Source organism: Rathayibacter sp. AC451 (genome assembly GCF_979253095.1).
This window is the reverse complement of the sequence record NZ_CEEDBD010000001.1, coordinates 3,462,090-3,911,120: the sequence shown is the minus strand read 5'-3', so window position 1 is coordinate 3,911,120 and position 449,031 is coordinate 3,462,090. Positions and strand designations below refer to the sequence as shown.

Here is a 449,031-nt window from a genome sequence, read left to right as displayed (position 1 = left end):
CCATCGCTCCCAGGAGCGAGGACTTCGTCGACTCCCAGACGTCGCCCGCGAGCTCGCGCACCCGAGGACTGTCGAAGGCCTGGTTCTTGATCTCCTCGACGCGGGCGACGAGGTCGGGATCGGTGCCGAGGTCGACGGCCAGCGTCTCGAGGTAGCCGTCGATCGCCCGGCGCAGCGGATGACCCTGCTCCTCCCGCACCGCGTGCACGAAGACGAGGGCCTCGTGGTAGAGGCGCTCGTCGATCGCCCGGCTGACCCCCGACGGCAGCCACGCGGGCAGCCTGCCGCTGACCATGCGGGTGAAGCTCTGCGGATTCGCGGCGAGCCACGCCTCCGCCTGCTCGACGAGCGTGTCGACGAGGCGCCGGTGGTGACCCGCCTCGACGATGCCGCCGACGAGCTTGCCCAGGGGCGGTCCCCATTGCGGGTCCAGGAGATGGCGGCGGGCGAGCGACTCGATGACGCCCTGCACGTGCGAGTCGTCGAGCAGCGCGATCGCCGCGCGGACGGCGGCGGCGCTCTCGTCGCCCACGCGGTGCGCGTTCACCGGCTCGGCGAGCCAGACCCCGGCGCGCCGGGCGATGCCGAACGAGTCGAGCTTCTCGCGCACGATCGCCCCGCGCAGGAAGTTCTCCTCCACGAACTGGGCGAGGCTCGTGCCGATCTCGTCCTTCTTGGTCGCGATGATGGCCGTGTGCGGGATGGGGAGCCCGAGCGGCCGGCGGAACAGGGCGGTCACCGCGAACCAGTCGGCCAGAGCGCCGACCATGCCGCCCTCGCTCGCCGCGCGGACCCACTGCAGCCACGGGTACCGGTCCTGCAGGGCGAACGAGATCGCGAAGACGACCGCCATCGCGATCAGGAGCCCGGTCGCGATCCGCTTCATCCGGACGAGCGCCGCGCGCTTGGCGGCGTTGTCGCGCCCCGTCGAGGTGCTCACCGTCATGAGGCGGTGGGGAACCCCTCGTGGCGGATGCCCCACGCGACGGTCCACTCCTCGCCCGGCTCGAGCCAGCGCAGGCCCTGCCCGGAGTTGAGGGCCTCGGCCGGCGCCGTCATCGGCTCGACGGCGATGGCGGTCTTCACGTCGTCGCCCTCGGGGAAGATCCGGGTGATGAACACCTGGATGTAGTTGTGCGAGGAGTCGGCCCAGAGCAGCACGCGGCGGCCGTCGGCCGCGCGGAGCCCGTGCACGCTCTCGCCGTCGACGACGCTGACGTCGGCCCACGCGTCGTCCAGCTCGAGATCGCCCACGCGGCGGCCGCGGCGGAGGTCCCACTCCGTGCCCTCGACGGGGCTCTGCCCGATGGGGTTCAGGCGCTCGTCGACCTCGATGTGCACGGCCGCGTCGACCGTGAGCTCGAGCTCGTCGGTCGGGACGTCGCCGATCGCCAGGAAGGGGTGCGTGCCGATCGCGACCGGCGCCTCGTCCGCTCCGACGTTGACCACGCGGTGCACGACCCTCAGACCGTCGGCCTGCAGCTCGTAGCGCACGCTCGTCTCGAGGTGGAAGGGCCAGCCGCGCTGCGGGACCACCGGGGCGGCCAGCTCGACGAACGAGGGACCCTGGTCGACGAGGCGGTAGGAGGTGGCGGTCAGGAGCCCGTGGAGGGCGTTGTGGTACTTCGGCTCGGTGATGTCGAGCTGGAGGGTCCGCCCGGCGTGGTGCCACTTCCCGTCCCTGACGCGGTTCGGCCACGGGACCAGCACGGTCCCCGACCCGAACGGCGGGACGATCGTCTCGGGGTATCCGGCGGTGATCTCGACGCCGTCGACGGAGAAGGTGGCGCAGCGCTGCGGCCACCTCCGTGACGACGGCGTGCAGGGTGCGGCCCTCGGCGGTGAGGTCGAGCGCGAACTGGCGCCCGGTCGCGGGGGCGGGAGTGAAGTCGGCCATGCCTGAATCCTACGGACTGACGTGAGGGAGGGAGCGCCCGGCGTCGCCACCGGCTCCGCCGCAGCGCGTCACGGCCAGCCCCGCCTCCTCGAGCTCGGCGACGACGCCCGCGGGGGCGCCCGCTCCGGTGAGCAGGAGGTCGAACTCGGCGGCGCCGCCGACGCGCCCGAGGTCGATCACGCCGAGCTTGCGCGAATCGGCCACGACGACGCGGCGGGCGGCGGCCCCCAGCATCCGGCGCTTGAGAGTCGCCTCGGGCAGGTTCACGTTCGTGACTCCGGCACCCGGATGCACGCCGGTGCAGCCCACGAAGGCCGTGTCCGCGCGGATCCGCTCGAGCATCTCGGAGGCGAGGGGCTCGACGAGCGAGTGCTGCAGGGGGCGCAGGGTGCCGCCGGTCACGACGACCGTGAACCGCGGGATCGCCGGCTCCAGCGCGAGGGCGGTGGAGAGCCCGTTGGTGATGATCGTGACGTCACGCAGGTCCTCCCGCGCCACCAGGGCGTGGGCGATGGCGAGCGGAGTCGTGCCGACGTCGAGGATCACGCTCTCGCCGGAGGAGACGGAGGCGGCGGCCTCGCGGCCGATCGCCGCCTTCTCCTCCGCCGCCGACGCGAGCCCCTCCTCGAGCGAGCGCTCGCCCGCTCGGTGAGCCGACGGGATCGCTCCGCCCCTGACCCGCTGCAGTGAGCCCTCCGCCGTCAGCAGATCGAGGTCGGAGCGCACGGTGACGACCGAGACGCCCAGGCGCTCGGCGAGGTCGGCGACCGAGACGAAGCCGGACGCCTCGGCCAGGAGCCGCATGCGGACGCGGCGCTCGAGGGCGCTCCGCCCGTCCTGCTCGCCGTCCGCTCTCATCCGGCCATGGTCGCCGCCCGCGCGCCGCTTGTCAAAGGGAAACCGTGCTTTCCTTTTCGAAGGAGCACCTCTAGTCTGGGTCCCGCCATGAACGAAGCGATCCCCCTCTCCGCCGGCGTCGTCAAGCGCCCGCACCTCCTCGCCGACGGGCGAGAGCTCCTCTACTTCGACGACGCCGACACGACGCTGCCGCCCGAGCGCGCCGCGGACGCCCGCGACCTCGATTCTCGCCCCGCGACCGCGCGCATGCGCCAAGACGTCCTCACCGGCGAGTGGGTGTCGATCGCCGCCTCCCGGCAGAACCGCGTGTTCCTGCCACCGGCCGAGCTCGACCCGCTCGCCCCGGCCTCGCCGACCAACCCCTCCGAGGTGCCCAGCCTCTACGACGTGGCGGTCTTCGAGAACCGCTCGCCGTCCTTCGGGCCGCTGCTCGAGGACGACGACGCCCCCGCCTCGCTCGAAGACCTCCGCACCCTCGGCCTCGGCCGCACCCTGACCAGCGTCGGCCGCTGCGAGGTCGTCTGCTTCAGCCCCGAGCACGAGGGGTCGTTCTCGACCCTCTCGGCCTCGCGCGCCCGCACCGTCGTCGAGGCGTGGGCCGACCGCGTCGCCGCCCTGTCCGCCTTGCCGGGCGTGCAGCAGGTCTTCCCGTTCGAGAACCGCGGCGAGGCGATCGGAGTGACGCTGCACCACCCGCACGGCCAGATCTACTCGTACCCCTACGTCACCCCGCGTACCACGCGACTGCTGGCGTCGCTCGACTCCTACGGCCCCACTCTCTTCGCCGACATCCTCGCCTTCGAGCAGGCCGGCGAGCGCGTGCTGATCCGCGGCGAGCACTTCACCGCGTTCGTGCCGTTCGCCGCGCGCTGGCCCGTCGAGGTGCACCTCCTGCCGCACCGTCACGTCGCCGACATCAGCGAGACGACGCCCGAGGAGCGGGACGAGCTCGCGGTCGTCTACCAGCGCCTGCTCCGCGGCATCGACGCCCTGTACGACACTCCGACGCCCTACATCGCCGCCTGGCACCAGGCACCGGTGCACGAGCGCCGCGACGAGGTGCGACTGATGCTGCAGATCACCTCCCCCCGCCGCGCCGAGACCAAGCTCAAGTACCTCGCCGGCAGCGAGGCCGCCATGGGCGCCTGGATCGGCGACATCCCGCCCGAGACGAGTGCCGCCGCCCTGCGCGCGGCCATCGAGCGCGCCGACGCCGCGACGCTGGCCGACGAGGTCTCCGCCCGGCCCGACGCCTCCCTCCCCCGACTCCCCCTCCGACTCCGAGGAGACCCGATGACCACCGCCTCCCCCTCGCTCGACGCCGTCGCCGAGCGCGCCGCCCGCGACTTCGAGCGCGAGTACGGCCGTCCGCCCGTCGGTGTCTGGGCCGGTCCCGGACGGGTGAACCTGATCGGCGAGCACACCGACTACAACGACGGCTTCGTGTTCCCGTTCGCCATCGACCGCGCGACCGCCATGGCCGTCGCGCCCCGCGAGGACCGCGTCATCCGCATCGCCAGCGCCTTCTCGCCCGAGCACGTCGAGATCTCGCTCGACGACCTCGCGCCCGGAGCGATCGCGGGCTGGTCGGCGTATCCGCTCGGCGTCGTCTGGGCGCTGACGGAGTACGGCGTCGACCTCGGCACCCGATCGGGCTTCGACGCCTTCGTCGACTCCGACGTACCCGTGGGGGCAGGGCTGTCGAGCTCGGCCGCGCTCATGTGCGCGATGGCCGTCGCGTTGAACGAGCTCTGGGAGCTCGACCTCGACAAGGCGACGCTCGCCCGCGTCGGACGCCGTGCCGAGAACGTCGCTGTCGGCGCCCCGACCGGGATCATGGACGAGTCCGCCTCCCTCTTCGGGCAGCGCGACGCGGCCGTGTTCCTGGACTGCCGGAGCCTGGACACCGAGGTGATCCCGCTCGGCTTCGAGGAGGCCGGACTCGTGCTGCTGGTCATCGACACGCGCGTCGAGCACGCGCACGCCACGGGCGGTTACGCCGAGCGGCGCGCCTCGTGCGAGCTCGGCGCCTCGACCCTCGGGGTGGAGTCGCTCCGCGAGCTCTCCGTCGACGACCTCCCCCGCGCCGAGGAGCTCCTCGACGACGTCACCTACCGCCGGGTGAAGCACGTCGTCACCGAGGACGCCCGCGTCCTCTCGACGGTGCGGACCCTCCGCGAGCAGGGCCCCCGGGCCATCGGCGAGCTGCTCGACGCCGGACACGTCTCGCTCCGCGACGACTTCGAGATCTCGGTGCCCGAGCTCGACACGGCGGTCGAGGCGTCCCGTGGCGCCGGCGCGATCGGCGCGCGCATGACCGGCGGCGGCTTCGGCGGCTCCGCGATCGCGCTGACGCCGGTCGAGAAGGAGGAGGAGGTCCGCGCCGCGGTCCTCGCCGCCTTCGCCGAGAAGGGCTTCCGCGAGCCCGAGCTCTTCCTGGTCACCGCCGCCGACGGCGCGGGCCGGGTGCGCTGAGCCGCCGCACGACCACGAGGAGCCGGCACCCCCCGGACCGCGCAAGCGGCCGGACGGGTGCCGGCTCCTTCTGCAGGACGGCGCCGGTCAGGCGGGCGGGACGACCGCGCGCAGCACTCCCCCGGTGACCCGCACGAGCTCCGAGGCGCTCGTGGGGTAGACCGTGTGCGCGTGCCCCGCCGCCGCCCACACCGTGTCGAAATCGGCGAGAGCCTCGTCGACCACGGTGCGCAGCCGGAGCGGATGACCGACCGGTGCGACGCCTCCGATGGTCTGGCCCGTGGCCTCCTTGACCACCGAGGCGCTCGCCCGACCGATCGTGCCGCCGAGCTCGCCGCCCAGCCAGCCCGTGTCGACGCGGTGGCCGCCGCTCGTGAGGACGAGCAGCGGCTCCCCGTCGAGCAGGAACACCAGCGAGTTCGCGATCTGGCCGGGCTCGATGCCGAGCGCCGCGGCCGCGAGGGCCGCCGTCGACGCGGCCTCGTCGAGCCAGCGCACGGGCGGATGCACTCCGTGCCCGGCGAGGTCGGCGAGGACGCGGTCGACTGCGGGATGACTCCGTTCGCTCATGCCGCGAGGCTAGCGCGGACTACTCCGCCATGGTCGCGACGTCGATGACGAAGCGGTAGCGCACGTCGGAGGAGAGCACGCGCTCGTACGCCGCGTTGATCTCGGAGGCCGGGATCACCTCGACCTCGCTGGCGATGCCCTTCTCGGCGCAGAAGTCGAGCATCTCCTGGGTCTCGCGGATGCCGCCGATGCCCGAGCCCGCGAAGGAGCGGCGGGCGCCGAACAGCGTGAAGACGTGCAGCGGCAGGGCCTCGGCCGGGGCGCCGACGTTGACCATGGTGCCGTTCAGACGCAGCATGCCGAGGTAGGCGTCGAGGTCGAGCGGCGCGCTCACGGTGTTCAGGATGATGTCGAAGGTGTTCGCGAGGGTCGAGAACGTCTCCTCGTCCTTCGTCGCGTAGTAGTGGTCGGCGCCCAGGCGCAGGCCGTCGTCCTTCTTGCCGAGGGTCTGCGAGAGCACGGTGACCTCGGCGCCCATCGCGTGCGCGAACTGCACAGCCATGTGGCCCAGGCCGCCGAGTCCGACGACGGCGACCTTCTTGCCGGGGCCGGCGTTCCAGTGCGACAGGGGCGAGTAGGTGGTGATGCCGGCGCACAGAAGCGGCGCGGCGGCCTCGTAGGGGATGGACTCCGGCACGCGGAGCACGAAGTCCTCGACGACCACGACGTGGGTGGAGTAGCCGCCCTGGGTGATCGTGCCGTCGCGGTCGACGGCGGCATAGGTGCCGACGTTCCCCTTCAGGCAGTACTGCTCCTCGCCCGCGAGGCAGTTCTCGCACTCGCGGCAGGAGTTCACCATGCAGCCGACGCCGACGCGGTCGCCGACGGAGTGCTTCGAGACCTCGGAGCCGACCTCGGCGACGACGCCGACGATCTCGTGGCCGACGGTCAGCGGGTAGGCGACCGGTCCCCACTCGCCGCGCACGGTGTGGATGTCGGAGTGGCAGATGCCGGAGTAGGCGATCTCGATGAGGACGTCGTGCGGGCCGACGTCGCGGCGCTCGACGGTGGTCGGGACGAGCGGCTCGGTGGCGGACGGGGCGGCGTAGGCGGATACGGTGCGCATGAGTTCTCCTCGTGGGGGGCGGGCGCACTCGAGTGTCTGTCCGACGGGGGTGAGGGACGCGAGTGCGCCCGACAACGCTACTCTCGCCGTCTGGACGGGAACCGTAGGCTCGAGGGCATGCGCAGCGCGATCGACCTCAACGCGGATCTCGGCGAGGGCTTCGGCGTCTGGCGGCTCGGCGACGACGACGGGATCCTGCAGGTCGTCTCGAGCGCCAGCATCGCCTGCGGCTTCCACGCGGGTGATCCGTCGATCATGCTCGCCCGTTGCAGGACCGCGGCCGAGCGGGGAGTCGCGGTCGGCGCTCACGTGTCGTACCGGGATCTCACGGGCTTCGGACGGCGCGAGATCCCGGTGAACCGCGACGAGCTCCACGCCGACGTCGTCTACCAGATCGGCGCGCTGGAGGCCGTGGCGCGGGCGGCCGGCACCCGGGTCCGCTACGTGAAGCCGCACGGGGCCCTGTACAACCGGATCGTGCACGACGAGGTCCAGGCCGAGGCCGTTGCCGCCGCCGTGCGCGACACCGCACCCGGCCTGCCGATCCTCGGGCTCGTCTCCTCCGCCATCGAGCGCGCGGCCGCGGCCGCCGGCTCGCCCTTCGTCCGCGAGGCGTTCGTCGACCGCGGCTACCGCCCCGACGGCACCCTCGTGCCGCGCGCCGAGGCGGGCGCCCTCCTGGAGGATCCGGAGCTCATCGCCGCGCGAGCCGTGCGGATGGCGGTGGACGGCACGGTGCTCGATCGCGACGGCGGTGTCCTCGCCGTGGAGGTCGACTCTCTCTGCGTGCACGGGGACTCCCCCGGCGCCCTCGCCACGGCCGTCGCGGTGCGTCGGGCCCTCGCGGAGGCGGGCGTCGCTCTGGCACCCGCGGTGCGGTGATCGAGGCGCGCCTGCTGCCCTCCGGCGACCGGGCCGTGCTCGTCGAGCTGGAGGGGCTCGACGGGGCGCTCGCGCTCGCGTCGGCCCTCGAGCGCTCGCGGCCGACCGGTGTCGTCGACCTGGTCCCCGCGGCGAGGACCGTGCTGGTGGTGCTCGACCCCGACGTCCTGACCCCCGCGGAGGCGTCCCGCTGGGTCCGCGCCACCGCCGCGGTCACGAGCACCTGCACGGCGGCCACCGCCGGTCGCGTGCACACCCTCGACGTCCGCTACGACGGAGCCGATCTCGGAAGCACCGCGGCGATCCTCGGGTGGAGTGCGGCCGAGCTGGTGGAGCGGCACACGACGACCGTGTGGCGTGCGGCGTTCGGAGGCTTCGCGCCCGGCTTCGCCTACCTGGTCCCGCTCGGCGAGTGGCCGGAGGTGCCGCGCCGAGCAGAGCCCCGGACCGAAGTGCCGACGGGGTCGGTCGCGGTGGCGGGCCGCTACTCCGGGATCTACCCCCGCTCCTCCCCCGGCGGCTGGCAGCTGCTCGGCTCCACCGCTTCCGCGCTCTGGGACGTCGAGCGGTCGCCGGCCGCGCTGCTCGCACCGGGCGACGAGATCCGGTTCCGGGAGGTGCCGTGAGCCTGCACGTCCTCGATCCGGGGCCCCTGGCGCTCGTGCAGGACCGCGGTCGGCCGGGGTCCGCGGGGATCGGAGTCGGCCGGTCGGGCGCGATGGACGCCGGCGCTCTGCGGCTCGGGAACCGGCTGCTGGGCAACCCCGTCGACGCCGCCGGGCTCGAGCTGCTCGGCTCGGGCTTCACGGCGAGCGCCGACCGTGACGTCTGGATCAGCCTGACCGGTGCGGACGGAGCCGCCTCGATCGAGGGACGGACCGTCGACAGGGTGCTGCCGGTGCTGCTCCCGGCCGGCGGAGTGCTGCGGCTGGGTCCCCTCCGGGCGGGGGTCCGCCGCACGCTGACGGTGCGGGGCGGGGTCGACGTGCCGCAGGTCCTCGGCTCCCGCTCGCGCGACACGCTCGCGGGGCTGGGTCCGGAGCCCGTCGGCGCGGGAGACGTGCTCGGGGTGGGACCCTCGGCGGGACCCGGCGCCCCGCTGGACTGGTGGCCGTTCGACGCGCCCGGCCGGGACGCGGTGCTGGACGTGCATCCGGGCCCGCGTCTGGATCGCGTCCCGCCGGGAACCTGGCGGGCCCTGCTCGAGACGTCCTGGCGGGTGGGCTCCGCCGCCGACCGCGTCGGGCTCCGGCTGACCGGGACGCCGCTCGCGACCGCCGGCGGCAGCGAGCTCCCGAGCGAGGGCATGCTGCACGGCTCGGTGCAGCTGCCGCCGTCCGGGCTGCCGGTCGTCTTCGGACCGGACCACCCGGTCACGGGCGGCTACCCCGTCGTCGCGGTCGTCGACTCCGGAGCACTCGACCTCCTGGCGCAGCTCGCGCCGGGGGCCGCGGTGCGGTTCCGGGCCGCCGCGCCGGTCAGCGGGCGGCGCGCTCCGCGGCCGTGACCACGTTGTGGATCAGCATGGCGCGCGTCATCGGCCCCACTCCTCCGGGGACCGGCGAGAGCCAGCCCGCGACCTCCGCGACGCCGGGGGCGACGTCGCCGGTGAGCTTCGCCTTGCCCGTCTCGGGGTTCTCGACGCGGGTGATGCCCACGTCGAGCACGGCTGCACCGGGCTTCACCCAGTCGGCGGCGATGAGACCGGGGACTCCCACCGCGGCGACCACGATGTCGGCGCGGCGCACCTCCTCGGCGAGGTCCGTCGTACGGGAGTGCGTGAGGGTGACCGTCGCGTCCAGGCCCTTGCGGGTGAGCAGGAGCCCCAGCGGACGGCCGACGGTGAGTCCGCGTCCCACGACGACGACGTGCTTGCCCGACAGCGGGATGTCGTGGCGCTGCAGCATCTCGACGACACCGGCGGGCGTGCAGGGCAGCGGGCTGTCGAGCTCGCCCTCGACGCCGAGGACCAGTCGGCCGAGGTTGGTCGGGTGCAGGCCGTCGGCGTCCTTGTCGGGGTCCATGAGCTCGAGCATCGCGTTCTCGTCGATGCCCTTCGGCAACGGCAGCTGGATGATGTAGCCGGTCACCGCGTCGGACTCGTTGAGCTGACGGATGGCGCTGCGGATGTCCGCGGCGGAGGCCGTCGCGGGCAGGTCGACGCGGATCGACTCGATCCCCACCTCGGCGCAGTCGCGGTGCTTGCCGGCGACGTAGGAGCGGGACGCGGGGTCGTCGCCGACCAGGAGCGTGCCGAGCCCGGGCACGACGCCCTTCTCGCGCAGTGCGGCCACGCGCACCGCGATCTCGGCCTTGACCGCCGCCGCCGTGGCGACTCCGTCGAGTACCTGTGCCGTCATCTCGTCACTCCTCGTGTTCGACCGGTGCGCCCGGGCACGGCGGAGGCGGGGGACGCCTCCGCCGACCGTGGCGCGGGATGAGCCCGACGGGCTCGATCGGGATCCGCGGAGCCCGGTGCCGGGACTCCGCGGATCACGGGCTCAGAGCCCGGGGTAGAGCGGGAAGTCGTCCGTGAGACGACCGACGCGCGCCCGCAGCGCCTGCAGGTCGGCGGCGGGCTTGAGCGCCTCGGCGATGACGTCGGCGACCTCGGCGAACTCGTTCTCGCCGAAGCCGCGTGTGGCGAGCGCGGGCGTGCCGATCCGGAGCCCCGAGGTGACCATGGGCGGACGCGGGTCGAACGGCACCGCGTTGCGGTTCACCGTGATGCCGACCTCGTGGAGGCGGTCCTCGGCCTGCTGGCCGTCGAGCGGCGAGTTGCGCAGGTCTGCGAGCACGAGGTGCACGTCGGTGCCGCCGGTGAGCACGTCGATGCCCTCGGCCTTCGTGTCGGGCGCGGTGAGGCGCTCGGCGAGGATCTGCGCGCCGCGGATCGTGCGGGCCTGGCGCTCGGCGAACTCCGCCTCGCCCGCGAGCTTGAAGGCCGTGGCCTTCGCCGCGATGACGTGCATGAGCGGACCGCCCTGCTGGCCGGGGAACACGGCCGAGTTGAGCTTCTTGGCGTACTCCTGCTTGGACAGGATGAGACCCGAGCGCGGACCGGCGAGCGTCTTGTGCACGGTGGTGGTGACGACGTCGGCGTGCGGGACGGGCGACGGGTGCAGCCCGGCCGCGACGAGGCCGGCGAAGTGCGCCATATCGACCCAGAGCTTCGCGCCGACCTCGTCGGCGATGGCGCGGAACGCCTCGAAGTCGAGGTGGCGGGGGTAGGCCGACCAGCCGGCGATGAGCACCTGCGGGCGGACCTCGAGCGCCTTCTCGCGGACGACGTCCATGTCGATGCGGAACGACTGCGGGTCGACGCCGTAGGCGGTCGCGTTGTAGAGCTTGCCCGAGAAGTTGAGCTTCATGCCGTGCGTCAGGTGGCCGCCGTGGGCGAGCTCGAGACCGAGGATCGTGTCGCCGGGCTGGATCAGCGCGGCGAGCGCGGCCGCGTTCGCGGTGGCTCCGGAGTGGGGCTGGACGTTCGCGAACTCGGCGCCGAACAGGGCCTTGGCGCGGTCGATCGCGAGCTGCTCGGCGACGTCGACGAACTCGCAGCCGCCGTAGTAGCGGCGGCCAGGGTAGCCCTCGGCGTACTTGTTGGTCAGGACCGAGCCCTGCGACTCGAGGATCGCGCGCGGCACGAAGTTCTCGCTCGCGATCATCTCGAGGTAGCCGCGCTGGCGGTCGAGCTCCTGCTGCAGGACGGCGGCGATCTCGGGATCGACGACCGAGACGGGCTGGTCGAACGACGCCGACGCTCCGGTGCTCGAGGTCTGGCTCTGGGCGGGGGAAGTGGACACGGACGCTCCTTGACTGGGAAACGGAGGGTGCCCGCGCCGGCGCATCGAGGCGACTCGGCGCGTACGGGCGACCCGGACTACGGTATCCGTTCCAGCCCAGGCGTGCGGCGGGAAAAGTGTCCGGGGGCGAGCCCGGAGGAGGTGCCGCTCCCTGATGGTCACCCATCCGAACGCCAGTCGCGACGCGGCCAGTGTAGCAACGCGAGCGCCGTCCGACAGGTCGCGCCCGAGCGCGAGCATCCCTCGACTCTGTGCCAGGATCGTGCGGTCGACGAGCGGAGGAGGGCGCTGTGGCGAGCACGCACCGGGCGCAGCCCTCTCCCCGCCGCAGGACCGCGCGAGCGTCGGCGGCTCCGGGCGATGCCGATCTGATCGCCCTCGTGCGCGAGGGAGATGCGGCCGCCTCGGCCGAGCTGTGGCGGCGCCACGCGTCGGCGGCGCGCTCCCTCGCCCGGGCCTGGTCCTCGCTCGACGCCGACGACCTCGTGTCGGAGGCGTTCCTGCGCACTCTCGACGCGATCGCGAAGGGCGGCGGTCCGGAGGGGGCGTTCCGCCCGTACCTGTTCACCGCCGTCCGCAACGCCGCCGCGACAGGGGGGCGGCGCAGCGGGCGCGAGCAGCCGCTGGACGCGATCGGCGAGGTCGCCGCCGATGACGACGGCCCGGAGGAGCTCGCACTCGCGGCGCTCGACCGCGACCTCGGCGTCCGGGCGTTCCGCGCCCTGCCGGCGCGCTGGCAGGAGGTGCTCTGGTACACCGCCGTCGAGGGGATGACGCCCGCCGAGGCCGCCCCGCTGCTCGGTCTGCGGCCCAACGGAGTCGCCGCACTCGGCCACCGCGCCCGGGAGGGGCTACGCGGGGCGTGGATCCAGCAGCACGTCAGCGTCACGGCGGCGGAGGGCGAGTGCCGCTGGGTGCTCCAGCAGGCCGGGGCCCACACCCGCGGGCGCCTGGCGCTCCGCGACCGTCGGCGCGCGGACGCCCACCTCGAGGAGTGCCCGTCGTGCCGGGGCGCCCTCGCCGAGGCGGCCGGGGCGAGCGCGCGTCTGGCGGTGGCGCTGCTGCCGCTCGTGGCCGGTGTCGGCGGCGCGACCGCCTACGCCGCGGCGGGCGGGGCCGGCGGCGCACCGGTCGCCGGCACGACGGGCGGAGCGACGGCGGGCGCGACGGGCGGAGCGGCGGCGGGCGCGGTGACGACCGGCAGCGCCTCCCTCGTCGCGGCGATCGCTGCGGCGGGAGTGCTGCTGGTCGCCGGGATCGCGATGGCGGCGCTGATCCCTCCCGGTCCGACCACGGGCGAGCAGGGCGTCGCCGCCCCCGCGAGCCCTGTGGCGCCGGTGGACTCCGGCGAGGACGCCGTGCCGCCGGCGCCCCCGACGGTCGCATCGCCGCCGACCGTCGTCTCGCCCCCGACCGTCGCGGTACCGCCGGCGCCCGCCTCGCCGGCGCCTGTCCCGACGTCCCCCGCCGTGCCGCCCCGTGCGGCGACGACTCCGACGCCGGTACGCGCGACGACTCCGACTCCCCCGCCGATCGGTGCTCCTCCTCCGTCCGGCACCCCGGTGCGGCCGCCGACGGCCACCTCGACGTCCGCGCTCCCACCGCCTCCGGCCCCGGCGCCGTCCTCCACTACTCCCCCGCTCGCTCCCGCAGCCGCCCCCACGCTGACGATCGACGAGGATCCGGCGAACCGCCTGTTCCCCGCCGCTCGCGGCCACGCGCCGCCCGGGTCACGGGTGAGCGTCGAGGACGCGACGACCGGCGCCGTCTACGCCGCGGTCCCGGCGTCGACGGACGGCTACTGGGGTGTCCCCGCACTCCCTCTCCCGGCGGGCGAGACCACGCTGGTCGCCGTCGGCGAGCGGCGGAGCGACCCGTGGACGGTGCGCCTCGAGTCGCCCACGCCGCTCGCCGCGCCGACGGCGGACGGGCCGGTCACCGTCGTGGTGCTGGCCGGGACAGGGCTCGTCGACGTGCTCGTGGACGGTGCCGTCGCGCAGAGGACGACCTCGGTCGCCCCGGGCTTCGTGCTCTCGCTCGACCTCGCGGCCGGCGAGCACGCGATCGCCGCCCGCTACGCCTCCGCGGAGGGGCGCTCCGGCCCCGAGACCGCGACCCGCGTCGTCGTGCGCTGAGCACGCAGCTCCGCACCCGCCAGCAGGGCGATCGCCAGCAGGAAGCACGCCGCATAGACGACGGCGGTGCTCTCGAGCCCGAACGCGCCGTAGACGACGGAGCCGACCAGGGCTCCTCCGCCGATGCCGGCGTTGAAGGACGCCGTGTAGACCGCGGTGGCGGTGTCGCGGATCAGCGGATCGGCCACCTGCAGGAGGCGCGTCTGGAGCAGCGAGGGCAGCACGCCGAACGCGACTCCCCAGACGACGAACGCCGGCAGAGCGACCAGGGGCCGAGCGGGAACCAGGTTCAGCACCACCGCCGAGACGAGGACGACCGTCAGCGCGACGAGGAGGGCGGCAACAGGCCGGCGGGTGACCACCCGGGATCCGGCGACGACGAGCCCGACGGCTCCGGCCGCTCCGTACACGAACAGCAGCGGCGACACCGCCCCGGTCGCCGCTCCCATCCGGTCGGTGGCGAAGGGGACGAGGTAGGTGGTGAAGGCGTAGTGGCCGGTCATGGCGACGGCCACCGCCACGCAGAGCACCGCCACGGATCCGACACCGCGGCCGGCGCGCAGGGTCGCGATCGAGCCGGTGGTCGTCTCGGGGACCGGGGTCTCGACGGACGGGAGCACCCGGAGGACCAGGAGCGTGCCGACCGCCATCAGCCCCGCCACGATCAGGAAGGAGACGCGCCAGCCGACGAGCTGGCCGAGCGCGGTGCCCAGCGGAACGCCGAGCACGAAGGCGAGCGTGCCGCCAGCGAAGGTGACCGCCACCGCGCGCCCGAGGTCGCGGGGCCGGACGAGCCGGGCGGAGTAGGCGCCGACGACCGCCCAGAAGAGGCCGTGGCCCGCGCCGCCGACGATGCGCGCGGCGACCATCAGGGGGTAGGAGGGAGCGAGCGCCGTCGCGACGGTGCCGAGAGTGAGCACGACGAGAACCGCGATCAGGAGGGTCCGCCGCGGGACCCGGCGGGTGACCAGCGCGAGCGGCGTGCTCGAGAGCACGACGGTGAACGCGAAGACCGAGACGAGGAGGCCGGCCTGCGCCGGCGAGACCCCGAACGAGCCGCCGAGCTCCGGCAGCAGGCCGGTCGGCATCATCTCGGCGGTGACCGAGAGGAAGATCACGCTCGAGAGGACGAGCAGCGGCGCCCAGGGGAAGCGGTCCGCGGGCGCGGAGGTGCGGACGGGAACAGTGGAGGAGGTCATCGGAGGGCTCCGAGAGGCGTGTCCCCCGGCACGGCGCGGCGGCCCCGCTCGAAGCGGTGGCGGCCCGCGTCCGGGGCGGAGGATCGGCTGCGCGCCGTCGTGCGCGCCCGGGGCCGCGGGGATGCCGACGACCGCTGCCAGCCTACGGGGGCCCTGCGCGTGGGTCCAGGGGCGGGCGGCCGATATCCTGAGCGGATGCAGTCCGACCCCGCAGCGCCCGCGTCCGCCCGGCCCGTGCCCACCGGCACCGAGTTCACCGGGACCGGCGATCGAGGTCCCGGCAACCACTGGACCCTGACCTTCGCGTGCCCGGATCTGCCCGGCATCGTCCACGCGGTCTCGGGCGCCGTGGTGCACGCCCGCGGCAACATCACCGAGAGCCAGCAGTTCTCCAGCGCCGACACCGGTCGCTTCTTCATGCGGCTCCAGGTGGAGTCGCCCGTCACCCGCCAGGAGTTCGAGCGGGCGCTCCAGCCGATCACCGAGCACTACGGGATGACCTGGCGCCTGGACGTCGTCGGCCGCCCCCTCCGCACGCTCGTGCTCGCCTCGACGGCGGCGCACTGTGTCAACGACCTGCTGTTCCGCCAGCGCGCGGGCCAGCTCGCGGTGGACGTGCCGCTGATCCTCTCCAACCACGGCAGCCTGCGCGATCTGGCCGAGTTCTACGGGGTGCCGTTCGAATCGCGCCCCGTGGTCTCCCCCGAGACGAAGCGGGAGTTCGAGGAGCGGGTGATCGAGGTCGTCGAGCAGCACGACATCGAGCTCGTCGTGCTCGCCCGCTACATGCAGATCCTCTCGCCCGAGCTCTGCGCACGTCTCGCCGGCCGCGCCATCAACATCCACCACTCGTTCCTGCCCGGCTTCAAGGGCGCGAACCCCTACAAGCAGGCGCACGCTCGCGGCGTGAAGCTGATCGGCGCGACGGCCCACTTCGTCACGAGCGACCTCGACGAGGGCCCGATCATCGAGCAGAACGTTGTCCGCGTCGACCACTCGCACTCCCCGGCCCAGCTGGTCGCGATCGGTCAGGACGAGGAGAGCCGCACCCTCACGCAGGCGGTCAAGTGGTTCGCGGAGGACCGCGTGCTGCTCGACGGGGCCCGCACGATCATCTTCAAGTAGCGGCTCCGCGGATCGCCGCCGGCTTCCTCCGTCCACGGATCGGCCGTCGTGCGGCGAGCGCCACGAGCGGCCCGGCGACGACGAGCACCGCGAGCTCGACGTCGGAGGGCGACGCTCCGAGCAGGAGCGCCCCGCCCGGAGCCAGGACGTCGATGAGGAGCTCGGACCAGCTCGCGACGATCCCTCCGCCGAGCACCACGGCGACGAGGACGACCGCAGCGATCGCATCGCGCGCAGCACCTCGGGCGCCCGTCGGCGGGATCGCCCCGGACAGGGCGGGCGGGGCGAGGATCGCCAGGACGAGCGCACCCGGGCCCATCCACCCGGAGCGCTCGGCGACGACGACGAGCAGAACGAGCCCCGCAACGGCGGCGAGCGCGAGCAGGCGGGCGGCGGCGGTGCGTCCGAGGAGGGCGAGACCGGCGGCGACCGCGAGCGCCACCGCGACCAGGACCGTGGGGTTCGAGAACGGACCGAGGAAGCCGACGGAGGCGGTGCCCGTGCTCCAGGTGCCGAGGACGACGTAGAGCAGCGCCAGCACGGCCGCGACGACGAACGCCGTCGCGGTGGTCCGACGTCGGTCGACCCTGCGCCACGCGCGGTGGGCGATCCCGTCGACCACGAGCCGGAGGGCTTCGCTCGCGTCCGGACCGTCGCGCCCCTCCGCGTCCGCGTCGTCGAGCAGCATCCCCAGGACCACTTCGCCGTGCTCGCGCCGCCAGTCCTCCGGGTACCAGCGGAGCAGTCGGCGGTACCGCCGCTCCGCCCTCACGCGACGACCCCCTCCGGGCGCTCGCGGAGCGCCGCCCGACCCTGCTCGACCATGACCTGCAGGCGGGAGAGCTCGGCGGCCAGCGCCGTCTCTCCGGCTCCGGTCACGCGGAAGAACCGGCGCAGGCGTCCGTCCGACACCTCCTCGCCGTCGGTCGCGACCAGGCCGTCGGCCGACAGCCGCTCGAGAGCGGAGTAGAGCGTCGGGACCTTGAGCACCGCCTCCCCCGCCGAGAGCTCGCGGGCCTCGGCGAGGATCGCGTAGCCGTGGCGCCTCCCCCGCGACAGCACGGTGAGGATCCAGAACGAGGTCGGCGGGAGCGCGTCGGTCATGGAGGCGAGAGTACTCTCACAGCGAGAGTATCGGAAGACCGGACCGAGCGATCACTCGCCCAGCGCGATGGCGCGCAGTGCCCGCACGTGGGAGTCGAACGCCTGGGCTCCGGCGCGGGTGAGCGAGACCCAGGTGATGCGGCGCGAGTCGCTGCGGGCGCTCGACGAGCTCTTGACCGTCGCCGTGAAGCCCGCATCGACGAGCACCTTCAGGTGCTTCGAGAGCGTCGCGTCGCTCACTCCGAGGGTGTCGCGCAGGACGCCGAAGTCGAGACCGTCGCCGGCACGCAGCAACCCGCAGATGCGCAGGCGCAGCGGCGCGTGGATGACCTCGTCGAACCGCGCCTCAGCGGACACGGCGCATCCGCTCCCGAGCGGCGGCGGTGAAGGCGCAGGTCGCGCCCACTCCGACCGCGAACGCCGCCGCGGTCGGCAGGGCCACCCAGCCGTGGAGGTCGAAGGAAGCGAGGCCGAGGGCCGTGCTGAAGAGCCCGAGCACCAGGACGAGCGCCACCGCCGACACGACCCACGGCATCGCCCCGAGGCGGCCGAGCTTCACGCCGGTCGCCCGGCGGTAGGCCCAGAGCAGCACCAGGCCGAGGGCCAGCGCGGGCAGGATCCCCCGGACCCGCTCTCCCCGGCGGCGGGACGCACCACGACGAGCGCGGCGACGAGGCCGAAGCCCGTGGAGAGCCACCACGGGGTGCGGACGCGCGCCGCGAGTGCTGCGCGATCGGAGTCGAGCTCGCGGAGGATGTCGTCGTTTTCCATAGTGGAAAGTCTTACAGAGACTTTCCCTCACGGCAAGTGATGCTCGGAGCGCGGTCGGAGAGGACGGTTAGCATGGTCGGCGTGAATCCAGCAGAGGCGACCACCGCGGACCGCGACCCCCGGATCGGCCCGAACGCCGTCGTCCGATTCCTCCTCGAGCTCGTCGCCCTGGTGACCTTCGGCATCTGGGGCTTCAGCAGCTTCGGGATGCCGTGGAGCATCGTCGTCGGCATCGGCGCTCCGGTCCTCGCCGCCCTCGTCTGGGCGCTCTTCCTCTCGCCCCGGGCCGTCCTGGCGATCGACGTCTACGGCCGCTCGCTCATCGAGCTGCTCGTCATGGGCGCCGCGGCGCTCGCATGGCTCGACCTCGGGCAGCCGATCGTCGCGATCGTGTTCGGCGTGATCGCCATCGTCTCGGGCGTCATCGCCGGACGCCGCTCGATCTCGTAGCACTCCTCGCCCACCCCGCGGGCTCGGACGGCGAACGGCCGCCCCGCCGCCCCGAGGGGGCGAGCAGGACGGCCGTCGCGTCGAGCGGTTCTACTCCGTTGCGGCGCCCTCACGCTGCGCGAGTGCGCGGCGTCGGACTCCGGTGATGACCGCTCCTGCGCCGATCAGGGCCAGCGCGGCGGCTCCGAGGAGACCGGCCTCGAAGCCCGTGTGGGGCAGGCTCCCGGGACCTCCGGTGCCGGGCAGACCCGGTCCGGCGGTCGGCGAGGAGGTGGGCGCGGGCCCGGCGGTCGGCCCAGCGGTCGGAGTCGCAGTCGGCTCAGGACTCACGGTCGGCTCAGGAGTCGCAGTCGGCTCAGGAGTCGCAGTGGGCTCCGGAGTCGCGGTCGGCTCCGGAGTCGCGGTCGGCTGCGGCCCGGGGGTGACGTCCTCGGTCACGCTGACGCTCACGAGCGTCGCGAGACCCGAGTCCGCGTAGGCGATGCGGCCGAGGTACTCGGCCGGCCCCGCGAGGTCGGACCACGAGATCGCGTAGTCGACGGGCTCTCCGAGCACGGCGTCCACCGTCTCCGGCTCGGTGGTCAGCGATCCCTCGCCGCCCTCCGCGGTGACGACGAAGCTGCGCAGATCGAAGGTGACGGTGTCGTCGCTTCCGACCGCGTAGATGTCCGCGGTCACCCGGTAGGTGCCGGCCTCCGGCGAGTCGAGGTCGACGCGCTCGTCCGCCGAGCCGGTGGCCGAGACCGCCTCCGAGACCGGCTCGCCCGCGGCGTCGAGGAGATCGACGTAGAGGTCGAGGTCGGCCGTCTCGTCGATCGAGTCGAGGTCGAAGCGGGCGAAGGTCGCCCCCTCGGGGACCTCCACGGTCGTCTCGAGGGTCGTGCCGGCGGGCAGCGTGCCCGAGTGGCCGTCCGCCGCCGTCGCGTCCTCGGCCAGCACGCCGCGCGCGAGACCGCTCGGCGAGAGCGGGAGCGCGCCGTCGATGCCGGGCGTGATCGTGGCGGTGGTCGAGCCGGTCGAGCCGGATCCCGACACCTCGTACGGGGCGTCGAGCAGCACCGGGCGCACCGCGACCGGGCTGCGCACCTCGTGCTCGGCGCTGGTCCAGGCCAGGTAGCCAGTCGCGAACTGCCCGAGCTCGGCGTCCTCGGTCGTGAAGCTCACGGTGTACTCCGCCGTCTCCCCCGCCGCCCCGAAGGACAGCGTCGAGGGCGAGACGACCGCGTCGATCTCGGGGACGTCGATCGAGGCGGTGTACTCACCCGGGCCGGTCGACGTGACCGTGCGGGTCACCGTCTGGGTCCCGGCGAGCGAGCCGATGGCGATCGAGGCCTGGTTCAGGTCGGACGGGTCGATGGCGTCGACCTCGAAGTCGGGGTCGAAGACGTAGCCCGCACCCTTGAGGAACGCGATCCAGTCGGTCGGTCCGCTCTCGTAGAGCAGACCGGGGTCGAGGAAGCGGGTGGGGTCGACGTGACCCGCGCCCTGGGCGAAGACGTCCTCGGAGGGGTCGCCCGCCTGGTCGACGCTGTCGTACGCGGTCGTCATCATGGCCGACTTGACGGCCGACGGCGAGGCGTTCGGCGAGACGCCGAGGATCAGCGCCGCGAGGCCCGCAACGTGCGGCGAGGACATCGAGGTGCCCGACTCGAACGCGAAGGCCGGGTCGTCGCCCTCGGCGTTGAAGGAGTCCGCGAGGATCGCGACTCCGGGCGCCGTCAGGTCCGGCTTGAGGACGTCGCTGCCGTCGGCCTCGGCCGGGCCGCGCGACGAGAAGCCGGCGACCTGCGGGACAGGGATCTCGGCACCCGTGAGGTTGCCCTCGCTGAGCACGACCGTCGCACCGTCGGTCGAGGCGTACTCGGTGATCGCGTCGTAGGCCTGCGAGTCGATCTGGATGCTCGGGACGGAGTGGTCGTCGACGTGCAGCGCGTTGGGGAACGGGTTGAGCAGCAGCATGCCGATGCCGCCGGCCCGCTCGACCTCGGCCGACTTCGACACGCGCGCGGTGGTGCCCGCGGTGCAGGCGACGACGGTGCCGGCGACCCTCGCGGGGTCGAGCGTGCCCGGGGCGCAGACGGTCGGCGTCTCGGAGCCGGGGAGGACGACGTCGGCGCTGTTCACCAGCGGTCCGGCGACGTCGTCGTGGACCGAGATCGATCCTCCGACGAACGCCTGCCCGTCGCCGAGCGTCGCGGTGGCGGTGTAGGTCGGGATGGAGGACGCCGCGACCGTCGTGTACCACGGCGACGCGTGGTCGAGGGTCGAGTCACCGGGGCCGGAGTTGCCCGCGGAGGCCGCCACGAAGACGCCCGCGGCGGCGGCGTTCAGGAACGCCTCGTCGTAGAGCGTCAGCGTGGAGGTCGCCGAGCCACCGCCGATCGAGAAGTTGATCACGTCGACGCCGTCCTTCACGGCCGCGTCGATGGCGCCGAGGATCCCGGTGCCGGAGCAGAAGTCGTCGTCGTCCGTGCCCTCGACGTCACCGTTCCAGCAGACCTTGTAGGCCGCGACCTTGGCCGCCGGGGCGACGCCCGAGATCGTGCCGTAGTCGTAGCCGTCGACGCTCGCCTCGACGTCGGCGTTGCCCGCGGCGGTGCTGGCGGTGTGCGAGCCGTGGCCGTCGGCGTCGCGCGGCGAGAGGAACTCGGGGTTGTCGGCCGAGCCGACGCTCTCGGACGCGCCGAGGAACCAGCGCGCGCCGATCAGCTTCTGGCTGCACTCGTCGCCGTTCCACTGCTGGGAGGCGTCGGCGCCGCTCTCGCAGGCGCCGACGAAGTCTCCGCCGTCGGACTTGCGGTAGGTGACGGCCTCCCCGTCGGTGTACGGGGCGGCTCCGGGGCTCGTCGCGAGCGGTGCGCCGGCGAACGAGGGGTTCTCGGGCGCGATGCCGGAGTCGATGACGCCGACGACGATGCCCTCGCCGGCCTCCTCGACGCCGCCGACGGCGTTCCAGACGCCGTCAGCGCCCTCGAGGCCGAGGAAGTCGGTGGAGCGCTGCTGGCCGGTGTCGGGAACGGGGATGCCGTCCGTCGGCGCCTGGGCGAGCGGCGCGGTCTGCGCGGCACCGGGAGCGCGGTCGAGCGTCAGGTCCTCGACCTCCCTGACCTGCGCGACGTCCTTGCGCTCGGCGAGCCGGCTCGCCTGAGCGCCGGTGAGAGTCGCGGAGAAGCCGTTGAGCGCGACCGTGTAGTGGTAGCCGATCTCGGCGTCGACAGCGGCCGCCACGTCGTCCTGGCGCTTCTCGAGGTGGTCGGCGTAGTCCTCGACCGGCGCGGAGCGCGCCTGCAGCTGCGCTCCTGCGTCGGGGGCGGTGCGAGCGAAGCGGGCGTCGGTGCCCTTGTACGTCGCGGCGGACGGCTCGACGAGGGTGACGACGTAGTCGCCGTCGTCGAAGCTCTGCAGCGACGAGAGGCCGCCGACGAGGGAGGCGCTCCCGATCGCGGGAGCGGCGCTCGCGCCCGTGGCGGCGAACGCGGCGGAGGCGGCGACGCCCAGAGCCGCGAGACCCGCGAGGATCCACCTCTCTGCGCGCCGGACAGGTGGACGGTGGGAGGGGTGGATCGGCAATCGATGTCCTTACTCACGTTCGCTGGGAACCGGATCGGTTCCCGCACTGGATCGACCCTACGAACTCGATTGCCCGGCTCTGTTACGAACACGTTACGAAGTCCCTGAAAGGGTGACTTCTGTTCTTGGCACTCTCCCTGCCCGAGTGCTAAATTCTTCTCAGTTGAGTCGAGTCGGCTCAACTCGAGATTCATCCGTTGCCAGACCGAATGGAGTGATTCCCATGGCCGTCACCTACGACCCCGTCCGCGAGCTCGACCGCTTCGCCTCCGCCCTCTTCGGCTCGGGCCAGGGCCCCCGCCGCATGCCGATCGACCTCTACCGGGACGGCGACCACTACGTCCTGACCGCCGACCTCCCGGGCATCGACCCCGGCTCGGTCGACGTCGACGTGGACGGTCAGCTGCTCACGATCCGCGCGCAGCGCACCGTCGCCGGCGGCGAGGGGGTCACCTGGATCACCCGTGAGCGCCAGTCGGCGACCTTCGTCCGCCAGCTGAGCCTGGGCCAGGGAGTCGACACCGAGCGCATCTCCGCGTCGTACGACAACGGAGTGCTCTCGGTCACGATCCCCGTCTCCGAGAAGGCGCGCTCCCGGAAGATCGAGGTCGTCTCGGCCTCGGGCCCCGAGCAGGTGCAGCTGAGCGAGGCGCACGCCGAGTAGACCGGCGTCTCCGGCGGGGCGGCTGCGCGAGCGGCCGCCCCGCCTTTCTGTGCGGCGGCGCAGCCCTACGCTGAGAGGATGCGCGCTTCATCGCCCGACGCCGCCGTCGGAATCCTGCTCCCCCGCGATCTCCCCGCCTCCGAGGTCCTCCCCTACGCCCGCCGCGCGGAGGCCGCGGGCTTCGACGAGCTCTGGGTCGTCGAGGACCTCGGCTTCCGGGGCGGCATCGCCCAGGCCGCGGCCGTCCTCGCCGCCACCGAGCGGATCGTCGTGGGCATCGGGATCCTGCCCGCCGCCGCCCGCACCGCCGCGTTCACCGCGATGGAGCTCGGCACGCTCGCCGAGCTGTTCCCCGGCCGCGTGCACGCCGGCATCGGGCACGGAATGCCGCACTGGATGCGCGGACTGCGCATCTGGCCGGCGAGCCCCCTGACCCTGTTGGAGGAGCACTTCGACGCCGTGCGCTCGCTGCTCTCGGGAGCCGAGACGGCGCGCGACGGACGCTACGTCGCCGTCGACTCGCTCCGCCTCGAGACGCCGCCCGCCGTCGTGCCGCCGCTGCTCGCCGGAGTCCGCGGTCCCCGCTCGCTCGAGCTGGCCGGCCGCATCGCCGACGGCGCCGTGCTGGCCGAGCCCGTCACTCCGGAGTACCTCGCCGCGGCCCGCGAGCACCTGGGCACGTCCGGCCGCGTCGTCGCGTACAACGTGGCGGCCGTCGACGACGACGCCTCGGCCGCTCGCGACCTCGTGCGCCCCGGACTCGAGTGGATCGGCGAGCCGGACTGGGCGCCGCACATCGACCCCCTGCCGTTCGCTCCGGAGTTCCGCGCGCTGCGGGAGCGGAGCGTCGATCGGGCGGCCTTCGTCCGCGATCTGCCGGACGAGTGGGTGGACCAGCTGGCGGTCGTGGGGACCGCGTCGTCGGCCCGCGCGCGGATCGCCGAGCTGCACTCGGCCGGCGCCGCGAGCGTCGTGCTCATGCCGTCGGGCCCGGACGCGTCGGCGGCGCTGGACCAGCTGGCTCGAGTCCTCTGAGCTCCGCGGACGCGCCGGTCGACGCGCGTCCGGCCCGCGGGAAAACGTCCGGCCCGCGCTAACACGTCCCAGCTCGCGGAAACACGTCCGGCCCGCAGGATCCGAGGATCCTGCGAGCCGGAGCGTGTTCTGCGAGCCGGAGGCCGGCTAGGCCGACATGCGCGCCTTGAGGTTCTCGTCGAGCGTCGCGAGGAACTCCTCGGTCGTCTGCCAGCCCTGGTCGGGGCCGACGAGCAGCGCGAGGTCCTTGGTCATCTTGCCGGACTCGACCGTCTTGATGACGACGTCCTCGAGCGCGAGCGAGAAGTCGATGAGCTCCTGGTTGCCGTCGAGCTTGCCGCGGTGCGCGAGGCCGCGCGTCCAGGCGTAGATCGAGGCGATCGGGTTCGTCGACGTGGGCTTGCCCGCCTGGTGCTGGCGGTAGTGCCGCGTGACCGTGCCGTGCGCCGCCTCGGCCTCGACGACGGAGCCGTCGGGCGTGGAGAGCACCGAGGTCAGTGAGGCCGAGCGAGCCGAAGCCCTGCGCCACGGTGTCGGACTGCACGTCGCCGTCGTAGTTCTTGCAGGCCCAGACGTAGCCGCCCTCCCACTTCATGGCCGAGGCGACCATGTCGTCGATGAGGCGGTGCTCGTAGGTGAGGCCCGCGGCGTCGAAGCGCTCCTTGAACTCGGTCTGGAAGATCTCCTCGAAGATGTCCTTGAACCGGCCGTCGTAGGCCTTCAGGATCGTGTTCTTCGTCGAGAGGTAGACCGGGTAGTTGCGGGTCAGCCCGTAGTTGAGCGACGAGCGCGCGAAGTCGCGGATCGAGGCGTCCTGGTTGTACTGGACCTGGGCGATGCCGTCGTCGGGGGCCTTGTAGACCTCGAACTTCATCGGCTCGGAGCCGTCCTCGGGGGTGAACTCGACGGTGAGCGTGCCCTTGCCCTTGAAGACGAAGTCGGTGGCGCGGTACTGGTCGCCGAACGCGTGGCGGCCGATGATGATCGGCTTGTTCCAGCCCGGCACCAGGCGCGGGATGTTCGAGATGATGATCGGCTCGCGGAAGATGACGCCGCCGAGGATGTTGCGGATGGTGCCGTTGGGCGACTTCCACATCTTCTTCAGGCCGAACTCCTCGACCCGCGCCTCGTCGGGCGTGATGGTCGCGCACTTGACGCCGACGCCGTGCTTCTGAATGGCGTGCGCCGCGTCGATCGTGACCTGGTCGTCGGTCGCGTCGCGGTGCTCCATGCCGAGGTCGTAGTACTCGAGGTTCACGTCGAGGTACGGGTGGATGAGGGTGTCCTTGATCTTCTGCCAGATGATCCGCGTCATCTCGTCGCCGTCGAGCTCGACGACGGTTCCCTCAACCTTGATCTTGGACATTGCTCTCCCATGGTCTCGTGAAGCGCCCCGCCTCTGCGCGGGACGGGCGGCTCTCGGCCGCGTCAGACGGCCTCCGCCAGCTTACCCGAGGGGCCAACTGTCTCGACGTCGAGAGAGTTGGCCGCGCGGTGCCGTGCGGCTGGCGCGTCTCGTCCGGTGGAGGGATGCCGCTCGACGACCGGCCCGCTAGATTGACCGCATGAGTGCACTGCGTCTGGAAGAGCTGTCGGCCGCGAACATCTCCGCCGTCAACGGACTGAGCCTCAAACCGGGGCAGGAGCAGTTCGTCGCGCCGGTCTCGTACTCGGCGGCCGCCGCGGTCATCGATCCGGGCGCCGCCTGGCAGCGGGCGATCCTCGACGGCGATGAGCTCGTGGGCTTCATCCACGCGCACTTCGACGAGAGCGCCGCCGAGGAGTTCCGCAGCTGCATCTGGCGCATCAACATCGACGCCGCCAAGCAGGGCCGCGGAGTCGGCACCTTCGCCGTCCGCGCCGCCGCCGACGAGGCGCGGAGCCGCGGCTTCGACACGCTCACCGTCATCTGGGAGTCCGGCGAGGACGGCCCCGACCAGTTCTTCCGCTGGGTCGGCTTCGAGGTCGTCGGCGAGACCCCGTACGGCGAGAACATCGGGGCTCTGAAGCTCTGACCGCTCGGCGTCCTCGCAACGGGTCGTCCGAGCAGGTCGACCCCGACGCCGGAGGCGCACCCGACTTCGTCACGGCCGTGCTGGCCGTCGTCGACGCGATCCCGCCCGGACGCGTGATGGCCTACGGAGACATCGCCGCGGTCCTCGGAACCCGTGCCGCCCGAGCGGTCGGCACCGTGATGGCCCGCTACGGCTCCGACACCGCGTGGTGGCGCGTGGTCCGCGTCGGCGGAGCCCCTCCGGTCGGCCACGAGGAGCGCGCCCGCGTCGAGTACGAGCGCGAGGGCACGCCGCTGGTCGAGACTCCGAGCGGCTACCGCGTCGACGTGCGGACCGCCCGCTGGCGGTGACGCGTCACTAGACCAGGGAGTCGCGCCAGGCCGCGTGCAGCACGGCGAACCGGCCCTCGCCCGCGATGAGCGCCTCCGGAGTCCCGTCCTCGACGATGCGGCCGTGCTCCATCACCAGCACCCGGTCGGCGATCGCGACCGTCGACAGCCGGTGCGCGATGATCACGGCCGTCCGGTCGGCGAGCAGGGTCTGCAGCCCCTGCTGCACGAGGCGCTCGCTCGGGATGTCGAGCGAGGAGGTCGCCTCGTCGAGGATGAGCACCGCCGGATCCGCGAGGAACGCCCGCGCGAACGAGATCAGCTGGCGCTGCCCCGCCGAGACGCGGCCGCCGCGCTTGTTCACGTCGGTGTCGTAGCCGTCGGGCAGCGACACGATGAACTCGTGCGCGCCGACCGCCTTCGCGGCGCCGACGATCTCGTCGTAGGTCGCCGAGGGCCGGCCGATCGCGATGTTGTCGGCGACGGACCCCGAGAAGAGGTACGCCTCCTGCGTCACCATGACGATCGCGCGGCGGAGGTCCTTCGGGTGCAGCGAGCGGAGATCGACACCGTCCAGGCTCACCACTCCGTCGGTCGGATCGTAGAAGCGCGAGAGGAGCTTCGCGAGCGTCGACTTGCCGGCGCCCGTGGATCCGACCAGGGCGATGGTCTGCCCGGCGGGGATGTCGAGGTCGAAGCGCGGCAGGATCTCGCGATCGGCCGTGTAGGCGAAGCGCACTCCCTCGAAGGCGATGCGTCCGCGGGCCTCGTAGAGATCGATCGGACGCGCGGGATCGGGCACGCCGGGCTCCTCCGCGAGCACGCCCGAGATCTTCTCGAGCGCCGCTGCGGCCGACTGGTAGGAGTTGTAGAACATCGCCATCTCCTCCATCGGATCGAAGAAGCGCCGCGTGTAGAGCAGGACAGCGAGCAGGGCACCGATCTCGAGCCCGCCGTCGAGCACCCGGATGCCGCCCAGCAGCAGCACGACGGCGACGGTCACGTTGCCGATCAGCACGAGCCCCGGGTCGAAGGTGCCGAACAGCGCGAAGACCCGCTTGTAGGTCACGCGGTAGCGCTCGACGAGCTCCCCGAACGCCGACTCGTTGCGCTTCTCGGTGCGGAACGCCTGCACCGCCCGGATGCCCGTCATCGTCTCGACGAACTGCACGATGAGGCGGGAGGACGCGACGCGGGTGCCGCGGAAGAGCGCCTGCGACCGCTTCTGGAACCAGCGGGTCAGGATCGCCAGCGGCACGAGGGCGCAGGCGAGCACGAGTCCGCTCGGCGGATCGAGCGAGACGAGGGCGATCGCCACGAAGCCCATGTACAGAGCACCCTGGACGAGCTGGTTGATCCCGGAGTCGAGCAGCTCGCGGATGGAGTCGAGGTCGCTCGTCTGGCGCGAGATGATGCGCCCCGAGGTGTAGTTCTCGTGGAACTCCAGGCTCAGCCTCTGCGTGTGCAGGAACACTCGCTTGCGCAGATCGATCAGGATCGCCTGGCTCACCCGGGCCGAGAGGACCGTGTACCAGGCGACCAGGAGCGCGCCGGTGAGCCCCGTGAGCCCGTACGCGCCGACGGTGAGCAGCAGCGGAGTCGCGTCGCCGGCCAGGACCGCCGGCAGACCGTTGTCGATGCCGACCGCGATCAGGGCCGGACCCGCCACCTGGGCGGCGGTCGAGACGACGACCACGACCGCGGTCAGGATCAGCCTCAGCCGCAGCGGCTTCAGCAGCGACCCCAGGAGTCGCAGCGAGCGGCGCCGCATCGCGGCGGACTCGGCGCGGGTCAGGTCGTCGCGCTCCTCGGTCGATCCGAGCGTGCTCATGAGGTCGCCTCCTGATCGGCGGTCGCGGTGCGGGGGCGGGACCCGGCGCGCTCGGCGCCCGGCGCGCGGGTCTGCTCGTCCTCCTCGAGACTCGAGACGACGAAGCGGTAGTGCGGGCTGCTCGCGAGCAGCTCGCTGTGAGTGCCCACGGCGGTGACGCGCCCGTCCTCGAGCAGGGCGACGCGGTCGGCGAGCGCGACCGTGGACGGCCGGTGGGCGACGATCAGCGCGGTCGTGTCGCCGAGGACGCGGCGCAGCCCCGCCTCGACGCGCGCCTCGGTGTCGACGTCGAGCGCCGACAGCGGGTCGTCCAGGACGAGTACCGAGGGCCGCGCGGCGATCGCGCGGGCGAGGGCCAGCCTCTGCCGCTGCCCGCCCGAGAGGCTCATCCCCTCCTCGCCGACCGTCGTGTCGAGGCCGTCGGGCAGCGCGTGCACGAAACCGGCCTGCGCGATCTCGAGGGCCTCGAGCAGCTCCTCCTCGCTCGCCTCCGGGCGCCCCAGCAGCACGTTCTCGCGGACGGACGTCGAGAAGAGGGTCGCGTCCTCGAACGCCATGCCGACGTGCGAGCGCAGCTCCTCGCGGCGCATCCGGCGGACGTCCACTCCGTCGATCTCGATCGCGCCGGCCGTCACGTCGTAGAGGCGGGGAAGGAGCGCGGTCAGCGTCGTCTTGCCCGACCCCGTCACTCCGACCAGCGCCATCGTCTCGCCCGGCTCGACCTCGAGGTCGACGCCGTCGAGGAGATCGACCGCGTCGGCCGGGGCGTCCTGGTAGCGGAAGTGGACGCCGCGGAAGGTCACCCGGCCCCGCGGGTCCGCGACCGAGACGGGCTCCGCCGGGTCGGTGATCGTGTTCTCGCTGTCCATGACCTCGAAGTAGCGGTCGACCGCGGTGCGCGTGTCGAAGGTCATCGAGAGGAGGAAGCCGATCGACTCGACCGGCCAGCGCAGCACGGTCGCGGTGGCGAAGAACGCGAACAGCTCGCCGACGCTCAGCTGGCCGTCGGCCGCGAGCCACACGCCGCCGAGCAGGCAGAGCGCGAAGGCGACGTCCGGGACCAGCAGGAGGATCAGCCAGATGCCGGCGATGGCCTTCGCCTTGGCGATCTCGGTGCCGCGCAGCAGCTCCGCCTGGTCGGCGAAGCCCTCGAGGGCGTGCTTGCCTCGGCCGAACGCCTTGAGCACGCGGATGCCGTGCACCGACTGCTCGACGGTCGTCGCGAGATCGCCGGCCTGGTCCTGGCTCCGGCGGGCGATGCTCGAGTAGCGCTTCTCGAACAGGAAGCCGTAGATCCAGACAGGGATCGAGCAGACGATGAAGAGGACGCCGAGGATCGGGTTCCAGTACACGAGCACGCCGAAGCCGACGAGGATCGTCAGCGCGTTGACGACCAGCAGCACGAAGCCGAAGGCGATCCAGCGGCGGATGAGGCTGAGGTCGCTGACCGCGCGGGACAGCAGCTGCCCGCTCTGCCACCGGTCGTGGAACGACACCGGGAGGTCCTGCAGCCGCTGGTAGAGCGCGGTGCGCATCCGGGCCTCGACCCGGGTGCTGGGCGTGAGCACCATCCGGCGGCGCAGTGCGATCGCCGCGGCCTCCAGCACGCCGAGTCCGAGCACGAGGAGCACCGGACCGAACAGGGGTCCGAGGTCTCCCCGACCCCGCCGACCCGGCGCCCTCGGCGAGCGGACCGTCGACGAGACGCTGCAGGACGATCGGGATCGCGAGCGAGACGAGGCTCGCGACGAGGGCGACAGCGATGCCGATGCCGAGCCGGGGCAGCGCGTCCCCGACGAACGGGAGCAGGCGCAGCAGGACCTTCAGCGTGCCGGGGCGCTGCTGCTCGGAGGAGACGGACGGGGAGGCGGGTGCGGACACAGGAGTGCTTTCGCGGCGAGGAGCGGAGGGCGCGGTCGGGCGCCGGAGAGGACGAGTGCCGCAGAGCGTCGCTCCGGGCAGCCTTGCAGGCTATACCCGGTCTCGCGGAGGTGTCCACCCGGCTCGGACAGGCGTCGCAGAACGCCCGTCCGACGCCCGGTTCAGCGGACGCGCACCGACAGGCAGGTGACGCAGCCCTCGAGCTTCTCGAACTCCGAGACGTCGACCGTGACGACGGTGTAGCCCAGGCCGCGCAGCAGCTCGGCGCTGCGGGGCGCGGACGCGGCCATCAGCAGGGTGTCGTCGTCGAGCACGACGACGTGCGCACCGGGCTCCTCGGGCATCGGCAGGAAGGAGGGGAAGATCCTCGGCTCGTCGACGACCGGCTCCCAGCCGATGACGGTGCCGTCCGGGAGGGCGGTGACGGCGCTCTTGAGGTGCAGCGCCTTCGTGAGCGGGACGGCCACGACGCTCCAGCCGAGGGGTCGGAGGATCGCGCGCAGCGCAGCGACCCCTTCCGCGTTGGTGCGGCCGCCCCGGCCCACGTACACGGTGCGCCCGATCTTCAGCACATCGCCGCCGTCGAGGGTGGCGGGCTCCTCGAGGCGGTGCACGGTCAGGTCGAGCGCGCGGACGGCCTCCTCCGCTCCGGCGCTCTCGCCCCGGCGCGACTCGGCACCCGAGCGCGCGAGGACGGCGTGGCCGCCGAAGACGACCACCGCGTCCTCCACGAAGACCGAGTCGGCGTGGTGCGCGGCCGTGGCGGCCTGGACCGTCTCCCAGCCGGCGGCCTCGAGCGCGTCGACGTACTCCTCCCACTGCGCTTCGGCCTTCGCCTGGTCCACGGGGACGCGCTCGAGGTGGGTGAGCTCGCCGTCGCCGAGGTTCGCAGCCGGCTGCCGGACGATCGCGATGCGGCGCTCGACCGGCTGCCGCTCGTCGCGGACGGGCTCGAAGGAGCGCAGGACGCGGCGGCCCAGCGTCGCCGCGGCCACGGTGAAGGCGACCAGGAGGATCAGGTTGAGCCCGCCGAGCGTGTCGAGGACCGAGATCCAGACCGTGCCGTCGAGAGCGGTGCCGCTGGCCGAGACCTGCACGAGGGTGCCGAACAGCGCGCCGACCACGCCCGCGACCAGACCCGCGAGCGCCGCGGTCCACCACCGCGCGAAGAGCCCCGCGAGCCCCAGGACCACGAGCACCACGAAGGCGAGCGCACTCGAGAGCAGGAAGTAGGCGTTGACCTGCGCCAGCGACGACGGCTGCAGCTGGTTGCCCACGAAGAACGCGAGCAGATTGGCGAGGTGGGCCGCGAGCGCCGTGGCGGCCGCGGCGGCGAGCGCCGGCAGCACGCGGCGACCGAGGGAGGGGGCGGGCGCGGAGGCGAGCGTCGAGTCAGAAGGCACTCGCCGACCCTACGCGGTCTCCTCCGCTCCTCCCCGAGCACCCCCTCGACGCCTCTCAGGCCCGCGCACCCCACCTCACGACTCGTCGCGGAACGGCCCTCACCACCCGACCGACCCCGACCCACGCCGCCTCGCGGCACCCGGGCTCTCGATCCCGCCGCCCGCGGGCGCCACCCCGACACCTACAGGGCGAGGAAACGAGAACCCGACGCCCACAGGTCGAGGCGCATGCTCACGCGATGCCCGCAGGGCGAGAACACGAGAACTCAATGCCCGCAGGGCGAGGTCACAAGAACTCGACGCCCGCAGGGCGAGGACACCACAACTCGACGCCCGCAGGGCGAGAACACCGGAACTCAATGCCCGCAGGGCGAGAACACCACAACTCGACGCCCGCAGGGCGAGAACACCACAACTCGACGCCCGCAGGGCGAGAACACCTCACGCCCCGGTAGGCCGCGAGTCCTCGTCAGAGCCGATGCCCGAAGGGCGAGCCCACTCAGCGGGAATCGCGTGCCAGCGATTCCCGCGGCGGGCGACGCACCCCGCTCCCTGGAACGCCCCACGTCGCGATCCCGACCGCGCCACGCCGCGCGAGGAGCGGCGTGGAAGAAAGCACCCACTGAGCGCTGCGCGCTCAGTGAAAGAAGTGCCGCTCCCCCGTCGTGTACATGGTGACGCCGGCGCGCTTGGCGGCTTCGATGACCTCGGCGTCGCGGACGGAGCCGCCGGGCTGGACGACGGCCTTCACTCCGGCGGCGAGGAGCACCTCGAGGCCGTCGGCGAAGGGGAAGAACGCGTCCGAGGCGGCGACGGAGCCGGGGGCGCGGTCGCCGGCGCGGGTGACGGCGAGGTGGCAGGAGTCGACGCGGTTGACCTGGCCCATGCCGACGCCGACGGAGGCGCCGCCCTTGGCGAGCAGGATCGCGTTCGATTTCACGGCGCGGCACGCCTTCCAGGCGAACTCGAGGTCGAGGAGGGTGTCGGCGTCGGCGGGTTCGCCGGCGACGAGCTCCCAGCCGGAGCTGACCTCGCCCGGGCCGCCCGTGAAGCGGTCCGGCTCCTGGATCAGGACGCCGCCCGAGATCTGCTTGAACTCGGTCTCGACGGGGGCGTAGAAGGAGGGCAGCTGCAGCAGGCGGAGGTTCTTCTTCGTCTTGAGCACTTCGAGCGCCTCGGGCTCGAAGGCGGGCGCGACGAGGACCTCGGTGAAGATCTCCTTGACGGTCTCGGCCATGGCGAGGGTGACGGGGCGGTTCGCCGCGATCACTCCTCCGAACGCCGACACCGGGTCGCACTCGTGCGCCCGCCGGTGCGCGGAGGCGATGGGGTCGATGGCCTTGGTGCTCGCGATGGCGATGCCGCAGGGGTTGGCGTGCTTGATGATCGCGACGGCGGGCAGCACGAAGTCGTACGCGGCGCGGACGGCCGCGTCGGCGTCGACGAAGTTGTTGTACGACATCTCCTTGCCGTGCAGCTGCTCGGCCTGGGCGATGCCGGTTCCGTCGGGCGAGACGTAGAGGGCGGCCTTCTGGTGCGAGTTCTCGCCGTAGCGCAGGACCTGCTTGAGGGTGCCGCGGATCTCGATCGCTCCGTCGACGGCGGAGTCGCCCGCCTCCTGCCCGGCGAACCAGGCGGCGACCGCGGAGTCGTACGAGGCGGTATGAGCGAAGGCGCGGGCGGCGAGGGTGCGACGGGCCGCGAGGGTCGTGCCTCCGTCGCCGAGTGCGGCGATGACGCCGGGGTAGTCGGCCGGATCGACGACGATCGCGACGTTCGCGTGGTTCTTGGCCGAGGCGCGCACGAGGGCGGGGCCGCCGATGTCGATGTTCTCGACCACGGTCTCCGCGTCGGCGCCGCCGGCGACGGTCTCGCGGAACGGGTAGAGGTTGACCACGACGAGCTCGAACGCGGCGATGTCAAGCTGCTCGAGCTGCTCGCGGTGCGAGGCGAGCCGCAGGTCGGCGAGGATCCCGGCGTGCACCGCGGGGTGGAGCGTCTTCACGCGGCCGTCGAGCGACTCAGGGAACCCGGTGACGGAGGAGACGTCGGTCACCTCGTGGCCCGCGTCGCGGATCGTGGCGGCCGTCGATCCGGTCGAGACCAGCTCGACGCCCGCGGTCGCGAGCGCCGCGGCGAGCCCGAGGAGCCCGGTCTTGTCGCTGACCGAGATCAGCGCGCGGCGGACGGGGACCACGTCGCGGTCGTCGTAGCTGCTGGGGTCGTGGGCGGTGATGCTCATGATCGGGCGAGCTCCTCGAGGTCGACGGTTCCGTGGGCGATGTCGAGCACGGTCTGCACCAGCAGACGGCGCTCGATGGTCTTGATGCGCTCGTGCAGCGCGGCCTCGCTCTCGCCCGGGAGCACGGCGAGGCTCTCCTGGGCGATGACGGGGCCCGTGTCGACTCCGGTGTCGATGACGTGCACGGTGACGCCCGTCTCGGCGGCCCCGGCCGCGAGCGCGTCGCGCACGGCGTGGGCACCGGGGAACAGCGGCAGCAGAGCGGGGTGGGTGTTGATCATCCGCGGGCTGAGGGCGTCGACGACGACGGGAGGGAGGATCCGCATGAAGCCCGCGCAGACGACCAGGTCGGGCTCCCACTCGCGGATGCTCGCGAGCAGCTCCTCGCCCCAGGCGTCCCGCGACGCGAACGCGTGCGGCGTGACCGTGAAGGAGGGGATGTCGAACGCCTCCGCGTGGCGCAGGCCCTCGGCATCGGTGTCGCTGCCGACGGCGACGACGCGCGCGGGGAACCGGTCGTCGCGGGTGGCCTCCAGGAGGGCGCGGAGGTTGGAACCGCCGCCGGAGATCAGTACGACGAGCTTCAGCACTGCGCAAGTCTAGGGGGAGGCCCTCGCCGGGGACCACCGCTGCTCAATCGCGCGACGTCCTGCCCGCGGCGAGGCCCAGGGCGGCGGCGAGCGCCAGCTCGAGCGCGGCGACCGCGCCGACGACGAGCGGATCGGGTCCGACGACCGCGAGCCTGCCCGGCCCGGCCGCACCCGCCGACGCCCAGGCGAGCAGCCCGAGCAGCACGCCCCCGACCACTCCGATGCCGGCGGCGGCGACCGCGCCCCAACGCAGGAACGGGCGCCCCTCGAGGGCCTCGAAGAGACTCCTGCGCACCCTCCAACCGGCGAGGAAGCCCGCGAGGACCGGGACCAGGATCCCGACGAAGCCGAACGGCAGGTCGCCCTGCGGCAGAGCGCCGAGGAACGGGATGGACGGCACCGGGCCGAGGAGGGTCCCGGCGGGGCCGACGGACGATCCGGCTCCGACGGCGAATCCCGGTCCGATCAGCCAGCTCGCCGCCCAGATCACGAGGTTGGGGACGAAGGCGAGCTGGCCGAGCGTCAACGCGAGTCCGCCGAGCGCCTCGGATCCGAGTCCCTCGTAGAGCGCGACGACGGAGGCGTAGCCGGTGACGAGCAGCACAGCGACGAGCACGGCGGCCGCGCCGACGACGCCCGCCGCGGCGAGCGCTCCGGCGCGCAGCGAGACGAGCACGAGGGGCAGCGCCGGGTCGGGCAGCCGGGCGGCCGCGTCCGAGACCAGCTCGCCGAGGCGGTCGGTCTCGCCGCTGCGGGCGGAGTGGGTCCCCGCTCCGATCGCGACGCCCAGGCCGAAGACGAGCGGCGGCAGCACCGCGCCCTGCACGGTGGCCACCGTCGCCGCCTCGGTCGCCGACCCGAGGGTGACCAGGAGGGCGATGACCAGGTAGGTCGCGATCGACACCGTGAAGCCGATGAACCGGAACGGCGACTCCTGCGCACGGCGGCCCGTGCGGGCGCCGAGGAGGATCGCGAGCACCGCGAACGCGAGGGGCGCGATCGTGACGGCGAACGCGTCCGCTCCCCCGGGCAGGCCGAGGGCGAGGGCGGAGTCGGGGGCGAGGCTCGCGCGCAGATCGGCCCCGTGGCCCATCAGCCAGGCGTCGGCCGAGACGCGCCAGAACACGGCCCAGTCGACGGCGGTGTCGTACTGCACCGCCCACAGGACGGTGAGCGGGACGAGGGGGATCGCGATGCCGATGAGGGCCGAGAGAGCGGCGTCGAAGGCGGCGAGGAGGGCGACGGTGATCCGGTTCATGGGCTCGACGAGCCTACCGGCGGGCCCGGCTCCGGCTGCTCAGCCGCACGCTCGGGCGCGTCCGCACGCCCTAGGGTCGAGCCGTGACCAGGACCCCAGCAGACCGGACCGAGCGGGGCCTGGACCGGCTCGTGAACTTCAGCGACGCCGTGACGGCGATCGCGATCACCTTCCTGGTGCTCCCGCTCGTCGACGCGGTCGAAGAGGGCGGGTCGGGCGGCCTCGGCCCGCTCCTCGCGGACCACGTCGGCACGCTCTCGGCCTTCGTCGTGACGTTCGCGGTGATCGGACGCCTGTGGCTGGTGCAGCACGCGGTCTTCGAGGAGGTGCGCCGCTACTCCCCCGCTCTCGTCGCGGTGGACTTCGTCTGGCTCGCCGCGATCGTGCTGCTGCCGTTCGCTGCGAACCTGCTCTCGAGCGCGTCCACCGACGACCCGTCCGTCGTCGCCCCCTACATCGGGGTGATCGCCGCGGCGAGCGCCGCCACCCTCGGGATGCGGCTGCTGCTGCGCCGCGATCCGGACCTCGCCGCCCGCGGGACCGGGCAGCCGCTGACGCGCTCGGTGATCGTCCTCGGACTGCTGCTGGCGGCGCTCCTCCTCGCGGTGATAGTGCCAGCGGTCGGCCTCTTCTGGCTGCTGCTGCTCCTGCTCGCCGGACCGCTCGAGCGCCTGCTGCACCGCGGTCGGCGCACCGCACCCGCTCGTCCCGTCCGCACCGCCCGCGGGCTGGACCGGCTCGTCGGCTTCTCGGACGCGACCGTCGCGATCGCGATCACCCTCCTGGTGCTGCCCCTGGTGGAGCTCGCGCCCCGGATCGCGGCCGACGGAGGAGGCGTGGCGGCACTTTTCAACGGCCACGTCGACCAGGTGCTCGCGTTCGCGCTCTCGTTCCTGCTGATCGCCGTGTTCTGGATCCCCCACCACCGCGTCTTCGAGCTCGTCGACGACTACGACGGCGGCCTGGCCCGGCTCGGTCTGCTCTGGCTCGCCGCCGTGGCGTTCTTCCCCTTCGCGACGAGCGTGATCGCGCTGCTCCCCGACACCCGCGGAGCGATCGGCCTGTACCTCGGGACGATGACGGTGATGAGCGGCGCACTGGTGCTGATCGAGCGGCACCTGGCCCGGCACCCGGCGCTGCTGCGGGAGGGGGTCGGCGGGGTGCCCCTGCGCGGGGCGCTGGTCCCGTTCGGGCTGCTGGTGCTCGCGCTGGTGCTCGCGATGGCCGCGCCCTCGCTCTGGTGGCTGCTGGTGCTGCTGCTGCAGACGCCGGTGCGGCGGCTGCTCGATCGGCGCCGCTAGCTAGCGCGAGGGCGCCCAGCCGAGCTGCGGAGCGATCCGCTCGGCGACCGTCCGCAGGATCCGCCGGTGCGACTCCACTCCGCCCACCGCGGGGAGCGTCAGGGTCAGCGAGTCCGCCTCGGCGAGGGCGGGATCGGCGGCGAGGGAGGCGACGATCTCCTCCGGCGACCCGACGTGCAGCGGGCTGAAGCGCATGGGAGCGGCGATGATCGAGCGGTCGGCGGTGCGCGGCGTGCCGTCGTCGTTCATCCGGGCGAGGTAGCCGTCGATGAAGGGGCGGTGGGCCCGCTCGTCGGCGTCGTCGACCAGCGGCAGCACGATGCGGCCCGCGGTGACGCGGGAGGTCCGCTCCGGATGCGCGGCGCGGAACGCCTCGCGGTAGGCGCGGATCTGGACGGCCTGCTGCTCGGCGAACGGCAGACCGGTCTCCTCGGTGTTGAGAGTCGAGACCTGCAGGTGCATGCCCTGCTCACCGGCGCGCACGGCGGAGGAGACGGAGCCGGCGCCGTACCAGATCCGGTCGGCCAGCCCCGGGGCGTGCGGGTGCTGCACGAGCGGGTCGCCGACGGGCACCGACATCAGCGCCGACTCGGCGATCCCGAGCACCTCTCCGGACAGAGCCTGCCGGAGTCGCTCGATCCGCTCCTGCGCCTGGGCGCGGAACTCGCCCTCGCCCTGACCGAAGACCCCGTCAAAGACCGACGCGAGGTGCGCGAATCCGCTGCTCACGCCCAGATCGAGACGGCCGCCCGAGAGCAGGTCGACGGTCGCCGCGTCCTCGGCGAGGCGGATGGGCGCCTCGTAGCGGGCGCCGATCACGGCGGTGCCCAGGCGCAGGCGCCGCGTGCGCTGCGAGGCGGCGGCGAAGAAGGTCATCGGCGACGCGAGGTAGCGCTCGAAGTGGCGCACGCGCACCCAGCCGGTGCCGTAGCCGAGCTCCTCGCCGAGCTCGAAGAGGGCCAGCCCGTCCTCGAGGCTGCGCGCGGCGTCGCCCGGCTTCTCGGGCCCCTCCGGGTACGGGACGAAGGTGAGGAAGTCGAGGCCGAGTCTGCGGGTCACCCCCCGACGGTACCCGGAATGCGCGAACGGGCGGGATCGCTGCCGGAGCAGTCGATCCCGCCCGTTTGGACGCGCCCGTGGGTACTACAGCGAGGCGAAGACCTCGCGCAGCAGCGCGGCGGTCTCGGACGGCGTCTTGCCGACCTTCACGCCCGCGGCCTCGAGGGCCTCCTTCTTGGCCTGCGCGGTGCCCGCGGAGCCCGAGACGATGGCACCGGCGTGGCCCATCGTCTTGCCCTCGGGAGCCGTGAAGCCCGCCACGTAGCCGACGACCGGCTTGGTGACGTTGGCCTTGATGAAGTCGGCCGCGCGCTCCTCGGCGTCGCCGCCGATCTCGCCGATCATGACGATCGCCTTGGTCTCGGGGTCGGCCTCGAACGCAGCGAGCGCATCGATGTGCGTCGTGCCGATGATCGGGTCGCCGCCGATGCCGATGGCGGTCGAGAAGCCGAGGTCGCGCAGCTCGTACATCATCTGGTAAGTCAGGGTGCCCGACTTCGAGACGAGGCCGATGGGGCCCTTGCCCGTGATCGTCGCGGGGGTGATGCCCACGAGCGACTCGCCCGGCGTGATGATGCCGGGGCAGTTCGGGCCGATGATGCGGGTCTTGTTGCCCTTCTCCTGCGCGTACGCCCAGAACTCGGCCGAGTCCTGCACCGGGATGCCCTCGGTGATGACGACGAGGAGGCCGATCTCGGCGTCGATCGCCTCGATGACGGCGTCCTTCGAGAAGGCGGGCGGGACGAAGGCGATGGAGACGTCTGCGCCGGTGGCCTCGATGGCCTCCTTGACGGTGCCGAAGACGGACAGCTCGACGTCGCCGTGGGTGACGGTCGTGCCGGCCTTGCGCGCGTTGACGCCGCCGACGATGTTGGTCCCGGCCTTCAGCATCAGCGCGGTGTGCTTGGTGCCCTCGCCGCCGGTGATGCCCTGGACGATGACCTTGGAGTCCTTGGTGAGGAAGATCGACATGCTTGTTCTCTGATTCCTTGAGTCGTCGGGTCCGTTACGCGGCGGCGAGTTCGGCGGCCTTGTCGGCGCCTTCGTCCATGGTCGCGGCGAGCGTGATGAGCGGGTTGGCGGCGGCCTGCAGGATCGCGCGGCCCTCCTCCACCTTGTTGCCGTCCAGGCGGACGACGAGCGGCTTGGTCGCGGTGTCGCCGAGGATCTCGAGCGCCTGCAGGATGCCGTTGGCGACGGCGTCGCACGCGGTGATGCCGCCGAAGACGTTGACGAAGACGCTCTTGACCTGCTCGTCGCCGAGGATCACGTCGAGGCCGTTCGCCATGACCTGGGCGGAGGCTCCGCCGCCGATGTCGAGGAAGTTGGCGGGCTTCACGCCGCCGTGGCGCTCGCCCGCGTAGGCGACCACGTCGAGGGTCGACATGACCAGGCCCGCGCCGTTGCCGATGATGCCCACCTCGCCGTCGAGCTTCACGTAGTTGAGGTCGTTCTCCTTGGCCTTCGCCTCGAGCGGGTCGGCGGCGTCCTTGTCCTCGAGCGCGGCGTGCTCGGGGTGGCGGAAGCCGGCGTTCTCGTCCAGCGAGACCTTGCCGTCGAGCGCGACGATGTCGCCCTCCTCGGTGAGGACGAGCGGGTTCACCTCGACGAGGGTCGCATCCTCGCCGGTGTAGACGTCGTAGAGCGTCACGAGGACCGGGGCGACCTTGCCGATCAGCTCCTCGGGGAACTTCGCCGCACGGGCGATCTCCTCCGCCTTGGCGAGGTCGATGCCCTGGCCGGCGACGACCTCGACGCGCGCGAGCGCCTCGGGGCGCTCGACGGCGAGCTGCTCGATCTCCATGCCGCCCTCGTAGGAGGTGAGCGAGAGGTAGGAGCGGTTCGCCCGGTCCAGCAGCACGGAGAAGTAGAACTCCTGCGCGATGCGGGCGCCGCCCGCGACCATGACGCGCTTGACGACGTGGCCCTTGATGTCGAGGCCGAGGATCGACTTCGCCGCCTCCTCCGCCTCGTCGGCGGTCTTCGCGACCTTGACCCCGCCGGCCTTGCCGCGGCCGCCGATCTTCACCTGCGCCTTGACGACGGTGACGCCGCCCAGCTTCTCGGCGGCGGCGCGCACCTCCTCGGGCGTGTCGGCGACGATGCCCGGGAGCACGGGGACGCCGTACTTCTCGAACAGATCACGGGCCTGGTATTCGAAGAGATCCACGCTGCATTCCCATTCCGCGCTGAGCGCGCTTGCGTTTCGAGTCCGATGCGGCCCGTCTGCGCCGGAGTCTCGGCACGGTCCTGGGCCGCGACAACTCTACTCCGCACGCGCTGCGCCCTTCCCGCGCCGCGTAGCGTGGACGCATGCCCCCGAGGACCCGCCCCCGCCCGGAGCGCGACGTGTTCCGCGAGGGCGTCTTCCTCGTCGCGGGCGCTCGGGCGATCCTGCTGCAGATCGCGCACCCCGCTGTCGGCGCCGGAGTGGCCGAGCACTCCGACTTCGTGCACCGCGCGCTCGGGCGCCTGCACGGCACCCTCTCCTACCTCTACGCGCTGCACTACGGCTCCCCGGAGGACGTCCACGCGGTGCGCCGCCGGGTGAACCGGGCGCACGGGCCCGTCCGCGGACCCGGCTACAGCGCCTTCGATCCGGAGCTGCAGCGCTGGGTCGCCGCGACCCTCACCCAGTCGATGCTCCAGCTCTACGAAGGCGCCTTCGGACCGATGACCCGGGAGCAGGCGGACGACCTGGTCGACCGCTCGCGCGTGGTCGGCACCTCACTGCAGATGGCGGACGCGTCGTGGCCCGCCGACCGTGCGGCGTTCGACGCCTACTGGGACGAGCAGGTGGGCCGCCTGCACGTCACTCCCGAGGCGCGCCGCGTCGCGCACGACCTCCTCGGCGGAGCGATCGCCGCGTGGTACCTCCGCCCGTTCGGACCGTACCTGCGGCTGATGACCGCCGGGCTGCTCCCTCCGTCGCTCCGCGAGCCCTTCGGCTTCCGCTGGAGCGAGCGGCAGCAGGCGCGCTTCGACCGCGCGCTCGCGCGCACCTTCGCGGTGTACCGGCTGCTGCCCGCCCGGGTGCGGACCTCGCCGAGCCGGTTCTACCTCGCGCAGGTGCGCCGGGCGACCCTCGCCGACGCCTAGGCCGTGCCGATCACGATCTCGCGTGCTCCGCTCGGCCTGGTCGACACGGCCTAGAAGCCGGCGGTGATGCTCCAGCCGGCGTAGGCCGCGAGCTCCAGGCCCAGCGCCTGCGCGGCGGCCCGCGCCTCCTCGACTCCGCGCTCGTCCCGGACGTCGACCGAGATCGGGACGCTGTCGCCGAAGCCCGACACCGAGACGCGGGCGCTCGTGGGTCCGCTGTAGAGCGGCACGTGCGCATCGGCGGTCCGGGCGCCGACCACGCGCGACCCGGTCGCCTCGGCGATCACCGCCAGGGCGAAGGGCGCCGTCGCGATCGCATCGGTGTACAGGGTCGCCTCGCCACGCATCCTGCGACTCTACGGCGGGCGCGGATCTCCGTCCGGCACTCCCGCGGGCGGGCCGGACGGAGGAGAATGCGGCCGAGAGCAGCACTCGATGAGGAGGCGCAGCATGGACGCGGTCGTGGTCGGAGTCAGCGGATCGGATCGGAGCACGGACGCCCTGCGCTGGGCGCTCGACTACGCCGAGGGGCATCGGCTGCCCGCCGAGCTCGTGAGCGTGGTCGAGCCGGCGCGAGGGCGCGTCCCGGATGCCGCGGTGGCGCAGCGCCGAGCCGCCGGAGCCGCGCTCGAGGAGGCGAGGGCTCTCGCCGAGCGCGAGTACGCCTCGGTGCCCGTGCGCGTGCGGCTCCTCGACGGCGATCCCGTGCACGTCCTGGCGGAGGCGGCGCCGGCGGGTGCGCTGCTGGTGCTGGGCGCGCATCCGCTCGCCCGCCGCGGTCTCGCCGTGGCCGCGCCCGTCGCCGTCCGGGTGGCCGCGGCCTCGCGCTCGGCGGTCGCGCTGATCCCGGGACCCGTCGAGCCGGGCCGCACCGGTGTCGCGGTCGGGGTCGACGGATCGGAGGTGTCGCTCGAGGCGATCCGGCTCGCGGCGCACGAGGCCGACCGGCTCGGCGAGCCCCTGCTCGCCCTGCACGCCTGGCAGCTCCCGGGCGCCTGGGCCGACGCCGTCCCCGTGGAGCGCCGGGTCATCGACGCGATCGAGGAGGACGAGGACCTCGTGCTCGCCGAATCGCTGGTGGGCCTCGGCGACAGCTGCCCCGACCTCGAGATCCGGCACCTCCTCGTGCGCGGCAACCCGGTCGAGAAGCTCAGCGAGGTCGCCTCCGGAGCCCGCCTGCTCGTCGTCGGCAGCCACGGTCGGGGCGCCTTCCTCCGGCTCCTGCTCGGCTCGGTGAGCCACAGCCTGGCGCTCACGGTGCCGGGGCCCCTCGTGATCCTCCGCCACCGCGCTCTCACGCGCTGAGGGCTGGGCATCCGGTGGGATCCCTCGATCGGGGCACGGGCCGGGACTACGGTGAACCACCCGGCCTCCGCCGCGGCTGTCGACGACGACGGGAGCATTCATGAGCAGCACGGAACCGCGATCGTCCGAGGCCCCCTCCGCCCCGCCCGGCTCCGGCACCCTCTCGGTCGCCGCGATCCTCGCCGAGGCCGCCCGGCGCACTCCGACCACGATCGCGATCCGGGTCGGTCCGCTCGCACTCGACTACGCCGCGCTCTGGGACCAGACGCGGGCCTACGCGGGAGCGCTGCGGACCCGCGGCATCGGGCCGGGCGACCGGGTGGCGCTGCTCGTGCCGAACGTGCCGGACTTCCCGCGCGGCTACTTCGCGGTCCTCGCGCTGGGAGCTGTGGTCGTCCCGGTGCACGCGCTGCTCAAGCACGACGAGATCGCCTACGTGCTCCGCGACTCCGGAGCGGCGGCGCTGATCTGCGCCGCGCCGCTGCTGGAGGAGGGAGCGGCCGGCGCCGAGCTCGCCGGCGTCCCCGTGCTGAGCGTGATGGTCCCCGACGGCACGGAGTCCCCGTTCGCCCGCCTCGAGGACCTCGCCGCCGAGGCCGAGCCGATCGACGGGTACGCCCCGCGCTCCCCCTCCGACACCGCGACGATCCTCTACACGAGCGGCACGACCGGCCGGCCCAAGGGAGCGGAGGGGACGCACTTCGCGATCGTGTCGCAGTCGGACGTGCTGCTGATGAACACCTTCGACCTGCACCGCGGCGACGTCGTGCTCGGGGCGCTCCCGCTCTTCCACACCTTCGGGCAGGTCTGCGCCATGAACACCGCGTTCCGCACCGCCGCGACGGTCGTGCTGGTGCCGAAGTTCGACGGCGACGCCGCGCTCGAGGCGATGATCGCGCACGACTGCACCGTGTTCGAGGGTGTGCCCACCATGTACGTGGCGCTGCTCGACGCGGCGACGAGGCGCCCGGACCGCCCGCCCCTGCGCTACGCCGTGTCCGGAGGTGCGGCGCTGCCCGTCGCGGTCATCGAGCGGTTCCGCGAGGTGTTCGGCGTCGAGATCTACGAGGGCTACGGGCTCACCGAGACCTCTCCCGTCGCGACCTTCAACCACGTCGGCGTTCCGCCGCGGGCGGGCACCGTCGGCACCCCGATCTGGGGAGTGGAGGTCGAGGTGGCACGGGCCCAGGTGCAGGACCGGGTGGAGCTGCTCCCGCGGGGCGAGCTCGGCGAGATCGTGATCCGCGGGCACAACCTCATGAAGGGCTACCTCGGGAACCCGCAGGCGACGGCGGAGGCCGTCGTCGACGGCTGGTTCCGCACGGGCGACCTCGGCACGAAGGACGACGAGGACTACGTGCGGATCCTGGACCGGACGAAGGACATGATCATCCGCAACGGCTACAACGTGTACCCGCGCGAGGTGGAGGAGGTGCTGATCGGGCACCCCTCCGTCGCCAACGCCGCGGTCTTCGGCGTGGCCGACGAGAAGCACGGGCAGGAGGTCGTCGCGGCCGTCGTGCTCGGACCGTCGGCGACGGCGGGCGCCGAGGAGCTGATCGCTTTCGCGAGCGAGCACCTCGCCGCCTTCAAGTTCCCGCGCCGCATCGAGTTCGTCGATGCTCTGCCGCTGGGCCCGAGCGGGAAGGTGCTCAAGCGCGAGCTGGTGGCCCGCTACTCCTGATCGGCCTCGCGAGGGGCCGCTCCGGTCCGCGCGGCGCGCCGTGTCGCGTACCGGAAGGGCATCCCGCGGCGACCGGTGCGAGCGTCGCCCGCGAACGGGGCACGGGAGTCGTACCCCGGACGGGTGATACTGGGGCGACCTCCCCCTCCCGTTCAGGAAGTACCCGACCGTGCCCAGCTCGTTCCCGCCCCCTCTCCCCCGCGATCGACGTCCGCAGGACGCGCCGCCCCGGCTCCGGAGCCCTCGGCGGCGCCGACCGCTGCGCCTGGGCTCCGTCCGGCTCACGCGGCTGCGCCTCACTCCGCTGCAGTGGATCGGCGGAGGAGCGACCGCGTTCCTCGCGCTGGTCGGCCTGCTCTCGGGCGGCCTCTGGTCGGCGGTCCTCCTGGTCGCGCTCGTCGTGCTGATCACCGGCGTCTACGGAGTCCTGCTGCGCCGACCGACCTGGCTGGGGCTCGCGCGCCGTCGCCGCACGTCGGGACTCGTCGCGGCCGGGGCCCTCGCCGCCCTGCTGGTCGGCTCGAGCGCGTACGGCGCCACCGCACCGGCGCCCGTCGCCCAGGAGCAGGTCGCCGCGAGCACCGCGACGCCGGCCCCCACGGCGGAGCCGACGCGGACGGCCTCACCGGCACCGACGCGCACGGCCGTCCCGACGCCGACGGTCGTCGTCACGACCGAGACCGTGACCGAGACCGCGCCGGTGCCCCGCGCCGCGCGGACGGAGGAGGACCCGACCGCCGACCAGGGCAGCAGCGTCGTGATCGCCGGCAGCGACGGGGTCCTCACCCGCACCGTCGAGATCGTGAAGCACGACGGCGTCGAGGTGTCGCGGACCCAGGTCTCCGAGGCGGTCACGACCGCTCCCGTGGACGATGTGACGCGCGTCGGAACCCGGGTGCCGCCGCCCGCTCCGGCGCCGGCTGCCGCTGCGGCGTCGGGCTGCGACTCCAACTACACCGGGGACTGCGTCCCCATCGACTCCGACGTCGACTGCGCCGCCGGATCCGGCAACGGCCCCTCCTACGTGCGCGGGCCGGTGACGGTCGTGGGCTCCGACATCTACGACCTCGACCGCGACGGGGACGGCATCGCCTGCGACTGACTCCGCGCGAGATGCCGGTCCCGTGCGCGGCCCGCGCCGCGCGTACCGGACCGGCATCTCGCGGCGCTTCCCCGGCGCGTCAGCCGAGCAGCGACCAGACGACGGAGGCGAGCACGGCGCCCGCGGCGGCCCCCGCCAGCACCTGCGCCGGCGTGTGCGCCGCGAGCCGGACGCGCGACCATCCGGTCCAGAGCACGACCGGCACCGAGAGCAGCAGCGACCAGGGCCCGTAGGCGATCAGCACCACGACCGCGCAGGTCGCCACGACCGCGGCGTGCCCGGAGAGCTTCCACATGAGGTTCACCAGGCCGACCGCCACGACGACCGCCACCGTCACGAGACCGAAGGTCGTCACGGCCGCCGGAGCGCCGAACGCGGCGAGCAGCACGAGGCCGACGACGATCGAGACCAGCGCGAGAGCGATCGGGAGCGCGCGCTCGCGCCGCTCCGGCACGTGGTGGTCGCCCCGGATCCGCCCCGAGCGCATCAGCAGCCGGATCGCGAGGTAGGGCAGCACCCCGACGAACAGCGCCGCGAGAGCACCCCAGGCGATCCCGAGCAGCGGCGGATCGGCGACCCGGGCTCCGACCACGATCGGCACCACCACGGCGAGGACCGCGGGCGAGAACGCCTCGGTCGCGAACCGCGCCGCCGTGACGCTCCGCGAGGCGCGCGGGACCGGGGCGGTCACGGCGCCGCGCGCCTCACAGCTTCTCGATCGGCGCGACCTTGATCAGCAGCTTCTTGGCGCCCACCGCGTCGAACAGCACGTGCGCGACGCGCTTGGTGCCCTCTCCGGTCACCGCGTTCACCCGGCCCTCGCCGAAATCGGTGTGCCGGATGCGGTCGCCCGCGATCAGCTCGAGGTCGCCGTTGTCGCGGACCATGCCGGTGATGCGGTTCGGGAACTCCGCCTTGGCCTTGGGAGCCGCCGCGAGCGCCTCGCGGAACTCGGTGTTCGAGCGCGAGCGGCCGAAGCCCGGGCGCTGGGCGTTCAGCGCGCGCGGCTGAGTGCCTCCGCGCGACGTCGCCGCCCCCGGCGACTGGCGCCACTCGATGAGCTCCCCGGGGATCTCCTGGAGGAAGCGGCTGGGCATCGCGACCGACGTCTCGCCGTACTGCGCACGCGTCATCGCGAGCGACAGGTAGAGCCGCTTGCGGGCGCGGGTGATGCCCACGTAGAAGAGCCGCCGCTCCTCGGCCGGACCGCCCGGCTCGTTCGCGGAGATGCGGTGCGGGAGGAGGTCCTCCTCGATGCCCGTGAGGAACACCGCGTCGTACTCGAGGCCCTTCGCGGTGTGGAGGGTCATCAGCGAGACCGTGCCGGAGTCGTCCTCGAGGTCGTCCGCCGCGGCGACGAGCGACACCTCGGTGAGGAAGTCCACCAGTCCGCCGTCGGGGTTGTTGCGCGCGAACTCCTTGGTCACGGCGATGAGCTCGTCGACGTTCTCGGCCCGCGCCTCGTCCTGGGGATCGCGGCTGGCGCGCAGCATGTCGAGGTAGCCGCTGCGGGTCAGCAGCGCTGTCAGCACCTCGTGCACCTTCGCCTCCCCCTCGGGACGGCCGGGGTCGAGCATCATCGCGCACTCGTCGAGCAGCGTCGCCAGGTCGACGATGGCCTTGGTGACCTTCGGCCCCATGCCCAGCGAGCCCGCGTTGCGCATCGACTCGCGGAGCGTGACGCCGTTGGTGTCGGCGAACGACTGCAGCTGCGCCTCCGTCGCCGGGCCGATGCCGCGCTTGGGGGTGTTCATGATCCGCCGCAGCGCGAGCACATCGGCGGGGTTCGCCACGGTGATGAGGTACGCGAGCGCGTCCTTGATCTCGGCCCGCTCGTAGAACTTCGTGCCGCCGAGGATCCGGTACGGCAGCGCCGAGCGGATGAAGATCTCCTCCAGCGCGCGGGTCTGCGCGTTCGTGCGGTAGAACACGGCGATCTCGTCGTAGCCCGTGCCCGCGGCGTGCAGCCGGGCGATCTCGTCGACCACGAACTGCGCCTCGTCGTGCCCGGAGTAGCCCGTGTAGCCGATGATCTTCTCGCCGTCGCCGCTGGAGGACCAGAGGTTCTTGGCACGGCGGTCGAAGTTGTTCGAGATGACCGCGTTGGCCGCCGAGAGGATGTTCTGGGTCGAGCGGTAGTTCTGCTCGAGCAGGATCACCCGGCAGCCCGGGAAGTCGCGCTCGAACTCGACGATGTTGCGGATGTCGGCGCCGCGGAACGCGTAGATCGACTGGTCGGAGTCGCCGACGACCGTCAGGGAGGCGCCGGGGATCGACCCGTCGGCCGTGACCGGGCCGCGGTACGGGCGGTCGAACTGCGCCGCGTCGATCGTCGCCCGCGGCACCGGCCGGGTCAGCTCGTGGATCAGCGAGTACTGCGCGTGGTTCGTGTCCTGGTACTCGTCGACCAGCACGTGGCGGAAGCGCCGCTGGTACTTGGCCGCCACGTGCGGGAAGGCGCGGAAGAGGTACACGGTCTGCGCGATGAGATCGTCGAAGTCGAAGGCGTTGGCGCTCTCGAGGGCCCGCGAGTACGCGCGGAACACCTGGAGGAACATCTCCTCGTTCGGGTCGCTCATGTTGGCGGTGCGGGCGTAGGAGTCGACGTCCGCGAGCTCGTTCTTGAGCTTCGAGATCTTCGACGACGCGCTCGCGACGGTGATGCCGAGGGAGTCGGCCTCGAGGTCCTTCACGATCCTCTTCAGCAGTGCGCGCTGATCGCCGGAGTCGTAGATGGTGAAGGAGGAGGTCATGCCGAAGTTCTCGGCCTCGCGGCGCAGGATCCGCACGCAGGCCGAGTGGAAGGTCGAGATCCACATCCCCTCGGCGCTCTGCCCGACGAGCTTCTCGACGCGCTCGCGCATCTCGGCCGCCGCCTTGTTGGTGAACGTGATGGCGAGGATCTGGCTCGGCCAGGCCTCGCCGTTGCCGAGGAGGCTCGCGATGCGGCGCGTGAGCACGCTGGTCTTGCCGGAGCCGGCGCCGGCGACGATGAGCAGCGCGTCGCCGCGGTACTCGACCGCCTCGCGCTGCTGCGGGTTCAGGCCGGCGACGAGCTTCTCGTGCGCCGGGTCGCTGAAGGAGGCGCCGTCGCCGGGGGCGCCGACGATGACCGGGGTGGCGCGGGAATCGCTCGGATCGAAGAGGAGGCTCATGTCCCTCCGAGTGTAGATCGACCCTCCGACACGGGGAGCCGGGTCAGGCCGCTCGGGGCCGAGCCGCGGACGCCGTCAGCGAACCGCCCACGTCGAGGCCGCGCCAGGCGAGCGCGAAGCCCACGAGCGCGATCGTCGAGGTCGACACCGCGAGCAGCTGCTGCAGCGCGAACGCGGTCAGATCCTTCGTGTCGTCCGGGTAGTACTGGATGCCCTGCACGGCGAGTCCGGCGAGCACGAGCACCACGACGACCGAGCAGACGACCAGCAGCCTGTTCACGTTCCTGCGCGGAGTGCGGCGCGGGGCCCGGCCCAGCTGGGCGCGGGTCGAGAGCCAGGCGCAGGCGAGGGAGGCGGAGGCCAGCGCGACGAGGTCGGCGCCGAGCACGTCGCTCGCCCGGTGCCACGACGCCGCCATGGTCAGGTTGCCGACCAGGACCACCACGGCGCCGCCGAGCAGGAGCACGACGGTGCGACCGCGGGCGGGCAGCACCATCGCCAGGGCGAAGACGACCGAGACCGCGGCCGCGGTGTGACCGCTCGGGAAGCTGCCGCCGGTGTACCAGGCGTCGGTCTCGACGAGCAGCGGGCGCTCGAGGACCACGTTCTTGAGCAGCTGCGTCAGTCCGGCGGTCAGCACGATCGACCCGACGGAGGCGAGCGCGAGGGCCGGTCGGCGCCGGATCAGCGCGATCGACGCCGCCAGCAGGGCCCCGCCGATCATCGAGACCGGAGTGATGTCGGCCAGAGTGCCCGCGGCCGTCCCCGTCGCCCGGCCGAAGACCAGGTCGGCTCCGCGCAGGCCGGAGTTCTCGGCGGCCTGGCCCTGCGGCGTGAGCACGGCGAGCCAGTAGACCAGAGCCACCCCGAGCGCGGCGAGCACCGCGGAGGTGATCCAGCGGCGGGTGATGCGGGCGCGGGTCGACACGGGGTTCCTCCTCCTCGAGGGGGCGGGGCGGGGCGCGGCGAGGGGGCCGCGCAGAGGGCTTCCGATGATGGCAGCGAACACTCCCGGTCGCCTCCATCCGCGCCGGGAGGTCGCTGATCCGGATCAGCGGGCGGCGACGACCTCGAGTGCGAGATCGGGGTGGTCCGCGAACACGCCGTCCAGACCGGTCGCGAGGATCATCCGGAACTCGTCCTGCCAGGCCCCGAAGGCGGCCGGCTCCTTGCCCCGGCGGTGCACCTTCTCCGAGGAACCGGTTCTCGGGGCGGAGGGTCCAGGTGTAGACCTCGAGTCCCACGGCGTGCGCGTGCTCGACCAGCGAGTTCGGCCCCGTCGCACGCCCCGCGGCGTCGCGGGCGAACAGCATGCTCTTGTCCACGCTGACCCCGTCGACCGTGCCGGCGAGGTTGCGCAGTCCGGACGGGGTCACGAAGTCGGCGTAGGGAGTGGCGCGGGCACCGTGCGCCGCGACGAGGTCGGGCGCCGCTCCCCGCGACTCGATCAGGAACACGCGCTTGGTGCCGACGCCGCGCACGCCGAGCCGCTCGAGCACCGTCTTCTCGAAGCTCTCGATGGTCAGCCTCGGGTCGCGGGGGCCCCAGCCGGCAGCGGCGAGCTCCTGCTCGAGCAGCACGTCCAGCGGCAGCCCGATCGAGTCGAAGTAGTCGGCGTGCTTGATCTCGGCGACGAGCCCGGAGGAGCGCCCGGCGCGTCCTCGCCCGCCCGGTCGAGCAGGGCGAGCAGGTCCGAGAAGCGCAGCAGCGGGAACTGGCCGTCGAAGGTGGCGCTCGAGGGGCGGACGGCGGGCAGCCGCTCCCTGGCCCGCAGCTGGGAGAGCTCGGGCCAGGTGAAGTCCTCGGTGAACCAGCCCGTGACGTCCTTCCCCTCGAGCCGCTTGGTCGTCCGGCGGTCGGCGAATTCCGGTCGGCGCTCGATGTCGGTGGTGCCCGAGATCTCGTTCTCGTGCCGCAGGACCAGCACGCCGTCGCGGGTGGCGACGAGGTCGGGCTCGACGGCGTCGGCGCCGAGGGCGACGGCGAGATCGTAGGCGGAGCGGGTGTGCTCGGGGCGGTAGCCGCTCGCGCCGCGGTGGCCGATGACGAGTGGAGCGGAGCGGTCGGGCATGCGGCGATCCTACGGGCGAGGACTCGGTTCGCTCGGGGGGAACAACCAGACTCTGAGAGCTGTTCTCAGATACTGTGGTCACATCGTCGGAGTCCTCCGAGGACCCGGCGGCACCACAGCATCCCGACCACCGCGACTCAGCTCCGTTGCTCCACCGGACACCAGCGCACCTGAGAGAAGAGGAACCATGGCAAGCAGCAATCCGGCCTTCGGGCGTCCGGAGTTCAGCAACCGCGGCTACGCCGGCCGCGTGCAGGACCTCCCCGACGTCTCGTCCGACACGCTCGACCAGATGTACAACCGTCCGGCCGCGAGCTCCACGGAGACCGACCGGATGACCGTCGAGGACACCCTCGCGAAGACGGCTCTCGCCTTCGTCGTGCTCCTGGCGGGCGCGGCTGTCGGCTGGTTCGTCCCGGGGCTCATGCTCCCGGCCGTGATCGTCGCGCTGGTCCTCGGCATCGTCAACGCCTTCAAGAAGGTCCCGAGCCCCGCTCTGATCCTCGGCTACGCCGCCACTCAGGGCGTCGCGGTGGGTGCGATCTCGGGCATCTTCGAGAACGTCTACGAGGGCGCGGTCGTCCAGGCCCTCCTCGCGACCGTCATCGTGATCGGCGTCACCCTGGCGCTGTTCATGAACGGCAAGATCCGCACCTCGCCGAAGCTGAACAAGATCTTCTTCATCGGCATGATCAGCTACGCGGTCTTCTCGCTCGTGAACCTCGGTCTCGGCCTCTTCGGCGTCGGCGGCGGCTTCGGTCTGCGCACCGGCTTCATCGGCATCGTGATCGGCCTCATCGCGATCGCGCTGGCCACCTACTCGCTCGTGATGGACTTCGAGTTCATCCAGCAGGGCGTGCGCAACCGCGCCCCGCGCATCTACGGCTGGACGGGCGCCTACGGCATCCTCGTCACGGTCGTCTGGATGTACCTCGAGATCCTGCGACTCGTCGCGATCTTCCGCGAGTAGCCCTCGCACCGCTCACGCCGTCGGGCGCTCGACCTCCGGGGTCGGGCGCCCGTCGTCGTTCCGGGGTGCTGGCCCCCGTCCAGGCCCGCCTGGCAGCATGGATCCGTGACCGCCTCCTCCTCCCGCATCGTCGGCCTCGACGTCGCCCGCGGGATCGCCGTGCTCGGGATGTTCGCCGCTCATCTCGCCCCGGTGACCGAGGAGATGATCTGGAACGGCCGCAGCTCGGTCCTCTTCGCGGTCCTCGCGGGGGTGTCGATCGGGCTGATGACCGGCGGCGCACGCCGCTCCGAGCGCCCCGGGCGCGACACCGGGTCGATCCTCCTCCGGGGGCTCTACCTGCTCGCCCTGGGCGTCGCGCTGACCCTGCTCGGGACGCCGATCGCCGTGATCCTGCCGCACTACGGCCTGATGTTCGCCCTCGCCGCCCTGGTCCTCTTCCTCCCCCGGGCACTGCTCGCCGTGCTGGTCGTCGCGTTCGCCGTCCTGGGTCCCGTGATCGTCGACGACCTCGTCGGAACGGGCGGAGCCTGGCTGCGGACGCTGCCGCCGGATACCGCCCTGCTCGCGGAGCAGCCCCTCCTCTGGCTGACGCAGTACTACCCGGTGCCGTCCTGGCTGGCCTACATCGTCCTCGGCCTCCTCGTCGCCCGGTGCGACATCCGCTCGGCGACCACGCAGCGCTGGCTGGTCATCGGCGGAGCGGTCTCCCTCGTCATCGGCTACGGCGGCGGCATGGCGATCGGCGGCGCCGAGAGCGTCGAGGCCCACGCGAGCACCACCGCCGAGCTGGTCGGTGCGGGCGGAGTCGCGGCCGTCGCCATCGGCTTCCTCACCGCTCTGGGGCAGCGCTCGGCCGCTTTCCGGCGGCTCTCCGCTCCGCTCGCCGCAGTGGGGGGCATGCCTCTGACGATCTACTCCCTGCAGCTGGTGGCGCTGGCGGTCTACCTGGTCCCCTACGAGCCCTTCGACTTCGACGCCTGGCGCAGCTGGACCCTCCTGCTGGCCTTCGTGCTCGGCTCGATCGCCTTCGCGATGCTCTGGCGCCGGTTCGTCGGTCAGGGCCCGCTCGAGTGGCTGCTGTCGCGCGCGTCGCTGCGCCCCTCAGCCGGGGTCCGCACTCCGGCGCTGAGCTAAAGTGGACCGATGATCACGCGACGCGAGGCCGCCCAGCGCCTCGACATCCCCCTCGAGATGGCGGCCCGCCACGGTCTCGGCGCCCGTCTCACCGAGGAGGAGTTCGCCGCTCTCGAGCAGGATCCGCCGCCCTGGCTCGTCCAATCGCGCGAGAACCGCACCGGCAAGCGGCCGGTGTGGGTGACCCTCGACTGCGCGATCTGCGGCCGCTCCGAGGCCGCACGGCCCAAGAAGTGGTGGCCCGACTTCACGTTCCTCGTCTGCGAGGACCACTCCCCGGACGAGTGGCCGAACCACCCCGAGGGCCACCGCCGCGACGAGTACGACGGCATCGGCACGCGCTTCGTCGGCGTCGTCGACAGCTCCGTCTGACCTTCCCCGCAAACGCCGAACGGGCCCCCTGAGGAGCCCGTTCGATCACAGTGACGCGAGAGGCGTCACTCCCATTCGATGGTGCCCGGGGGCTTGGACGTGACGTCGAGCACGACGCGGTTCACTCCGGCGACCTCGTTGGTGATGCGGTTCGAGATGCGCGCCAGCAGGTCGTAGGGCAGGCGCGTCCAGTCGGCCGTCATGGCGTCCTCCGAGGAGACGGGGCGCAGCACGATCGGGTGGCCGTAGGTGCGGCCGTCGCCCTGCACGCCGACGGAGCGGACGTCGGCGAGCAGCACGACCGGGCACTGCCAGATCTCGGCGTCGAGGCCGGCTGCGGTGAGCTCGGCGCGGACGATCGCGTCGGCCTCCTGGAGCAGGTCGAGCCGCTCCTGGGTGACCTCGCCGACGATGCGGATGCCGAGCCCCGGGCCGGGGAACGGCTGGCGGCCCACGATGACCTCGGGCAGGCCGAGCTCGCGGCCGATGGCGCGGACCTCGTCCTTGAAGAGGGTGCGCAGGGGCTCCACCAGGGTGAACTGCAGATCCTCGGGCAGGCCGCCCACGTTGTGGTGCGACTTGATGTTCGCGGTTCCGGTGCCGCCGCCCGACTCCACCACGTCGGGGTAGAGCGTGCCCTGCACCAGGAAGTCGATCGACGCACCCTCGCCCTGCGCCTCGAGGACGAGCGCCTCCGCCGCGGCCTCGAAGGTGCGGATGAACTCGCGGCCGATAATCTTGCGCTTCTGCTCGGGGTCGCTGACACCGGCGAGCGCGTCGAGGAACTGCTCGCGGACGTCGACGGTGACCAGGCGGACACCGGTCGCGGCCACGTAGTCCTCCTCGACCTGGCGGCGCTCGTCCTTGCGGAGCAGTCCGTGGTCGACGAAGACGCAGGTCAGCTGGTCGCCCACCGCGCGGTGCACGATCGCGGCGGCCACGGCCGAGTCCACTCCTCCGGAGAGGCCGCAGATGACCCGGCCGGAGCCGACCTGCTCGCGGATCAGGGCGACCTGGTCCTCGATGACGTTGGAGGAGTTCCAGTCGTTCGGGATGCCGGCGGCGCGGTGCAGGAAGTTCTCGATGACGGCCTGGCCGTGCGTCGAGTGCTTCACCTCGGGGTGCCACTGCACGCCGTAGAGGCGACGCGCATCGCTGCCGAAGGCGGCGACCGGGGTCGACGAGGTGGAGGCGAGGACGTCGAAGCCCTCCGGCGCCTTGGCGACCGAGTCGCCGTGGCTCATCCAGACCGTCTGGTCGGCGGGCTGCTCGCCGAGGAGCACGCCGCCGTCCGCGAAGATCGCGGCGTCGGTCGCCCCGTACTCGCGGAGGCCGGTGTTCGCGACCTCTCCGCCGAGGGCCTTCGCCATGACCTGGAAGCCGTAGCAGATGCCCAGCACGGGGATGCCGAGGTCGAAGATCGCGGGGTCGAGCTGCGGCGCCCCCTCCTCGTACACGCTGGAGGGGCCACCGGACAGGATGATCCCGACCGGCGACTTCGCCGCGATCTCGGCCGCCGTGGCGTTCGAGGGCACGATCTCGGAGTAGACGTTGGCCTCGCGCACTCGACGGGCGATCAGCTGCGCGTACTGCGCGCCGAAGTCGACGACGAGGACGGGCTGCGCGGACAGCTGAGGGGTCGGCTGCGGGCTGGACTGCTGCTCGCTAATGGGGGCCTCCACGGAGTCGGTCGGGGCTTTCGGATCGGTGCCGGCGGTGCGGCGCGCGAGGTACTGCTCGACCTCGCGCGCGATGCGCCCCTCGACGAAGAAGGAGAGCGTCGGGATCACGCCGCCGAGCGCGATGAGCACGAAGCGGCTGAACGGCCACCGCATCAGGCTCCACAGGCGGAAGTCGGCGAAGAGGTACACGACGTAGAACCAGCCGTGGGCGATGAGGATCCCGGTCGAGAGGTTCGCTCCCGTGCCGCTGGACTCGTATTCGCCGCCCGGCACCTCGTACATCGGCGCGAGGTTCAGCACGCCCTGCTGCCCGAAGGCGAACAGCTCGAGGTGGAACACGTACTTCAGGAGCATCTCCGCGCAGAGCAGGAGCAGCATCACGCCCGTGATGATCGAGGTCACCCGGTAGAAGCGCAGAGCGCTCCGGATCGCAGGGAACTGCGCGGGCTTGGGCTCGAGGGGCATGGGGTCCAGTTTACGGTGCGGCCGAGGGGGCGGAGGCGCGCTGCGCCTCCTCGGCGTCGAGCGCCTCCTCGATCTCCCTCTCCCACGCGTCGCGCACGAGGCGGTACCAGAGGTAGAGGGCGAATCCCGCGAAGACGACCCACTCGACGGCGTAGAAGACGTTGAGCCAGTTGAGCGAGAGGTCCTGCTGACGGGCCGGGGAGTCGATCGCCTCGAGGCCGCCGATCGGCTCGTCGACGACGACGTAGCCCTGGTAGACGTCGGCCGGTGGATCGGGCCAGCGGTTGATCAGCGCGGGGATCGAGAGCGCGGTGAGGGTGAGCGGATCCGCACCCTCCTCCGGCGCCTCGGCCGCCTCGTTCGCCACGAGGCGCCCGGTGTACTGCGTCGGCGCCGACTCCTCGCCGGAGTCGAGGCGCTCGGCCACGGCGCGGGCGCGATCCTCGTCGGCCGTCCAGCCGTAGGCCACGACGAGGTCCGCGGTGCTCGTGCGAGTGCGGGCGAAGACCCACCAGCCGGGCTCCCCCGCGTTCAAGCGCCCGCCGATGACCTCGGCGCCGCCGGGCACGAGGACGGACTCGGCCTCGACGCGCTGACCGTCCGCCTCCGCCGTGATCGGGGCGGAGGGGGCAGCCACCCGGTCCAGGGGGACGATCGTCTCGGAGAGGCCGTCATCCGGCTCGGCCGCCTCGATGGCGCGGCCCACCTGCCACTGCCCGAGTGCGGCGAAGAGCCCCGCGATCACCAGAGCGAGCACCAGGGCGCCGATCCAGCGCGGGCGGCGGGCCACCTGCCAGACGGTGCTCTGCGTCATTCGTTCCTCGCTCGTGCCGGATCCGCTCGTTCCGCGCGGTGCGGACCGCCGGGTGGACCCGACGAGCCTAGCCCGTCCGCGTGGGAGCTCCCCGGGATCAGTAGTCGGGCTCGACGGACCTGCGCGGCCGGTCGGTCTCCGCACCGTCGGACTGCTGCATCGCCTGGTCGATCAGAGCCTGGCGCATCGGATCCGGGAACTCGTCGTCCAGCTCGTCGCGCTCGCGGCCGCGGCCGGGCGGGACCTCGACCGGTCCGGTCGCGGCGGGCGCGGTCCGCGTCGGCCCGGTCCGCACCGGCTCCTGATCGTCGGACATCGCGGCCTCGACCAGCGCGAACTCCTCCTCGGCGAGCGCGCCCCGCTCCGCCACCGCTCGGCGCGGTCGGTGGCGCCGATCCGAGAGGAACTGCCCGATGATCTCGGACCTCGACGCGAGGATCGGGCCGATGATCGCCATGATCAGGACGTAGAGACCGGCGAAGGGCTGGATCCGATCGTCGAGACCGGCCGACAGCGACAGCGTCGCGAGGATGAGGGCGAACTCGCCGCGGTTGTGCAGGATGAACGCCGCGTTGAGTCCCGCCCTCGGGCCGAGCTTGTTCAGCCACGCCACGAACTGGCCGGCGCCGAGGTTCAGCACGATGGTCATCAGGGCCGCAGCGAGGACGGGAACGACGACCTCCGGGAAGGCGCTCGGGTCCAGCCCCAGGCCGAAGTTGACGAAGAAGAAGGCACCGAAGACGTCGCGGAGCGGGATGGCGATGTGCTCGACCCTCGCCCGGTAGCGGGTGGCGCCGATGACCAGTCCGATCAGGAACGCTCCGATGGCGTCCGTCACTCCGAGGACCTCGCCGATGCCGCCGAACAGCAGCGCGAGACCGAAGAAGAGGATGGTGAACAGCTCGTCGTCGCGGGTGCGGAACAGCCGCGACACCACCTTGCCGCCCCAGCGGGCGATCGAGAACATGACGACGAGGAACGCGAACGCGATCAGCAGCTTCAGGATCACCGGCCACGGCTCGGTCTCGCCCGAGAGCACGACCGAGACGATGGCCAGGTAGATCGCGATGAAGATGTCCTCGACGACCGTCACACCCAGGATCATCGGCGTCTCGGGGTTCGCGAGGCGCTTGAGCTCGATCAGGAGCTTGGTGACGATCGCGCTCGAACTGGTGGCCGTGATGCCGGCGACGATCAGAGCCTCCTGGCTCCCCCAGCCCAGCAGGAAGCCGAAGCCCAGGCCAACGGCCATGTTGACGCCGATGTAGGTGCCGCCCGAGAGGATGAGCCGGCCCGCGTTGCCGAAGAACTCGTCCTGGTCGAACTCGAGCCCGAGGTTGAAGAGGAGCAGGATCAGGCCGAAGACGGCCGTCAGCTCGATGTAGGTCGACTCGAACTCGAGCGGGAACCAGTGGAAGTTCGGGCTCGCGAGGAGTCCGACGACCATGTAGATGGGGATCGCCGGGAGGCCGATGGTCCTCCCGAGGCGTCCGAGCACGTAGGCGACGACGAACAGGATCCCGAGGACGATGAGGTCTTCACCGTGGTGCATCCTCAGGCTCCGGGTGCGTCGGCCGTCTTGGGGAAGGCGCCCGAGCGGAAGAAGGCGAACGCCTTGGCGACCTTCTCGGGACTGCCGGCCACGACGAGCGTGTCGCCGGGGAAGACGCGGAAGTCGGGCGCGGGCGCAGGGTTGGCCGCATCCCCGCGGACCACGGCGACGACGGTCAGGCCGACGATGCCGCGGTCGGCGGGCTTGCCGAGCTGCTGGCCCGCGATGTGGTCGTCGTAGTCGACGGTGAACCAGTCGATCGAGAGGCCGGGGATCTGATCGAGCGCGGTGAGCGACTCGGTGATCTGCGTGCCGCCGAGCAGCTCCGCGAGTGTGTGCGCCTCGTCGTCGCTCAGGCGGAGGGAGACCTTCGCGCCGTCCTGATCGCCCTCGGCGAAGGTGATGAGGTCGCTGTGCCCCGAGCGGTGGGCGATGACGCCGACCTTCCCGCCGTCGGCGGTGAGGAAGGTGTGCAGCACTCCGACACCGGGCAGCTTGACCCTGCGGACCTCGACCATGCGTGCTCCATCCGCGCCCTGCGGCGCTCCTGACTCGGATGCCTCCAGCTTAGGCGCGCCTCCGGCCGCCCCTTCCCCGCGTTCGCCCGCGGAGGAACGCCGGGGCCGTCCCTCTGCTGAGGGAACCCCGGACCGTCGAGGGAACCAGTCCTTACGGGCTCCCTCGACGGTTCGGGGTTCCCTCACTGTCCACAGGGCCCGAAGGGCTCTCCACAGACCAGGGCGGACCGGCACCGATGGAGGAGAACGCGGGCCAGGGTCGAGGGCATGAGTGCGGTGGAACTGCTCCGGGACGGAGCGTGCGGGCGGTCGGACGCGTTCGTGCGTCTGCGCAGGGGCGTGTACGCGGAAGCGGACGCGTGGGCGCGGGCCTCGATCGACGAGAGGCAGCGGGCGCGCATCGACGCGGTCGCGGCGACGTGGTCGTCGCCCTTCTTCCTCCGGGAATCGGCCGCGGCGGTGTGGGGCCTCCCCCTGGTCGAGCCGCTCGCCACGGTCGTCCACGTCGAAGGAGCGACCGACGTCGGCAGCCGGACTCGGAACGGCGTGGCCGAGCACCGGAGCGCGCGCTTCCCGACCCTCGCGGTCGTCGACGGCCTCGCCGTCTCGGATCTCGCGCAGACCGTGTTCGATCTCGCACGGTTCTCGTCCTTCCGTCGCGCCGTCGTCGCGGCCGACCACGCCCTGCGCCTCGTCGACGGCGACGGCCGACCCCTCCTCCGGCGCGAGGAGCTCCTCGAGCGGCACGCGGATCTGCCGCCCGGCTCCCGTGGCCGGACGGCGAGCGCCGCGGTCATCGCGTTCGCGGACCCCGCCTCCGAGACACCGCTCGAGTCGATCAGCCGCGTGGCGATGCACGTGGGCGGGCTGCCCGCGCCGGTGCTGCAGCACCCGGTCCACGACGCCGAAGGGCGGGCCGGAGTGGTGGACTTCTTCTTCGACGAGGTGGCGGTGGTCGGAGAGGCGGACGGCGATCACAAGTACGCCGATCCGGCATTCCTGAAGGGGCGCACACCCGAGGAGGTCCTGCTCGCCGAGAAGCGCCGGGAGGACCGCATCCGCTCGTGCGTGCGCGGCTTCGCCCGCTGGTCGTGGCGCGACGCCTACGACGTCCGCCCCCTGCTCGTCCGCCTGGCCCGCGCCGGAGTCAGACGCATCGAGGGAACCCCGAACGGCCGAGGGAACCAGCCGGCGCGGGCTCCCTCGACGGTCCGGGGTTCCCTCGGAGCGGGGGCGGAGGGTCAGCTGGGCTGGTAGGGGGCGACGACGACCTCGACGCGCTGGAACTCCTTGAGGTCCGAGTAGCCGGTGGTCGCCATCGAGCGGCGGAGGGCGCCGATCAGGTTCGCGGTGCCGTCGGCTCCGGTCGCGGGGCCGTAGAGGACCTGCTCCAGGGTCCCGACCGTGCCGACCTGCACGCGGCGGCCGCGCGGGAGCTGCGGGTGGTGCGCCTCCTGGCCCCAGTGCCAGCCGCCGCCGGGGGCGTCGGTCGCGCGGGCGAGGGCGGAGCCGAGCATGACGGCGTCGGCGCCGACCGCCACGGCCTTCACGATGTCGCCGGAGGTGCCGAGGCCGCCGTCCGCGATGACGTGCACGTAGCGTCCGCCCGACTCGTCGAGGTAGTCGCGGCGAGCGCCGGCGACGTCGGCCACCGCGGTCGCCATGGGCGCCTGGATGCCGAGGGTCGCGCGCGTCGTCGACGCCGCTCCCCCGCCGAAGCCGACGAGAACGCCCGCCGCGCCCGTGCGCATGAGGTGCAGCGCCGCGGTGTAGGTCGAGGCCCCGCCGACGATGACGGGGACGTCGAGCTCGTAGATGAACTTCTTGAGGTTCAGCGGCTCGGTGCCGCGCGAGACGTGCTCGGCCGAGACCGTGGTGCCGCGGATGACGAACAGGTCGACTCCCGCGTCGACGACGGTCTGGTAGAGCTCCGCGGTGCGCTGCGGCGAGAGCGCACCGGCGACGGTGACGCCCGCGGCGCGGATCTCGGCCAGACGGGCGGTCACGAGCTCGGGCTTGATCGGCTCGGAGTAGATCTCCTGCATGCGCTCGGTCGCCCGCTCGGCGGGGAGCTCGCGGATCTCGGCGAGCAGCGGCTCCGGGTCCTCGTACCGCGTCCAGAGGCCCTCGAGGTCGAGCACGCCGAGAGCGCCCAGGCGCCCGAGCGTGATCGCCGTGGCCGGCGACACGACGGAGTCCATCGGAGCCGCCAGGATCGGCGTCCGGAACCGGTACGCGTCGATCGTCCAGTCGACCGAGACCACCTCGGGGTCGCGGGTGCGGCGGCTCGGCACGACCGCGATGTCGTCGAAGGCGTACGCGCGGCGAGCGCGCTTGGCGCGCCCGATCTCGATCTCAGTCACGGAGCGAGTTTAGCCGTGCGCCTCGCCGGGCTCGTCGCCCGACCTCCGGCGCAGCCGCGGCGGGCCCGCCCGCTCGCTCTGCCCCCTCCCCTCCGGCGCAGCCGCGGCGGGCGCAGCCCGCTCGCGCTGCCCCCTCCTCCGGCGCAGCCGCGGCGGCGCCTCGCGCCGCTCGCGCTGCGCCGCACGTTCCGCCCCACGCAGAACCGCCGCCGACTCCCGGAACGGGGTCGACGGCGGATCGGGATGGCGGCCCCTCCGGTGTGGTGGGCGTATGGGCCGCAGGCCCATCGGGCAGAGGGGCCGCCATCGCGATCCGACGTCGACCCGCCCCACCAGCAGCACTCAGCGCCGGTAGTTCGGAGCCTCCACCACCATCTGCACATCGTGCGGGTGCGACTCCTTCAGCCCCGCCGCCGTGATGCGGACGAACTTGCCGCGCTGCTTGAGCTCGGTGATGGTGCGCGCTCCCACGTAGAACATCGACTGGCGTAGACCTCCGGCGAGCTGGTAGGCCACGTTGGCGAGCGGACCGCGGTAGGGCACCTGGCCCTCGATGCCCTCGGCGATGAGCTTGTCGTCGGTGGGGACATCGGACTGGAAGTAGCGGTCCTTCGAGTAGGAGGTGCGCTCGCCGCGGGTCTGCAGGGCGCCGAGGGAGCCCATGCCGCGGTAGGTCTTGAACTGCTTGCCGTTCTGGAAGACGAGGTCGCCGGGGCTCTCCTCGCAGCCGGCCAGCAGGGAGCCGAGCATGACGGTGTCGGCGCCGGCGACGAGCGCCTTGGCGATGTCGCCCGAGTACTGCAGTCCGCCGTCCGCGATGACGGGCACGCCCGATTCGCGGGCGGCGAGGGACGCCTCGTACACGGCGGTGACCTGCGGCACGCCGACGCCGGCGACGACGCGGGTGGTGCAGATGGATCCGGGGCCGACTCCGACCTTGATCGCGTCGGCACCCGCGTCGACGAGCGCCTGGGCGCCGGAGCGGGTGGCGACGTTGCCGCCGATGACGTCGACTCCCGCGAAGGCGGTGTCGGACTTCAGCCGGCGGATGATGTCGAGCACGCCGGCCGAGTCGCCGTTGGCGGTGTCGACGACGATGACGTCCACTCCGGCGTCGAGGAGCGCCGTGGCGCGCTGCCACGCGTCGCCGAAGAAGCCGATGGCCGCGCCCACGCGCAGTCGCCCCGCGTCGTCCTTGGTGGCGTTGGGGTACTGCTCCGACTTGTCGAAGTCCTTGACCGTGATGAGCCCGGCGAGCTTGCCCTGCTCGTCGACCAGGGGCAGCTTCTCGATCTTGTGCTGCGCGAAGAGGGCGATGACCTCGCTGTCGGGGATGCCGACGCGGCCGGTGATGAGACCGGAGCTGGTCATCACGTCGCGCACGAGGGTCGAGGCCTTCTCGAACGGCGAGACGAAGCGCATGTCCCGGTTGGTGATGATGCCCACGAGGACACCGGAGGAGTCCACGACCGGGAGTCCGCTGATGCGGTACTGCCCGCAGAGCTCGTCCACCTGGGCGACGGTGGCGTCCGGAGTGGTGGTGACGGGGTTGGAGACCATGCCGGACTCGCTGCGCTTGACCCGGTCGACCTGGTCGGCCTGGTCGGCGATGGAGAGGTTGCGGTGCAGGACGCCGAGGCCTCCCTGGCGGGCCATGGCGATCGCCATCCGCGCCTCGGTCACCGTGTCCATGGCCGCGGACAGCAGCGGTGTCGCGACGGAGATGCGCTTGGTCAGCCGGGAGGTCGTGTCGGCCTCGCTCGGGATGACGTCGGTGTGCCCCGGCAGGAGCATGACGTCGTCGTAGGTGAGTCCGAGGAATCCGAAGGGATCCGGCTGGTCCATCAATGCCCCTTTAACAGGTCGAAGCGGGTGCCCGGGCGGAGGAGAGGGCATCCGGTCCCGGGGAGCCCGGATGCTCAATCTTAAGCGCCGCCGGGGCCGCTCTATTCCGAGCGGAGACGCGCTGTCACCCGTTCGAGACCGTTGGAGCGCTCTCCGCCCCTCATAATGTGGTCACGCGTCTGTGCCGACGGTGAAACACCGCCGACACATGCGGAACGTATGGTCAACCAACGTTGTTTGACGACGGCTGTTCGGGCGTGCCCGGAGTCAGCATCCGTCTGTGCACCCTGACGAGAGGTAAACGTCTTGCTCACAGCTCCCCGTTCGACGCGCCACAAGCGCTCGACGACCCCGCACCCGACGGACCGGGAGGCGCCCCGTGGCGACAGCTAGTCCGTTCGGCGCGCTGCGCCGCCGACTCCTGGCGGTCGGCCTGCTCGCCGCGACCCTGACCGGTCTCGCCGCCGCCGCTCCCGCCGCGATGGCCGAGACCACGGCCGACCAGTCGATCATCGCCTGGGTCCGCGTCCAGGGCACCAACGAGAACCTCGCCGGAGTCTCCGTCGCGATCGAGGGCGACTCCTCGGCGACGCTGACCACCGGAGCCGACGGCCGCGCGGTCTTCCCGCTGGACGAGCCCGGCAGCTTCACCATCACGGTCGACGAGGACACGCTCCCCGCCGACAAGGGCTACCCCGCCGCGGGTCAGAACCCGAAGGAGGTGACGATCGTCGGCTCGCAGAACCAGATCGTCAACTTCATCGTGTCGACCGCGAACGCGAAGGGCACCGGGGCCACCGCCCCCGTCCCCTCGGACTCGGCGGCCCCCACCAGCCCGGCGACCGAGGGCACGACGGGCAACGACGCGACGAACCCCGACGGCACCTCCAACGCCGCGAACCAGCCGGTCTCGGCCGACACCTTCTGGATCATCTTCTGGCCCAAGGTCGTCACCGGTCTGATCTTCGGCCTCCTCATCGCCCTCGCGGCGATCGGCGCCTCGCTGATCTACGGCGTGACCGGGCTGAACAACTTCGCGCACGGCGAGCTCGTGACCTTCGGCGCACTGATGGCCTACCTCCTCTCCGGGGTCTTCGGGCTCCCGGCGCTGCTCGCGATCCCCCTCGCGGTGATCCTGGGCGGGGCGTTCGGCTACGTGCAGGACGGCCTGCTGTGGAAGCCGCTGCGGAAGAAGGGCATCCAGCTCATCCCGCTGATGATCGTGACGATCGGCCTCTCCCTGGCCCTGCGCTACGTGTACGTCTTCTTCTTCGGCGCCGACCGGCTCTCGCTGCCCAACAGCACCGCTCCGTACTTCACGATCGACGCCCTCGGCATCAGCCTGAAGTTCACGGACATCGTCGGCGCGGTCGTCGGCATCGTCTGCATCGTCGGAGTCGCCCTGGTGCTGACGAAGACCAAGATCGGCAAGGCCATGCGCGCGGTCTCGGACAACCGGGCCCTCGCCTCCGCCTCCGGCATCAACGTCGAGCGCGTCATCCGCGTCGTCTGGGTGCTGTCGGGAGCCCTCGCTGCTCTGGCGGGCGTGTACATCGGCTACTACCAGTCGCTGCGCTGGGACACCGGGGCGTCGATCCTGCTGCTGATCTTCGCGGCCATCACGCTGGGAGGCCTCGGCTCCGCCTACGGAGCCCTGGTCGGCTCGCTCATCATCGGACTCATGATGAACATCTCGACCGTGTGGATCCCGGAGAACCTCAAGTACGTGGCTCCGCTCATCCTCATGATCATCATCCTCCTGGTCAGGCCGCAGGGAATCCTGGGCCGCAAGGAACGGATCGGCTAGGACACCATGAACCTCAACTTCATCTGGCTGGCGATCGGGCAGATCGTCGATCCCACCGTCGCGGCGTACGCCCTCGCGACGATCGGCCTGGTCATCCACTTCGGATTCACCGGCCTCCTCAACTTCGGACAGGCCGGCTTCATGGCGGTGGGCGGATACGCCTTCGCCATCACCTCGGTCAAGTTCGAGTGGCCCGTCTGGGGCTCCCTGCTCGCGACCATCGTCGCGGCGACCGTGTTCGCGCTCATCCTGGGCATCCCGACGCTGCGGCTGCGGGCCGACTACCTCTCGATCGTGACGATCGCGGCGGCCGAGATCATCCGGCTGTCGGTCAAGACGCCGGAGTTCTCGGCGGTCACGGGCGGTTCCGAGGGCATCAACGGAGCGGCTCGGGCCTTCAACGACCTCAACCCGCTGCCCGAGGGCCGCTTCGGACTCGGAGTACTCACCTACAACCAGGACCAGTGGTGGGTCAGGATCGTCGGCTGGGGCCTCGTCGGCCTCGCCTGCCTCCTCGTGTTCCTCCTGATGCGCAGCCCCTGGGGCCGCGTCATCAAGGGCATCCGCGAGGACGAGGACGCCGTGCGCTCCCTCGGCAAGAACGTCTTCTCGTACAAGATCCAGGCGCTGGTCCTGGGCGGCGTGCTGGGCGGCCTCGCCGGAGCGCTGTTCATCCTGCCCCGGTCGCTGCAGCCCGACAACTACGGCACCCAGCTGACGTTCTTCCTCTACACGATCATGCTGCTGGGCGGCGCCGCGACGGTCTTCGGACCGGTGGCCGGCTCGATCATCTTCTGGGTCGTCCTCGGTCTCACCGACGGACTGCTCACCCTGGGGATCGACACCGGCGTCCTCAGCAACGACATCATCCGCCTCACGACGGTGCAGACCGGACCCATCCGGTTCATCGTGGTGGGGGTCGCGCTCATGCTCCTGGTGATCTTCCGACCACAGGGGATCTTCGGCAAGAAGAAGGATCTGCACTTTGCCTAAAACGCCGGTCTCGGACATCACCGAGGACACCATCGTCCCCGGGGTCAAGAAGAAGGACCCCATCCTGGTCGTCGACAGCGTCAGCCGGCGCTTCGGCGGCCTGACCGCGGTCGACGTCGCGCACGTCGAGATCCCCCGCGGCTCCATCACCGCCCTGATCGGCCCCAACGGAGCCGGCAAGACCACGTTCTTCAACCTGCTGACGGGCTTCGACAAGCCCAACACCGGGCGCTGGAACTTCAAGGGCAAGAACCTCGCGAACGTCCCCGCCTACCGGGTGTCCCGGATGGGCATGGTGCGCACCTTCCAGCTCACCAAGGCCCTCGGCGGTATGACGGTGCTCGAGAACATGCTCCTCGGGGCCAAGGGGCAGAAGGGCGAGAACATCTTCACGTCGCTCATCAGGCCGCTGTGGTCGAAGGAGGAGGACACGATCGAGGCGCGCGCGATCAGCCTGCTCGAGAAGTTCAAGCTGGACACCAAGAAGGACGACTACGCGTCGAGCCTCTCGGGCGGTCAGAAGAAGCTCCTCGAGATGGCGCGGGCCCTCATGTCCGAGCCCGAGCTCGTCATGCTCGACGAGCCCATGGCCGGCGTGAACCCGGCGCTGACGCAGTCGCTCCTCGGTCACATCGTGAACCTGAAGGACGAGGGCATGACCGTCCTCTTCGTCGAGCACGACATGCACATGGTCAACACCATCGCCGACTGGGTGATCGTGATGGCCGAGGGCAAGGTCGTCGCGGAGGGCCCGCCCTCCACCGTGATGAACGACCCGGCCGTCATCGACGCGTACCTCGGCGCCCACCACGACACCGACCTCGGCACCGTCGAGGGACAGCTCGAGATCGCGGAGGAGATGGAGTCGGACCTCGTCCGCGAGGACGTCGAGCGGCAGGCGGAGGAGGCCGGCATCGTGCCGCCCGCCCACCCGGCCACCGCCCCGGCCACCGGCTCCGCGACGACCGCGCACGCCGCGGACGCCGCTCCGACGAGCGTCGCGCCCACCACGGACGCGCCCGCCGTCGACTTCGGAAAGGACGACAAGTGACCGGCAACACCCTCGAGACGCACGACCTCCACGCGGGGTACGTGCCGGGAGTCAACATCCTGAACGGCTCGAACGTCTACGTGAAGAAGGGCGAACTGGTCGGCATCATCGGCCCCAACGGAGCGGGCAAATCGACGCTCCTGAAGGCGATGTTCGGGCTGGTGAACATCCGCCAGGGCACCGTGCTGCTCAACGGCGAGGACATCACCGGCATGAAGGCCGACAAGCTCGTCTCGAAGGGCGTCGGCTTCGTGCCGCAGAACAACAACGTCTTCCCGTCGCTCACCATCGAGGAGAACCTCGAGATGGGCATGTACCAGAAGCCGAAGATGTACCGCCAGCGCCTCGAGTTCGTCACGGAGCTGTTCCCCGAGCTCACCAAGCGGCTCAAGCAGCGCTCGGGATCGCTCTCGGGTGGTGAGCGCCAGATGGTCGCCATGTCGCGCGCGCTGATGATGGATCCGTCGATGCTCCTGCTCGACGAGCCGAGCGCGGGACTGTCGCCGATGCGCCAGGACGAGACGTTCGTCAACGTCCAGCGGATCAACCGGGCCGGCGTCTCGATCATGATCGTCGAGCAGAACGCCCGCCGCGCTCTGCAGATCTGCGATCGCGGCTACGTGCTCGATCAGGGGCGCGACGCCTACGAGGGCGCGGGGCGCGAGCTCATGAACGACCCCAAGGTGATCGAGCTCTACCTGGGCACGCTCGCGACGACCAACGAGGTCACCACGAGCACCCCGACCGTCGGAGGCTGACGCCTCCGCCGCACCGTGGGGCCCGTCGTCCGCCGAGAGGCGACGGCGGGCCCTCGTCGTCCCGCGCGAGGAGGCACCGGGTGAGGCGCATCGCCGCGGCCGTCGTGCCCGCCGTGCTGCTGGCGCTGCTCGCGGGCTGCGGCACCTCCCCCTCCGTCCTGCCCGACGGCGTCTCGGTGAGCATCCGGCAGAACCGCGACGACTACGGCCCGCGACGACTCGAGGTGCTCGTCGCCAACGGCACCGGTGCCGCGCTGGACGTCTGGGAGGCGCGCCTGGACTCCCCCGCGTTCACCGGCGCCGCGTGGACGGCGGAGCCCTCGACCGTGCGCGCCGGGACGACGACCGCGCTCCGGCTCCAGCTGCCGGAACCCGACTGCGGCGGCGACGCCTCCGACGGCCGGATCCGCCTCACCTGGACCACGGCGGGCACGTCCGGCACCGCCGTCGTCGTGCCGGAGGACCCCTTCGCCACTCTGGCCCGGGTCCACGCCGAGGACTGCCTCGCCGAGCGAGTCGCCGAGGTGGTGCGCGTCGAGCCCTCGGCCGAGGTGTCCGTGCGGGAGGAGGCGGGCGGGCCCGTCGCGCACCTCGCCTTGACCGTGGTGCCGACCGGCGCGCCGGGATCCGTGCGGATCGAGGAGGTGCGCGGCACGATCCTCCTGCGCCCCGCCTCCGGCGACGTCTGGCCGGTCGGACGGCGGATCGACGCCGACTCGGAGCCGTTCGTGCTCGACCTCGCGATCGTGCCGGTGAACTGCAGCACGCACACCGTCTCGGAGGACAAGCGGGGCACGTTCCTCCCCGTCGTCGTCGGTCTCGAGGACGGCGCGGAGGGCGTGGTCCCGGTCGCGGTGAGCGACGCCGTGCGCGCGGCGCTGTACGACTACATCGCCTCGGACTACTGCGGCTGGAGCTGATCCGCGTGGTCGCGGACGAGACGGCCGGACGAGGATCTCTCCGCCGCCCCACCCCCCGTCGCGGGGACATCTCAGGGCGACCCTTGCCGTAATTTTGGGGACACGAGACGTCACCCCGGCGGGGTGCGCCGAGCACGATCCTCCTGGTGGGAGGCACGTTCCGGACGCAGCCCGACGGACGACGCCGCCCCCGGGCGGTGGCCGCCGCCGCTCGACCCCTATCGAAGGAGCCGCGCTTGAAGAGCTACACCCCCGCCCCCGTCGCCCTCGGCGCATCCTTCGGCACCGGTGCGATCGGCGACTACGAGCGCTGGTCGGTCGTGGGCGTGTACGCGCAGGTCGTCATCGCCGAGACCCCGAGCGGCAAGCGCCGCAGCTACAGCCGTTCGTTCGTCACGTACCGCCTGGTCCAGGAGGCCGAGCTGCTGCGCGCCTCCTAGGCCGCACCACCCGCTCCACCCGCACCACCCCTCGAGCGCGCGTCCCCGTCAGGCGGACGCGCGCTCGATCAGTTCGGTCGGCAGGATGATGGCGGCCGGGCGCTCCCCCGCGATGCTCTGCAGCAGGAGCCGCACCATCTCGGCGCTGATGCGGCCGAAGGGCTGGCGCATGGTCGTCAGTGCGGGCTCCGTGGACAGGGCCACGCTCGAGTCGTCGAAGCCGCCCACGGCGACGTCCTCGGGCACTCGGCGGCCCGCCCGCAGCAGGGCGTCGATCGCGCCGGCGGCCATCCGGTCGTTCGCCGCGAAGACGGCGTCGACGTCGGGCCGGGCCTGCAGGAGCTCGGTCATCGCCGCATCGCCGCTGGACCGGCTGTAGTCGCCGTAGCGCACGAGGGACTCGTCGTACTCCTCGCCGAGCTCGCGGCGGTAGCCCGCCAGGCGCACGAGGCCCCCCGGCAGGTCGGGAGGCCCGGCGATCGTGGCGACGCGGGTGCGCCCGCGGGAGCGGAGGTAGGCGACCATCTCGCGGGCCCCCTCCTCGTCGTCCGCGGCGACGTAGCCCATCCGCTTCTCGTAGCCCAGCGGGATGCCGCAGGCGATGGCGGGGACGGCGAGGTCCTGGATCTCGCGGAGGAGCTGCTGCCCGCCGTGGGCGGAGACCAGCAGCACGCCGTCCACGTGCCCGGCGCCGAGGTAGGCGAGGGCCCGCTTCTGCTCGGCCGTGCTGCCGGCCATGATCAGCACGAGCGAGACGTCGCGCTCGGCGAGCTCGGCGGCCGCTCCGGTCAGCAGGGTCGAGAAGTTCGGGTCCTCGAACAGCAGCTGGTGCTCCTCGGTGAGGAGGAAGGCCACCGAGTTCGTGCGGTTCGTGGCGAGGCTGCGCGCGTGCGGATTGACGCGGTAGCCGGTCTTCTTGATCGCCGTCTCGACGGCGGTCTTCGCATCCGGGCTGACCCACTTGCCGCCGTTGAGGACGCGCGACACCGTTCCGCGGGAGACACCGGCCTCCAGCGCGACGTGCTCGATCGTCGGTCTCTGGCGGCCGGAGGCGGTGGTCACCCGGCCAGCTTAGGGGTCGGCTCCTCCGCCGCCCGCGGCTCGCCGACGATCACGCCTTCACCGCACCGGCGGCCAGATCGACCTTCCAGAACCGCTGCAGGACCAGGAAGATCGCGATCAGCGGGATGACCGAGAGCAGGGCTCCGGTGATGACCAGCGTGTAGAGCGACGGGGCCGAGGCGCCCTGGTTCAGCAGGCCGTTCAGACCCACCGTCAGGGGGAACAGCTCGTCGTTGCCGAGCATGATGTACGGCAGCATGAAGTTGTTCCAGATGGCCACGAACTGGAAGAGGAAGATCGTCACGAGGCCCGGGAGCAGCATCGGCGTCGCGATGCGGGTGAAGATGTACATCTCCTTGGCGCCCTCGGTGCGGGCCGCCTCGATCACGTCGGTCGGCACGGCCGCGGCCGAGTAGATCCGGGCCAGGTAGATGCCGTAGGGGCTGATGATCTGCGGCAGCAGGACGCCCCAGAAGGTGTTCGTGAGCCCGACGTTCGCGAGCAGGAAGTACTGCGGGATCGCGAGGATCACGCCGGGCACGAGCACGCCCATCAGCAGGACGTTGAAGACGACCTTCTTGCCCGGGAACTCGAACTTCGCGAGCACGTAGCCCGAGAGCGCGGAGATCCAGGTCGAGGCGATCGCGCCGAGCCCGGCGTAGAGCGCGGTGTTCAGCATCCAGCGCCAGAACAGCCCGTCGCGGTACGAGGACAGCGCGACGATGTTGTCGATGAGGTGCGTGCTGGGCGCGAGGGTGAAGGTCGAGAACAGCTCTCCGCCGTCCTTCGTCGACGCCATGAGCACCCAGAAGACGGGGAAGAGGCAGTAGATCGCGCCGACGAGGAGGATCCCGGTCGAGATCGCGCTCGGCCGCTCGCGGTGCGCGAGGGGCGAGCGGGACGAGCGCTTCGCGGGGGCGGTGGTGCCGAGGCGGGGGGCGACGGTGGTCATGGATCAGTCCTCCTGTCCGAAGGCTCGCTTCTGCACGACCCGGAGGAAGAGGAAGGAGACGATGAAGGTGGCCAGGGCGATCACGACGGAGGTCGCCGCGGCGGAGTAGATGTCGTCGCGGGTGAACGCGTCGCGGTAGACGAGCATGAGCGGGGACCAGCTCGTCGAGAGGCTGTTGGTCAGCGGGCGCAGCGTGGTCGGCTCGGCGAACACCTGCAGGGTCGCGACCATCGAGAACAGCGCGGTCATCACCAGCGCGGGCGCGAGGATCGGGATCTTGATGCGCAGGGCGATCTGCACCTCGCTGGCACCGTCGATCCTGGCGGCCTCGTAGATGTCCGTCGGCACAGCCTTGAGCGAGGTGTAGATGACGATCATGTTGAAGCCGACACCGCCCCAGAGCGCGATGTTCGCGATACCGAAGATGACGGCGCCGGAGGAGAGCAGGCTCGGGGCGTCCCAGCCGATCCGCTCGAAGACGTAGTAGAAGGGGCTGACCGCGGGCAGGTAGAGGAAGCCCCAGAGCAGCGAGCTGATCACGGCGGGCACCGCGTAGGGCAGGAAGATCGAGATCCGCGAGAAGCCGACGGCGCGCGTGCGCTGCGAGTCGAGCAGCAGCGCGAACAGCAGGGCCAGCCCGAGCATGCACGGGATCAGGATGAGCCCGTAGAGCAGGACGCGTCCGACGCTCGCGGCGAACTCGGGGTCCGACAGCGCGGACACGTAGTTCTCGACGCCGGCGAACACCTGCTTCTGGGCGCCCGATCCCAGGCCCAGACCGCTGACCTGGCGCTTCTGGAAGCTGAGGAAGAGCGTGTAGACGATGGGTGCCGCCATGAAGGCGACGAAGAGCACGATGCCGGGAGCGAGCATCGCGTAGGGGATGCCGACCCGCGAGCGCCAGCCGGAGCGGCCGGAGCGGCGGGCGGCGGGGCGGCTCGAGCGGTTCGACGAGACGCTGCCGTCCGGTGCTCGGGTGATCGTGGGAGCGGTCATCGCTGGTCCTCGTCCTGCTTGCTGGGGTGGTCTGCGCGTGCAGTGGCGATGCCGCTGCACGGGAGGGGTGGTGCGGAGGCGGGGCCGGGGGGACCCCGCCTCCGTCACCGTCAGTTCACGGAGAAGCCGCTGGAGACCAGGTCGTCCGTCGTGATCGACTGCATCGCCTCGACCGCCTCGACGAAGGCCTGGCGGGTCTTCGCGTCGGCCGCCTTGGCGAACTCGTCGTTGTAGGCGCTGAACGCGACGTTCACGTTCGGGCCGTAGGTGAAGCTCGAGACCGTGTCGGCCGCCTCCGACGCGATGTCGTAGAAGTCGGCCTGCTGGCTGAAGAACTCCGGAGCGGTCGTCAGCGCGGGGCTCGCGGCTTCGGTGGCGGCCGGGTATACACCCGAGATGTCGGCCAGAGCGGCGACGGCCTCGGGGTCGCTGTTCAGCCAGGTGGCGAACTCGACCGCGGCCTCGACGTGGTCGGACTGCGTCGTGACGGCCGTGCTCGAGCCGCCCCAGTTGCCGTTCGAGGGGGCGGAGGCGTCCCACTGCGGGAGCGTCGCCGCGGTCCAGAGACCGGCGGTGTCGGGGGCGTTGCCGCCGAGGACGCCGGGCGCCCAGACCGAGCTGATCCAGCCGACCTGCGAGCCGTCGTTCAGACCGGCGTTCCACTCGGGCGTGTACATCGGCTTGTTGTCGATGGCGCCCTCCTCGACGAGGCCGCCCCAGTAGTCGGCGACCTGCTCGGTCGGGCCGGCGTCGATGTCGACGCCCCAGCTCTGGTCCTCGATGGACCACCAGGAGGCGCCGGCCTGCTGCGCGAGGCCGGTGAACCAGCCCGCGTCGTTCGCCGAGAACGTGCCGAGGTACTTCGACGGGTCGGCCGCGTGGACGGCGCGCGCCACCTCGGCGTACTCGTCCCAGGTGGTCGGCACCGCGAGGCCGAGGCTGTCGAGGATGTCGGTGCGGTAGTAGGCCATCATCGGGCCGGAGTCCTGCGGGATCGCGTAGACCGCGTCGCCGCCGAGGGTGACCGAGTTCCAGACGCCGTCCGAGTACTCGCCGGCCAGGTCGTCCGACACGGAGCCGGAGATGTCGGCGAGCGCGTCGGAGGAGACGAGCGTCGGGATCTTCTGGTACTCGGCCTGGATCAGGTCCGGAGCGCCGCTGCCGGCCTTGATCGCGGTGAGCAGCTTGGTGATGGCGGGGTCCCCGCCGTCCTGCTTGTTCACGGTGACCTGGATGTCGGGGTTCTGCTCGTTCCAGATGTCGACGACCTGCTCGAGGTTCGGAGCCCAGGCCCAGTAGTTCAGGGTCACGGGTCCGGACTCGCCGGCGTCGCCGGATGCGGTGCAGCCGGTCAGGGTCAGGGCGGCGGCGGCCGCGGTCGCGATGGCGGCCCTGCGGAGTGATGTGCGCATTCGTCCTCCTTGTCGAAGTGCTGTGTGGTGGTGGTGCACGGGCGCTCCGACGAGGGATGGACGACGGTGTACCTGTGAGCGGTTACAGTTACACATACGGAACCGGGGACTGTCAACTCGACGGATTGCGCGGATTCAGACGGCTTCCAGGCCGACAACGCTTCCGGTCGGCCGGTCATCCCGTGCTAGAACTGGGAGCGCACACAGTTCGAAGGAGATCTCCGCATGACCACCGCCCCCAGCTCCCCCGTCGCCGACGCGGTCGCGGAGACCCCCGCGCCGCCGTGCTCGGCCGCCCCGGCAGCGCCCTCCTCGGCGGCCGCTCCGAGATCCGCTACGGCGGCGACTACAACCCCGAGCAGTGGCCGCGCGAGGTGTGGGACGAGGACATCGCCCTGATGCGCAGCGCCGGGGTGAACCTCGTCAGCATCGGCATCTTCTCGTGGGCGCTGCTCGAGCCCCGTGAGGGCGAGTACGACTTCTCGTTCCTCGACGAGCTGATCGGGCTGCTGCACGCGGCCGGCATCGACGTCGACCTCGCGACGCCGACCGCCGCGCCCCCCGCCTGGTTCTGGAAGAAGTACCCGGAGGCCCGTCCCGTCACCCGCGAGGGCGTCACGCTGGGCTGGGGCTCGCGCGGCATGGTGAGCCCGAGCTCGCCCGAGTACCGCGCCGCCTGCGTCGCGCTGACCGAGCGCCTCGCCGAGCGCTACGCCGCCCACCCCGCGGTCGTGCTCTGGCACGTCCACAACGAGTACGGCGCCCCGATCAGCGAGGACTACTCCGAGTACAGCGTCCGCGCGTTCCGCACGTGGCTCCAGCGCCGCTACGGCACGCTCGACGCGCTCAACTCCGCCTGGGGCACGCTCTTCTGGGGCCAGGTCTACGGGGAGTGGGACGAGATCGACGCGCCGCGCGTCTCGGCGAGCACCGTCAACCAGACGCAGCGGCTCGACTTCGCCCGATTCACCTCCGACGCCCTGCTCGAGTGCTTCCGCGCCGAGCGCGACGCGATCAAGCGCTTCGCGCCGGACACCCCCGTCACCACGAACTTCATGGCGACGAACTGCCCCTCGGTCGACCTCTGGAAGTGGAGCGAGGAGGTGGACATCGTCGCCAACGACCACTACCTCGTGGCCGAGCGCCGCGACAACCACGTCCTGCTCGCGCTCGACGCCGACCTCACCCGCTCGCTGGCCGGCGGCGCCCCGTGGATCCTGATGGAGCACTCCACCTCGGCCGTCAACTGGCAGCCGCGCAACATCGCCAAGCGCCCCGGCGAGCTCGCCCGCAACAGCATGAGCCACCTCGCGCGCGGTGCCGATGCGATCCTGTACTTCCAGTTCCGCGCCTCGCGCTACGGCGCCGAGAAGTTCCACTCAGCGATGCTGCCGCACGCCGGAGTGGGCAGCCGCGTGTGGAAGGAGGTCGTCGCCCTCGGCGACGAGCTGGCCGGGCTCGGCGAGGTCCTCGGCTCCCGGGTGCACGCCCGTGCCGCGATCCTCTGGGACTGGGAGTCGTTCTGGGCCCAGGACCTCGAGTGGCGGCCGTCGGTCGAGCTCGAGCACCGCGAGCGCGTGATCGCGTACTACACCGAGCTCTGGCGCCGCGGCGTGAGCGTGGACTTCGCGCACCCGCACGCCGATCTCTCCTCCTACGACATCGTCCTGGCGCCGGCGCTGTACCTCGTCGACGAGACGTCGAAGGCGAACGTCGAGGGCTATGTCCGCGGGGGCGGCACGTTCGTCGCCTCGTACTTCTCGGGCGTCGTCGACCAGAACGACGCCGTGCACGCGGGCGGCGCTCCCGGCGCCTTCCGCGAGGTCCTCGGAGTGGCCGTGCCCGAGTTCCTGCCGCTGCACGCCGACGAGACCGTCGCGCTGAGCACCGGCGCCTCGGCGTCCGGCTGGGCCGAGGAGCTCGTGCTCGAGGGCGCGGACGCGGTCGCGGACTACATCGACGGGCCCGCGGCAGGCGGTCCGGCCGTGACGCGCCACGGATACAGATCCGGTCGCTCCTGGTACGTGTCGACCCGGGTCTCGGGCGACGATCTCGGCGCGATCGTGGAGGACGCGCTCCGCGACGCCGGCATCGAGGCCCGCCTCTCTCCCGAGGGCCTCGAGACCGTGACGCGTGTCGGGGAGGACGCCGAGTACGCGTTCTTCCTGAACCACTCCGGCGACGACGTGCTCGTCGACGCGGCGGGCGTGGAGCTGCTGACGGGAGCGGAGGCGGCCGGAACATTGACGGTGCCCGCCGGCGCGGTCCGGGTCGTGCGCCGACCGCGCTGACGCCCCGCGATCGGGAGGGCGCCCCTCGGACCTCGGTCCGGAGGGCGCCCTCGTGTCGTTCCGGGTGCGCTCAGCAGGCGCCGTACCGACCGAAGGCGCCCGCACCATCCGCAGGGCTTCGCACCGTCTGCAGGGCCCCGCACCGTCTGCAGGCATCCGCACCGTCTGCAGGCCTTCGCTCGGTGTGCAGGGCATCCGAGCCGGAACAGCCATTCCGCCGCAGGGAGCACGACGGCACGACCGGGATCCCCTGCAGATCGCGCAGCCACCCCTCCCGCCGAGACCGGAGCCGATCCGGAGCCGACGCCCCTCCCCGCGCACGCAGAAGGGGCCCGGTCCGAAGACCGAGCCCCCTCCCCGCGTCACGACCGGGGTCGTGTCACCGTGGTGCTGCTACTCGAGCGAGCCGTCGACGGTCTCCTCGAACGAGGTGACGTTGCCGGCGGAGTACTTGTAGATGGACACCGACGCCTCGCTCGGGTCGCCGTTCTCGTCGAATGAGATCGGGCCGGAGAGACCGTTGTAGTCGATGTCCTCATCGTCGGCGAGCAGGGCCGCGCAGTCCGCGTAGGTGGTGCACTCCGTGCCCTCCTTCGAGACCGACTCGAGGTTGTCGCGGATGGTCGCGCCGTCCGTCGCTCCACCCTGCAGCGCCGCGAGGGCGAGCAGGACGGTGGCGTCGTAGGACTCGGGAGCGTAGCTGAACACCGTCAGCGGGTCGTTGCCCTGCTCCTCGACGAGGGCCTGGAGGTTCGACTGGAACTCCTCCGACGCCTGGACGCCCGGGTTGGTGAACTGGGCGCCGGCGATGTCGACGTTGGTGTCCGACTCGCCGATGACGCCGTAGTTGCCGTCCGTGCCGTAGAGCTTCGAGAAGTCGAAGCCCTTCGCCGCGAGCTGCTCCGCGATCGTCTTGATCTCGTCGAACGAGATCACGACGAGCGCGTCGGGGTTCGGGGCGAGCACCGTGGTCAGAGCCGAGTTGAAGTCCGTCGAGGCGGGCTCGAAGATCTCCTCCGCGGCGACGGTGGCTCCGCCGGCCTCGAGGGTCTCCTTGATGTTCTTCTGGAGACCGGTGCCGTAGGCGTCGTTCATGTACAGGATCGAGACGTTGGTCTTGCCGTCGCCCAGGATCTTGTTGCCGAGGATGCGTCCCTGGAGCACGTCCGAGGGAGCGGTGCGCCAGTAGTAGCCGTCGTCCTCGTACGTGGTGAAGTCGGGCGAGGTGTTGGCCGGCGAGACCTGCACGACGCCCGCCTGGGTCACCTGGTCGATGAAGGTCTTCGACACACCGGACGACGCCGCGCCGATGATGGCGGAGACGCCGTCGGCGATGAGCGAGGTGGCGGACTGCGTCGCGATGTCGGTCGACGTGTCTCCCGAGTCCTTCGGCTCGACCTCGATCGAGAGGCCGGCAGCGGCCTCGTTGATGTCGGCGACCGCGAGGTCGACGCCGGCGAACTCGGGCGGGCCGAGGACGGCCAGCGTCCCGGTCTGCGGCAGGATCGCGCCGATCTTGAGGGAGAGGTCGCCCGATGCGCCGCCGTCGGTGCCCGCGTCGCCGTCTCCGCCGCCGCTGGCGCAGCCGGCGAGGACGAGTGCGCTGGCGCCCAGGATGGCGACACCGCCGAGGGTTGCCCGGAGGGACCGTGCGCGAGCCGAACCGGCCTTCGCGTAAACGCCCATGTTGCTCCTTGAGAGTGATTGTCGTCAGAGCGGTGCCGGAGGCAACCGCTCGGCAAACGTAACCTTCGAGGAGGCCGTGAACAATACAAGGGTGTTACGAATGGATTTCGCGACCTGATCGTTACTTCCGGTCGCAGCAACCGCTCTCAACGACGTTATCCGTCGTTCACGCCACCAGACGGCGCCTCCGCCGCTCTGCCGCGACGAGGTCGACTGAGAAGATCGCCAGGGCCGCCCAGACCAGCCCGAAGCCGAGCCAGCGCTCGGGCGGCATCTCCTCGCCCAGCACGAACGCACCGACGAGGAACTGGAGGAACGGCGTCAGGTACTGGATGAATCCGACGATCGAGAGCGGGAGGCGGCGCGCGGCCCCCGCGAACAGCAGCAGGGGCACGGCGGTCACGATGCCCGCCGACGCGAGGATCAGCGCGTGCCCGGTCCCCTCCGTGCCGAAGGTCAGCCCGACCAGCGAGCCGACCACGGCCAGCTGCACGATCGCGAGCGGAGTCAGCCACAGCGTCTCGAGCGTCAGCCCGGCGACGGCGTCGATCCGGCCGCCCACCCGGCTCTTCACGAGCCCGTAGAAGCCGAACGAGAAGGCGAGGGCGAGCGAGACCCACGGGAACGCTCCGTACCCCACGGCGATGACCAGCACGGCCACGGCGCTGATCGCCATCGCGATCCACTGCGCCGGGCGCAGGCGCTCCCGCAGCACGAGGACGCCCAGCAGCACCGTGACGAGCGGGTTCATGAAGTAGCCCAGCGCCGCCTCGATCACGTGGCCGGTCGTCGTCGCGATGACGTACACCTGCCAGTTGACGTAGATCAGCACTCCCGCGAGAGCCATGACGCCCAGGAGCCGCGGCTCGCGGAAGAGACCGAGGAACCCGGCCCAGCTGCGGGTGACGCTCAGCAGGATCAGGCAGAAGACGAGCGAGAAGAGCACGCGGAACGCGACGATCTCGAACGGGGAGGCGGGCGCCATCGCGATGAAGTAGAGCGGCATCGCGCCCCACAGCAGGTAGGCGCCGAAGCCGAACCAGAGCCCGGTGGTCGACAGACCGCCACCGGACCCCCGAGCCGGGGGCAGCGCCTCGACGCCCTCGCCCGCGGCCGCGTCGGCGGCGGTCGCCCGGGTGCTCGCGGGGGTCTGGTCGGAGGGGGTGCGGGGAGGCGGACACCCCTCCGATGCTACGCACGGCCGGAGCGGCGCGACCGCGCGGAACGGTCATCCGGGGCCCCGATCAGGCCACCGGTCGGAAGGGGGACCGACCGGGGACGACGAAGGGCCCGGCGACCGAGGTCGCCGGGCCCTTCGTCGTGATGCGTCCTAGCGGACGACGACCGCGAGGACGTCGCGCGCCGAGAGGACCAGCAGGTCCTCGCCCGAGAACTTGACCTCGGTTCCGCCGTACTTGGAGTAGATGACCTTGTCACCCACGGCGACGTCCAGGGGGACGCGGTTGCCGTTGTCGTCGATGCGGCCGGGGCCCACGGCGACGACTTCACCCTCCTGCGGCTTCTCCTTGGCGGTGTCGGGGATGACGAGACCGGAAGCGGTCACCTGCTCCGCCTCGACCTGCTTGATGACGATGCGATCTTCGAGCGGCTTGATGGACACCGACACGGTTGACCTCTTTCTTGACGACGATGTGGCGGAGCGCGGTTCTGGCACACACGCTCCGAGAGTGCTAGATCCACTGTAGAGGCTGTGCTGGCACTCGTGCAATCAGAGTGCCAAGCCGGGCGGCGCGATCGCTCGGGGCGAGTGGCCTAGCATGGCGGGATGCACCGCGACGAGCTGGTCGAGCTCCTCTCCCCCGAGGGGCTCCGGCTCCTCGACTCCCTCGACGGGTACCGCTCGGACGACCTCGTGCGCGCGGTCGCGGCGCTGCGCTCCGCAGGCCACTCGCCCGCCCTGGTCTCGGGGGTCCTCACCCAGTCGCGGCTGCGCGAGAAGGCCCGCGGCAAGTTCGGCGAGTTCGCGCGCTCGATGCTCTTCACGGACGCGGGCCTCGAGCAGGCCACGCGGCTCCGGGTCGCCGCCCTGCACGCGGGCCGGTACGCCGGCGCCGGAGCGACGAGGATCGCCGACCTCGGCAGCGGCATCGGCGGCGACGCCCTCGCCCTCGCCGCGATCGACCTCGAGGTGACGGCCGTCGACGCGGACGAGGTCACCGCCACCCTGGCGAGCTTCAACCTGGCCCCGTTCCCCTCGGCGCGCGCGGTGCACGGCGACGCCGAGACCTTCGACCTCGAGGGCTACGACGCCGTCTACCTCGATCCGGCGCGGCGCACCGCCGGCCACCGCGAGACGGCGCGCCTGGACGACCCCGACGACTACTCCCCCTCGCTCGCCTTCGCCTTCGGCCTCGCCGAGCGCCTGCCCGTCGGCGTCAAGGTGGGTCCCGGCTTCGATCGCGAGCGGATCCCGCGCGACGCGGAGGCCCAGTGGGTGTCGGTGGACGGCGACCTGGTCGAGACCGGCCTCTGGTTCGGCGCTCTCGCGCGTCCCGGCGTCCGCCGCTCCGCCCTGCTCCTCGGCGCCCACGGGGCAGCCGAGCTGACCGCGGCCGCGGACTCCGACGACGAGGAGGTCGGCGACCTCGGCGCCTACGTGCACGAGCCCGACGGCTCCGCGATCCGCGCACGCCTCCTCGGCGAGCTGGCCCGCTCCAGCGGCTCGCGAATGCTCTCCCCCGGCATCGCCTACCTCACCGGCGACGAGCCCGCCTCCTCGCCGTTCCTGCGCAGCTTCCGCGTGCTGGCCGAGCTTCCGCTGGACGAGCGGACCCTGGCGAAGGAGCTGCGCGGACGCGGGATCGGCGTGCTCGAGATCAAGAAGCGCGGGGTCGACGTCGATCCGGCGCGGTTCCGCAAGAAGCTCGGGCTGTCCGGCCGGGGCAGCGCGGTGCTCATCCTGACGCGCGTGCAGGGCCGCCACCGCGCATTGCTGGCCGAGCGCGTCGCCTGAGCGGTCGGCTCTAGGGCCTGTTGGACAGGAGATCGCCGTCGCGAGCACGGCCTGGTCGTGCGAGCTGCAAGGAGGAAGCCGAAGGTCGATGCGGGCATCGACCGAGGATTCCGACGCCGCAGATCGTGCGATCAGGCCGAGCGGAGCACGCGAGATCGTGTTCAACAGGCTCTAGGAGTTCGCCGCTCCGATCGCCACCACGAGGATCACCACGGTGACGGCGAGGTAGATCAGCGAGACGACGATTCCGGCGAGACCGGTGATGATCGCCGCCAGAGCGAACCCGCGGGCGGCGGGCTCCCGGCGCCGCCCGAGGACCCCGAGCACCACAGCGGGCGCCGAGAGGACGAAGCCGAAGCCCCAGACGAACACCGTGATGACCAGGCCCGCGATGCCGAGGATCATGCCGACGATGCTGAGCGTCTTCGGGGCGGTGGGAGGCGGGGGCGCGGACGCGTACGCAGGCGGCGCGGCCGCGTACGCATACGCAGGCGGCCGGCCCGAGGGCGATCCGTAGTCCGGGGCGTCCGACGGGCCGGGAGCCGGCGGGACTCCGTAGGCGGGCCCGGGGCGCGAGGAGGACGGCGGCGCCGGCGGGGCGGGAGGGATCGGCGGCACGGGCGGGACGGGGACGGTGCCCGGACGCTCCTCGGAGCCGGGCGCGGCGCTGTCGTTCATGGCGCCGAGTCTATCCAGCACCCGTCGGAGACCTCAGGCGGGCAGATACCCGTCGGAACGCAGGCCGCCGACGAAGGCGGTGTAGGCGAGGTACGCGACGACGGCGAGTATCACGACCAGGTAGCCCAGCGCGAAGCCGGCGATCGCCAGACCGCGTCCGCGCTGGCCTGAACGCCGGGCCTGGGCGAAGCCCACGTGGCCGAGCACGATCGCCGCGGGTGCGAGACCGAGGATCCCGCAGAGCAGTGCGGCGACCGCGAGGCCGTTGAGCGGCGTCCGCGGACGAAGACCACCCGGGAAGCCGGGGTGCGGATCCGCGGAGCCCGCCGGCGGCGGGTAGGCCGCCGACGGTGCTCCCGTGGGAGGGGCGAACGGGAGAGGGGGTGCCGGGTCACCGGCGACCGCCCCGGCGGACTCGTCGTTCACGTGCTCTCCCCTCGCGCGGCTCCGTCCAGCCTAGGGTCCCCCGAGGGACCGGCCGTCGTCAGTACTCCGACATCGGGACGGTGGCCAGCGCGGCGAAGAAGAGGACTCCGACGATGACTCCGAGGATCAGGGCGGCGAAGCCGATGACGATCGCGGCGATCGCGAGGCCGCGTCCCTTCTCCCCCGTGCGCTTGATCTGCGACAGGGCGATGAAGCCGAGGACGATCCCGACGACGGAGACGAAGAACGAGGCGATGAAGCCGATGATCGCCAGGATGTTGTAGCGATCGGTGGTCGGCGTGTACGGAGTGGTCATGGGATCCCCCTTGATCAGGAACGGCAGGAGAGGCCAGCGTGGCAGGGCGCCGAGCACGCTGTCAAAAGGCTGAGCGCCGCTTGCAGAGCGCCGGATCCACGACTAGTGGACCTGGATCTCGGTGACCGGCAGGGTCGAGTCGGCACTGAAGTCGAGACTCGAGGGTGCGCGACCGGCCCGGATGAGCTGGGCGGCGAGCGCCGCGATCATCGCCCCGTTGTCGGTGCAGAGCGAGAGCGCCGGGATGCGCAGCTGGATCCCCGCCGCGTCGCAGCGCTCCTGCGCGAGGGCGCGGACCCGGGCGTTCGCGACCACTCCGCCGCCCAGGAGGAGCCGCGGCACGTCCCGGTCGCGGCACGCCGCGATCGCCTTCGTCAGCAGCACGTCGGCGACCGCCTCGCGGAAGCTCGCCGCCACATCGGCGATCGGCACCTCCTCGCCCGCGTCCTGGCGCTTCTCCACCCAGCGGGCGACGGCGGTCTTGAGCCCGGAGAACGAGAAGTCGTAGCGGTGGCGCTCGAGGTCCTTCGGCAGGCTGAGCCCGCGCGGGAAGCGGATGGCGCGCGGATCGCCGAGAGCGGCCACCCGGTCGATCTGCGGGCCGCCCGGATAGGGCAGGCCGAGCACGCGCGCGACCTTGTCGAACGCCTCCCCCGCCGCGTCGTCGATGGTCTCCCCCAGGAGCTCGACGTCCGACACCAGGTCGCGCACGTGCAGGAGCGATGTGTGACCGCCCGAGACCAGCAGTGCGATCGTGGGCACCTCGACCGGGCTGCCATCGCTGCCGTCGGCCCGCAGCACGTCGGCCCCGACGTGGCCGACCAGGTGGTTCACGGCGTACAGGGGCTTCCCCAGTGAGACGGCGAGCGCCTTCGCCGCCCCCACGCCGACCATCAGCGCGCCGGACAGGCCCGGGCCGCTGGTGACGGCGATCGCGTCGAGGTCCTCGAGGGCGACGCCGGCCTCGGCGAGGGCCGTGCGGAGCGTGGGCTCGAGCGCCTCGAGGTGGGCGCGCGCGGCGACCTCCGGCACCACTCCGCCGTAGCGCGCGTGCTCGTCCATCGACGAGGCGATGGTGTTGGCGAGCAGCGTGGTGCCGCGGACGATGCCGATCCCCGTCTCGTCGCAGCTGGTCTCGATCCCGAGGACGAGCGGTCCGGCGCTCATGCGGTCTCCTCCGTCGCCCGCGCGAGTGGGGCGCGCATCACGATCGCGTCCACTCCGTCGGGCTGGTAGTAGGCGGGGCGGACCCCGATCTCGTCGAAGCCCTCCGATCGGTAGAGGGTCTGCGCCCCGGGGTTGTCCGCGCGGACCTCGAGGAACACCTCGCGGGCGCCGCGCGCGCGCGCCTCGGCGAGCAGGGCGCCTAGCAGGCGCCGCCCGAGTCCGCGGCGCCGGGCGGAGGCGAGGACCGCGATCGTCTGGACGTCCCCCTCGTGGGCGCCGCGCGGGCAGAGCAGCCCGGCATACCCCGTGACGACTCCGTCGTCCTCCGCGACGAGGTAGTGCGTGTGGGCGCTGCGGATCTCCTCCGCCATCATCGTGCGCGACCAGGCGTCGCTCGTGAACTCCGACTCCTCGATCGCCATGATCGCGTCGAGGTCCGCCGGCACGGCCCTGCGCAGCTGTGCGCTCACGCCGTCACCCGCTTGGGCCCGTCCGACAGCGTCACATCGGGCGAGCGGAGGTAGAGGGGCTCGTCGGCCGCAGGGGCCCGGCCCGCCGCACGGCCGAGCGCGGCGACGGCCCCCAGTGCCGCGGCCGACACGGACGCGGCCTCGAGCCGGGGAAGCTCGGGGAAGGGCAGCGACCCGGGCTTGTCCAATCCCGGGCCGTCGATGCGCACGGGGAGCCCCTGCTCGTCGAGTCCCGCGTAGGCGCTCCAGTAGAGCTCGCGGCGGCGGGCGTCGGTGACGACCAGGAACCCGGGTTCCCGTCCCTCGCGCAGCGCCGCCAGGGCGAGGGCGTCGTGCGACACGACCGGCAGCGCGGGGACGCCGCGGCCGAAGGCGAAGGCGCGCGCGGCGGCGATCCCGACCCGCAGGCCCGTGAAGGGTCCGGGACCCATGCCGACCGCGACGGCCCCGATGTCGGCGCTGGTCGCGCCCGCGGCGGCGAGAGACTCCTGGATCAGTCGGCCGACGACCTCGGCGTGCCGCATGGTGTCGCTCTCCGAGCGCTCGGAGAGGACGGCGCCCCGGTCGTCGACGACGGCGACGGAGGTTCCGGAGGAGGTGTCGATCGCGAGCAGCACCCTGACAGGGTACCCGCGCGGCTCACACCCAGCGGGTGCCGCGGAAGCGGACCGTCCGCGGCTCGATCGGCTCCTCGCCCTCCGCGGCGTCGGACCCGGCGGTCGGGCGCTCGATGACGATGTCGAGCCACGACTCCGCGACTCCGTCGAGCAGCCCGGCACCCCACTCCACGACGACGACGGAGTGCTCGAGATCGAGGTCGAGGTCGTCCAGCTCGACCGCCGAGCCCACGCGGTAGGCGTCGACGTGCACGAGCGGCGGGCCGTCGTGCAGGGGCGGATGCGTGCGCGCGATCACGAAGGTCGGGCTCGTCACGGGCCCGCGGACGTCCAGGCCCTCCCCCAGTCCCCGCGTGAACGTGGTCTTGCCCGCGCCGAGCGGTCCGGTGAGCACCAGCAGATCGCCGGCGCGGAGCGAGCGGCCGAGCTCGCGGCCGAGCTCCTCCATCTCCTCCGGATCCGCGACCTCCACGGTGCGGTCGGCGAACGAGGCGCGGTCGGTGAACGAAGCGCGGTCGCCGGACCGGCCGCGCTCAGCCACGATCGCCGCCGAGCACCCGGCGCTGCACGCGCCCGCCGACCCGGGTCACGAGCTCGTAGTTGATCGTGCCGCACCAGCGCGCCCACTCGTCGACCGAGGGGACGCCGGTCGTCGGGTCGCCCCACAGGGTGACGGCGTCGCCGGCCTCGACCGGGGTGTCGCCCACGTCGACGACGAACTGGTCCATGGCCACCCGACCGGCGATGCGGTGGCGGCGTCCGCGGATGTGCACCTCGGCGACTCCGGAGGCGCTGCGCGGGATGCCGTCGGCGTAGCCGAACGGGATGAGCGCGAGCCCGGTCGCGGCATCGGCGCGGTAGGTGTAGTCGTAGCTGACGCCGACGCCCTCGTCGACGCGCCGGACGCCCGCGACGCGCCCCTGCAGCGTCATCGCCGGGACGAGGCCGAGCTCGAGCGACGTCTCGTCGTCGAAGGGCGAGAGGCCGTACGCCCCGATGCCGACGCGGACCATGTCGCGCCGCGCCTCCGGGATCCGCAGCGCACCGGCGGACGCCGCGAGATGCACGAGGGGTGCTGCGACGCCGCGCTCGCGCAGCAGCGCCTCTCCGCGGGCCAGGACCGCGAGCTGGGCGAGGTCCTCCTCGCGCGACGTGTTCGAGAGGTGCGAGAACACCCCCGTCAGATGCAGGACGCCGCGCGCGGTGTGCCGCGCGAGAGCCTCGGCGAGCTCGGGCCACTCCTGCTCCGGAGCGCCGTTGCGGCTGAGACCGGTGTCGAGCTTCAGTTGCACCGCCGCGCGCGCCCCGCGGTCCTCGGCGGCCTGGGCGAGCGCGTCGAGCTGGGCGAGCGAGGAGACGCCGACGTCGACGCCGTGCTCGACCGCCGCGTCGAAGTCCTCGCCGGGGTCGTGCAGCCAGCAGAGCAGCGGAGCGAGGACCCCCGCCTCGCGCAGGGCGACCGCCTCGCGGAGGTCCGCCGTGCCGAGCGCATCGGCCCCGCCCGCGAGCGCCGCCTGCGCGGCCGCGAGCGCTCCGTGGCCGTAGGCGTTGGCCTTCACGACCACCATCAGCCGACGAGCACCCGTCAGCTCCCGCATCCGCCCCACGTTCCGGGCGATCGCGTCGGCGTCGATCAGCGCCTCGCGGAACGACAGCGGCGCGGTCACGACTCGGCCACCACGAACGCGCAGGCGACGCCGGCGTCGTGCGTCATCGAGAGGTGGATCCGCGCGATTCCCCGCGCATCCGCCGCCGCCCGCGCCGCCCCGTGGAGGGCGAAGGACGGGTTCCCGTGCTCGTCGCGCTCGACGACCATGTCGTGCCAGCGCGCCCCGGCCGAGTCCCCCAGCGCCTTGATGAGCGCCTCCTTCGCCGCGAAGCGCCCGGCGAGGGAGGCGACGGGGAGATCGCGTTCGCTCGGGGCGAACAGGCGATCGCGGAGGCGCGGCGTGCGGTCGATCGCCCGCGCGAAGCGGGCGAGGTCCACGACGTCCACGCCGATCCCCACGATCACGACGGGGTCACTCGACCGTGACCGACTTGGCGAGGTTGCGCGGCTGGTCGACGTCCAAGCCCTTCGCGGTCGCGAGCTCCATCGCGAACATCTGCAGCGGGGTGACCGCGAGCAGCGGCTCGAACAGCGGGTCGGCGAGCGGGATCGGCACGACCTCGTCGGCGATCTGGATCGCCGCGGTGTCGCCCTGCTCCGCGATCGCGATGACGCGGGCGCCGCGCGCCTTGATCTCCTGGATGTTCGAGATCACCTTGCGCTGCAGCTCGTACGACTCGCTCGGGCTCGGCACGATCACGAAGACGACCTGGCCGGGCTCGATCAGCGCGATCGGACCGTGCTTGAGCTCGCCGGCGGCGAAGCCCTCGGCGTGGATGTACGCCAGCTCCTTGAGCTTGAGCGCGCCCTCGAGGGCGACCGGGTAGCCGACGTGGCGGCCGAGGAAGAGCACGGCGCGGGTGTCGGCCATCCAGCCGGCCAGCTGCGCGATGTCGTCGGAGGCGTCGAGGACCTTCGACAGCTTCTCGGGGATCGCCTGGAGCTCGGCGGCCTGCGAGGCGATGACCTCGGCGGAGGAGGCCCCCCGCACGGTGGCGAGGTGCAGTCCGAAGAGGTAGAGAGCCGCGATCTGCGCGACGAAGGCCTTGGTCGAGGCGACCGCCACCTCCGGGCCCGCGTGCGTGTAGAGCACCGCGTCGGACTCGCGCGGGATCGTCGCGCCCTGCGTGTTGCAGACCGAGAGCGTCTTCGCGCCGTGCTCCCGGGCGTACTTGACCGCCATCAGGGTGTCCATCGTCTCGCCGGACTGGCTGATCGAGACCACGAGCGTGCGCGGGCTGAGGACCGGGTCGCGGTAGCGGAACTCGTGGCTCAGCTCGACCTCGACGGGGACCCGCGCCCACTTCTCGATCGCGTACTTGGCGACCATGCCCGAGTAGGCGGCGGTGCCGCAGCCGATGATCGTGATCCGGTCGATGTCCGTGAGGATCGGGTCCAGGCCCTCGAGCTCGGGGAGCGTGACGACGCCCTCGTGGATGCGTCCGCGGAGCGTGTTGGCGACGGCCTCGGGACCCTCGGTGATCTCCTTCGCCATGAAGCTCGACCAGCCGCCCTTCTCGGAGGCGGACGCGTCCCAGGCGATCTCGAACGGCTCGGTCTCGACGGGCTCGCCGAAGAAGTCGGTGACGGTGACGAGATCAGGGGTGATCGTGACGATCTGGTCCTGCCCGATCGCGACCGCGCGACGGGTGAACTCGACGAACGCCGCGACGTCCGAGCCGAGGAAGTTCTCGCCGTCGCCCAGGCCGATCACGAGCGGGGAGTTGCGGCGGGCGCCGACCACGACACCCGGCTGGTCCTGGTGCAGGGCGAGGAGCGTGAAGGCGCCCTCGAGCCGCGCGACGATCGCCTGGAAGGAGAGCACGAGGTCGCCGGTGCGGCGGTACTCGCGGGCGATGAGGTGCGCGGCGACCTCGGTGTCGGTCTCGCTCTCGAAGACGACGCCCTCGGCGGCGAGCTCCTCCTTGAGCGGCTGGAAGTTCTCGATGATGCCGTTGTGGATGACGGCCAGCTTGCCGTCGTCCGCGAGGTGCGGGTGGGCGTTGCGATCGGTCGGCCCGCCGTGGGTCGCCCACCGGGTGTGCCCGATGCCGGTCGTGCCCTGCGCCAGCGGGTTCGCCTCGAGGTCGTCGACCAGGACGCTGAGCTTGCCGGAGCGCTTGCGGCTGTCGACCACCCCGTCCGCGTCGATGACGGCCACTCCCGCGGAGTCGTACCCGCGGTACTCCAGACGCTTCAGGCCCCCGAGCAGCACGGCCAGGCTGTCACGCGCGCCGACGTATCCCACGATTCCACACATGGGCTCGATCCTAACCGCGCCGGAGGTCCCGATCGCCGCGACGGGGCCGCTGCGCCGTCGGCCGCTAGGATCGGTGCCTATGCCGTCGTCAGCTCGCGAACCCGGCCGCGAGGCGCAGCCCTCCCCGTTCGTCGAGATCGTCCGCTCCGACTGGGCCGAGCTGGCCCGGTCCACGGAGCTCCCGCTGACCGAGACCGAGGTCGTGCAGCTGCGCGGGCTGGGCGATCGGCTGAGCCTCACCGAGGTGGCGGAGGTGTACCTGCCGCTCTCCCGTCTGCTCGCGCTGTACGCCGCCGGCTCCCGTCATCTGCACCGGGCGACGAGCACGTTCCTCGGCGAGCGGGCGCAGCCCACCCCCTTCGTGATCGGAGTCGCCGGCTCGGTGGCGGTGGGCAAGTCCACGATCGCGCGGCTCCTGCGCGAGCTGCTCGCCCGCTGGGAGGACACTCCCCGCGTCGAGCTGGTCACCACCGACGGCTTCCTGCTGCCCAACGCCGAGCTCGAGCGGCGCGGGCTGATGAGCCGCAAGGGCTTCCCCGAGTCCTACGACCGCCGCGCTCTGCTCCGCTTCGTGTCGGAGGTGAAGGGCGGAGCCGCCGAAGTGCGCGCACCCTTCTACTCGCATCTCTCGTACGACATCGTCCCGGACGCGGAGATCGTGGTGCGCCGGCCCGACGTGCTCATCGTCGAGGGGCTGAACGTGCTGCAGCCGCCCGTTCCCGGGCACGGCCTCGCCGTCAGCGACCTCTTCGACTTCACCGTGTACGTCGATGCGCGCACGGGCGACATCGCCCGCTGGTACGAGGAGCGCTTCCTCGCGCTGCAGCAGGGAGCGTTCGCCAATCCGAACTCCTACTTCCACCGCTACTCGACCCTCACGCCGGACGAGGCCCGCGAGCGCGCCCGCAGCATCTGGGACGCGATCAACGAGCCGAACCTCGTGCAGAACGTGCGCCCCACGCGCAGCCGCGCCAGCCTGGTCCTGCGCAAGCAGTCGGACCACGCGGTGTCGTCGGTGCTCCTCCGCAAGATCTGAGCGTCGGGGAACCGCGCGGCGTCGACTTGTCTCGAGCAGGCGGGACTCCGCTCGCAGGAGGGACGCCGCCCCTCCCTCGCTGATCGAGCAGCCCGCGTCTCGAGATCCCCCGGACGCGCGCTCCCTAGGAGCGCAGCCGCTCCAGCACCACATCGGCGAGCGACTGCGCGAGGCGGTCGGCCGTCTCCTGCGTCGTCGCCTCGACCATGACGCGCACCATCGGCTCGGTCCCGGAGGGGCGGAGCAGGACGCGACCGCCCGTGCCGAGCTCGGCGGACGCGTCCGCGACCGCGGCCGCGATGACCTCGTCGTCGTGCACGCCCTCGCGGTCGACGCCGCGGACGTTCACGAGGGTCTGCGGGAACACCTTCATCACCGAGGCCAGCTCGGCGATGCTCTTCCCGGAGCGCGCCATCTCGGCCGCGAGCTGCAGGCCGGTGAGGACACCGTCGCCGGTCGTCGCGAAGCGGCTCATGATGACGTGGCCCGACTGCTCGCCGCCGAGGGAGTAGCCTCCGTCGTTCATCGCCTCGAGCACGTAGCGGTCGCCCACTCCGGTCTCGATGACGCGGATGCCGGCGTCGGCCATCGCGATCTTGAGGCCCAGGTTGCTCATGACGGTGGCGACCAGGACGTTGTCCCGGAGCACGCCGCGTCGGGCCATCGACGTCGCGAGGATCGCCATGATCTGGTCGCCGTCGATGACGCGCCCGGTGGCGTCCACGGCCAGGCAGCGGTCGGCGTCGCCGTCGTGCGCGATGCCCAGGTCCGCTCCGGCCGCGAGGACCGCCTCGGCGACGTGGTCGAGGTGCGTCGAGCCGACGCCGTCGTTGATGTTCAGGCCGTCGGGATCGTTGCCGATCACGGTGACGGTGGCGCCCGCGTCGGTGAAGACCTCGGGCGAGATGCCGGCCGCCGCGCCGTGCGCGCAGTCGATGACGACGTGCAGGCCGTCGAGCCGGGTGCTGCCGAGCGACCCGAGCAGGTGGACCACGTAGCGGTCCTCCGCGTCGGAGAAACGGCGGATCCGGCCGACGTCGGGGCCGGTGGGCGTGAGCGCGGGGACGCCGAGAGCCGCTTCGATGCGGTTCTCGAGCTCGTCGGGCAGCTTGCGCCCGCCCGCGGCGAAGAACTTGATGCCGTTGTCGGCGGCCGGGTTGTGCGACGCCGAGATCATCACGCCGAAGTCGGCCTGCTCGTCGGCGATCAGGTACGCGGTCGCGGGCGTGGGGATGACGCCGGCGTCGAGGACGTCGACTCCGGCGCTGGCGAGTCCGGCGGCGACAGCGGCGCCGATGAACTGGCCGGAGATTCTGGGGTCGCGGGCGAGCACCGCGAGGGGGCGTCGACCCTCCGCCCGGGCGGCCGCACCGAGTACACGGGCGGCCGCCTGGGCGAGGCCGAGAGCCAGGTCGGCCGTGACCTCGCGATTCGCGAGGCCACGGACGCCGTCGGTTCCGAACAGGCGCGTCATAGTGCGCAGTCCACTTCTCCAGCTACTGGTCGCGCGGCCCGAGGGGCCGCACCGACTAGCGCTTCGAGAACTGCGACGCCTTGCGGGCCTTCTTGAGACCGGCCTTCTTGCGCTCGATGACGCGGGCGTCGCGCGTGAGGAAGCCGGCCTTCTTGAGGATGGCGCGGTTGTTCTCGCGGTCGATCTCGTTGAGCGCACGGGCGATGGCGAGGCGCAGCGCGCCGGCCTGGCCGGAGGGGCCGCCGCCGGTGATCTTCGCGACGACGTCGTAGGAGCCGACGAGGTCGAGCACCTTGAACGGGTCGGTGATCAGCTGCTGGTGCAGCTTGTTGGGGAAGTACTCCGCGAACTCGCGGGCGTTGACGGTCAGGCTGCCGGAGCCCGGGACCAGGCGCACGCGGGCGATGGCCTGCTTGCGACGGCCCACGGCTGCGCCGGAGACGTTGAGGACGGCGCGGGGCGTCGAGGACGCCTCGGTGGCCGGGCTTTCGGTGGAGTAGCTCTCGGGAGCCACGTCGATCTGGTCTGCGATCTTCGCCACGGTGTAGGTGATCCTTTGTCTTCGAAGTCTGGGGTGTCGGGGAGGGCCGGAGCCTACTGGGCGACCTGGGTGAAGGCGTACGCCTTGGGCTGCTGCGCCGCGTGAGGGTGCTCGGTGCCCGTGTAGACCTTCAGCTTGCGCAGCTGCGCACGGCCGAGGGAGTTCTTGGGGAGCATTCCGCGGATGGCCTTCTCGACGGCGCGGACCGGGTTCTTCTCGAGGAGCTCGGCGTACGTGGTGGCCGAGAGGCCTCCCGGGTAGCCGGAGTGGCGGTAGGCCTTCTTCTGGAGGAGCTTCTGGCCGGTCAGGGCGACCTTCTCCGCGTTGACGATGATGACGAAGTCGCCCATGTCCATGTGCGGCGCGAAGGTGGCCTTGTGCTTGCCGCGCAGGAGCGCCGCGGCGTGGGTGGCGAGACGGCCGAGCACGACGTCGGACGCGTCGATGACGATCCAGTCGTGCTGGACGTCAGCCGGCTTCGGAGAAAAAGTGCGAGTCACGTGAGTGCTGCTTTCTGGTCGGAGTGAGGTGTTCGTGAATCCCGCTCCGTGGCCGTTCGACCCGCGAGGGGGCCGAACCGATCCGGTGGAGGGCTCAACTTCGGGCGCTCGGCACACGGCCGAAAACACCAAGGGTCGACATTACAGCAAAGATGCCGTCAGCGATAGCGACGACACCGTCAGCGATGGCGACGACGCCGGTCGGCGGCCCTCGCGGGACGGGAGCAGCCGCTCACTCCGTCCCGCCGAGTGCGGCGAGCACGTCCTCGGCGAGCGTCTCGAGCGCGTCCTGCGCGCCCACCGATGACCGGAGGGACACGAGCCGGTCCCCCGCGAGCACCGTGAACGTGGACGCCGGGTCCAGCGCCGGGTCGCCGGGCTGGAAGAAGGCCGCCTCGCCCAGGTCGCTGCCCACGGCGCCGACGGCCGACGCCTGCCGCGCGGTCGCGTCCGCGAGGGTCGCTCCCGTGGCGGACTGGAGCAGCAGCGCAGTGGGATTGCCGGCCATCGACCACGCGCAGGCCCCGAGCTGCTCGGAGGGCGTCGCGAACTCCTCCGGGAGATCCAGGATCGACTCGATCGTCTCGACCGGCAGCACCTGCGCGCAGTCCAGCGTCTCGGCGGTGAGCGTCGGTGCCGCGGGGGCGGCCGGGTCGGTCGTCGCGGGCGTCGTGCCGGCGGCGGGGGTCTGCGTCGCGATGGTGGGCTGCGCCTGCTCCGGGATGTCGACCGTCGTGCCCGAGCAGCCGGCGAGTGCGAGCGCGAGCACGGCAGCGCCGACGAGGGAGGCGGGCGTGGAGCGGATCATGACGGGTCCTCCGCGAGGGGCTCGGCGACCGGCAGGGTGCGGCGCACGCGCGTCTGGGTGGCGCGCTCGGCGAGCGAGGAGTCCTCAGGATAGTCGACCTCGCGCAGGATGAGCCCGCGGGCCGGCATCACCGCGAACGCGTTGGTTCTGGCCGCGTCGTCGCGGAGCCCCTCGACGTCCTCCGCGGCGAGCCGCCCGTGCCCCACTGCGACGCAGGCCCCCACGAGCGCGCGCACCATGCTGTGGCAGAAGGCGTCGGCCCGGAGGTGCGCGTGCAGGACGCCGTCGGAGTCGCGCTCCCAGTCGAAGTCGAGCAGCGTCCGGATCGTGGTCGCGCCCACCCTCGCCCGGCAGAAGGACGCGTAGTCGTGCAGGCCCAGCAGCGACTGCGCCGCCCGGTTCATCGCCTCCTCGTCGACCGACTCCGTGATCCACGTCGTGTACGCCCTCCTCGAGCGGGTGGCGCAGCGACGAGGCGTCCGCCAGCCGGTACTCGTAGCGTCGCCACCGGGCGGAGAAGCGGGCGTCGAACCCTTCGGGCGCTCGCGAGACGCGGTGCACGCTGAGGTCCGAGTACTGCCCGAGGATCCCGCGCAGCCGCCGCTCCAGCACCGCCTCCTGCGGCAGCGTCCCCTCGCCCGCTCGGCGACCACCGCTGAGCCGGATCCACTGCTCCTCGCTGAGGTCGGCGTGCGCGACCTGCGCGCTGGCGTGCACGCCGACGTCCGTGCGGCCCGCCACCGTGACCGTCGTGCGCTCGGGCGTGCGCAGCACCTTCGACAGCGCGTCCTCGAGCACCCCCTGCACCGTGCGGAGTCCGGGCTGGAGAGCCCAGCCCGAGAAGTGGGAGCCGTCGTAGGCCAGGTCGAGGCGGACGCGGTGAAGCACCCGTCGAGTCTAGATCGACGCACCGGGCCTCTCCGGCCGATCGGATCCGGCCTAGAGGCGCACGCCGGCAGCGGCGAGGACGGTCTCCGCCCAGTCGAGCGCTGTGGCGGAGTCCCCGAGGTGCGAGACGATGCGCACTTCGTAGCCGCCGGCCTGGATCGCCAGCTCGCCGGGCTGCGACGCCCCGGCGTCGCGGTCGACGCGGTAGCCGGCGTCGCCCAGGGGCACCGGCGTCGCACCGACGGCCTCCCCCGCACCGACGAAGGTCTCGAGCAGGCGCGCCGGCGCGAGGGTCACCTCGAGCGCGGAGGGGTTGCCCGCGACGGAGTAGGTGCAGCGTCGGCCGTCGCCGACCAGCGCGACCGATCCGCTCGGCAGCCCCGTGCTCTCCTCGATCCGCGAGGCGGGCAGGACGGTCGCGCAGTCCAGGACCGGCTGCGCGGCGGCGGTCGGCTCGGCGGGCACCGGCGTCGGCGTGATCACCGCGGTCGCTCCGGACTGCTCCGGGATCTCGACCACCGGCACGGACGAGCAGCCCGCGAGGACGACGACGAGGGAGAGGACCAGGACGGCCGGTCGTCGGGAGCGCAGACGCACGACTCCCCTTCCGCAGGCTCACCGGGGCGGCGGCCCCGGCCGCACCGGGCGGCGCGGTCGCGCGATGCAGCGCGATGACGCCATCGTAGGCGACGTTACGCGCCACCGGAGTGTCGCCGACCGCCCTCCCGGAACGACGAGAGCCCCCCGTCCCGGAGGACGGAGGGCTCTCGACGATCGCGCGGGACTACTTGGTCTCGCTGGTCTCCTCGACCGGGGCGTCCTCGACGGGAGCGTCCTGGACGGCGGCGACGTCCTCGGACGGCGCGTCCTGGACGTCGGTCTCCTCGACGGGGGCGTCCGCGACGGGAGCCGACGCCGGCGCCGCCGTGGTGCGGGACTTCTTCGCCTTCGGGGTCACGGGCTCGAGGACGAGCTCGATGACCGCCATGGGGGCGTTGTCGCCCTTGCGGGGACCGATCTTGGTGATGCGGGTGTAGCCGCCCTCGCGCTCGGCGACGAGCGGAGCGATCTCGGTGAAGAGCTCGTGCACGACGGACTTGTCGCCGATGGTCGCGAGGACGCGACGACGGGCGTGCAGGTCGCCGCGCTTGGCGAACGTGACGAGGCGCTCGGCGAGCGGACGCAGGCGCTTGGCCTTGGTCTCGGTCGTCTTGATGCTCTTGTGCGTGAACAGGGCCGCGGCCAGGTTCGCCAGCATCAGACGCTCGTGTGCGGGACCGCCTCCGAGGCGGGGGCCCTTGGTGGGCTTGGGCATGGGTTTACTCCAGTACTAAAGGGGTGTCAGCAGGTCGGTCGCGAAGAGCCTCAGGCTCCGGAGCGGAGACCTAGATGCTCTCGTCGTCGTAGCTGTAGAAGTGGGCGCCGTCGAACCCGGGGACCGAGTCCTTGAGCGACAGGCCGAGCTCCGTCAGCTTCTCCTTGACCTCATCCACCGACTTCTGACCGAAGTTGCGGATGTTCATGAGCTGCGTCTCCGAGAGGGCGACGAGCTCATTGACGTTGTTGATGCCCTCGCGCTTGAGGCAGTTGTAGCTGCGCACCGAGAGGTCGAGGTCCTCGATGGGCATCGACAGCTCGGTCGAGAGGACGGCGTCGACCGGCGCGGGGCCGATCTCGATGCCCTCTGCCGCGTTGTTCAGCTCGCGGGCGAGTCCGAACAGCTCGGTCAGCGTGCGACCGGCGGAGGCGATGGCGTCGCGCGGCGTGATCGCGGCCTTCGTCTCCACGTCGACGACCAGGCGGTCGAAGTCGGTGCGCTCGCCGGCACGGGTGGCCTCGACGCGGTAGGTGACCTTCAGCACGGGCGAGTAGATCGAGTCGACCGGGATCTGGCCGGCCTCGGAGAACTCGCTGCGGTTCTGGGTCGCCGACACGTAGCCGCGGCCGCGCTCGATGGTGAGCTCCAGCTCGAACTTCGCCTTGTCGTTCAGCGTGGCGATGACGAGCTCCGGGTTGTGGATCTCGACACCGGCCGGAGCCGAGATGTCGGCGGCGGTGACCTGACCGGCGCCCTGCTTGCGCAGGTAGGCGGTGATCGGCTCGTCGTGCTCCGAGGAGACGACCAGGCCCTTGATGTTCAGGATGATCTCGGTGACGTCCTCGCGGACGCCCGGGACCGTCGTGAACTCGTGCAGGACTCCGTCGATCCGGATGCTGGTGACAGCGGCGCCCGGGATGGAGGACAGCAGGGTGCGACGCAGCGAGTTGCCGAGCGTGTAGCCGAAGCCGGGCTCGAGGGGCTCGATGACGAAGCGGGAACGGAACTCCGAGATGTTCTCCTCGGTGAGCGTCGGACGCTGTGCGATAAGCACTGTTGATTCCTTTCGATCACGTGTCCGCTATATGACACGTGCGTTTGCGAGGTATGAAGTTATGAAAGAAATGCGCGATCCGCCGGTCGGCCGGCGCCCGCCGCGGAGGGCGGGAGCGCGGCCGACCGACGGCTGCGAGTGCTGGTGCTAGACGCGGCGGCGCTTGGGCGGGCGGCACCCGTTGTGCGCCTGCGGGGTGACGTCGTTGATCGAGCCGACCTCGAGGCCTGCGGCCTGGAGGGAGCGGATCGCCGTCTCGCGACCCGAGCCCGGGCCCTTCACGAAGACGTCGACCTTCTTCATGCCGTGCTCCTGAGCCTGGCGCGCGGCCGACTCGGCGGCGAGCTGGGCAGCGAACGGCGTCGACTTGCGCGAGCCCTTGAAGCCGACTCCACCGGACGAGGCCCAGCTGATGACGGCCCCGGAGGGGTCGGTGATCGAGACGATGGTGTTGTTGAACGTCGACTTGATGTGGGCCTGGCCCACTGCGATGTTCTTCTTCTCCTTGCGGCGCGGCTTACGAGCGGCCGACTTGGGGGTAGCCAATGTGTATCTCCTCTAGGTCCGTGTCGCCCGCGTTACTTGCGGCCGGCCTTCTTCTTGCCGGCGACGGTGCGCTTGGGTCCCTTGCGGGTGCGCGCGTTCGTCTTGGTGCGCTGTCCACGGACCGGGAGGCCGCGGCGGTGACGGAGGCCCTCGTAGGAGCCGATCTCGACCTTGCGGCGGATGTCGGCGGCGACCTCGCGGCGGAGGTCTCCCTCCACCTTGTAGTTGCCCTCGATGTAGTCGCGGAGCGCGACGAGCTGGTCGTCGCTGAGGTCCTTGACTCGGATGTTGCCGTCGATCCCGGTGTCGCTGAGGGTCGCGAGCGCCCGAGTGCGGCCGACACCGTAGATGTAGGTCAGTGCGACCTCCACGCGCTTCTCGCGCGGGATGTCTACTCCTGCCAGACGTGCCATTGTGGCTTCTCCTGTTGAGTGAGTGGAGGTGTGATGCAACGCCGGTGCCCCGGCCTCCACCGGGGGTGTCCTCGCCGTTCGTCCCCGCCGGGGCGGGGATGCAGCGCGAGTGGTGACGTTGCGGTTCTGTGTTCTGTTGTGGGGCGGCGGACCGCCCCGGCGCTCCCTGCCGGGAGCAGCGGTCGGGACTAGCCCTGGCGCTGCTTGTGGCGGGGGTTGCTGCTGCAGATGACCATCACGTTGCCGTGGCGGCGGATGATCTTGCAGTGGTCGCAGATGCGCTTGACGCTGGGGTTGACCTTCATGGTTCTGTTCCTTGATTTCGCTGGCGTCGTGCTCCCGGCGGATGCCGGGGCCGTTCCTTACAGGACACGCACGTCGCGAACGGAGCGGGGCGAACGCCTACTTGTAGCGGTAGACGATCCGGCCGCGGGTCAGGTCGTAAGGGCTCAGCTCCACGATCACGCGGTCCTCGGGGAGGATGCGGATGTAGTGCTGACGCATCTTGCCCGAGATGTGGGCGAGAACTTTGTGTCCGTTGGTCAGCTCCACGCGGAACATCGCGTTGGGGAGCGCCTCGACAACCGCACCTTCGATTTCGATGACACCGTCTTTTTTGGCCATAGCCTCACTGTCGTTCGGAAGTAGTGTGTGTACTGGTCGTGCGAATGTTTCCGCGCGATCCTCCCCCGGGCGAGTGCCCGGGATGCGGTGTGCGGGCGTACCGGAGCACGCGCAAAACACCAAGGGTCGATGCTACGCGATTCCGGCCCGCTCCGCCACCTCGGGCGTGTCGCACGAGCGGCCGGACAGGACGCGCCTCCGCCGATCGGCCCCTCGCCGCCGCCTAGGCTGGCTCCCGGGCCCGGGTCGGGCCGACGGAGGGAGTGCCGATGGCGCGCACGAGGAGATCCACGGACCGCGACGGGCGGCGCTGGTACTCGCATCCGCTCGTCACGGTGCTGGTCGCGATCGTCGTCATCGCCCTCGTGCAGACCTTCTTCGTGAAGGTGTACACCGTGCCTACCGGGTCGATGGAGAGCACCCTGCAGGGCGGCGGCTTCTTCGGCGACCGGATCCTCGTCGACCGCACCGCGGCACTGCAGGGCGAGCCGGGGACGGGGCGCATCGTCGTCTTCTCGCGCGACGAGGCGTGGGGGGCCACCGACACGGTCGGGAACCCGCTCTCGGAGGCCGTGAAGTACTTCGGCGACGTGACCAGCATCGGCCCCAGCCACGAGGAGTTCCTCGTGAAGCGCGTCATCGCGTCGGCCGGTCAGACGGTCTCGTGCTGCGACGCCGAGGGGCGGGTGCTCGTCGACGGGCAGCCGCTCGACGAGGACTACGTCTTCGAGGACTTCCCGTTCGACGCCGGGTCGCTCGACTGCTCGACGACGCCCGCCTCGACCCGGTGCTTCCAGGAGTACACGGTGCCGGAGGGCACGCTCTTCGTCCTCGGCGACCACCGCTCGAACTCGAACGACTCGCTCGGGCTCTGCCGCGGCGCGGTCGGACCGATCGACGCCTGCGTCAAGACGGTGCCCGTCGAGCGCGTGGTGGGCCGAGTCTTCGCCGTCGCCTGGCCGCTGACCCGCTGGAGGCTGTTCTGACCCTCGCGGGGAGCACTGACGGACGGGACCCGTTCGGGTCCCGTCCGTCAGTGGGGGGCGTGCTGCCTGCCGCTAGGAGCGCACGACCTCGACGAGCTGCGGGAACAGCGGGTGCTCGGGAGCGAGCCCGGTCACGTCCGAGACGAACTCCTCCGGCGAGAGCGCGGCGAGCTTCTCGCGCAGCTCGACGCTCTGCGGGTCCTCCGGCACGTCGAAGCGCAGCGCGGCGCCGACGGCGGCCAGGAGTCCCGACGGGGTGCGACCCCGCTCGGCGAGCTCGGCCGCGGGGCCGATGAAGCGCTCGTGGCGCGACAGCTTCCGCAGGGGCTGACGGCCGACCCGGTCGACCGTGTCGGTCAGGTACGGGTTGCCGAAGCGCTTCAGGGTCTTCTCGAGGTAGGCCTGCTGCTCCTCGTCGCTGAAGCCGTGCTTCGCCACGATGAGCGCCTTGGTGTCCTCGAGGGCCGCCTTCACCGCGTCGTGCACCTCCGGGATCGCCAGAGCGTCCGAGAGCTTGTGCGCGCCGGCCGCGAAGCCGACGTAGGCCGCCGTCGCGTGGCCGGTGTTCACCGTGAAGAGCTTGCGCTCGATGAAGGGCTCCAGGTCGTCGACGTAGGTCGCGCCCGGCAGCTCCGGCTCGCCGCCCTCGAAGGGGGTGCGGTCGATGACCCACTCGAAGAAGCTCTCGACGGTGACGTCCAGACCCTGCCCCGGCTCCTGGTTCGGCACGATGCGGTCCACCGCGGTGTCGGCGAAGACCGCACGGGAGCGCAGCGTCTCCCACTCGTCCGCGCCGAGGTTCGCGGCGACCTCGGTCTGCAGCAGACGGGTCGCGTTGATCGCGTTCTCGCAGGCCATCACGCTGAGCCGGGCCGCGGACTCGTCCCGGGCCGCGAGGCCCTTCGCGATCACGGGAGCGACGAAGCGGAGGATGTTGGGGCCGACCGCCGTCGTGACGATGTCGGCCGTCGCGATCTCGCGGATCAGGGCCTCCTCGTCGGCGGCCGAGTTCACGGCGCGGAAGCGGTCGACCACGTGCGTGACCGACTCCTCCCCCACCTCGTGCACCTCGTAGCTGTCGGCGGCGGCCAGCTGGTCGATCAGCGCGGCGTTGACGTCGGCGAAGACGATCTCGTAGCCGGCTCCGTGCAGGATCAGCCCGACGAAGCCGCGGCCGATGTTGCCGGCGCCGAAGTGGACGGCCTTGGGCATCAGGAGTTGACCTCCCCGAGGAGCCCGTAGAGCGCCTGCGCGTCGGGGGCGTCGAGGAGCTTCTGCACCTCGTCCTCCTCCGAGAAGATGATGGCGATCTTCGAGAGGATCTCGAGGTGCTCGTTGTTCACGCCGGCGATGCCGACGACGAAGCGCACCTCGTTGCCGTCCCAGTCGATCGGCTGCGCGTAGCGGACGAACGACAGCGCGGAGGAGCGGATCTCGTCCTTCGCGTCGTTGGTGCCGTGCGGGATCGCGAGCAGGTTGCCCATGTAGGTGGAGACGGTCGCCTCGCGGGCGAGCATCGCCTCGTGGTAGGCGGGGGTCACCGCGCCGACTCCCACGAGCATGTCGGCGGCCTCCTTGATGGCTGCCTCCTTCGTGGTGGCGGTGCCGGAGGCGTTGATCTGTCCGATGGTGAGCACTTCGCTCATGGCTTCAGTCCTTCCGATGGTGGGAACAGGCGAGGGAGCCCGCAGGGGCGAGCGGAGCGTGTCCGCCTCGTCGCACCCTACGGGCTCCCTCGTCGTGCTTACTGGATGGTCGCGGGCTACTGGCCGTGCTGTTCGCGGACGAGCGAGACGACCTCGTCGTACTTCGGGCTGTTCATGAAGTTGTCGACGGAGACGTGGATCGCGCCGGGCGTGCGCTGGCGAGCGCGCTCGGTGAGCTCGGCCTGGGTGATGACCAGGTCGACGTCGTCTTCGAGAGCCGCGATCGCCTTGTTGGTGACCGTGACGTCCTCGAAGCCCGCCTTCTTCATCTTGTTGCGCAGGACGGAGGCGCCCATGGCGGACGATCCCATCCCGGCGTCGCAGGCGAACACGATGTTCCGGACCTGGGTCGCGGTCGCGGTGGCACCGGCGACGGAGGCGCCGCTGGAGTCCTGCGGGGTGTTGGCTCCGCCGGCGTTGATGAGCGAGCCGACGGCGCTGTCCTTGCCCTTGTTGGCCTGGTTCGCGGCGACGGCGGCGGCGAGCTTGTCGTCGCCCTCCTGCGCTGCGGCGAGGTCGCTCTTGCGGCCGGCGCGGATGATCACCGAGGCGACCGCGAACGAGACGGCGGCGGCGAGGACGACCGACAGGATGACTCCGATGAAGCTGTCGTTCGCGGTCTGCAGGAGCACCGCGATGATCGAGCCGGGCGAGGCCGGGGCGCGCAGGCCCGAGTTGAAGGCGACGTTCGTGGCGACACCGGTCGCGCCACCGAGGATGACGGCGGCGAGGAGGGCCGGCTTCATCAGCACGTAGGGGAAGTAGATCTCGTGGATGCCGCCGATGAAGTGGATGACCGCGGCACCGGGAGCGGAGGCGCGGGCGGCGCCGACTCCGAAGATCGCGAAAGCGAGGAGCACGCCCAGGCCGGGGCCGGGGTTCGCCTCGAGGAGGAAGAGGAAGGACTTGCCGGTCTCCTCCGCCTGCTGCACGCCGAGCGGGGTGAGCACGCCGTGGTTGATCGCGTTGTTGAGGAACAGGATCTTGGCGGGCTCGATGAAGAGGCTCGTCAGCGGGAGCAGGCCCGCGCCGACCAGCCACTCGACTCCGGCGCCCAGGACGGCCGAGAGGCCCACGACGAGCGGGGCGACGCCGGCGAACGCGACGAGCGCCAGCAGGAGGCCGAGGATGCCGGCCGAGAAGTTGTTGACGAGCATCTCGAAGCCGGGCTTGATCTTGCCGTCCCAGATCGCGTCGACCTTCTTCATGAGCCACGCCGAGAGCGGGCCCATGATCATCGCGCCGATGAACATCGGGATGCCGGCGCCGACGATGACGCCCATGGTCGCGATGGTGCCGACGACGCCGCCTCGGGCGCCGTAGACCATGCGGCCACCGGTGTTCGCGATGAGCAGCGGGAGGAGGTAGGTGATCATCGGGCCGACGAGGCCGGTGTTCACGACGTCGGGGTCGCTGCTCCAGCCGCCGAACTGCTGGACCCAGGTGGCGTCGACGCCGAGCAGCGGCAGCCACCCGGTCTCGATGAAGAGGGCGGTGATGAAGCCCCAGGCGATGAAGGCCGCGATGTTCGGCATGACCATCCCCGAGAGGAAGGTGCCGAAACGCTGGACGTGGACGCGCGCTCCACCGCGCGTCGACGTCGCTGACGTCGTTGTCATGTGGTGTTCTCCGATTCTTGGTGCGGGATCCGACTGTTCCTGAGCGGACGGATCCCGCGGGCGGGTCGTGATGAGGGGTGGTGCACGGGGGTCTGACGGGGTGGTGCGTGACGGCGGCCCGGAGGGCCGGGGGTTCAGGAGGCGGCGATCGCCTCGGTGACGGCGGAGCGCGCCGCAGCGGCGCTGTCCGTCGAGAGCGCGAGCTCCGCGAATCGCTTCGCATCCTCGAGGGAGTGCTCGGCCAGCTCGGCGCGCACGTCGGCGAGAGCCGAGGGCGACATCGAGAGGCTCGTCGCGCCGAGGCCCACGAGGACCACGGCGAGCAGGGGGTCGGCGGCGGCCTCGCCGCAGATGCCGACGGGCTTGCCCAGCGCCGCGCCCGCGCGGCCGACCTCGCCGACGAGGCGGAGGACGGCCGGGTGCCACGGGTCCTGGTACGCGGACACGGTGCCGAGCATCCGGTCCGCCGCCAACGTGTACTGGGTCAGGTCGTTGGTGCCGATGGAGGCGAAGTCCGCGACTCCGAGGATCCGGTCGGCGAGCAGGGCCGAGGAGGGCACTTCGACCATGACGCCCGCGGTGCGGATGCCGAGCTCGCGAGCCATCGTCGTGAAGTAGCGGGTCTCGTCGACGGTCGCGACCATCGGCGCCATGACCCAGAGGTCGGCGTCGGTCGCGGCGTCGGCCTGCGCGAGGGCGGTGAGCTGGTCGCGGAGGATCTGCTCGCTGGCGCGCAGAGCGCGGAGTCCGCGCAGCCCCAGGGCGGGGTTCTCCTCGTGGTCGTCGTTGAGGAAGCTCAGCGGCTTGTCGGCACCGGCGTCGAGCGCTCGGACGACGACCTTCTTCCCCGGGAACGCGGCGAGCAGGCGCGTGTACTGCTCCGCCTGCTCGGCGACGGTCGGCGCGGTCTTCGCGTCGAGGAAGAGGAACTCGGTCCGGAACAGGCCCACGCCCTCCGCTCCCAGCTCGACCGCGCCCTGCGCGCCGTCGGCCGAGCCGAGGTTCGCGAGCAGCGGGACGGCGTGGCCGTCGGCGAGGGCGCCCGGGACGACGGGAGCGGCGAGGCGCTCGGCGCGCTCGGTGATCGCGGCCTTCGCCTCCGTGATCTCGACGTCCGACGGATTCACGGTCACGACGCCGGTGGTGGCGTCGAGGATCACGAGCTGGCCGTCGCGCAGGTCGAGGGCACCGGTGGTGCCGACGATCGCGGTGATCGACTTCTCGCGGGCGAGGATCGCGGTGTGCGAGGTCGGACCGCCGTCGCTGGTGACGAGGCCGAGGACCTTGTCGAGGTCCAGCAGCGCGGTGTCGGCCGGCGCGAGGTCGCGGGCGACCAGCACGAACGGCTCGTCCGACTCGGGTACGCCCGGTGCGGCCACGCCGCGCAGGTGCGCCACGACGCGCTGCGAGACGTCGTCGAGGTCGGTCGCGCGCTCGGCCATGTACCCGCCCATCGCGACGAGGAGGTCGCGGAACCCGGCGAACGCCTCGTGCACCGCCCGCTCGGCCGTCTTGCCGTTCGCGATGCGCGCCTTGACGTCGTCGGCGAGCGACGGATCCTCCGCCATCAGCGCCTGCGCGTCGAGGACGTCCTTCGCGGAGCCGCCCGCGCGCTCCCCGCGGTGGCGGATCGTCGCGGCCGTCGCCGACAGGGACGACACGGCGCGCTCCTCCTCCTGCACGGGAGTGCGCGTGCTCGCCACGTCCTCGGGCTCGGGGAGCGGCTCGGGCATGCGCAGGACGGGCCCGAGGGCGAGCCCGCGGCCGACTCCGGTGCCCTGGAGCTTCGCAGAGGCGTAGGCGGTCGAAGGAGTGGACAGCGTCATGAGTGCTCGGTTCCTGTCGTGCTCTCGTCGGTGAGAGAGCGGGGGTGATCGAGTGGGGTGCGGGGAGGAGCGTCGGGGTGAGCGAGTCAGGAGGGGGTGAGAAGCGACCCATTGAGGGTCGCCGTCGCCTTTCAAGGTCTTCCGCAGCTGCCGGCGCCGTGTGCGCCGGGGCTGCCGCCCTGCGTGACGCGCAGCGTCACGCGTCGTGGTCGGTGGTCAGGAACTCCGCCAGCTCGTCGAGCACGGCCTGCTCGTTGTCGCCCTCGACGGTGAGGGTGAGGTCGTCTCCGTGCTCGATGCCGAGCGAGATGATGCCGAGGATCGACGCGGCGTTGACCGCGGTGGCGTCGCCCTTCTTGACGAGGACCTTCTGGCCCGACTTCGCCGCGGCCTGGCTGAAGAGCGAGGCGGGGCGGGCGTGGAGGCCCTTCGACGATGCGACCTGAACAGTGCGCTCGACCATGAACGTTTCTCCTTGGATCTGCAGCCGGGGCTGCGTCAGTGGTGGCCTGCTCCGGGCTCGGCGCCCGGTGCTGGTCGTCCGGAGGGATCCCCGTCCGCTCCTGCGACGACCGCGCGAGCGGCGAAGAGGACGGGCAGGGTGTCGAGCACGGTGTCGGCACCGTGCACTCCGAAGACGTCGTGCGGGAGGAGGGCGGCCGCGACTCCGACCGCCTCCGCCTGGTGGCGGAGTCCGTCGAACTGCGACTCGAGATGCGGCCCGACCAGGAGGACGTCGGCCTCCGGGAGGGAGTCCGCGAGACCGGCGAGGGTCTCGGAGCGGAACGAGGCGTCCACGCCCCGCTCCTTCGCACCCGCCCGCAGGCGGTGCGCCAGGAACGTGCTCGACGCCCCTGCACCGCAGACGATCAGGATCTTCCGCATACGATCGCCTCCTCGCGCCCGTGTCGTCCTTCAGTGAAGCACCCCTCCCGCGCGGGCGGGGCTGCCGCAGGCAATCTTCCGCAGGGCCGGAAGAGCGCTTCCACGCCGACGGCGCGGGGATTTCCCGGCCCGACTGGGAGATGGTTGACTGCGAGGACCGACGACTCGCCGACCTCGCGACGAGCGGGCCCGCGGCGGGGCGCACGCTCTCCGCGGGATCCCCCTTCGCGCCTGGAGCCCCTGGATGCCTGACAACCGCGAACGCCTGCTGGAGTACCTCTCCCGCGCGGACGGGTGGGTGACCGCGCACGAGCTCGCCGATCGGCTCGGAGTGACCACCCGGAGCGTGCGCAGCTACGTCACCGCGATCAAGACGCAGGCCGCGCCGCTCGAGCCCGTCGAGTCCTCCGCCAACGGCTACCGGCTGGCCCGCGACGCCTACGCCGCGTTCCTCGACGCCCAGCGCAGCCGCTACGTCGAACCGGACACCCCCCGCGATCGTCTGTACGGACTCGTCCGGCGGCTGGTCGACTCCGACGACGGACTCGACGTCGTCGCCCTCGCCGAGGACCTCGCGGTGAGCGAGTCGACGGTGGAGGCGGACCTGAGGCGCGTGAAGTCCCTCGCCGACGAGGCGGGTCTCTCCCTCGCCCGCCTCAGCGCGACCGTCCGGCTCGAGGGCAGCGAGGAGGCGAGACGCCGCCTGATCTCGCGCATGTTCCGGGACGAGAGCGCCCAGGGCGTCTTCACCCTCGACGACGTGCAGCGGGAGTTCGCCTCCCCCGGTCTCGGGGCGTTCAAGACCGAGCTGCTGGGCGCCCTCGAGGAGCGCGGCTACTACATCAACGACTACGGCGTGAACAGCGTCCTGCTGCACATCGCCATCGCCGTCGACCGCGTCTCGCGCGGCATCGGGGACTCGTCGGCGGGGCACCCCTCCCCCGCTCTGCACGGCGAGCTCGCCGCACTGCTCGCCGAGCTGGTCGAGCGCCACTACGCGACGCGGCTCACGGACGCCGAGCTGGCCCAGCTCGCGATCCTGATGACCACCCGCGTCGCGACTCCCGGGCAGAACGAGCCGGTCGCCGCCGTCGTCGAGAACTACGTCGATCCCGAGGACCTCGCCGTGGTCCGGGAGCTGGTCGCCGAGGTGAACCGCGAGTACCTGGTGGACCTCGACGACGAGGGCTTCATCGTGCGCCTCGCCCTGCACGTCCGGAATCTCATCGCCCGGGCGTCCGAGGGCGGCTACTCCCGCAATCCGCTCACCCGCTCCATCAAGACCAGCTTCCCGATGACGTACGAGATCGCGGTCTTCCTCGCCTCGGGACTCCAGCGCCGCCGCGGCATCCTCGTGAACGAGGACGAGATCGCGTACATCGCCCTGCACGTGGGCTCGTTCCTCGAGCGTGTCTCGCGCCGCGAGGAGCGGCTGTCCTGCGTCATCGTCTGCCCCAACTACTACGACCTCGCGCACATGCTCAGGCTCCGGGTCGAGCGCTCACTCGGCACCGAGGTCGAGGTCCGCTCGCTGATCACCCGGAGCGACGTCGACTGGGACCGCCTGACCGCCGATCTGGTGATCACCACGATCGACGAGCGGCCGTACGCCGACGACGTGGTCGTCGTGCAGCCGTTCCTCACCGATCACGACGTCGACTCCGTCCGTCGAGCGATCGCCCGGGTCCGCCGGCACCGGCGCCGCGCGCAGATCAAGGACGAGCTGCTGCAGTTCTTCGACGAGTCGCTCTTCTTCCGCAACCTCCACGCGCGCGACGAGTCCGCCATGATCCGCCTCCTGGGCGAGCGGATGATCGCGCAGGGCATCATCGACGACGATTACGTCGCCGGCGCGATCGAACGCGAGCGGATGAGCTCCACGGCCTTCACCGACAATCTCGCCGTGCCGCACGCCATGGCGATGAGCGCGCGGCGCACCTCGATCGCGATCGTCGTGAACGACGTGCCGATGGAGTGGGGCGAGCAGCGGGTGAACGTCATCGCGATGATCGCGTTCGCGTCGGCGGGCCGCAGCACCTTCCAGTCGGTCTTCGACCAGTTCGTGGAGGTCTTCTCGGAGCGCGCGGAGGTGCAGCGGCTGATCCGCCGCTCCACCGACTTCGGCGCCTTCATCGAGGAGCTGGTGAGGGTGTTCGACAGCTAACTGTCGGACACCCTCACCAGCTCCTCCCAGGCGGCAGCCGGGCGGTCCAGTGGACCGCCCCGCCGCGGAAGACCGCGATCCGTGACGGCGACCCTCAATGGGTCGCATCCGCATCCCCCGGTGTTGCAGGCGGAGAAAGGTCTCGATACGCCGCCCCGCGGCTATCCGACCAGCAGGAGGCGCGACAGATCCTCCCCGCTCTGCTCCACGCGATCGGCGTCGGCACGATCCCGTACGGTGCGAGCGCCGCCGCTCGATGCGTCTCTGCGGGGCTGCTCGACCAGCAAGGGGACCGCCGTCGCGTCTGCTCCTCCGGTCCGAGCCGTCGTGCTGTCTGCAACCGAGGTCGGGACGGCCCGCGGGTTCCGTTCGAGTCGCCCGCGCGGCTCCTGACCTCGGTTGCGAACGGCTCGGCCCGCAGAACCAAGGCTGACTGAGGAGATCCGAGCGGGAATCACCGGATCGCGTCGTGGAGCCTTGCGTAGAGGCCCACCGGGAGTGGTGGGTCTCTGAGGAGAAGTCCCCTCGTACGCGTGGCGACCGGGTCGGCAGCAGCCGACTTCTCCCTCACCGCTGAGACGCGAAGCCGCTTCGCCGCTCGGCACGCCGCTGCGCGGCTGCTCGATGAGCGGATCGAGCCACACTCGCGCCTAATTCACGCGATCGGCGTCGGCGCGATCCCGTACGGCGCGAGCCCCGCCGCTCCCCCGTCGGCGAGCGTCGTCACCCAGATGCCGTCGCGGTGCACCGCGACGGAGTGCTCCCAGTGCGCGGACATGCTGCCGTCGACGGTCGCGACCGTCCACTCGTCCTCGCGCACGACGGTCTCGGCGCTGCCGGCCGTCACCATCGGCTCGATCGCGACGACGAGCCCGGGCTTCACCTCGGGTCCGCGCTGGCGCACCCGGTAGTTGAAGACGGGCGGCGCCTCGTGCATCGAGCGGCCGATGCCGTGGCCGATGTAGTCGGTCAGGATCCCGTAGACGCGGCCCGACTTCTCGGCCTCGTCCTCGATGTACTCCTCGATCGCCGCACCGATCTCGTTGAGGTGCCGGGCGGAGGCGAGGGCGGCGATGCCGCGCCAGAGCGAGCCCTCGGTCACGCGCGACAGCTCGGCCCGCGCCGCGACCTCCTCCGGGCGGGAGGGGTCCGGCAGCACGAGGGTCATCGCGGAGTCGCCGTTCCAGCCGTCGATCTCGGCGCCGCTGTCGATCGAGACGATGTCACCCGCGGCGAGGACGCGCCCACCGGGGATCCCGTGCACGACCTCGTCGTTCACCGACGCGCAGACCGTGTGCCGGTAGCCGGGCACCAGCTTGAAGTTCGAGTGCCCGCCGCGCTCGATGATCGCGGCCTCCGCGATCGCGTCCAGCTCGAGCGTGGTGACGCCCGGACGGATCGCGGCGCGCACGGCATCGAGCGAGGCGGCCGTCGCGAGCCCCGGGGCCAGCATCGACCGCAGCTGCGCGGGCGTCTTGTAGAGGGAGGAGCGGAACCCCACGGCGTCAGGCGGCCGACGGGTCGTCGACCAGCCGACTCACCCGGTGGCCCTCGAGGGCCACGACGATCCGATCGGTGACCTCCTCGACGGGCCCGAGGCCGTCGACGACGACGACGAGGCCGCGGCGGGCGTAGACGTCGATGAGCGGAGCGGTCTGCTCCTCGTAGAGCGCGAGCCGGCGGCGGATGACGTCCTCGGTGTCGTCGCTGCGCCCCTGCTCGTGCGAGCGCTTCAGCAGTCGCGTCACGACCTCGTCGGTGTCGGCCGTCAGCTGCACGACGGCGTCGAGGCTGTTGCCGTCCGCAGCGAGGATGCGGTCGAGCTCGTCGACCTGCTCCGTGGTGCGCGGGTAGCCGTCGAGGAGGAAGCCCGTCTTGACGTCCGCCTCCTGGAGGCGGTCGTGCACGATCGCGTTGGTGAGCTCGTCCGGCACGTAGCGACCGGCGTCGAGGAAGGCCTTGGCCTGCAGGCCCAGCTCGGTCTCGTTCGCGACGTTCATCCGGAAGATGTCGCCGGTCGAGACGGCCGGGACGCTCAGGATCTCGGAGAGTCGCGAGGCCTGAGTGCCCTTGCCGGCGCCGGGAGGGCCGATCAGCAGGAGACGGAAGCCCACCACCGGGGTCGCGGTCATCGGAGGAGCCCTTCGTAGTGGCGCTGCTGCAGCTGCGAGTCGATCTGCTTCACGGTCTCCAGTCCGACTCCGACGATGATCAGGATGGACGTGCCGCCGAACGGGAAGTTCTGGTTGGCGCCGACCAGCGCGAGCGCGACCAGCGGGACCAGGGCGATCAGGCCGAGGTAGATCGATCCGGGGAGCGTGACGCGGGTGAGCACGTAGTTGAGGTACTCGGCCGTCGGGCGGCCCGCGCGGATGCCGGGGATGAAGCCGCCGTAGCGCTTCATGTTGTCGGCGACCTCGTCCGGGTTGAACGTGATGGCCACGTAGAAGTACGTGAAGCCCACGATCAGCAGGAAGTAGAGCGCCATGTAGAGCGGGTGGTCGCCCTGCGTGAGGTAGTTGGTGATCCAGGTCACCCAGGCGGGTGCCTCCTGGCCGGCCGCGGGCTGGTTGAACTGCGCGATCAGAGCGGGCAGGTAGAGCAGCGAGGACGCGAAGATGACGGGCACGACCCCGGCCATGTTCACCTTGATCGGGATGTAGGTGTTGTTGCCGCCGTAGGTGCGGCGACCCACCATCCGCTTGGCGTACTGCACCGGGACGCGGCGCTGCGACTGCTCGACGAAGACGACCGCGACGACGAGGAGGAGACCGACGCCCAGGACGAGGAGGAAGGTCTCGAAGCCGCGCGACTGCGCGATGGACCAGAGGGAGGTGGGGAACTGCGCCGCGATCGAGGTGAAGATCAGGAGCGACATGCCGTTGCCGATGCCGCGCTCGGTGATGAGCTCGCCCATCCACATGATGATGCCGGTGCCGGCGGTCATGGTGATGACCATGAGCAGGATCGAGTACCAGGCGTCGGTCGTGATCAGCTGCGAGCACTCGGGAACGCCTGAGGAGCCGAAGAGGGCGCCGGAGCGGGCGACCGTGATCAGGGTGGTGGACTGCAGGACGCCCAGCGCGATGGTGAGGTAGCGCGTGTACTGCGTCAGCTTGCCCTGACCGGACTGTCCCTCCTTGTAGAGGGTCTCGAAGTGAGGGATGACCACGCGCAGCAGCTGCACGATGATCGACGCCGTGATGTACGGCATGATGCCGAGCGCGAAGATCGACAGCTGGAGCAGGGCTCCACCGCTGAAGAGGTTGACGAGCTCGTAGAGACCGGAGGTCCCCTGGTTGCCGGCGAGACAGGCCTGCACGGCGCTGAAGTCGACGAACGGAGCAGGGATGAAGGATCCCAGCCGGAAGATCGCCACGATCGCGAGAGTGAAGCCGATCTTGCGGCGGAGGTCGGGGGTGCGGAAGATCCGCGCAACGGCGCCAAACACTACCTAAGGTCTCCTGCTCAGTTCTTGGTGCGGGATACAGGTCGAGCTTGCCACGCGCCCCCCGGAGGGAGTCGGCGTGACAAGCTCGACCGACAAGCTGCTGGTGCTACTTGATGGATCCGCCCGCGGCGACGATCTTCTGCTCAGCAGAGCTGGAGACCTTGTCGACCGCGACGTTCAGCTTAACCGCAATGTCCCCATCGCCGAGAACCTTGACCTTCTCGTTCTTGCGAACGGCACCCTTCGCGACGAGGTCGCTGATGGTGACGTCACCGCCCTGAGGATAGAGGTCGGCGAGAGCCGAGAGGTTGACGACCTGGTACTCGACGCGGAACGGGTTCTTGAACCCGCGCAGCTTCGGAGTGCGCATGTGCAGAGGCATCTGCCCACCCTCGAAGCCGATGCGCACCGTGTAGCGGGCCTTCGTGCCCTTGGTGCCGCGACCGGCGGTCTTGCCCTTCGAGCCCTCACCGCGTCCGACGCGGGTCTTGGCCTTCTTGGCACCCGTGGCCGGGCGGAGGTGGTGGACCTTGAGCACGTGCTCCTTGGTCGCCGGAGCGTCGGCCGAGGCCGCGCCCTTCGTGGACGTCTTCGCGGGAGTCGTCGACTCCGGCGCGACGGCCTGGTTCTTGTCAGCCATTAGTCAATCTCCTCAACCTTCACCAGGTGGGCGACGGTCTTCACGTATCCGCGGTTCTGAGAGTTGTCCTCGCGGACGACGCTCTGACCGATCTTCCTGAGACCGAGCGAGCGCAGCGTGTCGCGCTGGTACTGCTTCTCGCTGATCTTCGACTTGATCTGGGTCACCTTGAGCTGGGCCATCACTTGCCTGCCTTCGCGCTGGACGCGGCGGCGAGGGCATCGGCCTCGGCACGGACGAGACGGGCCGGAGCGACCTGGTCGAAGTCGAGACCACGACGGGCGGCAACGGCGCGCGGCTCCTCGAGCTGCTGGAGAGCCTCGACGGTCGCGTGGACGATGTTGATGGTGTTCGACGAGCCGAGCGACTTGCTCAGGACGTCGTGGATGCCGGCGCACTCGAGCACGGCGCGGACGGGACCACCGGCGATGACACCGGTACCGGCGGCGGCGGGGCGCAGGAGCACCACACCGGCCGCTGCCTCACCCTGGACGGGGTGCGGGATGGTCGAGCCGACGCGCGGGACGCGGAAGAAGTTCTTCTTCGCCTCCTCGACGCCCTTGGAGATGGCGGTCGGGACCTCGCGGGCCTTGCCGTAGCCGACGCCCACCAGTCCGTTGCCGTCGCCGACGACGACGAGCGCGGTGAAGCTGAAGCGACGACCGCCCTTGACGACCTTCGACACGCGGTTGATGGTCACGACGCGCTCGAGGAACTGGCTCTTCTCGGCGTCACGGCCACCGCGGTCGCGGCCACCCTGGTTGCGGTCGCGGCCGCCGCGGCGGGGCTCGCGAGCCTCCTGCTGCGGCTGCGTGGACGCAGCGGTCTCGACGGGGGCCTCCGACACAGCGGCGACCTCGGGTTCCTTGTTCTCTGCGGCGCTCACAGGTTGAGCCCTGCCTCTCGTGCTCCATCGGCGATCGCGGCGACGCGACCGGCGTACTTGTTGCCTCCGCGGTCGAAGACGACCGCCTCGACACCGGCGTTCTTCGCGCGCTCGGCGACGAGCGCGCCGACCTTGCGGGCCTTGGCGGTCTTGTCACCCTCGAACACGCGCAGATCGGCCTCGAGCGTAGACGCCGACGCGAGGGTACGACCCTGGGCGTCGTCGACGATCTGCACGAAGACGTGGCGGGCCGAGCGGTTGACGACGAGGCGGGGGCGCTCGGCGGATCCGACGACCTTCTTGCGCAGGCGGTCGTGACGACGACCGCGAGCGGCGGACTTGCTCTTTCCTCTGGTTCCGAGACCCATGATTACTTACCGCTCTTTCCGGCCTTGCGGCGAACGACCTCGCCGGCGTAGCGCACGCCCTTGCCCTTGTAGGGCTCGGGCTTGCGGATCTTACGAATGTTGGCGGCCACCTCACCGACGGCCTGCTTCGAGATGCCGTGCACGGTGAGCTTGTTGTTGCCCTCGACCGTGAACGAGATGCCCGCAGGCGGGGTGACGACGACCGGGTGCGAGAAGCCGAGCGCGAACTCGATGTCCGAGCCCTTGGCGACGACGCGGTATCCGGTGCCGACGACCTCGAGGCCCTTGGAGTAGCCCTGCGTGACACCGATGATGTCGTTCGCGATGAGCGTCCGGGTGAGGCCGTGGAGCGAGCGCGACTCGCGCTCGTCGTCGGGGCGCGAGACCAGCACCTGGCTGTTCTCGACGGAGACCTGGATGGGGCTGGCGACCGGGACGGTCAGCTCGCCCTTGGGGCCCTTGACGGTCACGACGGATCCGGCGACGGAGACGTCGACGCCCGCCGGGATCTCGATGGGGAGTCTTCCAATACGCGACATGAGGGGTTACCACACGTAGGCGAGGACTTCCCCACCCACGCCCTTCTTCTCGGCCTGGCGGTCGGTCAGCAGACCGCTCGAGGTGGACAGGATTGCGACGCCGAGGCCGCCGAGCACGGTGGGGATCTCGGAGGACTTCGCGTAGACGCGCAGACCCGGCTTCGAGACCCGCTTGATGCCGGCGATCGAGCGCTCGCGGTTCGGGCCGTACTTGAGGGAGATGGAGAGCGTCGTGCCGACGCGCGCCTCCTCGACCTTCCAGTCGGCGATGTAGCCCTCGCGCTGGAGGATCTCGGCGATGTTCGCCTTGAGCTTCGAGCCCGGCAGGGTGATGGAGTCGTGGTGCGCGGAGTTCGCGTTACGGATTCTGGTCAGCAGATCTGCGACCGGATCAGTCATGGTCATGGCTGATGGTGCCTTTCTCGCCTGGTTTCGGCACCCTTTACAAGAGTGACGACCTGTGGTGTGGGACGGCGCCGACGACGTCGACGCCCATGCGGCCGCGCGAACGCAGGCCAACGAGCCATGGTACATGGCCGAGGGCCGGCGGTCGAGGGCCGATTCTCACCGCGACTCCCGGAGGAGTGCGGCTCCGTCCTTGCACGCGGACGTGCAACGAGGTCGGGGGCGGTTCTCACCACCCCCCCGACCTCGGAGGTTCTCGCTACGCGTTGTCCGCCGACTTGAACGGGAAGCCGAGCTGCTTGAGCAGCGCGCGACCCTCGTCGTCGGTCTTCGCGGTGGTCACGACGGTCACGTCGAAGCCGCGGACGCGGTCGATGCGGTCCTGGTCGATCTCGTGGAAGATCGACTGCTCCGTGATGCCGAACGTGTAGTTGCCGTGGCCGTCGAACTGGCGGTCCGACAGACCGCGGAAGTCGCGGATGCGCGGCAGCGCCACCGTGACGAGGCGGTCCAGGAACTCCCAGGCGCGGTCGCCGCGGAGGGTGACGTGAGCGCCGATGGCCTGGCCCTCGCGCAGCTTGAACTGCGCGATGGACTTGCGGGCCTTCGTGACCTGGGGCTTCTGGCCGGTGATGGCCGTGAGGTCCTTGATCGCGCCGTCGATGATCTTGCCGTCGCGAGCAGCCTCGCCGACGCCGGTGTTCACGACCACCTTCACCAGGCCGGGGACCTGGTGGATGTTGCCGAACCCGAACTGCTCCTTGAGCGCCGGGACGATGTCGGCCTGGTACTTGGCCTTGAGCCGCGGCTGAACCTTCGCAGCCTGTGCGGTGGTGTCAGTCATCAGAGTTCCTCACCCGACGCCTTCGCGTAGCGAACGCGAACGGTCTTCGTCACGCCGTCCTTGGTGACGGACACGTTGCGGTGCCCCACCCGGGTCGGCTTCTTGGTCTTCGGGTCGACGAGCGCGATGTTCGAGATGTGGATCGAGGCCTCGACGGTCTCGATTCCACCCTCCTTCGAGCCGCGCTGCGACTGGCCGACGCGGGTGTGCTTCTTGACGAAGTTCACGCCCTCGACGACGACACGGTTCTTCTCGACCAGGACCTCGAGAACCTTGCCCTGCTTGCCGCGGTCTCCGCCGCGGGCCTGGGTAGCGCCCGAGATGACCTGGACGAGGTCACCCTTCTTGATCTTGGCCATGACTAGATAACCTCCGGTGCCAGCGAGACGATCTTCATGAACTTCTTGTCGCGGAGCTCGCGACCGACCGGTCCGAAGATGCGGGTGCCGCGGGGGTCCCCGTCGTTCTTGAGGATGACGGCGGCGTTCTCGTCGAACTTGATGTACGAGCCGTCGGGACGACGGGTCTGCTTGACGGTGCGGACGATGACCGCCTTGACGACGTCGCCCTTCTTGACGTTGCCACCCGGGATCGCGTCCTTGACGGTGGCGACGATGATGTCACCGAGACCGGCGTACCGGCGGCCGGAGCCGCCGAGCACGCGGATGGTGAGGAGTTCCTTGGCGCCGGTGTTGTCGGCGACCTTCACTCGGGATTCTTGCTGAAGCATGTCTCTCTCCTGCTAACTCAAGTAGGCCGCGGCCTACTTGGCCTTCTCGAGGATCTCGACCAGGCGCCAGCGCTTGGTGGCGCTGAGGGGACGGGTCTCGCTGATGACGACGAGGTCGCCGATGCCCGCGGAGTTCAGCTCGTCGTGAACCTTCACCTTGGACGTGCGGCGGATGACCTTGCCGTAGAGCGGGTGCTTCACGCGGTCCTCGACCTCGACGACGATGGTCTTGTCCATCTTGTCGCTGGTGACGTATCCGCGGCGGGTCTTGCGGTATCCGCGAGTGCCCGCCTCCTTGACGTCGTGGGCGGCCGACTCGTGGCCGGCGGTCTCATTGGCCGTTGCCATTACTTGGCCTCCTCATTCGACTCGGTCGCCGCGACCTCGGCCTTGGCGGCCTTCTTGGTGGTCTTCGGCTTCTTCTCCGCCTTGGCCGGGGCCTCGACGGGTGCGGGGGTCGCGCGGATGCCCAGCTCGCGCTCACGGATGACCGTGTAGATGCGGGCGATGTCGCGCTTGACCGCACGCAGGCGGCCGTTGGTGTCGAGCTGTCCGGTGGCCGACTGGAAGCGGAGGTTGAACAGCTCCTCCTTGGCCTTCTTCAGCTCGGTGACGAGACGCTCGTCCTCGAAGGTGTCGAGCTCGGCGGGGGCGAGCTCCTTGATCCGATCGCCATTACGCGTCTCCCTCCTCGCGCTTGATGATGCGTGCCTTCAGGGGCAGCTTGTGGATGGCACGAGTCATAGCTTCGCGAGCGAGCTTCTCCTCGACGCCGGCGACCTCGAAGAGGACCCGACCCGGCTTGACGTTGGCGACCCACCACTCGGGCGAGCCCTTGCCGGAGCCCATGCGGGTCTCGGCGGGCTTCTTGGTCAGCGGGCGGTCGGGGTAGATGTTGATCCACACCTTTCCACCGCGCTTGATGTGACGCGTCATGGCGATACGAGCGGACTCGATCTGACGGTTGGTCACGTAGGCCGGCGTGAGCGCCTGGATACCGAAGTCACCGAACGACACCTTGGTGCCACCGGTGGCCTGGCCCGAACGGCCGGGGTGGTGCTGCTTGCGGTGCTTGACTCGACGGGGAATCAACATGGTTATGCCTCAACTCCTGCTGCGACGGGCGCCTCGCCCTGCTGGCGGGGGGCGCGACGCGGACGGTCGCTGCGCTCGGGGCGCGACGACTTGCTGTTCGCCTGCTCCCGCGCGAGCTCCTTGTTCGTGATGTCGCCCTTGTAGATCCAGACCTTCACGCCGATGCGACCGAAGGTGGTCTTGGCCTCGTAGAAGCCGCAGTCGATGTTCGCGCGGAGGGTGTGCAGCGGCACACGGCCTTCGCGGTAGAACTCCGAGCGGCTCATCTCGGCGCCGCCGAGGCGGCCGGAGACCTGGATGCGGACGCCCTTGGCGCCGGCGCGCTGAGCGCCCTGCAGACCCTTGCGCATCGCGCGGCGGAAGGCCACGCGGGCGGAGAGCTGCTCGGCGATGCCCTGCGCGACGAGCTGGGCCTCGGCCTCGGGGTTCTTGACCTCGAGGATGTTGAGCTGGATCTGCTTGCCGGTGAGCTTCTCGAGGTCGGCGCGGATGCGCTCGGCCTCGGCGCCGCGACGACCGATCACGATGCCCGGACGGGCGGTGTGGATGTCGACGCGGACGCGGTCACGGGTGCGCTCGATCTCGATGCGGGCGACGCCCGCACGGTCGAGCTGCGTGGCGAGCAGGCGGCGGATCTTGACGTCCTCGGCGAGGTAGTCGCTGTACCGCTGGCCCTTCTTGGTGCTGTCGGAGAACCAGCGCGACACGTGGTCGGTGGTGATTCCCAGACGGAAACCGTAGGGGTTTACTTTCTGACCCATTACTTGGTCCCCTCCTCAGGAGTGGCCAGCACGACGGTGATGTGGCTGGTGCGCTTGTTGATGCGGAAGGCACGACCCTGAGCACGGGGCTGGAATCGCTTGAGGGTGGTTCCCTCATCGACGAAGGCGCGGGACACGAACAGGTCCTGGTCGTCGAGGTACTCGTTCGAGGCATCGGCCTTGACGCGAGCGTTGGCCATCGCCGAGGCGACGAGCTTGTAGACGGGCTCGGACGCGCCCTGCGGCGCGAACTTCAGGATGGCCAGTGCCTCCTGAGCCTGCTTCCCGCGGATCAGGTTCACGACACGGCGAGCCTTCTGGGGGGTGACGCGGATGTGTCGCACGCGTGCGATCGACTCCACCATTTCTCTCCTCCTTCTCGTCGCCGCTTAGCGGCGACGGCCCTTCTTGTCGTCCTTCTCGTGACCGCGGAAGGTCCGAGTGGGGGCGAACTCGCCGAGCTTGTGGCCGACCATGGTCTCGGTCACGAACACGGGGATGTGCTTGCGACCGTCGTGGACCGCGATGGTGTGACCCAGCATCGCCGGGATGATCATCGAACGGCGCGACCAGGTCTTGATGACGTTCTTGTTGCCGGCTTCGTTGGCCGTGAACACCTTGCGGAGCAGGTGGTCGTCAACGAAGGGGCCCTTCTTGAGACTGCGAGGCATCTTCTACAACTCCTACTTGCGCTTCTTACCGGCGGTGCGGCGGCGGACGATGAGCTTGTCGCTCTCCTTGTTGGGGCGACGGGTGCGTCCCTCGGACTGTCCCCAGGGGCTGACCGGGTGGCGTCCACCGGAGGTCTTGCCCTCTCCACCACCGTGCGGGTGGTCGACCGGGTTCATCGCGACACCGCGGACGGTCGGGCGGACGCCCTTCCAGCGCATGCGGCCGGCCTTGCCCCAGTTGATGTTCGACTGCTCGGCGTTGCCGACCTCGCCGATCGTGGCGCGGCAGCGCGCGTCGACGTTGCGGATCTCGCCCGACGGCAGGCGGAGCTGCGCGTAGGGGCCGTCCTTGGCGACGAGGCGGACCGAGGTGCCGGCCGAGCGGGCGAGCTTCGCTCCCCCACCGGGCTTGATCTCGATGGCGTGGATGACCGTACCGGTCGGGATGTTGCGCAGCGGCAGGTTGTTGCCGGGCTTGATGTCGGCGCCGGCGCCCGACTCCACGATGTCGCCCTGCGAGAGCTTGTTCGGAGCCAGGATGTAGCGCTTGGTGCCGTCCACGAAGTGGAGAAGCGCGATGCGCGCCGTGCGGTTGGGGTCGTACTCGATGTGAGCGACCTTGGCGTTGACGCCGTCCTTGTCGTTGCGACGGAAGTCGATCAGACGGTACTGGCGCTTGTGGCCACCACCGATGTGACGCGTCGTGATGCGGCCGGAGTTGTTGCGGCCACCGGTCTTGGACAGCGGGCGAAGGAGCGACTTCTCGGGCGTCGAGCGGGTGATCTCGGCGAAGTCGGCAACGCTGGAGCCGCGGCGACCAGGGGTCGTGGGCTTGTACTTACGAATAGCCATTGTCTGTTTCCTCTACGCTTCTTCGGCTCAGCCGACGTTCGTGAAGATGTCGATGGAGCCGGACTTCAGCGTCACGATCGCGCGCTTGGTGTCCTTGCGCTTGCCGGTGCCGAACTTGGTCCGACGGGTCTTGCCCTGGCGGTTCAGCGTGTTGATCGACGCGACCTCGACTCCGAAGATCTTCTCGATGGCGAGCTTGATCTCGGTCTTGTTCGAGCGGGGGTCCACCACGAAGGTGTACTTGCCCTGGTCGATCAGGCCGTAGGACTTCTCCGAGACCACCGGGGAGATGATCACGTCGCGGGGGTCCTTGTTGAACGCGGCGGACTGGCTCATGCGTTCACCTCTTCCTTCTTGGACTCGACGCCGGTCTTGAGGGCGACGAAGCCCTCGAGAGCAGCCTGCGAGAAGACGATGTCGTCCGAGACGAGCACGTCGTACGCGTTGAGCTGGTCGAACGGCAGGATGTGCACGAACGGCACGTTGCGGAGGGAGAGCTCGGCGATGAAGTCGTCGCGCTCGAGGACCACGAGGACGTTCCGCGACACCGAGAGGGCCTCGAGGAGGACGAGGACGTCCTTGGTCTTCGGGGTCTCGCCCAGGGCGAGGGTCTCGACCGCGTGGATGCGGCCGCCGCGGGCCCGGTCGGAGAGAGCACCGAGCAGAGCAGCGGCGATCATCTTCTTGGGGGTGCGCTGCGCGTAGCTGCGGGGGGTCGGTCCGTGGACGACGCCACCACCGGTCATGTGGGGGGCGCGGATCGAGCCCTGACGAGCGCGACCGGTTCCCTTCTGCTTGAACGGCTTGCGGCCGGCTCCGGAGACCTCGCCACGGTTCTTCGTCTTGTGGGTTCCCTGGCGCGCCGCGGCGAGCTGGGCCACGACGACCTGGTGGATGAGGGGGATGTTGGTCTGGACGTCGAACAGCTCGGCGGGCAGCTCGAACGAGCTCGCCTTCTGGCCCTTGACGTCGACGATGTCGATAGAGGTAGCCATGGAACTACGCTCCCTTCACGGCGTTGCGAACGAACACGAGGCGACCGCGCGCACCGGGGACGGCGCCCTTGACGAGCAGCAGGCCCTTCTCGGCGTCGACGGAGTGCACCTTGAGGTTGAGCACGGTGACGCGCTCGCCACCCATGCGACCGGCCATGCGCATGCCCTTGAAGACACGGCTGGGGGTCGAGGAGGCACCGATGGAGCCCGGCTTGCGGTGGTTGCGGTGCGAACCGTGCGAAGCCGAGACGCCCTTGAAGTTGTGACGCTTCATGACACCGGCGAAGCCCTTGCCCTTGCTGGTGCCGACGACGTCGACCTTGGTGCCGGCCTCGAAGACGGCGTCGACGGTCAGCTCCTGGCCGGCCGAGTACTCGGCGGCGTCGGCGGTGCGGACCTCGGTGAGGTGGCGGCGGGGGGTGACTCCCGCGGCGTCGAAGTGACCGGCGGCGGGCTTGCTCACCTTGCGCGGGTCGATGGCGCCGGCGGCGATCTGGACGGCCGAGTAGCCGTCCTTCGCCTCGGTGCGGATCTGGGTCACGACGTTGGGGCTGATCTCGATGACGGTGACCGGGACGAGCTTGTTGTCGGCGTCCCACACCTGGGTCATGCCGAGCTTCGTGCCGAGGAGGCCCTTGGAGGTCTTGGTGGCGACAGACATGTGTTACCCCTCCCCTTAGAGCTTGATCTCGATGTTGACGTCGGCCGGGAGGTCGAGGCGCATCAGCGAGTCGACGGCCTTGGGCGTCGGGTCGATGATGTCGATGAGGCGCTTGTGGGTGCGCATCTCGAAGTGCTCGCGGCTGTCCTTGTACTTGTGGGGAGAACGGATCACGCAGACCACGTTCTTCTCGGTCGGAAGCGGCACCGGGCCGACGACCGTGGCTCCGGCACGGGTGACCGTGTCGACGATCTTGCGCGCCGACGTGTCGATGACCTCGTGGTCGTACGACTTCAGTCGGATGCGGATCTTCTGTCCCGCCATGTGTGATCTCTCACTCTCTTGTTATTGCGTCGTACGCGACGGGCCTGTGGGGCCTCGCCTCGCATTGGACGCGCTCGCGAAGGAACTCCGGCGAACCGGGAGTGCACCGATGTTCTTCTGTCAAAAGCGCCGCACTCGTGGGCGCTCCGATCGGCGTGCAGAACGCACGACGCACGGAGAGCCCGGTGAGATGTCGGTTGTTGTCGTTCTGCTACCCGCCGCCTCGATGTCGCACCGGCTGGGCCGCCCTCTCGGGTCGAGCCTCAGCGATGCCGTCTCGGCACTGCCTGGCAGTGTTCCACCGGCTGCAGCACGCTGCGTCGGCGAAAATTTTGAACTAGAAGAGTCTCCCACAGATGAGCCACCCGTGCAACCCGGGCGTGTCGCGCGTCGGGGGCCTCCACTCCCCCGGGATTCCGGGGCGGCGGGTCACTCGTAGAGGAGGGCCCGGAGGGTCGTCTCGGCCGAGTCCGGGCGGCGGGGATCGATGGTCTCGCCGGCGCGGTAGTGGTCCAGCACCCGCGGATCGACGTAGCTCGCCCGCGCCACGGTGGGGGTGTTGCCGAGGACGTCGGAGGCGTCGCGCATGGCCTGCGCGATCGCCGCGTTGCGGGCGCGCTGGGTCGGCTGCGGGCCGGTCCGCGCCAGGCTCAGCGCGGCCGCCACCGTTCCGTGCAGAGTGCGGAAGTCCTTCGCCGTGAAGTCGTCGCCCGCCTTCTCGCGCACGTAGTCGTTGATCTCCGGCGCCGAGAGGGGATGCCATTCGCGGCCGTCCTTCCAGGCGAGCAGCCGGGCGTTCGGACCGCGTCGCTTGAGGGAGCGGACGACGCTGGAGAGGTCCTTGTCGAGGATCTCGCTCGTCCAGGCCTGGTGGCTCTTGCCCGGGAACGCGAGGGCGACGCGGTCGCCGTGCGTGGTGGCGTGGGAGCAGAGGAGGGTCGAGAGGCCGATGCTCCCGTGCTCCTTCGCGTAGCGCTCGCTGCCGACGCGGAGGGAGCCGGTGTCGAGCATCCGGAACGCCGTCGCGAGGGCGCGCTCCCGGCCGTACCCGTCGCGGCGGAGGTCCATCGTCACGGCTCGGCGCGCACTCGGGAGGGACTCCGCGAGACGGAGCGCCCGATCGAACTTGATCCGGTCCTTCTGCTCGCGCCAAGTCGGGTGGTAGATGTACTGCCGGCGTCCGGCCGCGTCCACGCCCATGGCCTGGATGTGGCCGTTGGGGTACGGAGCGATCCAGACGTCCTTCCAGGCCGGCGGGATGCCGAGTGCGTCGAACCGCGCCCGCAGCTCCGGGTCGGTGACCGTGACGCCCTTGGGGTCGCGGTAGCTGAAGCCGGAGCCGGCACGGACCCGGGTGTATCCGCGACTGCTCGAGTCGGTCCTTCGGAGTCTCTGCGCGCGCGTCTCAGCCATCGGCACGACCCTAGGACGGGGGCACCTCGCTCGGCACCCGCTTGACGGGAGGGTGCCGAGCGGGCCAAGGAGGCCCTACTCGTTGCCGAGGCGCTTGTCGGCCTGGCGCTTGAGGTCCTCGATGCGGTCGTCGTACTTGCCCTTGGTGAGGCGGCTCGCGATGTCGCTCGTCTTCTCGAGGACCTGGTCCGAGACGCGTTCGGCCTTCTCGCTGCGAAGCGCCTCCTGGGCCTTCTGGCTCTGCAGCAGCTCCGCTGCCTGACGTCCGAGCTTCCCGAGATCCACCATGACTTCTCCTTGATCGACGCGCGGCGTTCCGCGCGCGCCCAGTGTGGCGTCCTGTCCTGGACGAACGGTGGGGCGTCAGAGGGCGAGGACCCGGGTCGCCGACTCGACGAGGGCGCCGCCGTAGGAGGGTCCGTGGCCGGCGGCGTGCACCGCGAGCGGATGCAGCTGGTGCAGGGCGACGCGCTGTTCCCAGCCGTCGGCGAGGGCGTGCGACTCGTCGTAGCCCCGGAGGATCTCGTCGAGGTGAGGGGCGCCGAAGAGCGCCAGCATGGCGAGATCGGTCTCGCGGTGGCCACCGTGCGCGGCCGGATCGATCAGCACGGCACCGGAGGCGGACCACAGCACGTTCCCCGTCCACAGATCCCCGTGCAGTCGCGCAGGCCGCTCCGAGCCGTCGAACTCCCCCGCGGCGACGCGGTCGAGCGCCCTCTCGACGGTCTCGGCGCCGGATCGGGAGAGATTCCCCGCCTGGACGGCGACCGGAAGGAACGGGCGGACCCGCTGCTCGGCGTAGAAGCGGCCCCAGGACTCCTCGGCGGTGCAGGGCATCCGGCGCCGGCCGATCCAGGCAGGGCCGTCCCAGCCCTCGGGTGCCGCTCCGAACGCCTCCGCTCCGAGATCGTGCGTCGCCGCGAGCGCACGGCCGAAGTCGGCGGCTGCGGCGGCGGTCGGACGCACCGGCTCGACCGTCGCGAGCTCGATCCGACCGGGCGAGACCGAGAGGACCTCGACGCACCGGGCGCCACCGCGCGGCTCCGCCTCGCTCAGCCAGCGCAGCCCGGCGGCCTCCCACTCGAAGAACTGCGCAGCGGCGGACGGATCGCTCTTGACGAACACCATGCGCTCCACGCTAACCGGCGAGCGGACCTGGGCGGCGGACGATCGACCGCGGGGAACACGGAAGGGGCCGCCCGCACGAAGCGGACGACCCCTCTCGAGAGATCAGCAGGAAGAACCTACTTGACGATCTTGGTGACCGTTCCGGCACCCACGGTGCGTCCACCCTCGCGGATGGCGAAGCCGAGGCCCTCCTCCATGGCGATCGGCTGGATCAGCGCGACCGTCATGTCGGTGGTGTCGCCGGGCATGACCATCTCGGTGCCCTCGGGCAGCGTGATGACGCCGGTGACGTCGGTGGTGCGGAAGTAGAACTGCGGGCGGTAGTTCGCGTAGAACGGGTTGTGACGCCCACCCTCATCCTTGGACAGGATGTACGCGGTGCCCTCGAAGTCGGTGTGCGGCGTGACCGAACCCGGCTTGACGACGACCTGGCCGCGCTCGACGTCCTCGCGCTTGGTGCCGCGGAGGAGCAGACCGCAGTTCTCGCCAGCCCAGGCCTCGTCGAGCTGCTTGTGGAACATCTCGATTCCGGTGACCGTGGTCTTCTGCGTCGGGCGGATGCCGACGATCTCGACCTCGGAGTTCAGAGCGAGGGTTCCACGCTCCGCACGGCCGGTGACGACGGTTCCACGACCGGTGATCGTGAAGACGTCCTCGATCGGCATGAGGAACGGCTTGTCCTTGTCGCGGATCGGGTCCGGGATGGACTCGTCGACGGCGTCCATGAGGTCGATGATCGACTGGGTCCAGGCCTCGTCGCCCTCGAGGGCCTTGAGACCGGAGACGCGCACGACGGGGGCGTCGTCGCCGGGGAAGCCCTGCGACGAGAGCAGCTCGCGGACCTCGAGCTCGACGAGCTCCAGGATCTCCTCGTCGTCCACCATGTCGGCCTTGTTCAGGGCGACGAGGAGGTAGGGGACGCCGACCTGCTTGGCGAGGAGGACGTGCTCACGGGTCTGAGCCATGGGGCCGTCGGTGGCGGCGACCACGAGGATCGCGCCGTCCATCTGCGCCGCGCCGGTGATCATGTTCTTGATGTAGTCGGCGTGACCCGGGGCGTCGACGTGCGCGTAGTGGCGCTTCGGCGTCTCGTACTCGACGTGCGAGATGTTGATCGTGATGCCGCGCTGGCGCTCCTCGGGAGCGGAGTCGATCGACGCGAAGTCGCGCTGAACATTGGTCGCGGACGGGAACTTGTCAGCGAGAACCTTGGAGATCGCCGCGGTCAGCGTGGTCTTTCCGTGGTCGACGTGACCGATGGTTCCGATGTTGACGTGCGGCTTGGTCCGCTCGAACTTGGCCTTAGCCACTGTGGGTCCTCCTCAGGACTTAGGTGCAAGCATCCGCATCCGACGCCGCACGGGGCGGCACGAGGACATGAGGGCTTGCGGGGGTTTTGTGTACTTATGTTACCGGCAGAGGTCGTGCGGGTTTCCACGCGCGTAGGCGGCAGCAAACCCGCACGACACTACCAGTCCCCCGCCGTCCGGTCGAGCGGCGGGGGGAAGGGGCGGAGTTACTCGCCCTTGTTCTTCTGGACGATCTCCTCGGCGACGGCCTTGGGGACCTCGCTGTAGGTCTCGAACGTCATCGAGTAGACGGCACGGCCCGAGGTCTTCGAGCGCAGGTCGCCGATGTAGCCGAACATCTCGGACAGCGGCACGTTCGCGCGGATGACCTTGATACCGGTGGCGTCCTCCATCGACTGGATCATGCCGCGGCGGGAGTTCAGGTCGCCGATGACGTCGCCCATGTACTCCTCGGGGGTGCGGACCTCGACGGCCATCAGCGGCTCGAGGAGGACCGGCTGCGCCTTGCGCGAGGCCTCCTTGAACGCGATCGAGCCGGCGATCTTGAACGCCATCTCGGAGGAGTCGACGTCGTGCGCCGCTCCGTCGACCAGGGTCGCCTTCACGCCGACCATGGGGTAGCCGGCGAGGACGCCGACCTGCATGGCGTCGCGGATGCCCGCATCGACCGAGGGGATGTACTCGCGGGGGACGCGTCCACCGGAGACGCCGTTGACGAACTCGTAGGTCTTGTCGGCCTCGACCTCCATCGGCTCGATGGTGATCTGGACCTTCGCGAACTGACCCGACCCACCCGTCTGCTTCTTGTGGGTGTAGTCGTACTTCTCGACGGTGCGGCGGATCGTCTCGCGGTAGGCCACCTGCGGCTTGCCGACGTTGGCCTCGACGTTGAACTCGCGCTTCATGCGGTCCACCAGGATGTCGAGGTGCAGCTCGCCCATTCCCTTGATGACCGTCTGACCGGTCTCCTGGTTCTGCTCGGTGCGGAAGGTGGGGTCCTCCTCCGCGAGCTTCTGGATCGCGGTGCCGAGCTTCTCCTGGTCGGCCTTCGTCTTGGGCTCGATGGCGACCTCGATGACGGGCTCGGGGAAGGTCATCGACTCGAGGACGACCTGGGCCTGCGGGTCGCTCAGGGTGTCACCGGTGGTGGTGTCCTTGAGGCCGATGACCGCGTAGATGTGGCCGGCGGTGACCGAGTCGACCGGGTTCTCCTTGTTGGAGTGCATCTGGAAGATCTTGCCGATGCGCTCCTTCTTGCCCTTGGTCGAGTTGATGACCTGGGCGCCGGAGTCGAGCTTGCCCGAGTACACGCGGACGTAGGTCAGGCGACCGAAGAACGGGTGCACCGCGACCTTGAACGCGAGCGCCGAGAAGGGCTCGGTCGAGTCGGCGTGCCGCATGATGACCTTCTCCTCGTCGCGGACGTCGTGGGCCTCGATGGCCGGGACGTCGAGCGGGGAGGGGAGGTAGTCGACGACCGCGTCGAGCATCGGCTGCACGCCGCGGTTCTTGAACGCGGAGCCGCAGAGCACGGGGTAGATGTCGGAGTTGACGGTCAGCTTGCGGATCGCGGCCTTGATCTCGGCCACGGTCAGCTCCTCGCCGCCGAAGTACTTCTCGAGCAGCTCGTCCGAGGTCTCGGCGACGGTCTCGAGCAGCTTCTGGCGGTACTCGGCGGCCTTGTCGGCGAGGTCGGCCGGGATCTCCTCGATCTCGTACTTCGCACCGAGCTGGACGTCTCCCTTGGAGTCGCCGCGCCACGTGAGCGCGCGCATCTCGACCAGGTCGATGACGCCCTCGAACGACGACTCCGCGCCGATCGGCAGCTGGATGACCAGCGGCTTCGCGCCGAGGCGGTTGATGATCGTGTCGACCGTGTAGTAGAAGTCGGCGCCGAGCTTGTCCATCTTGTTGACGAAGCAGATGCGCGGGACGTCGTACTTGTCGGCCTGGCGCCAGACGGTCTCGGACTGGGGCTCGACGCCCTCCTTGCCGTCGAACACCGCGACGGCGCCGTCGAGGACGCGGAGCGAGCGCTCCACCTCGACGGTGAAGTCGACGTGACCCGGGGTGTCGATGATGTTGATCTGGTTCTTGTTCCAGAAGCACGTCGTCGCGGCGGACGTGATCGTGATGCCGCGCTCCTGCTCCTGCGCCATCCAGTCCATCGTGGCGGCGCCGTCGTGCACCTCACCGATCTTGTGCGTGATACCCGTGTAGAACAGGATGCGCTCGGTCGTGGTGGTCTTGCCGGCATCGATGTGGGCCATGATGCCGATGTTGCGGACCTTGTTCAGGTCGGTGAGCACATCTTGTGCCACGGAGTTCCTCCGATTGGTGATGGAGCCAGCGCAACGGGCTCATGGCCGATCGGCTGGGGTTCTGGTGGGACTGTCGCCCGACCGCGGGGATCGGGGATCGGCCGCCGGGCCGGGCCCGCAGCACTGACGCTGCGGGCCCGGGGGTCGCGGCCGCTCGGGAGCGGCCGCGGGACGCGCTACCAGCGGTAGTGCGCGAAGGCCTTGTTCGACTCGGCCATCTTGTGGGTGTCCTCGCGACGCTTCACAGCGGCGCCGAGTCCGTTCGACGCGTCGAGGATCTCGTTCATGAGACGCTCGGTCATCGTCTTCTCGCGACGGGCCTTCGCGTAGCTGGTGAGCCAGCGGAGGGCGAGGGTGTTGGCGCGGTGCGGCTTGACCTCGACCGGGACCTGGTAGGTCGAGCCGCCGACGCGGCGGCTGCGGACCTCGAGGGTCGGTCGGACGTTGTCGAGCGCCTTCTTGAGCGTGACGACGGCGTCCTGGCCGTTCTTGGTGGACACGCCCTCGAGCGCGCCGTAGACGATGCGCTCGGCGAGACCCTTCTTGCCGTCCAGGAGGATCTTGTTCACGAGCTGGCTGACGACCGGTGCGCCGTAGACGGGGTCTGCGACGACGGGGCGCTTGGGAGCGGGGCCCTTACGAGGCATTACTTCTTCTCCATCTTCGCGCCGTACCGGCTGCGAGCCTGCTTGCGGTTCTTGACGGCCTGGGTGTCCAGGGCGCCGCGAACGATCTTGTAGCGGACACCGGGGAGGTCCTTCACACGACCGCCGCGCACGAGCACCATCGAGTGCTCCTGCAGGTTGTGGCCCTCACCGGGGATGTAGGCGGTGACCTCGGTGCCGTTGGAGAGCTTCACGCGGGCCACCTTGCGGAGGGCCGAGTTCGGCTTCTTGGGCGTGGTCGTGTACACGCGGGTGCACACGCCGCGCTGCTGGGGGTTGGCCTTCAGGGCGGGCGCCTTGGTCTTGGTGACCTTCGGCGTGCGTCCCTTCCGGACCAACTGCTGAATCGTTGGCACTGATCTGCTCCTTGAATGCTGCACGGTGACAGCGGATCGATGGTCGACATTCGGCCTGTCCGTCGCCGGACGCGGCCGAGTTCATCTGGACCCGACGCACCCCGGTGCACCGGCGAGCGGGGCAGCGGGGAGGAGGACGGGTATGCCGTGGGGGCCGCCCGATCGGACGAACCCGCGGACCCTTGCGGACCCGGTGGAGCGAAGCGCGGCGCCCGGCGGGCCCGGAGGCACGACAGGAGCGCACGCCAAAGCGCACACCCAAAGAATATTACGGGGAGTGACGGGGCCGGTCAACCGGACGGCGTCCGCTCCCAGCGAGCAGGAGGGAGCTGCGACGGTCGGAGGGACCGCCCGTGCACCTCACTCCCCGCTCGTCGCCCTCCCAGCCCCAGTGCGGGCGCTGCCCGCCGGCGTCGCGGCGCAGCAGCAGGAGCAGGAACACCACGTGCACCGCTGCAGCGAGGACTCCGGTCGCGATCGCGAACGCGGTGCCCGCGTGCTCGAGCGCGTAGCCGAGGATCTCCCCCGGCTCCTGCCGGCCGAGACCGTAGAGAGCGCCGCCCACGAGCAGGAACAGCAGGTACGCGACGAGCCCGGCGAGCAGCGACGGCCCGACGATGCGGGTGACGGACGGGCGCGCCGCGAGGGTGATCATCGAGAGCAGGACCGCCAGGACGCAGGCGGCCACGGACACCGGTCCGAGCAGCGGTCCGGCGTCGCGCTCGGGCACGACGTCCTGATCCAGCAGGAGGCTCAGCACGCCGAACGCGCAGACCACGAGCGCGAGGTAGAGGAAGGCGGCGAACGCGGCGAGGGCGATCCCGTAGCCCAGGCCCGCTCCCCGGCCCTCCTCCCCCGGCGCGCTCACGAGCGCGCGGCGGCTTCCCGCTCGGCGTTGCGGCGCTTCACTCCGCGGGCGCGCCCGGCGATCAGCGCGCCGCCCCAGACGCTCACCTCGCGGGCGAGGACCGCGGCGGCGAGGACGCTCGCGAGCACGACCGGATCGCGGAGGAACTCGACGAGCACAACGCGGTCGGAGGGGAGCGCCGCGCCTCCCACGCTGTACCAGGCGCCGGCGAGCGCGGCCGCTCCGGCGAGGACGGCGACGAAGAAGCCGCCGAGGACGTACGCCCACCACCCCGCGCGGTTCACGGCGAGGACGATCAGGGCGAGGCCCGCGAAGAAGACCGCGACGGGGGCGAGGAAGGCCGGGCTGGGCGCCTCCGCGAGCGCGACGGCGAGCGGGTCGCCGGGCACCGCGTCCACGACGATCCGGATCGCGGTGATCGCCGCGAGCAGCAGGGCGGCGTAGACGGCCGTCGTCAGCAGCGCGATCGCGAGCCCCGCGAGGCGGTTCCCCCTGCGGGCGGGCGGTGCGGGGTCTGGCTCGACCGAGCCCAGCGGTGACGGATCGGCAGCAGCAGCGGGTACCGCGGTGCTGGACCCCGTCGGCGGCTCGGGCCACACGTACTCGCGCGTCGGCTGGGGGCCGGTCGCGGTGCCGGACCCCTCGGTCGCGGACGGCATCCGCTCGGTCTCGGCGTCGCTTCTCCCAGTCACCCGGTCAGGATAGGCACGGAGGACTCCGGCGGCGGTCAGGCGCGCGGTCACCCGCAGAAGGGTGCCACTCGGAGTGGCTTCCCAGGCTGCTCGGCCGCAGGAGCCTCACTCCAGGGGGTTCAGGAGGCGGTGCAGGAACTGCCGGGTGCGCGGCTCGTGCGGATCGCGCAGCAGCTCGGCCGGCACGCCCCGCTCGACGACGACGCCGTCGGCCATGAAGACGACCTCGGAGGCGACGCGGCGCGCGAACTCGAGCTCGTGGGTGACGACGAGCATCGTCCAGCCCTCGGCCGCCAGCTCGCGCATGAGCGAGAGCACCTCGCCCACCAGCTCCGGATCCAGCGCGGAGGTGGGCTCGTCGAACAGCAGCAGCTCGGGGCGCAGCGCGAGCGCGCGCACGATGCCCACCCGCTGCTGCTGGCCGCCGGAGAGCTCGAAGGGGTACGCGCCGCCCCGGCCGCCGAGACCGACGCGCTCGAGCAGCGCCTCCGCCTCCGGCACCACCTCGGCCGCGGGGCGGCGCTGCACGCGCAGCGGCCCCTCCGTGACGTTCTCGAGCACCGTGAGGTGGGGGAAGAGGTTGAAGTGCTGGAAGACCATCGCCGAGCGGTCGCGCAGCGCCGTGAGCGGGCGCCTGCCCACGCCGGCGGCGAAGTCGAGAGCGGTGCCGTCCGAGAGGACGACGACGCCCGCATCCGGGACCTCGAGGCTGTTGAGCGAGCGCAGCACGGTGGTCTTGCCGGAGCCGGAGGGGCCGATCAGCGCGATCACCTCTCCGCGGCGGATCTCGAGATCGATCCCGCGGAGCACCTCGACCGAGCCGAACGACTTGCGGAGGCCGCGGACGGAGAGCACGGGCCGGGCGTCCTGGGCGGCGTCAGCGGGCGACATAGCGGTCCAATCGCTTCTCGAGGAGGCTCTGCCCGCTCGAGAGGACGAGGCAGATGAGCCAGTAGATCAGGGCGGCCTCGAGGTAGAGGAGCATGAACTCGCTCGAGGCGGTGGCGATCTTCTGCGCCTGGCGGAAGAGCTCGGTGACGAGGATCAGGGACGCGAGCGACGTGTCCTTCACCAGGGAGATGAAGGTGTTCGACAGCGGCGGGACGGAGACCCGGGCGGCCTGTGGCAGGATGATGCGCCGCAGGGCGAGCCCGCGACCCATCCCGATCGTGTGCGCCGCCTCCCACTGCCCCTTCGGCACGCTGAGGATCGCGGCGCGGATGACCTCGGCCGCGTAGCCGCCGACGTTGAGCGCGAAGGCGATGATGGCGCTGGGCCACGGATCGATCCTGATCCCCAGGCTCGGCAGCCCGTAGAAGATCACGAAGAGCTGCACCAGGAGCGGCGTGCCCCGGATGACGGAGATGTAGACGCGGGCGATCCAGGCCAGGACGCGCACTTTGGAGAGCCGCATGAGCGCGACGCCGAGGGCGAGGACGAGTCCCAGCGCGAAGCTCGCGAGCGCCAGCGGGATGGTGCCGACGAGACCGCCCGACAGGATCGGCCAGAACGATCGGAGCACCAGGTCGATGTCCATGTCGTCTCCTCTCGACGGGGGTGGCGGAGCGCGGGCCGCTCCCCGGAATGCTGTCACGCCCGAGGCGTCGACGCGCGAGGTTGCCACGGAGGCCCGGGCGTGGGAGGCCCGGGAACGGCAGGAGGCCCGGGAACGGCAGGAGGGAGCCGGCCGCGCCGACTCCCTCCGATCCGGCTACTCGGAGACGTCGGCCCCGAAGTAGCGCTCGGAGATCTCGGCGAGGGTGCCGTCGGCGCGCAGCTCGCCCAGCGCCTCGTCGACCGCGGTCACGAGGTCGTCGGAGCCCTTCGGGAAGGTGAACGCGCTCTCGGAGCTGTCGTCCGTGGTCACCGCGACCTTGAGGCCGGCGGCCTGGTCCGGGAAGTTCGTCGACCAGTCGAGCCACGTGAGGCGGTCGTTGATGGTCGCGTCGACGCGGCCCTGCTCGACGAGGGCCACGGCCTGCGCCCAGCCCTCGACGCCCTCGACCTGCGCGCCGGCGTCCTGGGCCAGCTCGTACCAGTTGCTCGAGAGCGACTGGGCCGTGGTCTTGCCCTCGAGGGACTGGAGCGAGGTGATCTCGGTGTCGGAGGTCGGGACGACGACGACTCCTGGGCTCACGGCGTAGGGCTCGGAGAAGTCGTAGCGGGCGCTGCGCTCGTCGTTGATCGAGACCTGGTTGGCGATGACGTCGAAGCGCCCGCCGTCCAGACCCGCGAACATGGCGTCCCACTGGGTCTCCTCGAACTCGGGCTCGACGCCCAGCTTCTCGGCGACGGCGGTGATGATCTCGACGTCGTAGCCGGTGAGCTCCCCGGTGCCGCCGTCGGCGTGGAAGGAGAAGGGCTGGTAGGTGCCCTCGGTGCCGATCGTCAGCACACCGGCGTCCTGCACCTCGGCGAGCGTCAGGCCCGAGTTCGCGGCCGTCGTGCCCTCGTCGGTCGATCCGGAGACCGCGTCGTCGGTGGATGCGGGAGCGCATCCGGCGAGGACGAGGGCGGTGGCGGCTGCGGCGGTGCCGAGCAGGACGCGCAGGGAGGTGCGGGCGGGGAGGTGCGTCACGGTGGGTGTCCTTCGATGCTTCACGTTGTCGTCGCGCCGGTTCTCGGCGGGGGTGCCGGGCGGAGCGGGGGCTCCGCCGAGCGGACGGCGCGGACTCGGTCCGCGGGCGCCCGGAGTGACCATAACCACCGGGAGGGGGCGGCCTATTCCCCGATGACCCCGGATGACGGCGCGAGAGCGGCGAGGAACTCCTCGGCGCCGGCCACCTCGTCGGAGGTCAGGCCCTCCGCCGCCTCCGGGCGGACGAGGTGGAACGGGGTGTCCTGCTCCCCCGCCCAGGCGTAGGCGTCCTCCCGCAGGTTGTCGTCGATCCAGACGACCGCGTCGATCGCCTGCCGATCGCGCGCCTGCTCGAGCCAGGCGGCGACGGGCTGGAGCTTGCCCGTCTGCCCGGGGAAGCGCGGATCGCGCGGCAGACCGCCGCGGAAGACGATCGCCTCGGTCCCCTCCGGAAGTCGCAGATCGCGGGCGAGGACCGAGGTGAGCTCGGGCGGCCAGGTCGTCGCCCAGACGATCGTGCCGATCGCGGCGAGACGGGCGACGAGGGCGGCGCGATCCTGGTCGAGGACGAGCCGGTGCCCGCCCGCCGCTCGATCGCTGACGACGGAGGGGTTCAGGACGCCGTCGACGTCCAGGAGGATGAGGGCGGCCATGGCTGCCACCGTAGCCGCGCCGACCCGGGCGCGCGGGACGCGCGCTAGCGTGGCGGGATGCCTCCCTCCGCTCGTCTGCCCGGCGGCCGGACCGTCTCGCTCGAGCCGGACGCCGTCCGCCCGGACTCGCTGGTGCTGAGGATCGACGGGTCGGAGCAGTCGCTCATCGATCCCGCGGATCCGGGGGCGCTGGATCTGGAGTACACCGCCCGGCTCGGGGCGGTCGTGGACGCCCTCGCGCCGGCCGCGCAGCCGGTCCGCGTGCTGCACCTGGGCGCCGGGGCGCTGTCGCTCGCCCGCTACACGGCGTCGTCACGGCCGGGATCCGAGCAGACCGTCGTCGAGCTGGAGGAGGGACTGGTCGAGTTCGTCCTCGCGCACGCCCCGCTGCCGGCCGGGGCCCGCCTGAGAGTGATCGCCGGGGACGCGTCGGCGGTGCTCCCCTCCGGATCCTTCGACCTCGTCGTCCTGGACGCGTACGACGGAGACGAGATCCCGGCCGCCTTCCACCGCGCCGAGGTGCTCGCGGGCATCGCCGAGCGCGTCGGCGGCGGGCTGCTCGCCGTCAACGTGGCGGACGACGCCGACCACCGGCGCCTGGACCGGCTGCGCGGCGAGGTGGGACGGCTGCTGCCCGTCACCGCGGCGGTCGGAGCGGCGCCGTTCGTCGAGCACCGCTCGGGCGGCAACGCGATCCTGCTGGCGTCACGCGGATCCGTCGCCGCCGACGTCGCGATCGCCCTGCTGCGCGCGGGACCGCATCCGGTCGCCGCCGCTGCGCAGCGCGACGTCGTGCCCGTCGAGGTGCCGGTAGAAGTCGACCCGTGACTCCAGGGCGACACCGGCGTCGAGGTACTTGATCTTGATGCGCTTGATGTAGGTGCGCACGGTGTGCTCGGCGATCCGCATCTCGAGCGCGACGGCCTTGACGGCCGTGCCCCCGCCGTAGGAGCGCATCACCCTGCTCTCCTGCGGACTGAGGACCGGCCGCCGCTCCTCGCTCGTGCGGAGGAAGCGCACGCGCGCCGCCTCCGAGATCCAGGTGCGGCCCGAGGCCACCGACACGACGGCCGCCGCGAGGTCGCCCGGCTCGTCGCCCTTCCAGACGAAGGCCGACCGCTCGAAGCGCAGGACGGCGCGGACCGTCTCGAGCGCGACCGAGGTCGACAGGGCGACGAGACCGCGGTAGCGCCCGCCCATCAGCGCCAGAGTGCGGACGAGCTCGCCGGGGGCGACGCTGTCGAGATCGACGACGACGACGGTCTCGGCGGGGGTGCTGCCGGCGCCGTCCTGCACGTCGAACTGCGGGACGGCGCTGCGCAGAAGGGCGAGCAGGGCTGCGCGCTCGATCGCGAGACCGTCGACGACGGTCAGGGCGAGGCGCTCGGTCTCGGGCACGGGGACTCCTCGTGGGCGCGGTCGGGAGCCGCCCCCGGGGGCACCGTAGCGCCAGGTGCCCCGCTGATCCAGCCATCGGGACATGCCGTCCCGAACAGTCCCGGGGCGGCGGTCCGGAGGGGCTCCGCGTGCTCCGGTGCGCGGCCGCGGGTCTCGGGCTAGTCTCTGCTCTCTATGGACGACGTCGACCCCCGCCCCCCGCGCGCCCGGCGGCTCCCCGCCGACGTGGTGCGGGAGCGCATGCTCTCCGCCGCGCGCGGCGTGATCTCGCAGAACGGTCTCACCGTCGGGTTCGCGCATCTGCCGATGGAGGAGTACATCCGCCTCGCTGACGTGCCCCGCAGCTCCGTCTACCGCCTCTGGAGCACTCGCGAGGAGTTCGTCGCGGATCTGATCGGCGAGGTGTTCGTGCACGACCGCTACGCCGGCGGGGACGATCCCGAGGCGCAGGAGCTCATGCGGGAGGTCTACGAGCGCCACTCCGACCGGCTGGGCACCGCGACCGGTCGGCGGGCCGTGGCCTGGGAGATGATCCGGATCGGCGCGAACGCCAATCTGGCGAACCTGCGCCGCTCGGTGGACTGGTCCTCGTACAACGCGCTGCTCGCCTGCACGTTCTCGATGGAGGAGGGGCCGGCCCGCGAGGCCGTGCGCGCCACCGCGAAGCGGATCGAGACGATGCTCACGCACCGCATGCAGGTCTTCTACCAGGAGATGCTCGACGTCTTCCAGGGCAGCCTGCGTCCCGGATTCACGACCCTGCAGCTCGCCCACCTCACCGCGATCGTCATCGACGGCCTCGCCCACCGCAGCCGTCTGATCGACGGGGACCTGGACGAGGTGATCACGGCGCCCGGGCTCACCGGCGAACCGGTCCAGTGGCACCTGGCGTCGTGGACCATCCGCTCGATCGTCGAGGGGATGCTCGAGCCTCCGGCCGACGACTAGGCCGTGTCGGGCACGATCTCGCGTTCTCAGCTCGTCCTGATCGCACGATCTGCAGCGATCCCGTGCTCGACCCGTCTACTCCTCCGGGACCGGCTCGCAGAAGCCGTCGATCAGCATCATCACGCCGGCCACCACCAGACTGGGAGTCTGCGGTCGGGCGGGGTCGAGGGGCCCGGTCACCAGTGCGGGGTCGGCGATCCTCGCGACGCAGAGCCCCTCGATGTACGCGGAGATCGCCGAGGCGAGCGCCGTGTAGGCGTCGCCGTAGACCGGCCGGACCCTCAGCCCCGCCTGGGTGAGCGTGTGCCGGTAGTACTTCGCCATGTTCTCGACGAAGTGCTGCTGCCGCTTGCGCAGCGCGTCGTGCAGGACGCTCCGCGCGGGGTCCTCGTGCGACTCCACCGTGCCGGCGAGGGCGATGAAGTTCCGCCAGTGCCGTGAGGCGAACGTGTTCTCGTAGTTCGCCTCGATCGCGACGGCGACGGAGGCGACGAGGGTCGCGCGCCGCTGCTCGGGCCCCGCCTGCTCGTCGGTGTTCTGGTGCAGGTAGGACGCGCCGACCTGCAGCGCCGGCTCGTCGAGCCGGTTCGAGAGCAGGCGGTCGGGGATCCGGGTGAGGAGCTCGTCGAAGTAGTCCTGCCTGCTCGGCCAGATGCGGTACGCCGTGCTCCGCGGGACGCCGGCCGACCGGATGAGGTCCTCGAGCGGGAGGTGGGAGACGCCCACCCGGAGGCCGCCGGTGCGGACGGCCTCGAGACCGGCGTCGAGGAGCCTGGTCCGCACCTGCTCCCGGCTGAGGCGCGGGGCCCGCGGGGACTCCGACGGGTCGGGATTCTGGGTCATGCGCACTCCGGCGGGATGCGGAGGCTCCTTCGTCGTCCCCCGATGGAGGGAGCGTAGCGCGTGCCCGACGCTCGTCGGAGACGGGCGCGGCCCGCCTCCTGCTCGGAAGCCGGGCGGACCGCGCTGCCTGTCCCCCAGGTGGCCGCCCCTTCGGCCTCTTTCACGGTAAGCGCAGTCCTCCGGGGCGGTCAAAAGACTGGGACATCGTGTCGCGAAGCGATGAGTGGAATCCCGTGGTCGGCGAGCCGCCCGGGCGTTCAGCGCACCGGGCGGCGGCGCGCCTCCTCCGAGGGCGGGAGTCCGCGCAGCACCGCCGGCGAGCGGTCCTCGCCGCTGCGCGGCCCGGCGAGGACGGCCGCGACGGCGTCGGCCGCCTCGGCGCCCGCGCGCTCGGCCAGAGCGGTGTTGCGCATCAGCTTCGCGTGGTGGCACGGGCTCGCGTCGATCCGGACGACCAGCGACGCCAACCGCACGGCGTCGCCCAGCCGGGCCAGCGGGTTGAGCTCGGCTACGACCGACGGCACATCGGGGAGCGTCATCAGCGTGTAGCGGCAGGTCGACACGGCGTACTCGTCGACACCGGCCTCGGCGGAGCTCGCCCCGACCATGATGTCGCCCAGATCGACGTCGCCGACACCGGTGCCGAGCAGCGAGGCGACCCTCACCCGGATGTCACCCGCGAGCGCGACCACGTGCACGCTCGCCGGCCAGGGCGGGAGCTCTCCCAGCTCGGTCGATCCGGTCCGCATGGCGATCCCCGCCCGGCTCGAGAGAGCGTCGATCATCGGCATGCCGGTGCACTCGCCCGCGTTCGTCGCGTCCTCGGAGGCCGCCTCGCCGCAGGAGGCCATCAGCGCCGCGAAGCCCAGGCGGCTCTGCGGCTCGAGGCCGGCCACCATCGCGGGGCTCACTCCTCCCGTCGAGTCGATGATCTCCCCCAGCCGCTTGGCGACGTCCGAGCCGGTGTTCGGAGTGCCGAAGGTGATCACGTCCGAGACCAGCGACTCGACGGGGACGCCGTCCACGTCCTGGCTCAGGGCCTGCCGCGCGGCCAGCCCGCCCATCGAGTGCGCCACCACGATCGCGCGGTTCCCCGTCGCCTGCACCAGGCACGAGAGGGAGGAGGCGAGCGCATCGCTGATGCCGGGATCGGTCACCCACCGAGCGGAGAGGTCCCGGTAGTCGAAGGTGTAGACCGCGGAGCCCTCGATGTTCTGCAGCCGCCCGATGACAGAGCGCTCCGAGACCGTCTCGGGCTCGTCGACGCCGTTCACGGCCACGAGGTCGACCAGGTGCGAGAAGGCGCCGGTGCGCGTCTCGTCGTGCGTCGCGGTGCCGAGCCAGCCGTGCAGGACGACGATCGGGACGCGCGCGGGGGCGTCGACCGTCCGCACCTCGTCATCGGGGAGGACGGGGGCGAGCTGCGCCGCTCCGCAGGAGGACGGCACCGCCCCGGCCGCGACGGCCCTGTCCGCGGGCAGCACGACAGCACCGACCACCACGAGAAGGGCGGCCAGCACGACGACCACGAGTCTCATCCGCGCGTTTCCTCACCGCTGCGATCCCGACTGGACGGGCACGGGGCGGGCACCCCTCGAACGTGTGTCGAGTCAATCATCCGTGCACGGGGAGCGGCGGGACTTGCCCGGATCGGTCGACCCCCCGTGCGGGTGACCGAGAACGACGAAGGCCCCGCCGGTGTCCCGGCGGGGCCTTCGCTCACTCAGTCCGTGCTCAGCTGTAGTTGCCGGGCTCGTAGCCGTCGCTCGAGAACGAGTCGAAGTCGACGAACGAGAGGTCGGCGTCGCTGAACGCGGCGTCGTCGGCGAAGATGCGGTTGGGGTACCGCTCGGCCTTCGCCTCCTCGGTCGCCTCGACGGACACGTTGCGGTACTTCGGGAGACCGGTACCAGCCGGGATCAGCTTTCCGATGATCACGTTCTCCTTCAGGCCCAGCAGCGGGTCGCGCTTGCCCTCCATGGCCGCCTGCGTCAGGACGCGGGTGGTCTCCTGGAAGGACGCGGCCGACAGCCACGACTCGGTCGCGAGCGAGGCCTTGGTGATTCCCATGACCTCCTGGCGGGCGGACGCGGTCCGCTTGCCCTCGGTCAGAGCCGCACGGTTGACCTCGCTGTAGCGCGAGCGGTCGACGAGCTCGCCCGGCAGCAGATCCGTGTCGCCGTGGTCGACCACGGTGACCTTGCGGAGCATCTGACGGACGATGACCTCGATGTGCTTGTCGTGGATCGGCACGCCCTGCGAGCGGTAGACGCCCTGGACACCGCCGACCAGGTGCTTCTGCACCTCGCGGACGCCCAGCACGCGCAGGACCTCCTTGGGGTCGACCGTTCCGACGTGCAGCTGCTGACCGAGCACGACCGACTGGCCGTCCTCGACGAGGAGCTGCGAGCGCTTGAGCACCGGGTAGATGACCGCCTCGTCGCCGTTGTCCGGCTGGAGGATGAGTCGTCGGGCCCGGTCGGTGTCCTCGATCGTGATGCGACCGGCGGCCTCCGCGATCGGCGACGCGCCCTTGGGGGTGCGGGCCTCGAAGAGCTCCTGCACGCGGGGAAGACCCTGCGTGATGTCGTCGGCCGAGGCCGATCCACCGGTGTGGAAGGTGCGCATGGTGAGCTGCGTGCCGGGCTCGCCGATCGACTGGGCCGCGATGATGCCGACGGCCTCTCCGATGTCGACGAGCTTGCCGGTGGCGAGCGAGCGGCCGTAGCAGGCCGCGCAGACGCCGACGGCCGACTCGCAGGTCAGGACCGAGCGGACCTTGATGTGACGCACCTCGGCGCCGACGAGCTTCTCGATGAGGACGTCTCCGACGTCCTCCCCGGCCTCCGCGATGACCTCGCCGGCCTCGTTCGTCGCCGGAGTGGCGAGCGAGCGGGCGTAGACGGAGTTCTCGACGTTGGAGTCCTGGATCCAGGCGCCGGTGGCGTCCTGGAGCATGATCGGCAGCTCGAGGCCCTTGGTCGTGCCGCAGTCGTCCTCGCGGATGATGACGTCCTGCGAGACGTCGACGAGACGACGCGTCAGGTATCCCGAGTCCGCGGTGCGGAGCGCGGTGTCGGCCAGACCCTTGCGGGCACCGTGCGTGGCGATGAAGTACTCGGCGACCGACAGTCCCTCGCGGTACGAGGAGATGATCGGTCGGGCGATGATCTCGCCCTTCGGGTTGTTCACCAGGCCGCGCATGCCCGCGATGTTGCGGACCTGCAGCCAGTTTCCACGCGCACCGGACGTGACCATCCGGTTGATGGTGTTGTCGGTCGGGAAGTTCGCGCGCATGGCCTTGGCGACCTCGTCGGTCGCCTCGGTCCAGATCTTCACGAGCTCCTGGCGACGCTCCGCCTGGGTCGTCAGACCCTTGTCGTACTCGGTCTCGACCTTCGCGGCCTTCTTCTCGTAGCCCGCGATGATCTCGGGCTTGGAGGGGGGCGTGAGGATGTCCGACAGGGCGACGGTGACACCGGACCGGGTGGCCCAGTAGAAGCCGGCGTCCTTGATGCGGTCGAGCGAGGCGGCGACCTCCACCTTCGGGTAGCGCTCCGCGAGGTCGTTGACGATCCCGGAGATGGTCGTCTTGTCGGCGACCTGCTCGAAGTAGGGGTAGTCGACCGGCAGCGCCTCGTTGAAGAGCGCGCGGCCGAGCGTCGTGTCGAGCAGGACCGGCGCGGTGACCTTGCCGGTCTCGTCGAGCTCGACGCCCTCGGGTGCGGTGCCCTGCGCGAAGTAGACCTCCGACATGCGGATGCGGACCTTCGAGTTCAGGTGCAGCGAGCCCTGGTCCTTGGCGAGGATCGCCTCGGAGACCGAGGAGAACGCACGTCCCTCACCGGCGGCACCCTCGCGGATGGTCGTCAGGTGGTGGAGGCCGATGATCATGTCCTGCGTGGGCAGGGTGACCGGACGGCCGTCCGAGGGCTTGAGGATGTTGTTCGACGCGAGCATCAGGATGCGCGCCTCGGCCTGGGCCTCGACGGACAGCGGCAGGTGGACGGCCATCTGGTCGCCGTCGAAGTCCGCGTTGAACGCGGCGCAGACGAGCGGGTGCAGCTGGATCGCCTTGCCCTCGACCAGCTGGGGCTCGAAGGCCTGGATGCCGAGTCGGTGCAGCGTGGGCGCGCGGTTGAGCAGGACGGGGCGCTCGCGGATGATCTCCTCGAGCACGTCCCACACCTGGGGGCGCGAGCGCTCCACCATGCGCTTGGCGGCCTTGATGTTCTGCGCGTGCGACAGGTCGATCAGGCGCTTGATGACGAACGGCTTGAACAGCTCCAGCGCCATCTGCTTGGGCAGGCCGCACTGGTGCAGCTTGAGCTGCGGTCCGACGATGATCACCGAGCGGCCCGAGTAGTCGACGCGCTTGCCGAGCAGGTTCTGGCGGAAGCGACCCTGCTTTCCCTTGAGCATGTCGCTCAGGGACTTCAGGGCGCGGTTGCCGGTACCGGTGACGGGGCGACCGCGGCGGCCGTTGTCGAACAGGGCGTCGACGGCCTCCTGCAGCATGCGCTTCTCGTTGTTCACGATGATCTCGGGGGCACCGAGGTCGAGCAGGCGGCGGAGACGGTTGTTGCGGTTGATCACGCGGCGGTAGAGGTCGTTCAGGTCGCTCGTCGCGAACCGGCCTCCGTCGAGCTGCACCATCGGGCGCAGCTCCGGCGGGATCACCGGGACGACGTCGAGCACCATCGCGGCCGGCGAGTTGCCGGTGGCGAGGAACGAGTTGACGACGCGCAGGCGCTTGATGGCGCGGATCTTCTTCTGACCCTTGCCCTCGGCGATCTGCAGGTGCAGCGTCTCGGCCTCGGCCTGGAGGTCGAACTGCTCGAGGCGCTTCTTGATCGCCTCGGCGCCCATGTAGGCCTCGAAGTAGACGCCGTAGCGGTCGACGAGCTCGTTGAAGACCGCGTCCTCGGGCTTGAGGTCGCCGACCTTGAGGGTGCGGAACTGCTCCCACACGCTCTCGAGCCGCGCGATGTCCTCGTCGAAGGACTTGCGGATCTGCGACATCTCCTTCTCGGCGCCGTCCTTGGTGCGGCGCTTCTGGTCGCTCTTCGCGCCTTCCGCCTCGAGGGCGGCGAGGTCGGTCTCGAGACGGGCCAGGCGGTCCGCGATGCGGGAGTCGCGCTGGTCGGAGAGGGTCTTGATCTCGAGCCGGAGCTCGTTCTCGAGGCCGGGCATGTCGGCGTGACGGCCGTCGTCGTCCACGTCGATGATCATGTACGCCGCGAAGTAGATGACCTTCTCGAGGTCCTTCGGCGCCATGTCCAGCAGGTATCCGAGGCGCGAGGGGACGCCCTTGAAGTACCAGATGTGGGTGACGGGGGCGGCGAGCTCGATGTGGCCCATCCGCTCGCGGCGGACCGAGGACTTGGTGACCTCGACGCCGCAGCGCTCGCAGACGATGCCCTTGAAGCGGACCCGCTTGTACTTGCCGCAGGAGCACTCCCAGTCGCGGGACGGTCCGAAGATCTGCTCTCCGAACAGGCCGTCCTTCTCGGGCTTGAGGGTGCGGTAGTTGATGGTCTCGGGCTTCTTCACTTCACCGTGCGACCAGCGACGGATGTCATCGGCCGTCGCGAGGCCGATGCGCAGCTCGTCAAAAGTTGTTACGTCGAGCAATGTTTTCTCCTTGTCGGAAAACAGGGTGTCTCGTCAGAGACGGGAGGTCGGAGCGGGTCGCCGGATCAGATGTCGTCGACGGAGGACGACTCGAACCGGGAGGAGATGTTGATGCCGAGCTCTTCCGCAGCGCGGTAGACCTCGTCATCGGTGTCGCGCAGGCTGACCGCGGTGCCGTCGGCCGAGAGGACCTCGACGTTCAGGCACAGGGACTGCATCTCCTTGATGAGGACCTTGAAGGACTCGGGGATGCCCGGCTCCTGGATGTTCTCGCCCTTGACGATCGCCTCGTACACCTTCACGCGGCCGAGGATGTCGTCCGACTTGATGGTGAGGAGCTCCTGGAGCGCGTAGGCGGCGCCGTAGGCCTCGAGGGCCCACACCTCCATCTCGCCGAAGCGCTGTCCACCGAACTGCGCCTTACCACCGAGCGGCTGCTGGGTGATCATCGAGTACGGGCCCGTCGAGCGCGCGTGGATCTTGTCGTCGACGAGGTGGTGCAGCTTCAGGATGTACATGTAGCCGACCGAGACCGGGTCCGGGAAGGGCTCCCCGGAGCGGCCGTCGAACAGCTGCGTCTTGCCGGACGAGCCGATCAGGCGCTCACCGTCGCGCGTCGGGGTGGTGGAGTCGAGGAGCCCTGCGAGCTCCTCCTCCGCCGCGCCGTCGAACACGGGGGTCGCGACCTTGGTGCCGGGCGCCGCCTCGCGGGCGTGCTCGGGCAGGCGCGCGGCCCACTCCGGCTCGCCGTCGACCTTCCAGCCCTGCTTCGCGATCCACCCGAGGTGGATCTCGAGGACCTGGCCGAAGTTCATGCGGCCGGGGACGCCGAGCGGGTTGAGGACGATGTCGACCGGGGTGCCGTCGGCGAGGAACGGCATGTCCTCGACCGGCAGGATCTTCGAGATGACGCCCTTGTTGCCGTGGCGGCCGGCGAGCTTGTCGCCCTCGGTGATCTTGCGCTTCTGGGCGATGTAGACGACCACGCGCTGGTTGACGCCCGAGCCGAGCTCGTCGTCGCCGTCCTGCGCGTCGAACACCTTGACGCCGATGATCGTGCCCTGCTCGCCGTGGGGCACCTTCAGCGACGTGTCGCGGACCTCGCGGCTCTTCTCGTTGAAGATCGCGCGGAGCAGGCGCTCCTCGGCCGAGAGCTCGGTCTCGCCCTTGGGCGTGACCTTGCCCACGAGGATGTCGCCGGGGCGGACCTCGGCGCCGATGCGGATGATGCCGCGCTCGTCCAGGTCGGCCAGGAGCTCCGGGCTGACGTTGGGGAGGTCGCGGGTGATCTCCTCCTTGCCGAGCTTGGTGTCGCGGGCGTCGACCTCGTACTCCTCGATGTGGATCGAGGAGAGGACGTCGTCCTTCACCAGGTTCTGGCTGAGGATGATCGCGTCCTCGAAGTTGTGTCCCTCCCACGGCATGAACGCGACGAGCAGGTTCTTGCCCAGCGCGAGCTCGCCGTTCTCGGTGGCGGGACCGTCGGCGACGACCTCGCCGACCTCGATGCGCTCGCCGGCCGAGACGACCACGCGGTTGTTGTACGACGTGCCCTGGTTGGAGCGGTCGAACTTGCGCAGGAAGTAGGTCTGCGTGCCGCCCTCGTCCAGCTGGACGGTGACGGAGTCGGCGGAGACCTCCTGGACCACGCCCGCCTTGTCGGCGGTGATCACGTCGCCGGCGTCGATGGCCGCGAAGCCCTCCATGCCGGTGCCGACCACGGGCGACTCGCTGCGCAGCAGCGGGACGGCCTGACGCTGCATGTTGGCGCCCATGAGCGCGCGGTTCGCATCGTCGTGCTCGAGGAACGGGATGAGGGAGGTCGCGACCGACACCATCTGGCGCGGGGAGACGTCCATGTAGTCGACGCGGTCGGCGTCGACGAGCTCGACCTCTCCGCCCTTGGGGCGGACGAGGACCTTGCCCTCGGCGAAGTGGAAGTCCTTAGTGAGGGGGGCGTTCGCCTGGGCGACCAGGTACTCGTCCTCCTCGGACGCGGTGAGGTAGTCGATCTGCTCGGTGACGCGACCCGCGACGACCTTGCGGTACGGGGTCTCGATGAAGCCGAACGAGTTGATGCGCGCGAAGGACGCGAGCGAGCCGATCAGGCCGATGTTCGGGCCTTCCGGGGTCTCGATCGGGCACATGCGGCCGTAGTGCGACGGGTGGACGTCGCGGACCTCGACGCCGGCGCGCTCACGGGAGAGACCGCCGGGGCCCAGCGCCGACAGGCGGCGCTTGTGGGTCAGGCCCGCGAGCGGGTTGTTCTGGTCCATGAACTGCGACAGCTGCGACGTTCCGAAGAACTCCTTGATCGCGGCCACCACGGGGCGGACGTTGATCAGGGTCTGCGGCGTGATCGCCTCGATGTCCTGCGTGGTCATGCGCTCGCGGACGACGCGCTCCATGCGGGACAGTCCGGTGCGGACCTGGTTCTGGATCAGCTCGCCGACCGCGCGGATGCGGCGGTTGCCGAAGTGGTCGATGTCGTCGACGTCCAGGCGCAGGTCGACCGGGGCGCCCTCGCGCACGCCCGGCAGGGTGGTGCGTCCGTCGTGCAGCGCGACCAGGTACTTGATGGTCGCGATGATGTCCTCGACCGTCAGGACCGAGTCGGACAGCGCCTTGTCGATGCCGAGCTTGCGGTTGATCTTGTAGCGGCCGACCTTCGCGAGGTCGTAGCGCTTGGAGTTGAAGTAGAAGTTGTCCAGCAGCGCGCGCGCGGCCTCGGCGGCGACCTGCTCGCCCGGACGGAGCTTGCGGTAGATGTCGCGGAGAGCGTCCTCCTTGGTGAGGATGTTGTCCTTCTCGAGCGTCAGCTCGATCGACTCGTAGCCGGCGAACTGCTCGAGGATCTCCTCGCTGGTGAGGCCGAGGGCCTTCAGGAAGACGGTGACCGACTGCTTGCGCTTGCGGTCGATGCGGACGCCGACCTGGTCGCGCTTGTCGATCTCGAACTCGAGCCACGCACCGCGGCTCGGGATCACGCGAGCGGAGTAGATGTCCTTGTCGGACGTCTTCTCCTGCTGGCGCTCGAAGTACACGCCGGGCGAGCGGACGAGCTGGGACACCACGACACGCTCGGTGCCGTTGATGATGAACGTGCCCTTCTCGGTCATGAGCGGGAAGTCGCCCATGAAGACCGTCTGGGTCTTGATCTCACCCGTGAGGTGGTTCATGAACTCGGCCTCGACGTACAGCGGGGCGGCGTAGGTCTTGCCGCGCTCCTTGCACTCCTCGATCGTGTACTTCTCGGGCTCGAGGTACGGGTTCGTGAAGCTCAGCTGCATCGTCTCGCTGAGGTCCTCGATCGGGGAGATCTCCTCGAAGATCTCGTCCAGACCGGAGTTGGCGGGGAGGTCCTCCCGGCCGGCGGCCTTCGCCTCGGCGACGCGGGTCTTCCACGCCTCCGAGCCGACGAGCCAGTCGAAGCTCTCGGTCTGCAGTGCGAGCAGATCCGGAACCGTCAGGGTGTCGCTGATCTTGGCGAACGAGAGACGCGATGCGCCGCGTCCGTTCTTGGGTGAGGTGGTGGTTGCGTTGGGCGCAGCAGCCAAGGAAGGAACCTCCGTAGACCCTCGCGGGTCTCAATCTGTGGGATGTGTGGAGTGGGCTCCCGCCGGGCGGGCCGACACTCCCCTGTCCGCACGCCGCAGGGACCGGTTCGACGCGGTCTTCGGGGTGGGGGCTAGAGTGTGGCATCGGCATCCACCATCTGATGCCGGGTTCCGGTGACCTGCCTACCGCAATATGAGGGCGTGGGTACTCGGGAGCGCAAAGTACAAATATAGATGCATCGCGCCACGCCGCGCAAGTGCTGATCCTTGCGCCGTGTCCCGGGGTCCGGTATACGTCCGCCGCCGAGCGGACGCCGCGCCCCTCCTCCGGCGCCGTCCCTCAGACTGAGGGGATGCAGGAGAGAACCGGCCGCCGACGCGGCGACGACGCCGAGCACCCCCGAGCCGTCCTGGCCAGCGGCTTCCTCGCGACGATCGAGGCCGACCGCCACGCGTCGGACGCCGCCACCCTCGTCGTCGACGGCACCCCGCAGTCGCACGTCGACCTCGCTGACCCGACCCACCTCTCGTTCGAGTACGTGCGCCGCATCGGGCATGCGATCGACCTCCTCGCGCCGGAGGGCGAGGCCGTCACGGCTCTGCACCTGGGCGCGGGCGCTCTGACGCTCCCCCGCTACGTCGCCGCGACCCGGCCCGGCTCCCGGCAGCAGGTCGTCGAGATCGAGGGCGCGCTGGTCGAGCTGGTGCGGGAGGCGCTCCCGCTCCCCGGGGCGCGCAGATCCGCATCCGGCAGGGCGACGCCCGCGAGGTGCTCGGCAAGCTGCCGCCCGGACTGCTGGGCAGCATCGACGTCGTCGTGGTCGACATCTTCTCGGGCGCGCGCACTCCCGCCCACGTGACGAGCGCCGAGTTCTACGCGTCGATCGCTCCGCTGCTCGCGCCGCGGGGAGTCGTCGCGGTGAACGTGGCCGACGGAGGGGCGCTCGCGTTCGCCCGCGCGCAGGCCGCGACCCTCGCCTCCGTCTTCACGCACACCGCGATCGTGACGGACACGCAGATGCTCAAGGCGAAGCGCTTCGGCAACGTGGTGATGCTCGCCTCCGCCTCGCCCCTCCATCTGGACGGGCTGCCCCGGCGCCTCGCCTCCGACCCCGCGCCCTCGAAGCTCGTGCAGGGGCGGGAGCTCGAGGACTTCGTGGCGGGCGCCTCGGTGGTCACCGACGACACGGCAACCCCGTCTCCGCTGCCCGCGCGGAGCATCTTCCAGGTGCGCCGCGGCTGATCCGCCCCGACGGCCCGGCGGCCTGCGCGCGTCACCCGGGGAGCCGGCGCGCGTGCCCGTAAACTGGACCGGCCGCAGCGGCCTCCCGCCCGTCGCGCACGACCTGCGACGCACCGGATCCGCAACCCACGAGGAAGCACTGCTCTGAGCATCATCATCCGCCATGACCCCGCGACGCTCCGCGAGGAGATCGACGTCGACGCCGCCCAGGAGCGCCTCGAGGAGATCGGCGCGCTGCGCTCTCTCGCCGCCCTCACCGAGAAGACCGAGCTGCTGCGCCTGCTCGGTCGGATCGACGAGGCCTGGGACGTGGCCAACGAGGCCGTCCGCCGCACCCGCTTCTCGGGCGACCGCGCCGAGCTCCTCACCGCGCGCGTGCGCCGCGCCCGGCTCATGCAGCTGCGCGGGCGCACCGACGAGGCGCTGTCGGAGCTCGCGCTCTGCGTCGAGGAGGCGAAGACCCACGAGTGGCACCTCGAGCACTCGTTCGCCCTCAAGCACCGCGGCCTGACCTTCTTCGAGCTCGGCGAGTACGGCCGGGCGGCCCGCGACTTCGACGCCGCCACCGCCCTCGGCGAGCGCGTCGGCGTGCCGGAGGAGGAGCTCGAGATCGCCCGGCTGGGCGTCTCGGCCGCGACCGAGTTCCAGGGTGGCGCGGCGCGCGACCGCGCCGACGGCTCCGTCCGCGGACGTCGCAGGGCCGACGGCGCGCACGACGCGGCGACCACCGACGACGCGGCGACGACCGACGACGCCGGCACGACCGACGGCGCCGACCGGTCCTGACGGCCCCTCGAACGGGAGCACGGACGCGTGGCTGAGCTCGAGCAGGTCTCTCGATGGGCCGAGGAGCTCTTCGCCGAGCACCTCGACGACTCGTGGAGCTTCGGCTTCGACCACGCGCGCACCCGCGGGGGCGCCTGCCACTGGAGCGACAAGCGGATCACGCTCTCGCGTCATCTCGCGCCCCGGTGGAGCGACGAGGAGGTGCGGCAGACGCTGCTGCACGAGATCGCGCACGCGCTCGCCGGACCCCGTGCCGGTCACGGCGCCGGGTGGCGGAGGATCGCCGCGGACCTCGGGTACACGGGGGCGCGCACGCACAGCAACCCGACCGCCGACGAGCTCGCGCCCTGGGTCGGCGCGTGCCCGAGCGGCCACGTCTTCTACCGCCACCGCCGACCCGGCAGGCCTCTCGCCTGCGGCCGCTGCGCTCGGCGCTTCGAGCCGGCGAACGCCATCGAGTGGCGCCGCCGCTCGGTCCCGTCGGCGTGAGCACGACCGGCGGTCCTCGCGCGATCCGGGGCCGCGCTCCGAGCACGGGGCAGTGGCTCGAGGAGGCCGACGGGCGCCGCTGGTGGTTCGACTCCGGCAGCACGGCGCTCGACTTCGCGTACACGGGTCCGATGCACGGCGCTCCCGGCGAGCGCCTCGACTCCGACGGCGCCCTGGCGTCCTGGCTCGCCGCTCGCTTCGACGCCGTCGGCGAGGAGGCGCGCGACGCGCGACTGGCCGACGCGCTCGTGCTGAGGGACGCGATCGCGCGCCTCGCCCGGGCGGCCGAGCGGGGCGGCTCCGGCGCGGGCGACGCGGGCGACGTCGACGTCGTCAACCTCTTCGCGGCGATGCCGGACATCCCCCCTGCGCTCTCCGGAGGGACGCGGCAGGCGGGGCGGACGAACGCCGCGGCACGACAGGCGCTCTCGACGATCGCGCGCGAGGGCGTGGAGCTGCTCGGCGGATCAGGGGCGGGGCGGTTGCGGCGCTGCGCCGCCGAGGACTGCGGGATGCTCTACCTCGACACCTCGCGGGCGGGGTCCCGCCGCTGGTGCTCGATGCAGCGCTGCGGCAACCGGGCGAAGGTCCGCGCGCACCGCAGCCGCAGCGCGGCGCGCGCGGACGGCCGCTAGGACCTCTAGTCGATGACGCGGACCTCTTTCCAGAACGCCACGTAGCCGGAGAAGTCCTTCCCCACGCGGTCGAACGCAGTCGGGTACGGCGTCGGGTACGACCAGGCGCGGTCCTTCAGGAGCCCGTCGTCGGACTTCACCGAGAAGTACTGGCACTCGCCCTTCCACGGGCAGGTGTAGGGCGTGTCGCTCGGCTCGAGCAGCTCGGTGGCGACGCTCGAGGGCGGGAAGTACCAGTTGCCCTCGATCGAGATGAGGTCGGAGTCGGGGGCGTCGGCGAGGACGACGTCGTTGAGGACGGCTTTCATGCGGGCCAGCTTTCGGGAGGGTCGCGTGCGCGGTGGGAGCGGAGGCGCTCCTTGGGAACGCTACGCCGCTGGGGGCCCGGTGGTCGAGTGGGCCGCCGGGCGCGGGGTGCTCAGCACCGTCACGGCGTCGACGGTGTCGACGCGGGCGGCGGCGGCGACCTCGGCGGAACGCCCCGCCTCCTTCAGAGCGCGGCCCGACGGGGAGGCGGAGAGCAGGTGGGAGCAGGCCCGTCGCAGTCCGTCGAAGGAGGCCGACGCGACCGCGGCGTCGGGCGAGGTGTGGTCGATCCCGAGGGAGATCAGGGCGTCGATCAGCGCGCCGGCCGCGAGCTGGTCCTCGAGGGCGAAGCGCGTCGCCCCGCTCTCGTCGGTGTCGCCCGCAGCGACGACGTTGACGCTGGTGCGGCCGCCGTTCTCGTGCTGGCGCTCGAGGATCCAGCGCGCGACGGCGGTGCGGTCGGCCAGGCCCGCCCGCACGACGTGGCCGTCGACCGACCCGGTGTCGAGGCCCGGCCCGCCCGGCAGCGCGTCGACGACGACGGTGATGTGCGCCGGAGCGAGCACCCGCAGGGCCCGCGGGCCCCAGTCGAAGCGGATCTGGTAGGTCGACTGGTCGTGGGCGGAGGACGCGGCGTTCACCCTGACACGGTACCGGGCGCATACACGGCCGAGCGCTCCCGCGCACCCGGTGACGCCGACGGGCCGGGCGGAGGAGGATGGACGACGTGAAGGTGATGCTGAAGCACGTGCTCGACACCGACGTGGACTCCGCCTGGCGCGCTCTGCAGAGCCCGGCCGTGTTCCGCGAGGTGATGTCCCCCTCCTGACCGCCGCCTCGCTCGACGAGGGCGGCTTCCGGCCGACGTGGGGGCTGGGCCCGCACGACGTGGCGATGGACGCCCTCGGGATCGTGCCGATGGGGGCGCAGGAGATCGACCTCTCCTACCGCCGCGTGCCGTCGATGCCGGACGTCCGGATCCTCCGCGACAGCGGTGCTCCGCTGACGGGTGCGCTCCGGCTGATCACCGCGTGGGACCACCGCATGGCGGTCGCTCCGCTCCCCGACGGGCGGACGCTCTTCCGCGACAGGCTCGAGTTCAGCGCCGGGCTCGCCTCGCCCGCGCTGTGGCCGTCGATGTGGGCGTTCTGGCAGTGGCGCGGCATCCGCATCCGCTCGCTCGCCCCGACCTGGCGACACGACGTGGGCGCCGATGCGCGCCCCCGCGGGGAGGCGGCGGAGTGAGCCCCGACGGCACCGCCGAGGAGCAGGTCGAGCTCTCGCGCGCCGAGCTCCTGCGCTTCCAGTGGCCCGCGAGCGAGGAGGCCGAGGAGACCGACGAGGTCTCGCCCCGCCGCCGACTCGCCTCGTCGATCGAGGTGGCCGACTGGCGCCGCCACGTGCAGGCGCTCTACGCCGAGGTCCGCCGGCTCTCGAACGTCGACCTGCTCGCTGCGCACGCCTCGTGGATCCGGGGACGCAACGCCCTCTTCGCGCACCACCCGTCCACTCCGCTGCTGCCGGTCGACCGCGCGCACTTCCGCTCGCTCCCGATCGCGCCCTACGACGCGTCCTGGCGCTTCGAGCTCGAGGTGCTGCCCGCCGAGGAGCCCCGGCGGATGGACGTGGAGACCGGGACGGACGGCACCGTTCCGTTCGAGCTGGTCGGCGCGGTCGCGGTGCCGCAGGCCGGGACGCTCGACGTCTGGCGCCTCGCCTCCTACGGGGGCGGGCTGTTCGTGCCGGTGAAGGACGCGCTGGCCGGCCGGCCCGGCGGGACCTACGGCGGCGGCCGCTACCTCCTGGACACCGTCAAGGGCGCGGACCTGGGCCCGGGGTCCACTCCGTCGACCCTCGTCCTCGACTTCAACTTCGCCTACAACCCGTCCTGCGCCTACGACCCGGCGTGGGCGTGCCCGCTCGCGCAGGCGGGGAACACGCTCGGGGTCGAGGTGCCGGTGGGCGAGCGCTACAAGGGCTGACGCGGGCCCTGTTCTGCGCCGGAGCCCGGTCGTCCGCTAGGGTGGGAGGGTGCGAGCGCGAAGTCTGCGCTCCCCCGCGTCGTAGAACGCCCCTTGTCCCCTGAGGACTCTGAACGTCGAGGACCCCGTCCCGACCATCTGGCGCACCGTGCATGAGGCCTCCGGCCGCGCGCACAGCTTCGTACGGCGAACGGATGTGACCACCGTCACCTTCGCCCGAAAGCCGATCACCCGCGCCCGGCCACCCGCCTGCGCTGTCGGATCGGCATGATGCCCCGAAAGGCACCATCCATGTCGTCCATCCCCACCTTCGCCGCTCTCGGCGTCCCCGCTCCCCTCGTCTCGGCCCTGACCGCGAACGGCATCACCGAGCCGTTCCCGATCCAGGTCGACACGCTCCCCGACACCCTGAACGGCCGCGACGTCCTCGGACGCGGCAAGACCGGCTCGGGCAAGACCCTCGCCTTCTCGATCCCGATGATCGCCCGCCTCGGCGGATCGCTCGCCGGCGGCCGCCGCCGTCCGGGCCGCCCGCTCGGACTGGTCCTCGCGCCGACCCGCGAGCTCGCCACCCAGATCACCGCTGCGATGCAGCCCCTCGCCGACGCCTACGGCATCGTCACCACGACGATCTTCGGCGGCGTCTCGCAGCAGCGCCAGGTCGCGGCCCTCAAGCAGGGCGTCGACATCGTCGTGGCCTGCCCCGGCCGCCTCGAGGACCTGATGAAGCAGGGCTTCGTCAACCTCGACGCCGTCGAGATCACCGTGCTGGACGAGGCCGACCACATGGCCGACCTGGGCTTCCTGCCCGTCGTCACGCGCATCCTCGACAAGACCCCCGCGGAGGCCAGCGCCTGCTGTTCTCGGCGACGCTCGACAACGGCGTGGACAAGCTCGTCAAGAAGTACCTGCAGAACGAGGTGCTCCACTCGGTCGACGAGGCCAACTCCCCCGTCGCGCTGATGACGCACCACGTGTTCGAGGTCGACGGCCTCGACGCGAAGAACGCGCTCGTGAAGACCCTCGCGTCCGGCACCGGCCGCCGCATCCTCTTCATGCGCACCAAGCACCACGCGAAGAAGCTCGCCAAGCAGCTCACCGGCCAGGGCATCCCCGCCGTCGACCTCCACGGCAACCTCTCGCAGGTCGCCCGCGACCGCAACCTCGCCGCGTTCGGCGCCGGCGACGTGAAGGTGCTCGTCGCGACAGACGTCGCCGCCCGCGGCGTCCACGTCGACGACGTCGAGCTCGTCATCCACGTCGACCCGCCCATGGAGCACAAGGCGTACCTGCACCGCTCGGGCCGCACCGCCCGCGCCGGCTCGGAGGGCGACGTCGTCACCGTCGTGCTGCCCACGCAGCGCGGCGACGTGAAGACCCTCCTGCGCAAGGCCGCCATCCAGGTCCAGCCCCAGCAGGTCACGGCCGACTCGGCCGCCGTCGCGAAGCTCGTCGGGAACGTCGCCGCGTACGTGACCCCGTCGGCCGTCGTCGAGCCCGCCCGCGGACAGTCGCAGGGCGGACGCTCGCAGGGCGCCAACGCGCAGCGCAAGCGCGCCGCGCGCACCGACGGCACCGGCTCCGCTCCCCGCGGCGGACGCGGCGAGCGCTCGGCGGCTCCCGCCGGCGGCTCGGACCGTCCCCGTCGCGACCGCGCCGCCTCCTCCGAGGGCGCCGCTCGCGGCGGAGCCCGCGGCGGCCGCGGCCGCACCGCCGGCGCCGCCTCGACCGGTGGCGGCTCGCGCTCGTTCTACAGCACCGCGACCGGTGGGGCCTCCTCGGCCGCCCCGGCCGGCGGCGAGCGCCGCGGCGGTCGTCGCGCCCAGGGCTGAGGCGCGCGCAGCGCGCCTCAGGTGCCGTCTTGTGCGCCGCAAGGCGGCGCACCGCGGTCGGCTCTCGTAGGCGGGTGCGGCTCGCAGAGCGGGTCGCGACCGGCTACGCCGATCCGCTGACACGCGGATCGACCGTCCGCCTCGCAGGTGCCGCTTCGGCCGCACGTGCGGGTGAGGGCGACACGCTGAACGTCGAGAAGGCCGGGAACCCCTTCTGCGGAGTCATCCGCGGAGGAGGTCCCGGCCTCTGTCGTTCCTGCGGTGGGTCGAAATCGGACCGATCGGGATGCGCGGGCGCCGTCTGCGTGGACCGAGGGGAATCAGTGCCGAATCGCTCCGTGTTCGCAACCGAGGTGGGGAGCGTGATTCGAGCCTCGGACGGTGCGCGATGACGCCCTCGGCCTCGATTCCGAACGGACCCGGGCCGCGGGAGCAGAGCCGGTCGCAGCAGACGGGCCCGACTCACGTGCCCGGTCCGTCACCTGCGGCTCCGACGCAGACGGCCGTGCCGCATGTGGCACGACGAGCAGAACGTCGGCCAGGACCACGGCTCAGCCACCGTCGCGGCTGACGGGCGCTCTCAGCCGAGGTTCCGCTTCCCGCGGAGGACGCAACGCCCGTCTCCCGAGCGGAGCACCGAAGCCCACGGCATAGCCGAACGCGCGATCCGCATGCGAGCGGACCGCGCTAGGCGGAACGCACCACGCTCTCGGGAACCCGGCCACCTCGAAGAGCCGACCGCGGGGCGCGGCCTCACCTTGCACCGGAGAGGAGCGCCGAAGCGCACGGCGGAGCCGAACGCGTGATCCGCGTGCCAGCGGATCGCGCTAGGCGGAACGCGACCCGCTCTGCAGAACGCGACCACCCACGAAAGCCGACCGCGGTGCGCCGCCCCGCGGCGCACAGAACGACACCGTCGAACGCGCGATCCGCGTGCCAGCGGATCTCGCTAGGCGGAACGCACCACGCTCTCGGGAACCCGGCCACCTCGAAGAGCCGACCGCGGTGCGCCGCCCCGCGGCGCACCGATCAGCACCGCCGACCGCGGTGCGCCGCCCCGCGGCGCACAGATCAGCGCAGCCGACCGACAGAGGCCAGCGCGGCGCGGACGAGTGCGCCGCGGCCGCCCTCCATCTCGGCCGAGACGGCCTCGGAGCAGGCCTCGTCGGGGGTCATCCAGGTGAGCTCGAGAGCGTCCTGGCGGGGCTCGCACGTGCCCGTCACGGGGACCACGTACGCGAGGGACACCGCGTGCTGGCGCTCGTCGGTGAAGGGGCCCATGCCCGGCATCGGGAAGTACTCGGCGACGTGGAAGGGCAGCGGGCTCGCGGGCAGCAGCGGGAACGCCATCGGCCCGAGGTCCTTCTCGAGGTGGCGGAAGAGCGCGTCCCGGAGGGTCTCGCCGTACATCACGCGGCCTGAGACGATCGTGCGGGTGATCTGGCCCGATGCCGTCGCGCGCAGCAGCACGCCCACCTCCGTCACCTGGCCGAGCCCGTCGACGCGCACCGGCACCGCCTCGACGTACAGCAGCGGGAGCCGACGGCGGATCTCGGCGAGTTCGTCGTCGGACAGCCACCCGGAGTTGGGGTCAGGGGTACGCACGCTCATGGAGCCATTCTTACCCCTCGTTGCTGTCCGTCCGGTTCCGTCCGGGGTGCGGCGGCGGCAGCGGCGATGATGGAGCCATGGGAATCGACGCGAACGCGGTGCTGTGGTCCTCCTCCGAGAAGGACCGGGCGGACCGGCCGCTGCTGGTGCTCCTGCACGGCTACGGCTCGCACGAGGGCGACCTGTTCTCGCTCGGCGCGTACCTGCCGCTGGAGCCGGTGCTCGCCTCCCTCCGGGCCCCGATCGCCCTGGACGGGCGGGCGAACGCGTGGTGGCCGTTGCGCGTGCCGCTGGATCCGGAGCGCCTGACGACCGACCCGGACGCCGTCGAGCGCGCCGTGCAGGACGTGCTCGACTGGCTCGATGCCCTGCAGCACCACGGTCCCGTCGGGCTGCTCGGGTTCTCGCAGGGAGCGGCCCTGGCGGTGCAGCTGCTGCGGCGCGCTCCCGCCCGCTTCGCGTTCGCCGTCGCCCTGTCGGGCTTCGTCGTGCCGCTGGCCGAGGGCGACGAGGCCGACGAGCGCCTCGCGCGGGAGCGTCCGCTCGTCTTCCGCGGGCGAGGGACACTCGACTCGGTCATCCCGCCGAGCGCCGTGGCCGAGGGCGACGCCTGGTTCCCGGCGCACACCGACCTGGACTCCCGCGTCTACGAGGGGGTGGCGCACGGGGTGAGCCAGACCGAGATCGCGGACGTCAGCTCCTTCATCCGCCGCGCCTTCGGCTGAGGGCGCCGACCACCGGCGCCGCGTCAAGGGTTTGCCCGCGGCGGACGCGCCCGTCAGTGTCGGTGGTGGCAGGGAGGATGGAACCATGCCCACCGAACCCGGCGGCAGTGCTCTCGAGCGCTTCTCCCCCGCCACCCGCGCCTGGTTCCAGGGTGCCTTCCCGGCGCCCACGGCGGCGCAGGAGGGCGCGTGGTCGGCGATCTCCTCCGGATCCCACGCGCTCGTGGTGGCCCCCACCGGCTCGGGCAAGACGCTGTCGGCCTTCCTCTGGGCCATCGACCGCCTCGTGCAGGGTCCGCCGCCGGAGGATCCGCAGCACCGCACCCGCGTGCTCTACGTCTCGCCGCTGAAGGCGCTGGGCGTCGACGTCGAGCGGAACCTCCGCTCGCCGCTGGTCGGCGTGACACAGACGGCGCTCCGCCTGAGCGCGGAGGGCGTCGGAGGCGCTCCGTCGACCGTCACGGTCGGCGTCCGCTCCGGGGACACCCCCGCGGCCGAGCGCCGCGTGCTGCAGAAGACCCCGCCCGACATCCTCATCACGACGCCCGAGTCGCTCTATCTGATGCTCACCTCGGCCGCGCGGGAGTCGCTGCGGGGCGTCGAGACCGTCATCGTCGACGAGGTCCACGCGGTCGCATCGACCAAGCGCGGTGCGCACCTCGCCGTCTCGCTCGAGCGCCTCGACGCCCTGCTGACGAAGCCGGTGCAGCGCATCGGCCTGTCGGCGACGGTGCGGCCCCGCGAGGAGGTGGCCCGGTTCCTGGCCGGCCGCTCGCCCGTCTCGATCGTCGCTCCCGTCTCCGAGAAGCAGTGGGACCTCACCGTCGTCGTCCCGGTCGAGGACATGTCCGAGCTCGGCGCCGCCGCACCCCAGGAGGGCTCGACGATGGGCGCGACCGGTCCGCAGAGCGGATCGATCTGGCCCCACGTCGAGGAGTCGATCGTCGACCGCGTGCTCGCGCACACCTCCTCCATCGTCTTCGCCAATTCGCGTCGGCTCGCCGAGCGGCTGACAGCGCGGCTCAACGAGATCTACTCGGAGCGCCGCGAGGCCGACCTCGAGCGCGCCCGGTCGGCCGCCGAGCCGGTCGCGGTCGGCGCGCTCGTCGACGACGCGATCGGATCGATGGCCACGGGCGCCTCCCGGCGCGCTCCGGCCGAGCTGATGGGCGGCGCCGGCGGCACGAGCGGCACCGGGCAGTCGGCGCCCGACGACGAGCCCCTGCTCGCCCGGGCCCACCACGGCTCCGTCAGCAAGGAGCAGCGCGCGATCATCGAGGACGACCTCAAGTCCGGCCGGCTGCGCTGCGTGGTCGCCACCTCGAGCCTCGAGCTCGGCATCGACATGGGCGCCGTCGACCTCGTCGTGCAGGTCGAGACCCCGCCGTCGGTCGCCAGCGCCCTGCAGCGGGTCGGCCGCGCGGGCCACCAGGTCGGCGAGGTCTCGCGCGGCGCGTTCTACCCCAAGCACCGGGCCGATCTGCTTCACTCGGCCGTCACGACCGAGCGGATGCGCTCCGGACTGATCGAGGCGATCCAGGTCCCGGCGAATCCGCTCGACATCCTCGCACAGCAGACCGTCGCCGCCACGGCGCTCGAGTCCCTCGACGTCGACGACTGGTTCGACATCGTCCGGCGCAGCGCCCCGTTCGTCTCGCTCCCGCGCTCGGCCTACGAGGCGACCCTCGATCTGCTGTCGGGGCGCTACCCCTCCGATCAGTTCGCGGAGCTGCGCCCCCGCCTCGTCTGGGACCGCGACGCCAACACCCTCACCGGCCGCCCCGGGGCGCAGCGCCTCGCCGTCACGAGCGGCGGCACGATCCCCGACCGCGGACTCTTCGGCGTCTTCATGGTCGGGGAGCCCGGCTCCACCGGCAACCGCGTCGGCGAGCTCGACGAGGAGATGGTCTACGAGTCGCGGGTCGGCGACGTCTTCGCGCTGGGTGCGACGAGCTGGCGGATCCAGGAGATCACCTACGACCGCGTGATCGTCACGCCCGCCTTCGGCGAGCCGGGGCGCCTGCCCTTCTGGAAGGGCGACTCCCAGGGCAGGCCCGCCGAGCTCGGCGAGGCGATCGGAGCATTCACCCGCGAACTCGGCGGAGCGGCCGTCGATCCGGCCCGGGCGCGCTGCGCCGAGGCCGGTCTCGACGAGTACGCGACGAACAACCTGCTCTCGTTCCTCGACGAGCAGCGCATCGCCACCGGTCAGATCCCCGACGACCGCACCCTCGTGCTCGAGCGCTTCCGCGACGAGCTGGGCGACTGGCGGCTCGTCCTGCACTCGCCGTACGGCATGCAGGTGCACTCGCCGTGGGCACTGGCCGTCGGGGCCCGGGTGCGCGAGCGGCACGGCGTCGACGGCGCGGCGATGGCGGGCGACGACGGCATCGTGGTCCGCATCCCCGACACCGAGTCCGAGCCCCCGGGCGCCGAGCTCTTCCTCTTCGAGCGCGAGGAGCTCGAATCGCTCGTGACCAGCGAGGTGGGCGGCTCCGCGCTGTTCGCGGCCCGGTTCCGCGAGTGCGCGGCCCGGGCGCTGCTCCTGCCCCGCTACAACCCCGGCAAGCGCTCGCCGCTCTGGCAGCAGCGCCAGCGCGCGGCGCAGCTGCTCGACGTCGCGCGGACGTACCCGACCTTCCCGATCATCCTCGAGACCGTCCGCGAGTGCCTGCAGGACGTCTACGACCTGCCCGCTCTGCTGCGGCTCGCGGCACGGCTCGACGGCCGCGAGCTGCGGATCCTCGAGGTCGAGACGCCGACCGCGAGCCCCTTCGCGCGGTCGATGCTGTTCGGCTACGTCGCCGCGTTCATGTACGAGGGCGACAGCCCGCTCGCCGAGCGGCGGGCCGCGGCGCTCTCGGTCGACGCGGCGCTGCTCGGCGAGCTGCTCGGCCGCGCCGAGCTGCGCGAGCTGCTCGACCCCGTCGTGCTCGCGCAGATCGAGCGCGAACTGCAGCGCGTCGAGCCCGAGCGCCGCCTGCGCGGGCTCGAGGGGGCCGCCGACCTCCTGCGCCTGCTCGGCCCGCTGACCATGGACGAGCTGGGCGAGCGCCTCGTCGAGGAGTCGGTCGCGTCGGCCGACGTCGCGGCCGCTCCCCGATCGCGCGCGAGACGCTCGAGGCGGTCGTCGCCCAGCTCGTGAAGGCGAAGCGCGTCCTGCCCGTCGGGCTCGGGGGCGAGCAGCGCTACGCGGCGATGGAGGACGCGGCGCGGCTGCGCGACGCCCTCGGCACACCCCTCCCCATCGGCGTGCCCGTGGCGTTCATCGACCCGGTGCGCGACCCCCTCGGCGACCTCGTCGCCCGCTACGCCCGCACCCACGGTCCGTTCACGGCGGCAGCGGTGGCCACGCGGCTGGGGCTCGGCGTCGCGGTCGTCACCGACACCCTCCGCCGCCTCTCCGGCGAGCGGCGGGTCACCGAGGGCGAGTTCCGCCCGAACGGCACGGGCAGCGAGTGGTGCGACGCCGAGGTCCTGCGCCGGCTCCGCAGCCGCTCCCTCGCCGCCCTCCGCAAGGAGGTCGAGCCGGTCGACGGGGCCGCCTACGGGCGCTTCCTGCCCACCTGGCAGCACGTCGGCGGCTCGCTGCGCGGCATCGACGGGGTCGCCTCCGTCATCGACCAGCTCGCCGGAGCGCCCATCCCGGCCTCCGCGTGGGAGACGCTGATCCTCCCGTCCCGGGTCCGCGACTACTCCCCCGCGATGCTCGACGAGCTCACGGCCACCGGTGAGGTGCTCTGGGCCGGAGCGGGGACGCTGCCCGGCAACGACGGCTGGGTGAGCCTGCACCTGGCCGAGACGGCCGGTCTCACCCTGCCCGTGCCCGGCGAGACGCTGCCGCTGGGCGAGCTGCAGCAGGAGATCGTGGGCGTGCTCGGCTCGGGGGGCGGCTACTTCTTCCGCCAGCTCTCCGACGCCGTCGGCTCCACCGACGACTCCGCCCTCGTCGACGCCCTCTGGGAGCTCGTGTGGGCGGGGCTGCTCACCAACGACACCCTCGCGCCGCTGCGCACCCTCGTCGGCACGAGCGGAGGCGCCCACCGGCAGCCGCGCGCACCCGCCCGCGCCCGCGCACCCCGCGGCCGCATGATGACGCGCCCGACGATGCAGACCCGCGTCGGTCCGCCCACGGCCGGCGGCCGCTGGTCGATCGTGCCGCTCGCCGAGTCCGACCCGACGATCCGCGGGCACGCCCTCGGCGAGGTGCTCCTCGAGCGCTACGGCATCGTCACCCGCGGCTCCGTGCAGGCCGAGGGGGTGCTCGGCGGCTTCGCGCTGGCCTACAAGGTCCTCAGCGGCTTCGAGCAGCAGGGCCGCGCCCGCCGCGGCTACTTCATCGAGAAGCTCGGAGCCGCGCAGTTCGGCACCGCCGGCAGCGTCGACCGTCTGCGGACCTTCGCGCCGCAGGACGACGCTCTGGATCGTCCGCGCCCCGTGCTCGCCCTGGCCGCCACCGACCCCGCCAACCCGTTCGGAGCGGCCCTGCCGTGGCCGCAGGGCGAGGGCCACCGGCCGGGTCGCAAGGCGGGCGCGCTCGTGGCGATCGTCGACGGCGAGCTGGCCGTCTACCTCGAGCGCGGCGGCAAGACCGCGCTCACCTTCACGTCGGACGAGACCGCTCTCGCGGACGCGGCCGGGGCGTTCGCGCAGCTGGTCCGCTCCCGCGGCGTCGAGAAGCTGACCGTCGAGAAGATCGACGGCGACTTCTCGCTCGGCACGCCGCTGGGCGACGCGCTCGTCGCGGCGGGCTTCGTCGCCAACCCGCGCGGTCTCCGGATGCGCGCGTGAGCCCCGGAGGGAGCCCCCGTGCCCGAGGGTGACACCGTCTACCGATCCGCGCACAACCTCGCCGAGGCGCTCGACGGCCAGGTCCTGACGACGTGCGACGTCCGCGTGCCGAAGTACGCGACCGTCGATCTCACCGGGGAGACCATCGACTCCGTCGTGCCCCGCGGCAAGCACCTGCTGATGCGGGTCGGCGATGCACTCATCCACTCGCACCTCAAGATGGAGGGCAGCTGGCACCTCTACCCCCTCGGCGGCGAGCGGCCGAAATGGCACCGCCCCGCGTTCCAGGCGCGCATCGTGCTCGAGACGCCCGAGTGGCAGGCCGTCGGCTTCGAGCTGGGCCTGCTCGAGATCGTTCCCCTCGCCGCCGAGCAGGACGTCATCGGCTACCTCGGTCCCGATCTCCTCGGCCCCGACTGGGATGCGGACGAGGCTCTGCGGCGCCTCTCCGCCGACCCCGAGCGGCCGATCGGCCTCGCCCTGCTCGACCAGCGGATCATGGCCGGCCTCGGCAACGTCTACCGGGCCGAGCTCTGCTTCCTCCGGGGAGTCCTGCCGACCCGTCCGGTCGGCGAGTCCGGCGATCTCGTGCGCACGATCGCCCTCGCCAAGAAGCTGATCACGGTCAACCGGGAGCGCATCGAGCGCACCACGACAGGCAACCTCCGGCCCGGGCAGCAGCTCTGGGTGTACGGCCGCGACCGCCGGCCCTGCCGCCGCTGCGGGACGCCGATCCGCCAGGGCGAGCTCGGCGACAGCGAGCTGCAGCTGCGCGTCACCTACTGGTGCCCGCACTGCCAGAGCTGAAGGGCCCAACAGAACCGGCAGAAACGCTGGTGCGTGTCGCGCGCCTTCACCGACGTCGAGGAGCATTCGGAAGCGCATCGTCGAGATCGCCCGACCACAGCACTCCCTCTCCGTCGGGGCGAACGAAGTGGACTCCGTCGCCGAGGGGCTCTGAGATGCTCTCCTGGATCTCCGCCGCTCCGGATCGGGCGTCCATTCCTGAGTCGGCGCCGAAGAAACGGCGTAAGCCGAGGACGAGACCAGGCTCGAAGCTGCTGCGATAGATGACGGCGACATGCGCCGGCCCGTCCACCCAGGCAGCGAGGATCTCCGGAGTTCGGGCATCCGGCCCGATGTCCTGCGCCACGAACTCGAGGAACGACGTCAAGATGTCCTGGGTCAAGTCTGTCTCCGGCAAGATACCTCCTGGCAATGAGCTTTGCTCAATACTAGCATGAGGAGCACAATGAATCAGAAGACCTCGCGGACCATCGGCGTCGTACTCGTCACCCTCGGGCTACTCGTCGGCGCAGCAACACCGGCAGAAGCAGCCCAGCCGCCGAAGGGATACCAGACCGACCAGGTGGTGGCGACAGTAGAGAACCCTCGGTTGGGCAAGATCCTCTTGCGTCGCGGCTTTTGGGACGCCGACATTCAGCGGGGATTCGGGATGGACAAGGCGTGGCACAAGCACGCTCTGACCTCCCGGGCAGCCCAGAAGGTGCTCCTCGGCTCCACGAACAACAAAAAACAGTCGAATGGCAACTTCGATCTTCGGACGTACGTCGGTAAGTACGACTGCAAGGACCAGTGGAACTGCACCTTAAGAGAACAGATGCTCGTTCACGCGATTTTCGACCCGACGACCTATACCAATTATCACGGCTGGCCGGTCAATGGCAAATTAGGCATGGTGACCGCCTATTGTGACAACAACGGCATCGAGAAGTGTCCACGATGGGTGACCTATGCGCTCACCAATCCTGGTAAAACGAATCCTTATCGTCTCAGCGGTGAGAGCACCGAGAAGTCCGGGCCGACTCCCCTGCCCGCGGAATCAACCCAACGATCGCAAACAGACTCGGCTGTCCTCAAGTGGAGCTACAACGAGTTGGCGCGGACAACTGCCAGAGAGTAGCGGCTCCATCACTCGTCGCTGAGGACGGCGGACCCGAACTTTTTTTCCACCAAATCCTCGCACTCCGAGTTCCGAGGCTGTCGACGAGTGCCCGCCCTGCCGGACCCGAGGGCGACACTCCGCCTTCGCGGTCGGCAGGGACCGGCGAGCACGACCGGCGCGACCGGTATCGCCCCGTTCGCGGTCAGCACGCAGAGCGTGTTTTCGAGCGAGCGCCCCGCTCAGGCCCTCCTCACCATCAGGTGACCACGCCCGGCGAATCCGCGACCTCCGTCGCGACGGCGTACCTCACCGAGACCGACTGACCGTCACCACCGATCGACTGGAGCACCCGCCGGTCGTCCCGCGGGGTGGGGCCACTCTCCCCTCTCGGTTCGTCACGCAGAAGCCGGCGCTACTCCGCCTTCGCCGCCCGGGGTCCCGGGACGTGGGCGGTGTGCACGGTCAGCTCGAGCCGCTCGATCGACTCGACGCGCGGAGCGACCTCGCCGCCGTTCGCGACGATCCAGCTGCCGACCAGCAGCAGCTCGTCCTGGCCCGCGGTCAGCGGACCGCTGACGGCGAAGGTGCCCAGTGTCGGAGTCGAGAACGTCACACGCACGGGATCGCCGTGCTGCAGCCCGTCGACCGAGCGCTCGCCCGCCGATGCCTCGGACGCCGCGGCCAGCGCCAGGCTCTGCACCTCGGTGCCCGTTCCGAGGAACACGTCGGCGACCACCAGCTCTCCGCCGACCGCGCGGCCGACCACGCCCTCGATCCCGTAGAGCCCGTAGCGGGGCGAGCGGATGAGCATCCGCACGTCGTCGCCGACGCCGATCTCGGCGAACGCCCCCCGGATCGACTGCACGTCGCGGCGGGCGGGAGCGGAGGCCAGGGCGTCGAGGATCTGCATCCGATCAGGGTAGCCCGCCGCGGCCGTGCGGCGACGGCCCGGGAACGACGAAAGCCCTGCCGGAGCAGGGCTTTCGAGAGGTGCGGAGTCGGTGGGATTTGAACCCACGGAACCCAATAAAGGGTTCTCCACCTTAGCAGGGTGGTGCACTCGACCGGACTATGCGACGACTCCCGAGCGCCCGCTGGGCGAACGCACGACGACCATCATAACCGCACCCGGCGGGCCGGGACGACACCGGCCCGCCGGGCGTCCGGGAGGCGGCGGCTACTGCTCGTCGAGTGTGCGGCCGACGGTGCAGGTCTCCTGCTGGGCCGTCTGCCCCGAGACGTCGCTGGGGAGCGCCACGGCGGTCTCCTCCGGCACCGGGGCGGTGGTGGCGGGCGCGCCGGTCTCCTCGGGAGCGGGCTCCGGGGTCGCGGGCTCCTTGGGAACCGAGGGGACGGGCGTGGATCCGTCGGCCGACTCGGAACCGCCGCCGGTCGTGCCGGTCAGCGCGATCGGCTGGTCGGCCTGCAGCGCGGCGATCAGCGTGGCCGCCGCCTCCTCGCTCGGGTAGACGCCGTTGCCGTCGATGAACGTGGGGTACTGCACGAAGACCACGTTGGCGAGGTCGACGTCCTTCACGGCGAGGCCGATCGAGACCATGGTGTTGACGTTCTCGAGCGAGGTCGAGAGCTGCATGTTCGACACCGCGGCCTTGGCGAGCCCGTACAGCGCGACGGGATTCGACAGGGTCGAGGCGCTCTTCACCTTGCGCACGAGCGACGAGAGGTAGACCTGCTGGCTCGAGATGCGGGTGAGGTCGCTGCCGTCGCCGACACCGTGCCGCGTGCGCAGGAACGCCAGCGCCTCGGCGCCGACGAGTGTGTGGGTGCCGGCCGTCAGCGTGAGGCCCGTGTACACGTCCTCGAGGGGTGTCGCGACGCAGACGTCGACGCCTCCGACCGCGTTGGACATCTCGATGACGCCCTCGAACTGGATGAGCGCGGCGTAGGGGATCTCGAGACCCGTGAGCTGCTCGACCGTCTGCACGGTGCAGGCGAGACCGCCGAGCTCGAGCGACTGGTTGACCTTCTCCGAGCTCACCGGCTCGGTCACGGCTCCCGTCGCCGGATCGGTGCACGAGGGGATCGGCACGTACAGGTCGCGGGGGAAGCTGACGACCTCGACCGTCGAGTGGTCCTCCGAGATGTGCATCAGCATCGTCACGTCGTTGAGGTTCTCGGAGCGGTCGCCGAACGCGCCCGCCTCGGAGCCCTCTGCGCTGTCGCTGCCGGCGAGGAGGATGTTGACCCCGCCCTCGATCGCACCGATCTCGGGCACCGGGCTGCCGGACGAGCCGGCCTCGAGGTCGACGGACGGACGAGCGCTGCCGGCGATCATCGAGACCGCGATCGCGACGATGCAGACGGTGCTGACGACTCCGACCCCGATGCACGCGGCGAGGACGCGACCGAGGTGGCGCAGTCCGCTCTGGGGGCGCAGACGGCCGTGCCGGGCGGCGGTCCTGCGCGACGGGGCGGGTTCGCTCATCGGGTCGTTCTCCCTCTCCGTAGCGCGGCAGGAGCCGCTCCGTGCCGCTCACCGCCGATCGGCGCTCCAGGAGGAGCGTATCCCGCGGGGCGCGCGCGTCTCCGGCTCAGCCGAAGAACCCGACCGAGCAGGACTGCTGATCGGCCCTCACGCCGGTGACCTCGGCCGGCAGGGCGACCTCGCCTCCCGCCGTGGGAGCCGGGGCCGCCGTGCCGGGAGTCGCCTCCGCGGTCGCGAGCGGCTCGGCGGTCGCGGGGCCGGCGGGCGGCTCGGTCGTGGCGGGCGTCTCGACGGCGGGCTCGCCCTCGACGACGGCGCCACCGCCGGTTCCTCCGGTGATCGAGATCGGCTGATCGGCCTGCAGCGCGCTCGCCAGGACGTCGCCCGCGGTGCGATCGGGCACCACTCCGCCGTACGCCTCCGCGGTGGGGTACTGCGCGAAGACGATGTCCGCCAGCTCGACGTCGCTGAGCGCGAGGCCCATCTGCACCATTGTGTTGACGTTGTCGAACCCGGTCGAGAGCGTCATGTTGCCCAGGGCCGCCTTGGCGAGCCCGTAGAGGGCGACGGGGTTCAGGAGGGTGTCGGCGCTCTTGATCTCGCGCATGAGCGACGAGAGGAACACCTGCTGGTTGCTGATGCGGGTGAGGTCGCTGCCGTCGCCGATGCCGTGGCGGCTGCGCAGGAACTGCAGAGCGGCCATGCCCTCCAGGGAGTGCGTGCCGGGCTCGAGGTAGGTGTTCGTGTACGGGTCGGCGATCTCGGTGGCGACGCAGACGTCGACTCCGCCGACGGCGTTCGACATCTCGATGACGCCGTTGAACTGGACCACCGCGCCGTAGTCGACGCTGATGCCCAGGAGGTCCTCGACGACGCCGGCGACGCAGCCCAGGCTGACGTCCTTGCCCATCGCCTCGTTGATCTTGGTGCCGGAGCGCTCGGCGATCGTCTCGCCGGTGGCCGCGTTCACGCAGGAGGGGATGTCGACGTACATGTCGCGCGGGAAGGAGACGACGGTGGCGTTGGTGTGGTCGGCCGAGACGTGCAGGAGCATGTTCACGTCGTTCAGGACGCTCGTCTCCTGGTCGGGGTCGCCGTAGGCGTCGCCCTGGCCCTGGCGGGAGTCGCTGCCGACGACGAGGACGTTGAAGCCGCCCTCCAGCGCGCCGATCTCGGGGGCCGAGGCGGCCGCTCCGACGCCGGATCCCGCGGCCACCGGATGCAGATCGACGGACGGCTGGGCGGACTGCACGAGGAGGGTCGCGGCGATCGCGACGATCGAGACCGACGCGGCGATTCCGACTCCGGAGACCGCTGCCGCGGCCTTCACGAGCGTGCGCGGGAGGCTGTGCCGCTTCTGCCGACCGTGCCGCACGAAGGGGCGCGGGGACCGCGCCGACTCGTCCGCGGCGGATCGGTCCGTCGAAGGGCGCGTCCTGAGCATCCGTCTCCCGTTCGTGTGCGTGCGTGCTGCCTGGTTCCTGCGCGCCGCAGCCGGGAGGGGGTCACCGGCGAGCGCGCGTCGGGACATAGTACCCGGGGACCTGCGGAACGGCCGGGGAACCCGTCACCGAGCGGATCGCGACCGCGGACGCGCGGTCGGGCCGGGACGGACCGCTCCGCTCGGTGGCGGTGCCGCCGGCGCCCGGGATCGTCGATCGGAGCGGAGGGCTAGGGATTCGAACCCTAGAGGCATTTCTGCCCACCAGTTTTCAAGACTGGCTCCATCGGCCGCTCGGACAGCCCTCCTCGCCGCGTCCCAGGGGGTCGCGACAGTCGATGGTAACCGACGGGCGTCCGCCGAGCGGGGCACCCGTGCGCAACCGAGGACGGGAGCCGCGCAGCGGGCCTCGACGCCGCCTCCGGACCCCGTGGACCTCCGGAGAGGACAGCTGCGTCAGCGCAGCGACGACAGGGCGGCGGCGACGCCGTCCTCCTCGACCGTGGGGATCACGGCGGAGGCGACGGCGCGGACCTCGTCGGGGGCCTGGCCCATCGCGAGGCCGGCGCCCTGCTCGGCGGCCCAGGTGAGCATCTCGATGTCGTTGCGGCCGTCGCCGAGGGCGACGACGTCGGAGCGCTCGATGCCGAGCTCCTCGCGCACGACCTCGAGGGCGGTCGACTTGTTGACGCCGTGCGGGGCGATGTCGAGCCAGGCCGTCCAGCCGATGGCGTAGCTGACCTGGTGGAGCCCCATCTTCTCGACGAGGCCCGAGAACTCGTCGATGCCGGTCTCGGGCGAGATGACGACGACGCGGGTGCACAGGCGGCCGAGGAGCTCCTCGAACGGGACGTGGGTGGTCTCGACGCCCATCACCGCGCCGCCGGGGAACGCCTCGGTGTAGAAGAAGGCGCCGTGCTCGTCCTCGACGGCGTAGTGCGCCTCGGGGAGGAACCGGAAGATGTTCTGCAGCACCTCGGTGGGGTCGAAGGTCTTGACGATCTCGGGGCGGTAGCCGCCCTCGACGCCCTCGTCGCGGCGCAGGGTGACGGCGCCGTTGCAGCAGATCACGAATTCCGGAGCGATGCCCAGGCGCGCGACGACCGGCAGCGTCGAGGCGGGCGAGCGGCCGGTGGCGAGCATGACCTCGTCGCCCTGGCGCTCGACGCGCAGGATCTCCTCGATCACGACGTCGGTGATCGTGCCGTCCTCGTGCATGACGGTGCCGTCGATGTCGAGGGCGACGAGCCGCCGGCCGGAAGCGGCGCTCATGCGGTCGCGACCGGCTCGAGGACCTCGAGGCCGCCCAGGTGCGGGCGCAGCGCCTCCGGGACCACGACCGAGCCGTCGGCGCGCTGGTGCGTCTCGAGGAGCGCGACGATCCAGCGCGTGGTGGCGAGCGTGCCGTTCAGGGTGGCGACGGGAGCGGTCTTCCCGGACTCGGTGCGGTAGCGGGTGTCGAGGCGGCGGGCCTGGAACGTGGTGCAGTTCGAGGTGGACGTGAGCTCGCGGTACGCGTCCTGCGTGGGCACCCAGGCCTCCACGTCGAACTTGCGCGCAGCGCTCTGGCCGAGGTCGCCCGCGGCCGTGTCGATCACGCGGTAGTGCAGGCCGAGGCTCTGCAGCATGCCCTCCTGGTACGAGAGGAGGCGCTGGTGCTCGGCCTCCGCGTCCTCCGGGAGCGTGTAGACGAACATCTCGAGTTTGTTGAACTGGTGCACGCGGATGATGCCGCGGGTGTCCCGGCCGCCCGAGCCGGCCTCGCGGCGGTAGCAGGTGCTCCAGCCCGCGTAGCGCTTGGCGCCGCTCGAGAGGTCGAGGATCTCGTCGCTGTGGTACCCGGCGAGGGCGACCTCGCTGGTTCCGGTGAGGTAGAGGTCGTCGTCGCGCAGGCGGTAGACCTCGTCGTCGTGCTCGCCGAGGAAGCCGGTGCCGTCCATGATCTCGGGCTTGACCAGCGTGGGGGTGATCAGCGGGGTGAAGCCCGCCTCGAGCGCGCGCTCGAGGCCGAGGTTCATCAGGGCGATCTCGAGGCGGGCGACGAGGCCCTTGAGGAAGTAGAAGCGGGCGCCGCTGACCTTCGCTCCGCGCTGCATGTCGATGCCGTCGAGGAGCTCGCCGATCTCGAGGTGGTCGCGGGGCTCGAAGTCGAAGACCGGGCGCTCGCCGACCGTCTTGACGAGCTCGAACTTCTCCTCGCCGCCGGCCGGCACGCCGTCGATGACCGGGTTCGCGATGCGCTTCACGAGCGAGGTGAAGCGCTCGTCGGCCTCGGCCGCCTCCTGCTGGGCCTGCTTGGCGGCGGCTGCGAGGCGCTGCGCCTCCTGCACGAGGGCGGCCTTCTCGTCCTTCGGGGCCTTCGCCACGGTCTTGCCGAACGCGTTCTGCTCGGCGCGCAGACGCTCGGCCTCGGTGATCGCAGCACGCCGGACACGGTCGGCCTCGAGGGCCTCGTCGACGAGCTCGACGGAGTCGCCGCGCGCCTCCTGAGAGCGCTTGAGGACGTCCGGGTTCTCGCGGAGGAGCAGTGGATCGATCACCCCGGCAGTTTAGCCGGGGGCGCGCATCCCGCCCGCCGCACCTGGGGATCGACCGAGCAGGCGATCCGAACGCGGGCAGTGCTGAGACTCTAGGGGGCCCCCTCCCCCGTCCCCCGAAGTGGAACCACCGCATGACCGACCAGACCTCCCCCGTCCTCGTCGAGCGCGACGGGCCGATCGCCCGCATCGTGCTGAACCGCCCCGACGCCCTGAACGCCATCGACCTCGGCACGGCCCGGGCGCTCCTGCGCACCGTGGCCGACCTCGACGCCGATCCGGCGGTCGCGGTCATCGTGATCCAGGCGGCCGGACGGGCCTTCTGCACGGGCGGCGACGTCTCGGCGATCATGAGCGCGCCGGAGCCGGAGCTCTACCTCCGCGACGTCGCGACCACCTCGGCCGAGGTCTTCCGCCTGCTCGAGAGCGCCCGGGCCGTCGTGGTCTGCGCGATCGACGGGATGACGGCGGGGGCCGGCATCGCCTTCGCCCTCGCCGCCGACATCGTGGTCGCGACGCCCGCGGCGGTGTTCCTCAGCGCCTACGGCGACGTCGGCCTCGTGCCCGACTGCGGGGTGACGGTCGCCCTCCCCCGCACGATCGGCCGGCGCCGCGCGCTCGACTTCGCCCTCACCGGCCGACCCGTGCGCGCGATCGAGGCGCTGGAGTGGCAGCTCGTCACCGAGATCGTTCCGCGGGCCGATCTCGCAGCTCGGATCGACGAGCGCGTCACCGCGCTCGCCTCCCGACCCGCGCACGTGGCCGCCGCGACCCGTCGGCTGCTGCGGACGGATCCGGCGGACCTCGCGGAGCGGATCGAGGAGGAGACCGGCCTGCTGGTCGACTTCCTCGCGGTGCCCGCGACCCGGGCGCTCCTGGACGCCGAGCACGACCGCCAGCGCGCCCGCCGCGCCCGCACCACCGCCGGGGTCTAGGGCCTGTCCAGCCCCGGCACCGGCGCCGCCCGCTACCGTTCGTGCATGGCGGAGACGGGACCGAGGCGAGCGGCGGTCGTCGTGAACCCCTCGAAGGGCGATCAGGCGCGGCTGCGGGCGCTCGTGGCGGCGGCGGAGCAGGAGCACGGCTGGGAGGCGACGGTCTGGTTCGAGACGACCCCGTCGGAGCCGGGCGCCACGCAGGCCCGCGCGGCCGTCGCCTCCGGGGTCGACGTCGTGCTCGCCGCCGGCGGCGACGGCACGGTGCGCTCGGTGGCGGAGGGGCTCCGCGGCTCGGGCACGGCCCTCGCGGTGCTGCCGTTCGGCACGGGCAACCTGCTCGTGCGCAACCTCGGCCTGCCGCTGAGCTTCGAGGAGGCGGTGCGCGTCGCGTTCGGCGGCGGCGAGCGCCGGATCGACACCGGAGTGGTGACGCTGGAGCGCCCGGACGGCGAGCGGGTCGAGAACGTCTTCCTCGTCATGGCCGGCCTGGGCATCGACGCGAAGATGATCGCGAAGACCAGCACGAAGCTGAAGAAGGCGGTCGGCTGGCTGGCCTACGTGGACGGCGGGATGCGCGCGCTGGCCGAGCTGGAACCCGTGAAGCTGCGGTACTCGCTCGACGGCTCGGCCTCGCGGTCGGTCTCGGTCCACTCCGTGATGGTCGGCAACTGCGGTGTCCTGCCGGGCGGGATCCTGCTGATCCCCGACGCCGAGCCGGACGACGGCGTGCTCGACATCGTGGCGCTGCGCCCGCGCGGGCCGCTGGGCTGGCTCAAGGTCTGGAACACGATCACGTGGGAGAACGGCGTGCTGCGCCGCTCCGCCGCGGGCCGCAAGCTGATCGACCTGCGCGAGGACGCCCGCGACGTCATCTACCTCAAGGGGGAGGACATCCGGATCCGCGTCGACGAGCCGCAGGAGATCCAGCTCGACGGCGACGGCTTCGGACTCGCCAAGGGAGTCCGGATCCGCGTGGACACGGGATCGCTGCTCGTCCGGGTGCCCGTGCGCTGAGTCGCGGGCGATCCGTCAGCGCCGCCACTCCGGCGGCGGCACCGCGAGGCCGTCGAGGTCGGCGAGCGAGGCCGCTCCCGACTGGCGCAGCATGCTGCGGAACTCGCCGTCGATCACCGCGAGCAGCGCCGCCACCTCGTCCGCGCCCCCGACCGCGAGCGCCCACATCGCCGGCCGTCCGACGAACACGGCGCGGGCCCCGAGAGCGAGCGCGGCGAGCACGTGCCGGCCGCTGCGCACCCCGCTGTCCACGTACACCTCCGCGTCACGGCCCACCGCCTCGACCACCTCGGCGAGGGCGCCGACGGCGGTGATCGAGCCGTCCATCCGCCGTCCCCCGTGCGTCGAGACGACGACCCCGGAGGCGCCGGCGTCGACCGCGCGGCGCGCATCCTCCCCGCGCAGCACGCCCTTGACCACCACCGGGCGCCCGGTGACCGACGCGAGCCACTCGATGTCGTCGAGGCCGGGATGCGGCACCGGGTGGCCGAGCACGCGCTCCCGCTCGTGGGGCGTGAGGTTGCCCAGGCGCGCACGTCCTGGCACGTCCGGCCAGGTCAGCGGTTCGACCCCGGCGCGCTCCTCGCGCAGCACCGGAGTCTCGACGGTGAGCAGCATCGCGCCGGCGCCCGCCTGCGAGGCCCGCTCCACCAGGGCGCGCGTCACGTCGCGCTCGGCCAGCAGGTACACCTGGAACCACCACGGCGCACCCGCCGCCGCGATGCGCTCGAAGGGCACGGCCGTGTTGGTCGAGACGCCCAGCAGCGTGCCGGCGCGCGCCGCCGCCTCCGCCATCGCCTCCTCGCCCCGCGGATCCGCGGCCACCTGCTGCGCCATCGGAGCGATCATCACCGGGCTCTCGAGCGGGGTGCCGAGCACGGTGGTGGCGATCGACGTGTCGGGCTCGCCGCGGAGTGCCGCCGGCCGGAACCGCACCGCGTCCCAGGCCGCGAGATCGGCGTCGCGCTCGAGGCGGCCCCCGGCGACCGCTCCGTAGTAGTCGGCGACGAACCACGGGAGTGCCGCGCGGGCGCGCTCCTCGAGCTCGGCGGCGAGGCGCAGCGACGGGGCGGTGCCGTCAGTGCTCCTGCTCTCAGTGCTCCTGCCCTCGATGCTCGTGCCCTCAGTGCTCGTGCCCTCGATACTCCTCCCCTCAGCGCTCCTCGAGAGCCTCGACCTCGAGGACGAGCGCCGAGGACGGGGCGAGCAGCGGTGTGCGCAGGCCCACCCCGGCCAGGAGGGACCCCGGGAGGACCACCTCGCCGCGGCTGATCCACGGCGGCGGGACCGCATCGAGGAAGCGCTCCGGACGCAGCTCGTCGACGATCCGCACCCGGTAGCCCAGCGCGGGGTCGAGCCCCACGAGACGGGTGGGCGGCGGGACCGCGTCCTCCCCGGTGCCGGATCGAGCCAGCCGGTACACGGCGTGCCTGCGGTCCGGCGAGACCGCTCCCGTGAGCTCCGACCCGTCGTCGGCGGTGGGGCCGTGCACGAGCCCGGCGGTCGCGAGCAGCGGTCGGAGCCGCTTCGAGAGGCGGATCCACGCGGCGAGCGCCTCGAGCTCCTCGGGGCTGCTGCCGGTGATGTCGGCCTCGATGCCGGGCGAGGAGAAGAGCGTCGCGGCCATCCGGAACGACAGATCGGCAGTGCGTCCGGTGGTGTGCGCGCGGGCCGGACCGACGTGGCTGCCGATCAGCTCGGGCGGCAGGAGCAGCTCGGTCCAGCGCTGGATGCGCAGCCGCTCGAGCGGGTCGTTGGTGTCGGAGGCCCAGACCCGGTCGGTGCGGGCGAGGATCCCCAGATCGACGCGACCTCCTCCGGAGGCGCACGACTCGATCTCGAGGCCGGGGTGACGCGCCCGGAGCGCGTCGAGCAGGGCGTAGACCGCGCGGGTCTGCGCTCCGGCACCCGGCCGGCCCGCGTGCACGGCCTCGAGCAGATCGCGGTTGTGGTCCCACTTGAGGTAGTCGATCGCGTACTCCTCGACGAGCGAGGAGAGCCGCTCGAGCAGCAGCGCCGACACCTCCGGGCGCGCGACGTCGAGCACGTGCTGGTGGCGCCAGCTGCGGGCGCGGCGCGGGGTCTCGAGGAGCCAGTCGGGGTGCTCCCGGGCGAGCCTCGACTCCGGGTTCACCATCTCGGGCTCGACCCACAGGCCGAACTGCATGCCGGCCGCGCGCACGTGCTCGACCAGCGGGTGCAGCCCCTCGGGCCACACCTCGTCGTCGACGCTCCAGTCGCCCAGGCCCGCGGAGTCGTCCCGGCGGCCGGAGAACCAGCCGTCGTCGAGGACGAAGCGCTCGACTCCGATGGAGGCCGCCGTGTCGGCCAGCCGGGTCAGCGTGGGCAGGTCGTGCCGGAAGTAGACGGCCTCCCACGTGTTCAGGTGCACGGGACGCGGAGTGCGCGGGTGCGACGGGCGGGCGCGGAGCGAGGAGTGCATCCGGCGCGAGAGGCCGTCCAGGCCCTCGTCGCTCCAGACGAAGTGCGCGGCAGGGGCGGTGAAGCGATCGCCGGGGGCCAGTGCGATCTCGCCCGCCCGCAGCAGCTCCCCCGCGCCCAGGGCGCCCCGACCCTCGGGCAGCCGGTCGACGCGGTGCACGGAGTCGCTGCTCCAGGCCAGGTGCACGCCCCAGACCTCACCGGTGCGGTCGCCGAAGCCGGCGGTGCCCGCGATCGCGAAGGTGGGCGCGTCGTGCCCGGTGCGGCCGCGCCGCGACTCCCGCACGATGCTGCCGTGCGCGACCGGGCGGCGCTGCGGCGAGCGCTCGCGGGTCCAGCGGCCGGCGAGGTCGAGGAATTCGACGGCCCGGGCGTCCAGCGGCAGGGTCGCCTCGAGTATCGACGGCTCGACGACGCGCTCGCCGCGGTTCGTCAGCGCGTGCTCGACGACCAGCACTCCGGCGGCGTCGAAGCGGAGGGAGGAGGACAGCGAGAGCTCGTCGGCGACGGCCTCGAGGCGGAGGCAGTGCTCGTCGCTCTCGAGCGAGACGACGCGCCACGACGGCAGCAGCGGCTCTCCGGCGATGTGGCCGGCGAGACCGGGGCGGCCCTGCCAGCCGTCCTGCTCCCCTGGGAGGATCGTCTGGGGCCACGGGGCGTCGAGCGCGCTCGAGGAGACCTGGCGGATCGACGCCTCGTCGAGCGCGGCGAGCGCCTCGGCGTCGACGGGACCGGGATCGCGGCCCCAGTGCAGGACCTCGGGGAGACCCTCCGCGCGCACGGCGACGATCAGCGCCGTGCCCGCCGAGCGGAGCATCCGGACGTCGGCGCTCATGCCGCACCGCCCTCGGCGATGACGCGCACGCCGCCGGCGGGGATCACGACGGAGCCGTCGACGAACCCGCCCGTGACCAGATCGCGCCCGGTCGCCGCGACCACCGCCTCGTCGGCCGAGTGGTTGAGCAGGAACAGGAAGCGGCCGGCGGGCCCCTCCCGCCGCACCGCCTCCACACCTCGCGGCGCCTCGAGCACCGAGGCGGTCAGGGCGGGGTCGAGCAGGTCGAGCAGACCGCCGATCCCGTCGTCGTCGAGCATCGCCGAGACGTACCAGGCCTCGCCCGCGCCGTGGCGGCGGCGGGTGACGGCGGGCAGGCCGTCGAGGACACCGCCGCGGTAGGAGGCGACGACCTCCGCGTCGAGGATCTGCAGCCGCTCGGTCCACTCCGCACCGCGCCAGCCGGTGTCCAGGGCGAACGACTCCCCCTCCTGCAGCGGGCCGAACTCCTCGGCGCCCGCGCCCAGCAGCGCCGAGAAGGCACCGGGAGCCAGGCCCGTCCGCACGCGGTTCGCGGGATCGACGATCCCGGAGAGCGGAGTCACGATGACGGTGCCGCCCTGCTCGGCGAACGCGGTCAGAGCCGCGACCGTCTCCTCCGACACGAGGAACAGCGCGGGCACCACCACGAGGGAGTAGCCCGAGAGGTCGCGCCACGGGGGGACGACGTCGACCAGCACGGTGCGGTCGAAGAGCACCCGGTGCCAGGCCCGCGCCTGCTCGGCCCAGCGGAGCCGGTTGTGCGGCTTGAGGCCCGAGGAGAACGCCCAGCCCGCCTCGTCGTCGTGCAGGAGCGCCACGCGGGCGGGCTCGACCCGGGCGCCCAGGACCGGCTCCAGGCGCTGCAGCAGCGCTCCGAGCTCGACGACCTCGCGCCAGACCTTCGTGCCGGTGCCCGCGTGCGGCAGCATCGCCGAGTGGAACTGCTCGGCTCCCGCCGTCGACGCGCGCCACTGGAAGAACATCGCCCCGTCGGAGCCGCGCGCCACGTGCGCGAGGCTGTTGCGGAGGATCTCGCCGGGGTCCTTGGCGCGGTTCCGCGGCTGCCAGCTCGCGGCACCGGTCGAGTGCTCGAGCAGGAGCCAGGGAGCGCGGTCCTCGGTCAGCCCCCGCATCCGGTCGGCCGAGAAGGCGAGGTCCTGCTCGCGGCGGGGATCGGCTCCCGTCGTGTAGTGGTCGTTGACGGCGATGTCGCAGTGCGGCGCCCAGCGCGCGTAGTCGACCACGTCGGGCCCCTGGCCGACCATGAAGTTCGTGGTGATCGGAGTCTCGACGCCCGCCGCGCGCAGCACCTCCTTCTCGGCGAGGTAGTGGGCGAGCAGCTCGTCCGACGAGAAGCGGTCGAAGTCGAGCTGCAGTCCCGGGTTGTGCATCGCTCGCGATCCCCGCGGCGGGAGGATCTGCTCGAAATCGGAGTAGCGGTGACCCCAGAACGCGGTTCCCCAGCTCGCGTTCAGGGCGTCGAGGGTCTCGTAGCGCTCGCGGAGCCAGCGGCGGAAGGCCGCGGCGGACTCGTCGCACCAGCAGTGCCGGTTGCCGCCGCCGAGCTCGTTCGAGACGTGCCAGAGCGCGACCGCGGGGTGCCGCCCGTAGCGCTCGGCGAGAGCGCCGGCGATCCGGAGCGCGTGGGTGCGGAAGACGGCGGAGCTCGGGCACCAGCCCAGACGGCCGCCGGGGTGCACGGGGACGAGGTCGGCGTCGACCGGCAGGATCTCCGGATGCGCGGCGAGCAGCCAGCTCGGCGGGGCCGCGGTGGGGGTGGCGAGATCGATCGCGATGCCCGCCTCGTGCAGGAGCCCGACGATCTCGTCCAGCCACTCCCAGTCGAAGACGCCCTCGGCCGTCTCGACGAGCCCCCACGAGAAGACGCCGAGCGTCACCATCGTGACGCCCGCCTCCTGCATCAGCGCCACGTCCTCCCGCCACACCTCCCGGGGCCACTGCTCGGGGTTGTAGTCGCCGCCGAAGGCGAACCGGGAGAGGACGGAGGCGCGGGGGGCCCAGGGATCGACGCTGGTCACCCTGCGAGCATCCCGTCGGCCGAGGGGCTTTGTCAAGCGATGGAACAAAGGGGCGGAAGAGGCGGCTTCAGGCGGAGGGGGATCTCGATACGCCGGCTGCGCGGGCTACTCGATCAGTAGAGGGGGCCTGAGCGCAGGCTGAGGGATCAGCAGGAGGGAGCCCGCACTTCAGGCCAGCAGGGTCCGGATGGCCAGCGCGGCGCCCGCGCGGGCCCACTCCGAGAAGTCCCAGGTGCGCACGTCGAGCTCGACCGGCACGGCCTCGCGCTCGAGGCGCTCGGCGATCCCCGAGCGGATCGACGCCTCGGCGAACGCGACCACCGCGATGCCGTCTCCGCTGACCACGACCTTCTCGGGGTCGACGAGGTTGGCGACCTCCGCGATGATCACCCCGAGGGCGCGTCCGGCCCGCTCGAAGGCGCGCAGCGCCTCCGGATCGCCGTCGCGCGCCGCTTCGACGACCTCCTCGTACGAGGCGCCGGGACGACCGGAGGCCGCGACGACCGCGTCGTTGACGAGCATCGTCGACGCGCAGCCGCGGTGGCCGTGCGCGCAGAGGTCGCCGCGGGGATCGACGATCGTGTGGCTGACCTGGCCGGGTCGGCTGTGCCCGCCCTCCACCAGGCGCCCGTTCACGACGAGCCCGCAGCCGATGCCGGTGCCGACGGTGACGAGCGCCATCGACTCGAGCCCGGCGCCGGCGCCGAACCAGTGCTCGGCGGCGGTCAGCGCCTGCACGTCGTTCTCGACGGAGCACGCGAGTCCCGTCGCCTCCCGGACGAGGCGCGCGAGGTCGACGTGATGCCAGTCGAGGAACGCCGAGTGCTCGACGACCGCGCCGCCGGGGTCCTGCCGCACCCGCCCGGCGATCGCGATGCCGATGGAGGTCAGCCCGACGCCCTCGCCGGCGAGCTCGAGGGCCGCCTCGGCGATCTGCCGCACGACCTCCGCCACGTCGCTGCTTCTCAGCGAGTGCTCGGTCGACGCCGTCACCTCGGCGCCGAGATCGGTGACGACCGCGTAGAGCGCGTCGCCGGTGAGCTTGATCCCGAGGAAGCGGCGGGCGGAGCTGCGCACCCGCAGCATCTCGGAGGGGCGGCCGGTCGCCGCCATCAGCCGCGTCTCGCCCTCCGCGAGCAGCCCCGCCTCGACGAGGGTGCGCGAGATGCGCGTCAGGGACGCCCGCGAGAGTCCGAGCCGCCGGGCGATCTCGGCGCGCGGCAGCGATCCGTGGATGAGCACCTCGAGCAGGGTCGCCCGCGTCGCGGACGGCATCTCCTCGATCCGGAACGCCTCGGGCGGCGCGAGGGGTGCGACCGGGACGGGAGCGGTCACCGGCGAAGAGGTCACGACGCCGAATGTAGTCCGTCGGAGGGGCTCACGCGGCCCCCACGGCCACCGGGCGGCTGCCCGCGTGCTCCCACTCGCCGGTGAAGTGGTTGAAGCAGACGGAGTTGTCGATCCGCGAGCGGTCCGGCGCGTCCTCCGAGCCCACGACCTTGCCGACCCGCTCGGGGTCGGGGGCGGCGAGCGCGAGCAGCCGCGTGTAGTCGTGCTTCGGGTTCAGGATCACGTCGTCCGCCGGACCCCGCTCGACGATCCGGCCGCGGTAGAGCACGAGGATCTCGTCCGAGAAGTGCCGCGCGGTCGCCAGGTCGTGGGTGATGTAGAGGACAGCGAGGCGGTCCTCCCGCTGCAGCCGGCCGAGCAGGTTGAGCACTCCCAGGCGGATCGACACGTCGAGCATCGAGACCGGCTCGTCGGCGATGACGACCTGCGCGCCCGGGGCGAGCGCCCGGGCGATGGCGACGCGCTGCCGCTGCCCGCCCGAGAGCTCGTGCGGGCGGCGGGGTGCGAACTCCTCCGCCGGCTCGAGGTTCACCCGACGGAGCATCTCGAGCACCCGCTCGTGGGTCTCGACCGCGGTCCGCGTGCGGTGGTGGATCCGCAGCGGCCGGGCGATGTGGTGCTCGAGCGAGTGGAACGGGTTGAGCGAGGCGAAGGGGTCCTGGAACACCATCTGCACGTGCCGCCGGTAGACCGAGCCCTGCACCGGCGTGCGGTCGTCGAGGGTGACGTCGACGGATCCGGACGTGGGCTTCTCGAGCCGCGCGAGGATCCGCGCGATCGTCGACTTCCTCGATCCGGACTCGCCCACCAGGGCGACGGTGCGCCCGGGGACGAGGTCGAACGAGACGTGGTCCACCGCGCGGAACGCCTCGCGGCGCAGTCCCTTGCGGATGCTGAAGTCCTTCACCAGATCGGTGACGCTGACGCTGGTCATGCGATGTCCTCCTCGAGAACGGCGTCGGGATTCGCTCCCGATCGGATGAAGGCCCCGCGCGTGCCGGAGAGGCTCGGGAACGAGCCCAGCAGCTTGCGGGTGTACGGGTGCTCGGGCGCGCGGTAGATCTGCTCCGCCGTCGCGAGCTCGACGATCTCGCCGCGCAGCATCACGGCGATGCGGTCGCTGATCTCGAGCAGCAGCGGCAGGTCGTGGGTGATGAAGATCACGGCGAAGCCCAGCTCGTCGCGCAGCCGCACGATCTCGCGGAGGATGTCGCGCTGCACGACCACGTCCAGCGCGGTCGTCGGCTCGTCCATGATCATCACCTGCGGCTCGAGGATCATCGCCATCGCGATCATCACCCGCTGCCGCATGCCGCCCGAGAGCTCGTGCGGGTAGGAGGTGAGCCGCACCGGATCCACGCCCACGCGGCGCAGGACGTCGGCCGCCCGCTCCTTCCGCTCCTTCCGCGACAGCCCCGGCCGGTGCGCGACCAGGACGTCGTCGAGCTGCGCCCGCACCGAGGTGACCGGGTTGAGCGCGTTCATCGCCCCCTGGAACACCATCGACAGCTTCGACCAGCGGAAGGCCCGCATCCCGTCGTCGCCCAGTTCGAGCAGATCGGTGGAGGTGCCGTCGCGGTCGTGGAACACCACCCGGCCCGAGGCGATGCGCGCCGGCGGCTTGTGCAGCCGGTTGACCGCGTAGGCGAGGGTCGTCTTGCCGCAGCCGGACTCTCCGGCGAGGCCCAGGATCTCGCCCTCGCCCAGGCGGAAGGTGGCGCCGCGGACCGCCGTGACGGGCGACTCCACCTCGTAGACGACACCGAGGTCCTCGACCTCGAGCACGGTGCGGGTCATGCGGCGCTCCTTCGCGCGGTGCGGGCTCCCGAGCGCTCGGCCTTCGCCGCCGCGCGAGCGCGACGGGCGTGCAGGCGGACGTTCTTCAGCCGCGGGTTGATGATCTCGTCGATCGAGAAGTTGACCAGCGAGAGGCCCATGCCGAACAGCGCGATGATCAGGCCGGGAGGGCCGAACCACCACCAGGCTCCGAGCGGCAGGGCGAAGCCGTTCTGCGCGTAGAAGAGCATCGTGCCCAGCGTCGACGAGTTGGACGCTCCGAGGCCGAGGAAGGACAGGCCCGCCTCGCCGAGGATCGCCGCGATCACCGCGAAGACGAACTGCGACGCGAGCACCGGCAGCAGGTTCGGCAGGATCTCGACCGCGATCACGCGCCAGGCGCGCTCCCCCGCGACCTTCGACGCCGAGACGTAGTCGCGACTGCGGATCGAGAGGGTCTGCGCGCGCAGGACCCGCGCGGATCCGGCCCAGCTCGTGATGGCCAGCACGACGCCGATGGTCCAGAGACCGCGCTGCTCCTGCGGCACGAAACCCGAGATGACGATCACGAGCGGCAGGCCGGGGATCACCAGGAACACGTTCGAGAAGAGCGAGAACGCCTCGTCGACGATGCCGCCGAGGTACGCGCCGAGGATCCCGAAGAAGGCCGAGAGCGCCGTCGCGAGGATCCCCACGATCAGGCCGATCTCGAGCGAGCCGCGGGTGGCGAACGCGAGCTGGGCGAGCACGTCCTGCCCGGTCTGCGTCGTGCCGAGCCAGTGCTCGGCCGACGGCCCGGTCAGGCCGATGTCGCGGATGGTCGTCGGGTCGCCCACGAGGAGCGGACCGACCAGGCCGAACAGGGCGACGCCGAGGACCAGCGCGAGCCCCACGATCAGCCACGGGGTCGGCGTCGGCAGCATCATCCGCCAGGCCGGCCGCGGGGGCCGTCCCTTGGCGGCGTCGACGGTCGCGAGCTGCTCGGTCGCGTCGACGACGACGGTGTCGGAGGAGGGGGCGAGGTTCGTCATCGGCGTCAGCTCCGCGCTCGGGTCCGGGGATCGATGATCCCGTAGAAGAGGTCGACGACGAGGTTCGCGCCGAGCACGGCCAGCGTGATGAAGAGGAAGATCCCCTGCATCAGCGCGTAGTCGTTGTTGGTGACCGCCGAGAGCAGCTTCGATCCGATGCCCGGGTACGAGAACACCTGCTCGGTGACGATGGACCCCGAGACCACGAAGCCCAGCGAGATCGCGAAGCCGGCCACCGAGGGCAGCACCGCGTTGCGGGCGGCGTAGGAGCGGAGGATCTTCCCCTGCGGGAGGCCCTTCGCCTGAGCGGTGAGGATGTAGTCCTCGGACAGCGTCGAGACCATCATGTTGCGCATCCCCAGCAGCCAGCCGCCGAGGGAGGCGATCACGATCGTCGCCGCCGGCAGCAGCCCGTACTGGATCGCCGAGAGCAGGAACTCGCCGTTCCAGCCCGGGTTCAGCACCACGTCGTACCCGCCCTGCGAGGGGAAGAGCCGGAGCGTCGTGGCGAACACGTAGACCAGGATCAGCGCGAGCCAGAAGTACGGCACCGCGGCCAGCAGCGTGGTGGCCGGTACGAGCGAGTCGAGCCAGGTGCCGGGCTTCCAGCCGACGATCGCGCCGAGGGCGACGCCGATCACCGTCGCGATGACCGTCGCCACCCCCACGAGCACGATCGTCCAGGGCAGCGAGGTCGCGATGACTTCGCTGACGGGGGCGGGGAAGTACGAGACCGAGACTCCGAGGTCGCCGCGGAACACGTTGACCAGGTAGCTCCAGTACTGCGCGATCAGCGGCTGGGAGGTGTCGCCTCCGAGCAGCAGCTCGTACGCCTGGCGCGTCTCGGCGCTGACGATCCCGCCGCGCTGCTGCAGCTTGGCCAGCAGGATGTCGACCGGGTTGCCGGGCAGCAGGCGCGGGATGACGAAGTTGATCGTCAGCGCCGCCCACAGCGCGATCAGGTAGAACCCGAGTTTGCGCAGGTAGTAGTTCACGCGCGGCTCACTCGCCGGTCGGGGTCAGGTTCTTGAAGATCTCGGCGTTGTCCGGCGAGGCCCAGATCGCCGGGAAGGCGTAGAGGTCGTCCTCGGTGGGCCAGCCGTCGAACTTGGCGGCGTTGTACTCGGAGGTGGTGCCGCCGGTCATGACCGGGATGTAGGGCATGTCCGCGACGATCTTCGCCTGGATGATGTCGAACTGTGCCTGGCGGGCGGCGGTGTCGTCCGGGCTGGTGGCGGTGAGCGCCTCGACGGCGGCGTCGACCTCGGGGTCGCTGTAGCGGGCCACGTTGATCGGGGCGGCCTCGCCGACGGGAGCGGTGTTCGCCGTGGTGAAGAAGTTGTTGTAGAGGTAGTACGGGTCGGAGGCGGGGCCCTGGCCGAGCGAGTCGATCGCCAGCTGGTAGTTCCCCTTGCTCTTCTTGTCCGTCCACTCGTTCCAGGAGGACTGCGACGCGGTGACCGCGATGCCGGCCTCGCCGAGCTGCTGCGCCATCGTGTCGATCGCGGTGATGTAGTCGGTCCAGCCGGTGACGACCTCGATCGTGAGCTTCAGGGGCACGCCGTCCTTGGCGTAGATCCCGTCGGCGCCCTTGGCGTAGCCGGCCTCTTCGAGGAGGGCGGAGGCGCGGTCCAGGTCGGGGGCGCTCGGAGCGACGGGCTCGGCGACGGCGGTCGAGATCGACTCCTTCTGCGCCTCCGTCAGCACGAACGTCGGCGAGACCTCGCTGGCGGTGTTCTGGAAGGCGAGCGCGTTGATCTGGTCGCGGTTGAGCGCGTAGTAGATCGCCTGGCGGACGGCCGGGTCGGTCTGCGGTCCGACGCAGCCGAGGTCGACGTTCGCGCAGCTGAGCAGGGCGACCTGGTTCTGCGGGATCGTGATGGCCTCGTAGCCGGGGTAGTTCTTCGCGACGTTCTCGATGTCCGGCACCGGGCCGGTCTGCCAGTCGATGGTCCCGGCGGCGAGGGCGTCGACTCCGGCGGTGTTGCCCGAGAGCGAGAGGAAGCGGATCGCCTTCACGGCGGGCGCGCCGTCCCAGTAGTCCTCGTTCACGCCGAGGGTGAAGGCCTGCGCCTTGAAGTCGGCGAGGAGGTAGGGGCCGGTGCCGACGGGCTCGGCGACCACGTCGGTCACCGGGTCGACGTCGGCCCAGAGGTGCTCGGGGACGATCGGGGTGCGGCCGAGGACCGTGGGGCCGGTGACGAAGGCCGGGTGGTCCCAGGTGATGCTCACGTGGGTGTCGTCGGTCGCGGTGACGACTCCGTCGAAGCCGCCGGTGTTCAGCGAGGGGTTGTCGACCAGCATCTGGAAGGTGAAGGCGACGTCCTCGGCGGTGAACGCCTCTCCGTCGCTCCAGGTCACGTCGTCGCGCAGCGTCACGTCGAGCTGCGTGCCCTCGGCGTTCCAGGTGTACTCGGTGCCCAGCAGCGGGACGTAGGGGTCGGAGTTGATGTTCGTGACGAAGAACAGCGACTCGTAGATGGTGCCCAGCCCGCCGATCTTCGAGGGCGAGTACGGGTTGAAGTTGATCTGGTAGTCGCCGGCCTGACCGGTGTAGGCGACGAGGGTGTCGGCCGACGAGGTGCCGGAGGAGCTCGCTCCTCCGGTGCAGCCGGAGAGCAGGAGGGCGGACGCCGCGGTGGCGGCGGCAGCGGCGAGGACGCGCAGGCGTCGGCCTTCTCGAACGCGAAGGAACATCGTTGATCCTTTCCTGGCGTCGACGGCGCAGGGTCGTCGACGGTGACGGAGCTGTGTGCGGCGAGCGCCGCCCGAGCATTGTTACATGACTGAACTAAGTGGTCAACAGTCGGCGGTGGACTTCGTGAGAGCGCTCTTCCCGCTCCGCGGAGAGCGGCGCCGAGGCCGGAGCGGACGCCGTCAGCGCGCCGCGCGCGCCGTCGTGCCGCGCAGGACCAGGCGCGGGCGCTCGGGAGTGCGCTGCGGCAGCGGCTCCCCCGCGATCACCGCGAGGAGGGCCTGCGCGGTCAGGACGCCCAGCCCGCGGACGTCGCGGCTCATCGCCGAGAGCGGCGGATCGGCGAGGCGGCAGAGCTCGGAGTCGTCCCACGCCAGGAGCGAGAGCCGCGTCGGCACGTCCACCCCGAGCGCGCGGGCGGCCGCGAGGCCTCCGAGCGCCGCCAGGTCGTTGTCGTAGAGGATCGCGGTCGGTCGCGCCTCGTCGGCGAGGAGCATCCGGGTGGCGGCCTCCCCCGACCGCGCGGAGTAGTCGCTCTCGATCGAGCGCCCCGACAGTCCCGCCCGGGCGAGCCCCCGGTCGAAGGCCTCGCTCCGCTCGCGCGTGTGCCCGAGGCGGACGGGACCCGAGACGCGGCTGATCCTGCGGTGCCCGAGCGCGGCGAGCGCCGCCATCGCCTCCAGGACCGGGGTCGCGTTGTCGACCGGGATCGACGGGACGGCGGCGCCTCCGGGGGTCCCGCCCAGGGCGAGGGCGGGCAGCCCCAGCACGTGCGCGCGCTCCGGCCGCGGGTCGTCCTCCACCAGGTCGCCGAGCACGGCGCCGGCGACCCGGGGATCCGCCGCCCACCGCGAGAGCGCGGCGAGCTCCTCCGCCTGGTCGGCGGCGACCTGCAGCAGCACCCCACCGCCGCCCGGGACCAGCACGTCCTCCATCCCGGCGATCAGCTCGGCGAAGAACGGATCTCCCCCGTGCTCGCGGGGAGGGCGGCGGACGACGATCCCGACGACCGCCGCCCCCGGCCCGCTCAGGCCGGCACCCCGGCGCGCAGCCCGTTGGCGTGGCGCAGCACCAGCGGGTCGAGGAACGCGTCCGGATCGACGCCGGAGGCGGCTCCGGAGACGGTGAACCGCGCGGACTCTCCCGCGAGCAGGGTGACGAGCGCCTCATCGACCCTCGCCCCCTGGTCGACGCGGTCGACGAGCAGGGTGACGTCGCGCGCCAGCGAGCGCGCCGTCACGGTGACGACGACGTCCGCGCCCGAGCGCTCCGCCATGGCCTCCAGCGGCGACGGGTCGAGGGCCTGGTCGACGACCTCGGCCGGGTGGAGCAGCGCGCGGGTCCAGCCCTCCGGCTCCACGCTCACGATCTCGCCGGCCGGGTCGCCGAACGCCGTGATCGAGGCGGGCAGCGGAGTCGTCGTCTCACCCCGCGCGGGCACCGCCGCCTCCCAGCGCTCCTCGGCCAGCACCGTGCCGTCCAGCTGCAGGCGCCGGGCGACGACGGAGCCGCTCCACGCCTCGTCCGTGTCGTTCAGCAGCACCGCGGCCGGCCCGCCGTCGCGGGGCTGGATCGTCGCGAGCCGCGGCGCGTACGCCGCCCGCAGCGCGTACCAGAGGGGCTTCCGGTGCTCGTGGAAGTCGACGGCGGCCCACGAGACCACCGGCCAGTCGTCGTTCAGCTGCCACACCACGATCCCGGTGTTCAGCGGCGAGAGCGAGCGGAAGTGCTCGATCCCGAAGCGCAGCGCCGCCGCCTGGTTCAACTGGGTCGCCCAGTGCCAGTCCTCGATCGACTCCGGCGAGGGCAGGTGCCCGGCGAGTCCGCGCTCGAGCTTGAGGTTGCCCTCGTGCGCCTTCTGGTGCACGAGCATCTGCTCGCCGTACGGCTCCAGCGGCTCGTCGTGCACGACGCTCGTGAGCGTCGACCACGCGGGCGGCCCTGGAAGCCGAACTCGGAGACGAAGCGCGGTCGCCAGTCGGCGTAGCCCGTGTAGTCGCGCGTGTTCCAGACGTCCCAGATGTGCACGGTGCCGTTGGCCGGGTCGTTGGGGTGGAGGTAGTCGTCGAACGAGTAGGGGCTGCCCGGCGAGTAGAAGCGCGTCGGGTCCAGCTCCGCGACGATGCCCGGGAGCAGGGTGCGGTAGTAGGCGTTGCCCCAGGTGGCGCCCGCGAGACGGGTGCGCCAGCCCCAGTCGGTGTAGCCGACGATGTTCTCGTTGTTGCCGTTCCAGATCACGAGCGAGGGGTGGGCGCTCAGGCGGGTGACCGCCTCGCGCGCCTCGGGCTCCACCTCGACGGCGAGCCACTCCTCCTCGGCGTAGGCCGCGCAGGCGAAGAGGAAGTCCTGCCACACCAGCACGCCCTGCTCGTCGCAGACGTCGTAGAAGTCGTGCGACTCGTAGATCCCGCCGCCCCAGACGCGCAGCAGGTTCATGTTCGCCTCGGTGGCGTCGGCGATGCGGCGCGCGTACCGGTCACGGTCGACCTCGGTGAGGAAGGCGTGGTCCGGGATCCAGTTCGCCCCGCGGATCTGCACCGTGCGTCCGTTGATCTCGACGCGGTAGGGCGAGCCGTCCTCGTCCGGCGTCGTGTCCACGCGCACCGTGCGGAAGCCCACGCGGCCGGTCCAGACCGAGTCGTCGCCCGCGGCGACCGCGACGTCGTAGAGGGGCTGCTCGCCGTAGCCGCGCGGCCACCACAGCTCGGCCCCGGGGACGCGCACCTCGAGCACTGCCTCGACCGCGCCCGCCTCGGCGCGGATCGCCGCCTCCGCTCCGCCGATCGCGACCGACACCTCGGCCGACGCGGAGCCGGCCCACTCGAGTTCGACGTGCGCGCGCAGCACGCCGTCGGTCCCGTCGACGTCGACGACCGGACGCACGGCGGCGATGCGGACGCCCGACCAGCTCTCGAGGCCGATCGGCCGCCAGATGCCGCTCGTGGCGACGTCGATGCCCCAGTCCCAGCCGAAGTTGCTCGCGGTCTTCCGCAGCGCGTTGTAGGGGTGGTGGTTCACGTGCGGCCTCGGGCCGTGCGCGAGCGAGCGCCGCTCCGCCTCGGTCACGGGAGCCGCGAACTCGATCGAGAGCACGTTCTCCCCCTCGACCAGGGCCTCCCGCGCACCGAAGCGGTAGGAGCGGTGCTGGTTCTCGGTGCGGCCGAGTTCGGTGCCGTTCAGGCGCACGGTCGCGACCGTGTCCAGGCCCTCGGCGACCAGGTCGTGGCGCTCGGAGCCGTCGTCGGTCCACTCGAAGCGGGTCTCGTACACCCAGGCGGTGCGGCCGATCCAGGCCAGGCGCGCTTCGTTCCCGCCGTCGAAGGGGTCGGGGATCAGGCCTGCGGCGAGGAGGTCGGTGTGCACCGAGCCGGGCACCGTCGCCGCCACCTCCCCGGTCGGCCGCTCGGGCGCCTCAGGGCCCTCCAGCGCTCGCAGCGTCCAGTTCTGGTGCAGGGGGATGACGGTCATGGCTTCCTCGCCTCGGTTGTCGCGTCCGGTGTCGGATACTTTCTTAGACGATTGAACAAAGTACCGTCAAGGGACGGAGAGACGGACGGAGGGCCCGATGACGACGACGCGCGCACCGCGCACCTCGGGTACGAGCAGGGGGATCCTGCTCGACCTCGTCCGTGCCCGCGGCCCGATCAGCCGCATCGAGCTGGCGCAGGTCACCGGCCTCACGCAGGCCACGGTCTCGATCCTGGTGCGGCAACTGCTCGAGGACGGACTCGTCGCCGATGCAGGCCGCTCGCAGTCCACCGGGGGCAAGCCGCGCGAGCTCCTCGCCCTCGTGCCGTCGGCGCGCTTCGCCGTGGGCCTCCAGCTCGAGGCCGACTCGACCACGGCGATCGTGGCGGATCTCGCCGGATCCGTCGTCGGGCGGCTCCGCACCCGCGGCGTCCTCGACGAGGGCCCGGAGTCGTTCGTGCGCGGCTTCGCCCAGCGGATCGACTTCCTGATCGAGGTGCTGGGCGTCGAGCGCGACCGCGTGGTCGGCGTGGGCGTCGTCACTCCCGGCGGCGTCGACCGCTCCGGCGAGCGCGTCCTCGGCCTCGCCGCCCGGGGCGCGGAGTGGGCGGCGGCCGGGCTGCGCTCGCTGCTCGAGCAGGCCTGCTCGCTGCCCGTGCTGCTCGACGACGACGCGTCGGCCGCGGCCGTCGGCGAGTTCTGGGCCGGCACCTTCCCGGCGGCGGGCGCGCACTGCACGCTCTACCTCGCGGGCGGGATCCGCGCCGGACTCGTCCTCGACGGCGCCCTGCACCGCGGCTCCGGAGCAGGTGCCGGTCGACTCGACCGCTTCGGACCGCGCGGATCCGCCCCTCTCACCGACCGCGTCGGACTCCCCGGCATCGCCGCGGGTGCGCGCGCGGCCGGCCTCCCCGGCCTCTCGGGCGACGCGTTCGCCGACGCCGCTGCGGTCGCCACCGCCGCCGTGCGCGGGGACCACGCCTCCGGCGCCGTGGTCGACGCCGCGGCCCACGAGCTCGCCGACGTCGCGGTGGCGCTCGCGGATCTGCTCGACCTCGACTCCGTCGTGCTCGCCGGGCCCGCCTTCGCGGTGGCCGGCTCCCGACACCTCGCCGTCCTCCGCAGACGCTTCGCCGAGGAGCACCCGCAGACCCGCGTGCTGCTGTCGGCCCACGTCGCCGACGCGGCCGCGGTCGGCGCCGCCGCGCTGGTCCTGCAGCGGGCCCTCTCGCCGCGCGGGCCCTCCCGCGGGACGCTCGAGGGATCCGGCCCGATCGGCGCCGATCTCGGCTACGGTGGTCCACGCGAAGGGGAGTAGTTCCCACCGCCTGCTCGGCAGGCGACGAGGCGCGTCGACATGCTGGTCCGGGACGATCCGGACCCGGCGCTCCACCCGGATCCGCACGGAACCGGGCGAACGAGACCTTCGGTCAGTCGACGCACGTCCTGACCGGTCCCTCTCGCGCGGGTCGGCGGGCCCGAACCCAGGAGATCCCATGGCGAGAACCGCTCCGGACCCCACCTCCCCGACCCCCGTGCAGATCCGCCGGTGGCGGCGCTACCTCGCCGACGAGCTCGCCGAGGCGGCCACCTACCGCGACCTGGCCGGGCGCCGCTCGGGCGAGGAGCGCGAGATCCTGCTCGCCCTCGCCGCCGCCGAGGGCCGCCACGAGGACCACTGGCGCGAGCTGCTCGGTGCCGCCGCGGAGCCGTCGCCCCGGCCGGATCTGCGCACCCGGGTCCTCGGGTTCCTCACCCGCCGCTTCGGCTCCGTCTTCGTCCTCGCCCTCGTGCAGCGCGCGGAGGCCCGCTCGCCGTACGCCGACGACGACGACGCGACCGAGGCGATGGCCGCCGACGAGCGGATCCACGGGGAGGTCGTGCGGGGCCTGGCCGAGCGCGGGCGGACGCGGCTCTCGGGCACGTTCCGGGCCGCGGTCTTCGGCGCCAACGACGGGCTCGTCTCGAACCTCGCGCTCGTGCTGGGCGTCGGCGCGAGCGGAGTCGCCACCAGCGTGGTGCTGTTCACCGGGCTCGCGGGGCTGCTCGCCGGCGCCCTCTCGATGGGGGCGGGCGAGTTCGTCTCGGTGCGCTCGCAGCGCGAGCTGCTCAGCGCCTCCTCCCCCGACCTCGACACCAACCGCCTGGTCCCCGACCTCGACGTCGACGCGAACGAGCTGGCGCTGGTCTACCGCGCCCGCGGACTGAGCGAGGAGGAGGCGAACGCCCGCGCCGCCCACGTCTTCACGGGACTGCGCGGCGGAGTCGCCGCCACCTCTCCGATCACCATCGGCGGACCGAAGGCGGACCCCTCGATCGACGAGCACGAGTCGATCGGCACCGGCATGGGCGCGGCGCTCTCGAGCTTCTGCTTCTTCGCCTCCGGCGCGATCATCCCCGTGCTGCCCTATCTGCTGGGCATGTCCGGGATCGCCGCCGTGATCCTGGCCGCGGTGCTCGTCGGGATCGCCCTGCTCGCGACCGGCGCGATCGTGGGGCTGCTCTCGGGCGCTCCTCCCCTCGCGCGGGCCCTGCGCCAGCTCGGCATCGGCTACGGAGCGGCGCTCGTCACGTACCTGCTCGGCCTGCTCTTCGGCGCCTCCGCGGTCTGAGCGACCGCGTCAGTCCTGCTCGGGCTGGTCCTCAGGTGCCGGGGTCCTCCTGCGCCAGCGCAGCGCCGCGACACCGATCGCGATCAGCAGCGAGAAGGGCAGCGAGCCCAGCAGCGGGATCGACGCGTAGTAGAGGATCTGGCGCTGGATCCACTCCGGTGACGGGGTGTCGGAGTCGCCGTAGTACGGGGCGGGCGGCGACGAGTAGCCGATCGTGAGGATCGAGAAGCCCAGCGCGGTGCCGGCGAGACCGGCGAGCAGCAGCACGAGCAGCCAGGGGTTCCGCAGCAGCGGGGCGTCCGGCTCGACGGCCGCGACCGGCCGCCCGTCCGACTCGACCGGCTGCGCCTCGGAGGGGAGCGGCGCCTCGGAGGAGGGCCGCGCCGCCTCGTCGCCCGGCCCGGCGGACCGCACCGCCGTGCGGCGGGAGCGGCGGGTGTCGGCGACCTCGGCGATGCGCGGCAGCGCGGCGGTCCGCGCGCCGGTGGGCAGGGGGCCGCTGCCCGGGCGGGCGAAGGCGCGGTCGTCGCCGCGCACCCGGTCCACTCCCCCGGCGAAGCCCCGCTGGAAGACCGGGTCGTAGCGCGGATCGACCTGCTCCCGGGTCGGCGCTCCCGTCGTGCTCGTGTCCGGGTCGTGCCCGTCCCTGTCAGTCATCGTCGACCTCCGGCTTCGCGGTGAGGAGTCCGCGCAGCCAGTCCCGCGCCTCGATGAACACCTCGTCGTCGTAGCGTCGCACGTACGAGACCGGACGGCGATCCGCCCGCGGGTAGGAACCCAGGAAGATCACACCCGGGCTGAAGCGGCGGAGCCCGAGCAGGGCGTCGGCGACCCGCTCGTCGGCCACGTGCCCGTCGAGGTCCAGCACGAACCGGTAGCGGCCGAGGGCGTCCCCGATCGGCCGCGACTGGATCATGCTCAGGTTCACTCCGCGGGTCGCGAACTGCTCGAGCATCTCGAGCAGCGCGCCCGGCTCGTCGCCCGGGAGCTCCGCGATCAGGCTGGTCTTGTCGGCGCCCGTGGGCTCCGGCAGCCGCGTCGTCCGCGAGACGTGCACGAAGCGGGTGACCGCGTTCGGGTTGTCGCCGATCCGCTCGGCGAGCACGTCGACGGCGTGGTGCGCGACGATGCCCGGAGGAGCGATGGCGGCGTCGGCGGGAGACCCGGCGAGCAGGTCGACGGTCGCCTGCACGTTGCTGCTCGCGGGGAGGTACTCGTGGCTCGGCAGCTCGGAGTCGAGCCACTGCCGGCACTGGCCGTAGGCGACCGGATGCGCGGCCACCGTGCGCACGTCCTCCAGTCGCGTGCCCGGCCGCGCCACCAGGATGAAGGAGACGGGGACGAGGTACTCGCCCACGATGCGCAGCCCCGGGATCCGCGCCAGCGCGTCCTGCGTGGCCGTCACCCCGCCCTCGACCGAGTTCTCGATCGCGATCACCGCGCCGTGGCTGCGGCCCGAGACCAGATCGCCCAGCGCCTCGCCGACGTTGGCGACGCTGCGCCACTGCTGCCCCCGCGCCTCGGGGACCTGCGCGAGCGCCGCCTCCGTGAAGGTGCCGGAGGGCCCGAGATAGCTGTAGGTACGGGACTCGGAGGCGCTGTCGGGCATGGCGGACAGCCTAGCCACCGGCTGTCCAGCCGGTATCGCGGGCCGGAGCGGGCTGCCACTATGGACCCCATGACCGATCGCGCAGGGAAGCCGGCACAGGCCTCCGATCTCATCGACGTCGAAGCCCTCGTGAGGGCCTACTACGACAACAAGCCGGACGTCTCCGATCCGCTCCAGAGGGTCGTCTTCGGCACCTCCGGGCACCGCGGATCCTCGTTCGACACCGCCTTCAACGAGGACCACATCGCCGCGGTGACGCAGGCGATCGTCGAGTACCGCACGGAGCAGGGCATCACCGGCCCGCTCTTCATCGGTGCCGACACGCACGGCCTCTCGCGCCCCGCGCTGACCACCGCGCTCGAGGTGCTCGTCGCGAACCAGGTGCGCGTGCTGGTCGACGAGTTCGACGACTTCGTGCCCACTCCGGCGCTCAGCCACGCGATCCTCCGCTGGAACAACGACCCGGCGCACACCGACGAGGCCGACGGCATCGTCGTCACCCCCTCGCACAACCCGCCCCGCGACGGCGGCTTCAAGTACAACCCTCCGCACGGCGGACCGGCCGACTCCGACGCCACCACCTGGATCGCGAACCGCGCCAACGAGCTCATCGCCGACGGCAACCGCGACGTGAAGTCCGCCGAGCCCTCGGCCGTCGAGACGTACGACTTCCGCACCCACTACGTGGCGGACCTGAAGAACATCATCGACATCGACGCGATCAAGAAGGCCGGCGTGCGCATCGGCGCCGATCCGCTGGGTGGCGCGTCGGTGCACTACTGGCAGCTGATCGCCGAGATGTACGAGCTCGACCTCACGGTCGTCAACGGCGAGGTCGACCCGGCCTGGGGCTTCATGACCCTCGACTGGGACGGCAAGATCCGGATGGACCCGTCCTCCCCGAGCGCGATGGCCTCCGTCGTCGCCCGCTCCGGCGACTACGACGTGCTCACCGGCAACGACGCCGACGCCGACCGTCACGGCATCGTCACCCCCGACGGCGGGCTGATGAACCCCAACCACTACCTCGCCGTCGCGATCGAGTACCTCTACACGCACCGCTCCGGCTGGCGCGAGGACGCGGCGATCGGCAAGACGCTCGTCTCCTCCTCCATCATCGACCGCGTCGCCGAGTCGCTCGGCCGCCGCCTCTGGGAGGTGCCGGTCGGCTTCAAGTGGTTCGTCCCCGGCCTCGTCGACGGCTCGGTCGGCTTCGGCGGCGAGGAGTCGGCGGGAGCGTCGTTCCTCCGCTTCGACGGCACCGTGTGGACCACCGACAAGGACGGCATCCTGCTGGCCCTGCTCGCATCCGAGATCATCGCCGTGACGGGCAAGAGCCCGTCGGCGCTGTACCGCGAGCTGACCGAGCGCTTCGGCGACCCGGTCTACGAGCGCGTCGACGCGGTCGCCACCAAGGCGCAGAAGGCGGCGCTGGGCAAGCTCGACGGAGACGCCATCCCGGCGACCACGCTCGCCGGCGAGGAGATCGTCGCGAAGCTCTCGAAGGCCCCGGGCAACGGCGCGGGCGTGGGAGGCGTGAAGGTCGTCACCGAGAACGCGTGGTTCGCCGCGCGCCCCTCGGGCACCGAGGACGTCTACAAGATCTACGCCGAGTCCTTCCGCGGCCTCGACCACCTGCACGAGGTCCAGGCCGAGGCCCGCACCATCGTCGACGCCGCCCTCGGCTCCTAGCCCGCCTCCTTCGTGAATTGCCCGGAAGGGCTCGTTCTCCTCCCCGAGAACGAGCCCTTCCGGGCGTTTCAGCGTCGGATCGCGGCCTGAACCTGCGCGACGACGGAGGGGAGGTCGGCGAGGTCGTCACCCGTGAGCTCGATGACGGAGTAGCCGGCGGCACGGAGGCGGCCGATGCGCGCGCGGTCCCGGCGCCAGCGATCGCGCTCGACCCGGTGGTAGTCGCCGTGGTACTCGATGATCACCCGGGCGGAGGCGCTGCAGAGATCCACTCGCCCCAGAAACGCATCGGCGTCGTAGATCTCGACGTCGGCCTCGATCCCGGAGACGCCCGCGAGGACGAGCGCGACACGCACCAGGGACTCCGGTCTCGACTCGGCCCTCGCGTCCAGAAGTCCGAGCGCCTGCCGCAGCCTGCGGAGGCTTCTCCTGGACCGGTACGTCGAGACCGCTTCCTCGAGCGAGCCGCGAGTGCACAATCCCCGATGCAGGAAGAAGTCGCCGACCGCGACGAGGTCCCCGAGCTCCAGGACGGCACCGAGATCGCACCAGGTGCGGGCCGCCGTCGTCAGCCGGCCCCGCGGGTACGTCAGCACGTCCACGGAAAGGTCGATCGTCAGAGACCGACCGGAGATGCCGTCTGCATGCGGCGCGCGCCGAGGGGCCGCGACGCCGATGTCGAGTTCGGTCCGGCGCTCCCAGGGCAGATCCAGGGGAGCCCAGAGAAGCGCAGCCGTCGGCCCGCACGCGAACGTCTCCGGTCCGAGCCGGTACAGGAGGGCAGAGCACCGGTCACCGAGAGTCGTCATCGGTCGCACCGATCGGGCTCCGCGCACCGGTCCCACGACCGCGCGCATCGCAGCTCTCGTCGCCCCAGCCGCGTACCCCTCCGATACCCGGAACACACCCTCGGGAAGCTCCCCCTGCACGCGTCCAAGCTGGCGCCCGCCGCGTCCCCGCGCGCGCCACTCTCCACAGCCCCTACTGAGTCGCCCGGAAGGGCTCGTTCTCGCGCTGGAGAACGAGCCCTTCCGGGCGAGTCAGGGCCGGGTCGCTACCAGCGGGGGGTGGACCGTCGGGCGGAAGTGGGTGTCGTAGAGGGCGTTGACGGCCTCCATGAACGCCGGGCCGAGGGGCGCGGCGTCGGCGGCGGTCGCGTTGGCGCGGGCCTGCTCGGGCGAGCGGGCGCCGGGGATGACCGACGTCACGCCGTCCTGCTGGATGATCCAGGCGAGTGCGGCGGCCGCGGGTGCGAGGCCGTGGTCGGCGGCGAGGCGCGAGAACTCCTGCGCGGCCTCGACACCGGTCGCGAAGTCGACGCCCGAGAACGTCTCTCCGACGTCGAAGGCCTTGCCCTCGCGGTTGTAGTTGCGGTGGTCGTCGGCCGCGAACGTGGTCTCGGTCGTGTAGCGGCCGCTGAGGAGGCCGGAGGCGAGCGGCACGCGGGCGAGGATGCCGACCCCGGCCTCGCGGGCGGCGGGCAGCACCGCGTCCAGCGGCTTCAGGCGGAACGCGTTCAGGATGATCTGCACGCTGGCGACGTTCGGCCGCGCGATCGCCGTCAGCGCCTCCTCCGTGCGCTCGACCGAGACGCCGTAGTGCGCGATCGCGCCCTCGGAGACGAGGGTGTCGAGCGCGTCGAAGACGGCGTCGTCGGAGTAGACGGAGGTGGGCGGGCAGTGCAGCTGCACGAGGTCGAGGGTGTCCACGCCCAGGTTCTTCCGTGAGCGGTCGGTCCAGGCGCGGAAGTTGTCGAGCACGTAGTTCTCGGGGACCTGGTCGACGCGGCGGCCCATCTTGGTCGCGACGAACACGCCCGAGTCGGGGTGCGCGGCGAGGTAGGAGCCGATCGTGCGCTCGCTGCGGCCGTCGCCGTACACGTCGGCGGTGTCGAAGAGGGTGACCCCCGACTCCACGGCGGCGTCGAGGATCGCGAGGGCATCGTTCTCGGCGACGTCACCCCAGTCGGCACCGAGCTGCCAGGTTCCGAGGCCGACGACGGAGACGGGCGCACCGGTGCGTCCGAAGATTCGAGTGTCCATGCCTCCACCGTAGGCGCGGGCCGGATCCAGCGGAGCCCCTTGCGCGTGCCCTAACGTCGAGGGCATGCCCCTCGTCGTCCTCGGAAGCGCCAACCTCGACCACGTCTACCGCGTCGCCCGCATCCCCGCGCCCGGCGAGACGGTGCTCGCCTCCGACTACCGCACCTTCCCGGGAGGCAAGGGCCTGAACCAGGCGGTCGCCGCGGCCCGCACGGCCGAGGGCACCGCCTTCGTCACGAGCCTGGGCCGCGACTCGGCGGGCGACGAGCTCGCGACCGTGCTCGCCGCCGAGCCGCTCGCCGTGCACGCGCGGCGCCTGGACACCCGCACCGGCACCGCGCAGATCACGGTCGACGACTCGGGCGAGAACGCGATCGTCGTCGACTCCGGAGCGAACGCCGCCTTCGCCGGGCTCACGGCCGCCGAGGAGGAGGTCGTCTCCGCCGCCTCCGCGCTGCTGCTGCAGCTGGAGGTGCCGCAGGAGACGGTGCTCGCCGCCGCGCGCGCCGCCCGCGCCGCAGGAGTCGTCACGATCCTGAACGCCGCCCCCATCCGGCCGCTGCCGGCCGAGCTGCTCGACGAGCTCGACGTGCTGATCGTCAACGAGCACGAGGCGCGCGAGCTGGGCCGCGAGCGCGGGATCGACGCCGCCGACGACTCCGCCCTCGCCGTCGCGCTCACCGCGCTCGTGCCGCTCGTGCTCGTCACCCTCGGCTCGGACGGGGTGATCGTCGCCGTCCGCGACCGCGAGCCCGCCTCCGCCCCGGCCTTCCGCGTCCGCGCCGTCGACACGACCGGCGCCGGCGACACCTTCTGCGGCGCCTTCGCCGCCCGCCTCGCCGCGGAGGGGGCCGACCGCTGGGATCCGGAGGCGCTGCTCCCCCTGGTGCGCTGGGCGAGCGCCGCGGCGGCGGTGTCGGTCACCCGGCAGGGCGCCGCGGTCTCGGCTCCGACCACCGTCGAGACCGAGGCGTTCCTGGTGCAGCAGGGCTGAGCGAGCCGGACCGCCCCGGACCCGGTCGCTGACGGCTCCAGGTCCGCCGGGTCAGTCGACCGCCGCGATCCGCACCGCGACGCGCGCGCGCCGCTCCGGATGCTCCTGCTGGCACCACTCGCGCACCGCGGCGCCGACCGCCCGGGCGACCCCGGGGGCCGAGGCGTCGGACGAGACCACGAGATCGATCGAGACGACGACGTGCTCCGGAGCGATCCGCACCAGCACGGGCTCGACGGAGGTGCCGCCCGAGGCCGTTCCGAGGGAGGCGGGCAGGAGCGGGATCGGCGAGGGCGCGAGCGCCGTCGCGGCGTGCGCGAGGACGTCGCGGGCCTCCGGTCGCGCGGGCACCAGCATCGCCACTCCGGGCACCGCGCGGGCGAGCGCTGTGAGCACGGACGACGCGCTCGGCTGCTGCGGGACGACGACTCCGCCCGCCGTGCTCACGACTGCTCCGTTCCGGGGTGGTAGACGTCCTCGACGCGGACGTCGATCGTCGTGACCCGCAGCTCGGTCTGGGTGAGGAGGCGGGTGTGGATGCGCTCGCGCACCTGCTGCGCCGCGTCCGCGAGGGGAACCCCCAGAAGACCGAGATCGTGACCTCGACCACGACCTCCGCCCCGGGAGCGCCGATGTCGCCGACCAGCCGGCAGCGGCCGACGAGCACCCCGGGGACGCTGTCGCCCGCCTCGCGCACGAGCCCGCGGACCGCGCCCTCGGTGATCGTCAGCTCGACGTCCGGCTCGGGGCTGGCGAGCGGGATGTCGCGACCTGCCCGCGCCTCCCGGCGCACCTGCGCGAGGATCGAGCCGAACCAGCTCTCCTCGGGCGCCGGCAGCCGCTCGGCGTCGTCGTCGATGAGGGCGCCCGAGAGGGCGCGCACCCGCTCGAGGGCCTGCAGCGTGCGGCGGTGCTCCGGAGACTCCTCGATGGCCGCGTCGTACGGCAGCCGGCCACGGTCGAGGTAGTCGCTGAGGTCGTCGAGGGTGAGCTCGTCGCCGTCGACCGGAGCCCCCTCGACGGGCGCGGCCTCGAGCGCGTCGCCGCGCTCCGGGCCCGCCGGAGTGTCGTCCGCGTTCATCGCGCCTGCTCCTTCATCGGGGACGTCCTTCATCGCCAGTCCTCCATCGCCACGACCAGCGATTCGCGGGCTCGCGCCAGCTTGCCGCGCACGGCCGTCGTGGTCAGCCCCAGGTGCTCGGCGATCTCGCCGTAGGACTCGCCGCCGACCTCGCGGAGCAGCCAGCACTGGCGCTGGGATTCGGGCAGCTGCGCGAGAGCCTGGGCGAGCGCCTTCATCGCATCGGAGCGCTCGGCGGCCTCGAAGGGGCCGGGCCCCGTCGCGGCGGGGTGCTCCACGGCGTCGACGTCGTCGGCGGGTCGGCGCTGGCGCAGCAGGTCGACGCTCGAGCGGCTCACGATCCGCATCATCCAACTGCGGACGCTCGCCGGCTCCTTGAGCTGCGGGAGCTGGGCCCAGACCGTGATGAGCGCGTTCTGCACGGCGTCGGAGGCGTCCGCCTGCGAGCCGGTCAGCCGCCACGCGTACGCCCGGAGGATCGACTGGTGCCGCTTGACGAGGACCTCGAAGGCCCGCACGTCGCCCTCGGCCGAGCGCTCGGCGAGGAGCGCATCGCTCGCCGACTCCAGACCAGGCATGACGCCCTCTCTCCTCGACCGTCGGCACCGTGCCGGACACCTATCAGGCAACGGTCAGGAAATTTCCCGATCCGGACCGTGACGATCACCCGCCGGGCTCCGTCCCACTCATGTAAGCACAGCCCGAGGGCGCAGGACTGCGAAGTCGATGCGACCGGGCCCAGGACCCCCGACCGCGGAACCGCGGCCGACGAGACGTACAGGAGACACCATGAGCGACACCACCCGCACCCCCTCCACCCCCCGCGTCGACAAGTCCGTCGACACCGTGACCAGCCTCGGCGGCGCGGTCTCCGGCACCGCTCAGGGCCGCACCGTCATCGACGACGCCGTGATCGCGAAGGTCGCTGGCATCGCGGCTCGCGAGGTCCCCGGCGTCTTCGCCCTCGGCAACAACGCCGCCCGCGCGTTCGGCGCCATCCGCTCCGCCGTCGGCGGCAACGACCTGGCCCAGGGCGTCCGCGTCGAGGTCGGCGAGACCCAGGTCGCCGTCGACGTGACCCTCGTCGTCGAGTACCCCGTCCCGATGCAGACCGTGGCCGACCGCGTCCGCGACGCGGTGGGCGAGGCCATCACCGGCCTCGTCGGCATGGCGGTCGCCGAGATCAACGTCGCGATCGTCGACGTGCACATCCCCGGGGACGACGACTCCGCCGAGACCGAGAGCCGCGTCCGATGAGCACCCCCACCCCCTCCGCCCCCGCGAGCCGGGGCACCGTGCTCGGCGTCGTCGTCGGCGCGATCCTCGCCTTCGCCGCCCTGCTCTTCGGCTTCTGGGGCTTCGTCCTCACCGCCGTGTTCATGGCGCTCGGCGTCCTGATCACGCGGATGCTCGACGGATCGCTGGACGTGCGCGGACTCGTGGACGTGTTCCGCGGCCGCACGACCTCCCGCTAGGAGCCGTCATGACCACCGCCCTGCAGTCGCGTCCCGCCGCCGGCGCCCCCGCGCCGGTGGCGGGCACCGTCACCGTCAGCGTCCGCTCGATCGAGCGCACCGCGCTCGCCGTCGTGCACGAGGAGCTCGGCGTGGAGGTGTCCGCGATCCGCGTCCGCCTGTCGGACGACAGCGGGGGCCTCGCGCTCTCCGTCACGACTCCCGTCGTCGTCGGCTCGGACCCCGCCGCCGCCCCCGGAGCCGGCGAGGGGAGCCTGCTCGATCGCCTCCACCGCGATCGGAGCCGCATCGCCGCCCGGATGCAGGCCTTGACCGGCCGCACCGTCACCCGGGTCGACATCCGGGTGAACGGCACCCGCACCCGACACACGAGGAGAGTCGCATGAGCACGGCCGCATCCCCCCGCGACGCCGCTCCCGACGCGCGCTACCGCCGCTTCCTGCGGCGCGAGACGCACCGCTCGCGCTCGGCCGCGCAGATCGTCGTCCTCGTGGCGATCGCCCTGATCGCCGCGTACGTCGGCACCGAGGCGGTGCTCGCCGTCCTCGGCGCGGCCCCGCTCCTGATCGCGCCCTCCGCTCTGCTGGGAGCCCTGGTCGGAGTGGGCGGGCTCGCCTCCTCCGCTCTGATCGGCGTCGCGGTCGTCACCGGGCTGCTCGCACTGGTGCTGCTCGTGCTGGCGATCGCTCCCGGGGCGCGCGCTCGGCACACCATCGACGACGAGCGCCTCGCGATCGTGGTCGACGACGGAGTGATCGCCTCGGCGCTCGCGCGCTCGGCCCGCACCGTAGCCCGCTCGCGCCGCGAGGACACCAGCGCCTCGATCGGACGCCGCACCGCGGTCGTCTCGATCACGCCCGCCTCCGGCATCGCCGTCGACCGCGACTCCGTCCAGAGCGCCCTCGACGCCGAACTGGAGCGGATCTCCGCGCAGCCCGTCACCCGCGCCACCGTCCGCATCGCCGAGTCCGGGAGGATCTGATGACCACGAGCAACCGCTTCGTCAACCGCCTGTTCCTGCTCCTCGTCGGCCTCGTGCTGGCCGCCGTCACCGCCGGACTCGTCCTGGTCGCGGTCTCGCAGCCCGTGCGGGACGCGGTCTCGGCCTTCGGCTCCGACCAGGGGGCGGCCCTCGTCTCCCGGATCTCGCCCGAGGACGGCACGCCCTGGAACGACACCGCCGTGCTCTGGCCGCTCTACGCGATCGTCGGCGTGTGCCTTCTGGGCGTCGTGATCGCCCTCGCACTCGCCCTCACGCACGGCCGCGGTCGCACCGGCACGGTGCTGCACGACGAGACCTCCGCCGAGGGCGGCCCGGCCGGCTCGGTCGAGTTCGCCACCGGATTCGCCGAGGACGTCCTCGAGAACGCCCTCGCCGGCCGCGGCGACCTGCTCGACGTGACGGTGTCGGCCTACCAGCACGGGTCCACCACCGCCCTCAAGGTCCGGGTCCTCCCCCGCAGCGGGGTCTCCCCGCGCACGGTGGTCGACTCGGTGCGCTCGGAGGTCGAGAGCCTGGACCGCCTGCTCGGAGTCCGCCTCCCGGTCGTGCTCGAGGTCGCCTCGAGCGCCCGCGCCGGCTTCTCCCGGGAGGACCGCGTCGCCTGACCCCTGCCCGCAGAGCGTGCAGGCACCACTCCTCCCGCGGCCGTCGCGGGAGGATCACCGAATCGAACGAAGGGAGCCCCTGATGGGTGCTGACGACAAGATCCGCAACGCTGCTGAGAACCTCCTCGGAAAGGCGAAGGAGGCGGCCGGCAAGCTGACCGACAACGAGCGCCTCGAGGCCGAGGGACAGGCCGACCAGACGAAGGCGCAGACCAAGAAGGTCGGCGAGGACGTCAAGGACGTCTTCAAGAACTGACTCCACCGCTCCTGCCGAGGAGGCCGTCACCGCTCGCGGGGGCGGCCTCTTCCGCGTTCCGGCGTCAGACGCTCCAGAACATGATGCGACCGGCCGAGGCGGAGTCGATGTCCTGGTCGAGGTTGTCGACCGTGTGCGACGCGTAGAGGATCGTGTCCCCGTCGACGCTCGTGACGATCCCGGTGTGGTCCCAGTCGCCGGAGCCGTCCCAGTCGAACTGCACGACGTCGCCGACCTCGACCTGCTCGCGCTGCGCGTTCGTGAGGGGCGTCGCCCGCTCCGGGTGGGCGGCGAGGTAGGAGTTGAAGGCCGTCGACGACGCCCAGGCCGAGCTGTACCCGCCGCCGGACGAGAAGCTCCACTCGGAGTCCATGGTCCAGCCGCGGGCGATCAGGGACTGCGAGGTGAAGTTCACGCAGTCGTTGCCGGCGATCACGCCGTACTGCGCCGAGTTGTACTCGGTCCAGTACGTCCGGACGTAGTCGAGCTGCGAGGCGAGGCGGCTCGCGTCGAGCGCGGCGGCGGCCTTCGCGGCCTCGATCGCGGGGTCGGGCGTGTAGGCGAACGTGATGGCCGAGGCCACGACCTTGGTGGTGGCCAGCACGCCGGTCGCGGTCGGCAGCGGCTCGGCGGTGGGGGTCGAGGAGGCGGAGGGAGTCGGGGCGGCGAGATCCGCCGCCGGGTCCGCGACGGGCACGGGGGCGGTCGTGGCCAGCGCGGTCTGCGCCTGATCGACGGGCGTTCCGCCGGCGGTGACCGCTGCGGCGGCCTCGGTCACGGCGTCGAAGGTGATGGGAGCACCGCTGGCGTCGAAGAAGGCGACGGGCACGACTCCCTCGACCTCGCCGGATGCGGGAGGCGCCACCACCGTGATCTGGTCGGGGTTCTCGACGGCGACGCTGCCCTCGAGGTCGCCGAACCGCACCGAGGCGACCGAGTCGAGGTTGGAGCCCTGGAGCGTGACGCTCGTGCCGCCGGCGACCGTGCCGCTGGTGGTCGACACTCCGCTCAGCACCACGCGCGCGGAGGCGGTGGTCGCGGGGAGCACGGCGACGGTGGTCGCAGCCGCGGTCGGCGTCGCCGACCCGGAGGCGGTGGCCGAGGCGGACTCGGACGAGCCGGATCCGCCGATGGTCAGGCTGGCACCCGCGGCGACGGCCACGACGACGAGGCCGCCCGACATCGCGAGCACGAGGTGACGGCGGCCGGGTCGGAGGAAGGAGGCGCCGCGCCGTGCGGGCTCCACCCGCGGGCGGTGCTGGCGGTGACCCTCGGCCACGCGGCGGTCTCGGCGCGAGGCGAAGCCGCCGCCGCTCGCGGAATGCGGGGGGACCGAGGCGGACGGCCGGGCCGCGGGCACGACGGGGGGCGGGAGCCGCGGCGGCGGTCGTGACGGCGGTGCGCACGCGGCCCTCCCGCTCCCTGGCCTGGCGGCGGGTCAGCGGGGGCGCGGTGACGCCGGGGTCAGCGGCGGCGCCGGGGGTGGGAGCGGGCGAGGTCGGGGTGGAGCGGGTGGAGCTGGGGGGCACAGAGGTATCTCACGGTTCGGGATGCGACGGCACGGTGGCGCACTGCTTTTTCAGAGGGGAGCTGCCCTGTCAAGGGCTGTCGCGCGCGACGATCGGGGTCGTCGGGAAACGCTCCGGGTAACAGTACGGTAACGAGCGGCGAGTGTCACGTCTTCCGGTGCCCGGGTGTGATCGCTAGACCGACTAGGAAGTGCTTCCCGGGGCGTAATCGGGCGCATCCGGAAGTCCGAACAGGCGCTCCAGAGTCTCGATCCCCGTGTCGTGGAGGTGCTGCGCGAGCTCCGTGCCGACGTAGCGGAGGTGGTACGGCTCCGACTCGTAGCCCGTGATCGGGGTCGCGTCGGGCTTGTAGCGGACGAGGAAGCCGAAGCGGTGCACGTTGGCCCCGACCCAGAGCCCCTCGGGCGTGTCCCCCCAGCAGATCTCGAGCGCGCACGCCCCGGAGGCGCCGACGACGTCGACCGCCCAGCCCGTCTGGTGCTCGCTGTGACCCGGCCGCGCGCTCGTCGCATCCGCCCCGGCCTGCCCGCGGGTCGAGACCCAGCCGGCGTACACGCCGACCTGCGTCTCGTAGGAGCGGTACGCGCTCTGCACGGCGAGCGCGAGCCCCGCCTCGGCCGACGCCGCGGCGACGAGGGCGACGAGGGCGTCGGCCGTCGCCTGCCGCATCGGCTGGCGGTTGACGTAGCGGACGTCCGGGTACACGAGATCGGCCGGGAAGTAGTCGACCGGGTTCAGCGTCCTGAGCTTGTTCACGACGACCCACACGCTCGCCGGGTCGTCGACGGAGTTCGCGGCGAGGTCGATCCCGGGGGTCGCGGTGGGCGTCGGCTCGGCCGGCGCGGTGGTCTCCGTCGCCGTGGGCTCCGGCGCGGCGGTGGCGGACGGAGTCGCGCTCGGCGTCCGCGTCGGCGGGAGTGACGGCGAGCCGGTCGGCTCCGGGCCGCCGCGGCCGGCTCCGATCGCCGCGCCCACGCCGAACGCGGTCGCTCCGGCGGCGGCCGCCACGGTGCCGATGACGAGTGCGCGCCGGCGCACCGGGCGCCCGCCCGGGGTCTCGTTCTCGCTCGAGGTCATCCTCCGAGCCTAGACGCGGGCCCTGCGAACCTCGCGGACACCGCCCGGTCGCCGCCGCGTCCTCCACGCGGGACTCCCATATCCTCTAAGGATTCACATCAGCGACTCCCCTAGCTTGAGTGACAGCACCGTGACCCTCCGGATCCGCCCCCTCGGACCCGCATCGGCCGTCCCGGCGACGAAAGGACCCCATGCTCCGACCCCGCCTCGCTCCCGCGGTCCCTCTCACGGCCCTCGCGCGCACCCTCGAGATCCCCGCCGACGATCTCCTCGAGGCCGACGTCACCGGCGTGACGCTCACCGCCTCCGATGTCGAGCCCGGCGATCTGTTCGTCGCACTGGCCGGTGTGAACCGCCACGGTGCCGAGTTCGTCGCCGAGGCCCGCGAGCGCGGCGCCTCCGCCGTGATGACGGACGGGGCCGGAGCAGAGCTCGCCCGCGCCACCGGACTGCCCGTGCTCGTCGTCGAGGACCCCCGCGCCCGCCTCGGAGCCGTCGCGGCCGCCGTCTACGGCACGGCCGAGCGCGCTCCCGTGCTGTTCGGCGTGACCGGCACGAACGGGAAGACCTCGACGGTCCACATGATCGAGGGCATCCTCCGCCAGCTCGGCGTGGTGCCCGGTCTCAGCTCGACGGCCGAGCGCCACATCGGCGACACCTCGATCACGAGCGGACTGACCACGCCCGAGGCGACCGAGCTGCACGCCCTGCTCGCCCGGATGCACGAGGAGGGCGTCGGCGCCGCGGCCATCGAGGTCAGCGCTCAGGCCCTCACCCGCCACCGCGTGGACGGAGTCGTCTTCGACGTCGCCGGCTTCACGAACCTCAGCCACGACCACCTCGACGACTACGGCGACATGGAGACCTACTTCGCCCAGAAGGCGCAGCTGTTCCAGCCCGACCGCGCCCGTCGCGCCGTCGTCTCGCTCGACTCCCCCGCGGGCGCCCGCATCGCCGAGACGGCGGGTGTCCCGGTGTCGACGATCACCTCGCTGCCCGGTGTCGAGGCCGACTGGACGGTGACGATCCTCGAGCAGGAGTTCGGCCGCACCGGCTTCCGCATCCAGAACCGCGAGTCGCGGGCGATCACCACGTCCGTGCCGATCATCGGCGCGCACATGGCGGCCAACGCGGCGCTGGCCATCGCGATGCTCGTCGAGTCGGGCCGGCCGCTGGGCGAGATCCGGGCGGCGCTGCACCGCGACGGCGGAGTCGACGTCTCGCTCCCCGGCCGCACCGAGCGCGTCTCGGGCGAGCGCGGCCCGACCGTCTACGTCGACTTCGGCCACAGCGCCGACGCCTTCCAGCACACGCTCGAGGCGGTGCGGGGAGTGACCCGCGGTCGCGTGATCATGGTGTTCGGCGCCGACGGCGACCGCGACACGCTGAAGCGCCCCGCGATGGCCGAGGCGGCGGTCTCGGGCAGCGACGTCCTCGTCGTGACCGACCACCACCCGCGCTTCGAGGACCCCTCGTCCATCCGTCGCACGCTCGTCGACGCGGCCCGCGCGGCGAGGCCCGACGGCGAGATCCACGAGGTCGACGACCCCAAGCGGGCGATCCGCGTGGCCGTCTCGCTGGCCCAGGAGGGCGACTCCATCCTCTGGGCGGGCCCCGGCCACCAGAACTACCGCGACATCCAGGGGGTGCGCACGCCCTACTCGGCCCGGGCCGAGGCCCGTGCCGCGCTCCGCGAGGCCGGCTGGGCCGAGGAGCCCGCGGCCGACTCCGAGTGACGCGGGGACGCGCCTCCTGAGATCCCGTTCAGGCTCGCCGCCGGGGCCTGGAGGCGCGTCCTCGCGCGGTGTAACTTTGCGCAGCACGCAACGTTCGCGGCGGTCCGCCGTGCCCTGAGGGCGTCCGCCTCACGAGGGGACACCCATGGCCGACTCCGCCGCTCGACAGCCCGAACCCACGCCCTCCGGCGCGGTCATGACGCACCGGCAGATCCTCTTCGTGATCTTCGGGCTGATGGCGGGCATGTTCCTGTCCTCGCTCGATCAGACGATCGTGGGCACGTCGATGCGCACCATCGCCGACGACCTCGACGGGCTCTCGCAGCAGGCGTGGGTGACGACGGCGTACCTGATCGTCTCGACGATCGCGACTCCGATCTACGGGAAGCTCTCGGACATCTTCGGCCGCCGACCGCTCTACCTGATCGCGATCGTCCTGTTCCTGATCGGGTCGCTGCTCGCCGGGTTCGCGACCTCCATGCTCGGACTCGCGGGCTTCCGCGCGGTCCAGGGCCTGGGCGCCGGCGGCCTCATGTCGCTCGCCCTCACGGTGATGGGCGACATCCTCCCGCCGCGAGAGCGCGCCAAGTACCAGGGGTACTTCCTCGCCGTCTTCGGCGTCTCGAGCGTCGTCGGCCCGCTGATCGGCGGACTCCTCGCCGGCACCCCCGAGATCCTCTTCATCACCGGCTGGCGCTGGGTGTTCCTGATCAACCTGCCGATCGGCGCCGTGGCGCTGGTCATCGTGCTCCGCTTCCTGCACCTGCCCAGGCCCGCCGGCGTGCGCTCCGTCCGCATCGACTGGTGGGGCGCGGCCCTCGTCATCCTCGCCGCCGGTCCGCTCCTGCTGATCGCCGAGCAGGGGCGCGAGTGGGGCTGGGGCTCCCCGATCGCCTGGGTCTGCTACATCGTCGGCGCGCTCGGCATCGTCGGCTTCATCGCGGCCGAGCGGATGATGGGCGACGACGCGCTGATCCCGCTCAAGCTCTTCCGCTCGCCGACCTTCTCGATGGCCACCGTGCTGGGCGTCCTCGTCGGCTTCGGGATGTTCGGCGGCATGATGACCATCCCGCTCTACCTGCAGCTGGTGAACGGAGCGACGCCCACGGAGTCGGGCTTCCTGATGCTGCCGATGATCCTCGGCCTCATGATCGCCTCGATCGTCTCGGGCCAGATCATCTCGCGGACCGGGCGGTACCGCGCGTTCCCGATCGTCGGGACCTTCCTGATGTCGGCCGCGTTCTTCTACTTCACCTTCGTCTCCATCGACAAGCCGGTCCTGTTCATGATGGGCGGAATGCTGATGCTGGGGCTGGGCCTCGGCCAGATGATGCAGACGCTGACCCTCGCGTCGCAGAACTCCGTCGACGTGGCGAACATGGGAGTCGCGACGAGCGCCTCCACGTTCTTCCGTCAGATCGGCGGCACCCTGGGCACCGCGGTGATCTTCTCGGTGCTGTTCACCCGCATCCCGGACACGATCGCGGCCGCCTTCCGGAAGCCTGGGATCTCCGCCGACCTGCAGGCCGCGCTCGCCGACCCGACCGTCCTCGCCGATCCGGCGAACGAGAAGATCCTCGGCCTCCTCCAGTCCCAGGACACCTCGGCGATCGGCTCGGCCCTCGACGGCGACACCTCGTTCCTGAACACCGCCGACCGCGCGCTGTCGGCGCCGTTCCTGACCGGCTTCAACGACGCCACCGTGACCGTCTTCTCGGTCGCCCTCGGCGTGGTCCTGCTCGCCTTCGTGCTGTCGTGGTTCCTCAAGACGCCGCCGCTGCGCGCGAAGTCGGCGATGCAGGAGGCGCACGACCTCGCCGCCGACGACGAGCGCGCCGAGGAGCTCCGCCGGACCGACCCGCAGCTCGCTGCCCGGGCGGGTGCGGATCTCGCCGCCGGCAGCATCGAGCCCGACGTGCGGACCGACTCCGTCCGCACGACTCCGACCGCGCCCGACGACCGGCGGAGCTGAACCGTACCTGCGCCGCCCCGAGATCTCGGCGCTGCGCCGGTACGGCGGCGAGAGAGCGCTCCATCCGAAGCCGTAGGATGGCCGTACCAGCCGAAGGAGTCGCCCATGAGCGTTGCCCGCATCCCCGCCACCGAGTCGCCGAGCCTCGCTGAGCAGACCGCCCGGGCCGAGCGCCTCGCCGTGCGCGACTGGCCCGTGGGCTTCCTCTGGGGGTCCGCGACGGCCGCCGCCCAGATCGAGGGCGCGGGGCACGAGGGCGGCAAGGAGGACAGCATCTGGGACGCGTTCTCGCGCGTCCCCGGCGCCGTCGCGAAGGGCGACACCCCCGAGGTCGCCGTCGACCACTACCACCGCATGCCCGCCGACGTGCAGCTGATGAAGGAGCTGGGCCTGGGCTCGTACCGCTTCTCGGTCAGCTGGTCGCGGGTGAAGCCGGGCGACCGCTCCGTCAACGCCGAGGGCCTCGACTTCTACTCGCGCCTGGTCGACGAGCTGCTCGGAGCGGGGATCCTGCCCTGGCTGACCCTCTACCACTGGGACCTCCCGCAGGCCGTGGAGGAGACCGGGGGCTGGACCAACCGCGACACCGCCGAGCGCTTCCGCGACTACGCCGAGACCGTCTACGAGAGCCTCGGCGACCGCGTCCAGCACTGGACGACCTTCAACGAGCCCTTCTGCTCGACCCTGCTCTCCTACGGCGCCGGAGTCCACGCCCCCGGAGTGATCTCGCAGCAGGCCGCGCTCGCCGCGGTCCACCACACGCACCTCGCCCACGGCCTCGCGGTCTCGACGCTGCGGCAGCTCGGCGCGCAGAACCTCGGCATCACCCTCAACCTCTCCAACGCCGTCCCCGACGACCCCGAGGACGAGGTCGACCTCGACGCCGCCCGCCGCTTCGACGCGCTGCAGAACCGCATCTTCCTCGACCCGTTGCTGCGCGGCGAGTACCCCGAGGACCTCCTCGAGGACGTCGCGGGCCTGGGCCTGGACGAGCTGATCGTCGACGGCGATCTCGACCTCATCTCGCTGCCGCTCGACTTCCTCGGCGTGAACCACTACCACGACGACAACGTCTCCGGTCACCCGCTCCCCGCCGGCGCCGAGGACTTCGCCGCCGCGACCGATCGCGAGACCGCGTCCCCGTTCGTCGGCTCGGAGTTCATCACCTTCCCCAGCCGCGGCCTGCCGCGCACGGCGATGGACTGGGAGGTGCACCCCGACGGGCTGCGCTACCTGCTGACCCGCCTGGGCCTGGAGTACGAGAACCTCCCTCCGCTGTACGTCACCGAGAACGGCGCCGCGTACGACGACGTCGTCGAGGACGGCCGCGTGCACGACGTCGACCGCACCCAGTACGTGCTCGACCACGTCGAGAAGGTCGCCGACGCGATCGACCAGGGCGCGGACGTCCGCGGCTACTTCGTCTGGTCGCTGCTCGACAACTACGAGTGGGCGTGGGGCTACGAGAAGCGCTTCGGCATCGTGCGCGTCGACTACGAGTCCCAAGAGCGCACGATCAAGGACTCCGGTCTCGTCTACTCCCGCCTGATCGGCGGCTCGTCCGCCTCGTTGCTGGACTGAGCCGTGGTCGACGGTTCGGCGGGACGGGAGCCGGGGCGCTCCCCCACCCTCGAGATGGTCGCGGCGCGCGCGGGAGTGTCGCGCGCGACCGTCTCGCGGGTCGTCAACGGCGCCCCGCAGGTCGCGGCCGACATCGTCGCCGCGGTCGAGAAGGCGATCGGCGAGCTCGACTACGTGCCCAACCGGGCGGCGCGCATGCTCGCCTCCCGCCGCACCCACTCGATCGCGCTGATCGTGCCGGAGTCGACGGCGCGCGTCTTCGCCGACCCGTTCTTCGCGTCGATCGTGCAGGGCGCCGCCATGCACCTCGCCGACACCGACTACACGCTGTCGATGCTCATCGCGTCGGAGTCCAACGGCGAGAAGACCCGCCGCTACCTCCTGGGCGGCAACGTCGACGGCGCCCTGGTGGTCTCGCACCACTCGGGCGACCACTCCTACGCGGCGCTCGCCAACTCCCTCCCGATCGTCTTCGGCGGCCGGCCGCTGTCTCCGGAGGAGCGCGGCTCGTACTTCGTCGACGTCGACAACGCGGAGGGGGCGGCCGACGCGACCGCGCACCTGATCGAGCGCGGTCGCCGCCGCCTCGCCACCATCGCCGGCCCGGCCGACATGCCCCCGGGCGTCGACCGCCTCGTGGGTTGGCGCCGCACCCTGGCCGACGCGGGCCTGGACGACTCCCTCGTCGAGTGGGGCGACTTCTCGCCCGACAGCGGCCGCGAGGCGATGCGCCGCCTGCTCGAGCGCGATCCCGGCATCGACGGGCTCTTCGCCGCCAACGACCAGATGGCCGTCGGCGCGTACGAGGCGCTGCGGGAGGCGGGCCGCCGCGTCCCCGAGGACGTCGCCGTGGTCGGCTTCGACGACGACATGTACGCGCGCACCGCGGTGCCCGCCCTCAGCACCGTCCGCCAGACGCCCGCCGAGCTCGGCGCGCGCATGGCCGAGCTGCTGGTCGCGCGCATCGAGGGACGCCCGGTCGAGCACCGGACGCTGATGCCCACCGAGCTGGTCGTCCGCGCCAGCTCGTGACGCCGCTCGTGCGGGATGACCGCACTCCGCTCGGTGCTCGTTCCGCTGCGCCGGGAAGTGCGCGCCGGGTGGGCACCCTCGACTCCGCAGAAGTCGTCGTACTCGGCCTCCAGTACGACAACTTTTGAGGAGCCGATCCGGCCCACCACCCCGACTGCGCAGAAGTTGTCGTCTTCGACCCTCGAGTCCGACAACTTCTGAGGACTCGACGTCCGGCGGTTCGAGCTCAGGGATCCGACTGCCGGGGATGCGACTCCTGAGCACCCGATCTGCGCGGGGTCGAGCGTGACCTCGGCCGGTGCCGACGCGGTCATGGGCGCCAGCCGTGCGCGCGCAGTGCCGCATCGATCTCGGCGATGGTACGCGCCCGGCCCCGGCCGAGACCCTCGGCTCTGACCACGACCTGAATCCAGCCCGCGAGCTGCAGAGCGAGGCTCCGCTCCCGGTCGCGCGCGTACTGGGCGTCGTCGCTCTGATGGTGGCTGCCGTCGTACTCGGCCAGTACCTTCCAGCGCACGAAGCCCAGGTCGCCTATGGCGATCAGCCGGCCTCCGTGGACGATCTCCACATTCGTCTCGGCCGGTGGGAATCCCGCCTCGAGCGCCACCGAGCGCAGCCACGTCTCGCGCCGGGATGCCGATGCAGTGGAAGCCAGCCGCAGCGTCTCCTGCAGGAGCACCTTCCCCCGACCGGCGTACCGGTCGAGCCGCTCCTCCAGCTCTGCGATCGTGGCGTAGGGCCGCGGATCGGTCCTCGATTCGAACCGGGGGACGAACAGCAGGTGATCCGCTGCGGCGAGCAGGTCTCGCGGTGGCAGCAGCCCGGCGAGCAGGATCCAGGTCGTCGCGGGATCGGTGACCGGAAGACCACGACGTACCAGCACTCGTGTCCACTCCGGACGCAGGACGTGTCCGACCATTCCCCTGGTGCGCGGCGGCCGGCGAGGCGCTGGCGCCGATACGTGGATCGGGTCGTCGGCGAGGGCGAGCGAGGGCAGCGGAACACCCCAGATCCCCGCCGCCGTGAGGTGGGAGAAGTACTGTCCACGTCTCAACCGCGGAAGGTAGGCGCGAGCGCGCTCCTCGTGCGTGACCGGTGCAACACGCGTCCGCACGCCGTGGAACGGCTGCGCGAGGAGAGGTGAGCGCAGCTGCGCGTCGGTCGCGCCCTCAGCGAGCGCGGTGCGTCGGGTGAAGGCACCCAGGTCATTCGATCTCATGCCCCCGAGGATGGCGCCTGCCCGACCGTCCCACCGCCCGGCACCACCCCCTGCGGACAACTCCGTTGTCGTCACACTGGGGAGGGCTGGTCGGCCTGCCGAGTCCTCAGAAGTTGTCGTACTCGAGCTCGAGTACGACAACTTTCGCGGACTCGGCGCCCGCGCCCCTCAGAGGAACAGCGGCGCCGGGTCCAGCGTCGCGAAGCGGCGGCGCATCACCGCGACCGCGTCCGCGTGCGAGTCGATCAGCACGAAGCGCCGCCCGAGCGCGTGCGCGACCGCCCCGGTCGTGCCCGAGCCGGCGAAGAAATCGAGCACCGCGTCGCCCTCGCGGCTCGACGCCTGCACGATGCGCCGGAGGATCCCCTCCGGCTTCTGCGTCGGGTACCCGGTCTTCTCGCGGCCCGTCGGCGACACGATCGTGTGCCACCACACGTCGGTCGGCCGCTTGCCCCGCTCGGCCTTCTCGGGGGTCACCAGTCCGGGCGCCATGTAGGGCTCGCGGTCGACCGCGACGGAGTCGAAGTGGTAGCCGCGCGGGTTCTTCACGTACACGAGGATCGTGTCGTGCTTGGTCGGCCAGCGCCGGGTCGCCTTGGCCCCGTAGTCGTAGGCCCAGATGATCTCGTTGAGGAAGCACTCGCGGCCGAAGAGCGCGTCGAGCAGCACCTTGGCGTAGTGCGCCTCGCGGTAGTCGAGGTGGAGGTAGAGGGTGCCGTCGTCGGCGAGCAGGCGCCAGGCCTCGGCCAGCCGCGGCTCCAGGAACGACCAGTAGTCGTCGAAGCGGTCGTCGTAGCGGAGCAGGTCGCCGCGGATCCGCTCGTAGCTGCGGCCCTTGAATCCCGCGATCGTGCCCGTCGCCGAGCGCACCGAGGTCGTCGAGGTGCGCACCTGCGCGCGCCCGGTGTTGAAGGGCGGATCGAGGTAGACGACGGTGAACGCCCCGTCGGCCAGCTGCGGCAGCACCTCGAGGTTGTCGGCGTGGATCACCGCGCTCCGCGACTCCGGCACGCCGTCGGCGATCGGGAGGGTCGGGGGCATCCGGCAATTCTGCCAGGGCGAGGGAGCGCTCCCGACACGCCCGCCCGCCCGGGAGGACGCTGAGCGGCCTCGACCGGTCCCCGGCGTAGAGTGCTGCGATGACTTCCGAGGTGCGTCACGACGAGGACGAGTCCAGGTACACGCTGTGGGTCGACGGCGAGAACGTCGGGGTCGCCGACTACGCGGTCCGAGGGGCCGACATCGTCTTCCTGCACACCGAGATCGCTCCCGAGCACCGCCACGAGGGGCTCGGCGACCGCCTGGTCGAGGCGGCGCTCGACGACGCGCACGAGCGCTTCGGCGCCCACATCGTGCCGACGTGCCCCTTCGTCGCCGAGTTCATCGCCGCGCACCCCGACTACCAGGAGCTGCTCGCGAGCTGAGCCCGCTCGATCCGCCCGCCCGCGTCAGCGGAGGCGGCGCGCCCCGCTCGTCCGCGTCAGCAGAGGCGTCGCGCCCCGCTCACGGGACCCGGCGCAGCCACTCAGGGGTCGAGTACTTCGTCCGCACCAGCTCCTCCGCCTCCGCGTACTCCGCGTCGGTGAGGTCTCCCGGCGTCCCGCCGTGCAGGCGCACGAAGGTGTCCTTCATCCGCTCGATGATCTCGGCGCGGCTGAGCCCGGTCTGGCTGCGCAGCGGGTCGACGCGCTTCACGGCGGAGGCGATGCCCTTGTCGGACAGCTTCTCGCGGCCGATCCGCAGCACCTGCACCATCTTCTCGGCGTCGATGTCGTAGCTCATGGTCACATGGTGCAGCACCGCTCCGGAGCCCAGCCGCTTCTGCGCGGCTCCGCCGATCTTGCCCGAGGGCGAGGTGATGTCGTTGAGCGGCTGGTAGACCGCGTCGATGCCGAGCGATTGCAGCGCGCTGATCGTCCACTCGTCCAGGAACGCGTAGGAGTCGGCGAAGGTCAGGCCCTGCACCAGGTCGCCCGGCACGTAGATCGAGTAGGTGACGACGCTGCCCGCCTCCATGAACATCGCCCCGCCGCCCGAGATGCGCCGCACGACCTCCACGCCGTACTTCTCGGCGTTCTCGAGATCGACCTCGTTGCGCAGCGACTGGAAGCTGCCGATGACGACGGCCGGCTGGTCCCACTCCCAGATCCGCAGGGTCGGCTCGCGGCGGCCCTCGCCGACAGCGGCGGTCAGGACCTCGTCGAGCGCGAGGTGCATCGCCGGCGAGACGGCCTTCGCGTGCACGATCCGCCAGTCGTAGTCGCGCCAGCTCGTCGCTTTCTGCAGCGAGCGGCGGATCGCGACCGCCACCGCCTCGGGCGTGAAGCCCAGCAGCACGGCGTCCGAGGGCAGCGCCGCCCGGATCGCGGCGGCGATCGTCTTGGCGTCGCTCTCCTCCGGCAGTCCGACGACGGCGCGGTCGATGTCGTCGAGCGCGGTGTCGGGCTCGAGGAAGAAGTCGCCCGCGAGGCGGAAGTCGGCGAACCGGCCCTCGACCACCTCCAGGTCGACGACCACGAGCTTTCCGCCGGGGACCTTGTATTCGCCATGCATGGGGCCAGCCTAGGCGCGAGCGGCGGCGCCGGGTGGTGCGTCGAAGCGCTCGTCGAGCCAGGCGACCACATCCGCCGTGACCTCGACCCGGTTGAGCTCCTGGAACAGCTCGTGCCGGGCCTCCGGGTACACCCGGACCGACACGTCGGTGAAGCCGGAGCGCCGACGGTAGGCGCGGGCGAGGGCCTGCACGGACCGCTCCCCGCCCAGCGTGTCCTCGGCGCCGATGACGATGAGCAGCGGCAGCGGAGGAGTGATCCGCCGCGCGGGCCGGCCGACCAGCCGCAGGGTCTCGATCACCCCGACCCGCTTCGCCAGCGGATCGGTGAAGGTCAGCTGGTCGTCGTGGAACAGCTGCCAGACGGCCGGATCGCGCGAGAGCCACTCGAGGCCCAGGCCGCCGGGCTGCCGGTGCCGGCGGGTGAGGTCGCCGCCGTTCATGAAGCCGGGCAGCCGGTAGGCCGTGCCGCTGAGCACGAGGGCCGCGTAGTCGGAGGAGTGGTGGTCGACGATCCGCTGCGCCATCAGCGAGCCCCAGGAGTGGCCGAGCAGCACGATCGGCAGCCCGGCGTTCTCGGCGGCGAGCTCGCGCGTCAGGCGGTTGATCGCCTCCTCCGTCGCCCGCAGGCCGCCCGGACCCAGGCGCCCCAGCTGCGACGCGTCGCCGCCGTGCTGCTGCAGGCCCGTGCGCCCGTGCCCGCGGTGGTCGTCGGCGGCGACGGCGTAGCCCGCCGTCACCAGAGCCTGGGCGAGCTCGAGGTAGCGGCCCGAGTGCTCGCCGACGCCGTGCGCGATCTGCACGAGGGCGCGGGGCGCGGGGTGCGACCACCAGCGGTAGTGGATGGTCACGCCGTAGGCGTCGTCGAAGGTCCTGTCGACCGCGGTGTCCGGCATGGCACCAGTGTGGCCCACCGGCCGCTCAGCGCCACGGCGGACCGGAGAACTGAGAAGTTACTCACGATCGAGGCGGAGCCACCGCCTCGCCGTCGGCGGATCGTTACGGTTCTCATCGACTCACGGCGCCTCCGACGCCGGTCCCCCCCACCCCTTCTCGAGCGAGGCCTCCCCCACTGATGACCGTATCGCCCCTGATCTGGACCCTGACGATCGTCTTCATCGTCCTGCTCCTGCTCTTCGACTTCTTCTTCCACGTGCGCAAGGCGCACGAGCCCACGCTGAAGGAGTCGGCGCTCTGGTCGGCCCTGTACGTCGGCATCGCCGTGCTCTTCGGCCTCGGCGTCCTCGTCTTCGGCGGACCGACCCCCGGGTCGGAGTACTTCGCGGGCTACATCACCGAGAAGGCCCTCTCGGTCGACAACCTGTTCGTCTTCCTGATCATCATGGCGAGCTTCAAGGTGCCCCGCGCCGACCAGCAGAAGGTGCTGCTCTTCGGCATCGTCTTCGCCCTGATCGCCCGCACCGGCTTCATCTTCCTCGGCGCCGCGCTGATCAACTCGTTCGCCTGGGTCTTCTACGCGTTCGGCCTGATCCTGCTCCTCACCGCCTTCAACCTGGTGAAGCCGGGCGACGAGCACTCGGGCGACAACATCATGGTCCGTCTGGCCAAGCGGATCTTCAAGACGAGCGACACCTACGACGGCGACAAGTTCTACACCACTGTCGACGGCAAGCGCGTCCTCACCCCGATGCTCCTGGTCATGGCCGCGATCGGCGGCACGGACATCCTGTTCGCCCTCGACAGCGTCCCCGCGATCTTCGGCCTCACCAACGACGTCTTCCTGGTCTTCACCGCGACCGCGTTCTCGCTGCTGGGCCTGCGCCAGCTGTACTTCCTGATCGACGGCCTGCTCGACCGCCTGGTCTACCTCAGCTACGGCCTCGCCGCGATCCTCGCGTTCATCGGCGTGAAGCTGATCCTGCACGCGCTCCACGAGAACACCCTGCCGTTCATCAACAACGGCGAGCACGTCGAGGTCTTCGAGATCGGCACCGGCCTCTCCCTCACGGTGATCATCGGAGTGCTGACCGTCACGGTCATCGCCTCGCTGGTCAGCCCCAAGGGCCGCCGCATGGCCAAGGAGGCCGCCGAGCGCCGCCGCGTCGCGGCCGAGGCCGACGCAGGACACTGATCCGTCTCGTGCACCGCGCAGCGGCGCACCGCGGTCGGCCTCCACGCGCGGGACGATCCCGCAGAGCGTCCTGCGTCCGCCTACGGCGATCCGCTGGCACGCGGATCACCTGTTCAGCTCCCACCCAGTGACGAAGCCCTCCGGGACCACGAGTCCCGGGGGGCTTCGTCCTTCCCGGAGCGGGAACTCACTTGGCTCGGTAGCGGTGCTCCGGTCGGCCCGTCGAGCCGTAGCTCAGGGTCATCTCGACCAGCCCGCGGCCTGCCAGCCCCGAGAGGTAGCGCTGAGCCGTCGCCCGCGAGATCCCCGCGCGCTCCGCGACCTCCAGCGCCGAGAGCTCGGAGGCCGACTCCGTGAGCCGGGCGAGCACGAGCTGCTCGGTGGCCGAGCGCGAGGGCCCGGCCGCGGCGGCGTCGCCCGAGTGCAGGATCCGCAGAGCCCGCTCCACCGCCTCCTGGTCGGCCGCCCGGTCCTCGCGCAGCACGTTGCGGAACCGCACGTACGCGTCGAGCCGCTCGCCCAGCAGTCGCGCGTCGAACGGCTTGATCAGGTATCCCAGCGCCCCGGCGTGCAGCGCGCGCCGCACGGTCGCCCCGTCCGAGGCGGCGCTCACGACGAACGCGTCGGTGTCGAGCTCGCGCAGCAGTGCGATCCCGCTCTGGTCCGGCAGGTGCACGTCGAGCAGCAGCAGATCCGGCGCGGAGTCGAGCACCGCCGCCCGCGCCGCCCGCGCCGTGTGCACCGGTGGCAGCGCGCGCAGCCCCTGCCGACCGTCGACCAGGTCGGCGTGCAGCTGCGCGACGCGGAAGTCGTCGTCCACGACGAGCACCGTGCGCTCCTGCGAGTCGGTCATCGCTCCTCCTGAGTCCCGGGCGGACGCACCGCGCCCGGCAGCCGCGCGCAGAGCACGGCGCCTCCGCTGCCGCCCCCGGCGTCCGCCAGCCAGACGGCTCCTCCACGCCGCGCCGCCACCTCGCGGCAGAGCGGCAGCCCGAATCCGCGGCCGTGCACGCGGTCGTCGTCCCCGTCGTCCCCGGCGGGCCCGCGGTCGAAGAGGGTCTCCGGATCCGCGACGCCGTCGCCGCTGTCGGCGACCGTCACGAACAGCGTGTCCCCGTCGTCCAGCAGCTCGACCTCGACGAAGCGCACGTCGCGGGCGCCGAGCGCAGCCGCCCGCACCGCGTTGTCGACCAGGTTGCCGACCACCGTCGCGACGTCCTCCGGCTCGACGACGACGCCGCGCACGAGCGTCTCGTCGCCCAGGGTCAGCAGCACGCCGCGCTCGGCCGCCTCGATCCCCTTCGCGCCCACGAGCGCCTGGAGGTACGGCTCCTGCAGCCGGTCGGCGTGCTGCACGGGGTACTTCAGCGGTCCGCGGGTCAGCACCTCGTCGAGGTAGTCGCGCGCCGACTCGGTCCGGCCGGCGTCGAGCAGGCCCGCCACCACGTGCAGGCGGTTGGCGAACTCGTGCCGCTGCACGCGCAGCGCGTTGGTCATCGAGCCGACCGCGTCGAGGCGGCGGCTGAGCGCCGCGACATCGGTGCGGTCGCGCAGCACGACGACGACGCCGAGGTCGCGGTCGCCGCGGGTCACCCGGCGGATGTCGACGTAGACGATGCGCGAGTGCACGACGAACCCCTCCGCTCCCGCCGACCGGGCCCGCTCGGGCGAGCGCAGTGCGGCGGCGATCGCGTCGGCCAGCGGCGTCGGGAGATCGAGCTCGGCCAGGGTCAGCCCCTGCAGCGCGTGCCCGGACGGATCGTCCGAGCCCAGGATCGCGGCGGCGCGCGCGTTGCAGACGCCGACCCGCCCGTCGCGGTCGAAGGCGAGAACGCCCTCGTCGACCCCGTCGAGCACCGCGGCCTGGTCCTGCACGAGCGCGGTCAGCTCCTCCGGGGCCAGACCCAGGGTCAGCCGCAGCAGCCGACGGCGGATGAAGACGGAGGCGACCACGGCGAGCGCCAGCGCCGCGACGGCCGCCGCGACGACTCCGAGGAGCGCCCTCGGCAGGTCGTCGAAGACGCTCGAGCGCGCGAAGCCGATGCTCACCTCGCCGACCACCCCGCCGCCCGCGGGAGCGAAGACCGGCACCTTCGCCCGGGCCGACTCCCCCAGAGTGCCCGTGCCCCACGACACGCTCTCCCGTCCGGCGAGAGCCTCGGTCGCGCTCGTCGAGACGACCTCGCCGAGCCGGTCGGGGTCGGGGTGCGCGAGCCGGATCCCCTGGTCGTCGGTGATGACCACGAAGAGCGCTCCGGTGCGCTCCTCCACTCCGGCCGCGAGGTCCTCGAGCGGGCCGGAGCGCAGATCGACCGCGTCCGGCGTGCCCGGGTCGGCGGAGTAGCCGCCGACGGCTGCCCGCACGTCCGGATCCTCGGCGACGGTGCGGGCGATGGCGAGCGCCGTCTCCTCCGCCTCGCCGCGCAGCTGCTGCACGCTGAGGGCGGTGACGAGCCCGGCGCAGACGAGGACCGCGGCCGAGACGGTCGCGAGCTGCAGCACGAGCACGTGGGTCGCGAAGCGCATGCGCCGCCTCCTCACTGCGCAGAATGCGCAGAACCCACACTATGCGCAGATCACGCGCTAATGAGCGATACCCGGGTGCCGCCGCCGAGCGTCCCTAGGGTTCTCAGGACCCGGAGAGCGCCGCCTCGGCCGGAGCGCTGGACGCACGACGACGAAGGAGTCAGCAGTGTTGGTAGTACTCGGATTCACGATGATCCTGGCCTTCATGGCCCTGATCATGACCAAGAGGCTCACGCCCATGGTCGCGCTGATCGTCGTCCCCACGATCTTCGGCCTCTTCGCGGGCGCGGGCCTGGGCATCGGCGACATGGTCATCGAGGCCATCGGCAGCCTCGCCCCCACGGCCGCCCTGCTGATGTTCGCGATCATGTACTTCGGCATCATGATCGACGTCGGCCTCTTCGATCCGCTGATCCGCTTCATCGTCCGCGCCCTCGGCGACGACCCGGCCAAGGTCGTGCTCGGCACGGCGCTGCTCGCCGGCGCGGTCTCCCTCGACGGTGACGGATCGACCACTTTCATCGTGACCACCGCGGCGATGCTGCCCATCTACCTCCGCCTGGGCATGAACCCGGTCGTGCTGACCTGCGTCGCGGGTCTGGCCAACGGCACGCTGAACATCGTCCCGTGGGGCGGCCCGACCGTCCGCGCCGCCGCGGCCCTGCAGGTCTCGCCGAGCGAGATCTTCGTGCCGATGCTCCCCTCCCTCGCGGTGGGCCTGGCCGTCACGCTCGTCTTCGCCTGGATGCTCGGACTCGGCGAGCGCCGCCGTCTCGGCTCGCTCGCCCTGGCCGAGCCCATGGTCGAGCAGGAGCTGGTCGGCGCCGGCCGCACCGGCGGGCTCGCCGCCCTCACCGGAGGCATCCGCACCGTCGCCCGCGAGAGGTTCTCGTTCCTCCGCGGTCCGGAGTCGCTGCGCGGCGCCCAGGTCGCCGTCGCCGCCCGCGTGCAGGCCGACGACGCCGACACCGCCATGGCCGACACCATGCTCGACCCCGAGCGCGAGACCCTTCGCCCGAAGCTCATCTGGGTGAACCTCGCCCTGACGCTGATCGTCATGACCCTGCTGGTCGCCGACATCCTGCCGCTGCCCTACGTCTTCATGGTCGGCTCGGCGGTGGCCCTGCTGATCAACTTCCCGAAGATGAAGGACCAGGCGTCCGAGATCGTCAAGCACGCGCCGAGCATCGTCGGCGTCGTCTCGATGGTCCTCGCCGCGGGCGTGCTCATCGGAGTGCTGAACGGCACCGGCATGGTCGACGCGATGGCCGAGTGGGTCGTCGACGTGATCCCGCCGGCGCTGGGCCCGTTCCTCGCCGTCATCACCGGCGTGCTGAGCATCCCGATGACCTTCTTCATGTCGAACGACGCCTTCTACTACGGCATCCTCCCGGTGCTCGCCGAGAGCGCCGCGAACTACGGCATCGACCCGGTCGAGATGGCCCGCGCCTCGATCACCGGCCAGCCCGTCCACCTGCAGAGCCCGCTCGTCCCGGCGATCCTGCTGCTCGTCTCGCTCGCCGCGGTCAACCTCGGCGACCACCACCGCAAGGTGCTGTGGCGCGCGGTGATCGTGTCGCTGGTGATGCTGGCGGTCGGCGTGCTGGTCGGAGCGATCCCCTTCGGCTGATCCGCCGCAGGACCGCCGCAGAACCTCAGCCGGAACGACTCGTCGCGCACCATCGCGGCTGACGGGCCCTCCCGGCTGAGGTTCTGCCGTGCGGGAGCCGAGCACCGGCGGCGGACGTCGTCAGCGGGGCTCCGACGTCGAGCGAGCGGGCGGATCCGCGGCCGCGCTCTCGCAGACGTGCGTCAACCGCGCCAGGTGGTACCGCCAGCCGTCGTCGTGCTCCGCGGCCAGGGACGGTCGCGTCCCCGCCTTCAGGAACCCCGTCTCGGCGAGCGTCAGGGTCGTGGAGGACCCGTCCCCGGCGAGCCGGATCACCACGTCGAGCGGGTGCTCCCACCCCGGCTCGCTCCACCGGAACGCGAGCAGCTCCGGCTCCCGGCACCGCGTGACGACCCCCGTGGCGCTCCGGCGCCGCCCGTTCTCGATCCACGTCTCGAGGAGGGGCGACCCGGCGACGGGCTCGAAATGCATGTCCGGCCACCAGGCGGCCCGCTCCAGGGCGAGGAACCGCCACACGGTCCCGGCGGGCGCGGAGATCCCGGTCCGCACGCGCACCGAGTCGAGGAGCACGGTGTCGGCCCCGCCGAGACCGGCCGGCCCTAGACCGCGACGTCCGCCCGCTCCGCCTCGCGGGTGCCCGCGTAGACCTCGCGGTCGATCTCGTCGTCGGCGTTCGCGACGAGCATCGCGACGAAGGTGTCGCCGTTGACGTTCAGGAAGGTGCGGAAGATCCCGGTGAACCAGTCGACCGCGATCAGCAGCCCGACCGCCTGGATCGGGAGGCCGAGGGTCGTCGCGAGGAACAGCGCGACGACGGGGAACCCGCCGGGCACCGTGATGGTGCCCATGTTCAGCAGGATCGCGAGGCCCATCCCGAGCAGGATCTGCCCGGGCGAGAGCGCGACGTCGCCGGCCTGCGCGAGGAAGAGGACGACGATCGTGTAGTTCAGCACCGCGCCGTAGGAGCCCATGGTGAGCCCGATCGACAGGGTGAAGTCGGCCACCCGGCGGCTCACTCCGACCTTCTCGACGGTGTTGCGCAGCACGGTCGGGAAGGTGACGGCGGAGCTGGTGGTCGTGATCGCGATCACCGTCTGCTCGGCGAGCTTGCGCGGCAGGCGGCGCGGGTCGAGGCGGGTGCGCACCGTGACGACGACGACGAACACGACCGTGAGGATCAGCACGCCCAGCAGGGTCGTGCCGAGGTACGCGAGCGCGGTCGAGACCACGGCGAGGCCGACCTCGCCGGTGAGCGCGGCGAGCAGGGCGAACACTCCGATCGGCGCGATGCGCATCACGAGGCGGATGAGGACGAGGAGGATCTGCTGCAGCTGCTCGAGGCCCTTCAGCACGAGGGTGTTGCCGGTGGAGGTCGCGTAGCTGTTCAGGGCGATGCCGAACAGGAGCGAGAACACGATGATCGGCACCATCGTCGCCGTCGACATCGAGGCGATGATGTTGGTCGAGAAGAACCCGAGCAGGGTGTCCTGCCAGCCCGCGGCCTCGGCCGCCGACTCCTCGAGCGCCGGGTCGAGCTCTCCCGAGAAGGTCGCGCCCGCGCCGGGCTGCAGCAGCAGGCTGAGGCCGACCGCGACCGAGGCGGCGACGACCGAGAAGCCGATCATCCAGCCGAACGTGCGGGCGGCGAGCCTGCCGGTGCCGACCCCGCCCATCGAGCCGGTCGCCACGATCACCGACGCCATCACGAGCGGCACGATCGCCATCTGGATCAGACGGATGAAGATCTGGCCGACGAACTCGAGGTTCCCCGCCCACTCCCCCGCGATCAGGCCGAAGACGATCCCGGCGACGGCCGCGAGGCCGATCCGGGTCGCCGGGTTCTTGAGGACGCTGAGCTTCATGAGGACTCCGAGGACGAGGGCGGACGGCCGGGGCCGAAGTGGTAGGACCAATCAAGCGCACCGGTGTTGCGCCCGCGCTTCGCCTGTGTTTCGAGTGCGTGACGGCCGCCGGCCCCGTGTGATGATCGGAGGGTCCGCCCCGCGTCCCGGGGCGCAGGAAGGGCAGCCCGTGGTCGAGACCTCCGCCGCCGAGACGGTTCCCGCCGTCGTCGTCCGGCACCTCGAGGGACAGATCGCCCGGGGCAGGCTCCTCCCCGGCGCCCGGCTCGATTCGGAGCGGGCGATCGCCGCCGAGCTCGGCGTCTCGCGCACCGCCGTGCGGGACGCACTCGCCCGGATGGAGGCGGCGGGACTCGTCGAGCGCCGGCAGGGCTCGGGCACCCGCGTCAGCGCCATGCCCCCCGCCGAGCGGCTGCTCGCCTCCGGTCTGCAGCCCCACCGGTCCGAGCTCGAGCACTCGGCCGAGCTGCGGCGGGTCCTCGAGCCCGAGATCGCGCGCCTCGCGGCCCTGCGGGCCGGTCCGGAGGAGCTGCGCACGCTCGAGGACGTGCTCGACCGCGCCGCGGGCTGCGACGACCCCGACCGGTCGGTGCGCCTCGACGTCGAGTTCCACGTCGCCGTCGCTCGACTCACCGGCAACCCGCTCCTGGTGACGATGAGCGACCTGACCACCTCGTGGACCGTCGAGGCGCGGATCTACTCCCACCTCGAGGACCGCGGGCGCACGGCCTCGCTCGCGGGCCACCGCAGGATCCTCGACGCGCTGGCCGCCGGCGACGGCGAGTCGGCCGCACTCGCGATGCGCGAGCACCTGGGCGAGATCGAGACGATCATCGCCGAGGTCGTCGCTCCCTGAGGAGCGCCAATCAGCCCAGCAGCGGCGCCAGGTTCTCGGTCCACACGTCGAACCCGAGCTTCAGGATGAGCGCGCCGACGACCGCGAGGAACGCGATCCGGATGAAGCGGCTCCCCTTCGCCACCGCCATCCGCGAGCCCAGGTACGCCCCGGCCACGTTCGCCAGGCCCATGAACAGGCCCAGCACCCAGACGACGTGCCCGCCGGGGATGAAGTAGAGCAGCGCCCCGAGGTTCGTCGCGACGTTCACGATCTTGGCCTTCGCGCTCGCGAGCAGGAAGTCGTAGCCGAGCGCCGTGATCAGGGCGATGATCAGGAACGTGCCGGTGCCGGGGCCGATCAGGCCGTCGTAGAAGCCGATCACGAGGCCGAGCACCGCGGCGGTCACGAGGTGCCGCCGCCCCGCGTGCTTGAGCGCGGTGACGCTGCCCATCGTCGGTCGTGCGATCGTGACGACGGCGACGACGATCAGCGCGACGACGATGATCGGCTTGAAGACGGAGGAGGGCAGCAGCCCCGCGAGCGTCGCACCTCCGTAGCTGCCCGCGAGGGCGACCGCCGCCATCGGCAGCGCCGTGCGGAGGTCGGGTCGGGCCCGCCGGAAGAAGGTGATCGCGCTGGTCGTGGTGCCGAAGATCGACGCGAGCTTGTTGGTCGCCAGCGCCTGCACGGGCGAGATCCCGGGCACGAGGAGCAGGGCGGGCAGCTGGAGGAGGCCTCCGCCGCCCACCACCGCGTCGATCCAGCCGGCCGCGAAGGCCGCGAGGACCATCAGCGCGATGATCGGGAGACCGAGGTCCGAGGTGAAGTCCAGCATCGCTTCGGAGCGTACTGGAGCGCTCCCACCCCCTCGACCTCCCGCCCGGGCCGCCCTAGGGTCGGCGGCATGCGATTCGGACTCTTCATCCCCCAGGGCTGGCGCCACGACCTCGTCGGCATCGACCCCGCCGACCAGTGGCGCACCATGAACGACCTCGCCCGGCACGCCGATGCCGGCGCCTGGGAGTCGATCTGGGTGTACGACCACTTCCACACCGTGCCGGTGGTCACCGAGGAGGCGACGCACGAGGCGTGGACGCTCATGGCGGCCTTCGCGGCCACCACCTCGCGCGTCCGCCTCGGCCAGATGTGCACGTGCATGTCGTACCGCAACCCCGCGCACCTCGCCAAGATCGCCACGACCGTCGACGTGGTCTCGGGCGGCCGCGTCGAGATGGGCATCGGCGGCGGCTGGTACGAGCACGAGTGGCGCGCCTACGGCTACGGGTTCCCCCGCATCGGGGAGCGGCTCGGCCGGCTCGACGAGGGCGTCCAGATCATGCGCCAGGCGTGGACCACCGGGTCCGCGACCCTCGACGGCCGCTACTACACCGTCGACGGCGCGCAGAACCGGCCGCTGCCGCTGCAGGAGGGCGGGATCCCGCTCTGGGTCGCGGGCGGGGGCGAGAAGGTCACCCTGCGCATCGCGGCGCAGTACGCGCAGTACACGAACTTCGCCGGTGCGCCGGAGGCGTTCGATCAGAAGAGCGAGGTGCTGCGTGGGCACTGCGAGCGCCTCGGCACCGATTTCTCGGCGATCACCCGGAGCGCCAACTACAACGTGATGATCGGCGAGACGGAGGCGGAGGTCGAGCGGGGCCTGCAGCGCCTCGAGGAGCGGGTCGCCCCGTTCCTCGGCGCCGAGGCCGCCGCGTCGTTCGTCGCGGAGTACCGCTCGCCCGAGGCGCTCGCCGTCGGCACCCCCGGGCAGATCGTCGACCGGCTCGCCGACATGGCCGCGCGCGGCATGGACTACGGCATCTTCTACTTCCCCGACGCGGCGTACGACCGCTCGGGGATCGAGCTGTTCGAGCGCGAGGTCCTGCCGGCCCTGGCGTGAGCGCGCGGATCGGAGGCGGTGCCTACGCCTCCGATCCGCACTCCGCAAGTCCCTGCGGCGCCCCCGCACCCCGCCTACGGTCGGAGCATGGACGCACAGGACATCCGCTGGAACGACGAAGCCCGCAGCAAGATCCTCGAGGACTCGGACCGGGTCCTCCGCGAGGCGGTGCTCGATCTCGCCCAGAGCAAGAAGGGCGAGCCCTGGGAGGACGTCTTCGCCGAGCTGAACGCCCGGCTGAAGGACCGCTTCATCGACTTCGAGCCCGGGCCGGACCTCCGCAAGTACGCCGAGGCCGTCTCGGCCGGAGAGATCGGGACAGGCTCGTGAGCGGCTCGCCGGACGACGCGGCGCTGACCGACGACATCGAGTCGATCAAGGCCCTGGGCGAGGGCCGGATCGGCGAGACCGCCGGCCCCGAGGACGTCGAGCACGAGCTGTCCCCCGAGGAGGACGCCGCGATCGAGGACGAGCTCAAGCACCGGGGCTGATCCCGGACACGACGAAGGCCCGCCCCGAGAGGGAGCGGGCCTTCGTCGTCGGTGCGACTACGCCGAGAGGCGCTCGTAGTCGGTGTAGCCCTCGGCTCCGCTCGCGTAGACCGTGGCCTGGTCGAGCTCGTTCTCGGGGTGCCCGCCCTGCCAGCGCTCGACGAGGTCGGGGTTGGCCATGACCGGCCGGCCGACCGCGACGGCGTCGGCGTGGCCGTCGGCGATCAGCGAGCGGACCTCGTCGCGCGTGGTCGGCGATCCGAACCCGCTGTTCGCGATGAGCACGCCGCCGAAGCGCGAGCGGAGGTCCTGGACGAGCTCGCCCGCGGGCTCGGCGTGCAGGACGCTGAGGTACGACAGCCCGAGCGGCGCGAGTCCGTCGACGAGGGCCTCGTAGGTGGCGCGCACGTCGTCGGCGTCGGTCTCGAGGACGTCCTGGATGTTGTGGCTCGGCGAGATGCGGATGCCGACGCGACCGGCGCCGATCTCGTCGGCGATCGCGCGGGTGACCTCGATCGGGAACGCGGCGCGCGCGGCGGGGCTTCCGCCGTAGGCGTCGGTGCGCACGTTCGAGACGGGCGAGAGGAACTCGTGCAGCAGGTAGCCGTTGGCCGAGTGGACCTCGACTCCGTCGAAGCCGGCGTCGACCGCGCGGCGGGCGGCGGCGACGAACTCGTCGCGCACGACGGCGAGCTCCTCGGTGCTCAGCGCGTGCGGCACGGGGAAGCGGGCCTTGTCGTCGCCGGGGACGCGGACCTCTCCGTCGATCGCGATCGCGCTGGGAGCGACGATGCGGTCGGTCCCGGTGATGGCGGTGTGCGAGACGCGGCCCGCGTTCATGACCTGCATGACGATGCGGCCGCCGGCGGCGTGCACGGCGTCGGCGACGGCGCGCCAGCCCTCGGCCTGCTCGGCGGTCGCGATGCCCGGCTGCCCGGCGTAGCCCTTGGACTCGGCGCTCGGGAACACGCCCTCGCTGATGATCAGGCCCAGGCTCGCGCGCTGGGCGTAGTGCTCGGCGATGAGGGCGCCGGGGACGCCGTTCTCGTCGGCGCGCAGGCGCGTCATCGGCGCCATGACGACGCGGTTGGGGAGTTCGAGGTCACCGGCGGTGAGCGGGGAGAAGGGATCCACGGAGGGCCTTTCGTCGGGGGTCGTGCGGTTGGGGTGCTGTGGCACCGCGGAGGGGAACCGCGCCCGCGGCGCGCACATTCCTGCTCCCGGCGTTCTCCCATGCGCCGCCCTCCCCGGCGCGCTCCGCGGCGATCCGCCCGGGATCCTGGCGGGCTCGCGTCGACTCGCCTGTCTACACTCGGGAGGCGAACGACGAAGGAGTGTGCGCGATGACCGCGTCAGCGAACCACCGGTCCGACGTCCGCGGGCGCCCGGCCGCGCGACGGTCTCTCCTGGGCGCGGTCGCCGCCCTGCTGATCGGTGCCGGAGCAGCGCTGGCCGGCGCTCCCGCCGCCGTCGCCGAGGATCCCGTGACGCTCGGCTCCTCCCCGGTGCTCGACTCGGTCGGCGCGCTCGGCTCCGGAGACTCGGCCGAGATCGAGTCGGCCGTCGCGCGGCTCTACGACGAGCACCGCGTCCAGCTGTTCGTGACCTACGTCGACGACTTCACCGGCGTCTCCGGCGACGAGCGCTGGTCCGACGCCACGGCCGACCTCAACGGGCTGGGCGAGGAGGACGTCCTCCTCGCCGTCGCCGTCGACGCCCGCCAGTACCAGGTCTCGGTCGCGAGCGGCTTCCCGCTCGACGACGCGCAGCTCTCCTCGCTGCAGAGCGAGGACATCGAGCCGCAGCTCGTCGAGGGCGACTGGGCCGGGGCCGCGGTCGCCGCGGCCGACGGGATCGGCGAGCGCCTCGACGCGCCGACCGCCGGGGAGTCGCTCGGCCGGGGCGCGACCGTCGTCCTCGCGGTCCTCGCCGTCCTCGTGGTCCTGGGCATCGTGGTGCTCCTCCTCGTCCGCCGCTCGCGCCGCCGCAAGGCCGCGGAGGCCGCCGAGGCGTCGATCGACGAGCTCGCCACCCGCGCCGGCTCCGCCCTCGTGCACGCCGACGACGCCGTGCGCACCAGCGAGCAGGAGGTGGGCTTCGCGGAGGCGCAGTTCGGCTCCGATGCGACGGGTCCTTCCGCGACGCGCTCGTGACCGCGAAGCGCCTGCTCGGCGAGGCCTTCGGCCTCCATCAGCGCCTCGACGACGCCGAGCCCGACACCGACCAGGAGCGCCGCGACGGCTACTCCCGGATCCTGCAGCTCTGCGCCGACGCCGAGCAGGCGCTGGACGAGAAGGCCGAGGCGTTCGAGCAGCTGCGCGACCTCGAGAAGAACGCTCCGGAGGTGGCGACGCAGCTCTCCGCGCGCATCGAGGCGGTCGCGGTCCGCGTCGCGCCGACCCGCGCGATCCTCGGCGAGCTCGCCGTCTCCTACTCCCCCTCCGCGATCGACGACGTCGAGGACGACGCCGACCAGGCCGAGGACCGCCTCCGCTTCGCCCGCGACGGAGTGGAGTCGGCCCGCGCGGCGCTCACCGCCGGCGACACCGGACGCGCGGCCGTGCTGCTGCAGGCGGGTCAGCAGGGCGCCGAGCAGGCGGCGGGCCTCCTCGAGGCGGTGGCGACCCGCGCCGCGGACCTGCGCGAGGCGGAGCGGACGCTCGCGGCCCGCGTCGGCGAGATCCGGGCCGACGTCGCCCAGGGTCGCGCGCTCATCGCAGCGTCCGACGCCTCCGACCCGACGACCGCCCCTCTCGTGCAGAGCGTCGGCACCGCCGTCGCGCAGACGGAGGCGTCCCTCGCTCAGGTGGAGCGCGCCGCCGCTGTGCGCCCGCACGATCCGCTGGCGCTGCTGGCCGCCCTCTCCGCCGCCGACGCCGTGATCGACTCGGCCGTCGGCGGCTACCGCGACGCCCAGGCGCAGCGCGAGCGCGAGCGCGCGGCCCTCGCCGCCGAGCTCACGACCGCCCGGAGCCGCGTCTCGGCGGCCGAGGACTTCATCGCCGCGCGTCGCGGAGCCGTCGGCTCGCTCGCGCGCACCCGCCTCGCCGAGGCCGCCCGCGCCTCGGAGTACGCCGCGCAGATCGCCGCGACCGACCCGCGCGAGGCGCTCGCCTCCGCGCAGCGCGCCTCCGCCCTCGCCGAGCAGGCGTTGCAGCAGGCCCGCTCGGACACGAGCGGCTACGCGTCGCCGAGCGCCGCGGGCAGCCCCTTCGGCGGGAACACCACCGGGGCGTTCCTCGGCGGGATCCTCGTCGAGTCCCTGCTGGGCGGCGGCCGGCGCTCCGGCTACCGCTCGGGCGGCTTCGGCGGAGGCGGCTTCGGCGGCTCGTCCGGCGGCGGCTTCGGCGGCGGCTCCCGCCGGTCCAGCGGCGGCGGCTTCGGCGGCGGCGGCGGTCGCCGTGGCGGCGGCGGCCGCTTCTGACCCCGCTCCCCTCACCCCTCCACGACGCATCCATCCACCACGCAAGGAGAGACAGCATGGCCCAGAGACAGTCCATCTTCGGACGCATCGCGCAGCTCGCGAAGGCGAACATCAACGCGCTCCTCGACCAGGCCGAGGACCCGCAGAAGATGCTCGACCAGATGGTGCGGGACTACACCGACAGCATCCGCGACGCCGAGGCCGCCATCGCGCAGACCATCGGCAACCTGCGCCTGCTCGAGGACGACTACCGCGAGGACGTCGACAACGCGCAGGAGTGGGGCGCCAAGGCGCTCGCGGCGAGCCGCAAGGCCGACGACCTCCGCTCCTCCGGCAGCACCGGCGACGCCGACAAGTTCGACGCCCTCGCGAAGGTCGCACTGCAGCGCCAGATCCAGTCCGAGAAGGAGGCGAGGGACGCCGAGCCGACCATCGCCTCGCAGACCGAGGTCGTCGACAAGCTCAAGTCGGGCCTGAACCAGATGCGCGAGAAGCTGAACCAGCTCTCGTCCAAGCGCGACGAGCTGATCGCCCGCTCCAAGACCGTCGAGGCGCAGACCCAGGTCCAGGACGCCATCAAGAGCATCGACATCATGGACCCCACCAGCGAGGTGAGCCGCTTCGAGCAGAAGATCCGCCGCGAGGAGGCGCGCGTCCGCGGCGCCGAGGAGCTCGCCTCCTCGAGCCTCGACGCCCAGTTCGAATCGCTGGAGGACCTCGGCGAGATGACCGAGGTCGAGGCGCGACTGGCCGCACTGAAGTCCGGCCGCCCGCAGGACTCGATCGGATCCTGAGAGCACCGATCGGCGCGGTGGCTGCGATCGCGGCCGCCGCGCCGACGTACCGTTCGCGAAGGCTGGCAATCCTCATGGTGCGGTGGACGGCCCTTCCCCCTAATGTTCGAAGAGGTAGCCCCTGAAACCGGTCGCCGCACGCCGCGTCCGGCCCCTACCGGCGCGGTGAACCAGGAGCGGACCAGGCCTGCCTCACGCAGGCGGAGCCGGGGATCGCTCTCCACGAGGCCGTCGACGCCGATGGCCGCCCCGAAAGAACGAGGCACCCCGTGAGCATCTCCGACACCCTGCCCGACGGCGGCGCGACCGCGCAGCCCGGCGGCGAAGCGAAAGCCGCCCCCCGAGTCGTCCGCACGCGTCCGCGCGCCGACGGCCGCATCAACCCCACGACCGAGTACTCGGGCCTCCTCAGCACCGTCCGCGATGCGGGCCTGCTGCGCCGCCGCACCGGCTTCTACTACACGATGTTCGCCGCCCTGGTGCTGGCCCTCGGCGGCATCGTCACCGGATTCGTCCTGCTGGGTGACTCCTGGTTCCAGCTGCTGCTGGCCGCCGCCCTCGGCATCGTCCTCACCCAGTTCGCCTTCCTCGCCCACGAGGCCTCGCACCGCCAGGTGTTCGAGTCGGGCAAGGCCAACGACGTCGCGGGCCGCACGCTCGCGAACCTCTTCGTCGGCATCAGCTACTCCTGGTGGATGACGAAGCACAGCCGTCACCACGCCAACCCGAACGTGCTCGGCAAGGACCCCGACATCGAGCGCGATGTCATCTCGTTCACGAGCGAGGACGCGGCCCGCTCGCGCGGCCTGTACGCCTGGCTGACCCGCCGCCAGGGCTACGCGTTCTTCCCGCTCCTCCTGCTCGAGGGCATCAACCTCCACATCCACGGCTTCCGCACCGTCTTCGGCCGCGGCAAGGTCGACAAGCGCTGGGTCGAGATCTCGATGCTCGTCACCCGTGTCGGCCTCTACCTCGCGGTCATCTTCTGGGCTCTGCCGCTGGGCATGGCGTTCGCCTTCCTCGGCGTCCAGATGGGTGTCTTCGGCCTCTACATGGGCGCTTCGTTCGCCCCGAACCACAAGGGCATGCCGCTGCTGCCCAAGGAAGCGCGCGTCGACTTCCTGCGCCGTCAGGTCCTCACTTCGCGCAGCATCAAGAGCACCTGGCTGACCGACCTCTACATGGGCGGCCTCAACTACCAGGTCGAGCACCACCTGTTCCCGAACATGCCCCGCCCGGCCCTGCGCCGCGCCCAGGTCATCGCGAAGGAGTACTGCGCCACCCACCAGATCCCCTACACCGAGACCTCGCTGCTCGAGTCGTACGGCATCGTCGTCCGCTACCTCAACCGCGTGGGCCTCTCGGCCGGCGGCGACCCGTTCGACTGCCCGGCCGCCTCGGCCTACGGCCGCTGAGCCGCGCTGAACGCCGCGAAGGCCCCCGCTCCGATCGGAGCGGGGCCTTCGCCGTTCCCCGGGGAGGGCGGGGCGGCGGAGCGTCAGTTCGCGGAGCAGAGGATGAGCGTCGACGACACGAACCCGGCGGTCTTGGCCCCCGATCCGCCGTAGCCGCTCGGGAGGGTCGCCACGGCGGTGAGCCGGAACGCGACCGAGATCGACAGGGTGGTCCGGAACGTGATCGTCGCTCCGGCCGGCACCGCCGCGGTCAGGGTGATCAGGCGGCTCGTGCCGCTGAGGAAGGCGATGTCCGCGCTTCCGCCCGACACTCCGAAGACCCCGATGCTGGCGACTCCGGAGCCCGTGACGACGACCGTCGTGCCGACCGGCAGCGGAGTCGTCGGGCCGGCCTGGAGCGTGAAGCCGGGGCCCAGGAGCCCGAGGGTCCCGCAGGTGCCGCGGAGCATGAACGGGCCCACGTCCGTGATCGAGGCGGCAGCCGACGGGGTGGCCACCGCGACCGCGACGACCGGGACGGTCCACGCGGCGGCAGCGGCCACCGAGCGGCGCGTGACGACGCGCTCGGCGTCGAGGGGAACGGGAGTGCGGTCGTGGGTCACGAGCGGCCCTTTCTGTCGGAGGACGACGACCGAGGGCGCCCTCCGGCGCGGAACGGTCGGCAGCGGTGCGGTTCGGGAGCGATCCTGGGCAGCGAGCGCTCCGCGTTCAAGGCGCGAGGCGCTGTCCCCCGCAGATGGGAGACGGCCGAGCGCAAGGGGGTGCGCGGGGGCCGGAGCGCGACCTAGCGTGGCGTCATGAGCAGCTCCGACAACGACATCGAACCGACCCTCGTCGACCCCGAGCGGACCCCGGCCGAGACCGATCCCGAGACGGGCGCGGGCACCACCGCCGGCCTCGACGAGGTCGGCCGTCCGTCCCCCGACGGACTCACCCAGGACGGCGAGGCGGAGAACCCTCCGCTGCCCGACTGGGGCCCCACCGACGGCGTCCACGGCACCGACGCCGACCCCGACGGAACCGGTGGCGCGACCCGCTGACCGAGCACGATCCGAGGGACCTCCTCGGCGCTGACCGCCCCGGCGATCGGTGCCCGAAGAGGTCCCTCCGTGTTCGCCCCGACGTCGCCGCCGCGTCGACGGCGCCGCCCTACACTGGCGGGATGCAGCCGAAAGAACGCGCCCTCCGGGTGATCTCCTACAACCTCCGGGAGCACCGAGCGCACGTCGAGATCGCTCCTCTCGCCGCCCGTCACGACGTCGACGTCCTCTGCCTCCAGGAGTGCGACACGACGAAGCTCCCCCAGGAGCTGGGCGACCTGCGGCTCGCGTCCGTCACCGCGCGCAACCGCCTGGGCCTCGCGATCTACTACTCCCATGCCCGCTTCGAACTCGTCGGCAGCGCCGCCTCCGAGCTCAGCAAGTCGATGCACGACCGCGTGATGTCCCCCGCTCACGAGCGCCTGCTGGCCGTCCGCCTCCTCGACGAGGAGGGCGGTGCGATCGCCGTCTCGTCGTTCCACGCGGCCCCGCTCTCGGCGGGCAACGCGCTGCGCCGCAAGCAGATCGACGAGGCCCTCAACCGTCTCCGGGAGTACGCGCCGGACACCCCGTCGCTCATGGTGGGCGACTACAACTACCCGTGGTTCTTCCGCGGGCTCGACCGCAAGATGACCCGGAACGGGTACCTCGTGTCGCGGAGCGACTCCCCCACCTACGCGCGCTACCGCTACTTCAGCGGGCACTTCGACTTCGCGATCAGCGACTCCGTGCGCATCGAGCGCGTGTCGACCCTTCCCCAGGGTCTGTCCGACCACCTGCCCGTCCTGGTGGACGCCCACTACGGGAACAGCGCGGCCTAGGTCCGCTCGGGCCCGGGGTCCGCTCGGGCCCGGCACTGCTCCGGTCTCGGAGTGCTCACCTCCCGCACGGCCGCCGCTCGCTAGGCTCGGGGGGTGACGACCCTGATCCTGGCCCGGCACGGAGAGACCGTCTGGCACTCCGAGAACCGCTACGCGGGCTCCTCCGACATCGCTCTGACACCCGACGGACAGGACCAGGCGGCGACGCTGGCCTCCTGGGCCGTCGACGCGGACCTCGAGGCGGTGTACTCCTCGACCCTCGTCCGCGCAGTGCGCACCGCCGTTCCGGCCGCGCGAGCGGCGCACCTCGAGGTGCAGCTCGATCCCGCGCTCGTCGAGGTCGACTTCGGCCAGGGCGAGGGGCTGACCACCGCCGAGATGGAGAAGCGCTTCCCCGACGCCTACCGCGCGTGGGTCGCCGCCCCGGCGATCCAGCCCCTGCCCGGCGGGGAGTCGGGCCTGGACGCGGTCGCCCGCGCGAACACGTCGCTCGCCCGGATCCACCACGACCACCCGGACGGCCGGGTGCTCGTCGTCGCGCACGGCACCCTCATCCGCCTGCTGCTCTGCGCGTACCTCGGCATCAACCCCGAGACGTACCGCCACACCTTCCCCGTCGTCGACAACGTGTCGCTGACGACCCTGCGCTGGGACGAGACGGGCATCGGCCTGCTCGGCTACAACGTCCCACCGGTGCAGAAGCAGCGGCGCTCGAGCTGAGCGCCGTCGACCCGGCCCCGCGCCGCCCGAGCGGCGCGGGCTCGATCGGCCTCGTCCTGGGCGCGGTCGCGAGCGTGCAGCTGGGCGCGTCGTTCGCCGTCCTCCTCTTCCCCGCCGCGGGCCCGGTCGGCACCGTGACCCTGCGGCTGATCTTCTCGGCGCTCGTGCTCCTCGTGGTGTGCCGTCCCCGGATCCGCGGCTACACCCGCGCCGACTGGGGCACCGTCGCCGTCTACGGCCTCGCCCTGGGCGGGATGAACGCCTGCTACTACGAGGCGATCGCGCGCATCCCGCAGGGCGCGGCCGTCACCCTCGAGGTGCTCGGGCCGCTGGCCCTCTCGGTGATCGCGGGGCGCAGCCTCCTCAGCCTGCTCTGGGCCGGCCTCGCCCTCGCCGGCGTCGTCACGCTGTCGCAGGGCGGCTTCGGCTCCCTCGACCCCGTCGGGGTCGCCTTCGCCCTCGGGGCCGCCGCGCTCTGGGCGACCTACATCGTCTTCGCCGAGCGCACGGGCGGGCGCTTCCCGCGCCTGGACGGTCTCGCCCTGGCCCTGGCCGCGGGCGCGATCGTCTCGCTGCCGTTCGGCATCGCCACCGCCGGATCCGCCCTCGTCCTCCCGCCCGTGCTGCTGCTGGGCTTCGCGGTCGCCGTGCTCTCCTCCGCGATCCCCTACGCCCTCGAGCTGCTGGCGCTGCGGCGACTCCGCTCCTCGACCTTCTCGATCCTGATGTCGCTGGCACCGGGGGCAGCGGCGCTCTCGGGCTTCCTCGTGCTCGGTCAGCGCCTCTCCCCGATCGAGGCGGTCGGCATCGGCCTCGTCGTCGCGGCGAGCGTGGGCGCCGTGCGCACCGCCCGGCGGTGACCGACGCGGATCCGAGCGACCCCTGCCGTTCGGCCTGATGTTTCGTTAGGCTAACTATGTGCCATTCGAGACCGCGATCCCCGCCCTCGCCGGAGAGCTCCGCGTCGCCGTCGCGCGTCTGGGCCGTCGACTCCGCCAGGAGAAGGGCCGGCACGAGCTGAGCGACGCGCAGCTGAGCGTCCTCGCCCTGCTCGAGCGGGAGGGGCCGCGCACGCTCGGCGAGCTGGCCGAGCTCGAGCGCGTCCGCCCCCCGTCGATGTCGCGCACCGTCGCGTGCCTCGTCGACGACGGTCTGGCCGAGCGGCTCGGCGATCCGGCCGACGGGCGGATCACCCGTCTGCGTCCGACTGAGGCGGGCGCCGCTCTGGTGCACGAGGTCCGCCGCAGCCGTGACGCCTGGCTGGTCGCCCGGCTCCGGGAGCTCTCCCCCGCCCAGCAGGCGCTGCTGCACGACGCCGCCGCACTCCTGCGCGAGGTGGCCGAGCGATGAGCGCCATGTTCCGCTCGATGGCCGTGCCGAACTACCGCATCTGGTTCGCCGGAGCGACGGTCTCGAACATCGGCACCTGGATGCAGCGCACCGCCCAGGACTGGATCGTCATCAACGATCTGACCGACCACGACGCCACCGCGCTCGGCATCACGATGGCACTGCAGTTCGGCCCGCAGCTGCTGATGGTCCCCTTCTCGGGCTTCATCGCCGACCGCTTCGACCGGCGGCGGCTGCTCATGGCCACCCAGGCCGCGATGGGCGCGCTCGGACTCGCGCTCGGCCTCCTCGTCGTCACCGGTGCGGTCCAGCTCTGGATGGTCTACCTCTTCGCCCTGCTGCTCGGCTTCGCCGCCGCGGTCGACGCTCCCGTGCGCCAGACCTTCGTGTCGGCGCTGGTCGAGGAGAAGGACCTCTCGAACGCGGTCTCGCTCAACTCCGCCTCGTTCAACTCCGCGCGGATGATCGGCCCGGCCCTCGCGGGCGTGCTGATCTCGGCGATCGGGTCGGGCTGGGTCTTCCTCCTCAACGCCGCGAGCTTCCTCGCGGTGCTGCTCTCGCTGCGCCTCCTGCACCGCGACGAGCTCCACTCGGCGCCGCGCGCCTCCCGCGGACCGGGTGCGCTGCTGGACGGGTTCCGCTACGTCTCGCGGCGGCCGGACATCATCGTCGTGCTGATCATCGTGTTCCTGATCGGCACCTTCGGCCTCAACTTCCCGATCTTCGCCTCGACCATGGCGACCGTCGAGTTCGACATGGGAGCGAGCGAGTTCGGCCTGCTCTCCTCCGCGATCGCGATCGGCTCCGTCGTCGGAGCCCTGCTCTCGGCCCGCCGCGACCGCCCCCGCCTGCGCCTGATCGTCGCGGCCGCCGCCGCGTTCGGCGTGGCCCTCGCCCTGTCGGGACTGATGCCGACGGCGTGGTCCTTCGCGGTCGTCCTGCCCCTGGTGGGCGTCGCGGCGCAGACGCTGATGACCTCGGCCAACGGCTTCGTGCAGCTCTCCACCGCGCCCGAGATGCGCGGCCGAGTGATGGCGCTCTACATGGCGATCTTCGTCGGAGGGACGCCGATCGGCGCGCCGCTGATCGGCGCCGTGGCGAACGGCCTCGGCCCGCGCTGGGCGATCGCGGTGGGGGCCGCGTCGGGCCTCGCCGCCGCCGCCGTCGGCCTGGGCTTCCACCTCCGGATGCGCCGCGCCGGAGCAGCCTCGGCTCGCGAGAACGCGCTGGGCTCGCAGGATCGGGCGGATCCCGCGAGCCGAGCCCGATCCGACGAGCCCGAGGTCGGCTCCGGCGCTCCCGCGCTCAGGCCTCGCGCGTGATCTCGACCCGGACGAACAGCTTCGACGAGTGCGGCCCGGCGTAGACGCCCCGCAGCGGAGCGATGTCGTTGTAGTCGCGGCCTCGGCCGACGATCACGTGCCGGTCGCCGATGTCGATCAGGTTCGTGGGATCGTAGCCGCGCCACGCGCCTCCGCAGAACCACTCGACCCAGGCGTGGGACTCGCCGGTCACCGTCTCGCCGATCTCGGCGTGCGGCTTGGGGTGCAGGTAGCCCGAGACGTACCGGGCCGGGATGCCGACGGAGCGCAGCGCCCCCAGGACGATGTGGGTGATGTCCTGGCAGACGCCCTTGCGCGCCGTCCACGACTCCGTCGCCGTCGAGTGCACGCCGGTCACGCCCTGCTTGTAGGTCATCTCGCGGCCGATGCGCTCGGCGATCGCGAGCGCGGCCTCGCAGGGCCCCGCCGCCTCGTCGGCGAGCGAGCGCGCCAGGTCGACCAGGTCCTCGGGAGGCGCGGTGCGGGTGGTCTGCTTCGACTGCTCCACGTACTCGGTGAGCGTCTCGACCTGCTCGGCGAGCTGCTCCCAGCCGTAGGGGTGCTCCGGATGCGCCTTCGGGCGCACCTCGACCAGGGACGTCGCCGTGAGCGAGAGCTCCTGGTGCGCGTCGAGCACGTCGAACGAGGACACCCGGGTGCCCCAGTAGTCGGTGTAGGTGTGCACCGAGGTGACCGGTCGGATGTCGAGGTTCGAGAACAGCACGAGCTGCCCGTCCGAGGACGCCGGCAGCATCCTCGCCTCGTTGTACGACGCCACGACGTCGCCCCGGTAGGTGAAACCTGTGGTGTGCGTGATGCGCAGCCTGCTCACAGCGCCTCCCCGATCCAGCTCGGCATGACGTTGGTGGGGAAGTAGCGCTGCCGGATCGCCTCGGACGCGGCCGAGGTCGCGTCCTGCACCCCGTCCATGTGCCGCGGGAGGTCCTCGAGGATCTCGGCGATCGGCCGGTACTCCAGCTCGCTCCGGATCTGGCCCAGCACGCGCTGGGCGTCGCCGGTGTGCCCGATCCGGCCGGTGCGCGGCTCGATGTCGCGCATGCACATCTCGGCGCGCGAGATCGAGAAGAGGATCGAGCGCGGGAAGAGGCGGTCGAGCAGGAGGAACTCCGCCGCGTTCCGCGCGCTCGGCACGCCTCGGTAGGTGCGGAGGTACGCCTCGTACGCCCCGCACGAGCGGAGGATCGTGGTCCACGACGGGCCGCTCGCCTCGGTCAGCGACCGGGTCGCGAGCAGTCGCGCCGTCATGTCGGCGCGCTCGATCGAGCGGCCGAGCGTGAAGAACTGCCAGGCCTCGTCGCGGGACGTCGCCGACTCGATGATGCCCACGGCCAGCGCCGAGCGCTCGCGGACCCAGCTGAAGAACTCCGAGACGCGCTCGCCCGAGACGCGGCGCGGCATCCGGGTGCGGGTGGTGTTGAGGCACTCCCAGAGCTCGGTCGAGACGATCTCGCGGGCGCGGCGCGCGTTCTCACGGGCGGCGCCGAGCGAGTAGGCGATGGAGGCGGGATTCGTGCGGTCGATCGCGAGGATCGTGAGCACGTCGGCGCGGGTGATCTCGCCCATGTCGTCGGGCGGGGTCGAGCCCATCACCGACAGCAGCGAGCGGCACGCGGTGTCCTCGTCGATCCATGGGTCCTCCAGCAGGAGCTGGAGGTGGACGTCGAGGATGCGCGCAGTGCCGTCCGAGCGCTCGATGTAGCGGCCGATCCAGAAGAGGGACTCTGCGATCCGGGAGAGCATCAGTCCTCCTCTCCCGCGTCGCGACCCTGCTGCTGCTGCTGCTCCTGGTCGGTGTTCGGGGCGTCGTGCGGCGAGTGGTCGGGGGTGTGGTTCAGCGGGTACACGATCGGGATCGAGCTGGTGACCGCGGCCTGCTCGGCGACGAGGCCCTGGATGTCGTGCGCGTCGGGCTCGCGGTCGCGCTGCGACTCCAGGCCCACCACCCAGGTGTCCTTCGATCCGCCGCCCTGCGACGAGTTCACGACGAGCTGGCCCTCGGGCAGCGCCACCCGGGTCAGGCCGCCGGGCAGCACCCAGACGTCGTTCCCGTCGTTGACGGCGAACGGCCGGAGGTCGGCGTGGCGCGGGCGCATGCCGTCGTCGACGAGGGTCGGGATGGTCGACAGCTGCACCACAGGCTGCGCGATCCAGCCGCGCGGATCGGCCTGCAGGCGCGAGCGCAGCTCGGCGAGCTCCTTCGCGGAGGCGTCGGGGCCCACCACGAGCCCCTTGCCGCCGGAGCCGTCGACCGGTTTCACGACGAGCTCGTCGAGCCGGTCGAGGACCTCCTCGAGCGCACCCGGATCCTCCAGGCGCCAGGTGTCGACGTTCTTGATCACCGCGTCCTCGCCCAGGTAGTAGCGGATGAGGTCGGGCATGTAGGTGTAGACGAGCTTGTCGTCCGCGACTCCGTTGCCCACGGCGTTCGCGATGGTCACGGTGCCCAGGCGGGCGGCGAGCATGAGCCCCGGCGAGCCGAGCATCGAGTCGGCGCGGAATTGCAGCGGATCGAGGAACTCGTCGTCGACGCGGCGGTAGATCACGTCGACGCGGGTCGGGCCCGAGGTGGTGCGCATGAACACCTTGCCGCCGGTGCAGAAGAGGTCGCGGCCTTCGACCAGCTCGACGCCCATCAGGCGCGCGAGCAGCGTGTGCTCGAAGTAGGCGGAGTTGTAGACGCCGGGGGTTAGGACGACCACGGTCGGGTCGTCGACGCCCTCGGGCGCCGACGCGCGCAGGGCCTGCAGCAGCTTGTTGGGGTAGTCGCCGACCGGGCGGACCCGCATCGAGACGAACAGCTCGGGCAGGGTCTGCGCCATGACGCGGCGGTTCGAGATCACGTACGAGACGCCGGAGGGGACGCGGACGTTGTCCTCGAGAACGCGCCACGCGCCGACCTCGTCGCGGATGAGGTCGATCCCCGAGACCTGGATCCGCACGCCGTTCGCCGAGACGATGCCGGCGGCCTGCCGGTGGAAGTGGCTGGAGCTCGAGATGAGCCCGGCGGGGATCACGCCGTCCTTGACCGCGTTCTGCGGCCCGTACACATCGGCGAGGAACGCCTCGAGAGCGCGGACGCGCTGCTTGATGCCGCTCTGCACCTCGTTCCACTCGGCGCGCTCGATCACGCGCGGCACTGCATCGAGCGGGAACGGCCGCTCCTCGCCGGCGAAGTCGAACGTGACGCCCTGCGCGAGGTAGGAGGAGGCGAGCGCGTCGGTGCGGCCGCGCAGCTCCTCCTGGGTCATGCGGGCGAGCGAGGAGTAGATGTCGCGGTACGCCGAACGGACCCCGTCGGGGCCCTTCGTCGCGGCGACATCAGCGAACATCTCGTCCCAGGGAGGGGCGCCGGCACGGCGGCGCTCGACCTTCTGGGACCCGTAGCCGTCGAAGAGGTCACCCATGGCACGACTCTAGTCCGGGGCGTATTGCGGGGATGTTTCGCCGGATCCGGGCGGCCCCGGCGGGCCCTGCGGAACGCCGGTGTCCGCCTGTGGAGAGCGCCTGCGATACAGAACGTCAGCGGAGAAGGGGTCGGTCGGCTGACAGCCGAGAACGACCCCTCTCAGCTGACGTTGCGCCGACGACAGGTCGAGGCGGGCCGCTTCTTCGGCACTCCCCGAGGAGCGCGGGCACCGAGCCTGCCGGCAACCCTCCGGACGAACCACCTGCGGAACATCAGTGGAGAGAGGGGGATGTCGGCTGACAGCCGAGAGACCCCCGTCTCCGCTGACGTTGCGCGAGTAGCGTCCCGCCGAGGGTGCCTCGAGGCCGCGCCGCCGGCGCTGAGGAGCGGTCCAGAGATGCTCCTGGCGGTGGATCAGGGACAGGAGCGCCTCTTCCGTCCGCGGCCAGTCCTCCATGATCTGGTGGTTGTCGAGGCGGATGCAGAGGTACTCCTGCCGCGCCAGCTCGAGATCCCGGCGCCGATCCTCGCGGAACTGCTCGAGGCTCCCGTGGTAGCGGTAGCCGTCGCTCTCGAGGACGAGCCGCTCGCCGACGATCTCGTCGACGAAGCCGACCCCGGGGACGGGCACCTGCGTGCGCACCTGCACCCGCCGGCGACGCAGGCTCAGGCGCGTCTTTGTCTCGAATCCGGACTGGCTGCTGCCATCGACCCTCTCGAAGAGGGCGCGCTTGCCCAGCGGCGCGAGCTGCCGGAGCGTGCCGAGCTCCTCGACGGTCAGCAGACCGCTGTTCAGCGCGGAGTCGATCGTGACGATCGCGTCGTCGTCACGGACGCAGGTCACCAGGTGCAGGACCGCCGCGCCGACGCCGTCCTGCGACAGGGACCGCCGCCCCTGCCCGGGCCACTGCCGCCAGTGGCCGACCTCGCCTCGCCGCAGCTCGTGCACCGAGGACGCGCCGAGAGCGACGTGCAAGGCGGGCCGCTCGACGGTCCACAGCCCGAGGTGCCGCAGCAGGGAGACGCACGTGAGGACGCCGCCCGCCCGCACCGCCGCGAGCTCGATCGGCGGCACGTCCGAGAGGGCGTACACGCCCCGGCGCACGCGCACGAGGACACCGTCGTCGAGGGCGCGCTGCACGACGGTCCGCGGGATCGCCGAAGCCGCGATGCCCCGCGTGGTCGCGAAGCCGCCGCTGGATCGAAGGAGGGAGACGAGTCCGTGCGTCCCCGGGATCGTGCCGGAGATCGTGCCGCGCCGATCGGGGAGAACTGCTCTATGTGGACAGATCGGCGCCGACGCCGTCCGGGGAGGACGTGCACGACTCCTCACCGCCGGAGCGCGACCCGGGCTCGCACGGAGGCGCCGGAGGTCGGTGCGCTGTACCGGGCTGCCGCACCCGCCGAGGCGTGACTCCCGACCGTCAGCGGGCCTCCACGACCCGCACCGGACGCGTCCGCCGCCCGCAGCGGACGTGGTCGCCGGCAGACGCCCTCGCCTCGACCCGACCGGCCGACGATGACCGAGGCGGGTCCGAGCACGAGACCCGCCGTCCACCAGACGAGGAGCATCCCCATGACAGAGAACCCGACCCACGGCCGCATCCAGCGCCGCACCATCGTCGCAGGCGCGGCCTGGACGGTACCGGTCGTCGCCACGACGATCGGAGCGCCGCTCGCGGCCGCGTCCCCCACGACCCCGCCGCCGGCCGTCTGCCACGAGTTCCCGCCGGCGTCGACCTGGACGTGGCAGGTCCCCCGCTCGGGCATCGTCTCGTTCCCGTTCTACTTCCGCGACGGCGAGCGCTTCGCCAGCTCCGCGGACGCGACTCCCGGGTTCGGCACGGCGACCATGGCGGTGCTCACCACCCTCGAGGTGGTGCAGGGCAAGCGCTACCACTTCGCGATGCCCGCCTTCTCCAACCCCGTCGGCTCGCAGTGGCAGTCGCTGAACGTCTACCTCAACGGCCAGCAGGTCTTCGCTGGCACGACGCGGCCGTTCCCGGGGATCGAGTACATCCCGCCCGCGGGCAACACCTACCACTACGAGTGGACGGCGAATGCGACCGGACCCGTGAAGGCGGTCTTCGAGTGGATGATGCCCGACACCGCCGGACTGAATCCGCCGACGAACCAGGACATCAACTTCACGCGTCCGACCGTCACCTGCCTCTAGGAGGCGCGGAGCCGCCGACGGTCGTCCTCCGACCGTCGGCGGGGGCGCTCGGAGCGGCGGAGCCGGTCACGCCGCCCGACGCGCCGCCGCCCGACGCAGCGCCCGTGCGGACCGGAATCCGGCGAGTCGCGCGGCCTCGCCCGGGGGCAGCGGCGTCGCGGCGCTGACGAGTGCCCGCGCCCGCGCGAGACGGGCGTCGCAGAGCGCCGTACCCGGGCTGGATCCGCGCCCGTGGAAGATCCTCCGCAGGTGCCGGTCCGACACGGCGAGTGCGCGAGCGAGCGCGGTGACCGAGAACGAAGGATCACCCGCGTTCAGGGCGATGGCGTCGAGCGCCCGGCGGTACAGGAGCGCTTCGCCCGACGAGCGCCCGAGGAGCCGGGGACCGAGTGCCTCGTCGAGAAGACCACTGAGGAGACTCGTGGTCGCGAGTCGGAAGGACGGGAAACCGGTCGCGTCCGGGTCGAGCCCGGCGTTGAAGGCGGCGTTGACCGCGGCGAGGAGCACCGGGCGGAAGGACGGGGCCGCATCGGCGATCACGGCCCCGGATCGCAGCGCGGCGACCGCAGCGGGTGACAGCCCCGAGCCGTCGGCCGCGAGCTCGAACTCGAAGCGCGCGATCCGATCGACCGCCGTCAGCGCGAGCGGCCCTCCCTCGGGCGACACCACGAGATCACCGGAGGTGATGGCGTGCGTCGCGCCTCCGAAGCTCACGTCGGCATCCCCGTCCACGACCACGACGGCGAACAGCACGCCGGGAGTCGGAGCCCGCTCGAGACCTGCCGACGTGTGCCAGACACGGGCGACACGGAAGCCCGCCGCGGCGACCTCGTCGGCGATCAGGTGGGACGGGCCCTGTCCGGTCATCGCCCGTTCGGCGAGCCACGCGGAGGCGGCCCTCCCGGTGAGGACGTCCTCGCGGGGAGAGCGGTCGGGTGCGGGATTCACGAGAGGGCTCCTCAGGGCGTGGAGACCGCGGGCACGGTCGAGGAGAGTGTCCTCCAGACCTCAGACAGGTGTGGTGCATCGGTCAGGACCGGACGCGCGCGACGCCAGGGGCGGACACGGGCGCCGGCACCGCGCACGGCGACGTAGCGAACCGCGCTCGCCGACGACCTCACCCCAGCGGCGGGAGCACCCCGCGCTGAACGCGCGGCGGCCCGATCACGTCACCGCGATGCCCCTCCCGACCGCATCAGAGCGCCCGCCGCATCGACGACGCGCTGCCGAACCCCGCCAAGCGCGCGACGTCGGCCGAGCTGAGGGCTCGATCGCCGCTCTCCCGCAGAGCACGGGCGATCTCGGCGCGCTCGGCGCGGATCTCGGCGGCAGGGCTCGATCCGTGCGCGGCGAACGCCTCCTGCAGCGAGCGGGGCGAGATCCGCAGCTCGTCGCTCAGGACGGCGGTCGAGAACGCCCTCTCGGCCGCCCTCTCCGCGATCATCCTCCGAGCGCGATCGACGAGCACGTCCCGACGAGTGGCGAGGCCTCCCCGCGCAGCCGCGTCCACTGCGAGCAGTCCCGAGACGAGACTGCGCACCGCGAGGCGGAAGGCCGGGAAACCCGGATCCTGCGGGCCCAGCTCCGAGTTGAACGCCGCGTTGAGCGTCGAGATCAGGACCGTGGCGAAGGGCCGCACGTCGGGGTCGAGCAGTCCCCCGTCGCTGCAGCCTCGGCGCACCGCCTCCGGCAGCTGATCGGCATCGAACTCGACCTCGAGGTGCGCGCCGGATTCCGCCGCCGTGATCGTCACCTCGTCGAATGCCGGCAGCACCGCGATCGACCCCGGTCCGGCACGGCCCGACCAGGTCGGTGCCTCGAGCTCGATCCCACCGTCGACCTGGAGCAGCACGGCCGCCCGGGGCCTCGCGGGCGCCTCCCGGAGGAGCGTCGTCTCGGAGTGCCAGTACCGCGCGATCCGCAGGTCGGCGCCGGGCACCTCGTCGACGTAGACACGGGGAGCGCGCGGGTCCAGGACGCGGTAGCCGGCGGAGCGGAACCAGGCGATCGCCTCCTCCCCCGCGAGCGAGGCGGAGCGGCGGACCGCGGTGCGGGGCGGTGTCGTCACGAGGTCCTCGGCTCTCTGCGGACCGATCGGCGTGTTCCCACGACGCGCCCGCAGACCAATGGTGGAAGACGGCAGGGCCGATCCGGACCGATTGCGCAGGATGCGCGGAACCGGCGCGCAGTCCACGCGGAGACCACCCGGATCCCACCACCGCGGGGCGCATCGTCGACACCATGACCGACATCCCGTTCACCGAGAAGTCAGGAACCGCATGACCGAGAACACACCCCGCTCCGTCCACCGCCGCACCGTCGTCGCCGGCGCCGCCTGGACCATCCCCGTCGTCGCCACCGCGATCGGCGCACCGCTCGCCGCCGCGTCGAACACGACTCCGCCCGTCGACACGAGCAACTTCGACCGCTACATCGTCTGGGCGAACACCAACGTCGGCGCCGTCGGCGGCGGGCAGACCCCCATCGTCGACGCCCTCGTGCGCACCGAGGGGCCCACCGCCGGCTCGACCTCCTCCGTCGCGGTCCGCATCCCCGCCCAGTACCTCGACATCGGCTACGTCAATGCCAACTTCCTCGTTCCGGGACACACCAACGGCTGGAACTACGTCACGTCCTACATCGACGGCGGCTACGCGGTCTACCAGTTCACCCACCCGACCTCGCCGGTCCCGGCGAACAGCGACAACGTCTTCCGTTGGACGTACCGCCTCGCGAGCGCCCCGTGGCTGGTCGGCACCTCCTACACGGTCGACGTCACGTCGCTCGTCTCGCCCGGCGACCGGAACCCCGGCAACAACGTCTGGGTCGCGTCGCCGGCCGTGGCGTACGTGCAGCCGTAACCCGACTCCCGTCGCCCCGGAGCGCCGGCCGTGCCACCACCCGAGGTGTCGCGGCCGGCGCTCTCGTCGTGACCCCCGACGGCGACGGTCACCTCGGCCGTCACGCCTCGCGCAGCGCACGCCGCAGAGCGTCCTCGGAGCCGAATCCCGACACCCGCGCGATGTCGCGGAGAGGCGATCGACGGCCGGCGATCAGCTGCTCACGAGCCAGGACCGCCCTGGCACGCCGGATCTCCTGCAGCGGCGTCCGCCGTCCCTCCTGTGCGAACACGAAGGCCAGGTGCTGCCGCGTCACGCCGAGACGCTCCGCCAGCCGCGAGACGGAGAGGGCAGGGTCGGAGGCGTCCCGCTCGATGACGGCGATCGCACGCTCGCCCAGCGTCGTCGTCCCGATCGCGTCCGGGAACAGCTCGTGCACGAGCGCTGTGCAGCAGCTCCCGATCGCGGCGGCGAAGTGCTCCAGTCCGGGCGAGCCGTCGGCGAGGCCCGCGTTCAGAGCGGCGTTCGCCAGTGAGACGAGAGCGGCCTTCGCCCACGCGCCGTCGCGGTCCTGGGCGCTCAGCAGCTGCGGGCGGAGGGCGAGGACCGGGAGTCGTGCCTCGATCTCGATCCGGGCGGTCGACTCGGAGGCGTCGAGGGCGACGTCGGCGCCCTCGGTCACCAGGAGGACCTGGCCCGCTCGGAGAAGACCTCTGCGGCGAGCCGTCCCCTCCTGCGCCTCGAGGGCGATCGAGCCGTCGAGCTGCACGATCACGAGCGCGCGACCGGAGGAGGCCTTCAGCGTTCCGGACGCCGGCGTGTGCCAGATCCGAGCGACGCGGACCGGTCCGGCGTCGACCTCGTCCCAGGACGTGTGGACGTCCCCCGTCGCCCGGAGTCCGCGCACCGCGAGGAGCCTCTCCGCCTCCGTCCCGCGTGCGATCACGGCGGCCCCCTCACGACAAGGACGCACTCGAGCAGGCGGGATGCGGTCGACGTCTCCGAGCAGTGACACCAGTAAAGCCGAGGAGCCCGCCCGCCCCGGCCCGCGGCCGTGGAACGGAAGATCGGGCACGCAGAACGGAAGAGGAGCGACCGCGACGGAGGCAGGAATCGAAGAATCGGCTCCGTCATCCACCTCTTCCAAGGAGCTCACGCATGTCCGACCACCTCACCGACTCGCCCACCGGCGGCATCCAGCGACGCACGATCGTCGCCGGCGCCTCCTGGACCATCCCCGTCGTCGCCACCGCGATCGGCGCACCGCTGGCGGCCGCCTCCGGCGACGCGCTGAGCCTCGCCTTTTCGCAGCCGAGCTACTCCGGCGGCGGCTGCGGCTCCCTCAGCGGCGTCACCGTGACCGCGACGAAGGCGGGTTCTGGCGTCGCCGGACGGACGATCGCCGTCACCCTCCCCGCGGGGTTCACCTTCCCGGGCGGCGGCTCCACGCACTCCGCGACGTCGGGCGACGACGGCAGCATCAGCCTGCCGCCGATCACCCTCCCCGCCGCCGGCGGGAGCGGCACGCTCTCGGCCTCGTCCGGGACGACGACGGCCACCGCCTCGATCAGCGCGACCGCGAACACCGCGGCCGCCTCGGTCCAGAACGCCACTCCGGCCACGACTCTCAGCGCGAACATCCCCGCCGGCTCCGACAACCTCGGCTTCCGGTACTTCCTCGCACCGAACGGCGACCTCTACTACTTCACCGGAGATCGCGTCGCCACCGGCGTCACCACCCTCGCGTCGCAGTACGTCGACGGCTACTCCGATCTCGTCACCTTCCAGACCGCGTCCGGCACCTACTCCGCTCAGAACGCCGGACCCGTCACCACCCTCAGCGGCAACATCCCCCTCGACTCGACCGCCGTCGGATTCCGGTACTTCCTCGCCCCCGACGGCGACCTCTACTACTTCACCGGCGACCGGGTCGCGACAGGCGTCACCACCGCGGCCTCCCAGTTCGTCAACGGCTACTACGACCTCGTCACCTTCCAGACCGCGTCCGGGACCTATTCGGCTCAGGGCGCCGGCCCCGTCACCACGCTGAGCGGGAACATCCCGCTGGGCTCGACGAACATCGACTTCCGGTACTTCCTCGCCCCGAACGGCGACCTCTACTACTTCACCGGGGATCGCGTCGCCACCGGCGTGACCACGGCCGCCGCGCAGTACGTCGACGGCTACTACGACCTCGTCACCTTCCAGACCGCGTCCGGGACCTACTCGGCCCAGGGCGCCGGCCCCGTGACCACGCTGAGCGGGAACATCCCGCTGGGATCCGACAACGTCGACTTCCGGTACTTCCTCGCGCCGAACGGCGACCTCTACTACTTCACCGGCGACCGCGTGGCGACGGGGGTCGCGACCGCGGCGGCGCAGTACGTGCACGGCTACTCCGATCTCGCCACGTTCACCTACCTGACGGCCTGCTGAGCCGACGGGGGCGGGCGATGCACCACCCGCCCCCGAGCGCCGAGGATCAGGGCACGTCGATCCGTCGCGAACGGTCCCCCGCGCATGATCGGAGGAGCGGTTCGCGACGGATCGCCGAGCCGTTCGACGGATCGCGCATCGCGAGCGGCGGCCGATCGCGCCGTCGGGAATACTCCGCCCGCCTCGTCGTTGTATCGTCCTGTACATGCAAACGCATGGATCTGGCGCCGCACCGGCGCCGGCGACGGAAGGGGCGCACCTCATGCAGTTCGGAATCTTCTCGGTCAGCGACATCACGACCGACCCCACCACGGGAGCGACGCCGACCGAGTCCGAGAAGATCGCGGCCGCGGTCACGATCGCCAAGAAGGCGGAGGAGGTCGGGCTCGACGTCTACGCGCTCGGCGAGCACCACAACCCGCCGTTCTGGTCCTCCTCGCCCACCACCACGCTCGCGTTCATCGCCGCGCAGACCGAGCGCCTGCTGCTCTCGACCGCGACCACGCTCATCACCACGAACGACCCGGTGAAGATCGCCGAGGACTTCGCGATGCTGCAGCACCTCTCGGGCGGACGCGTCGACCTCATGCTCGGCCGCGGCAACACCGGCCCGGTCTACCCCTGGTTCGGCAAGGACATCCGCCAGGGCATCGAGCTCACGATCGAGAACTACGACCTCCTCCACCGCCTCTGGCGCGAGGACTTCGTCGACTGGCAGGGGCAGTTCCGCACGCCGCTGCAGGGCTTCCAATCGACGCCCCGCCCGCTCGACGGAGTCGCTCCGTTCGTCTGGCACGGCTCCATCCGCTCGCCGCAGATCGCCGAGCAGGCCGCCTACTACGGCGACGGCTTCTTCTCGAACCACATCTTCTGGCCCGCCTCGCATACGCAGAAGATGGTGCAGCTCTACCGCCAGCGCTTCGAGCACTACGGTCACGGCTCCGCCGACCAGGCGATCGTCGGCCTGGGCGGTCAGATCTTCATGGCCCGCAACTCCCAGGACGCGGTGAAGCAGTTCCGGCCCTACTTCGACAACGCGCCGGTCTACGGGCACGGGCCCTCGCTCGAGGACTTCACGGAGCAGACGCCGCTCACCGTCGGCTCTCCGCAGGAGGTCATCGACCGCACACTCGGCTTCCGCGACTACGTCGGCGACTACCAGCGCCAGCTCTTCCTGATGGACCACGCGGGCCTGCCGCTGGCCACCGTCCTCGAGCAGCTCGACCTGCTCGGCGAGATCCTGCCCGTGCTGCGGCACGAGTTCGACTCCCGCCGCCCCGCCCACGTCCCCGAGGCGCCCACCCACGCCTCGCGCGTCGCCGCCCGCGACGCGCAGCCCGTCGCCGTCGGCGCCTGAACGCCGGGACAAGGAGAACCACCATGGACACCCGCAGGATCACCGTCCTCTCGGCCGGCCTCGGCCAGCCGTCCTCCACGCGGCTGCTCGCCGACCGCCTCGCCGACGCGACCGAGCGCGAGCTGAGCCAGCAGGGCTTCGCCGTCGAGCGGAGCGTCGTCGAGCTGCGGGACCTCGCGCACGACGTGACGAACAACCTGCTCACCGGATTCGCGAGTCCGGCCCTGCAGACCGCGCTCGACGCGGTGTCGGGCGCCGACGGCCTGATCGCCGTCACTCCGATCTTCACGACCAGCTACAGCGGACTCTTCAAGTCGTTCGTCGACGTGCTCGACACGGAGGCGCTGCGCGGACTGCCCGTGCTGCTCGCCGCGACGGGAGGATCGCCCCGCCACTCCCTCGCGGTCGACTACGCCATGCGCCCGCTGTTCAGCTACCTGCACGCCTCCCCCTGTCGACCACTGTCTTCGCGGCGACCGACGACTGGGGCGGAGCGAGCGAGGACGGTCGAGCCCTCCCCGGCCGCATCGAGCGGGCCGGTCGCGAACTCGCGGCCGAGGCGGCCCGCGTCTCGCGCACGGTGCGCGACCCGTGGGCGCTCGAGGGGTCCTTCGAGGGGATGCTCGGCCGCGGCTGACCCGGCGGGCGCGACGACGGGTCGCGCCAGCACCGGCCGCCGACCCGGGGGTGACGTATCCTCGCCTCCGGGTCGCCCTGGATCTCCCGACTCCGGCGCCCGCCGGACCCGAGGAGCACCATGACCCGCACCGTTCCCCGCCGCTCGATCGCGACAGCGCTCCGCTGGAGCGCTCCTCTCGCAGCCCTGGCCGCCCCGGCCCCCGCCGCCGCGCCGCAGGAGCTCCTGGGCTACTTCGTCGACGACAGGGCCCACCTCCTCGTGGTCGTCAATCCGACCCGGAGCCGCATCCGCCTCCGCCTCGTGGTGAACCACGTCCGCTTCCCCGAGCCCGCGCTCGCCGCCCCCTACCGGATCGCGGGCGTCGAGGGCCGACTCGGACAGGCCCTCGACCGCGACGTCGTCTCGTACGACCTCGGAGCGGTCCAGGTGCCCGCCCGGGGGTCGTGGGTGGGCACGATCGCGCTGGTGCACGGGCCGCACGGGGCGTCGTTCCTCCCGTCCCCGTCGTCGTTCGGGCACGGGATGCTGCTCACCGCGGACCTCCCGCTCGGCGCGGGAGCGCCCGTCGCCGCCCACGGCCCGACGGTGTCGACGGCGTACCTCTCTTAGGCGTCGTCGCCTCGGCGGCATCGCGGCGGGGTGCGGCCCGCGAAGGCCGCTGAGCGCGCTCCCGACCGAAGTCCTCACCCAGCGGCCGGGCCCGGATCCCTCACGTCCAGGCCGTGCTCAGAGGCGACGTGCTGTCAATCCCCGATCCGGGCCTCCCCCGCGAAAGGGTGCTCGCGGTACCGTCTTCCCAGGCGCCGTTCTGGAGCGCTCAGAACGTGCCGTTCCCTCGGAAGGCGGGCTCCTCATGAGCACCATCGCCGCCAATGCCGCCCAGCAGCGGGTGGCAGGGCGCTACTACCTCATCGAGCGGATCGGCTCGGGCGGGATGGGCTCGGTGTACCGCGCACGGGACGAGACCGTGCAGCGCGACGTCGCCGTGAAGGTGTTCCGCGCGGAGGCCTCGAACCCCGAGGACGTCGCCCGCCAGGAGCGCGAGGTGCGGATGCTCAGCTCGTTCGCGCACCCGGGCATCGTCAACCTCTTCGACGCCGGCCTGCACAACTTCGGCGGGGAGGTCCGCCGCTACGTCGTCATGGAGCTCGTCGCCGACCCCACGATGGAGGCCCGGCTCGAGTCGGGGCCGATGGCGATCGACGAGGTCTCGGCGATCGGCACCCAGCTCGCCGAGGCGCTCGCCTACCTCCACGAGCGCGGCGTGGTGCACCGCGACGTGAAGCCCGCCAACATCCTCGTCAGCGACGTCGGTTCGAGCGGCTACGAGCACACCGCCAAGCTCACCGACTTCGGTGTCGCCCACTTCATGGACGGCTCGCGCCTCACCAGCGACGGCATCGTCATCGGCACGGCCAGCTTCGTCAGCCCCGAGCAGGTCGCGGGCGAGCCGATCAGCGGAGCGAGCGACGTCTTCTCGCTCGGCCTGGTCCTCCTCGAGGCGCTCACCGGTCACCGGGAGTACTCGGGCACCGTCCTCGAGGCGGCGATCGCCCGCCTGCACCGCAGCCCCGCGATCCCCGAGACGCTCCCCGCCGAGTGGCGGACGCTGCTGGCCGAGATGACGCAGCGGGACCCGGCGGGCCGCCCCACGGCCGACGAGGTCGCGCACCGGCTGCGCGGCGGACTGACGCCGACCGCTCCTGCGCAGTCGGTGGACGGGGGCCGGACCGCGAGGATCCGCCGCAGCGTCATCATCGGCTCGAGCGTGGTCGGCGTCGGCGCGGTCGCCGCGCTGTCCTGGATGCTCGGCGTGCTCGCCGGCCGCTGAGACCTCCCGCTGGTCGAGCAGCCGCGCAACGGCGTCTCGAGCGCCGTCACCCTCTGGAAACGGGGATCTCGACACGCCCGCTCCGCGGGCTATTCGATCAGCGGAGGTCTGCAGTCGCGTCTCGAGACCCCCCGTCACCCGGAGAGACTCCGCTCAGGCCTCGCCCGGCAGCGCCTTCCGCAGCACGAGGCGGGTCCAGGCGCCGACGTAGAGGCGGTCGCCCTCCTCGATCTCGCGGCGCTGGCCCGGGGCGATCGGAGTCTGCGGCAGCGCGGCGCCCGCTGCGGCGAGATACGTGCCGTTCGCCGACTGCAGGTCCTCCACCCACCAGCGGTAGCCGTCGGTGCTCAGCTGGCAGTGGCGGCGCGAGACCCCGGAGTCGGTGCCGCAGTCGATCTGCGGCGAGATCCCGCGCGAGACGGAGGGACGCCCGACCAGCAGCGTGCGCTCGCGCAGCACCACGACGGTCGGCGGCCCGGCGGAGGGCATCGGGTCGTCCGCGCGCTGCTCGGCGTACCACTCCGGGTCGATCCAGAGCTCGGCGATCCACGGCTCGTCCTCCGAGGTCTCCGGTGAGAGCGAGGGGGCCGGAGCGGCCTCCGGGATCACCTCGGTCGGCGGGGCCGTGGCGACCGGCACGTCGAAGCCGGCCTCCTGCTCCGGGACGAACTCCGTCGGAGCCTCCTCCGCCGCGCGGGGCGCCGGAGCCTCGCCGAGGTGGGCACCGGGGTCGCCGGCCGCAGTCGCGGAGCCGCCGACCTCGCCGGGCGCGCGCACGGCGCCGGACTCGGTGAACGGGTCGGCCTCGGGCAGCGAACCGGTGGTGAAGTCGTAGCCGCAGTTCTCGCAGAAGAGCGCGCCCGCCTCGTTGGGGTACGAGCAGTTCGGGCAGACGGCGGGCCCGGTCGGGATCGCGGTCGTCGGCGCGGCGGCGCTGGGCCCGGGAGCGGCCGAGGGCGCGGCCTGGATCGGCGCGCCGCAGACGTCGCAGTAGTCGCCGGACGCGGAGGTGTGCCCCTCGGGGCACCGGTAGCTCACTTGCGCACCCGCGTGGTCTTGGTGGACGCCGTGTCGAGCGCCATCTCGTCGAGGCGGGTCACTCCGCGCTTGAGCCGCACGGTGCCCTCGTTCGGGTTGTCGATCTCGACCACCTTGCGCAGCTTCGCGGTGGCCTCGTCGTTGCCGGTGACGGCGGCCAGCTGCACGGCGCGGCCGAGCTTGACCGTGGCCGTCGCGTCGTCGCCGACGGCCTTCGCGGCCAGTCCGTCCTGGATCGCCGATGCGAGCTCGGTCTGCCCGGTGTAGTGCGCGACCGCCGGGTCGATGCGCGCGGTGAGCGCCGAGTCGTCCGTCCAGCGGGCCTTCACGAGCGCCGAGGCGACCACCTCGTCGCGGACGCTCAGCTGCACGCGCGCGGCGAGCTGCTCCGCTCCGACGGGCTTGGACGCGACGCGGACCGCCACGTGGTACTCCCGGGACTCGTCTCCCCAGGCGCCCGTCGGGTACGAGCCGGTCAGCGGGTTCACCGGAGTGCGGCGCGAGCTGAGGTCCTCGAGGTTCGGCGCGACCTGGCGGACGAACAGCAGCTGGGCGCCCTGCGGCGTCCACACGCGCAGCTCGCCGTCGGCGACTCCGCGGCCCATCGACGCCTGCACGATCTGCTCGAAGTCGGCGGCCATGTCGGCCGGGTTCGCGATGAGGCCCACGGTGCCCAGGAGCGCGCTCGCGATCGTACGTGCCTCCTCGACGACCCAGCGGGAGCCGACTCCGCGCACGTCGCACTGGAACATCCCCTGGGCGGCGCGGATGGCGGCGTCGAGCTGCATCCGCGACTCGTGCTCGTTCTTGCCGTCGGTGAGGAGGATCGCGTGGCGCTGCGTCGCCTCCGGGACCGTCGCGAAGAGCTGACGGGCCAGGGTCAGCCAGCTGCCCATCGCGGTGCCGCCGTCGGCCTGGAGGTAGCCGATGGCCTCGCGGGCCGCGGCGCGGGCGCCCGGCTCCATCCGCACCATCGAGACGGAGGCGTTGGGGTAGGGGAACGCGCGGTCGGCGCGCTCGGAGCCCGCGACGACCGCGAAGAAGGTGCCGTCGAGAATCTGGTCGACCGCGACCTGGGCCGCGCGCTTGGCGGCGGCCATGTTCTCGCCGGTCATCGATCCGGAGCAGTCGACGATGATGATCTCGGCGGCCGCTCCGTCGCTGCCGGCCGAGCCGGTGCCGGACGCGGTGACCGTCACGATCGCGTGCACATCCGTGGCGCCGTCCGAGAGGTACTCGTTCTGGAAAACACTCGCGCTGAACTCCGCCATTCCCGCAGTCTATTTCGCGCGTCGCCCCGCGTGCGGCCCCGGCTGCCGCGCTCACAGGCGGCTCCCGCCTCGCGGACGCCGCCGAGGGCCCTCGCAGTCCTGGTGAGCGCGCTCCTGCTGCTCTCCGGCTGCTCCTCGACGACGCCCGGAGGGATCGCCCTCCCTCCCGACGGCGCCCGCTTCGACTACCAGCTGGGCGGCGGATACCCGCCGGCCGAGGGTGTGGAGCTCGTCGTGCGCGACCGCGAGGACGCGTCAGAGCCCGGTCTCTACTCCGTCTGCTACGTCAACGCGTTCCAGACGCAGCCCGGCGAGCGCGAGGACTGGACGGGCGAGCGCGCCGACCTGCTGCTGCGGGACTCCTCCGGCGCGCCCGTCGCCGACCCGGACTGGCCCGACGAGGTGCTGCTGGACGTGTCGACGCCGGCGAAGCGGGAAGCGCTGATGGCGGTCGTCGGGCCGTGGATCGCGGGCTGCGCCGACAGCGGCTTCGACGCGGTCGAGGCCGACAACCTCGACTCCGCGACGCGCTCGCAGGGGCTGCTGAGCGACTCCGACACCGCCGCCTTCGCCGCCGGCCTGATCGAGGAGGCGCACCGGAACGGGCTCGCTCTCGGGCAGAAGAACGCGGCCGAGCGCGCGCCGGAGCTGCGCGGCCTCGGGTTCGACTTCGCCATCACCGAGGAGTGCGAGGCCTTCGACGAGTGCGACGCGTACACCGGCGCCTACGGCGACCGGGTCTACGAGGTGGAGTACACGGACGCCCCGGACTCCGTGTTCGAGCGGGCGTGCGCGGCGCGCGGCGACCGCATCGGGGTGCTGCAGCGCGACCGCGACCTGCTGGTGCCGGGCGAGGACGGGTTCGTCTCGCGGCAGTGCTGAGAGCGGGAGCGCGCGACCGGTAGCATCGAGCGCTCCGACAGGGAGCGGGGCGCATGAGCGAGCGACGACGGGCCTTCACACCGATCGAGCAGCGGATCGACGACGCCGCGAACCGGATCCTCGCCCGCGGCCCCGCCACCGGACCGCGCGCCTCACTGATCGAGTTCCTCGTCTTCGGCGCGAAGCAGGCGTGGGCGTGCGTCTTCGGCGCCGTGCTTCTCGCGGTCCTCCTCGCCGCCCGCCTCTGGTACCCGGACGACGCCGCACTCGCCCGCAACGACCTGCTGACGATCGTCGCCGTGGTGCTGCAGATCGTCCTCGTCGCCACCCGCCTCGAGACGGGGCGCGAGCTGTGGGTGATCGTGCTGTTCCACCTCGTGGGCACCGGCATGGAGCTGTTCAAGACCGACGTGGGCTCGTGGAGCTACGAGGCCGACGGGGTGCTGCGGATCGGCGCGGTGCCGCTGTTCAGCGGGTTCCTCTACGCGTCCGTCGGCTCGTACATGGTGCGGATCCACCGCCTCTTCGACGTGCGCTTCGTCCGCTGGCCGCGGTGGTGGCTGACGGCGGTCGTCGCGCTGCTGATCTACGTGAACTTCTTCAGCCACCACTTCCTGCCGGACGCGCGGTGGCTTCTCCTCGCGGCCGTCGTCCTGCTCTGGGGGCGCAGCGTCATGGTCTACCGCGTCCACCGCGGCGTGCACCGGATGCCGGTGCTCCTCGGATTCGCGCTGGTCGCCCTGTTCATCTGGTTCGCCGAGAACATCGCCACCTACTCGGGCGCCTGGCTCTACCCGGACCAGGTCGACGGCTGGCAGGTCGTCTCGGTGTCGAAGCTCGTGTCGTGGTTCCTGCTGATGATCGTGTCGGTCGTGCTGGTCACCGCGGTGCATCCGCCTCGCGAACCCGACCCCGTCGTCAACCCCGGGCCCTCGGACCGGTCGTCCTGAGAGGCTGAGCCGTGCCCAGTTGGTCCCTCGCCCTCCTCAGCGGCGCGATCGGAGGAGCGACGCTCCTGATCGGCGCCGCGCTCGCCTGGTTCTTCCGCGTCCCGCCGAAGCTGACGGCCGCCGTGTCGGCCTTCGGCGCCGGCGTGCTCATCTCGGCCCTCGCCTACGAGCTGGTCGCCGAGGCCGCCGACGACGGCGGGCTCCTGCCGACCGTCCTCGGCACTCTCGCCGGCGCGATCGTCTTCGTCGGGGCGGATGCGCTGCTCTCGCGAGCGGGCGCCGGGAACCGCAAGTCCTCCTCCGGATCGGGCGGAGGCGGCGGGGCGGCGATCGCGGCCGGGGCGCTGATCGACGGCGTGCCCGAGTCGATCGTCCTCGGGCTCTCGGTCGCGCAGGGCGGGTCCGCCGCCGCCATCAGCGTGCCGATCGTCGCCGCCGTGGCGATCTCGAACCTGCCGGAGGGCCTCTCGTCGACCGCGGGCATGAAGGCCGACGGCCGCTCCGCCCGCTACGTCTTCACCGTCTGGGGCGGCATCGCCGCGGCGTCGGCCGCCGCCGCGCTCGTGGGCTTCCTCGTGTTCGCCACCGCGCCGGGGGCCGTCGTGGCCTTCGTCACCACGGTCGCGGCCGGCGCGATCCTCGCGATGATCTCGAACACGATGATCCCGGAGGCGTTCGACCGCGACAACGTGCTGACGGGGCTGTATGCCGTGCTCGGCTTCGTCACCGCATTCATTCTGCACTCCATCGGATAGCACGCCGCGCGGCGGCGTGCCGCAGTCGGCTACCGCGGACAGTTGCGTTTCGCAGAGCGTCCTGCGTTCGGCGACGGGGATCCGCTGACACGCGGATCCCCGGATACGCCTCGTGGAGTGCGGGTGGTCCGGTGGGTTGCTGGTCGAGCAGTCCGGCAGGGGCGTATCGAGACCCACCACCGCCAGGAGTCGGCGGATCTCGATACGGCCGCTGCGCGGCCTACTCGAGCAGCAGAAGGCGGGCACTCCGCGCGGACCGAGCAGCCCCGCAGCGGACGCCACGCATCACCTTGCTGGTCGAGTAGCACCGCAGGGGCGTATCGAGACCCACCACCGCCAGGAGTCGGTGGATCTCGATACGGCCGCTGCGCGGCCTACTCGATCAGCAGGAGGCGGGCACTCCCTCACGGAACGCGGCTGGCCTACGCCCTTGCCGGTCGAGTAGCACCGCAGGGGCGTGTCGAGACCCGCGTCAGCCGCTGAAGGCGGTCAGGGCGTCGTCGAGGATCGAGAGGCCGCGGGAGACCTCGGCCGGAGTGACGACGGCGGGCGGCACCACGTGGATCCGGTTGTCGGCGGTGAACGGCAGGAGCCCCCGCGACAGCAGATCGCTCTTGAGCCGGCCGACCGAGGCGGCCGCGAGCGGCGCGCGGGTGCCGCGGTCCTCGACGAGCTCGAGGGCCCAGAAGACGCCGGAGCCGCGCACCTCGCCGATCACCTCGTGCTTCGCCTCCAGCGCGGCGAGCCCGGGCGCGAGGTGCTCCGAGCCGATGGTCTTCGCGTTCTCGACGATGCCCTCCTCCTCCATGGCCTCGAGCGTCGCGACGACGCTGGCGGCGGCGAGCGGGTGGCCGGAGTAGGTGAGTCCGCCCGGGAAGACGCGCTCGTCGAAGTGGTGGGCGATCGGATCCGAGATGATCACTCCTCCGATCGGCACGTAGCCCGAGTTGACGCCCTTGGCGAAGGTGATCAGATCGGGCCGCACGTCGAACGCGTCGAAGGCGAACCACTCCCCGTGCGTCCGAAGCCGGCCATGACCTCGTCGAGGATGAGCTGGATGCCGTAGCGGTCGGCGATCGCGCGCACACCCGCGAGGTACCCGGGGGGCGGGGTCAGCACGCCGGCGGTGCCGGGGATCGTCTCGAGCAGGAACGCCGCGATCGACTCAGGGCCCTCGGCCTGCACGACGCGCTCGAGGTGGTGCAGCGCGCGCTCGCACTCCTGCTCGGGGGTCTCGGCCCAGAACTCGCTGCGGTAGAGGTACGGGCCGAAGGCGTGCACGTGACCGCGCGCGTACTCGTTCGGGATGCGGCGCCAGTCGCCGGTCGACACGATCGCCGCTCCGGTGTTGCCGTGGTACGAGCGGTACAGCGAGACGACCTTGTCGCGGCCCGTGAACAGGCGGGCCATGCGGATCGCGTTCTCGTTCGCATCCGCTCCGCCGTTGGTGAAGAAGACCTTCTCGAAGCCCTCGGGCGCGCGATCGGTGATCAGGCGCGCCGCCTCGGCCCGCGTCTCGTTCGCGAAGGCGGGACCGACGGTCGTGAGCACCGCGGCCTGCTCCTGGATGGCGGCGACGACCTTCGGGTGCTGGTAGCCGATGTTGACGTTCACGAGCTGGCTCGAGAAGTCGAGGTAGCGGTTCCCGTCGACGTCCCAGACCTCGGCTCCCAGGCCGCCGGCGATCGGCAGCGGGTTGAGGGCGCCCTGGGCGGACCAGGAGTGGAACACGCGCGAGCGGTCGGCGGCGGTGACCGCGGCGTTGCTGCGGGCGGTGGCGGTCGGAGCGGTCTCGGTGCTCATGGTGTCCTTCCGGAGGCGGCGTCCCTCCATCCTGGCCCTCGACCGCCCGCACCGCCGTAGCGGATCCGTCTATCGGAGACCCCTACGATGGACGGATCGTCGACCCCGGCCTCCCCGCCGGCCACCCTCGGAGGCTGCCGTGCCCGCGACCGTCCGCGACCTGCTCGCCGAGCCGGCGTTCGCCCTCCACGTCCTCGCGGGCGTGCACGACGAGGCGGCACTGGACGCCCCGCTCGTCTGGGCGCACTCCTCCGATCTGGTCGATCCCACTCCCTGGCTCGAATCGGGGCAGCTGCTGCTGACCGACGGCGTGCACTTCGCAGGCGAGCACACGGCCGACTTCTCGGAGGAGTACGTCGCCCGGCTGCGCGGCCGCGGTATCCGAGCGCTCGGCTTCGCGACCGGCATCGTGCACGACGACGTGCCGGCGGCGCTCGTCGCGGCCTGCGAGCGGCAGGGCCTGCCCCTGCTCGAGGTCGCCGAGCTCACGCCGTTCATGGGCATCATCCGCTTCGTCGCCGACGTCATCTCGCGCGAGCAGCGCGAGCGCCTCGAGTGGTCGCTCGAGGCGCAGCGCCGCGTCGCCCGGGCGGCTCTGCGCCCCGACGGGCTGGCCGCGATCCTCTCGGAGCTCGAGCGGCAGCTCGGCTGCTGGGTCGCCCTCTACGACGCGGTGGGCCAGCGCGTGCAGGTGCCGACCCGGCTCGACGTGCCCCGAGAGGCGGAGCGCTCGGTCGCGGACGCCGTGCGGCACACGCTCTCGCGCGGCAGCCGGGCGGGGCTGCGCCTGGACGACGGCGGCGGCGTGACCCTGCAGACGCTGGGGCGGCGCGACCACCTGCGGGGCGTGCTCGCGGTGGGCACCGGCACTCCGCTCGATCCGGCGGGGAACGACCTGGTCGCCAGCGTGATCGCGCTGGCGAGCATCGCCCTGGAGCAGCGGCGGGCGCTCGACACCTCGCGCCGCCAGCTGCGCTCCGGGCTCCTCGAGCTGCTCGCCTCCGGAGCGTTCGAGGTCGCCGCGCGCACCGCCCGGCAGCTGTGGGGCACGCTGCCCGCCGAGCCGCTCCGCGTGAGCGTGCTCGCGGAGCCGGTGCACGGCGACTCGCTGCTCGACGAGCTCGAGGTGGTCGCCGAGGAGAACGGCGCGCGCCTGTTCTTCGCCGAGCGCGAGGGGGCGCTCGTGCTCGTCACGGGGGCCGACGATCTCGCCGTCATCAGCGACGTGCTCGCGCGGCACGGAGCCGCCGCCGGGTCGTCGGCTCCGACCGACTGGGCGTCTCTCGAGGGGGCGCTGGTCGAGGCGCGCCGTGCGGCCGACCGCTCCTCGCCCCAGCGGCCGCTGCTGCGCTTCGAGGACGTCGCGGCGCAGGGCATGCTCGGACTGCTGACCGCGTCCGGGGCGGAGCCGCTCGCCCGCCGCCTGCTCGCCCCGCTGCTGACCCCGGAGGGCGCGGTGCTCCTCGAGACCGCCCGCGTGTGGCTCCGCCGCAACGGCGCGTGGGAGCCGGCCGCCCGCGAGCTCGGCGTCCACCGGCACACCCTGCGCAATCGCATCACCGCCGTCGAGCGCGCGCTCGGCGTCGACCTCGACGACGTCAGCGCGCGCAGCGAGCTCTGGCTCGCCCTCTCCGTGCTGCGCTAAGGACTCGCGTCCCTGGCGACCTCGGTCTCGATACGCCGCAGCGCGGCCACTCGACCAGCAAGGGGCGACCGAGCGCAACCGGCGATCCGCGTGTCAGCGGATCGCCGTGCGCGGACGCAGGACGCTCTGCGGAACGCTGCCCACTGCCCGGCCGACCGCGGGCGATCGACGACGCAGGAGGAGAGAGCTTGAGAACACCGCGGCGATCCGCGTTCCAGCGGATCGTCGTGCGCGGACGCGAGACGCTCTCTGCAACGCAACCGCCCGCCCTGCCGACCGCGGCCGATCGACGAGCGCAGCGAGGAGAGAGGCTCAGGAATGCTGCGGGAAGCCGAGGTTGATGCCGCCGTGCGAGGGGTCCAGCCAGCGCGACGTGATCGCCTTCTGCTGCGTGAAGAAACGCACGCCCTCCGCACCGTGGGCCTTGGTGTCGCCGAACAGCGACGACTTCCAGCCGCCGAACGAGAACGTCGCCACCGGCACCGGGATCGGCACGTTGATGCCGATCATCCCGACCTCGACCTCGTTCTGGAAGCGGCGGGCCGCTCCTCCGTCGTTCGTGAAGATCGCCGTGCCGTTGCCGAAGGCTCCGGCGTTGATCAGCGCCACACCCTCCTCGTACGACTGCACGCGCACGATCGACAGCACCGGACCGAAGATCTCCTCGGTGTACGCGCGCGACGTGGTCGGCACCCTGTCGAGCAGGGTCGGGCCGAGCCAGAACCCGTTCGCGTCGCCGTCGACCTCGATGCCGCGGCCGTCCACGACCACCTCGGCACCGTCCTCCTCCGCGATCGCGATGTAGGAGGCGACCTTGTCGCGGTGCTGCTCCGTCACGAGGGGCCCCATGTCGCAGCCGCGGCGCCCGTCGCCGATGCGGAGCTGCGACGCCCGCTCCTGGATCTTGCCGATCAGCTCGTCCGCCACCGGTTCGACCGCGACCACGACCGAGATCGCCATGCACCGCTCCCCCGCCGAGCCGAAGCCCGCGTTGATCGCGGAGTCGGCCACCAGATCCAGATCGGCGTCCGGAAGCACCAGCATGTGGTTCTTCGCTCCGCCGAGCGCTTGAACGCGCTTGCCGTGCTTGGTGCCGGTCTCGTACACGTACTGCGCGATCGGAGTGGATCCCACGAACGAGATCGAGCGCACGTCCGGGTGCTCCAGCAGTCCGTCGACCGCGACCTTGTCGCCGTTGAGCACGGTGTAGACACCGTCGGGCAGACCGGCCTCCTTCCAGAGGGCGCCGAGCCAGATCGCCGCCGACGGGTCCTTCTCGGACGGCTTCACGACGACCGTGTTGCCCGCCGCGATCGCGATCGGGAAGAACCACATCGGCACCATCGCCGGGAAGTTGAACGGCGATATGATGCCGACGACGCCCAGCGGCTGCTTGGTCGAGTACACGTCGACGCCGGTCGACACCTGCTCCGAGTACTCGCCCTTCAAGTGGTGAGCCAGGGTCGTGGCGAATTCGACGACCTCCTGGCCGCGGGTGATCTCGCCCATCGCGTCGGACACGACCTTGCCGTGCTCGGACGTGATGATCTCGGCCAGCTCGCCCTTCTTCGACTCCAGCAGCTCGCGGAAGCGGAAGAGGATCTGCTGACGCTTGGCGAGCGACGTGTCGCGCCAGGCGGGGAAGGCAGCCTTGGCGGAGGCGACGGCCGCATCGATCTCGGCGGCGTCGGCGAGCGCCACCTCGCGGGCCACGACTCCGAGCGCCGGGTCGTAGACGGGGGCGGTCCGACCGGACGAGGACGCCGACGGCGCCCCGTCGATCCAGTGGCCGACGATGGACAGCGCGGTGCGGGACTCGGCGAGGCTCATGGGGTCGAGCGTAGAGAGCACTCGGGCCGTCGGAGTGACGGATTCGTCCACCGCGGTTCCGCGCCGCTGGACGGACCCGCTACTCCCCCGGCACCTCGAAGCGCGCCAGAGCCGCCGTGATGTTGTCGTGCCCGCCCTGCTCGTTGGCCCACGCGACGAGCGCCTCGGCCAGCGTCACCGGGTCGCTGCCGACCCGCTGCTGCGCCTCGTGCAGCACGGCGGCGAGGTCCTCGGCGAACGAGGCGTAGTTCCACAGCCCGTCCGAGCAGGCGAGCACCCAGCCCGCCTCCTCGAGCACCGTCGTCGAGAGCCGCGGCTCCTCGTCGTGCGCGTCGGCGCCGAGCCAGCGGGTGATGGCGTGCGCGTCCTTCGACGTCTCGGCCTCGGCGCGGCTCATCCCCGACGCGATCTGCTCCTGCGCCCACGAGTCGTCCACGGTGAGCTGCCGCGGTTTCCCGGCGTCCGGGATCCAGTAGCAGCGGCTGTCGCCGACATTGCCGGTGACCAGCAGCGATCCCTCGAGGATCGCGGCCGTGAAGGTGCAGGACGGCGGATTGTCGCGCTTCTCGGGCACGGCGGCGTCGATCGCTCCGGAGGCGCGCGCCGTCGCCATCTGCAGCAGGGCGCCCCAGCGCTCGGCCCCGCGGGCGCCGCCGCCGACCTCGGCCTGCAGGGCGCTCAGGGCGGCGCGGGCCGCGGCGAGCGAGGCGGTGTCGGAGTCGGGGGTCGACGAGACGCCGTCGCAGACGACGAGGAGCGCCGTGCTCAGCGCGCCGTCCTCGGCCGCGACCGCTCCGATCGCCAGGGCGTCCTCGTTGGCCGGGTGCCGGATCCCGCGGTCGCAGACGCCTCCGACGAGCGGATGCGGCGCCTCGGCCCAGTGCTCGCGCTCGGTCGGCGCGCGCTGTCCGCACTGCTCGCAGTAGCCGTCGGCGGCGACGGCTCCCCCGCAGTACACGCACGCGCGGGTCGCCTCGACGGCGGTCGGCGGCGCGGTCGGAGCGGCCGTCACGATCAGCGTCGCTCCGCACGCCTCGCAGAACGCGTCGCCGGTCGTGACCGGCTCACCGCAGACGGGGCACGGGGTGGACAACGCAGGGGTGTCTTCGGCGGGGGTGTCGGTCGGAGTGCTGCCGGTCGGAGCCTCCTCGACGGTCTGAGCCGCGTCCGGGACCGGAGTCCCCTCTTCGGTCGGTGACGCGTCGGGGATCCGGCCCACCTCGGACTCGCCCCCCGCTCGCGTTCCCGCTCACGCCCGCGTTCCCGCTCACGCCGTCTCCCCCGCTCACGTCAGCGTCCAGCGCCGCACGGCGTTCGCCCTGTCGACGAGTCGGAGGCGCTCCTCGCGCTCCCGGGTCGACGCGGCGAGCGAGCGGTACGAGGCTTCGAGTCCGTCGCGGATCGCCGGCTCGGTCGCTTCCACGGTCCCCAGCATCGCCCCCTCGGCCGGTCCGTCGCGCCGCACGAGCTCCAGCGCCGACTCCAGCACCCCGGTGGTCAGCTCGAGCCGGGTGCGCGGGTCGATCGCGAGCGAGTCGACGCTCGAGAGCGCCGCCGAGAGCGAGGGCAGTCCGCGACCCGACTCCGCCAGCAGCTCCGCGCGCCGGCGGCGGGCGTCGAGGAAGGAGGAGCGCGTCGGCGTGACGATGTCGAGCGCGTCGAGCGCGCCGTCGAGGTCGCCGCGGGCCTGCCGCACCCGGGCGAGACCGAAGGCGGCCGGAGCCGTGTAGTTCGCGTCCGAGCGGGCGCAGATCACGTAGAGCGACTCCGCCACCTCGGGCTCGCCGCTCGACTCGCACGCCGCGGCGAGCGCCAGCTTGGGCGCCAGCTCGCCGGGGACCTGGCCGTAGACGGTGTTGAACGAGGCGCGGGCGCCGACGTCGTCGCCGCGCGCGAGCTGCGCGAGACCGCTCATCCACACGGCGCGCCACTCCCAGGGATCCTCGGACAGGATCTCGCCGGTCGCCCGGGTCACCTCCTCCCACCGCTCGGCCTCGATCGCCGCTCGGGCCCGCGCGAGCCGCACCTCCACCGTCGTGGTCGGAGCGAGCGCGAGGGCGCGCAGGCGCACGACGGGATCCGCGACGTTCACTCCCGCGAGCCACGCCTTCGCGGCGTCGGACTCGTCGATCTTCAGCAGCGGCAGCGCGTCCCACGGCAGCGGACGGTCGACCACGTCGGCGACCGGCGCCTCGAAGAGCGCCGACTCGGTCGAGTGCAGCGACGGGTGCCCGGGCCCGCGGTCGGTCGCGACGACCTCGCGGAGCACGCCGAGCAGCTGCCCGCGCATCTCGTCGACCGTCGCGAACCGGTCCTGCGGATCGGGCGCGCACGCCTTCGCCACGAGACGGTAGAACGAGTCGTAGCGCTGGAACAGCGGCGTCTCGGACACCGGCGGCAGGGAGGCGACGTAGGTCGTCTGGTTGCCGCGGAAGTCCAGCACGAGCGAGGCGAGGGTCCGGCCGATCGTGTACACGTCGGACGCGATCGACGGGCCGACCTCGGGCACCTCCGGCGCCTGGTAGCCGACGGTGCCGTAGATCGCCGAGGCGTCGTCGTCGGCCCGGCGCACGCCGCCGAGGTCGATCAGCTTCACCTGGTCGCCGACCTGGATCATGTTGTCGGGCTTGAAGTCGCAGTAGAGCAGGCCGTGGTCGTGCAGGTACGCGAAGGCGGGCATGACCTCGAGCACGAACGCGAGCGCCTGGTCGACCGGCAGCGGATCGGCGCTGCCGCCGTTCGCCTCCAGCCGCTCCTTGAGGATCTGCTTGAGGCTCGGACCGCCGACGTACTCCATCACGATGTAGCCGGCGCCCTCGTGCAGCACGAAGTTGTAGATCTCGACGATGAGCGGGTGCTCGACCTCGGCGAGGAACTGCCGCTCCGTGACGGCGGCGGCGTAGGCGTCCGGATCGCCCGAGTTGAGCAGGCCCTTGAGAACCACCCAGCGGCCCGAGACGTTGCGGTCGCGCGCGAGGTAGATCCAGCCGAGTCCGCCGTAGGCGAGGCAGCCGACGACCTCGTACTGCCCGCCGACCACGTCGCCCTTCTGCAGCTGCGGGGTGAACGAGAACGGAGTGCGGCAGTTGGGGCAGAAGCCTTCGGTGCGGCCCGGCTTGCCGTCGCGGCCGCGGCCCACGGCGGTGCCGCAGTTCGAGCAGAAGCGCTTGCGCTCGGGGAGGACCGCCTCCGTCATGAGCGCGGCCATCGGGTCGGCGGCGGGGCGGGAGGGCACGGACGTCAGCCCGGCGCCCAAGCGCGGCCCCCGCAGGCGGGTCGAGGTGGTGCCGACGCGGCGGGTGACCTTCGAGCCGGTCTGCGCGGTGCGTGCGGAGCCGAGAGCGGCGGTGGCGAGGCGGGCGGAGGAGGTGCGGCCGCTGCGCGCGGTCGCCGCCTCCTCGGTGCTCGAGCCGACGGGCGCGGACGTGTTCGGGCTGCCCTCGACGAAGCCGGTGCCGAACGCGGCGGACGCGGTGGCCGGAGCGGCGGGAGCGGGGCGGCGCGCGGTCGGGGTGGACGCCGCCGGACCTGCGGGAGCCGCGGCGCCGCTCGCGGGCGGCGACCCGCAGACGTTGCAGTAGCCGTCCTCGATCGTCCCGGTGCAGCCCGGAGTCGCGGTGCAGGGTTCGCCGTTCATGGGGTGGCCTTCCGGTGGTGCGGCAGATCTCGGGTGACGACGTCGTACTGCTCGACGAAGTGGCGCGCGAGCGGCACGGAGCAGGGCACGGCCTCCAGCGCGGCGCGGACCTCCTCCTCGGCGGCCCGGCCGGTCGCGGTCGAGGCGCGTCCGTTGCCGTCGGCGCGCTCGCGGAGGGCGCGGAGGCGGAAGCCGAGCGCCGCCCGCTCGCGCAGCGGCGAGGTGTACGCGGCCTCGACGGCGTCGAACGCCCGGCCGACGGCGGTCAGACGGGCGAGGTATTGATCCAGGCCCTCGCGGTCAGCGGGCGGCTCCCCCAGGCGCGAGACGTCGGGCACGGCGAGGCGGGGCGGATCCGCGATCTCGCGCCGGCAGCGCGCCACCAGCTCCCGGAGCGGGGCCTCGCGGCGCTCCGCCGCCTCGGCCAGCTCCTGCGCGCGCAGGCGGTCGCGCTCGAGTCCTCGGCGCTGCGAGGCCGCGATGATCAGGTCGCGCTCGAGCCGGGCGGAGTCGTTCTCGAGCTGCCCGAGCGGACCGGACACGTCCGCGCCGCGGCCCGCCTTCTCGGCGAGGGCGTCCAAGCGGGAGCGCAGCACGGCGACGCGCTCGGCGGCGGGCCGGTCGACGACTCCGCGGGCGTCCCGGGTCAGATCCCGGCAGCGCTCGATCTCGGCGCGGACCCCGACGATCCGGCCCGCGACATCGGTGCCGCTCGGATCGAACTCCAGCCGGGACTTCAGCTGCGCCACGACGGCGTCGCAGAGGCGCACCGCCTCGACGAGCGAGACCGCCGCGCTGCCGCTGCGCCCGCTCGACGCGTCGAGCCTGCCCCAGATCAGCTGCGACATCCGCTCCCGGGCGACCGTGTCGACCCGGCCCGAGTCCCAGACGGTCTCGAGCTCGGCGAGCCTGCGGGTGACGGACTCGCGCAGCGACTGGGCCAGCACGATGTCGGACGTGTAGCTGTCGGCCTGGGGGGACGCGAGCGCCGCCGCGTCGAGTCTCGAGAGCTCGCGCGTGGTGCGGTCGAGCCATCGGGTCAGCGCCGCCAGGTACTCGAACAGCTCGCGCTGCGGGATCGCCTCCCCCAGGCGCCCCGGGGCGACCGGGGTGCCCTCCGCGACGCCGGCGGACTGCGTCATCGTCCGTAGACCGGCGCGGGCGGCGCGGCCTCGCCGAGCTCGCCCAGCCAGCGGTCGTAGATGCTCTGCCAGCGGCCGTCGGCGCGGATGCTCTCGAGCGCTCCGTTCACGAAGCGCACGAAGTCCGGGTCGTCGGCGGGCATGCCGAGTCCGTAGGGCTCGGAGCTCAGCGGATCGCCGATGACCTTCGCGTACGGGTCCTGGGCGACGAATCCCGCGAGGATCGTGTCGTCGCCGGCGATCGCGTCGACGGACCCCTCCTGGAAGAGCGCCAGGCACTGCGTGTGCGTGTCGGCGGCCACGGCCTCGACTCCCGGGTACTCGTTCTCGAGGCGGCTGAGCGTCGTGGTCGCGCGCGGGGCGCAGACCTGCTGGTCCCCGGCGGCCTCGAGATCCTGGATGCCCGCCGCGTCGCTGCTCTCGGAGACGAGCAGCTTCAGACCCGCCCCGTAGTACTCGGAGGAGAACGCGATCGTGCTCCAGCGGTCGCAGGTCATCGTGAGCGTGCGGGCGACCATGTCGACCTGGGGAGCGCCCTCGCCGCCCGTGAGCGCCGGCAGCCGCTGGGCCGAGGTGATGACCACGAACGTGATCGCATCGGGGTTCCCGAGGATCGCCCGCGCGATCTCCCGGGCGATGTCGATGTCGAAGCCCTCGATCGTGCCCGTGAGCGGATTGCGGGCGCTCATCAGGAGGGTGTCGGCCGAGACGCCGACGCGGAGCGAGCCGCGGTCGCGGATCTCGGTCAGGGTCGCACTGTCGGTGACGCCCGTCGGGGCGTAGGAGGTGGTGGCCGACGGCGTGCAGTCCGTGGTCGGCGGCGCGGCGGTCGTGGTCGGAGCGGGGGTCGCGGTCGCGGCCTGGTCCGACACCAGCGTGCCGAGGTCGTCGGCCCCCGTGGTGCAGCCCGAGACGGCGAGGACCGCCGCGGTGAGCAGCGCGAAGGCCGCGGTGCGGATCCGGTTCATCGGTACTCCTCCAGTCGCTGCGAGACGCCCCGCCAGGCGAGGACCGCCCCCACCAGCCCGGCGGCCAGCAGGACCCAGGAGGTGAGCGACGAGATGCCGCCCCAGTCGCCCAGCGTCGAGGAGGCCGTCGCGGCGTCGGTGCGGACCGCCTCGCGCGCGTCGACCTGGAACGTCCTGAAGGCGGTGTTGGCCGAGCCGGGCTCGGTCGAGACCGCCAGCCGGACGGCGTCGTCCCAGCGTCCGTCCTCGTCGGCCGCGCGGATCTCGTCGTGCCGCGCGAGCCAGTCCTGGAGCCCGGTCAGCAGCGCTCCGTCGACGATGCCGCTCTCGATGCCCTCCTGCAGCTGGCGCTCGGCCTCCCCCGCCGCCGCCTGGAACTCGGCCTCGAGCGCCGCTCCGGAGCCGCGCTTGATGAGGGTGAAGCTCTCGAGCGACTTCGCGTCGGTCGCCGCGGTCAGCGCTTGCGAGACGGCGAGGGTGGCGCGGTAGCTCTCGGCGCGCACCGTCGCCGCGTTCGAGGCGGCGACTCCGTAGACCGCGGTGCCCGCGATGCCCAGGATCACCAGCAGTGCGGTGGCGGTCGCCAGCGGCCGGTTCAGGTAGCGGTGCGTGCGCCGGGCGAGCGCGATCTGCGCCGCCACGAGCACGAGCAGCATCAGGAGGGAGCCGATCATCAGCAGGACGCTGAAGCGCACGGTGTCGTAGGCGCTCGCGACCCGGTCGGCGCCGGTGGTGACGAGGCCGTTGAGGTCCTCGAGGACCCCGTCCCCGGTGTCCGTCAGCACGGACGACGCCTGATCGAGGTAGGCCGATCCGACGGGGAAGCCCTGACGGTTGTTCGCGCGCGCCTGCTCGACGAGACCGCTGTAGGTCGCGACCTTCGTGGCGATCGCCGCGAGCACCGCCGCGTCCTCCGGCTCGGCCGCCGCGAGCTCGGTCAGCCGCGACGTCGCTGCGGCGAGGCTGTCGCTGTACTGCTGCCGCTGCTCCGCCGGCTCCAGGCCGCCCACGAGGAACGTGTTCGCCGCGATCGCGTTCGCGTCGACGAGGAGGTTGCGCACCTGCTGCACGCCGACGAGCTGCGCCGACTGCGCCCGCGCCTCGGCCGCGGCGCGCGCCTGCAGCGCTCCGGTCTGCTGGGCGAAGAGTCCGAACAGCACCGCGGCGAGCGCGGTGAGGACCAGGAGGGTGCGGAAGAGGCGCGGAGTGGTCGACGTCGCGCGGGCGAGCAGCGACGGCCGCTTCGGGGCGGGGAGGTTCGCGACCTGCACGAGGGGCGGCGCCGGGGCCCGCTGCACGGGCGGTGCGGCGGGACGCGACGCGGGAGCGGTGCTCATGCGGTCTCCTCCGTCTGCGGGGCGTCGGGCGCGAGTTCCGGATCGGGGTCCGGATCGGGGTCGGGCACGGGGTCCGCCGCCTCGGCGCTCTCGGTGATGTCCTCGGGCTCCAGGATCCGGAGGTCGTCGGGCGTCGGCTCCTCGACGTCGCGCAGTCGCCACGCGTGCCCGGCGATCGCCGCGTCGAGCACGTTGCGCACCCAGCGGCCGTTGCCGAACGCCTCCGTCCGCTGCTGAGCCGCGGCGAGCTCGGCGAAGGCCGCGACCGCCTCCCGGGTCGGCTCGAAGTCGGCCGAGGCCGCGAGCCGCGCGAAGATCGCCGACAGCTCGTCGTCGGTGTAATCGGCGAAGTCGATCGTGGTCGAGAAGCGACTCGCCAGACCGGGGTTCGTGTCGAGGAAGCCCTGCATGGGTCCGGAGTAGCCCGCCACGATCACGACGAGGTCGCCGCGGTGGTCCTCCATGTCCTTCACCAAGGTCGTGACCGCCTCGGCGCCGTACTGGTCGAGTGCGAGCGCGTAGGCCTCGTCGATGAACAGCACGCCGCCGCGGGCCGACGCGATGACCTCGGCGGTCTTCGTCGCGGTCTGCCCCAGGTAGCCGGCGACCAGCTCCGAGCGGTCGACCTCGACGAGCACGCCCTTCGAGAGGATGCCGAGCGAGCGGTAGATGCGCGAGACGAGCCGGGCGACCGTGGTCTTGCCTGTGCCGGGGTTGCCGGTGAAGACGAGGTGGCGGGTCAGCGTCGGAGTGGTGAGTCCCGCGGCCTGGCGCAGGGTGTCGATCCGGAGCAGCTGCGTCTGCCGCTTGATCTCGCTCTTCACCCGGTCCAGGCCGATCAGGGCGTCGAGCTCGGCCATCAGGTCCTCGATCGACTCGGGCGGCTCGAGCTCCTCGGGCTCGGGCTCCTCGACTGGCGCGGCGGAGGGTGCGGCGGCGACGGGGCCGCCCGGCTCGTCCTGCGGGCCGTCGTGCTCGGTGCGGCGCAGGCGCGCGAGGATCTCGTCGATCCCGGGCACACCCTGGGGAAGGAGGGAGGGCGCCGGGAAGCCGGACGCGGTCGGAGCGGGAGCCGGCGGGCGCGGCTCCTCCTGCTGCCGGGGGATCGCGCCGAGCTGGGCCGCGGCGGTCGCGGACGCGGCGGCGATGCCTCCGATGCCCGGTTCGCCCAGTGCGCTCGCGGCCGAGACGACCTCGGTCAGCGCGCGGGCGTAGGCGGACGCGCGCTCGGATCCTGCGCGGACGAGGGCCGCGAGGTGGTCGGTCGGGCCGCTCCGCCAGCGCCGGGCGCTCGAGGCGGCGGTGAAGAAGGCCTCGAGTCCGCCGGACGTGCCGGTGGCCGAGAGCCAGTCGTGGCCGGCTCCGGTGATCGACTCGGCGACGGCGGCCGCGAGCCGGGCGCCCTCGTCGCGGACGGCGCCGGCGTCGAGTCCGGCGGCGGATCCGGTGAGCACGAGCGCGTCGAGCGCCGAGGCGAGCGCGGTCACGAGGCGCTCGGCGGGGTCAGCGGGCCGGACTGCTGCGAGGGCTGAGCGGGGGCGGCGGTACCCGAGTCCAGTGCGCTGCTGAGCGACGACTCCGAGAACTTCTCCGCCAGGAACTGCCCGTGCGCGATGAGCGCCGACGCGTCCTGGCGCGAGACGGCGTCCGAGATGCGGTCGAGGGTGCCCCCGAGGATGTCGAGCTGGTCGGTCAGGATCATCAGCGAGGTCTTCCCCTTGTAGACAGCGCGGCGGTCGGCGAAATCGCGCGGCAGTCGGAGGTAGCCCTCCACCGCCTCGGGCAGGTAGCTGGTGGCGGTCGCGACGACCGTGTGACCCTGCTGGCTCATGCCGCCGAGGCGGTCCAGCCGCGGCACCATCTCGCGCACGGTCTCGTCGATGCGGCGGATGCGCGCGGCGACCGACGGCGCGACCCGCCCCTCCGTCTCGGCCCTCACCCGGTCGAGCGACGCCAGGATGTCGTCGCTCGTGGGAGCCGAGGGGAGGACGACCGGCGCCTCCACCGGCGCGGGATCGGAGCCGCCGAACAGGCGCGACAGCCAGCCCATCCCGACTCCTAGCGGCCGAGATCGAGCGAGGAGGCCGCGTCGATGTCGGAGTTGCTGCGGCGCGCCCGCTCGACGTACTCGCCGGCCTTGGCCGTCTCGGTCTGCAGCACGCCGACCGTCTGCGCCATGCTGTCGAGCGCCTTGATCTTGAAGTCCGAGATCGAGTCCATCGTCTGGTAGATGTTCGCGAACGCGGCCTGCAGCTGCGGGAGCCCGACCGTGGCCGAGGCGGCCTGCGACTGGATGTTCGCCGACTGCTCGGCGAGCATCCGCGACGTCGCCTCGATCATGTTCGAGGTGGTCGTGTTGAGCGCCGTGATCTGGTCGAGCACGAGGCGCTGGTTCGCCAGCGCCTGCGCGACGATGACCGCGGTGCGCAGCGCCGAGACGGTCGTGGTCGTGGCGCGGTCGACGCCCTTGATCAGCTCGACGTTGTTCTTGATCACCACGTCGATCGCCAGGTAGCCCTGGATCGACACGGCCAGCTGGGTCAGGAGGTCCTGGTGCTTCTGCCGCGCGTAGAAGAGTACGTCCTCGCGCAGCGCCCGGGCGCGGTCCGGGTCGGTCGCGTCGAGCTCGGCGATCTTCGCCGACAGCTTCACGTCGAGCCGCTCGGCGACGTAGATGTACTCGTTGAGACGCGTCATCGTCTCCCACAGGTGCTGCTTCTCGAGGTTGAGCGCGGCGTTGTCCTTGCGGAGCTCGTCCTGCCCGTCGTAGAGCGCCTGGATGATGGCGTTGAGGTGGGTCTGCGCGCTCTCGTAGCGGCGGAAGTAGTCGGTGATCTTGTTGCCGAAGGGGATGAAGCCGAGGATCTTCTTCTGCACGTTGTCCTCGGACGGGTCGAGGTCCTCGACCGTGCGGCGCAGCTCCAGCAGCGTCCGGCCGATGGTCGAGCCCTCGCTCAGACCGCCCTCCTGCAGCGCGCGCACGGGCGCCTTCAGCAGCCGGTTGGAGGAGTCGGCCGCCGAGCGGATGTCGGCGTCGCCCATCGTGCGGATGTCGTTGGCCTTCGCCGCGAACTCGGGGCTGCGCGCCTCGGACTGCAGGAGCGACGCGAGGTAGCCGTCGACCTTCGCCTCGAGGCCGGGCAGCGCCTGCTCCGGGACCTTCGGCGCGATCGAGGGCGCCGAGGTGGTGGGCACGGCGGCCACGGGCTCCGGCGGGGTGAGCGACAGAGCGTTCTGGACGGGCGGCTGCAGGGCCTCGGTCATCAGGGTTCCTCACCGTTCCTGGCGCGCGGCGCCGACTCTGGATGAACGTCCGGCAAGTGTATCCCGGGGTGTCAGGAGGGAGGCTGTGCGCGGGGCGGGGACGGGCTGGGGCCGCCTGGGCGTGCCGGGTGCGTCGGGCCCCGCGGTGCCCGGGCGGAGCCGCGCGCGTCCGGAGCCGTGCCCGTCCGGAGCCGCGCGCGGGCGTGGCGCGGTGCGGCCGGTTCGCAGCACGCGGGTCCACCATGGGCGGGTGCCTGCCCTCGAACCCGTGACCCGCTCCGCTCCCCCGCTCGGCGGGCCGCGGATCCTCCGCCAGCGCTGGACCGAGGCCGCCTTCCTGCACTGGCGGGTGGATCCGTCGCTCGTGGCGCCGCACCTGCCCCGCGGCGTCCGTCCGGACGAGCACGACGGCTCCTCCTGGGTCGGGCTGATCCCGTTCCGCCTCTCGCGCACCGCGTTCCTGGGTGGTCCGCGCGTGCCGTGGTTGGGCACCTTCCCCGAGGTCAACGTGCGCCTCTACTCCGTCGACGCGCAGGGACGCCGCGGAGTCGTCTTCGTCTCGCTCGAGGCGTCGCACCTGCTGCCCGTGCTCACCGCGCAGGCCGTGTTCGGGCTGCCCTACCAGTGGGCGCGGATGAGCATCGAGCACCGCCACGGCGCCGTGATCTACGAGACCTCGCGGATCGGAGAGCCGGCCGCGCGCTCGCGCATCGCGGTGCGCCCCGTCCCGGGATCGGCGGCGGAGGATCCGCTCGCCTCGTTCCTGACCTCTCGCTGGGCATACCACGAGACCCACCTGGGATCGACGTGGTACGGACGCAATCTGCACCGGCCGTGGCCGCTGCAGCGGGCCGAGCTGCTGTCGCTGGACGACGGGCTGCTGGCGGCGGCCGGGTTCCCGGGGATCGGCGGAAGGGCGCCGGACTCGGTGCTGTACTCGCGCGGGGTCGAGACGGTGTTCACGGTGCCGAGGCGGGTGCGGTAGGGCTCGCACGCGCTGTCGGGCCACCGCGAGCGGTCGTGGCGCGAAGCGACTCCGCGGTGGCGTGATCGTCCGGCCCGTGTCGGTGGTCCGTGGTCTCATCCTCGTATGGTTCTTCTGGATGTCGAGGCGAGGCCCGCGGGCGGCGGCCCGAGCGTGCGCGAGTGCTTCGACGACGCCCTCGTCGCCGCCGTCGGGGCGGCGTGCGCGGTCGATGCGTTCCGCGCGCGGGCCGAGGCGCAGCGCGCCGAGCTGATCGAGCTCGCGCGGCGCACGGCGATGGCGTTGCCGGAGGCGCTCGTCGACCCGCACGTGCAGGCGCACGTCGAGCGCGAGGAGGCGGCGATGCGGGCCCTGGTGGCGGAGCTCGCGACCGGGATGCGGGTCGCGGAGTCGCTCGCCTCGGCACTCGTCGAGGAGAGCCGGATGCTCGTGAACGAGCTCCCGCAGACGCTGACGGCGCTGCGGGAGGCGGTCATCGCTCCCGAGCACGCCCGCGTCGTCGTGCGGGCGGCGCTGGATCTGCCTGTCGAGGTGCGCGGGCGCTTCGACGAGGAGGCGGCGCGGATCGCCGCCGAGTGCACTCCGCCGCAGCTGCGACGCCGCCTGCGCCTCGTCCGCGAGCGGCTGCATCCGGAATCGCTGACGGCACGGCACCAGCGGTGCGCCGCCCGGCGCGGGGTCTGGCTCGACGGAGAGCTCGACGGCATGGCGACGCTGCACCTGCACCTGCCGGCACCCGAAGCGCACGGCGCCTTCGACCGCATCGATCGCGCTGCCCGCGCACTGGAGGAGGCGCCGGACGAGTCGCGCTCCCTCCCGCAGCTGCGCGCCGACGTCGGCACGGCGCTCCTGCTCGACGGCGAGATCGGCGAGCGTCCCGACGGCTCGCGACCGGCGGCCGCCGTTCCGCGCGGCATCCGTCCCCGCGTCGCGGTGACGGTCCCCGTCCTGACCCTGCTCGGCCGCTCGGAGGAACCCGGCGTGCTCGAGGGGTACGGACCCGTCGATGCCCGGACCGCGAGACGCCTCGCTGCACAGGCTCCCTCCTTCACCCGGATCCTCACCCACCCCGAGAGCGGAGCGGTCCTCTCGGTCGGGCGCACCTCCTACCGGCCCCCCGCCGACCTCCGCCGGGCGCTCGCGCTGCGGGATCGGACCTGCCGCTTCCCCGGCTGCACACGCTCGGCCTCGGACAGCGACGTCGACCACGGCGTCGAGTGGCAGCACGGTGGACGCACCGACGCCGACAACCTCGCCCACCTCTGCCGGCACCACCACCGTCTCCGGCACACGAGCAGATGGTCGGTACGCCACGGTCCGGGCGGCATCCTCGAGTGGACGAGCCCGACGGGACGGCGGTACCTCACCCGACCGGAGGAACCGGAGCCGCCGGCCGACCTCTGGCGCGAACAGGTCAGCACTGCTGTGGAGGGGGCCCCACCGTTCTAGTCGGCGCGCGACGGAGGGATGACGATCGCGGTGACCGCAGCGCGGTGTGCGAGGCGACCGACGCGGAGCGGTGCGGTGCGGTGCGGTGCGGTGCGGAGCGGTGCGGAGCCGAGCGGTGCAGAGCGGTGCGGAGCCGAGCGGTGCGGAGCAGAACCGATGCGGAGCGGTCCGCGGCAGGCTGTCCGCGGCAACGCGGCCGTGACATTGCGTCTGTGGGAAGAGGTCTGTGGGAACAGGTCTGGGGCAAGGGGTCCTGCCCGACCCTCGTCGGGGAGTAGCGTGCCGATCTCCGCCTGGTGACGACGCCGGGTCCGACGACTCCGGAGGACGACACGAGCATGAGCGAGAACAGCACGAGCACCGGCACCGGCACCGGCTCCGGCACGAGCACAGGCACGAGCACAGGCACGAGCACAGGCACGAGCACCGGCACCCCGCGCACCACCGCGGTCCTCTTCGACATCGACGGCACGCTCGTCGACTCCAACTTCCTGCACATCGAGGCGTGGGCGCGAGCGTTCTGGCAGTGCGATCTCGAGGTGCCGGCTTGGCGCATCCAGCGCGCGATCGGCGCCGACTCCTCGGAGCTGATCGGCATGCTCACCGAGGACGACGTCGACGACGCCACCCGCTCGCAGCTGAAGACCCTGCACGCGAAGAACTACGCCGAGCTCGGCGCACGCTTGACCCTCCTCCCCGGGGCGCGGGAGCTGATCCGGGAGATCGCGGGACGCGGCGTGCACGTGGTCCTCGTGACCTCCGCTCCCCAGCAGGAGCTCGACCTGCTGCTCGAGGTCCTCGACCTCGGCGACGCCGTGCACGCGGTGACGAGCGGGGAGGACGTCGACACGGCGAAGCCCGACCCGGGCATCATCGCGATCGCCCTGGAGCGGGCGGGCGCCGGCCCGGACGACGCGATCATGGTGGGCGACGCCTCCTGGGACGTGCTGTCGGCCGAGCGGGCGGGCCTCGCGACGGTCGCCGTGCTGTCGGGCGGAACGGGCGAGCACGAGCTCCGCGAGGCGGGCGCCGTCGCGGTCTACGAGGACGCCGCGGCGGTCCTGGCCGACCTCGACGGGGGCCCGCTGGCGGCTCTGCTGCGCTGAGCGCGGCACCCCGCGCTGAGTACCCCGCGCCGACCGGCGTCCGGAGGGCTCGGTGCCCCTCCGGATGAGCGACCCGGTCGGCGCGGGGACGCCCCCTACGCCTGCGGGCGGCGGCGCAGCACCAGCAGTGTCACTCCGACGGCGGCGACGACCGCGACGAGCGCACCGCCGATCCAGAGCACGTCGCCGATCGGCACCGCATCGGCTCCGGAGGGCGCCGCCGCGTCGGAACCGTCCTCGGCAGGAGCGGCGGCGCCCGAGACGTCGACGGTGCCGTTGCAGTCAGGCACCGTCTCGGAGCCGTCGGCGACGGCCACTCCGTCCGCCGGCTGCCAGTCGAACGAGTACTCGCCCGACACCGGATGGCCGTCGGTCGACACGACCTGCCAGGTCGCGTCGTAGGTGCCCGCGGCGCCGAGCTCGAGCGGCATGGAGGCCTCGGGTCCGAGGACCGTGACGCAGCCGTCGCCGTAGTACAGCCCGTCGGGACCGATGACGCGCAGCCCCGCCGCGCGTCCGTCGTCTCCGAGGACGAGCAGGTCGTCGTTGGTGGTGACGCTCAGCGTCCCGGGCTGCTCCGTCACGACGGCGTCCGCCGCGGGCGAGCTCGAGACGAGGTAGTTGTGGGCGCTGGCGGGCGCCGCCACCGCGACCGCACCGGCGAGGCCGAGTGCGATCGCGGCGGCGGCGACACGGGAGGTGCGGCGCAGGATCACGCGGACGCCTTCGGGCCGCGACGACGCGACGCGAGCGCGACGGCGACTCCGACCGCGCCGACGACGAGACCGCCGACTCCGAGGACGCGGGCGACGACGTCGGCCCCGCCCGCTGCGCTGGTCGAGGACGCGGTCGTGGCCTCGGCGGTCTCCTCGTCCTCGTGCGAGTCGGAGCCGCTGCCGTGGTGGCCTGCACCGTCCTCCGCCGCGGTCACCGCGACGACGGGAGCGGGCAGCTCGGGCTCGTCCTCACCCTCGACGGTCGGCTGGTCCCACGCGGTCGAGCCGGTCTCGCAGGTCTGCAGGACCGGGAACGCGAGGGCGTCACCGGCCGCGTCCTCCGGGAGCTGCAGCTGCAGCGAGACGGTGTCGCGGAAGCCGTCCGCGAGCGGGGTCCTCGCGGTGTAGACGACGTCCGAGACGCGCTCGGTGACGGAGGCGCCGTGCGAGTCGGTGATCGGCTCGGCGAGCTGAACCTCGTTCTTCGCGACGTCCCAGTTGGGGTTCACGGTCGGGCTGACCGAGTTGATCCCGTCCGGGATCGTGATGGTGAGGCCGGTCGTCGGCGATCCCTCGCAGCCGTGCGCGAGGGAGAACGTGACGACGGTGTACGCGCCGGCGGCCGTGGTGCTCGCCGTGGCGCTCACATGGGCGCTGGCGGCGGTCGGTGCGGCGAGTGCCAGTGCGACGGAACCGGCGGCCACCAGCGCGCCGCTGCCGACGAGGCGGAGACGAGAGGAGGGGCGCGCGGCCGAGGTGCGGGTGGAAGAGGTGCGGGTCGAGGAGGTGCGGGTGGAGGAGTTCATGATCTCGGGTCCTTGAGGGTGCCGGCGATCGCCGGGCGTCCGGATGCGCAGCGCGGGGATGCGGTGCGCGCGGGTGGACGCCGGCCGAGCACGCGCCCCGGGACGGAGCGGTGTCAGACGGCGTGCAGGACGCGCCGCGGCGGACCGCGGTGCCGCAGATGCGTCAGCACCGCGTCGAGTGGACGCGGGGACCGCGGCTCCGGGGCGCCCGTCACGGCGACCGAGGGGCCGACGGGTCCGAGCAGGACCGCCGAGGCGCGGGCCAGGGCGCGCACGACGATGCGCACCAGCCGCTCGCCGAGAGAGAAGAAGAGGGCCTCGCCGCGACGCACGGCGGCGATGGTGAGGACGGCCGCGACGAGGTGCGCGAGGGTCATCGGGACGGAGTGGGCGGCATGACCGCTCCCGGCCGCGACGAGCTCGAGCGTCGATCCGTCGTGGAAGTGCGCTCCCGATGCGGTGGTGCCGACGACACTCACCTCGCCGCCGCCCGTGAGGAAGAGCCCGTGGAAGGCGAGCTGGCTGAGCAGGACGGAGACGGACAGCCGCAGGAGCGAGAGGGTGCGTCCCGCGAGGAGCACGCAGACGACCGCGGCGAACGCGGAGGTCAGCGCGAGGATCGCCGGCGATGGCGCGTGGGCTCCCGCGAGGGTGTGCGAGGCGGCGGCGGTGACGGTCGCGGCGACGGCGGCGGCGAGGCCCCGCGCGACTCGCGCCCACCTGGTGTGCACCTGCGGCCCCGTTCCTCGTCCGGGCGGCCCCTGATGGTGACCGCGCGCCAGCGCCCGCGAGGGCGAGCGGCTTCCAGGGTAATCGACGCGCCTGCACGCCGAGACGAGGTTCCGGGCGGTCGAGGATGCTCGGCGGCGCCGTTACGAAGCCGTTACCGAACTTCTCCGATCCGTTCCAAACCCCCCTGGGCAGGGCTCCGAAGACATGTCAACGGCCGCGAAACGGTCCACACAGCAACAACCCCCTTGTACGACCAGGACAACGGAACCCGTCACCGGGACCGTCTCACGAAGGAGAAACATCATGCGAACCACCAAGCGCACCACTTTCGCCGCATTCGCCCTCATCAGCATCGCGACCCTCGGCCTCACCGCCTGCTCCAGCGGCAGCGGCTCGACCACCGAGTCCACCGAGGAGTCGATGTCGTCCTCCACGCCGATGGAGTCCTCGACGCCCATGGAGACCATGGACCCGGCCGCGAACCTCGTCGGCCCCGGCTGCGCCACCTACGCCGAGACCGTCCCCGACGGCGCCGGCTCGGTCGCCGGCATGGCCCTCGACCCGGTCGCGACCGCCGCGTCGAACAACCCGCTCCTCAAGACCCTGACCGCCGCGGTCTCGGGCCAGCTCAACCCCGACGTGAACCTCGTCGACACGCTGAACGGCAGCGAGTTCACCGTCTTCGCCCCCGTCGACGACGCCTTCGCGAAGCTCGACGCCGCGACCCTCGAACTGCTGGCGACCCCCGAGGGCGCCGAGACGCTCTCGTCGGTCCTGACCTACCACGTCGTCCCCGGCCAGATCACCCCCGATGACATCGAGGGCACCCAGACCACCGTCCAGGGGACCGACCTCACCGTCACCGGCTCCGGCGACGACATCAAGGTGAACGACGCGTCGGTCATCTGCGGTGGCGTGCAGACCGCCAACGCGACCGTGTACCTCATCGACACGGTCCTGATGCCGGCTGCGTAAGCAGTCCGCAGTCTCCGACTGCTGAGAACGCCGAAGGGCGGGCACCGCGAGGTGTCCGCCCTTCGGCGTTGCTGCGCGCACGACGCGGAGCGCACCGGTGCCCGCACCGACCAGAAGAGGCGCGGACCCCGTGGGGAGTCCGCGCCTCTTCGTCGTGCGACGCCCTACTCGGCGGCGGCGCTGATCTCGGCGAGCACGCGGTCACCGGGGAAGGCCTGCTCCATGTCCGCCTCGATCTCGGCGCGCTCGAGCAGCTCCTCCATGCGGTGGCGGCGGTTGCGCGTGATCAGGGTCACGACGGTGCCCTTCTTGCCTGCGCGGCCGGTGCGGCCGGAGCGGTGCAGGTACGTCTTGTACTCGTCCGGCGCGTCGGCCTGGATCACCAGGTCGATGTCGTCGACGTGGATGCCGCGGGCGGCGACATCGGTGGCGACGAGCACGTCGACGCGTCCGCTGGTGAGCATCGCCAGGTTGCGCGTGCGGCGCGACTGGTTGAGGTCGCCGTGCAGGCTCGTCGCGGGGATGTCCGCGTGCTCCAGCTGCTCCGCGAGCTGCTCGGCGAACGCGCGGGTGCGGGCGAAGATCAGCGTCTTGCCCTCGCGCGCGGCGAGCTGCTCGATGATCGCGCCCTTGTCGCGGTGCTCGATCACCAGGACGCGGTGGTCGATGGTCGAGGACGCCTGGTCCTCGCCGGCGACCTCGTGCACGCTCGGCTCGACGAGGAACTCGTCGACGAGCGTCGCGACGCCCTTGTCGAGGGTGGCCGAGAAGAGCAGGCGCTGTCCGCCGGTCGCGGTGCGGCGGAGGATCCGCTGCACCGGCTCGAGGAAGCCGAGGTCGCACATGTGGTCGGCCTCGTCGAGGACCGTGATGGTCACCTTCGAGAGGTCGAGGCGGCCCTGCTCGACGAGGTCCTCGAGACGGCCCGGCGTCGCGATGACGATGTCGACTCCGCGCTGGAGGGCGCCGACCTGCTTGTACTGGGGCACGCCGCCGAAGATCGTCGTGGTGAAGAGGCCGACGGAGCGCGCGATGGGCTGAACCGTGCGGTCGATCTGCATCGCGAGCTCGCGGGTGGGGGCGAGGATGAGGGCGCGGGGGGCGCGGCCCTGCTTGCGGTCCTTGCCCCCGTTGTTCTCCATCAGGCGCTCGACGACCGGCGCGCCGAACGCGATGGTCTTGCCGGAGCCGGTCTTGCCGCGGCCGAGGACGTCCTTGCCGCGGAGCACCTCGGGGATCGTGGCGGCCTGGATCGGGAACGGCGCGGCCGCTCCCATCGAGGTCAGCTGACGGACGATGTTGGCGCCGAGGCCGAGGTCGCCGAACGACACGCCCTCGACGTCGACGGCCAGGGTCGCGGTCGCCTCGAGGCGCTCGAGGACGACGTCGTCGACCTGGTGCGAGCCGCGGGTGTCGCGCGAGGGGTAGAAGTCCGAGGAGTCGCGGCGGGGGCCGCGGTCGCTCCGGTCATTGCGGTCGTACGACGTGCGGGCGGGGCGCTCGGTGCGGGCGGGGCGCTCGGTGCGGGCGGGGCGCTCGGTGCGGGCGGGGCGCTCGTCGCGGTCGAACGAGCGGGCCGGACGGTCGGTGCGGTCGAAGGAGCGGGCCGGACGGTCGGTGCGGTCGAAGGAGCGGGCCGGACGGTCGCTGCGGTCGAAGGAGCGGGCCGGACGGTCGCTGCGGTCGAACGAACGCGCAGGACGGTCACTGCGCTCGGTGCGGTCGTAGGAGCGGGTGGGGCGCTCGGTGCGGTCGGACGAACGGGCAGGACGCTCGCTGCGGTCGTAGGAGCGGGCAGGACGCTCGCCGCGGTCCGCCGAGCGCGCGGGACGGTCGTCGCGGTCGAACGAGCGCGCCGGGCGGTCCGTGCGATCGAACGAGCGCGCGGGGCGCTCGCTGCGGTCGTAGGAGCGGATGGGACGCTCGCCGCGGTCCGCCGAACGAGCCGGACGGTCGTCGCGGTCGAACGAGCGCGCCGGGCGCTCGCTGCGGTCGTAGGAGCGGACGGGACGCTCACCGCGGTCCGCCGAACGAGCCGGACGGTCGTCGCGGTCGAACGAGCGCGCCGGGCGCTCGCTGCGGTCGTACGAGCGCGCGGGACGGTCGTCGCGGTCGTAGGACCGCGCCGGACGCTCGGTGCGCTCGTCGGCGCGGGCGGCGCGCTCGTCGGCGTTCCAGCGCGCCTTCTTGGGCGCGTTCTCGTCGACGGGGCGGTAGCCGCGGTGGCCCTCGCTGCGCGCGCCGGGCTTGGCCGCGGGGAAGCGCGAGCGGCCTCCGAGCTGCGACTTGCCGCTGGACGCGCCGAAGCGGTTGGGCTCGAAGTTCTTGGCGGGGCGTCCGCCGGCGGGCTTCTTGTTCTTGGGCATGGCTGTCTTCCTGGGTTCGGTTTCTGCGCGGGCAGGCGCACGCCGGAGAGCGCCCTCGTGGGGCGCGTCCGAACGCAGCCTGCTGGAACCCGGGCGAGTCTTTGACCGGGGCCGATTCACACATGTGATGTCTCTCACGACGACTGTCGGAGATCCGGCCCGCTTGACTAACAAACCCATCCGCGCGCTGAACGCACGGTGTCAAGAGCCGACCGAAGGAGTCTACACGCGCCCGCGCGCCCTGGCTAGGGCGAGGTGCTCCTCCAGGCTAGGATGCCCGGCCGCTCACCCCTCCGACGTCGCGCGCCGCGCCCGGTACGCCGCGACGTTCGCCCGGTTGCCGCAGTTGCCGGTGTCGCAGTAGCGCTTCGAGCGGTTGCGCGAGAAGTCGACGAGCACCGCCTCGCAGTCCTCGGCCGCGCAGATCCGGATGCGGTCGCGCTCGTCGCCGCGCACGACGTCGACGAACGCCATCGCCGCCTCCACGACGATGCGCGTCGCGAGCGGGCTCTCGTCCCGCGTCGCGTGCAGGTGCCACCCCCAGAGGCCGTGGCGCACGAGCTGCGGCAGGGCGCGTCCGTCCTCGAGCATGGCGTTGACGAGGGCGACGAGGTCCTCCTCGGCGCTGGTCAGCCAGAGCGAGCGGAGGGAGGAGCGGACCGACCGGATCGCCTCGAGCTCGGCCGTCGAGTGCTCGCGGCTGCCGGTGTAGCGGTTGACGCGCACGAACTCGTCGAGCTGCTCCAGCGTCGCGAGCTCGTCCTCCCCCGAGTGCGAGAGCTCGGGCAGCGTGTTGACGAGGAAGGCGGTCGAGGTCAGCGACGCTTCGACGTCATGAGCGAAAACCATGTTGACTCCTGACAGGGCGAGCCGCTACCGTCTGGATGACGGGAGGCTGTCACGAGCATAACCAGTGTGACTCCTGACTTCTCATCCTCCCCTCGTCTCGAAGGATGCGCGCATGACCGCCAGCACACCCCCGCGCCGACTGGGCTCCGGCCTCGCGCTGGCCCTCGCCGCCGCGGCGGCCTTCGGCCTCGGCGGTCCGTTCGTGAAGCCCCTCCTCGAAGCGGGATGGACCCCCTCCGCCGCGGTCCTGTGGCGGGCCGGAGGCGCGGCGCTCGTCCTCGCGATCCCCGCCGCCCTCTCCCTCCGCGGCAAGTGGCACGTCCTGCGGCGCAACCTCGGCACGATCGGCCTCTACGGCGTCTTCGCCGTCGTCGCCGCGCAGCTCTGCTTCTACAGCGCGATCGAGCACATGTCGGTCGGCATCGCCCTGCTGATCGAGTACCTGGCCCCCGTCTTCCTCGTCCTCTTCGCGTGGGCGCGCACCCGGCGGCACCCCGGCCGCTTCACCCTCGCCGGCTCGGCCGTCGCCCTCGCGGGACTCGTGCTGGTCCTGGACCTGTCGGGCGAGTCCACTCCCGAGCTGATCGGCATCGCCTGGGCGCTCACCGCCTCCCTCGGCCTCTGCGTGTACTACGTCATCGCGGGACGGGTCGACCCGGAGCTGCCGCCGATCGCGCTCACCGCCGGGGCGATGACGGTCGGCGCGGGGATCCTGCTGATCCTCGGGCTCACCGGCGTCGCCCCGCTGCGGGCGACCTTCGGCGACGTCGTGTTCCTCGGGAACGAGATCACCTGGGCGGTCCCGGCCGCCGTGATCCTGGGCATGTCGACGGTGCTCGCCTACCTCCTCGGCATCCAGGGCGGCTCGCGGCTGGGCACGCGCATCGCCTCGTTCGTCGGCCTCACCGAGGTGCTCTTCTCGATCCTCGCGGCGTGGGCGCTGCTGGGCGAGCTGCCCGCGCCGATCCAGTTCGCGGGCGGCGCGCTGATCCTGACCGGCGTGGTGCTCGTGCGGCTGCAGGCGGAGGAGCCGACGCCCGCAGCTCCCCTGCCCGAGGAGCCGGCCGTCGCCGCCCACCCTCCGGTGACCCCCGCCTCCACCCCCTGATCGCGGGGGACCTGTAGGTCCAGCGGCGTGCACCCCTTACGCTCGTCTCACCCATGCGCGAGCCCACCCGACCCACGCGACTGATCGCCCTGTGTGCGGCGACCCTCGGGCTCGTCGCCGCGGCCCTCACGGGGTGCGCGAGCACGACTCCCGTCTCGGAGCCGATCGCCCAGGCGGCGGGCGCGGCAGCGGTCCCCGCCTACGCCGACATCCCCGTCACCGCCGACGTCGTCTACGACGAGGAGACGGGTCAGGCCGTCGACGTCTGCTCGCCGACCGACGCGCTCCTCACCGGCGCTCTCCCGGCCGTCCTCGTCGTGCACGGCGGCAGCTGGGCCCGGGGCGACAAGGCCGACGCGAACTGGCGGCCGCTCTGCCAGTGGCTGGCGTCCGAGGGCTTCGTCGCCGTCTCGGTGAACTACCGCCTCGCTCCCGCCGCGGTCTTCCCCGCCCAGATCGACGACGTCTCGGCGGCGCTCGACTGGCTCCTCGCCCCCGAGCAGACGGAGCGGTTCGGCATCGACCCGGATCGCGTCGCCGCGTTCGGCGGGTCGGCCGGCGGCAACCTCGTCTCGCTCCTCGGCACGCGTGACGACACCTCCTCGCAGCTGAACGCGGTCGTCGACCTCAGCGGCCCCTCCGACCTGACCGCCGCGGGCATGGCCGACGACGACCCGGCCGTCGGAGTCGCGCCGGCCGTGCGGACCTACCTCGGCTGCCCCGATCTCGCCGCCTGCAGTGCCGCCGCGGAGGCGTCGCCGATCACGCACGTCGACGGCAGCGAGCCCGCGTTCCTGATCGCCCACTCCGGCGAGGCTCGGGTCGCCCGGTCGCAGTCGACCGCCTTCGCGGACGCACTCGAGACCGCCGGCGCACCGGTCGAGCTCCTCGTGCTGCCGGGCACTCAGCACTCGATCGCCATGCTCGACGAGAGCCTGCGCACGTCGGTCGTCGAGTTCCTGCACGCGCACCTCGACGCTCCCGTCGTGCAGAACCTCTCCCTCGAGCCGGCGGGAGCGGCGGAGCCGACCTCGTGACCGGGGCGGTCGCCGTGCGGCTCGAGCACTCCGACTCCCCCGGTGCCGCCGCGCTGCTCGCCCTCACCGATCGCGGGACGTCGCTCGACCGCGAGCACGCGCGGCTCTTCGTCGCCCGAGCCGAGGGCGCCCTCGACGACCGCCCGCTCGGCCTCGTCGCCCTCGCTCCGGGGCCCGACGACTTCGCCGAGCTCGTGCGCCTCGTCGTGCTGCCCGAGGCGCGCCGTCGGGGCGTCGCCCGCCGCCTGGTCGCCGCCGCCGAGTCGTGGGCGAGGGTCCAGCGGATCCGCACCCTGCGGTTCCGGGTCGACGCGGCCGACGACGCGGTGCGGTCCGCCGCCCGAGCGCTCGGGTACATCGAGGTCGACGGCTTCGGCGCGAACGTCGGCGACGACTCCGCCGCGTGCTTCGCGAAAGGGCTCTGACCGACTGGCTGCTCCGACGGACTGGCCGCTCCGACGGCGTCGCACCGCTCGCGTCAGACCCCGAGCGCCCGCAGCCCGGCCGCCGCTCCTGCCGCCGCGATCACCACGACGACCAGCGGAGCCTTCAGGAGCGCCGCCGCCGCACCGACCGCGACCCCCGCCACCCGTGAGACGGGCGCCGCCCCGGCGCCGTCGGTCAGTGCCGACACCAGGGCGACCGCCACCAGCAGGACGACCGTGCCGCGCTCGACGAGCCGCTCCGCCTCGTCACCCAGGGGCATCCGGTCGCGCAGCAGCACGCCGCCCGCCCGCAGTGCGAAGCTGCCGACCGCGAGCACGACGATGCCCACCGTGACGGCCGCGATGCTCACGAGCGTCCCCGTCGCGCCGTCGCCGCGACGGCGGCCAGGGCGAGCACCGGAGCCAGCCCGAGCGGCACCACCGGCACCGCCGCGAGCGCCACCGCTCCCCCGAGCAGCGCTGCGGCGAGCGTCGGCGCACCCCGCAGCCCCGGCAGCGCGAGCGCCAGCAGCACCGCGGGGAACACCGCGTCGAGACCGAGGACGGAGGGATCCGTGACCACGCCGCCCAGGAGCGCCCCGACGAGCGCTCCCAGCGGCCAGGCGGCCAGCACCACCGCGCCGGCGGCCCAGAACAGCACGCGGCGGCGCTCGGGAGTGCGGCCCGAGAGCGCGAAGGCGATCGTCTCGTCGTTCGCGAGGTGCGCGGCGAGGAGCCTGCGCCCGCCGCGGCGGACGATCCCGCCGGCCGCCATCCCGTAGGGCAGCGCTCGGGCGTTCACGAGGAGGGCGGCGAGAGCGGCGGCCAGGGGGGCGCCTCCCGCGGCGACGACGCCGACGAACAGGATCTCGGCCGAGGCCCCGAAGACCGCGACCGCGAGCAGCAGGATCTGCCAGAGCGGGAATCCAGCCCCGGTCGCGCCCAGGCCGTACGACACTCCGATGACGGCGACCGAGACGCCGACGAGCCCCAGTGCGCGAGCGTCCGCCACTCCGACCGTTCGAAGCATCGAACGAAGGGACGGCATACTGGTCATGCGGGCCAGTGTGGCGGCCCTCCCTCCGTTCGTCAAGTCGAACGGCTGAGCGATAGGACGAACATGACCGACGGCCCCACTCCTCGCGACCTCGTCGCCTCCTCCCTGCGGCGCGAGCGCGCGCGGCTCGGGCTGAGCATCTCCGAGATCGCGCGCCGGGCCGGCATCGCGAAGTCGACCCTCTCGCAGCTCGAGGCCGGCGAGGGGAACCCGAACCTCGAGACGCTGTGGGCGCTCGGCGGTGCGCTGGGCGTGCCCTTCTCGCACCTCGTCGAGCCGCCGCGGCGCACTGTGCAGCTGATCCGCGCGGGCGACGGACCCCGGGTCGCGTCCGCCACCGCGGACTACGCGGCGACCCTCCTGAGCGCCTGCCCGCCCGGGGCGCGCCGCGACCTCTACGTCCTCGCAGCCGAGCCCGGCGCCGCGCGCGACTCCGCTCCGCACGCGCGCGGCACTCTCGAGCACCTCGTGATCACCGCCGGCCGCGCACTCGCGGGCCCGTCGGACGCACCGGTGGAGCTGAACGTGGGCGACTACCTCGCCTATCCCGGCGACGAGCCGCACGTGTTCGACGCGCTCGAGGCGGGGACTACGGCCGTGCTCGTCTCGGAGCACGTCTGAGAGCTCCGGCGGAGCGCGGCGAGCGGATCGCGGCGAGCGGACCGCTCAGTCGAACGAGCAGGCCGGGTCGTCCGACAGCGCCCGCTCGATGCGCCCGCGGTGCTCGTCGGACATCGGCGGCAGCGCGTCGAGCGCGAACCAGCCGACCTCGCTCGACTCCTCGTCGGCCACGCGCGCCTCGCCCGACACCCAGCGCGCCCGCACCACGTGGTCGAGGTACTGCGCGCGGTCGCCGTTCGGATACGTCATCGGCGGGAGGGTGCGCACCTGTACGAGGCGCTCGACCTCGATCTCGACGCCCGCCTCCTCCAGCGCCTCGCGCCGGGCCGTGCCGGCGACCGTCTCGCCCGGGTCGATGACGCCGGTCACCGCGGTCCACGCCCCGGTGTCGGAGCGGCGCACGAGCAGCACCCGCCGCACCGGCTCCCGCGCGTCGAGACCGCCGCGGAGGATCACCGCGGTGACGCCGGTGAGCCAGAGCGGCTCCGTGCCGACGTGCTCGCGCAGCCGCAGGATGAACTCCGGAGTCGCCATCAGCCCGCGAGCGCCCCGGCGTCGAACGGCTCGGGTCGGAAGTCGAAGGCCACGACGCCGGCCGTGTCGAGCACCGGTCCGACGAAGCCCTTGAAGGCGTCGTGCGCCGGGTCGAACATCCCGTCGCCGTCGACCGCCGGGCGGCCGACGTAGTAGTTCAGGTCGCCCTCCGACGCGAAGGTCAGCAGGAACGCGCGGTCGAAGCCCTCGCCCGCGCCCTCCGTGCTGAGCTGCGGTCCGGTCTCGATCGAGACGATGTACGGCTCCCCGTCGCGCACGCACTCGTCGGCGAGCGAGAGGAAGCGCGCGGTGACGGCGTCCACCTCCGAGACGAGCGCGGTGGGGCGGAAGCGGAAGAGCACGATGTGACGGATCGTCCCCGGCCGGTAGCCGCGCGAGACGAAGGCCTCGGCCCCCACCTCGGCGAGCGCCGCCTCGGCCCGCTCGGGACCGCTGCGCCAGCGCGAGCCGATGGTCAGAGCCTCGTCGGGAGGAGTGGTGTCCTGATCGATCGTCATGCCGACGCCTTCCCGGCGCGAGCGGCACGCCGCCGCTCACGATACCCCTCGACCAGGTTGTAGATGACGGGCAGGACGACCAGGGTCAGCACCGTGGACGAGACGAGTCCGCCGATCACCACGATCGCGAGCGGCTGCGAGATGAAGCCGCCGTGCCCGGTGATGCCGAGGGCCATCGGGAGCAGCGCGAAGATCGTCGCGAGCGCGGTCATCAGGATCGGGCGCAGTCGCCGCTCGGTGCCGTGCAGCAGCGCCTCGCGCACCGGCATCCCCCGCTCGCGGTACTGGTTCACGAGGTCGACGAGCACGATCGCGTTCGTCACCACGATGCCGATCAGCATCAGCACGCCGATGAGCGAGGGGACGCCCAGCGGGACGCCCGTGATCACCTGGAGCAGGATCGCTCCGGTCGCCGCGAACGGCACCGACACGAGCAGGAGCAGCGGCTGGAGCAGCGATCGGAACGTCGCCACCATCACCACGTAGACGATCAGGATCGCGACCAGGAGCGCGATGCCCAGCTGCGAGAAGGCCTCGGTCTGGTCGGCGGTGACTCCGCCCAGCTCGGCCGAGACCCCGGCGGGCAGGTCGGTGCCGTCGATCGCGCTCTGCACCGCGACGTTGGCCGAGGCCAGGTCGTCGCCCTGGGGGGTCACGGTGATCGTGGCCGTGCGCTGACCGCGCTCGGTGGTGATGCTCGCCGGTCCGTTCGTCTGCTCGACGGTCGCCAGGGTCGAGAGGGCGACCGGCCCGGCGAGCGTGGGGATCTCGAGCGCCGCGAGCTCGTCGATCGTCGCCGGCGGCTGCGCGTCGGCGAGGTAGATCGAGAGCGTGCGGTCCTCGATGACGACCGAGCCCGCCTGCGAAGGCTGCAGCGCCTGGCTGACGAGGGTGCCGATCGCGACCTCGCTGAGCCCCGCCTGCGCCGCGGCGGCGCGGTCGACGCGCACCGCGACGTACGGCAGGGAGGAGGACAGGTTCGACTCGGCCTGGCTGATGCCGTCGGCTCCGCGCAGCGCCTCGAGCAGCGCGTCGTTCGCGCTCTGCAGGTCGGACTGCGACGCGGTCGTCAGGTCGACCTCGATGTCCGAGGAGGCGCCGAAGCCGGAGGAGGCCGAGACGCTGATGTCCTCGGGGTCGGCGATCGCGCCCAGCGCGTCGCGGACCTCGGACTGCACGACCTCCTGGTCGGCGGAGTCGTCGGTGGTGACGGAGTAGCTGATGGAGTCGCCGCCCCCGCCGCCGAACGCGCTCTGCAGGCCGCCGCCCGAGGACCCGATCGAGAGCTGCACGGTCTCGACGCCCTCGACGTCGAGGATCGCGGTGCTCGAGGCCTGGGCGGTGACGTCCTGCGCGTCGAGGCTCTGGCCCACCGGCACCGTCTGGGTCACCGTGAAGGTGTCCTGACCGCTGGCGCCGAGGAAGTTGGTCTTCATCAGCGGGTAGAGCGCTCCGGTGCCGACCAGCACGAGCAGGGAGAGCAGGACCGTGACGACGGAGTGCTTGAGCGTCCAGGCGATGATCGGGCCGTAGACGCGCTGCAGCGCGGAGGCCTTGCGCGGCGCCGCGTGGGCGGCGTGGTGGCCGTGGGGCTGCCCCTCCTGCTGCCCCTCCTGCTGCCCCTCCTGCTGCCCCTCCTGCTGCCCCTCCTGCTGCGCCGCCCGCTGCACGATGGGCGCGACCGCGGTCTCACCCGAGGCCGTCCGCTCCTCGTCGAGTGCGGCCCGCGCGGCCTCGCGGACGCCCGGCCGCTTCGAGGGTCGGAGGAACCAGTACGCGAGCACCGGCACGATCGTGAGCGCCACGAGCAGCGACGCGAGCAACGCGATCGTCACGGTCAGCGCGAACGGGCGGAACAGCTCGCCGGTGGTGCCGCCGACGAACGAGATCGGCAGGAACACCGCGACGGTCGTGATGGTCGAGGCGGTGATCGCTCCGGAGACCTCGCGGACGGCGCGGACGATGGTGCCCGCCCGCTCCTCCCCCGCGTCGAGGTGCCGCTTGATGTTCTCGATCACGACGATGGAGTCGTCCACGACGCGGCCGATCGCGATGGTCAGCGCGCCGAGGGTGAGGATGTTCAGGGTGTAGCCGGCGGTCTGCAGGCCGATGAAGGTGATCAGGACCGAGGTCGGGATCGAGATCGCGGTGACGAGCGTCGAGCGGACCGACAGCAGGAACACGAGGATCACGAGCACGGCGAAGACGAGGCCCAGGGCGCCCTCCTGGGCGAGCGCCGCGATCGACTCCTGGATGTAGGGGGCCTGGTCGAAGACCGAGGTGAAGGTCACCCCGTCGCCGAGCGACGCCTCGAGATCCGGCAGGAGCGCGGTGACGCCGGTCGAGACGTCGACCGTGTTGGCGGCCGGCAGCTTCGTGATCGAGAGGGTGAGCGCGGGCTGGCCGTTGACCCGCGAGATCGAGGTGATGGGGGCGTCCGTCACCGCGACCGAGGCGACGGAGCCGATGGTCGGGAGGGCGGCGGGGACGGCGGGCACGGCTCCGGGGGCGACTCCTGCTCCCGGAGCGGCAGCTCCCGGTGCGGCTCCGGCGGAGGCCGTCGACGACGGCAGCAGCGGCAGCGACGCGATGTCGTCGGTCGAGCCGAGCTTCTGACCGGACTGCACCGAGAACGTCGATCCGTCCTGGGTGATCTCGCCGCCCGCCACGAGCACGCCGTTCTGCTGCAGGGCCGTGCGGATGTCGTTCGCGGTCGCTCCGGTGGCGGCGAGCTGCGCGTCGTCGGGAGTGATCGTCACGCGCTGGGCGCTCTCGCCGACCAGCGCGACCTCGCGGACCCCGTCGACCTTCTCGAGGTCGGGGATCACGCTCTCGCGCAGGCGGCTCGCGAGCGCCTTCGCATCGCCGTCGCTCGAGACGGCGAGCTGCAGCACCGGCAGATCGTCGAACGACCCCGTGACGACCTGCGGGTCCACGCCCTCGGGCAGGGTGCTCCTGATGCGGTTGATCGCCTGCAGGATCTTCTGCTCGGCGGTCGCCAGGTCGGTGCCGTAGGTGAAGGAGGCCGAGATGAGCGACGAGTTCGTCGAGGAGGTCGCGCTGGTGGTCTCCAGGCCCGGCACTCCCTGGATCGCCGTCTCGATCGGCGTCGAGACGTCGTCGTTGACCACCTCCGGCGCGGCGCCCGGGTAGCTGGACACGACCGCGAGCTGCGGGAACGAGATCGAGGGCGCCAGCTCCTGCTTCAAGCCGGTGAGCGCGACGCCTCCGAACACGGCGACGACGACGGTGACGAGGGCGATGAGAGCCCGGTTCTTCATGCTGAGGACCGCGAGGAGATGCACCCCTCGAGTGTTCCATCAGCCGACTGAGTGTTCGTCGTTCCTCAGGATGATGCGGGTGTGCTCCCAGCCGGTGAGAGCGCTCCCCACGGCGCCCTCGCACGACAGCGTCCTCACACGACGTCGGCCAGGTACCCCGTGTCGGCCACCGGGTGCCGCGCGACCTGCGCCCACGCCTCGGCGAGCGCCTCGACCGCACGGTCCGTCGTCTCGGGCGAGTAGCCGATGGGGATGCGGAGGAACCGCTCGAACGCTCCGTCGATCCCGAACCTCGGGCCCGCCGTGATGAGCAGCCCCGAGGTGCGGGCGGCGAGGGCCAGCTGCGAGCTCGCGGGGCGGCCGAGACCGACCCAGGTCGAGAGTCCGCCCGAGACGCGCGGGACGCTCCACTCCGGGATCGCCCGCGCGAGCGCCGCCTCGAGGTGGTCGCGCCCGGCGCGCAGCTGGGCGCGGCGCAGCTCGAGCACGCCCTCCATCCGGCCGAGCATGTCGGTGACGAGGAGCTGCTCGAGGATGGGGCTGCCGAGATCGCCGGCCGAGCGAGCCGCGACGAGCTTGCGGATGGTGCCGCGGTCGGCGCGGATCCAGCCGATGCGGATGCCGCCCCACAGCGTCTTGCCGACGGAGCCGATCGAGATCACCGTGCCCTCCGGCCCGTACGAAGCGAACGGCAGCGGCGACATGCGGCGGTCGATGTCGAGCTCGGCGGTGGTCTCGTCGGCGATGATCACCGTGCCCTGCCGGGCGGCGGCGGCGATCGCGCGCTCGCGCAGCTCCGGAGCCATCGACCGGCCCGTCGGGTTGTGGAAGTCGGGCATGAGGTAGGCGAGCGTCGGGCTGGTGCCGCGCAGCGCGGCGATCAGCCCCTCGTCGTCCCAGCCGTCGGCGCCGTCGACGTTGACCGGGACGAGCCGGGCGCCCGCGAGGCGGAGCGCTTCGTAGGCGTGCGGATAGGTGGGCGCCTCGATCAGCGCACGATCGCCGCGCGAGAGCAGGGTGCGCGCGACCAGGGCGATCGCGTGCTGCGCTCCGATGGTCACCATGATCTGGCCGGGCTCGGTGCGCAGGCCCCTCTTCGTGTAGCGCTCGGCGATCGCGCGGCGCAGCGACGGCAGCCCGACGGTGTCGTAGGAGCCCTCGTCGAAGTGCTCGGGCACGAGACGGGCGGCGCGGACGTAGGCCTCGCCGAGCTCGGGGACCGCCGGCAGCGCGGCCTTGGTGAAGTCGAGGAAGTCGGGTGCGAGGGTCGGCACCGCGTGCACCGCGGCTCCGGGGAGGCGGGTCACGCTGCCGGAGCCGCGCACGCTCACCAGGTAGCCGCTCTCGCGCAGCTCGCGGTACGCGGCCGCGACCGTGGTGCGGCTCACCCCGAGGCGGGCCGAGAGCTCGCGCTCGGCGGGGAGGCGGCTGTCGGCCGGGATGCGGCCGTCGATGCCGAGCAGGCGGATGCGGTCGGCGAGCGCCAGGTACGCGGGGCGCGTGCCGCGCTGCTCCCGCCAGTCGCCGAGGAGGGTCTGCAGGGCGCGCACGCCGAAGTGGACATCAGCCATGCGTCCAAGGTAGCCGGATTGGACCGCGCGCGGAAGGCCAATCCTGCGGTGGGATGGCCCCTGTGACCGCTTCGCCCGCCTCCCGCCCCCTCACCGCCCCGGCGCCCCTCGACGCTCCCGTTCCGCTCGGACAGTGGCGGATCCGAGCCGTTCCCCGGCTGATGGCCGGGCTCGTCCTCTACGGCGTCGCCGACGCGATGATGATCCGGGCGTCGCTCGGCGTGGATCCGTGGACCGTCTTCGCGCAGGGCCTCTCGCGCCAGACCGGACTGGGAATCGGACTGCTCACCAACGTGATCGGCCTGCTGGTGCTGCTGCTGTGGATCCCGCTCCGGCAGCGTCCGGGCCTGGGCACGGTGCTGAACGTGCTGACGGTGGGGCCCGCGATCGAGCTCGGGATGTGGCTCATCCCGACGCCCGCGGCGCTGTGGGGGCAGATCCTGCTCTTCTCGGCGGGACTCGTGCTGCTGGCCGTCGCGAGCGGGATCTACATCGGCGCCCACCTGGGCCCCGGCCCGCGCGACGGGCTCATGACGGGGCTGCACCGGCGCACGGGGCTGCCCATCTGGGTGGGCCGCTCGGGAGTCGAGGCGACGGTGCTGCTGATCGGCTGGGCGCTCGGCGGCAACGTGGGGTTCGGCACCCTCGCCTTCGCGGTGCTGATCGGCCCGCTCTGCACCGTGACGCTGCCGCTTCTCGGAGTGGGGCGGCGCGCGGACTGACGATCCCCTGCTGATCGAGCAGCCCGCGCAGCGGGGGTATCGGGATCCCCGTGTCCGGGAGCAGGTGGGGATCGACCCTCGCGCAGGGCGCTGCTCGACCAGCACAGGGATGGCGAGTGGTCGCGACTCGGGGGCTGACGGCCGCGCGCGGCCCGATTCGAGTCGATTCGCGCCCACTGGTGCTGATCGAGCAGCCCGCGCAGCGGGGGTATCGGGATCCACCACTGCCGAGCCGCCGCCTGCACGCAGAACCGCCCCGCTCCAGGAACCCAGGGGGTCGGTTCCTCGAGCGGGGCGGTCGTCGTGGGGCGCGCGGTGCCTAGCGCTTGCCGGCGAGCTGGGCGCGCTCCGAGGCGTCGATCGACGCGATGCCCTCGGTGATCGAGGTGCCGGAGGCGGCCGGGGCGTCGTGGTCGTCGGCGCCAAGGGAGGCCTCGTCGAACGGAGCACGGCCGGCGAGGACCTCGCGGACCTGGGTCGTGTCGACCTGCTTGGTCCAGGTGCCGACGAGCAGGGTGGCGACCGCGTTGCCGGTGAAGTTGGTGACCGCACGGGCCTCCGACATGAACCGGTCGATGCCGACGATGACTCCGACGCCGTCGACCAGGTCGGGGCGGAAGGACTGCAGGCCGCCGGCCAGGGTGGCGAGGCCGGCGCCGGTGACGCCCGCCGCTCCCTTCGACGCGATCATCATGAAGAGGAGCAGCCCGATCTGCTCCGAGATCGACATGGGCGAGCCGGTGGCCGAGGCGATGAAGAGCGACGCCATGGTCAGGTAGATCGCGGTGCCGTCGAGGTTGAAGGAGTAGCCGGTCGGGACCGTGATGCCGACGACGGGCTTGGAGACTCCGAGGTGCTCCATCTTGGCGATCAGACGCGGCAGGGCGGCCTCGGAGGAGGAGGTGCCGACGATCAGGAGGTACTCGCGGCCGAGGTACTTCATCAGCGAGAAGATGTTGACGCCGGTGACCAGGCGCAGCAGCAGGCCCAGGATCACGATCACGAAGATCGCGCAGGTGACGTAGAAGCCGATCATCAGGGTGGCGAGGGCGACGACCGCACCCCAGCCGGTCTTGCCGACGACCGCGGCGATCGCTCCGAAGGCGCCGATGGGGGCGACCCAGAGCACCATCGAGAGGATGCGGAACACGAGAACCTGGAGCTGCTTGATCGCTCCGAGGATCGGCTGGCCCTTGGCGCCCATCTTCTGCAGCGCGAAGCCGACGAGGAGGGCGACGAAGAGGGTCTGCAGGATGCTGCCGTCGACCAGCGACGAGAACAGCGAGACGGGGATGATGCCGAGGACGAACTCCGACGTGGTCTCGGCCTTCAGGTCGCTCGTGTCGTACTCGGCGCCCGAGATGTCCAGGCCCTCGCCCGGGTGCAGGATGTTGCCGACGACCAGGCCGATCGCCAGGGCGAAGGTCGACATCACGATGAAGTAGCCCAGCGCCAGTCCGCCGACCTTGCCGACCGTCGCGGCCTTGGCGATCGAGCCGATTCCGATCACGATCGTGCAGAAGATGATCGGCGCGATCATCATCTTGATCAGGCCCACGAAGGCCTTGCCGACGGGCTCGAGCGTCGCGGCGAAGGCCGGGGCGACGAGACCCACGATGACGCCGGCGACGACCGCGATGATGACCGCGATGTAGAGCCAGTGGTTGCGGTCGATCCGCTTGCGGGTCTTCGCGGGGGTGACCGCGGGACTGAGCCGGTCACTGCCGGACCGGTCGGAGGGGCGTCCGGGCGTCTTCGCCATGAGCGTGTCCTGTCTCTTCGTCGAGGGGAGGGTCGTGCGGTGTCCGTGAGGTGGGGGGCCGGTGCGGCGAGCGCTCCGGGACGTTCCGATGGTGGCCCCGCCGGAGTCCGGGGCCGCGGTTGCGTTCATACTGTTCACGCGGATCGACGCGACCACGCGCATCGGTGCGGACGCCGCGAGACGTGACGAGGAGGTCGCGATGCCCCGAGAGCGCACCCCGCGCCTCCGCAGCGACCGCGGACCCCGCGGCAGCATCGCCGCCCGGCTCTTCGCGGTGCAGCTGCTGTGCATCCTGCTGATCGCCGCGGCTGCGGTCGCGGTCCTCGCCGTCGACGCGCGCGGTCGTGCCGGAGCGGACGCCGCCGAGCGCAGCCTCGTGGTGGCGCGCACCGTCGCCGACAACCCGTTCGTCGTCGAGGCGACGCAGGAGCCGGATCCGTCGCGCTCGCTCCAGCCGTACGCCGAGGCGATCATGGCCGACACGGGCGTCGACTTCCTCACGATCATGAACCCCGACCGCACCCGGTACACGCACCGCGACCGCGAGCGGATCGGGCAGCCGTTCATCGGCACGATCTCCCCCGCGCTCGAGGGCCGCACCTTCACCGAGACCTACACGGGCACGCTCGGGCCGTCGGTGCGCGCGGTCGCGCCCATCCTCGACGGGAGCGGCGAGATCGTCGCGCTGGTCTCGGCCGGAGTCACGCTGCAGGCGGTGGACGCCTCGTTCGGCAACCGGGTGCAGGTCGTCGCGTGGGGCGCGCTCGGCGCGGTCCTGCTGGGCGGGCTCGGCTCCTGGCTCCTGGCCCGCTATCTGCGGCGGGTGACCGGCGGGCGCGGTCCGGAGCAGATGAGCCAGGTGTTCGCCTACTACGAGTCGGTGCTGCACTCGGTGCGCGAGGGACTGCTGCTGGTCGACGACCGCGGGCGCCTGGTGCTCGCCAACGACCACGCGCTCGAGCTGCTGGGCCTCGAGGGCGTCCGCACCCCGGTGCCGATCGCCGACCTCGACATCCCCGAGGCGCTGCGCGAGCTGCTCCGCTCGGACGAGCCGGTGACCGACCGCCTCGTCGTCGCCCACGAGCGGATCCTCGTGGTCACGGAGCAGCCGGCCGCCTCCCCCGGTGCGCGGCCGCTGGGCACGGTGACGACGTTGCGCGACCGCACCGAGCTGCAGCGGATGACCGGCGAGCTGGAGTCGATGCGCACCCTCTCGGACGCCCTGCGCTCGCAGACCCACGAGTTCTCGAACCGCCTGCACACCATCGCCTCGCTCATCGAGCTGGGCCGGCCCGAGCAGGCCCTGTCGTTCGCGGCCGGCGAGCTCACACTCAGCCAGCGGCTCGCCGACCGGCTGATCACCTCGGTGCAGGAGCCGGTCATCGCGGCGCTCCTGCTCGGCAAGACGGCGCAGGCGCGCGAGCGGGGCGTCGAGCTGCACCTCGAGACCCACCTCGAGCCGGGCACGCAGGGCTTCGACCCGGGCGACCTCGTGACGCTGCTGGGCAACCTGATCGACAACGCGCTCGACGCGGCCGCGGCTCCCGACGGCGCCGACGAGCCGTGGGTCGAGGTCTACCTCGGCCACGCGGAGGGCGCGGGCGGCGAGCAGGAGCTGGTGATCCAGGTGTCCGACAGCGGCCCGGGAGTCGAGGAGACGGCGGACGTCTTCGCGCGCGGCTACTCGACGAAGGAGCAGGACGAGTTCGGCCGCGGCATCGGGCTCGCGCTCGTGCAGCAGGTCGTCCAGCGCCTCGGCGGGACGATCGAGGTGTCGCGGCACGTCGGAGCCGTGTTCACGGTGCAGCTGCCGCTGCCCGCGCGCGTGGCGGAGGCGGCACGGTGACCGGCACCGACCCGATCCGGGTGCTCGTCGTCGAGGACGAGCCGCTCACCGCGAGCGCGCACGCCGATTACGTCCGCCGGGTCGAGGGCTTCGAGGTGGCGGCGGTCGCCGGCACCGGAGCCGAGGCGATCCGCGCACTGCGGGCCGACTCCGCCATCGCGCTGATCCTGCTCGACATGAACCTGCCGGACATGGGCGGGCTCGACCTCTGCCGTGCCGTGCGGGCGGCCGGGCTCGACGTCGACGTGATCGCGATCACGGCCGTGCGCGACGCGGCCGTGGTGCGCGCCTCCGTCGCCGCCGGGATCGTGCAGTACCTGATCAAGCCGTTCGTCTTCAGCACGTTCGCGGCGAAGCTCGCCAGCTACCGCTCCTACCGGGGGCGACTGCACGGCTCGGCCGTCGCCAGCCAGCACGAGGTCGACGGCGCGTTCGCGGCGCTGCGGACCTCGAACGCGCCGGGCCTGGCCAAGGGCCTCTCGGCCCAGACCCTCGAGTCGGTCACCGCGCTGCTCGGCGAGGTCGGCCTCTCGGCGGCCGAGCTCGCGACCCGCCTCGACATCTCGCGGGTCACGGCCCGGCGCTACCTCGAGCACCTGGCCGACACCGGAGTCGCGGAGCGCGCGCCGCGCTACGGCTCGCCGGGGCGGCCGGAGCTGGAGTACCGGCGGCGCTAGGCGGCGTGCTCGCTCAGCGCCAGGGCGATCTCCTCCTCGATCAGGTCGTGGTTGATCGCGGCGCCCACCCGCAGGCCGTCGGCGGCGGCCGCCATCACCTGCGCCATCGGCTCGACGAGCGAGCCGGCGGCGAAGACGCGGTCGACGCCGGTGCGGCCCATGGGGTCGGCCGGGAGGTGCCGCGCGACGTCCGAGGGGTGGTCGACGAGCTCGAGGCCCAGACCGGACGGCAGGCGGCCGGCGACGTCCGGAGCGACGACGACGGCGTCGAGCGGCAGGAGGCGTCCGTCGACCACGGCGCCGACGAGACGGTCGTCCTCGATCCGGAGCTCCTCGACCGCGCCCGCGACGAGGTCGATGCCGCGGGCCGCGAGACGGAGCGCCTCCTCCCCCTCGGGTGCCTCGTCGCCGTTCAGCAGGATCGAGACGTGCGGGCTCAGCTGGCGGAACATCTGCGCCTGGTGCGGGGCGAAGGAGCTGCCCAGCACCGCGATCCTCCGGCCGCGCACCTCGAAGCCGTGGCAGTACGGGCAGTGCAGCACGTCGCGGCCCCAGCGCGGGGCGAGGCCGGGGATGTCCGGGAGCCGGTCGGCGACTCCGCTCGCGAGCAGGAGCCGCCGGGCGTGCAGCACGGTGCCGTCGGCGAGGGTCGCCGAGACGCTGTCGTCGGTGCTCGAGGCGGCGACGACCTCGCCGGTGACGACGCGGGCGCCGTAGCCCTCGGTTTCGAGGCGGGCGAGCCGGGCGAGCTCGAGGGGCGACGTGCCGTCGCGGGTGAGGACGTTGTGCGCCCCGGGCGAGGGCGCGTTGCGGGGAGGGCCGCCGTCGATGACGACGACGTCGCGGAGGCTCCGGCCCAGAGCGGTGGCGGCGGCGAGGCCGGCGAAGGAGGCGCCGACGATCAGGACGTCGGCGGGGCGGTGGCGGGCGGAGGGGGCGTCGGTGTGCGTCATGCTCCGAGAGTGCGCCCTCCTCGGCTCCGAGGCCGGAATCCGTGCCGTTCCGGCAAGACCGGCGGGCGTCTCTGCCAGGATCTGTCGCATGGCCGAACCGATCGAGAGCACTCCGCCGTCCGACGAGGAGGTGCTGGCCGCCGTCGGCCCGCGCCTGCGCCGGCTCCGCGTGCGGCGCGACCGCACCCTCGCCTCGCTGTCGGCCGAGACGGGCATCTCGTCGAGCACGCTGTCGCGCCTCGAGAGCGGTGGCCGGCGCGCGACGCTCGAGCTGCTGCTGCCGATCGCGCGCGCCCTCGGCGCACCGCTGGACGAGCTGGTCGGAGCGGCGCCCGAGGATCCGCGCGTGCACGGGCGGCCGATGCGGCGGCACGGCATGCTCATCCAGCCGCTCAGCCGCGACGCCGGCGGGCTCCAGGCGTTCAAGCACACGATCCCGGGCGGGCCGCTGCCGCTGCCGGTCGAGGACCTCGATCAGCGCACGCACGAGGGGTTCGAGTGGCTCTACGTGCTGAGCGGGCGGCTCCGGCTGCGACTCGGCGAGCACGACCTCGTGCTGCCCCCGGGCGAGGCCGCCGAGTTCGACACGCGCGTGCCGCACTGGTTCGGCCGGGCGGACGAGAGGCCGGTCGAGTTCCTGTCGCTGTTCGGACGCCAGGGCGAGCGGATGCACGTGCGGGCGTCGACGCGGCGCCCGGAGCGCTGAGGCGCGCTACTCCGTCGCGAGCACCTCGCGCACGAAACCGGCGGATCTCGCACGCAGCGTCTCGATCCGCTCGGCCTTGGCTGCCTCGACGTCGAAGCCGACGTACGCGATCGGAGGACGCGCCCGCACGTTCGCCGAGCACTGGAAGTCGGAGCAGACGAGCGTGCCGAGCGCGTCGCCCGCCCGACCCGCGGCGCCGGCCTTCCGAGCGCCGAAGAAGACGACGTCGTTCGGCAGCCGGGTGTCGCGGCACCACGAGCACTGCGCCCGCGAGCGGGGCAGCGCGTCGGCCTGCTTGAGCAGGACGCCGACGACGCGGCCGTCCAGCGGCACGACCGCGTACGCGCGACGCCCGATCTTCTTGTCGCGCCAGCCGAGAAGATCGATCGAGTCCCAGTCGAGGGAGTCGAAGCCGGCCGGCAGCGAGAGGTCCGCGACCTCCTTGCGCGAGGCGTTCACGAAGGAGGCGCGCACCGCGTCCTCGGTCAGAGGGAGCATTGCAGCACCTAGCCGAGGGCTCGGCCGAGGCTCAGCCCAGGTGGGCCACGGCCTCCTTCGGAGCCTGCGCGAGGAACTCCTCCTTCTTCACCCGGATCATCGTTGCCGCGACGACCGCCGCGAAGACGAGTCCGATGGCCGCGGTGAGGAAGACCGCGGAGTAGCCGTCGACGAAGGCGGCGGGCGAGGGCGCGGAGCCGACGGCGCCGGCGTAGATCGTCGTGAAGATGGAGAGGCCCACCGAGCCGCCGATCTGCATGGCGGCGTTCGCGGTCGCTCCGGCGGCACCGGCGTCGTGCGCGGCGACTCCGGTCAGGGCGAGGTTCTGCACGGGCACGAAGATCATGGCCATGCCGACGCCGAGCACGATCAGCGCGGGCAGCACCTGCACGAGGTAGGCGCCGTCGGCCGTGATGCGGCTGAGGTAGAGGAGTCCGACGGCGGCGATGATCGGCCCGGCGATCATCAGCAGGCGGGGTCCGACGACCGGGAGCAGACGGGTCGCGATGCCGGCGACGACCATGATCGTCAGGGTCATCGGGAGGCTCGCGAGACCGGCCTCCAGCGGAGGCAGGCCCAGGACGATCTGCAGGTGCAGCGTCAGGTAGAGGGTGGAGCCGATCATGACGCTGCCGACGATGGCCTGGATGAGGAACGCGCCTCCGCGGACCCGGTCGGCCACGATGCGCAGCGGCAGCGACGGGTGATCGGAGCGCGCCTGGATGCGGACGAAGAGCGCGAGGAGCAGCACGCCGACGACCAGGAAGCCGATCGTGTCGACGCGGAGCCAGCCCTGCTCGGCGAGGGTGAAGCCGTAGACCACGGCGCAGAGGCCGAGGGCGACGACGATCGTGCCCGCGATGTCGAAGCGGTTGCGGCCCTCGGCGCGGCTCTCGGTCACGAGCAGCGCTCCGGCGACGACACCCACGACGACGAACGGCACGTTGACCAGGAGGCACCAGCGCCAGTCGGCGAACTCCGTGAGCAGGCCGCCCAGCACGAGGCCGACGGCGGCACCGGCACCGGCGACCGCGCCGAAGACGGCGAACGCGGTGCTCCGCTCGCGCCCGCCGGGGAACGTGACGGTGAGCAGGGCGAGGGCGGCGGGGGCCAGGAGCGCGGCGAACGCGCCCTGCAGACCGCGGGCCGCGATCAGCTCGGTGCCGGAGGAGGCGAGACCGCCCCACGCGGACGCCGCGCCGAAGCCGACCATGCCGATGAGGTAGGTGCGCTTGCGTCCGGTGTAGTCGGCGATGCGGCCGCCCAGCAGCAGCAGGGCGCCGAAGGCCAGGGCGTACGCGGTGACGACCCACTGGCGCTCGACGTCCGAGAGGCCGAGGTCGCGCTGGGCCTCGGGGAGCGCGATGTTGACGATGGTGCCGTCGAGGACGACGACGAGCTGGGTGAGCGCGAGGATGACGAGGACCCACCAGCGGCGGGAGGGCGCCTGCGCGGTCGTCGGCGGAGTGGTCGACGGCGCCGGGGCGGCGGAGGGGGCGTGCGAGGTCAAGGGAGCCTTTCGGACGGGGCAGGAGCGGGACCGGCGGGTCCGGATCCGGGCCGCGTCGTCGAGGCCGAACCACCCCAACTGGTTGGTTGGGCACGGACGAGTGTAACGTTCGAGCGGCCGGAGGTGTTCCCATGAGCGCGAAGAAGTCCGAGGCGGTTCTCGAGCCCGCCCGCGAGCGGATCCTGCGCGCCGCGATCGCCGAGTTCGCCGCGCACGGCTTCGCGGGCGCCCGGATCGACCGCATCGCGGCGTCCGCGGGGCTGAACAAGGAGCGCCTCTACGCCTACTACGGCGGCAAGCGCGGACTCTTCGTCTCGTCGGTGGTCGGCGCACTGCAGGAGCTCGACACCGTCCTGCTGGCCGAGGCGGTCGATCTCCCCGATCTCGCCGAGCGGATGTTCGACCACGTGTGGGAGCACCCCGAGTTCCTCCGCCTGCTCACCTGGGCGCGGCTCGAGGGCCCCGGCTTCTGGGAGGAGGCGAGCCAGCGGCTCGGCGCGACCCCCGCGCCCGAGGCGCGCGTGCGCGAGTGGCAGGCGGCGGGAGTGGTCGACGCGGGTTGGGCACCGGACGACGTGTTCATCGCCCTGCTCGGGCTGTGCGAGATCTGGCACCTGACGCCGTTCACCGACCGCTCGAGCGGCGACGGCGTGCGCGAGCGGCGCCGGGCCTTCGTGGTGCAGGTCGCGACGCTGATCGCGGCTCCCCCGGCGGCTCCCCCGGTCACTCCGCGGTCGTGAGCCGCTCGAGGTAGCCGGCGAAGGCGAGCAGATCCGCCTCGGGCCAGGCCTGCAGCGCCTTCTGCATCCGCTGCCGCTGCTCTCCGCCGAGGTCGGCCATGCGCTCGCGACCTGAGGCGGTGAGCGCGAGGAACCGGGCGCGCCCGTCGGCGGGGTCCACGGTCATCTCGAGCATGTCGAGCTCGGCGAGCTGCCGCACCTGGCGGCTGATGACGCTCCGATCGACGCCGAGGCGCTCGGCCGCCACGCTCGCGTGCACCGGGCCGCAGCGCTCCAGCATCCGCAGCAGCCGCAGGCCGAACGGAGGCAGGGACGGGTCGATCGCGGCCGCCGCGTCGCGCACCGCGCTGCGCACCTGGACGGCGAGCGCGGTGATCTGCTCCTCGACCTCGGCCAGCGCGCGGGCCGACGCCGCGCCGGGAGCGGATCCCGGCGCGGCGTCGAGGACTCCGGAAGGAGTCATCAGTGGCGCTCGACCACGTCGATCGAGCCGGTCGGACGGGCCTGGCCGACCGGACGCAGCCCCGCCTGGCCGTCGGCGGTCGCGATGAGCGCGTCCTCCGCGTCCTCGACGGTGCGGGTCGACGGGCTCGTCGGCTCCGACTTCAGCTGGATCGCGTTCTTGGTGCCGAGGTCGACGTTCGGGAGCAGGATCACGGCGATCAGGGTGATGACCGCGAGCGGGATGCTGAAGAGGAACACGTCGCCGACTCCGATGCCGTAGGCGCTCTCGACCACGATGCGGATCGGCTCGGGCAGAGTCGCGACCTGCGGGATGGTGCCGCTGCCCAGGGTCTGGGCGGCGATCGCCTGGTCGGCGGGCTCGAGGCCCGCGATGCCGCTGCCGATGCGATCGGTGATCACGGTGCCGAGGATCGAGCCGAGGACCGAGACGCCGATCGTGCCGCCGAGGCTGCGGAAGAAGGTGACCGCGCTGGTCGCCACTCCGAGGTTCTTCACCTCGATCGAGTTCTGCACCACGAGGACGAGGTTCTGCATCAGCATGCCCAAGCCGGCGCCGAGGACGGCCATGTAGATCCCGACGAGGACCAGGTTCGTGTCGTAGCGCAGGGTGCTCAGCAGGTAGGTGCCCACGACCGCGAGCACGCCGCCCGAGACCATGATCGCCTTCCACTTGCCGGTGCGCGAGATGATGCCGCCGAAGATCGTCGAGGCGATCAGCAGACCCGCCATCATCGGGATCGTGAGCAGTCCCGACTGCGTCGGGGTGGCTCCGCGCGAGAGCTGCATGTACTGCGCGAGGAACACCGCGGTGCCGAACATCGAGACGCCGACCGAGACGCTCGCGACGACCGCGAGGCTGAAGGTGCGGTTCGTGAACATGCCCATCGGGATGATCGGCTCGTCGACCGTGAGCTCGACGATCACCGCGGAGACCAGCAGCACGACGGCGCCGCCGACCATGAGCGCGGTCTCCCACGAGGCCCACTCGAAGTTCTTGCCGGCGAGCGAGACCCAGATCAGCAGCAGCGAGACGCCGGCGGCGATGAGGACCGCGCCGAAGTAGTCGATCTTGACAGTGCGCTGGGGGTGCGCCGGGAGGCGGAGGGTCACCTGGAGCAGCACGATCGCGACGATCGCGACGGGCAGCGCGATGAAGAAGTTCCAGCGCCAGCCGAACGCGTCGGTGACGACGCCGCCCAGCAGCGGGCCTCCGACGGTGCCGACGGCCATCACGCCGCCGAAGAGGCCGGCGTACTTGCCGCGCTCGCGGGGGCTGATGATGTCGGCCATGATGATCTGGCTCAGCGCGGCGAGACCGCCGGCGCCCAGGCCCTGGAAGACGCGGAACACGATCAGCATGTTCGTGTCCTGCGAGAAGCCGGCGGCCGCGGATCCGATCACGAAGACCGCGAGGGCGAGCTGGATCAGCAGCTTGCGATTGAAGAGGTCGGCGAACTTGCCCCAGAGCGGGGTCGAGACGGTGGTCGCCAGGAGGGTCGCGGTGACGACCCAGGTGTAGGCGTTCTGGTCGCCCTTCAGGTCCGAGATGATCAGCGGCAGCGAGGTCGAGACGACCGTGCCGGCGAGGATCGAGACGAACATGCCCAGCAGCAGGCCGCTGAGCGACTCGAGCACCTGGCGGTGCGACATGGCCCCGTCGGGGCCTGCGGGGGTGTGACGGTCCGGGGCGGCGGCCTCCGGAGCGATGCGCTGTGCGCGGGACATACGGCTCCTCGATTCGACATCTGCGGTCTTGGTTGATGAGGATCAACTATTGACCTTCTGCAACTATATAGCCGGGCGTGGGTTTTCGCCAGGGGGGTCGCAGGAGTGATCGCCGGAGTGATCGCCGCAGCGGTCCCGGGGTCGCGGGAGCGACCCGGTCGACGCCGTGGCCGACGACCACGCTGGGCGCCGCAACGACTCAGCGCGAGGAGCGGACCGCTCCGCGGCGGCGCAGGACCACGACCGCGGTCACCGCGGCGACGGCGAGCGCCGCGAGCACCGCGACTCCGACGGGCGACCCGGCGGCGGCGCCGACGACCGCCCACAGCACCGCGAACCCCACGGTCGCGTAGACGAGCGCCCAGGCGAGGCATCCCGGGACCATCGCGAGCAGGTAGACGGGGAAGCGCATCCGCGCCGCTCCGGCCGCCGCGTTCAGCACGGTCTGGAAGCCCACCGTCAGGAAGCTCACGGTGACCGCGGGCGCACCGTAGCGGGCGAGGACGGCCGAGGCGCGGCGCATCGGCGGCGACTCGAGCCACCGGCCCCAGCGGCGGGAGGCGGCGCCGGCCACGATCGCGCGGGCCAGCCAGTAGGTGGCCTGGGCGCGGAGGAAGACGATGGCGAACAGGGCGGCGAGCAGCTCCACGAAGCCCAGCTCGCTGAGGAATGCGGGCACGGGGCCTCCTCCTCCTCCTGCTCGGTGCGCGTGCAGAGGCAAGGCTACCCTCACTTCCTGAGGCGCGACCGGAGCGCCGGCCGCTCCGCTCTAGGCTCGACGCATGGACAACATCGACCGGAAGATCCTCGATCTGCTGCGCCAGAACGCCCGGGCGGGCTACGGCGACATCGGCGGGGTGGTCGGCCTGTCCGCCTCCGCCGTGAAGCGCCGCGTCGACCGGCTCGTGGCCGACGGCGTGATCCGCGGCTTCACGATCAAGGTCGACCCCGCGGTCGACGGCATGGCGACGGAGGCGTACGTCGAGCTGTTCTGCCGGGGCACCGTCGCCCCCGACGAGCTGCGCCGGATCCTGTCCGCCGTCCCCGAGGTCGTCGACGCGGGCACGGTCACCGGCTCGGCCGACGCGATCGTGCACATCCGCTCGCGCGACATCCCCAGCCTCGAGCTCGCGCTCGGAGAAGGTGCGCATCGCCCCGAACGTCGACCACACGAGGTCGGCGATCGTGCTCTCGCGCCTCATCCAGCGCGGCGAGGCGTAGTTCCCCGGCTCGTGCGCCGATCTCAGTGCGAGCGGCCCGCGACGACGTCGGCGAGGGTCGCCAGCGGCGACGTCGTCGCCCGGCCCCGCGCCTCCGCCGCGTCGGCCAGGCCGTACGCGGTGTAGAGCGTCGTCACGGCGAGCCAGCGCAGCGGCTCGGGCTCCCACTTCCGCACGCGGTGGTCGACCCACGGCAGACCGGTCAGCGGCGTGCGCTCTCCGGCGCCGAGGTGGTGGAGGACCAGATCGCGCAGGGTCCGCCCGGCGAGGTTCGTCGCTGTGACGCCGGTGCCGACGAACCCGCCGGCCCAGCCGAGTCCGGTCGCCCGGTCCAGGCCCACGGTCGCGTGCCAATCGCGCGGCACTCCGAGGACGCCCGACCAGACGTGCTCGATCCGTACGCCCCGCAGCACCGGGAAGAAGCGCTCGAGGACCTCGCGCAGCCTCCCGAGAGTCCGCGGGTCGGTCGCCCCGTCGACGTCGAGGCCGGAGCCGTAGCGGTACGGCACTCCCCTGCCGCCGATCGCGATGCGGTCGTCGGCCGTCCGCTGGGCGTACATGTAGGCGTGCGCGAGGTCGCCGAGCGTCTCGCGCCCCGCCCAGCCGAGCTCGTCCCACACGGCGGCCGGCAGCGGCTCGGTCGCGATGAGGGACGAGTTCATCGGCAGCCACTCCCTGCGGTGGCCGGAGAGCTGCGCCGTGAAGCCCTCGGTCGCGCGCAGCACGACGCCGGCGCGGACGGTCCCGCGTGCGGTGACGGCGGCCCCGGGACGGATCTCGTCGACCCTCGTGTCCTCGTGGATCACGACCCCGAGCGCCTCCACGGTGCGGGCGAGGCCGGCGGCGAGCTTCGCCGGGTGGATGCGCGCGCAGTGCGGGTGCCACATGCCCGCCGAGGTGCCGCTCACCGCGATGCGCGCCGACGCCTCCGCGGCGCCGAGCATCTCGACGTCGGTGTGGGCGCGCGCCTGCGCGGCGGCGACCGCGGCCTCGGGGCGCCGCTTCTGCGCCGGGCCGCGGGCGACCTGGTACTCGCCGCCCTTGACGATGTCGGCGTCGATCCCCTCGGCGGCCGCGACCGCGATCACCTCGTCGACCGTCCCGTTCACCGCGAGCTGGAACTCGTCGACCGCGTCGCGGCCGTGCGTCCGGGCGTAGGAGGAGACGCCCCCGGTGATCTCGTTCGTCAGCCAGCCGCCGTTGCGACCGGACGCGCCGAAGCCGGCGAAGCGCTGCTCCAGCACCGCGATCCGCAGCCCGGGCGCGGCCTTCTTCAGGTAGTAGGCGGTCCAGAGACCCGTGTAGCCGGCGCCGACGACGCACACGTCGACGTCGAGTGGTCCGGGCAGCGCGGGACGCGGCTCCGACCGGCCGATCGAGGACCACCAGAACGAGACGTCGCCGTTCACCGGACCCGTCGAGGGCATGGGATCAGTACATCATCGACGGGAAGGACTGCGACATCTCCGACAGGAGGGCGCCGGCCCAGGCGATCCCGACGATGAACGACACCGCGATCACGCCGAGGAGGATCCACAGCGGCAGCAGCCCGCCGCCGGTCACGCGCTTCACGACCACGCTGCGCCCGATCACGTAGACGTAGGGCGCCGCGAGGAAGGCCCAAGCCCAGTGGAAGGGCCGCTGGATCCCCGCCCTCTTGAGCTGGCGCCAGTCGAGGAACGCGAAGACGACCTCGGCCGCGTAGATCAGGAAGCCGATGACCTGCACGGCGCCGAGGCCGAGGAGGTACGCGGTCGACACGCCCATCGACGACGTCGGGCCGTAGGCCGAGCTCATCGCCGACTCGACGACGAGGTCCGGCGGGAGCAGCAGGATCGAGAGCGCCGAGAGCAGCGGAAGCAGGACGACGACCCAGATCCACGGCGTCGAGCTCACGATGCTCGGGTCGCGGGGCTGCGGGGCGGCCGACCGGGGTGCGGAGGCGTAGGGCTGCGGGGACTGCGCGGCGTACGGGTTCTGCTGACCGTACGGGGTCTGCTGGCCGTACTGCGGCTGCGTCGGAGACTGCTGGCCGTACTGCGGCTGTGGCGGGGCCTGCTGGCCGGGCACCGCACCGGGGGCGATCGGACCGGGAGCGATCGGACCGGGAGCCGCCGGCCCGGAGGCCGACCGACCCGACGCCGACTGCCCGTAGCTCGTCGGCTGCCCGCTGGAGGTCTGGCCGTAGAGCGGCGGCGCCGGCGGAGCGACGGGCGCCGCGGGAGCGACAGGAGGAACGGGGGCGACGGGCGTCGCGGCTGGAGCGTCGCGCAGCGACTCGGTCCAGCCGGTACCGTCCCACCAGCGCTGGCGCGGGGATCCGGCGGGGTCGGGGTACCAGCCGGCGCGCGGTCCGGACGAGGCCCCGGCCTCGCCTCCGCCCGCGGTCGACTCGGCCGCCGTGCGCTCGTTCTCGTCGCTCATCGCGTTCTCCGCTCCCCTCCGGGCGCCGTGCCCGCATTCCTCCTGAAGGGTAGCGTCGCCCGGTCCCGGGGCGCCTGAGCACGGGCGGCGAGCATCCGATGAGACGCCGATGAGCGGGCGGAGGCGGCGCCTCATCACGAGGGAGGAGATCGCCGCGCGATCGTGTCGCGGGGCCGCGGGGCTCGCCTACGGTGAGGCCATGTCCAGCCGCCGCCGCTCCCTCCTCCTGCTCGCTCCACCGGCGCTCGGCGCGCTGTTCGCCGCGTTCTGGTGGTCCGCCGAGATCGGCCGCCTCGCGACCGCCCGGCAGATGCTCGACCTCGCCGTGGTCCTCGTGCCCATCGCGATCGCGATCGCGCTGTGCATCGCCCGCCCGGCGCTCGCCCTGGGACTCGTGGCCGCGGTCCCCCTCGTGCACCTGACCGGTCTCGCGCTCGCCGGATCGACGACCTGGCCGATCCTCGAGGGCTCCCTCGTGGTGGCCTTCGCCGTCGCCCGGTTCGGACCCGCCCGGCTCCGCTGGGTCGGTCTGCTCACCGGGGCGGTCTGGGCGACGGCCGTCGGCTTCTCCCTCGTCTACTCCGGCGGCTGGCTGAGCTGGATCGGCATCGGCGAGACGTGGGACCACCCGCCTCTCGCGCTCGGCTGGGCGAGCGGCCTGGCCGCCGTGCACGCCCTGCTCTGGGCGGTCTCGTGGAGCGCGGGCACGGCGCTGAGCCTCGCCGCGAGGAACGAGGCGGCGGACGAGCGGATCGAGCTCACCGAGCGCGAGCTCCTCATCGCGGGCTACGAGCTGCGGGCGCTCAAGGAGCGCACCGAGATCGCCCAGGAGGTGCACGACGTGCTCGCGCACTCCCTCGCCGTCGTGATCGCGCTGGCCGACGGCTCCCGGTTCCTCCGCCGCACGGATCCCGAGTCGACCGACTCCTCACTCCTGCGCATCGCCGAGACGTCCCGGTCGGCCCTGGTCGACCTGCGCGGCCTGATCGAGGGGCTCACCGACGAGACCGACCGGCCCCAGCCCGGACTGTCCGACCTCGCCGATCTCGTCCGCCGCTTCGAGGGCACGGGGGTGCACGTCGAGCTGCGGGAGCTCGGCGAGCGCGGCGGTCTCACCCCCGCGCAGGAGCTCGCCGTGCACCGCATCGTGCAGGAGAGCCTGACGAACGTGCTCAAGCACGGCGGCACCGACCCCGTCGCCTCCGTCTCCCTCGCCTGGGACGGACCCGGGCTCCTGCTCACCGTCTCGAGCCGCCCGGGCGACGCCGTGCCCGCGGCCCGCTCCGCCCACCGCGGCTTCGGCCTCGCCGGGATGGAGCACCGCGCCCGGCTGGCGGGCGGCTGGCTGAGCGCCGGCCCGGATCCGGACGGCTCGTTCCTCGTCACCGCGTTCCTCCCCACGACCGCGACCGCACGGGGTCTCGCGGAGGGGGTCGCCGCATGAGCGCGGCCGTCCGCGTCGCGCTCGTCGACGACCAGGAGCTGTTCGTGCACGGTCTGCGCATGCTGATCGAGTCGCAGCCGGATCTCGTCGTCGCCGGCACCGCCTCCGACGGGGAGGCGGGAGTGGCGCTGGTCGCCGCCGAGCAGCCCGACGTCGTGCTCATGGACATCCGCATGCCGCTGCTCGACGGCCTCGAGGCCACGCGGCGCATCACCGGCGGCGAGGGCGCCGAGCGGACCGGAGGCCCGCAGGTCGTCGTCCTCACCACCTTCCGGCAGGAGGAGGCCGTGTTCCGCTCGCTCCGCGCGGGCGCCGCCGCCTTCCTCACCAAGGACGCGACTCCGGAGCAGCTGCTCGCGACGGTCCGCGCCGTGGCGGTCGGCGACGCCCCGCCCGTCGACGCCGGCGCGCTCGTGCGCCGCTTCGCCGGCGCGCACGGCGAGCGCCGGGCGGAGGAGGTGCTCGCCGCGCTCTCCCCGCGCGAGCGGGAGATCTACGCACTCGTCGCCAAGGGGCTCGGCAACGCGGCGATCGCGAGCGCCTCCTTCATCAGCGAGGCCACGGTGAAGACCCACGTGCGCAGCGTCCTGGTGAAGCTGGGGCTGCGCAGCCGCGTGCAGATCGTCGTGCACGCCTACGAGAACCGGCTGGTCTGAGCCCCGCGTCCGGCCTGGGCCAGGATGGACGCATGCCGCACCTGATCCGCGCCCGCGCCGCCCTCTTCGACATGGACGGGACGCTGGTCGACTCGACCGCGGTCGTCGAGACCATCTGGCGCGACTTCGCCGACCGCTTCGGCCTGGACCGCGCGATGATCCTCGCCTCGGTGCACGGGGTGCGCGCCGAGGACAGCGTGCGCCGCTTCGCCCCGCCCGGCAGCGACGTCGCCGCGATCGTCGCCGAGCTGAACGCGTACGAGCTCGAGCACACGGAGGGGACCGTCGAGATCCCCGGCGCGGTCGCGTTCCTCGCGGCGCTGCCCCGCCCCTGCGTCGCACTCGTCACCTCGGCGAGCCCCGCCCTCGCTGCCGGCCGGCTCGCGGCCGCCGGGGTGCCCGCCCCCGACGTGGTCGTCACGGCAGACGACGTGCTGCGCGGCAAGCCCGCCCCCGACGGATACCTGGCCGCCGCCGAGCGCCTGGGCGTCTCAGCCGCGGACGCCGTCGTCTTCGAGGACGCCGAGGCGGGCATCCGCTCGGGGCTCGCCGCCGGGATGCGCGTCGTCGTCGTCGGCGGGCACGACAGCCCGACGACCGAGGGGCTCCCCCGCATCGCGCACTACTCCGACGCCCTGGTCGACCTCGACGGTGACGAGCTCCTGATCACGTTGGGCTGACGAGAGCGGACCTGGGCTGACGAGAACGGGCCCCCGCGATCCGAGGATCGCGAGGGCCCGCAGTGCAGATGCGACTCAGAAGTCGAAGTCCGCGATGTTCTCGGCGTCGAACACGAACGGGTCGCCGAGGAGCACGGTCGCGTCCTCGCCCACCTCGAACGTGCCCAGGTCGCCCGCCTCGAACGAGTCGCCGGTCTCGCCGGTGATGTCGCCGTCGATCAGGGCCTTCGCGGCGTAGGCAGCGAGGTAGCCGAGGTCTCCCGGGTTCCACAGCGCGAACGCCGTGACGGTGCCGTCCTCGACGTACTCGCGCATCTGGTTCGGCGTGCCGAGACCGGTCAGCGCGACCTTCCCCTTGTAGTCCGAGGTCGAGAGGTAGCGCGCGGCCGCCGCGATGCCGACCGTCGTGGGCGAGACGATGCCCTTGAGGTCGGGGTGCGACTGCAGCAGCGCCGCCGTCTTGTCGAACGAGGTCTGGTCGTCGTCGTCGCCGTAGACGGTGTCGACGAGGGTCACGTCGGGGTGGTTCGCCTCGAGCTCCTCGGTCATCAGCTCGATCCACGCGTTCTGGTTCGTGGCGTTCGCCGAAGCCGACAGGATCGCGATCTCGCCGGAGTCGCCGATCTGCTCGGTGATCAGGTCGACCTGCGCCTTGGCGATCCCCTCGGCGGTGGCCTGGTTGATGTAGAGGTCGCGGCAGTCGGCGTTCGTGTCGGAGTCGAAGGTGACCACCTTCACGTCGTTGTCGCGGGCCTCGTTCAGCGCATCGCAGATCGCCTTCGGGTCGTTCGCCGAGAGCACGATCGCTCCGGCGCCCTGCTGCGTGAGCGTGTTGATGTAGGAGACCTGCGCGTCGGGGGTCGCCTCCGACGGCCCGACCTCGGCGTACGTGCCGCCGAACTCCTCGATCGCCTTCTCGCCTCCGGCGTCGGAGGTGTCGAAGTACGCGTTGCCGAGGTTCTTGGGGAGGAAGGTGATCGCGTAGTTCGCGTCGCCTCCACCCTCGGAGCCGGAGCCGGAGTCGGAGCCGCCGGCGGAGCAGCCGGTCGCGACGAGCGCGAACGCCACCGCCGCTGCTGTCACGGAGCCCAGGCGCCGGAGCGCGCGGCCCTTCGTGGGAAACGTCATCGTTTCGTCCTTTCGATCGGAGTGCGGGTCCGGCCTCCGCCGGCCCGGTGCGGGAGGTGCTGTCGGTGCGGATCGGTCACGGGCGCGGGCCCGGGGCCGATCGGGGTGTCCCGGGCCGGGTGCGCTTCTTCTGCACCCAGCCGAGGAGGCTGGTGGACACCACCGAGAGCACGAGGAGCACTCCGGTGATGATGTTGATGACGTCGGAGGTGACGTTGGCCAGTCGCAGTGCGCTGGCGAGGATCCCGATCAGCACGACGCCGGCGAGGACTCCGTGCAGAGCACCGCGACCGCCGAAGATCGAGACCCCGCCGAGCAGCACCGCGGCGATCACCTGGAGCTCGAGGCCCGTCGCGTTGTCGCCGCGAGCCGAGCCGTAGCGCAGGGTGAAGTAGACGCCGGCGAACGCCGACACCACGCCCGAGAGCAGGAACAGGACGAACTTCGTCCGGTTCACGTTCACGCCCGAGAAGGTCGAGGCCTCGTCGTTCAGGCCGATCGCGTAGATCCCGCGGCCGAAGGACGTGAAGTGCAGCAGCACCGCGAACACGATCGCCAGGATCACGATCGGCACGACGATCGTCGGGATCGGGGAGTCGCCGATCTTGGACGTCGCGAGGTCGGTCCAGAACTCGGGGAAGTCGGTGACCGCCGTGGTCCCCAGCAGTCCGACGGCGAGCCCGCGGTACAGCGCGAGCGTGCCGATGGTCACAGCCAGCGACGGCAGGCCGACCACCGTGATCAGGAACCCGTTCAGCGCTCCTCCCACGGCGCCCGCCAGCAGAGCTACGAGCGCGGCCACCGCGAACGGAGCGCCCGCCTGGGTGAGGATGCCGGTCAGCACGCTCGCCAGCCCGACCGTCGAGGCGACGGAGAGGTCGATCTCGCCCGTCACGATGATCAGCGTCATCGGCAGGGCGATCAGCAGCACGGGGGCGATGTCCAGGAGGAGGTAGGTCACCGTGATCGGGCGGTCGAAGTTCCGCACGGTGGCGGAGGCGACGAGCACCACGAGCACCAGCAGCGCGATGATCGCGGTCTCGCGGGTGAGCAGGATGCGGCGGAGGGATCCGTGACCGTAGTCGCGGTAGGTCCGCGCCGTGCGCACGGCGGTCGTCTCGGTCGAGAGAGAGCTCATCGCGCGTCGTCCCTTTCTGCCAGGAGCCGGCGGGACTGCCGGATCGAGAGGACGCGGTCGAGCACGATCGCGCCGATGATGAGGACGCCGACGACGGCGCGCTGCCAGAAGTCCTGCACGCCCAGGATCGGGAGGGCCCGGTTGATGGTCAGGAGCAGGACCGCGCCGAGCGCCGCCCCCCAGACCGTTCCGGAGCCGCCGAAGATCGCGACGCCTCCGATGACCGCCGCGCCCACGGCGTCGAGCTCCCAGCCGGAGCCGGCCTGCGAGTTGACGGTGCCGTAGCGGGCCGCGTACAGCACGCCGGCGAGACCGGTCAGCGCGCCGCTCAGCACGAAGGCGGTGAGGATCCGCCGGGTGACCGGCAGGCCGTAGAGGCGGGCCGCGTCCGGCTCGGAGCCGATGGCGTAGAACTCGCGCCCCGCCCGCAGGTTGCGCATGCAGTACCCGGCGACGACCAGCACCACGAGCGCGATGATCGTGAGGATCGGGATGGTGAGGATCTGCCCCGTGCCCAGCGCCAGGAAGTCCTTCGGCATGTCGGAGGCGTTCACGCGGTCGCTGCCCGCCCAGGCCACGTTGATGCCGCGGTAGGCGTACAGCGTGCCGAGGGTGATGACCAGCGCGGGCACCTTCGCGAAGGCGACCAGCGCGCCGTTGACGAGGCCCAGCAGCGACCCGAAGAGGATCCCCGCGACGAAGACGACGATGATCGGCAGACCCGGCACGTCGAGGAAGAGCCGGCCGGTGAGGTACGCGGTGAGCCCGAGGATCGAGCCGACCGAGAGGTCGACGCTGCGGGTGATCACCACGATCGCCTGGCCCACGGCCACGAGCACCAGGATCGACGGCGTCAGCAGCAGGTCGCGCCAGCCGTCGGGCGAGAAGAGGAAGGACGGGTTCTTCACCGTCGTCACCGCGACGAGCAGCACGATGGCGAGCAGGATGCTCGTCTCGCGCGCCGTCGCGAAGCCGCGGAGTCCGCGGGAGAGTCCGCCCGAGGAGGGCGTCGGCCGGCCCGTCCGCGGTCCGGTGGTCGTGGCGGCGCTCATGCGGCGCTCCCTTCGGTGCCGCGGGCGGACGTGCCCGCGGCGGTCGGATCGGCGGCGATCGCGCCGGTGCCGCCGGTCGCGGCGAGCATGACGGCCTCGCTGGTCGCCTCGGCGCGCGGCAGCTCGCCGGTCAGGCGGCCCTCGCGCATCACCAGGACGCGGTCGGCCATGCCCAGCACCTCGGGCAGCTCGGAGGAGATCATGAGGATCGCCATGCCCTCGCCCGCGAGCTGCGAGAGCAGCCGGTGCACCTCGGACTTGGTGCCGACGTCGATGCCGCGGGTGGGCTCGTCGATGATCAGCACCTTCGGGTTCGTGGCGAGCCACTTGCCCAGGACGACCTTCTGCTGGTTGCCGCCCGAGAGGGTGCCGGCGACCGTGTCGAGCGCGTTGGTCTTCACCTCGAGGCGCCCGGCCCAGATCCGCGCCGCCGAGTTCTCGGCTCCGCGGGTGAGCAGGCCGCCCTTCGTCAGGCCGCGGCGGATCGCCGTGGTGATGTTGTTCGAGACGGAGGCGTCGAGCACCAGGCCCTGCTTGCGGCGGTCCTCGGGCACGAGGGCGACCCCGGCGCGCATCGCACCGGCCGGGTCGCGCCGGGGCAGCGGGGCCCCGTTCAGCGTGACGGTGCCGCTCTGGTACGGGTCCACTCCGAAGACCGCCCGGGCGACCTCGCTGCGACCGGCGCCCACGAGCCCGGCGAGACCGACGATCTCGCCCGCGCGCACGGTGAACGAGATGTCGTGGAAGACGCCCGGCTGGGTGAGGCCCTGGACCGCGAGGACGACCTCGCCGATCTCGGCCGGCTGCTTCGGGAACAGTTCGGTCACGTCGCGGCCCACCATCTGGCGCACGATCCCGTCGATCGTGGCCTCGGTGGTCGGCGTCGTCGCGATGTACGAGCCGTCGCGCATCACGGTGATCGTGTCGCAGAGGGCGAAGACCTCGTCGAAGCGGTGCGAGATGAACACCAGCGCCCGGCCCTCGTCGCGCAGGCTCCGCGCCACGGCGAAGAGGCGCTCGACCTCGACGCCCGAGAGGGCGGCCGTCGGCTCGTCCATCACCAGGACGGAGGCGTCGAGCGAGATGGCCTTCGCGATCTCGATGATCTGCTGGTCGGCGATCGAGAGGCCCTCGGCGGGCCGCTCCGGATCGATCGCCACGCCGAGCCGGCGCATGAGCTGCTCGACCTCGGCGCGCATGGCCCGGCGGTCGATCCGACCGAAGCGGTCGGTGGGCTGGCGGCCCATGAAGATGTTCTCGGTGACCGAGAGGTCGGGGAAGAGCGTCGGCTCCTGGTAGATCACGGCGACGCCGGCGGCCTTGGACTGCGCGGTCGAGGTGAAGTCGACGTCGCGGCCGTGGAGCAGGAACTCCCCCGCGTCGCGGCGGTGGACCCCGGCGATGATCTTCACGAGCGTCGACTTGCCCGCGCCGTTCTCGCCGATCAGCGCGTGGATGGAGCCCGAGTGCAGGGTCAGGGTGCCCGAGCGCAGCGCGACGACGGCGCCGAAGGACTTCACCACCCGGGCGAGCTCGAGCGCCGGGGCGGGCGCGGTGTCTGTCACGGAGGTGCCTCCTCGTCGAGGGCAGGGGGGTGTGGGGCGAGCGGAGTGGCGGATTGCCGCCGCGGAGGACGGGGACGTCAGAACCTGAATCGATTCATCCGCTGTTCAGGCATACTCTAGGGACGACGACCGGGTCGGTCAAGACGAGCAGTGCCGCTCGTTGCGCGGTCGTGACGGAGGGGAACAGTGGCAGCGAGCATCCGCGACGTGGCGCAGCACGCCGGCGTCTCGGTGGGCACGGTCTCGAACGTGCTCAACCGCCCGGACGAGGTCTCGGCCGAGAACCTCGTGCGGGTGAACTCCGCGATCGAGGAGCTCGGCTACGTGCGCAACGACGCGGCCCGCAAGCTCCGCAACGGCGTCAGCTCGACCGTCGGCTTCGTCGTGCTCGACGGCCGCAACCCGTTCTTCGGCGACGTGGTCCACGGGGCCGTCGACGAGGCGTCCCGCCACGGCATCGCTGTGCTGCACGGCAACACCGACCAGGACGTCGCCCGCGAGCGGCACTACCTCGACCTGTTCGAGGAGCAGCAGGTGCGCGGCGTGCTCGTCTCCCCGCACGGAGACATCACCCGTCGGCTCGAGCGCCTGCGCGAGCGCGGCATCCCCGCCGTGCTCGTCGACCGCTTCAGCGGCGACGGGCGCTTCAGCTCGGTCTCGGTCGACAACGTCGCCGGTGGGCGGATGGCCGTCGACCACCTCATCGCCACCGGCCGGCGGCGCCTCGCCTTCGTCGGCGGCCCGTTCGAGATCCGCCAGGTCGTCGACCGGCTGGCGGGAGCGCGGGTCGCCGCGGAGGACAGCGAGACCCCCGTCGACATCGAGGTGGTCGCCACCTCGGCGCTCACCGTGGCCGAGGGGGTCGCGGCGGGCGAGCGCCTGGCGTCCCGGCCCCGCCGCGAGCGCCCCGACGCCGTCTTCGCCGCGAACGACCTCCTCGCCCTCGGGCTGCTGCAGTCGCTGGCCGCGAACGGGCGGATGCTGGTGCCCGACGAGATCGCGTTGATCGGCTTCGACGACATCGCCTTCGCCGCCGCCGCCGCCGTGCCGCTCTCGTCGATGCGCCAGCCGAGCACCACGATCGGGCGCACAGCGCTGCGGGTGCTGCTCGAGGAGGCCGCCGACCCCGAGCTGATCCCCCGGCAGACCGTGTTCCAGCCCGAGCTCGTCGTGCGGCGCTCGACGGCGCCCTAGCCTGCGGCGCTGCGCGTCACGGCCGCACGCACTCCGCGGTCGCGGTGAGACTCAGCCCCTCCTGGGTGCCGCGGATGCTCACCGAGTCGACGGAGTCCTCACGCCGCGCCTTCGAGGCCCAGTAGTCGCGGCCCATCGTCCGGTCGACCTGTTCGAAGCCCGCCTCGGCCCACTGCGCGACGATCGCGTCGAAGGGCTCCTGCGGGCTGTCGAACACCGTGAAGACGGGTACCACCGCACCGCCCGCCACCCGCGTCCCCCGCCCGTCGGGGCACTCCTCGACACGCACGGCGACCTCGGCGGCGACGCCGGTCGCGGCGGCGGCGGACTCGAGGACCGCGCGCACGCCCGCCTCGCCCACCGCGATCCTCTCGGCCGTCTCCGAGGGATCCACCGGCGGCTCCCCCGCCCGCGAGAGATCGTCCGGCTCCGCGGAGCCGAGCGGGAGCCCCAGGAACCCGCTCGTCGTCCCGCCGTACCCGGGCGCCGAGACGGTGAAGGCGGTCCGCGGGTGCGTGCCCGCGTCGGCGGCCTCGTCCGGCGTGGCAGCGAGCAGCGCGGCGACCGCCGGGACGTCCTCCGCGACGACGTCGACCGAGGCCCGGAGCGCCAGGGGAGCACCGGTGCCCGTCCGCACCTCGTCGATCCCGGGGTCCTCGTCGAGCCGGTCGAGGCGCGCGAGCAGGGCCGCGCCGGGACGCGTGCCGTCGACTCCGATCAGGCTCGTCCCGGTCGAGAGCGAGAGCGCGCCGCGCTCGTCCGGGAGCGGGGCGAGCGGACGGATGACGGGGACGGCATCGGCGAGGTCCGCGTCCGCCGTGAGCGACGCGGTCCGTCCCGAGACCAGGTCGACCCGGTCGACGACCGGCAGCGAGCGGAGGTCCTCCGCGAGAGCGACGTCCCGCCCTGCGGCGAGGATCGAGGTGCACGGGGGCGAGGCCCTCCCCCGCACCGACGCTCATGCTCACCCGCAGGTCCGCTCCGACGACCCCCGCGCCGAGCGCGACCTGCACCGCCGAGGCGGTCCGGAGGTCGCTGCCTCCGGCGCCGACCTCGACGACGGCGATCCACTCGTCCGGGCGGTCCTTGACGTCCGCCTGGTCGAGCGAGCTCGTGACGGAGTCGACACCCTCCACCGCGCCGACGCGCTCCGCCAGCGCGTCCAGCGCGTCCTGGGAGCCCGTGGGCGGCGCCGTGCAGCCCACGAGGGCGAGGACCACCGCCGCGAGCAGACCCGCCGCCGCCCGCCGCGCTCGCCCCCGCACGTCAGTACCGGATCGCGTCGATGACCTTGACCCGGACGGCCACGATCGCCGGGACGAGACCGGCCAGCGCCCCGACGAGGGTCGCCGCGCCGAGACCGAGCAGTGCCGCCTCCGCCGGGAACGGCGGGATGTCCTCGATGCCGTTCTGCTGGATGAAGCCGACGGTGATCGGGTTCGTGACGAGGATCACAGCGATCGCCACCCCGACGACGCCGGCGACCACCGTCGCGACCACGCTCTCCATCATGATCGAGAAGAAGATGCGGCCGGAGGAGGCGCCGAAGCTGCGCCGGATCCCGATCTCGCGGATGCGCTGCCGCACCGTGACGAGGGCGATGTTGAGGAGCCCGAGCGCCCCGAGGGCGAGCACCAGTCCGGCGACGCCGCCGATCACCCAGGTCAGCACCCCGAACGGATCCGAGTCGTACGTCAGGTAGTCCTGGCGGCTCACGTCGGCGTCGATCCCCGGGCCCAGTGCGGCCGCGATGTCGCGCTGCACCGCCTGGGCGAGCGGCTCCGCGATGTCCAGCGGCACCCACATCTCGTAGTTCGGGATCGCTCCGCCGCCGAACGGGTCCTCGACGGCGGGCTCCTCGGCGACGCCCGCGTACCCGTCGGCGAGCATCATCATCGTGGGCTCGGTCTCCCACTGGGTCACCGGGGTCACCCCCACCACGACCGCGGTCGTGTAGCGCTCGGCACCCAGCAGGGTGACCGTGGGGTGCGCGGCGAGGTCGGGTCGCCCGAGGCGGTCCCAGAAGATCTCGCTCACGACGACGGCGGGAGCGAGTCGGAGCTCGTCGCGCTCGGTGAACCAGCTGCCCTCCTCGACCTCGAGGCGGTGCATCTCGGCGTACGGCTGGTCGACCGCCGTGACGGGCACGTCCACGGCTCCGTCCGCGAACTGCACGCGCGCGGATCCGTAGGTCGTGCGGCTCGCGTACGTGATGCCGTAGCGCTCGAGCACCGTCTCCCACGCCGTCTGGAGCGCCGCGGGGTCGACGACGCCGTCGCCGCTCGTCGTGTAGGCGCTGACGTAGAGGCTGGCGGGGCGCCCGCTCGAGCGCTCGGCCTGCTCGATGCTCGCCTGGCGGGCGATGCCGCCGGCTGCGACGACTCCGGTGAGCGCCGCGACGGCGACCGCCACTCCGATGAGCGAGAGCAGCACGCGGCCGCGGTGGATGCGCAGCTCGGTCCACGCCTCGACGATCGCGCCGGCGATGCCGACCAGGCCGCCCATCAGAGCGCGCCCTCGGGGTCGGCCGCGGGCGCGGCGTGCGCGGGTGACCGGTCGTGCAGCGTCCCCGCCGAGGACGCCGTGTCCAGCCGGCCGCGGTCGAGCCGGTAGTGCCGCTCGGCGCGGGAGGCGATCGCCGGGTCGTGCGTGATGGTCACGAGAGCCGAGCCCGATTCGCGGGCGATCTCGTCGAGCAGGCTCATCACGGTCTCCCCCGTGTCGGTGTCGAGTGCGCCGGTGGGCTCGTCGGCCAGGATCAGCCGCGGACGGCGCACCAGTGCGCGCGCGATCGCGATGCGCTGCTGCTCGCCGCCGGACATCCGCCCGGGCGAGGAGTCGACGCGGTGCCCGAGGCCCACGCGCTCGAGCATCTCGGCCGCGATCTCGCGGCGGCGCCAGAACTCGCGTCCGGAGGCGTAGAGCAGCGGGGTCATCACGTTCTCCCGGGCGGTGCGGCCGTCGAGCAGGTTGAACTGCTGGAAGATGAAGCCGATGCTGCCGCCGCGGATCCGCGCCCGCGCCCGCGAGGACAGGGTCTCGGTCGGCCGCCCCTCGAGCAGCATCCGCCCCTCGGTCGGCTCGTCGATCAGGCCGAGGATGTTCAGGAGCGTGGACTTGCCGGAGCCGCTGCGGCCGACGACCGAGACGTGATCGCCCTCCCCCACCTCGAGGTCGACGCCGTCGAGGATCGTCAGCGGGGGCGCGTCGGGCAGCGGGACGACCTTCCGGATCCCCTCGAGCCGGAGGATCGTCACGGGCAGAACACCGAGCCGTCGGGGTTCTGCACGCACTCGCCGCCCTCGACGGCGGCGTCGTTCGCGGTGGCCCCCGGCACGAACTGCAACAGCTCCGCGCCCTCGTCCACGCCTCCCGTGATCTCGACGCTCGAGCCGTCGGTGAGCCCGAGCGTCACCGGGACCTCCTCGGTCGAGCCGTCCTCGGCGAGCCGGAAGACGACTCCCGATTCGGCAGTGCCCTCGACGGCGGTCGTCGGCACCACCAGGACGTTCTCGGCCAGGCCGCCGGCCAGCGTGACGGTAGCGGCGAGGCCGGGGAACACGGTGACCTCTGCGGGCACCTGGCAGCGGAAGCTCGTGCCGGAGCCGGTCGGAGCCGCCTCGCCGCCCGCCGCCTCTCCGGTGCCCTCGCCCGCGAGCGGCGTGGTGATCGCGAGGCCGGTGCAGGTGAACGCGGCCGGGCCTCCGGTGATCGAGACCTGCGCCTCGGTGGGGCGGTCCTGGATCCGGTAGAGCTGCTGAGCGTCGATCGATCCCGTGACGGAGAAGCGGGGCGGAGCGACCTGGCCGGTCACCTCCCCGACCGTCACGGCCTGGTCGTGGATGACGCCGAGGGCGCTGAGCACGCCGTCGGCCTCGGCGTACACGCGCTCGAAGCGCACCGCCGGGGGCGGCTGCGAGACGCTCACGGTGCCGTCGGCCGCGGTGGTCTCGACCGGGTCGCGCACGGTCTCGACGCGGATGTCGTAGACGAGGTCGCCCTCGGCGACCGTCGCGCCCTGCTCGATGTACACGTCGTCGACGGTGCCGACGGCGGTGGCCTTGAGCGGCACGGCCGGGTCGGCGGCGACGGAGCCCTGCAGGGTGAGGTCGTTGGTGATGGTGCCGCGGGCGACGGTCACGACCGGCTCGGTGAGCTCGCCGGACGGGACGGTCGGATCGGCCTCGGCCGCACTGTCCGGGAAGAAGGCGATCTTGACGAGCGCGATGCTCGCCGCTCCGATGATCACCATCCACACGATCGGGAACACCCAACGTCGAACCGCACTCATCTCGTCCCCCGACTCCGCGCACCGCGCTCGCGTGCTCCCCCCGTGGGGCACTGAGGTGAACCTTATCCAGGCTCCGGCGCGTGGAGTGCGGGACTCGGCAGGCGGCGCCGCGGAGTCATCCCTGAGGAGGAGGGAGGGGGACGGCGAGCTTCTCGACGACGCCCGCGACGCGCCGCGCGCGGGTGGCGTCGGCCTCCGCCCCCTCGATCGCGGTGACGTGGGTGCCGCCCAGGGCGGCGATCACCTCGGGCGGGACCTCGATCCCGGTGGTGCGGCCGACCTGGTGCATCGTCGTCGAGAAGCGCATGACGGGAAGCTACTCCCGGGCGGACCGGTTTCCATCGGGGTCCTCAGCAGAGGGACCGAGCGCCGAGCGGACGGCGTCGACCGTCATGCGCCCGTCGGGATCCAGACGGGTCAGCATGCGCGCCATGATGTCGGCGAGCTGCGGGATCTGCTCGGCGTCGAGCGGGTCGATCACGTCGGCGAGCACCGTGGCCACGTGGCCGGGAGCGGTCGCGACGAGCTTCGCCAGCCCCTCCTCGGTGAGGACGGCGTTGGTCGCCCGCCCGTCCGTCGGGCACGGCCGCCGCTCGAGGTAGCCGCGCGCGACGAGCCGGGTGACGACGTGCGACAGCCGCGGCAGCGTCGCGTTCGTGCGGGTCGCGAGCGTGGTCATCCGCAGCGTCCGGTCGGGCGCCTCCGAGAGCATCGCGAGGGTCATGTACTCGAAGTGGGTGAGGCCGGCGTCGCGCTGGAGCTGCTGGTCGAGCGCGCCCGGGAGCAGCTCGACGACCGCGATGAAGCGGATCCACGCACCCAGCTGCTCGGGCGTGAGCCACCGGGGCTCGCTCGGGGATCCGTCGGGCGTCGGCGTTGCAGCGGGCGTCGGGGATCCGGGAGGCATGACGTCACCCTACACCTTTCGTTGCAGCGACAACCTTTTGTCGGGTCACCGCGCCCGGACCGTCCGCTCAGATCACGTCGTCCGAGAGCGCGATCGGCGTGCCGAACCGGTGGTTGGTGATCGAGACGGCCTGCTCGCGCAGGAAGGGCAGCAGCTCGACGCGGCCGGCCGGGGTGACGGGGTTCGCGTGGATCGCGACGTCCGGCGACCCGCCGAGGGCCTCCGCGAGCGCGGAGGCGAGAGGGATCCGCGACCCGTCGGCGCGCTGCAGCGGGATCGGCTTGCCGGTGCTGCCGCGGGTGATGCCGGTGACCACGTCGGTGAAGGACCGCGTCGCGCTGCGGGCGGCGAGCGCCTCCTCGCCGTCGAATCCGGGCGACGCCGCGGCGCCGCCCCCGGGGCCGGCGTACTCGTCGACCCGGTCCGAGACGATGTCGCCGACGATGCGGATGCGCGACGCGGTGATGCGCCCGGCCGCCGCCCGCTCGAGCCACTGCGCGTCCGACTCGACGACCACCTTGGGCACGAGCCCCGCCATCTCGGCGAGCTCGTCGCCCGCGAGGATCTCGAGCACCCGCGGCGGCAGCGGGATCGACGTCGAGACGTCCATCCTCGACCGGGTGAGCAGACCCGCGGCGATGACGCGGAGCAGCTCCCCCAGGTCGCCCCCGTCGGCCAGGCGCAGCGCGATCGGCACCCGCAGGTAGCGGAACAGGTTGCGCTCGACGCCGACCTTCGAGATGTCGGTCACCACTCCGAACTCGGTCGCCCAGGCGAGCTGGTCCGAGAGCGCGGAGCGGCGGAGCAGGTCGAACTGCTCGAACTGCAGCGACGACTGCGCCGCCTCGATGAACTGGCGGGCCCGGTCGTCGAGGCCTCGCAGGTGCAGCGTCGACGACGGGCGGGCGGGCGACGGCTTCCACGAGCCCAGGCCGATCAGGTGGTTCGGGCCGCCCGCCTTCGCGCCGCCGCCGACCGACGAGCGCTTCCAGCCGCCGAACGGCTGCCGGCGCACGATCGCGCCGGTGATGCCGCGGTTGACGTACAGGTTGCCGGCCTCGACGGAGTCGAGCCACACGGCGAGCTCGTCGGCGTGCAGCGAGTGCAGCCCGGCGGTCAGCCCGTAGTCGGTGCCGTTCTGGATCCGGATCGCGTCCTCGAGGGTGGCCGCGTGCATGATCCCGAGGACGGGACCGAAGAACTCGGTGAGGTGGAAGTAGCTGTCCTCGGTCACCCCCTCGCGGACTCCCGGCGACCAGAGCCGACCGCTGTCGTCCAGCTGCCGCGGCTCGACGAGCCACGACTCCCCCGCACCGAGCGTGGTGAGGGCGTGCGCGAGCTTGCCGGTCGGCTTCTCGATCAGCGGTCCCATGACGGAGGCCGGGTCCTCGGGGTACCCCACGCGCAGCGAGGTGACGGCGTCCACGAGCTGAGCGCGGAACCGCTTCGAGCGGGCGACCGACCCGACGAGGATCACCAGCGACGCGGCCGAGCACTTCTGCCCGGCGTGCCCGAATGCGCTCTTCACGATGTCGGCCACTGCGAGGTCGTAGTCCGCGTGGGGCGTCACCACGATCGCGTTCTTCCCGCTCGTCTCGGCGACCAGGGGCAGGTCCGGCCGCCACGAGCGGAAGAGCTTGGCGGTGTCGTACGAGCCCGTGAGGATCACGCGGTCGACGAGCGGATCCGTGATCAGCGCGCGGCCCAGGGACTCCTCGTCGAGGTCGACCAGGGCGAGGAGGTCCTGCGGGACGCCGGCGTCCCAGAGCGCCTCGGCGAGCACCGCCGCCGAGCGCCGCGCCTGCGGGGCGGGCTTCAGCACGACTCCGGATCCCGCGGCGAGCGCCGCGAGCACCGAGCCGGCGGGGATCGCGACCGGGAAGTTCCACGGCGGAGCGACGACCGTGACGCGGGCCGGCACGAAGGTGGCGCCCGTCACCGCGTCGAGCTCGCGCGCGCGGGTGGCGTAGTAGTGGGCGAAGTCGATCGCCTCGGAGACCTCGGGATCGCCCTCGGCGATGGTCTTGCCGGTCTCGGAGGCCATCACCTCGAGGAGCCGGTCGCGGTTCGCGGCGAGCGCGAGCCCGGCGCGGTCGAGGATCGCCGCGCGGTCGTAGCCCAGCCGCTCGCCCCATCGCTGAGCCCGCCGTTCGACGGTGCGCAGCAGCTCCTGCAGCGCCTCCGGAGTCGTGATCCGCGCGGCGTCGGCCGTGGCGGTGCCGATCGTGGAGGTGGCGAGCCGCCCGGTGATCAGGCGCGCCCAGCGGCGGTTGCCGGGCAGAGACGGGTCGGTGTCCGGCTCGTTGCGGAACCCGGCGGTCGCCGCGGCCGCTCCGGAGCCGCGGCTGAGCCCGAGGACCGCCTCGGTGAGCCCGGCGGCCGCGGGGTCGACGGAGTGCTCGCCGGCGCGCGCGTGCTCCTGCACGAGGCGCCGACCCGATCCCGACGACCACTCGCGCAGCCTGTCCTGCGTGCGGTTCGGCGCCGGCAGGCGGTCGTCGAGCGCCTCGAGCGAGAGCCGGAACCGCTCCAGCTCGCGCTGGAAGACGCTCTCGTCCTCGAGCTCGAAGACGGCCGACAGGAAGTTCTCGGGGCTCGCGTTCTCCTCCAGGCGCCGCATCAGGTACGAGATCGCCACGTCGAACTCGCGCGGGTGCACCACGGGCGTGTAGAGGAGCAGCTGCCCGACGTCCTCCCGGATCGCCCGCGCGAGCCCGGTCGCCATGCCGAGGAGCATCTCGATGTCGACCGCCTCGACCACGCCCCGCTCGTTCGCGAGGATCCAGGCGTGGGCGACGTCGAACAGATTGTGGCCGGCGACCCCGATCCGCACGGCGTCGGTGCGCGCCGGGTCGAACGCCCAGTCGAGCAGGCGCTTGTAGTTGGTGTCGGCCTCGGCCTTGCTCCCGACGGTCGCGACCGGCCAGTCGTGGATCGCGGCGTCCACCCGCTCCATGGCGAGGTTCGCGCCCTTCACCACGCGCACCTTGATCCGCGCCCCGCCGCGCGCGCGGCGCCCGGTCGCCCAGGCGGTCAGGTCCTGCAGCACGCCCAGGGCGTCGGGCAGGTAGGCCTGCAGCACGATGCCGGCCTCCAGCTCGAGCAGGTTCGGGTGGTCGAGGAGGCGGCGGAAGACGGCGACCGTGAGGTCGAGGTCGCGGTACTCCTCCATGTCGAGGTTGATGAACTTGGGGGTCGGGCTCATCGCCGCCGTCTCGTAGAGCGGAGTGAGCCGCTCGACGATCCGCTCGACCGCCTCGTCGAAGGCCCACATCGAGAGCTGGCTCGCGATGCTCGAGACCTTGATGCTGACGTAGTCGACGTCGGGGCGCTCGAGGAGCACCCTCGTCCCCTCCAGCCGCCGCAGCGCCTCGCGCTCGCCGAGCACGGCCTCGCCGAGGAGGTTGAGGTTCAGCCGGTCGCCGCCCTCGCGCAGCGACGCGATCGCCGAGCCGAGGCGGGCGTCGGAGGCGTCGACCACCAGGTGGCCGACCAGCTGCCGCAGCACGCGCCGGGCCGCCGGGACGACGATCCAGGGCAGGACGGGGCCCACGGCACCGCCCGTGGCGACCGCCGCGCGGAGGTACGGAGGGAGGAAGGCGGGGGTCTTGGGGGTGAGCGCCGCGAGGTTCTCGGCGGCGACCGAGAGGTCCTCCGGTCGGGCCACGCCGTCGACGAAGCCGGCTGTGAAGTCGAGTCCGTTCAGGTCCTGCAGCACGCCGGCCAGGCGGCGGGCGGCGGGGTCGGCCTCGAAGGCGCGGCTGCGGATGAGCCAGCGGCGCGCGAGCTTCTCGACGCGCTCGAGCATCGGCTCCACGTCGTCGAACTCGGGCTTGCGGCGCGGCAGACGCAGCGCCTCGCCGGTGTGGTACTGGCCGGTCTCGCTCAGAGCGCCCCGATCGACGGGACGCGCACCGGGCGCGCCCTCGGAGCGCGGCTGCCGGCGCTGCTCGCGCTGCTGCGGCTGCTGGTCCTCGGGCGCGGAGTGCTCGGCCTGCTCCTCGCCGGCCTCCGGCGCGTCGATCGGCACCTCGTGCTCCGGGTCGTTCCCGGGCACGGCTGAGGACGTCGACTGCTCCATCCCACGAGGCTATGCCCGAGGCGGCGGCCAGGCGGGGCGTGTCGCCCCCCTCGTACCGACTCCTCGGGGAAGAGACGTCCGGGAAGCGACCTCTGGGAAGACTCCCCCTTCCCGTCGGGTGTGGTGGACGCCGGTGGGGGCGAGCGGGACGATGGGCGCACCCGAACACCCCGCTCGCGATCGAAGACCCGATGGATCCGCTGCCCGTCCCGCGTGCCGCGATGATCGCCGCGCAGGCGCTGATCGACAGCACGGCCGCCTTCGACGGCGAGGCGACCGGCCCGATGAACCTGGCCGTCCTCGAGCGCGCGCTGAGCCCGATCGAGGAGGGCGTGGTCGACGCCGACGGAGTGGTCGTGCCGACCGCGTCGGACGTGGCGGGAGCCTCCGTCATCTGCCTCACCTGGCTGACCGGGCGCCTGGCCGAGTCCAGCGGGCGCTCGAGCGAGGAGATCCTCTTCTCGCTGCGCGAGTTCGTCACCGAGGCGCTGCGCAGCGACGCCGACTGAGCGGGGCCGTCGCCCCCGCGGCGCCGGACTCGCGTCCCGCCTCCGGGCCGACCACACTGGCCTGCATGGCGCGAAGCACAGTCCGACGCGATCGGCACCGGCCCCTGGACGTCTCGGACCGCGAGCGCAGCGGCACCGCGCCCGGCCCGCGTCCCGCCGCGCCGCCGTCCGATCCGGCGGTCGACGTGGTGATCGTCGGCGCCGGCCACAACGGCCTGGTCGCCGCGGCCTACCTCGCGCAGGCCGGACTCGACGTGCTGGTCCTCGAGCGGAGCGCGCGCACGGGCGGTGCCGCCGTGTCGGAGTACCCGTTCCGCGGCGTCGAGGCCCGGCTCAGCCGCTACTCCTACCTGGTGAGCCTGCTGCCGCGCACGATCCTCGACGACCTCCGGATCGACGTGCCGCTCGTGCGGCGCCGCTACTCCTCCTACACCCCCGATCCCGCGGACCCCACCCGCGGCCTGCTCGTCGACACGCACGACGCGCAGGCGACCGCCGCCTCCTTCGCCCGGCTCGGCTCCCCGGCCGACGCCGAGGGCTTCGCCGGCTTCTCGCGCCTCACCTCGACGGCCGCGACGGCGCTCTGGCCGACGCTCACCCAGCCGCTGCTGCGACGCGAGGAGGCGCGGCGGCTCGTGGCCGACGACTCCGTCTGGAGTGCGCTCATCGAGCGCCCGATCGGGGAGGCGATCCAGCGGAGCGCCGAGAACGACCTCGCACGCGGCGTCCTGCTGACGGACGCCCTCATCGGCACCTTCGCCGGCGCGGCCGACGCCGACCTCGCGCAGAACCGCTGCCTGCTCTACCACGTGATCGGCGGCGGGACGGGCGACTGGGACGTCCCGGTCGGCGGCATGGGCTCGGTCTCGGGCGCCCTGGACCGCGCGGCCCGCGACGCCGGCGCCCGGATCCTGACCGGGGCGGAGGTGACCGCGATCGGAGCCGACGGCGACGTCGTCTACCGCCGGGGCCCGCGCAGCCGCCGGGTCCGTGCGCGGTTCGTGCTCTCGAACGTGGCGCCCTTCGTCCTCGACCGGCTGATGGACGGCGGGTCGGGCGTCGGCGGCCCGCCGCCGGAGGGCGCCCAGGTCAAGATCAACCTCGTGCTGCGGCGCCTGCCGCGGCTGCGCGACGAGAGCGTCTCACCGGAGGCGGCCTTCGGCGGCACCTTCCACGTGAACGAGGGCTGGGACGCCCTGGAGTCGGCCTTCCGCGCGGCGGGCAGGGGCCGCACGCCCACCCCGATCCCGTGCGAGATCTACTGCCACTCGCTGACCGACCCGACGATCCTCTCGCCCGAGCTGGCCGCCTCGGGAGCGCACACCCTCACCGTCTTCGCCCTGCACACCCCCGACCGCTGGCTGACCGCCGAGAACAACGCGTCGACCAGGCAGCGGCTGCAGGAGGAGATCCTCGACTCGATCGACTCGGTGCTCGCCGAGCCGATCCGCGACCTGATCCTGCTCGACGCCGACGGCGCCCCGTGCCTCGAGACGCGCACCACGCACGATCTCGAGGAGAGCCTGGGCCTGCCGGGCGGCAGCATCTTCCACGGACCCCTCTCCTGGCCGTTCGCCGAGGACGACGAGCCGCTGGACACTCCGGCGCAGCGCTGGGGCGTCGCGACCGCGCATCCGCGCGTGCTGGTCTGCGGTGCGGGAGCACGGCGGGGCGGCGGCGTCTCGGGACTCGGCGGGCACAACGCGGCGATGGCGGTGCTGGAGGAGCTCGGCGCCTGATCCTCGAGGCGGCTGATCCTCGACGGGCCTGATCCTCGACGGGCCTGATCCTCGACGGGCCTGATCCTCGACGTGCCTGATCCTCGGATGGGCGTGATCATCGGGCGCGTGGCGCCGGGACGTCACGCCCTCAGTGCCACCGGTGGTCCTGGATGGTCATCCGCGGCCCGTGGCGCGGCTTCCGCGCACCGCTGCAGCCGATCAGCCGGATGATCCGCTGCCGGTGCCCGCGCCACGGCTCGAGCAGCTCGAGCATGCCGTCGTCGTCGACTCCGAGGCGGCCGGTGAGGGCGAAGCCCACCGCCGCAGCGAGGTGGTAGTCGCCCACGCTGACCGCGTCCGGATCACCGTGCGCGCGCATCATCACCTCGGAGGCGGTCCACGCGCCGATCCCGGGCACCGAGCGCAGTCGCGACTCGACCTGCGCGCCGCCGCGCCCGAGGGTCAGCGTGCGCTCGAGTCCCGGCGCCACGAGCGCGGCGGTGAGCAGGGTGCGCGAGCGGCGCGGATCCACTCCTGCGCGGTGCCACTCCCACGACGGGATGCGGCGCCACTGCTCGGCCGTCGGCGCCACGTGCAGGGGCACGGGCACCGGGCCGGGGGCGGGATCGCCGTAGCGGCGGACCAGCGCCCGGTACGCCCGCCACGCCTCGGTGCTCGTCACCTTCTGCTCGAGGATCGACGGCGCCAGCATCTCGAAGACCAGCCCGGCACGGGCGAGCCGCAGGCCCTCGACCCGGCGCAGCACGTCGGCCAGGGGCCGGTGCGAGGAGAGGTCGAGGCCGCTCCAGTCGTCGCCGTGCCCCAGGAGCTCGGGCACCTGCGCGATCAGCCACTCCGCACCCTCGCCCCACGCCCGTGCGCGCACCGAGCCGTCGACCGCCTGCACGAGCTGCAGGGTGCCTGCGCCGTGGGGCGTGCGGAAGGCCTTCCAGAAGCCGGAGGCGTCGATCAGCATCGTGGGGTCGCCCGTGCCGCGCAGCAGCGTGCGGACGGTGAGCGCGAGGCTCACCGGCACGGCGGGCGCGTAGACCGTCGCCCGGACGGGCTCGGGAGCAGGAGGGGCGGATGTCACGCAGCGATGCTAATCGCGCCCTCCGACACCGCCGGACGAGCTCGGCCGCGAGGGCGGCGACAGCCCTCCCGCACTGACTCTTCGGAGCCGGCGCGATGCCCGGATTGGATCAGGACCGATGACCACATGCGCAGATTTTTCTCGCCGATTCCGCTGGTCAGAGGCCTCTTCACGGGCGTAGCTTCGCGCTGTCGCGACGGCGTTCAGTCGTCCGGCATCCGCCTATCACTGGAGATGCGCACATGTTCGACACGACCTTCATCCGCAAGGCGATCGTCAGGAGCTCCGAGACCGCTCTGGACCGTCGCCGCTTCTTCGAGGCCACCGGCGTCGCCGGCCTCGGCATCGGCGCGGCCGCTTTGGCCGCCGCCCCCTCCGCCGCCGCTGCCGACCAGGCGCCCGGCGGACCGAGCGACGGCTCGATCCTGAACTTCGCCCTCAACCTCGAGTACCTCGAGGCCGAGTTCTACCTCCGCGCCGTCACCGGCCGGGGCCTGGACGCCGCCGATGCCACCGGTGTCGGCACCCCCGGCTCCGTCACCGGCGGTCGCGCCGTGCCGTTCAAGACCCCGTGGCTCAAGTCGGTCGCGACCGAGATCGCCCAGGACGAGCGGGCTCACGTGAAGTTCCTCCGCAAGGCGATCGGCACCTCGGCTGTCGCGCGACCCGCGATCAACCTCCAGGCGAGCTTCAACGCTGCCGCCGCGGCGGCCGGACTGATCGCTCCCGGAGGCACCTTCGACCCGTTCCTGAACGAGCAGAACTTCCTGCTCGGCGCGTTCGTGTTCGAGGACGTCGGAGTCACGGCGTACAAGGGCGCCGCTCCCCTGATCGACTCGCCGACGTACCTCGAGGCGGCCGCCGGCATCCTCGCGGTCGAGGCCTACCACGCGGGCACCATCCGCTCGTCGCTCTACGCGCTCGGACTCGACGTCGCCGCGGGCAAGCTCTCGGACGCCCGCGACTCCCTCGACGGGGCGGCGACCGATCTCGACCAGGGCATCAAGGTGAACGGCGCGGCGAACATCCAGCCGACCGACGCCAACGGCATCGCGTTCAGCCGCAGCCCCGGCCAGGTGCTGAACATCGTCTACCTGAACCCGAAGGCGACCACCAAGGGCGGGTTCTTCCCGAACGGAGTCAACGGCGAGCTCAACGCGAGCTCGGCCGGCTAGTCCACCGTCACTGCACGACGACGGGCCCTTCCTCGAGGCGGCGAGGAGGGGCCCGTCGTCGCGTCCGGACCGGCGGCCGGCCCTCCCTCGGCCCCGCAGGTGCACCGCGGACTCCGGCGTCCTCTACTCTGAGCGGGTGAAGATCGGGATCCTGACCTCCGGGGGCGACTGCCCCGGCCTCAACGCCGTCATCCGCGGTGCCGTCTACAAGGGCATCAAGGTGTACGACCAGGAGTTCGTGGGCTTCCGCGGTGGCTGGCGGGGAGTGGTGGACGGCGACATCATGCCGCTCGAGCGCTCCGACATCCAGGGCATCGCGAAGCAGGGCGGCACGATCCTCGGCACGAGCCGCACGAACCCCTTCGAGGGCGAGAACGGCGGCCCCGAGAAGATCGCCGCGATGATGGAGCGCAACGGCATCGACTCGATCATCGCGATCGGCGGAGAGGGCACGCTCGCCGCGGCGAAGCGCCTGACCGACGCGGGTCTCAAGATCGTCGGCGTCCCCAAGACCATCGACAACGACCTCGGCGCCACCGACTACACCTTCGGCTTCGACACCGCCGTCGGCATCGCGACCGACGCGATGGACCGCCTCCGCACCACGGGCGACTCGCACGGCCGCTGCATGGTCGCCGAGGTCATGGGCCGCCACGTCGGCTGGATCGCGCTGCACTCCGGCATGGCCGCCGGCGCGCACGTCATCCTCATCCCCGAGAAGCGCACGTCGATCGATCAGATCGTCGAGTGGGTGCAGAGCGCACAGGACCGCGGTCGTGCGCCGCTCGTCGTCGTCGCCGAGGGCTTCTCGCTCGACACGATGGACGACGCCCACTCCGAGCGCGGCCTCGACGCCTTCGGCCGCCCGCGCCTGGGCGGCATCGGCGAGATGCTCGCCCCCATGATCGAGGAGCGCACGGGCATCGAGACCCGCGCCACCACGCTCGGCCACATCCAGCGCGGAGGAACGCCCACCGCGTTTGACCGCGTCCTCGCGACCCGCCTGGGCATGGCCGCGATCGACTCCGTCGTCGCCGAGCACTGGGGCCGCATGGTGGCGCTGCGCGGCACCGACATCTACCACGTCGACTTCGCCGAGGCCCTCGGCACCCTCAAGACCGTGCCGGACTCCCGGTACGAGGAGGCGCGCACGCTCTTCGGCTGAGCGGCGCCGCCTCCCCGACGGGGTCGAGGCGACGGGAGGGTCAGCCCTTCGCGCCGTCCGGTGTCGCCGTCGCGACGATCTGCGCGCGGCCCAGCGTGTGGAAGTGGACGTTGAAGCCCAGGATCGCCGGCGTCGACTCCGGGTCGAGGTCGAGGCGCTCGACGTCGAGGGCGTGCACGACGAAGAAGTAGCGGTGCTCGCGGTCCGGCGGCGCCGCTCCGATGAACTGGCGCAGCCGCATCTCGTTCGGCAGCGTCTGCGCGCCGTGCGGCAGCAGCTCGAAGCCGGCCGCCCCCGCGCCCGTCGGCAGCTCGGTCGTGGCGGCGGGCAGGTTGTAGAGCGCCCAGTGCCAGAAGCCCGAGCCCGTCGGCGCGTCCGGGTCGAAGACGGTCACCGCGAAGCTCTTCGTGCCCTCGGGCGCTCCCGACCAGGCGAGATGCGGGGAGACGTCCTCGCCGCCCAAGCCCTCGCCGTAGTGGCGGGCGGCCATCGGGGCGCCGTCGGCGACGTCGTCGCTGGTGAGGGTGAAGGACGGCACCTCCCCGAGGCGGGCGTAGGGGTCGTAGTTCCAGTCGGACATCGGGTCTCCGTTCGGACGGGGCGACCCGCGATCGCGGGCCCTCTCCAGGGTACGAACGCACGCGACGAGGGCCAGGGCTTGCGGAGCACCTGCTCAGGAGCCGAGGTAGCGTCCGGGCCGGTGGTTGAACGCGAGCACGAGGTTGAGCACCACGACCCCGGCCGCCGAGATCAGCACGTTCACCGGCGGTACCACGAGCAGCGCGGCCACGACGACGCAGGCGTCGAGCGCCATCATCACGTAGCCGGCCCGCCAGCCGAGCCGCTCCTGCGCGATCAGGGCGACGATGCTGAAGCCGCCCAGGCTCGAGCCGTGCCGGAACAGGATCAGCAGGCCGATGCCCGCGAGAACGTCGCCCGTGAGCACTCCGTAGACCGGCTCGATGCTCAGCATGCCGAACGCGAGCGGATGCAGTCCCGCCAGCACCGAGACGAGCACGATCGAGAACATCGTGCGCAGGGTGAAGCGCCAGCCCTTCTTCCACAGCGACAGCGCGAGGAACGGGATGTTGACGACCACGAGGATCACGCCGAACGGGATCGGCAGCGGATAGCCCAGGAGCAGCGCCAGCCCCGCGGTGCCGCCGGTGACGGCCTCGCTCGCCCGCAGGAGGAACAGGCCCAGCGAGACGACGAACGCTCCGGTCACCAGCCCGAAGACGTCCTCGATCCGGGAATGCGGCAGGGTGGCGGAGGCGTCGGTCACCCGCCGATGCTGCCACAGCCGTGTTGCGGCACCGTTTCCCGAGCGGCCGCACCCTCGTAGGATGTGCCGGTGCTGCCGAAGATCCTGCTGTTCTACCGCTTCGTGCCGCTCGCCGACCCCGAGGCGATCCGGCTCTGGCAGCGCGAGCTGTGCGAGTCGCTGGGCCTGCGCGGTCGGCTGCTCGTCTCGAAGGACGGGCTGAACGGCACGCTCGGCGGCGAGATGGGGGCGCTCAAGCGCTACCTCCGCCGCACGAAGGAGCATCCGGCGTTCCGGGGCCTGGACGCGAAGTGGAGTGAGGGGTCCGGCCTGGACGAGGACGGCGCGAGCGTCGACTTCCCCGGGCTCTCGGTCAAGGTGCGCGACGAGATCGTCTCGTTCGGCGCTCCGGACGAGCTCCGCGTGGACGAGCACGGCGTCGTGGGCACCGGCGTCAAGCTGCAGCCCGACGAGCTCGACGCGCTCGTCGCGGAGCGCGACGACGTGGTCTTCTTCGACGGCCGCAACGCCTTCGAGGCCGCGATCGGCCGCTTCGACGGCGCCGTGGTGCCCAGCGTCGCGAGCACGCGCGACTTCGTCGAGCAGCTCGACTCCGGTGTCTACGACCATCTGAAGGGCCGCCCCGTCGTCACGTACTGCACCGGGGGCATCCGCTGCGAGGTGCTCTCGAGCCTGATGACGGCGCGCGGCTTCGGCGAGGTGTACCAGCTCGACGGCGGGATCGCCCGGTACGGCGAGGCGCGACGCGACTCCGGGCTCTGGCGCGGAGCGCTGTACGTCTTCGACGGCCGCGGGTCGCTGACCTTCTCGCCCGACGCCGAGGTGATCGGGCGCTGCGCCGGGTGCGCCGCCCCGACGAGCCGGATGCGCAACTGCTCCGATCCCGCCTGCCGTGCCCAGCTGGTGGTGTGCGGGGAGTGCGACGGGCTCGCCTGCGCGCGGCACCGGGCAGACCCTAGGGTCGGGGCATGAGCATCGAAGCGCGCGGACGCACCCTCGTCGACCTCCACACCGACCCCGAGCTGCTGAGCGTGGTGAACGTCTGGGACGCGGTCTCGGCGTCCACCGTCGCGGCCCTGCCCGCCACCCGCGCCCTCGCGACCGCGAGCCACTCCATCGCCGCGACGTTCGGCTACGAGGACGGCGAGCGGATCCCGCTGGATCTGCACCTGGGCATGATCGCCCGCATCGTCGCCGCGGTCGAGGTCCCGGTCTCGGCCGACCTCGAGGCCGGTTACGGCGACGCGGGCGAGACCGTCCGCCGCGCGATCGAGGTCGGCGTCGTCGGCGCGAATCTCGAGGACCAGGCGAAGCCGCTCGCCGACGCGCTGCGCTCCGTCGAGAAGGCCGTCGCGGCCGCCGAGGAGGAGGCCGTGCCCTTCGCCCTGAACGCGCGGACCGACGTGTTCCTGCGCGCGGGCGACCGCGACCGCTCCGAGGTCCTCGCGGACGCCGTCGAGCGCGGCCGCGCCTATCTCGACGCGGGCGCCACCTGCTTCTTCGTGCCGGGCCTGCTCCAGGACGCCGAGATCGAGGCGCTCGTCGCCGCGCTCGGCCGGCAGCGGATCAGCGTGATCGGCGTTCCGGGGTCGCAGTCCCCCGCCCGCTTCGAGGAGTGGGGCGTCGCCCGCATCTCGTACGGTCCGTGGACGCAGCGCGTGGCGCTGACCGCCCTGCAGGACACGGCGAGCGCCCTCTACTCCGGCGGCGCGCTGCCCGAGGGCACGCGGGCGCTGAACTGAGCACCGCCTGAGCCTTCCGGGACGGGGGCGCCCTCCCGGGCGTAGCGTGGGCCCATGTTCCGAGCCATCGTCGTCGAGCAGCAGGACTCCTCCGACACCGCCGTCCCGAACCGCGCCTCGCTCGTCGAGCGCGACGAACCCGATCGTGCCCACGGCGACGTGGTGGTCGCCGTCGAGTACTCGAGCGTCAACTACAAGGACGCCCTCGCACTCGCAGGCCGTCCCGGCATCGTCCGGCGCCCGCCGCTGGTCGCCGGGATCGACCTCGTCGGCACCGTCGAGTACGCCGACGGCGCGGCGGCCGAGCGCTTCGACTCCGGCGACCGCGTGGTGCTGAACGGCGCCGGGCTCGGCGAGCGGGTCGACGGGGGGCTCGCCGAGAGGGCCCGTGTCGACTCCGCCTCGCTCCTGCGCCTGCCGGGAGCGATCTCCTCGGCGAGGGCCGGGGCGATCGGCACCGCCGGCTTCACCGCGATGCTCGCGGTGCTCGCGCTGGAGAAGCACGGCATCCGACCCGGCGCCGGGCCCGTGCTCGTCACGGGAGCGGCGGGCGGAGTCGGCTCGATCGCCGTCGCGCTGCTCGCGCGGCTGGGCCACGAGGTCGTCGCGTCCTCGGGCCGCTCCGTCGAGCAGGGCGACTTCCTGCGCCGCCTCGGCGCCGCGGAGGTCGTCGATCGTGCCGAACTGCAGGACGCGGGCAAGCCGCTGCAGTCCGAGCGCTGGGCGGGCGCCGTCGACTCCGTCGGCTCGCACACGCTCGCCAACGCGCTCGCGCAGACCCGCTGGGGCGGCGCCGTCGCGGCCTGCGGACTGGCGCAGGGCCCGGACCTGCCGACGAGCGTGATGCCGTTCATCCTGCGCGGAGTGACGCTCGCGGGCGTCAACTCGGTGGAGGCGCCGCGCAAGCTCCGCGAGGAGGCCTGGCGGCGCCTCGCGCACGACCTCGATCTCGAGCTGCTCGACGAGCTCACGACGACGGTGTCGCTGAGCGGCGCCCTCGACATCGCCGGGGACGTCCTCGCGGGGAAGGTGCGCGGCCGAACGCTCGTCGACGTCCGGGCGTGACCGCGCGATCGCACCGGAGCGGGTAACCGCGCCGAAACAGGGCCTGCGTAGGGTCGGCCGCATGAGCACCGGTCGCCACGAGCTCAGCCGGCATCGGCGAGCGCCGATGGGAGTGAGCGCAGGTACCACATCGGGATCGCACCGGGAGAGGTGTCGACCGTGGCCCTCCTGCCGGGCGATCCGTTCCGCGTCCCGATGATCGCCGAGTTCCTCGACGACGTGCGCGAGGTCGCGCACAACCGCGAGCACCTCACGATGACGGGGACCTACAAGGGCCACCCGATCACCGCGACCAGCACCGGGATGGGCTGCCCCTCGACCGCGATCGCGGTGGAGGAGCTCGCGCGGGTCGGAGTGACGTCCTTCATCCGGGTCGGCAGCTCGGCCGCGACGCAGCCCGGCATCGAGCCCGGCGCGCTGCTCGTGAGCGAGGGCACGCTGCGCAACGACGGCACGTCCGCCGCGTACGCGCATCCGGGCTTCCCCGCGGTGCCCGATCTCGCTCTCACGTCGGCGCTGCTCGAGGCGACGCGCGAGATCGCCGAGCGCGAGGGCGTGCCGGTGCACTCGGGGATCAACGCGAGCGACGACGCCTTCTACGCCGAGACCCCGGAGTGGATCGCGACGCTCGAGCGCCACGGGATCCTCAACGTCGAGATGGAGTCGAGCGCGCTGTACGTCGTGGCCCGGCTCCGCGGGCTCCGTGCGGGCATGGTCTGCGCCTGCTCGAGCAACCTGGTCGACGGGGCGAGCCTGTACTCGGGCACGAAGGAGCGCCTCGCGCAGGGCTGGCGGCTCAGCATCGAGGCCGCCCTCGAGACGGCGGTGCGGCTGAAGCTCTGACGGCGGGGTCGCCGATCCGGGTGCTACTCGGCGGCCTCGGTGGCGCCGCTGGGCTCTGCCGAGGCGTGGCCGACGGAGGGGTCAGCGCGAGGAGTGCGGGGCTTCGGAGCGGGCTTCGACGATGCCTTCCCGGCGGCGCCCTCCTGCGAGGTCGGCTTCGACGCCGGCGGCCGCTTCTTCGGCACGGCCTTCTTCTCGGCCACCGCCTCGGCGGCCGCGGACGTCTCGGCCACCGCCTGAGCAGTGTCCAGCGCCGCGTCCTCGGCGGGCGATGCGGGCGGCACGCTCGCTCGGTCGGCCTCGGCCGCTCCGGCCGCCTCTGTCTCGCGGGCGACCGCCGCCTCGTCCGCCGCCGCCAGCCGCGCCGCGGCCTGCTCCGCGACCTCCGGGACCACGACGAGGTCGTCGGTCTCGATGATCGGGATCGCCGCCGTCGTCGGGCCGAGCTGCAGGGCCGCGATGAGCTCGGGAGCGTGCTTCGTGCTGATGATCAGGCGCGACCAGTCCTCGTCGACGAGATCGATCACCACGGCCGCGGCCGTGCGCTTGATCAGCAGGAAGTCCTTGCCGCCGTGGAACTTCCACGTGCCGGCCGCGATCGTGAGCGGTACGGCCGTGCCCGGGGCGCGGATGCCGCGGACCCAGATCCACGGGTCCTCGGTGACCGTCGCCGAGCGGATGCTCGCGCGATCGATCACGACGTCTCCGCGATGGAAGGCGAGCAGGCGCTCGGCCCTCGTCAGGCGCAGTTCGAGGCGGTCGGGGAGCACGGTCACGACGGGCATGCCTCTAGTCTGCCCCGAGTCCCCGCGGATCGCGCGGCGGTGCGACCATGGAGCGATGCCGATGGATCCCGACGAGCTGCGACGCCTGGACGCGCTGCTGGCCGAGCGGCAGGACGAGGCGCGCCGCGAGGCGGCCGTCCTCGACGAGGCCCTCGCCGAGCTGCTGCTGGCCCGCAGCGACGGCACGGCCGACGACGAGCACGACCCGGAGGGCACGCCGCTCTCGGCGGAGTGGTCGCGGATGGCCGGGGTGCGCGACGCTCTGACGCGGACGGAACGAGAGCTCACCGAGGCCCGCCGCCGGGTCGGCGAGGGCGGCTACGGCGACTGCGCCTCGTGCGGGCGGCCCATCGGGTCGGCGCGCCTCGGCGCCCGCCCGACCGCGGAGCTCTGCATCGACTGCGCACGGCGGGCCGAGCGCTCGCGCTGACCCTCGTCCGCCGGCCCTCGTCCGCCGGCCCTCATGCGCCGACCCTCGTCTGCTGGCCCTCATGCGCCGACCCTCGTCTGCTGGCCCTCGTCTGAGGGCGTGCACAGTCAGCGGCTCGGGGAAGCGCGGGTGCGTCTGCGAGAGTTCGCAGGTTGTGCCGCCGTGCCTGTGCCGCCGTGCCTCCGCGGTGCGTCCCGTGCGCTCCTCCACTTCCGCTCGAAAGGCCCACCCCATGACCGAGACGTCGACAGACCGCGGCGCGACCGGCGCCCCTCCCGCTCCCGACCGCCGGGCCTGGCGCTCGCTGGTCGTCCTGCTCGCGGGCATGTTCATCGCCCTGCTCGACACCACGATCGTCAACGTCGCGCTGCCGACCATCCGCACCACGCTCGACGCCTCGGAGTCGACCCTGTCGTGGATCATCTCGGGCTACGCGCTGGCCTTCGGCCTCGCCCTGATCCCGGCCGGGCGCCTCGGCGACCGCTTCGGCCACAAGTGGGTCTTCGTCAGCGGAGTCGCGCTCTTCACCGTCGCGAGCTTCGCCTGCGGCCTCGCCGCCGACGACGTCCAGCTCGTCGTCGCCCGCGTCGTGCAGGGCCTCGCGGGAGGCATGTTCGTGCCGGCGGTCAACGCCTACATCCAGCTGCTCTTCCGCGGTCCGTCGCGAGGCAGGGCCTTCGCGATCATGGGCGCCGTCCTCGGCGTCTCGTCGGCGCTCGGCCCGATCATCGGCGGCCTGATCATCCAGGCCTTCGGCGACGAGAACGGCTGGCGCCTGGTGTTCTGGGTGAACCTGCCCATCGGAGTCGCGACGCTGATCGCCGCGGCGCGCCTGCTCCCGGCCCGCCGCGAGCTCGAGTCGGGCCCCCGCGCACCGAGCGGCGGTGTCGACTGGCTCGGCCTCGTCCTGGTCTCGGGCGGACTCGTCGCACTGCTCGTCCCGCTGATCCAGGGCGAGGACGAGGGCTGGCCGCTCTGGACGATCCTCTCGATCGCCGGCGGCGCCGTGCTGCTGGCCGCCTTCGGCGCGTGGGAGGTCCTGTACGTCCGCCGCGGACGCACGCCGCTGGTCCCGCCGTCGCTCTTCCGCCACCCCGCCTTCACCGGAGGCGTGATCCTGGCCCTGGTCTACTTCGCGGCCTTCACGAGCATCTTCTTCACGATCTCGCTGCTCTGGCAGTCGGGTCTCGGCCACACGGCACTCGAGTCCGGACTGGTCTCGATCCCCTTCGCCATCGGCAGCATCATCAGCTCCTCGCAGAGCAACCGCCTCACCGCGCGTCTGGGGCGCAACGTCCTCGTCCTCGGCAGCGGCCTCCTCGCGATCGGCCTGGCCTGGGTGTGGCTCGTGCTGCTGACCGCGACTCCGGACTCGATCACGAACTGGCAGCTGCTCGCTCCCCTGCTGATCGCGGGACTGGGCAACGGCTTCTTCATCGCCCCGAACGTGCAGTTCATCGTCGCCACCGTCGACCCGCAGGACGCGGGTGCGGCCAGCGGAGTGATCTCGGCCATCCAGCGCATCGGCTCGGCCGTGGGCATCGCGGTGATCGGCAGCGTCCTCTTCGGAGGGCTGGTCATCACCGGACCCGACACCGTGGCCTCCGGGTTCCTCGACGCCGCCGCACCCGCGATGCTGCTCAGCACCCTGATGGCCGTCGCGGCCTTCGCGCTGGTGTTCGTCCTGCCGAAGTCGGTCTCGCGCCGCTGAGGGCTCCTGCGGGGCGGCGCCGCCGCCCCGCAGGAGTCCCTACGGACGCGCCGCCGCAGCCGCCTTCGCCGCCGCGGGCAGGGCGTCGACGATGCGCCCGATCGCGGCGTCGTCGTGCGCGGCCGACACGAACCAGGCCTCGAAGACCGAGGGCGGGAGCGAGACCCCCGAGTCGAGCATCGAGTGGAAGAACGCCGGATAGCGGAACGCGTCCTGCGCCTGCACCTCGGCGTAGTCGCGCACCGGTCGCCCGAGGTCGGTGAACACGAAGCTGAACAGGTTGCCCGCCGTCTGCACGGTGTGCGCGACCCCCTCGGCCGACAGAGCGGCCGACACCTCGCGCTGGAGGGTCGCGGCGGTGGCGTCGAGGGCGGCGTAGACCGCGTCGTCGGCCAGCTGCAGCGTGCGGATGCCCGCGGCCACGGCGACCGGGTTCCCCGACAGCGTGCCCGCCTGGTACACGGGTCCCAGCGGAGCGAGGTGGTCCATCACGTCCGCTCGGCCGCCGAGCGCGGCGACCGGCATGCCGCCCCCGATGACCTTGCCGAACGTGTACAGGTCGGCCCGGTAGGGGGTCTCGGCGTCGCGGTTCTCGAGGCCCCACCATCCGCCGGCGCTCACCCGGAACCCGGTGAGCACCTCGTCCATGATCAGCAGCGAGCCGTTGGCGTGCACGAGATCGGCGAGGGCCGCGTTGAAGCCCGCCTCCGGAGCGACGACGCCCATGTTCGCGGCCGCCGCCTCGGTGATCACCGCGGCGATCTCGGAGCCGCGCTCGGCGAGGACGGCGCGCACGGCGTCGAGGTCGTTGTAGGGCAGCACGATCGTCTGCGCGGCCGTCGCGGCCGTGACACCGGCCGAGGCGGGCAGCGACAGGGTGGCGAGTCCGGAGCCGGCGTCGGCCAGGAGCCCGTCGGAGTGGCCGTGGTAGTGGCCCGAGAACTTGATCAGCAGATCGCGCCCGGTGACTCCGCGGGCGAGCCGGATCGCCGTCATGGTGGCCTCGGTGCCGGTCGAGACGAGCCTCAGCTTCTCGATCGGTGAGACGCCGCCCGCGGTGATCCGCGCCTCGACGAGCTCGGCGAGCTCGGTCTCGGCCGGGGTCGACGCACCGAACGAGAGGCCGCGCGCGGCCGCTTCTTGCACCGCCGCCACGACCTCGGGGTGGGCGTGGCCCAGCACGGCCGGGCCCCACGAGCAGACCAGGTCGACGTACTCGCGCCCGTCGGCGTCCGTGATGTGCGGACCCGAGGCCGAGACCATGAAGCGGGGCGTGCCGCCGACCGAGCGGAAGGCGCGGACGGGCGAGTTCACGCCGCCGGGGATCGCGTGCCGGGCACGCTCGTACAGGCTGTCGTTCGCCGAGACGGCGTTCACCGGGGAAGTCACCCCTCCACGATACGGCGCGCTCGCTGCGCGCCCGGTGGACGAGGAGGGGCGGCGATCAGCGCTCGAGCAGATCGCGGGCGATCAGCGCTTCAGCAGATCGCGAGCGATCTCGACCGCCCAGTAGGTCAGCACGGCGTCCGCGCCCGCACGGAGGATGCCCGTGACGGATTCCAGGATCGCCGGCTCGCGCGAGATCCAGCCGTTCGCGGCGGCGGCCTCGATCATCGCGTACTCCCCCGACACCTGGTACGCCCAGACGGGGACGTCCGAGACGGCGGCCACATCGGCCAGCACGTCGAGGTAGCTCATCGCGGGCTTCACCATCACGACGTCGGCGCCCTCGGCGAGATCGAGCGTCGCCTCGCGCAGACCCTCGCGGCGGTTGGCCGGGTCCTGCTGGTAGGTGCGGCGATCGCCCTCGAGCGTCGACTGGACGGCCTCGCGGAACGGCCCGTAGAAGCTCGACGCGTACTTCGCCGAGTAGGCGAGGATCGCCGTGTCCAGGTGACCCGACTCGTCCAGCGCACCGCGGATCGCTCCGACCTGGCCGTCCATCATCCCCGACAGCCCGAGCAGGTGCGACCCCGCCTCGGCCTGCGCGAGCGCCATCTCCTCGTAGCGCAGGAGCGTCGCATCGTTGTCGACCCGGCCGTGCTCGTCGAGGACCCCGCAGTGCCCGTGGTCGGTGAACTCGTCCAGGCAGAGGTCGGTCTGCACGACCAGAGCGTCGCCGACCTCCGCCACCACCGCGCGGGTGGCGGCGTTGAGGATCCCGTCGGGATCGGTCGCGCCCGAGCCGACCGCGTCGCGGGTGGTGGGCACGCCGAACAGCATCACGCCGCCCAGTCCCGCCTCGGCCGCCTCGGTCACCGCTCCCCGGACGCTGTCGAGCGAGTGGTGCATCACCCCCGGCATGGAGCCGATCGGACGGGCATCGGTGATGCCCTCCGCGACGAAGAGGGGGAGGACGAGCTGGGCCGGGTGGATGCGGGTCTCCTGCACGAGCCGGCGCATCGCCGGGGTGGTGCGGAGTCGCCGCGGACGGATGGCGGTCATGCTCCAAGCCTAACTCCGCTCGGATGAGCGGCTCCTGGAGCAGAACTCTGCTGAGTGAGGGGTTGCTCCGCTGTCGGGTGGCACCCCCTGCTCTCGGCTGATGTTCCGCGACGACCGCCGCGGTCAGCGGCCGGCGTGCTCCGCGGCGACGCGGGCGACCGCGTCGATCAGGGACGAGGCCGAGCGCTCGTCGGCGACGATGTCGACGCGGAGGCCGAAGGCGCGCGCGTCCTTGGCTGTCTGCGGGCCGATGGCCGCGACGAGGGTCGATTCCGGGATCGGGCCCAGCTGGCTCTGCACCTGCTCGGCGACGCTCCCCGACGTGACGAGGATCGCGTGCACCGCGCCGCTCGCGACATCGGCGACGACGCGGTCCTCGACGGGGACGCCGACCGTGCGGTACGCGACGACCGAGCGGACGTCGTGGCCGATGCGCGTGAGGCCCTCGGTCAGCAGCGGCTTGGCGATCTCGGAGCGGAGGGTGAGGACGCGCAGCGGGTGCTTGCCGCCGGTCGCCTCCTCCCACTCGGCGAGGAGACCGCGAGCGGAGTTGTCCTCGGACGGGACGAGGTCGACGGCGTAGCCGGCGGCGACGAGCGCGGCGGCCGTGGTCTCGCCGACCGCAGCGACGCGGGTCGCCGGGGGAACCGTGGTGCGCAGCAGCGACAGGACGTCGACGGTGGTCGCGCTCGTGACGGTCATCCAGTCGAAGGCACCGGCCTCGAGGTCGGCGAGGGCCTGCTCGAGCGCCGGGAAGTCGTCGGTCGGAGCGAAGTTGATCATGGGCGCGACGACGGGCGAGGCGCCCTTGGCGCGGAGGGCCGCGGCGACGCCGTCGCCCCACGGACCGCCGCGGGGGACGAGCACGCGCCAGCCCTGCAACGGCTTCTCCCACTGGGAGTAGGCGGCGGGGACGATCACGAAGGGGCTCCCAGGGGTGCGAGGTCGGCGGCACCCGCACCGAGGAGCGCGTCAGCGAGCAGGGAGCCGCAATGGAACGCGGCATCGACGACGGGCAGTTCGCGACCACCATACTGCGGATCCGCCGAATGTCGACCTCCGCCGATCGAACCGTTACCGACCCGCTCCCTCACCTCGCGGCCGAGCGAGGCGGAGCCGTCGGTCGAGAAGACGACGCCGCGCAGCACGACCTCGTCCCCCGCGACCGAGGCGGTGGCGCCGATCGGAGCGGCGCAGCCGGCCTCCAGCGCGGCGAGCAGGCTCCGCTCGGCCGTGATCGCGGCGCGGGTCGGAGTGTGCTCGACGGCGGCGAGGGCCGCGCGCAGCTCGTCCGACGGCTCCTCGTCGCGGACCTCGATCGCCAGAGCGCCCTGTCCGGGCGCATGCGGCGAGACGTCGAAGTCGAGCAGCTCGGTGATCGCCTCGGTCCGGCCGAGCCGGGTGAGCCCCGAGACCGCCAGCACGATCGCGTCCAGAGCCGAGTCGCCCTCCTCCGTCACCCGGCGCAGGCGCGTGTCGATGTTGCCGCGGATGTCGACGATCTCGAGATCGGGGCGGGCCGACAGCAGCGCGGCGCGACGCCGCGGGGAGCCCGTGCCGACGCGCGCTCCCGGTTGCAGGGTCGCCAGCGTGCGGCCGTCACGGGCGCAGAGCGCGTCGCGCGGATCCTCGCGCTCGGGGACGGCGCCGAGGACGAGCCCCTCGACGGGAGCCGTCGGCAGGTCCTTCAGGGAGTGCACGATCGCGTCGCAGCGCCCCGCCAGCAGCGCGTCCCGCAGGGCGCTCACGAAGACGCCGGTGCCGCCGAGGGACGCCAGCGAGCCCGTCATGCGGTCGCCGTCGGACTCGATCCGCACCAGCTCGACGGGCACGCCCGCGGCGGCAGCCATGCGGTCGGCCGTCATGCGGGTCTGGGCGACGGCGAGCGCACTCGCGCGCGTGCCCACCCGGATGCTCACGGACGCACCTCCGTCACGGGGCGATTCCCGCGAGCGCGGGCTTGAAGCCGGCGCGGACGTTCTCGCAGCAGCCGGGGCGGCAGACGTCGTACCAGGGGCCGAGCGCCGTCATCGACGGGCGCTCCTCGGTCGGAGTGCCGTTGACGCGCTCGAGCACGAGGTCGACGAGGCCGGACACGTAGACGGGGTCGGTGCCGGGGGTGGCGACGCGGATCGCGACGAGCCCGTTCTCCTCGGACGTCTCGAGCGCCTCGTTGTCGAGGTCCCACATGACCTCCATGTGGTCCGAGACGAAGCCCAGCGGCACGATGAGGACGGCCTTGCGGCCCCGGGCGGGCAGCTCGGCGATCGCGTCGTTGATGTCGGGCTCGAGCCACGGCTGCGTGGGCGGGCCGGAGCGCGACTGGTAGACGAGCTGCCACGGCACGTCCACGGTGGTGGCCGCCGCCATGACGACCTCCGCCACGGCGAGGTGCTGCGCCTCGTAGGCGCCGCCCGGACCGAAGCCGTGCACGTCGACGACGGTGCCGTCGTCGTGGCGCTCGTGCGGTCCGCTGCGCTCGGCGTCGGCCATGGGGATCGAGTGCGTCGAGAACAGCACCTCCACCTCGGTGGCGAGGTCGATGCCCGGGAGGCGCCCCTGCAGCTCCTCGAGACCGTCGTGCACGGCCGTGACGAACGGCATGACGAAGCCCGGGTGGTCGAAGAACTGGCGCACCTTGTCGATCCGCAGCTCGCCCTCGAGGCCGGTGGCGTCGAGCGCCGCGGCGTAGTCCTCGCGGTACTGACGGCACGACGAGAAGGAGGAGTAGGCGCTGGTCGCGATGGCGATCAGGTTCGAGAAGCCGCGCTCCTTCGCCTCCGCCACCGCCTCGCTCATGTAGGGGGCCCAGTTGCGGTTGCCCCAGATCACGGGGAGGTCGATGCCGCGCTTCTCGAGCTCGGCCTCGAGGGCCGCCTTCAGCGCGCGGTTCTGCGCGTTGATCAGGCTGACGCCGCCGAAGTGGCGGTAGTGGTGGGCGACCTCCTCGAGGCGCTCCTCCGGGATCCCCCGGCCGCGGGTGACGTTGCGCAGGAACGGGATGACGTCGTCCTGCCCCTCCGGTCCGCCGAAGCCTGCCAGCAGGATCGCGTCGTAGGCGACGGGCACCTCGACGTGCTCGGGTCCGGACGCGGCGGGCGGAGTGGCCCCGCGGACCAGGACGCCGTCGGTCGTCGGGGAGTCGGGGGTCGTGTCGCTCATCGGAGCACCTCTGCGATCTGGTCGGCCTCGATGCGCCGACCGGTGAAGAACGGGACCTCTTCGCGCACGTGACGGCGCGCCTCCGTGGCGCGCAGGTCGCGCATCAGGTCGACCAGGTTGACGAGCTCCTCGTCCTCGAGCGCGAGGATCCACTCGTAGTCGCCGAGCGAGAAGGACGCCACCGTGTTCGTGAGGACGGAGCGGAAGCGCGAGCCCTGACGGCCGTGCTGGGCGAGCATCGAGCGGCGCTCCTCCTCGGGGAGGATGTACCACTCGTAAGAGCGGACGAACGGGTACACCGTCAGCCAGCGGGCCGGATCCTTGCCGCGCATGTACGCGGGCAGGTGGTTCGAGCTGAACTCGGCGTCGCGGTGCACGCCCATGGCGTTCCAGGTGGGAGCGAGACCCGCGAGCAGGTCGGTGCGGCGCAGGACCCGGTAGCCGCGCTGCAGCTCCTCGGGCTCGGAGCCGACGAGCCAGAGCATGATGTCGGCGTCGGCGCGCAGGGCCGAGACGTCGTACGTGCCGCGCACGGTGACGCCCTCCTCCGCGAGCCGGGCGACGACGCGCTCGTACTGCTCGGCGGCCGGGGCCAGGGCGTCGTCGGAGAGGGTGAGCGGACGTACGGGGTCCCTGCGGAGAACCGCCCAGAGCGTGTATCCCAGGGGCTGATCGGCGGGGGCCTGATCGGCGGGGGGCTGCGGCGAGGGAGCGGCAGCGTTCTCTTCGCGGGCGGACTGAACGGGACCCGCCGTTCCGGCGGTCTGATCGGTCATTGATCCATCATCCCTCCGCTCGCGCGGATGCACAAAAGCGTCGACGGCTCTGGCGCCCGGGGCTCCGGAACGCTAGCGGTGGCGCACGCACGAGCGGCCGCCCCCGGAGGGACGGCCGCTGCGGAGTGCGGAGTGGCTCAGTCTTCGGTGACCTGCTTGACGACGCCCCAGACGAGGAGTCCGACGGCCGCCGCGACGCCCGCCGCACCGGCGATCAGCGCGGACGGGTTCTGCCGGCTCACGACCCGGAACTTGCGCTCCAGGGTGCGCTGCGCGTCCTTCACCTTGCGGGGGACGTTGATCTTGTACTCGATGGCGTCGAGGGTGGCGGCGAGCTCGGTGCGCGCGCGCTCGATGTCGGCCTTCAGCTGGTCGGGCTTGAGCTCGGCCGGGTCGACGAAGCGGGGGGTGGTGGTGCTCACGTCAGTGGTCATAGGTTCCGACTCCCTTGAACGCCTGGACGTCCTTCTTGATGCTCTCGATCGAGTCCTGCGGGACGGGCGGGACGGCCTTCTTGATCGACTTGACGCCGACCAGGGCGAGCACCACGGCCACGATCAGGAAGAACACGGTGACGATCAGGGCCGACAGCCAGGCCGGCAGCCACGACGAGATGCCGATGATCGCGAAAGTCACGAGCGTGGCCCACGCGGTCAGGAGGAGGAAGGCCGCCACGGCGAACAGCGCCACCGCGAGACCCGCGTTCTTGGCCTTGCCGGACAGCTCGTTCTTCAGGGAGGCGAGCTCGGCCTTCACGAGCTCGACGACGAGCCCCGGGAGGTCGCCGACGAGCTCGCCCAGTGATCGGGCGTTCTTCGGATTGCGTTCGTTCACCACGGGAGCTCCTCGAGGTCGGGACGTGCCGGCCCGGCACCGGTCGATGGGGCCGAGCGGATGGGGACTAGGCCTTGCTCGTGGGGGTCGACGACGCCGAGCCCCTCGAGCCGGCCGAGGCCGCGGCCTCGTCGACCTTCGCGGCGGCGCGACGGGCCGCAGCGGTGGCCTCGGCGTCGCTGGAGCCCTGCGACTTCTTCCCGCCGGCGACCGCCTTCGAGACGACCGTGCGGACGAGCTCGTACGCCTTGTCCGACACGGTGTCGAGCTGCGTCTTCGCCGCTCCGCCGACCGCTCCCGCGACGTCCTGCACCGGCTGGGTCTGCCAGAACCGGTTGGCCGCCGCGGCGATCTGCTCGTACCGCTTGCGGCCCGCACGTGCTCCCAGCACGTATCCGGCTGCGGCTCCTGCCACGAAGATGATCTTGCCCTTCACGCCTACTCCTCGTCCTGGGCCGCTCTCGCGGCTCGTTCACGCGGTCGATGACCACTCGTGCCGGTGCAACCCGCACTCATGCGGGTGCCTGCGACCCAGAGTAGCCGTCGCCGTGCCGTTCTTCGTGCGCGATCCCGACGCCTTGACGCACCAGGCGGCGGCGGATAAGGGCGGCCGCCTCCGCCGCGTGCGGGAGCACGGAGGCGAGCCCGGTCCCGGCGATCCAGGTGCCCGTGACGGCGAGTCCTGCGACGGGGGCGAGCGCCCCGCGGAACTCCTCGAGCCGGTCGCGCCGGCCGAGTGCGGCGGCCGGGCGGACGTTGGCCCAGCGCACCCGGGCCGAATCGACGAGGGTCGAGGGGTCCAGGGGCACGCCCAGCAGGGTCGAGGCGTCGGCCAGCGCGACGGCGGACGCCTCCGCATCGCTCGCGCCGGCGAGCGGCGGGTGCTCGCCGGGTCGCCCGTAGGACAGCCGCAGGACGTGGCGTCCTGGCGGCAGGGTGGCGGCGAGCCACGACCACTTGGCGGTGGCGTGGGTGAGGGCCTTCGCGACGACGTCGTCCGCGGTCGGCGCGACGAGCACTCCGGAGCCGCGCGGGGCGGCGTCGAGGCGGGCGTCGTCGACGACGAGGGTCACGAGCTCGACCGAGTCCTCTCCCGGCTCGCCCTCGTCGCGAGCGGCAGGCACGAGGTCGGCGAGCAGGGCGCGGGCGTCGTGCTCGGGGGTCGCGACGATCACGGCGTGCGCGGTGAGGCCGGAGCCGTCGGAGAGGCGGAGGGAGAAGGGGCCGTCGTCGTCCGCCCGGCCGAGGCCCGCGACACCGATGCCGGTGCGGATCTCGCCCGAGAGGTAGTCGATCCGCTCGACGAGGGCCGCCACCAGGCGGTGCATGCCGCCGTCGAGACCGCGCACCGCGACTCCGGCGGGCACGTTGGCCCGGAGCGCCGCGACGGCGCCCGCGAGCGAGCCGCGGCGGGTGATCGCCCCGTTCAGACCGGGCGCCGCGAGGTCGACGTCGATGTCCTCGGGCCGCGAGGAGTAGACGCCCGAGACGACCGGGGCGACCAGGTCCTCGAGCACCCTCGCGCCCATCCGCGTGCGCACCAGCTCGGCGAGCGAGTGCGCCCGCCCGATGCGCAGCACGGGCATGAGGGTGTCCAGCCACGCGCGCGCGGCGGCCCGACGGCCGATCGCGCGGACCACGTCGGCGGCCAGGGGCGTGCTGGGGATCCCGAGGATCCCCGCCCGGGGCGAGGGCACGGAGCGCCCGCCCGCCAGATGCAGCCAGGACCCTCCCGTGCTGGGCGCGACGATCGACTCGGCGAGCGGCGTGCCCTCGAGGGTGAGGGCGGCGAGCGCCTTCTCGACGTGGCCGCCCCGGGTGGCGAAGCTGTCGGCACCGGCGTCGAGCACGGTACCCGCGAGCTCGAGCGGGGCGACGGAGCCGCCCACGCGATCCCCCGCCTCGAGCACGACGACCCTCAGGCCGATCCGCAGGCACTCCGCCGCGGCGGCGAGACCCGCGACCCCTCCGCCGACGACCGCGACGTCGTGGTCGACGGGGCTCCGCCCGGAGGTCACGGCCGCCAGTCGTGCGCGAAGGCGACGAGGCGCGTCAGCACGTCCGGGTCGGTCTCGGGCGGTACGCCGTGGCCGAGGTTCAGCACGTGGGCGGGGGCGCTGAGGCCGCGGCGGAGGACGTCGTCGACGTGCGCGGCCAGCACCTCCCAGGGCGCCGACAGCAGCGCCGGATCGACGTTGCCCTGCACCGGCACGAAGCCGCCGAGCCGGTGGTTCGCCTCGTCGAGCGGGATCCGGTAGTCGACCCCGACGACGTCCGCGCCGATGGCGTGCATGGCTCCGAGCAGCTCCCCCGTGCCGACGCCGAAGTGCACGATCGGCACGTTGCGGCGGACGCCTCCCGCGTCGAAGGCCAGATCGCGCACGTGGGTGAGGGCGCGGGCGGAGGCGGGGGCGACGCGGGCCGTGTAGTCGGCGAGCGACAGCGCTCCGGCCCAGGAGTCGAACAGCTGCGCGGCGCTGGCGCCGGCGAGCACCTGCGCGCGGAGGAAGCGGCCGGTGACCTCGGCCGTCCACTCCATCAGGCGGGCCCACGCGTCGGGATCGGCGTGCATGAGGGTGCGGGCGCGGATGTGGTCCTTCGACGGCCCGCCCTCGACGAGGTACGCGGCGAGGGTGAAGGGGGCTCCGGCGAAGCCGATGAGCGGGGTGCCGCCCAGGCCCGCGACGGTGCGGCGCACGCCCTCGCGGATCGGCTCGAGGCTCTCGTCGAGCACGGCCGGATCGATCGCGGTCAGCTCCTCGACGTCCGCCGCCGTGCGGACGGCCTTCTCGAGCACCGGGCCCCGGCCGGGGACGATGTCGACCGCGACCCCTGCGAGTCGCAGCGGGATCACGATGTCGCTGAAGAAGATGCCCGCGTCCGTGCCGTGCCGGCGCACCGGCTGGAGCGTGATCTCGCTCGCCAGCGCCGGGTCGAGGCAGGCGTCGAGCATCTTGGTGTCGGTGCGCAGCGCCCGGTACTCCGGCAGGCTCCGCCCTGCCTGGCGCATGAACCAGACCGGCGTGCGCTCGGGGCGCTCGGAGCGGTAGGCGCGCACGAGCGCGGAATCGGCGGTGCGCCCGGCGGAGAGGGGGTGCAGCGGATCGAGCAGGCCGTCGAGGGGGAGGTCACCGCCGCATTATTCCAGGCTTCCCCGAGCGTTCCTCCCGGATCCCGGGCCCACCGCCCCGGGACGGCGCGTAGACTGCTGGGGTGCTTCTGTGTCTGACGGCGTCGCACAAGAACGCCAGCTTCGATCTCCTCGAGAAGCTCTCCGTCGACTCCTCCGCCGTCGCCTCGGCCCTGGCGGACGGCATCGACTTCGTCTCGGGGGCCGTCGTCGTGGCCACCTGCAACCGCTTCGAGGCCTACCTCGACATCGACGAGCCGCTGACGGCCGCCCGCGCGGTCGCCGTCGAGGCCGCCACGGCCGCGGTCAGCGCCGCCACCGGCGTCGCGCAGGAGCAGCTGCGCGGCAGCGTCGACGTCGTCTCGGGCGATCGCGTCGCCGAGCACCTGTTCGCCGTCTCGAGCGGACTCGAGTCCGTCGTCGTCGGCGAGGGCGAGATCGCCGGCCAGGTGCGCCGCTCCCTCGAGGAGGCCCGCCGCCTGGGCACGACGTCCTCCGAGCTCGAGCGCCTGTTCCAGCGCGCCTCGCAGACCTCCCGCGGCATCAAGAACCGCACCGGCCTCGGCAGCGCCGGCCGCTCCATCGTCCGGCTCGCCCTCGACCTCGCCTCCAGCCGCGTCACCGACTGGCGTGCGACCCGGGTGCTCCTGATCGGCACCGGGAGCTACGCGCGCGCCACCGTCGCCGCCCTGCGCGACCGCGGCGTCGTCGACATCGCCGTGCACTCCCCCTCCGGCCGCGCGGAGGGTTTCGCCGTCCGTCGCGCCCTGCGCCCGATCGACGGTGCCGACCTCGCCGCCGAGGCGGTCGCGGCGGACGTGGTGATCACCTGCACCACCACCGAGACGCCCGTGCTCGACGCGGCCCTCCTCATCGACGGGCGCCTGCACGCGGCCGCCCGCGAGCGCCAGCTCGTCATCGACCTGGGCCTGCCCCGCAACGTCGCCGCCGACGTGACGAGCGTCTCGGGCGTCGAGCTCCTCGACCTCGAGACCATCAGCCTGCACGCCCCGCTCGAGGTGCTCGACGCCTCCGAGAAGGCGCGGGCGCTCGTCGACAAGGCCGCCCGCAAATTCTCGGACGTCGCCGACGAGAAGAGCCTCACTCCGGCCGTCGTCGCCCTCCGCGCGCACGTCTTCGACGCCCTGGACGCCGAGATCGAGCGCGCCCGCTCGCGCGGCGACGACGACGGACGGACCGAGCAGGCGCTGCGCCACCTCGCCGGCGTCCTGCTGCACACTCCGAGCGTCCGCGCCCGCGACTACGCCCGCGCCGGCGCTCAGGAGGCGTACCTCACGGGCCTCGAGGCGCTCTTCGGCATCGAGGTGCCCGCCGAGCCCGCCGTCGCGCGGCCGCAGAGCGACGACTCCGCCGCCACGGCCTGAGCCGGTCGTGCGCCTGAGGCTCCCCTACGACGCAGAGCCGATCCTCACCGACCGGCTCCTGCTCCGGCCGTTGCGCGTCGAGGACGCCGCCGACCACGCCCGCTACCAGGGTCACCCCGAGGCGGTGCGCTACCTCCGCTGGCCGGTGCGCACCCCCGAGCAGTCGCGTGCGCACCTGCTCACCCGGCTGCCCTCGGCGCGGCTGGCCGCCGACGGCGACGTGGTCGTCCTGGCGATGGTGCCGCGCGAGGGCCCGCTCTCCGGGCACGTCGTCGGCGACCTCACCCTCATCGCGTCCTCGCTCGAGCAGGGCGCCGTCGAGATCGGCTGGGTGCTGCACCCGGACGCACAGGGAGCGGGGCTCGCGACCGAGGCGGCGCGCGCTCTGCTGGACCTCGCGTTCGACCGGCTCGGCGCTCATCGCGCGATCGCGCAGCTCGACGACCGCAACACCGCCTCCGCCCGCCTCTGCGAGCGCCTGGGCATGCGGCGCGAGGCGCACCACGTGGAGGACGAGTACTGCAAGGACGAGTGGACGTCGACCCTCGTCTACGCGCTGCTGGCGCGGGAGCACCGCACCGTGAGCTGATCAAGCCGCGGCCCTGCTGATCGAGCAGCCCGCGCGGGGGGCGTATCGAGATCCACCACCGCTGGAGACGGGGTCTCGATACGCCGATCCGCGGCTACTCGACCAGCAGGCAGGCAGACTTACGCTCCGCGCAGCCCCGCGAACAGGTGCGCCTCGAGCCGGTCGAGCGGGATGCGCTCCTGCTTCATCGTGTCGCGGTCGCGCACGGTCACGGCGTCGTCCTCGAGCGAGTCGAAGTCGACCGTCACGCAGAACGGCGTGCCGATCTCGTCCTGGCGGCGGTAGCGGCGTCCGATCGCTCCGGAGTCGTCGAAGTCGACGTTCCAGAGCTGGCGGAGCCGGTCGGCCACCTGACGGGCCAGCGGCGACAGGGCCTCGTTGCGCGAGAGCGGCAGAACGGCGACCTTGACCGGCGCCAGGCGCGGGTCGAGGTGCAGCACGGTGCGGGTCTCGACCTTGCCCTTGGCGTTCGGCGGCAGCTCCTGCTCCTCGTACGCGTCGACCAGGAACGCCATCAGCGCGCGGGTGAGCCCGAAGGACGGCTCGATCACGAACGGCACGAAGCGCTCGTTGCGGGTCTGGTCGAAGAACGAGAGGTCCTTGCCCGAGTGCTCCATGTGCGTCTTGAGATCGAAGTCGGTGCGGTTCGCGACCCCCATCAGCTCGCCCCACTCGCCCGAGGCGAACGAGAAGCGGTACTCGATGTCGACCGTGCGCTTGGAGTAGTGGGAGAGCTTGTCCTTCGGGTGCTCGTACTGGCGGATGTTCTCGGGATCGATGCCGAGGTCGACGAACCAGTCCCAGGCGAGCTGCATCCAGGTCTCCTGCCACTCCTCGTCCGTGCCGGGCTCGACGAAGAACTCGAGCTCCATCTGCTCGAACTCGCGGGTGCGGAAGATGAAGTTGCCGGGGGTGATCTCGTTGCGGAACGCCTTGCCGATCTGGCCGATGCCGAACGGCGGCTTCTTGCGGGCGCTCTGGAGCACGTTGGCGAAGTTGGTGAAGATGCCCTGCGCGGTCTCGGGGCGGAGGTAGTGGAGTCCCGACTCGTCGTCGACGACGCCCAGGTAGGTCTTCATCAGCCCGGAGAACTGCTTGATCTCGGTCCACTGGCCGACCTTGTCGGGGTGCTCCGGATCCGGGATGTCCGCGAGGCCGTTCACGGGCGGGTGGCCGTTGACCTCCTCGTACTTCTCGAAGAGGTGGTCGGCGCGGTAGCGCTTGTGGGTGATCAGCGACTCGGTCAGCGGGTCCGAGAACACTCCGACGTGGCCCGAGGCGTTCCAGATCGCGGTCGGGAGGATCACGGCGGAGTCCAGGCCCACCACGTCGCCGCGGCCCTGCACGAACGCCTTCCACCACTGGCGCTTGATGTTCTCCTTGAGCTCCACCCCGAGCGGCCCGTAATCCCACGCCGAGCGCGTGCCTCCGTAGATCTCACCCGAGGGGAAGACGAACCCCCGGTGCTGCGCGAGAGTGACGACTCTGTCGAGGGTGGTGGGTTCTGCCACGGGTTGCTCCTCAGCTGTTCGGGCGCACGGGGCCCCGACGCGCGCCGGCTGCGCGCGTCCTGTGATGTGTGCCCCCATGGTAGCCGCGGGTCGAGGACGCCGAACGGTGCCGGGAGGCGCTCGGGCCGCCCGGGAGCGGGCAGGATGGCCGGATGAGCAGCCTCGCGCCGATCGTCGTCTCCGCCGTCGTCGTCCTCCGGGAGCGCCGCGTCCTGATGGTGACGGCGCGGGGCCGCGAGGTGGTCTACCTGCCGGGCGGCAAGGTCGATGCGGGCGAGACGGGCGAGGAGGCGGCGGCGCGCGAGGCCGAGGAGGAGCTCGGCACCGCGACCACGCGGCTCGAGGAGCTCGTCGTCGTCCGCACCCAGGCCCACGGCGAGCCGGAGGGCCGCGAGGTGCACATGCGCGTCTTCCTCGCCGAGCTCGCCGGGGAGCCCGCGGCGAGCGGCGAGATCGACTCGCTGCACTGGATCGGCACCGCCGAGGCCCACCGCTGCCCTCCCGCCGGCGTCGCCGTCCTCGAGCACCTCCGCGCCCTCGACCTGGTCGACTGACCCGGCGACGCGCCCGGACCGCCCGCCGTGTCGCGCCGACTGACGGCGGCCCCGGCGGCCGCCGCTCGGCGGCGGCTACCCTCGTGCCGTGGAGACGAGACGACGCGCCAGGGACCAGCCGCTGCCGGGAGAGCCCCTGCGGCTCGAGGCCGTGCGGATGGAGGCGGCCGTGCCGATCCTGCGCATCTTCTCGGTCGCGAAGGCGGGCGAGTTCTACGTCGACTACCTCGGCTTCACCGTTGACTGGGAGCACCGCGCGGGCCGAGACGCTCCGCTCTACCTGCAGGTGTCGCGCTCGGGACTGCGCCTGCACCTCAGCGAGCACCACCGCGACGGCAGCCCGGGAGCCGCGCTGCACGTGTCGCTCCGCGGCGTGCGCGAGCTGCACGCCGAGCTCGACGCCAAGGCCTATCCCTATCTCAATCCGCGGATCACGCGCTCGCCGTTCGGCTTCTCGCTCGAGGTGATCGACCCGTTCGGCAATCAGCTCCGCTTCGCGGAAGCCGTGCCGGAGCCGACTAGCGCCTGAGAAGCGGAGAGGTCAACCGTTCACGCCACGTCCATCCGTTTCGGAGTGCGGTCGCCTAGCGTGGCCGTCGATGACTGCTCAGCTGACGACGGAACGACCGGACACGGTCCTGGCGTCGGAGCGGGCGCGACGCGTGCCCCTCCGGGCCCGCCGCCTCGTGGAGCGGGCCGTCCGCGTGGCGCCCCTGGCGATGGGCACGGTCGCCACCAGCGCGATCCTCCTCGGCTCGCTCGGCGTCGGCTACCTGCCCGGCGACTCGCCGCTGCGCGAGTGGCCGCTCATCGCCGCCATCCGCTCGACCGCATCGCTGACCGAGATCAGCGCGATCCTCGTGCTCGGCGGCGGACTGCTGCTCCTGCTCGCCTGGCTCCGGCTGCGCACGCTCGCCCGGAGCGAGGACCCCCGTGCGCTGCGCACGATCCTCGTCGCGGCCGCCGCGTGGTGCGCACCGCTGCTGATCACGGTGCCGCTGTTCAGCCGCGACATGTTCTCGTACGTCGCTCAGGGCCGCCTGATGACCCAGGGCATCGATCCGTACTCCCACGGGGTGGCCACCCTGCCCGGCTGGTTCCTGCTCGGCGTCGACCCGGTCTGGGCCGACACGCCGACCCCCTACGGGCCTCTGTTCCTCCTGATCGAGCGGACGGCCGTGCAGCTCGCGGGCTGGTCCTCGCCCGAGCTCTCGGTCGCGATGCTGCGCGCCGTCTCGGTGGCCGGGGTGATCGCCCTCGCGGTCTACGCGCTGCGACTGGCCCGACTGCGCGGCCTGTCGACTCCGCTGACCGCTTGGATCGTCGTGGCGAATCCGCTGACCCTGATCCTGTTCGTCGTCGCCGGGCACAACGACTCGCTCATGCTGGCGCTCATCCTCGCCTCGCTCTACTACGGATGCACCGACCGTCACGTCCTCGCGGTCGTGCTCATGGGCGCCGCGATCGCGGTGAAGCCGGTCGCCGTGATCGCACTGCCGGTGCTCGCCCTGCTCTGGCTCCGGCACGACGCGACAGTGCGCGAGCGCCTGCGCGGCTGGCTCTGGACCGGGCTCGGAGCGCTGGGCCTCGTCGTCGCGCTCGGCTTCGCGGCGGGCGTCGGAGTGGGCTGGGTCGCCGCGATGATCGTGCCCGGCACGATCCTGCACTGGTACGCGCCGATGTCGCTCGTCGCGGTGCTGGTCTCGTCGTCGGTCGAGCTGACGGGGCACGACCCGGCGGCGGCCGTGACGCTAGTCAAGCTGCTCGCCCTGACGCTCGCCGGGGCCGTGGCCGCCTGGCTCCTGCTGACCCGCCGAGCGATCGACCCCCTGGCGCGGCTCTCCACGGCGCTGCTGGCGTTCGTCACGGCCTCCTCCGCGATCCACCCCTGGTACGCGCTCTGGATCCTGCCGATCGCCGCCCTCGCGCGTCCGTGGCGGAGCGTCCACGTGCACCTCGCCGTCTACGCGACGATCTTCCTGATGTGCGTGACCCTGGCGGAGCCGGTCGAGGGCAACGGCGGGATCCTCGATCAGCTGCCGGGCCGGGTCGCGACGATCGCCGCGATGGCGGTCGTGGGCCTCTACGTGCTGCTCGGCTACACCGACTCGGAGCGTGTGGCGGTGCGCGGGCTTGTGCGCGGGCTGCCGTTCGGCGGCGAACTCGTGTCGCGCGGCTCCGATCTGCTGCAGCGGTCGACGGGCGGCCGCCTCGGCACGCGGCTGGACCGCCGCTACGCGAGCGTCCGCGCACGCGACTGACCCGCGTCTGCGGCGAACGCTCCGGCCGGCGCGGAACGCCCGGGTCGATCGCGGTCGCTCGGGCTAGGAGTCGGAGTCGGAGTCGCCCGACCGGCGACGGCGGCGCTCGATGGCGGCCTGGGCGGCGGTCGCCGCGGCCTCGGGGTCGCCCGAGGAGAGCACGCCCGAGAGCGAGGAGAGCCACCGCGCGTCGTCGCGGCTGCCGTGCAGGGCGTTCGAGAAGAGCGGGAGCTCGGTGCGCGTGGCGTGGATCGCGTACGACTCGCGGCTGTAGCCGTTGTCGGGCACGACCGGCGAGCGGTGCTCGGCGCGGGTCGTGCGCTCGGTCGAGGCGTCGCTCCGGACGGGCTCGTCGTGCTCGCTGGGCTGGGCCATCGGTCCTCCTCGTGTCACCGCTGCCGTGGCGACGGAGCGGGCGGACCGGCGACGGTGCCGGGCGCGAGGGTCAGCGTACCCCGGTCACGGGGCGTCGAGCTCGTCCGCGTCGCTCCGGCGCGGCATCGGGCGCCAGACGACGACCTCCGTCCGCCGCTGGGCACGCGTGCCGTGGCGGAGCGTGACGACGTCTCCCTCGAGGCCCGCGGCGAACACGCGACGGCCGGGACGGTTGAGCAGCTCGTCGGCCAGGGCCGACTCGAGCTCGCGCACGCGGGCGGACAGCGACTGCACCTGGTTCTCGAGCTGGAGGATCCGCGCAATGCCCTCGAGGGACACGCCCTCGGAGGACAGCCGGGCGACCTCGCGCAGCTGCACCACGTCGCGCATCGAGTAGCGGCGCGACTTGCCCGCGGTCCGCGTCGGTCGGACGAGTCCGAGCCGGTCGTACTGGCGCAGCGTCTGCGGGTGCATGCCGGCGAGGTCGGCGGCGACGGCGATCGCGAACACGGGGGTGTTCTCGTCCATCGTCGCCTCCTCTCCGGCCGGTCGGGCCTGTCGCGTCCGCAGGGACGCCGTCGCGCCCGCGCCTAGTAGCGGGACTTCTCCAGGATGTCCTCGCGCGGGTTCTCGGCGGGCTCCGCGGCCGCGTAGGCCTCGAGCGCCGCCCGAGCGGCGGAGGACAGGTGATCGGGCACCGCCACCTGGATGACGGCGAGCAGATCTCCGGTGCCCTTGCCGGTCTCGACGCCGCGGCCCTTGACCCGCAGCACCCGTCCGCTCGGCGTGCCGGGCGTCACCCGCAGCTTGACGGGATCGCCCCCGAGCGTCGGCACCTCGATCGTGGCGCCGAACACGGCCTCCACGAAGGTGACCGGGACGTTCACGCGGAGGTTCAGTCCGTCGCGCTCGAAGACCGGGTGCTTGCGGACGGCCACGGTGAGCACGAGATCGCCCGGCTCGCCGCCGTCGGGGCTGGGGCGCCCCTTGCCGCGCACGCGGATCTTCTGCTGGTCGGCGACGCCGGCGGGGATGCGGACGGAGAGCGGTCGGCCCTCGCCCGTCTGCAGCTGCACCGTGTCGCCGCGGGTCGCGGTGCGGAAGTCGATGGTCGTGCTGGCGGTGACGTCGGACCCCTTCTGCGGTCCGCCGAAACCGCGGAAGCCGCCCGTGGGCTGGCCGAAGCGGCTGCCGCCCGGCGCTCCCCCGAACATCCCGCCGAGGAGGTCCTCGAATCCGGGAGGGGGGCCCTGCCTGCTGCCGGCACCGGGGCGCCCGCCCTGGCCGAACACGTCGCCGAAGACGTCGTCGAACCCGCCGGGCTGGCCGCCGGCGGTGAAGCGCGCGCCACCGCCCATCGCGCGGATCTGGTCGTACTCCTTGCGCTGATCCGCGTCCGAGAGGACGGTGTACGCCTCGCTGATCTCCTTGAAGCGCGCCTCCGCCCGGGCGTCCCCCGGGTTGGAGTCCGGGTGGAACTGCCGGGCGAGCTTGCGGTAGGTCTTCTTCAGATCCGCCGCGGAGACGTCCTTGGACACGCCGAGGACCTTGTAGAAGTCCTTCTCGAACCAATCCTGGCTGGCCATGTGCCTCTTCCTGTGTCGAGTGCGGCGAGGGACCCCGCCCCGACCGGGCCTCGCCCGAAGGGGCGGACCGGGTGCGGGACGGGGTCCCTCGCGGTGGTGCGGGAGGGTGTCAGTCGGCGGGGACGGCCACGACCACCTTGGCGGCCCGCAGCAGCGAGCCTCCGAGGTAGTAGCCCGCCTCGACGACGTCCGCGACCGTGGAGGTCTCGGCGCCCGGGGTGGGCTGCTGGAAGATCGCCTCGTGGATGTTCGGGTCGAACAGGTCCCCGACGGCTCCGGTCTTCACCAGCCCGAGCTTCTCGATCCCGCCGCGCAGCTTCTGCGCGATGGCGGTGAACGGACCGCCCTCCTGCAGGTCGCCGTGCTTCTCGGCGCGGTCGAGGTCGTCGAGCACGGGGAGGATGACCTTCACCGCATCGCCGATGGCCCGCTCCTTCTCGACCTGCCGGTTCGACTCCGTGCGCTTGCGGTAGTTCGCGTACTCCGCGGTGACCCGCTGGAGGTCGGCGAGGTGCTCCGCTGCGAGCGTCTCGGCGTCGGACTGGCCCGAGAGGAACGAGAGGTCGGCGTCCGAGAGCGTCGTCTCGACGTCGGGGCCCTCGGCCTCGATCAGACCCTCGGTGTCCTGGGCGGACTCGGCCGCCTCGGCTCCGGTGGTCGGCTCGTCCTCGGGCACGCCCTCGGTCGGCTCCTGGTTGTGCTTGCCCATCGCTACTTGGTGTCCTTCGGCTCGTCCTCGTCGATGACCTCGGCGTCGACGATGTCCTCGTCGTCCTTCTTCTCGTCCTCGGCCGGCGCGTCCTGCGGGGCGCTCTGCGCGGCCTGGTCCTGCGAGTAGATGGCCTGCCCGATCTTGGTCTGCGAGGCGTTGAGGGCGTCGAACGCGGTCTTGACGGCCGCGTCGTCGTCTCCGGCGAGCGCGGTCTTCAGCGCGTCGACGTCGCCCTGCACCTCGGACTTGACGTCCTCGGGCAGCTTGTCCTCGTTGTCCTTGATCAGCTTGTCGATCGAGTACGCGAGGGTCTCGGCGCTGTTGCGGATCTCGGCCGCCTCGCGGCGGGCCTTGTCCTCGGCGGCGTGCTCCTCGGCCTCGCGCACCATGCGCTCGATGTCGTCCTTCGGCAGCGACGAGCCGCCGGTGATCGTCATCGACTGCTCCTTGCCGGTGCCCTTGTCCTTCGCGGACACGTGCACGATGCCGTTGGCGTCGATGTCGAAGGTGACCTCGACCTGCGGGATGCCGCGCGGCGCCGGCGCGATGCCGGTCAGCTCGAAGGTGCCCAGGTTCTTGTTGTCACGGGTGAACTCGCGCTCGCCCTGGAAGACCTGGATCGCGACGGACGGCTGGTTGTCGTCGGCCGTGGTGAAGGTCTCGCTCCTCTTGGTCGGGATCGCGGTGTTGCGCTCGATGAGCTTGGTCATGATCCCTCCCTTGGTCTCGATGCCCAGCGAGAGCGGGGTGACGTCGATGAGGAGGACGTCCTTGCGCTCGCCCTTGAGGACGCCGGCCTGCAGCGCGGCGCCGACGGCGACGACCTCGTCCGGGTTGACGCCCTTGTTGGGCTCCTTGCCGCCCGTGAGCTTCTTGACGAGCTCGGCCACGGCCGGCATGCGGGTCGACCCGCCGACGAGCACGACGTGCGCGATGTCGTCGACCTTCACGCCCGCCTCGGCGATGACGTCGGTGAACGGCTTGCGGGTGCGCTCGATGAGGTCGCTGGTGAGCTCCTCGAACTTGGCGCGGGTCAGCGTCTCGTCGAGGTTCGCCGGGCCGTTCTCGGTGAGCGAGAGGTAGGGCAGCTGGATGCTGGTCGAGGTGCTCGAGGAGAGCTCCTTCTTGGCCTGCTCCGCGGCCTCCTTGAGGCGCTGGCGGGCGATCTTGTCCTTCGACACGTCGACGCCGGTGGAGTCCTTGAAGCGCTTGACGAGGTAGTCGACGACGCGCTGGTCCCAGTCGTCGCCGCCGAGGCGGTTGTCGCCCGAGGTCGAGCGCACCTGGATGGTCGAGAAGTCGTCGTCCTTGCCCACCTCGAGGAGGGAGACGTCGAAGGTTCCGCCACCGAGGTCGAAGACGAGGATGAGCTCGTCCTCCTTGCCCTTGTCGAGGCCGTAGGCGAGGGCGGCCGCGGTGGGCTCGTTGATGATGCGGAGGACGTTCAGTCCGGCGATCTCGCCGGCGTCCTTCGTGGCCTGGCGCTCGGCGTCGTTGAAGTACGCCGGGACGGTGATGACCGCGTCGGTCACCTTCTCGCCCAGGTACTGCTCGGCGTCGCGCTTGAGCTTGCCCAGGATGCGGGCCGAGATCTCCTGCGGCGTGTACTTCTTGTCCTCGACCCCGAAGGTCCAGTCGGTGCCCATGTGGCGCTTGACCGAGGCGAGGGTGCGGTCGACGTTGGTGACGGCCTGGCGCTTCGCGGTCTCGCCGACGAGCACCTCGCCGTCCTTCGTGAACGCGACGACGGAGGGGGTAGTGCGGAAGCCCTCGGCGTTCGCGATGACGGTGGGCTCGCCGCCCTCGAGGACGGCCACGACCGAGTTGGTGGTTCCCAGATCGATGCCTACGGCACGGGACATAGCGTGTTTCTCCTTCGCGACCGGCCGTCCGTGAGGGGGTCGATCAGTTGTCGTGAGTGGTGCTGACGTGAGTGGTGCAAACCTCCGCGGGACTTGAGCCCCGCACACTCAAGTTTATGCAGGTCGATCCTGGAGTCAAGCCGGGAGCCGAGAACCTGAGTCGAGTCGGCTCAACTCTCAGGGCCCGCTTCCCGCCGTTCACCCGGACGCCCTACGGTGAGCGCATGACCGAACGCACCGGCCGCAGGACAGTCCTCGCGTGGGGACTGTGGGACTGGGGCGGATCCGCCTTCAACGCCGTCGTGACGACCTTCGTCTTCACCGTCTACCTCACCACCGACGGCCTGTTCGGCACTCCGAGCGGAGTCTCGGCCGCGCTGGGCTGGTCGCTCGCCGGAGCGGGCCTGGTGGTCGCGCTCATCGCCCCGCTCACCGGACGCCGGGCCGATCTGGGCGGACGCCGCCGCCTCTGGCTCGGGATCCACTCCGCGGTCGTCGTCGCGTGCATCCTGCTGATGTTCTTCGTGCGCCCCGACCCCGCGTACCTCTGGCTGGGTTTGGGACTGCTCGCCGTCGGCACCGTCTTCTTCGAGTTCGCGAGCGTCAACTACAACGCCATGCTCAGCCAGGTCTCGACGCGCGCCACGATCGGCCGCGTCTCGGGCTTCGGCTGGGGCATGGGCTACGTCGGCGGCATCGTGCTCCTGCTGATCGTCTACTTCGGCTTCATCTCGCCCGAGGTGGGGCTCTTCGGGGTCACCGGCGAGGACGGACTCGACGTCCGCGTCTCGATCCTGCTCGCGGGAGTCTGGTTCGCGGTCTTCGCGGTCCCGGTGCTCGTCTCGGTCCCCGAGCTGCCGGCGCGGGCCGGCGGGCGCGAGCGGATCGGCGTGATCGCCTCCTACCGCGCGCTGTTCCGCCAGATCCGGGCGCTCTGGGGCGAGAGCCGCAGCACCGTCGCGTTCCTGATCGCCAGCGCGGTCTTCCGCGACGGCCTGACCGGCGTCTTCACCTTCGGCGGCGTCCTCGCCCAGGGCACCTTCGGCTTCAGCGCCGGCGAGGTGATCCTCTTCGCGATCGCCGCGAACGTGGTGGCGGGAGTCGCCACCATCTCGGTCGGGGCTCTGGACGACCGGCTCGGCCCCAAGACGGTCATCGTGGCCTCGCTCGTCGGGCTCGTCGTCTGCGGCACGGCGGTCTTCGTCCTGCACGACGGCGGCGCCACCGTCTTCTGGATCTTCGGACTGCTGCTCTGCCTCTTCGTCGGGCCCGCCCAGTCGGCCAGCCGCAGCTATCTCGCCCGTCTGATCCCGGAGGGCCGCGAGGGCGAGATCTTCGGGCTCTACGCGACCACCGGCCGCGCCGCGTCCTTCCTCGCCCCGGCCGCCTTCGCGGCCTTCGTCTCGATCGCCGCGGCGGCCTCCGGCGGCGACGAGTCGAACGTGCAGTACTGGGGCATCCTCGGCCTCGTCCTCGTCCTCGCGGTCGGGCTGGTCCTCCTCCTGCCCGTCCGCCGGCCTCCGGCGAGCGCGCCCGCCGCGCCGTCCGCGCAGCAGGGCGCTCCGCTCCCCTAGAGTGTCTGAGCCGTCGCCCGACGGTGCAGCGCCGGCTCCGTCGGCCCGACCAGCGGAGGAGCGGCATGTCGCGGCGCACCACGGACGACGACGCCGCACGACGCGGACCCGAGCGGCACAGCCGCAGTGCCGAGCCCGCGGTCGACGCGCCCCTCACCAGCCCTGCCGACGACTGGCCGGTCGCCCCCGCGACTCCCGCGCGCGAGGCCGCCGCCGACCGTCCGGCGCCGATCCGCGTCAAGAAGAAGCGCCGCGTCTCCCGTCGGGTCCGACTCGCGAAGACGACGAAGCGGATCGGCTACGCCGCCCTCGTCGTCGCGCTCCTCGCCGGCCTCGCGGTCGTCGTGGCGCTCATCGTCGCGCCCCACCAGCTGTTCTGAGGCGCACCGGCCGTCCGGCCGGCGCTCAGGTCGCGAGCCAGAAGACGATCAGCAGCAGCGTGACCAGGAACCCGGTCAGGAAGTTCAGCGCGAGGAACCGCTTCCAGCCCGCGTTCGCCCGCTCGGCCTCCGAGTCGCTCAGCGAGCGGTACGGCCAGATGCTCACCGCGTAGGGCACCGCGAGCAGGGCGGCGAGCGTGCCGGGCCACGGCAGGAGCAGCAGGAGCAGCCCGCTCGCCGCGTACGCGCCGATGGCGAACCGCGTGGTCGCCTTCGCTCCGATGACGGTCGCGATGGACCCGATGCCCCCGGCACGGTCGGCGAGGATGTCCTGCACCGCTCCGAACGCGTGGCTGGCGATCCCCCACAGGAAGAACGCGACGAGCAGCGCCACCAGGGGCCCGGTCACCGTCGTGCCCGCCAGCGCGATGCCGTACACGGCGGGACTCACGAAGTGCGTCGCCGAGGTGAGGGAGTCGACGAACGGGCGCTCCTTGAAACGCAGTCCCGGTGCGCTGTAGGCGATCACGGCGAAGACGCTGACCGCGAGCACGAGCCACGAGAGCGGCGAGCCGAGCAGCACGAGAGCGATCAGGAACGGCACGTTCGTCGCGACCGCGGCGATCAGCGTCGCGCGGTGCTCGCTCCGGTCGAGGACCGCGCCCTCGACGCCGCCCTTGCGGGGGTTCCGAAGGTCGGACTCGTAGTCGAAGACGTCGTTGATGCCGTACATGGCGAGGTTGTACGGGATCAGGAAGTAGAGCGTGCCGAGCACGAAGGCGAGGTCGATCTCGCGCGTGGTCAGCAGGTACGCGGCCGCGAAGGGATAGGCGGTGTTGACCCAGCTCAGCGGCCGGCTCGAGACGAAGAGCGCGCGCAGGCGGTTCACGAGGGGCTCCGATCAGCACGGCGGCGGTCCGGGAGGATCGACCAGAGGGCGGGCAGGGCGACGGCCGCGGCGATCGCGTAGGCGAAGTCCTCGATCGGCGCGACGCCGATCCGCAGGCCCGAGATCAGGGAGTCGTCGTAGGCCACGAGCAGTCCCACTCCGATCATCACGTTGTCGAACACCGCGGTCATCACCAGCAGCACGACGAGCGTGCCCGCGAGGGCGCCGAGGCGCAGCCGCCCGCGGCGCAGGGCGATCACGAGGACCACCAGGACAACCGCGAGGAAGACGGCGTTCAGGACGAGGTACGTCATGCGGCCGCCTCCGCCCGCTTCGAGAGGGCCCCGTAGACGTCCATCGACAGGTAGCAGAGCAGCGTGAGGAAGAGGACCTCCTCGATCGGCAGCTCGGGAGCGAGCTGGAGCCCGGTCATGTACGGGGTCTCGCCGCGGAAGAACACGCCGAGCCCGATGCCGAACAGGTCCCAGATCAGGAAGAAGACGACGCCCGCGGGGAGCACGATCGCGGCCTTGCGCGCGTCGTTCCAGAAGAACAGCCCGAAGCGCCTGTCGAGCACGACCATCCCGGTGATCGAGACGGCGAGCGCGAGCAGGTAGACGACCCCCACCGGCTACTCCCCCGCGTCCGCGAGCACGGCGTCGCGCACCTCGGATCGGACGCTCGGAGCCACGGGGGCCCCCGGCGCCCCGCGCACCGGGAGCGGCTCGGTGGACACGTCGCCGCGGACCCGCTTGAGCATCACCTCGGCACTGATCACGCACATCGGGAGGCCGATGCCGGGGATCGTCGAGCTGCCGGCGAACAGGAGTCCGTCGACGCGGGCACTCGCGTTGCCGGCGCGGAAGAACGCGCTCTGCTTGAGCACGTGCGCCGGACCCAGCATCGAGCCGCGCCACGCTCCGAGATCGCTCTCGAAGTCGGCCGGTCCGATGGTGCGGCGGACGACCACGCGCTCGGCCAGGTCGGTCGCTCCCGTCCACGTCGCGATCTGGCGGATCGCCGCGTCGGCGATCGCCTCGACCCGGGCGTCGCCCCCGCCGTCGACGCCGCCGTGCCCGATCGAGGTGTCGGCGGGGATCGGGACGAGCACGAACAGGTTCTCGTGCCCCTCCGGAGCGACGCCCGGGTCGGTCGCACTCGGACGGCACACGTAGATCGACGCCGGATCGGGCACCGAGGGGCTCTCGCCGAAGATGCGGTCGAAGTTGTCGTGCCAGTCCTGCGTGAAAAGCAGGGTGTGGTGCTCGAGCTGCGGCAGCTCGCCGCGGACGCCGAGCAGGACGAGAACGGCACTGGGGCCGGGGTTGCGGTCCTCCCAGTACTCGGGCGGGAAGGTGCGCAGCTCGTCGGGCAGGAGGGACTGCTCGGTCGTGAAGAGGTCGGACGCGTTGACGACCAGCTCCGCGGGGAGGCGCTCGACGCCGTCCGGACCCTCGAACTCGACTCCGACGACCTCGGCGCCGCGGCGGCCGCCTCGGGGCGCGCGGGCCGTCAGGATCCGCGTGGCCGGCGACGACGTGCGGATCGTGACGCCCGCCTCCTCGCCGACCTCGGCGACGGCCTCGATCAGGCGCGTGAATCCGCCCATCGGGTAGAGCACGCCGTCGGCCAGGTCGAGGTGGCTCATCAGGTGGTACATGCTCGGAGCGTCGTACGGCGAGGAGCCGAGGAACACGGCCGGGTAGCCGAGGATCTGGCGCAGCCGGTTGTCGCTGACGGCCGTGCCCGCGAGCGAGTCGAGCGGAGTCAGCAGGAGCTTCCCGAGCGTCGCCGTGCGGGTCAGCACGTCCTTGCGCAGCAGCGGCAGGAACGAGGCGAAGCTGGTGTAGAGGAAGCGGCGCTTGGCGACCTCGTAGGTGTCGCGCGCCGACTCGAGGTAGGCGCGCATCCTCTCACCCGAGCCGGGCTCGACGCTCTCGAACAGGGCGATGTTCGACTCGAGATCGGCCAGGACGTCGATCGGCTCGTCGACGCCCTCGCTGTAGACGCGGTAGCCGGGGTCGAGCTTCACCAGGTCGAGGCGCTCGTCGGCGCTCGTGCCCATCAGTCGGAAGAAGTGGTCGAAGACCTCGGGCATGAGGTACCACGAGGGTCCGGTGTCGAAGCGGAATCCGTCGCGCTCCCACGACCCGGCGCGGCCGCCGACGACCTCGCGCTTCTCGAGAACGGTCACGCTCCAGCCGTCCCGCGCGAGCAGGGCGGCGGAGGCGAGCCCGCCGATGCCGCCGCCGATGACGACCGCGCGGTGCGGACCCGCCGCCGAGCGGCTCGCCCGGGCAGGGCCCCGTCCCAGCCGGGGCGCGAGGGTCGAGGCGGCCGCCCGGGCGGCGAGCGCGGCCTTCGTCGCCGTCGGCACGCTGACGCGGGCGCGCAGCAGCTCGTCGGCGGGCGTCTCGCGGATGCGATCGGCGAGGGCCTGGAAGAGCGAGTGCGCGAGCACGACCGCGCGGCGGCTCGAGCGCGGCAGCTCCGGGATGATCGCGGCGGCCTCGTCGAGGTCGGCGTCGAGGTCGGCGAGCAGGACCGCCTTGTCGTCCTCCGTGAAGGCGCGCGGATCGATGCCGGGGAAGTAGCTGCGGCCGAGGCCGTCCACGTCGGCGGCGAGGTCGCGCAGGAAGTTGACCTTCTGGAACGCCGAGCCCAGGCGGCGGGCGCCGGCCACGAGGCGCTCGCGGGCGACCGGGGAGACGTGACCCGCATCCTCCGCCGCGAGGAACACGTGCAGGCACATGAGGCCGACGACCTCGGCCGAGCCGTAGACGTAGCGCTCGAACGACTCGGGAGTGTGCACGGTCTCGCGCAGATCCGCGCGCATCGAGGCGAAGAAGGGCCGGGTGAGCTCGGTGCCGAATCCCGTGGCGCGGGCCGTGCGGGCGAACGCGTGCACCACGAGGTTCGAGCTGTAGCCGGAGGCGAGCGCGCGGTCGGTCTCGGCCTCGAACGCGTCGAGGGCCTCCTCGACGGCGGTCCGGTCGAGCTCGGCGGCCTCGGCGACCCCGTCGACGATCTCGTCGGCGACGCGCACCAGCGCGTAGACGTCCTCGACCCGCTCGCGCACGCCGCGGCCGAGCAGCCGCGTGGCGAGCCCGAACGACGTCGAGTAGCTCCGGATCACCTGCGCCGACGCCTCGTGCGCGACTCGGTCGTACAGTTCGCTCTGCCGGGTCATCGTGCCACCGTAGGGGTCGTGGGCGTGCGTGCGGTCATCGGGGCGGCGGGCCGCGCGTGGCGGCCCGGCGGAGCGGGGATCACCGGGTGCGCCCCAGCACGCTCGCCACGAGCGGGCGCACCTCGGCGCGGAACTCCTCCGACACGGCGGGTGTTCCGAGCGCCTCCCAGGCGCGGCTCGCGAAGTCGCCGGCGAGGGACTCGGCGAAGCCGCGGGCTCCGCACTCCTCGAGGATCCGGCGCACGCGCTCGGCGGTCTCGGTACCGAGGTGCTCGTCGCCGATCAGGCCCTCGATCTCGGGCCAGCAGTCGGTGCCGGCCGCATGCGCGATCAGGACGGTGCGCTTGCCCTCGCGGAGGTCGCCGAGCGTGGTCTTGCCGGTCTGCCCCTCCGAGCCGAAGACCCCGAGCAGGTCGTCGACGATCTGATAGGCGATGCCGATGCACCGGCCGAACTCGCCCAGTGCCTCGACGGCCTCGTCGGAGGCGCCCGCGAGGATCGCCCCGGCCTGCAGAGGAGCCTCGAACGAGTAGACCGCGGTCTTCAGGCGCTCCATCTCGAGCACCTCCTCGACCGAGGGCATGCCGGGCATGAGCGAGAAGTCGACGTCGGCGAGTTCGCCGGCGGCCGAGGCGAAGACGGCCTCGTCGAGCAGGGTCAGCAGGCGCGCGCGCACAGCGTCGTCGGCTCCGACGCCCTCGACCAGGCGGTGGGCGCCGGTGAGGGCGAGGTCGCCGGCGATGACCGCGACCGACGTGCCGCGGTGCTCGGCGATCGGGATCGACAGACCGGCGGTCGTCGCCTCGTCGCGGTAGCTGCCCGAGACGTTGGGGCCGCCGCGGCGCACGAAGTCGCGATCGATCACGTCGTCGTGGACGATCAGCGCGGTGTGCAGGAGCTCGAACGCGGCGCCGAGGTGGGCGGCAGCCTCGGAGTCGCGTCCGCCGTGCGCCTCGTACGCCGAGATGACCATGAGGGGGCGGAAGCGCTTGCCTCCGCGGGTGTTGGCCTCGAGGGTGTGCCAGAGGGTCGTGTACCGCGTCCCGAGCCGCTCCGCCCGGGCGCGCGCCAGGGAGAAGAACCGGTCGAGCACGGCATCGACGTGTTCCTGCCGCTTCCGGGAGAGAACCACGGGGTCGCGTGTATCCACGGTTCAGAGGCTAACAAGTTCGCTTGTCTAGCACTAAGCCGGCTGAGTTCCGCGGTCGTGCTTGACTTACAGCCATGACTTCGGGAGGAATCGCCGTGCGCGAGGACGAGATCGAGCAGGTCGTCCTGCTCGACGAGACGGGCGACGCCGTCGGCGTGGCCGACAAGGCGACGGTGCACGACACCGACACGCCCCTGCATCTGGCGTTCTCGTGCCACGTGTTCGCGCCCGACGGCGCTCTGCTCGTGACCCGCCGCGCGCTGGGCAAGCGCACCTGGCCCGGCGTCTGGACCAACTCGTTCTGCGGCCACCCGGCGCCGGGCGAGCGGATCGAGGACGCCGTCGTCCGTCGGGCGGAGCGCGAGCTCGGCGCCCGCCTCGAGACGCTCGAAGTCGCGCTGCCGGACTTCCGCTACCGCGCGATCGACGCCTCCGGGATCGTCGAGAACGAGATCTGCCCCGTCTACACCGCGACCCTGTCGAGCCGCGAGGCGCTGGCACCGCGCGCGGACGAGGTCATGGACCACGAGTGGGTCGACCCCGAGGCGACGCTGGCCGCCGTGCGCGCCGCCCCGTGGGCGTTCTCGCCCTGGCTCGTGCTGCAGCTGCCGCGCCTGCTGGGCTGAGCGGGGCGGCGACCGGCGCTGCCGCGTCAGTCGCCGTAGACGTCCGTGCGGTGGAAGTTCAGCGACGAGCGCGACGCCGTCGGGCCGCGCTGCCCCTGGTAGCGCGAGAAGTACTCCGCCGATCCGTACGGCTTCTCGGCGGGAGAGCTGAGCCGGAAGAAGCACATCTGCCCGATCTTCATGCCGGGCCAGAGCGTGATGGGCAGCGTCGCCACGTTGCTGAGCTCGAGGGTCACGTGTCCGGTGAATCCCGGATCGATGAAGCCCGCGGTCGAGTGGGTGAGCAGCCCCAGGCGTCCGAGCGAGCTCTTGCCCTCGAGGCGCGCGGCGATGTCGTCGGGCAGCGTGACCGCCTCGTACGTCGATCCCAGCACGAACTCCCCGGGGTGCAGGATGAACGGCTCGCCCTTCGGGGTCTCGACCAGACGCGTCAGATCGGGCTGGTCCTCGGCGGGGTCGATGTAGGGGTAGCGGTGGTTGTCGAACAGCCGGAAGAAGCGGTCGAGGCGCACATCGACGGACGACGGCTGGATCATCGCCGGATCGTGCGGTTCGAGTCCGACCCGGCCGGAGGAGAGTTCGGTCTGGATGTCGCGATCGGAGAGCAGCACGAGGCGATCCTAGGGCGTGCGGTGCTCGCCGCGACGTGGGGTGAGCACGGGGCTTGCTACGATGATCGAGTGCGCCTCCGAGGCGACGCGCGAGTGTAGTTCAATGGTAGAACTTCTGCTTCCCAAGCAGATGGCGCGGGTTCGATTCCCGTCACTCGCTCCACCTCCCCGCCCCTCCCCCGCCTGTTCTGGGGACCGTTCTCGGGCGACACGCCGACGCGATCGCCGCAGTCACGCGGATTCGGAGCCTCACCGGTGCAGGCTGGACGGGTGACAGAGCTCGTCCAGATCCCGTCGCCGGGCGTCGCCCTCGAGTACGGGCGCCCCGGCCGCCCGGTCGTCGTCGTGCTCCACGACGTGTTCGGCCGGCTGCCGTGGATGGAGCCCTTCGCCGAGGCCGTCTCGAAGCACGGCTACCACGTGCTCGTCCCCGACCTCTACGACGGATGGGCGACGCTCGCTCCGGAGGACGCGCGCGATCTCGCCGCGATGACCGCGCAGGACCGGGCGATGGCCGCGATCGCGGAGGCGATCCGCTCCGGAGCCGCCGAGGGAGCGCAGCGCAGCGCCATCGTGGGCTTCGGCTTCGGCGGCCGACTCGGGCTCCTCGCCGCCGCGACCGGGCTCGTCGACGCCGTCGTCGCCTACTACGCGACCCTCGGGCAGGAGGAGCACGCCCTCGTGCCCTGCCCGACCCTCCTGCACTACGCGGCGAGGGACGAGTGGCCGGACGGCGACGACCCGGAGTCGTTCGTCGGACGCCTCAAGGACGCGGGCACCCCGGTCACCGCGCACACGTACGCCGGCACGGTGCGGCACTTCGCGAACGGGACGCTGCGCGACGCGGTCGACCCTCCTCCGCCGCCCTGGCCTACGCCCGGACGGTGTCGTTCCTGAATCCCCAGCTCATCGACTACTGAGCCTGGGGGCGCTCAGCCGCGGACGTCGTGCAGGTGGTGCTGCACGTCGTGCAGGTAGTAGCGGGCCATCGTCTCGACCGTGAAGGTCGCACCGTCGCTGCGCCGACCGGGGCGCTGCCACTGACGACCCCGGACGCCCTCGAAGACACCGGCGATGAGGCCGGCCTCCTCGACGAGCTCGCGGCCGACCGTCGCCGGGTCCTGCTCGGAGTAGCGGTCCTCGACCGCGGTGACGTCCTGGTCCCAGTTCGGGAACAGCGGGTCGTCGCCCTCGAGCATCAGGCCCAGGCGCAGGCGGTAGATGCGGTGCACGTCGCGCACGTGCGCCGCGTACTCGAGCGGCGACCAGGTCTCGTCGTCGGGCCGCCCGACGGCGTCGTCGCGCTCGAGCACGTACGGCCACGCGGCGGCGTTCTCGCGGATGAGGTGCGGGACCTCGGACGCGTCGACGAGTGAGGCGTCGAAGCCGCACTCGGGCAGGGGCGCTCGGCGGCCCAGGTCCAGTCCTTGGTGTCGGGGGTGATCGGCATGAGCCCAGGGTAGGCCGCCCCGCCGACACGGGGCGGCGACGGACGGTCACGCCGCGACGCCCTCCTGCCACCCTCGACCGCGCTCAGCAGCGGGCGTGGGAGGTGAGGGTCGCGGTCCGCTCGCTCTCGGCGGTCCAGGGAAGACCGGGGAGGTCCGCCGCTCCCGCCGCAGCGCCCGCGTCCACCGCGATCGAGGCCAGGGCGCGCGCGGCGTTCGCGGCGAAGTCGGCTCCCGGGGTCGAGCTGTTGAACGACACGGCGACGGTGAGTCCCGATGCGGGATCGGAGTAGGCGGCCGTCACGAATCCGGGCGCGATGCCCGAGAAGCCCCTCAACGGACCGACCTGGTGGCCGCCGAGTCCGGCGAGCAGCCACGCGGGGCGCCCCTGCCCCTGCGGGACGGCGTCGGCCCAGACCGCGTCGCCCGACGGGGAGGCGGCGATCCCGGTCGCGAGCCGGCGCAGATCCTCGAGGTCGGTCACCGCTCCCCCGGCGGCGCCCAGCGCCGAGGGCGAGGCCTCGGTGAGATCGCGGCGCACGTCGCACCGCACCGCTCCGCTGCCCGGGTCTATCGCGGCCGCGTAGCCGCGCGGCGCGGGGGCGGGCAGCACGAGGTCGCCGGCGGAGGGGAGGGTCGTGCTGCGCAGGCCGTAGCGGGGCACGAGATACTCGTCGTAGAGGGAGGCGACGCTGCGGCCCGTCCGCTCGGACACGACGAGACCGGCGAGGAGCGAACCGGTGGAGGAGTCGGACCAGGCGGCTCCCGGGGCGGCGGACGGGGAGTGCACCTGCGCCGCCGAGATCAGCTCCATCGTCGGCCACTCCCGCTTCGGGTTCTGCACGATCGTGGGCCAGAGCGACGCGCGGAAGTCGGCGAGCCCGGAGGTGTGGGAGCAGAGCTGGCGGAGGGTCAGCCCCTCCAGGCCCGGGAGCGAGGTGAGCGACTCGGTGATGTCGGCGTCGAGCTCGACCCGGCCCTCCTCGGCGAGCGCCACGACGACGTCGCAGGTCATCGCCTCGGTGCCGCCCGTGCCGAGCCGCACGTGCGCCTCGGTGGTGAGAGGAGTGGGATCGCCGTCGCCGACGACTCCGATCGCGCCCTCCCAGCCGCCCGCCCAGGGCGACCAGACCCCCGCGACCGCGCCCGTCGCTCCCGCGGCTCCGCGGGCCTCCTCGAGGAACCCCGAGAGGGCGACCGCGAGCTCGTCCGGCACCGGGCCGGGCTGCGCGTCCTCGACGACGGAGGGGGTCCCCCGGTGCACCCGGCGAGCGCCAGGACCAGTGCGGGCACGACGGCAGCCGCGACCCGTCTCCGCTTGCGACGCACGACCATGACCCTCGGCTCCCCCGGACATCCTCTGGAACGGACCCCACTGTACGTGCGCGATCCGCTGCCCAGGAGACGACTGCGCGCGCCCCGCGCGTTCGTGTCCGGACCGTGATGCGAGCAGTCCACCCCGTTTCCAAACCATCCGGAGCCGGGCTACGAAGAGAGGGTGTCGGCACAGGGCCGTCATGCGAAGGAGGTCCAGTCATCATGCGCAGATCCCCCAATCGTCTGCTCGCCACCCTCTTCGGAGCGGTGTACGTGCTCGTCGGACTGCTCGGCTTCGTCGTGACCGGCGGCGTCGAGTTCCTCGCGACCGAGGGCGGTCTGCTCCTCGGGATCTTCGAGGTGAACCCGCTGCACAACATCGCGCACCTGCTCATCGGCGGCGCGCTGCTGATCGGCGGCCTCTCGAGCGTTCCCGCGGCGAAGTCCGTCAACACCGTCGTCGGAGCCGCGTACCTGCTGCTCGGAATCGTCGGCTTCTTCGTCGAGAACACCGCCGTGAACGTCCTCGCCCTCAACACCGCCGACCACTTCCTCCACCTCGGCAGCGCGATCGTGCTGCTCGGAGTCGGTCTCGGCACCGAGAAGACGACGCGGTCGCGAGCAGCGACCGTCTGACCCGGGCGGCATCCGCCGCCCCCTCCAGCTCCGTCCGCCGCGGGCCCGCCGTTTTCCGCGGCGGACGGACTCCACGGCCCCGGACGACACGATGCGGTGTGTCGATCCGGGGCCCCCCTCTCGTTCCGGAGGCTGCTGTGAACCCGATCGTCCGCGGCTGGGCCGCCTTCGGCGCTCTCGGCGCCGGTCTCGTCCACCTCTCCCTCGCCTCGGTGCGCGACGACGCCGCGCTGGTGCCGCTCGTCCTGCTCGGGGCGGGAGAGCTCGTGTGGGCCCTCGCCGTCCTCGGTCGCGGACGGATCGTGGTTCCGCGCATCGCACTCGTCGTCGTCTCGGCGACGGTGGCCGGGTCGATCCTCGCGGTCACGGCCGGGCTCGTCCGCGATCCCCTCCCCGCGCTCGCGGGCGGCGTCCTCCAGCTCGCCGCCGCGGCGATCGTCGCACTCTCCCTCCGCCGCACCGCAGCCCCCGAGCGGCAGGTCCCCGCCGGCCGCACCGTGATCGGGCTGCTGGCCGGCGCCCTGGTGGTCTCCGCGCTCGCGACGCCCTCGATGGCAGCGACGGCCGGCGGCTCCGGCGGCATGGGCGGCATGCACGGTGTGGTGGAGGACGGGCACGGGCACTGACGGGCACGGACTCCGTCGGGCGCGGACTCTGGTCTCCGCCCTCCCTCTCGGCTAAGGTTAGGCCAACCTAAGAAGCCGATCGGAGGCCGTCGTGTCGAACGTCATCCCGTTCTCGCAGGCGCTCCGCGAGCGCATCGGGCAGTCCGGAGCCGTCGACGACGAGGGCGCCGCCTTCATGACCGCCCTGATGACGGGTGCAGGCAGCCGCGACGACTACATCGCGTTGGTCTCGCAGCACTACTTCGTCTACGAGGCGCTCGAGGCCGTCGCGGACCGGATGAGCGAGGACCCGGTCGCGGCGCCCTTCATCTCGGCCAAGCTCACCCGCCTTCCCGCGATCGCCGAGGACCTCCGCTTCCTGATCGGCGAGGACTGGCGCGAGCGCATCCGCCCCCTCCCCTCGACCGCGGCCTACGTCGAGCGCATCACGACCGTCGCGAGCGGCTGGAGCGGCGGATTCGTGGCGCACCACTACACGCGCTACCTCGGCGACATGTCGGGCTGCAGCATCGTGCGCGCCCTGCTCCAGCGCCGGTTCGGCTTCGAGACCAACGGAGTCGGGTTCTACCTCTACGGCGAGATCGCGACGCCGTCGGAGTTCCGCGCCGTCTACCGCGAGCAGCTCGACGCGGTCGACTGGGACGACGCCGAGCGCGACCGCGTCATCGCCGAAGTGGCGGAGGCGTACCGGCTCACCACCGAGCTGTTCCGCGACCTCGCCCGCTCGCGCGTCGCGGCCTGACCGCCGCTCCTCGAGCCGACGGGTCACGCGGTGGTGGAGTCGCCCTCCGGCGTCGCGACGGCGGCCGGCTCGGCGCGCCGCTCGGACATGAAGCGCAGCACGTCCTTGTCAACGATGATGTCGCTGGGCCGCAGGGCCGCGTGAGGTAGAGCCCCTCGAGACTCGTGATGCGGCTCAGCGCCACGTAGGTCTGGCCGGGCGCGAAGGCGCGCTGGCCGAGATCGACGACCGCGGAGTCGTAGGTCTTGCCCTGCGACTTGTGGATCGTCACCGCCCAGGCCAGGCGCAGCGGGAACTGCGCGAACTCGGCCACGATCTCGCGGGTGAGCTTCTTGGTCGCCGCCGAATAGGAGTAGCGGTAGCGCTCCCACGTGGCCGGCTCGACCTCGTGCACCTCGCCGTCCACCTCGACCCAGACGGTGCCGGCCACCTTCGTGACGATGCCGATCGTGCCGTTCACCCAGCGCTGCTCCGCGTCGTTGCGGAGGAACATCACGTGCGCGCCGATCTTGAGCTCGAGGTTCTGGTCGGCCGGATAGGTCCTGCCGCCGAAGTCGCCGCTGATCTCGGCCGTCGCCGTCTTGAGCGGGCCCTTGAGGCGTGCGAGCGCGGTCTGGTTGATCCGGTTGACGGTGTCGTTGCGAGTCGCGAGGGTGATGGAGCCGTCGGTCGGCGGAGTGCGGGCGCCCGCCTCGTTGAGGACGTCGGCGATCTCCTTCGTCACCATCCCGAAGCGCACCGCGTTGAGCATCCACTTGAAGCGCTCGTCGCTCTGCCGATGGATGCGGCCGAGCTCGATGATCCGCAGCGGCGCCTCCTGCCAGACCAGGGCGTCGAAGAACCACAGGGAGCGGTAGCGGTCGGCGAAGTAGGCGCGCTCCTCGGGGTCGCCCGGAACGGGAGCGAGCTGGAACGGGTCGCCGAAGAGGACGACCTGGACGCCTCCGAAGGGCTCGGACCGGCGCTGCCGGGCCTGGCGGAGGCTGCGGTCGATGCCGTCGAGCAGATCGGCGTTCACCATCGAGATCTCGTCGATCACGAGGGTGTCGATGGTGTTGAGGAGCTTGCGCAGCTCGGGGGTCTGATCGAGATCGGAGTCGGCGATCACGCCGATCGGCAGTCGGAACAGCGAGTGGATCGTCTGCCCGCCGACGTTCAGCGCCGCGACCCCGTGGGAGCGCAGATGACGATCTGCTTGCCGGTGTGCCAGCTGAGGTGGTTCAGCAGGGTCGACTTGCCGGTGCCGGCGCGCCCGGTGACGAACAGGTGCTCGCGGGTGTTCTCGATGAGGTCGAACACCCGCTGCTGCTCGTCGGAGAGGGTCGGCTGGGTCACCGGTCCACTGTACCCGCGGCGGTGGGGCCGCGATCGGGGACGGAGGCGGCTCCGGGCGCCGTCCCCCTGGGGAGGAGCGTCAGCGGCGCTTGCCGAGCGCGGCGAGCCGCTCGTTGTAGTCGTTCAGCTCGGCGTCCCCGGTGCGGTCGGCCTGGCGGTCGCGGCGCTTGGTCTCGCGGTCGTCGGACCTGCTCCACATCACGGCGACGACGATCGCCAGTGCGAGCGTGGGGATCTCGCCGATGCTCCAGGCGATGCCGCCGGCCGCCTGCTGATCGGCGAGGGCGCTCGTGCCCCAGCCCATCGCTCCGTACCAGTCGGCGAGGAGCAGCCCCTCGCCGGTCATCAGCGCGAGGCCGAAGAACGCGTGGAACGCCATGGTGCCTAGCAGGAGCAGCAGCCGCATCGGATAGGGCACCTGGTGCGAGGACGGGTCGACGCCGATCAGGACGCTCACGAAGAGGTAGCCGGTGATCAGGAAGTGCACGATCATCCACTCGTGGCCGATGTGGTCCGTGGTCGCCCAGCGGAACAGCGGCGAGTAGTAGAACGCCCAGAGCGAGCCGACGAAGAGCAGGGCGGCGACGATCGGATGCGACACGATCGTGCCGAAGCGCGAGTGGACCGCGAGCAGCACCCACTCGCGAGGTCCCCGGGAGCCGTCGGTGCGGCGGACGACCGCGCGGGCGATGAGCGTCACGGGGGCCGCGGGCACCAGCAGGAGCGGGACGGCCATGGTGAGCACCATGTGCGAGAGCATGTGCGCGCTGAACAGGTACTTCTCGTAGGCGTTCACGCCGCCGTTGGTGATGTACGCCAGCAGGAGCATCCCCGCGATCCACAGCACGGTCCGGAGCATCGGCCAGGAGTCGCCGCGGCGGCGCAGGCGCAGGACGCCGGCGACGTAGAAGGCGATGCCGAAGCCGCAGACGAGCAGCCAGATCAGGTCGACGTTCCAGAGGGTGGCGAAGTTCAGCGCGCTCGGGGCGGGCGGGAGCGGCTCGCCGGTGAGGAGCTCGGCCGGGGTCGGGTCGGTCAGCTGCGTGGCGGCGACCTGGTCGACGGGAGTGGCGGTGCGGGCGAGCGCCGCCGCGACTCCGGACGCGATGCCCATGAAGGCGACCTCGGCCGCGACGAGCCACCAGAAGCTGCGGCCGCCCGCGCCGCCGGCGGTGCGCATCCGCTCGATGAGGACGCGGCGCTGCACGACGCCGAAGAGGCCCAGCGCGATCAGGGCGGCGACCTTCACGAGCACGAGGATCCCGTAGCCCGTCAGGATGTTGTCGAGGGTCGCGAGCCGCAGCTCGGCGCTGAGGTAGCCCGACGCCGCCACGACCACGAAGCTGACGAGCGCGAGACTCGAGTAACGCTGGACGACGGGGAGCAGGCGCGCGCCGTCGAGGAGGGGCCTCAGCACGATGATCGTGACGAGACCGCCGAGCCAGATCGCGGCGAAGACGAGGTGCAGGCCGAGCGCCGTGACCGCGGCGTCGTGCCCCGCGGATCCCGCTGCGTGGCCCTGCTGCGCCATCGGCAGGAGGGTGAGCAGCGCGACCCCGGTGACGAAGACGAGCGCCGTCTGGTTGCGCACGGCGAAGCAGAGCACCGTGACGACGGCGGCGAGCAGCGTGGTGACGAGCCAGGCCTGGCCGACCTCGATGCTGCCGATGAAGTAGCTGAGCTTGGTGCCGAAGTCGCGGTCGAAGCTCAGCGGCGTCTGCGTGACGTTGAGGAAGGTGAAGAAGCCGGTGACCGCCGCGGCGGCGGCGAGGAAGGCGGCGCCGGCGGCGGCGACGTCGAGGGCCACCGTGTACTCGGTGCGCTGCTCGACGGGTCCCTCGGGGGTGGCGGACCGGGAGGCGCGCGTCGCGCTCGCGCGCGGGCTCAGCGCGAAGAGCGCGAGCACCAGGGCGCCGATCATCCCGGCGGCGCCGAGGTTGACCGCGAGCTTCGCCACGGGGAGGCCGTAGCGGACCACGGGACCCGGGTCGTTCAGGAGGGGGGCCGCGGCTCCCCGGCCGAAGGCGAGTGCCGCGAGGAGGGCGAGGAGCGCGGCCGCGACGAGCAGCAGCGCGGGCCCCGCGATCCGGACGGTTCGATTCACCCGTCAAGCCTACGTTCCCCGGCTGATCGCGAGCCGCGTCGCACCGGTTCCGGAGACGACGAAGGCCCCGGCGCGATGCCGGGGCCCTCGTCGTGGAGCCGTGCTACTTCGCGGCGGCCTTGAGCTTGGTGCCGGCCGAGACCTTGACCGAGTGGCCGGCCGCGATCTGGATGGTCTCACCGGTCTGCGGGTTGCGGCCGGTGCGCGCGGCGCGGGAGGTGCGCTCGACGGCGATCCAGCCGGGGATGGTGACCTTCACGTCGTTGGAGACGGAGTCGGCGAGGGTGGAGAAGAGCGAGTCGAGGACGCCGTTGACGGCGGCCTGGCTCTGGCCGGAGTCCGCGGCGATCTTCGCGACGAGCTCGGTGCGGTTGAGCGACTTGTCAGCCATTGGAGTGTCCTCCCAGGACGTTCGTGCTGTTCGGAACAGCTGGTGGTTGTGGATCGTCCTCGGCCGGGGACGGACTCCCTCAACCGGTCGGACCGTCCGTAACCTACCAGCCCGACCCGCCAATGCACGTGATTCCGGGGCCGAGAACCCCGGAATCACGCCGATCGGCGCCTCCGGTGGCCCGCGGAGGGGCTCCTCGCCCTCCCCAGGCGCCCGATCGCGGTGCGCCTCCACCGATCCGCGAGCAAGGGCTTCGCACCCTCCGCCGCCTCGCGAGGATCGGGCCATGTCGATCAGCCTCCTGCCCCTGCTCCCCTCCTCCACCGCCGTCGCCCGACCGTACGCGGTCGCTGCGTCCCGGCGGGCCCCGCTCCTCGCGCGGCTCGGTCCACCGCGCGAGCCGGGTCTCACGGCGCTGGGCCTGGGGCTGCTCGCCCTCACCTCCTCGGTGCATCCGCTCTGGACCGTCCCGTCGATCGGGCTCGCGGTCGGGGCGATCGCCGTGGCCGTGCTGGCGCTGCTGCGCGCCGGGGAGCGGCGGCAGGGCGCGGTCGGCGCCGCGGCGGCGCTCCTCGCGCTCGCGATCGCGTCGGTGACGGTGCCCGCCACCCTCGAGGGCGCTGCCGCCGTCCTCGCCTGGATCGGGAGCCTGCGCCCGTGAGCGCGCGCACGCCTCGCACGGTCGTTCCTCCCGGCCTCGCGCACGGCTCGCTCCCCGGCCACGGCTCGGGGCGCGGCCAGGAGGCGTCAGTACACTCGCGACGTCGCGCAGCCGAGCGCGGCGGGAGGGCGGCAGGGATGGCGCAGACGACGGACGGCTGGATCACGACGGCGATCTGGTGGCAGGTCTACCCGCTCGGGTTCACGGGCGCCGAGACCACGGCCGCCGAGGCTCCCGAGGCCGCGCAGCACCGGCTCCCCGCCCTCCTGCCCTGGCTCGACGACCTGCTCGCCCTCGGCTGCAACGGGCTCCTGCTGGGCCCGGTGTTCGCCTCGAGCACCCACGGGTACGACACCGTCGACCACTTCCGGGTCGACCCGCGCCTGGGAGACGAGGGCGACCTCGACGCACTCCTCGCCGCCTGCCGCGAGCGCGGCATCCGCGTGCTCTTCGACGGGGTCTTCAACCACGTCGGGCGCGAGCACCCGTGGTGGCGCGAGGCGGTGGCGGCGGGTCCCGGGTCCGCGGCGGCCGCGCGGTTCTCGCGGAGCGACTCCGCCCGCGAGGTCGACGGACTGCGCGTCGACGTCTTCGAGGGGCACGAGGCGCTGGTCGAGCTCGACCACTCGAACCCCGAGGTCTCGGCGTACGTCTCCTCCGTCCTCGCGCACTGGCTCGAGCGCGGGATCGACGGCTGGCGGCTCGACGCCGCGTACGCGGTCGCCCCCGCCGCATGGCATGCGGCGATCGACCCGGTGCGGGAGCGGTTCCCCGAGGCGTGGTTCGTCGGCGAGGTCATCCACGGCGACTACGCCGGGTACGTGCGGGAGTCGGGCCTGGACTCCGTGACCCAGTACGAGCTCTGGAAGGCCGTGCGCAACTCCCTCGAGGAGCTCAACCTCTTCGAGCTCGCCTGGTCGCTGAAGCGGCACGACGAGTTCCTCGACGTCTTCCTCCCCCTCACCTTCGTCGGCAACCACGACGTGACCCGGATCGCGAGCGCGGTGACGGACGAGCGCCACCACGCCCACGCGGTCGCGATCCTCGGGTTCGTCGGGGGCGTGCCGAGCATCTACTCCGGCGACGAGCGGGGCTTCGAGGGAGTAAAGGAGGAGCGCGTCGGAGGCGACGACGCGATCCGACCGGCCTTCCCGGCCGATCCGGCGAGCGCGCCGGGCGGCGAGGCGTACCGGGCCCACCAGGAGGTCGTCGCGTTCCGGCGCCGGCACCCGTGGCTCGTGCACTCGCGCACCCGGGCCGTCGATCTGACGAACACCGCGGTGCTCCTCGCCGCGGAGGGACCCGACGGCGAGTCCGCCCGACTCGCGCTGAACCTGGGCGACGACGCGGCGAGCGTCGGCGGCGTGGAGGTCGGCGGCCACTCCTGGCTCCTGCTCGACTGATCCGGCCGGCGGTATCCTCTCCTCATCCCAGGACGGAGCGTGCCGCCCGGCGCGGCCGGTGCGCACGAGGCAGGAGCAGGGCATGCAGGACGAGATCACGGGGCACGACGCTCCGCAGGGGGTGCCGGCCGGGCTCGGCGCCGGCTTCGGCGAAGGACTCGGCGAGGGACTGGGCGAGGCCCTCGACGCTCCCGCCGATCCGGTGAGCGACCCCGGACCGGGCGAGCGGAGCGGCCTGTCGAGCCGGATCGCCGAGGAGCTGCTCGACGACGTGCCCGAGGACCTCGCCGCTGCCGGAGCCGCAGTGCGCGCCCCCGCACCCGACCTCGCGCGCGCGGTCGAGATCGAGGACCCGTCACGGGCGGTCGGCGACGATCCGGAGAAGCCGATCCACGGCTCCTTCGCCGAGGAGTTCGAGCGGCGCTGACGCCCGTCCGCGCCCCGCGGCCGCTCCGATCGCCGCTCGGGCCGGGACTCAGCCCGCGACGGCCTCGAGCGACTCGTCCGACTCGAGCGACTCGTCCGCCGGCAGCAGCGACGCGTGCAGGAAGCGCACGAGGGAGAGCAGCAGCAGCTCCTTCGAGTCGGCCCGGCGGTACTCGTGGCCCTCGCCGTCGAGCTGCAGGTACGAGACCGGCCGGTCCAGCGCCTCGAGGGCGGCCACGATCTGCGTCGCCTCGCCCAGCGGGACGTTGGTGTCGAGCTCGCCGTGCACCACGAGCAGCGGCACGTCGATGGCGAACGCCCGTCCGAGCGGCGACAGCTCCTCGAGGAGCTCGGCGTCGTACTCCGGGTGGCCGTACTTCGTCACCGCGGCCGAGGCGATCCACGGCTCGGTGTCCCGGTAGAAGGTGAGGAGGTGCGACATGCCGCAGATGTCGACCCCGGCCGCGAAGACCCCCGGCGAGAACGCGAGCGAGGCGAGCGTGAGGTAGCCGCCGTAGGAACGGCCCGTGACGGCGATCCGCGAGCGGGCGGCGACTCCGGAGTCGACGAGGTGGTCGGCGGCGGCGAGCACGTCCTGGAACGCCCCGTACCGGCGCTCGACGTCGTCGGCGTGCACGAAGTCGCGGCCGAAGCCAGAGGAGCCGCGCACGTTCGGGGCGAAGACCGAGACGCCCGAGGCGGCGACCGCCTGGTGCTGCGCCGAGAAGGTCGGCCGCTCCTGCGACTCCGGTCCTCCGTGCAGGCTCAGCATCGCGGGACCGGGGCCCTCGGCACCGGGTGCGCGGTACAGCCAGCCCGACAGCTCGAGTCCGTCGCGGCCGGTGAACCGCTCGAGGGTGGGCACGACGAGCGCCGCGGCCGGGAGCGGCGGCACCCGGGTGATGCGCGACCACTCGTGGGTCGCGGTGTCCATCCGCCACAGCTCGCGCGGTCGCTCCGGACCCTCGACGCCGAGGACCACCGAGCTGCCGTCGCGCGAGAGGACCGGAGTGGTCGCGACCAGGCCGGGCAGACCCGAGACGGGGACGCGCTCACCGGTCAGGGTGTCGAACAGCTCGATCTCGCTGGACCCGGCCACGTTCCACACGAGCATCAGCAGGTGCCCGGCGTCGTCCGCATCCAGGCCCTCGAGCTCGGCGTCGTCGCGGGCGGCGAGGCGGCGGATGCGCCCGCGCCAGCCGTCGGGCCCCAGCGGCATCGCGACGAGCTGGCGCCGCGGCAGGTCGACGTCGGTCGCGAGGTACGCCACGATCGGGCTCTCGTTGTCGTTCAGCGGAGCGGGGCGCAGGAACGCGACGTCCGTGGATCCGGTGCCGGAATCGGGCAGCAGCGGGTGGTTCTCGTCGGTCAGGCGGTCGACGACGGAGCAGCGCTGATGGCCGCGCTGGCCGTCGCGGACCACGACGAGCCGCTCCTCCGTCGAGAGGTCGAGGACCGAGATGAGGTCGCCGTCGACGAGCGGGCGGCGGTCGGCGGTGACCGGATCGACGAGGAAGGACCGGGTCGGCTGCTCCGGCTCGGCGGACGGCACGGTCACGACGACGTGGTGCCCGCTCCTGGTCCAGGGCCCGAGCTCGGCGTGGGCGTCGCGCGAGCCCGCGATGCGCTTGGCGTCGGAGCCGTCGGGGCGGACCACCCAGACCTGCGTGCGCACGCCGCCGTCGGTGGCGACCAGGCAGGCGAGCCAGGCGGAGTCGGCCGACCACGAGACCTCGAGCACCGGGTCCTCCGTGAAGCGGATGCAGTGCGCCTCCGGAGGCTCGCCGTCGATCACGACGTCCTGCACCCAGACCTCGGGGGCGCCGCCGCGATCACTGATGAACGCGGTGCGGGCGGCGTCCGGGGTCATCGTCGGGCCCCAGCTGCCCCAGGCGTGGACGAGGTCGAGACCGAGGTGCTCTGCGGCGACGAGCCGGGATGTCGCGGTGGAGGTCATGGCCTCCATCCTCCGGCACGGGCGGCGACGGGTGTTCCGCGAGGGGCGAACGCCGCGCGAACACTGCGTCGACGGCGCGCGGGTCAGCCGACGCCGTGCTCCTGCAGCCACATCTCGAGGAGGGCGAGCTGCCAGAGCTCGTTCGAGCCCAGCCGAGTGCGGGTCTCGTTCGGCGCGGCCAGGCGCGCCTCGACGACGGCCGGGTCGAAGATCCCCCGCGCGCGGGCCGACGGATCGGTGAGGGCGGCGCGGACGCGCTCGAGGTACGGGCCCTCGAGCTGCCGGATCGCGGGCACCGGGAAGTAGCCCTTCCGGCGGTCGATCACCTCGTCCGGGACGATGCCGCGGACGGCGCGCTTGAGCACGCCCTTGCCGCCGTCGGCGAGCTTGAGCTCCGGAGGGATCCGCCCGACCAGCTCGACGAACTCGTGATCGAGGAACGGCACGCGGGCCTCGAGTCCCGAGGCCATCGTCATGTTGTCGACGCGCTTCACGGGGTCGTCGACCAGCATGACCGTGGTGTCGTTGCGCAGCGCGGCGTCGACGGAGGTGTCGGCACCGGGGCGGCCGAACCGCTCGGCGACGAAGGCGGTCGCCGCGTCCTCGCCCCGCCACTCCGGCCGCAGCAGCGCCTGCAACTCGGGGAAGCGGCGATCGAAGAACACCGAGGCGTAGGCCTCGGCCGCCTCGGCGCGCGGAACGCCGGCGAGCGGCGGATACCAGTCGTAGCCGCCGAGCACCTCGTCGGCGCCCTGGCCGGACTGCACCACCTTCACGTGCTGCGCCACGTCCTGGCTGAGCAGGTAGAACGCGACCGCGTCGTGCGACACCATCGGCTCGCTCATCGCGCGGACGGCTCCGTCGATGCCGGGCAGGAGCCTCGACGAGTCGATCCGGATGCGGTGGTGATCGGTGCCGAAGCGCTGGGCGACGAGCGTCGAGTACTCGAACTCATCGCCGGACTCGCCGCCCGAGGAGTCGAAGCCGATGGAGAAGGTCTGCAGTCCGGACTGCCCCGCCTCGGCCAGGAGGGCGACCACGAGGCTCGAGTCGATGCCGCCCGAGAGGAGCACCCCCACGGGCACGTCGGCGACCATCCGCCGCTCGACCGCCGTGCGGAACGAGGCGATCAGCGCCTCCTGCCAGTCGCGCTCCGACCAGTCGGCGCGCTCGGGATCGCGGGTGAAGACGGGCTCCCAGTAGACGCGCTCGCGGCTCGTGCCGTCGGGCTCGATCACGCGGACGGTCGCGGGGGGCAGCTTCGTCACTCCGGCGAGGATCGTGCGCGGAGCCGGCACGACCGAGTGGAAGCTCAGGTAGAGCATCAGGGCGGTGCGGTCGATCGAGGTGTCGGCGACGCCACCCGCGAGCAGCGCCTGCACCGTGGAGGCGAAGCGGATCCGCTCCCGCGTCTCGTCGAGGTAGAGCGGCTTGATGCCGAGCCTGTCGCGGGCCATCACGACGCGCCCCGACTCGTGCTCGACGATCACGAAGGCGAACATGCCGAGGAACCGGTCGACGCAGTCCTCGCCCCACTGCGCGTAGGCCTTCCCGATCACCTCCGTGTCGGAGTGGGAGAAGAAGCGGTGCCCCTTCGCCTCCAGCTCGGCACGCAGCTGCCGGTGGTTGTAGATGCAGCCGTTGAAGACGATCGAGAGCCCGAGCGCCGCGTCGACCATCGGCTGGGAGCCGGCGACCGACAGGTCGATGATCGACAGCCGTCGGTGCGCGAGGGCGACCGGGCCGCGCGCCCAGACGCCGTCGCCGTCCGGACCGCGATGGGTCAGGCATCCGCTCATCCGGTCGACCGCGGCCACCTCGGCCCGGCGGCCGTCGAGCCGGATCTCGCCCGCGAGTCCGCACATGTCGAGGCCCTCACGATCCAGGTGTCCTTCGCGCCGCCGCCGCGGGACGAGTTGACGATCATGCTGCCCTCGGCCGCGACGCGGGTCAGGGCCAGGTCCGCGAGACGCACGTCGGCGGCTCCGGTGCCCGTGACGAAGACGAACGCGCGCAGGTCGACGTGGCGGGGCTGCAGCTCGGTGCCCGAGAAGGACGGCAGCGACGAGAGCCGCACGACCTCCTGCGCGACCCAGCCGCGGGGATCCGCGGCGATCGCCGCTCGGCGCTCCGCGACGCGGGCCGCGGGAGCGGAGGGGCCGATCATCACGCCGCGACCGCCGTAGCCGTCGACCGGCTTGGTGACCAGCTCGCCGACGCGCTCGAGGACGATGCGGCGCTCGGCCTCGTCCTCGGGCCGGTAGGTCGGGACCGACTCGAGCAGGGGGCGCTCGTCGAGGTAGTAGCCGATGAGCTCGGGGACCGCGCAGTACAGCGCCTTGTCGTCGGCGATGCCGTTGCCGGGCGCGTTCGCGAGGAACACCCCGCCCTCGGCCGCGACGCCGACGATCTCGCGGCCGAGCGGCCGGCCGCCCAGGGCGAGGTCGGCGAGCTCGTCGTCCAGGCGCAGGTAGAGCACGTCGACCTGCGTGCCGGAGGCGACGACGCGGCCGTCCACCACGTCCAGATCGCCGAGCTCCAGCAGGAGCATGCCGGCACCCTCGGCGAGGCGCCGGTGCTCGAACCACGCCGCGCTCCCGGGGCCGCTCGAGAGCAGAGCGAGGACGCTGTCGCGGCCGTCGGAGCGCCGGGATCCGGCCGCGAGGGTGCGGCGCAGGTCGTCGAGCGCGCCGGCGGGATCGACGAGTCCGGCGGGGCGGGGCAGATCGGGCACGAGGTCGTCCAGCAGGGAGCGGATGCCCATCGCGTAGGCCAGTCCGCTGGGGTTGCGGAGGTTGTCCTCCAGCACGCGCCAGCCGCCGAACTCGTTGCGCACCAGGTCGAAGCCCATGACCGGTCCGCGCACCGCGCCGCGCGGCAGCCGGGTCGCCTCCTCCCGCCAGCCCGCAGTGCCCGCGGGTCGGCGCACGACGCCGTCGCGGACGGCGCGGCCCTCGCCGTAGACGTCCTGCAGGAAGCACTCGAGGGCGCGGGCGCGCTGCTCCAGGCCGGCGGCCAGCTCGCTCCACTCGTGCGCCTGCAGCACGCGCGGGACGAGGTCGACGGGGAAGGGCCGGTCCTCGTCGCCGAGGCGGAAGGTGATGCCCGCGTCGAGCACGCGCTGATCGCGCGCCCCGTGCAGCTCGACGAGCCGCTCCGGCCCGAGACCGCGGAAGTGCTCGAGGATCGGCTGGTAGGCGGTGCGCGGACGCCCGCCGGTCGCCACGGCCTCGTCGCCCGCGCGGACGCGGTAGGTGCGCAGGCTCGGCGCGGGGAGGGTGGGACCGCTGGAGGGCCCGTGGGTCTCGGCGACGACGGAGTCGACGACCGACTCGAGCGTGCCGTGCTCGGCGAAGACCGCGCGCTGGCGGTCGGCCGAGTTGCCGCGGGCGATCAGCGCCTCGGCGAGCGCGCGCACCTGCTCGAGGTCGCCGAGCTCGTCGAGCGCGGGCTGGAGCCGCGCGATCAGGCTGCGCAGCGCCTCCGCGGCGGGAACGGGGCGCGGGTGCTCGGTGTGGTCCAGGAGCTGGCCGGCGAGCCCTCCGCGCGCGGCCTGCCAGGTCGCGGCCCGCTGGATCGGCGGAGGGGTCGAGCGGAACGGCCGGCCCGCTTCGATGTCGAGCTCGGCGGAGCGGACGAGTCCGCGGAAGAGACCCGCGATCAGGACCGCGTCGTCGACGAGCGGCATGGCGTCGCAGACCCGCAGCTCGAGGGTCGGCGCGTGGGAGGAGGGGCGCACGTCGAAGTAGGCCATCTTCGAGTCGGCGATCACGCCGGTCGCGATCAGGTCGTCGAGGAGGCGGTCGTACTCGGCGGCGGAGGCGAGCGGGCCGGTGGCCCCCGCGCTCGGCCAGCGCTGCCAGATGATCGTGCGGATGCTGGCGTAGCCGGTGTCCTGGCCGTTCCAGTACGGACTGCTCGCGCTGGCCGACAGCAGCACGGGCAGGTCGCGGCCGATGCGCTGCGCGATCTGCACGGCGAGCTCGCGGTCCGAGACGCCGACGTGGATCTGCGTGCCGCAGATCAGCTGCTCGTCCACGAGCATCCGGTACTGCTCCTGCATGCGGCCGTAGCGGCCGGTGCTCGTGAGCTCGAAGTCCGTGTGCTCGGACCGGGGGGCCGTTCCGACGGCGGCGATGCCTATGCCGTCGGGGGCGGCGGCGTCGATGACGGCCCTGCGGAGGGAGAGGAGCTGCTCGCGCAGTCCGTCGAGCGAGTCGACGACCGGCGTGTTCGTCTCGACCGTGGTCCGCTGCAGCTCCGCCGAGAAGTTGTCCTTCGGCAGGCGCGCCAGCACCTGGGGTGCGTGCGCGGAGAGCTGCTTCGTCTCGAGGTCGATCAGGTGGAGCTCTTCCTCCGCGCCGAGTGTGAGTTCTGCGCGCATGCGCCCACCGTACGGCGCTCATGTTTCGGGGAGGTACGGGTTGCCCGGAGGCGGCGGAGGTGCGGGGGTGTCGGACGGCCGTCGGCAGGCCGAGCCCCTCGACGACCGGCCCGGGAACCGGCGACCAGGACGCAGTCGGCGGGATCGGCGTCGTCGAGGCCGTGGTGCGCCGTCGCCGCCGCGGTTCAGAGCGCGGCCGGATCGCCCTGCTGCGCGGCGCGCTCGGAGGCCTCGCGCTCGAGCACCTCGGGGTCCGGCACGATGCGGCCCTGGTGCACGCCGGTGAAGAACTCCGCGCTCAGCACGCTCCGCTCGATCTCGAACCAGCCGGAGGTCCAGCCCGAGCCGAGGGGGTTCTCGGCATCGAGGAGCACGTGCCCCGGAGTGGCGCCGCGCCCGAGGGCCGCCGCCACCGAGCGGTCGGGGTCGTACAGCGCATGCTCGACGAGCGGGGCGAACACCTCGTGGGCGGCGAAGTCCTCGGGACGGCCCAGGAAGACGGGCACGAGCTCCTCGCCCTCGCGCAGCCCGTTGGGCCACCAGCGGAAGCGCTCGACCAGCTCGTGGCAGGAGATGCAGGAGGGCGAGAAGACGACGAGATGGGTGGGCGGTGACGCGAACTCGGCGAGCGGGATCCGCTCCCCCGAGGCGGTGAGGAGCGCGAGCCGGGAGGAGGCGTCGATCGGGACGGAGGCGGCCGCGCGCCGGTCGCGCACCAGGACGAGCGCGACGGCCAGCGCCGCCGAGACAACGGCCGGGATGCCGACCACCGGCACGGTGCCGGGCGCGAGGGGACCGAGGAGGCCCGCGAGGGCGAGGGCGGCGAGAGCGGAGTTGCGTGCGACGGTGCGCCCGCTCATCCGCGACTCGCCCAGGCCGCCGAAGCACTCGCACTCGACGGGCTCCGGCGCCCGAGCGGCGCGGATCGCCACGACGAGGAACGCGCCGTAGAGGACGAGTGCGGCGGCGAGGGCGGCGCGGTGCAGCGGCGCGGGGAGCAGCACGACGGCCAGGCCCAGGGCGATCTCGGCGACCGGGACCGTGCGAGCGAACAGCGGGGAGCGCGAGAGGAGGGCGGGCAGTCCGAGGGCCCGGAGCGAGTCGCGGAACCGCTCGGTCCGGCCGAGCTTGAGCGCTCCGCTGACGACGAGGACGGTACCGGCGCACCAGCCGGCCAGCGCGAGCAGCACCGCGAGCATCCGTCCTCCTCGTGCACCGCCGCCGGTGCTCCGCACGGGACGCTACCCGACGCGGTGCGCCAGGCGCGGTGCTGTCGCGGAACGACGGATCCGCGGGCCGGCCCTCAGGAGTCGAAGCCGAGGCCGAGCGCGTCGAGCGAGCGCAGGAGCACGTTGCGGCGCCCTCCGTCGTGGTCGGCGCGGTCGAGCGACCAGCGGGTCGCCTGGATCCCCACCGTGGCGAACGGCTCGGGCGGGAAGGGCAGCGGCCTCGAGCGCACCATCTCGAGCTCGGTCCGGGCGGTCGGCCGCCCTGTCAGGAGGTCGAGCAGCACGTCCGCCGCGAAGGCCGTCGTGCCGACTCCGAGCCCCGTGTAGCCCGCCGCGTAGGCGACCCGGCCGCCCAGTGCCGTGCCGTAGAACGCCGCGAACCGCGTGCTGGTGTCGATGACCCCGCCCCAGCGGTGGCTGAAGCGGACCCCCTCGAGCTGCGGGAACGTCGTGAGGAAGTGCGAGGCGAGGGCGCGGTAGGTCTCGGGGCGGTCCTCGTAGCGCGAGCGGATGCGCCCTCCCGGGTGGTAGACCGCGTCGTAGCCGCCCCACAGGATCCGGTCGTCGGCGGTGCGGCGGTAGTAGTGGAACTGGTTCGCCACATCGCTGACGCCCTCGCGCCCCCGCCAGCCGATCGCGTCGAGCGCCGCGGCGTCGAGCGGCTCGGTCATCAGGACGTGGTCGTAGACCGGCACCGTCATCAGGCGCGTGCGCGCGAGGAGGGAGGGGAAGGCGCTGGTGCCGAGGATCGCGCGGGCCGCGTCGACGGATCCCTCCGCGGTGCGCACGCGCACGCCCGCCGAGGTCCGCTCGAGGCCCAGGACGCGGCTGTCCTCGTGGATCTCGACGCCGAGCTCCTCGGCCACCCGGGCGAGCTCGTGCACGAGCTTCCCCGGGTGCACGAGCGCGCACTGCTCGGCGGGGACCACCAGTCCCGCGAGGTAGGTGGGCGAGTCGACGAGGGAGCGGATGCCGGCGGCATCGAGGAAGCGCGCACCCGCGACCCCGTCGGCCTCGGCCAGCCCGGCGACCTGGTACTCCTCGGTCGCGACCGAGAGCGAGCCGGTGCGCTCGAAGTCGCAGTCCACGCCGCGGCTCCGGATCGTCTCCTGCATCCCGTCGAGGTTCTCGACGCCCAGACGCTCGAGCTCCTCGGCCTCCTCGGGCCAGCGGGCCAGGCCGTTCTCGCGTCCGTGGGTGAGGCTCGACTCGACGAAGCCGCCGTTGCGGCCGGAGGCGGCCCAGCCGATCGAGCGCGCCTCGAGCAGGACGACGCGGCGGTCGGGCTCGCGCTCCTTCGCCCGCAGCGCGCTCCAGAGGCCGGTGTAACCGCCGCCGACGATCACGAGGTCGGCGCGGCTCGCGCCGGTCAGGCGCGGACGGGGCGCCGGAGCGTCCTCGAGCCAGTAGACGCCGTGACGGGAGCCGGAGAGGGAGGCGTCGATCGCGGAGGAGGACGGGGCATCACGTTCGAAAACGGTCGTCGATCGGGGCATGATGCTTCCATTCAGTCAGTGATCACAGGTTTCTGCAACCGGATCCGTCGAATCAGCCCGTCGCCGCGGCGCCCTCGGCTCCCTCCCTGCCCCGCCCGCGCGCCCCGCCGTACACTGCGAGGGAACGGGGAGGGGTCATGCGAGGACGCCGGAGGAACGAGCGGAGTCTCGGCTCGCCGGCGACCGCTCCGGCCGTCGACGCCGCACCCGATCGCTCCGACGCCGACGACGTCACCCCGGGCCTGCGCATCGCCGCCGCCTGGTCCTGGCGGGTGCTCGCGGTCGCCGCGGTCCTCTGGCTCGTCGTGAAGCTGGTCTCGCTGGTGCCGGTCGTCGTCGTGCCGGTGCTCGTCGCGCTGCTGCTGACCGCGCTGCTGACCCCTCTGCGCGACCGGCTCGAGAGCCTGCGCCTGCCGCGCGGGCTCGCCGTGCTCGTCTCGATCCTCACGCTGCTGCTGGCGCTCGCCGGCCTGATCTCCCTCGTCGTCGTGCAGGCCCGCGCCGGCTTCGGCGGCATCGGTCAGCGCACCCTCGACGCGGTGGACGACGTCGAGGAGTGGGTGCGGGAGCTCGGATTCACGCAGGTGCAGCTGAGCGACTGGGCGCAGAGCGGGATCACCTGGGCCGATGCGCAGGCCGCGACGCTCGCCTCCGGAGCCCTCGCCGTCGGCTCGCAGGTCGCCGAGGTCTTCGCCGGCACCCTGCTCACCCTCTTCTCGCTGATCTTCCTGCTGCTGGACGGGCGGCGGATCTGGTCGTGGGCCCTGCGCCTGCTGCCGCTCCCCGCCCGGGCCCCGCTGCTCACGGGCGCCGCGGCCGGCTTCGAGGCTCTCACCCAGTTCGTGCGCGCGCAGCTCGCCGTCGCCGCGATCAATGCGACCGGCATCGGCATCGGGGCGCTCGCCCTGCAGCTCCCCCTCGTCGTGCCGATCATGGTGACCGTGTTCCTGGGCTCGTTCGTGCCGTTCCTCGGCGCGATCGTGACCGGAGCGCTCGCGGCGCTGGTCGCGCTGCTGTTCATCGGGCCGGTGGCGGCGCTCGTGATGGTCGGGGTGGTGATCGTGGTGCACCTCCTCGAGGGGCACGTGCTGCAGCCGCTGATCCTCGGCTCGGCGGTGAAGGTGCATCCGCTCGCCGTCGTGCTCGGTGTGGCCACCGGGCTCGAGGTGGCGGGGCTGGCCGGCGCGCTCTTCGCGGTGCCGGTGATCGCGACCGTCAACTCCGGCGTCACGGCGATGCGGGACCGGTCGGCCGCTCTGCGCGAGCGGACCGCGGCGTGAGCGCCCACCCCCTCGATCCGGCCGCGGCGCCCGGATCGGCGGTGCTGCCCGCGCTCGCGTGCCCGGTGTGCGGGGCGGGACTCGCGCCCGACGCGCTGCCCCGGCCCTCGCTCCTGCGCTGCGCGAACGGGCACAGCGCGGACATCGCCCGGCAGGGCTACGTCTCACTCCTGCGCGGGAAGCACGCGACGTCCGGCGACACCGCCGCGATGGTGCAGGCGCGGGAGGAGCTGCTCGCCTCCGGGCACTACCGGGGGATCCAGGACGCCGTCGCGGCGGCGGTGCCGGGCGGTGGGCGGCTCGTCGTCGACCTCGGCTGCGGGACGGGCGCGTACCTCGCGGCGGTCCTCGACGCGCATCCGGAGGCGAGCGGACTCGGACTCGACCTCTCGGCGCCGGCCGCCCGCCGCGCCGCTCGGGCGCACCCCCGCGCCGCGATCGCGACCGCGGACCTCTGGCAGCCCCTCCCCCTGGTCGACGGCTGCGCCGATGCGCTGCTCACCGTCTTCGCCCCGCGCAACGCCCCCGAGATGCTCCGTGTGCTGCGGCAGGGAGGGACCGCCGTCGTCGTCACTCCGCGCGAGCGGCACCTGCGCGAGATCCGCCCGGTCTTCGGGATGCTCGGGATCGACGCGGGCAAGGCCGAGCGGCTCGACGAGCAGCTCGCCGGGTTCGCGCTCGCCGAGCGCCGCGAGCTCGACTACGCGGTGCCGATGTCGCCGTCCGAGCTGCGCGCCGAGGTGCTGATGGGCCCGAGCGCCCACCACGTGGACGCGGCGGTGCTCGACGCGGCACTGGCGGGGCTCGAGGGGCCCACGGAGGTGACCGTCGCGGTGACGGTGTCGGTGTTCCTCCGGGGATGAGAGTCAGTACGACTCGCGCAGGCGCTCCTGATCGACGACGGCCGCGCGGTCCGAGAGCCGGCGGAGCCCGGCCAGCGGCTGCGCCATGCGGTGGTTCGTGCGCAGCACCGGCTCGACGCGGTCGAGGAACGCCCAGTAGCCGGCCGTCACCGGGCAGGCGTTCTCGCCGAGCCGCACCTTCGGGTCGAACCGGCAGCCGCCGCAGTAGTCCGACATGCGGTTGATGTAGGCGCCGCCCGAGGCGTAGGGCTTGGTGGCCACCACTCCGCCGTCGGCGTGCTGCGACATGCCGATCACGTTCGCCGGCATGACCCACTCGGTGCCGTCGACGAAGACGTCGACGAACCAGTCGTTCAGCTCCGCCGGATCCCAGCCGCGCTGGAGGCCCCAGTTGCCCAGCACCATCAGGCGCTGGATGTGGTGCGCCCAGCCGTGGCGCCGGACGTCGTCCAGCGTCTCGTGCAGGCAGTTGGCCTCGATGCCCGACGGATCGAGCTCGAGCAGCGCGGCGGGCAGCGGGGCGGACGCGCCGAGGGCCCTGCTGCGCGTGCGGTACTCCGGGCCCAGGTGCCAGTAGAGGTGCCAGACGTAGTCGCGCCAGCCCATGATCTGCCGGACGAAGCCCTCGACGCCCGCGAGCGGCGCGCCCTCGGCGGCGTGCTCGGCGACGACGGTGTCGATCACCTCGCGGGGGTCCAGGAGGCCCAGGTTCATCGGGGCGCTCAGGAGCGAGTGCGCCATCGTCCAGTCGCCCGAGAGCATGGCGTCCTCGTACGGCCCGAAGTCCTGCAGGCGCGACGACGCGAAGTCGGCGAGCGCCTCCTGCGCCTCGGCGGGCGTCGCGGCGAAGCGCCGCGGGCCGTCCTCGCCGACGAGGTGCACGGCGCCCTCGCGCTCCCAGCGGGCGAGGTCGGCGCGGACCTCCTCGTCGATGTCGTCCTCCACCGGCCACCACGGATCCGGCAGTCCCAGCCTCGCCGCGCCTTTGGGCGGCGGCTGGCGGTTGTCGTGGTCGTAGTTCCACGTGCCGCCCTCCGGCTGGTCGCCGCGCATCAGCACGCCGGTGCGCTTGCGGCTCCAGCGGTAGAAGTCCTCGAGCAGGAGCCGGGAGCCGGCCCGCGCGAGCGCCCACTCCCGGAAGTCCTCCTCCTCGGTCACGAAGCCGCGGCTGGGGAGCACGCTCATGCCCAGGCGCCGGGCCAGGCGGCGGCCGCCGCGGGTGGGCGGATCGATCACCTCGAGGTCGTCGCGGCCCTCGAGCGCCTCGGCGAACGTCCCGGCGCGCACGTACTCGACGCGGTCGCCGAGCTCGCGGGCGCGGTGCCGCAGCGCCGAGAGCCAGAGCTGCGCCTTCGCACGGTGCATCGGCCGGCGCCCGAAGGCCGACCGCGCCTCGACGAGCAGCATCGGGCCGCCGTCGTCGAACAGCGGGCCGAGCTGGCCGATGACGCTCCAGCGGGTGCGGGTGGGGATGCTCATGCCCGTCACGCTAGGCGCGCGATCCGGGAGCGGATAGGAGTTGCGCCGGACGGCGGAGTCGTCGTGCGGCCGGGAACGGTCGGCGCGCACCGGCACGGATGTGCAGGCGCAACGCCTTGCACCGCGCGGCGGGATGGAGTTCCCTCGACTCGAGGCGGCCGTTCGGTGCGCCTCGGACGCGACGAAGCGAGGAACCGCCATGGCACACGACGACGAGACCCCCGGCACCGCCACCGAGGCGCGACGGGGCCGCCACGCGGCCGAGTCCGCGAACACGACCGAGACCCCCGACGGCGAGTACACCTCGACCGACGGCGTCTCGCACACCGCCACCGACGACCGCGGCAGCTACGTGGACACCTCGGTGCACGAGGAGACGTCGACCGACGAGGGCAGCTACGTCGACTCCGACACTGCGGGGCCCGACTCCGACGCCGAGGGCGAGTACACCGACCGCGACGAGTGAGCGCGCGGCGGCCGGGAGTCACTCCCCGGCCGCGCGGGCCCGCCCGGCGATCCCGAGCCGGACCAGCCGATACGCCGCTCCGACCGCGAAGACGGCCGCGCCCGCCAGGATCGACGGCAGCGGCAGGGTCGCGACGAGCAGGACGCAGCCGAGCGCCCCTCCGATCGCGACGACGCGGGGGTAGAGACGGAATCCGCGCTCCTGCGTGAGCGCCGAGACGTTGGCGACCAGGTAGTAGAGCAGCACGCCGAAGGACGAGAAGCCGATCGCCGAGCGCAGATCGGCGACGAGGACGAGCACGATCACCACGGCGCCGAGCACGATCTCGGCCCGGCGGGGCACCTGCCGCACCGGGTCCACGTGCGCGAGCATCCGGGGCAGGTCTCCCTCGCGGGCCATGGCCAGGCTCGTCCGGCCGATGCCGGCGATCAGGGCGAGCAGGGCTCCGAGGGATGCGGCGGCGGCGCCGATGCGGACGACCGGTCCGGTCCACGGCCAGACCGCGGCGGCCTCGGCGAGGGGCTCGGTCGAGCTCGCGAGGCGCTCCGGCCCGAGCGCCAGCAGCAGCGCGGCGCCGACGACGGCGTAGACCACGACGGCGAGGGCGAGAGCGCCGAGGATCGCGCGCGGGATCGTCCGCGCCGGGTCGCGCACCTCCTCCCCCATGGTGGCCAGGCGCGCGTAGCCGGCGAAGGCGAAGAAGAGCAGGCCCGCCGACTGCAGCACTCCGAGCGGGCCGATCGTGCCGGCTCCAGCGGGCACGGGCGCCGTCGAGGGCGGGGAGGCGAGGGCGGCGACGACCACGAGCGCGAGCACCGCCAGGACGATCGTGACGATGATCCGGGTGGCGAGGGCGGTGCGGGTCACGCCGAGCGCGTTGACGCCGACGAGCGCGGCGACGACCAGCACCGCGACGGGGCGCTCCCAGCCGGTCGGAGCCGCGTAGGCCGCGAAGGTCAGCGCCATCGCCGCGCAGCTGGCGGTCTTGCCGATGACGAACCCCCAGCCGGCGAGGAACCCCGGCCACTCGCCCAGGCGCTCGCGGCCGTAGACGTAGGTGCCGCCCGAGCGCGGGTACTGCGCGGCGAGCTGCGCCGACGAGGACGCGTTCGCGAAGGCCACGAGCGCCGCGAGGGCGAGGCCCGCCAGCAGCCACGGTCCGGCGGCCGCGGCGGCCGGGGCGAAGGCGGCGAAGACGCCGGCTCCGATCATCGAGCCGAGCCCGATGACGACGGCGTCACCGGTTCCGAGGCGGCGGGCGAGGGAGGCGGGCGGAGTCACCGGACACTTCTACAGCACCGAGGGGAACGGGAGGTGTCGCGGCCTCTCCGATCGCGCTTCAGCCGGGCTTCAGCGCGGCGGCCGTAGCCTGGCCCGAGCCGCGCTGCGTCGCGGGACGTGCTCGGAGGACGCCATCCGCATCCTGGTCGTCGACGACGAGATCAACCTGCTGCGCGCTCTCGAGACGGGCCTCGAGGCCGAGGGCTTCGCGGTCGACACGGCCACCACCGGCACGGACGCCCTCTGGCTCGCGCAGGAGGCGGAGTACGCGGCGATCGTGCTCGATCTGATGCTCCCCGACGTCAGCGGGTTCCGGGTCTGCGAGCGCCTGCGCGCCGCCGAGGACTGGACGCCCGTCCTGATGCTGACCGCCAAGGACGGCGACCTGGACCAGGTCGAGGCGCTGGACACCGGCGCCGACGACTACCTCACCAAGCCCTTCTCGTTCCCCGTGCTCGTCGCCCGGCTGCGGGCGCTCATCCGCCGGGGCGCGGCCGAGCGGCCCGTCGTCCGGGTGGTGGGCGATCTGGTGCTCGACCCGGCCTCGCGGCGCGTGGAGCGGGGCGGCGTGCCGATCCCGCTGACCACGCGGGAGTTCAGCGTGCTCGAGTACCTCGTCTCGCGCGCCGGCGACGTGGTCTCCAAGCGGGACATCCTCGGCGCCGTGTGGGACTTCGACTTCGACGGCGACCCCAACATCGTCGAGGTCTACGTCCGGACGCTCCGCAACAAGATCGACCGGCCGTTCGGAGTCGAGACCATCCGGACGCAGCGCGGCGCCGGCTACTCGCTGGTCGCGCCGTGAGACGCGTGCGCACCCGGATCACGCTCGCGGCCGCCGCCGTGGTCGCGCTCGCGGGCGTGCTGGGCGGCGTCGTGTTCACCCTGGTGCTCTCCTGGGTCCTCGCGGCGAGCGCCTCGACCGCGGCCGAGACGGAGGCCGAGCGCGCGGTCTCCCTCGTCGAGAGCGCCGGAGCGGAGGCGGTCCGCGCGTCGGAGGGCGTGGTGCAGCTCATCGTCGACGGCCGCGTGGTCGCGGTGAGCGAGGACGCGGAGGACCTGCCGGCGCTGGCGACCGAGGAGGGCGAGGACCCGGTCACCGTGGCCGTCGACGACGAGGATCCGCTGGTCGTCGCCGCGCAGGAGCTCGACGACCGGTCGCTGGTGGTGGTCGGCGTGCCGGACGAGGGCCGGGCGGAGGCGGTCGCGACCACGATCGCGCTGCTCGCCGTGGCGGTCCCGCTGCTCGTCGCCTTCGTCGCGGCCCTCTGCTGGGTGGTCGTCGGGCGGGCGCTGCGCCCCGTCGACCGGATGCGCGCCGAGGCCGAGGCGGTCACCGCCGCAGAGCTCGACCGCCGGGTCGCGGAGCCCGGCTCGGGCGACGAGATCGATCGGCTCGCGCGCACCCTCAACCGCATGCTCGAGCGTCTCGGAGAGCGCGCAGGAGCGGCAGCGCCGCTTCGTCTCGGACGCCTCGCACGAGCTGCGCTCCCCCGTCGCGGCACTGCGGCAGACCGCGGAGGTGGCGCTCGCGCATCCCGACCGCCTCGACTCCGCCCGGCTCGCCACGACCGTCGCCGAGGAGTCGGTGCGGATGGGCGGGCTGATCGAGGGACTGCTGCTGCTCGCCCGCGCCGACGAGGCGCGGCTCGCGATCGCCGGCGCGCCGGTCGACCTCGACGACCTGGCGCTGCGCGAGGTGCGGCGGCTGCGCGACTCCGGCGTCGAGGTGGACGCGAGCGGCGTCTCGCCCGTGCAGGTCGTCGCCGACGAGGTCCTGCTCTCACGGGCGCTGCGGAACCTGGTCGACAACGCGGTGCGGCACCGCTCGGAGCGGATCGCTCCGCGACGCGGGTCGACGGCGACGGGGCCCTGATCGTGGTGGACGACGACGGCCCGGGGATCCCCGCGGCCGAGCGCTCGCGGGTGCTCGGGCGGTTCGTGCGGCTCGACGAGGGGCGCGCGCGGGACGCCGGGGGATCCGGTCTGGGGCTCGCGATCGTGGCGGAGATCGCGGGGGCGCACGGCGGGACCGTGACGATCGAGGACGCGCCGCTGGGCGGGGCGCGCGTGGCGGTGCGGGTGCCCCGGGAGCGCTGAGCTCGGACCGGTCGCGGCTGCGCCGACCCGGGTGGCGGCGTCTGCCGCTCGCACGCGGATCCGGTGGAGGCGGCGGACGACCCGCGGCACCTCGGGAGGATCCGAGGCGCTCGCGCACGGTCCCGCGCTTCAGGCTGGCTTCAGCGGTGGCTCGCGAGAGTGGTCACGGCGTCGAGGAACGGCGCCGGAGAAGGAGCCGATCGTCATGCAGAAGAAGACCACGATCATCGCCGGAGCGGCCGGAGTCCTCGTGCTCCTCGGAGCCGGCACCGGGATCGCCTACGCCGCGACCGACGGCTTCGAGGGGTCCGACCGGCTCACCGGAGCGGACCTGGACCGGGCGAGCGAGGCCGCGCTCGCCGAGATCGGCGGCGGCACCGTGACGTCGGCCGAGCGCGAGGACGACGGCGCCCCCGGTTACGAGCTGGAACTGCGCGGAGAGGACGGACTCGAGTACGACGTGCGGCTCGACGACTCGTTCGAGGTGCTGTCCGCGGACGCGGACGACGACGGCCGCGCCGTCACGGGCGGCGCCGCGGGCACCGGCTCGGACGCCTCCGACGCACCCGCCGCTCCCGCCGCGGGAGCCGTCGACCCCGACGACCTCACCGGCGACGAGCTGGCCCGCGCCTCCGAGGCCGCGCTCGCAGCCGTCGGCACGGGCACCGTGACCGAGGCCGAGCGGAGCGACGACGCCGACCACGCCTACGACGTGGAGGTCACGCGCGACGACGGCACCGATGTGGACGTCGACCTCGACACCGACTTCGCGGTGGTCGCGACGAACGACTGACGCCGGAGCGGGCGGGGGCGATCAGCCGTTCCCGTTCCCGTTCCCGTTCCCGTTGCTGCCGCTGTTCCCGTTGCCGTTGCCGTTGTTGCCGTTGCCGCCGCTGTTGCCGTTGCCGTTGTTGCCGTTGCCCGGCGACTCCCCGGCAGGCGGCTCCTCGGCCGGCGGCTCCTCGGCGGGCTCCGACTCCGCGGGCTCCGGAGCCTCCTCCTCGGGGGACTCCTCCTCGACAGGAGCGGTCTCCTCGGGCACAGGGGCGGGCGCCTCCTCGGTCTCGACCGGCGCGGGCTCCTCCTCGACGGGAGCCTCCTCCACGGGAGCCTCCTCGGCGGGCTCCTCCTCCCGGGTCTCCTCGGGAGAGGGCGCGGGAGTCGGGACCGCGGCGATCGCGGCCGCGAGGTCGCTCCGCACGACCTCGATCTCGGCCTGCACGGCCGAGGCGCGCTCGGCGGTCACGCTGCCCGCCCGAGAGCGGCGTTCAGAGCGGCCTGCAGGGCCTCGAGCTCGCTCAGGGCGCCGGCGAAGTCGTCGACGGAGGCCCGCTCCGCGACGGCGACGACCGCGTCGTCGAGCGTCTGCGCGGTGGCGTCGTCGATCGAGGAGTCGGACGCGGAGCAGCCCGAGAGGACGAGGACCGCGGCCAGGACGGCGGCGGGCCAGGAGCGGCGCGCGATCACGAGCGGATGCTCTCGCGCAGGCGCTGCAGGTGCTCGCCGAGCTCGCCGTCGACGGCGGGGAGCGGCGTCTGCTGGTCGCCGCCGAGCAGCACGACGGCGAGGCCCACGGCGATCGCCACCAGGGCCAGCACCAGCACGAGCAGCCACGGATTGGGTCCGCCCCGGCGCTGCGGGGCGCGGCGGAGCGGGACGGCGGCGGTCGCCGGAGGACCTGCGACGGGCGCCGGGGTCGTCCCCGTGCCGACGGGCAGCACGGACGTCGCTCCGTCTGCCCCCTCGTGCACCGGGTAGACCGCGGTGGCGTCAGGCGTCGTGCCGATCAGCTCCGTCGTGCCGATCAGCTCGGTGGTGCCGATGACCTCGGTGGTGCCGACCGGCTCGGTGCGCACCGCGGTTGGCGGCACATCGGGCAGGACGATCGCCGTCGGCGGCCCGTCACGGCGGGGGTCGATGAGCTTGCGCGCCGACTCGGCCACCTCGAGCGCGGTCGGGCGCTCGTCGGGCTCGCGTCGCGTCATCGCACCCAGGAGCCCCGACCAGCCGCTGCCCAGCGACGCCGACACCTCGGGGTCGCGCAGCAGGCGGGCGAGGGTGACCTCGATCGCGGTGCCCGTGAAGGGGCGCTTGCCGGTGAGCGACTCGAGCAGCACGAGTCCGAGGGAGTAGATGTCGCTCGCCGCGGTGAGCGGCTGCCCGTGGGCCTGCTCCGGGCTGAGGTAGGCGGCGGTGCCGATGAGGGTGCCCGGCGAGGTGATGCGGGTCGCGTCGATCAGGTAGGCGATGCCGAAGTCGGCGAGCTTGGGCCGGAACTCGCGGCTCGTGAGCGGGCTCGGCACGAGCAGGACGTTCGACGGCTTCACGTCGCGGTGGACCACTCCGGCGGCGTGCACCGTGTGCAGCGCCTCACCGAGATCGGCGGCCATCGCGGCGACGTCGTTGGGAGCGACCGGGCCGGTGGCGAGGCGCTCGGACAGGCTCGGCCCCTCGGCGAGCTCCATGACCATGTAGGCCTGGCCCCCGGTGTCGTCGCCGCCGTCGTGCGCGTCGTAGAGGGTGACCAGCGCCGGATGGTTGAGAGCCGCGAGCAGCCGGATCTCGGAGGACTTGCGCTGCAGGTCCTGCGCGTCGTCGATGCCGGCCGCGAACATCTTCAGGGCCACCGAGCGGCCGAGGATCTCGTCGCGCGCGCGGTAGACGGTGGCCATGCCGCCGCGGCCGATCAGCTCCTCGATCGTGTACCGGTCGCCGACCGTCGTTCCGACGACACGGGTCTCGCCCGTTCGGTGCGATGCCACGGGGTTCCTCCTCGCGCGGTGGGTGCTGCGGCTTCTGCCGCGCCCCCCGGTGCGACCGTCGTTCCAGGGTAGTACGTCGCGCCTGTGGGCCGTAGGGGCCACGGGACGCTGTCAAGCGGGTGCCCCGCCTCCGGGGGCGGACGTAACGTCGAGACCATCCAACGGAGGGAACAGCATGACGCACCACGACGGCCAGGGATCGACGCACGACGACGACCACGGATCGACCCTCGAGGACCAGGGGGTCGACCATCGGGAAGCCCGACGGAGCCGCGGCGCCGACGTCGAGCGAGAGCGAGACCATCGAGAAGGACATGACGGAGTCGCCCGGCAGCGAGCGCGAGACCGCGGCGAAGCAGGACAGCGCTCCGGACGAGAGCGCGACCGAGGTCTCGGGCGAGGCCGAGGTCAGGGCCGTGCCCGGCACCGGCGGACCGGATGACGTCGGAGACGTCGAGGTGCCCCCGGGCGAGGTGCACCTGAACGGCAAGCCGTTTCCGGGTCATGCCGGAACGGCATGATCTTCGATGCTCGAGGCCTGAGTCCCCGTCCCGCTAGAGCTCGACCGGCTCCAGCACCGACGGGTCGTGACGGTCGACCGTGCGGGAGTTGTTGACCCGCCGGTCGACCGGGTACGCCGTGATCGTCGAGGCCATCGCGACCGAGGCCCGATCGAGGGTCGCGAGCATCTCCTCCGCGGAGCCGAGCGGCTCGGGGCGCAGCCACTCGTCGCGGACGTCGGGGGTGAGGAAGACCGGCATCCGGTCGTGCACCTCCCCCGAGGCGTCGCGCGCCTCGCGGGTGATGATCGTGAACGAGACCCGCCACTCGTCCCCCTCCTTGCGCGCCGTGTAGAGGCCGGCCGCCGCCAGGATCGGCTCCTCCCCGTGCAGGAACCACGGCTGCTTGCCGTCGGCGCGCGCCTCCCACTCGTAGTAGCCGCGCATCGGCACGATCGCGCGCTGCTTGGCGAAGGCGCTGCGGAAGAGCCCGTTCGAGGCGACCGACTCGAGCCGCGCGTTGATGGGGGACGGGCCCTTCCCCTTCGCCCACGAGGGCGTGAAGCCCCAGGTCGCGAGCTCGACCTCGCGCTGCACCTCGTCGTCGTGCTGGCGCTCGCGCACGATCGGCGCGGAGTCGGTCGGGGCCACGCTGAGATCGGGCGCCCAGTCGGCGGCCCTCCCGCCGGCCGCGACGAACTCCCGGATCAGCTCGTCGGTCGTGGAGTCCATCGCGAATCGTCCGCACATGATGCGAACGCTACGCCGCAGGACCGACGGCGGCCAGGAGCGGGTCGCGGCGGGTGCGGCGGATGGTGGCGACGGCGAGCCCCGCGACCATGACCGCGCCTCCGATCAGCTCGCCGATCGACGGCGCCTCGCCCAGGAGCGCCCACGCCGAGAGCACCCCGATCACGGGCACCAGGAGGGTGAACGGCACGACCGACGCCGCCGGGTAGCGGGCGAGGAGCGAGTTCCAGATGCCGTAGCCGACGAGTGAGGCGAAGACGGCGGTGTAGAGCGTGCTCAGGATCGCGGCGACGGAGAGGCTCGACAGGGCGCTCGCGACGGCCGGCCCCCCGTCGACCACCAGCGAGAGCGCCAGGGCGGGGACGGGGACCACCAGCGCCGACCACACGACGAGCGAGAGTCCGGAGGCGCCCTTCGCCCGGCGGGTCAGCACGTTGCCGATCGCCCACGACAGCGCGGCGGCGAGGGTCACGACGAACGGCAGCCACGGGGCGCTCGCCCCGTGCGAGACCGCCACCACCACGAGCCCCGCGACGCCGACCAGCAGCCCGGCGACCTGGCGGGGAGTCGGCCGCTCGCGCAGCGCGACCGACGCGATCACCACGGTCAGCACGATCTGCGCCTGGAGGACGAGCGAGGCGAGCCCGGCGGGCATCCCGAGGGCGAGCGCGAGGTACAGCAGCGCGAACTGGCCCAGGCTCATGAACAGCCCGATCGCGGCGATCGTGCGCAGCGGCGCGCTCGGCCGGGGCACGAGGAAGACGGCCGGCACGGCGACCACGACGAAGCGCAGCGCGAGGAACAGCAGGGGCGGCACGTCGACGAGGCCCACGTCGATCACGACGAAGTTCAGCCCCCAGAGCAGCACGACGAGGAGGGCGAGGAGGGTGTGCCTGCGGGTCATGGCTCCAGACAAGCGCACCCGATTCGACAGCACCAGCGCAGGTCGCTACCGCCGACCCGGTAGCGTGCGTTCATGATCGAGCCCTCCGCCCTCCGCGCCCTGATCGCCGTGCGCGACTGCGGGACCGTCGCCGCAGCGGCGGAGGCGCTGGGATTCACTCCGTCCGCCGTGTCGCAGCAGCTCAAGCGGCTCGAACGGCAGTCGGGCGGCGCGGTCGCTCAGCGCGCCGGGCGCTCGGTGTTCCTCACCGAGCACGGTCGCTCGCTGGCCGACCGCGGCGAGCGCCTCCTGGCCGAGCTCGAGGCGCTCGAGCACCTGGGGGCCGCGCCCGCCGAGGAGGTGACCGGCACGCTGCGCATCGCCGCGTTCTCGACCGCGATGCGCGGGCTGCTCGTGCCCGCGCTGGCCGTGATCCGCAGGCGCGCGCCCGGACTGCGGATCACGCTCGACGAGCTCGACCCGTGGGAGGCGGCGCAGCGGCTCGAGCGCGGCGCCGCGGATCTCGCGGTTCTGCACGACTGGCCGGGCCTCTCGCTCGATCTCCCCTCGTCGATCGAGACCGAGACGCTGCTGGAGGACCGGGCCGACGTCCTGATCCACCGGGAGCACCCGCTGGCCTCGAGTCCGGCGCTCGCTCCGAGCCGCCTCGCGGACGAGACGTGGGTGAGCATCCCGGCGGGCGCCATCTGCCACGCCTGGCTGCTGCGCACCTTCGCCGGCACCGGCCGCCTGCCCGACATCGCCTACTACGACGAGGACTTCAGCACCCACATCGCACTCGTCGAGGCGGGGGCGGCCGTGGCGCTCGTGCCACGCCTCGGCCGCGAGCCGCTGCCGGAGGCGGTGGTCGCCGTCCCCGCCGTGGATCCGGTCTCGACGCGGGTCGTGTCGGCGGCCTGGCGCCGCTCGAGCCGGGGCAGCCCGGCGCGGACCCTGGTCCTCGAGGCTCTGCGGGACGTGAGGCCCCGAGCAGCCGAGGCCGTGGGCTAGGGCCTGTCGAACAGGAGATCACCGTCGCGCACGCGAGATCCTGTTCACCAGGTCCTAGAGGGCGGCCGCGTGCTCCCGCACCGGCACCCGGCTCTTCGCCGACCAGAACCGCATGAGCGCTCCGGCGAGGATCGAGCCGAGGGCCCCCGCGGCCAGATCGGCGAGCGTGTCCTCGTAGGCCACGAAGATCGACTCGTCGACGAAGCGGTGGCCCGCCCACTCGCCCCACTCCCACAGCACTCCCGCCGTCGTGCCGAAGCACGCGCAGAGCACGATCGCCGGAGCGAGCGGCCCGCGCTCCCCCGCGACGGTCGGCACCACTCCGGCCCGCGCCGCGACGATGTACGCGACCGCGGCCGCCAGCCCGTTCAGGGTGAAGTGCACCACGAGGTCCCACGCCGCCCACGCCTGGTACAGCTCGAGCACGCTGCTCCAGGAGGCGACGAGGAGCGAGACGCCGAACGCCGCGTCGAGCGCGGGCCGGATGCCGAGGAAGCGCGTGAGCACGAGCCCGATCGACGACAGCGCGAACACGGCGACATCGACGAAGCCCCAGCCGATGCCCGCCGCGACGATGCTCGCCGCTCCCAGCATCCGGACGGCGTCGGCGAACCACTCGCCGCGGGTGCGCGGCGGCTGGAGGAACGTGTCGACGAGGACGGCGGCGCTCACGGTGCCGTGAACCGCAGCACGGCCTGGACGGGCTCGTGGTCGGAGGCGGCGGCTCCGTCGTAGCGGACCGCGTTGACGCCCGTCGAGACGACCTCGAAGGCGCCGGCGGTCACCGCGAGCCAGTCGATGCGCCGGCCCGGGCGCGGAGCGCGGTAGTTGGAGTAGGTGCCCCACCCGGGCGTCAGGTGGCGGCCCGCGACGACCCAGGAGTCGGCGAGCCGACCCCCGTCCAGCAGCGCCCGATACGGGGCGGAGCCGGCATCCGTGTTCGCGTCGCCCATGACGATCGCCGGGCGATCGAGCGCGACGACCCGCTCGGCCAGCAGCCGGGCCGAGTGCAGTCGGGAGTTCCGCGAGAGGTGGTCGAAGTGGGTCGACACGACGGTCAGCTCGCGGTTCGTCGCGTGGTCGACGAGCTCGGCGATCACCGCCGTGCGCGGGATCCGGTTGCCCCAGCTGCGCGATCCCGCGACGTCCGGGGTGTCGGACAGGGCGATCTGCGACCAGTGGCGCACGGCGAAGCGGCGGCGGTCGACGAAGAGCATCACGCGCTCTCCTCCGCGGTCGGGATCGCGCCCGAAGCCCATGCCCTCGAAGGAGGGGCCGAGCACGTCCTGCACGAACGCCGCCTGGTCGGGCAGCGCCTCCTGCACTCCGAGGATCGACGGGCGCTCGATCTCGAGCAGGCGCCGCACCAGCGGCTGCCGACGATCCCAGAGGTCGATCGCCCGCGAGGTGAGGCGCGGCATCCGCCGACGGATGTTGTAGGTCATCACGTGCAGCTCGGGCGCCTCGGTCGGACCGATCAGGGGCGTCGGGTCGGTCATGCCTCCACACTACGTCCGCCGCCCGGGCCCGAGCCGGAGGCTCGGCGAGGCGTGCGGAGGCGGCCCCGTGCGCCCCTACTGTTCGAGGATGACCCTCTCCCCCGCCCTGGCGGACCTGACCAGCGCCTCCTTCGTCTCGCTCACGACCTTCCGGAAGACGGGCGTCGGGGTCTCGACCCCCGTGTGGATCGCCCGGGACGGCGACGACCTGATCGTCACCACTCCCCGCACCAGCGGCAAGGTGAAGCGCCTGCGCAACGACCCGCGGGTGACCCTGGTGCCGTGCGACCGCCGCGGCCGCGTGAAGGAGGGGGCCCCCGTCGTCGAGGCGAGCGCCCGGATCGTGTCGGACGAGGACACGGTGGAGCGGCTGGGTCGGGTGTTCCTGGGCAAGTACCGGCTCGAGTACCGCGTGTTCATGGTGATCGAGCGCCTCGTCAGCCGCGGCGACCGCACGAGGGTGATGCTGAGGATCTCCTGAGTCCTACACCCCCGCGCCCGTCACCGGAAGGGCCTCCGGTCCTCACCCGGCGCGCACTACCGTGGGGCGATCGCACGCCGGTGCCCTCGTGCGCCCCCGCGCCGACCGGCGGTCGTCAGAAGGAGCACGTATGAGCATCGGAGCAGGGATCTTCCTCCTCGTCGTCGGCGCGGTCCTGGCCTTCGCCGTGGACGTCCAGCTGGCCGGCGTCGACCTGACGCTGATCGGCTACATCCTCATGGCCGCCGGACTGGTGGGCCTGATCCTGGGCCTGGTCCTGATGACGCGCCGTCGCCAGGCCGTCGCGACCACCCGCTCGGCCGTCGACCCGGCCAGCGGTGAGCAGGTCACCCGTCGCACGAGCGAGACCGACGGCCCGCTGATCTGATCGGCGGACGTCGGTCCCGACGGGACGACGAGAAGGGGCGAGCCGGTATCCGGCCCGCCCCTTCTGCGTCGTGCGAGGTCTACTCGTCGTCGGCGTCGCCGCCCGAGACGGTGTCGGTGTCGCCGCCGCCCTCGGACGTGTCGGTCCCGGTGCCGTCGGGGAGCTCCTCGGTCTTCTCGACGTCCTCGTCGGTGGTGCGGTCGCTGCTCATGCTGCTCTCCTTCGTCTCGGCGGGGCGCCGAGACCACCACTCTGCCCCCGGACCGCGTCGAACGGCAGGGGGTAGCGGGCACCGGACCGACGTGTCAGGAGGACTCGGCCGCGCCGAGGTTGCCGGCGATCGTGCGCAGCGTCGCGACGGTGACGGCGTACTCCCGCTCGCCCACTCCGGCGGTGGCGGCTGAGCGTTGCTCGGCGACCACCTCCTCGAGCCGCGCGGTCGCGACTCCGCCCCGCTCGGTGAGCGCGTAGAGCTCGGACTCGACGACGACCCAGCCGCTCTCGAGGAGCTCGGCGAGCTGCTCGGCCGCCGACTCCCCCGCCGGGTCCTCCGCGGTCGGCGCCCGCAGGAACGGGGCGAGGGCGCGGTCGAGCTCGGCCAGCGCCGACGGCCCGCGCTGCAGCTGCTGCAGCAGCTGCCACTGCCTCCGCGTCACGCCGTGCTCCTCGAGGGTGACGGCGAAGCGCTCGTCGACGAGGCGCTCCACCAGGGTCAGCCAGTATCCGATCGGTCGTTGATCAGCCATGGCGTCACGATACGCCGCAGCGGCACGGGAGGCACCTGCTCCGCGGTCAAGGGCCAGCGGGCGCGGGGCGTTCTCCGCTTGACTGGGAGGGTCGCCGATCGTCGGCGCGCCCGGGGGAGGTCACATGGCGAACCATCGATTCGAGCTGCGGTCGGGTCGCGGCATCGGAGTCTCGGCGGCGGGCGATCCGGTCGCCGATCGTCTGGTCGTGCTCTGCCACCCGACGCCGGGAGCGGGCGGCTTCGACCCCGATCCCCTCGTCACGGGGCCCTGGGGCCTGCACCTGATGATCCTCGACCGCCCGGGCTACGGCGCCTCCGACCCCGTCGATCCGCGGCACGCCCGCGTGCAGGACCGGGCCGACGATCTCGCCGAGTACCTCCGCCGCTCCGAGCGGACCGCGCGGACCATCGACGGAGCCGAGTTCGGCAGCGTCGGCGTGGTGGGCTGGGGCTCCGGAGGCGTCTTCGCCCTCTCTCTCGCGGCGCGGCACCCCGATCTGGTCGACCGCCTCGCGATCGTCGGCACTCCCGCGCCGCCCCAGGCCGGGGTGCTCGTGCAGCCGACCACGGCCTGGGAGCGCCGCGACGTGCTGCCCGGCGAGGGGGGCCGGGACCCTGGCGGGGACCCTGCCCGAGGGCACGCCGGATCTGACCGCGCTCGGCGTCGATCCCGAGGATCCGGTGCTCGCCGGCACGCGCGGACTGCGCAACCGGCTCGAGCGGATGCTCGGCGAGGGCTGGCGCCAGGGCCCGCTGGGAGCCGCGACCGATCTCGCCGCGCTCCGCGACGGGAGCTGGGCCGACGAGCTCGACGCGGTCACCGCGTCGGTGCTGATCGTGAACGGCGAGCACGACCCGGTCGCGGGGACCGAGGACGGGCGCTGGTTCCGCGGGCGCCTCGCCGACGCGCGCACCGCGAGCGTGGCCGGCACGGGCCGTCTCGCCCTGGTGCGCGAGTGGCGCCGGATCCTCGACCATGTCGCTCCGCTCGAGCGCGGGGCGCAGGGACGGTGAGGCGGCGCGCCGCACGACTCGGCGCCGGACCGCGCGTCCTCGCGTCGGCCCTGGCGGTGTCCGGGGTCGTGCACCTCGCGCATCCGCAGACCTTCGACGCCGTCGTGCCGCGCGGGATGCCGGGGTCGGCCCGCGCCTGGGTGCTCGTCTCGGGCGTCGCGGAGCTCGCGTGCGCCGCGTCGATGCTGCGGCCCTCCACACGGAGGATCGGCGGCCTCGCCTCGGCCGCGCTGATGGCGGCCGTGTTCCCCGGCAACGTGCAGATGGCACGGGACGCGCGGCGTCCGCGAACCCGGACGATCACTCTCCTGCGCCTGCCGCTGCAGGTCCCGCTGGTGCTCTGGGGCCTCGAGGCCGCCCGCTCGCGAGGGTGAGGACGGCCCGGCGCAAGCCCGCGCGCGTTCAGCATCCGCCCTGCTAGCTTCCGGGGATGAGCGACCAGACGGCGGACGATCGCCGAGACCAGCTGACCAGCGCCCCGCAGGCGTCCGAGGCGGATGCCGCACCGCGCATCGACGTCTCGACGACCGAGGCGGGCGACACCCGCATCGACATCCGCGAGGACGCCGCCGTGCGCCCGGGGCGCGTCGAGGACGACGAGGACGGCTCCGATGACTGAGCAGCGACGCGCCGCACTGATCTACAACCCCGTCAAGGTCGACCTGGAGCCGCTGAAGGCCGCGGTGACGCGCGCCGAGGAGGCCGCCGGCTGGGACGGGACCCTGTGGCTGGAGACCTCCGTGGAGGATCCGGGAGCCGGGCAGACGCGCGAGGCGCTCGATGCCGGGGTCGACATGGTGATCGCGGCGGGAGGCGATGGCACGGTCCGCGTCGTCGCCGAGGCGCTGCACGGCTCGGGCATCCCGCTGGGCCTGCTGCCCTCGGGCACCGGCAACCTGCTCGCCCGGAACCTGAACCTCACCCTCGACGACGTCGACAACGCACTGACCGTCGCCTTCTCGGGCACCGACCGCCCGATCGACATCGGCATGATCGACATCGAGACCGGCGAGGGCCGCGCCCGCCACGCCTACGTCGTCATGGCCGGCCTCGGCATCGACGCGAAGATGCTGGCCAACACCGACGACGACCTCAAGAAGCGCGCCGGCTGGCTCGCCTACGTCGACGCCCTGCGGAAGGCCCTGCTGGACAAGAACCAGCTCGAGTTCCGCTACCGGCTCGACGGGCAGAAGGCCCGCAAGGTGCGCGCGCACACGATCATCGTGGGCAACTGCGGCGCCCTGCCCGCCAACATCCTCCTGCTGCCGGACGCGGCCGTGGACGACGGCGAGTTCGACATCGTGCTGCTGCGCCCCGAGGGGTTCTTCGGCTGGGTGCAGATCATCTTCAAGGTGGTGTGGGAGAACGGCGTGCTGCGCCGCACCGGCGTCGTCGGGCAGAAGCTCATGGGCCTGACCAAGGAGGTCGCGGCCCTGCGGTACGTGAAGGGCAAGGAGCTGATCGTGCGCCTGGACAAGGCGCAGGAGATCGAGCTCGACGGCGACCCCTTCGGCTCGACCTCGGCGTTCCGCACGTGGATCGAGCCCGGCGGGCTCACCGTCCGGGTGCCCGCGTAGGCCCTCCCGCGCGCTCGCAGGCCGTCCACCCCTCCGGGTGGGCGGCCTGCGTCGTCACGGGGCGGCGTCAGCCGATCGAGCCGTCGCCCGTCCGGGTCGCGGCGTCGGCGTTCGGGGCCGAGACGGTTCCGGTCAGGACCGTCGGCGCCGAGAAGTGCGCGGAGACGGAGTAGCGGAGCTGCGCAGTGGAGTGGCCGGGCTCCAGGGCCCGGTCGCCCGCCCACCGGAAGACGAGGTCCACGGCCCCGCTCGCGTCGACGGTGCGGGCGACGAAGGCCCAGCCCGCTCCGGAGACGCTGACGGCGGTCGACTCGAGCGTCGCCGTCGAGGGGTAGCGCACGACGACGCTCAGCTCGTGGACCGGCGCTCCGACTCCGGCGCCGTGCGCCCAGCAGTTCTGGATCTGGACGATCGTCTCGGCGCCCGTGACGCCCGTGGCGCCCCACGTCCCCCAGCTCGAGAGGGTGTCGAACGAGAGGGTGGAGTCGGAGGTGCGCGGGGCGGGCGCGGGCTGGGACGCCGACGCCGCCGGCGCCGCGAGGGCGATCGCGACGACCGGCGCGCTCCAGGCGGCGGCGGTCACGAGCGAGCGGCGGTCGAGGGACGGGGCGCTCGAGAGCGCGCGGAAGTGCTCTGGAGCGTGCGAGGACGCTCCGGAGTCACCCCCGAGGGGGGTGCGGGACATGCGGGTACTCCAGGGAGGGGGTGTTCCGGGGGACGGGTGCTGCGCCGCGGAGCGGTCGGGAGCTTCGGGTTCCCGGCCGCGGGCCGCGAGACGTTCGGGTTCTCGCGGCGAGGCGCTGTGCCTCCGACGCGGGCGGGGATTCGGGTTCCCGCCCGCGGGAGGCCGTTCAGCGGGCGCGGTTGCAGCGCGGCTTCGGGTGCCGCACCCCATGCGCCTGCATGGACGTGCCGACCCTAGTGCGCGATCCGTCGCGTTGGCAATGGAATGACGTCGAAGACGGCCGCATTCGCTCCGGAACTGGTAATTTTCCCGCGCTTCTCGTTCCGGGAGCGACGGAATCCGAAGACCGCGGCGCAGAGCTCCGCCCACGACCGGGTCGGCCGGCGACGGCCGGATCACCGCCTCCCGAGGCCGGCCGCGAGGCCGTCGGGCCCGGCGTCAAGCCACCGCGGGGTGGACGCCGCGTCCCGTACCTTTCCCCCATGGGCTTCTTCGACCGCCGCCACCCCGCGCCCCCCGCTCCCGCACCCGCCTCCGCTCCCGCTCCCGCACCCGCCCGCCCCGAGCCGCGGCGCACGGTCTGGACCGACGGCCTCGGCCGCTTCGCGCTGCGCTGCCTCCAGGTGATCGTGATCCTCGCTCTCGCGTCGGTCCTGGTCTTCGCCATGACGCAGCTCACCCTGGTGCTGATCCCGGTGATGATCGCGATCATCCTGGCCTCGGCGATCCACCCGCTGCTGTCGTGGCTGCGGAAGAAGGGCGTGCCCTCGATCCTCGCGACGTGGCTGTCCCTCCTGGGCCTGCTGGCGGTCCTGGGCGCCGTGGGCTGGCTCATCACGGTCGCCGTCCGCAACCAGTGGGACGACCTGGTCAGCCGCGCCTCCGACGGCATCGCCTCGCTCCAGGACTACGTGCAGCACCTGCCGTTCCAGATCGACGAGCAGCAGATCGAAGACGCCCGCACGACGGTCGTCGACTTCCTCACGTCGAGCAGCTTCGGCTCCGGCGCGCTCGCGGGAGCCGCGGCCGCCGCGAACTTCGTCACCGGCCTCGTGCTGATGATCGTCGTGCTCTTCTTCTTCATGAAGGACGGCCCGAAGATCTGGGAGTTCCTCCTGCGCCCCTTCGTCGGCGAGAGCTACGACCGCGCCAAGCGCGTCGGCACCAAGGCGGTCGACGTGCTGGGCGACTACGTGCGCGGCACCGCGACCGTCGCGGCCGTCGACGCGATCGGCATCGGGATCGCGCTGGCGATCATCGGCGTCCCGCTGGCGATCCCGCTCGCGGTGATCGTGTTCCTCACCGCCTTCATCCCGATCGTGGGAGCGACCGCCGCCGGCATCCTCGCGGCTCTCGTCGCACTGGTGGCCAACGGCCCGATCCCCGCGCTGATCGTGATCCTGGTCGTCATCGCCGTCAACCAGCTCGAGGGCAACTTCCTCCAGCCGGTGCTGATGGCCCGCTCGCTGAAGCTGCACCCGCTGATCGTGCTCGTCGCCCTCACCATCGGCACCGTGCTCGCGGGCATCGTCGGCGCCGTGCTGGCCGTGCCGATCGCCGCGGTGGTCTGGGGAGTGATCTCGGTGTGGAACGGTGCGAACCGGCCCGCGGAGCCCGCGCGGCAGAAGCGGCCCGAGACGGTCTAGGTGCGGGGGGCTCCGGACAGCCGGAGCCCCCCGCTCAGCGGCGGACGATGATGCCGTCGCGCAGCGCCTGGCGCCGCAGGGCGATGCGGCCGCCGACCTCCACCCCCGCCTCGCGGTACTTCGCGCGGGCGCTGCGCAGGCAGCTGCGCGCGGCGTCCTGCGTGATGCGCAGCTCCGCCGCCAGCTGCTTGAGCGGCAGGCCCTCGGCGAAGAGGCCGACGACGAGTCGCTCCCGAGCGGTCAGCGTGTCGGCGGCCGATCCCCCGAGGAGGCCGCGCGTGGGCCCGGTGAGGAACACGGCGCCGCTCGCGACGGTGCGGATCGCCTCGATGATGACCTCGGTCGGCTCGCTCTTGACGAGGTAGCCGCGCGCTCCGGCCTCGAGCGCCCGCTCGATCGTCGCCGGCTGGGCGTGGGTGCTGATGATGACCACGGCCGAGCCCGCGGCGGTGAGCGTCCGGATCTTCATCGCCAGGTCGAGGTCGTCGCCGAGGTCGATGTCCAGGAGCACCACGTCGCTCGGGAACGCGGGATCGGCGAGCAGGCCGACCCAGCTCGACGCCGTCGCGACCACGCGGACGGGCGCACCCGAGCAGCCGATCCACTCCGCGAGGGCGCGGAGGAGGATCGGGTGGTCGTCGAGAATGGCGAGCGAGATCGTCCGCCCCTCGGTCGCCGGCGATCGGCCGCTGGCAGTGCTCACGGGGTCCTCCTCGATTCGGGAGCGCTCTCGGGGACGTGCTCGATCAGCACGCGGGTGCCCGCTCCGCTGCTCTGCACGCGCGGAGCCCCCAGCTCGCCCAGGATGCCCCAGACGGCCGGGTCGAGGTCGCGGGAGCGCCGGCCCGCGACCTCGAGGGAGATCGTGATCGATCCGCGGCCCGTCGGAGCGGCGGCGAGGGCCGCCTCGACACCCGGGCGGGCGGCGGAGCCGGGTGCGGCGAGCAGCCACAGCGCCGAGAGCAGCCGCGCGCGGTCGGGCGGCAGCAGGTGCGCGGCGAGTCCGTCGGGATCGGTCAGGACCACCGCTCCCGACAGGTGGGCCGACTCGTCGACGGCGATGCGGAGCCAGGTGCGATCGTGGCTGCGGGCGAGCGCGCTGCGCAGCTCGTCTCCGAGCGCCCGGCCCCTCTCCCCCGTCTCCGCGTCCAGTGGAGCGGCAGCGCTGCGCGCGAGCCGCTCGAGCAGCTCCTCGATCCGGGCGTCGATCCGCGAGAGCTCGGACGCCGCGAGGCTGCCCGGACCCGTGCCCGGCCCGTCGATCGTGCTGTCGGAGATCGTGCGGTCGAGCCGGTGGTGCACGTGCTCGTCGACCGTCGCGAGGATGACCGCGCAGAACGCGGTCGGCACGAGCGCCAGCAGGAGGATCGTCGTGCCGATCCCGAGCCCGCCGGGAACACCGCCGCTCTCCGCCAGGAGCGTCACCGCGCTCACCGCGGCGAGCAGGCCGAGCGCCGTGCAGGTGCGCCGGAGCGGGTGGAAGGGCATCAGCCCCAGCAGGGTCGCGCCGACGCCCACGCAGACGGTCGGGTAGTAGACGCCCCCGGAGGAGGGGAGCGCGGAGTCGAGGATCTCGAGCGCCAGCGCCGCCGCGTCGACCACCAGGACGAGGACGAGCACGGGCGACGGAGCTCCCCCCGCCGCAGCAGCGCGGTCATCGCCCCGGCGGCGAAGGCGAGCACCACCACCACCCAGGCGGCGCCCGTCAGCCAGCCGGAGGAGCCGGCGTCGAGCGCCCAGGCGTAGGAGAACACTCCGCGGACCATCACGAGCACCGCGACCGTGAGGAAGCCGAGGCCGAGGTAGCTCGCGGTCAGCTGGTGGGTGCGGCGGATCCGGAAGCGCACGGACTGCAGGGAGCGGGGCCCGGCCTCGGCCGCGCGGACGAGGGCGAGCAGCGTCCCGGACGTCGCGTCCCGCGGCTCGGGCGCGCTCATCGCGGCACGCTCATCAGGACGGTCGTGCCGGCACCCGGCGCCGAGAAGACCCTCGCGGCTCCGCCGACCGACTCGAGGCGTCCGCGCACCGATTCCACGAGCCCGAGGCGGTCGACGGGGACGGCGGCGGGATCGAAGCCCGCACCGGCGTCCGAGACGGCGACGCGGACGCCGCCCGCGCCGTGCTCGACGGTGACGTCGACCGCGCGCACCCCGGAGTGCCTCCGCACGTTCTCCGAGGCACTCGCCGGTCGCGCCGACCAGCGCCGCGAGCGCGTCCGGGGCGACGTCGCCCCGGCCGAGGTGCCACGAGATCTCCAGGCCCAGCGCGCGGAAGCGGCGGTCGACGGCGGCGAACTCGTCGGGGAGCTCGGCGCAGGAGCCGGGGGCGCTCGGCGGGACCGGCCCGTCGAGCGCCCGCAGCAGCTCGAGGTCGGCGGCAGCGCGCTCGCGCAGCGTCGCGGCGGGCACCCCCTCGCCGCGGTGCGCGACGAGGGTCAGGGTCGCCAGGATCGTGTCGTGCAGGAGGCGCGCGTCGTGGCGGCGGCGCGCCTCGTCCTCGCTCGATCGCCGCTCGGCGGCGTGCGCCGTGAGGAGCCGCCGGGTGCCGTCGTCGGCGCGCGCGACGCTCGCGGCGACCCACCGCGCGATGCCGAAGGCCCCGGCCCACCCGATGACGACCGCGAGGCCCACGAAGAACGTGCGCCCCGACGGCGCGGTGGCCGTCGTGCTCAGCGCGAGGACCGGCAGCAGCGCCGCGCCCGCGACCAGGGGCAGGCGGCGGGAGGCGCCGATCGCGAGGAGCGGGGTCGCCAGCGCCATCGACGCCAGCATCGTGACGGAGCCCAGGACGGCCGGCAGCCGGGCGTCGACGTCCGACACGGCGAAGAGCGCGAGAGCGGTCAGGCCGAGGACCGCCGCGACGACGATCGGCGCGGCGCTCGTGGACGGACGGCCGCGGCGCCACGACAGCACGACGACGGTCGCCGCGGCCAGGAGCGCCAGGACCGGCAGCGTGCGGACGAGGTCGGCCGGAGCGAGAGCGACGAGGTGCAGTGCCGACGCCCCGGTGAAGAGCGCGGAGCCGCGGCGGGCGCAGCGACGGCCGATCTCGTCCTGCTCGCGGCGCAGCTCCGTGCGCTCCGGGGCGGAGGAGGAGCCGGGGGTCGTCGAGGGGAGCATCGCGGTCGGGCCTCGCGCGGGCGGGCCCCCGGCCTCGAGGGGGCGCGAGAACGGGAGGGGCGGATGGGGCGCGGCGCCGAGGAGGCGGCGCCGATGACCTGAATGGTGCCACACGACGGGTCGGCCCCGACGTCCGCTCGGCCGCCGAGCGACGGATCGCGCAGCGTTTCCCGCGCCGCTGTCGCGCTCGGGGCGTCCGATCCCGTAGGCTGGAGACATCTCCTGGGCGATCGCCCGAATTCCACGGCTGAGAAGTCGCCACCACCAGCACGCACTCGCTGGAGACGACGAAGAGACTCAGCCCCTGATAGAGACCGCACTGCTCTCACCGGCAGCACGGATCGACGGCATCGACCTCGATCCAGCGGTTCGAACGCCCGCCTCGCCGGCGGGTACCGCCCTTCACAGGACGCCGCGGAAGCCGCGCCGTTCCTCGTTCGACCCCCGCACCCCCGACTCCGTCGGAACGCGGGACGTTCTCCCCCGCGGAGGTCCCCTCCGCCCCCAAGACGACCCGACCGACTCCCCGGCCGACGCGTGTTTCATCCGCGCGGAGGAGGAGTCGAGCGGGTACCGCACACTCGTGCGGGATCTGACGACGTCCGCTCCGGCAGGCGTCATTAACACATAAGGAAAAGAAATGCCTACTGGCACCGTTAAGTGGTTCAACTCCGAAAAGGGCTTCGGCTTCATCGCTCCCGACGACGGAGGCGCCGACGTGTTCGCGCACTTCTCCGCCATCGCGAAGCAGGGCTACCGCGAGCTCGTCGAGAACCAGCACGTCGAGTACGACGTCGAGCAGGGCCGCAAGGGCCCGCAGGCCGCGAACATCCGCGGCGTCGGCGAGTAATTCCCGACTCCTCGGGTTCGTCACGAACTCGCAGCGCCCCGTCGGCCGTGATCCTCGGATCCGGTCGGCGGGGCGTTCGTCGTTCCCCGGGGCCGTGATCCCGATCGGACCCCTCGATCGAGGGACACCAGCCTGTCCTGTGGCCCGTCGCACCCTGGGTAGGCTCGACGGAGAGGCTCCCCGTGCTCGTCGGAGCCCACGGCCCCGTGCATCCTCCGGGCGCCGGCACGACGCAGGGTGGAGACCATGGGACGACTGATCTACGGACCGCAATCGCTCGAGATCGACTTCGAGGACCGGATGCTGGCGCACCTCAAGGTGGCGATGTTCACCAAGATGCGCCGCAACGAGTCGTTCAGCCTGTCGTGGGCCGAGCCCGAGTCCAGCGGCTACGGCCGCAGCTCGATCTGGATCCACCCCACCACGGCGCTGCACTTCCGCTTCTTCGGCAGCAAGCGCCCTGCGCTGAACCGCGCATGGATCGAGCAGTTCGTCTCGAGCGCGAACAACACCGGCGAGATGCTGGTGGTACCGGAGCCGCAGGACGGCTGACCCGCCGCCGGGGTCGTCCCGCTGCCCGGGGCGTCCCGCCGCCCGGGACGTCTCAGACCACGCGCGGGCGAGCGGTGTGCACCAGCTCGTCGTGCGGCAGGCCGACCAGCCGTGCCGCGACCTCGGCGCACGCGGCATCGTCGACGGCGGCCGACTCGTACTCCTCCGGCCACAGCGGCGTGAGGGTGACGAGCTCGACGTCTCCGGTCGCGAGCTCCATGCGCTCGGGGAGCCGCGGGCTCCGGAGCCCGAGCAGCACGCCGACCGAGCCGTCCTCGCCGACCCAGGCCGGCGGGGCCGAGGCGTGCGCCAGGCGCGCGACGTCGACGCCGGTGCGGCAGCACACGCCCTGCAGGGCCGCGCGGCGAGCGGCCTCGTAGAGCAGGCGGAACTGCCAGTGGTTCCAGAGCTCCGCGGCGGGGACGCCGAGCAGGGCGGAACTCTCGAGGCACAGCTCCAGGCCCAGCCCCGTGCCGGGCCGGCTGAGGCGGTCGAAGGGGTCACTCAGACCGTCGGTGGCCAGCACGATCGAGTCGCCGCGCTCGACGCGCAGGAAGGCGCGGTGATCGGTGGGCCAGCGGGCTCCACCGCGCGTGCCCGGATCCTCCGTCGAGACGACGACCGTGCGGTCGAGCTCGCCGATGCCGCGCCAGACGTCGGCGCGGTCCTCGGCGACCGCCTCCGCGAGCGCCCGCCGCTCGTCCGGGGTCCACCGGATCTCGCGGGTGCGGTTCTGGAACAACGACATGGGACTCCCCGTCCGCGCGGGAGGTCCCCGCGCTCCCGGCACGCTACGGCGCCAGCCGGGGGTCACCTCCGAGCCACCGGGGGAGAACCTGGACGCGAGGTGCTCGTGGGTGAGAGGTCGACCCTCCTGCGGGCCTCGAAGCGACCCCGGTCGCGGATCAGCCGAGCGGATTCACGCCGTTCGTGCGCCAGCGCTCGTCCGCCAGCTGGCCAGGGGTCCCCTCGCCCTCGTGGGTGCCGAGCGGCTCGGCCTCGCGGGAGGCCTCGGCCGGGACGGATCCCAGCGAGGTGCCGCTCCCCTCGGCGGTGCTGCCCGGGGGCAGCAGGCCCTCCTCGTCCTCGGAGTCGGACACCTCGTCCTCGGGAGCGTTCTCGGTGCCGCTCTCGCCCATCGAGTCGTAGGGGTGGTCGGGGTCGCGGCTCTCGTCGGGAGTCGTGCTCTCCTCGATCTCGGCGTCGGCGGGTCGGACGTCGTCGGGGCGATCGGCGTCGGTGACGGGACCCGACGGGTCGGCACCGCTCTGGCCCTCGCCGGTCCAGCCGGAGAACTCGGGGCTCGTGTCTGCGCTCATGCGCGCCACGGTAGCACCGGGGCTGCGGGCGTCCGAGCCCTTGCGGAGCGACGGTTCGACCGGGGGATCAGCGCCTAGGCTCGACGCAGTGCGGCGCCGGCCGCGGACGACGGGAGCACGATGCGACGACTGGGATACGAACGGTTCGGCGGACCGGACGTGCTCTCGTGGCGGGACGCACCCGTGCCGATGCCGGGTCGGGGCGAGGTGCTCGTGCGCACCCGCGCGGCGAGCATCAACGCCACCGACGAGAAGATCCTGTCGGGCGCGGCCCGCGTCATGGCCGTCGGCCGATCCAGGCCGCTCGGCTTCGGACTCGACGTCGCGGGCACCGTCGAGGCCGTCGGGCCGGGAGTGCGGACCGTCGCGGTCGGCGACCGCGTGGTCGGCATGACCCGCGACGGCGACGCGTTCGCCGACGCGTGCCTGGTGCGCAACCGCGCGCTCGTGCCCCTGCCCGACTCCCTCGACTTCGTGCAGGGCGTCACTCTCGCGATGTCCGGAGGGACGGCCGTCGGCGTCGTCGACGCTCTGCGCGTCCGCGCGGGCGAGAAAGTCCTGGTGGGCGGCGGCTCCGGTGCCATCGGGCAGCTGACCGTGCAGCTCCTGGTCCGTGCGGGCTGCGAGGTCGCCGCGACCGGGTCCGCCGCCTCGGCGGAGGTGCTGCGGAGCCTCGGCGCCGAGCCGCACGACTACCGCGCGCTCGATCTCGGCGTGCTCGCGGGCCGCTTCGACGCGGTGCTCGACGTCTCCGGGCACCTCCCGGTCGACGACGCCGCGATCCTGCTCGCGGAGGGCGGGCGCTTCGTCACCCTCGTGCCCAGCGGCCCGGCCCTCGGCGCCCAGGCGGTCGCAGTGCTGCGGCGCGACCGCCCGCCGGTGCGGAACCTGATCGTGGTGGCCACGGCCGAGCGGATCGGGCGCGCCATCGCGCTCGCCGCCTCCGGCGACCTGGACGCCGACCCCGGCGCCGTCCATCCGCTCGAGGAGATCGTCGACGTGCTGTCCGGGCGCTCGGCCGGAACCGATCGCACGATCGGCAAGATCGTCTTCACCGCCGGCGACGCGGCTCCGCTGGACTGACCGGCTCCTGCACGCCGGGGTGCGGAACGAGCCCGGAACAGTACCGGGACTCGGGCCGTCCGACAAGCACCCCGAGCTCGCGGGCGGGCCCCGTCAGGATGGTCGCATGCCCGCATCCTCCCGTTCCTTCCCTTATCCGCTCGGCGTCTCCCTCCGCGGTGACGCCGGCGCGAACGTCGCCCTCTACACCGAGACCGCGGACAGCGTCGAGGTCTGCCTGTTCGACGAGACGGGCGCCGAGACCCGTGTCACCCTGACCGACCGCACCGGCCACGTCTTCCACGGCATCGTGCCGGGAATGCGCGTCGGCACGCGCTACGGCTTCCGCGTCGACGGCCCCTGGGACCCCGCGAACGGTCTGCGCCACAACGTGAACAAGCTCCTGCTCGACCCGCACGCCACCGCCATCGAGGGCTCCTACCGCTGGAGCGAGGACGTCTTCGGCCAGTACTACGAGGACGCCGAGCGCCGCAACGACTCCGACTCCGCCCCCTCCGTGCCGCGCTGCGTCGTCACCGACCCGGCCTCCTTCGACTGGGGCACCGACGAGGCCCCCCGCATCCCGCTCGAGGACACCGTCGTGTACGAGGTCCACGTGAAGGGCTTCACGAAGCTGCACCCGGACGTGCCGGAGGACATCCGCGGCACCTACCGGGGCCTCGCGCACCCCGCGTCGATCAAGCACTTCACCGACCTGGGCGTCACCTCGGTCGAGCTGCTGCCCGTGCACCAGTTCGTGCAGGACTCGCACCTCGAGGAGAAGGGCCTGCGCAACTACTGGGGCTACAACTCCCTCGGCTTCTTCGCCCCGCACAACGAGTACTCGCACGCGGGCGACGACGGGGCGCAGGTCGACGAGTTCAAGGCCATGGTCAAGGCGTTCCACGAGGCCGGCCTCGAGGTGATCCTCGACGTGGTCTACAACCACACCGCCGAGGGCAACGACAAGGGCCCGACGCTGTCGTTCAAGGGCATCGACAACGGGTCCTACTACCGCCTGGTGGAGGAGGACCGCGCCAACTACTTCGACACCACGGGCACCGGCAACAGCCTCAACGTCAGCCACCCCGCCGCGCTCGGGCTCATCATGGACTCGCTGCGGTACTGGGTGACCGAGATGCACATCGACGGCTTCCGCTTCGACCTCGCGACCACGCTGACCCGTCAGACGGGCGAGGCCGAGGTGCACAGCGCGTTCCTCGACCTGATCGCGCAGGACCCGGTGCTCGCCCCCGTCAAGATGATCGCCGAGCCCTGGGACACCGCGGGCTACCAGGTGGGCGGCTTCCCCGCCGACTGGTCCGAGTGGAACGGGAAGTTCCGCGACGACGTGCGCGACTTCTGGCACGGCGCCGACTCGGTGCTCGGCACGACCGCGCAGCGCATCCTCGGCTCGCCGGACGTGTACGAGGCGGACAAGCGCTCGCCGCTCTCGAGCGTGAACTTCGTCACCGCGCACGACGGCTTCACCCTCGCCGACCTCACCGCCTACTCGCGCAAGCACAACGCGGCCAACGGCGAGGACAACAACGACGGAGAGAGCGACAACCGCTCCTCCAACAACGGCGCGGAGGGCCCGACCGAGAACGAGGCGGTCAACGAGCGCCGCGACCGCATGCGCCGCAACTTCCTGGCGACCCTGCTGCTCTCGGCCGGCGTGCCGATGATCCTGGGCGGCGACGAGATCGCCCGCACCCAGGGCGGCAACAACAACGCGTACTGCCAGGACGACGAGATCTCGTGGTTCGACTGGGAGGGCGCCGACCGCGAGCTGCTCGCCTTCACCCGCGAGCTCATCGCGCTGCGCGCGGCCGAGCCGGCGCTCAAGCCCAAGTGGTTCCGCCGCGCTCCGGGCGACGGCGGCACCGACACGGTCGACATCCTCCGCTCGGACGCGCAGGGGTTCGCCGACGAGGACTGGGACAACCCGGACGCCCGCTCGATCACGTTCGTGTTCGAGCACGAGGGCAGCGCGTCGTTCGCCCTGCTGCTGAACGCGGCCGAGAACGGTGTGGAGTTCACGGTGCCGAAGGCGCCGGGAGGCGAGTGGGAGCTCGCCTGCTCGAGCGACCCCGACCAGGTCGTGTCCGGAGAGGTCACGACGCTGATCGTCCGCGACGCCTCGTTCACCCTGCTGCGCTCGGCCTGATGAGCAGCGCCGGCCGGGCCTCGCGACGCCTCCGCTTCGGCGGGCGCATCGCGGGGCTCGGCACGGCCTCGGGCACCCGGCTCGTGCTGGGACTCTGGGAGCGGACGCCGTTCGGCGCGTTCTCGGACGCGATGATCGAGCGGGCCGACGGGCACCGGATGCTCCTCGCTCCGACGCGCGAGGTCGCGGACTTCATCGCCTCGACGTACGAGTTCGACGAGGTCGTCGTCGCGCCGGTCGCGACGCGGCGCATCACCGGTGGTCTGACGGTGACCGCCGGCGGCCTCGACGTGGCGCTGCGACTGGGCGGGGTCACTCCGCTGGGCCGGCTGCTGCGGATCGTGCCGCGGCCGATCGCCGAGAGCCCCGCGTGGCTGACCGCGGTCTCCCCCGTCGCCTCCCTGCTCGTGCGCGGCGTCAGCACCGCCGGCAGCGCGGGCGGCGGGCGGCGCGAGTACTACGGCGTCCGCACGATCCGGAGCGTGCTCGGGGTCACCGCGTCGCTGGACGGAGAGGACCTGGGGGGCCTCCGGCCGCTCTCGCCTCCCGTCCGCTTCGGCTTCTCGTCGGCGCCCGCCGCTCCGGCGATCGTCGACGTCACCACCACCATCGCGCTGCCGCGCGGTGGAGCACCCGCGCTCGTGCGCGACGACCGAGAAGGAAGTGCCTCGTGAAGAAGGGCGACAAGATCAGCTGGAACACCTCGCAGGGCGAGACCCACGGCGAGCTGGTGGAGAAGAAGACGAAGGAGTTCCACTTCGAGGGCCAGAAGTTCAACGCCTCGGACGACGAGCCCTACTGGATCGTGCAGAGCGACAAGACCGACGCGAAAGCCGCGCACAAGGAGTCGTCGCTGACGAAGAAGTGACGGGCGAGGCGCCGGGTCCGGCGCCTCGCCCGTCACCGTGCGCGCCGTGCACCGGTCGTCGAGGTCGGCTGCGACGAGCCACTCCGGCAGGTCGCCGCGGAACGCCTCCCGCGTGGCCGGGTCGTTGACGGCGGTCCAGTCGACGGTGTCCTGCACCTCGGGCTCGAACTTGTCCCACTCGAACCAGTTGATCATCTTGAGCTGCGGGAACCGCTCGGCCGTCTCGGCCGAGAGCACCTGCTGCCACCACGCCTGCTTGATCGCGAGCTCTCCGGCGGCGTCGCCGCGCGGGACGACGAGCGCGGCCGTCTCGGGGATCGCGACGGGCTTGCCGTGCTCGACCCCGTAGGTCGTGTAGAAGTCGGGCGCCGCGGTCTCGTCGCCGGCGGCCCCGTCGTACGTGCCGGTGAGCTGGGCGGCGAACTTGCCCTCCTCCGGCAGCTCGTTCTCGCCCCACGGGTACGCGGAGCCCCAGTGGTACAGCGACATGCCGACCCAGTCGACCGCGTCGTCGCCGGGGTAGTACGGCGCGTAGGGGTCGTCCTCGGAGGTCAGGACGCCGTCGGCCGTCGTGTCGAGCAGCGCGAAGCCGCTCGTCCCCGGCTGCGCGGCCGACGCCCCGCCCTCGAACGGATAGCCCTCGGCGCTGTTGGGCGCCCACATCAGGGAGGAGCCGGGTGCCCCCGCGTGGACCGCGGCGGCCACCCTGCGGAACGTCTCGACGTACTCGGCGGGCTGCTGGCCCCACGCGTACCAGGAGCCGTTCATCTCGTGCGCGAAGCGGAGCACGACAGGCACGCCCGCGTCGTTGAGATCGGCGAGGAGCGCGGCGACCTCGTCGGCGACCTCCTCGGTGACCGCGGCCAGCCCCTCCGCCGGCTCGAGGGTGAGCAGGAGCGTGCCGCCGACGGCGCGCAGCTGCTCGGCCGCCTCGCGCACCTCGGCGCGGTCGTCGCCGGCGAAGGGCACGTCGGCGAAGGCGACCGCGACCGCGGGCGGACGGCCGAGCGCCGTGCTGTAGTCGCTGAGGGTGCGGGCGTCCCAGTCGAGATTCACGCCGAGAAGGGCGCCCTGCTCGGGCACGATCGACGAGGCCGGCCGGACGACGCAGGCGGCGGCCGCCTCGGGATCGCTGGAGCAGCCGGCCAGGAGGGCGACCGCGGCGGCGGCGGCGAGCGGGCGGAGTCGTCTTCGCACCGTCCCACGGTAGACCGGAGTGTGACAGCGCTTGCCCGACTCCGAGCCGGGCACCCCCCTCCCCGTTAGGGTGTCAGCCGCCCCGGCGGACGAGCTCGTGCACCCAGGCGAGCTTCTCGGCGATCACCGGAGTGATGACGAACGGGTACAGATCGTCCTTGCCCATCGAGCGGTTGACGCTGTTGAGAGCGAGGGAGAGCCCGTGCCAGCGGCGCAGGATCTCGGGCATCTCGAGCCCGGCGACCCGCTCGGCTCCGGACGCGCTCACGCTGTCCGCGAGCGACTCCGGCACGCGGCCCCGCGGTCCGTCGACGGCCAGGCCGACCGCCGCCGTCGTCTCGAGGGCGTCGGCGATGTGCAGGTAGTGGGCGAAGGTCTCGGCGAAGTCCTCCCACGGGTGCGTGGTCGCGTACTGCGAGATGTGATCGCGGGCCCAGTCCGCTCCGGTCGCCCCGCCGTAGTGCGCGTCGAGGGCGGCGCCGTAGTCGGTGCGCTCGTCACCGAACAGCGCGCGGAACGCGGGGAGCAGCTCGGTGCCCTCGACGAGCTCCTGCCAGTAGTAGTGCCCGATCTCGTGGCGGAAGTGGCCGAGGACCGTCCGGTACGGCTCGCCCAGACGGGCCTTGAGCGCCTCGCGGTGCGCGTCGTTCCCCTCCGACAGGTCGACGGTGACGACTCCGTCGGCGTGCCCGGTCGTGACCGAGCCGAGCTGCGCCGACGACAGCAGCCAGAAGGAGAGCCCCGAGCCGTTCTCGCGGCGGCGCACGGGCAGGTCGAGGTGGTGCAGCTGGCGGACCAGGCGCCGCTTCGCGAACTCGGCGACCGTCAGCTGGCTCAGCACGGCGGCGTCGTAGACGACCGGGCGCTCGCCGGTCAGGGCGCAGGAGGCGCAGGCGCCACCCGTCCGCTCCTCCTGGAGCCAGGTGCAGCCGATCGTGCCGCGGTACCGGCAGAGCAGGCGGCCCGCGGCCTCGACGAGCTCGTCGGTCTCGAGCGCATAGGCGAGCGCGGTGCCGCAGCGCAGGCACTCGGCGTCCTCGAACTCGACGCGGGCCTCGCAGTGGGGGCAGCCGAACACGCGCATGACTGACGGACCTTCCGGGTGGGCGGCGGCGGACGCCGCCCCTCGACCCTAGTGAGCGCGCGGGGCACCCGCTCGCGGTTGCCAGCCCGGGGTGGCGGATCTCGGGACGCCCGCGGAGATCCCGCTGGTCGAGTATGCCCGCAGGGGCGGATCGAGGCCCGTGGACCACGACCGGGGACGGCCAGCCCGCTGACGGCGGCGGATCTCCGAGACGCCCGCGGCGATCCCGCTGGTCGAGTAGCCCCGCAGGGGCGGTATCGAGACCCGCGAACCACGACGGGACGACCGGTGGACCGCTGGCGGTGGGGGATCTCGATACGCCCGCTACGCGGGCTACTCGATCAGCAGTGATGGAGACGCCCGCTACGCGGGCTGCTCGATCAGCAGCGCGCCGCTACGCGATGCGGATGAGCTTCTTGTTGACGAACTCCTCGAGGGCGCTGCGGCCCATCTCGCGGCCGGTGCCCGAGCGCTTCACTCCGCCGAAGGGCAGCTCGGCGGCGTCGCCGAGGACCAGGTTGATCCAGACCATGCCGGCGTCGATCCGGTCGGCGAGACGCAGGGCCTGCTCCTGATCGGTCGTGTAGAGGTAGGAGCCGAGGCCGTACGGGGTGTCGTTCGCCAGCGCGATCGCCTCGTCCTCGTCGTGGACGCGGTAGAGCGCGGCGACCGGGCCGAAGAACTCCTCGCGGTAGGCGTTCATCTCGGGAGTGACGTCCTCGAGCACCGCGGGCGGGAAGAAGTTGCCGGTCACCTCGCCGCTCGCGCGCACGGTCGCGCCCTGCTCGCGGGCCGTCGCGAGCTGCTGCTCGAGGCGCTCGGTCGCGGCGGAGGAGGAGAGCGGGCCGAGCAGGGTCCCCTCGGCGAACGGATCGGCGGGCTGCGCCCTGGTGAAGGCCTCGGTGAACTTCGCGGCGAACTCCTCGTAGAGGTCGTCGATCACGATGAAGCGCTTGGCGGCGTTGCAGGACTGCCCGTTGTTGTCCAGGCGGGCGGCGACCGCGTCGTCGACCGCCTTGTCGAGGTCGTCGGTCGACAGCAGCACGAACGGGTCGGAGCCGCCCAGCTCGAGCACGACCTTCTTGAGGTTGCGGCCCGCGATCTCGGCGACGGCGGCTCCCGCACGCTCGGAGCCCGTGACCGACACGCCCTGCACCCGCGGGTCGGCGATGACGTCGGCGGCCTGGTCGTTGCTCGCGTACAGGTTCACGTAGACGCCGGCGGGCGCTCCGAGCTCCCGCGCGGCGGTCGCGAAGATGTCCGCGATGGCTGCGGCCGACTCCGGGCACTGCGGCGCGTGCTTGAGCAGGATCGTGTTGCCGGCGACGATGTTCGGGCCGGCGAAACGGGCGACCTGGTAGTAGGGGAAGTTCCACGGCATGATGCCCAGCAGCACGCCCAGGCCCGCGCGGCGGACGAAGGCCGAACCGGTGCCGTCGGAGAGCTCGATGGGCTCGTCCGCGAGGAACGCCTCGCCGTTGTCGGCGTAGTAGCGGTAGATGTCGGCCGCGAAGCCGACCTCGCCCTGCGCCTGGTCGAGCGGCTTGCCCATCTCGCGCACGATGATCTCGGCCAGCGCGTCGGCGCGCTCGACGTGCAGGTCGGCCACCCGGGCGATCAGGGCGGCGCGGGTCGCGACCGGCACGGTGCGCGACCACGTGGAGTACGCGTCGTGCGCGGCTCCGATCGCCTCGATCAGCTCGGCGTCGGTGATCGACGGGTACTCGCTCAGGGTCGTCCCGGAAGCCGGGTCGATGACGGCGTAGTGGGTGCTCATGCGGGGAGTGCTCCTTCGCGGTGGGGGGCGGCGGTGACGGCGTGCTCGTCCAGGATCTCCTGCGCCAGGCGGCGCCCGACGCGGATCGCGCCGTCGACGTGCTGGTAGCCCTCGGCGGCCAGATCGCTCGACCCGAAGCGGAGGGGCCCGACCGGCTCGAGCTGGAGCGCTCCGTAGCGGGTGAGCCCGCCGAGGTCGAAGCTGGCGGCGTAGGCGCCCTGCGTCCACTCCTCGGCGGCCCAGTCGCTCTCGTAGTAGACGACCGGATCCAGTGCGGCGGGTCCGTAGTAGGCGGCGAGGGAGTCGAGGATCGCGGCCTTGCGCTCGGCCTCGGGGAGCGCCAGGAGCCGGTCGGCCTTCTCGTCCGAGACGAAGCCCACGAGCGTGCCGCGCTCCTCCCCCGCGTTGGAGTTGTCGTACGCCTCGTGCACGAGGGCGTGCGGGCTGAAGGCGGTTCCCGAGAGTCCGTCCGCGCGCCAGAACGGGGTCTCGTAGGTGGCGTGCACCTTGATGACGAGGCCGAGCGACTGGTGCTGCAGGGCCTGCTGGCGCAGGCGCGGGAGGGGCGGATCGAAGTCGATGCGGCCGACGAGGTTCGGCGGCACGGCGACGATCGCGTGCCGGGCGACGACGACGGTGTCGTCGGTGCGCACCTCGACGCCGTCGCCGCTCCACCGGATCGAGCGGACCGGGCGGCCGAGCAGGACGTGCTCGGCGCCCAGCCGCTCGGCGAGCCGCACCGGCACCTGCTGGAGACCGCCGAGCACGCGCTTGTCGAGGATGAAGTCGGCGTCGACGAGGTGGCTGAAGGACCCCGCGCTCGCGGCCATGAGCAGCGCCTGGAGCAGCGAGAACGAGTGGGCGGGCTTGGTGAGCATGGCGTCGGCGACGAAGAGCGCGATGTTCGCGCGCGCCTCCGCATCGTCGGTCTGCTGCTCGAGCCAGGCGCTGAAGCTGATGCGGTCGTAGTCGGCGGCGAGCGGATGCGCCCACGGCGCGGCCGGGTCGGTCTCGGCCACGAGGCGGTCGAGCACGTCGATCAGCCGGGCGATCTCGGCCTCGGTAATCGCCGCTCCGGGGAAGATGTCGCCCGTGAAGCGGCGCGCGCGGCCGTCGGAGCCGATGTAGACGCTCTCGCCGTCGCGGTAGCGGGAGTAGGTGCCCAGACCCAGCTCGTCGAGCGTCTCGAGGAGCGCGGTCTGGTCGGGCGAGACCCACTGGCCGCCGAGCTCGAGCATCTGGCCCTCGATCTCGCGGGTCTCGAGACGGCCGCCGACGCGGTCGCGCGCCTCGAGGACGACCACGGTGCGCCCCGCCTCGTGGAGCCGCAGGGCCGCGGTGAGCCCGGTGGCGCCTGCTCCGATCACGACGACGTCGCGCTCGATTCGGGACATGACAACTCGTTCCGTCGGTGATCCCGAGCATTCGCGAGGGATTGCGGATCATTTTGCCACAGGGACGGAGGAAAAGGGTGGTGAGGCGGAGGGATCTCAGAAGCAGGGCTCCACGACGCGATCCGGAGATTCCCGCTCGGATCTCTGCACTCAGCCTTCGTTCTGCCGGCCGAGCCGTTCGCAATCGAGGTCAGGAGCCGCGCGGACGACTCGAACGGACTCCGCGGGCCGTTCCGACCTCGGTTGCAGACAGGACGACGGCACTCCCCCTGCCTAATTACATAGGCGTGCTATGTTTATCTCCGTGCCCACCCCCTCCGCCCCCGTGCGCCTCGCCTCCGCCGCCACCGCCCTCGCGCGGTACGCCGGCCGCTCGAGCGGAGCGACGGGGCTCGGCGCGCAGTCCGGAGCGGTCTGGTCGACGCTCGCCGAACTGCGCACCTCGGCCCCGCTCCGCCTCGGCGAGCTCGCCGAGCGCGTGCGGGTGACGCAGCCCACGATGACCGGGCTGATCGCCCGGCTCGACGAGGCCGGCTGGATCCGCCGCGTGCACGACGAGAGCGACGGCCGCGCCTGGCTCATCGAGGCCACCGACGCGGGCCTCATCGCCCTCGGCGAGCACCGCCTCCGCCTCGACTCCGCCCTGGCGCCCCTGTTCGACGACCTCGACGACGACGACCGGCGCGTGCTCGAGCGCGCGGCCGCCCTCGTCGAGGAGCGCGTGCGGCGCATCTCCTGACCCCCCTCCCGAAAGGACCCTCCGTGTCCACTCCCGCCCACTCCCCCGCCGGCGGCTCGATCCTCCGGCAGCCGCTCGCCGTCTGGGCCGTGGCCTTCGCGGCCGTCATCGCCTTCATGGGCATCGGCCTGGTCGATCCGATCCTCCCGGCGATCGCCGAGAGCCTCGAGGCCACCCCGACCGAGACGTCGCTGCTGTTCACCAGCTACCTCGTCATCACCGGCGTCGTGATGTTCTTCACCAGCTGGCTCTCGAGCCGCATCGGCGCCAAGAAGACGCTGATGATCGGGCTCGTGCTCATCGTCGTGTTCGCCGCGCTGGCAGGCACGGCCGGCAGCGTCGAGGGCGTCATCGGCTTCCGCGCGGGCTGGGGCTTCGGCAACGCGCTCTTCATCTCGACCGCGCTCTCGACCATCGTCGGAGCGGCGAGCGGAGGCAGCTCCGCCGCGATCGTGCTCTACGAGGCCGCGCTGGGCGTCGGCATCGCGATCGGCCCCCTGCTGGGCGGCCTGCTCGGCAGCGTCTCGTGGCGCGGGCCGTTCTTCGGCACCGCGGTGCTGATGGCCGTCGGCTTCATCGCGATCGCGACGCTCCTGCGCGAGGACGGACCCCGGCCGACCCCGACTCCGCTCTCGGCACCGTTCACGGCCCTCGCGGTCCCCGCGATCCGGACGCTCGCGGGTGCCGCGCTCTTCTACAACATCGGCTTCTTCGTGCTGCTCGCCTACACGCCCTACCCGCTGGGGCTGGACGAGATGGGCCTGGGCTTCACGTTCTTCGGCTGGGGCCTGGGAGTCGCGATCACCTCGGTCTTCGCCGCTCCGCTGCTCACCGCGCGCCTGCCGCGCACCGTGGTGCTGCGCTCGGTGCTGGTGCTCCTGGCAATCGACCTCGTCGCCGGCGGACTCGCGATCTCGTCGCGCGTGGGCCTGATCGTCTGCATCATCGTCGGCGGGCTGCTGCTGGGCGTCGTCAACACCGTGCTCACCGAGTGCGTGATGGAGGCGACCGACCTGCCCCGCTCGGTCGCCTCCTCCGCCTACTCGGGCGTGCGGTTCCTGGGCGGAGCGATCGCCCCGCCCGCCGCCTCGGCCCTCGCCGCCGCGATCTCGCCCGCGTTCCCGATGTACGCCGCCGCCGGCGCCGTGCTCGTGGCCGCACTGATCGTGCTCCTCGGCCGCCGGACCCTCGCCCGGGCGGACGCCCACGGCGCGGAGCCGGAGCTCGTCGAGGCCCAGGCGATCGCCCTCGGCGAGTAGCCGATCGAACGTCAGCCAGGAGCGGTCCTCAGCCACCATCGTGCGCGAGGACCGCTCCTGGCTGACGTTCTGCAGACCTCAGGCGCCCGTGAGCTGCGGGTAGACGGCCTCGAGGGGTGCCGTCAGCCCGGACTTGACCTGGCGGCTCGTCTCGTCGGCGAGGACCTCGAAGGCGCCCGACTCGAGTCCGTCGTAGGTCTGGCCGACGACGTCGACGGGGCTCGCCTTCGGACCCTCGGCGCCCGCCGCCATCGGGGTGTCGACGTAGCCGACGTGCAGCCCCAGCACGTGCACGCCCTGCGGAGCCAGCTCCAGGCGGAGCGAGTTCGTCGCCGACCACAGGGCCGCCTTCGAGGCGCTGTAGCCGCCGGCCACCGCGAACCAGCTGAGGGCCGAGTGGACGTCGATGATCGCCGCGCCCGAGGCCTCGGACAGCCGCGGCGCGAACGCCTTCGCCAGCAGCACGGGAGCGAAGAAGTTCGTCTCCATCACGTCGCGCAGCTCCTGGGTCGAGAGCGCGAGCAGGCTGTAGCTCGCCCCCGAGACGCCCGCGTTGTTGACCAGCACCGTGACGTCCGTGGCCGCCTCGACGGCCGCGGCCACCGACTCCGCGTCGTTCACGTCGAGCACGAGCGGCACGATGCGCTCGTCGCCCCACTCCTTCGGGCGGCGGGCGGCGGCGTAGACCTTGGCCGCGCCGCGCGCGAGGGCCTGAGCGACGAACTCGGATCCGAGCCCTCCGTTCGCTCCGGTGACGAGGACGACGGCTCCGTGGAGTGATGGCATGGTGGAAGCTCCCGATTCTGCGGGTCGCGGTGATCACGACCTCTGCAGGTGGCAACATCGGAGCAGTGGGTTGGAATTCCCAACTCACTCGTCGAGGCGCGGAGACGCGCCGGAGTGGAGATCCCGTGAGCGCCGACGGCATCACTCCCCGGGCCTGCCCCATCGCCGCCGGACTCGAGGTGCTCGGCGAGCGCTGGAGCCTGCTGGTGCTGCGCGAGATCGCGTTCGGCGAGCACCGCTTCGACCGCATCCGGGCCTTCACCGGTGCGCCGCGGGACGTCCTCACGGCGCGGCTGCGCACCCTCGAGGAGCACGGGGTGATCGAGCGCGTCGCCTACTCCGAGCGGCCGCCCCGCTTCGAGTACCGCTTCACCGAGGCTGGGCGCGACGCCGTGCCCGTGCTGATCGCCCTCGCCTCCTGGGGGGAGCGCTGGGCGCGCGGGCCGTCCGCCGTGCAGCCGTACCAGCACCGCTGCGGCGCCCGCCTGGATCCCGTGCTGCACTGCGCCGAGTGCGGCGAGCGGATGGACGCCGACTCGGTGTCGCTGGCGGGCGACGCCTCCGGCTGAGGCGCGCCCTACGGCGCCACCTCGAACATCCGGGGCCGCAGCGCCGCCGTCCGCGGATCCGCCGCGCACGCCCGCAGCGCGGCCGCCAGCACCCCGGGAGCGGGATGCGCGTCGCGGACGTACACGTCCACTCCCGCCGGGGTGAACGGCGTGCGGGCGAACCGGGTGAGCGCCCAGCCCGCCGCCTCGTCGGCCGCGACGAACGACCAGCGGCTGCGCGCGAGCAGCGTCAGCGGCTCGACGCCGCGCCAGCGGAAGCCGTCGGAATCGTCGGGATCGGGGGCGTCCAGACCGACGACGTGCCGCGTCGAGCGCCGGCCGCGCCAGCTGACGACGTCGGCGATCTCGCCGCTCGGCAGCGGCGCATAGGTGATCGCCACCCCCTCCCTCCCCCGCCACAGCGGCAGGCTCGAGCCGCGGACGAACCAGGTGCCGCTCGCCAGAGCCCTCACGGCAGCGCGTGCTTCACGTTCGAGCGCGCGAGGGCGATCGCCTCGCCGGCTCCGCCGTTCATCACGATCTTCGACATCGCCAGCGCGAAGCCCTTGACCTGCGCACCGGTGACCGTGGGCGGGAGCGACAGGGCGAGCGGATCCGTCACCACGTCGACCAGGACCGGCCCGTCCTCGGCGAGCGCCTCGCGCAGCGCGCCCTCGACGTCCTTCGGATCCTCGACCCGGATGCCGCGGATGCCGACCGCCTCGGCCACCTTCGCGTAGTCGACCATCGGCACGTCGACCGCGAAGTCCGGGAATCCGTCCACCAGCATCTCGACCTTCACCAGCCCGAGCGTGGAGTTGTTGAAGACCACGATCGTGACCGGGAGCCGGTACGCGGCCACCGTCACGAGCTCGCCCATCAGCATCGAGAGCCCGCCGTCGCCGCTGAGCGAGACGACCTGGCGCCCAGGGTGCGAGAGCTGGGCGCCGACGGCCTGCGGCAGCGCGTTGGCCATGGAGCCGTGCAGGTACGAGCCGATCAGGCGGCGGCGGCCGTTGGGAGTGATGTACCGCGCCTGCCACACGTTGCCCATGCCGGTGTCGGCGGTGACGATCGCGTCCTCCGAGAGCAGTCCGTCGAGCGTCGAGGCGACGAGCTCGGGGTGGATCGGTCGGCGCTTCTCGACCTCCGTGTACTTCCCGACGACCCCGGTGACGAGCTTCTCGTGCTTCTTCAGCGTCTTCTCGAGGAACCGGTGGCTCTTGCGCTGCACGAGCGGAGTGAGGGCGCGCAGGGTCGCGCCGACGTCCCCGTGCACGGGGTGCGCGACGCTGACCCGGCGGCCGAGCTTGGACGCGTCGGTGTCGACCTGCGCGATCACGACCTCGGACGCGTCGGGCAGGAACTGCTCGTAGGGGAAGTCGGTGCCCAGCAGGATCAGCAGGTCGGCGTCGTGGATGCCCGCGTGCGCGGCTCCGTAGCCCAGGAGGCCCGTCATGCCGACGTCGTACGGGTTGTCGTACTGGATCCACTCCTTGCCGCGGAGGCTGTGCCCGACGGGCGCTCCGACGAGCTCGGCGAAGGCGACGACCTCGTCGTGCGCGTTCCGCACTCCGGCGCCCGCGAAGATCGCGACCGTCTTCGCGGCGTCGATCGCTTCAGCGAGCGCCCGCACGTCGCCCTCATCCGGCACGAGCACCGCCGGCGACGGCAGCACGAACGCGGGGAACTCCCCCACGGCCTCGAACTCGGCCACGTCGCCGGGCAGGGTGACGACGGCCACGCCTCCCAGCGCGACCGCGCTGCGCATCGCGGCGTTCACCACGCGCGGCGCCTGCGCGGCGGTCGACACGAGCTCGCGGTAGTTCGAGCACTCGACGAACAACCGGTCGGGATGCGTCTCCTGGAAGTACGACGAGCCGATCTCGCCGCTGGGGATGTGGCTGGCGATGGCCAGCACCGGGGCGCCGGAGCGGTGAGCGTCGTAGAGGCCGTTGATGAGGTGCAGGTTGCCCGGTCCGCAGCTGCCCGCGCAGACGGCCAGCCTGCCGGTCAGCTGGGCCTCGGCACCCGCGGCGAAGGCCGCGGCCTCCTCGTTGCGCACGTGGATCCAGTCGATGCCTCCCTTCGTCGAGCCGCCGCTTCTGCGCACGGCGTCGACGATCGGATTGAGGGAGTCCCCGACGATGCCGTAGATCCGGGAGACCCCGGCGTCGATGAGCTGGGCGATGAGCTGGTCCGCGACCGTCTTCTGAGCCATGCCCCCATTCGACTCCCCCTGCCTGGACGTCGCCTCCCGCATCCCCCTGCAGTCGGAGTCGCCCGAGCCCTAGGTTGGGGGAGTCCGCTGTCCCGCGGGCGCGACGCGCCCCCGCAGAACCAGGAGTCCTCCATGAACCGCCGCCGTTCCTCCCTCGTCCTGGTCGCGGCAGCGGCCCTCGCGCTCGGCCTGGGCGGCTGCTCGAGCCTGAACAGCCTCGCCGGCGGCGAGACCCGCGACGAGGAGTCGGGGGAGATCACCGAGGGCGGCACCACCGACGTCTTCCAGCTGCGCGTCGGCGACTGCCTGAACGACGAGCTGACGGAGGAGGCGACGGAGGTCACCGACGTGCCCACCGTGCCGTGCACCGACCCGCACAGCTACGAGGTCTTCCAGAACATCACGATGGCCGAGGCCGACGAGTACCCGGGCGAGGACGCGACCACGCAGCAGGCCGAGGACGGCTGCCTCGCCGCCTACGACGCCTTCGTCGGGCTGACCTACCAGGAGTCGAAGTACGACTTCAGCTACTACTACCCCACCTCCGAGAGCTGGGGCAGCGGAGACAGGACGATCAACTGCCTGATCACCGACCCCGAGGGGCTCACGACGGGCAGCCTCGCGGGCGTCGCGGCCTGATCCGCGCGCAGAACGTCGGCTGACGAGGGGGTCTCCCGGCTGTCAGCGGAGAGACCCCCCTCTCAGCCGACGTTCTGCGGCACGGATGCCGGGTCGGGCCGCGGGAAGGCCCGGAGCAGCGCTCCCGAGACGATCCAGATCGACGCCATCCCGATCACGAGCCAGCCCGCGTCGAGGCCGGAGGCCGCGCCCGCCAGGGTCGCCCCCACCGCGGCGGCGGCCGCCCGGAGCCCCGCGCCGATCGTGAACACCTGCGAACGCACGGCCGCCGGGCTCTCCTGATCGCGCAGCAGCAGCATCGCCGCGTTGGCCGGTGCCGTGAAGACGCCGGCGACCGCGAACGCGACGATCACGACGACGATGCCCAGATCCGGTGCGGCGAGCAGCAGCGCGGCGCCGGTCGCGGCGAATCCCGCCCCCATCACCCACGACGGCGGTCGCCGCGTCCAGCGGCGGGCGGCCACCGCGACGGCGCCCAGGAGGCCGCCGACCGCGAAGGCCGTCAGGATCCAGGCGGCGCCGGCCGTCGTGCCCAGCCGCTCGATAGAGAGGGCGATGGCGGCCACACCGGCGGCGCCTCCTCCGATCTGGCTCAGGGTGCCCGAGAGGGTGACGACCGCGATCGGACGGTGCCGGACGAGATGGGTGATCCCCGCGGCGATCGTGCGGCGGACGCCGACGGTCGGAGCCGGGCGCGCGTCCATCCGCAGCGCCAGCGAGCCGAGCACGCCGATGAGGGCGAGGGCGGCCATCACGAGCATCGCGGCCCGCGCGTCGGCGACGGCGATAGCCAGGCCAGCGAGCGCCGGTCCGCCGATGGACGCCACGTTGTACGAGAGCGAGTCCTGCGCGTAGGCGCGGCGCGCGTCCGGGATCGCGCTGGTGACGAAGCTCGACATCCCGCCCATCGAGACGGGGGTCGAGAGCCCGGCGAGCACGAGGAGCACGGCGATGAGCACGGTGGGCACGTCGCCGAGGAACGCCGCGACCGAGAACGCCGCGGCCGTCGCGATCGCGGAGGCCACCAGCAGGCGGCGCGGATGCCGCACCCGGTCGAGGACCGTGCCGACCAGCGGCGCCGCGACGACGCTCGGGAACAGCGCCGCACCGGTCAGCAGACCGCCGAGCGCGACGTCGTCGAGCCGCTCGACGGCGAGGACGGGGAGGGCGACCACCATGCCCGCGCTCGCGAGGCGGAGGGGGATCGACGCGGCCAGATAGGTGAACGCGCTCATGCGACTCGAGGGGACATCGACTCGATTTTCCCACGGGCGCGGGCGCGACGGGGACGGTAGCGTCGGAGGGCCGGGCCACGCCCCGGCACGACGGGGGACGAGCCATGAGCACGACGAGCGCGCTGACCCGCACGAGCGGCGCCGCGCCCCGCAGCACCACCCGAGCCGTCCTGCTCGGGCTTCTCGCGATGATCGTCGTCCCGGTCGCGATCGCCGTCGCGACGAACTCCTGGTCGGCCCCCGGTCCCGCCGACCACGTGCGGATGGCGCTCGGCTCGGTCATCGGCCAGTGCGTCTCGGTGGTCGGGGCCTGGTGGCTGGCGTTCGACCGGCGCAGAGCTGCCGCTCCGGGCGCCACCTGGTTCTGGGGCATCGCCTGCCTGGTCACCCTCGGCGCGGTGTCGTCGATCGGAGCGGTCGCGGACCGGCTCACCGCGCTGATCGCGGGCTGAGCGCGTCAGGCGGTCGGCACGTCACGCCACCGGCGCGCCGGGCGATCGGCGCGTCCGGCCATCGGCCCCTCAGGCGATCGGCGCCCGTCGCGCCTGCGAGGCCGCGGCCGCGACTCCGAGCCGCCACGGCTCGCCGTGCCCCGGCAGCAGGGTCTGCGCGCCGGTCGCCGCCAGCACGTCGAGCGAGGCGAGCGAGCGGTCGGTGTCGGCCGTGGCCGCGCGCGCCACGAGGTGCGGCCCGGTGCGGGCGGAGTAGGGGTCGAGCGTCACGAGGGCGTCGCCGCCGATCACCGCGCCCCGCTCGGGGAGGTGCAGCGAGACGTGCCCGTCGGTGTGCCCCGGGGTGGCGAGCACGACGGGCGATCCCGGGACGTCGAGCGTCCCGCCCTCGTGCAGGGCCACCGTGGTCGTGAGCGGAGGCACGGCCAGCGCGCCCGCGCGCGCCATCGCGCCGAGCACGGGGATCGCCGAGGGGTGCAGCAGCGGGTACACGAACGGCGTCCGCTGCCGCCGGTACGAGTAGGGGTGCGCCGCGAGCGGGGCGTCCGAGGGGGTGCAGCAGCACCGGGACGCCGCGCTCGGCGAGCCGGCGCGCGACGCCGACGTGGTCGAAGTGCGCGTGCGTGAGCACGAGGGCGTCCACATCCGAGAGCCCGCGGCCCAGCACCTCCAGCGCGCGCAGCAGGTGCGGCCAGGTGCGGGGCAGGCCGGCGTCGACGAGGGTGATCCGCCCGGCCTCCTCGATCAGGTAGAGGTTCGTGTAGGCGTGCTCGATCCGGTGCACCCCGGGGACGACGTCGCGGACGAACGCCGGTCCTCCGCGGGGTGCGCTCCGCCTGCCCTCGCCCCGCTGCGCTGCGTAGTGCCGCGTCATGGTCGTCTCCTCCGCTCCCGGCGCCCGCCCGCCGGACCGCCTGCCTGGACGCTAGGGCCCGCGTCGTGCGCGCGAGAAGGGCGTTGACCGCGGGGCACCGGATCGGGCAGTCACACCCGCGCGCGGCTCCGGAGCCCCTTCAGCGCCAGCTGCAGCGCCGCGAGCAGCAGCAGCGCGGCGAAGAGGATCCCGGACAGCCGCGCGGACAGGAGGAACGACAGCGCGACGCCCGCGAACGAGAAGGCGGTCGCGGCGAGGCCGACGACGAGGCCCGCGCGCACGTCGAGCAGACCCCTCCGCGCGTTGGCGATCGATCCGCTGATCGCGGTCGGGATCATCGCGGCCAGCGACGTGCCCTTCGCCAGCAGATCGGCGAGCCCGAACGCGCCGACGAGCACCGGCACCGCGATGGCCCCTCCTCCGATGCCGAAGAGCCCCGATGCGATCCCCATCGCGGCGCCCAGACCCGCGAACCCCGGCCACACGCCCCAGCCCTCTGCGACGTCGCCGGTCTCGTTCGAGCCGAAGACGGCCATCCGGACCGCGGCGGCGACCAGCAGGGCCACGAAGAGCCAGCGCAGCACCCCCAGGGGGAGCCGGGCCAGGAGCCACGAGCCCAGCAGCGCGCCGAGGACCGCGGCGGCCGCGATCACCGCCGCCGGGAGCCACGCGACCTGCCCGGTGAGCGCGTAGGCGAAGGCGCCGGCCACCGAGGTGGGGGCGATCGCCAGGAGCGACGTCGCCGAGGCGCGGCGCTGGTCCATCGCGGCCCAGGCGACCAGCATGGGCACCATCACGATGCCGCCGCCGACGCCGAACGCCCCCGAGAGGACGCCGCCGATCGCGCCGATCAGTCCGAGGAGCAGGTACTGCCGGGTGCTCCGCGGAGGCGTCGCCGAGTCGTCCGCAGGAGCAGCCGGGGCAGCCGGGGCGTTCGCGTCGTCCGTCACTCCCCCATCGCACCACGGCGAGCGCTCCGCGGGCGAATCCCGTCGCACGGGCGAAACATCGAGTGCGTAGCCTTCGACCTGCAGCGACGCGGCGCCGCCGAGGGGGGCTCGGGCGCCCCGGCGCCGGGAGGGGGACGACGATGAAGCGCACGACCGCGACCACCGGAGCGATCGCGGGCGCCGGAGGCGTGCTGGCCGCGGCCGGCGCGGTGGCCCAGGCCACCCCGTGGCCGTCCGCGCTCGCGATCCGGGCGGTGTTCGAGCGCGAGGCGCGGCGCACCGCCGAGGAGATGCGCCCCTTCGTCCCGGAGGGGATCACGCGCGTCGCCGAGATCGTGCCCGCGCGCGACGGTGCTCCGGCCACGACCGTCGACGTGTTCCGCTCCCCCGGCCCCGGCTCGCGCCCGACGGTGCTCTGGATCCACGGCGGGGCGTGGATCTCGGGCCACCGGCGCGACGTCGAGCCCTACCTCCGCCTCCTCGCCGACGCCGGCTACACGGCGGTCGGCCTCGACTACGGACGCGGCCCCGAAGCGGTCTACCCGACCGCGCCGAAGCAGCTGGTCGCCGCCCTCGAGCACCTGCGCCGCCACGCCGGCCGCCTGGGGATCGCACGCGACGGCATGGTCCTCGCGGGCGACTCCGCGGGGGCGCAGCTCGCCAGCCAGCTCGCGACGGCCGTCACGAACCCCTCCTACGCCCGCGACGCCGGCCTCACCACGACGCTCCCGGTCGATGCGCTGCGCGCGGTCATCCTGCACTGCGGCGTCTTCGATCTCTCCGGTGTCTCCAAGGTCACCGGAGTGGCGGGCTGGGCGTTCCGCGCCGCGCTCTGGGCCTACACCGGCCACCGCGGCTGGTCGGACTCGGCCGCCGGGAGGCAGATGTCGACGATCGAGCACGTGACGCCCCGATTCCCTCCCGTGTTCATCAGCGGAGGCAACGCCGACGCCCTCACGGCCCGGCAGTCGCGCCCGTTCGCCGCGCACCTGCGCTCGCTCGGCGTCCCGGTCACGGACCTTTTCTGGGGCGAGGGCCACGAGGCGCAGCTGGGGCACGAGTACCAGTTCCACCTCGAGCTCCCCGACGCGCGCCTCGCGCTGGAGCGGACGCTCGCGTTCCTGGAACGCATGACCGCCCGGTGACGCGGCGAGCGGTCTCTCTGGCAGTTCGCTGAGGGAGTCCGGTCGCAACGTGACGATCCGGCGCCCCGCCGCGTCCTACTCCCAGAACGCCACGATCGACCGGATCGGGCACGAAGCGGAAGAGGAGACCATGGCCGACAGCATCGCGACCACCACGACGGGCACCGGAGTCGGGCGCACCGTCATCGACGACGCCGTCATCGCGAAGGTGGCGGGCATCGCCGCCCGCGCTGTCCCCGGCGTCCACGCGCTCGGCGGAGGAGCGGCCCGCGCGATCGGCGCCATCCGCAGCGCCATCGGCAGCGACGACCGCGGCCAGGGCGTCAAGGTCGAGGTCGGTGAGCGCCAGGTCGCCGCCGACGTCGTGATCGTCGCCGAGTACCCCGCTGCGCTGCAGTCCGTCGCGGAGGGCGTCCGCTCGGCCGTCGCCGAGGCGATCCGCGAGATCGTCGGCATGGACGTCGCCGAGATCAACGTGACCGTCCAGGACGTCTTCATCCCCGAGGACGACGCGCCCGAGGCCGAGCCGCGCGTCGCCTAGGCGACCCTCACGACCCCGCCGGCGACCGCTCCCCCGGTCGCCGGCCTCCCCGGCCGGTGCACCCGCCCGGCCGATCCGAACACCAGTGGAAGGAGACCCGCATGGGACTCGACGACAAGATCAAGAACGCCGCCCAGGACCTCGCCGGCAAGGCGAAGGAGGCTCTCGGGAACATCCAGGGCGACGAGGGCAAGGTCGAGGAGGGTCGTCGCGACCAGCACGCGGCCGACCTCAAGAAGACCGGTGAGGACGTCAAGGACGTCTTCAAGAACTGACGCGACCCGCGTCCCGGTGCCCCGCCGCCCTCGGCGGCGGGGCACCTCCCGGCCCTCACCCGATTCGGATCCCCCGGTCCCGATCGCGAACGGAGCACCGCATGCAGAACACCTGCGCCCGACCGCTCGACGTCGACGACGCCGTCGCCCTCGTCGCGGTCCTCGCGACCCTCGAAGGACTGCTGGCCTCCCGCGGCCTGCCCGACCGCGAGACCGATCTGCTCCGCCGGAGCCTCGAGCAGGGCGGGAGCGTGCTCCCCGGCGCCGACCTCGACGAGCTCGCGGCCGCGCTGAGCGCTCTGAACGAGCGGCTCCGCAGCACGATCGGCTGACCCGGAGGACTCCGCCCCGCTAGCGTGGAGGCGACCGCACCGGCGCCGATCGATCCCGACACCGTCCGGCACGTCCCCCACTCCGAGGAGCAGCCATGTCCGGCGATCACTTCGTGCTGTCGACGGCCTCCCCGTGGGAGGACCGGACCGACGTCATCGGCGTCTACGCCTCCGACGCGTGGGCGCGCGAGGCCGCGACCGTGTGGCTCCGCTCCCCCGACCGCGAGGCGTTCCCGCGCTGCATCATCGAGTGCTGGAACGGAGCGCACCTGCTCCACCGCGAGGTGATCGAGGGCGTGCCCGACGACGTCAGCGGAACACCGACTCCGTCGTGAGGGCATCGGCCCACGGCTCCCGGGCGGTCGTGACGTCGGCCCCGGAGTCGGCCGACTCGCGGATCGCCAGACCCAGCAGGTGGTCCTGCAGACCGTCGGCGAGCGGATAGGGGGCGGGTCCCTCGCCCCGTGCCCAGGCGCCGGTCGCCCCGACGAGGGCGTCGACGGCGATGTCCTCGTCGGACTGCCGCGCCGCGGGGTGCGGGTTCTGGAAGAGCACGTCGCCGTCCAGCGCGATCGTGTCGAGGTGGAAGCCCTCGAGATTGTGGTCGATCCCCGTCTGCCGCCGGGTGATCCGCGACTCCACCACCGAGCGCGGGCCGGCCATCCGCACGACGCTGTCGCCGTCGATCTCGCCGTGCGACCCGCGGATGGTGAGGCGGCGGTGGCGCACCGGCGAGAACCACTGGTTGTCGACGAAGTCGTACAGCCCCGAGCGTCCGCCGCCGAAGTCGAGCGTCGCCAGGGTGGTCGTCCGCTCCTGGGCCTCGGTCGCGTCGGTCCAGCCGTGCGTCGTCAGCGGGTCCAGGAGCGGTGCACGGAAGTCGCGGGCGCTCACCCGGGTCGCATCGCCGGTGTCGCCCAGGAGTCCGCGCATGATCGAGACGGCGTGGTACAGATGGTTCGAGCACACCTGCACGTGCGTCGGAGTACCGATCACCCCCGAGCGGACCGCGCGCCAGCGGGCGCTGTGCGCGGGCATGAAGAGGCTCTGGTCGGCGACCTGGACGAGTCCGGAGCCGCCGACCTCGTCCCACATCCGCCGCATAGCCGGGACGTCGAGCGCCGGAGGCGTCTCCTCGAGCACGCGGACTCCGCGGCGCACGAGATCGGCCGTGATGCCGGAGGCGGCCGCGACCGGCACCGTGACGAGCACGAACTCGGGATCGCCGTGCTCGACGAGCTCGTCGATGCTCGCGAAGGCCGGCACGCCCCAGCGCGCCGAGACCTCGTCGCGGCGCGCCGAGCGCGAGTGGATCCCGGTCACCTGGAACGCCTCCGGCACGTCGCGGGCGAGGCGGAGGAAGAAGCCGGTGCGCCAGCCGGAGCCGACGATCGCGAAGCGGATCGGGGTCGGGGGTGTCGAGGTCATCGTCGTCGTCCTGTTCTGCGGGGGCGGGGCGGCGTCGCAGCGATCGGTGAGGTCGTGCTCGACCAGTGCGAGGGCCGGTCGAAGTGCGGCGGGAGCGCGGTCGCGGCATCGCCGCGCGTGCTCGAGACCTGCGCCTGGGTGAGGTAGAGGGCGCTCGAGAGATCGGCGCCCGACACGTCGGCGTCGCGCAGATCCACGCCCAGCACGTCGCAGCGGCCGAGGTCGGTTCCGCGCAGATCGGCCGCGATGAGCAGGGCGCCGCGCAGATCGGCGCCGCGGAGGTCGACTGCGCGCAGATCCGCTCCGAGCAGGTCGGCGCCGGGGACGAGCCTGCGGTCGGGTCGGGAGCGCACCCCGGCGCGGGCGGCCGCGCTCGCGGCGATCAGGAGCGGACGGGCGGCGGCGAACTCGCCGTCGACGTCGGCCGCGAGGATCTCCTCCGGCGATGCGAGGGTGAGGGCGTGCACCGCGTCGAAGCGGCGGCGCACGCCGTCCCGGGTGGCGGGATCGACCTCGTCGAGCGCGAGCGCGACGTCGAGGTACCAGAGCAGCTCGTGGAGTCGACGGACCAGCGGGAAGACGGAGAACATCCGCTCGCGCACCTCTGCGTCGCCGCGCCACGAGACGCCGCCGAACGTGTGCGTCGACACCTTCTGACCGGCGCCGAAGCAGTCGAAGACGGTGCAGCCGACGAAGCCCTGCGGGCGGAGGGACCGGTGGATCGTGCACGCGTCCTCGGAGTCGAGGTTCGTGCAGGGCTCCCCCGCGGGCTTGTCGACGGGGAAGTCGCGCGAGCGGGCGAAGGCGAGCGCGACGCAGCAGAGCCCGAAGCAGTTCGCGCAGTCGGCGCCCAGATCCTCGCGGCGGCCGAGCGCGACCCGGGTGCGTGACGACATCGCCTCCGAGCCTACGCCGCACTCAGTGCGCGAGCGCCAGCACGCCGACCACGAGGGCGCCCAGACCCAGGAGAAAGGCGAGCGAGACGAGGCCCTGCCGCCAGGTCAGCCCCGCGCGGCCCACCGCGATCAGGGCGATGGCGGCGAGGACGCCGGCGTAGATCCCGACGCCGATCCACAGCGCGGTGGTCGCCTCGACCCAGCCCAGCACGGCCGCGAGCAGCGCCAGCACCGGCAGCGAGGCGGAGGCGAGCGCGCCGGCGGCGATGCGGAGCATGACGCGCAGCTCCGCCCTCGAGGGCAGCGCGGCGTGGGTGACCTGGTGCGCGATGACCTCGGCCGTGAAGCCCGCCGCCGAGATGCCGACGATCGAGACGACGAGGCTCCGCAGCGCGTGACCGGCGTCGGGGTGGTCGCCGACCGCGTAGATCATGATCACGGCGAGCCCGGTGAAGGTCGCGTAGACGCGCTCCTTCAGGGCCCGGGCGCTCTCCTCGAGCGGGCGGCGCGTGTACGCGGTCCAGCGGGCGATCGGGCCGCCCGGGCGCGGCGCCACGTCAGTACGAGGCGGAGTCGACGCGCGCGGCCGAGGAGTCGCCGGCGAGGCGGGCGGCCAGGTCGCCGAGGATCGTCGCGGAGCCGCTGGTGCCGAAGCGGGTGACGCCGAGTCCGCGGTAGGCGAGCAGCGTGTCGAGGTCGCGGACGCCTCCGGACGCCTTCACCTGGACCGCGTCCGACACGGCGCCGCGCATCAGGCGCAGATCGTGCTCGTTGGCGCCGCCGCCCGCGAAGCCCGTGGCGGTCTTGACGAAGTCCGCGCCGGCGCGCTCGGACGCCTCGCTGCCGGCGACGACCTGCTCGTCGTCGAGGAGGCTGGTCTCGAGGATCACCTTCACGACGTGTCCGTCGGCCGCCTCGACCACCGCGCGGACGTCGTCCTCGACGTCCTGGAGCAGTCCGCTGCGCAGGCGCCCGATGTTGACGACCATGTCGAGCTCGCTCGCGCCGTCGGCGAGGGCCTGGCGCGACTCCGCGACCTTGGCGGCGGTGGAGGTGGTGCCGTGCGGGAAGCCGATGACGGTGCCGACCAGGACACCCGAGCCCTCGAGGCGGCTGACGGCGTGGGCGATGTCGGAGGGGCGGACGCAGACGCTGAAGACCCCGACGCCCGGGCCTCGTCGAGCTGCGCGTCGACCTCGGCCCGGGTCAGCTCGGGCTTGAGGATCGCGTGGTCGATGAGCGCCGCGATCTCGGCGACGCTGGGAAGGCTGGGGGTGCTCATGCACTCGATTTTACCCGGGTGTCCTGCGCGCGCGGACGTGCCGGGTGACGCCGATCCGTCGCGGACGGCTCTGCCGAATGGCTCTCGGCGACCGTTCTCGACGGATCACTCACCCCGGACGATCGTTCACGACGGATCGCGACCGCGGCGACCAGTCGCAGACGCCCTCTCCGGTCGCACCTGCCGATCCACCTGCGGCCGGGACCCGCCGACACCGCACCTCCGGCTCCGGCGGGTCTCGATACGCCCCTCCGGGGCTACTCGACCAGCAGGCAGGCGCAGCAGGCCGACACCTCCGCCCACCCTCGCTGATCGGGTAGCCCGCGCAGCGGGCGTATCGAGATCCCCCACCACGGACGCGAGCCGTCCGCACTCAGACCCCGGCGACAGCGGGTCTCGATACGCCCCTCCGGGGCTCCTCGACCAGCAGGCAGGGACCGCGACGCGAACCGCGAGCTCTGGAGCCCGTCGCGCAAGGCCGAGCGCATCGCGGAATCGCGTGCCAAGCGATTCCGCGGAGCGCTACGCAGGACGCTCTGCGGAACGCGCCCGTCTGCGGAAGCCGACTGCGGCTCGGAGTGCCGACGGCACTCCGAGCACGGGAACACGCAAGGGCCCCGCGATCGTGAGATCGCGAGGCCCTTGCGTGTGAGCGCAGCAACGCCTGGTGATTACCGGCGCTGCGCGCCGGAAATCACCAGCTCGACTTGGTGATGCCGGGCAGCTCGCCGCGGTGCGCCATGTCGCGGAAGCGGACACGCGAGATGCCGAACTTCGACAGGTTGCCGCGGGGGCGGCCGTCGACGGCGTCGCGGCCGCGGACGCGGACCGGCGAGGCGTTGCGGGGGAGCTTCTGGAGGCCGACGCGGGCGGCCTCGCGGGACTCGTCGGTGCCGGCCGGGTCGACGAGAGCCTTCTTGAGCTCCAGGCGCTTGGCGGCGTAGCGGTCGACGATCACCTTGCGCTGCTCGTTGCGGGCGATCTTGCTCTTCTTGGCCATTTCTAGCGCTCCTCGCGGAAGTCGACGTGCTTGCGCACTACGGGGTCGTACTTCTTCAGCACGAGACGGTCGGGGTCGTTGCGACGGTTCTTCTTGGTCACGTAGGTGTAACCGGTGCCTGCCGTCGAACGGAGCTTGATGATGGGACGGACGTCCTGCTGCTTTGCCATTAGATCTTCACCCCACGAGCGAGAATGTCCTTGACGACGGACTCGATGCCACGGGCGTCGATGACCTTGATGCCCTTGGCCGACAGCGTCAGGGTGACGTTACGGCGGAGCGAGGGGACGTAGTACGTCTTCTTCTGCACGTTCGGGTCGAAGCGGCGCTTGGTGCGCCGGTGCGAGTGCGAGATGGCGTGCCCGAAGCCGGGAACGGCTCCGGTCACCTGGCAGACTGCTGCCATGGTTTCCTCCATGTGTGGTTACCGTGGGGCGCACGCGGCACTCGGCCCCGCTCGACCCACCCAAGGTCACTTGTCGGCATACCGCCCGCTCGTCGTGGAGGTCGGAACCTCCGCCGCTCGGGCAGCACGCAAGCGCGTGCAGATGCACGCAACCTGAGTAGCTTACGTGATGCGGCGGGCGGCGGGCAAGAGCGCCTCAGCCCGACTGCGCCGCGTGCATCCGCGCGTAGTGCCCGCCGACCGAGAGCAGCTCGTCGTGCGAGCCCCACTCGACGATGCGGCCGGCGTCGAGCACGACGATGCGGTCGGCCGAGCGGATCGTGGAGAAGCGGTGGGCGACGACCAGGGTCGTCCGCCCCTCGGTCAGCCGGCCGAGGGCGTCCTTGATCAGCGCCTCCGACTCGGGGTCCAGCGCGCTCGTCGCCTCGTCCAGCAGGAGCACGCGGGGGTCGCGGATGAGGGCGCGGGCGATCGAGAGCCGCTGGCGCTGCCCACCCGAGAGGCGGGCGCCGCGCTCCCCCACGACGGAGTGCCAGTGGTCGGGAAGCGATTCGACGATCTCCCACGCGTTCGCGTCGCGCAGCGCCGCCTCCATCCGCTCGTCGGACACGTCGCCGAGGCCGTAGGCGATGTTGTCGCGGATCGTGCCCTCGAAGAGCACCGACTCCTGCGGCACGACCGAGACCGAGCGGCGGAAGGTGCGCAGGTCGAGCGTCTCCATGTCGACGCCGTCGAGCAGGATCCGCCCCGACGTGGGGCGGAGGAAGCCCAGCACCACGTTGAGCAGGGTCGACTTGCCGGATCCGGACGCGCCGACGAACGCCACCGTCTCGCCCGGTCGGAGGTCCAGGTCGATGCCGTGCAGAGCGGGCCCGTCGTCGCCGTAGCGGAAGTCGACGCGCTCGAGGGTGAGGCGGCCGTGCACCTCGCCGACGGGGCGCTTGCCCTCGTTGTGCTCGAGGTCGGGGTCCTCGAGGACCTCGGCGATGGAGCGGACCGACTCGAAGCCGCGGGCGGCGAGGGGCAGCAGCATCAGCAGGTTGGTCATGGAGGACGTGAGGAGCGCGAAGTAGCTGCTCAGCAGCACGACCTGGCCCGGGGTGACGGGGAGCCATCCCGAGATCGAGACCCACGCGGCGAGCACCAGGCAGCCGACTCCGAGCAGCTGCAGGCTGACCCACGAGAGCGAGGCGAAGCGGCCGTTGAGCAGGTCGAGCTCGAAGCCGGCCTCGCGCACGCCCTCCGCCCCGGTGGCGACGGTGCGCACCGCCGTCTGCTCGAGACCGTGCGCGCGGGTGACGGGCATCAGGGTCGCCATCGCCCCGACGGTCGCCGAGAAGCGCTCGACCTCGCGGCGGAACTGCTCGTTGCGGCGCATGCTCCGCCGCTGCAGGATGCGCCGGAGCAGCACCGCGAGCGGGATCGCGAGGGCGTAGACGGGGAGGAACGCGGGCACGTTGATCGCCGTCATCGCGACGGCTCCGATCAGCACCATCACCGCCGAGAGCAGCGGATTCGCGGTCTGCTGCAGCATCGTCTCGACGTTCTCGACGTCGCGGACGACCTTGGTCTGCACGATCGCGCTGTTCGCCCGGGCGTGGAACCCGATCGAGAGCAGCTGCAGGCGGTTCGCGATGGCCTTCCGCAGATCCGCGCCCATGTCGCGGACCGTGCCCATGAACAGCCGCACGAACATGACGTGGTTCGGGTAGTTCTGCGCGAGCAGCACCAGTGCGATCACCGACCACAGCAGGAGCCCGCTGCCGGGTCCGCCCGCGACGACGATGTCGATCACCTGCGCCGTGACGACCGGGAGGAACCACAGCGGGGTGTCCTTCACCGCGAAGAAAGCGACGGCGGCGAGGATGCGGCGCGGGCGCCTCCGGAGCAGGCCCACGACGCTGCGCAGCGGATGGCGCCCGTCGACGATCTCCTCCACGGAAAGTGCTTTCCCAGACATGCGTCCATCCTCGCGCGCCCGCGGGCGGGGGCACCACCCCGCCGCGCCGCACGCCTCGTCGTGCGGCCGCGGTCGGCGTCGCGATACGGTCGCTCGGGCGCTCCGGGGGGATCGGCGCGCCGACGAGGGGGGACCATGGGATCGGTGAGGCGTCGCGCGCTGCTGCTGGGGATCGCGTCGGCGGCGGCCGCACTGAGCGGCTGCACCGCCGACGCCCGGCCCGCCCCGCTGACCGCCGCTCCGGTCGCGGCGAGCACGTCCCCGACACCGACCCCACCGCCCCGGCCCGTGCCGACCGCGACCGCGGCCGCCGCTCCCGTGCGCGCCCGCGTGCCCCTGCCCGAGGGCGTCATCACGGAGCTGCCCGGCGAGGGGAGCCTGATGGCCTGGACGGTCGACGACGGCGCCGACACCGAGGTCGTCGCCGCCTACGCGCAGTTCGCGGCGGACACCGGCACCCGGCTCACCTTCTTCCTGAACGGGCAGTACGACTCCTGGACCGTCTGCGCACCCGCCCTCGCACCGCTCGTCGCCTCGGGTCAGGTGCAGCTCGCGAACCACACCTGGTCGCACGTCGACCTCACGAGCCTGAGTGCCGACGGCGTGCAGGAGGAGCTCGGCCGCAACGGCGAGTTCATCCGCTCCACCTACGGCGTCGAGGCCGCTCCCTTCTACCGTCCGCCGTTCGGCTACACCGACAGCGCGAGCCGGGCCGCCGCGGCGGGCATCGGCTACACGGCGACGACGCTCTGGTACGGCTCGCTGTCGGACTCCGGCCTCATCACGACCGATCAGCTGCTGGGCTTCGCCGACGAGTGGTTCCGGCCGCAGCGCATCGTGATCGGGCACGCGAACTTCGACCCGGTGACGCAGGTGTACGCGCAGCTGGTGGACCTCCTGCGCGAGCGCTCGCTCGAGACGGTGACGCTGCGCGACGTGTTCGCGGTCTGACGGCGTCGGTGCCGCCCGCCGGGTCCGGTCAGCGCAGACTCGCGCGGGCGGCGTCGGCGATCGCGGCCGACACCGCGTCCAGGCTCGGCGTGCGCAGCGACCACTGCTGCCAGTAGAGGGGGATGTCGACCGGTTCGCCGCCCAGGGTGACGAGCCCCGGGTCGCCGACCGGGGCCTGCAGCTCCGGCAGCATGCCCCAGCCCAGGCCCAGGCGGACCGCGGCCTCGAAGTCGGTCGAGCCGGGCACCCGGTGCTGCGGCGGAGCGGCGTGCGGTGCGTGCGCGGCGAGGAACCGCTCCTGCAGCCGGTCCTTCTCGTCGAAGACGACGACGGGAGCGTCGGCCAGCCCGTCGAGGTCGCCGTCGGCGAACCAGCGATCGGCGAACGCGGGCGCCGCCATCGCCCGGTACCGCATGACGCCGAGCGGAGCGACGGAGCAGCCGAGCACCGCCTCCGACTCGGCCGTCACCGCCGCGATCACCGTGCCGTCGCGGAGGAACGCGGTGGTGTGCTCCTGGTCCTCCCGGTGCAGCTCGAAGACGACGCCCGGCACGCCGGCGAGCGCCGGCAGCACCCACGTGGCGAGGGAGTCGGCGTTGACGGCGAGGGCGAGGGACACGGGGCCCGCGCCCTCCGCCTCCTCGCCGCCGAGGGCGCGGACGGCGTCCTCGGCGAGCAGCTCGATCTGCCGCGCGAGGCGGAGGAGGCCGGCCCCCGCCTCGGTCGCGACGACCGGGCGCGAGCGGACGAGCAGCACCCGCCCCGCCGCGGTCTCGAGCGCCTTGATCCGCTGACTGAGAGCGGAGGGAGTCACGTGCAGGGCCCGCGCGGCCGCATCGAAGGAGCCGTGCCGCACGGCGGCGGCCAGCGCGCGGAGGCGGGAGAGGTCGAGATCATCGGTCAGCATCGGCTCGCTCCCATCAGTTCTGCTTACGGTACTGAAGGAGCGTGAGCTGGTCTACAGGTACGGAGCGCTCTACCGTCGGGAGCGTGTCCCCCCTCCTCGCAGCCGCCTCCGGTCTCGGATTCGGCCTCTCGCTCATCATCGCCATCGGCGCGCAGAACGCCTTCGTCCTCCGGCAGGGCCTGCGCCGCGAGCACGTGCTCGCGGTCGTCGCCATTTGCGCGCTCTGCGACGCGGCGCTGATCGTGCTGGGCATCGCGGGGATCGGCGCCGTGCTCGAGTCGGCGCCCTGGCTGCTCGTCGTCATCCGCTGGGGCGGCATCGCGTTCCTCCTGGGCTACGCGTTCCTCGCCGCGAAGCGGGCACTGCGCCCCGGCACGCTCGAGGGCGACCCGGCCGGCGCCTCCACGTCGCTGCGCACCGCGGTCGCGACGTGCCTCGCGCTGACGCTGCTGAATCCGCACGTCTACCTCGACACGGTGGTGCTGCTGGGGTCGGTGGCGAACACGCACGGCGACGAGCGCTGGTGGTTCGGCGCCGGAGCGGCTGTGGGGAGCGTGCTCTGGTTCACGGCGCTCGGATTCGGGGCGCGGGCGCTGCGTCCGCTGTTCCGCAGCCGCACGGCCTGGCGGGTGCTCGACGCGGGAGTGGCGGTCGTGATGGTGGTGCTGGCGGTGTCGCTGGCGCTGTCGCACTGACGCGAGGCGCACTGGCCGGTGGTGCACTGACGGGTGGCGCACTGACCGGTGGCGCTACCGGCCCTCGCGGCCGATCGAGCGGGAGGCGAGCAGCATCACCGCGCCGAGGGCGACGAGCGAGAGCGCCTCGGCGAACGAGCCGATCGTCCAGAGGGCGATCAGGAGCTCCTGGCTCGGCGAGGAGTCGACGAGCAGCCCGAGAGAGGGCACGTAGTCCTGAGCTGCCGCGGCGACGACCGCGACGAGCCCGACGACGGTGACCGAGGTCCGGGCCGTGCGCGCCCGGTGCAGGGCGACGAGTCCGACGACCGCCGCGACGATCGCGACCGCGCCCATCACGAGCACGAGGGCGGAGGCGAGCGCCATCCCCCGCGCCGGCTCGGCTCCGCTCGGTGAGAACCACGCCACGAGGGGTCGGAGGACGACCAGCACCGCGACGGCGAGGAACGCCGCCGCACCCGTCCGCCCGGCGATGCCGCCCTTCGCGTCCGAGCCCCGCGCCAGGGCGGAGGCGGCTGCGGCGAGGAGGGCGGCGGCGATCAGCGCGCCGAGGCGACCGAGGCCGGTGACCGCGAGATCCAGCGGCAGGAACCACGCCGCGATCTGCAGCAGACCCGCGGCGGCGACGAGGATCCCCGCCAGACGGAGGGTCGCGGCCCGCGAGGCGGCGGTTGGAGTGACCAGCGCGCGGTCGGACGACGAAGCGGTCATCGGGATCCCCTCCCCCGGGGTCGAGTCCCTCCACGGTACCCCGTCCCTGGCGTCCAGAGCAGTTGTTCTACTAACATTGCGAACATGTTGCTCCGCGTCGACCACTCCTCGCCGCGCTCCCTCGCCGACCAGCTGGAGGCGCAGGTGCGCACAGCCGTCGCCGAGGGTGCCCTCTCGGCGGGCGACCGCCTGCCCCCGGCGCGCGAGCTGGCCCAGTCGCTCGACATCAACATGCACACCGTGCTCCGCGCCTACGCGGCGCTCCGCGACGACGGCCTGATCCAGATGCGCCGCGGCCGGGGCGCCTGGGTCGCCGAGTCCGCCGGCCCCGGACTCGTGCGCGTCACCGCCCTCGTCGACCAGCTCGTCGCCGAGGCCCGCCGCAGCGGGATCAGCTCCGCCGACCTCATCCGCCTGATCGAGAGGACCACCCCGTGACCGACCGCTCCCGCTCCCTCCTGGCCGCCGCCTCCCTCCTGCTGCCCGCGATCGCCGTGCTCGTCTCGCGGGTCGCGCTCGACGTGCCGCCCGTGCTCGCCTCGCACTGGTCCTCGACCGGCGCCGCCGACGAGACGGCTCCGACGAGCGCGCTGCTGGCCCTGGCGCTCGTCCTCTCGGGCGCTCCCGCGGTGGCGGGGATCGTCGCGGCGCTGCTCGGGCGCGGCTCGCGGATACTGCTCTCGTGCCTCGGACTCGTCGCGGGCCTCGGCGCCTCGGCCTGGGCGACGTCCGTCGGCACGACGCTCGCGGCGGGCTCGGCCGAGGGGGCGCAGCTGGGCGGCTGGCTGATCGTGCTGCTCGGCGGCCTCGCCTACGCGGCGGTGCCGGGCGCCCTCGCTCCGCGCAGCCGCTCGGAGTCGAGCACCCGCGTCGAGCGGATGGCGCTCGGCGACTCGGAGTCGGGCGCCTGGTCGCACACCGTGACGGGCCGGGTCTTCGCGGTCGTCGGAGCCGTCCTGGCGGTCGCCGCGGCCGTCGCGGTGTCGACGCTCCTGGCCGAGGGCTCGACGGGCCCCGCGATCGCGATGGCCGTGGTCCTCGGCGCGAGCGCGATCGTCGTCCTCGGCTTCACGCGGTTGCGCGTCACGGCCGACCGTCGCGGGCTGCGCGTGGTGTCGCGGGTGCTCGGGATCCCGCTGCGGCGCATCCCGCTCGAGACGATCGCCTCGGTCGGCACGGCCGAGCTGCGGCCGGCGGAGTGGGGCGGCTGGGGCTACCGGATGATGCCGGGCCGCTCGGCGCTCATCCTGAACGCGGGCCCCGGGCTCGTGGTGCGGACCACTCGCGAGCGCGAGTTCGCGATCAGCCTGCGCGACCCCGAGACGCCGGCCGCGCTGCTGGAGGCGCTGCGGACGCGCTGAACCCGGTGGGCGGCCGGGAGCGCTCCGCCGTGAGGAGGGTCTGGACAAAAGTAGGAACATCGATCCGCACCGCCGGCCCCGCCGAGGCCCGCCGTTAGCGTGGAACCGCTCCCACCCCTGGGAGAGGGATGACCCTGCACTCGACCCGGGCCGGGCTCGGCGTCGACCTGACCACGGAGGTTGAATCATGCCGTTCACGACCACGGACGATGGCGTGGAGATCTACTACAAGGACTGGGGGCCCGCGGACGCGCAGCCGATCGTGTTCCACCACGGCTGGCCGCTGTCCTCGGACGACTGGGACGCGCAGCTGCTGTTCTTCCACGCGCACGGCTACCGCGTGATCGCGAGCGACCGCCGCGGGCACGGACGGTCCACCCAGGTGGGCACCGGCCACGACATGGACCACTACGCGAGCGACGTGAACGCCGTCGTCGAGCACCTCGACCTGCACAACGCGGTCCACATCGGCCACTCGACCGGCGGCGGCCAGGTCGCCCGCTACGTCGCGAAGTACGGCGAGCCGCAGGGACGCGTGGCGAAGGCGGTCCTCGTGTCGGCGGTGCCTCCGCTCATGGTGCAGACGGAGGCGAACCCCGAGGGCACGCCGCTCTCCGTCTTCGACGGCTTCCGGGAGGCGCTCGCGGCCAACCGCGCCGAGTTCTTCCAGGCCGTCGCCTCAGGACCGTTCTACGGCTTCAACCGACCGGGCGCGACGGTCTCGGAGCCGGTGATCGCGAACTGGTGGCGCCAGGGCCTGACGGGCAGCGCGCTGGCGCACTACGAGGGCATCGCCGCCTTCTCCGAGACCGACCAGACCGAGGACCTCAAGGCCATCACCGTGCCGGTCCTCGTGATGCAGGGCGACGACGACCAGGTCGTGCCGTACGAGGACGCCGCCCTGAAGCAGCACGAGCTGCTGCAGAACTCGACGCTGAAGATCTACGAGGGCTACCCGCACGGCATGCTGACGACCCACGCCGACGTCATCAACCCCGACCTCCTGGCGTTCATCCGGGAGTAGCGGGAACCGGGAGGGCACTGTGCTGCGCAGGTGCGCCGGACACTCCGGGGCACCTGCGCTCGTCGTGCCGACGAGGCTGGACCGCGGAGGAGCCCGCTTCCGTCATCTGTCGAGTCCTCCGGGCTCGGCGGTGCGCGGACCGGCGGGGCTTCGTAGGGTCCGAGCATGACGTCACCCGCCTCCCCTCCACCGGCTCGGCCGTCGGCCTGGGCGCCCCTGGCGATCACCGCGTTCCGGGTGCTGTGGCTCGCCCAGCTGGGCAGCAACATCGGCACGTGGATGCAGACCGTCGGAGCCCAGTGGTACCTGGTCGAGGCCGCCGCGGGCGCGGTGGTCATCGCCCTCGTGCAGACGGCGAGCCTGGCGCCCTCGCTCCTGGTCGCCCTGCCGGCGGGCGTGCTGGCCGACTCCCTCGACCGGCGACGGCTGCTGATCTGGGGATCCTCGGCCAGCGCGCTGCTGGCGGCCGCTCTGACCGTCGTCGCGGCCGTCGGTGCTCTGTCGCCGTGGACGATCCTGGCCTTCACCTTCCTGCTCGGCATCACCTCCACCCTGACCTCGCCCGCGTGGCAGGCGATCCAGCCGGAGCTCGTGCCCCGCGACCTGATCGCCGCGTCGTCCGCTCTCGGCGGGGTGACGGTGAACGGCGCACGAGCGATCGGCCCCGCACTGGCGGGAGTCGTCCTGTCGGCGTTCGGAGCCCCCGTCGTCTTCGGCATCAACGCGCTGAGCTTCGTCCTCGCCGTGATCGCGCTCCTCTGGTGGAAGCGGCCCGCCCAGAGCGGCCTCGACGATCGCGAGCGGTTCGGCACCGCTCTGAAGGCGGGGATCCGGTACGTCGCCTCGGCGCACCTCGTCCGCCGGATCCTGCTCCGATCGGCGCTCTTCGCGCTGCCGGCCAGTGCTCTGTGGGCCCTGCTGCCCCTCACCGCGAAGCGCCTCGGCCTCGACTCGAGCGGGTACGGCCTCCTCCTCGCAGCCCTCGGCGCCGGTGCCGTGATCGGCGTCTTCGCCCTGCCGTCGGCCCGGCGCCGGTTCTCCGACAACGTCGTCATCACGACGAGCGCCGTGCTCTTCTCCGCGGGGACCCTCGCCGCGGCGTTCCTCCCGTTCGCGCCGACGCTGATCCTGCTCGTGGTCGCGGGACTGGCCTGGATCGGAACCCTCACCGTGCTGAACGCGGCTCTGCAGCTCACGCTGCCCCAGTGGGTGCGGTCTCGCGGCGCGTCGATCTACCTCTTCGTCTTCATGGGAGCGATGGCCGTCGGCTCGATCGGCTGGGGTCTGGCGGCGCAGGCGCTCGGCACCCCCACCGCCTACGCGGCGTCGGCCGGACTGCTGCTCGTGGTGGCGGCCAGCGTGCGGATGCTCCCCCTCCTGCCCGGAACGGGGAGGATCGATCGCAGCATCTCGATGTCGTGGCCCACACCCACCCTGGTGTTCGAGCCGGAGCCCGCGGACGGGCCTGTGCTGGTGACCGTCTCCTACCGGGTCGACACCGACTCCCTCGCCGCGTTCCGCACCGCGATGCGGCGCGTCGAGAGCTCCCGCCGCCGCACCGGCGCCTCGAGGTGGGCCCTCTACCGCAGCGGCGAGGAGGCCGGCCTGCAGCTCGAGACCTTCGTCGTGCCGTCCTGGGGCGAGTTCCGGCGGCAGGAGACCCAGCGCCTCACCGGCCGCGACCGCGAGATCCGGACGGCAGCGCTGGCCCATGTGCAGGGCGAGCCGCTCGAAAGGCACTACTTCGCCAGCACGACCCCGTCCCCGAGCCCGAGCGGCGGTGCCACCCCCGCGCAGTGACGCGCTGGGGCGGCGAGGTCGCCCGCTGCGGGTGGTGCAACTCCTGGACGGGAGCGCTCTCACGATCGGGCCGGAGGGAGCCATACTGGAGCCGACCCGGCGCCGTCCTCCCGCCGGTCGATGCTCGAGCCGAGAGCGCGATCGCGGAGCAGGCGGATCGGGTCGCCCCCAGCCGCCCGCCGCTCGTTCCGGCGGATCCTCCGACGGAGTCAGACGATGAGCAGCCGCACTCCCCTCGCCGACTTCCTCCGCGCCAGGCGTGCGGCGCTGCGACCGGAGCGGATCGGGCTGACGACCGCCGGGACCCGGCGGAGGGTCCCAGGTCTGCGCCGGGAGGAGGTCGCCGACCGCGCCAGGATCAGCCGCGACTACTACCTCCGCGTCGAGCAGGGTCACGACATCACGCCCTCGGACCAGGTGCTCGGCGCTCTGGCCCAGGCGCTCGATCTCGACGAGTTCGAGCGCTCCTACCTGTTCCGGGTCGCCAGGCCGCTGCCTCCGCGGGCCGCCTCCTCGCGCTCTCACCCGTCGATGGAGGCGCTGCTGGAGCACTGGCCGATGACGCCGGCGTTCGCGTTCGACCGGAACCTCGACGTGCTGGCGACGAACGACCTCCTGCGGTGCATCGCCCCGGAGAAGGGAGTGCCGGGGGCGAACCTGCTCCTCTCGGTCGCCGAGGGGTACGCGAGCGCTCGAGAGGACGGCATCCCGGAGGACCAGCTGCAGGTGTGGGACAGCATCTTCCGCGAGCTGATCGCGGCCCTGCGGTTCTACAGCGATCCCGACGACGCGCGCCTGCAGGAGATCGTCGGCGAGTGCTCCGTCCGCTACCGGCTCTTCCGGTCGGTCTGGGCCGAGTACGAGGTCCGGCCGATCACGCAGAGGGCGCTGCGGATCGACGTCGCCCCGTTCGGGTGGCTCGACTTCGACATGCAGACGTTCGAATCCGCAGTGGCGCCGGGCCGCTTCGTCGTGACCTACCTCGCCCGAGCGGGGTCTCCCGCCGCCGCAGCGGTCGACCACTTCGCGTCGCTCCGGCCCGCTGCTCGCCGAGCGGAGGCGCACGTCACCCCGAACGCGGCGGTTCCCGGACGGTGACGGCGAGACGCTCGAGTGCGCGCCGAGCGGCGGCGTCGGCGGGCTCGAACAGGAGCAGCGTGCACTCGTCGTCCTGCGGGGGACGCAGCAGGCGGTAGTCCAGCGGGACGGTGCCCACGGCGGTGCCGCGGAAGCGTACGGATCCGCTCTCCCGCGCCGGAGCGTCGCGCGCCCAGGCCGCGGCGAAGGCGGGGCTGCTGACGGAGAGCTCCCCCACGATGCTCCGGAACTCCCGATCGCCGTCGTGCCGATCGAGCGAGGCGCTCAGCAGCGCCGTCACCTGCTCCGCAGCGTCCCGCCAGCAGGGCAGGTCCTGCAGCGCGAGCGCGTCGAGGAAGGTGGAGCGGGCGAGATCGGCCCCCTCGAGGAAGTGGGGGGAGAGGGCCTGCGCGAGAGGGGTCGCGGACAGCACCCGGAGGTGGCGGTCGAGCAGCACCGCGGGCTGCTCCGCCCACGGGGCGGGCAGGGCTCGGCCCTGTTCCCGCGGCACATCCGGTCCGTCGTCCACGCCCCTCACGGTAACGAGCGGCCCTCGCCCGAGCGTGGCTGTCGGAGGGCCAGGGACGAAGCTGCTCGGAGTGTCCTCCGACGCGCACCGGCGCCTCCTCGTCCGTGATGGACTGCTCCCATGACCGATCCACTGCTCCCAGCGACCTCCCTGCCTCGCGAGGCTCCCGCGCACGACCCGAGGGTCGGCGCCTGATGGCCGAGGAGCGCGCGATCCTCGCCGGCGGCTGCTTCTGGGGGCTCCAGGAGCTCCTCCGCGACATGCCCGGTGTGTTCGGCACCCGGGCCGGCTACGCCGGCGGCAGCACGCCGAACGCGACCTACCGCCACCACGGCGACCACGCCGAGGCGGTCGAGATCGACTTCGATCCCGAGCAGCTCCCGTACCGCGACCTGCTCGAGTTCTTCTTCCAGGTGCACGACCCCACGACGAGGAACCGCCAGGGCAACGACATCGGCAGCGCGTACCGCTCCGTCGTCCTCTTCCTGTCCCCCGACCAGGAGAGGGTCGCCCGCGAGACCATCGCCGAGATCGACGCGTCGGGCCGCTGGCCCGGTCCGGTCGTCACCGAGGTCGAACCGGTGGGCGAGTTCTGGGACGCCGAGGAGGAGCACCAGGACTACCTGCGCAAGCACCCCGGCGGCTACACGTGCCACTGGGTCCGACCGAAGTGGACCCTCGACGCCTGAGCGCGTGACGTCCGGCACGGGAGCGAAGGGGGCCCTGGAAGGGTCACGCTAGCGGAGGGGACCGTCCACGAGGATCGCCGCATGACCCCTCCTCCGGATCTCGGCCGATGACCCTGCAGGACGTGGTCGACGAGCTCGCCGGAGCACTCGGCCGGCCGATAGCGATCGAGGACGCCCGCGCCCGCGTCCTCGCCGCGAGCACCGGGCGCCCGAGCGGTCAGCGCCCGCCGTCGCTCGTCCCAGAGGAGCCCCTCCGCCTCGGCGCGCCGGACGCCCGGCGCTGCGTGTTCCCGGTCAGCGACCCCCGCGGCCGGCTCGCGGTCCTCCGCGTCGGGCAGGACCAGCTGCCGCCGCTGACTCCCGAGCACTACTCCCTCATCGGCGCGG

Annotated in this window: 435 protein-coding genes, 3 tRNA genes, 17 pseudogenes and 1 riboswitch (2 of these 456 running past the window's edge); of the genes and pseudogenes, 175 read left to right on the top strand and 280 right to left on the bottom strand. The window is 72.4% G+C overall.

All coding sequences use genetic code 11. The features are described from left to right. The 3 genes from AC0CID_RS18775 to AC0CID_RS18765 all read right to left on the bottom strand — a co-directional run. Positions 1-946, bottom strand: partial view of a DUF445 domain-containing protein gene (locus AC0CID_RS18775; RefSeq protein WP_465227966.1) — the 5' portion only. It extends 323 nt beyond the left edge of the window; only the first 946 of its 1,269 coding nucleotides appear in the window; the start codon lies at positions 944-946; its stop codon lies beyond the left edge, outside the window. After that, complete coding sequence (locus tag AC0CID_RS18770) at positions 943-1,710, bottom strand: aldose 1-epimerase family protein (RefSeq protein WP_465227965.1); 768 nt, start codon at positions 1,708-1,710, stop codon at positions 943-945. Before AC0CID_RS18770 ends, AC0CID_RS18775 begins: the two co-directional genes overlap by 4 nt. 196 nt (positions 1,711-1,906) lie before the next feature. Then, positions 1,907-2,755 (bottom strand): DeoR/GlpR family DNA-binding transcription regulator, encoded by an 849-nt coding sequence (locus tag AC0CID_RS18765; protein ID WP_465227964.1) that lies wholly within the window; start codon positions 2,753-2,755, stop codon positions 1,907-1,909. 87 nt (positions 2,756-2,842) lie between these two features. On the opposite strand from AC0CID_RS18765, the pseudogene galT reads away from it, so the two are divergent. Beyond that, positions 2,843-3,964 (top strand): annotated as a pseudogene (gene galT, locus AC0CID_RS18760) (galactose-1-phosphate uridylyltransferase); the annotation flags it as partial. A gap of 84 nt (positions 3,965-4,048) precedes the next feature. Continuing rightward, on the top strand, positions 4,049-5,230 hold the full coding sequence (galK, locus tag AC0CID_RS18755; RefSeq protein ID WP_465228139.1) for a galactokinase: 1,182 nt from the start codon (positions 4,049-4,051) through the stop codon (positions 5,228-5,230). Between the two features lie 87 nt (positions 5,231-5,317). On the opposite strand, the gene AC0CID_RS18750 is transcribed toward galK, so the two are convergent. Next, a complete protein-coding gene (locus AC0CID_RS18750; protein ID WP_465227963.1) occupies positions 5,318-5,800 on the bottom strand; it encodes a YbaK/EbsC family protein in 483 nt (160 codons plus the stop codon). A gap of 19 nt (positions 5,801-5,819) precedes the next feature. Further along, positions 5,820-6,866 carry an NAD(P)-dependent alcohol dehydrogenase gene (locus tag AC0CID_RS18745; RefSeq protein ID WP_465227962.1) on the bottom strand — a complete coding sequence of 349 codons (1,047 nt, stop codon included), beginning with the start codon at positions 6,864-6,866 and terminating at the stop codon, positions 5,820-5,822. Between the two features lie 117 nt (positions 6,867-6,983). Here AC0CID_RS18745 and AC0CID_RS18740 point away from each other — a divergent pair, with 117 nt between their 5' ends. The 3 genes from AC0CID_RS18740 to AC0CID_RS18730 are packed head-to-tail and all read left to right on the top strand — an operon-like array spanning position 6,984 to position 9,255. After that, on the top strand, positions 6,984-7,748 hold the full coding sequence (locus tag AC0CID_RS18740; protein WP_465227961.1) for a LamB/YcsF family protein: 765 nt from the start codon (positions 6,984-6,986) through the stop codon (positions 7,746-7,748). After that, positions 7,745-8,374, top strand: coding sequence for a 5-oxoprolinase subunit B family protein (locus AC0CID_RS18735; RefSeq protein ID WP_465227960.1), 630 nt, complete (start codon positions 7,745-7,747; stop codon positions 8,372-8,374). Before AC0CID_RS18740 ends, AC0CID_RS18735 begins: the two co-directional genes overlap by 4 nt. Next, on the top strand, positions 8,371-9,255 hold the full coding sequence (locus AC0CID_RS18730) for a 5-oxoprolinase subunit C family protein (protein WP_465227959.1): 885 nt from the start codon (positions 8,371-8,373) through the stop codon (positions 9,253-9,255). Before AC0CID_RS18735 ends, AC0CID_RS18730 begins: the two co-directional genes overlap by 4 nt. Here AC0CID_RS18730 and AC0CID_RS18725 read toward each other — a convergent pair. Then, positions 9,227-10,108: a bifunctional methylenetetrahydrofolate dehydrogenase/methenyltetrahydrofolate cyclohydrolase gene (locus tag AC0CID_RS18725; RefSeq protein ID WP_465227958.1), complete on the bottom strand. Its 882-nt coding sequence runs from the start codon at positions 10,106-10,108 to the stop codon at positions 9,227-9,229. The two genes, AC0CID_RS18730 and AC0CID_RS18725, sit on opposite strands and share 29 nt — an antisense overlap. 141 nt (positions 10,109-10,249) lie before the next feature. Next, complete coding sequence (gene glyA, locus AC0CID_RS18720) at positions 10,250-11,554, bottom strand: serine hydroxymethyltransferase (protein ID WP_465227957.1); 1,305 nt, start codon at positions 11,552-11,554, stop codon at positions 10,250-10,252. Positions 11,555-11,641: 87 nt separating this feature from the next. Further along, a riboswitch (ZMP/ZTP riboswitch) is annotated at positions 11,642-11,745 on the bottom strand. A 99-nt stretch (positions 11,746-11,844) separates the two neighbouring features. On the opposite strand from glyA, the gene AC0CID_RS18715 reads away from it, so the two are divergent. Beyond that, complete coding sequence (locus tag AC0CID_RS18715) at positions 11,845-13,689, top strand: RNA polymerase sigma factor (RefSeq protein ID WP_465227956.1); 1,845 nt, start codon at positions 11,845-11,847, stop codon at positions 13,687-13,689. Here the strand turns inward: AC0CID_RS18715 and AC0CID_RS18710 are convergent. Then, a complete protein-coding gene (locus AC0CID_RS18710; protein ID WP_465227955.1) occupies positions 13,629-14,888 on the bottom strand; it encodes an MFS transporter in 1,260 nt (419 codons plus the stop codon). The genes AC0CID_RS18715 and AC0CID_RS18710 overlap by 61 nt on opposite strands. A gap of 195 nt (positions 14,889-15,083) precedes the next feature. Here AC0CID_RS18710 and purU point away from each other — a divergent pair, with 195 nt between their 5' ends. After that, on the top strand, positions 15,084-16,013 hold the full coding sequence (purU, locus tag AC0CID_RS18705; RefSeq protein WP_465227954.1) for a formyltetrahydrofolate deformylase: 930 nt from the start codon (positions 15,084-15,086) through the stop codon (positions 16,011-16,013). On the opposite strand, the gene AC0CID_RS18700 is transcribed toward purU, so the two are convergent. Genes AC0CID_RS18700 through AC0CID_RS18680 form a run of 5 tightly spaced genes read right to left on the bottom strand, consistent with a single transcriptional unit; the run spans position 16,006 to position 17,888 of the window. Continuing rightward, the gene (locus AC0CID_RS18700; RefSeq protein WP_465227953.1) at positions 16,006-16,785 is read right to left on the bottom strand and encodes a hypothetical protein; all 780 of its coding nucleotides are present in this window, start codon (positions 16,783-16,785) and stop codon (positions 16,006-16,008) included. The genes purU and AC0CID_RS18700 overlap by 8 nt on opposite strands. Further along, positions 16,782-17,117, bottom strand: coding sequence for a PadR family transcriptional regulator (locus tag AC0CID_RS18695; protein WP_465227952.1), 336 nt, complete (start codon positions 17,115-17,117; stop codon positions 16,782-16,784). The genes AC0CID_RS18700 and AC0CID_RS18695 overlap by 4 nt, the downstream gene beginning before the upstream one ends. Before the next feature lie 51 nt (positions 17,118-17,168). Then, positions 17,169-17,474: a transcriptional regulator gene (locus AC0CID_RS18690; protein ID WP_465227951.1), complete on the bottom strand. Its 306-nt coding sequence runs from the start codon at positions 17,472-17,474 to the stop codon at positions 17,169-17,171. Further along, entirely contained in the window at positions 17,464-17,709 is a 246-nt protein-coding gene (locus AC0CID_RS18685; protein WP_465227950.1) for a hypothetical protein, read from the bottom strand. Before AC0CID_RS18685 ends, AC0CID_RS18690 begins: the two co-directional genes overlap by 11 nt. Next, positions 17,673-17,888, bottom strand: coding sequence for a hypothetical protein (locus tag AC0CID_RS18680; protein WP_465227949.1), 216 nt, complete (start codon positions 17,886-17,888; stop codon positions 17,673-17,675). Before AC0CID_RS18680 ends, AC0CID_RS18685 begins: the two co-directional genes overlap by 37 nt. 81 nt (positions 17,889-17,969) lie before the next feature. Between AC0CID_RS18680 and AC0CID_RS18675 the strand changes: the two genes are divergently transcribed. Beyond that, positions 17,970-18,338, top strand: coding sequence for a YrdB family protein (locus tag AC0CID_RS18675; RefSeq protein ID WP_465227948.1), 369 nt, complete (start codon positions 17,970-17,972; stop codon positions 18,336-18,338). Positions 18,339-18,428: 90 nt separating this feature from the next. Here the strand turns inward: AC0CID_RS18675 and AC0CID_RS18670 are convergent, their stop codons facing one another. Beyond that, complete coding sequence (locus tag AC0CID_RS18670) at positions 18,429-21,908, bottom strand: S8 family serine peptidase (protein WP_465227947.1); 3,480 nt, start codon at positions 21,906-21,908, stop codon at positions 18,429-18,431. 223 nt (positions 21,909-22,131) lie between these two features. Here AC0CID_RS18670 and AC0CID_RS18665 point away from each other — a divergent pair, with 223 nt between their 5' ends. Further along, positions 22,132-22,572 (top strand): Hsp20/alpha crystallin family protein, encoded by a 441-nt coding sequence (locus AC0CID_RS18665; RefSeq protein WP_207405384.1) that lies wholly within the window; start codon positions 22,132-22,134, stop codon positions 22,570-22,572. 78 nt (positions 22,573-22,650) lie between these two features. Then, positions 22,651-23,607, top strand: a complete 957-nt coding sequence (locus AC0CID_RS18660; RefSeq protein ID WP_465227946.1) for an LLM class flavin-dependent oxidoreductase — start codon at positions 22,651-22,653, stop codon at positions 23,605-23,607. 147 nt (positions 23,608-23,754) lie between these two features. Here the strand turns inward: AC0CID_RS18660 and AC0CID_RS18655 are convergent. Beyond that, a pseudogene (locus AC0CID_RS18655) lies at positions 23,755-24,973 on the bottom strand (NADP-dependent isocitrate dehydrogenase). 199 nt (positions 24,974-25,172) lie between these two features. Here AC0CID_RS18655 and AC0CID_RS18650 point away from each other — a divergent pair. Continuing rightward, the gene (locus AC0CID_RS18650) at positions 25,173-25,622 is read left to right on the top strand and encodes a GNAT family N-acetyltransferase (RefSeq protein ID WP_465227945.1); all 450 of its coding nucleotides are present in this window, start codon (positions 25,173-25,175) and stop codon (positions 25,620-25,622) included. A 77-nt stretch (positions 25,623-25,699) separates the two neighbouring features. After that, on the top strand, positions 25,700-25,972 hold the full coding sequence (locus AC0CID_RS18645; RefSeq protein WP_465227944.1) for an MGMT family protein: 273 nt from the start codon (positions 25,700-25,702) through the stop codon (positions 25,970-25,972). Between the two features lie 7 nt (positions 25,973-25,979). On the opposite strand, the gene AC0CID_RS18640 is transcribed toward AC0CID_RS18645, so the two are convergent. From AC0CID_RS18640 to AC0CID_RS18615, 6 genes and pseudogenes are all read right to left on the bottom strand, one after another. Then, positions 25,980-27,782, bottom strand: coding sequence for an ABC transporter ATP-binding protein (locus AC0CID_RS18640; RefSeq protein WP_465227943.1), 1,803 nt, complete (start codon positions 27,780-27,782; stop codon positions 25,980-25,982). Beyond that, positions 27,779-29,663 (bottom strand): annotated as a pseudogene (locus AC0CID_RS18635) (ABC transporter ATP-binding protein). The gene AC0CID_RS18640 and the pseudogene AC0CID_RS18635 overlap by 4 nt, the downstream one beginning before the upstream one ends. 161 nt (positions 29,664-29,824) lie before the next feature. Next, complete coding sequence (gene ddaH / locus AC0CID_RS18630; RefSeq protein ID WP_465227942.1) at positions 29,825-31,066, bottom strand: dimethylargininase; 1,242 nt, start codon at positions 31,064-31,066, stop codon at positions 29,825-29,827. A 637-nt stretch (positions 31,067-31,703) separates the two neighbouring features. Beyond that, positions 31,704-33,308, bottom strand: coding sequence for a bifunctional phosphoribosylaminoimidazolecarboxamide formyltransferase/IMP cyclohydrolase (gene purH, locus AC0CID_RS18625; RefSeq protein WP_465227941.1), 1,605 nt, complete (start codon positions 33,306-33,308; stop codon positions 31,704-31,706). Further along, on the bottom strand, positions 33,305-33,898 hold the full coding sequence (gene purN, locus AC0CID_RS18620; protein WP_207405373.1) for a phosphoribosylglycinamide formyltransferase: 594 nt from the start codon (positions 33,896-33,898) through the stop codon (positions 33,305-33,307). Before purN ends, purH begins: the two co-directional genes overlap by 4 nt. 43 nt (positions 33,899-33,941) lie before the next feature. Next, entirely contained in the window at positions 33,942-35,156 is a 1,215-nt protein-coding gene (locus AC0CID_RS18615; RefSeq protein ID WP_465227940.1) for a cell division protein PerM, read from the bottom strand. Positions 35,157-35,239: 83 nt separating this feature from the next. Between AC0CID_RS18615 and AC0CID_RS18610 the strand changes: the two genes are divergently transcribed. Beyond that, positions 35,240-36,457: a TMEM175 family protein gene (locus AC0CID_RS18610; RefSeq protein WP_465227939.1), complete on the top strand. Its 1,218-nt coding sequence runs from the start codon at positions 35,240-35,242 to the stop codon at positions 36,455-36,457. Here AC0CID_RS18610 and AC0CID_RS18605 read toward each other — a convergent pair whose 3' ends face one another. From AC0CID_RS18605 to sucC, 3 genes are all read right to left on the bottom strand, one after another. After that, complete coding sequence (locus tag AC0CID_RS18605; RefSeq protein ID WP_465227938.1) at positions 36,458-37,516, bottom strand: LLM class flavin-dependent oxidoreductase; 1,059 nt, start codon at positions 37,514-37,516, stop codon at positions 36,458-36,460. An 84-nt stretch (positions 37,517-37,600) separates the two neighbouring features. Then, positions 37,601-38,488, bottom strand: a complete 888-nt coding sequence (gene sucD / locus AC0CID_RS18600; RefSeq protein WP_465227937.1) for a succinate--CoA ligase subunit alpha — start codon at positions 38,486-38,488, stop codon at positions 37,601-37,603. Positions 38,489-38,522: 34 nt separating this feature from the next. Further along, the gene (gene sucC, locus AC0CID_RS18595; RefSeq protein WP_207405363.1) at positions 38,523-39,686 is read right to left on the bottom strand and encodes an ADP-forming succinate--CoA ligase subunit beta; all 1,164 of its coding nucleotides are present in this window, start codon (positions 39,684-39,686) and stop codon (positions 38,523-38,525) included. 143 nt (positions 39,687-39,829) lie between these two features. On the opposite strand from sucC, the gene AC0CID_RS18590 reads away from it, so the two are divergent. Beyond that, the gene (locus tag AC0CID_RS18590; protein ID WP_465227936.1) at positions 39,830-40,615 is read left to right on the top strand and encodes an oxygenase MpaB family protein; all 786 of its coding nucleotides are present in this window, start codon (positions 39,830-39,832) and stop codon (positions 40,613-40,615) included. A gap of 50 nt (positions 40,616-40,665) precedes the next feature. On the opposite strand, the gene AC0CID_RS18585 is transcribed toward AC0CID_RS18590, so the two are convergent. Next, complete coding sequence (locus AC0CID_RS18585) at positions 40,666-40,962, bottom strand: Rossmann-fold NAD(P)-binding domain-containing protein (RefSeq protein ID WP_207405359.1); 297 nt, start codon at positions 40,960-40,962, stop codon at positions 40,666-40,668. Between the two features lie 103 nt (positions 40,963-41,065). Here AC0CID_RS18585 and AC0CID_RS18580 point away from each other — a divergent pair, with 103 nt between their 5' ends. The 3 genes from AC0CID_RS18580 to AC0CID_RS18570 all read left to right on the top strand — a co-directional run bounded on the left by AC0CID_RS18580 (position 41,066) and on the right by AC0CID_RS18570 (position 44,706). Further along, a complete protein-coding gene (locus tag AC0CID_RS18580) occupies positions 41,066-41,920 on the top strand; it encodes a universal stress protein (RefSeq protein ID WP_207405357.1) in 855 nt (284 codons plus the stop codon). 100 nt (positions 41,921-42,020) lie between these two features. Further along, positions 42,021-43,604 carry a long-chain-fatty-acid--CoA ligase gene (locus AC0CID_RS18575; protein WP_465227935.1) on the top strand — a complete coding sequence of 528 codons (1,584 nt, stop codon included), beginning with the start codon at positions 42,021-42,023 and terminating at the stop codon, positions 43,602-43,604. 169 nt (positions 43,605-43,773) lie between these two features. Then, positions 43,774-44,706 (top strand): G5 domain-containing protein, encoded by a 933-nt coding sequence (locus tag AC0CID_RS18570; RefSeq protein WP_465227934.1) that lies wholly within the window; start codon positions 43,774-43,776, stop codon positions 44,704-44,706. A gap of 79 nt (positions 44,707-44,785) precedes the next feature. Here the strand turns inward: AC0CID_RS18570 and AC0CID_RS18565 are convergent, their stop codons facing one another. The 5 genes from AC0CID_RS18565 to AC0CID_RS18545 all read right to left on the bottom strand — a co-directional run bounded on the left by AC0CID_RS18565 (position 44,786) and on the right by AC0CID_RS18545 (position 49,932). After that, a complete protein-coding gene (locus AC0CID_RS18565; protein WP_465227933.1) occupies positions 44,786-45,397 on the bottom strand; it encodes a phosphatase PAP2 family protein in 612 nt (203 codons plus the stop codon). Positions 45,398-45,410: 13 nt separating this feature from the next. Further along, a complete protein-coding gene (locus AC0CID_RS18560; protein ID WP_465227932.1) occupies positions 45,411-47,861 on the bottom strand; it encodes an ATP-dependent helicase in 2,451 nt (816 codons plus the stop codon). A 43-nt stretch (positions 47,862-47,904) separates the two neighbouring features. Then, positions 47,905-48,789 (bottom strand): phosphatase PAP2 family protein, encoded by an 885-nt coding sequence (locus AC0CID_RS18555; RefSeq protein ID WP_207405347.1) that lies wholly within the window; start codon positions 48,787-48,789, stop codon positions 47,905-47,907. A 123-nt stretch (positions 48,790-48,912) separates the two neighbouring features. After that, entirely contained in the window at positions 48,913-49,047 is a 135-nt protein-coding gene (locus AC0CID_RS18550) for a hypothetical protein (protein WP_465227931.1), read from the bottom strand. 336 nt (positions 49,048-49,383) lie between these two features. Further along, positions 49,384-49,932 (bottom strand): glycerophosphodiester phosphodiesterase family protein, encoded by a 549-nt coding sequence (locus tag AC0CID_RS18545; RefSeq protein WP_465227930.1) that lies wholly within the window; start codon positions 49,930-49,932, stop codon positions 49,384-49,386. A 187-nt stretch (positions 49,933-50,119) separates the two neighbouring features. Between AC0CID_RS18545 and AC0CID_RS18540 the strand changes: the two genes are divergently transcribed. From AC0CID_RS18540 to AC0CID_RS18530, 3 genes are all read left to right on the top strand, one after another. Then, entirely contained in the window at positions 50,120-50,902 is a 783-nt protein-coding gene (locus AC0CID_RS18540; RefSeq protein WP_465227929.1) for a Bax inhibitor-1/YccA family protein, read from the top strand. Between the two features lie 105 nt (positions 50,903-51,007). Then, complete coding sequence (locus AC0CID_RS18535) at positions 51,008-52,039, top strand: DUF418 domain-containing protein (protein ID WP_465227928.1); 1,032 nt, start codon at positions 51,008-51,010, stop codon at positions 52,037-52,039. 9 nt (positions 52,040-52,048) lie between these two features. Continuing rightward, on the top strand, positions 52,049-52,411 hold the full coding sequence (locus AC0CID_RS18530; RefSeq protein ID WP_207405339.1) for a DUF5997 family protein: 363 nt from the start codon (positions 52,049-52,051) through the stop codon (positions 52,409-52,411). A 65-nt stretch (positions 52,412-52,476) separates the two neighbouring features. On the opposite strand, the gene guaA is transcribed toward AC0CID_RS18530, so the two are convergent. From guaA to AC0CID_RS18505, 5 genes and pseudogenes are all read right to left on the bottom strand, one after another. Continuing rightward, positions 52,477-54,081: a glutamine-hydrolyzing GMP synthase gene (guaA, locus tag AC0CID_RS18525; protein ID WP_465228138.1), complete on the bottom strand. Its 1,605-nt coding sequence runs from the start codon at positions 54,079-54,081 to the stop codon at positions 52,477-52,479. An 87-nt stretch (positions 54,082-54,168) separates the two neighbouring features. Continuing rightward, a pseudogene (locus AC0CID_RS18520) lies at positions 54,169-54,558 on the bottom strand (DUF3817 domain-containing protein); the annotation flags it as partial. 10 nt (positions 54,559-54,568) lie between these two features. After that, positions 54,569-55,372: an SURF1 family protein gene (locus AC0CID_RS18515; protein WP_207405335.1), complete on the bottom strand. Its 804-nt coding sequence runs from the start codon at positions 55,370-55,372 to the stop codon at positions 54,569-54,571. A 97-nt stretch (positions 55,373-55,469) separates the two neighbouring features. After that, positions 55,470-56,924 (bottom strand): cation:proton antiporter, encoded by a 1,455-nt coding sequence (locus AC0CID_RS18510; protein WP_465227927.1) that lies wholly within the window; start codon positions 56,922-56,924, stop codon positions 55,470-55,472. A gap of 2 nt (positions 56,925-56,926) precedes the next feature. Further along, on the bottom strand, positions 56,927-57,442 hold the full coding sequence (locus AC0CID_RS18505; RefSeq protein WP_207405331.1) for a cation:proton antiporter regulatory subunit: 516 nt from the start codon (positions 57,440-57,442) through the stop codon (positions 56,927-56,929). Between the two features lie 267 nt (positions 57,443-57,709). On the opposite strand from AC0CID_RS18505, the gene AC0CID_RS18500 reads away from it, so the two are divergent. Continuing rightward, the gene (locus AC0CID_RS18500) at positions 57,710-58,699 is read left to right on the top strand and encodes a hypothetical protein (protein ID WP_465227926.1); all 990 of its coding nucleotides are present in this window, start codon (positions 57,710-57,712) and stop codon (positions 58,697-58,699) included. On the opposite strand, the gene AC0CID_RS18495 is transcribed toward AC0CID_RS18500, so the two are convergent. Together AC0CID_RS18495 and guaB are read right to left on the bottom strand one after the other, a co-directional pair. After that, positions 58,684-59,805 (bottom strand): GuaB3 family IMP dehydrogenase-related protein, encoded by a 1,122-nt coding sequence (locus AC0CID_RS18495; RefSeq protein ID WP_465227925.1) that lies wholly within the window; start codon positions 59,803-59,805, stop codon positions 58,684-58,686. The genes AC0CID_RS18500 and AC0CID_RS18495 overlap by 16 nt on opposite strands. A 342-nt stretch (positions 59,806-60,147) precedes the next feature. Then, a complete protein-coding gene (gene guaB, locus AC0CID_RS18490) occupies positions 60,148-61,650 on the bottom strand; it encodes an IMP dehydrogenase (RefSeq protein ID WP_207405325.1) in 1,503 nt (500 codons plus the stop codon). A 379-nt stretch (positions 61,651-62,029) separates the two neighbouring features. Between guaB and AC0CID_RS18485 the strand changes: the two genes are divergently transcribed. From AC0CID_RS18485 to AC0CID_RS18460, 6 genes are all read left to right on the top strand, one after another. Beyond that, a complete protein-coding gene (locus tag AC0CID_RS18485) occupies positions 62,030-63,457 on the top strand; it encodes a branched-chain amino acid ABC transporter permease (RefSeq protein ID WP_307786144.1) in 1,428 nt (475 codons plus the stop codon). 6 nt (positions 63,458-63,463) lie between these two features. Continuing rightward, positions 63,464-64,450, top strand: a complete 987-nt coding sequence (locus tag AC0CID_RS18480; RefSeq protein ID WP_207405323.1) for a branched-chain amino acid ABC transporter permease — start codon at positions 63,464-63,466, stop codon at positions 64,448-64,450. After that, entirely contained in the window at positions 64,443-65,501 is a 1,059-nt protein-coding gene (locus AC0CID_RS18475) for an ABC transporter ATP-binding protein (RefSeq protein ID WP_465227924.1), read from the top strand. The genes AC0CID_RS18480 and AC0CID_RS18475 overlap by 8 nt, the downstream gene beginning before the upstream one ends. Beyond that, positions 65,498-66,259: an ABC transporter ATP-binding protein gene (locus AC0CID_RS18470; RefSeq protein ID WP_207405318.1), complete on the top strand. Its 762-nt coding sequence runs from the start codon at positions 65,498-65,500 to the stop codon at positions 66,257-66,259. The genes AC0CID_RS18475 and AC0CID_RS18470 overlap by 4 nt, the downstream gene beginning before the upstream one ends. Before the next feature lie 80 nt (positions 66,260-66,339). After that, positions 66,340-67,179, top strand: coding sequence for a hypothetical protein (locus AC0CID_RS18465; protein WP_465227923.1), 840 nt, complete (start codon positions 66,340-66,342; stop codon positions 67,177-67,179). A 236-nt stretch (positions 67,180-67,415) separates the two neighbouring features. After that, the gene (locus AC0CID_RS18460) at positions 67,416-67,619 is read left to right on the top strand and encodes a hypothetical protein (RefSeq protein WP_207405314.1); all 204 of its coding nucleotides are present in this window, start codon (positions 67,416-67,418) and stop codon (positions 67,617-67,619) included. A gap of 48 nt (positions 67,620-67,667) precedes the next feature. Here AC0CID_RS18460 and AC0CID_RS18455 read toward each other — a convergent pair whose 3' ends face one another. The 4 genes from AC0CID_RS18455 to AC0CID_RS18440 all read right to left on the bottom strand — a co-directional run bounded on the left by AC0CID_RS18455 (position 67,668) and on the right by AC0CID_RS18440 (position 72,041). After that, the gene (locus AC0CID_RS18455; protein ID WP_465227922.1) at positions 67,668-68,681 is read right to left on the bottom strand and encodes a LacI family DNA-binding transcriptional regulator; all 1,014 of its coding nucleotides are present in this window, start codon (positions 68,679-68,681) and stop codon (positions 67,668-67,670) included. A 49-nt stretch (positions 68,682-68,730) separates the two neighbouring features. Further along, entirely contained in the window at positions 68,731-69,633 is a 903-nt protein-coding gene (locus tag AC0CID_RS18450; protein ID WP_207405309.1) for a carbohydrate ABC transporter permease, read from the bottom strand. Between the two features lie 3 nt (positions 69,634-69,636). After that, positions 69,637-70,629, bottom strand: coding sequence for a carbohydrate ABC transporter permease (locus AC0CID_RS18445; RefSeq protein WP_207405307.1), 993 nt, complete (start codon positions 70,627-70,629; stop codon positions 69,637-69,639). 110 nt (positions 70,630-70,739) lie between these two features. Further along, the gene (locus AC0CID_RS18440) at positions 70,740-72,041 is read right to left on the bottom strand and encodes an ABC transporter substrate-binding protein (protein WP_465227921.1); all 1,302 of its coding nucleotides are present in this window, start codon (positions 72,039-72,041) and stop codon (positions 70,740-70,742) included. A 284-nt stretch (positions 72,042-72,325) separates the two neighbouring features. On the opposite strand from AC0CID_RS18440, the gene AC0CID_RS18435 reads away from it, so the two are divergent. Then, positions 72,326-74,332 carry a beta-galactosidase gene (locus AC0CID_RS18435; RefSeq protein WP_465227920.1) on the top strand — a complete coding sequence of 669 codons (2,007 nt, stop codon included), beginning with the start codon at positions 72,326-72,328 and terminating at the stop codon, positions 74,330-74,332. 393 nt (positions 74,333-74,725) lie between these two features. Here AC0CID_RS18435 and AC0CID_RS18430 read toward each other — a convergent pair whose 3' ends face one another. From AC0CID_RS18430 to groES, 3 genes are all read right to left on the bottom strand, one after another. Further along, positions 74,726-76,018, bottom strand: coding sequence for an ABC transporter substrate-binding protein (locus AC0CID_RS18430; RefSeq protein ID WP_207405301.1), 1,293 nt, complete (start codon positions 76,016-76,018; stop codon positions 74,726-74,728). Positions 76,019-76,184: 166 nt separating this feature from the next. Next, positions 76,185-77,108 (bottom strand): EamA family transporter RarD, encoded by a 924-nt coding sequence (gene rarD / locus AC0CID_RS18425; RefSeq protein WP_465228137.1) that lies wholly within the window; start codon positions 77,106-77,108, stop codon positions 76,185-76,187. Between the two features lie 240 nt (positions 77,109-77,348). Then, positions 77,349-77,645, bottom strand: a complete 297-nt coding sequence (gene groES / locus AC0CID_RS18420) for a co-chaperone GroES (RefSeq protein ID WP_055787236.1) — start codon at positions 77,643-77,645, stop codon at positions 77,349-77,351. A 159-nt stretch (positions 77,646-77,804) separates the two neighbouring features. On the opposite strand from groES, the gene AC0CID_RS18415 reads away from it, so the two are divergent. Then, positions 77,805-78,992 (top strand): class I SAM-dependent methyltransferase, encoded by a 1,188-nt coding sequence (locus AC0CID_RS18415; RefSeq protein WP_465227919.1) that lies wholly within the window; start codon positions 77,805-77,807, stop codon positions 78,990-78,992. A 171-nt stretch (positions 78,993-79,163) separates the two neighbouring features. On the opposite strand, the gene AC0CID_RS18410 is transcribed toward AC0CID_RS18415, so the two are convergent. The 10 genes from AC0CID_RS18410 to glmS form a co-directional block, all read right to left on the bottom strand. Beyond that, positions 79,164-79,670: a DUF4190 domain-containing protein gene (locus AC0CID_RS18410; RefSeq protein WP_465227918.1), complete on the bottom strand. Its 507-nt coding sequence runs from the start codon at positions 79,668-79,670 to the stop codon at positions 79,164-79,166. A gap of 33 nt (positions 79,671-79,703) precedes the next feature. Then, positions 79,704-80,096, bottom strand: a complete 393-nt coding sequence (locus AC0CID_RS18405; protein ID WP_465227917.1) for a DUF4190 domain-containing protein — start codon at positions 80,094-80,096, stop codon at positions 79,704-79,706. A 58-nt stretch (positions 80,097-80,154) separates the two neighbouring features. Then, positions 80,155-80,412: a DUF4190 domain-containing protein gene (locus tag AC0CID_RS18400; RefSeq protein ID WP_207403148.1), complete on the bottom strand. Its 258-nt coding sequence runs from the start codon at positions 80,410-80,412 to the stop codon at positions 80,155-80,157. Between the two features lie 102 nt (positions 80,413-80,514). Next, positions 80,515-81,579 carry a tRNA (adenosine(37)-N6)-threonylcarbamoyltransferase complex transferase subunit TsaD gene (gene tsaD, locus AC0CID_RS18395; protein ID WP_465227916.1) on the bottom strand — a complete coding sequence of 355 codons (1,065 nt, stop codon included), beginning with the start codon at positions 81,577-81,579 and terminating at the stop codon, positions 80,515-80,517. Then, positions 81,576-82,049, bottom strand: coding sequence for a ribosomal protein S18-alanine N-acetyltransferase (gene rimI / locus AC0CID_RS18390; protein WP_465227915.1), 474 nt, complete (start codon positions 82,047-82,049; stop codon positions 81,576-81,578). The genes tsaD and rimI overlap by 4 nt, the downstream gene beginning before the upstream one ends. Continuing rightward, positions 82,046-82,666, bottom strand: a complete 621-nt coding sequence (gene tsaB, locus AC0CID_RS18385; RefSeq protein ID WP_465227914.1) for a tRNA (adenosine(37)-N6)-threonylcarbamoyltransferase complex dimerization subunit type 1 TsaB — start codon at positions 82,664-82,666, stop codon at positions 82,046-82,048. The genes rimI and tsaB overlap by 4 nt, the downstream gene beginning before the upstream one ends. Positions 82,667-82,688: 22 nt before the next feature. Next, positions 82,689-83,114 carry a tRNA (adenosine(37)-N6)-threonylcarbamoyltransferase complex ATPase subunit type 1 TsaE gene (gene tsaE / locus AC0CID_RS18380; RefSeq protein ID WP_465228136.1) on the bottom strand — a complete coding sequence of 142 codons (426 nt, stop codon included), beginning with the start codon at positions 83,112-83,114 and terminating at the stop codon, positions 82,689-82,691. Between the two features lie 85 nt (positions 83,115-83,199). Beyond that, on the bottom strand, positions 83,200-84,333 hold the full coding sequence (alr, locus tag AC0CID_RS18375; RefSeq protein ID WP_465227913.1) for an alanine racemase: 1,134 nt from the start codon (positions 84,331-84,333) through the stop codon (positions 83,200-83,202). Beyond that, the gene (locus tag AC0CID_RS18370; protein ID WP_465227912.1) at positions 84,330-84,680 is read right to left on the bottom strand and encodes a holo-ACP synthase; all 351 of its coding nucleotides are present in this window, start codon (positions 84,678-84,680) and stop codon (positions 84,330-84,332) included. The genes alr and AC0CID_RS18370 overlap by 4 nt, the downstream gene beginning before the upstream one ends. Positions 84,681-84,687: 7 nt before the next feature. Continuing rightward, entirely contained in the window at positions 84,688-86,535 is a 1,848-nt protein-coding gene (gene glmS, locus AC0CID_RS18365) for a glutamine--fructose-6-phosphate transaminase (isomerizing) (protein ID WP_207403154.1), read from the bottom strand. 79 nt (positions 86,536-86,614) lie between these two features. Here glmS and coaA point away from each other — a divergent pair, with 79 nt between their 5' ends. After that, positions 86,615-87,571 carry a type I pantothenate kinase gene (gene coaA / locus AC0CID_RS18360; RefSeq protein WP_251945879.1) on the top strand — a complete coding sequence of 319 codons (957 nt, stop codon included), beginning with the start codon at positions 86,615-86,617 and terminating at the stop codon, positions 87,569-87,571. A gap of 124 nt (positions 87,572-87,695) precedes the next feature. Here coaA and glmM read toward each other — a convergent pair whose 3' ends face one another. The 12 genes and pseudogenes from glmM to infA all read right to left on the bottom strand — a co-directional run bounded on the left by glmM (position 87,696) and on the right by infA (position 95,737). Further along, on the bottom strand, positions 87,696-89,045 hold the full coding sequence (glmM, locus tag AC0CID_RS18355) for a phosphoglucosamine mutase (RefSeq protein WP_207403156.1): 1,350 nt from the start codon (positions 89,043-89,045) through the stop codon (positions 87,696-87,698). Positions 89,046-89,100: 55 nt separating this feature from the next. Next, entirely contained in the window at positions 89,101-89,586 is a 486-nt protein-coding gene (gene rpsI, locus AC0CID_RS18350; RefSeq protein ID WP_194607437.1) for a 30S ribosomal protein S9, read from the bottom strand. A 53-nt stretch (positions 89,587-89,639) separates the two neighbouring features. Beyond that, on the bottom strand, positions 89,640-90,086 hold the full coding sequence (gene rplM, locus AC0CID_RS18345) for a 50S ribosomal protein L13 (protein ID WP_207403157.1): 447 nt from the start codon (positions 90,084-90,086) through the stop codon (positions 89,640-89,642). Between the two features lie 232 nt (positions 90,087-90,318). Continuing rightward, positions 90,319-90,894 (bottom strand): hypothetical protein, encoded by a 576-nt coding sequence (locus AC0CID_RS18340; protein WP_465227911.1) that lies wholly within the window; start codon positions 90,892-90,894, stop codon positions 90,319-90,321. Continuing rightward, positions 90,891-91,782, bottom strand: a pseudogene (gene truA, locus AC0CID_RS18335) (tRNA pseudouridine(38-40) synthase TruA). The gene AC0CID_RS18340 and the pseudogene truA overlap by 4 nt, the downstream one beginning before the upstream one ends. Positions 91,783-91,833: 51 nt before the next feature. Next, positions 91,834-92,379, bottom strand: coding sequence for a hypothetical protein (locus tag AC0CID_RS18330; protein ID WP_465227910.1), 546 nt, complete (start codon positions 92,377-92,379; stop codon positions 91,834-91,836). 187 nt (positions 92,380-92,566) lie between these two features. Further along, the gene (gene rplQ / locus AC0CID_RS18325) at positions 92,567-93,097 is read right to left on the bottom strand and encodes a 50S ribosomal protein L17 (protein ID WP_465227909.1); all 531 of its coding nucleotides are present in this window, start codon (positions 93,095-93,097) and stop codon (positions 92,567-92,569) included. A 70-nt stretch (positions 93,098-93,167) separates the two neighbouring features. Further along, positions 93,168-94,154 (bottom strand): DNA-directed RNA polymerase subunit alpha, encoded by a 987-nt coding sequence (locus AC0CID_RS18320; RefSeq protein ID WP_173248947.1) that lies wholly within the window; start codon positions 94,152-94,154, stop codon positions 93,168-93,170. A 147-nt stretch (positions 94,155-94,301) separates the two neighbouring features. Beyond that, entirely contained in the window at positions 94,302-94,700 is a 399-nt protein-coding gene (gene rpsK, locus AC0CID_RS18315) for a 30S ribosomal protein S11 (protein WP_055787170.1), read from the bottom strand. Between the two features lie 32 nt (positions 94,701-94,732). Then, positions 94,733-95,113 carry a 30S ribosomal protein S13 gene (rpsM, locus tag AC0CID_RS18310; RefSeq protein WP_207403162.1) on the bottom strand — a complete coding sequence of 127 codons (381 nt, stop codon included), beginning with the start codon at positions 95,111-95,113 and terminating at the stop codon, positions 94,733-94,735. 188 nt (positions 95,114-95,301) lie between these two features. Continuing rightward, complete coding sequence (gene rpmJ, locus AC0CID_RS18305; protein WP_055787164.1) at positions 95,302-95,418, bottom strand: 50S ribosomal protein L36; 117 nt, start codon at positions 95,416-95,418, stop codon at positions 95,302-95,304. 97 nt (positions 95,419-95,515) lie between these two features. Continuing rightward, complete coding sequence (gene infA / locus AC0CID_RS18300; RefSeq protein WP_022883252.1) at positions 95,516-95,737, bottom strand: translation initiation factor IF-1; 222 nt, start codon at positions 95,735-95,737, stop codon at positions 95,516-95,518. Between the two features lie 269 nt (positions 95,738-96,006). Here infA and lepB point away from each other — a divergent pair, with 269 nt between their 5' ends. After that, on the top strand, positions 96,007-96,723 hold the full coding sequence (gene lepB, locus AC0CID_RS18295; protein ID WP_465227908.1) for a signal peptidase I: 717 nt from the start codon (positions 96,007-96,009) through the stop codon (positions 96,721-96,723). Between the two features lie 72 nt (positions 96,724-96,795). Here lepB and AC0CID_RS18290 read toward each other — a convergent pair whose 3' ends face one another. From AC0CID_RS18290 to AC0CID_RS18265, 6 genes are all read right to left on the bottom strand, one after another. Continuing rightward, positions 96,796-97,935 (bottom strand): mannitol-1-phosphate 5-dehydrogenase, encoded by a 1,140-nt coding sequence (locus AC0CID_RS18290; protein ID WP_465227907.1) that lies wholly within the window; start codon positions 97,933-97,935, stop codon positions 96,796-96,798. Next, positions 97,935-98,369: a PTS mannitol transporter subunit IIA gene (locus AC0CID_RS18285; protein ID WP_207403165.1), complete on the bottom strand. Its 435-nt coding sequence runs from the start codon at positions 98,367-98,369 to the stop codon at positions 97,935-97,937. Before AC0CID_RS18285 ends, AC0CID_RS18290 begins: the two co-directional genes overlap by 1 nt. 116 nt (positions 98,370-98,485) lie before the next feature. Beyond that, positions 98,486-100,048 carry a PTS mannitol transporter subunit IICB gene (locus tag AC0CID_RS18280; RefSeq protein WP_465227906.1) on the bottom strand — a complete coding sequence of 521 codons (1,563 nt, stop codon included), beginning with the start codon at positions 100,046-100,048 and terminating at the stop codon, positions 98,486-98,488. A 134-nt stretch (positions 100,049-100,182) separates the two neighbouring features. Continuing rightward, a complete protein-coding gene (ptsP, locus tag AC0CID_RS18275) occupies positions 100,183-101,874 on the bottom strand; it encodes a phosphoenolpyruvate--protein phosphotransferase (RefSeq protein ID WP_207403167.1) in 1,692 nt (563 codons plus the stop codon). A gap of 196 nt (positions 101,875-102,070) precedes the next feature. Continuing rightward, complete coding sequence (locus AC0CID_RS18270; protein WP_107574610.1) at positions 102,071-102,337, bottom strand: HPr family phosphocarrier protein; 267 nt, start codon at positions 102,335-102,337, stop codon at positions 102,071-102,073. Positions 102,338-102,372: 35 nt separating this feature from the next. Further along, a complete protein-coding gene (locus AC0CID_RS18265; RefSeq protein WP_207403168.1) occupies positions 102,373-102,759 on the bottom strand; it encodes a PTS sugar transporter subunit IIB in 387 nt (128 codons plus the stop codon). 244 nt (positions 102,760-103,003) lie between these two features. Between AC0CID_RS18265 and AC0CID_RS18260 the strand changes: the two genes are divergently transcribed. Then, on the top strand, positions 103,004-104,923 hold the full coding sequence (locus AC0CID_RS18260; protein WP_465227905.1) for a BglG family transcription antiterminator: 1,920 nt from the start codon (positions 103,004-103,006) through the stop codon (positions 104,921-104,923). Positions 104,924-105,578: 655 nt separating this feature from the next. Here the strand turns inward: AC0CID_RS18260 and map are convergent. From map to AC0CID_RS18075, 37 genes and pseudogenes are all read right to left on the bottom strand, one after another. Next, positions 105,579-106,424, bottom strand: a complete 846-nt coding sequence (gene map / locus AC0CID_RS18255) for a type I methionyl aminopeptidase (protein WP_207403170.1) — start codon at positions 106,422-106,424, stop codon at positions 105,579-105,581. Positions 106,425-106,428: 4 nt separating this feature from the next. Continuing rightward, positions 106,429-107,055 (bottom strand): adenylate kinase, encoded by a 627-nt coding sequence (locus AC0CID_RS18250; RefSeq protein WP_207403171.1) that lies wholly within the window; start codon positions 107,053-107,055, stop codon positions 106,429-106,431. Further along, the gene (gene secY / locus AC0CID_RS18245) at positions 107,052-108,374 is read right to left on the bottom strand and encodes a preprotein translocase subunit SecY (RefSeq protein ID WP_207403172.1); all 1,323 of its coding nucleotides are present in this window, start codon (positions 108,372-108,374) and stop codon (positions 107,052-107,054) included. The genes AC0CID_RS18250 and secY overlap by 4 nt, the downstream gene beginning before the upstream one ends. A gap of 106 nt (positions 108,375-108,480) precedes the next feature. Beyond that, the gene (gene rplO, locus AC0CID_RS18240; RefSeq protein WP_251944133.1) at positions 108,481-109,014 is read right to left on the bottom strand and encodes a 50S ribosomal protein L15; all 534 of its coding nucleotides are present in this window, start codon (positions 109,012-109,014) and stop codon (positions 108,481-108,483) included. Next, positions 109,014-109,196: a 50S ribosomal protein L30 gene (rpmD, locus tag AC0CID_RS18235; protein WP_077221985.1), complete on the bottom strand. Its 183-nt coding sequence runs from the start codon at positions 109,194-109,196 to the stop codon at positions 109,014-109,016. Before rpmD ends, rplO begins: the two co-directional genes overlap by 1 nt. After that, positions 109,196-109,900: a 30S ribosomal protein S5 gene (gene rpsE, locus AC0CID_RS18230; RefSeq protein WP_055787117.1), complete on the bottom strand. Its 705-nt coding sequence runs from the start codon at positions 109,898-109,900 to the stop codon at positions 109,196-109,198. The genes rpmD and rpsE overlap by 1 nt, the downstream gene beginning before the upstream one ends. Then, a complete protein-coding gene (rplR, locus tag AC0CID_RS18225) occupies positions 109,897-110,268 on the bottom strand; it encodes a 50S ribosomal protein L18 (protein ID WP_207403174.1) in 372 nt (123 codons plus the stop codon). The genes rpsE and rplR overlap by 4 nt, the downstream gene beginning before the upstream one ends. A gap of 2 nt (positions 110,269-110,270) precedes the next feature. Continuing rightward, positions 110,271-110,807 (bottom strand): 50S ribosomal protein L6, encoded by a 537-nt coding sequence (rplF, locus tag AC0CID_RS18220; protein ID WP_055787111.1) that lies wholly within the window; start codon positions 110,805-110,807, stop codon positions 110,271-110,273. A gap of 6 nt (positions 110,808-110,813) precedes the next feature. Then, positions 110,814-111,212 (bottom strand): 30S ribosomal protein S8, encoded by a 399-nt coding sequence (rpsH, locus tag AC0CID_RS18215; RefSeq protein WP_207403175.1) that lies wholly within the window; start codon positions 111,210-111,212, stop codon positions 110,814-110,816. A gap of 259 nt (positions 111,213-111,471) precedes the next feature. Beyond that, positions 111,472-112,056, bottom strand: a complete 585-nt coding sequence (rplE, locus tag AC0CID_RS18210; RefSeq protein ID WP_207403176.1) for a 50S ribosomal protein L5 — start codon at positions 112,054-112,056, stop codon at positions 111,472-111,474. Next, a complete protein-coding gene (gene rplX, locus AC0CID_RS18205; protein ID WP_207403177.1) occupies positions 112,056-112,415 on the bottom strand; it encodes a 50S ribosomal protein L24 in 360 nt (119 codons plus the stop codon). Before rplX ends, rplE begins: the two co-directional genes overlap by 1 nt. Positions 112,416-112,417: 2 nt before the next feature. Continuing rightward, positions 112,418-112,786 carry a 50S ribosomal protein L14 gene (gene rplN, locus AC0CID_RS18200; RefSeq protein ID WP_055787095.1) on the bottom strand — a complete coding sequence of 123 codons (369 nt, stop codon included), beginning with the start codon at positions 112,784-112,786 and terminating at the stop codon, positions 112,418-112,420. A 33-nt stretch (positions 112,787-112,819) separates the two neighbouring features. After that, the gene (gene rpsQ / locus AC0CID_RS18195; protein ID WP_207403178.1) at positions 112,820-113,134 is read right to left on the bottom strand and encodes a 30S ribosomal protein S17; all 315 of its coding nucleotides are present in this window, start codon (positions 113,132-113,134) and stop codon (positions 112,820-112,822) included. Beyond that, a pseudogene (gene rpmC / locus AC0CID_RS18190) lies at positions 113,134-113,462 on the bottom strand (50S ribosomal protein L29). The gene rpsQ and the pseudogene rpmC overlap by 1 nt, the downstream one beginning before the upstream one ends. After that, a complete protein-coding gene (rplP, locus tag AC0CID_RS18185) occupies positions 113,462-113,881 on the bottom strand; it encodes a 50S ribosomal protein L16 (RefSeq protein ID WP_055787085.1) in 420 nt (139 codons plus the stop codon). Before rplP ends, rpmC begins: the two are co-directional and overlap by 1 nt. Before the next feature lie 2 nt (positions 113,882-113,883). Next, positions 113,884-114,642 carry a 30S ribosomal protein S3 gene (gene rpsC, locus AC0CID_RS18180; protein ID WP_465227904.1) on the bottom strand — a complete coding sequence of 253 codons (759 nt, stop codon included), beginning with the start codon at positions 114,640-114,642 and terminating at the stop codon, positions 113,884-113,886. Further along, entirely contained in the window at positions 114,642-115,007 is a 366-nt protein-coding gene (rplV, locus tag AC0CID_RS18175) for a 50S ribosomal protein L22 (RefSeq protein ID WP_082480979.1), read from the bottom strand. Before rplV ends, rpsC begins: the two co-directional genes overlap by 1 nt. A gap of 24 nt (positions 115,008-115,031) precedes the next feature. Then, a complete protein-coding gene (gene rpsS, locus AC0CID_RS18170; RefSeq protein ID WP_055787078.1) occupies positions 115,032-115,313 on the bottom strand; it encodes a 30S ribosomal protein S19 in 282 nt (93 codons plus the stop codon). A gap of 12 nt (positions 115,314-115,325) precedes the next feature. Then, a complete protein-coding gene (gene rplB, locus AC0CID_RS18165; RefSeq protein WP_055787074.1) occupies positions 115,326-116,165 on the bottom strand; it encodes a 50S ribosomal protein L2 in 840 nt (279 codons plus the stop codon). 27 nt (positions 116,166-116,192) lie between these two features. Continuing rightward, positions 116,193-116,501 (bottom strand): 50S ribosomal protein L23, encoded by a 309-nt coding sequence (gene rplW, locus AC0CID_RS18160; RefSeq protein ID WP_055787071.1) that lies wholly within the window; start codon positions 116,499-116,501, stop codon positions 116,193-116,195. Then, positions 116,498-117,160, bottom strand: a complete 663-nt coding sequence (rplD, locus tag AC0CID_RS18155) for a 50S ribosomal protein L4 (protein WP_207403179.1) — start codon at positions 117,158-117,160, stop codon at positions 116,498-116,500. Before rplD ends, rplW begins: the two co-directional genes overlap by 4 nt. A gap of 4 nt (positions 117,161-117,164) precedes the next feature. Next, on the bottom strand, positions 117,165-117,821 hold the full coding sequence (gene rplC, locus AC0CID_RS18150) for a 50S ribosomal protein L3 (RefSeq protein ID WP_207403180.1): 657 nt from the start codon (positions 117,819-117,821) through the stop codon (positions 117,165-117,167). Between the two features lie 15 nt (positions 117,822-117,836). After that, entirely contained in the window at positions 117,837-118,145 is a 309-nt protein-coding gene (rpsJ, locus tag AC0CID_RS18145) for a 30S ribosomal protein S10 (protein ID WP_005050520.1), read from the bottom strand. Positions 118,146-118,574: 429 nt separating this feature from the next. Then, complete coding sequence (locus tag AC0CID_RS18140) at positions 118,575-119,558, bottom strand: DNA topoisomerase IB (protein ID WP_465227903.1); 984 nt, start codon at positions 119,556-119,558, stop codon at positions 118,575-118,577. 75 nt (positions 119,559-119,633) lie between these two features. Then, the gene (locus AC0CID_RS18135) at positions 119,634-119,846 is read right to left on the bottom strand and encodes an Rv0909 family putative TA system antitoxin (protein ID WP_372490700.1); all 213 of its coding nucleotides are present in this window, start codon (positions 119,844-119,846) and stop codon (positions 119,634-119,636) included. A 75-nt stretch (positions 119,847-119,921) separates the two neighbouring features. After that, on the bottom strand, positions 119,922-120,686 hold the full coding sequence (locus tag AC0CID_RS18130; RefSeq protein ID WP_465227902.1) for a fructosamine kinase family protein: 765 nt from the start codon (positions 120,684-120,686) through the stop codon (positions 119,922-119,924). Between the two features lie 116 nt (positions 120,687-120,802). After that, positions 120,803-121,996: an elongation factor Tu gene (gene tuf, locus AC0CID_RS18125; protein ID WP_055787051.1), complete on the bottom strand. Its 1,194-nt coding sequence runs from the start codon at positions 121,994-121,996 to the stop codon at positions 120,803-120,805. Between the two features lie 206 nt (positions 121,997-122,202). Then, positions 122,203-124,317: an elongation factor G gene (gene fusA, locus AC0CID_RS18120; protein WP_207403183.1), complete on the bottom strand. Its 2,115-nt coding sequence runs from the start codon at positions 124,315-124,317 to the stop codon at positions 122,203-122,205. Positions 124,318-124,493: 176 nt separating this feature from the next. Continuing rightward, the gene (gene rpsG / locus AC0CID_RS18115; protein ID WP_056037355.1) at positions 124,494-124,964 is read right to left on the bottom strand and encodes a 30S ribosomal protein S7; all 471 of its coding nucleotides are present in this window, start codon (positions 124,962-124,964) and stop codon (positions 124,494-124,496) included. Continuing rightward, the gene (gene rpsL, locus AC0CID_RS18110; protein ID WP_011186743.1) at positions 124,964-125,338 is read right to left on the bottom strand and encodes a 30S ribosomal protein S12; all 375 of its coding nucleotides are present in this window, start codon (positions 125,336-125,338) and stop codon (positions 124,964-124,966) included. Before rpsL ends, rpsG begins: the two co-directional genes overlap by 1 nt. 268 nt (positions 125,339-125,606) lie before the next feature. Beyond that, positions 125,607-126,206, bottom strand: a complete 600-nt coding sequence (locus AC0CID_RS18105) for a DUF6121 family protein (protein WP_465227901.1) — start codon at positions 126,204-126,206, stop codon at positions 125,607-125,609. After that, entirely contained in the window at positions 126,203-126,898 is a 696-nt protein-coding gene (locus AC0CID_RS18100; RefSeq protein ID WP_465227900.1) for a hypothetical protein, read from the bottom strand. The genes AC0CID_RS18105 and AC0CID_RS18100 overlap by 4 nt, the downstream gene beginning before the upstream one ends. A gap of 105 nt (positions 126,899-127,003) precedes the next feature. After that, positions 127,004-127,789, bottom strand: a complete 786-nt coding sequence (locus AC0CID_RS18095; protein WP_465227899.1) for an amino acid ABC transporter ATP-binding protein — start codon at positions 127,787-127,789, stop codon at positions 127,004-127,006. Then, positions 127,776-128,435, bottom strand: a complete 660-nt coding sequence (locus AC0CID_RS18090; RefSeq protein WP_465227898.1) for an amino acid ABC transporter permease — start codon at positions 128,433-128,435, stop codon at positions 127,776-127,778. The genes AC0CID_RS18095 and AC0CID_RS18090 overlap by 14 nt, the downstream gene beginning before the upstream one ends. 174 nt (positions 128,436-128,609) lie before the next feature. Further along, the gene (locus tag AC0CID_RS18085) at positions 128,610-129,476 is read right to left on the bottom strand and encodes an amino acid ABC transporter substrate-binding protein (protein ID WP_465227897.1); all 867 of its coding nucleotides are present in this window, start codon (positions 129,474-129,476) and stop codon (positions 128,610-128,612) included. Between the two features lie 143 nt (positions 129,477-129,619). After that, positions 129,620-130,129 (bottom strand): HAD domain-containing protein, encoded by a 510-nt coding sequence (locus AC0CID_RS18080; RefSeq protein WP_465227896.1) that lies wholly within the window; start codon positions 130,127-130,129, stop codon positions 129,620-129,622. A 705-nt stretch (positions 130,130-130,834) separates the two neighbouring features. Next, complete coding sequence (locus AC0CID_RS18075; RefSeq protein WP_207403189.1) at positions 130,835-131,527, bottom strand: LuxR C-terminal-related transcriptional regulator; 693 nt, start codon at positions 131,525-131,527, stop codon at positions 130,835-130,837. Between the two features lie 174 nt (positions 131,528-131,701). On the opposite strand from AC0CID_RS18075, the gene AC0CID_RS18070 reads away from it, so the two are divergent. Then, positions 131,702-132,475 (top strand): hypothetical protein, encoded by a 774-nt coding sequence (locus AC0CID_RS18070; RefSeq protein ID WP_207403190.1) that lies wholly within the window; start codon positions 131,702-131,704, stop codon positions 132,473-132,475. 75 nt (positions 132,476-132,550) lie between these two features. Here AC0CID_RS18070 and AC0CID_RS18065 read toward each other — a convergent pair whose 3' ends face one another. From AC0CID_RS18065 to rpoB, 4 genes are all read right to left on the bottom strand, one after another. Beyond that, positions 132,551-133,318, bottom strand: a complete 768-nt coding sequence (locus AC0CID_RS18065) for a TetR/AcrR family transcriptional regulator (protein WP_465227895.1) — start codon at positions 133,316-133,318, stop codon at positions 132,551-132,553. Positions 133,319-133,575: 257 nt separating this feature from the next. Continuing rightward, positions 133,576-134,856 carry an esterase/lipase family protein gene (locus AC0CID_RS18060; RefSeq protein ID WP_465227894.1) on the bottom strand — a complete coding sequence of 427 codons (1,281 nt, stop codon included), beginning with the start codon at positions 134,854-134,856 and terminating at the stop codon, positions 133,576-133,578. A gap of 196 nt (positions 134,857-135,052) precedes the next feature. Next, entirely contained in the window at positions 135,053-138,952 is a 3,900-nt protein-coding gene (locus AC0CID_RS18055) for a DNA-directed RNA polymerase subunit beta' (protein WP_207403193.1), read from the bottom strand. A gap of 65 nt (positions 138,953-139,017) precedes the next feature. After that, positions 139,018-142,509, bottom strand: coding sequence for a DNA-directed RNA polymerase subunit beta (rpoB, locus tag AC0CID_RS18050; protein WP_207403194.1), 3,492 nt, complete (start codon positions 142,507-142,509; stop codon positions 139,018-139,020). 353 nt (positions 142,510-142,862) lie between these two features. Here rpoB and AC0CID_RS18045 point away from each other — a divergent pair. The 4 genes and pseudogenes from AC0CID_RS18045 to AC0CID_RS18030 all read left to right on the top strand — a co-directional run bounded on the left by AC0CID_RS18045 (position 142,863) and on the right by AC0CID_RS18030 (position 145,662). Next, a pseudogene (locus tag AC0CID_RS18045) lies at positions 142,863-143,752 on the top strand (spermidine synthase). A gap of 309 nt (positions 143,753-144,061) precedes the next feature. Further along, entirely contained in the window at positions 144,062-144,538 is a 477-nt protein-coding gene (locus AC0CID_RS18040) for a hypothetical protein (protein ID WP_465227893.1), read from the top strand. Between the two features lie 27 nt (positions 144,539-144,565). Further along, positions 144,566-145,027 (top strand): SprT-like domain-containing protein, encoded by a 462-nt coding sequence (locus AC0CID_RS18035; protein ID WP_465227892.1) that lies wholly within the window; start codon positions 144,566-144,568, stop codon positions 145,025-145,027. Further along, complete coding sequence (locus tag AC0CID_RS18030; RefSeq protein WP_465227891.1) at positions 145,024-145,662, top strand: CGNR zinc finger domain-containing protein; 639 nt, start codon at positions 145,024-145,026, stop codon at positions 145,660-145,662. Before AC0CID_RS18035 ends, AC0CID_RS18030 begins: the two co-directional genes overlap by 4 nt. 5 nt (positions 145,663-145,667) lie before the next feature. Here the strand turns inward: AC0CID_RS18030 and AC0CID_RS18025 are convergent, their stop codons facing one another. Together AC0CID_RS18025 and AC0CID_RS18020 are read right to left on the bottom strand one after the other, a co-directional pair. Then, entirely contained in the window at positions 145,668-145,970 is a 303-nt protein-coding gene (locus AC0CID_RS18025; protein ID WP_207403199.1) for a DUF427 domain-containing protein, read from the bottom strand. A 60-nt stretch (positions 145,971-146,030) separates the two neighbouring features. Then, positions 146,031-146,609, bottom strand: coding sequence for a 2-phosphosulfolactate phosphatase (locus AC0CID_RS18020; protein WP_465227890.1), 579 nt, complete (start codon positions 146,607-146,609; stop codon positions 146,031-146,033). Between the two features lie 253 nt (positions 146,610-146,862). On the opposite strand from AC0CID_RS18020, the gene AC0CID_RS18015 reads away from it, so the two are divergent. The 3 genes and pseudogenes from AC0CID_RS18015 to AC0CID_RS18005 all read left to right on the top strand — a co-directional run bounded on the left by AC0CID_RS18015 (position 146,863) and on the right by AC0CID_RS18005 (position 149,782). Next, entirely contained in the window at positions 146,863-147,213 is a 351-nt protein-coding gene (locus AC0CID_RS18015; protein ID WP_465227889.1) for a hypothetical protein, read from the top strand. Between the two features lie 128 nt (positions 147,214-147,341). Continuing rightward, positions 147,342-147,950 (top strand): DUF1684 domain-containing protein, encoded by a 609-nt coding sequence (locus AC0CID_RS18010; RefSeq protein WP_465228135.1) that lies wholly within the window; start codon positions 147,342-147,344, stop codon positions 147,948-147,950. A 291-nt stretch (positions 147,951-148,241) separates the two neighbouring features. Continuing rightward, positions 148,242-149,782, top strand: a pseudogene (locus AC0CID_RS18005) (DEAD/DEAH box helicase). 1,071 nt (positions 149,783-150,853) lie between these two features. Here AC0CID_RS18005 and AC0CID_RS18000 read toward each other — a convergent pair. Beyond that, complete coding sequence (locus AC0CID_RS18000) at positions 150,854-151,393, bottom strand: NUDIX hydrolase family protein (RefSeq protein ID WP_207403202.1); 540 nt, start codon at positions 151,391-151,393, stop codon at positions 150,854-150,856. Positions 151,394-151,470: 77 nt separating this feature from the next. On the opposite strand from AC0CID_RS18000, the gene AC0CID_RS17995 reads away from it, so the two are divergent. The 3 genes and pseudogenes from AC0CID_RS17995 (at position 151,471) to AC0CID_RS17985 (ending at position 157,716) form a co-directional block, all read left to right on the top strand. Then, the gene (locus AC0CID_RS17995) at positions 151,471-152,118 is read left to right on the top strand and encodes an alpha/beta hydrolase (protein ID WP_465227888.1); all 648 of its coding nucleotides are present in this window, start codon (positions 151,471-151,473) and stop codon (positions 152,116-152,118) included. Positions 152,119-152,203: 85 nt separating this feature from the next. Beyond that, positions 152,204-156,909, top strand: a pseudogene (locus AC0CID_RS17990) (ATP-dependent helicase). A gap of 18 nt (positions 156,910-156,927) precedes the next feature. After that, positions 156,928-157,716, top strand: coding sequence for a DNA-formamidopyrimidine glycosylase family protein (locus tag AC0CID_RS17985; RefSeq protein ID WP_465227887.1), 789 nt, complete (start codon positions 156,928-156,930; stop codon positions 157,714-157,716). 46 nt (positions 157,717-157,762) lie between these two features. Here the strand turns inward: AC0CID_RS17985 and AC0CID_RS17980 are convergent, their stop codons facing one another. Continuing rightward, on the bottom strand, positions 157,763-158,098 hold the full coding sequence (locus AC0CID_RS17980; RefSeq protein WP_465227886.1) for a hypothetical protein: 336 nt from the start codon (positions 158,096-158,098) through the stop codon (positions 157,763-157,765). A 63-nt stretch (positions 158,099-158,161) separates the two neighbouring features. Between AC0CID_RS17980 and AC0CID_RS17975 the strand changes: the two genes are divergently transcribed. Next, positions 158,162-158,833, top strand: coding sequence for a hypothetical protein (locus AC0CID_RS17975; RefSeq protein ID WP_465227885.1), 672 nt, complete (start codon positions 158,162-158,164; stop codon positions 158,831-158,833). Positions 158,834-159,227: 394 nt separating this feature from the next. Here AC0CID_RS17975 and AC0CID_RS17970 read toward each other — a convergent pair whose 3' ends face one another. From AC0CID_RS17970 to serS, 7 genes are all read right to left on the bottom strand, one after another. Next, positions 159,228-159,725 (bottom strand): hypothetical protein, encoded by a 498-nt coding sequence (locus tag AC0CID_RS17970; protein WP_465227884.1) that lies wholly within the window; start codon positions 159,723-159,725, stop codon positions 159,228-159,230. Between the two features lie 83 nt (positions 159,726-159,808). Further along, positions 159,809-159,899 (bottom strand) — tRNA-Ser (locus tag AC0CID_RS17965). A gap of 93 nt (positions 159,900-159,992) precedes the next feature. After that, complete coding sequence (locus AC0CID_RS17960) at positions 159,993-161,261, bottom strand: LCP family glycopolymer transferase (RefSeq protein ID WP_465227883.1); 1,269 nt, start codon at positions 161,259-161,261, stop codon at positions 159,993-159,995. Positions 161,262-161,367: 106 nt separating this feature from the next. Further along, a complete protein-coding gene (locus AC0CID_RS17955) occupies positions 161,368-162,591 on the bottom strand; it encodes an LCP family glycopolymer transferase (RefSeq protein WP_465227882.1) in 1,224 nt (407 codons plus the stop codon). Positions 162,592-162,925: 334 nt separating this feature from the next. After that, a tRNA-Ser gene (locus AC0CID_RS17950) sits at positions 162,926-163,010 on the bottom strand. A gap of 148 nt (positions 163,011-163,158) precedes the next feature. Next, positions 163,159-163,974 carry an HAD family hydrolase gene (locus AC0CID_RS17945; protein WP_465227881.1) on the bottom strand — a complete coding sequence of 272 codons (816 nt, stop codon included), beginning with the start codon at positions 163,972-163,974 and terminating at the stop codon, positions 163,159-163,161. Continuing rightward, entirely contained in the window at positions 163,971-165,242 is a 1,272-nt protein-coding gene (gene serS, locus AC0CID_RS17940) for a serine--tRNA ligase (RefSeq protein WP_465227880.1), read from the bottom strand. Before serS ends, AC0CID_RS17945 begins: the two co-directional genes overlap by 4 nt. A 131-nt stretch (positions 165,243-165,373) precedes the next feature. On the opposite strand from serS, the gene AC0CID_RS17935 reads away from it, so the two are divergent. Further along, positions 165,374-166,174, top strand: a complete 801-nt coding sequence (locus AC0CID_RS17935) for an enoyl-CoA hydratase/isomerase family protein (protein WP_465227879.1) — start codon at positions 165,374-165,376, stop codon at positions 166,172-166,174. Positions 166,175-166,219: 45 nt separating this feature from the next. Beyond that, positions 166,220-167,191: a diacylglycerol/lipid kinase family protein gene (locus AC0CID_RS17930; protein WP_465227878.1), complete on the top strand. Its 972-nt coding sequence runs from the start codon at positions 166,220-166,222 to the stop codon at positions 167,189-167,191. A gap of 15 nt (positions 167,192-167,206) precedes the next feature. Here AC0CID_RS17930 and AC0CID_RS17925 read toward each other — a convergent pair whose 3' ends face one another. The 12 genes from AC0CID_RS17925 to AC0CID_RS17870 all read right to left on the bottom strand — a co-directional run bounded on the left by AC0CID_RS17925 (position 167,207) and on the right by AC0CID_RS17870 (position 182,809). Continuing rightward, positions 167,207-168,253: an alpha-hydroxy acid oxidase gene (locus tag AC0CID_RS17925; RefSeq protein WP_465228134.1), complete on the bottom strand. Its 1,047-nt coding sequence runs from the start codon at positions 168,251-168,253 to the stop codon at positions 167,207-167,209. A 91-nt stretch (positions 168,254-168,344) separates the two neighbouring features. Continuing rightward, positions 168,345-170,468 (bottom strand): alpha-galactosidase, encoded by a 2,124-nt coding sequence (locus AC0CID_RS17920; RefSeq protein WP_465227877.1) that lies wholly within the window; start codon positions 170,466-170,468, stop codon positions 168,345-168,347. Continuing rightward, positions 170,465-172,489 (bottom strand): beta-galactosidase, encoded by a 2,025-nt coding sequence (locus AC0CID_RS17915; protein ID WP_465227876.1) that lies wholly within the window; start codon positions 172,487-172,489, stop codon positions 170,465-170,467. The genes AC0CID_RS17920 and AC0CID_RS17915 overlap by 4 nt, the downstream gene beginning before the upstream one ends. A gap of 168 nt (positions 172,490-172,657) precedes the next feature. Beyond that, on the bottom strand, positions 172,658-173,839 hold the full coding sequence (locus AC0CID_RS17910) for an ROK family protein (RefSeq protein ID WP_465227875.1): 1,182 nt from the start codon (positions 173,837-173,839) through the stop codon (positions 172,658-172,660). 28 nt (positions 173,840-173,867) lie between these two features. Next, positions 173,868-174,773, bottom strand: a complete 906-nt coding sequence (locus AC0CID_RS17905; protein WP_465227874.1) for an ABC transporter ATP-binding protein — start codon at positions 174,771-174,773, stop codon at positions 173,868-173,870. After that, complete coding sequence (locus AC0CID_RS17900; RefSeq protein WP_207403220.1) at positions 174,770-175,636, bottom strand: ABC transporter ATP-binding protein; 867 nt, start codon at positions 175,634-175,636, stop codon at positions 174,770-174,772. The genes AC0CID_RS17905 and AC0CID_RS17900 overlap by 4 nt, the downstream gene beginning before the upstream one ends. Next, on the bottom strand, positions 175,633-176,646 hold the full coding sequence (locus AC0CID_RS17895; protein ID WP_207403221.1) for an ABC transporter permease: 1,014 nt from the start codon (positions 176,644-176,646) through the stop codon (positions 175,633-175,635). The genes AC0CID_RS17900 and AC0CID_RS17895 overlap by 4 nt, the downstream gene beginning before the upstream one ends. A 5-nt stretch (positions 176,647-176,651) precedes the next feature. After that, positions 176,652-177,641: an ABC transporter permease gene (locus AC0CID_RS17890; protein WP_465227873.1), complete on the bottom strand. Its 990-nt coding sequence runs from the start codon at positions 177,639-177,641 to the stop codon at positions 176,652-176,654. A 7-nt stretch (positions 177,642-177,648) separates the two neighbouring features. Beyond that, positions 177,649-179,343 carry an ABC transporter substrate-binding protein gene (locus tag AC0CID_RS17885; RefSeq protein ID WP_465227872.1) on the bottom strand — a complete coding sequence of 565 codons (1,695 nt, stop codon included), beginning with the start codon at positions 179,341-179,343 and terminating at the stop codon, positions 177,649-177,651. A 180-nt stretch (positions 179,344-179,523) separates the two neighbouring features. After that, positions 179,524-180,342: a LacI family DNA-binding transcriptional regulator gene (locus AC0CID_RS17880; protein WP_465228133.1), complete on the bottom strand. Its 819-nt coding sequence runs from the start codon at positions 180,340-180,342 to the stop codon at positions 179,524-179,526. A 26-nt stretch (positions 180,343-180,368) separates the two neighbouring features. Continuing rightward, positions 180,369-181,214 (bottom strand): hypothetical protein, encoded by an 846-nt coding sequence (locus AC0CID_RS17875; RefSeq protein ID WP_465227871.1) that lies wholly within the window; start codon positions 181,212-181,214, stop codon positions 180,369-180,371. Next, positions 181,103-182,809, bottom strand: coding sequence for a glycoside hydrolase family 2 protein (locus tag AC0CID_RS17870; protein WP_465227870.1), 1,707 nt, complete (start codon positions 182,807-182,809; stop codon positions 181,103-181,105). The genes AC0CID_RS17875 and AC0CID_RS17870 overlap by 112 nt, the downstream gene beginning before the upstream one ends. Positions 182,810-182,906: 97 nt before the next feature. On the opposite strand from AC0CID_RS17870, the gene AC0CID_RS17865 reads away from it, so the two are divergent. After that, entirely contained in the window at positions 182,907-184,127 is a 1,221-nt protein-coding gene (locus AC0CID_RS17865; protein ID WP_465227869.1) for an ROK family transcriptional regulator, read from the top strand. Positions 184,128-184,305: 178 nt separating this feature from the next. Continuing rightward, on the top strand, positions 184,306-185,421 hold the full coding sequence (locus AC0CID_RS17860; RefSeq protein WP_465227868.1) for a VIT1/CCC1 transporter family protein: 1,116 nt from the start codon (positions 184,306-184,308) through the stop codon (positions 185,419-185,421). Between the two features lie 9 nt (positions 185,422-185,430). On the opposite strand, the gene AC0CID_RS17855 is transcribed toward AC0CID_RS17860, so the two are convergent. Both AC0CID_RS17855 and pheA read right to left on the bottom strand, forming a co-directional pair. Further along, entirely contained in the window at positions 185,431-186,078 is a 648-nt protein-coding gene (locus AC0CID_RS17855; RefSeq protein WP_465227867.1) for a hypothetical protein, read from the bottom strand. Continuing rightward, positions 186,071-187,030, bottom strand: a complete 960-nt coding sequence (gene pheA / locus AC0CID_RS17850) for a prephenate dehydratase (protein WP_465227866.1) — start codon at positions 187,028-187,030, stop codon at positions 186,071-186,073. Before pheA ends, AC0CID_RS17855 begins: the two co-directional genes overlap by 8 nt. 69 nt (positions 187,031-187,099) lie before the next feature. On the opposite strand from pheA, the gene pgm reads away from it, so the two are divergent. Next, complete coding sequence (gene pgm / locus AC0CID_RS17845) at positions 187,100-188,722, top strand: phosphoglucomutase (alpha-D-glucose-1,6-bisphosphate-dependent) (protein ID WP_465227865.1); 1,623 nt, start codon at positions 187,100-187,102, stop codon at positions 188,720-188,722. 68 nt (positions 188,723-188,790) lie between these two features. On the opposite strand, the gene AC0CID_RS17840 is transcribed toward pgm, so the two are convergent. Continuing rightward, the gene (locus AC0CID_RS17840) at positions 188,791-189,324 is read right to left on the bottom strand and encodes a DUF559 domain-containing protein (RefSeq protein WP_465227864.1); all 534 of its coding nucleotides are present in this window, start codon (positions 189,322-189,324) and stop codon (positions 188,791-188,793) included. Positions 189,325-189,762: 438 nt separating this feature from the next. After that, positions 189,763-190,764 (bottom strand): aldo/keto reductase, encoded by a 1,002-nt coding sequence (locus AC0CID_RS17835; RefSeq protein ID WP_465227863.1) that lies wholly within the window; start codon positions 190,762-190,764, stop codon positions 189,763-189,765. 64 nt (positions 190,765-190,828) lie between these two features. Between AC0CID_RS17835 and AC0CID_RS17830 the strand changes: the two genes are divergently transcribed. Beyond that, a complete protein-coding gene (locus tag AC0CID_RS17830) occupies positions 190,829-191,758 on the top strand; it encodes a ribokinase (protein ID WP_207403233.1) in 930 nt (309 codons plus the stop codon). A 51-nt stretch (positions 191,759-191,809) separates the two neighbouring features. On the opposite strand, the gene AC0CID_RS17825 is transcribed toward AC0CID_RS17830, so the two are convergent. Next, complete coding sequence (locus AC0CID_RS17825; protein ID WP_465227862.1) at positions 191,810-192,205, bottom strand: hypothetical protein; 396 nt, start codon at positions 192,203-192,205, stop codon at positions 191,810-191,812. Between the two features lie 663 nt (positions 192,206-192,868). Beyond that, complete coding sequence (locus tag AC0CID_RS17820) at positions 192,869-193,417, bottom strand: RNA polymerase sigma factor (protein WP_465227861.1); 549 nt, start codon at positions 193,415-193,417, stop codon at positions 192,869-192,871. Between the two features lie 211 nt (positions 193,418-193,628). Here AC0CID_RS17820 and AC0CID_RS17815 point away from each other — a divergent pair, with 211 nt between their 5' ends. The 6 genes from AC0CID_RS17815 to AC0CID_RS17790 all read left to right on the top strand — a co-directional run bounded on the left by AC0CID_RS17815 (position 193,629) and on the right by AC0CID_RS17790 (position 196,178). Then, the gene (locus AC0CID_RS17815) at positions 193,629-194,096 is read left to right on the top strand and encodes an Asp23/Gls24 family envelope stress response protein (protein WP_207403237.1); all 468 of its coding nucleotides are present in this window, start codon (positions 193,629-193,631) and stop codon (positions 194,094-194,096) included. Next, positions 194,093-194,314: a DUF2273 domain-containing protein gene (locus AC0CID_RS17810; RefSeq protein WP_207403238.1), complete on the top strand. Its 222-nt coding sequence runs from the start codon at positions 194,093-194,095 to the stop codon at positions 194,312-194,314. Before AC0CID_RS17815 ends, AC0CID_RS17810 begins: the two co-directional genes overlap by 4 nt. A gap of 8 nt (positions 194,315-194,322) precedes the next feature. Then, the gene (locus tag AC0CID_RS17805) at positions 194,323-194,700 is read left to right on the top strand and encodes a hypothetical protein (RefSeq protein ID WP_207403239.1); all 378 of its coding nucleotides are present in this window, start codon (positions 194,323-194,325) and stop codon (positions 194,698-194,700) included. Beyond that, positions 194,697-195,296, top strand: coding sequence for a hypothetical protein (locus AC0CID_RS17800; RefSeq protein ID WP_465227860.1), 600 nt, complete (start codon positions 194,697-194,699; stop codon positions 195,294-195,296). The genes AC0CID_RS17805 and AC0CID_RS17800 overlap by 4 nt, the downstream gene beginning before the upstream one ends. Then, entirely contained in the window at positions 195,296-195,922 is a 627-nt protein-coding gene (locus AC0CID_RS17795; protein ID WP_465227859.1) for a hypothetical protein, read from the top strand. The genes AC0CID_RS17800 and AC0CID_RS17795 overlap by 1 nt, the downstream gene beginning before the upstream one ends. A gap of 82 nt (positions 195,923-196,004) precedes the next feature. Next, positions 196,005-196,178, top strand: coding sequence for a CsbD family protein (locus tag AC0CID_RS17790; protein WP_207403242.1), 174 nt, complete (start codon positions 196,005-196,007; stop codon positions 196,176-196,178). A gap of 64 nt (positions 196,179-196,242) precedes the next feature. On the opposite strand, the gene AC0CID_RS17785 is transcribed toward AC0CID_RS17790, so the two are convergent. Continuing rightward, positions 196,243-197,457 (bottom strand): amidase domain-containing protein, encoded by a 1,215-nt coding sequence (locus AC0CID_RS17785; RefSeq protein ID WP_465227858.1) that lies wholly within the window; start codon positions 197,455-197,457, stop codon positions 196,243-196,245. 433 nt (positions 197,458-197,890) lie between these two features. Then, a complete protein-coding gene (locus tag AC0CID_RS17780; RefSeq protein WP_465227857.1) occupies positions 197,891-198,784 on the bottom strand; it encodes a M15 family metallopeptidase in 894 nt (297 codons plus the stop codon). 191 nt (positions 198,785-198,975) lie between these two features. Between AC0CID_RS17780 and AC0CID_RS17775 the strand changes: the two genes are divergently transcribed. The 4 genes from AC0CID_RS17775 (at position 198,976) to AC0CID_RS17760 (ending at position 205,105) form a co-directional block, all read left to right on the top strand. Beyond that, positions 198,976-200,520, top strand: a complete 1,545-nt coding sequence (locus tag AC0CID_RS17775) for a Mur ligase family protein (protein WP_465227856.1) — start codon at positions 198,976-198,978, stop codon at positions 200,518-200,520. Between the two features lie 145 nt (positions 200,521-200,665). Then, on the top strand, positions 200,666-202,492 hold the full coding sequence (locus AC0CID_RS17770; protein WP_465227855.1) for an MDR family MFS transporter: 1,827 nt from the start codon (positions 200,666-200,668) through the stop codon (positions 202,490-202,492). A 105-nt stretch (positions 202,493-202,597) separates the two neighbouring features. Continuing rightward, the gene (locus tag AC0CID_RS17765; RefSeq protein ID WP_207405175.1) at positions 202,598-204,073 is read left to right on the top strand and encodes a GH1 family beta-glucosidase; all 1,476 of its coding nucleotides are present in this window, start codon (positions 202,598-202,600) and stop codon (positions 204,071-204,073) included. A gap of 54 nt (positions 204,074-204,127) precedes the next feature. After that, a complete protein-coding gene (locus AC0CID_RS17760; RefSeq protein WP_207405192.1) occupies positions 204,128-205,105 on the top strand; it encodes a LacI family DNA-binding transcriptional regulator in 978 nt (325 codons plus the stop codon). A 310-nt stretch (positions 205,106-205,415) separates the two neighbouring features. Here the strand turns inward: AC0CID_RS17760 and AC0CID_RS17755 are convergent, their stop codons facing one another. Together AC0CID_RS17755 and AC0CID_RS17750 are read right to left on the bottom strand one after the other, a co-directional pair. After that, positions 205,416-206,324 carry an endonuclease domain-containing protein gene (locus AC0CID_RS17755; RefSeq protein WP_465227854.1) on the bottom strand — a complete coding sequence of 303 codons (909 nt, stop codon included), beginning with the start codon at positions 206,322-206,324 and terminating at the stop codon, positions 205,416-205,418. A 168-nt stretch (positions 206,325-206,492) separates the two neighbouring features. Continuing rightward, positions 206,493-207,365 (bottom strand): DNA-methyltransferase, encoded by an 873-nt coding sequence (locus AC0CID_RS17750; RefSeq protein ID WP_207405171.1) that lies wholly within the window; start codon positions 207,363-207,365, stop codon positions 206,493-206,495. 98 nt (positions 207,366-207,463) lie between these two features. Between AC0CID_RS17750 and AC0CID_RS17745 the strand changes: the two genes are divergently transcribed. Continuing rightward, positions 207,464-207,748: a GNAT family N-acetyltransferase gene (locus AC0CID_RS17745; RefSeq protein ID WP_207405169.1), complete on the top strand. Its 285-nt coding sequence runs from the start codon at positions 207,464-207,466 to the stop codon at positions 207,746-207,748. A gap of 79 nt (positions 207,749-207,827) precedes the next feature. Here the strand turns inward: AC0CID_RS17745 and AC0CID_RS17740 are convergent, their stop codons facing one another. Together AC0CID_RS17740 and AC0CID_RS17735 are read right to left on the bottom strand one after the other, a co-directional pair. Continuing rightward, on the bottom strand, positions 207,828-208,877 hold the full coding sequence (locus AC0CID_RS17740; RefSeq protein ID WP_207405167.1) for a lipoate--protein ligase family protein: 1,050 nt from the start codon (positions 208,875-208,877) through the stop codon (positions 207,828-207,830). Between the two features lie 9 nt (positions 208,878-208,886). Continuing rightward, positions 208,887-209,771 (bottom strand): alpha/beta fold hydrolase, encoded by an 885-nt coding sequence (locus tag AC0CID_RS17735; protein ID WP_465227853.1) that lies wholly within the window; start codon positions 209,769-209,771, stop codon positions 208,887-208,889. Between the two features lie 179 nt (positions 209,772-209,950). On the opposite strand from AC0CID_RS17735, the gene AC0CID_RS17730 reads away from it, so the two are divergent. Then, positions 209,951-210,967, top strand: a complete 1,017-nt coding sequence (locus AC0CID_RS17730) for a TerC family protein (protein ID WP_465227852.1) — start codon at positions 209,951-209,953, stop codon at positions 210,965-210,967. A 187-nt stretch (positions 210,968-211,154) separates the two neighbouring features. Here AC0CID_RS17730 and AC0CID_RS17725 read toward each other — a convergent pair whose 3' ends face one another. Further along, a complete protein-coding gene (locus AC0CID_RS17725) occupies positions 211,155-211,820 on the bottom strand; it encodes a response regulator (protein WP_465227851.1) in 666 nt (221 codons plus the stop codon). After that, the gene (locus AC0CID_RS17720; protein WP_465227850.1) at positions 211,817-213,493 is read right to left on the bottom strand and encodes a sensor histidine kinase; all 1,677 of its coding nucleotides are present in this window, start codon (positions 213,491-213,493) and stop codon (positions 211,817-211,819) included. Before AC0CID_RS17720 ends, AC0CID_RS17725 begins: the two co-directional genes overlap by 4 nt. A gap of 190 nt (positions 213,494-213,683) precedes the next feature. Between AC0CID_RS17720 and AC0CID_RS17715 the strand changes: the two genes are divergently transcribed. Beyond that, positions 213,684-215,123: a CitMHS family transporter gene (locus AC0CID_RS17715; RefSeq protein WP_207405190.1), complete on the top strand. Its 1,440-nt coding sequence runs from the start codon at positions 213,684-213,686 to the stop codon at positions 215,121-215,123. A gap of 120 nt (positions 215,124-215,243) precedes the next feature. Here the strand turns inward: AC0CID_RS17715 and AC0CID_RS17710 are convergent, their stop codons facing one another. Together AC0CID_RS17710 and AC0CID_RS17705 are read right to left on the bottom strand one after the other, a co-directional pair. Further along, the gene (locus AC0CID_RS17710) at positions 215,244-215,672 is read right to left on the bottom strand and encodes an SRPBCC family protein (protein ID WP_465227849.1); all 429 of its coding nucleotides are present in this window, start codon (positions 215,670-215,672) and stop codon (positions 215,244-215,246) included. Between the two features lie 50 nt (positions 215,673-215,722). Further along, positions 215,723-216,985 (bottom strand): dicarboxylate/amino acid:cation symporter, encoded by a 1,263-nt coding sequence (locus AC0CID_RS17705; RefSeq protein WP_207405159.1) that lies wholly within the window; start codon positions 216,983-216,985, stop codon positions 215,723-215,725. A 169-nt stretch (positions 216,986-217,154) separates the two neighbouring features. Here AC0CID_RS17705 and AC0CID_RS17700 point away from each other — a divergent pair, with 169 nt between their 5' ends. Further along, positions 217,155-217,841, top strand: coding sequence for a FadR/GntR family transcriptional regulator (locus tag AC0CID_RS17700; RefSeq protein ID WP_465227848.1), 687 nt, complete (start codon positions 217,155-217,157; stop codon positions 217,839-217,841). Between the two features lie 10 nt (positions 217,842-217,851). On the opposite strand, the gene AC0CID_RS17695 is transcribed toward AC0CID_RS17700, so the two are convergent. After that, on the bottom strand, positions 217,852-218,658 hold the full coding sequence (locus tag AC0CID_RS17695; protein ID WP_465227847.1) for a sulfite exporter TauE/SafE family protein: 807 nt from the start codon (positions 218,656-218,658) through the stop codon (positions 217,852-217,854). A 69-nt stretch (positions 218,659-218,727) separates the two neighbouring features. On the opposite strand from AC0CID_RS17695, the gene AC0CID_RS17690 reads away from it, so the two are divergent. From AC0CID_RS17690 to AC0CID_RS17680, 3 genes are all read left to right on the top strand, one after another. Beyond that, the gene (locus AC0CID_RS17690) at positions 218,728-219,720 is read left to right on the top strand and encodes an LLM class F420-dependent oxidoreductase (RefSeq protein WP_465227846.1); all 993 of its coding nucleotides are present in this window, start codon (positions 218,728-218,730) and stop codon (positions 219,718-219,720) included. Between the two features lie 87 nt (positions 219,721-219,807). Then, positions 219,808-220,050: a hypothetical protein gene (locus AC0CID_RS17685; RefSeq protein ID WP_207405152.1), complete on the top strand. Its 243-nt coding sequence runs from the start codon at positions 219,808-219,810 to the stop codon at positions 220,048-220,050. Further along, positions 220,047-220,211 carry a hypothetical protein gene (locus tag AC0CID_RS17680; RefSeq protein WP_465227845.1) on the top strand — a complete coding sequence of 55 codons (165 nt, stop codon included), beginning with the start codon at positions 220,047-220,049 and terminating at the stop codon, positions 220,209-220,211. Before AC0CID_RS17685 ends, AC0CID_RS17680 begins: the two co-directional genes overlap by 4 nt. A gap of 57 nt (positions 220,212-220,268) precedes the next feature. Here the strand turns inward: AC0CID_RS17680 and AC0CID_RS17675 are convergent, their stop codons facing one another. Beyond that, positions 220,269-221,345, bottom strand: a complete 1,077-nt coding sequence (locus AC0CID_RS17675) for an alkene reductase (protein WP_465227844.1) — start codon at positions 221,343-221,345, stop codon at positions 220,269-220,271. 209 nt (positions 221,346-221,554) lie between these two features. On the opposite strand from AC0CID_RS17675, the gene AC0CID_RS17670 reads away from it, so the two are divergent. The 4 genes from AC0CID_RS17670 to AC0CID_RS17655 all read left to right on the top strand — a co-directional run bounded on the left by AC0CID_RS17670 (position 221,555) and on the right by AC0CID_RS17655 (position 225,844). Next, positions 221,555-222,364, top strand: a complete 810-nt coding sequence (locus tag AC0CID_RS17670) for a TPM domain-containing protein (protein WP_465227843.1) — start codon at positions 221,555-221,557, stop codon at positions 222,362-222,364. Next, positions 222,361-223,635 (top strand): hypothetical protein, encoded by a 1,275-nt coding sequence (locus AC0CID_RS17665; RefSeq protein WP_465227842.1) that lies wholly within the window; start codon positions 222,361-222,363, stop codon positions 223,633-223,635. The genes AC0CID_RS17670 and AC0CID_RS17665 overlap by 4 nt, the downstream gene beginning before the upstream one ends. 56 nt (positions 223,636-223,691) lie before the next feature. Continuing rightward, complete coding sequence (locus AC0CID_RS17660) at positions 223,692-224,429, top strand: PspA/IM30 family protein (RefSeq protein WP_207405144.1); 738 nt, start codon at positions 223,692-223,694, stop codon at positions 224,427-224,429. A 275-nt stretch (positions 224,430-224,704) separates the two neighbouring features. Then, complete coding sequence (locus AC0CID_RS17655; protein WP_465228132.1) at positions 224,705-225,844, top strand: fatty acid desaturase family protein; 1,140 nt, start codon at positions 224,705-224,707, stop codon at positions 225,842-225,844. An 83-nt stretch (positions 225,845-225,927) separates the two neighbouring features. On the opposite strand, the gene AC0CID_RS17650 is transcribed toward AC0CID_RS17655, so the two are convergent. Further along, positions 225,928-226,446, bottom strand: a complete 519-nt coding sequence (locus AC0CID_RS17650) for a hypothetical protein (protein WP_465227841.1) — start codon at positions 226,444-226,446, stop codon at positions 225,928-225,930. 195 nt (positions 226,447-226,641) lie between these two features. Here AC0CID_RS17650 and AC0CID_RS17645 point away from each other — a divergent pair, with 195 nt between their 5' ends. From AC0CID_RS17645 to AC0CID_RS17620, 6 genes are all read left to right on the top strand, one after another. Next, on the top strand, positions 226,642-226,884 hold the full coding sequence (locus tag AC0CID_RS17645; RefSeq protein ID WP_207405140.1) for a hypothetical protein: 243 nt from the start codon (positions 226,642-226,644) through the stop codon (positions 226,882-226,884). 122 nt (positions 226,885-227,006) lie between these two features. Further along, the gene (locus AC0CID_RS17640; protein ID WP_465227840.1) at positions 227,007-227,705 is read left to right on the top strand and encodes an endonuclease/exonuclease/phosphatase family protein; all 699 of its coding nucleotides are present in this window, start codon (positions 227,007-227,009) and stop codon (positions 227,703-227,705) included. A gap of 93 nt (positions 227,706-227,798) precedes the next feature. Beyond that, entirely contained in the window at positions 227,799-228,425 is a 627-nt protein-coding gene (locus AC0CID_RS17635; protein WP_207405135.1) for a histidine phosphatase family protein, read from the top strand. A 74-nt stretch (positions 228,426-228,499) separates the two neighbouring features. Then, on the top strand, positions 228,500-229,285 hold the full coding sequence (locus tag AC0CID_RS17630) for an EamA family transporter (protein ID WP_465227838.1): 786 nt from the start codon (positions 228,500-228,502) through the stop codon (positions 229,283-229,285). A 58-nt stretch (positions 229,286-229,343) separates the two neighbouring features. Next, complete coding sequence (locus AC0CID_RS17625; protein WP_465227837.1) at positions 229,344-229,775, top strand: MarR family winged helix-turn-helix transcriptional regulator; 432 nt, start codon at positions 229,344-229,346, stop codon at positions 229,773-229,775. After that, positions 229,772-231,097, top strand: coding sequence for an MFS transporter (locus AC0CID_RS17620; protein ID WP_465227836.1), 1,326 nt, complete (start codon positions 229,772-229,774; stop codon positions 231,095-231,097). Before AC0CID_RS17625 ends, AC0CID_RS17620 begins: the two co-directional genes overlap by 4 nt. On the opposite strand, the gene AC0CID_RS17615 is transcribed toward AC0CID_RS17620, so the two are convergent. The 4 genes from AC0CID_RS17615 to AC0CID_RS17600 are packed head-to-tail and all read right to left on the bottom strand — an operon-like array spanning position 231,081 to position 235,857. Next, the gene (locus tag AC0CID_RS17615) at positions 231,081-231,929 is read right to left on the bottom strand and encodes a transglutaminase family protein (protein WP_465227835.1); all 849 of its coding nucleotides are present in this window, start codon (positions 231,927-231,929) and stop codon (positions 231,081-231,083) included. The two genes, AC0CID_RS17620 and AC0CID_RS17615, sit on opposite strands and share 17 nt — an antisense overlap. After that, a complete protein-coding gene (locus tag AC0CID_RS17610) occupies positions 231,926-232,858 on the bottom strand; it encodes an alpha-E domain-containing protein (RefSeq protein ID WP_207405127.1) in 933 nt (310 codons plus the stop codon). The genes AC0CID_RS17615 and AC0CID_RS17610 overlap by 4 nt, the downstream gene beginning before the upstream one ends. After that, a complete protein-coding gene (locus AC0CID_RS17605; protein ID WP_465227834.1) occupies positions 232,858-234,522 on the bottom strand; it encodes a circularly permuted type 2 ATP-grasp protein in 1,665 nt (554 codons plus the stop codon). Before AC0CID_RS17605 ends, AC0CID_RS17610 begins: the two co-directional genes overlap by 1 nt. Positions 234,523-234,531: 9 nt before the next feature. Next, a complete protein-coding gene (locus tag AC0CID_RS17600) occupies positions 234,532-235,857 on the bottom strand; it encodes a type IV toxin-antitoxin system AbiEi family antitoxin domain-containing protein (protein WP_465227833.1) in 1,326 nt (441 codons plus the stop codon). A 243-nt stretch (positions 235,858-236,100) separates the two neighbouring features. Here AC0CID_RS17600 and AC0CID_RS17595 point away from each other — a divergent pair, with 243 nt between their 5' ends. Continuing rightward, entirely contained in the window at positions 236,101-236,700 is a 600-nt protein-coding gene (locus AC0CID_RS17595) for a hypothetical protein (protein WP_465227832.1), read from the top strand. A 66-nt stretch (positions 236,701-236,766) separates the two neighbouring features. Here AC0CID_RS17595 and AC0CID_RS17590 read toward each other — a convergent pair whose 3' ends face one another. Together AC0CID_RS17590 and AC0CID_RS17585 are read right to left on the bottom strand one after the other, a co-directional pair. Continuing rightward, a complete protein-coding gene (locus tag AC0CID_RS17590; RefSeq protein ID WP_465227831.1) occupies positions 236,767-237,648 on the bottom strand; it encodes a helix-turn-helix domain-containing protein in 882 nt (293 codons plus the stop codon). Between the two features lie 247 nt (positions 237,649-237,895). Beyond that, positions 237,896-238,768: a helix-turn-helix domain-containing protein gene (locus tag AC0CID_RS17585; protein WP_465227830.1), complete on the bottom strand. Its 873-nt coding sequence runs from the start codon at positions 238,766-238,768 to the stop codon at positions 237,896-237,898. 211 nt (positions 238,769-238,979) lie between these two features. On the opposite strand from AC0CID_RS17585, the gene AC0CID_RS17580 reads away from it, so the two are divergent. Beyond that, positions 238,980-239,561 (top strand): hypothetical protein, encoded by a 582-nt coding sequence (locus tag AC0CID_RS17580; protein WP_465227829.1) that lies wholly within the window; start codon positions 238,980-238,982, stop codon positions 239,559-239,561. Positions 239,562-239,661: 100 nt separating this feature from the next. Here the strand turns inward: AC0CID_RS17580 and AC0CID_RS17575 are convergent, their stop codons facing one another. Further along, the gene (locus AC0CID_RS17575) at positions 239,662-240,486 is read right to left on the bottom strand and encodes a helix-turn-helix domain-containing protein (protein WP_465227828.1); all 825 of its coding nucleotides are present in this window, start codon (positions 240,484-240,486) and stop codon (positions 239,662-239,664) included. 212 nt (positions 240,487-240,698) lie between these two features. Between AC0CID_RS17575 and AC0CID_RS17570 the strand changes: the two genes are divergently transcribed. The 5 genes and pseudogenes from AC0CID_RS17570 (at position 240,699) to AC0CID_RS17550 (ending at position 245,804) form a co-directional block, all read left to right on the top strand. Beyond that, entirely contained in the window at positions 240,699-241,976 is a 1,278-nt protein-coding gene (locus tag AC0CID_RS17570; protein WP_465227827.1) for a hypothetical protein, read from the top strand. A 262-nt stretch (positions 241,977-242,238) separates the two neighbouring features. Then, entirely contained in the window at positions 242,239-243,333 is a 1,095-nt protein-coding gene (locus AC0CID_RS17565; RefSeq protein ID WP_465227826.1) for an LLM class flavin-dependent oxidoreductase, read from the top strand. A gap of 23 nt (positions 243,334-243,356) precedes the next feature. After that, positions 243,357-243,970, top strand: a pseudogene (locus AC0CID_RS17560) (FMN reductase). Positions 243,971-244,090: 120 nt separating this feature from the next. Beyond that, complete coding sequence (locus tag AC0CID_RS17555) at positions 244,091-244,582, top strand: hypothetical protein (protein ID WP_465227825.1); 492 nt, start codon at positions 244,091-244,093, stop codon at positions 244,580-244,582. 244 nt (positions 244,583-244,826) lie between these two features. Next, the gene (locus AC0CID_RS17550) at positions 244,827-245,804 is read left to right on the top strand and encodes a serine/threonine-protein kinase (RefSeq protein ID WP_465227824.1); all 978 of its coding nucleotides are present in this window, start codon (positions 244,827-244,829) and stop codon (positions 245,802-245,804) included. A 153-nt stretch (positions 245,805-245,957) separates the two neighbouring features. On the opposite strand, the gene AC0CID_RS17545 is transcribed toward AC0CID_RS17550, so the two are convergent. After that, entirely contained in the window at positions 245,958-246,842 is an 885-nt protein-coding gene (locus AC0CID_RS17545; RefSeq protein ID WP_465227823.1) for an FHA domain-containing protein, read from the bottom strand. Then, positions 246,839-248,113: a VWA domain-containing protein gene (locus AC0CID_RS17540; protein ID WP_207405095.1), complete on the bottom strand. Its 1,275-nt coding sequence runs from the start codon at positions 248,111-248,113 to the stop codon at positions 246,839-246,841. The genes AC0CID_RS17545 and AC0CID_RS17540 overlap by 4 nt, the downstream gene beginning before the upstream one ends. A 102-nt stretch (positions 248,114-248,215) precedes the next feature. Between AC0CID_RS17540 and AC0CID_RS17535 the strand changes: the two genes are divergently transcribed. From AC0CID_RS17535 to AC0CID_RS17525, 3 genes are read left to right on the top strand one after another with little or no spacing between them, the layout of a single operon-like run. Then, entirely contained in the window at positions 248,216-248,995 is a 780-nt protein-coding gene (locus AC0CID_RS17535; RefSeq protein ID WP_465227822.1) for an endo alpha-1,4 polygalactosaminidase, read from the top strand. A gap of 53 nt (positions 248,996-249,048) precedes the next feature. Then, positions 249,049-249,945 (top strand): DUF817 domain-containing protein, encoded by an 897-nt coding sequence (locus AC0CID_RS17530; RefSeq protein WP_465227821.1) that lies wholly within the window; start codon positions 249,049-249,051, stop codon positions 249,943-249,945. Between the two features lie 11 nt (positions 249,946-249,956). Next, positions 249,957-250,700, top strand: coding sequence for a ZIP family metal transporter (locus AC0CID_RS17525; protein WP_465227820.1), 744 nt, complete (start codon positions 249,957-249,959; stop codon positions 250,698-250,700). Between the two features lie 472 nt (positions 250,701-251,172). On the opposite strand, the pseudogene AC0CID_RS17520 reads toward AC0CID_RS17525, so the two are convergent. Further along, positions 251,173-252,503 (bottom strand): annotated as a pseudogene (locus AC0CID_RS17520) (aminotransferase class III-fold pyridoxal phosphate-dependent enzyme). Between the two features lie 139 nt (positions 252,504-252,642). On the opposite strand from AC0CID_RS17520, the gene AC0CID_RS17515 reads away from it, so the two are divergent. Further along, positions 252,643-254,148, top strand: coding sequence for a PucR family transcriptional regulator (locus tag AC0CID_RS17515; RefSeq protein WP_465227819.1), 1,506 nt, complete (start codon positions 252,643-252,645; stop codon positions 254,146-254,148). Positions 254,149-254,460: 312 nt separating this feature from the next. On the opposite strand, the gene AC0CID_RS17510 is transcribed toward AC0CID_RS17515, so the two are convergent. The 9 genes from AC0CID_RS17510 to AC0CID_RS17470 form a co-directional block, all read right to left on the bottom strand. Continuing rightward, complete coding sequence (locus tag AC0CID_RS17510; RefSeq protein ID WP_278250048.1) at positions 254,461-255,978, bottom strand: CoA-acylating methylmalonate-semialdehyde dehydrogenase; 1,518 nt, start codon at positions 255,976-255,978, stop codon at positions 254,461-254,463. 79 nt (positions 255,979-256,057) lie between these two features. Continuing rightward, positions 256,058-257,197, bottom strand: a complete 1,140-nt coding sequence (locus AC0CID_RS17505) for a PP2C family serine/threonine-protein phosphatase (RefSeq protein ID WP_465227818.1) — start codon at positions 257,195-257,197, stop codon at positions 256,058-256,060. Between the two features lie 66 nt (positions 257,198-257,263). Then, a complete protein-coding gene (locus tag AC0CID_RS17500; protein WP_465227817.1) occupies positions 257,264-259,615 on the bottom strand; it encodes a serine/threonine-protein kinase in 2,352 nt (783 codons plus the stop codon). Further along, complete coding sequence (locus AC0CID_RS17495; RefSeq protein ID WP_465227816.1) at positions 259,612-260,757, bottom strand: hypothetical protein; 1,146 nt, start codon at positions 260,755-260,757, stop codon at positions 259,612-259,614. The genes AC0CID_RS17500 and AC0CID_RS17495 overlap by 4 nt, the downstream gene beginning before the upstream one ends. Then, a complete protein-coding gene (locus AC0CID_RS17490) occupies positions 260,754-261,725 on the bottom strand; it encodes a glutamate ABC transporter substrate-binding protein (RefSeq protein WP_465227815.1) in 972 nt (323 codons plus the stop codon). The genes AC0CID_RS17495 and AC0CID_RS17490 overlap by 4 nt, the downstream gene beginning before the upstream one ends. Further along, on the bottom strand, positions 261,722-263,062 hold the full coding sequence (locus AC0CID_RS17485) for a hypothetical protein (protein WP_465227814.1): 1,341 nt from the start codon (positions 263,060-263,062) through the stop codon (positions 261,722-261,724). The genes AC0CID_RS17490 and AC0CID_RS17485 overlap by 4 nt, the downstream gene beginning before the upstream one ends. After that, positions 263,059-264,549, bottom strand: coding sequence for an AAA family ATPase (locus AC0CID_RS17480; RefSeq protein ID WP_465227813.1), 1,491 nt, complete (start codon positions 264,547-264,549; stop codon positions 263,059-263,061). Before AC0CID_RS17480 ends, AC0CID_RS17485 begins: the two co-directional genes overlap by 4 nt. After that, positions 264,546-265,112: a hypothetical protein gene (locus tag AC0CID_RS17475; RefSeq protein ID WP_465227812.1), complete on the bottom strand. Its 567-nt coding sequence runs from the start codon at positions 265,110-265,112 to the stop codon at positions 264,546-264,548. Before AC0CID_RS17475 ends, AC0CID_RS17480 begins: the two co-directional genes overlap by 4 nt. Positions 265,113-265,120: 8 nt before the next feature. Beyond that, entirely contained in the window at positions 265,121-266,326 is a 1,206-nt protein-coding gene (locus AC0CID_RS17470; protein ID WP_251948237.1) for a toxic anion resistance protein, read from the bottom strand. A gap of 250 nt (positions 266,327-266,576) precedes the next feature. Between AC0CID_RS17470 and AC0CID_RS17465 the strand changes: the two genes are divergently transcribed. From AC0CID_RS17465 to AC0CID_RS17455, 3 genes are all read left to right on the top strand, one after another. Continuing rightward, positions 266,577-267,311, top strand: coding sequence for a YqjF family protein (locus tag AC0CID_RS17465; RefSeq protein ID WP_465227811.1), 735 nt, complete (start codon positions 266,577-266,579; stop codon positions 267,309-267,311). Positions 267,312-267,416: 105 nt separating this feature from the next. Continuing rightward, positions 267,417-268,760, top strand: a complete 1,344-nt coding sequence (locus AC0CID_RS17460; protein ID WP_465227810.1) for an HNH endonuclease signature motif containing protein — start codon at positions 267,417-267,419, stop codon at positions 268,758-268,760. Positions 268,761-269,098: 338 nt separating this feature from the next. Next, positions 269,099-269,866 carry an HAD family hydrolase gene (locus AC0CID_RS17455; protein WP_465227809.1) on the top strand — a complete coding sequence of 256 codons (768 nt, stop codon included), beginning with the start codon at positions 269,099-269,101 and terminating at the stop codon, positions 269,864-269,866. 95 nt (positions 269,867-269,961) lie between these two features. Here AC0CID_RS17455 and AC0CID_RS17450 read toward each other — a convergent pair whose 3' ends face one another. The 3 genes from AC0CID_RS17450 to AC0CID_RS17440 all read right to left on the bottom strand — a co-directional run bounded on the left by AC0CID_RS17450 (position 269,962) and on the right by AC0CID_RS17440 (position 272,119). Further along, on the bottom strand, positions 269,962-270,582 hold the full coding sequence (locus tag AC0CID_RS17450) for a copper resistance CopC family protein (protein WP_465227808.1): 621 nt from the start codon (positions 270,580-270,582) through the stop codon (positions 269,962-269,964). Continuing rightward, on the bottom strand, positions 270,579-271,388 hold the full coding sequence (locus tag AC0CID_RS17445; RefSeq protein WP_465227807.1) for a YcnI family copper-binding membrane protein: 810 nt from the start codon (positions 271,386-271,388) through the stop codon (positions 270,579-270,581). The genes AC0CID_RS17450 and AC0CID_RS17445 overlap by 4 nt, the downstream gene beginning before the upstream one ends. Positions 271,389-271,501: 113 nt before the next feature. Next, the gene (locus AC0CID_RS17440; RefSeq protein ID WP_465227806.1) at positions 271,502-272,119 is read right to left on the bottom strand and encodes a hypothetical protein; all 618 of its coding nucleotides are present in this window, start codon (positions 272,117-272,119) and stop codon (positions 271,502-271,504) included. Between the two features lie 304 nt (positions 272,120-272,423). Here AC0CID_RS17440 and AC0CID_RS17435 point away from each other — a divergent pair, with 304 nt between their 5' ends. Further along, positions 272,424-273,095 carry a fasciclin domain-containing protein gene (locus tag AC0CID_RS17435; protein ID WP_465227805.1) on the top strand — a complete coding sequence of 224 codons (672 nt, stop codon included), beginning with the start codon at positions 272,424-272,426 and terminating at the stop codon, positions 273,093-273,095. A gap of 164 nt (positions 273,096-273,259) precedes the next feature. On the opposite strand, the gene AC0CID_RS17430 is transcribed toward AC0CID_RS17435, so the two are convergent. Beyond that, positions 273,260-275,461: a DEAD/DEAH box helicase gene (locus AC0CID_RS17430; RefSeq protein WP_465227804.1), complete on the bottom strand. Its 2,202-nt coding sequence runs from the start codon at positions 275,459-275,461 to the stop codon at positions 273,260-273,262. Positions 275,462-275,746: 285 nt separating this feature from the next. Continuing rightward, on the bottom strand, positions 275,747-276,310 hold the full coding sequence (locus AC0CID_RS17425) for a CGNR zinc finger domain-containing protein (protein ID WP_207407928.1): 564 nt from the start codon (positions 276,308-276,310) through the stop codon (positions 275,747-275,749). A gap of 112 nt (positions 276,311-276,422) precedes the next feature. Here AC0CID_RS17425 and AC0CID_RS17420 point away from each other — a divergent pair, with 112 nt between their 5' ends. From AC0CID_RS17420 to AC0CID_RS17410, 3 genes are read left to right on the top strand one after another with little or no spacing between them, the layout of a single operon-like run. Continuing rightward, complete coding sequence (locus AC0CID_RS17420; protein WP_465227803.1) at positions 276,423-277,418, top strand: EamA family transporter; 996 nt, start codon at positions 276,423-276,425, stop codon at positions 277,416-277,418. A gap of 53 nt (positions 277,419-277,471) precedes the next feature. Next, a complete protein-coding gene (locus tag AC0CID_RS17415; protein WP_465227802.1) occupies positions 277,472-278,455 on the top strand; it encodes an alpha/beta hydrolase in 984 nt (327 codons plus the stop codon). Beyond that, a complete protein-coding gene (locus tag AC0CID_RS17410; protein ID WP_465227801.1) occupies positions 278,452-278,880 on the top strand; it encodes a GNAT family N-acetyltransferase in 429 nt (142 codons plus the stop codon). Before AC0CID_RS17415 ends, AC0CID_RS17410 begins: the two co-directional genes overlap by 4 nt. Before the next feature lie 53 nt (positions 278,881-278,933). On the opposite strand, the gene AC0CID_RS17405 is transcribed toward AC0CID_RS17410, so the two are convergent. Both AC0CID_RS17405 and AC0CID_RS17400 read right to left on the bottom strand, forming a co-directional pair. After that, positions 278,934-279,251 carry an AzlD domain-containing protein gene (locus tag AC0CID_RS17405; protein WP_465227800.1) on the bottom strand — a complete coding sequence of 106 codons (318 nt, stop codon included), beginning with the start codon at positions 279,249-279,251 and terminating at the stop codon, positions 278,934-278,936. Further along, complete coding sequence (locus tag AC0CID_RS17400; protein WP_465227799.1) at positions 279,248-279,937, bottom strand: AzlC family ABC transporter permease; 690 nt, start codon at positions 279,935-279,937, stop codon at positions 279,248-279,250. Before AC0CID_RS17400 ends, AC0CID_RS17405 begins: the two co-directional genes overlap by 4 nt. A gap of 63 nt (positions 279,938-280,000) precedes the next feature. Between AC0CID_RS17400 and AC0CID_RS17395 the strand changes: the two genes are divergently transcribed. Further along, entirely contained in the window at positions 280,001-280,558 is a 558-nt protein-coding gene (locus tag AC0CID_RS17395; protein WP_207407906.1) for a helix-turn-helix domain-containing protein, read from the top strand. 45 nt (positions 280,559-280,603) lie between these two features. Here AC0CID_RS17395 and AC0CID_RS17390 read toward each other — a convergent pair whose 3' ends face one another. From AC0CID_RS17390 to yczR, 4 genes are all read right to left on the bottom strand, one after another. After that, positions 280,604-281,092 carry an NUDIX hydrolase gene (locus AC0CID_RS17390; protein WP_465227798.1) on the bottom strand — a complete coding sequence of 163 codons (489 nt, stop codon included), beginning with the start codon at positions 281,090-281,092 and terminating at the stop codon, positions 280,604-280,606. Further along, positions 281,092-281,610: a Dabb family protein gene (locus AC0CID_RS17385; RefSeq protein WP_465227797.1), complete on the bottom strand. Its 519-nt coding sequence runs from the start codon at positions 281,608-281,610 to the stop codon at positions 281,092-281,094. The genes AC0CID_RS17390 and AC0CID_RS17385 overlap by 1 nt, the downstream gene beginning before the upstream one ends. Further along, positions 281,607-284,915, bottom strand: a complete 3,309-nt coding sequence (locus AC0CID_RS17380) for an efflux RND transporter permease subunit (protein WP_465227796.1) — start codon at positions 284,913-284,915, stop codon at positions 281,607-281,609. Before AC0CID_RS17380 ends, AC0CID_RS17385 begins: the two co-directional genes overlap by 4 nt. Positions 284,916-285,025: 110 nt before the next feature. Beyond that, positions 285,026-286,462 (bottom strand): MocR-like transcription factor YczR, encoded by a 1,437-nt coding sequence (gene yczR, locus AC0CID_RS17375; protein ID WP_465227795.1) that lies wholly within the window; start codon positions 286,460-286,462, stop codon positions 285,026-285,028. Between the two features lie 161 nt (positions 286,463-286,623). Between yczR and yczE the strand changes: the two genes are divergently transcribed. Next, complete coding sequence (yczE, locus tag AC0CID_RS17370; protein WP_242682890.1) at positions 286,624-287,184, top strand: membrane protein YczE; 561 nt, start codon at positions 286,624-286,626, stop codon at positions 287,182-287,184. Between the two features lie 319 nt (positions 287,185-287,503). Here the strand turns inward: yczE and AC0CID_RS17365 are convergent, their stop codons facing one another. Next, complete coding sequence (locus AC0CID_RS17365) at positions 287,504-288,946, bottom strand: cation:dicarboxylate symporter family transporter (RefSeq protein WP_465227794.1); 1,443 nt, start codon at positions 288,944-288,946, stop codon at positions 287,504-287,506. A gap of 199 nt (positions 288,947-289,145) precedes the next feature. On the opposite strand from AC0CID_RS17365, the gene AC0CID_RS17360 reads away from it, so the two are divergent. Together AC0CID_RS17360 and AC0CID_RS17355 are read left to right on the top strand one after the other, a co-directional pair. Next, positions 289,146-290,792 carry a sensor histidine kinase gene (locus tag AC0CID_RS17360; RefSeq protein WP_465227793.1) on the top strand — a complete coding sequence of 549 codons (1,647 nt, stop codon included), beginning with the start codon at positions 289,146-289,148 and terminating at the stop codon, positions 290,790-290,792. Continuing rightward, positions 290,789-291,469, top strand: coding sequence for a response regulator (locus AC0CID_RS17355; RefSeq protein WP_307786059.1), 681 nt, complete (start codon positions 290,789-290,791; stop codon positions 291,467-291,469). The genes AC0CID_RS17360 and AC0CID_RS17355 overlap by 4 nt, the downstream gene beginning before the upstream one ends. On the opposite strand, the gene AC0CID_RS17350 is transcribed toward AC0CID_RS17355, so the two are convergent. After that, positions 291,466-292,422, bottom strand: coding sequence for an NAD(P)/FAD-dependent oxidoreductase (locus AC0CID_RS17350; protein WP_465227792.1), 957 nt, complete (start codon positions 292,420-292,422; stop codon positions 291,466-291,468). The two genes, AC0CID_RS17355 and AC0CID_RS17350, sit on opposite strands and share 4 nt — an antisense overlap. A gap of 88 nt (positions 292,423-292,510) precedes the next feature. Here AC0CID_RS17350 and AC0CID_RS17345 point away from each other — a divergent pair, with 88 nt between their 5' ends. After that, on the top strand, positions 292,511-293,128 hold the full coding sequence (locus tag AC0CID_RS17345) for a helix-turn-helix domain-containing protein (protein WP_465227791.1): 618 nt from the start codon (positions 292,511-292,513) through the stop codon (positions 293,126-293,128). Between the two features lie 6 nt (positions 293,129-293,134). Here the strand turns inward: AC0CID_RS17345 and AC0CID_RS17340 are convergent, their stop codons facing one another. Then, positions 293,135-293,626 (bottom strand): FBP domain-containing protein, encoded by a 492-nt coding sequence (locus AC0CID_RS17340; RefSeq protein ID WP_207403039.1) that lies wholly within the window; start codon positions 293,624-293,626, stop codon positions 293,135-293,137. A 31-nt stretch (positions 293,627-293,657) separates the two neighbouring features. Further along, positions 293,658-295,136 (bottom strand): MFS transporter, encoded by a 1,479-nt coding sequence (locus tag AC0CID_RS17335; RefSeq protein ID WP_465227790.1) that lies wholly within the window; start codon positions 295,134-295,136, stop codon positions 293,658-293,660. Between the two features lie 131 nt (positions 295,137-295,267). Between AC0CID_RS17335 and AC0CID_RS17330 the strand changes: the two genes are divergently transcribed. Further along, on the top strand, positions 295,268-295,876 hold the full coding sequence (locus tag AC0CID_RS17330) for a TetR/AcrR family transcriptional regulator (RefSeq protein ID WP_465227789.1): 609 nt from the start codon (positions 295,268-295,270) through the stop codon (positions 295,874-295,876). Here AC0CID_RS17330 and AC0CID_RS17325 read toward each other — a convergent pair. The 3 genes from AC0CID_RS17325 to AC0CID_RS17315 form a co-directional block, all read right to left on the bottom strand. Continuing rightward, positions 295,860-296,339 (bottom strand): MarR family winged helix-turn-helix transcriptional regulator, encoded by a 480-nt coding sequence (locus AC0CID_RS17325; protein WP_207403042.1) that lies wholly within the window; start codon positions 296,337-296,339, stop codon positions 295,860-295,862. The genes AC0CID_RS17330 and AC0CID_RS17325 overlap by 17 nt on opposite strands. Then, a complete protein-coding gene (locus AC0CID_RS17320; protein WP_465228131.1) occupies positions 296,339-297,991 on the bottom strand; it encodes an MDR family MFS transporter in 1,653 nt (550 codons plus the stop codon). The genes AC0CID_RS17325 and AC0CID_RS17320 overlap by 1 nt, the downstream gene beginning before the upstream one ends. A 274-nt stretch (positions 297,992-298,265) precedes the next feature. Beyond that, a complete protein-coding gene (locus AC0CID_RS17315) occupies positions 298,266-298,745 on the bottom strand; it encodes a DedA family protein (RefSeq protein ID WP_465227788.1) in 480 nt (159 codons plus the stop codon). Between the two features lie 103 nt (positions 298,746-298,848). Here AC0CID_RS17315 and AC0CID_RS17310 point away from each other — a divergent pair. Further along, positions 298,849-299,287 (top strand): annotated as a pseudogene (locus AC0CID_RS17310) (Lrp/AsnC family transcriptional regulator). 22 nt (positions 299,288-299,309) lie between these two features. Here the strand turns inward: AC0CID_RS17310 and AC0CID_RS17305 are convergent. Next, the gene (locus tag AC0CID_RS17305) at positions 299,310-300,713 is read right to left on the bottom strand and encodes an NAD(P)/FAD-dependent oxidoreductase (protein ID WP_465227787.1); all 1,404 of its coding nucleotides are present in this window, start codon (positions 300,711-300,713) and stop codon (positions 299,310-299,312) included. Between the two features lie 4 nt (positions 300,714-300,717). After that, positions 300,718-301,710 carry a DUF2510 domain-containing protein gene (locus tag AC0CID_RS17300; protein WP_465227786.1) on the bottom strand — a complete coding sequence of 331 codons (993 nt, stop codon included), beginning with the start codon at positions 301,708-301,710 and terminating at the stop codon, positions 300,718-300,720. Positions 301,711-301,909: 199 nt separating this feature from the next. Here AC0CID_RS17300 and AC0CID_RS17295 point away from each other — a divergent pair, with 199 nt between their 5' ends. The 3 genes from AC0CID_RS17295 to AC0CID_RS17285 are packed head-to-tail and all read left to right on the top strand — an operon-like array spanning position 301,910 to position 304,490. Next, positions 301,910-303,154 carry a sensor histidine kinase gene (locus AC0CID_RS17295; RefSeq protein WP_465227785.1) on the top strand — a complete coding sequence of 415 codons (1,245 nt, stop codon included), beginning with the start codon at positions 301,910-301,912 and terminating at the stop codon, positions 303,152-303,154. Next, positions 303,151-303,810: a response regulator gene (locus tag AC0CID_RS17290; protein WP_465227784.1), complete on the top strand. Its 660-nt coding sequence runs from the start codon at positions 303,151-303,153 to the stop codon at positions 303,808-303,810. Before AC0CID_RS17295 ends, AC0CID_RS17290 begins: the two co-directional genes overlap by 4 nt. A 32-nt stretch (positions 303,811-303,842) precedes the next feature. Continuing rightward, on the top strand, positions 303,843-304,490 hold the full coding sequence (locus AC0CID_RS17285) for an HAD-IA family hydrolase (protein WP_465227783.1): 648 nt from the start codon (positions 303,843-303,845) through the stop codon (positions 304,488-304,490). 75 nt (positions 304,491-304,565) lie between these two features. Here AC0CID_RS17285 and rhaS read toward each other — a convergent pair whose 3' ends face one another. The 4 genes from rhaS to AC0CID_RS17265 form a co-directional block, all read right to left on the bottom strand. Beyond that, on the bottom strand, positions 304,566-305,618 hold the full coding sequence (rhaS, locus tag AC0CID_RS17280; protein WP_207403049.1) for a rhamnose ABC transporter substrate-binding protein: 1,053 nt from the start codon (positions 305,616-305,618) through the stop codon (positions 304,566-304,568). A 76-nt stretch (positions 305,619-305,694) separates the two neighbouring features. Further along, a complete protein-coding gene (locus AC0CID_RS17275) occupies positions 305,695-306,756 on the bottom strand; it encodes an ABC transporter permease (protein WP_465227782.1) in 1,062 nt (353 codons plus the stop codon). Further along, the gene (locus AC0CID_RS17270) at positions 306,753-307,808 is read right to left on the bottom strand and encodes an ABC transporter permease (protein WP_465227781.1); all 1,056 of its coding nucleotides are present in this window, start codon (positions 307,806-307,808) and stop codon (positions 306,753-306,755) included. The genes AC0CID_RS17275 and AC0CID_RS17270 overlap by 4 nt, the downstream gene beginning before the upstream one ends. Further along, the gene (locus AC0CID_RS17265) at positions 307,805-309,373 is read right to left on the bottom strand and encodes a sugar ABC transporter ATP-binding protein (RefSeq protein ID WP_207403052.1); all 1,569 of its coding nucleotides are present in this window, start codon (positions 309,371-309,373) and stop codon (positions 307,805-307,807) included. Before AC0CID_RS17265 ends, AC0CID_RS17270 begins: the two co-directional genes overlap by 4 nt. Before the next feature lie 186 nt (positions 309,374-309,559). Between AC0CID_RS17265 and AC0CID_RS17260 the strand changes: the two genes are divergently transcribed. Beyond that, on the top strand, positions 309,560-310,567 hold the full coding sequence (locus AC0CID_RS17260; RefSeq protein WP_465227780.1) for a LacI family DNA-binding transcriptional regulator: 1,008 nt from the start codon (positions 309,560-309,562) through the stop codon (positions 310,565-310,567). Between the two features lie 16 nt (positions 310,568-310,583). Here AC0CID_RS17260 and AC0CID_RS17255 read toward each other — a convergent pair whose 3' ends face one another. The 7 genes from AC0CID_RS17255 to AC0CID_RS17225 all read right to left on the bottom strand — a co-directional run bounded on the left by AC0CID_RS17255 (position 310,584) and on the right by AC0CID_RS17225 (position 319,573). Further along, the gene (locus AC0CID_RS17255) at positions 310,584-311,519 is read right to left on the bottom strand and encodes a hypothetical protein (RefSeq protein WP_465227779.1); all 936 of its coding nucleotides are present in this window, start codon (positions 311,517-311,519) and stop codon (positions 310,584-310,586) included. A gap of 314 nt (positions 311,520-311,833) precedes the next feature. Further along, a complete protein-coding gene (locus AC0CID_RS17250; RefSeq protein ID WP_465227778.1) occupies positions 311,834-313,072 on the bottom strand; it encodes an ABC transporter permease in 1,239 nt (412 codons plus the stop codon). Then, positions 313,072-313,824 carry an ABC transporter ATP-binding protein gene (locus AC0CID_RS17245; protein WP_465227777.1) on the bottom strand — a complete coding sequence of 251 codons (753 nt, stop codon included), beginning with the start codon at positions 313,822-313,824 and terminating at the stop codon, positions 313,072-313,074. The genes AC0CID_RS17250 and AC0CID_RS17245 overlap by 1 nt, the downstream gene beginning before the upstream one ends. Continuing rightward, positions 313,821-314,819, bottom strand: coding sequence for an efflux RND transporter periplasmic adaptor subunit (locus AC0CID_RS17240; protein ID WP_465227776.1), 999 nt, complete (start codon positions 314,817-314,819; stop codon positions 313,821-313,823). The genes AC0CID_RS17245 and AC0CID_RS17240 overlap by 4 nt, the downstream gene beginning before the upstream one ends. A gap of 154 nt (positions 314,820-314,973) precedes the next feature. Continuing rightward, positions 314,974-315,165 carry a hypothetical protein gene (locus AC0CID_RS17235; RefSeq protein WP_207403058.1) on the bottom strand — a complete coding sequence of 64 codons (192 nt, stop codon included), beginning with the start codon at positions 315,163-315,165 and terminating at the stop codon, positions 314,974-314,976. 9 nt (positions 315,166-315,174) lie between these two features. Further along, positions 315,175-315,765, bottom strand: a complete 591-nt coding sequence (locus AC0CID_RS17230) for a MarR family winged helix-turn-helix transcriptional regulator (RefSeq protein ID WP_207403059.1) — start codon at positions 315,763-315,765, stop codon at positions 315,175-315,177. Between the two features lie 67 nt (positions 315,766-315,832). After that, on the bottom strand, positions 315,833-319,573 hold the full coding sequence (locus AC0CID_RS17225) for a bifunctional proline dehydrogenase/L-glutamate gamma-semialdehyde dehydrogenase (RefSeq protein ID WP_465228130.1): 3,741 nt from the start codon (positions 319,571-319,573) through the stop codon (positions 315,833-315,835). Positions 319,574-320,037: 464 nt separating this feature from the next. Here AC0CID_RS17225 and AC0CID_RS17220 point away from each other — a divergent pair, with 464 nt between their 5' ends. After that, positions 320,038-320,355 (top strand): hypothetical protein, encoded by a 318-nt coding sequence (locus AC0CID_RS17220; protein WP_465227775.1) that lies wholly within the window; start codon positions 320,038-320,040, stop codon positions 320,353-320,355. A 65-nt stretch (positions 320,356-320,420) separates the two neighbouring features. Continuing rightward, a complete protein-coding gene (locus tag AC0CID_RS17215) occupies positions 320,421-322,094 on the top strand; it encodes a phytoene desaturase family protein (RefSeq protein ID WP_465227774.1) in 1,674 nt (557 codons plus the stop codon). 130 nt (positions 322,095-322,224) lie between these two features. Here AC0CID_RS17215 and AC0CID_RS17210 read toward each other — a convergent pair whose 3' ends face one another. After that, complete coding sequence (locus tag AC0CID_RS17210; protein WP_465227773.1) at positions 322,225-323,169, bottom strand: DNA-3-methyladenine glycosylase family protein; 945 nt, start codon at positions 323,167-323,169, stop codon at positions 322,225-322,227. A gap of 242 nt (positions 323,170-323,411) precedes the next feature. Between AC0CID_RS17210 and AC0CID_RS17205 the strand changes: the two genes are divergently transcribed. Together AC0CID_RS17205 and AC0CID_RS17200 are read left to right on the top strand one after the other, a co-directional pair. Further along, positions 323,412-324,344: a ferritin-like domain-containing protein gene (locus tag AC0CID_RS17205; protein WP_251947694.1), complete on the top strand. Its 933-nt coding sequence runs from the start codon at positions 323,412-323,414 to the stop codon at positions 324,342-324,344. A gap of 136 nt (positions 324,345-324,480) precedes the next feature. Beyond that, a complete protein-coding gene (locus tag AC0CID_RS17200; RefSeq protein ID WP_465227772.1) occupies positions 324,481-325,509 on the top strand; it encodes a 6-phosphofructokinase in 1,029 nt (342 codons plus the stop codon). A gap of 40 nt (positions 325,510-325,549) precedes the next feature. Here the strand turns inward: AC0CID_RS17200 and AC0CID_RS17195 are convergent, their stop codons facing one another. Beyond that, positions 325,550-326,089, bottom strand: a complete 540-nt coding sequence (locus AC0CID_RS17195; protein ID WP_465227771.1) for a YbhB/YbcL family Raf kinase inhibitor-like protein — start codon at positions 326,087-326,089, stop codon at positions 325,550-325,552. Between the two features lie 93 nt (positions 326,090-326,182). Next, a complete protein-coding gene (locus tag AC0CID_RS17190) occupies positions 326,183-326,794 on the bottom strand; it encodes a YitT family protein (RefSeq protein WP_465227770.1) in 612 nt (203 codons plus the stop codon). 72 nt (positions 326,795-326,866) lie between these two features. On the opposite strand from AC0CID_RS17190, the gene trhO reads away from it, so the two are divergent. The 4 genes from trhO (at position 326,867) to AC0CID_RS17170 (ending at position 330,444) form a co-directional block, all read left to right on the top strand. Next, positions 326,867-327,766 carry an oxygen-dependent tRNA uridine(34) hydroxylase TrhO gene (trhO, locus tag AC0CID_RS17185; RefSeq protein ID WP_465228129.1) on the top strand — a complete coding sequence of 300 codons (900 nt, stop codon included), beginning with the start codon at positions 326,867-326,869 and terminating at the stop codon, positions 327,764-327,766. Further along, positions 327,763-328,536: an isocitrate lyase/PEP mutase family protein gene (locus AC0CID_RS17180; protein ID WP_465227769.1), complete on the top strand. Its 774-nt coding sequence runs from the start codon at positions 327,763-327,765 to the stop codon at positions 328,534-328,536. The genes trhO and AC0CID_RS17180 overlap by 4 nt, the downstream gene beginning before the upstream one ends. Positions 328,537-328,590: 54 nt before the next feature. Continuing rightward, a complete protein-coding gene (locus tag AC0CID_RS17175) occupies positions 328,591-329,601 on the top strand; it encodes an MDR family oxidoreductase (protein WP_465227768.1) in 1,011 nt (336 codons plus the stop codon). Between the two features lie 159 nt (positions 329,602-329,760). Then, positions 329,761-330,444, top strand: a complete 684-nt coding sequence (locus AC0CID_RS17170) for a nucleoside phosphorylase (RefSeq protein ID WP_465227767.1) — start codon at positions 329,761-329,763, stop codon at positions 330,442-330,444. 23 nt (positions 330,445-330,467) lie between these two features. On the opposite strand, the gene AC0CID_RS17165 is transcribed toward AC0CID_RS17170, so the two are convergent. Beyond that, positions 330,468-331,229: a hypothetical protein gene (locus AC0CID_RS17165; RefSeq protein WP_465227766.1), complete on the bottom strand. Its 762-nt coding sequence runs from the start codon at positions 331,227-331,229 to the stop codon at positions 330,468-330,470. Positions 331,230-331,284: 55 nt separating this feature from the next. On the opposite strand from AC0CID_RS17165, the gene AC0CID_RS17160 reads away from it, so the two are divergent. Together AC0CID_RS17160 and AC0CID_RS17155 are read left to right on the top strand one after the other, a co-directional pair. Next, positions 331,285-331,659 (top strand): TraR/DksA family transcriptional regulator, encoded by a 375-nt coding sequence (locus AC0CID_RS17160; RefSeq protein ID WP_465227765.1) that lies wholly within the window; start codon positions 331,285-331,287, stop codon positions 331,657-331,659. Positions 331,660-331,891: 232 nt separating this feature from the next. After that, the gene (locus AC0CID_RS17155) at positions 331,892-333,370 is read left to right on the top strand and encodes an MFS transporter (protein WP_465227764.1); all 1,479 of its coding nucleotides are present in this window, start codon (positions 331,892-331,894) and stop codon (positions 333,368-333,370) included. A gap of 39 nt (positions 333,371-333,409) precedes the next feature. Here AC0CID_RS17155 and hemL read toward each other — a convergent pair whose 3' ends face one another. The 11 genes from hemL to hemE all read right to left on the bottom strand — a co-directional run bounded on the left by hemL (position 333,410) and on the right by hemE (position 343,699). Further along, positions 333,410-334,759 carry a glutamate-1-semialdehyde 2,1-aminomutase gene (gene hemL / locus AC0CID_RS17150; protein WP_465227763.1) on the bottom strand — a complete coding sequence of 450 codons (1,350 nt, stop codon included), beginning with the start codon at positions 334,757-334,759 and terminating at the stop codon, positions 333,410-333,412. Between the two features lie 81 nt (positions 334,760-334,840). After that, a complete protein-coding gene (gene hemB, locus AC0CID_RS17145; protein WP_207403072.1) occupies positions 334,841-335,815 on the bottom strand; it encodes a porphobilinogen synthase in 975 nt (324 codons plus the stop codon). A gap of 123 nt (positions 335,816-335,938) precedes the next feature. Further along, complete coding sequence (locus tag AC0CID_RS17140) at positions 335,939-336,733, bottom strand: uroporphyrinogen-III synthase (protein ID WP_465228128.1); 795 nt, start codon at positions 336,731-336,733, stop codon at positions 335,939-335,941. Beyond that, positions 336,733-337,734: a hydroxymethylbilane synthase gene (hemC, locus tag AC0CID_RS17135; RefSeq protein ID WP_465227762.1), complete on the bottom strand. Its 1,002-nt coding sequence runs from the start codon at positions 337,732-337,734 to the stop codon at positions 336,733-336,735. Before hemC ends, AC0CID_RS17140 begins: the two co-directional genes overlap by 1 nt. A 13-nt stretch (positions 337,735-337,747) precedes the next feature. Further along, positions 337,748-338,977 carry a ferrochelatase gene (locus AC0CID_RS17130; RefSeq protein ID WP_465227761.1) on the bottom strand — a complete coding sequence of 410 codons (1,230 nt, stop codon included), beginning with the start codon at positions 338,975-338,977 and terminating at the stop codon, positions 337,748-337,750. Beyond that, positions 338,974-339,753, bottom strand: a complete 780-nt coding sequence (hemQ, locus tag AC0CID_RS17125) for a hydrogen peroxide-dependent heme synthase (protein WP_207403075.1) — start codon at positions 339,751-339,753, stop codon at positions 338,974-338,976. Before hemQ ends, AC0CID_RS17130 begins: the two co-directional genes overlap by 4 nt. 137 nt (positions 339,754-339,890) lie before the next feature. Further along, a complete protein-coding gene (locus AC0CID_RS17120) occupies positions 339,891-340,175 on the bottom strand; it encodes a DUF3618 domain-containing protein (protein WP_251945372.1) in 285 nt (94 codons plus the stop codon). Between the two features lies 1 nt (position 340,176). Beyond that, complete coding sequence (locus AC0CID_RS17115) at positions 340,177-340,590, bottom strand: phage holin family protein (RefSeq protein WP_077224022.1); 414 nt, start codon at positions 340,588-340,590, stop codon at positions 340,177-340,179. A gap of 64 nt (positions 340,591-340,654) precedes the next feature. After that, the gene (locus AC0CID_RS17110) at positions 340,655-341,023 is read right to left on the bottom strand and encodes a hypothetical protein (protein ID WP_465227760.1); all 369 of its coding nucleotides are present in this window, start codon (positions 341,021-341,023) and stop codon (positions 340,655-340,657) included. Between the two features lie 76 nt (positions 341,024-341,099). Further along, positions 341,100-342,605 (bottom strand): protoporphyrinogen oxidase, encoded by a 1,506-nt coding sequence (gene hemG, locus AC0CID_RS17105; RefSeq protein WP_465227759.1) that lies wholly within the window; start codon positions 342,603-342,605, stop codon positions 341,100-341,102. Continuing rightward, positions 342,602-343,699 carry a uroporphyrinogen decarboxylase gene (hemE, locus tag AC0CID_RS17100; protein ID WP_207403144.1) on the bottom strand — a complete coding sequence of 366 codons (1,098 nt, stop codon included), beginning with the start codon at positions 343,697-343,699 and terminating at the stop codon, positions 342,602-342,604. The genes hemG and hemE overlap by 4 nt, the downstream gene beginning before the upstream one ends. Positions 343,700-343,800: 101 nt before the next feature. Between hemE and AC0CID_RS17095 the strand changes: the two genes are divergently transcribed. Both AC0CID_RS17095 and AC0CID_RS17090 read left to right on the top strand, forming a co-directional pair. After that, on the top strand, positions 343,801-345,102 hold the full coding sequence (locus AC0CID_RS17095) for a glutamyl-tRNA reductase (RefSeq protein ID WP_207403078.1): 1,302 nt from the start codon (positions 343,801-343,803) through the stop codon (positions 345,100-345,102). A gap of 7 nt (positions 345,103-345,109) precedes the next feature. Then, positions 345,110-345,691 carry a GNAT family N-acetyltransferase gene (locus AC0CID_RS17090; RefSeq protein ID WP_465227758.1) on the top strand — a complete coding sequence of 194 codons (582 nt, stop codon included), beginning with the start codon at positions 345,110-345,112 and terminating at the stop codon, positions 345,689-345,691. Between the two features lie 119 nt (positions 345,692-345,810). On the opposite strand, the gene AC0CID_RS17085 is transcribed toward AC0CID_RS17090, so the two are convergent. Beyond that, a complete protein-coding gene (locus AC0CID_RS17085) occupies positions 345,811-347,202 on the bottom strand; it encodes a glycine--tRNA ligase (RefSeq protein ID WP_465227757.1) in 1,392 nt (463 codons plus the stop codon). A gap of 152 nt (positions 347,203-347,354) precedes the next feature. Between AC0CID_RS17085 and AC0CID_RS17080 the strand changes: the two genes are divergently transcribed. The 3 genes from AC0CID_RS17080 (at position 347,355) to mptB (ending at position 350,017) form a co-directional block, all read left to right on the top strand. After that, positions 347,355-347,756 (top strand): NUDIX domain-containing protein, encoded by a 402-nt coding sequence (locus tag AC0CID_RS17080; RefSeq protein WP_465227756.1) that lies wholly within the window; start codon positions 347,355-347,357, stop codon positions 347,754-347,756. Between the two features lie 88 nt (positions 347,757-347,844). Continuing rightward, positions 347,845-348,285 (top strand): glyoxalase superfamily protein, encoded by a 441-nt coding sequence (locus AC0CID_RS17075; RefSeq protein WP_207403081.1) that lies wholly within the window; start codon positions 347,845-347,847, stop codon positions 348,283-348,285. Positions 348,286-348,355: 70 nt separating this feature from the next. Continuing rightward, the gene (gene mptB, locus AC0CID_RS17070) at positions 348,356-350,017 is read left to right on the top strand and encodes a polyprenol phosphomannose-dependent alpha 1,6 mannosyltransferase MptB (protein WP_465227755.1); all 1,662 of its coding nucleotides are present in this window, start codon (positions 348,356-348,358) and stop codon (positions 350,015-350,017) included. 63 nt (positions 350,018-350,080) lie between these two features. On the opposite strand, the gene AC0CID_RS17065 is transcribed toward mptB, so the two are convergent. The 5 genes from AC0CID_RS17065 to dnaK all read right to left on the bottom strand — a co-directional run bounded on the left by AC0CID_RS17065 (position 350,081) and on the right by dnaK (position 354,552). After that, positions 350,081-350,392, bottom strand: a complete 312-nt coding sequence (locus AC0CID_RS17065) for a hypothetical protein (RefSeq protein ID WP_207403083.1) — start codon at positions 350,390-350,392, stop codon at positions 350,081-350,083. Between the two features lie 84 nt (positions 350,393-350,476). After that, positions 350,477-350,920: a heat shock protein transcriptional repressor HspR gene (locus AC0CID_RS17060; RefSeq protein ID WP_207403084.1), complete on the bottom strand. Its 444-nt coding sequence runs from the start codon at positions 350,918-350,920 to the stop codon at positions 350,477-350,479. A 62-nt stretch (positions 350,921-350,982) separates the two neighbouring features. Beyond that, the gene (locus tag AC0CID_RS17055) at positions 350,983-351,978 is read right to left on the bottom strand and encodes a DnaJ C-terminal domain-containing protein (RefSeq protein ID WP_465227754.1); all 996 of its coding nucleotides are present in this window, start codon (positions 351,976-351,978) and stop codon (positions 350,983-350,985) included. A 109-nt stretch (positions 351,979-352,087) separates the two neighbouring features. Continuing rightward, positions 352,088-352,687 (bottom strand): nucleotide exchange factor GrpE, encoded by a 600-nt coding sequence (locus tag AC0CID_RS17050; protein ID WP_207403086.1) that lies wholly within the window; start codon positions 352,685-352,687, stop codon positions 352,088-352,090. A 2-nt stretch (positions 352,688-352,689) separates the two neighbouring features. Beyond that, on the bottom strand, positions 352,690-354,552 hold the full coding sequence (gene dnaK, locus AC0CID_RS17045) for a molecular chaperone DnaK (protein ID WP_207403087.1): 1,863 nt from the start codon (positions 354,550-354,552) through the stop codon (positions 352,690-352,692). Between the two features lie 224 nt (positions 354,553-354,776). Here dnaK and AC0CID_RS17040 point away from each other — a divergent pair, with 224 nt between their 5' ends. Then, positions 354,777-356,126, top strand: a complete 1,350-nt coding sequence (locus AC0CID_RS17040) for an MFS transporter (protein ID WP_465227753.1) — start codon at positions 354,777-354,779, stop codon at positions 356,124-356,126. Between the two features lie 65 nt (positions 356,127-356,191). Further along, positions 356,192-356,506, top strand: coding sequence for a hypothetical protein (locus AC0CID_RS17035; protein WP_465227752.1), 315 nt, complete (start codon positions 356,192-356,194; stop codon positions 356,504-356,506). Positions 356,507-356,531: 25 nt separating this feature from the next. Here AC0CID_RS17035 and AC0CID_RS17030 read toward each other — a convergent pair whose 3' ends face one another. From AC0CID_RS17030 to AC0CID_RS17010, 5 genes are all read right to left on the bottom strand, one after another. Further along, positions 356,532-357,395, bottom strand: a complete 864-nt coding sequence (locus AC0CID_RS17030) for a prenyltransferase (RefSeq protein WP_465227751.1) — start codon at positions 357,393-357,395, stop codon at positions 356,532-356,534. Further along, positions 357,392-357,709 carry a lycopene cyclase domain-containing protein gene (locus AC0CID_RS17025; protein ID WP_207403091.1) on the bottom strand — a complete coding sequence of 106 codons (318 nt, stop codon included), beginning with the start codon at positions 357,707-357,709 and terminating at the stop codon, positions 357,392-357,394. The genes AC0CID_RS17030 and AC0CID_RS17025 overlap by 4 nt, the downstream gene beginning before the upstream one ends. Continuing rightward, complete coding sequence (locus AC0CID_RS17020) at positions 357,706-358,023, bottom strand: lycopene cyclase domain-containing protein (RefSeq protein WP_207403092.1); 318 nt, start codon at positions 358,021-358,023, stop codon at positions 357,706-357,708. Before AC0CID_RS17020 ends, AC0CID_RS17025 begins: the two co-directional genes overlap by 4 nt. A gap of 3 nt (positions 358,024-358,026) precedes the next feature. Then, on the bottom strand, positions 358,027-360,585 hold the full coding sequence (gene crtI / locus AC0CID_RS17015) for a phytoene desaturase family protein (RefSeq protein WP_465227750.1): 2,559 nt from the start codon (positions 360,583-360,585) through the stop codon (positions 358,027-358,029). Positions 360,586-360,664: 79 nt separating this feature from the next. Beyond that, positions 360,665-361,717: a polyprenyl synthetase family protein gene (locus AC0CID_RS17010; protein ID WP_207403094.1), complete on the bottom strand. Its 1,053-nt coding sequence runs from the start codon at positions 361,715-361,717 to the stop codon at positions 360,665-360,667. 92 nt (positions 361,718-361,809) lie between these two features. Between AC0CID_RS17010 and idi the strand changes: the two genes are divergently transcribed. Continuing rightward, on the top strand, positions 361,810-362,361 hold the full coding sequence (gene idi, locus AC0CID_RS17005) for an isopentenyl-diphosphate Delta-isomerase (RefSeq protein ID WP_465227749.1): 552 nt from the start codon (positions 361,810-361,812) through the stop codon (positions 362,359-362,361). Positions 362,362-362,387: 26 nt separating this feature from the next. Here idi and dcd read toward each other — a convergent pair whose 3' ends face one another. Continuing rightward, positions 362,388-362,972, bottom strand: coding sequence for a dCTP deaminase (dcd, locus tag AC0CID_RS17000; protein WP_465227748.1), 585 nt, complete (start codon positions 362,970-362,972; stop codon positions 362,388-362,390). A gap of 89 nt (positions 362,973-363,061) precedes the next feature. Here dcd and AC0CID_RS16995 point away from each other — a divergent pair. Beyond that, positions 363,062-363,135, top strand: a tRNA-Gly gene (locus AC0CID_RS16995). A gap of 107 nt (positions 363,136-363,242) precedes the next feature. Further along, positions 363,243-363,869: a dienelactone hydrolase family protein gene (locus tag AC0CID_RS16990; RefSeq protein WP_465227747.1), complete on the top strand. Its 627-nt coding sequence runs from the start codon at positions 363,243-363,245 to the stop codon at positions 363,867-363,869. Between the two features lie 35 nt (positions 363,870-363,904). On the opposite strand, the gene AC0CID_RS16985 is transcribed toward AC0CID_RS16990, so the two are convergent. Continuing rightward, positions 363,905-364,285, bottom strand: coding sequence for a DinB family protein (locus tag AC0CID_RS16985; protein WP_465227746.1), 381 nt, complete (start codon positions 364,283-364,285; stop codon positions 363,905-363,907). A 220-nt stretch (positions 364,286-364,505) separates the two neighbouring features. Next, positions 364,506-365,684 (bottom strand): serine hydrolase domain-containing protein, encoded by a 1,179-nt coding sequence (locus AC0CID_RS16980; RefSeq protein WP_465227745.1) that lies wholly within the window; start codon positions 365,682-365,684, stop codon positions 364,506-364,508. A gap of 275 nt (positions 365,685-365,959) precedes the next feature. On the opposite strand from AC0CID_RS16980, the gene AC0CID_RS16975 reads away from it, so the two are divergent. From AC0CID_RS16975 to AC0CID_RS16965, 3 genes are all read left to right on the top strand, one after another. Beyond that, entirely contained in the window at positions 365,960-366,373 is a 414-nt protein-coding gene (locus tag AC0CID_RS16975; protein WP_251944949.1) for a DUF4383 domain-containing protein, read from the top strand. A gap of 137 nt (positions 366,374-366,510) precedes the next feature. After that, a complete protein-coding gene (locus AC0CID_RS16970) occupies positions 366,511-366,999 on the top strand; it encodes a hypothetical protein (RefSeq protein ID WP_465227744.1) in 489 nt (162 codons plus the stop codon). 91 nt (positions 367,000-367,090) lie between these two features. Next, on the top strand, positions 367,091-367,741 hold the full coding sequence (locus tag AC0CID_RS16965; RefSeq protein WP_207403102.1) for a biliverdin-producing heme oxygenase: 651 nt from the start codon (positions 367,091-367,093) through the stop codon (positions 367,739-367,741). A gap of 23 nt (positions 367,742-367,764) precedes the next feature. On the opposite strand, the pseudogene AC0CID_RS16960 reads toward AC0CID_RS16965, so the two are convergent. From AC0CID_RS16960 to AC0CID_RS16950, 3 genes and pseudogenes are all read right to left on the bottom strand, one after another. Further along, positions 367,765-369,076 (bottom strand): annotated as a pseudogene (locus tag AC0CID_RS16960) (ATP-dependent DNA helicase). A 79-nt stretch (positions 369,077-369,155) separates the two neighbouring features. Next, positions 369,156-371,180 carry a bifunctional copper resistance protein CopD/cytochrome c oxidase assembly protein gene (locus tag AC0CID_RS16955; RefSeq protein ID WP_465227743.1) on the bottom strand — a complete coding sequence of 675 codons (2,025 nt, stop codon included), beginning with the start codon at positions 371,178-371,180 and terminating at the stop codon, positions 369,156-369,158. A 103-nt stretch (positions 371,181-371,283) separates the two neighbouring features. Further along, the gene (locus tag AC0CID_RS16950) at positions 371,284-371,571 is read right to left on the bottom strand and encodes an HU family DNA-binding protein (protein ID WP_055786347.1); all 288 of its coding nucleotides are present in this window, start codon (positions 371,569-371,571) and stop codon (positions 371,284-371,286) included. Between the two features lie 286 nt (positions 371,572-371,857). On the opposite strand from AC0CID_RS16950, the gene AC0CID_RS16945 reads away from it, so the two are divergent. From AC0CID_RS16945 to AC0CID_RS16935, 3 genes are all read left to right on the top strand, one after another. Further along, positions 371,858-372,232, top strand: coding sequence for a hypothetical protein (locus tag AC0CID_RS16945; protein WP_465227742.1), 375 nt, complete (start codon positions 371,858-371,860; stop codon positions 372,230-372,232). Positions 372,233-372,369: 137 nt separating this feature from the next. Further along, the gene (locus AC0CID_RS16940) at positions 372,370-373,635 is read left to right on the top strand and encodes an alpha-amylase family glycosyl hydrolase (RefSeq protein WP_465227741.1); all 1,266 of its coding nucleotides are present in this window, start codon (positions 372,370-372,372) and stop codon (positions 373,633-373,635) included. 82 nt (positions 373,636-373,717) lie between these two features. After that, the gene (locus AC0CID_RS16935; protein ID WP_207403107.1) at positions 373,718-374,062 is read left to right on the top strand and encodes a hypothetical protein; all 345 of its coding nucleotides are present in this window, start codon (positions 373,718-373,720) and stop codon (positions 374,060-374,062) included. 48 nt (positions 374,063-374,110) lie between these two features. Here AC0CID_RS16935 and AC0CID_RS16930 read toward each other — a convergent pair whose 3' ends face one another. The 5 genes from AC0CID_RS16930 to AC0CID_RS16910 form a co-directional block, all read right to left on the bottom strand. After that, positions 374,111-376,018, bottom strand: a complete 1,908-nt coding sequence (locus AC0CID_RS16930; RefSeq protein WP_465227740.1) for a S9 family peptidase — start codon at positions 376,016-376,018, stop codon at positions 374,111-374,113. 83 nt (positions 376,019-376,101) lie between these two features. Then, on the bottom strand, positions 376,102-377,883 hold the full coding sequence (locus AC0CID_RS16925; RefSeq protein WP_465227739.1) for an N-acetylglutaminylglutamine amidotransferase: 1,782 nt from the start codon (positions 377,881-377,883) through the stop codon (positions 376,102-376,104). Continuing rightward, positions 377,814-380,402, bottom strand: coding sequence for a glutamate--cysteine ligase (locus tag AC0CID_RS16920; RefSeq protein WP_465227738.1), 2,589 nt, complete (start codon positions 380,400-380,402; stop codon positions 377,814-377,816). Before AC0CID_RS16920 ends, AC0CID_RS16925 begins: the two co-directional genes overlap by 70 nt. A 185-nt stretch (positions 380,403-380,587) precedes the next feature. Continuing rightward, complete coding sequence (locus AC0CID_RS16915; protein ID WP_465227737.1) at positions 380,588-381,601, bottom strand: MauE/DoxX family redox-associated membrane protein; 1,014 nt, start codon at positions 381,599-381,601, stop codon at positions 380,588-380,590. A 104-nt stretch (positions 381,602-381,705) separates the two neighbouring features. After that, the gene (locus tag AC0CID_RS16910; protein ID WP_465227736.1) at positions 381,706-383,127 is read right to left on the bottom strand and encodes an NAD(P)/FAD-dependent oxidoreductase; all 1,422 of its coding nucleotides are present in this window, start codon (positions 383,125-383,127) and stop codon (positions 381,706-381,708) included. Positions 383,128-383,264: 137 nt separating this feature from the next. On the opposite strand from AC0CID_RS16910, the gene AC0CID_RS16905 reads away from it, so the two are divergent. Beyond that, positions 383,265-384,407, top strand: coding sequence for an AI-2E family transporter (locus AC0CID_RS16905; protein WP_465227735.1), 1,143 nt, complete (start codon positions 383,265-383,267; stop codon positions 384,405-384,407). Beyond that, complete coding sequence (locus AC0CID_RS16900) at positions 384,404-385,270, top strand: methyltransferase domain-containing protein (RefSeq protein ID WP_465227734.1); 867 nt, start codon at positions 384,404-384,406, stop codon at positions 385,268-385,270. Before AC0CID_RS16905 ends, AC0CID_RS16900 begins: the two co-directional genes overlap by 4 nt. A 3-nt stretch (positions 385,271-385,273) precedes the next feature. Here AC0CID_RS16900 and AC0CID_RS16895 read toward each other — a convergent pair whose 3' ends face one another. Next, positions 385,274-386,749 (bottom strand): cryptochrome/photolyase family protein, encoded by a 1,476-nt coding sequence (locus AC0CID_RS16895; protein WP_465227733.1) that lies wholly within the window; start codon positions 386,747-386,749, stop codon positions 385,274-385,276. 199 nt (positions 386,750-386,948) lie between these two features. Here AC0CID_RS16895 and AC0CID_RS16890 point away from each other — a divergent pair, with 199 nt between their 5' ends. After that, positions 386,949-387,215: a hypothetical protein gene (locus tag AC0CID_RS16890; RefSeq protein WP_207403117.1), complete on the top strand. Its 267-nt coding sequence runs from the start codon at positions 386,949-386,951 to the stop codon at positions 387,213-387,215. An 18-nt stretch (positions 387,216-387,233) separates the two neighbouring features. Here the strand turns inward: AC0CID_RS16890 and AC0CID_RS16885 are convergent, their stop codons facing one another. Further along, positions 387,234-388,496, bottom strand: a complete 1,263-nt coding sequence (locus AC0CID_RS16885) for an APC family permease (protein ID WP_465227732.1) — start codon at positions 388,494-388,496, stop codon at positions 387,234-387,236. A 133-nt stretch (positions 388,497-388,629) separates the two neighbouring features. On the opposite strand from AC0CID_RS16885, the gene AC0CID_RS16880 reads away from it, so the two are divergent. The 5 genes and pseudogenes from AC0CID_RS16880 to AC0CID_RS16860 all read left to right on the top strand — a co-directional run bounded on the left by AC0CID_RS16880 (position 388,630) and on the right by AC0CID_RS16860 (position 391,389). Next, positions 388,630-389,301, top strand: coding sequence for a response regulator transcription factor (locus AC0CID_RS16880; RefSeq protein WP_465228127.1), 672 nt, complete (start codon positions 388,630-388,632; stop codon positions 389,299-389,301). A gap of 506 nt (positions 389,302-389,807) precedes the next feature. Then, a pseudogene (locus AC0CID_RS16875) lies at positions 389,808-389,870 on the top strand (hypothetical protein); the annotation flags it as partial. Positions 389,871-389,886: 16 nt separating this feature from the next. Continuing rightward, the gene (locus tag AC0CID_RS16870; protein WP_465228126.1) at positions 389,887-390,372 is read left to right on the top strand and encodes a histidine kinase dimerization/phospho-acceptor domain-containing protein; all 486 of its coding nucleotides are present in this window, start codon (positions 389,887-389,889) and stop codon (positions 390,370-390,372) included. A gap of 2 nt (positions 390,373-390,374) precedes the next feature. After that, on the top strand, positions 390,375-390,596 hold the full coding sequence (locus tag AC0CID_RS16865; protein ID WP_465228125.1) for an ATP-binding protein: 222 nt from the start codon (positions 390,375-390,377) through the stop codon (positions 390,594-390,596). Positions 390,597-390,801: 205 nt separating this feature from the next. Next, the gene (locus AC0CID_RS16860; protein WP_465227731.1) at positions 390,802-391,389 is read left to right on the top strand and encodes a PepSY domain-containing protein; all 588 of its coding nucleotides are present in this window, start codon (positions 390,802-390,804) and stop codon (positions 391,387-391,389) included. A 21-nt stretch (positions 391,390-391,410) separates the two neighbouring features. On the opposite strand, the gene AC0CID_RS16855 is transcribed toward AC0CID_RS16860, so the two are convergent. The 3 genes from AC0CID_RS16855 to AC0CID_RS16845 are packed head-to-tail and all read right to left on the bottom strand — an operon-like array spanning position 391,411 to position 393,358. Further along, positions 391,411-391,842, bottom strand: a complete 432-nt coding sequence (locus AC0CID_RS16855; RefSeq protein WP_465227730.1) for a hypothetical protein — start codon at positions 391,840-391,842, stop codon at positions 391,411-391,413. Continuing rightward, entirely contained in the window at positions 391,839-392,063 is a 225-nt protein-coding gene (locus AC0CID_RS16850) for a hypothetical protein (protein ID WP_465227729.1), read from the bottom strand. Before AC0CID_RS16850 ends, AC0CID_RS16855 begins: the two co-directional genes overlap by 4 nt. Then, a complete protein-coding gene (locus AC0CID_RS16845) occupies positions 392,060-393,358 on the bottom strand; it encodes a serine/threonine-protein kinase (protein ID WP_207403122.1) in 1,299 nt (432 codons plus the stop codon). The genes AC0CID_RS16850 and AC0CID_RS16845 overlap by 4 nt, the downstream gene beginning before the upstream one ends. A gap of 314 nt (positions 393,359-393,672) precedes the next feature. On the opposite strand from AC0CID_RS16845, the gene AC0CID_RS16840 reads away from it, so the two are divergent. Continuing rightward, positions 393,673-393,879: a hypothetical protein gene (locus AC0CID_RS16840; protein ID WP_465227728.1), complete on the top strand. Its 207-nt coding sequence runs from the start codon at positions 393,673-393,675 to the stop codon at positions 393,877-393,879. Between the two features lie 33 nt (positions 393,880-393,912). Here the strand turns inward: AC0CID_RS16840 and AC0CID_RS16835 are convergent, their stop codons facing one another. Together AC0CID_RS16835 and AC0CID_RS16830 are read right to left on the bottom strand one after the other, a co-directional pair. Further along, positions 393,913-394,590, bottom strand: a complete 678-nt coding sequence (locus AC0CID_RS16835; RefSeq protein WP_465227727.1) for an SOS response-associated peptidase — start codon at positions 394,588-394,590, stop codon at positions 393,913-393,915. A 28-nt stretch (positions 394,591-394,618) separates the two neighbouring features. Beyond that, complete coding sequence (locus AC0CID_RS16830) at positions 394,619-395,512, bottom strand: EamA family transporter (RefSeq protein ID WP_465227726.1); 894 nt, start codon at positions 395,510-395,512, stop codon at positions 394,619-394,621. 72 nt (positions 395,513-395,584) lie between these two features. Between AC0CID_RS16830 and AC0CID_RS16825 the strand changes: the two genes are divergently transcribed. Continuing rightward, entirely contained in the window at positions 395,585-396,502 is a 918-nt protein-coding gene (locus tag AC0CID_RS16825; RefSeq protein WP_465227725.1) for a LysR substrate-binding domain-containing protein, read from the top strand. Positions 396,503-396,556: 54 nt separating this feature from the next. Here the strand turns inward: AC0CID_RS16825 and AC0CID_RS16820 are convergent, their stop codons facing one another. Next, positions 396,557-397,174 (bottom strand): DUF2238 domain-containing protein, encoded by a 618-nt coding sequence (locus tag AC0CID_RS16820; protein WP_465227724.1) that lies wholly within the window; start codon positions 397,172-397,174, stop codon positions 396,557-396,559. Then, the gene (locus tag AC0CID_RS16815; RefSeq protein ID WP_465227723.1) at positions 397,171-398,001 is read right to left on the bottom strand and encodes an endonuclease/exonuclease/phosphatase family protein; all 831 of its coding nucleotides are present in this window, start codon (positions 397,999-398,001) and stop codon (positions 397,171-397,173) included. Before AC0CID_RS16815 ends, AC0CID_RS16820 begins: the two co-directional genes overlap by 4 nt. 88 nt (positions 398,002-398,089) lie before the next feature. Between AC0CID_RS16815 and AC0CID_RS16810 the strand changes: the two genes are divergently transcribed. Further along, entirely contained in the window at positions 398,090-398,482 is a 393-nt protein-coding gene (locus tag AC0CID_RS16810; protein ID WP_465227722.1) for a PPOX class F420-dependent oxidoreductase, read from the top strand. Between the two features lie 130 nt (positions 398,483-398,612). Continuing rightward, positions 398,613-398,870 (top strand): DUF6458 family protein, encoded by a 258-nt coding sequence (locus AC0CID_RS16805; RefSeq protein WP_207403130.1) that lies wholly within the window; start codon positions 398,613-398,615, stop codon positions 398,868-398,870. A gap of 79 nt (positions 398,871-398,949) precedes the next feature. Here the strand turns inward: AC0CID_RS16805 and AC0CID_RS16800 are convergent, their stop codons facing one another. Both AC0CID_RS16800 and AC0CID_RS16795 read right to left on the bottom strand, forming a co-directional pair. Next, positions 398,950-399,081: a hypothetical protein gene (locus tag AC0CID_RS16800; RefSeq protein WP_278250006.1), complete on the bottom strand. Its 132-nt coding sequence runs from the start codon at positions 399,079-399,081 to the stop codon at positions 398,950-398,952. A 94-nt stretch (positions 399,082-399,175) separates the two neighbouring features. Continuing rightward, positions 399,176-399,616, bottom strand: coding sequence for a MarR family winged helix-turn-helix transcriptional regulator (locus tag AC0CID_RS16795; protein ID WP_465227721.1), 441 nt, complete (start codon positions 399,614-399,616; stop codon positions 399,176-399,178). Between the two features lie 124 nt (positions 399,617-399,740). Here AC0CID_RS16795 and AC0CID_RS16790 point away from each other — a divergent pair. The 5 genes and pseudogenes from AC0CID_RS16790 to AC0CID_RS16770 all read left to right on the top strand — a co-directional run. Then, a pseudogene (locus tag AC0CID_RS16790) lies at positions 399,741-400,151 on the top strand (alpha/beta fold hydrolase); the annotation flags it as partial. Between the two features lie 148 nt (positions 400,152-400,299). Further along, a complete protein-coding gene (locus AC0CID_RS16785; RefSeq protein ID WP_465228154.1) occupies positions 400,300-400,632 on the top strand; it encodes an alpha/beta fold hydrolase in 333 nt (110 codons plus the stop codon). Further along, positions 400,629-401,006: a DoxX family protein gene (locus AC0CID_RS16780; protein WP_465228124.1), complete on the top strand. Its 378-nt coding sequence runs from the start codon at positions 400,629-400,631 to the stop codon at positions 401,004-401,006. The genes AC0CID_RS16785 and AC0CID_RS16780 overlap by 4 nt, the downstream gene beginning before the upstream one ends. Positions 401,007-401,062: 56 nt before the next feature. Continuing rightward, positions 401,063-401,251, top strand: coding sequence for a multidrug transporter (locus tag AC0CID_RS16775; protein WP_465227720.1), 189 nt, complete (start codon positions 401,063-401,065; stop codon positions 401,249-401,251). Beyond that, a complete protein-coding gene (locus AC0CID_RS16770; protein ID WP_465227719.1) occupies positions 401,244-402,209 on the top strand; it encodes a diacylglycerol/lipid kinase family protein in 966 nt (321 codons plus the stop codon). Before AC0CID_RS16775 ends, AC0CID_RS16770 begins: the two co-directional genes overlap by 8 nt. Positions 402,210-402,276: 67 nt before the next feature. Here the strand turns inward: AC0CID_RS16770 and AC0CID_RS16765 are convergent, their stop codons facing one another. Further along, positions 402,277-402,894 carry a hypothetical protein gene (locus tag AC0CID_RS16765; protein WP_465227718.1) on the bottom strand — a complete coding sequence of 206 codons (618 nt, stop codon included), beginning with the start codon at positions 402,892-402,894 and terminating at the stop codon, positions 402,277-402,279. 482 nt (positions 402,895-403,376) lie between these two features. On the opposite strand from AC0CID_RS16765, the gene AC0CID_RS16760 reads away from it, so the two are divergent. Next, the gene (locus AC0CID_RS16760) at positions 403,377-404,540 is read left to right on the top strand and encodes an AI-2E family transporter (RefSeq protein WP_465227717.1); all 1,164 of its coding nucleotides are present in this window, start codon (positions 403,377-403,379) and stop codon (positions 404,538-404,540) included. Between the two features lie 34 nt (positions 404,541-404,574). Here the strand turns inward: AC0CID_RS16760 and AC0CID_RS16755 are convergent, their stop codons facing one another. Further along, the gene (locus AC0CID_RS16755; RefSeq protein WP_465227716.1) at positions 404,575-405,243 is read right to left on the bottom strand and encodes a response regulator; all 669 of its coding nucleotides are present in this window, start codon (positions 405,241-405,243) and stop codon (positions 404,575-404,577) included. Positions 405,244-406,027: 784 nt separating this feature from the next. Then, complete coding sequence (locus AC0CID_RS16750; protein WP_465227715.1) at positions 406,028-407,659, bottom strand: hypothetical protein; 1,632 nt, start codon at positions 407,657-407,659, stop codon at positions 406,028-406,030. A 640-nt stretch (positions 407,660-408,299) separates the two neighbouring features. Here AC0CID_RS16750 and AC0CID_RS16745 point away from each other — a divergent pair. Continuing rightward, positions 408,300-408,509 (top strand): cold-shock protein, encoded by a 210-nt coding sequence (locus AC0CID_RS16745; RefSeq protein ID WP_055786246.1) that lies wholly within the window; start codon positions 408,300-408,302, stop codon positions 408,507-408,509. Between the two features lie 246 nt (positions 408,510-408,755). Continuing rightward, positions 408,756-409,061 carry a DUF7882 family protein gene (locus AC0CID_RS16740; RefSeq protein WP_207407750.1) on the top strand — a complete coding sequence of 102 codons (306 nt, stop codon included), beginning with the start codon at positions 408,756-408,758 and terminating at the stop codon, positions 409,059-409,061. Positions 409,062-409,113: 52 nt separating this feature from the next. Here the strand turns inward: AC0CID_RS16740 and AC0CID_RS16735 are convergent, their stop codons facing one another. Together AC0CID_RS16735 and AC0CID_RS16730 are read right to left on the bottom strand one after the other, a co-directional pair. Continuing rightward, positions 409,114-409,809, bottom strand: coding sequence for a hypothetical protein (locus AC0CID_RS16735; protein WP_465227714.1), 696 nt, complete (start codon positions 409,807-409,809; stop codon positions 409,114-409,116). Positions 409,810-409,966: 157 nt separating this feature from the next. Beyond that, positions 409,967-410,380 carry a hypothetical protein gene (locus AC0CID_RS16730; RefSeq protein WP_465227713.1) on the bottom strand — a complete coding sequence of 138 codons (414 nt, stop codon included), beginning with the start codon at positions 410,378-410,380 and terminating at the stop codon, positions 409,967-409,969. Positions 410,381-410,500: 120 nt separating this feature from the next. On the opposite strand from AC0CID_RS16730, the gene AC0CID_RS16725 reads away from it, so the two are divergent. The 4 genes from AC0CID_RS16725 (at position 410,501) to AC0CID_RS16710 (ending at position 414,480) form a co-directional block, all read left to right on the top strand. Next, positions 410,501-411,463, top strand: a complete 963-nt coding sequence (locus AC0CID_RS16725) for a quinone oxidoreductase family protein (protein WP_465227712.1) — start codon at positions 410,501-410,503, stop codon at positions 411,461-411,463. Positions 411,464-411,569: 106 nt separating this feature from the next. Next, on the top strand, positions 411,570-413,612 hold the full coding sequence (gene glgX / locus AC0CID_RS16720; protein ID WP_465227711.1) for a glycogen debranching protein GlgX: 2,043 nt from the start codon (positions 411,570-411,572) through the stop codon (positions 413,610-413,612). Next, positions 413,612-414,286 carry a hypothetical protein gene (locus AC0CID_RS16715; RefSeq protein WP_465227710.1) on the top strand — a complete coding sequence of 225 codons (675 nt, stop codon included), beginning with the start codon at positions 413,612-413,614 and terminating at the stop codon, positions 414,284-414,286. The genes glgX and AC0CID_RS16715 overlap by 1 nt, the downstream gene beginning before the upstream one ends. After that, positions 414,283-414,480: a hypervirulence associated TUDOR domain-containing protein gene (locus AC0CID_RS16710; protein ID WP_055786225.1), complete on the top strand. Its 198-nt coding sequence runs from the start codon at positions 414,283-414,285 to the stop codon at positions 414,478-414,480. The genes AC0CID_RS16715 and AC0CID_RS16710 overlap by 4 nt, the downstream gene beginning before the upstream one ends. Before the next feature lie 717 nt (positions 414,481-415,197). Here AC0CID_RS16710 and AC0CID_RS16705 read toward each other — a convergent pair. The 4 genes and pseudogenes from AC0CID_RS16705 to AC0CID_RS16690 form a co-directional block, all read right to left on the bottom strand. Continuing rightward, positions 415,198-415,419: pseudogene (locus tag AC0CID_RS16705) on the bottom strand (glycosyl hydrolase); the annotation flags it as partial. A 331-nt stretch (positions 415,420-415,750) separates the two neighbouring features. Beyond that, complete coding sequence (locus AC0CID_RS16700) at positions 415,751-416,761, bottom strand: zinc-binding metallopeptidase family protein (protein WP_465227709.1); 1,011 nt, start codon at positions 416,759-416,761, stop codon at positions 415,751-415,753. Positions 416,762-417,155: 394 nt separating this feature from the next. Then, positions 417,156-418,538, bottom strand: coding sequence for an NAD-dependent succinate-semialdehyde dehydrogenase (locus AC0CID_RS16695; protein WP_465227708.1), 1,383 nt, complete (start codon positions 418,536-418,538; stop codon positions 417,156-417,158). Beyond that, positions 418,535-419,932, bottom strand: coding sequence for a flavin monoamine oxidase family protein (locus AC0CID_RS16690; RefSeq protein WP_465227707.1), 1,398 nt, complete (start codon positions 419,930-419,932; stop codon positions 418,535-418,537). Before AC0CID_RS16690 ends, AC0CID_RS16695 begins: the two co-directional genes overlap by 4 nt. Before the next feature lie 304 nt (positions 419,933-420,236). Between AC0CID_RS16690 and AC0CID_RS16685 the strand changes: the two genes are divergently transcribed. Both AC0CID_RS16685 and AC0CID_RS16680 read left to right on the top strand, forming a co-directional pair. Beyond that, positions 420,237-420,671, top strand: coding sequence for a MarR family winged helix-turn-helix transcriptional regulator (locus AC0CID_RS16685; RefSeq protein WP_465227706.1), 435 nt, complete (start codon positions 420,237-420,239; stop codon positions 420,669-420,671). Between the two features lie 23 nt (positions 420,672-420,694). Then, positions 420,695-421,930 (top strand): MFS transporter, encoded by a 1,236-nt coding sequence (locus tag AC0CID_RS16680; protein WP_465227705.1) that lies wholly within the window; start codon positions 420,695-420,697, stop codon positions 421,928-421,930. Between the two features lie 78 nt (positions 421,931-422,008). Here the strand turns inward: AC0CID_RS16680 and AC0CID_RS16675 are convergent, their stop codons facing one another. Further along, positions 422,009-422,716, bottom strand: a complete 708-nt coding sequence (locus AC0CID_RS16675) for an SDR family oxidoreductase (RefSeq protein ID WP_465227704.1) — start codon at positions 422,714-422,716, stop codon at positions 422,009-422,011. A 125-nt stretch (positions 422,717-422,841) separates the two neighbouring features. Here AC0CID_RS16675 and AC0CID_RS16670 point away from each other — a divergent pair, with 125 nt between their 5' ends. Then, complete coding sequence (locus tag AC0CID_RS16670) at positions 422,842-423,285, top strand: winged helix-turn-helix transcriptional regulator (RefSeq protein ID WP_465227703.1); 444 nt, start codon at positions 422,842-422,844, stop codon at positions 423,283-423,285. 8 nt (positions 423,286-423,293) lie between these two features. On the opposite strand, the gene AC0CID_RS16665 is transcribed toward AC0CID_RS16670, so the two are convergent. Together AC0CID_RS16665 and AC0CID_RS16660 are read right to left on the bottom strand one after the other, a co-directional pair. After that, the gene (locus tag AC0CID_RS16665) at positions 423,294-423,737 is read right to left on the bottom strand and encodes a hypothetical protein (protein WP_465227702.1); all 444 of its coding nucleotides are present in this window, start codon (positions 423,735-423,737) and stop codon (positions 423,294-423,296) included. Then, positions 423,734-425,485 (bottom strand): pyruvate dehydrogenase, encoded by a 1,752-nt coding sequence (locus AC0CID_RS16660; RefSeq protein ID WP_465227701.1) that lies wholly within the window; start codon positions 425,483-425,485, stop codon positions 423,734-423,736. The genes AC0CID_RS16665 and AC0CID_RS16660 overlap by 4 nt, the downstream gene beginning before the upstream one ends. A 132-nt stretch (positions 425,486-425,617) precedes the next feature. Between AC0CID_RS16660 and AC0CID_RS16655 the strand changes: the two genes are divergently transcribed. After that, entirely contained in the window at positions 425,618-426,124 is a 507-nt protein-coding gene (locus AC0CID_RS16655; RefSeq protein ID WP_251946847.1) for a septum formation family protein, read from the top strand. 62 nt (positions 426,125-426,186) lie between these two features. On the opposite strand, the gene AC0CID_RS16650 is transcribed toward AC0CID_RS16655, so the two are convergent. After that, positions 426,187-427,359 carry an MFS transporter gene (locus AC0CID_RS16650; protein WP_465227700.1) on the bottom strand — a complete coding sequence of 391 codons (1,173 nt, stop codon included), beginning with the start codon at positions 427,357-427,359 and terminating at the stop codon, positions 426,187-426,189. Positions 427,360-427,463: 104 nt separating this feature from the next. Between AC0CID_RS16650 and AC0CID_RS16645 the strand changes: the two genes are divergently transcribed. Further along, a complete protein-coding gene (locus tag AC0CID_RS16645; RefSeq protein WP_465227699.1) occupies positions 427,464-427,811 on the top strand; it encodes a hypothetical protein in 348 nt (115 codons plus the stop codon). Positions 427,812-427,880: 69 nt separating this feature from the next. Here AC0CID_RS16645 and AC0CID_RS16640 read toward each other — a convergent pair whose 3' ends face one another. The 3 genes and pseudogenes from AC0CID_RS16640 to AC0CID_RS16630 all read right to left on the bottom strand — a co-directional run bounded on the left by AC0CID_RS16640 (position 427,881) and on the right by AC0CID_RS16630 (position 429,635). Beyond that, positions 427,881-428,303, bottom strand: coding sequence for an MBL fold metallo-hydrolase (locus AC0CID_RS16640; protein ID WP_465227698.1), 423 nt, complete (start codon positions 428,301-428,303; stop codon positions 427,881-427,883). Positions 428,304-428,382: 79 nt separating this feature from the next. Further along, positions 428,383-428,685: pseudogene (locus AC0CID_RS16635) on the bottom strand (MBL fold metallo-hydrolase); the annotation flags it as partial. Positions 428,686-428,795: 110 nt separating this feature from the next. After that, complete coding sequence (locus AC0CID_RS16630; protein ID WP_465227697.1) at positions 428,796-429,635, bottom strand: sulfite exporter TauE/SafE family protein; 840 nt, start codon at positions 429,633-429,635, stop codon at positions 428,796-428,798. Positions 429,636-429,775: 140 nt separating this feature from the next. On the opposite strand from AC0CID_RS16630, the gene AC0CID_RS16625 reads away from it, so the two are divergent. The 5 genes from AC0CID_RS16625 to AC0CID_RS16605 all read left to right on the top strand — a co-directional run bounded on the left by AC0CID_RS16625 (position 429,776) and on the right by AC0CID_RS16605 (position 432,263). Then, positions 429,776-430,780 carry an alpha/beta hydrolase gene (locus AC0CID_RS16625; protein WP_465227696.1) on the top strand — a complete coding sequence of 335 codons (1,005 nt, stop codon included), beginning with the start codon at positions 429,776-429,778 and terminating at the stop codon, positions 430,778-430,780. Positions 430,781-430,910: 130 nt separating this feature from the next. Further along, positions 430,911-431,321 carry an Asp23/Gls24 family envelope stress response protein gene (locus AC0CID_RS16620; protein WP_251946858.1) on the top strand — a complete coding sequence of 137 codons (411 nt, stop codon included), beginning with the start codon at positions 430,911-430,913 and terminating at the stop codon, positions 431,319-431,321. Positions 431,322-431,422: 101 nt separating this feature from the next. Further along, the gene (locus AC0CID_RS16615; protein WP_465227695.1) at positions 431,423-431,596 is read left to right on the top strand and encodes a CsbD family protein; all 174 of its coding nucleotides are present in this window, start codon (positions 431,423-431,425) and stop codon (positions 431,594-431,596) included. A gap of 101 nt (positions 431,597-431,697) precedes the next feature. Further along, positions 431,698-431,928 carry a hypothetical protein gene (locus AC0CID_RS16610; RefSeq protein ID WP_465227694.1) on the top strand — a complete coding sequence of 77 codons (231 nt, stop codon included), beginning with the start codon at positions 431,698-431,700 and terminating at the stop codon, positions 431,926-431,928. 95 nt (positions 431,929-432,023) lie between these two features. Continuing rightward, positions 432,024-432,263, top strand: coding sequence for a hypothetical protein (locus AC0CID_RS16605; RefSeq protein WP_207406870.1), 240 nt, complete (start codon positions 432,024-432,026; stop codon positions 432,261-432,263). On the opposite strand, the gene AC0CID_RS16600 is transcribed toward AC0CID_RS16605, so the two are convergent. The 8 genes from AC0CID_RS16600 to AC0CID_RS16565 form a co-directional block, all read right to left on the bottom strand. Continuing rightward, positions 432,238-433,356 (bottom strand): Gfo/Idh/MocA family protein, encoded by a 1,119-nt coding sequence (locus tag AC0CID_RS16600; RefSeq protein WP_465227693.1) that lies wholly within the window; start codon positions 433,354-433,356, stop codon positions 432,238-432,240. The genes AC0CID_RS16605 and AC0CID_RS16600 overlap by 26 nt on opposite strands. Further along, a complete protein-coding gene (locus tag AC0CID_RS16595) occupies positions 433,353-434,252 on the bottom strand; it encodes a pentapeptide repeat-containing protein (protein WP_465227692.1) in 900 nt (299 codons plus the stop codon). The genes AC0CID_RS16600 and AC0CID_RS16595 overlap by 4 nt, the downstream gene beginning before the upstream one ends. A 22-nt stretch (positions 434,253-434,274) precedes the next feature. Further along, complete coding sequence (locus tag AC0CID_RS16590; RefSeq protein WP_465227691.1) at positions 434,275-434,808, bottom strand: hypothetical protein; 534 nt, start codon at positions 434,806-434,808, stop codon at positions 434,275-434,277. A 1-nt stretch (position 434,809) separates the two neighbouring features. Further along, positions 434,810-435,538 carry a deoxyribose-phosphate aldolase gene (deoC, locus tag AC0CID_RS16585; protein ID WP_465227690.1) on the bottom strand — a complete coding sequence of 243 codons (729 nt, stop codon included), beginning with the start codon at positions 435,536-435,538 and terminating at the stop codon, positions 434,810-434,812. 690 nt (positions 435,539-436,228) lie between these two features. Next, on the bottom strand, positions 436,229-436,534 hold the full coding sequence (gene rpsN, locus AC0CID_RS16580) for a 30S ribosomal protein S14 (protein ID WP_055786161.1): 306 nt from the start codon (positions 436,532-436,534) through the stop codon (positions 436,229-436,231). Positions 436,535-436,536: 2 nt separating this feature from the next. Beyond that, on the bottom strand, positions 436,537-436,704 hold the full coding sequence (rpmG, locus tag AC0CID_RS16575) for a 50S ribosomal protein L33 (protein ID WP_027692168.1): 168 nt from the start codon (positions 436,702-436,704) through the stop codon (positions 436,537-436,539). Beyond that, positions 436,704-436,940 (bottom strand): 50S ribosomal protein L28, encoded by a 237-nt coding sequence (gene rpmB, locus AC0CID_RS16570; RefSeq protein ID WP_055786157.1) that lies wholly within the window; start codon positions 436,938-436,940, stop codon positions 436,704-436,706. The genes rpmG and rpmB overlap by 1 nt, the downstream gene beginning before the upstream one ends. Positions 436,941-437,136: 196 nt before the next feature. After that, on the bottom strand, positions 437,137-438,900 hold the full coding sequence (locus tag AC0CID_RS16565; RefSeq protein WP_207406878.1) for an ABC transporter ATP-binding protein: 1,764 nt from the start codon (positions 438,898-438,900) through the stop codon (positions 437,137-437,139). Between the two features lie 144 nt (positions 438,901-439,044). Between AC0CID_RS16565 and AC0CID_RS16560 the strand changes: the two genes are divergently transcribed. Beyond that, complete coding sequence (locus AC0CID_RS16560) at positions 439,045-439,851, top strand: polysaccharide deacetylase family protein (RefSeq protein ID WP_207406880.1); 807 nt, start codon at positions 439,045-439,047, stop codon at positions 439,849-439,851. 28 nt (positions 439,852-439,879) lie between these two features. Here the strand turns inward: AC0CID_RS16560 and AC0CID_RS16555 are convergent, their stop codons facing one another. Beyond that, positions 439,880-440,758 carry a LysR family transcriptional regulator ArgP gene (locus AC0CID_RS16555; RefSeq protein WP_465227689.1) on the bottom strand — a complete coding sequence of 293 codons (879 nt, stop codon included), beginning with the start codon at positions 440,756-440,758 and terminating at the stop codon, positions 439,880-439,882. A gap of 83 nt (positions 440,759-440,841) precedes the next feature. Here AC0CID_RS16555 and AC0CID_RS16550 point away from each other — a divergent pair, with 83 nt between their 5' ends. Next, the gene (locus AC0CID_RS16550; RefSeq protein ID WP_465227688.1) at positions 440,842-441,453 is read left to right on the top strand and encodes a LysE/ArgO family amino acid transporter; all 612 of its coding nucleotides are present in this window, start codon (positions 440,842-440,844) and stop codon (positions 441,451-441,453) included. Between the two features lie 54 nt (positions 441,454-441,507). Here the strand turns inward: AC0CID_RS16550 and AC0CID_RS16545 are convergent, their stop codons facing one another. Beyond that, positions 441,508-442,164, bottom strand: coding sequence for a hypothetical protein (locus tag AC0CID_RS16545; protein ID WP_465227687.1), 657 nt, complete (start codon positions 442,162-442,164; stop codon positions 441,508-441,510). A gap of 84 nt (positions 442,165-442,248) precedes the next feature. Between AC0CID_RS16545 and AC0CID_RS16540 the strand changes: the two genes are divergently transcribed. The 5 genes from AC0CID_RS16540 (at position 442,249) to AC0CID_RS16520 (ending at position 447,447) form a co-directional block, all read left to right on the top strand. Then, positions 442,249-442,602 carry a GntR family transcriptional regulator gene (locus AC0CID_RS16540; RefSeq protein ID WP_465227686.1) on the top strand — a complete coding sequence of 118 codons (354 nt, stop codon included), beginning with the start codon at positions 442,249-442,251 and terminating at the stop codon, positions 442,600-442,602. Continuing rightward, positions 442,599-443,525, top strand: coding sequence for a hypothetical protein (locus AC0CID_RS16535; protein ID WP_465227685.1), 927 nt, complete (start codon positions 442,599-442,601; stop codon positions 443,523-443,525). Before AC0CID_RS16540 ends, AC0CID_RS16535 begins: the two co-directional genes overlap by 4 nt. A 187-nt stretch (positions 443,526-443,712) precedes the next feature. Then, positions 443,713-444,549, top strand: coding sequence for an alpha/beta fold hydrolase (locus AC0CID_RS16530; RefSeq protein WP_465227684.1), 837 nt, complete (start codon positions 443,713-443,715; stop codon positions 444,547-444,549). A gap of 165 nt (positions 444,550-444,714) precedes the next feature. Then, positions 444,715-446,349 carry an MFS transporter gene (locus AC0CID_RS16525; protein ID WP_465227683.1) on the top strand — a complete coding sequence of 545 codons (1,635 nt, stop codon included), beginning with the start codon at positions 444,715-444,717 and terminating at the stop codon, positions 446,347-446,349. Between the two features lie 216 nt (positions 446,350-446,565). Further along, the gene (locus AC0CID_RS16520; RefSeq protein ID WP_465227682.1) at positions 446,566-447,447 is read left to right on the top strand and encodes a helix-turn-helix domain-containing protein; all 882 of its coding nucleotides are present in this window, start codon (positions 446,566-446,568) and stop codon (positions 447,445-447,447) included. Here AC0CID_RS16520 and AC0CID_RS16515 read toward each other — a convergent pair. Further along, positions 447,416-447,955, bottom strand: coding sequence for an MmyB family transcriptional regulator (locus AC0CID_RS16515; RefSeq protein WP_465227681.1), 540 nt, complete (start codon positions 447,953-447,955; stop codon positions 447,416-447,418). The two genes, AC0CID_RS16520 and AC0CID_RS16515, sit on opposite strands and share 32 nt — an antisense overlap. 194 nt (positions 447,956-448,149) lie before the next feature. Here AC0CID_RS16515 and msrA point away from each other — a divergent pair, with 194 nt between their 5' ends. Then, positions 448,150-448,644 (top strand): peptide-methionine (S)-S-oxide reductase MsrA, encoded by a 495-nt coding sequence (gene msrA / locus AC0CID_RS16510; RefSeq protein ID WP_465227680.1) that lies wholly within the window; start codon positions 448,150-448,152, stop codon positions 448,642-448,644. A gap of 107 nt (positions 448,645-448,751) precedes the next feature. Further along, on the top strand, positions 448,752-449,031 hold the 5' portion of the coding sequence (locus tag AC0CID_RS16505; RefSeq protein WP_207406891.1) for a PucR family transcriptional regulator. The gene runs 830 nt beyond the window's last position; only the first 280 of its 1,110 coding nucleotides appear in the window; its start codon is at positions 448,752-448,754; its stop codon lies beyond the right edge, outside the window.

Coding starts and splice junctions, on each gene's coding strand:
- AC0CID_RS18765 (WP_465227964.1), bottom strand. CDS start 2,755: ATGAGAGCGGACGGCGAGCAGGACGGGCGGAGCGCCCTCGAGCGCCGC.
- galK (WP_465228139.1), top strand. CDS start 4,049: ATGACCACCGCCTCCCCCTCGCTCGACGCCGTCGCCGAGCGCGCCGCC.
- AC0CID_RS18750 (WP_465227963.1), bottom strand. CDS start 5,800: ATGAGCGAACGGAGTCATCCCGCAGTCGACCGCGTCCTCGCCGACCTC.
- AC0CID_RS18745 (WP_465227962.1), bottom strand. CDS start 6,866: ATGCGCACCGTATCCGCCTACGCCGCCCCGTCCGCCACCGAGCCGCTC.
- AC0CID_RS18740 (WP_465227961.1), top strand. CDS start 6,984: ATGCGCAGCGCGATCGACCTCAACGCGGATCTCGGCGAGGGCTTCGGC.
- AC0CID_RS18725 (WP_465227958.1), bottom strand. CDS start 10,108: ATGACGGCACAGGTACTCGACGGAGTCGCCACGGCGGCGGCGGTCAAG.
- AC0CID_RS18710 (WP_465227955.1), bottom strand. CDS start 14,888: ATGACCTCCTCCACTGTTCCCGTCCGCACCTCCGCGCCCGCGGACCGC.
- purU (WP_465227954.1), top strand. CDS start 15,084: ATGCAGTCCGACCCCGCAGCGCCCGCGTCCGCCCGGCCCGTGCCCACC.
- AC0CID_RS18695 (WP_465227952.1), bottom strand. CDS start 17,117: ATGACCGACGCGCTCCCGCCGACCTCGTTCTGGATCCTCACCGTGCTG.
- AC0CID_RS18680 (WP_465227949.1), bottom strand. CDS start 17,888: ATGGAAAACGACGACATCCTCCGCGAGCTCGACTCCGATCGCGCAGCA.
- AC0CID_RS18665 (WP_207405384.1), top strand. CDS start 22,132: ATGGCCGTCACCTACGACCCCGTCCGCGAGCTCGACCGCTTCGCCTCC.
- AC0CID_RS18660 (WP_465227946.1), top strand. CDS start 22,651: ATGCGCGCTTCATCGCCCGACGCCGCCGTCGGAATCCTGCTCCCCCGC.
- AC0CID_RS18650 (WP_465227945.1), top strand. CDS start 25,173: ATGAGTGCACTGCGTCTGGAAGAGCTGTCGGCCGCGAACATCTCCGCC.
- AC0CID_RS18640 (WP_465227943.1), bottom strand. CDS start 27,782: ATGAGCACGCTCGGATCGACCGAGGAGCGCGACGACCTGACCCGCGCC.
- purH (WP_465227941.1), bottom strand. CDS start 33,308: ATGAGCATCACCGCCCACGACCCCAGCAGCTACGACGACCGCGACGTG.
- AC0CID_RS18615 (WP_465227940.1), bottom strand. CDS start 35,156: ATGAACCGGATCACCGTCGCCCTCCTCGCCGCCTTCGACGCCGCTCTC.
- sucD (WP_465227937.1), bottom strand. CDS start 38,488: ATGTCGATCTTCCTCACCAAGGACTCCAAGGTCATCGTCCAGGGCATC.
- AC0CID_RS18590 (WP_465227936.1), top strand. CDS start 39,830: ATGCCCCCGAGGACCCGCCCCCGCCCGGAGCGCGACGTGTTCCGCGAG.
- AC0CID_RS18585 (WP_207405359.1), bottom strand. CDS start 40,962: ATGCGTGGCGAGGCGACCCTGTACACCGATGCGATCGCGACGGCGCCC.
- AC0CID_RS18580 (WP_207405357.1), top strand. CDS start 41,066: ATGGACGCGGTCGTGGTCGGAGTCAGCGGATCGGATCGGAGCACGGAC.
- AC0CID_RS18575 (WP_465227935.1), top strand. CDS start 42,021: ATGAGCAGCACGGAACCGCGATCGTCCGAGGCCCCCTCCGCCCCGCCC.
- AC0CID_RS18560 (WP_465227932.1), bottom strand. CDS start 47,861: ATGAGCCTCCTCTTCGATCCGAGCGATTCCCGCGCCACCCCGGTCATC.
- AC0CID_RS18545 (WP_465227930.1), bottom strand. CDS start 49,932: ATGCCCGACCGCTCCGCTCCACTCGTCATCGGCCACCGCGGCGCGAGC.
- AC0CID_RS18540 (WP_465227929.1), top strand. CDS start 50,120: ATGGCAAGCAGCAATCCGGCCTTCGGGCGTCCGGAGTTCAGCAACCGC.
- AC0CID_RS18530 (WP_207405339.1), top strand. CDS start 52,049: ATGATCACGCGACGCGAGGCCGCCCAGCGCCTCGACATCCCCCTCGAG.
- AC0CID_RS18515 (WP_207405335.1), bottom strand. CDS start 55,372: ATGACGCAGAGCACCGTCTGGCAGGTGGCCCGCCGCCCGCGCTGGATC.
- AC0CID_RS18510 (WP_465227927.1), bottom strand. CDS start 56,924: ATGCACCACGGTGAAGACCTCATCGTCCTCGGGATCCTGTTCGTCGTC.
- AC0CID_RS18505 (WP_207405331.1), bottom strand. CDS start 57,442: ATGGTCGAGGTCCGCAGGGTCAAGCTGCCCGGTGTCGGAGTGCTGCAC.
- AC0CID_RS18500 (WP_465227926.1), top strand. CDS start 57,710: ATGAGTGCGGTGGAACTGCTCCGGGACGGAGCGTGCGGGCGGTCGGAC.
- guaB (WP_207405325.1), bottom strand. CDS start 61,650: ATGGACCAGCCGGATCCCTTCGGATTCCTCGGACTCACCTACGACGAC.
- AC0CID_RS18480 (WP_207405323.1), top strand. CDS start 63,464: ATGAACCTCAACTTCATCTGGCTGGCGATCGGGCAGATCGTCGATCCC.
- AC0CID_RS18450 (WP_207405309.1), bottom strand. CDS start 69,633: ATGACCACCGTCGCCCCCCGCCTCGGCACCACCGCCCCCGCGAAGCGC.
- AC0CID_RS18445 (WP_207405307.1), bottom strand. CDS start 70,629: ATGACCGCTCCCACGATCACCCGAGCACCGGACGGCAGCGTCTCGTCG.
- AC0CID_RS18440 (WP_465227921.1), bottom strand. CDS start 72,041: ATGCGCACATCACTCCGCAGGGCCGCCATCGCGACCGCGGCCGCCGCC.
- AC0CID_RS18430 (WP_207405301.1), bottom strand. CDS start 76,018: ATGGGCGTTTACGCGAAGGCCGGTTCGGCTCGCGCACGGTCCCTCCGG.
- AC0CID_RS18415 (WP_465227919.1), top strand. CDS start 77,805: ATGCACCGCGACGAGCTGGTCGAGCTCCTCTCCCCCGAGGGGCTCCGG.
- AC0CID_RS18410 (WP_465227918.1), bottom strand. CDS start 79,670: ATGAACGACAGCGCCGCGCCCGGCTCCGAGGAGCGTCCGGGCACCGTC.
- AC0CID_RS18400 (WP_207403148.1), bottom strand. CDS start 80,412: ATGACCACTCCGTACACGCCGACCACCGATCGCTACAACATCCTGGCG.
- tsaD (WP_465227916.1), bottom strand. CDS start 81,579: ATGAGCGCCGGACCGCTCGTCCTCGGGATCGAGACCAGCTGCGACGAG.
- tsaE (WP_465228136.1), bottom strand. CDS start 83,114: ATGGAGGAGCTCGGCCGCGAGCTCGGCCGCTCGCTCCGCGCCGGCGAT.
- glmS (WP_207403154.1), bottom strand. CDS start 86,535: ATGTGTGGAATCGTGGGATACGTCGGCGCGCGTGACAGCCTGGCCGTG.
- coaA (WP_251945879.1), top strand. CDS start 86,615: ATGCCGTCGTCAGCTCGCGAACCCGGCCGCGAGGCGCAGCCCTCCCCG.
- glmM (WP_207403156.1), bottom strand. CDS start 89,045: ATGACGCGCCTGTTCGGAACCGACGGCGTCCGTGGCCTCGCGAATCGC.
- AC0CID_RS18340 (WP_465227911.1), bottom strand. CDS start 90,894: ATGATCCGCTCCACGCCCGCCTCCCTCGTCGGCGCTGCCGTGCTCGCG.
- rplQ (WP_465227909.1), bottom strand. CDS start 93,097: ATGCCCAAGCCCACCAAGGGCCCCCGCCTCGGAGGCGGTCCCGCACAC.
- rpsM (WP_207403162.1), bottom strand. CDS start 95,113: ATGGCACGTCTGGCAGGAGTAGACATCCCGCGCGAGAAGCGCGTGGAG.
- rpmJ (WP_055787164.1), bottom strand. CDS start 95,418: ATGAAGGTCAACCCCAGCGTCAAGCGCATCTGCGACCACTGCAAGATC.
- infA (WP_022883252.1), bottom strand. CDS start 95,737: ATGGCCAAAAAAGACGGTGTCATCGAAATCGAAGGTGCGGTTGTCGAG.
- lepB (WP_465227908.1), top strand. CDS start 96,007: ATGGCGCGCACGAGGAGATCCACGGACCGCGACGGGCGGCGCTGGTAC.
- AC0CID_RS18290 (WP_465227907.1), bottom strand. CDS start 97,935: ATGCCCAAGGCCGTCCACTTCGGCGCCGGCAACATCGGCCGCGGCTTC.
- AC0CID_RS18285 (WP_207403165.1), bottom strand. CDS start 98,369: ATGAGCGAAGTGCTCACCATCGGACAGATCAACGCCTCCGGCACCGCC.
- AC0CID_RS18280 (WP_465227906.1), bottom strand. CDS start 100,048: ATGACAACGACGTCAGCGACGTCGACGCGCGGTGGAGCGCGCGTCCAC.
- ptsP (WP_207403167.1), bottom strand. CDS start 101,874: ATGACGCTGTCCACTCCTTCGACCGCCTACGCCTCTGCGAAGCTCCAG.
- AC0CID_RS18270 (WP_107574610.1), bottom strand. CDS start 102,337: ATGGTCGAGCGCACTGTTCAGGTCGCATCGTCGAAGGGCCTCCACGCC.
- AC0CID_RS18265 (WP_207403168.1), bottom strand. CDS start 102,759: ATGCGGAAGATCCTGATCGTCTGCGGTGCAGGGGCGTCGAGCACGTTC.
- AC0CID_RS18260 (WP_465227905.1), top strand. CDS start 103,004: ATGCCTGACAACCGCGAACGCCTGCTGGAGTACCTCTCCCGCGCGGAC.
- AC0CID_RS18250 (WP_207403171.1), bottom strand. CDS start 107,055: ATGACCGCGACCCCGGTGGTGGGCTTCCGTCTCCTGCTGATCGGCCCT.
- rplO (WP_251944133.1), bottom strand. CDS start 109,014: ATGGCTGACAAGAACCAGGCCGTCGCGCCGGAGTCGACGACTCCCGCG.
- rpmD (WP_077221985.1), bottom strand. CDS start 109,196: ATGGCCCAGCTCAAGGTGACCCAGATCAAGTCGAAGATCAGCGAGAAG.
- rplR (WP_207403174.1), bottom strand. CDS start 110,268: ATGGGTCTCGGAACCAGAGGAAAGAGCAAGTCCGCCGCTCGCGGTCGT.
- rplF (WP_055787111.1), bottom strand. CDS start 110,807: ATGTCGCGTATTGGAAGACTCCCCATCGAGATCCCGGCGGGCGTCGAC.
- rpsH (WP_207403175.1), bottom strand. CDS start 111,212: ATGACCATGACTGATCCGGTCGCAGATCTGCTGACCAGAATCCGTAAC.
- rplE (WP_207403176.1), bottom strand. CDS start 112,056: ATGACTGACACCACCGCACAGGCTGCGAAGGTTCAGCCGCGGCTCAAG.
- rplX (WP_207403177.1), bottom strand. CDS start 112,415: ATGGCCAAGATCAAGAAGGGTGACCTCGTCCAGGTCATCTCGGGCGCT.
- rplN (WP_055787095.1), bottom strand. CDS start 112,786: ATGCTTCAGCAAGAATCCCGAGTGAAGGTCGCCGACAACACCGGCGCC.
- rpsQ (WP_207403178.1), bottom strand. CDS start 113,134: ATGGCAACGGCCAATGAGACCGCCGGCCACGAGTCGGCCGCCCACGAC.
- rplP (WP_055787085.1), bottom strand. CDS start 113,881: ATGTTGATTCCCCGTCGAGTCAAGCACCGCAAGCAGCACCACCCCGGC.
- rpsC (WP_465227904.1), bottom strand. CDS start 114,642: ATGGGTCAGAAAGTAAACCCCTACGGTTTCCGTCTGGGAATCACCACC.
- rplV (WP_082480979.1), bottom strand. CDS start 115,007: ATGGTGGAGTCGATCGCACGCGTGCGACACATCCGCGTCACCCCCCAG.
- rpsS (WP_055787078.1), bottom strand. CDS start 115,313: ATGCCTCGCAGTCTCAAGAAGGGCCCCTTCGTTGACGACCACCTGCTC.
- rplB (WP_055787074.1), bottom strand. CDS start 116,165: ATGGCTATTCGTAAGTACAAGCCCACGACCCCTGGTCGCCGCGGCTCC.
- rplW (WP_055787071.1), bottom strand. CDS start 116,501: ATGAGCCAGTCCGCCGCGTTCAACAAGGACCCCCGCGACGTGATCATC.
- rplD (WP_207403179.1), bottom strand. CDS start 117,160: ATGGCTACCTCTATCGACATCGTCGACGTCAAGGGCCAGAAGGCGAGC.
- rplC (WP_207403180.1), bottom strand. CDS start 117,821: ATGTCTGTCGCCACCAAGACCTCCAAGGGCCTCCTCGGCACGAAGCTC.
- rpsJ (WP_005050520.1), bottom strand. CDS start 118,145: ATGGCGGGACAGAAGATCCGCATCCGACTGAAGTCGTACGACCACGAG.
- AC0CID_RS18140 (WP_465227903.1), bottom strand. CDS start 119,558: ATGGCTGAGACGCGCGCGCAGAGACTCCGAAGGACCGACTCGAGCAGT.
- AC0CID_RS18135 (WP_372490700.1), bottom strand. CDS start 119,846: ATGGTGGATCTCGGGAAGCTCGGACGTCAGGCAGCGGAGCTGCTGCAG.
- AC0CID_RS18130 (WP_465227902.1), bottom strand. CDS start 120,686: ATGGTGTTCGTCAAGAGCGATCCGTCCGCCGCTGCGCAGTTCTTCGAG.
- rpsG (WP_056037355.1), bottom strand. CDS start 124,964: ATGCCTCGTAAGGGCCCCGCTCCCAAGCGCCCCGTCGTCGCAGACCCC.
- AC0CID_RS18095 (WP_465227899.1), bottom strand. CDS start 127,789: ATGTCGCCCGCTGACGCCGCCCAGGACGCCCGGCCCGTGCTCTCCGTC.
- AC0CID_RS18090 (WP_465227898.1), bottom strand. CDS start 128,435: ATGGACATCGACCTGGTGCTCCGATCGTTCTGGCCGATCCTGTCGGGC.
- AC0CID_RS18080 (WP_465227896.1), bottom strand. CDS start 130,129: ATGGCCGCCCTCATCCTCCTGGACGTCGACGGCGTCCTGAACCCCTCC.
- AC0CID_RS18070 (WP_207403190.1), top strand. CDS start 131,702: ATGGACGACGTCGACCCCCGCCCCCCGCGCGCCCGGCGGCTCCCCGCC.
- AC0CID_RS18065 (WP_465227895.1), bottom strand. CDS start 133,318: ATGACCCAGAATCCCGACCCGTCGGAGTCCCCGCGGGCCCCGCGCCTC.
- AC0CID_RS18060 (WP_465227894.1), bottom strand. CDS start 134,856: ATGAGACTCGTGGTCGTCGTGCTGGCCGCCCTTCTCGTGGTGGTCGGT.
- AC0CID_RS18025 (WP_207403199.1), bottom strand. CDS start 145,970: ATGAAAGCCGTCCTCAACGACGTCGTCCTCGCCGACGCCCCCGACTCC.
- AC0CID_RS18015 (WP_465227889.1), top strand. CDS start 146,863: ATGGACGCCCTCGGGATCGTGCCGATGGGGGCGCAGGAGATCGACCTC.
- AC0CID_RS18000 (WP_207403202.1), bottom strand. CDS start 151,393: ATGAGCGTGCGTACCCCTGACCCCAACTCCGGGTGGCTGTCCGACGAC.
- AC0CID_RS17995 (WP_465227888.1), top strand. CDS start 151,471: ATGGGAATCGACGCGAACGCGGTGCTGTGGTCCTCCTCCGAGAAGGAC.
- AC0CID_RS17975 (WP_465227885.1), top strand. CDS start 158,162: ATGAATCAGAAGACCTCGCGGACCATCGGCGTCGTACTCGTCACCCTC.
- AC0CID_RS17970 (WP_465227884.1), bottom strand. CDS start 159,725: ATGCAGATCCTCGACGCCCTGGCCTCCGCTCCCGCCCGCCGCGACGTG.
- AC0CID_RS17960 (WP_465227883.1), bottom strand. CDS start 161,261: ATGAGCGAACCCGCCCCGTCGCGCAGGACCGCCGCCCGGCACGGCCGT.
- AC0CID_RS17945 (WP_465227881.1), bottom strand. CDS start 163,974: ATGAGCGCCGCTTCCGGCCGGCGGCTCGTCGCCCTCGACATCGACGGC.
- AC0CID_RS17935 (WP_465227879.1), top strand. CDS start 165,374: ATGACCGACCAGACCTCCCCCGTCCTCGTCGAGCGCGACGGGCCGATC.
- AC0CID_RS17930 (WP_465227878.1), top strand. CDS start 166,220: ATGGCGGAGACGGGACCGAGGCGAGCGGCGGTCGTCGTGAACCCCTCG.
- AC0CID_RS17920 (WP_465227877.1), bottom strand. CDS start 170,468: ATGAGCGCCGACGTCCGGATGCTCCGCTCGGCGGGCACGGCGCTGATC.
- AC0CID_RS17905 (WP_465227874.1), bottom strand. CDS start 174,773: ATGACCAGCGTCAGCGTCACCGATCTGGTGAAGGACTTCAGCATCCGC.
- AC0CID_RS17900 (WP_207403220.1), bottom strand. CDS start 175,636: ATGACCCGCACCGTGCTCGAGGTCGAGGACCTCGGTGTCGTCTACGAG.
- AC0CID_RS17895 (WP_207403221.1), bottom strand. CDS start 176,646: ATGACGAACCTCGCCCCCTCCTCCGACACCGTCGTCGTCGACGCGACC.
- AC0CID_RS17885 (WP_465227872.1), bottom strand. CDS start 179,343: ATGTTCCTTCGCGTTCGAGAAGGCCGACGCCTGCGCGTCCTCGCCGCT.
- AC0CID_RS17875 (WP_465227871.1), bottom strand. CDS start 181,214: ATGCTCGTGCACCAGAAGGCGCACGAGGGCAACCTCAAGCTCGAGCGC.
- AC0CID_RS17870 (WP_465227870.1), bottom strand. CDS start 182,809: ATGACCGTCATCCCCCTGCACCAGAACTGGACGCTGCGAGCGCTGGAG.
- AC0CID_RS17865 (WP_465227869.1), top strand. CDS start 182,907: ATGACGACGACGCGCGCACCGCGCACCTCGGGTACGAGCAGGGGGATC.
- AC0CID_RS17860 (WP_465227868.1), top strand. CDS start 184,306: ATGGCGAGAACCGCTCCGGACCCCACCTCCCCGACCCCCGTGCAGATC.
- AC0CID_RS17855 (WP_465227867.1), bottom strand. CDS start 186,078: ATGACTGACAGGGACGGGCACGACCCGGACACGAGCACGACGGGAGCG.
- pheA (WP_465227866.1), bottom strand. CDS start 187,030: ATGCCCGACAGCGCCTCCGAGTCCCGTACCTACAGCTATCTCGGGCCC.
- pgm (WP_465227865.1), top strand. CDS start 187,100: ATGACCGATCGCGCAGGGAAGCCGGCACAGGCCTCCGATCTCATCGAC.
- AC0CID_RS17835 (WP_465227863.1), bottom strand. CDS start 190,764: ATGGACACTCGAATCTTCGGACGCACCGGTGCGCCCGTCTCCGTCGTC.
- AC0CID_RS17830 (WP_207403233.1), top strand. CDS start 190,829: ATGCCCCTCGTCGTCCTCGGAAGCGCCAACCTCGACCACGTCTACCGC.
- AC0CID_RS17820 (WP_465227861.1), bottom strand. CDS start 193,417: ATGCCTGGTCTGGAGTCGGCGAGCGATGCGCTCCTCGCCGAGCGCTCG.
- AC0CID_RS17815 (WP_207403237.1), top strand. CDS start 193,629: ATGAGCGACACCACCCGCACCCCCTCCACCCCCCGCGTCGACAAGTCC.
- AC0CID_RS17810 (WP_207403238.1), top strand. CDS start 194,093: ATGAGCACCCCCACCCCCTCCGCCCCCGCGAGCCGGGGCACCGTGCTC.
- AC0CID_RS17805 (WP_207403239.1), top strand. CDS start 194,323: ATGACCACCGCCCTGCAGTCGCGTCCCGCCGCCGGCGCCCCCGCGCCG.
- AC0CID_RS17800 (WP_465227860.1), top strand. CDS start 194,697: ATGAGCACGGCCGCATCCCCCCGCGACGCCGCTCCCGACGCGCGCTAC.
- AC0CID_RS17795 (WP_465227859.1), top strand. CDS start 195,296: ATGACCACGAGCAACCGCTTCGTCAACCGCCTGTTCCTGCTCCTCGTC.
- AC0CID_RS17790 (WP_207403242.1), top strand. CDS start 196,005: ATGGGTGCTGACGACAAGATCCGCAACGCTGCTGAGAACCTCCTCGGA.
- AC0CID_RS17780 (WP_465227857.1), bottom strand. CDS start 198,784: ATGACCTCGAGCGAGAACGAGACCCCGGGCGGGCGCCCGGTGCGCCGG.
- AC0CID_RS17775 (WP_465227856.1), top strand. CDS start 198,976: ATGCTCCGACCCCGCCTCGCTCCCGCGGTCCCTCTCACGGCCCTCGCG.
- AC0CID_RS17770 (WP_465227855.1), top strand. CDS start 200,666: ATGGCCGACTCCGCCGCTCGACAGCCCGAACCCACGCCCTCCGGCGCG.
- AC0CID_RS17765 (WP_207405175.1), top strand. CDS start 202,598: ATGAGCGTTGCCCGCATCCCCGCCACCGAGTCGCCGAGCCTCGCTGAG.
- AC0CID_RS17760 (WP_207405192.1), top strand. CDS start 204,128: ATGGTCGCGGCGCGCGCGGGAGTGTCGCGCGCGACCGTCTCGCGGGTC.
- AC0CID_RS17755 (WP_465227854.1), bottom strand. CDS start 206,324: ATGAGATCGAATGACCTGGGTGCCTTCACCCGACGCACCGCGCTCGCT.
- AC0CID_RS17750 (WP_207405171.1), bottom strand. CDS start 207,365: ATGCCCCCGACCCTCCCGATCGCCGACGGCGTGCCGGAGTCGCGGAGC.
- AC0CID_RS17745 (WP_207405169.1), top strand. CDS start 207,464: ATGACTTCCGAGGTGCGTCACGACGAGGACGAGTCCAGGTACACGCTG.
- AC0CID_RS17740 (WP_207405167.1), bottom strand. CDS start 208,877: ATGCATGGCGAATACAAGGTCCCCGGCGGAAAGCTCGTGGTCGTCGAC.
- AC0CID_RS17735 (WP_465227853.1), bottom strand. CDS start 209,771: ATGCCGGACACCGCGGTCGACAGGACCTTCGACGACGCCTACGGCGTG.
- AC0CID_RS17730 (WP_465227852.1), top strand. CDS start 209,951: ATGACCGTATCGCCCCTGATCTGGACCCTGACGATCGTCTTCATCGTC.
- AC0CID_RS17725 (WP_465227851.1), bottom strand. CDS start 211,820: ATGACCGACTCGCAGGAGCGCACGGTGCTCGTCGTGGACGACGACTTC.
- AC0CID_RS17720 (WP_465227850.1), bottom strand. CDS start 213,493: ATGCGCTTCGCGACCCACGTGCTCGTGCTGCAGCTCGCGACCGTCTCG.
- AC0CID_RS17715 (WP_207405190.1), top strand. CDS start 213,684: ATGATCCTGGCCTTCATGGCCCTGATCATGACCAAGAGGCTCACGCCC.
- AC0CID_RS17705 (WP_207405159.1), bottom strand. CDS start 216,985: ATGAAGCTCAGCGTCCTCAAGAACCCGGCGACCCGGATCGGCCTCGCG.
- AC0CID_RS17695 (WP_465227847.1), bottom strand. CDS start 218,658: ATGCTGGACTTCACCTCGGACCTCGGTCTCCCGATCATCGCGCTGATG.
- AC0CID_RS17690 (WP_465227846.1), top strand. CDS start 218,728: ATGCGATTCGGACTCTTCATCCCCCAGGGCTGGCGCCACGACCTCGTC.
- AC0CID_RS17685 (WP_207405152.1), top strand. CDS start 219,808: ATGGACGCACAGGACATCCGCTGGAACGACGAAGCCCGCAGCAAGATC.
- AC0CID_RS17670 (WP_465227843.1), top strand. CDS start 221,555: ATGACCGCGTCAGCGAACCACCGGTCCGACGTCCGCGGGCGCCCGGCC.
- AC0CID_RS17660 (WP_207405144.1), top strand. CDS start 223,692: ATGGCCCAGAGACAGTCCATCTTCGGACGCATCGCGCAGCTCGCGAAG.
- AC0CID_RS17645 (WP_207405140.1), top strand. CDS start 226,642: ATGAGCAGCTCCGACAACGACATCGAACCGACCCTCGTCGACCCCGAG.
- AC0CID_RS17640 (WP_465227840.1), top strand. CDS start 227,007: ATGCAGCCGAAAGAACGCGCCCTCCGGGTGATCTCCTACAACCTCCGG.
- AC0CID_RS17620 (WP_465227836.1), top strand. CDS start 229,772: ATGAGCGCCATGTTCCGCTCGATGGCCGTGCCGAACTACCGCATCTGG.
- AC0CID_RS17610 (WP_207405127.1), bottom strand. CDS start 232,858: ATGCTCTCCCGGATCGCAGAGTCCCTCTTCTGGATCGGCCGCTACATC.
- AC0CID_RS17605 (WP_465227834.1), bottom strand. CDS start 234,522: ATGGGTGACCTCTTCGACGGCTACGGGTCCCAGAAGGTCGAGCGCCGC.
- AC0CID_RS17595 (WP_465227832.1), top strand. CDS start 236,101: ATGACAGAGAACCCGACCCACGGCCGCATCCAGCGCCGCACCATCGTC.
- AC0CID_RS17580 (WP_465227829.1), top strand. CDS start 238,980: ATGACCGAGAACACACCCCGCTCCGTCCACCGCCGCACCGTCGTCGCC.
- AC0CID_RS17570 (WP_465227827.1), top strand. CDS start 240,699: ATGTCCGACCACCTCACCGACTCGCCCACCGGCGGCATCCAGCGACGC.
- AC0CID_RS17565 (WP_465227826.1), top strand. CDS start 242,239: ATGCAGTTCGGAATCTTCTCGGTCAGCGACATCACGACCGACCCCACC.
- AC0CID_RS17555 (WP_465227825.1), top strand. CDS start 244,091: ATGACCCGCACCGTTCCCCGCCGCTCGATCGCGACAGCGCTCCGCTGG.
- AC0CID_RS17550 (WP_465227824.1), top strand. CDS start 244,827: ATGAGCACCATCGCCGCCAATGCCGCCCAGCAGCGGGTGGCAGGGCGC.
- AC0CID_RS17540 (WP_207405095.1), bottom strand. CDS start 248,113: ATGGCGGAGTTCAGCGCGAGTGTTTTCCAGAACGAGTACCTCTCGGAC.
- AC0CID_RS17530 (WP_465227821.1), top strand. CDS start 249,049: ATGAGCGAGCGACGACGGGCCTTCACACCGATCGAGCAGCGGATCGAC.
- AC0CID_RS17510 (WP_278250048.1), bottom strand. CDS start 255,978: ATGAGCCTCGCCGAGTCCCGCACCGCGCTGTCCATCGTCGGCCACTGG.
- AC0CID_RS17500 (WP_465227817.1), bottom strand. CDS start 259,615: ATGAACGGCGAACCCTGCACCGCGACTCCGGGCTGCACCGGGACGATC.
- AC0CID_RS17495 (WP_465227816.1), bottom strand. CDS start 260,757: ATGACGCAGTCCGCCGGCGTCGCGGAGGGCACCCCGGTCGCCCCGGGG.
- AC0CID_RS17490 (WP_465227815.1), bottom strand. CDS start 261,725: ATGAACCGGATCCGCACCGCGGCCTTCGCGCTGCTCACCGCGGCGGTC.
- AC0CID_RS17485 (WP_465227814.1), bottom strand. CDS start 263,062: ATGAGCACCGCTCCCGCGTCGCGTCCCGCCGCACCGCCCGTGCAGCGG.
- AC0CID_RS17475 (WP_465227812.1), bottom strand. CDS start 265,112: ATGGGCTGGCTGTCGCGCCTGTTCGGCGGCTCCGATCCCGCGCCGGTG.
- AC0CID_RS17470 (WP_251948237.1), bottom strand. CDS start 266,326: ATGACCGAGGCCCTGCAGCCGCCCGTCCAGAACGCTCTGTCGCTCACC.
- AC0CID_RS17460 (WP_465227810.1), top strand. CDS start 267,417: ATGGTTCTTCTGGATGTCGAGGCGAGGCCCGCGGGCGGCGGCCCGAGC.
- AC0CID_RS17455 (WP_465227809.1), top strand. CDS start 269,099: ATGAGCGAGAACAGCACGAGCACCGGCACCGGCACCGGCTCCGGCACG.
- AC0CID_RS17445 (WP_465227807.1), bottom strand. CDS start 271,388: ATGAACTCCTCCACCCGCACCTCCTCGACCCGCACCTCTTCCACCCGC.
- AC0CID_RS17435 (WP_465227805.1), top strand. CDS start 272,424: ATGCGAACCACCAAGCGCACCACTTTCGCCGCATTCGCCCTCATCAGC.
- AC0CID_RS17430 (WP_465227804.1), bottom strand. CDS start 275,461: ATGCCCAAGAACAAGAAGCCCGCCGGCGGACGCCCCGCCAAGAACTTC.
- AC0CID_RS17425 (WP_207407928.1), bottom strand. CDS start 276,310: ATGGTTTTCGCTCATGACGTCGAAGCGTCGCTGACCTCGACCGCCTTC.
- AC0CID_RS17420 (WP_465227803.1), top strand. CDS start 276,423: ATGACCGCCAGCACACCCCCGCGCCGACTGGGCTCCGGCCTCGCGCTG.
- AC0CID_RS17415 (WP_465227802.1), top strand. CDS start 277,472: ATGCGCGAGCCCACCCGACCCACGCGACTGATCGCCCTGTGTGCGGCG.
- AC0CID_RS17400 (WP_465227799.1), bottom strand. CDS start 279,937: ATGACCAGTATGCCGTCCCTTCGTTCGATGCTTCGAACGGTCGGAGTG.
- AC0CID_RS17395 (WP_207407906.1), top strand. CDS start 280,001: ATGACCGACGGCCCCACTCCTCGCGACCTCGTCGCCTCCTCCCTGCGG.
- AC0CID_RS17390 (WP_465227798.1), bottom strand. CDS start 281,092: ATGGCGACTCCGGAGTTCATCCTGCGGCTGCGCGAGCACGTCGGCACG.
- AC0CID_RS17385 (WP_465227797.1), bottom strand. CDS start 281,610: ATGACGATCGATCAGGACACCACTCCTCCCGACGAGGCTCTGACCATC.
- yczR (WP_465227795.1), bottom strand. CDS start 286,462: ATGGCTGATGTCCACTTCGGCGTGCGCGCCCTGCAGACCCTCCTCGGC.
- yczE (WP_242682890.1), top strand. CDS start 286,624: ATGGCCGGGCTCGTCCTCTACGGCGTCGCCGACGCGATGATGATCCGG.
- AC0CID_RS17365 (WP_465227794.1), bottom strand. CDS start 288,946: ATGGCGAAGACGCCCGGACGCCCCTCCGACCGGTCCGGCAGTGACCGG.
- AC0CID_RS17360 (WP_465227793.1), top strand. CDS start 289,146: ATGCCCCGAGAGCGCACCCCGCGCCTCCGCAGCGACCGCGGACCCCGC.
- AC0CID_RS17350 (WP_465227792.1), bottom strand. CDS start 292,422: ATGACGCACACCGACGCCCCCTCCGCCCGCCACCGCCCCGCCGACGTC.
- AC0CID_RS17345 (WP_465227791.1), top strand. CDS start 292,511: ATGGCCGAACCGATCGAGAGCACTCCGCCGTCCGACGAGGAGGTGCTG.
- AC0CID_RS17340 (WP_207403039.1), bottom strand. CDS start 293,626: ATGCTCCCTCTGACCGAGGACGCGGTGCGCGCCTCCTTCGTGAACGCC.
- AC0CID_RS17330 (WP_465227789.1), top strand. CDS start 295,268: ATGAGCGCGAAGAAGTCCGAGGCGGTTCTCGAGCCCGCCCGCGAGCGG.
- AC0CID_RS17325 (WP_207403042.1), bottom strand. CDS start 296,339: ATGACTCCTTCCGGAGTCCTCGACGCCGCGCCGGGATCCGCTCCCGGC.
- AC0CID_RS17320 (WP_465228131.1), bottom strand. CDS start 297,991: ATGTCGCACCGCCAGGTGCTCGAGTCGCTCAGCGGCCTGCTGCTGGGC.
- AC0CID_RS17305 (WP_465227787.1), bottom strand. CDS start 300,713: ATGCCCTCGACGGGTCCGGTGAACGGCGACGTCTCGTTCTGGTGGTCC.
- AC0CID_RS17300 (WP_465227786.1), bottom strand. CDS start 301,710: ATGAGCGACGAGAACGAGCGCACGGCGGCCGAGTCGACCGCGGGCGGA.
- AC0CID_RS17295 (WP_465227785.1), top strand. CDS start 301,910: ATGTCCAGCCGCCGCCGCTCCCTCCTCCTGCTCGCTCCACCGGCGCTC.
- AC0CID_RS17290 (WP_465227784.1), top strand. CDS start 303,151: ATGAGCGCGGCCGTCCGCGTCGCGCTCGTCGACGACCAGGAGCTGTTC.
- AC0CID_RS17285 (WP_465227783.1), top strand. CDS start 303,843: ATGCCGCACCTGATCCGCGCCCGCGCCGCCCTCTTCGACATGGACGGG.
- rhaS (WP_207403049.1), bottom strand. CDS start 305,618: ATGACGTTTCCCACGAAGGGCCGCGCGCTCCGGCGCCTGGGCTCCGTG.
- AC0CID_RS17275 (WP_465227782.1), bottom strand. CDS start 306,756: ATGAGCTCTCTCTCGACCGAGACGACCGCCGTGCGCACGGCGCGGACC.
- AC0CID_RS17270 (WP_465227781.1), bottom strand. CDS start 307,808: ATGAGCGCCGCCACGACCACCGGACCGCGGACGGGCCGGCCGACGCCC.
- AC0CID_RS17250 (WP_465227778.1), bottom strand. CDS start 313,072: ATGGGCGGCCTGGTCGGCATCGCCGGCGCGATCGTCGAGGCGTGGACC.
- AC0CID_RS17240 (WP_465227776.1), bottom strand. CDS start 314,819: ATGGTGATCATCGGAGCGGCGAGCATCGCGCTCGTCAAGATCGCCTTC.
- AC0CID_RS17235 (WP_207403058.1), bottom strand. CDS start 315,165: ATGCGCTTCTCGACGACGATGCACCAGGTCGGCCGCACCACCGGGATC.
- AC0CID_RS17230 (WP_207403059.1), bottom strand. CDS start 315,765: ATGCCTCCCGGATCCCCGACGCCCGCTGCAACGCCGACGCCCGACGGA.
- AC0CID_RS17225 (WP_465228130.1), bottom strand. CDS start 319,573: ATGCTCGAGCGCGTCGAGAAGCTCGCGCGCCGCTGGCTCATCCGCAGC.
- AC0CID_RS17220 (WP_465227775.1), top strand. CDS start 320,038: ATGGATCCGCTGCCCGTCCCGCGTGCCGCGATGATCGCCGCGCAGGCG.
- AC0CID_RS17215 (WP_465227774.1), top strand. CDS start 320,421: ATGGCGCGAAGCACAGTCCGACGCGATCGGCACCGGCCCCTGGACGTC.
- AC0CID_RS17205 (WP_251947694.1), top strand. CDS start 323,412: ATGTTCGACACGACCTTCATCCGCAAGGCGATCGTCAGGAGCTCCGAG.
- AC0CID_RS17195 (WP_465227771.1), bottom strand. CDS start 326,089: ATGTCCGACTGGAACTACGACCCCTACGCCCGCCTCGGGGAGGTGCCG.
- AC0CID_RS17180 (WP_465227769.1), top strand. CDS start 327,763: ATGAGCATCGAAGCGCGCGGACGCACCCTCGTCGACCTCCACACCGAC.
- AC0CID_RS17175 (WP_465227768.1), top strand. CDS start 328,591: ATGTTCCGAGCCATCGTCGTCGAGCAGCAGGACTCCTCCGACACCGCC.
- AC0CID_RS17165 (WP_465227766.1), bottom strand. CDS start 331,229: ATGCCCGTCGTGACCGTGCTCCCCGACCGCCTCGAACTGCGCCTGACG.
- AC0CID_RS17160 (WP_465227765.1), top strand. CDS start 331,285: ATGCCGATGGATCCCGACGAGCTGCGACGCCTGGACGCGCTGCTGGCC.
- AC0CID_RS17155 (WP_465227764.1), top strand. CDS start 331,892: ATGACCGAGACGTCGACAGACCGCGGCGCGACCGGCGCCCCTCCCGCT.
- hemB (WP_207403072.1), bottom strand. CDS start 335,815: ATGACCGCCATCCGTCCGCGGCGACTCCGCACCACCCCGGCGATGCGC.
- AC0CID_RS17130 (WP_465227761.1), bottom strand. CDS start 338,977: ATGAGCGACACGACCCCCGACTCCCCGACGACCGACGGCGTCCTGGTC.
- hemQ (WP_207403075.1), bottom strand. CDS start 339,753: ATGACCGATCAGACCGCCGGAACGGCGGGTCCCGTTCAGTCCGCCCGC.
- AC0CID_RS17080 (WP_465227756.1), top strand. CDS start 347,355: ATGAGCAGCCTCGCGCCGATCGTCGTCTCCGCCGTCGTCGTCCTCCGG.
- mptB (WP_465227755.1), top strand. CDS start 348,356: ATGACTGCTCAGCTGACGACGGAACGACCGGACACGGTCCTGGCGTCG.
- AC0CID_RS17065 (WP_207403083.1), bottom strand. CDS start 350,392: ATGGCCCAGCCCAGCGAGCACGACGAGCCCGTCCGGAGCGACGCCTCG.
- AC0CID_RS17060 (WP_207403084.1), bottom strand. CDS start 350,920: ATGGACGAGAACACCCCCGTGTTCGCGATCGCCGTCGCCGCCGACCTC.
- AC0CID_RS17055 (WP_465227754.1), bottom strand. CDS start 351,978: ATGGCCAGCCAGGATTGGTTCGAGAAGGACTTCTACAAGGTCCTCGGC.
- AC0CID_RS17050 (WP_207403086.1), bottom strand. CDS start 352,687: ATGGGCAAGCACAACCAGGAGCCGACCGAGGGCGTGCCCGAGGACGAG.
- dnaK (WP_207403087.1), bottom strand. CDS start 354,552: ATGTCCCGTGCCGTAGGCATCGATCTGGGAACCACCAACTCGGTCGTG.
- AC0CID_RS17040 (WP_465227753.1), top strand. CDS start 354,777: ATGACCGAACGCACCGGCCGCAGGACAGTCCTCGCGTGGGGACTGTGG.
- AC0CID_RS17035 (WP_465227752.1), top strand. CDS start 356,192: ATGTCGCGGCGCACCACGGACGACGACGCCGCACGACGCGGACCCGAG.
- AC0CID_RS17025 (WP_207403091.1), bottom strand. CDS start 357,709: ATGACGTACCTCGTCCTGAACGCCGTCTTCCTCGCGGTTGTCCTGGTG.
- crtI (WP_465227750.1), bottom strand. CDS start 360,585: ATGACCCGGCAGAGCGAACTGTACGACCGAGTCGCGCACGAGGCGTCG.
- idi (WP_465227749.1), top strand. CDS start 361,810: ATGACTTCGGGAGGAATCGCCGTGCGCGAGGACGAGATCGAGCAGGTC.
- AC0CID_RS16975 (WP_251944949.1), top strand. CDS start 365,960: ATGCGCAGATCCCCCAATCGTCTGCTCGCCACCCTCTTCGGAGCGGTG.
- AC0CID_RS16950 (WP_055786347.1), bottom strand. CDS start 371,571: ATGGCTGACAAGTCGCTCAACCGCACCGAGCTCGTCGCGAAGATCGCC.
- AC0CID_RS16945 (WP_465227742.1), top strand. CDS start 371,858: ATGTCGATCAGCCTCCTGCCCCTGCTCCCCTCCTCCACCGCCGTCGCC.
- AC0CID_RS16940 (WP_465227741.1), top strand. CDS start 372,370: ATGGCGCAGACGACGGACGGCTGGATCACGACGGCGATCTGGTGGCAG.
- AC0CID_RS16935 (WP_207403107.1), top strand. CDS start 373,718: ATGCAGGACGAGATCACGGGGCACGACGCTCCGCAGGGGGTGCCGGCC.
- AC0CID_RS16930 (WP_465227740.1), bottom strand. CDS start 376,018: ATGACCTCCACCGCGACATCCCGGCTCGTCGCCGCAGAGCACCTCGGT.
- AC0CID_RS16925 (WP_465227739.1), bottom strand. CDS start 377,883: ATGTGCGGACTCGCGGGCGAGATCCGGCTCGACGGCCGCCGGGCCGAG.
- AC0CID_RS16920 (WP_465227738.1), bottom strand. CDS start 380,402: ATGCGCGCAGAACTCACACTCGGCGCGGAGGAAGAGCTCCACCTGATC.
- AC0CID_RS16915 (WP_465227737.1), bottom strand. CDS start 381,601: ATGCTCGCGGTGCTGCTCGCGCTGGCCGGCTGGTGCGCCGGTACCGTC.
- AC0CID_RS16910 (WP_465227736.1), bottom strand. CDS start 383,127: ATGCCCCGATCGACGACCGTTTTCGAACGTGATGCCCCGTCCTCCTCC.
- AC0CID_RS16905 (WP_465227735.1), top strand. CDS start 383,265: ATGCGAGGACGCCGGAGGAACGAGCGGAGTCTCGGCTCGCCGGCGACC.
- AC0CID_RS16895 (WP_465227733.1), bottom strand. CDS start 386,749: ATGAGCATCCCCACCCGCACCCGCTGGAGCGTCATCGGCCAGCTCGGC.
- AC0CID_RS16890 (WP_207403117.1), top strand. CDS start 386,949: ATGGCACACGACGACGAGACCCCCGGCACCGCCACCGAGGCGCGACGG.
- AC0CID_RS16860 (WP_465227731.1), top strand. CDS start 390,802: ATGCAGAAGAAGACCACGATCATCGCCGGAGCGGCCGGAGTCCTCGTG.
- AC0CID_RS16840 (WP_465227728.1), top strand. CDS start 393,673: ATGACGGAGTCGCCCGGCAGCGAGCGCGAGACCGCGGCGAAGCAGGAC.
- AC0CID_RS16835 (WP_465227727.1), bottom strand. CDS start 394,590: ATGGACTCCACGACCGACGAGCTGATCCGGGAGTTCGTCGCGGCCGGC.
- AC0CID_RS16830 (WP_465227726.1), bottom strand. CDS start 395,512: ATGACCCGCAGGCACACCCTCCTCGCCCTCCTCGTCGTGCTGCTCTGG.
- AC0CID_RS16825 (WP_465227725.1), top strand. CDS start 395,585: ATGATCGAGCCCTCCGCCCTCCGCGCCCTGATCGCCGTGCGCGACTGC.
- AC0CID_RS16815 (WP_465227723.1), bottom strand. CDS start 398,001: ATGACCGACCCGACGCCCCTGATCGGTCCGACCGAGGCGCCCGAGCTG.
- AC0CID_RS16810 (WP_465227722.1), top strand. CDS start 398,090: ATGACCCTCTCCCCCGCCCTGGCGGACCTGACCAGCGCCTCCTTCGTC.
- AC0CID_RS16805 (WP_207403130.1), top strand. CDS start 398,613: ATGAGCATCGGAGCAGGGATCTTCCTCCTCGTCGTCGGCGCGGTCCTG.
- AC0CID_RS16800 (WP_278250006.1), bottom strand. CDS start 399,081: ATGAGCAGCGACCGCACCACCGACGAGGACGTCGAGAAGACCGAGGAG.
- AC0CID_RS16795 (WP_465227721.1), bottom strand. CDS start 399,616: ATGGCTGATCAACGACCGATCGGATACTGGCTGACCCTGGTGGAGCGC.
- AC0CID_RS16775 (WP_465227720.1), top strand. CDS start 401,063: ATGAGCGACCAGACGGCGGACGATCGCCGAGACCAGCTGACCAGCGCC.
- AC0CID_RS16770 (WP_465227719.1), top strand. CDS start 401,244: ATGACTGAGCAGCGACGCGCCGCACTGATCTACAACCCCGTCAAGGTC.
- AC0CID_RS16765 (WP_465227718.1), bottom strand. CDS start 402,894: ATGTCCCGCACCCCCCTCGGGGGTGACTCCGGAGCGTCCTCGCACGCT.
- AC0CID_RS16760 (WP_465227717.1), top strand. CDS start 403,377: ATGGGCTTCTTCGACCGCCGCCACCCCGCGCCCCCCGCTCCCGCACCC.
- AC0CID_RS16750 (WP_465227715.1), bottom strand. CDS start 407,659: ATGCTCCCCTCGACGACCCCCGGCTCCTCCTCCGCCCCGGAGCGCACG.
- AC0CID_RS16745 (WP_055786246.1), top strand. CDS start 408,300: ATGCCTACTGGCACCGTTAAGTGGTTCAACTCCGAAAAGGGCTTCGGC.
- AC0CID_RS16740 (WP_207407750.1), top strand. CDS start 408,756: ATGGGACGACTGATCTACGGACCGCAATCGCTCGAGATCGACTTCGAG.
- AC0CID_RS16735 (WP_465227714.1), bottom strand. CDS start 409,809: ATGTCGTTGTTCCAGAACCGCACCCGCGAGATCCGGTGGACCCCGGAC.
- AC0CID_RS16730 (WP_465227713.1), bottom strand. CDS start 410,380: ATGAGCGCAGACACGAGCCCCGAGTTCTCCGGCTGGACCGGCGAGGGC.
- AC0CID_RS16725 (WP_465227712.1), top strand. CDS start 410,501: ATGCGACGACTGGGATACGAACGGTTCGGCGGACCGGACGTGCTCTCG.
- glgX (WP_465227711.1), top strand. CDS start 411,570: ATGCCCGCATCCTCCCGTTCCTTCCCTTATCCGCTCGGCGTCTCCCTC.
- AC0CID_RS16715 (WP_465227710.1), top strand. CDS start 413,612: ATGAGCAGCGCCGGCCGGGCCTCGCGACGCCTCCGCTTCGGCGGGCGC.
- AC0CID_RS16700 (WP_465227709.1), bottom strand. CDS start 416,761: ATGCGCGTGTTCGGCTGCCCCCACTGCGAGGCCCGCGTCGAGTTCGAG.
- AC0CID_RS16695 (WP_465227708.1), bottom strand. CDS start 418,538: ATGAGCACCCACTACGCCGTCATCGACCCGGCTTCCGGGACGACCCTG.
- AC0CID_RS16690 (WP_465227707.1), bottom strand. CDS start 419,932: ATGTCCCGAATCGAGCGCGACGTCGTCGTGATCGGAGCAGGCGCCACC.
- AC0CID_RS16675 (WP_465227704.1), bottom strand. CDS start 422,716: ATGCCATCACTCCACGGAGCCGTCGTCCTCGTCACCGGAGCGAACGGA.
- AC0CID_RS16660 (WP_465227701.1), bottom strand. CDS start 425,485: ATGGCTCAGAAGACGGTCGCGGACCAGCTCATCGCCCAGCTCATCGAC.
- AC0CID_RS16655 (WP_251946847.1), top strand. CDS start 425,618: ATGAACCGCCGCCGTTCCTCCCTCGTCCTGGTCGCGGCAGCGGCCCTC.
- AC0CID_RS16650 (WP_465227700.1), bottom strand. CDS start 427,359: ATGAGCGCGTTCACCTATCTGGCCGCGTCGATCCCCCTCCGCCTCGCG.
- AC0CID_RS16645 (WP_465227699.1), top strand. CDS start 427,464: ATGAGCACGACGAGCGCGCTGACCCGCACGAGCGGCGCCGCGCCCCGC.
- AC0CID_RS16625 (WP_465227696.1), top strand. CDS start 429,776: ATGAAGCGCACGACCGCGACCACCGGAGCGATCGCGGGCGCCGGAGGC.
- AC0CID_RS16620 (WP_251946858.1), top strand. CDS start 430,911: ATGGCCGACAGCATCGCGACCACCACGACGGGCACCGGAGTCGGGCGC.
- AC0CID_RS16615 (WP_465227695.1), top strand. CDS start 431,423: ATGGGACTCGACGACAAGATCAAGAACGCCGCCCAGGACCTCGCCGGC.
- AC0CID_RS16610 (WP_465227694.1), top strand. CDS start 431,698: ATGCAGAACACCTGCGCCCGACCGCTCGACGTCGACGACGCCGTCGCC.
- AC0CID_RS16605 (WP_207406870.1), top strand. CDS start 432,024: ATGTCCGGCGATCACTTCGTGCTGTCGACGGCCTCCCCGTGGGAGGAC.
- AC0CID_RS16600 (WP_465227693.1), bottom strand. CDS start 433,356: ATGACCTCGACACCCCCGACCCCGATCCGCTTCGCGATCGTCGGCTCC.
- AC0CID_RS16595 (WP_465227692.1), bottom strand. CDS start 434,252: ATGTCGTCACGCACCCGGGTCGCGCTCGGCCGCCGCGAGGATCTGGGC.
- rpsN (WP_055786161.1), bottom strand. CDS start 436,534: ATGGCCAAGAAGAGCAAGATCGCCCGCAACGAGCAGCGCAAGGTGATC.
- rpmG (WP_027692168.1), bottom strand. CDS start 436,704: ATGGCAAAGCAGCAGGACGTCCGTCCCATCATCAAGCTCCGTTCGACG.
- rpmB (WP_055786157.1), bottom strand. CDS start 436,940: ATGGCAGCAGTCTGCCAGGTGACCGGAGCCGTTCCCGGCTTCGGGCAC.
- AC0CID_RS16565 (WP_207406878.1), bottom strand. CDS start 438,900: ATGTCTGGGAAAGCACTTTCCGTGGAGGAGATCGTCGACGGGCGCCAT.
- AC0CID_RS16555 (WP_465227689.1), bottom strand. CDS start 440,758: ATGCTGACCGATGATCTCGACCTCTCCCGCCTCCGCGCGCTGGCCGCC.
- AC0CID_RS16545 (WP_465227687.1), bottom strand. CDS start 442,164: ATGACCGCTTCGTCGTCCGACCGCGCGCTGGTCACTCCAACCGCCGCC.
- AC0CID_RS16540 (WP_465227686.1), top strand. CDS start 442,249: ATGTTGCTCCGCGTCGACCACTCCTCGCCGCGCTCCCTCGCCGACCAG.
- AC0CID_RS16530 (WP_465227684.1), top strand. CDS start 443,713: ATGCCGTTCACGACCACGGACGATGGCGTGGAGATCTACTACAAGGAC.
- AC0CID_RS16525 (WP_465227683.1), top strand. CDS start 444,715: ATGACGTCACCCGCCTCCCCTCCACCGGCTCGGCCGTCGGCCTGGGCG.
- AC0CID_RS16520 (WP_465227682.1), top strand. CDS start 446,566: ATGAGCAGCCGCACTCCCCTCGCCGACTTCCTCCGCGCCAGGCGTGCG.
- msrA (WP_465227680.1), top strand. CDS start 448,150: ATGGCCGAGGAGCGCGCGATCCTCGCCGGCGGCTGCTTCTGGGGGCTC.